375 protein-coding genes, 8 tRNA genes and 9 pseudogenes (2 of these 392 cut by a window edge) are annotated in these 461,373 nt (G+C 69.9%); 161 read left to right on the top strand and 231 right to left on the bottom strand.

All coding sequences use genetic code 11. The features are described 5' to 3' along the window. Both ACP4E5_RS30465 and ACP4E5_RS30460 read left to right on the top strand, forming a co-directional pair. On the top strand, positions 1-6 hold the 3' portion of the coding sequence (locus tag ACP4E5_RS30465; protein ID WP_425827618.1) for a plasmid pRiA4b ORF-3 family protein. 534 nt of this gene lie to the left of the window's left edge; 6 of the gene's 540 nt are visible here — the last part of the coding sequence; its start codon lies beyond the left edge, outside the window; it ends in the stop codon at positions 4-6. 435 nt (positions 7-441) lie between these two features. Beyond that, positions 442-1,476, top strand: a complete 1,035-nt coding sequence (locus tag ACP4E5_RS30460; RefSeq protein WP_425834205.1) for a type 2 periplasmic-binding domain-containing protein — start codon at positions 442-444, stop codon at positions 1,474-1,476. 46 nt (positions 1,477-1,522) lie between these two features. Here ACP4E5_RS30460 and ACP4E5_RS30455 read toward each other — a convergent pair whose 3' ends face one another. Further along, a complete protein-coding gene (locus ACP4E5_RS30455) occupies positions 1,523-1,951 on the bottom strand; it encodes an ester cyclase (protein ID WP_425834203.1) in 429 nt (142 codons plus the stop codon). Between the two features lie 509 nt (positions 1,952-2,460). Between ACP4E5_RS30455 and ACP4E5_RS30450 the strand changes: the two genes are divergently transcribed. Next, a complete protein-coding gene (locus ACP4E5_RS30450) occupies positions 2,461-3,210 on the top strand; it encodes a transposase family protein (RefSeq protein ID WP_425834080.1) in 750 nt (249 codons plus the stop codon). Between the two features lie 1,357 nt (positions 3,211-4,567). Here ACP4E5_RS30450 and ACP4E5_RS30445 read toward each other — a convergent pair. The 19 genes from ACP4E5_RS30445 to ACP4E5_RS30355 form a co-directional block, all read right to left on the bottom strand. Further along, entirely contained in the window at positions 4,568-5,002 is a 435-nt protein-coding gene (locus ACP4E5_RS30445; RefSeq protein WP_425834201.1) for a hypothetical protein, read from the bottom strand. After that, on the bottom strand, positions 5,003-6,103 hold the full coding sequence (locus ACP4E5_RS30440) for a hypothetical protein (protein ID WP_425834199.1): 1,101 nt from the start codon (positions 6,101-6,103) through the stop codon (positions 5,003-5,005). It lies immediately after the preceding gene. Positions 6,104-6,105: 2 nt separating this feature from the next. Then, entirely contained in the window at positions 6,106-7,035 is a 930-nt protein-coding gene (locus ACP4E5_RS30435; protein ID WP_425834197.1) for a hypothetical protein, read from the bottom strand. 10 nt (positions 7,036-7,045) lie between these two features. Further along, entirely contained in the window at positions 7,046-7,978 is a 933-nt protein-coding gene (locus ACP4E5_RS30430; protein ID WP_425834195.1) for a phage tail family protein, read from the bottom strand. Next, positions 7,975-12,246 carry a phage tail tape measure protein gene (locus tag ACP4E5_RS30425; protein WP_425834193.1) on the bottom strand — a complete coding sequence of 1,424 codons (4,272 nt, stop codon included), beginning with the start codon at positions 12,244-12,246 and terminating at the stop codon, positions 7,975-7,977. The genes ACP4E5_RS30430 and ACP4E5_RS30425 overlap by 4 nt, the downstream gene beginning before the upstream one ends. 50 nt (positions 12,247-12,296) lie before the next feature. Further along, positions 12,297-12,497, bottom strand: a complete 201-nt coding sequence (locus tag ACP4E5_RS30420) for a hypothetical protein (protein ID WP_425834191.1) — start codon at positions 12,495-12,497, stop codon at positions 12,297-12,299. Between the two features lie 140 nt (positions 12,498-12,637). Beyond that, positions 12,638-13,189, bottom strand: coding sequence for a hypothetical protein (locus tag ACP4E5_RS30415; protein ID WP_425834189.1), 552 nt, complete (start codon positions 13,187-13,189; stop codon positions 12,638-12,640). 2 nt (positions 13,190-13,191) lie between these two features. Then, positions 13,192-13,848, bottom strand: coding sequence for a phage tail tube protein (locus ACP4E5_RS30410; protein ID WP_425834187.1), 657 nt, complete (start codon positions 13,846-13,848; stop codon positions 13,192-13,194). 132 nt (positions 13,849-13,980) lie between these two features. Continuing rightward, the gene (locus tag ACP4E5_RS30405) at positions 13,981-14,427 is read right to left on the bottom strand and encodes a hypothetical protein (protein ID WP_425834185.1); all 447 of its coding nucleotides are present in this window, start codon (positions 14,425-14,427) and stop codon (positions 13,981-13,983) included. Continuing rightward, positions 14,424-14,852, bottom strand: a complete 429-nt coding sequence (locus ACP4E5_RS30400) for an HK97 gp10 family phage protein (RefSeq protein WP_425834183.1) — start codon at positions 14,850-14,852, stop codon at positions 14,424-14,426. The genes ACP4E5_RS30405 and ACP4E5_RS30400 overlap by 4 nt, the downstream gene beginning before the upstream one ends. Continuing rightward, positions 14,852-15,283 carry a DUF6093 family protein gene (locus tag ACP4E5_RS30395; RefSeq protein WP_425834181.1) on the bottom strand — a complete coding sequence of 144 codons (432 nt, stop codon included), beginning with the start codon at positions 15,281-15,283 and terminating at the stop codon, positions 14,852-14,854. Before ACP4E5_RS30395 ends, ACP4E5_RS30400 begins: the two co-directional genes overlap by 1 nt. Continuing rightward, positions 15,273-15,641: a hypothetical protein gene (locus tag ACP4E5_RS30390; RefSeq protein ID WP_425834179.1), complete on the bottom strand. Its 369-nt coding sequence runs from the start codon at positions 15,639-15,641 to the stop codon at positions 15,273-15,275. The genes ACP4E5_RS30395 and ACP4E5_RS30390 overlap by 11 nt, the downstream gene beginning before the upstream one ends. 103 nt (positions 15,642-15,744) lie before the next feature. Beyond that, positions 15,745-16,125, bottom strand: a complete 381-nt coding sequence (locus tag ACP4E5_RS30385; RefSeq protein WP_425841765.1) for a pentapeptide repeat-containing protein — start codon at positions 16,123-16,125, stop codon at positions 15,745-15,747. Between the two features lie 717 nt (positions 16,126-16,842). Further along, positions 16,843-17,274 (bottom strand): NUDIX hydrolase, encoded by a 432-nt coding sequence (locus ACP4E5_RS30380; protein WP_425834177.1) that lies wholly within the window; start codon positions 17,272-17,274, stop codon positions 16,843-16,845. A gap of 18 nt (positions 17,275-17,292) precedes the next feature. Beyond that, positions 17,293-18,093: an STM4013/SEN3800 family hydrolase gene (locus ACP4E5_RS30375; RefSeq protein ID WP_425834175.1), complete on the bottom strand. Its 801-nt coding sequence runs from the start codon at positions 18,091-18,093 to the stop codon at positions 17,293-17,295. Then, on the bottom strand, positions 18,090-18,572 hold the full coding sequence (locus ACP4E5_RS30370; protein WP_425834173.1) for a hypothetical protein: 483 nt from the start codon (positions 18,570-18,572) through the stop codon (positions 18,090-18,092). Before ACP4E5_RS30370 ends, ACP4E5_RS30375 begins: the two co-directional genes overlap by 4 nt. Next, on the bottom strand, positions 18,565-19,206 hold the full coding sequence (locus ACP4E5_RS30365) for a nucleoside/nucleotide kinase family protein (protein ID WP_425834171.1): 642 nt from the start codon (positions 19,204-19,206) through the stop codon (positions 18,565-18,567). Before ACP4E5_RS30365 ends, ACP4E5_RS30370 begins: the two co-directional genes overlap by 8 nt. Next, positions 19,206-20,243, bottom strand: a complete 1,038-nt coding sequence (locus tag ACP4E5_RS30360; RefSeq protein ID WP_425834169.1) for a radical SAM protein — start codon at positions 20,241-20,243, stop codon at positions 19,206-19,208. Before ACP4E5_RS30360 ends, ACP4E5_RS30365 begins: the two co-directional genes overlap by 1 nt. Positions 20,244-20,433: 190 nt before the next feature. After that, positions 20,434-20,856, bottom strand: coding sequence for an ATP-binding protein (locus ACP4E5_RS30355; protein ID WP_425834167.1), 423 nt, complete (start codon positions 20,854-20,856; stop codon positions 20,434-20,436). 275 nt (positions 20,857-21,131) lie between these two features. Between ACP4E5_RS30355 and ACP4E5_RS30350 the strand changes: the two genes are divergently transcribed. Together ACP4E5_RS30350 and ACP4E5_RS30345 are read left to right on the top strand one after the other, a co-directional pair. Next, on the top strand, positions 21,132-22,385 hold the full coding sequence (locus ACP4E5_RS30350) for an NsdA family TPR-like regulatory protein (RefSeq protein WP_425834165.1): 1,254 nt from the start codon (positions 21,132-21,134) through the stop codon (positions 22,383-22,385). Next, complete coding sequence (locus tag ACP4E5_RS30345) at positions 22,376-22,924, top strand: GNAT family N-acetyltransferase (RefSeq protein ID WP_425834163.1); 549 nt, start codon at positions 22,376-22,378, stop codon at positions 22,922-22,924. Before ACP4E5_RS30350 ends, ACP4E5_RS30345 begins: the two co-directional genes overlap by 10 nt. A 1,313-nt stretch (positions 22,925-24,237) precedes the next feature. On the opposite strand, the gene ACP4E5_RS30340 is transcribed toward ACP4E5_RS30345, so the two are convergent. From ACP4E5_RS30340 to ACP4E5_RS30295, 10 genes are all read right to left on the bottom strand, one after another. After that, positions 24,238-25,122 (bottom strand): SGNH/GDSL hydrolase family protein, encoded by an 885-nt coding sequence (locus tag ACP4E5_RS30340; protein ID WP_425834161.1) that lies wholly within the window; start codon positions 25,120-25,122, stop codon positions 24,238-24,240. A 111-nt stretch (positions 25,123-25,233) separates the two neighbouring features. After that, positions 25,234-25,566 (bottom strand): hypothetical protein, encoded by a 333-nt coding sequence (locus ACP4E5_RS30335; protein WP_425834159.1) that lies wholly within the window; start codon positions 25,564-25,566, stop codon positions 25,234-25,236. Between the two features lie 77 nt (positions 25,567-25,643). Beyond that, entirely contained in the window at positions 25,644-25,919 is a 276-nt protein-coding gene (locus tag ACP4E5_RS30330) for a hypothetical protein (RefSeq protein ID WP_425834157.1), read from the bottom strand. A gap of 5 nt (positions 25,920-25,924) precedes the next feature. After that, positions 25,925-26,974: a major capsid protein gene (locus ACP4E5_RS30325; RefSeq protein ID WP_425834155.1), complete on the bottom strand. Its 1,050-nt coding sequence runs from the start codon at positions 26,972-26,974 to the stop codon at positions 25,925-25,927. A 16-nt stretch (positions 26,975-26,990) separates the two neighbouring features. Further along, a complete protein-coding gene (locus tag ACP4E5_RS30320) occupies positions 26,991-27,407 on the bottom strand; it encodes a head decoration protein (protein ID WP_425834153.1) in 417 nt (138 codons plus the stop codon). Positions 27,408-27,541: 134 nt separating this feature from the next. Beyond that, a complete protein-coding gene (locus ACP4E5_RS30315; RefSeq protein WP_425834151.1) occupies positions 27,542-28,234 on the bottom strand; it encodes a hypothetical protein in 693 nt (230 codons plus the stop codon). 67 nt (positions 28,235-28,301) lie between these two features. Beyond that, positions 28,302-30,020, bottom strand: coding sequence for a hypothetical protein (locus tag ACP4E5_RS30310; RefSeq protein WP_425834149.1), 1,719 nt, complete (start codon positions 30,018-30,020; stop codon positions 28,302-28,304). Positions 30,021-30,100: 80 nt separating this feature from the next. After that, the gene (locus ACP4E5_RS30305; protein ID WP_425834147.1) at positions 30,101-30,865 is read right to left on the bottom strand and encodes a hypothetical protein; all 765 of its coding nucleotides are present in this window, start codon (positions 30,863-30,865) and stop codon (positions 30,101-30,103) included. A gap of 86 nt (positions 30,866-30,951) precedes the next feature. Further along, positions 30,952-32,391 carry a phage terminase large subunit family protein gene (locus ACP4E5_RS30300; RefSeq protein WP_425834145.1) on the bottom strand — a complete coding sequence of 480 codons (1,440 nt, stop codon included), beginning with the start codon at positions 32,389-32,391 and terminating at the stop codon, positions 30,952-30,954. A gap of 50 nt (positions 32,392-32,441) precedes the next feature. Then, on the bottom strand, positions 32,442-32,864 hold the full coding sequence (locus ACP4E5_RS30295; protein ID WP_425834143.1) for a hypothetical protein: 423 nt from the start codon (positions 32,862-32,864) through the stop codon (positions 32,442-32,444). A 476-nt stretch (positions 32,865-33,340) separates the two neighbouring features. Between ACP4E5_RS30295 and ACP4E5_RS30290 the strand changes: the two genes are divergently transcribed. Both ACP4E5_RS30290 and ACP4E5_RS30285 read left to right on the top strand, forming a co-directional pair. Further along, positions 33,341-34,090, top strand: coding sequence for a transposase family protein (locus ACP4E5_RS30290; protein WP_425834080.1), 750 nt, complete (start codon positions 33,341-33,343; stop codon positions 34,088-34,090). A gap of 1,962 nt (positions 34,091-36,052) precedes the next feature. Continuing rightward, the gene (locus ACP4E5_RS30285) at positions 36,053-36,556 is read left to right on the top strand and encodes an NUDIX hydrolase (RefSeq protein WP_425834141.1); all 504 of its coding nucleotides are present in this window, start codon (positions 36,053-36,055) and stop codon (positions 36,554-36,556) included. Positions 36,557-36,681: 125 nt separating this feature from the next. Here ACP4E5_RS30285 and ACP4E5_RS30280 read toward each other — a convergent pair whose 3' ends face one another. The 5 genes from ACP4E5_RS30280 to ACP4E5_RS30260 form a co-directional block, all read right to left on the bottom strand. Then, positions 36,682-37,287, bottom strand: a complete 606-nt coding sequence (locus ACP4E5_RS30280; protein ID WP_425834139.1) for a sortase domain-containing protein — start codon at positions 37,285-37,287, stop codon at positions 36,682-36,684. 70 nt (positions 37,288-37,357) lie between these two features. After that, on the bottom strand, positions 37,358-38,275 hold the full coding sequence (locus ACP4E5_RS30275; protein WP_425834137.1) for a DUF7927 domain-containing protein: 918 nt from the start codon (positions 38,273-38,275) through the stop codon (positions 37,358-37,360). Between the two features lie 389 nt (positions 38,276-38,664). Beyond that, positions 38,665-44,238: a SpaA isopeptide-forming pilin-related protein gene (locus ACP4E5_RS30270; protein ID WP_425834135.1), complete on the bottom strand. Its 5,574-nt coding sequence runs from the start codon at positions 44,236-44,238 to the stop codon at positions 38,665-38,667. Positions 44,239-44,461: 223 nt separating this feature from the next. Then, on the bottom strand, positions 44,462-47,005 hold the full coding sequence (locus ACP4E5_RS30265; RefSeq protein ID WP_425834133.1) for an SdrD B-like domain-containing protein: 2,544 nt from the start codon (positions 47,003-47,005) through the stop codon (positions 44,462-44,464). A gap of 361 nt (positions 47,006-47,366) precedes the next feature. Further along, a complete protein-coding gene (locus ACP4E5_RS30260; protein WP_425834131.1) occupies positions 47,367-48,503 on the bottom strand; it encodes a right-handed parallel beta-helix repeat-containing protein in 1,137 nt (378 codons plus the stop codon). Positions 48,504-48,875: 372 nt separating this feature from the next. Between ACP4E5_RS30260 and ACP4E5_RS30255 the strand changes: the two genes are divergently transcribed. The 8 genes from ACP4E5_RS30255 (at position 48,876) to ACP4E5_RS30220 (ending at position 56,955) form a co-directional block, all read left to right on the top strand. Beyond that, entirely contained in the window at positions 48,876-49,865 is a 990-nt protein-coding gene (locus ACP4E5_RS30255; RefSeq protein WP_425841762.1) for a Dyp-type peroxidase, read from the top strand. Positions 49,866-49,912: 47 nt separating this feature from the next. Further along, the gene (locus tag ACP4E5_RS30250; RefSeq protein ID WP_425834129.1) at positions 49,913-50,755 is read left to right on the top strand and encodes a hypothetical protein; all 843 of its coding nucleotides are present in this window, start codon (positions 49,913-49,915) and stop codon (positions 50,753-50,755) included. A 93-nt stretch (positions 50,756-50,848) separates the two neighbouring features. Further along, a complete protein-coding gene (locus ACP4E5_RS30245) occupies positions 50,849-51,694 on the top strand; it encodes a L,D-transpeptidase family protein (RefSeq protein WP_425834127.1) in 846 nt (281 codons plus the stop codon). Positions 51,695-51,930: 236 nt separating this feature from the next. After that, complete coding sequence (locus tag ACP4E5_RS30240) at positions 51,931-52,752, top strand: hypothetical protein (RefSeq protein WP_425834126.1); 822 nt, start codon at positions 51,931-51,933, stop codon at positions 52,750-52,752. A gap of 533 nt (positions 52,753-53,285) precedes the next feature. Then, on the top strand, positions 53,286-54,254 hold the full coding sequence (locus ACP4E5_RS30235) for an LCP family protein (protein ID WP_425834124.1): 969 nt from the start codon (positions 53,286-53,288) through the stop codon (positions 54,252-54,254). A 264-nt stretch (positions 54,255-54,518) separates the two neighbouring features. After that, on the top strand, positions 54,519-55,403 hold the full coding sequence (locus ACP4E5_RS30230) for a ParA family protein (protein WP_425834122.1): 885 nt from the start codon (positions 54,519-54,521) through the stop codon (positions 55,401-55,403). Beyond that, positions 55,400-56,395: a hypothetical protein gene (locus ACP4E5_RS30225; protein WP_425834120.1), complete on the top strand. Its 996-nt coding sequence runs from the start codon at positions 55,400-55,402 to the stop codon at positions 56,393-56,395. The genes ACP4E5_RS30230 and ACP4E5_RS30225 overlap by 4 nt, the downstream gene beginning before the upstream one ends. 263 nt (positions 56,396-56,658) lie before the next feature. Continuing rightward, positions 56,659-56,955 (top strand): WhiB family transcriptional regulator, encoded by a 297-nt coding sequence (locus ACP4E5_RS30220; protein WP_425841759.1) that lies wholly within the window; start codon positions 56,659-56,661, stop codon positions 56,953-56,955. 287 nt (positions 56,956-57,242) lie between these two features. Here ACP4E5_RS30220 and ACP4E5_RS30215 read toward each other — a convergent pair whose 3' ends face one another. The 5 genes from ACP4E5_RS30215 to ACP4E5_RS30195 all read right to left on the bottom strand — a co-directional run bounded on the left by ACP4E5_RS30215 (position 57,243) and on the right by ACP4E5_RS30195 (position 63,963). Continuing rightward, complete coding sequence (locus ACP4E5_RS30215; protein WP_425834080.1) at positions 57,243-57,992, bottom strand: transposase family protein; 750 nt, start codon at positions 57,990-57,992, stop codon at positions 57,243-57,245. Between the two features lie 400 nt (positions 57,993-58,392). Then, positions 58,393-59,871 carry an aldehyde dehydrogenase family protein gene (locus tag ACP4E5_RS30210; RefSeq protein ID WP_425834118.1) on the bottom strand — a complete coding sequence of 493 codons (1,479 nt, stop codon included), beginning with the start codon at positions 59,869-59,871 and terminating at the stop codon, positions 58,393-58,395. Then, a complete protein-coding gene (locus tag ACP4E5_RS30205) occupies positions 59,868-61,850 on the bottom strand; it encodes a GMC family oxidoreductase N-terminal domain-containing protein (RefSeq protein ID WP_425834116.1) in 1,983 nt (660 codons plus the stop codon). The genes ACP4E5_RS30210 and ACP4E5_RS30205 overlap by 4 nt, the downstream gene beginning before the upstream one ends. A gap of 49 nt (positions 61,851-61,899) precedes the next feature. Next, positions 61,900-63,468 carry an alkyl/aryl-sulfatase gene (locus ACP4E5_RS30200; protein WP_425834114.1) on the bottom strand — a complete coding sequence of 523 codons (1,569 nt, stop codon included), beginning with the start codon at positions 63,466-63,468 and terminating at the stop codon, positions 61,900-61,902. A 312-nt stretch (positions 63,469-63,780) separates the two neighbouring features. Then, positions 63,781-63,963, bottom strand: coding sequence for a hypothetical protein (locus ACP4E5_RS30195; RefSeq protein WP_425834112.1), 183 nt, complete (start codon positions 63,961-63,963; stop codon positions 63,781-63,783). Positions 63,964-64,326: 363 nt separating this feature from the next. Here ACP4E5_RS30195 and ACP4E5_RS30190 point away from each other — a divergent pair, with 363 nt between their 5' ends. After that, positions 64,327-65,556: a PucR family transcriptional regulator gene (locus ACP4E5_RS30190; RefSeq protein WP_425834110.1), complete on the top strand. Its 1,230-nt coding sequence runs from the start codon at positions 64,327-64,329 to the stop codon at positions 65,554-65,556. Positions 65,557-65,639: 83 nt separating this feature from the next. On the opposite strand, the gene ACP4E5_RS30185 is transcribed toward ACP4E5_RS30190, so the two are convergent. The 3 genes from ACP4E5_RS30185 to ACP4E5_RS30175 all read right to left on the bottom strand — a co-directional run bounded on the left by ACP4E5_RS30185 (position 65,640) and on the right by ACP4E5_RS30175 (position 69,226). Next, positions 65,640-66,863 (bottom strand): MFS transporter, encoded by a 1,224-nt coding sequence (locus tag ACP4E5_RS30185; RefSeq protein ID WP_425834108.1) that lies wholly within the window; start codon positions 66,861-66,863, stop codon positions 65,640-65,642. 261 nt (positions 66,864-67,124) lie between these two features. Next, positions 67,125-68,477 carry a flavin monoamine oxidase family protein gene (locus ACP4E5_RS30180; protein WP_425834106.1) on the bottom strand — a complete coding sequence of 451 codons (1,353 nt, stop codon included), beginning with the start codon at positions 68,475-68,477 and terminating at the stop codon, positions 67,125-67,127. A 140-nt stretch (positions 68,478-68,617) separates the two neighbouring features. Continuing rightward, positions 68,618-69,226, bottom strand: a complete 609-nt coding sequence (locus ACP4E5_RS30175; protein WP_425834104.1) for a TetR/AcrR family transcriptional regulator — start codon at positions 69,224-69,226, stop codon at positions 68,618-68,620. A gap of 163 nt (positions 69,227-69,389) precedes the next feature. On the opposite strand from ACP4E5_RS30175, the gene ACP4E5_RS30170 reads away from it, so the two are divergent. Beyond that, entirely contained in the window at positions 69,390-70,688 is a 1,299-nt protein-coding gene (locus ACP4E5_RS30170) for an ISL3 family transposase (protein WP_425834102.1), read from the top strand. A 36-nt stretch (positions 70,689-70,724) separates the two neighbouring features. Here ACP4E5_RS30170 and ACP4E5_RS30165 read toward each other — a convergent pair. Continuing rightward, positions 70,725-71,228 (bottom strand): annotated as a pseudogene (locus ACP4E5_RS30165) (transposase); the annotation flags it as partial. A gap of 585 nt (positions 71,229-71,813) precedes the next feature. On the opposite strand from ACP4E5_RS30165, the pseudogene ACP4E5_RS30160 reads away from it, so the two are divergent. The 6 genes and pseudogenes from ACP4E5_RS30160 to ACP4E5_RS30135 all read left to right on the top strand — a co-directional run bounded on the left by ACP4E5_RS30160 (position 71,814) and on the right by ACP4E5_RS30135 (position 80,634). Further along, positions 71,814-72,279: pseudogene (locus ACP4E5_RS30160) on the top strand (hypothetical protein). 382 nt (positions 72,280-72,661) lie between these two features. Further along, a complete protein-coding gene (locus ACP4E5_RS30155; protein WP_425834100.1) occupies positions 72,662-73,552 on the top strand; it encodes a DUF7927 domain-containing protein in 891 nt (296 codons plus the stop codon). 175 nt (positions 73,553-73,727) lie between these two features. Then, positions 73,728-74,330, top strand: a complete 603-nt coding sequence (locus tag ACP4E5_RS30150; RefSeq protein WP_425834098.1) for a class F sortase — start codon at positions 73,728-73,730, stop codon at positions 74,328-74,330. A 284-nt stretch (positions 74,331-74,614) separates the two neighbouring features. Further along, positions 74,615-78,844: a SpaA isopeptide-forming pilin-related protein gene (locus ACP4E5_RS30145; protein ID WP_425834096.1), complete on the top strand. Its 4,230-nt coding sequence runs from the start codon at positions 74,615-74,617 to the stop codon at positions 78,842-78,844. A gap of 618 nt (positions 78,845-79,462) precedes the next feature. Further along, positions 79,463-80,053, top strand: a complete 591-nt coding sequence (locus tag ACP4E5_RS30140) for a hypothetical protein (RefSeq protein WP_425834094.1) — start codon at positions 79,463-79,465, stop codon at positions 80,051-80,053. 59 nt (positions 80,054-80,112) lie between these two features. Further along, complete coding sequence (locus ACP4E5_RS30135) at positions 80,113-80,634, top strand: hypothetical protein (RefSeq protein ID WP_425834092.1); 522 nt, start codon at positions 80,113-80,115, stop codon at positions 80,632-80,634. Here the strand turns inward: ACP4E5_RS30135 and ACP4E5_RS30130 are convergent. Next, a complete protein-coding gene (locus ACP4E5_RS30130; protein ID WP_425834090.1) occupies positions 80,576-81,508 on the bottom strand; it encodes an IS5 family transposase in 933 nt (310 codons plus the stop codon). The genes ACP4E5_RS30135 and ACP4E5_RS30130 overlap by 59 nt on opposite strands. 664 nt (positions 81,509-82,172) lie before the next feature. On the opposite strand from ACP4E5_RS30130, the gene ltrA reads away from it, so the two are divergent. After that, positions 82,173-83,627 carry a group II intron reverse transcriptase/maturase gene (gene ltrA / locus ACP4E5_RS30125; protein WP_425834088.1) on the top strand — a complete coding sequence of 485 codons (1,455 nt, stop codon included), beginning with the start codon at positions 82,173-82,175 and terminating at the stop codon, positions 83,625-83,627. Between the two features lie 247 nt (positions 83,628-83,874). Further along, complete coding sequence (locus ACP4E5_RS30120; RefSeq protein WP_425834086.1) at positions 83,875-84,744, top strand: transposase; 870 nt, start codon at positions 83,875-83,877, stop codon at positions 84,742-84,744. A gap of 354 nt (positions 84,745-85,098) precedes the next feature. Here ACP4E5_RS30120 and ACP4E5_RS30115 read toward each other — a convergent pair whose 3' ends face one another. Together ACP4E5_RS30115 and ACP4E5_RS30110 are read right to left on the bottom strand one after the other, a co-directional pair. Continuing rightward, positions 85,099-85,527: an SSI family serine proteinase inhibitor gene (locus ACP4E5_RS30115; RefSeq protein ID WP_425834084.1), complete on the bottom strand. Its 429-nt coding sequence runs from the start codon at positions 85,525-85,527 to the stop codon at positions 85,099-85,101. 1,585 nt (positions 85,528-87,112) lie between these two features. Next, positions 87,113-87,511 carry a M23 family metallopeptidase gene (locus tag ACP4E5_RS30110; protein WP_425834082.1) on the bottom strand — a complete coding sequence of 133 codons (399 nt, stop codon included), beginning with the start codon at positions 87,509-87,511 and terminating at the stop codon, positions 87,113-87,115. 473 nt (positions 87,512-87,984) lie between these two features. Between ACP4E5_RS30110 and ACP4E5_RS30105 the strand changes: the two genes are divergently transcribed. After that, positions 87,985-88,734 carry a transposase family protein gene (locus tag ACP4E5_RS30105; protein WP_425834080.1) on the top strand — a complete coding sequence of 250 codons (750 nt, stop codon included), beginning with the start codon at positions 87,985-87,987 and terminating at the stop codon, positions 88,732-88,734. A 6-nt stretch (positions 88,735-88,740) separates the two neighbouring features. Here the strand turns inward: ACP4E5_RS30105 and ACP4E5_RS30100 are convergent, their stop codons facing one another. Then, complete coding sequence (locus tag ACP4E5_RS30100; protein ID WP_425834078.1) at positions 88,741-89,454, bottom strand: reverse transcriptase domain-containing protein; 714 nt, start codon at positions 89,452-89,454, stop codon at positions 88,741-88,743. A 149-nt stretch (positions 89,455-89,603) separates the two neighbouring features. On the opposite strand from ACP4E5_RS30100, the gene ACP4E5_RS30095 reads away from it, so the two are divergent. Next, entirely contained in the window at positions 89,604-90,845 is a 1,242-nt protein-coding gene (locus tag ACP4E5_RS30095) for an ISKra4 family transposase (RefSeq protein ID WP_425834076.1), read from the top strand. Positions 90,846-90,859: 14 nt separating this feature from the next. Here the strand turns inward: ACP4E5_RS30095 and ACP4E5_RS30090 are convergent. After that, positions 90,860-91,501: pseudogene (locus tag ACP4E5_RS30090) on the bottom strand (transposase family protein). 462 nt (positions 91,502-91,963) lie between these two features. Here ACP4E5_RS30090 and ACP4E5_RS30085 point away from each other — a divergent pair. Next, positions 91,964-93,199 (top strand): IS110 family RNA-guided transposase, encoded by a 1,236-nt coding sequence (locus ACP4E5_RS30085; RefSeq protein WP_425834074.1) that lies wholly within the window; start codon positions 91,964-91,966, stop codon positions 93,197-93,199. Positions 93,200-93,260: 61 nt separating this feature from the next. Here the strand turns inward: ACP4E5_RS30085 and ACP4E5_RS30080 are convergent, their stop codons facing one another. Beyond that, complete coding sequence (locus tag ACP4E5_RS30080) at positions 93,261-93,956, bottom strand: hypothetical protein (RefSeq protein ID WP_425834072.1); 696 nt, start codon at positions 93,954-93,956, stop codon at positions 93,261-93,263. Between the two features lie 926 nt (positions 93,957-94,882). Between ACP4E5_RS30080 and ACP4E5_RS30075 the strand changes: the two genes are divergently transcribed. Further along, positions 94,883-96,226, top strand: a complete 1,344-nt coding sequence (locus ACP4E5_RS30075) for an IS701 family transposase (protein ID WP_425834070.1) — start codon at positions 94,883-94,885, stop codon at positions 96,224-96,226. A 73-nt stretch (positions 96,227-96,299) separates the two neighbouring features. Here ACP4E5_RS30075 and ACP4E5_RS30070 read toward each other — a convergent pair whose 3' ends face one another. From ACP4E5_RS30070 to argJ, 4 genes are all read right to left on the bottom strand, one after another. Continuing rightward, positions 96,300-96,716, bottom strand: coding sequence for a RacP protein (locus tag ACP4E5_RS30070; RefSeq protein WP_425834068.1), 417 nt, complete (start codon positions 96,714-96,716; stop codon positions 96,300-96,302). A 2-nt stretch (positions 96,717-96,718) separates the two neighbouring features. Next, positions 96,719-97,768: a DUF6192 family protein gene (locus ACP4E5_RS30065; protein ID WP_425834066.1), complete on the bottom strand. Its 1,050-nt coding sequence runs from the start codon at positions 97,766-97,768 to the stop codon at positions 96,719-96,721. A gap of 280 nt (positions 97,769-98,048) precedes the next feature. Further along, positions 98,049-98,903, bottom strand: coding sequence for an arginase family protein (locus ACP4E5_RS30060; RefSeq protein ID WP_425834064.1), 855 nt, complete (start codon positions 98,901-98,903; stop codon positions 98,049-98,051). Continuing rightward, positions 98,900-100,096, bottom strand: a complete 1,197-nt coding sequence (argJ, locus tag ACP4E5_RS30055; protein WP_425834062.1) for a bifunctional glutamate N-acetyltransferase/amino-acid acetyltransferase ArgJ — start codon at positions 100,094-100,096, stop codon at positions 98,900-98,902. Before argJ ends, ACP4E5_RS30060 begins: the two co-directional genes overlap by 4 nt. A 324-nt stretch (positions 100,097-100,420) precedes the next feature. Here argJ and ACP4E5_RS30050 point away from each other — a divergent pair, with 324 nt between their 5' ends. Beyond that, on the top strand, positions 100,421-100,906 hold the full coding sequence (locus tag ACP4E5_RS30050) for a hypothetical protein (protein WP_425834060.1): 486 nt from the start codon (positions 100,421-100,423) through the stop codon (positions 100,904-100,906). 211 nt (positions 100,907-101,117) lie between these two features. Here ACP4E5_RS30050 and ACP4E5_RS30045 read toward each other — a convergent pair whose 3' ends face one another. Continuing rightward, on the bottom strand, positions 101,118-101,435 hold the full coding sequence (locus ACP4E5_RS30045) for a helix-turn-helix domain-containing protein (protein ID WP_425834058.1): 318 nt from the start codon (positions 101,433-101,435) through the stop codon (positions 101,118-101,120). A gap of 72 nt (positions 101,436-101,507) precedes the next feature. Between ACP4E5_RS30045 and ACP4E5_RS30040 the strand changes: the two genes are divergently transcribed. Then, positions 101,508-102,437, top strand: coding sequence for a hypothetical protein (locus tag ACP4E5_RS30040; RefSeq protein WP_425834056.1), 930 nt, complete (start codon positions 101,508-101,510; stop codon positions 102,435-102,437). Positions 102,438-102,511: 74 nt separating this feature from the next. After that, positions 102,512-103,822, top strand: a complete 1,311-nt coding sequence (locus tag ACP4E5_RS30035; RefSeq protein WP_425834054.1) for a hypothetical protein — start codon at positions 102,512-102,514, stop codon at positions 103,820-103,822. Between the two features lie 668 nt (positions 103,823-104,490). On the opposite strand, the gene ACP4E5_RS30030 is transcribed toward ACP4E5_RS30035, so the two are convergent. The 6 genes from ACP4E5_RS30030 to ACP4E5_RS30005 all read right to left on the bottom strand — a co-directional run bounded on the left by ACP4E5_RS30030 (position 104,491) and on the right by ACP4E5_RS30005 (position 112,266). Next, entirely contained in the window at positions 104,491-104,910 is a 420-nt protein-coding gene (locus ACP4E5_RS30030; protein ID WP_425834052.1) for an SSI family serine proteinase inhibitor, read from the bottom strand. 213 nt (positions 104,911-105,123) lie between these two features. Then, positions 105,124-105,276, bottom strand: a complete 153-nt coding sequence (locus ACP4E5_RS30025; RefSeq protein ID WP_425834050.1) for a hypothetical protein — start codon at positions 105,274-105,276, stop codon at positions 105,124-105,126. Positions 105,277-105,721: 445 nt separating this feature from the next. Further along, positions 105,722-106,555, bottom strand: coding sequence for a hypothetical protein (locus tag ACP4E5_RS30020; RefSeq protein ID WP_425834048.1), 834 nt, complete (start codon positions 106,553-106,555; stop codon positions 105,722-105,724). A 28-nt stretch (positions 106,556-106,583) separates the two neighbouring features. After that, positions 106,584-108,512, bottom strand: coding sequence for a stealth family protein (locus ACP4E5_RS30015; RefSeq protein ID WP_425834046.1), 1,929 nt, complete (start codon positions 108,510-108,512; stop codon positions 106,584-106,586). Between the two features lie 17 nt (positions 108,513-108,529). Further along, entirely contained in the window at positions 108,530-110,866 is a 2,337-nt protein-coding gene (locus tag ACP4E5_RS30010) for a stealth conserved region 3 domain-containing protein (RefSeq protein ID WP_425841756.1), read from the bottom strand. Between the two features lie 443 nt (positions 110,867-111,309). Further along, on the bottom strand, positions 111,310-112,266 hold the full coding sequence (locus ACP4E5_RS30005) for an FkbM family methyltransferase (RefSeq protein WP_425834044.1): 957 nt from the start codon (positions 112,264-112,266) through the stop codon (positions 111,310-111,312). Positions 112,267-112,977: 711 nt separating this feature from the next. On the opposite strand from ACP4E5_RS30005, the pseudogene ACP4E5_RS30000 reads away from it, so the two are divergent. Beyond that, a pseudogene (locus ACP4E5_RS30000) lies at positions 112,978-113,451 on the top strand (transposase family protein). A gap of 104 nt (positions 113,452-113,555) precedes the next feature. Here the strand turns inward: ACP4E5_RS30000 and ACP4E5_RS29995 are convergent. The 8 genes and pseudogenes from ACP4E5_RS29995 to ACP4E5_RS29960 form a co-directional block, all read right to left on the bottom strand. Continuing rightward, the gene (locus tag ACP4E5_RS29995) at positions 113,556-115,439 is read right to left on the bottom strand and encodes a SpaA isopeptide-forming pilin-related protein (protein WP_425834042.1); all 1,884 of its coding nucleotides are present in this window, start codon (positions 115,437-115,439) and stop codon (positions 113,556-113,558) included. A 375-nt stretch (positions 115,440-115,814) separates the two neighbouring features. Next, on the bottom strand, positions 115,815-116,018 hold the full coding sequence (locus tag ACP4E5_RS29990; protein ID WP_425834040.1) for a hypothetical protein: 204 nt from the start codon (positions 116,016-116,018) through the stop codon (positions 115,815-115,817). A gap of 266 nt (positions 116,019-116,284) precedes the next feature. Then, positions 116,285-116,615, bottom strand: a pseudogene (locus ACP4E5_RS29985) (transposase family protein); the annotation flags it as partial. A gap of 1,731 nt (positions 116,616-118,346) precedes the next feature. Further along, the gene (locus ACP4E5_RS29980; protein ID WP_425834038.1) at positions 118,347-119,336 is read right to left on the bottom strand and encodes a ParB/Srx family N-terminal domain-containing protein; all 990 of its coding nucleotides are present in this window, start codon (positions 119,334-119,336) and stop codon (positions 118,347-118,349) included. Then, positions 119,282-120,625 (bottom strand): putative antirestriction adenine methyltransferase, encoded by a 1,344-nt coding sequence (locus tag ACP4E5_RS29975; RefSeq protein WP_425834036.1) that lies wholly within the window; start codon positions 120,623-120,625, stop codon positions 119,282-119,284. Before ACP4E5_RS29975 ends, ACP4E5_RS29980 begins: the two co-directional genes overlap by 55 nt. Positions 120,626-120,763: 138 nt before the next feature. Then, complete coding sequence (locus ACP4E5_RS29970; RefSeq protein ID WP_425834034.1) at positions 120,764-121,174, bottom strand: DUF488 family protein; 411 nt, start codon at positions 121,172-121,174, stop codon at positions 120,764-120,766. Between the two features lie 564 nt (positions 121,175-121,738). Next, complete coding sequence (locus ACP4E5_RS29965) at positions 121,739-122,845, bottom strand: ParB/RepB/Spo0J family partition protein (RefSeq protein WP_425834032.1); 1,107 nt, start codon at positions 122,843-122,845, stop codon at positions 121,739-121,741. Between the two features lie 492 nt (positions 122,846-123,337). Beyond that, positions 123,338-123,595, bottom strand: coding sequence for a hypothetical protein (locus tag ACP4E5_RS29960; RefSeq protein ID WP_425834030.1), 258 nt, complete (start codon positions 123,593-123,595; stop codon positions 123,338-123,340). Between the two features lie 288 nt (positions 123,596-123,883). Between ACP4E5_RS29960 and ACP4E5_RS29955 the strand changes: the two genes are divergently transcribed. Next, entirely contained in the window at positions 123,884-124,420 is a 537-nt protein-coding gene (locus tag ACP4E5_RS29955) for a helix-turn-helix domain-containing protein (protein WP_425834028.1), read from the top strand. Positions 124,421-124,426: 6 nt separating this feature from the next. Then, on the top strand, positions 124,427-125,263 hold the full coding sequence (locus ACP4E5_RS29950; RefSeq protein ID WP_425834026.1) for a hypothetical protein: 837 nt from the start codon (positions 124,427-124,429) through the stop codon (positions 125,261-125,263). Here ACP4E5_RS29950 and ACP4E5_RS29945 read toward each other — a convergent pair. Both ACP4E5_RS29945 and ACP4E5_RS29940 read right to left on the bottom strand, forming a co-directional pair. After that, positions 125,214-126,176 (bottom strand): recombinase zinc ribbon domain-containing protein, encoded by a 963-nt coding sequence (locus ACP4E5_RS29945; protein ID WP_425834025.1) that lies wholly within the window; start codon positions 126,174-126,176, stop codon positions 125,214-125,216. The genes ACP4E5_RS29950 and ACP4E5_RS29945 overlap by 50 nt on opposite strands. A gap of 126 nt (positions 126,177-126,302) precedes the next feature. Then, positions 126,303-126,509, bottom strand: coding sequence for a DNA-binding protein (locus ACP4E5_RS29940; RefSeq protein ID WP_425834024.1), 207 nt, complete (start codon positions 126,507-126,509; stop codon positions 126,303-126,305). Positions 126,510-126,723: 214 nt separating this feature from the next. Here ACP4E5_RS29940 and ACP4E5_RS29935 point away from each other — a divergent pair, with 214 nt between their 5' ends. Beyond that, the gene (locus ACP4E5_RS29935) at positions 126,724-128,637 is read left to right on the top strand and encodes a tyrosine-type recombinase/integrase (protein WP_425834023.1); all 1,914 of its coding nucleotides are present in this window, start codon (positions 126,724-126,726) and stop codon (positions 128,635-128,637) included. 189 nt (positions 128,638-128,826) lie between these two features. On the opposite strand, the gene ACP4E5_RS29930 is transcribed toward ACP4E5_RS29935, so the two are convergent. From ACP4E5_RS29930 to ACP4E5_RS29920, 3 genes are all read right to left on the bottom strand, one after another. Next, a tRNA-Ile gene (locus tag ACP4E5_RS29930) sits at positions 128,827-128,903 on the bottom strand. Positions 128,904-129,080: 177 nt separating this feature from the next. After that, positions 129,081-129,153: transfer RNA gene (locus tag ACP4E5_RS29925), tRNA-Asn, on the bottom strand. 5 nt (positions 129,154-129,158) lie between these two features. Continuing rightward, positions 129,159-129,231: transfer RNA gene (locus tag ACP4E5_RS29920), tRNA-Asn, on the bottom strand. Between the two features lie 180 nt (positions 129,232-129,411). Between ACP4E5_RS29920 and ACP4E5_RS29915 the strand changes: the two genes are divergently transcribed. From ACP4E5_RS29915 to ACP4E5_RS29900, 4 genes are all read left to right on the top strand, one after another. Then, complete coding sequence (locus ACP4E5_RS29915) at positions 129,412-129,723, top strand: YtxH domain-containing protein (protein ID WP_425834022.1); 312 nt, start codon at positions 129,412-129,414, stop codon at positions 129,721-129,723. 39 nt (positions 129,724-129,762) lie between these two features. After that, entirely contained in the window at positions 129,763-131,193 is a 1,431-nt protein-coding gene (locus ACP4E5_RS29910; protein ID WP_425834020.1) for a xylulokinase, read from the top strand. Between the two features lie 196 nt (positions 131,194-131,389). Beyond that, positions 131,390-133,129, top strand: coding sequence for an ABC transporter ATP-binding protein (locus ACP4E5_RS29905; protein ID WP_425834018.1), 1,740 nt, complete (start codon positions 131,390-131,392; stop codon positions 133,127-133,129). Continuing rightward, on the top strand, positions 133,129-135,054 hold the full coding sequence (locus tag ACP4E5_RS29900) for an ABC transporter ATP-binding protein (protein ID WP_425834016.1): 1,926 nt from the start codon (positions 133,129-133,131) through the stop codon (positions 135,052-135,054). Before ACP4E5_RS29905 ends, ACP4E5_RS29900 begins: the two co-directional genes overlap by 1 nt. 92 nt (positions 135,055-135,146) lie before the next feature. Here ACP4E5_RS29900 and ACP4E5_RS29895 read toward each other — a convergent pair whose 3' ends face one another. The 5 genes from ACP4E5_RS29895 to ACP4E5_RS29875 form a co-directional block, all read right to left on the bottom strand. Then, positions 135,147-136,433, bottom strand: coding sequence for an RNA polymerase sigma factor (locus tag ACP4E5_RS29895; protein WP_425834014.1), 1,287 nt, complete (start codon positions 136,431-136,433; stop codon positions 135,147-135,149). 208 nt (positions 136,434-136,641) lie between these two features. After that, positions 136,642-138,549, bottom strand: coding sequence for a DNA primase (gene dnaG, locus ACP4E5_RS29890; protein WP_425834012.1), 1,908 nt, complete (start codon positions 138,547-138,549; stop codon positions 136,642-136,644). Positions 138,550-138,583: 34 nt separating this feature from the next. Next, entirely contained in the window at positions 138,584-139,849 is a 1,266-nt protein-coding gene (locus tag ACP4E5_RS29885) for an NAD(P)/FAD-dependent oxidoreductase (protein WP_425834010.1), read from the bottom strand. Between the two features lie 78 nt (positions 139,850-139,927). After that, a complete protein-coding gene (locus ACP4E5_RS29880; protein ID WP_425834008.1) occupies positions 139,928-141,259 on the bottom strand; it encodes a deoxyguanosinetriphosphate triphosphohydrolase in 1,332 nt (443 codons plus the stop codon). Between the two features lie 159 nt (positions 141,260-141,418). Then, positions 141,419-142,306 carry a sirohydrochlorin chelatase gene (locus tag ACP4E5_RS29875; RefSeq protein ID WP_425834006.1) on the bottom strand — a complete coding sequence of 296 codons (888 nt, stop codon included), beginning with the start codon at positions 142,304-142,306 and terminating at the stop codon, positions 141,419-141,421. Between the two features lie 792 nt (positions 142,307-143,098). On the opposite strand from ACP4E5_RS29875, the gene ACP4E5_RS29870 reads away from it, so the two are divergent. From ACP4E5_RS29870 to ACP4E5_RS29850, 5 genes are all read left to right on the top strand, one after another. Then, entirely contained in the window at positions 143,099-143,788 is a 690-nt protein-coding gene (locus ACP4E5_RS29870; RefSeq protein ID WP_425834004.1) for a SanA/YdcF family protein, read from the top strand. An 80-nt stretch (positions 143,789-143,868) separates the two neighbouring features. Then, positions 143,869-145,995 (top strand): molybdopterin oxidoreductase family protein, encoded by a 2,127-nt coding sequence (locus tag ACP4E5_RS29865; protein ID WP_425834002.1) that lies wholly within the window; start codon positions 143,869-143,871, stop codon positions 145,993-145,995. A gap of 735 nt (positions 145,996-146,730) precedes the next feature. Then, positions 146,731-148,326 carry a M4 family metallopeptidase gene (locus ACP4E5_RS29860; RefSeq protein ID WP_425834000.1) on the top strand — a complete coding sequence of 532 codons (1,596 nt, stop codon included), beginning with the start codon at positions 146,731-146,733 and terminating at the stop codon, positions 148,324-148,326. 228 nt (positions 148,327-148,554) lie between these two features. Beyond that, entirely contained in the window at positions 148,555-149,106 is a 552-nt protein-coding gene (locus ACP4E5_RS29855) for a hypothetical protein (protein ID WP_425833998.1), read from the top strand. Between the two features lie 77 nt (positions 149,107-149,183). Further along, the gene (locus ACP4E5_RS29850; RefSeq protein ID WP_425833996.1) at positions 149,184-149,846 is read left to right on the top strand and encodes a class F sortase; all 663 of its coding nucleotides are present in this window, start codon (positions 149,184-149,186) and stop codon (positions 149,844-149,846) included. Positions 149,847-149,863: 17 nt separating this feature from the next. Here ACP4E5_RS29850 and ACP4E5_RS29845 read toward each other — a convergent pair whose 3' ends face one another. From ACP4E5_RS29845 to ACP4E5_RS29835, 3 genes are read right to left on the bottom strand one after another with little or no spacing between them, the layout of a single operon-like run. Then, positions 149,864-150,646 carry a sulfite exporter TauE/SafE family protein gene (locus ACP4E5_RS29845; protein WP_425833994.1) on the bottom strand — a complete coding sequence of 261 codons (783 nt, stop codon included), beginning with the start codon at positions 150,644-150,646 and terminating at the stop codon, positions 149,864-149,866. A 10-nt stretch (positions 150,647-150,656) separates the two neighbouring features. Next, complete coding sequence (locus ACP4E5_RS29840) at positions 150,657-150,893, bottom strand: hypothetical protein (protein ID WP_425833992.1); 237 nt, start codon at positions 150,891-150,893, stop codon at positions 150,657-150,659. 28 nt (positions 150,894-150,921) lie between these two features. Beyond that, positions 150,922-152,376 carry a ferredoxin reductase family protein gene (locus tag ACP4E5_RS29835; protein WP_425833990.1) on the bottom strand — a complete coding sequence of 485 codons (1,455 nt, stop codon included), beginning with the start codon at positions 152,374-152,376 and terminating at the stop codon, positions 150,922-150,924. A 214-nt stretch (positions 152,377-152,590) separates the two neighbouring features. On the opposite strand from ACP4E5_RS29835, the gene ACP4E5_RS29830 reads away from it, so the two are divergent. From ACP4E5_RS29830 to ACP4E5_RS29815, 4 genes are all read left to right on the top strand, one after another. Then, positions 152,591-153,841 (top strand): NAD(P)/FAD-dependent oxidoreductase, encoded by a 1,251-nt coding sequence (locus tag ACP4E5_RS29830; RefSeq protein ID WP_425833988.1) that lies wholly within the window; start codon positions 152,591-152,593, stop codon positions 153,839-153,841. Position 153,842: 1 nt separating this feature from the next. Then, positions 153,843-156,383, top strand: a complete 2,541-nt coding sequence (gene nirB / locus ACP4E5_RS29825; RefSeq protein ID WP_425833986.1) for a nitrite reductase large subunit NirB — start codon at positions 153,843-153,845, stop codon at positions 156,381-156,383. Next, entirely contained in the window at positions 156,380-156,724 is a 345-nt protein-coding gene (gene nirD, locus ACP4E5_RS29820) for a nitrite reductase small subunit NirD (protein WP_425833984.1), read from the top strand. The genes nirB and nirD overlap by 4 nt, the downstream gene beginning before the upstream one ends. Positions 156,725-156,936: 212 nt before the next feature. Continuing rightward, positions 156,937-158,223 (top strand): LPXTG cell wall anchor domain-containing protein, encoded by a 1,287-nt coding sequence (locus ACP4E5_RS29815; RefSeq protein WP_425833982.1) that lies wholly within the window; start codon positions 156,937-156,939, stop codon positions 158,221-158,223. Between the two features lie 64 nt (positions 158,224-158,287). Here the strand turns inward: ACP4E5_RS29815 and ACP4E5_RS29810 are convergent, their stop codons facing one another. The 3 genes from ACP4E5_RS29810 to ACP4E5_RS29800 all read right to left on the bottom strand — a co-directional run bounded on the left by ACP4E5_RS29810 (position 158,288) and on the right by ACP4E5_RS29800 (position 163,724). Further along, entirely contained in the window at positions 158,288-159,214 is a 927-nt protein-coding gene (locus ACP4E5_RS29810) for an oxidoreductase (RefSeq protein WP_425833980.1), read from the bottom strand. A 173-nt stretch (positions 159,215-159,387) separates the two neighbouring features. Next, positions 159,388-162,105 carry a pyruvate, phosphate dikinase gene (gene ppdK, locus ACP4E5_RS29805; RefSeq protein ID WP_425833978.1) on the bottom strand — a complete coding sequence of 906 codons (2,718 nt, stop codon included), beginning with the start codon at positions 162,103-162,105 and terminating at the stop codon, positions 159,388-159,390. A gap of 416 nt (positions 162,106-162,521) precedes the next feature. Further along, positions 162,522-163,724 (bottom strand): ROK family protein, encoded by a 1,203-nt coding sequence (locus ACP4E5_RS29800; RefSeq protein ID WP_425833976.1) that lies wholly within the window; start codon positions 163,722-163,724, stop codon positions 162,522-162,524. 126 nt (positions 163,725-163,850) lie between these two features. On the opposite strand from ACP4E5_RS29800, the gene ACP4E5_RS29795 reads away from it, so the two are divergent. Both ACP4E5_RS29795 and ACP4E5_RS29790 read left to right on the top strand, forming a co-directional pair. Then, positions 163,851-165,215, top strand: a complete 1,365-nt coding sequence (locus ACP4E5_RS29795; protein ID WP_425833974.1) for an MGH1-like glycoside hydrolase domain-containing protein — start codon at positions 163,851-163,853, stop codon at positions 165,213-165,215. Next, the gene (locus ACP4E5_RS29790; RefSeq protein WP_425833972.1) at positions 165,212-167,185 is read left to right on the top strand and encodes an amylo-alpha-1,6-glucosidase; all 1,974 of its coding nucleotides are present in this window, start codon (positions 165,212-165,214) and stop codon (positions 167,183-167,185) included. Before ACP4E5_RS29795 ends, ACP4E5_RS29790 begins: the two co-directional genes overlap by 4 nt. A gap of 326 nt (positions 167,186-167,511) precedes the next feature. Here the strand turns inward: ACP4E5_RS29790 and dusB are convergent, their stop codons facing one another. Together dusB and ACP4E5_RS29780 are read right to left on the bottom strand one after the other, a co-directional pair. Further along, positions 167,512-168,639, bottom strand: a complete 1,128-nt coding sequence (gene dusB, locus ACP4E5_RS29785) for a tRNA dihydrouridine synthase DusB (RefSeq protein WP_425833970.1) — start codon at positions 168,637-168,639, stop codon at positions 167,512-167,514. Between the two features lie 85 nt (positions 168,640-168,724). Beyond that, positions 168,725-169,582, bottom strand: a complete 858-nt coding sequence (locus ACP4E5_RS29780; RefSeq protein WP_425833968.1) for a helix-turn-helix transcriptional regulator — start codon at positions 169,580-169,582, stop codon at positions 168,725-168,727. Positions 169,583-169,682: 100 nt separating this feature from the next. Between ACP4E5_RS29780 and ACP4E5_RS29775 the strand changes: the two genes are divergently transcribed. Both ACP4E5_RS29775 and ACP4E5_RS29770 read left to right on the top strand, forming a co-directional pair. Beyond that, the gene (locus ACP4E5_RS29775) at positions 169,683-171,110 is read left to right on the top strand and encodes an MFS transporter (RefSeq protein WP_425833966.1); all 1,428 of its coding nucleotides are present in this window, start codon (positions 169,683-169,685) and stop codon (positions 171,108-171,110) included. 101 nt (positions 171,111-171,211) lie between these two features. Next, the gene (locus ACP4E5_RS29770; protein WP_425833964.1) at positions 171,212-172,681 is read left to right on the top strand and encodes an MFS transporter; all 1,470 of its coding nucleotides are present in this window, start codon (positions 171,212-171,214) and stop codon (positions 172,679-172,681) included. Here ACP4E5_RS29770 and ACP4E5_RS29765 read toward each other — a convergent pair. Then, complete coding sequence (locus tag ACP4E5_RS29765; RefSeq protein WP_425833962.1) at positions 172,676-173,560, bottom strand: helix-turn-helix transcriptional regulator; 885 nt, start codon at positions 173,558-173,560, stop codon at positions 172,676-172,678. The genes ACP4E5_RS29770 and ACP4E5_RS29765 overlap by 6 nt on opposite strands. A 101-nt stretch (positions 173,561-173,661) precedes the next feature. On the opposite strand from ACP4E5_RS29765, the gene ACP4E5_RS29760 reads away from it, so the two are divergent. The 3 genes from ACP4E5_RS29760 (at position 173,662) to ACP4E5_RS29750 (ending at position 176,814) form a co-directional block, all read left to right on the top strand. Continuing rightward, a complete protein-coding gene (locus ACP4E5_RS29760) occupies positions 173,662-175,092 on the top strand; it encodes an MFS transporter (protein ID WP_425833960.1) in 1,431 nt (476 codons plus the stop codon). 98 nt (positions 175,093-175,190) lie between these two features. Next, the gene (locus ACP4E5_RS29755) at positions 175,191-176,207 is read left to right on the top strand and encodes an aldo/keto reductase (protein ID WP_425833958.1); all 1,017 of its coding nucleotides are present in this window, start codon (positions 175,191-175,193) and stop codon (positions 176,205-176,207) included. A gap of 25 nt (positions 176,208-176,232) precedes the next feature. Next, positions 176,233-176,814, top strand: coding sequence for a TetR/AcrR family transcriptional regulator (locus ACP4E5_RS29750; protein WP_425833956.1), 582 nt, complete (start codon positions 176,233-176,235; stop codon positions 176,812-176,814). A gap of 118 nt (positions 176,815-176,932) precedes the next feature. Here the strand turns inward: ACP4E5_RS29750 and ACP4E5_RS29745 are convergent, their stop codons facing one another. Further along, entirely contained in the window at positions 176,933-178,315 is a 1,383-nt protein-coding gene (locus ACP4E5_RS29745) for a glycine--tRNA ligase (RefSeq protein ID WP_425833954.1), read from the bottom strand. A gap of 201 nt (positions 178,316-178,516) precedes the next feature. Between ACP4E5_RS29745 and ACP4E5_RS29740 the strand changes: the two genes are divergently transcribed. The 4 genes from ACP4E5_RS29740 to ACP4E5_RS29725 all read left to right on the top strand — a co-directional run bounded on the left by ACP4E5_RS29740 (position 178,517) and on the right by ACP4E5_RS29725 (position 181,643). Beyond that, positions 178,517-179,482, top strand: coding sequence for a metal ABC transporter substrate-binding protein (locus tag ACP4E5_RS29740; protein WP_425833952.1), 966 nt, complete (start codon positions 178,517-178,519; stop codon positions 179,480-179,482). Positions 179,483-179,499: 17 nt separating this feature from the next. After that, on the top strand, positions 179,500-180,282 hold the full coding sequence (locus tag ACP4E5_RS29735; protein ID WP_425833950.1) for a metal ABC transporter ATP-binding protein: 783 nt from the start codon (positions 179,500-179,502) through the stop codon (positions 180,280-180,282). Beyond that, complete coding sequence (locus ACP4E5_RS29730) at positions 180,282-181,175, top strand: metal ABC transporter permease (protein ID WP_425833948.1); 894 nt, start codon at positions 180,282-180,284, stop codon at positions 181,173-181,175. Before ACP4E5_RS29735 ends, ACP4E5_RS29730 begins: the two co-directional genes overlap by 1 nt. 66 nt (positions 181,176-181,241) lie before the next feature. After that, entirely contained in the window at positions 181,242-181,643 is a 402-nt protein-coding gene (locus tag ACP4E5_RS29725) for a Fur family transcriptional regulator (RefSeq protein WP_425833946.1), read from the top strand. Between the two features lie 154 nt (positions 181,644-181,797). Here the strand turns inward: ACP4E5_RS29725 and ACP4E5_RS29720 are convergent, their stop codons facing one another. The 3 genes from ACP4E5_RS29720 to ACP4E5_RS29710 form a co-directional block, all read right to left on the bottom strand. Beyond that, positions 181,798-182,616 (bottom strand): isoprenyl transferase, encoded by an 819-nt coding sequence (locus ACP4E5_RS29720; protein ID WP_425833944.1) that lies wholly within the window; start codon positions 182,614-182,616, stop codon positions 181,798-181,800. Positions 182,617-182,653: 37 nt separating this feature from the next. After that, complete coding sequence (gene recO, locus ACP4E5_RS29715) at positions 182,654-183,403, bottom strand: DNA repair protein RecO (protein WP_425833942.1); 750 nt, start codon at positions 183,401-183,403, stop codon at positions 182,654-182,656. Positions 183,404-183,559: 156 nt separating this feature from the next. Next, the gene (locus tag ACP4E5_RS29710) at positions 183,560-183,775 is read right to left on the bottom strand and encodes a hypothetical protein (RefSeq protein WP_389278117.1); all 216 of its coding nucleotides are present in this window, start codon (positions 183,773-183,775) and stop codon (positions 183,560-183,562) included. Between the two features lie 354 nt (positions 183,776-184,129). Here ACP4E5_RS29710 and ACP4E5_RS29705 point away from each other — a divergent pair, with 354 nt between their 5' ends. Both ACP4E5_RS29705 and ACP4E5_RS29700 read left to right on the top strand, forming a co-directional pair. After that, on the top strand, positions 184,130-184,963 hold the full coding sequence (locus ACP4E5_RS29705; RefSeq protein WP_425833940.1) for a helix-turn-helix domain-containing protein: 834 nt from the start codon (positions 184,130-184,132) through the stop codon (positions 184,961-184,963). Then, a complete protein-coding gene (locus tag ACP4E5_RS29700; RefSeq protein ID WP_425833938.1) occupies positions 184,945-185,145 on the top strand; it encodes a DUF397 domain-containing protein in 201 nt (66 codons plus the stop codon). The genes ACP4E5_RS29705 and ACP4E5_RS29700 overlap by 19 nt, the downstream gene beginning before the upstream one ends. On the opposite strand, the gene ACP4E5_RS29695 is transcribed toward ACP4E5_RS29700, so the two are convergent. Beyond that, the gene (locus ACP4E5_RS29695) at positions 185,090-186,256 is read right to left on the bottom strand and encodes an MFS transporter (protein WP_425833936.1); all 1,167 of its coding nucleotides are present in this window, start codon (positions 186,254-186,256) and stop codon (positions 185,090-185,092) included. The two genes, ACP4E5_RS29700 and ACP4E5_RS29695, sit on opposite strands and share 56 nt — an antisense overlap. A 100-nt stretch (positions 186,257-186,356) precedes the next feature. On the opposite strand from ACP4E5_RS29695, the gene ACP4E5_RS29690 reads away from it, so the two are divergent. After that, positions 186,357-187,292: a LysR family transcriptional regulator gene (locus ACP4E5_RS29690; protein WP_425833934.1), complete on the top strand. Its 936-nt coding sequence runs from the start codon at positions 186,357-186,359 to the stop codon at positions 187,290-187,292. Between the two features lie 20 nt (positions 187,293-187,312). Here ACP4E5_RS29690 and ACP4E5_RS29685 read toward each other — a convergent pair. Further along, positions 187,313-188,221, bottom strand: a pseudogene (locus ACP4E5_RS29685) (PP2C family protein-serine/threonine phosphatase); the annotation flags it as partial. 226 nt (positions 188,222-188,447) lie between these two features. Between ACP4E5_RS29685 and ACP4E5_RS29680 the strand changes: the two are divergent. Beyond that, positions 188,448-190,526 carry an ATP-binding protein gene (locus ACP4E5_RS29680; RefSeq protein WP_425833932.1) on the top strand — a complete coding sequence of 693 codons (2,079 nt, stop codon included), beginning with the start codon at positions 188,448-188,450 and terminating at the stop codon, positions 190,524-190,526. A gap of 30 nt (positions 190,527-190,556) precedes the next feature. Continuing rightward, positions 190,557-190,907, top strand: a complete 351-nt coding sequence (locus ACP4E5_RS29675; protein WP_425833930.1) for a VOC family protein — start codon at positions 190,557-190,559, stop codon at positions 190,905-190,907. A gap of 141 nt (positions 190,908-191,048) precedes the next feature. On the opposite strand, the gene ACP4E5_RS29670 is transcribed toward ACP4E5_RS29675, so the two are convergent. Continuing rightward, complete coding sequence (locus ACP4E5_RS29670) at positions 191,049-191,744, bottom strand: TerB family tellurite resistance protein (protein WP_425833928.1); 696 nt, start codon at positions 191,742-191,744, stop codon at positions 191,049-191,051. 187 nt (positions 191,745-191,931) lie between these two features. Next, the gene (leuA, locus tag ACP4E5_RS29665; protein WP_425833926.1) at positions 191,932-193,653 is read right to left on the bottom strand and encodes a 2-isopropylmalate synthase; all 1,722 of its coding nucleotides are present in this window, start codon (positions 193,651-193,653) and stop codon (positions 191,932-191,934) included. Positions 193,654-193,941: 288 nt separating this feature from the next. Between leuA and ACP4E5_RS29660 the strand changes: the two genes are divergently transcribed. Beyond that, complete coding sequence (locus tag ACP4E5_RS29660) at positions 193,942-195,027, top strand: M4 family metallopeptidase (RefSeq protein WP_425833924.1); 1,086 nt, start codon at positions 193,942-193,944, stop codon at positions 195,025-195,027. A 32-nt stretch (positions 195,028-195,059) separates the two neighbouring features. Beyond that, positions 195,060-195,326 carry a protealysin inhibitor emfourin gene (locus ACP4E5_RS29655; RefSeq protein ID WP_425833922.1) on the top strand — a complete coding sequence of 89 codons (267 nt, stop codon included), beginning with the start codon at positions 195,060-195,062 and terminating at the stop codon, positions 195,324-195,326. 83 nt (positions 195,327-195,409) lie between these two features. Here the strand turns inward: ACP4E5_RS29655 and ACP4E5_RS29650 are convergent, their stop codons facing one another. Further along, entirely contained in the window at positions 195,410-196,264 is an 855-nt protein-coding gene (locus tag ACP4E5_RS29650; protein WP_425833920.1) for an NAD-dependent epimerase/dehydratase family protein, read from the bottom strand. A 144-nt stretch (positions 196,265-196,408) separates the two neighbouring features. On the opposite strand from ACP4E5_RS29650, the gene ACP4E5_RS29645 reads away from it, so the two are divergent. After that, a complete protein-coding gene (locus ACP4E5_RS29645; protein WP_425841753.1) occupies positions 196,409-197,242 on the top strand; it encodes a helix-turn-helix transcriptional regulator in 834 nt (277 codons plus the stop codon). 29 nt (positions 197,243-197,271) lie between these two features. Here ACP4E5_RS29645 and era read toward each other — a convergent pair whose 3' ends face one another. Next, positions 197,272-198,240 (bottom strand): GTPase Era, encoded by a 969-nt coding sequence (gene era / locus ACP4E5_RS29640; protein ID WP_425833918.1) that lies wholly within the window; start codon positions 198,238-198,240, stop codon positions 197,272-197,274. 120 nt (positions 198,241-198,360) lie between these two features. Between era and ACP4E5_RS29635 the strand changes: the two genes are divergently transcribed. Beyond that, the gene (locus ACP4E5_RS29635; RefSeq protein ID WP_425833916.1) at positions 198,361-199,662 is read left to right on the top strand and encodes an ammonium transporter; all 1,302 of its coding nucleotides are present in this window, start codon (positions 198,361-198,363) and stop codon (positions 199,660-199,662) included. Beyond that, positions 199,659-199,997, top strand: coding sequence for a P-II family nitrogen regulator (locus ACP4E5_RS29630; protein ID WP_425833914.1), 339 nt, complete (start codon positions 199,659-199,661; stop codon positions 199,995-199,997). Before ACP4E5_RS29635 ends, ACP4E5_RS29630 begins: the two co-directional genes overlap by 4 nt. A 120-nt stretch (positions 199,998-200,117) precedes the next feature. Here ACP4E5_RS29630 and ACP4E5_RS29625 read toward each other — a convergent pair. The 3 genes and pseudogenes from ACP4E5_RS29625 to ACP4E5_RS29615 form a co-directional block, all read right to left on the bottom strand. Next, positions 200,118-200,447 (bottom strand): annotated as a pseudogene (locus ACP4E5_RS29625) (transglycosylase family protein); the annotation flags it as partial. Positions 200,448-200,797: 350 nt separating this feature from the next. Continuing rightward, positions 200,798-201,151 carry a cytidine deaminase gene (locus ACP4E5_RS29620; RefSeq protein ID WP_425833912.1) on the bottom strand — a complete coding sequence of 118 codons (354 nt, stop codon included), beginning with the start codon at positions 201,149-201,151 and terminating at the stop codon, positions 200,798-200,800. Positions 201,152-201,196: 45 nt separating this feature from the next. After that, complete coding sequence (locus ACP4E5_RS29615) at positions 201,197-202,018, bottom strand: helix-turn-helix transcriptional regulator (RefSeq protein WP_425841750.1); 822 nt, start codon at positions 202,016-202,018, stop codon at positions 201,197-201,199. Between the two features lie 145 nt (positions 202,019-202,163). On the opposite strand from ACP4E5_RS29615, the gene ACP4E5_RS29610 reads away from it, so the two are divergent. Further along, on the top strand, positions 202,164-203,588 hold the full coding sequence (locus ACP4E5_RS29610) for an MFS transporter (protein WP_425833910.1): 1,425 nt from the start codon (positions 202,164-202,166) through the stop codon (positions 203,586-203,588). 7 nt (positions 203,589-203,595) lie between these two features. Here the strand turns inward: ACP4E5_RS29610 and ACP4E5_RS29605 are convergent, their stop codons facing one another. The 5 genes from ACP4E5_RS29605 to ACP4E5_RS29585 form a co-directional block, all read right to left on the bottom strand. Continuing rightward, positions 203,596-203,961 carry an MmcQ/YjbR family DNA-binding protein gene (locus tag ACP4E5_RS29605; protein ID WP_425833908.1) on the bottom strand — a complete coding sequence of 122 codons (366 nt, stop codon included), beginning with the start codon at positions 203,959-203,961 and terminating at the stop codon, positions 203,596-203,598. Continuing rightward, the gene (locus ACP4E5_RS29600) at positions 203,958-205,241 is read right to left on the bottom strand and encodes a hemolysin family protein (RefSeq protein ID WP_425833906.1); all 1,284 of its coding nucleotides are present in this window, start codon (positions 205,239-205,241) and stop codon (positions 203,958-203,960) included. The genes ACP4E5_RS29605 and ACP4E5_RS29600 overlap by 4 nt, the downstream gene beginning before the upstream one ends. Further along, a complete protein-coding gene (ybeY, locus tag ACP4E5_RS29595) occupies positions 205,238-205,735 on the bottom strand; it encodes an rRNA maturation RNase YbeY (protein ID WP_425833904.1) in 498 nt (165 codons plus the stop codon). The genes ACP4E5_RS29600 and ybeY overlap by 4 nt, the downstream gene beginning before the upstream one ends. A 12-nt stretch (positions 205,736-205,747) precedes the next feature. Further along, positions 205,748-206,782, bottom strand: coding sequence for a PhoH family protein (locus tag ACP4E5_RS29590; protein ID WP_425833902.1), 1,035 nt, complete (start codon positions 206,780-206,782; stop codon positions 205,748-205,750). A gap of 150 nt (positions 206,783-206,932) precedes the next feature. After that, a complete protein-coding gene (locus ACP4E5_RS29585; RefSeq protein WP_425833900.1) occupies positions 206,933-208,021 on the bottom strand; it encodes a carbohydrate kinase family protein in 1,089 nt (362 codons plus the stop codon). Positions 208,022-208,146: 125 nt separating this feature from the next. Between ACP4E5_RS29585 and ACP4E5_RS29580 the strand changes: the two genes are divergently transcribed. Both ACP4E5_RS29580 and ACP4E5_RS29575 read left to right on the top strand, forming a co-directional pair. After that, positions 208,147-208,965 carry an IclR family transcriptional regulator gene (locus tag ACP4E5_RS29580; protein WP_425833898.1) on the top strand — a complete coding sequence of 273 codons (819 nt, stop codon included), beginning with the start codon at positions 208,147-208,149 and terminating at the stop codon, positions 208,963-208,965. A gap of 231 nt (positions 208,966-209,196) precedes the next feature. Continuing rightward, a complete protein-coding gene (locus ACP4E5_RS29575) occupies positions 209,197-210,570 on the top strand; it encodes an MFS transporter (protein ID WP_425833896.1) in 1,374 nt (457 codons plus the stop codon). On the opposite strand, the gene ACP4E5_RS29570 is transcribed toward ACP4E5_RS29575, so the two are convergent. From ACP4E5_RS29570 to hrcA, 9 genes are all read right to left on the bottom strand, one after another. Next, positions 210,522-211,553 carry an adenosine deaminase gene (locus ACP4E5_RS29570; protein WP_425833894.1) on the bottom strand — a complete coding sequence of 344 codons (1,032 nt, stop codon included), beginning with the start codon at positions 211,551-211,553 and terminating at the stop codon, positions 210,522-210,524. The genes ACP4E5_RS29575 and ACP4E5_RS29570 overlap by 49 nt on opposite strands. Positions 211,554-211,586: 33 nt before the next feature. Beyond that, positions 211,587-212,495: a ribonuclease Z gene (locus ACP4E5_RS29565; RefSeq protein WP_425833892.1), complete on the bottom strand. Its 909-nt coding sequence runs from the start codon at positions 212,493-212,495 to the stop codon at positions 211,587-211,589. 28 nt (positions 212,496-212,523) lie between these two features. Next, positions 212,524-212,862, bottom strand: a complete 339-nt coding sequence (locus ACP4E5_RS29560; RefSeq protein WP_425833890.1) for a histidine triad nucleotide-binding protein — start codon at positions 212,860-212,862, stop codon at positions 212,524-212,526. A gap of 152 nt (positions 212,863-213,014) precedes the next feature. Next, a complete protein-coding gene (locus ACP4E5_RS29555) occupies positions 213,015-216,236 on the bottom strand; it encodes a S41 family peptidase (protein WP_425833888.1) in 3,222 nt (1,073 codons plus the stop codon). Positions 216,237-216,304: 68 nt separating this feature from the next. Beyond that, positions 216,305-216,859: a hypothetical protein gene (locus tag ACP4E5_RS29550; RefSeq protein ID WP_425833886.1), complete on the bottom strand. Its 555-nt coding sequence runs from the start codon at positions 216,857-216,859 to the stop codon at positions 216,305-216,307. Between the two features lie 78 nt (positions 216,860-216,937). Continuing rightward, a complete protein-coding gene (locus ACP4E5_RS29545) occupies positions 216,938-217,684 on the bottom strand; it encodes a 16S rRNA (uracil(1498)-N(3))-methyltransferase (protein WP_425833884.1) in 747 nt (248 codons plus the stop codon). Then, entirely contained in the window at positions 217,684-218,757 is a 1,074-nt protein-coding gene (locus tag ACP4E5_RS29540; protein WP_425833882.1) for a nitronate monooxygenase, read from the bottom strand. The genes ACP4E5_RS29545 and ACP4E5_RS29540 overlap by 1 nt, the downstream gene beginning before the upstream one ends. 194 nt (positions 218,758-218,951) lie before the next feature. Beyond that, positions 218,952-220,088 carry a molecular chaperone DnaJ gene (gene dnaJ, locus ACP4E5_RS29535; RefSeq protein WP_425833880.1) on the bottom strand — a complete coding sequence of 379 codons (1,137 nt, stop codon included), beginning with the start codon at positions 220,086-220,088 and terminating at the stop codon, positions 218,952-218,954. Then, a complete protein-coding gene (gene hrcA, locus ACP4E5_RS29530) occupies positions 220,089-221,105 on the bottom strand; it encodes a heat-inducible transcriptional repressor HrcA (protein ID WP_425833878.1) in 1,017 nt (338 codons plus the stop codon). Between the two features lie 143 nt (positions 221,106-221,248). Here hrcA and ACP4E5_RS29525 point away from each other — a divergent pair, with 143 nt between their 5' ends. Continuing rightward, positions 221,249-221,989 carry an MBL fold metallo-hydrolase gene (locus tag ACP4E5_RS29525; RefSeq protein ID WP_425833876.1) on the top strand — a complete coding sequence of 247 codons (741 nt, stop codon included), beginning with the start codon at positions 221,249-221,251 and terminating at the stop codon, positions 221,987-221,989. A gap of 34 nt (positions 221,990-222,023) precedes the next feature. Continuing rightward, on the top strand, positions 222,024-222,845 hold the full coding sequence (locus ACP4E5_RS29520) for a DUF3097 domain-containing protein (RefSeq protein ID WP_425833874.1): 822 nt from the start codon (positions 222,024-222,026) through the stop codon (positions 222,843-222,845). A 127-nt stretch (positions 222,846-222,972) separates the two neighbouring features. On the opposite strand, the gene hemW is transcribed toward ACP4E5_RS29520, so the two are convergent. Further along, entirely contained in the window at positions 222,973-224,205 is a 1,233-nt protein-coding gene (gene hemW / locus ACP4E5_RS29515) for a radical SAM family heme chaperone HemW (protein WP_425833872.1), read from the bottom strand. A gap of 27 nt (positions 224,206-224,232) precedes the next feature. Then, on the bottom strand, positions 224,233-226,188 hold the full coding sequence (locus tag ACP4E5_RS29510) for a SpoIIE family protein phosphatase (protein WP_425833870.1): 1,956 nt from the start codon (positions 226,186-226,188) through the stop codon (positions 224,233-224,235). A 102-nt stretch (positions 226,189-226,290) separates the two neighbouring features. Here ACP4E5_RS29510 and ACP4E5_RS29505 point away from each other — a divergent pair, with 102 nt between their 5' ends. Next, positions 226,291-230,427 (top strand): HAMP domain-containing protein, encoded by a 4,137-nt coding sequence (locus ACP4E5_RS29505; RefSeq protein ID WP_425833868.1) that lies wholly within the window; start codon positions 226,291-226,293, stop codon positions 230,425-230,427. Between the two features lie 12 nt (positions 230,428-230,439). Continuing rightward, positions 230,440-231,018, top strand: coding sequence for a response regulator (locus tag ACP4E5_RS29500; protein WP_425833866.1), 579 nt, complete (start codon positions 230,440-230,442; stop codon positions 231,016-231,018). Positions 231,019-231,049: 31 nt separating this feature from the next. Here the strand turns inward: ACP4E5_RS29500 and ACP4E5_RS29495 are convergent, their stop codons facing one another. Both ACP4E5_RS29495 and lepA read right to left on the bottom strand, forming a co-directional pair. Continuing rightward, positions 231,050-232,939 carry an AMP-dependent synthetase/ligase gene (locus ACP4E5_RS29495; RefSeq protein WP_425833864.1) on the bottom strand — a complete coding sequence of 630 codons (1,890 nt, stop codon included), beginning with the start codon at positions 232,937-232,939 and terminating at the stop codon, positions 231,050-231,052. A gap of 224 nt (positions 232,940-233,163) precedes the next feature. After that, positions 233,164-235,035, bottom strand: coding sequence for a translation elongation factor 4 (gene lepA, locus ACP4E5_RS29490; RefSeq protein WP_425833862.1), 1,872 nt, complete (start codon positions 235,033-235,035; stop codon positions 233,164-233,166). 233 nt (positions 235,036-235,268) lie between these two features. On the opposite strand from lepA, the gene rpsT reads away from it, so the two are divergent. Next, entirely contained in the window at positions 235,269-235,535 is a 267-nt protein-coding gene (rpsT, locus tag ACP4E5_RS29485) for a 30S ribosomal protein S20 (RefSeq protein ID WP_266719751.1), read from the top strand. A 207-nt stretch (positions 235,536-235,742) separates the two neighbouring features. Here the strand turns inward: rpsT and holA are convergent, their stop codons facing one another. The 8 genes from holA to leuS all read right to left on the bottom strand — a co-directional run bounded on the left by holA (position 235,743) and on the right by leuS (position 246,943). Further along, positions 235,743-236,726 carry a DNA polymerase III subunit delta gene (gene holA / locus ACP4E5_RS29480; protein WP_425833860.1) on the bottom strand — a complete coding sequence of 328 codons (984 nt, stop codon included), beginning with the start codon at positions 236,724-236,726 and terminating at the stop codon, positions 235,743-235,745. 145 nt (positions 236,727-236,871) lie between these two features. Next, positions 236,872-237,117 (bottom strand): hypothetical protein, encoded by a 246-nt coding sequence (locus tag ACP4E5_RS29475; protein WP_425833858.1) that lies wholly within the window; start codon positions 237,115-237,117, stop codon positions 236,872-236,874. A 41-nt stretch (positions 237,118-237,158) separates the two neighbouring features. Continuing rightward, the gene (locus ACP4E5_RS29470) at positions 237,159-238,040 is read right to left on the bottom strand and encodes a YceI family protein (protein ID WP_425833857.1); all 882 of its coding nucleotides are present in this window, start codon (positions 238,038-238,040) and stop codon (positions 237,159-237,161) included. Between the two features lie 176 nt (positions 238,041-238,216). Next, positions 238,217-240,919, bottom strand: a complete 2,703-nt coding sequence (locus ACP4E5_RS29465; protein WP_425841747.1) for a ComEC/Rec2 family competence protein — start codon at positions 240,917-240,919, stop codon at positions 238,217-238,219. A gap of 209 nt (positions 240,920-241,128) precedes the next feature. Continuing rightward, positions 241,129-242,091 carry a ComEA family DNA-binding protein gene (locus ACP4E5_RS29460; RefSeq protein WP_425833855.1) on the bottom strand — a complete coding sequence of 321 codons (963 nt, stop codon included), beginning with the start codon at positions 242,089-242,091 and terminating at the stop codon, positions 241,129-241,131. A 149-nt stretch (positions 242,092-242,240) separates the two neighbouring features. Continuing rightward, positions 242,241-243,089 (bottom strand): DegV family protein, encoded by an 849-nt coding sequence (locus ACP4E5_RS29455; RefSeq protein ID WP_425833853.1) that lies wholly within the window; start codon positions 243,087-243,089, stop codon positions 242,241-242,243. Between the two features lie 84 nt (positions 243,090-243,173). Then, the gene (locus tag ACP4E5_RS29450) at positions 243,174-243,896 is read right to left on the bottom strand and encodes a hypothetical protein (protein WP_425833851.1); all 723 of its coding nucleotides are present in this window, start codon (positions 243,894-243,896) and stop codon (positions 243,174-243,176) included. Positions 243,897-244,024: 128 nt separating this feature from the next. Continuing rightward, on the bottom strand, positions 244,025-246,943 hold the full coding sequence (leuS, locus tag ACP4E5_RS29445) for a leucine--tRNA ligase (protein ID WP_425833849.1): 2,919 nt from the start codon (positions 246,941-246,943) through the stop codon (positions 244,025-244,027). A 385-nt stretch (positions 246,944-247,328) separates the two neighbouring features. Here leuS and ACP4E5_RS29440 point away from each other — a divergent pair, with 385 nt between their 5' ends. Further along, entirely contained in the window at positions 247,329-248,570 is a 1,242-nt protein-coding gene (locus ACP4E5_RS29440; protein ID WP_425833847.1) for a ferric reductase-like transmembrane domain-containing protein, read from the top strand. Beyond that, complete coding sequence (locus tag ACP4E5_RS29435) at positions 248,567-250,144, top strand: NADH-ubiquinone oxidoreductase-F iron-sulfur binding region domain-containing protein (protein ID WP_425833845.1); 1,578 nt, start codon at positions 248,567-248,569, stop codon at positions 250,142-250,144. The genes ACP4E5_RS29440 and ACP4E5_RS29435 overlap by 4 nt, the downstream gene beginning before the upstream one ends. A 92-nt stretch (positions 250,145-250,236) precedes the next feature. Here ACP4E5_RS29435 and ACP4E5_RS29430 read toward each other — a convergent pair. Next, positions 250,237-250,309, bottom strand: a tRNA-Ala gene (locus tag ACP4E5_RS29430). Positions 250,310-250,457: 148 nt separating this feature from the next. On the opposite strand from ACP4E5_RS29430, the gene ACP4E5_RS29425 reads away from it, so the two are divergent. Continuing rightward, a complete protein-coding gene (locus tag ACP4E5_RS29425) occupies positions 250,458-251,654 on the top strand; it encodes a glycosyltransferase 87 family protein (protein ID WP_425833843.1) in 1,197 nt (398 codons plus the stop codon). Here ACP4E5_RS29425 and ACP4E5_RS29420 read toward each other — a convergent pair. From ACP4E5_RS29420 to ACP4E5_RS29380, 9 genes are all read right to left on the bottom strand, one after another. Further along, a complete protein-coding gene (locus ACP4E5_RS29420; protein WP_266719727.1) occupies positions 251,623-251,856 on the bottom strand; it encodes a hypothetical protein in 234 nt (77 codons plus the stop codon). The two genes, ACP4E5_RS29425 and ACP4E5_RS29420, sit on opposite strands and share 32 nt — an antisense overlap. Positions 251,857-251,865: 9 nt before the next feature. Next, complete coding sequence (locus tag ACP4E5_RS29415; RefSeq protein WP_425833841.1) at positions 251,866-252,060, bottom strand: hypothetical protein; 195 nt, start codon at positions 252,058-252,060, stop codon at positions 251,866-251,868. A 226-nt stretch (positions 252,061-252,286) separates the two neighbouring features. After that, positions 252,287-252,359, bottom strand: a tRNA-Ala gene (locus ACP4E5_RS29410). A gap of 131 nt (positions 252,360-252,490) precedes the next feature. Next, entirely contained in the window at positions 252,491-253,138 is a 648-nt protein-coding gene (locus ACP4E5_RS29405) for a histidine phosphatase family protein (RefSeq protein WP_425833839.1), read from the bottom strand. Continuing rightward, positions 253,135-253,587, bottom strand: a complete 453-nt coding sequence (rsfS, locus tag ACP4E5_RS29400) for a ribosome silencing factor (protein ID WP_425833837.1) — start codon at positions 253,585-253,587, stop codon at positions 253,135-253,137. The genes ACP4E5_RS29405 and rsfS overlap by 4 nt, the downstream gene beginning before the upstream one ends. A 140-nt stretch (positions 253,588-253,727) precedes the next feature. Next, entirely contained in the window at positions 253,728-255,314 is a 1,587-nt protein-coding gene (locus tag ACP4E5_RS29395) for an LCP family protein (RefSeq protein ID WP_425833835.1), read from the bottom strand. Positions 255,315-255,340: 26 nt separating this feature from the next. Further along, positions 255,341-256,003 (bottom strand): nicotinate-nucleotide adenylyltransferase, encoded by a 663-nt coding sequence (nadD, locus tag ACP4E5_RS29390; RefSeq protein ID WP_425833833.1) that lies wholly within the window; start codon positions 256,001-256,003, stop codon positions 255,341-255,343. Positions 256,004-256,039: 36 nt separating this feature from the next. After that, positions 256,040-256,201 carry a hypothetical protein gene (locus tag ACP4E5_RS29385; RefSeq protein WP_425833831.1) on the bottom strand — a complete coding sequence of 54 codons (162 nt, stop codon included), beginning with the start codon at positions 256,199-256,201 and terminating at the stop codon, positions 256,040-256,042. 194 nt (positions 256,202-256,395) lie between these two features. After that, a complete protein-coding gene (locus ACP4E5_RS29380; RefSeq protein WP_425833829.1) occupies positions 256,396-256,539 on the bottom strand; it encodes a hypothetical protein in 144 nt (47 codons plus the stop codon). Between the two features lie 121 nt (positions 256,540-256,660). Between ACP4E5_RS29380 and ACP4E5_RS29375 the strand changes: the two genes are divergently transcribed. Continuing rightward, positions 256,661-257,782, top strand: a complete 1,122-nt coding sequence (locus ACP4E5_RS29375; protein WP_425833827.1) for a M48 family metallopeptidase — start codon at positions 256,661-256,663, stop codon at positions 257,780-257,782. Between the two features lie 16 nt (positions 257,783-257,798). Here the strand turns inward: ACP4E5_RS29375 and ACP4E5_RS29370 are convergent, their stop codons facing one another. The 5 genes from ACP4E5_RS29370 to proB form a co-directional block, all read right to left on the bottom strand. Beyond that, complete coding sequence (locus tag ACP4E5_RS29370; RefSeq protein WP_425833825.1) at positions 257,799-258,887, bottom strand: SCO2583 family membrane protein; 1,089 nt, start codon at positions 258,885-258,887, stop codon at positions 257,799-257,801. A gap of 89 nt (positions 258,888-258,976) precedes the next feature. After that, on the bottom strand, positions 258,977-259,558 hold the full coding sequence (locus tag ACP4E5_RS29365) for an SCO2584 family spore wall biosynthesis protein (RefSeq protein ID WP_483030299.1): 582 nt from the start codon (positions 259,556-259,558) through the stop codon (positions 258,977-258,979). A 49-nt stretch (positions 259,559-259,607) separates the two neighbouring features. Further along, a complete protein-coding gene (locus ACP4E5_RS29360; protein ID WP_425833821.1) occupies positions 259,608-260,897 on the bottom strand; it encodes a glutamate-5-semialdehyde dehydrogenase in 1,290 nt (429 codons plus the stop codon). A gap of 176 nt (positions 260,898-261,073) precedes the next feature. Continuing rightward, complete coding sequence (locus ACP4E5_RS29355) at positions 261,074-261,562, bottom strand: hypothetical protein (RefSeq protein ID WP_425833819.1); 489 nt, start codon at positions 261,560-261,562, stop codon at positions 261,074-261,076. Positions 261,563-261,729: 167 nt separating this feature from the next. Continuing rightward, the gene (gene proB, locus ACP4E5_RS29350; RefSeq protein WP_425833817.1) at positions 261,730-262,881 is read right to left on the bottom strand and encodes a glutamate 5-kinase; all 1,152 of its coding nucleotides are present in this window, start codon (positions 262,879-262,881) and stop codon (positions 261,730-261,732) included. A 259-nt stretch (positions 262,882-263,140) separates the two neighbouring features. Here proB and ACP4E5_RS29345 point away from each other — a divergent pair, with 259 nt between their 5' ends. Then, complete coding sequence (locus ACP4E5_RS29345; protein WP_425833815.1) at positions 263,141-265,222, top strand: hypothetical protein; 2,082 nt, start codon at positions 263,141-263,143, stop codon at positions 265,220-265,222. A 98-nt stretch (positions 265,223-265,320) separates the two neighbouring features. On the opposite strand, the gene obgE is transcribed toward ACP4E5_RS29345, so the two are convergent. From obgE to ACP4E5_RS29310, 7 genes are all read right to left on the bottom strand, one after another. Then, positions 265,321-266,769, bottom strand: a complete 1,449-nt coding sequence (gene obgE / locus ACP4E5_RS29340) for a GTPase ObgE (RefSeq protein WP_425833813.1) — start codon at positions 266,767-266,769, stop codon at positions 265,321-265,323. 128 nt (positions 266,770-266,897) lie between these two features. Next, entirely contained in the window at positions 266,898-267,152 is a 255-nt protein-coding gene (gene rpmA, locus ACP4E5_RS29335) for a 50S ribosomal protein L27 (protein WP_351344254.1), read from the bottom strand. 14 nt (positions 267,153-267,166) lie between these two features. Further along, positions 267,167-267,487, bottom strand: coding sequence for a 50S ribosomal protein L21 (gene rplU, locus ACP4E5_RS29330; protein ID WP_326024203.1), 321 nt, complete (start codon positions 267,485-267,487; stop codon positions 267,167-267,169). A gap of 186 nt (positions 267,488-267,673) precedes the next feature. Then, entirely contained in the window at positions 267,674-268,996 is a 1,323-nt protein-coding gene (locus ACP4E5_RS29325; protein ID WP_425833810.1) for a phospholipase D-like domain-containing protein, read from the bottom strand. A 215-nt stretch (positions 268,997-269,211) separates the two neighbouring features. Further along, positions 269,212-273,237: an Rne/Rng family ribonuclease gene (locus ACP4E5_RS29320; protein WP_425833809.1), complete on the bottom strand. Its 4,026-nt coding sequence runs from the start codon at positions 273,235-273,237 to the stop codon at positions 269,212-269,214. A 249-nt stretch (positions 273,238-273,486) separates the two neighbouring features. Then, positions 273,487-274,290 (bottom strand): TIGR03936 family radical SAM-associated protein, encoded by an 804-nt coding sequence (locus tag ACP4E5_RS29315; RefSeq protein ID WP_425833807.1) that lies wholly within the window; start codon positions 274,288-274,290, stop codon positions 273,487-273,489. A 46-nt stretch (positions 274,291-274,336) separates the two neighbouring features. Next, positions 274,337-275,176, bottom strand: coding sequence for a hypothetical protein (locus ACP4E5_RS29310; RefSeq protein ID WP_425833805.1), 840 nt, complete (start codon positions 275,174-275,176; stop codon positions 274,337-274,339). A 124-nt stretch (positions 275,177-275,300) separates the two neighbouring features. Between ACP4E5_RS29310 and ACP4E5_RS29305 the strand changes: the two genes are divergently transcribed. Next, the gene (locus ACP4E5_RS29305) at positions 275,301-275,885 is read left to right on the top strand and encodes a TerD family protein (RefSeq protein ID WP_425833803.1); all 585 of its coding nucleotides are present in this window, start codon (positions 275,301-275,303) and stop codon (positions 275,883-275,885) included. Positions 275,886-275,956: 71 nt separating this feature from the next. Here ACP4E5_RS29305 and ACP4E5_RS29300 read toward each other — a convergent pair whose 3' ends face one another. The 10 genes from ACP4E5_RS29300 to folC all read right to left on the bottom strand — a co-directional run bounded on the left by ACP4E5_RS29300 (position 275,957) and on the right by folC (position 288,964). Beyond that, the gene (locus tag ACP4E5_RS29300; RefSeq protein WP_425833801.1) at positions 275,957-277,900 is read right to left on the bottom strand and encodes a TIGR03960 family B12-binding radical SAM protein; all 1,944 of its coding nucleotides are present in this window, start codon (positions 277,898-277,900) and stop codon (positions 275,957-275,959) included. A 41-nt stretch (positions 277,901-277,941) separates the two neighbouring features. After that, entirely contained in the window at positions 277,942-279,462 is a 1,521-nt protein-coding gene (locus ACP4E5_RS29295; RefSeq protein WP_425833799.1) for a CYTH and CHAD domain-containing protein, read from the bottom strand. Positions 279,463-279,831: 369 nt separating this feature from the next. Beyond that, positions 279,832-281,028, bottom strand: a complete 1,197-nt coding sequence (gene rodA, locus ACP4E5_RS29290) for a rod shape-determining protein RodA (protein WP_425833797.1) — start codon at positions 281,026-281,028, stop codon at positions 279,832-279,834. A 3-nt stretch (positions 281,029-281,031) separates the two neighbouring features. After that, positions 281,032-283,224: a penicillin-binding protein 2 gene (gene mrdA, locus ACP4E5_RS29285; protein ID WP_425833795.1), complete on the bottom strand. Its 2,193-nt coding sequence runs from the start codon at positions 283,222-283,224 to the stop codon at positions 281,032-281,034. A 104-nt stretch (positions 283,225-283,328) separates the two neighbouring features. After that, entirely contained in the window at positions 283,329-284,009 is a 681-nt protein-coding gene (mreD, locus tag ACP4E5_RS29280; protein WP_425833793.1) for a rod shape-determining protein MreD, read from the bottom strand. An 18-nt stretch (positions 284,010-284,027) separates the two neighbouring features. Continuing rightward, positions 284,028-285,020, bottom strand: coding sequence for a rod shape-determining protein MreC (gene mreC, locus ACP4E5_RS29275; RefSeq protein WP_425833791.1), 993 nt, complete (start codon positions 285,018-285,020; stop codon positions 284,028-284,030). A gap of 153 nt (positions 285,021-285,173) precedes the next feature. After that, positions 285,174-286,193: a rod shape-determining protein gene (locus tag ACP4E5_RS29270; protein ID WP_266719674.1), complete on the bottom strand. Its 1,020-nt coding sequence runs from the start codon at positions 286,191-286,193 to the stop codon at positions 285,174-285,176. Positions 286,194-286,573: 380 nt separating this feature from the next. Beyond that, complete coding sequence (gene ndk / locus ACP4E5_RS29265; protein ID WP_425833788.1) at positions 286,574-286,987, bottom strand: nucleoside-diphosphate kinase; 414 nt, start codon at positions 286,985-286,987, stop codon at positions 286,574-286,576. A gap of 91 nt (positions 286,988-287,078) precedes the next feature. Next, entirely contained in the window at positions 287,079-287,420 is a 342-nt protein-coding gene (locus ACP4E5_RS29260; RefSeq protein WP_425833786.1) for a DUF4233 domain-containing protein, read from the bottom strand. A gap of 5 nt (positions 287,421-287,425) precedes the next feature. After that, complete coding sequence (folC, locus tag ACP4E5_RS29255) at positions 287,426-288,964, bottom strand: bifunctional tetrahydrofolate synthase/dihydrofolate synthase (RefSeq protein ID WP_425833784.1); 1,539 nt, start codon at positions 288,962-288,964, stop codon at positions 287,426-287,428. A 133-nt stretch (positions 288,965-289,097) separates the two neighbouring features. Here folC and ACP4E5_RS29250 point away from each other — a divergent pair, with 133 nt between their 5' ends. Further along, on the top strand, positions 289,098-290,105 hold the full coding sequence (locus tag ACP4E5_RS29250) for a rod shape-determining protein (protein ID WP_425833783.1): 1,008 nt from the start codon (positions 289,098-289,100) through the stop codon (positions 290,103-290,105). A 2-nt stretch (positions 290,106-290,107) separates the two neighbouring features. Here the strand turns inward: ACP4E5_RS29250 and ACP4E5_RS29245 are convergent, their stop codons facing one another. After that, positions 290,108-291,304, bottom strand: a complete 1,197-nt coding sequence (locus tag ACP4E5_RS29245; RefSeq protein ID WP_425833781.1) for a sensor histidine kinase — start codon at positions 291,302-291,304, stop codon at positions 290,108-290,110. Between the two features lie 186 nt (positions 291,305-291,490). Beyond that, the gene (locus ACP4E5_RS29240) at positions 291,491-294,115 is read right to left on the bottom strand and encodes a valine--tRNA ligase (RefSeq protein WP_425833779.1); all 2,625 of its coding nucleotides are present in this window, start codon (positions 294,113-294,115) and stop codon (positions 291,491-291,493) included. Between the two features lie 115 nt (positions 294,116-294,230). On the opposite strand from ACP4E5_RS29240, the gene ACP4E5_RS29235 reads away from it, so the two are divergent. Then, positions 294,231-295,307: a hypothetical protein gene (locus tag ACP4E5_RS29235; RefSeq protein WP_425833777.1), complete on the top strand. Its 1,077-nt coding sequence runs from the start codon at positions 294,231-294,233 to the stop codon at positions 295,305-295,307. Between the two features lie 98 nt (positions 295,308-295,405). On the opposite strand, the gene clpX is transcribed toward ACP4E5_RS29235, so the two are convergent. The 5 genes from clpX to ACP4E5_RS29210 form a co-directional block, all read right to left on the bottom strand. Continuing rightward, positions 295,406-296,692 (bottom strand): ATP-dependent Clp protease ATP-binding subunit ClpX, encoded by a 1,287-nt coding sequence (clpX, locus tag ACP4E5_RS29230; protein ID WP_385767265.1) that lies wholly within the window; start codon positions 296,690-296,692, stop codon positions 295,406-295,408. Positions 296,693-296,847: 155 nt separating this feature from the next. Continuing rightward, positions 296,848-297,507, bottom strand: a complete 660-nt coding sequence (locus ACP4E5_RS29225) for an ATP-dependent Clp protease proteolytic subunit (protein WP_266719658.1) — start codon at positions 297,505-297,507, stop codon at positions 296,848-296,850. A gap of 61 nt (positions 297,508-297,568) precedes the next feature. Then, positions 297,569-298,174: an ATP-dependent Clp protease proteolytic subunit gene (locus tag ACP4E5_RS29220; RefSeq protein ID WP_266725478.1), complete on the bottom strand. Its 606-nt coding sequence runs from the start codon at positions 298,172-298,174 to the stop codon at positions 297,569-297,571. 253 nt (positions 298,175-298,427) lie between these two features. Next, positions 298,428-299,834, bottom strand: coding sequence for a trigger factor (tig, locus tag ACP4E5_RS29215; RefSeq protein WP_425833774.1), 1,407 nt, complete (start codon positions 299,832-299,834; stop codon positions 298,428-298,430). A gap of 172 nt (positions 299,835-300,006) precedes the next feature. After that, positions 300,007-300,083: transfer RNA gene (locus ACP4E5_RS29210), tRNA-Pro, on the bottom strand. A gap of 138 nt (positions 300,084-300,221) precedes the next feature. Between ACP4E5_RS29210 and ACP4E5_RS29205 the strand changes: the two genes are divergently transcribed. Further along, positions 300,222-300,295: transfer RNA gene (locus ACP4E5_RS29205), tRNA-Gly, on the top strand. A gap of 66 nt (positions 300,296-300,361) precedes the next feature. On the opposite strand, the gene ACP4E5_RS29200 is transcribed toward ACP4E5_RS29205, so the two are convergent. The 14 genes from ACP4E5_RS29200 to ACP4E5_RS29135 form a co-directional block, all read right to left on the bottom strand. Then, the gene (locus tag ACP4E5_RS29200; protein ID WP_425833772.1) at positions 300,362-301,534 is read right to left on the bottom strand and encodes a tyrosine-type recombinase/integrase; all 1,173 of its coding nucleotides are present in this window, start codon (positions 301,532-301,534) and stop codon (positions 300,362-300,364) included. Beyond that, entirely contained in the window at positions 301,534-301,734 is a 201-nt protein-coding gene (locus ACP4E5_RS29195) for an excisionase family DNA-binding protein (protein WP_425833770.1), read from the bottom strand. The genes ACP4E5_RS29200 and ACP4E5_RS29195 overlap by 1 nt, the downstream gene beginning before the upstream one ends. Continuing rightward, positions 301,731-303,131, bottom strand: a complete 1,401-nt coding sequence (gene repSA / locus ACP4E5_RS29190) for a replication initiator protein RepSA (RefSeq protein ID WP_425833768.1) — start codon at positions 303,129-303,131, stop codon at positions 301,731-301,733. Before repSA (ACP4E5_RS29190) ends, ACP4E5_RS29195 begins: the two co-directional genes overlap by 4 nt. Further along, positions 303,128-303,820 (bottom strand): DNA methylase, encoded by a 693-nt coding sequence (locus ACP4E5_RS29185; RefSeq protein WP_425833766.1) that lies wholly within the window; start codon positions 303,818-303,820, stop codon positions 303,128-303,130. The genes repSA (ACP4E5_RS29190) and ACP4E5_RS29185 overlap by 4 nt, the downstream gene beginning before the upstream one ends. Continuing rightward, a complete protein-coding gene (locus ACP4E5_RS29180) occupies positions 303,817-304,038 on the bottom strand; it encodes a hypothetical protein (RefSeq protein WP_425833764.1) in 222 nt (73 codons plus the stop codon). The genes ACP4E5_RS29185 and ACP4E5_RS29180 overlap by 4 nt, the downstream gene beginning before the upstream one ends. Beyond that, positions 304,035-304,223, bottom strand: coding sequence for a hypothetical protein (locus ACP4E5_RS29175; RefSeq protein WP_425833763.1), 189 nt, complete (start codon positions 304,221-304,223; stop codon positions 304,035-304,037). Before ACP4E5_RS29175 ends, ACP4E5_RS29180 begins: the two co-directional genes overlap by 4 nt. 91 nt (positions 304,224-304,314) lie before the next feature. Further along, positions 304,315-304,671, bottom strand: coding sequence for a SpdD-like protein (locus ACP4E5_RS29170; protein WP_425833761.1), 357 nt, complete (start codon positions 304,669-304,671; stop codon positions 304,315-304,317). Positions 304,672-304,696: 25 nt separating this feature from the next. Beyond that, complete coding sequence (locus ACP4E5_RS29165; protein WP_425833759.1) at positions 304,697-304,837, bottom strand: hypothetical protein; 141 nt, start codon at positions 304,835-304,837, stop codon at positions 304,697-304,699. 14 nt (positions 304,838-304,851) lie between these two features. Then, positions 304,852-305,052, bottom strand: coding sequence for a mobile element transfer protein (locus ACP4E5_RS29160; RefSeq protein ID WP_425833757.1), 201 nt, complete (start codon positions 305,050-305,052; stop codon positions 304,852-304,854). An 18-nt stretch (positions 305,053-305,070) separates the two neighbouring features. Continuing rightward, positions 305,071-305,715, bottom strand: coding sequence for a DUF2637 domain-containing protein (locus tag ACP4E5_RS29155; RefSeq protein ID WP_425833755.1), 645 nt, complete (start codon positions 305,713-305,715; stop codon positions 305,071-305,073). Positions 305,716-305,790: 75 nt separating this feature from the next. After that, complete coding sequence (locus ACP4E5_RS29150; protein ID WP_425833753.1) at positions 305,791-305,970, bottom strand: hypothetical protein; 180 nt, start codon at positions 305,968-305,970, stop codon at positions 305,791-305,793. Between the two features lie 6 nt (positions 305,971-305,976). Continuing rightward, complete coding sequence (locus ACP4E5_RS29145) at positions 305,977-306,159, bottom strand: hypothetical protein (protein WP_425833751.1); 183 nt, start codon at positions 306,157-306,159, stop codon at positions 305,977-305,979. A gap of 92 nt (positions 306,160-306,251) precedes the next feature. Beyond that, the gene (locus ACP4E5_RS29140; protein ID WP_425833749.1) at positions 306,252-307,610 is read right to left on the bottom strand and encodes an FtsK/SpoIIIE domain-containing protein; all 1,359 of its coding nucleotides are present in this window, start codon (positions 307,608-307,610) and stop codon (positions 306,252-306,254) included. Positions 307,611-307,612: 2 nt separating this feature from the next. After that, on the bottom strand, positions 307,613-307,972 hold the full coding sequence (locus ACP4E5_RS29135) for an SCO3933 family regulatory protein (protein ID WP_425833747.1): 360 nt from the start codon (positions 307,970-307,972) through the stop codon (positions 307,613-307,615). Positions 307,973-308,307: 335 nt separating this feature from the next. Between ACP4E5_RS29135 and ACP4E5_RS29130 the strand changes: the two genes are divergently transcribed. Then, positions 308,308-309,441, top strand: coding sequence for a helix-turn-helix transcriptional regulator (locus ACP4E5_RS29130; RefSeq protein WP_425841743.1), 1,134 nt, complete (start codon positions 308,308-308,310; stop codon positions 309,439-309,441). Here the strand turns inward: ACP4E5_RS29130 and ACP4E5_RS29125 are convergent. Both ACP4E5_RS29125 and ACP4E5_RS29120 read right to left on the bottom strand, forming a co-directional pair. Beyond that, complete coding sequence (locus ACP4E5_RS29125) at positions 309,425-310,216, bottom strand: NUDIX domain-containing protein (protein ID WP_425833745.1); 792 nt, start codon at positions 310,214-310,216, stop codon at positions 309,425-309,427. The genes ACP4E5_RS29130 and ACP4E5_RS29125 overlap by 17 nt on opposite strands. A 934-nt stretch (positions 310,217-311,150) precedes the next feature. Then, positions 311,151-311,291 (bottom strand): hypothetical protein, encoded by a 141-nt coding sequence (locus ACP4E5_RS29120; RefSeq protein WP_425833743.1) that lies wholly within the window; start codon positions 311,289-311,291, stop codon positions 311,151-311,153. A 582-nt stretch (positions 311,292-311,873) separates the two neighbouring features. Here ACP4E5_RS29120 and ACP4E5_RS29115 point away from each other — a divergent pair. Further along, the gene (locus ACP4E5_RS29115) at positions 311,874-312,089 is read left to right on the top strand and encodes a hypothetical protein (RefSeq protein ID WP_425833741.1); all 216 of its coding nucleotides are present in this window, start codon (positions 311,874-311,876) and stop codon (positions 312,087-312,089) included. Positions 312,090-312,339: 250 nt separating this feature from the next. Here ACP4E5_RS29115 and ACP4E5_RS29110 read toward each other — a convergent pair whose 3' ends face one another. Further along, a complete protein-coding gene (locus ACP4E5_RS29110) occupies positions 312,340-312,534 on the bottom strand; it encodes a hypothetical protein (RefSeq protein ID WP_326022563.1) in 195 nt (64 codons plus the stop codon). Positions 312,535-313,045: 511 nt separating this feature from the next. On the opposite strand from ACP4E5_RS29110, the gene ACP4E5_RS29105 reads away from it, so the two are divergent. Together ACP4E5_RS29105 and ACP4E5_RS29100 are read left to right on the top strand one after the other, a co-directional pair. Then, positions 313,046-314,218, top strand: coding sequence for an acyltransferase family protein (locus ACP4E5_RS29105; protein ID WP_425833739.1), 1,173 nt, complete (start codon positions 313,046-313,048; stop codon positions 314,216-314,218). Beyond that, positions 314,219-314,491 (top strand): annotated as a pseudogene (locus tag ACP4E5_RS29100) (SDR family oxidoreductase); the annotation flags it as partial. 52 nt (positions 314,492-314,543) lie between these two features. On the opposite strand, the gene ACP4E5_RS29095 reads toward ACP4E5_RS29100, so the two are convergent. After that, entirely contained in the window at positions 314,544-314,981 is a 438-nt protein-coding gene (locus ACP4E5_RS29095) for an HD domain-containing protein (protein WP_425833737.1), read from the bottom strand. Between the two features lie 170 nt (positions 314,982-315,151). Between ACP4E5_RS29095 and ACP4E5_RS29090 the strand changes: the two genes are divergently transcribed. Then, the gene (locus ACP4E5_RS29090) at positions 315,152-316,333 is read left to right on the top strand and encodes a cation:proton antiporter (protein WP_425833735.1); all 1,182 of its coding nucleotides are present in this window, start codon (positions 315,152-315,154) and stop codon (positions 316,331-316,333) included. Between the two features lie 16 nt (positions 316,334-316,349). On the opposite strand, the gene ACP4E5_RS29085 is transcribed toward ACP4E5_RS29090, so the two are convergent. Continuing rightward, on the bottom strand, positions 316,350-317,522 hold the full coding sequence (locus tag ACP4E5_RS29085) for a PP2C family protein-serine/threonine phosphatase (RefSeq protein WP_425833733.1): 1,173 nt from the start codon (positions 317,520-317,522) through the stop codon (positions 316,350-316,352). Positions 317,523-317,672: 150 nt separating this feature from the next. On the opposite strand from ACP4E5_RS29085, the gene ACP4E5_RS29080 reads away from it, so the two are divergent. Further along, a complete protein-coding gene (locus tag ACP4E5_RS29080) occupies positions 317,673-318,905 on the top strand; it encodes a GNAT family N-acetyltransferase (protein ID WP_425833731.1) in 1,233 nt (410 codons plus the stop codon). On the opposite strand, the gene ACP4E5_RS29075 is transcribed toward ACP4E5_RS29080, so the two are convergent. Together ACP4E5_RS29075 and ACP4E5_RS29070 are read right to left on the bottom strand one after the other, a co-directional pair. Beyond that, positions 318,906-319,724 carry an Fpg/Nei family DNA glycosylase gene (locus ACP4E5_RS29075; RefSeq protein ID WP_425833729.1) on the bottom strand — a complete coding sequence of 273 codons (819 nt, stop codon included), beginning with the start codon at positions 319,722-319,724 and terminating at the stop codon, positions 318,906-318,908. Between the two features lie 137 nt (positions 319,725-319,861). Continuing rightward, on the bottom strand, positions 319,862-320,350 hold the full coding sequence (locus ACP4E5_RS29070) for a ribose-5-phosphate isomerase (protein WP_425833727.1): 489 nt from the start codon (positions 320,348-320,350) through the stop codon (positions 319,862-319,864). 156 nt (positions 320,351-320,506) lie between these two features. Here ACP4E5_RS29070 and ACP4E5_RS29065 point away from each other — a divergent pair, with 156 nt between their 5' ends. Further along, positions 320,507-321,889, top strand: coding sequence for an amino acid permease (locus ACP4E5_RS29065; RefSeq protein ID WP_425833725.1), 1,383 nt, complete (start codon positions 320,507-320,509; stop codon positions 321,887-321,889). A gap of 107 nt (positions 321,890-321,996) precedes the next feature. On the opposite strand, the gene ACP4E5_RS29060 is transcribed toward ACP4E5_RS29065, so the two are convergent. Next, complete coding sequence (locus tag ACP4E5_RS29060) at positions 321,997-323,436, bottom strand: protein kinase domain-containing protein (protein WP_483030297.1); 1,440 nt, start codon at positions 323,434-323,436, stop codon at positions 321,997-321,999. A gap of 253 nt (positions 323,437-323,689) precedes the next feature. Here ACP4E5_RS29060 and ACP4E5_RS29055 point away from each other — a divergent pair, with 253 nt between their 5' ends. After that, entirely contained in the window at positions 323,690-324,448 is a 759-nt protein-coding gene (locus ACP4E5_RS29055) for a hypothetical protein (protein WP_425833723.1), read from the top strand. A gap of 4 nt (positions 324,449-324,452) precedes the next feature. On the opposite strand, the gene ACP4E5_RS29050 is transcribed toward ACP4E5_RS29055, so the two are convergent. Beyond that, positions 324,453-325,070 (bottom strand): biotin transporter BioY, encoded by a 618-nt coding sequence (locus ACP4E5_RS29050; RefSeq protein ID WP_425833721.1) that lies wholly within the window; start codon positions 325,068-325,070, stop codon positions 324,453-324,455. Positions 325,071-325,352: 282 nt separating this feature from the next. Between ACP4E5_RS29050 and ACP4E5_RS29045 the strand changes: the two genes are divergently transcribed. The 4 genes from ACP4E5_RS29045 (at position 325,353) to ACP4E5_RS29030 (ending at position 329,468) form a co-directional block, all read left to right on the top strand. Beyond that, positions 325,353-326,708 carry an amino acid permease gene (locus ACP4E5_RS29045; protein ID WP_425833719.1) on the top strand — a complete coding sequence of 452 codons (1,356 nt, stop codon included), beginning with the start codon at positions 325,353-325,355 and terminating at the stop codon, positions 326,706-326,708. 201 nt (positions 326,709-326,909) lie between these two features. After that, positions 326,910-328,331 carry an amino acid permease gene (locus ACP4E5_RS29040; RefSeq protein ID WP_425833717.1) on the top strand — a complete coding sequence of 474 codons (1,422 nt, stop codon included), beginning with the start codon at positions 326,910-326,912 and terminating at the stop codon, positions 328,329-328,331. 132 nt (positions 328,332-328,463) lie between these two features. Beyond that, positions 328,464-329,105 (top strand): superoxide dismutase, encoded by a 642-nt coding sequence (locus tag ACP4E5_RS29035; RefSeq protein ID WP_425833715.1) that lies wholly within the window; start codon positions 328,464-328,466, stop codon positions 329,103-329,105. A gap of 135 nt (positions 329,106-329,240) precedes the next feature. Further along, positions 329,241-329,468 (top strand): hypothetical protein, encoded by a 228-nt coding sequence (locus ACP4E5_RS29030; protein WP_425833713.1) that lies wholly within the window; start codon positions 329,241-329,243, stop codon positions 329,466-329,468. 255 nt (positions 329,469-329,723) lie between these two features. Here ACP4E5_RS29030 and ACP4E5_RS29025 read toward each other — a convergent pair whose 3' ends face one another. After that, positions 329,724-330,356 carry a mycothiol-dependent nitroreductase Rv2466c family protein gene (locus ACP4E5_RS29025; RefSeq protein ID WP_425833711.1) on the bottom strand — a complete coding sequence of 211 codons (633 nt, stop codon included), beginning with the start codon at positions 330,354-330,356 and terminating at the stop codon, positions 329,724-329,726. A gap of 138 nt (positions 330,357-330,494) precedes the next feature. On the opposite strand from ACP4E5_RS29025, the gene pepN (ACP4E5_RS29020) reads away from it, so the two are divergent. Together pepN (ACP4E5_RS29020) and ACP4E5_RS29015 are read left to right on the top strand one after the other, a co-directional pair. Next, positions 330,495-333,080: an aminopeptidase N gene (gene pepN, locus ACP4E5_RS29020; protein WP_425833709.1), complete on the top strand. Its 2,586-nt coding sequence runs from the start codon at positions 330,495-330,497 to the stop codon at positions 333,078-333,080. A gap of 278 nt (positions 333,081-333,358) precedes the next feature. Beyond that, positions 333,359-334,420 carry a hypothetical protein gene (locus ACP4E5_RS29015; RefSeq protein WP_425833707.1) on the top strand — a complete coding sequence of 354 codons (1,062 nt, stop codon included), beginning with the start codon at positions 333,359-333,361 and terminating at the stop codon, positions 334,418-334,420. Between the two features lie 15 nt (positions 334,421-334,435). Here ACP4E5_RS29015 and ACP4E5_RS29010 read toward each other — a convergent pair whose 3' ends face one another. Together ACP4E5_RS29010 and ACP4E5_RS29005 are read right to left on the bottom strand one after the other, a co-directional pair. Then, complete coding sequence (locus ACP4E5_RS29010) at positions 334,436-336,202, bottom strand: TIGR03767 family metallophosphoesterase (protein WP_425833704.1); 1,767 nt, start codon at positions 336,200-336,202, stop codon at positions 334,436-334,438. A gap of 1,045 nt (positions 336,203-337,247) precedes the next feature. Next, entirely contained in the window at positions 337,248-337,715 is a 468-nt protein-coding gene (locus ACP4E5_RS29005; protein WP_425833702.1) for an NUDIX hydrolase, read from the bottom strand. A gap of 214 nt (positions 337,716-337,929) precedes the next feature. Here ACP4E5_RS29005 and ACP4E5_RS29000 point away from each other — a divergent pair, with 214 nt between their 5' ends. After that, positions 337,930-341,238 (top strand): S8 family serine peptidase, encoded by a 3,309-nt coding sequence (locus tag ACP4E5_RS29000; protein WP_425833700.1) that lies wholly within the window; start codon positions 337,930-337,932, stop codon positions 341,236-341,238. Between the two features lie 574 nt (positions 341,239-341,812). On the opposite strand, the gene ACP4E5_RS28995 is transcribed toward ACP4E5_RS29000, so the two are convergent. Continuing rightward, complete coding sequence (locus tag ACP4E5_RS28995; RefSeq protein WP_425833698.1) at positions 341,813-342,475, bottom strand: MlaD family protein; 663 nt, start codon at positions 342,473-342,475, stop codon at positions 341,813-341,815. Position 342,476: 1 nt separating this feature from the next. Beyond that, on the bottom strand, positions 342,477-343,070 hold the full coding sequence (locus ACP4E5_RS28990; protein WP_425833696.1) for a sigma-70 family RNA polymerase sigma factor: 594 nt from the start codon (positions 343,068-343,070) through the stop codon (positions 342,477-342,479). Between the two features lie 118 nt (positions 343,071-343,188). Between ACP4E5_RS28990 and ACP4E5_RS28985 the strand changes: the two genes are divergently transcribed. Next, positions 343,189-344,208, top strand: coding sequence for an aspartate-semialdehyde dehydrogenase (locus ACP4E5_RS28985; RefSeq protein WP_425833694.1), 1,020 nt, complete (start codon positions 343,189-343,191; stop codon positions 344,206-344,208). Positions 344,209-344,276: 68 nt separating this feature from the next. Here ACP4E5_RS28985 and ACP4E5_RS28980 read toward each other — a convergent pair whose 3' ends face one another. Continuing rightward, the gene (locus ACP4E5_RS28980) at positions 344,277-344,789 is read right to left on the bottom strand and encodes a DUF1203 domain-containing protein (protein ID WP_425833692.1); all 513 of its coding nucleotides are present in this window, start codon (positions 344,787-344,789) and stop codon (positions 344,277-344,279) included. Between the two features lie 132 nt (positions 344,790-344,921). Here ACP4E5_RS28980 and pepN (ACP4E5_RS28975) point away from each other — a divergent pair, with 132 nt between their 5' ends. Both pepN (ACP4E5_RS28975) and ACP4E5_RS28970 read left to right on the top strand, forming a co-directional pair. After that, positions 344,922-347,495, top strand: a complete 2,574-nt coding sequence (pepN, locus tag ACP4E5_RS28975; RefSeq protein ID WP_425833690.1) for an aminopeptidase N — start codon at positions 344,922-344,924, stop codon at positions 347,493-347,495. 46 nt (positions 347,496-347,541) lie between these two features. Next, on the top strand, positions 347,542-347,769 hold the full coding sequence (locus tag ACP4E5_RS28970; protein ID WP_425833688.1) for a DUF6332 family protein: 228 nt from the start codon (positions 347,542-347,544) through the stop codon (positions 347,767-347,769). 4 nt (positions 347,770-347,773) lie between these two features. Here ACP4E5_RS28970 and alc read toward each other — a convergent pair whose 3' ends face one another. Next, entirely contained in the window at positions 347,774-348,904 is a 1,131-nt protein-coding gene (gene alc / locus ACP4E5_RS28965; protein WP_425833686.1) for an allantoicase, read from the bottom strand. 95 nt (positions 348,905-348,999) lie between these two features. After that, positions 349,000-349,914, bottom strand: coding sequence for a LysR family transcriptional regulator (locus ACP4E5_RS28960; RefSeq protein ID WP_425833684.1), 915 nt, complete (start codon positions 349,912-349,914; stop codon positions 349,000-349,002). Positions 349,915-349,958: 44 nt separating this feature from the next. On the opposite strand from ACP4E5_RS28960, the gene ACP4E5_RS28955 reads away from it, so the two are divergent. Next, entirely contained in the window at positions 349,959-350,441 is a 483-nt protein-coding gene (locus ACP4E5_RS28955; RefSeq protein WP_425833682.1) for a GNAT family N-acetyltransferase, read from the top strand. A gap of 3 nt (positions 350,442-350,444) precedes the next feature. Here the strand turns inward: ACP4E5_RS28955 and ACP4E5_RS28950 are convergent, their stop codons facing one another. The 9 genes from ACP4E5_RS28950 to ACP4E5_RS28910 form a co-directional block, all read right to left on the bottom strand. After that, a complete protein-coding gene (locus ACP4E5_RS28950; RefSeq protein ID WP_425841737.1) occupies positions 350,445-351,380 on the bottom strand; it encodes an arsenic resistance protein in 936 nt (311 codons plus the stop codon). A 329-nt stretch (positions 351,381-351,709) separates the two neighbouring features. Further along, a complete protein-coding gene (locus ACP4E5_RS28945) occupies positions 351,710-352,693 on the bottom strand; it encodes an alpha/beta hydrolase (RefSeq protein WP_425833680.1) in 984 nt (327 codons plus the stop codon). Positions 352,694-352,785: 92 nt separating this feature from the next. Further along, positions 352,786-353,721 carry a DMT family transporter gene (locus ACP4E5_RS28940; RefSeq protein WP_425833678.1) on the bottom strand — a complete coding sequence of 312 codons (936 nt, stop codon included), beginning with the start codon at positions 353,719-353,721 and terminating at the stop codon, positions 352,786-352,788. Between the two features lie 114 nt (positions 353,722-353,835). Next, a complete protein-coding gene (locus ACP4E5_RS28935) occupies positions 353,836-354,480 on the bottom strand; it encodes a response regulator (protein WP_425833676.1) in 645 nt (214 codons plus the stop codon). After that, positions 354,444-355,706: a sensor histidine kinase gene (locus ACP4E5_RS28930; protein WP_425833674.1), complete on the bottom strand. Its 1,263-nt coding sequence runs from the start codon at positions 355,704-355,706 to the stop codon at positions 354,444-354,446. Before ACP4E5_RS28930 ends, ACP4E5_RS28935 begins: the two co-directional genes overlap by 37 nt. Before the next feature lie 44 nt (positions 355,707-355,750). Then, positions 355,751-357,214, bottom strand: a complete 1,464-nt coding sequence (locus ACP4E5_RS28925) for an FAD-dependent monooxygenase (protein WP_425833672.1) — start codon at positions 357,212-357,214, stop codon at positions 355,751-355,753. 127 nt (positions 357,215-357,341) lie between these two features. After that, on the bottom strand, positions 357,342-357,581 hold the full coding sequence (locus ACP4E5_RS28920; RefSeq protein WP_425833670.1) for a hypothetical protein: 240 nt from the start codon (positions 357,579-357,581) through the stop codon (positions 357,342-357,344). Positions 357,582-357,601: 20 nt separating this feature from the next. Further along, on the bottom strand, positions 357,602-359,659 hold the full coding sequence (gene malQ, locus ACP4E5_RS28915; protein WP_425833669.1) for a 4-alpha-glucanotransferase: 2,058 nt from the start codon (positions 359,657-359,659) through the stop codon (positions 357,602-357,604). A 6-nt stretch (positions 359,660-359,665) separates the two neighbouring features. Continuing rightward, entirely contained in the window at positions 359,666-359,908 is a 243-nt protein-coding gene (locus tag ACP4E5_RS28910; RefSeq protein ID WP_425833667.1) for a hypothetical protein, read from the bottom strand. A 259-nt stretch (positions 359,909-360,167) separates the two neighbouring features. Between ACP4E5_RS28910 and ACP4E5_RS28905 the strand changes: the two genes are divergently transcribed. The 4 genes from ACP4E5_RS28905 (at position 360,168) to ACP4E5_RS28890 (ending at position 365,834) form a co-directional block, all read left to right on the top strand. After that, complete coding sequence (locus ACP4E5_RS28905; RefSeq protein WP_425841734.1) at positions 360,168-363,155, top strand: glycoside hydrolase family 84 protein; 2,988 nt, start codon at positions 360,168-360,170, stop codon at positions 363,153-363,155. Positions 363,156-363,253: 98 nt separating this feature from the next. Next, the gene (locus tag ACP4E5_RS28900) at positions 363,254-363,796 is read left to right on the top strand and encodes a PadR family transcriptional regulator (RefSeq protein WP_425833665.1); all 543 of its coding nucleotides are present in this window, start codon (positions 363,254-363,256) and stop codon (positions 363,794-363,796) included. Then, on the top strand, positions 363,793-364,485 hold the full coding sequence (locus ACP4E5_RS28895) for an ABC transporter ATP-binding protein (protein WP_425833663.1): 693 nt from the start codon (positions 363,793-363,795) through the stop codon (positions 364,483-364,485). The genes ACP4E5_RS28900 and ACP4E5_RS28895 overlap by 4 nt, the downstream gene beginning before the upstream one ends. Further along, positions 364,482-365,834: an FtsX-like permease family protein gene (locus tag ACP4E5_RS28890; protein ID WP_425833661.1), complete on the top strand. Its 1,353-nt coding sequence runs from the start codon at positions 364,482-364,484 to the stop codon at positions 365,832-365,834. The genes ACP4E5_RS28895 and ACP4E5_RS28890 overlap by 4 nt, the downstream gene beginning before the upstream one ends. A 70-nt stretch (positions 365,835-365,904) precedes the next feature. Here ACP4E5_RS28890 and ACP4E5_RS28885 read toward each other — a convergent pair whose 3' ends face one another. Beyond that, positions 365,905-366,981 carry a mechanosensitive ion channel family protein gene (locus ACP4E5_RS28885; RefSeq protein WP_425833659.1) on the bottom strand — a complete coding sequence of 359 codons (1,077 nt, stop codon included), beginning with the start codon at positions 366,979-366,981 and terminating at the stop codon, positions 365,905-365,907. A gap of 304 nt (positions 366,982-367,285) precedes the next feature. On the opposite strand from ACP4E5_RS28885, the gene ACP4E5_RS28880 reads away from it, so the two are divergent. From ACP4E5_RS28880 to ACP4E5_RS28815, 14 genes are all read left to right on the top strand, one after another. Next, complete coding sequence (locus ACP4E5_RS28880) at positions 367,286-367,822, top strand: HNH endonuclease (RefSeq protein ID WP_425833657.1); 537 nt, start codon at positions 367,286-367,288, stop codon at positions 367,820-367,822. Between the two features lie 178 nt (positions 367,823-368,000). After that, entirely contained in the window at positions 368,001-369,188 is a 1,188-nt protein-coding gene (locus ACP4E5_RS28875) for an ROK family transcriptional regulator (RefSeq protein ID WP_425833655.1), read from the top strand. A gap of 51 nt (positions 369,189-369,239) precedes the next feature. Beyond that, positions 369,240-370,580: an ABC transporter substrate-binding protein gene (locus tag ACP4E5_RS28870; protein WP_425833653.1), complete on the top strand. Its 1,341-nt coding sequence runs from the start codon at positions 369,240-369,242 to the stop codon at positions 370,578-370,580. Positions 370,581-370,598: 18 nt separating this feature from the next. Next, positions 370,599-371,534 (top strand): carbohydrate ABC transporter permease, encoded by a 936-nt coding sequence (locus ACP4E5_RS28865; protein WP_425833651.1) that lies wholly within the window; start codon positions 370,599-370,601, stop codon positions 371,532-371,534. Between the two features lie 5 nt (positions 371,535-371,539). Further along, positions 371,540-372,460 (top strand): carbohydrate ABC transporter permease, encoded by a 921-nt coding sequence (locus tag ACP4E5_RS28860; RefSeq protein ID WP_425833649.1) that lies wholly within the window; start codon positions 371,540-371,542, stop codon positions 372,458-372,460. 9 nt (positions 372,461-372,469) lie between these two features. Further along, positions 372,470-373,735 (top strand): 6-phospho-beta-glucosidase, encoded by a 1,266-nt coding sequence (locus ACP4E5_RS28855; RefSeq protein WP_425833647.1) that lies wholly within the window; start codon positions 372,470-372,472, stop codon positions 373,733-373,735. Then, positions 373,732-374,736: an N-acetylglucosamine kinase gene (locus ACP4E5_RS28850; protein WP_425841731.1), complete on the top strand. Its 1,005-nt coding sequence runs from the start codon at positions 373,732-373,734 to the stop codon at positions 374,734-374,736. The genes ACP4E5_RS28855 and ACP4E5_RS28850 overlap by 4 nt, the downstream gene beginning before the upstream one ends. 243 nt (positions 374,737-374,979) lie before the next feature. Then, positions 374,980-376,431 carry a hypothetical protein gene (locus tag ACP4E5_RS28845; RefSeq protein WP_425833645.1) on the top strand — a complete coding sequence of 484 codons (1,452 nt, stop codon included), beginning with the start codon at positions 374,980-374,982 and terminating at the stop codon, positions 376,429-376,431. 14 nt (positions 376,432-376,445) lie between these two features. Continuing rightward, complete coding sequence (locus ACP4E5_RS28840) at positions 376,446-377,498, top strand: glutamate ABC transporter substrate-binding protein (protein ID WP_425833643.1); 1,053 nt, start codon at positions 376,446-376,448, stop codon at positions 377,496-377,498. A gap of 69 nt (positions 377,499-377,567) precedes the next feature. Continuing rightward, positions 377,568-378,875, top strand: coding sequence for a coiled-coil domain-containing protein (locus ACP4E5_RS28835; protein ID WP_425833641.1), 1,308 nt, complete (start codon positions 377,568-377,570; stop codon positions 378,873-378,875). Then, positions 378,872-381,580 carry a serine/threonine-protein kinase gene (locus ACP4E5_RS28830; RefSeq protein WP_425833639.1) on the top strand — a complete coding sequence of 903 codons (2,709 nt, stop codon included), beginning with the start codon at positions 378,872-378,874 and terminating at the stop codon, positions 381,578-381,580. The genes ACP4E5_RS28835 and ACP4E5_RS28830 overlap by 4 nt, the downstream gene beginning before the upstream one ends. Positions 381,581-381,609: 29 nt before the next feature. After that, positions 381,610-382,866, top strand: coding sequence for a protein phosphatase 2C domain-containing protein (locus tag ACP4E5_RS28825; RefSeq protein ID WP_425833637.1), 1,257 nt, complete (start codon positions 381,610-381,612; stop codon positions 382,864-382,866). Positions 382,867-382,913: 47 nt separating this feature from the next. After that, the gene (locus ACP4E5_RS28820) at positions 382,914-384,260 is read left to right on the top strand and encodes a vWA domain-containing protein (protein WP_425833635.1); all 1,347 of its coding nucleotides are present in this window, start codon (positions 382,914-382,916) and stop codon (positions 384,258-384,260) included. Between the two features lie 58 nt (positions 384,261-384,318). After that, positions 384,319-385,611, top strand: a complete 1,293-nt coding sequence (locus ACP4E5_RS28815; protein ID WP_425833633.1) for an FHA domain-containing protein — start codon at positions 384,319-384,321, stop codon at positions 385,609-385,611. A 31-nt stretch (positions 385,612-385,642) separates the two neighbouring features. Here ACP4E5_RS28815 and ACP4E5_RS28810 read toward each other — a convergent pair whose 3' ends face one another. Further along, a complete protein-coding gene (locus ACP4E5_RS28810; RefSeq protein ID WP_425833631.1) occupies positions 385,643-386,641 on the bottom strand; it encodes a methyltransferase domain-containing protein in 999 nt (332 codons plus the stop codon). A 104-nt stretch (positions 386,642-386,745) separates the two neighbouring features. Here ACP4E5_RS28810 and ACP4E5_RS28805 point away from each other — a divergent pair, with 104 nt between their 5' ends. Continuing rightward, positions 386,746-387,150, top strand: a complete 405-nt coding sequence (locus ACP4E5_RS28805; RefSeq protein ID WP_425833629.1) for a globin — start codon at positions 386,746-386,748, stop codon at positions 387,148-387,150. 145 nt (positions 387,151-387,295) lie between these two features. Here the strand turns inward: ACP4E5_RS28805 and ACP4E5_RS28800 are convergent, their stop codons facing one another. The 7 genes from ACP4E5_RS28800 to ACP4E5_RS28770 all read right to left on the bottom strand — a co-directional run bounded on the left by ACP4E5_RS28800 (position 387,296) and on the right by ACP4E5_RS28770 (position 394,987). After that, positions 387,296-387,979: a DUF8010 domain-containing protein gene (locus ACP4E5_RS28800; protein WP_425833627.1), complete on the bottom strand. Its 684-nt coding sequence runs from the start codon at positions 387,977-387,979 to the stop codon at positions 387,296-387,298. After that, a complete protein-coding gene (locus ACP4E5_RS28795) occupies positions 387,976-388,398 on the bottom strand; it encodes an acyl-CoA thioesterase (protein ID WP_425833625.1) in 423 nt (140 codons plus the stop codon). Before ACP4E5_RS28795 ends, ACP4E5_RS28800 begins: the two co-directional genes overlap by 4 nt. Beyond that, on the bottom strand, positions 388,398-390,062 hold the full coding sequence (gene ettA / locus ACP4E5_RS28790; protein ID WP_425833623.1) for an energy-dependent translational throttle protein EttA: 1,665 nt from the start codon (positions 390,060-390,062) through the stop codon (positions 388,398-388,400). Before ettA ends, ACP4E5_RS28795 begins: the two co-directional genes overlap by 1 nt. A gap of 1,117 nt (positions 390,063-391,179) precedes the next feature. Next, the gene (locus tag ACP4E5_RS28785; RefSeq protein WP_425833621.1) at positions 391,180-391,641 is read right to left on the bottom strand and encodes a PPC domain-containing DNA-binding protein; all 462 of its coding nucleotides are present in this window, start codon (positions 391,639-391,641) and stop codon (positions 391,180-391,182) included. Between the two features lie 29 nt (positions 391,642-391,670). Further along, a complete protein-coding gene (locus ACP4E5_RS28780) occupies positions 391,671-392,651 on the bottom strand; it encodes an asparaginase (RefSeq protein WP_425833619.1) in 981 nt (326 codons plus the stop codon). 34 nt (positions 392,652-392,685) lie between these two features. Then, complete coding sequence (locus ACP4E5_RS28775) at positions 392,686-394,395, bottom strand: helix-turn-helix domain-containing protein (protein ID WP_425833617.1); 1,710 nt, start codon at positions 394,393-394,395, stop codon at positions 392,686-392,688. A 196-nt stretch (positions 394,396-394,591) separates the two neighbouring features. Next, a complete protein-coding gene (locus ACP4E5_RS28770) occupies positions 394,592-394,987 on the bottom strand; it encodes a winged helix-turn-helix domain-containing protein (protein WP_425833615.1) in 396 nt (131 codons plus the stop codon). Between the two features lie 122 nt (positions 394,988-395,109). On the opposite strand from ACP4E5_RS28770, the gene ACP4E5_RS28765 reads away from it, so the two are divergent. The 16 genes from ACP4E5_RS28765 to ACP4E5_RS28690 all read left to right on the top strand — a co-directional run bounded on the left by ACP4E5_RS28765 (position 395,110) and on the right by ACP4E5_RS28690 (position 411,304). Beyond that, positions 395,110-395,457, top strand: a complete 348-nt coding sequence (locus tag ACP4E5_RS28765; RefSeq protein WP_425833613.1) for an SCO3933 family regulatory protein — start codon at positions 395,110-395,112, stop codon at positions 395,455-395,457. A 6-nt stretch (positions 395,458-395,463) separates the two neighbouring features. Next, positions 395,464-396,831 carry an FtsK/SpoIIIE domain-containing protein gene (locus ACP4E5_RS28760; RefSeq protein ID WP_425833611.1) on the top strand — a complete coding sequence of 456 codons (1,368 nt, stop codon included), beginning with the start codon at positions 395,464-395,466 and terminating at the stop codon, positions 396,829-396,831. 84 nt (positions 396,832-396,915) lie between these two features. Then, positions 396,916-397,098 carry a hypothetical protein gene (locus ACP4E5_RS28755; RefSeq protein WP_425833609.1) on the top strand — a complete coding sequence of 61 codons (183 nt, stop codon included), beginning with the start codon at positions 396,916-396,918 and terminating at the stop codon, positions 397,096-397,098. Between the two features lie 263 nt (positions 397,099-397,361). Further along, positions 397,362-397,997, top strand: coding sequence for a DUF2637 domain-containing protein (locus ACP4E5_RS28750; protein ID WP_425833607.1), 636 nt, complete (start codon positions 397,362-397,364; stop codon positions 397,995-397,997). A gap of 19 nt (positions 397,998-398,016) precedes the next feature. Next, entirely contained in the window at positions 398,017-398,214 is a 198-nt protein-coding gene (locus ACP4E5_RS28745) for a hypothetical protein (RefSeq protein ID WP_425833605.1), read from the top strand. Positions 398,215-398,240: 26 nt separating this feature from the next. Then, on the top strand, positions 398,241-398,582 hold the full coding sequence (locus ACP4E5_RS28740; protein ID WP_425833603.1) for a SpdD-like protein: 342 nt from the start codon (positions 398,241-398,243) through the stop codon (positions 398,580-398,582). A gap of 92 nt (positions 398,583-398,674) precedes the next feature. Beyond that, complete coding sequence (locus ACP4E5_RS28735) at positions 398,675-398,878, top strand: hypothetical protein (protein WP_425833601.1); 204 nt, start codon at positions 398,675-398,677, stop codon at positions 398,876-398,878. After that, complete coding sequence (locus ACP4E5_RS28730; RefSeq protein WP_425833599.1) at positions 398,875-399,120, top strand: hypothetical protein; 246 nt, start codon at positions 398,875-398,877, stop codon at positions 399,118-399,120. Before ACP4E5_RS28735 ends, ACP4E5_RS28730 begins: the two co-directional genes overlap by 4 nt. Further along, positions 399,117-400,631 carry a DNA cytosine methyltransferase gene (locus tag ACP4E5_RS28725; protein WP_425833597.1) on the top strand — a complete coding sequence of 505 codons (1,515 nt, stop codon included), beginning with the start codon at positions 399,117-399,119 and terminating at the stop codon, positions 400,629-400,631. The genes ACP4E5_RS28730 and ACP4E5_RS28725 overlap by 4 nt, the downstream gene beginning before the upstream one ends. A gap of 2 nt (positions 400,632-400,633) precedes the next feature. Beyond that, the gene (locus ACP4E5_RS28720; RefSeq protein ID WP_425833595.1) at positions 400,634-401,038 is read left to right on the top strand and encodes an ASCH domain-containing protein; all 405 of its coding nucleotides are present in this window, start codon (positions 400,634-400,636) and stop codon (positions 401,036-401,038) included. Further along, entirely contained in the window at positions 401,031-402,401 is a 1,371-nt protein-coding gene (gene repSA / locus ACP4E5_RS28715) for a replication initiator protein RepSA (protein ID WP_425833593.1), read from the top strand. The genes ACP4E5_RS28720 and repSA (ACP4E5_RS28715) overlap by 8 nt, the downstream gene beginning before the upstream one ends. Positions 402,402-402,403: 2 nt before the next feature. Next, positions 402,404-402,598 carry a helix-turn-helix transcriptional regulator gene (locus ACP4E5_RS28710; protein WP_425833591.1) on the top strand — a complete coding sequence of 65 codons (195 nt, stop codon included), beginning with the start codon at positions 402,404-402,406 and terminating at the stop codon, positions 402,596-402,598. Beyond that, positions 402,598-403,860: a tyrosine-type recombinase/integrase gene (locus ACP4E5_RS28705; protein ID WP_425833589.1), complete on the top strand. Its 1,263-nt coding sequence runs from the start codon at positions 402,598-402,600 to the stop codon at positions 403,858-403,860. Before ACP4E5_RS28710 ends, ACP4E5_RS28705 begins: the two co-directional genes overlap by 1 nt. 196 nt (positions 403,861-404,056) lie before the next feature. Next, positions 404,057-405,415, top strand: coding sequence for an ATP-grasp domain-containing protein (locus ACP4E5_RS28700; protein ID WP_425833587.1), 1,359 nt, complete (start codon positions 404,057-404,059; stop codon positions 405,413-405,415). Between the two features lie 40 nt (positions 405,416-405,455). Further along, a complete protein-coding gene (locus tag ACP4E5_RS28695; RefSeq protein ID WP_425833585.1) occupies positions 405,456-407,486 on the top strand; it encodes a hypothetical protein in 2,031 nt (676 codons plus the stop codon). Positions 407,487-407,653: 167 nt separating this feature from the next. Beyond that, a complete protein-coding gene (locus tag ACP4E5_RS28690; protein ID WP_425841728.1) occupies positions 407,654-411,304 on the top strand; it encodes an AfsR/SARP family transcriptional regulator in 3,651 nt (1,216 codons plus the stop codon). A 98-nt stretch (positions 411,305-411,402) separates the two neighbouring features. Here ACP4E5_RS28690 and ACP4E5_RS28685 read toward each other — a convergent pair whose 3' ends face one another. The 5 genes and pseudogenes from ACP4E5_RS28685 to ACP4E5_RS28665 form a co-directional block, all read right to left on the bottom strand. Next, on the bottom strand, positions 411,403-412,269 hold the full coding sequence (locus ACP4E5_RS28685; protein WP_425833583.1) for a cutinase family protein: 867 nt from the start codon (positions 412,267-412,269) through the stop codon (positions 411,403-411,405). Positions 412,270-412,435: 166 nt separating this feature from the next. After that, positions 412,436-413,953 (bottom strand): Cys-Gln thioester bond-forming surface protein, encoded by a 1,518-nt coding sequence (locus ACP4E5_RS28680; RefSeq protein WP_425833581.1) that lies wholly within the window; start codon positions 413,951-413,953, stop codon positions 412,436-412,438. Positions 413,954-414,612: 659 nt separating this feature from the next. After that, a pseudogene (locus ACP4E5_RS28675) lies at positions 414,613-415,020 on the bottom strand (single-stranded DNA-binding protein); the annotation flags it as partial. Positions 415,021-415,144: 124 nt separating this feature from the next. After that, the gene (locus tag ACP4E5_RS28670; RefSeq protein WP_425833579.1) at positions 415,145-417,388 is read right to left on the bottom strand and encodes a YfjP family GTPase; all 2,244 of its coding nucleotides are present in this window, start codon (positions 417,386-417,388) and stop codon (positions 415,145-415,147) included. Beyond that, positions 417,385-419,028 (bottom strand): dynamin family protein, encoded by a 1,644-nt coding sequence (locus tag ACP4E5_RS28665; RefSeq protein ID WP_425833577.1) that lies wholly within the window; start codon positions 419,026-419,028, stop codon positions 417,385-417,387. The genes ACP4E5_RS28670 and ACP4E5_RS28665 overlap by 4 nt, the downstream gene beginning before the upstream one ends. A 333-nt stretch (positions 419,029-419,361) precedes the next feature. Between ACP4E5_RS28665 and ACP4E5_RS28660 the strand changes: the two genes are divergently transcribed. Next, positions 419,362-419,434: transfer RNA gene (locus ACP4E5_RS28660), tRNA-Arg, on the top strand. Between the two features lie 291 nt (positions 419,435-419,725). Here ACP4E5_RS28660 and ACP4E5_RS28655 read toward each other — a convergent pair. Further along, complete coding sequence (locus ACP4E5_RS28655; protein WP_425833575.1) at positions 419,726-420,103, bottom strand: nuclear transport factor 2 family protein; 378 nt, start codon at positions 420,101-420,103, stop codon at positions 419,726-419,728. Between the two features lie 566 nt (positions 420,104-420,669). Between ACP4E5_RS28655 and ACP4E5_RS28650 the strand changes: the two genes are divergently transcribed. The 6 genes from ACP4E5_RS28650 (at position 420,670) to ACP4E5_RS28625 (ending at position 431,685) form a co-directional block, all read left to right on the top strand. Continuing rightward, positions 420,670-420,969 carry a WXG100 family type VII secretion target gene (locus tag ACP4E5_RS28650; RefSeq protein WP_111662277.1) on the top strand — a complete coding sequence of 100 codons (300 nt, stop codon included), beginning with the start codon at positions 420,670-420,672 and terminating at the stop codon, positions 420,967-420,969. 76 nt (positions 420,970-421,045) lie between these two features. Beyond that, positions 421,046-421,360 (top strand): hypothetical protein, encoded by a 315-nt coding sequence (locus tag ACP4E5_RS28645; RefSeq protein WP_425833573.1) that lies wholly within the window; start codon positions 421,046-421,048, stop codon positions 421,358-421,360. 32 nt (positions 421,361-421,392) lie between these two features. Beyond that, positions 421,393-422,064 (top strand): hypothetical protein, encoded by a 672-nt coding sequence (locus ACP4E5_RS28640; protein WP_425833571.1) that lies wholly within the window; start codon positions 421,393-421,395, stop codon positions 422,062-422,064. Between the two features lie 25 nt (positions 422,065-422,089). Beyond that, positions 422,090-426,685 (top strand): DUF6531 domain-containing protein, encoded by a 4,596-nt coding sequence (locus tag ACP4E5_RS28635; RefSeq protein WP_425833569.1) that lies wholly within the window; start codon positions 422,090-422,092, stop codon positions 426,683-426,685. An 88-nt stretch (positions 426,686-426,773) separates the two neighbouring features. After that, a complete protein-coding gene (locus tag ACP4E5_RS28630; RefSeq protein WP_425833566.1) occupies positions 426,774-431,261 on the top strand; it encodes a DUF6531 domain-containing protein in 4,488 nt (1,495 codons plus the stop codon). Positions 431,262-431,289: 28 nt separating this feature from the next. Next, complete coding sequence (locus ACP4E5_RS28625; protein WP_425833564.1) at positions 431,290-431,685, top strand: Imm50 family immunity protein; 396 nt, start codon at positions 431,290-431,292, stop codon at positions 431,683-431,685. Positions 431,686-431,761: 76 nt separating this feature from the next. Here the strand turns inward: ACP4E5_RS28625 and ACP4E5_RS28620 are convergent, their stop codons facing one another. Next, a complete protein-coding gene (locus ACP4E5_RS28620) occupies positions 431,762-436,147 on the bottom strand; it encodes an FtsK/SpoIIIE domain-containing protein (protein WP_425841725.1) in 4,386 nt (1,461 codons plus the stop codon). Between the two features lie 212 nt (positions 436,148-436,359). Here ACP4E5_RS28620 and ACP4E5_RS28615 point away from each other — a divergent pair, with 212 nt between their 5' ends. Further along, positions 436,360-437,310 carry a hypothetical protein gene (locus ACP4E5_RS28615; protein ID WP_425833562.1) on the top strand — a complete coding sequence of 317 codons (951 nt, stop codon included), beginning with the start codon at positions 436,360-436,362 and terminating at the stop codon, positions 437,308-437,310. A 3-nt stretch (positions 437,311-437,313) separates the two neighbouring features. Here ACP4E5_RS28615 and ACP4E5_RS28610 read toward each other — a convergent pair whose 3' ends face one another. Further along, positions 437,314-437,901 (bottom strand): sigma-70 family RNA polymerase sigma factor, encoded by a 588-nt coding sequence (locus ACP4E5_RS28610; protein ID WP_425833560.1) that lies wholly within the window; start codon positions 437,899-437,901, stop codon positions 437,314-437,316. Between the two features lie 92 nt (positions 437,902-437,993). Beyond that, on the bottom strand, positions 437,994-438,773 hold the full coding sequence (locus ACP4E5_RS28605) for a LamG domain-containing protein (protein ID WP_425833558.1): 780 nt from the start codon (positions 438,771-438,773) through the stop codon (positions 437,994-437,996). Positions 438,774-438,978: 205 nt separating this feature from the next. Between ACP4E5_RS28605 and ACP4E5_RS28600 the strand changes: the two genes are divergently transcribed. The 4 genes from ACP4E5_RS28600 to ACP4E5_RS28585 all read left to right on the top strand — a co-directional run bounded on the left by ACP4E5_RS28600 (position 438,979) and on the right by ACP4E5_RS28585 (position 442,365). Then, entirely contained in the window at positions 438,979-439,491 is a 513-nt protein-coding gene (locus ACP4E5_RS28600; RefSeq protein ID WP_425833556.1) for a toxin-antitoxin system HicB family antitoxin, read from the top strand. A gap of 94 nt (positions 439,492-439,585) precedes the next feature. Further along, positions 439,586-440,428 (top strand): DUF4097 family beta strand repeat-containing protein, encoded by an 843-nt coding sequence (locus tag ACP4E5_RS28595; protein WP_425833554.1) that lies wholly within the window; start codon positions 439,586-439,588, stop codon positions 440,426-440,428. A 159-nt stretch (positions 440,429-440,587) separates the two neighbouring features. After that, complete coding sequence (locus tag ACP4E5_RS28590; protein WP_425833552.1) at positions 440,588-441,580, top strand: ATP-binding cassette domain-containing protein; 993 nt, start codon at positions 440,588-440,590, stop codon at positions 441,578-441,580. Further along, positions 441,577-442,365, top strand: a complete 789-nt coding sequence (locus ACP4E5_RS28585; protein WP_425833550.1) for an ABC transporter permease — start codon at positions 441,577-441,579, stop codon at positions 442,363-442,365. The genes ACP4E5_RS28590 and ACP4E5_RS28585 overlap by 4 nt, the downstream gene beginning before the upstream one ends. Positions 442,366-442,418: 53 nt before the next feature. Here ACP4E5_RS28585 and ACP4E5_RS28580 read toward each other — a convergent pair whose 3' ends face one another. From ACP4E5_RS28580 to ACP4E5_RS28565, 4 genes are all read right to left on the bottom strand, one after another. After that, entirely contained in the window at positions 442,419-443,327 is a 909-nt protein-coding gene (locus ACP4E5_RS28580) for an SPFH domain-containing protein (protein WP_425833548.1), read from the bottom strand. Between the two features lie 94 nt (positions 443,328-443,421). After that, positions 443,422-445,137: an FAD-dependent oxidoreductase gene (locus ACP4E5_RS28575; protein WP_425833546.1), complete on the bottom strand. Its 1,716-nt coding sequence runs from the start codon at positions 445,135-445,137 to the stop codon at positions 443,422-443,424. A gap of 4 nt (positions 445,138-445,141) precedes the next feature. Continuing rightward, positions 445,142-447,073 (bottom strand): AMP-dependent synthetase/ligase, encoded by a 1,932-nt coding sequence (locus ACP4E5_RS28570; protein ID WP_425833544.1) that lies wholly within the window; start codon positions 447,071-447,073, stop codon positions 445,142-445,144. Between the two features lie 118 nt (positions 447,074-447,191). Beyond that, positions 447,192-447,806: a TetR/AcrR family transcriptional regulator gene (locus ACP4E5_RS28565; protein WP_425833542.1), complete on the bottom strand. Its 615-nt coding sequence runs from the start codon at positions 447,804-447,806 to the stop codon at positions 447,192-447,194. Positions 447,807-447,960: 154 nt separating this feature from the next. Between ACP4E5_RS28565 and ACP4E5_RS28560 the strand changes: the two genes are divergently transcribed. Next, positions 447,961-448,428 carry an SCP2 sterol-binding domain-containing protein gene (locus ACP4E5_RS28560; protein ID WP_425833540.1) on the top strand — a complete coding sequence of 156 codons (468 nt, stop codon included), beginning with the start codon at positions 447,961-447,963 and terminating at the stop codon, positions 448,426-448,428. 14 nt (positions 448,429-448,442) lie between these two features. Further along, positions 448,443-449,666: an acyl-CoA dehydrogenase family protein gene (locus ACP4E5_RS28555; protein WP_425841722.1), complete on the top strand. Its 1,224-nt coding sequence runs from the start codon at positions 448,443-448,445 to the stop codon at positions 449,664-449,666. A gap of 114 nt (positions 449,667-449,780) precedes the next feature. Here the strand turns inward: ACP4E5_RS28555 and ACP4E5_RS28550 are convergent, their stop codons facing one another. Together ACP4E5_RS28550 and ACP4E5_RS28545 are read right to left on the bottom strand one after the other, a co-directional pair. Beyond that, a complete protein-coding gene (locus tag ACP4E5_RS28550; protein WP_425833537.1) occupies positions 449,781-450,674 on the bottom strand; it encodes an ABC transporter permease in 894 nt (297 codons plus the stop codon). Continuing rightward, positions 450,671-453,424, bottom strand: a complete 2,754-nt coding sequence (locus tag ACP4E5_RS28545; RefSeq protein WP_425833535.1) for an alpha/beta fold hydrolase — start codon at positions 453,422-453,424, stop codon at positions 450,671-450,673. The genes ACP4E5_RS28550 and ACP4E5_RS28545 overlap by 4 nt, the downstream gene beginning before the upstream one ends. Before the next feature lie 451 nt (positions 453,425-453,875). Between ACP4E5_RS28545 and ACP4E5_RS28540 the strand changes: the two genes are divergently transcribed. From ACP4E5_RS28540 to ACP4E5_RS28515, 6 genes are all read left to right on the top strand, one after another. Continuing rightward, complete coding sequence (locus ACP4E5_RS28540) at positions 453,876-455,177, top strand: ABC transporter substrate-binding protein (protein WP_425833533.1); 1,302 nt, start codon at positions 453,876-453,878, stop codon at positions 455,175-455,177. Between the two features lie 65 nt (positions 455,178-455,242). After that, positions 455,243-456,211 carry a carbohydrate ABC transporter permease gene (locus ACP4E5_RS28535; RefSeq protein ID WP_425833531.1) on the top strand — a complete coding sequence of 323 codons (969 nt, stop codon included), beginning with the start codon at positions 455,243-455,245 and terminating at the stop codon, positions 456,209-456,211. Positions 456,212-456,213: 2 nt separating this feature from the next. Then, positions 456,214-457,065, top strand: a complete 852-nt coding sequence (locus tag ACP4E5_RS28530) for a carbohydrate ABC transporter permease (protein ID WP_425833529.1) — start codon at positions 456,214-456,216, stop codon at positions 457,063-457,065. Positions 457,066-457,070: 5 nt separating this feature from the next. After that, positions 457,071-457,736 carry a hypothetical protein gene (locus ACP4E5_RS28525; protein WP_425833527.1) on the top strand — a complete coding sequence of 222 codons (666 nt, stop codon included), beginning with the start codon at positions 457,071-457,073 and terminating at the stop codon, positions 457,734-457,736. Positions 457,737-457,747: 11 nt separating this feature from the next. Continuing rightward, the gene (locus ACP4E5_RS28520) at positions 457,748-458,767 is read left to right on the top strand and encodes a LacI family DNA-binding transcriptional regulator (protein WP_425833525.1); all 1,020 of its coding nucleotides are present in this window, start codon (positions 457,748-457,750) and stop codon (positions 458,765-458,767) included. A gap of 5 nt (positions 458,768-458,772) precedes the next feature. Next, complete coding sequence (locus ACP4E5_RS28515; RefSeq protein WP_425833523.1) at positions 458,773-460,089, top strand: Gfo/Idh/MocA family oxidoreductase; 1,317 nt, start codon at positions 458,773-458,775, stop codon at positions 460,087-460,089. 97 nt (positions 460,090-460,186) lie between these two features. Here ACP4E5_RS28515 and ACP4E5_RS28510 read toward each other — a convergent pair whose 3' ends face one another. Next, positions 460,187-461,373, bottom strand: partial view of an APC family permease gene (locus ACP4E5_RS28510; protein ID WP_425833521.1) — the 3' portion only. Its footprint extends 229 nt past the window's final position; the window shows 1,187 of its 1,416 coding nt (coding positions 230-1,416); its start codon lies beyond the right edge, outside the window; the stop codon is at positions 460,187-460,189.

Below are 461,373 nucleotides of genomic sequence, written 5' to 3'. Positions count from 1 at the left end.
GCCTGACGGCCACCGGCAGAACTTCCGCGGCGCAGCACTAGCTAGGGCCACCGTCCGTGGCGCCGCGCCGTTGCCCGGGGCACGGAGGCGTTCAGGAGGAAGGGCTCCCACTTCTTGCGGGGCAGGGCTGTCGACCCGCTGATCGGGCGTAGCTTGCTGCCATGAGGAGGACCTGGCCGCTGGTAGGTGGAGGATCCGCATGCCATTGCCGGAGCAACACGGTGAGCTGCCGCACTGAGCGTCATGGTGCTGGCGGGGGCGGGCAAGACCTGACTGGCCCGTGAGGCGATCGTGAGCGTCCACGCGGACGGGGCGGTGATTGCCTGGGTGACCGGCCCGCATCTGCAGGCGGCCTGCGGTCGGGCGTGTGCCCCGCCTGGGTCGGATGCGCGGGCTGAACCGTGAACGAGGGAGCACCTGAGGGCGCAGGGAGGTATCACGGTGAGGAAGGTCCTGGGAGTCTCGGCGCTGCTGCTGGCGCTCGCCGCTTGCACGTCGGGCGCACCGAAGGTGGAGCAGTCCACGTCCGCCTCGACGGGAGTGTCCCCAAAGGTTGTCCATCTGACGATGGCCGTGCCTTACGGCACGACGTCTTCGGTGGACAGTTACATCCAACAGGTCGACGAGGTGACCGAGGGATCCCTGCAGATCGACCTCAAGTACGAGTGGCGCAAGGGCCAACGCGCCTTCGAGGGCGGCACGATCGCGGATGTCCAGGCGGGCAAAGCGGATCTGGGGGTGGCAGGCACGCGGGCCTTCCCCGGCCCGGTGCGGATACTCAGCGCACCGGAGCTGGTCACCAGTTACGCAGCCGAGGAACGGCTGTTCAAGAGCCCCCTGTACAAAAGGCTGGGCACCGCACTCAAGGTCCCGCGGATCACCGGCCTCGGCCTGCTCCCGGGCCAGTTCCGCTACCTGTTCACCGCGCGTCACTCGGCCCCGACGCCCGGCGATCTGCACGGGCGGCTCGTCGGGGTGGCGCAGTCGAAGCTGGCAGACAGCACCTTCCACGCTCTGGGCGCACGCACCCGCTGGTATCCGCTGTCCGGGTCGGTCAGCGGCATGGACGGGGTTGAGTCCTCGATCCCTTCCTTCAACCACGAGGGCTACATCTCCTCCATAAAATTCCTCACAGGGAATCAGGTGCTGTGGCCACGCATGCTCGTCCCCTTCATCAGTGACATCACGCTGAAGAGCCTGAGCCCCCAGCAACGCCGTGCGCTGACCCGGGCCGCGGCCGCCGTCTTCGACGGCACGATGTCGGACCTGCGGTCTGAGGACACGGACGAACTCAGCGAACTCTGCGCGGGAGGGCTGGTCATAGGGCACGCCAGTCCAGCGCAGCTCGCGGCATATCGTGCGGCGGTCGCGTCGGTTGACACCCGGCTGGAGCACGACGCCCTGACCGGCGAGCTGTTCACGCAGGTGAGGTCGCTGGTGAAGGGAGCGAAGCCGGACCCCGCCCTGCACTGTTGATACCCCTGGACCAACCGGGTTGGGTGTAGTTCGCGGCTCATACAGGTCAATGCGGCGGGGACTTCAGCGCGCCGAGCTGGAGCAGCATCGCCAAGTCGTCGCGTACCGCCCAGCGTTCGGCGATCCGTCCATCGATCAGTCGGTAGGCGAAGGCGACGTCCCTCCGAAAGGTCCCGCTCGGCACATCGAAGCCTCGGAACGTTCCTCCGGGCCACTCGTGCTCCCGCACGCCGAACTGGACGACCAGGTCGCCCTCCGCGACGATGTGCGACTCCACCCAACGGGCCGGATGCCGGTCACGGCGGGCCCGCAGCAGAAATTGTCGCGTGCCCTCGACCCCGGAGGGCATGCCGGGTGCCAATGCATGGTTGACCATGTCGGGCGTGCACAGCACATCCAGCCGACCAAGATCGCCGCCGCCGTTGCCCAGCTCGTCCAACTCGCGTACAACCGCCTTGTTGTGCTCTGTATCCACCCTGCCGAGTGTTCAGCAGCCCCCCGTCGAGCACAACGCAACCGCCCAGCTGTGCTCAGGAGCTGTGGCCAACCGTAATGCGCGGAATGGCCAAGTGGGACGCTCAGTCACACCAGGCCGCCGCTGTCCTGTGCCATCGAACCTTGATCACGTGTCAGCGGATTCTGAGTGGAGACGCATGGCGCGGATCAGCGCCTCTCCATCAGGAGATGCAGCAGCGTCACCAACCATGAGCGCAGTGCCGAACGACGGGTGCTCCAAGGCGACGTACACAGCACCGCAGCCAACGAGCGCGAGCAGTACCGTCCGCTGATCCATCTGACCGTTCATCCGTGAGGCCCTTCCTGCGTCTGCGCTGCTATCGCTTCCGTAGGAACTCACTGAGCGTTTTCAGTGCGGTCACCGATCGGGTGATGGGGGCGGTGTGACGTCGGGGCGCGCAACGGGCAGGGCTCCCGTGCCGTTGAGGGAGGTGTTCGACGTCTCAACTCAGCAGCACAGGAGCCCTGTTGGTTCCGTATCCTGCCGTACTCGACCTGCCTCACGCCCTGGTCGAGTGGCTCACGATGCTCATCGTCACCCGCGAGGGTGACCGGCGGTGCAAACTCCCGCCGCACCGCCGCGCGCTGGTCGCACTTGTGTACCTGCGCCGCCATGACACCCTCGCCCAGATCGCCGCGGCCTTCGGGATATCCGTCGGCACCGCCCACGCCTACGTCAGCGCGGTCGCCGGCCTGCTCGCCGAGCAGGCACCGGGCCTGCTGAAGACGCTGCGCACGCACGACCCGGACTTCGTCCTTCTGGACGGCACGCTCGCAGAGTGCGACCGCGTCGGCGACGGCCGGGCCGACTACTCGGCGAAACACAAGCGGCACGGGGTGAACGTGCAGGTCGTCACGGATCCCACCGGGAAGATCCTCTGGCTGTCGCCGGCGCTGCCGGGCCGGACCCACGATCTGACAGCCGCTCGGATCCACAAGATCCTCCGGATCTGCGAACGCCAAGGCGTCCCCATCCTCGCTGACATGGCCTACATCGGCGGCGGCGACTGGGTCACCACCGCCAAGCGCCGCCCGCCAGGCGGCGAACTCATACCCACCGAGCAATCTGCGAACCGCGCCCTGGCCGCAGCCCGGGCACCCGTCGAACGAGGCATGGCACGACTGAAGTCCTGGCAGATATTCCGCAGATCCCGCATCAGCCCCAACCGCATAAGCGTCATCACCAAAGCCGTCCTCACCCTGGAGAGGCAACGCTGAAAACGCTCACTGACTGGAATCTGGACAGAATTCCCAAGCTGGCCGTGAGTTTTCGGAACTTGCAGTACCCTCCGCTCCCCGATAGTCCCGATCAGCCGAACGTCGCCCATCCAACCCTCCGGCCGGTGTGGTGATGGCACGAGCTCGCGTCGATCAAGGTTCGATGGCACACGCTCAATGTGAGGTGGCACAGGACCGCCGCACCCTGGAGGTACGGCGAGCGTCCCGATCATCGTGCACCCGTCGCTCGCCGCGGGCGGCCGACGCGTCACTGCACGGGGCAGGTCCTCGGCCTCGTGCACCCCGATGACGACGTCGTGGAGTTCCCGCGCCGGGCCGGGCTGGAGGACGCCGAGGGGCTGCTCAATGAACTGGCGAGGCGGCCGGGCCCACCACTACCTAGCGGCTAGATCCCTCAACTGTCATCGGAGGGTGGCGTGTTCCATCGGATGCATGGAATGCCAACCAGCTCGTTGACCGCCCGTGCGGGATGATCGTATTGATCGTTGATTAGGGCATGGAGACCACCGACAACACTCCGCCGCAGGCTGCCCTCGTCGACGCGTACTGGCTCGACTCTCCGCTCCTCCATGGCGCCTCCTGTTCCTGTGGGCACGACACTCCCAAGCGTCCGATCATGTGCGGTGCCACGGCGCGAGGCGTCTTCCCGGCATCGCGTCCAAACTCGTCGTCTTCCGCTGCGTGAGCGGCATTGCGGCGGAGTAATGCAGCGGCGGCCACGCGCCCTGATCCGTACGCCCTACCGATCACGACAAGGGCGGCAGTGCGCTCCGGATGCCGGCTCCCAGACTCTGAATCGACAGTTTCTACCCAGGAGCCCACTGGAGTCGCGCGTCGCCGACGAGGCGCGACTCCAGCCCCTGCCCTACTGCGTAAACGCAGCGGGGAATCTCCCGCGCCCCGCTGCCGCAGAGGACACCCGCGCAAGGAGTAGGGAGAAGCTGCCGCTCCTCGCGCCCGACGGCCGCCGCTGATCTCCTGGTCGGTTGCGGCCGCCCCAGCAGCCCATATGGCCCTGCCGAGTTGACTGCATTCTCCGCGTTCGGACTGCTCCTGGCAACGGATGGACGTGGCTTGCGGCGCCTGCTAAGCACTCGGAACTGGTGCCGGACCGGCAGTTGTCGGCACGGGCGTCGACATGTGCCCTGCGCCGCGGCCGGCCGGATCCGTAGAGAGCAGGATCCTGCCCAAGCGACGCAGCCGAACATCGACTTACATTCCGCCAACGACTCAAGCCGTCCTGCGGTGCGTCGGATTCCCCGCCGCTGCGTCGCCTGGCAGCACCGCCATGCGGCTACAGCAGGTCGTCGCCGGGGGCGAACGTGGCCTGATGCGGCTAGCTCTCGGCGTCCAGGCGGCACGAGGCGCTGTCCAGGCCGAGCCAGGTGGCCTTCACGCTGCCGCCGCCGGGGACGCGCAAGGTCACCGCGCCCTTTGGGCTCAGGTCGAGGTGGATTACACGACGTACCGCATCGGATGCGACGGGCAGGGAGCGCGGGACCCGAGGGCGGTGGCCGTCGGGTAGCAGCGCGATCGCTATCCCGTCGACCGCACGTCCCTCGGTGAGTGCGATACGGCCGCTGAGGTCCAACGTACCCCACAAGTTCGCCCGCACCTGCGGAGGTTGGGACGCATCGGGTACCGCGGTGTCGCCGGTCAGCGGCAGGTCGCTCCACTCGGGGTACGGAGTGCGGCGGGCGCGTTCCAGGGTGGTGACGCGGCGCTCCAGGCGGGCCAGGCGGCGGGCGAGATCAGCGATCGTGTCCGGCACTTACGCCTCCTCGGCCTGGGCGTCGTCTTCTTCCGGCGTCAGGGCGCGTTCCAGGGTCAGCGTGATGCGCTCGAGAGTTTCGCCGTCACCGGGCCGTACGGTCCAGCCGGTGATGCGGTTCCATCCGTCGTAGATGGGGTGCGGCTCGTGGAGTTGGATGCGGACGAGGTCTCCCACACGCAGGGCATTCAGCGGGGCGGCCGGATGGTCGGCGATCTCCAGCTCGGTCAGGGTCGGCAGGACCTGGCGGGCCCGGCGCTCTCGGCGGGTGCGCGCCTTGAGCTTGGCCACGTCCTTCTCGCTGGTCTCCAGGAGCGTCTCCAGGCGAAGGCGGCCGTTGCGTTCGCCGTCGATGGCGACCTTGCGCTTGCGGCCCTCGCCCGCGCCGAGTCCGATGACCCACTGGGCGTAGGCGTCGGCGTCCTTGATGACCTGCGGGTCGCCGGTGACGTTGGCGCCGGTGGTGAACGTCAGATCTGTGCGGCGCCGGCCCAACTGTGGCGTGCCGAGCAGGATGCGCCTCTCGGCGTGCCCGTCCCGCCAGGTGACGGTCTCGGACCATTCCAGGCCGTCGTCGACGTCAGCCATCTCATCGACCATGTCGCCCAGGTTGCGCGGTTCCCACGCGTGCGTGGCGTACGGAGTCTTCGCGGTGCCGGTTGTGGCCGTGGAGGTGGTGTCGTCCACGGTGACGCCGAGGTCGCCGTCGGGGGCCTGTTGGGCGTAGGCCCATACGTCGCGGATGACCTGGCAGGGGTCAGCCTCGACGTATGGGCCGCGCCCCTCGAGGTTGCCGTGGAGGTCGAAGCGTTTGTGCAGGTAACTGGTGAACCCGGAGCCCTCCACGCCGTCTTGGGCGTTCTGATCTTCGGAGCGCCACAGCAGCCCGCCCCAGTCGAGATCACCGTTCCGCTCGATCAGCAGGACGGTGTCACCCGCATCCAGCAGATCCTCGATGCGCGGTGAGACGGGCTTGAGGGTGGCGGTCAGGGATCCGGGGCCGTTGAGTTCCGGGCCGTAGGAGACGCCGGAGAGCGGCACGTTCCAGTGGAGGACTTCGCCGGTGGTGGCGCGGGTGATGATGTAGCGGTAGTCGGGCACGCTCACACCGCGCTCTCGGTGAACTCGGCCTCCACGATGACCGTGGTGCCGCCCGCGACGGTCAGGTCGCCGTCGCCGTACTTCTCGTCCTGGTTGATCTGCAGGGCCAGGTGCTGGCGGGTGCCGCGGTAGGCGGCGGGCAGGGTGAGGGTGCCGGCGACCGTCACGCTGGTGCGGCGGGTGGTGGTGCCGTCGTCATCGACGATGGTCGGCTTCGTGGTGCGCTCGCCCAGGCGGGCCCGCAGCTGGGTGTAGACGCTGCCCGCCTCGGCGCGTAGCCCGGAGATGTTCACGACGATTGTCGCGCGGGTCGCCCAGGTGGGGATGTCGAGGTCGACGGCGGCTTCCTTCGGCCACGCCGCCCAGCTGCCGTGCTCGGCCGGGGCGGCTTCCGTGTCCTTGGGGTGTGCGATGCGCAGGATGCGGTCGGTGCGCGGGTCGGCGACCTGCCGCAGGTCGGTGATCATGTCGGCGGTGACCGTGGCCGTGTCGCGGGGCAGCGTGATCCGCGCGAGCGGGATACCGGTCATGCCGTCCGGGATCGCGTCGGCTGTGGCTGCCACGTCCTCGAGGAGCTGGAAGTAGCCGATCTCCTGCGTACGCGGATCCCGCTGCCCTTCGTACTCCGGGTCTTCGACGCGCAGCACGAGGAGGTCTGTGCGCGCCGTGGGCCCCGTCGGGGACACGTCGATGACGGTGTCGCCGATGTTGGTCTGGGTGTAGGCGCCCTGCCAGGGACGCGCTCCGTGGATCAGTGCGGAACCGTCGGCGACGCGCACCGCGGGGCCGGGGGCCTGGAGCGGGAGGACTTTCAAGTCCTCGGCCTCGGCGACGCCTTGGCGTCCGTGCGCGAGGTCGCGGACGAGGAGGCGTGCAGCGCGGGCAGAGTGGCGGGCGCCGTGCACCAGCATCGGGGGTTGGACGAGGGTCAACTGCTGCTCCTCACAGGGTGGTGTACGCCGAGCGCCACGTGATGTCGAGGCGAGCGGTGCCGGTCAGGTCCTGACCGCTCCAGGCGATCTCCGAGCGACCCGGCGGGATGGTGAACAGGTCCAGCCGGGAGGGGGCGAGCAGCACGCCCGCGGCATTGCCGGTGCCGTTGCGCAACGCCCAGCAGGTGCCGGGGCGGGTCTCGATGTCCACCCACTCCCCCGCGCGCAGCTCGATGTCGAGGTCGAGGACGCGGCCGGTGACCGTGTTCCAGATCCGGGGGTTGATGACGGGGCCGGTGATGCGCAGGCTCGACGGCGAGGCGGCGTCGCCGTGGTTGGTGACCCAGCCGGGCCGGTCGTCCGGGTCGGCGCCGGTGTCACAGGCGGGTGCGCCCAGCGCCTCGTCGACGGCGCGGGAGCGCCCGGGTCGCGCGGCCTGGTCGAGGCCGAGTGTGAGGTGAGATGCCTCGTCGGCGTACCAGCGTGGGTCGAGTCCGGCGAACTCGATGTCCAGCGGGATCCATCCGTTGATCGCGGTGGTGGTGCTGGTGGCTTCCATGCGGCGCAGCCGCCCGTACATGCGGCGGATCTGGTGGCCGGGCCAGCGTCCGCGCAGTACGTGGCGGCCGTCAGGGCTGGTGCGGGCGGCCGGGTCGTCGACGGCCTGCTCGAGGCGGGCCAGCAGTTCGGCCGCCGCGACGGGGTCACCGGGCGTCTTGATTCCGGCCTCGAAGCGCAGGGTGCGGGCGGTGTAGAAGTCCTGGCCCGCCAGGGCGCCGTCGCCGGTCGGGTTGTCCTCGTCCTGGGGTCGGGTGCCGGGTGAGCCAAGTCCTTCGATGTTGCCGACCGGGACCGGGGTGCGGTGGCCGAGGACGACGCCGCCGATCTCGTACTGCCACGGGCCCAGGGCGATGGGGTGAGTCTGGACGTTGGGGGTGGTCATCGGATCCTTCCGCCGCGCTGGGCGTTTCGCAGGTTGCGCATCATCTCGGTGCCGATCTGCTCGGGGCTGGCGGAGCTGTCGGAGACGGTGACCGGCATGGTGCCGATCAGCGGTTGCTGCTCGCGTACGACGACGACCTGGACGCGGCTGCCGGCGCGGGCGTCCACGGTGCGGGTGCGCGCACGGTCACCTCCGGCCCGTACGTCGAAGGCGCGCACCACTCCGGCCATGACTTTCGCGTTGCGTGCCTGGCGGAAGGAGGCGGCAAGCATGGGCCGGTAGTCGCCGGCCGCGCGGGCCGCGATTCCGCCGTCGGCGTACCACTGCACGGTGCCGCCGAAGCGGTCGACGACGTTCTCGACGACGGCCTTGCTGCGTTCGCGCTTGGAGTCGGCGAGCGGTACGTAGGCCTCCCCGCCGGTCTCTCGCTCACCCCATATGCGGTAGCTGCCGGCCGGGGCGATCTGCGCGACGTGCCGTTCCTGGCGCGGGCCGCGAGTACTGCGGGCGTCGCGTATGCCGCCGTCGGCGTAGAAGTCGAGGATGCCGCCGCGGGCCTGCCGCTTCAGGTTGTCGGCCTGCTGGCGGAGTGCGTCCGCGGTGGTCTTGGGGGCGTTGCGGATCGTGTCGAAGACGTTCACGCGGCGGGTGGTGATGGTGACCTGCTTGTCGCGCAGGTTCGCGATCGCCCGGCGCAGCGCGGCGATCTGGGACTGCTGGCTGCCGGTGGGAACGGCGATGGTGACCGTCTTGCCCTTGGTGTCCTTGATCTTGAAGCCGAGTTTCTCCAGCTCCTGGCGGGCCAGTGCGGTCGGCGCGGCGATCCGTACGGTCTTTGCGCCGGGTGTCGCCCGGATCCTCGCCTGGACCGCCTGCAGGCTCGCGATGGCGGCTGCGGCCGGAGCGGAGACGCGTACGTTCTTCGCGTTCGGGGTCTTGGCGAGCTGGTTGATGAGGCTGCCCAGGCTCGCGCGTGCGTTCTCGGTCGGGGCGGTGACCTTGATCTGACGCGTGCCGGGCACGGTCTTCACGGTGAAGCCGAGGTCGCGCAGCTTCTGCTGGGCGCCCTCGCTGAGCGAGTCGACCTTGATGGTCTTGGCGTTGGGTACGCGGTCGAACTCGGCTTTCACGGCGATCAGGTTGGCGAGTGTGGAGTCCATGCCCTGCGTCTGCAGCAGCAGCGACACCTTGTCCGGCAGCAGGCCAAGGCTGCCGGCGACGGCCTCGGCCTGGGTTCGCGTCAGTCCGTATCCGCGGGCCGCGCTGACGGCTTCGGTGCGGGCGCGGGCCATCGCCGTGCGGGCCTTGGCCAGGGCGCGCGGCAGGGATTCGCCGTTCTGCTGGGCGAGCGAGTACGAGGCCACGGCGGCGTCGGCCGCGGCGTCGGAGAGGGAGGTGAGCTGGGTGTAGAGCTGCTGTCCGTTGCGGGTGGTGGTGTTCAGGGTGTTGTCGTGATTGACGAGCTGCCTGCCGCCGTAGCCCTGTTCGCGGTTGACGCCCTGGCTGCTGTCCTTGAGGTCCAGGACCGCCGAGTTGACCTTCGCGCGGGCGGCCTGAAGCGAAATCTGTCCGCCGGACAGCAGGTCGAGGGCGCTCTTCAGGGAGCGGGTGCGGGTGTCCGCGTCGGCGGTCTCGTCGGCGAGCCCGCCTACCGCCGTCTTGAGACGGTCGTACGCCGAAGTGCCGTCCCCAGCGTCCTGGGATGCCTTGGCCAACTCCCGCGCGTTCTTGACCGACTGGTCCATCTCGCCCTTGACGCTGCCCAACGCGTCGGCAGCGTCCTTGTACTGCTGGCCAACATCCGAGTACTCCCGCGTCGACGCCTTGCCGCCGGCGACGTCCTTCCACACCATGTGCCGGTCGGCGGTCGCCTGCAGCTGACGTTGCAGCGTCTCCAGGGAGGCGCCCTGTCCGAGGTAGGCGTCGGTCAGCGAAGCGAGCGGCACGCCCGCCTCCTGCATGACCTTGGACAGCTGGCCCTGCTCGGTCTTGGTGTCCAGGAGGATCTGCGCGGCCTGCCCGCGTACGTTGCCGTCGATCTGGCCGCCGGAGTCACGCAGCGCCGACGTCAGCGAAGAGATCCGCTGCTGGTGGGCAGCGGCAGCCTGCGCCGCCTTCTCCTGCCGTGCAGCGAGCAGGCCGAGGCCGACGGACACCGCGGCCATCGTGATGCCGAACGGGCCACCGAGTGCGCTCGTCACACCGCCGAGAGCGGAGCGCAGGCCGGAGCCGGCCGCACGGCCGATGCCGGTCAGGGTGCCCTGGAAGGTGGTGCCGGCGCCGTTCACCGTGCGGAACGCGGCGGTCATCGAGCCCAGCGCCTGGGAGCGGGCCTGCAGCACGGCCCATGCGGCGCCGTAGCGGTTGAGGGACATTCCGGCGGTGGCGGCGAGCGACTGCTGTACGCGCATCTGCTGGTTGAACGACTGAAAACCGGCGCGGACCGGGCCGGAGACCGTGTTCGCCACGCCCATCAGCGTCGGCTGGACCCGGCGGAACAGCAGCATCGCCAGGGCCGCCGACTGGATCGGGCCGGGCAGCGCCCCGAAGGCGCTGACCAGTCCGCCGACTAGATGCGCGATAGGGACGAGGACCGAGGACAGGCCCGCGACCGCGTCGAGGACCAGGTTGGCGGCGGTGGCGACGATGTCGAGGGTGCCGGCCGCCGCTCCTCCGTCCTCGCCGATTGCGCCGAGCGCGCCCAGGACGGGTTCGGCACCGTCGGCGGCGTTCCCCAGCACGTCGCCGAGCGCCTCGGCCGAGTTGACCAGCAGGTTGAGACCGGTCGCCAGCGCGTCCTCGCCGATCTCCTTGAGCGGTCCGAGTAGTCGGCGGGCTTCGCCGACGAGGCCGCCGAGCCCGCCCGCCGTCTGCGCCTTGAGGTCCGGCCCGTACAGGGTGGCGAGGTCGCGCCCGTACTCAAGGGCCGTGGTCAGGTACGGGGTGGCACCCGCCAGGCCGCGGGTCATCAGCCGGGCCAGGTACTCCAGGCCTGGCGCCATCCCGTCGTACAGGGCGAGCCCGGTCTGCCGGGCCTGGGTACGCAGCTGTGTCATCGCGCCGGTCAGGCCCTCGCCGCTGGAGGCGGTGATCGCGGCGGCCGAGCCGGTCTGGGAGACGGCCTGGGTCAGGTCATCGAAGGACTGGGTGCCCTGGTGGGCGAGGGCGACGGCGCCGGACAGGGAGTTCTTTCCGAACGCCTTCGTGGCGTTGGCGGTGAAGTCCTGTTGCGACATGGAGTGTTCGGCCTTCGACAGGCCGTCGATGACCACGCGCAGGCCGCGGAAGTTGCCCTGGGCGTCCCATGCCTCGATGCCGAGGTTCTTGAGCGCGGTGACCATCTGCGGGGTCGGCGCGGCCAGGTTCGCGAAGATGCCGCGCAGCGAGGTGCCCGCGGTGTGGCCGAGGATGCCGGACTTGCCGAGCATGCCGACAGCGGCGGCGGTGTCCTGCAGCGAGACGCCGAGCGCGTTGGCGACCGGGCCCGCGTACCGCATCGAGTAGTAGATGTCGGTGATGGAGCCCGACGCGTTGTTCGCGGTAGAGGCGAGGGTGTCGGCGGCGCGGGAGGACTGCTCGGCGCCGAGCCCGAACTGGTCCATGATGTCGCCGAGATACTTCGCCGAGTCGGCGGCGCTGATGTCGGCGGCCGAAGCCAACTGCAGCGAGGCGCGGACGGCATCGATCGCCTGGTCGGTGCGGAAGCCCGCCTTGGCCAGCTCGACCATGCTCTCCGCGGCGTCCGCCGAGGTCGCCGTCGGCAGCGAGAGGTCGTTGCCGAGGTCCTGCGCCGTCGCGCCCGCCCGCTTCATCTGCCCGGCGGTCGCCGAGGTGACGGCGCGGAACAGGTTCATCTGCTTCTGGTACTGGTTGCCCTCCTCGACGACCGCCCCAGTCCCCATCAACAGGGCGCCGCCCGCCAGCAGGTTGGCCGAGGACAGGCCGCGGCTGCTCGCGCCCGCGATCGTGCGCTGCAGCCGGGTCACGGAGCGGGCGCCGTCGTCGGCCGTACGCCGCAGTCCGGCGCGTGCGGATCCCGCGCGGGCCGTGAGCTGGTTCAGTCCGACGGCCGCCGCGCGGGCACTGCGGTTGATCGCCGCGAACTGGGCTGCTGTGTGGGCGCTGTTGGCATCGAGGCGGGCCAGGGAGCGGTTTGCGGCGCCGGTGCGATCCGCGAAGGCTCGGGCCTGCGTGGAGGCAGCGCGAAAGCCCGCGACAAGGTCGCGGACCTCGGCGCGCATCGCCACGGTCAGGGTGAACCCGGCCACCGCCGTCGGCTCCCTTCATACGTCATGCTTACCTGGGGTACTGGATGGGGTCAGGGGTGGTCGCGGTGCAGGTGCCGCGGCCGGAGCTGGATCTTGACGCCGTAGCCGGACGGGCCCTGCGGAACGTGGTCGCGTTCGGTCTCGATCAGCTCGCAGCCGGGGCAACGCAAGGTGCTGGTGACGTAGGCGTGCGGATCACCGCCGCGTTCGCGGTCCCACTCGGCGAGGCGGGTGTGGCACTCGGGACACACGTCCCGCTTCCACTCCGCCCAGGCCAACGCCTTCGCGCGGTCAAGGTCCGTCCACGTCCCGGTTCCGCCGAGGAACTGCGAGTGCGGGATTCGGTAGCTCTCGCACAGCTCCAGTTCGGCGCGCAGCGCCGCGTCCTGGCTCAGTCTTTTCCCAGCTCGACCCGGCTCTCCTGCTGGACCTGCCAGGCCGCCTCCCACAGGAGGTTCGCCTCCGCCGCCGGCCACGTCGCAAGCAGTTCAGCGGCCTCCTCGCGACTCATCCCGTCGGACGAGGCGGCCGAGATCAGGGCCGGAGGGAAGGTGTCCGGGTTGAACACCGCGCCCTCCGCGGCCTGTTCGTCGGTCGGCGGATGCCGGCCGATCAGCTCCTCCAGGACCGGCCGCGGCAGCGCGAGGAACGTGAGGGTGTCGCTGGCGGCGTCGTACATGGAACGTGCCTCGGCGAGCGCGGCGTCGGCTTCGGCGGCGCGCGCCGTGGCAGCCGCGTCGTCTGGGGTCGCCTCGGCGAACAGGCGGGCACGCCGAGCCTGCGCTTCGGCCTCGGTGAGGGCTCGGCGCAGCTCGTCGTCGTCGCTAATGCGCAGGGTGCTGCGCGGGGTGGCCCGGCGGCGCAGGCGCTCCATCTTGGCCGCCCATGCCCCTTCAGCCTGCTGGGCGGGCATGGGCTCCGTGACCGGTGCGGGGCGGGTCACCGTCACTCCTCGCCGCTGTCGTGAACGGTGGCGGTGGCCGCGGTGGCGACGACGGTGACGTCGACGTGCTCGCCCTCTTCTCCGTCACGGCGGTGTTCGGAGCCGGGGCGGGCCGGCTTGGGCTGACGAATGATCGCCTTCGGCACGACGGTGTCGAGCGCCGGCTCCTCAGTGATCGTGAACGACACCTCGAACTGGGCGGCCTCGTTGTCCGTCGTGTACGACGCGGACCGGGTCGCGACCTGCGCGGGAAAGACGTCCATCGACGGTGAGCCGGGGATGTCGCCCTTGCGCAGCAGCAGCAGGTAGCCGGCGGCACCCTTGGTCAATTGCTGCTCGACCTCATTGCTGTAGCGGTCCTCGTAGAAGGTGAGCGAGCTGTCCTCGGCGGTGTCGTTGCCGGGAATAGAGGAGTTGAACGTGGAGCCCATGTCGGGCGTCTCGATCGCCTCGTTCGACAGAGCCCAGCCCTCGACCGATGCGACCGCATCCGTGAGGTCGAAGCGGTTGGGTTCGCTGATTTCGGTGCGGGTGGGGTGCTCGGGGTCAGCGAGGTTCTTGACCCAGTAGATCTTGGCGATGCCGCGCCGGAAGAACCGGCTCCGGCCGCCCGATGCCTTCTTCGTACTCGTCACGGAGTTCGCGGAGTTGTCGGACACGGGTCCACTCCCACTTCCGGGGCAGCGTCCCCTGCCGAGGCCCTGCCCCTCGAATCAAAGAGGGGTCGCCGGGCCATGAGCCGGGCGTCCGCGCGGGCCTCCGCGGTGAGGACCTGCCGAGCAAAGGCTCCGTCAGGTGGGAGTAACGGTGATCGTGAACCGTTGAACGTAGGACACGATAGCCCCTGCCGCCGACACCGACGTTTCGCCCGCCGCGTCGTACGTCAACTCTCGATTGATCACGCGAGCTTGAGTTATCCACAGCTTGTGGATCCAGCCTGTGTGATCACGCCCGACGACGGCTTCGCGTACCCGGTCGGCAAGCCACTGCGCCTGATCGTCCCGCTCGCCCACCGAGGTCACTTGGTAGGACCAGGCGGCGTCCGCATGCCAGTCCCACAGCGGCGGCCCGGTGAACTCGCCGGGCAGCGAGTCCAGGACCGTGTGCGGCAGCGGGGCTGGCTCCCACTCCCCCGACTCCAACTGAATACGCGGAAGTTCGCCCCATCCGCACGGATATCCGGTCACGTGCTCGACGAGCGCGGCGAGCGCCCGGGTGACGGGAAGCCGCGCGCTCATGGCAGCACCCCCTTCCGCAATGCCTCGAGGAAGGGGGCCTCGGTCTGCCGGTAGGCGGGCTCGACGTGCGGGAACGGGCGCTGCCGGTAGTAGCGGCCAAGCGCGTCGTAGCCGACGAAGCCGTACTCCAGGCGTCGTGCCTGCGGAGCGTCCGTGTACACCTCCGCGGTCACCTGGCCTCCCTCGGTGCTCACCCGTACGTCCCACGAGGCCCGGTACTGGCCGGTGATGACGTTCGGGCCGGGCCAGCCGGAGGCATAGCGCTGGATCCGCACCCGCAGGAGCATCGCGTGGTGCCGGGTGATCGTCCGCGTACGGGCCCGCACGGCGGGCCCCATCCGGGACAGCGCAGCGACCAGAGCAACCGGGTCACGGAACTCGGTCGCCGAAGGGTGAGCGTTCGGATGCGGGTTCGCGGCGGCCATCAGCCGATCACCTGCACCCGCACGAGGCGCACCACGCTGTACGTCCCGACGTTCGCGTCCGAGACCCGGAAGCGGCGGCCGACCAGCCGCGGATCGCGTGGCCCGCCCGGCCGTACCGATCCTGCGACGCGCACCACGTCGTCCGGCCGCAACTCCGGCGCCTCGACGGGGAGTACGGCCTGGTAGTCGGTGCTCGGCGGCTCCGACAGGCGTGCGCCGTCAACCGGTGGCGTGATCGCGGGCCGCCCGAGCGGCATCACCGCACCGAGCCCGTCCCACACCGGCATCTCGTCCGGCACGGGCCGCCTCAACGCGCCGTTCGCCTCGTCCAGTACGTCGTCCGCATGGCCCGCATCATCGCGCCAGACTTCCAACTGGTCGTCCAGGATGCGGGCGACGACCCTGCGGGCACCGTCCACATCAAAGGCCACGGGCCCACTCCGTCAGCTGGGTGAGCATGGCCTGGGTCGCCGACTGCGGGCCCGTGCCAAGATCGAGCCGCGACAGGGCCGCCCGCTCCAACTCGGCCGGATCGATCGCTTCCAGGAACGCCGCCGCGGCCGGGCCCGGCTGAGCCGCATCGGCGACGGCGACCCGGGCCAGGCCCTCGAAGTCGGCTTCTGCGTGCGGAGCCGCGTACAGAATGACCTGTGGGTACTCGCCGACCGCGTGGGAAATGCTGAAGCCGCCGAGCGCGTCTTCGAGGCGCCGCCCGTCGATCTCGACAGAGGCCAGCTTGGCCTTGGTGGAGATACGGACAACGCGCAGGCTGCCAGAGGAAGCGTCCATTCCACCGACGCTAAGCCTTGTGTCGGACAGCTTCACGGACGCACTGCGCGACGGGCGGAAGTCCAACTGGACTCCGTCGGCGGGTCGTGCGCTGCACGGGTGGCTAAGCGGGGTCGTACCGCACCCCGGCAGCACTCCGGTCAAACCCTGGGGGCCAGCTCGTGAAGGAACTGGCGACCGCACCCTGAAGATCCGTGGCACTCATGCCAACTCGCCTCATGTCCGCCCCTCGTAGATCAGCCCCTGCCAGAGTCCATTCGACAAGAACTCCGGCTACGTCCGAGTCGAAGCCGTCAGGCCACCAAGTAAGAGGATCTGCACGCGCATTGCGCACGATCACACCCGTGAGGTCGGTGTCGCGCAGATCTACTCCCCGTAGATCTGCGCCTGCAAGGCTGGCGCGAGCGAGCAGACAGTTCCGCAGCCGCACCCATCTCAGGTCGGCCCAGGCGAGCTCAGCACGGCGAAGGTCGACGCCGGTCAGGTCGAGCGAACGATCGAGGCCTTACGTAGGCCGCCAGAATCTCGTCGATGGACTCACTATCCTCCTCCGGCTCTTGTGCGATCCGGCCCAGGGCGTACACACCGCCCACCCGTACGGCAGCTTCGCCGCTTGAGAGTTGACCGATGGCATGCGAGAACCGCACCGTAAGCCTGCTCTCCCGTGCGAGCTGGAGTTCACCCTGCGCCTTCGGTGGCCACTACGAAACTGCTGCCAGCTGATGTACGCACCAAAGAGCAGGACCGTCCCGCCAAGCGCCTGGATCAAGGTCGCACGAACAGCATCGCGGGCCAGGAGTATCTCGCTGGTAGTAGCAGACCGACCTTCAAGGTCCGTATCGACGAGCCAACCAGGAAAGACCCCAACACAGAAGACAAAGAGGAGCACGACGAAACTCACGCTGATCGCTGCGAGCAATCCGGCTCCAGCCCTTCCTCTCCCCACCCTCCTCATAGGACGAGTCTGAAGGACCGTTCAGAAACGGTCTACAAGGCCACCCTTGAGGACTTCTTGGGAACTGTCGTGAGCGCGCCTGTAGCCGAGTGCGGAGTCGTTCCTACCTGTAGTGGCCCAGCTCTACGGCCTCGCGCGAGCAGCGCCCGAGGCCAGCGTCCCGAGGGGCCGACTGGCATGAATCTGAACGGGAACGGGTCGCTGTGTCGCCTGCTGCTGGAGGACGGCCCGACCACGAACCGGAGGTCATCCGTCGATGGTTCGCTCGGCGAGGAGCAGCGCCAGAGGCCCGGCAGGCAGGAGGAACCGTCCCTGCTCGGCTGCGGTGATCGCGTCGTGCAGCGGCCACCATTCGAGCTTGAAGTCCTGTTCGGTGTCAGTGAGTTGCTGCTGTCCCAGTGCAAGGTCCTGGGCGAGGAAGAGATCGACGCGGGCGATGGAAGCCACCGTCATCGCATAACTGCCCAGGTGCTTCCACCGGTCGGCGGTCACGCCGGCTTCTTCCTTCAGTTCCCGGCGGGCGCAAGCGGAGGCGCCCTCGTCGCTCTCGCGTCGGCCGCCGGGCAGGAAGAGGTAGTCCCCGCCGTGCCGAGGGAAGTGGGCGCTGAGGATCGCGACCTTGCGGGCGTCGTCGATCGCCACGATCACCGAGGCGTCGCGGGTGGGGGCTTCGCTCATGGGCCGTGAGCGTAGCGGTCATGGGGCCAGCCACGCGGCGTACGGCACGGTGGTGACGACGGGGTGGGCGATGCCGCGGCCGTGGAAGCCGTCCTCGCCGAAGGCGTCGCCGTGGTCGGCACACAGAATGATCAGCCAGGGGCCGCGGGCAGTGATCTTGTCGATGAGACGGCCGAGGTGCGCGTCGGCGTAGGCGAGGGCAGCCTTCTGGGAGGCGACAGTGTCGGTGGCATCGCCCAGGTAGTGGCCGTGCGGGACGTGAGTGGCCGACACATTGAGGAACAGGAACAGTGGCACCTTGGGTTTGTCGGCGAGGGTGAGTGCGAAGTCGACCTGGTGGCGGGTGGAGTCGGGTTCGGGTGAGCACCACTGGGGTCGCCAGTAGTCCTCGTCGAACAGGTCGGGCAGCACGCTGCCGAGCGGGGTCTCGCGGGAGAAGTAGGTGACGCCGCCCACGCACAGAGTCGTGTAGCGGTGATCGTTGAGGCCTCTCAGCAGGTTCGGGGCGTCGAAGACGAAGGTGTGCAGGTCGATCGACTTGAAGGCGGGGGGTCGGCACTCCCACAGTCGGGGCGGCTGCTGGGGCGTGAGGAGCTTGGGCAGGAAGCCGGAGAAGAACGCCATGTGCGCAGGCAGAGTGAAAGTGCCCGGTGTCCACCGGCGTTCCCACTTCCCGCCGGGCAGCAGTCGGGCCAGGTGCGGGGTGCGGCCCTCGTCCAGGGCGGTGGCGGCGACGTCGTAGCGCAGGGAGTCGAGCGTCACGAACAGGATCGGGATGCCGGAGTGGATGACATGGGCGGCGTCGATCGTGGCGGTCACGGCGCGTCCGCCTCTCGCTCGTCGAGGGTGCCGCGGGCAGCCTTGTTGACCGGGATTGGCACCCGGTCCTCTGCGATGAGTGCGCGGATACGGGCGAGTCCATTCCGCTCGGTCAGTACCTCGCCCGCGACGTCGTACAGAGTGATGGTGACCGTGGCGTCTTCGCGGGTCCTGATGTAGGCGGCGACGGCCTGCTCGTCGGCCCGGAAGTCCAGCAGAGTCTGCTCGTCCACGGGGCCGATGACAACGGTGGTGTGGCATCGGTAGTGCCCGGCGTTGGTGGCGCCGCGTGCGAAACGGGCGGCGTACTCGGTGCTGATGGGGTGCCCGTCATCTCCCACCACAGCCCGGGAGGCGCCTCGGGTGACGACGAGGCAGGCGCCGAGCCACCAGGCGACGCCTGCGTGGATCTGGTCAGGAGCGGTGCCGGTGGCGCCGCCGTCGCGGATGACGGCGGCGGTGTCGATCGGGTTAAGCACTGGTGCACTCCAGGGCGTGCAGGTGAAGCTCGCGGACGAGTTGGTCGGGCGTCTTTCCGTCGGTGTCGATCCACACGGCGCTCGGATCGTCCGCGGCGATCGCCTCGAAGTTGAAGAGCAGCTGCTTGAGGCGGCCGGGTACGGCGATCAGGTCCGTGTCGTCCTGCTTGATGTCCCGCTTGGTGCGCAGCCGGGCGCGCAGCGTCTCCTCCGAGCAGCGCAGGTAGAACGTGATCGTGGGCTGCATGACATAGGGAAGGAACGGGTCGGCGAGACGGCGCACCTGCTCGATCGCGATGTGGTGGACGGCGCCGTGGCAGGCAAGCACGGAGGACTGGTAACGGTCAGCTATCACCGGGCTGCTCTGCCGGGCGGTGCGGACGCGATCGGCGGCGTGCAGGAGGCCAGAGAGGTAGAAGGCAAGTTGGGGCAGCGGGGCGAGACGGTCGTTGACCACCTTGGACCAGCTGTTGTGCGGCTGCGGCAGCGTGTGCAGCTGCTCCGCGCTCATCCGGTGGGTCAGCAGGCGTGTCAAGGTCGACTTGCCAATGCCGGAGATGCCCTCGAGTACGAGGAACGGCCGCGCCGTCCCCTCATGAGTACGCGGCCGGTAGTCGACAGGCAGGACGCTCATCACAGAGTTCCCTCCGTGAAGGCGGTGACATGGCGGGCGACGGCGGACGTCAGAGCCTGCGGATCATCGAGGTGCTCCATCAGGTCCAGGCGCAGGTCGTCGCGCAGCAGGCAGGGTTGAAGACCTCCGGCGTGGTCGACCCGCAACGCCCAGAACCCTTCGACGCACTGGGGCCGCAGCGCGCAGGAGCCGCACTGGCCGACGTGATGGCGGCCGAGGTCGCGGTGGATGACGTCGATCTCGATGCCGTCGACGCGGAAAACGCGCCGGCCCTGGCCGACGCCGGCGATCTCGGTGTGCTCGTCGCTGGTGAGGGTGCGCAGATAGCGGACGAGACCGTCGGCGGAGACCGCGGCCGACGACCCGGACGCGTTGTAGTCGGTGTCGACGAGTTCGATGAACTGCACTGGCATGCGTCGTTCCAGCGCGTAGTCGAGGATCGCCTCGACCTCGTGCACATTCTGTTGCTGCAGCAGGCAGTTCAGCTCGACGCGGGGAAAGACCTCCCGTGCCGCTTCGATGCCGTCGAGGATGACGCCGATGCCCTGGGACACCTTCGCGATCGCCTTCAGCGACGCGTCGGAGAAGTAGTGCAGCGACACCTTCACTTTGTCGAGCGGAGTGCGCGCCAGCCACTCCTGGTTGCGGCGCACCAGCAGCCCGTTCGTGATCAACGTGTACGAGGCGTCCGGGGCCGCGGGCGGGAGTGCCTCCAGGACGGGGCGGACCCAGCGGGAGACCAAGGGCTCACCACCGGTGAAGTACACGCGCTTGAGCCCGGCCGCCATCAGGCTGGTGATGGTCTGCACGTAGGCGGCCGCGTCGAATTGCCGCTCGCGGGGCTTCTTGCCTCCGCCACAGTGTGCTTCCGGTGGCGACACATCGCCCTCGTTGTGGCAGAACCAGCACCGCGCGTTGCAATACGGGGTGAGCGAGACACGCAACTGGCCGCGCAGAGCAGCGAAGTTGCGCAGGGCCGTGTAGTCGACGCCGCCAGCCGGAAACGGCTGTGTGGTCAGACTGAAGGGCAGAGACATGGGACCTCCGAAAATGGGGGTGCGGAGTCCTTCTGGGGCAAGCGGTCAGTGGATCGCGGTGTGGCCGTGCGACGGGGCGACCGTCATGGCGTACCGCTGATGTGGTGGGTCGCGGGCCTCCGCGCCTGGCTGCGGAGGCATCGGGCAAGCCGCCACGCATCCGCGCAGCCGGGTGCGCAGTCCCGGATCGTCATGGCGTCAGGAGGACGCGGGTCGTCTTGCCGACGCCGTCGCGCAGGAACCACGTGAGGTGGCCGCCCAGTTCACGGATCAGGTCCAGCCCACGGCCTTGCTCGGCTTCGCTGCTGACCAGCTGGGCTCTGTCGAAGTTCGGAAAGGCGGGCAGTGGGTCGGACACGTCGATGAGGAGCTCGCCGTCGTCCAGCAGCGCGAGTTGCACGAGCATCACGTGGCCGGCGATCCGGCCGTGGTTGATCGAGTTGGTGACGAGTTCCGAAGCGATCAGTGTCGCCTCGTACTGGTCGCCACCCCACCCCCACATGGTCAGGTGCCGCCGGACGTGGATACGCACCACCGAGACGGACCCACGTACCATCCGATACTCCATCTGCCAGCTGCGACTGACGTCCGCGGTGATGACTGGTGTGTCCATCGTGTTCACAGTCACTGGTCCTTGCCTTTCTCTACGGGCTCGTCGATCGGGAGGTCCAGGAGGCCACCGGGTGCGATGTCAGGTGTCGCCTTAAGTAACATCGGGCCGAGTGGGCGGCTGAACGCCACGAGGTGGTGCCGACGTCGGGTGACAATCAGTGAACGGCCGCAGCGAAGCCCGCGACAGGTGAAACTGCGGGGCACTCAAGCCCGTCACTCCGGTGATTTTTACCTTCGTGCTGTGGCAGCGTGATCGCAGACCGCTACCTTCGTGCTGTGTACGCGAACGTGAGACTGGCAGCGCGCATCGAGCAACTCGGCTTTTCTCAGGCAGGGTTGGCCCGGGACATCAACGTTGCGATCGAACGACTGACCGGCTCCCCAGGCGCGGTCACGGACGCCGATGTACGACGTTGGCTGCGCTACGAGACGAAGTGGCCGCAGGATCGCATCCGGCTGTGCATCGAAGAGGTACTGGACGCCTCGTCGGAGGCTCTAGGGTTCATCCCCCGGCGCAAGAAGAGTCACGCACCATCGAAGGACGGGCCTGTGCAGCGTCGCGCATTCGTCAACGCAGTAGGCGGGGTGAGCTTGTCTCTCGCGGTTCCACAGACAGGACCGGGACGGCTCGGCGTGAATGACGTGGACCGGTTCCACCGCGACTACATCAGCATCCTCCGACAGGACCGGGTCGTGGGCGGCACGAAGCGGGTGGAGAACCTGGCCATCGAACTCGCAATGCGAGTCCAGTCCGCGGTGTCCACCGGCACGGCCTCCAGTCGCGTCCGCGACAAGCTGCACCGTCTCGCCGCCGACGCGATGGCCGCTGCGGCATTTGCCGCCCTCGACGCAAGCTCGCCCGTCCGTGCTCGTACCCACCTGGACAAGGCCATGACCCTGGCCGGCCTCTCACGGGACAGTTCGACGATCTACCGCATCTGGGATCACCTGATGCTCGCGTCGAGCATGCGCGAGAACCATGCCGAGGCTGCCGCAAGCGCCGACGTGATGAAGCGTTCGACCGCAGCGCGAAGTGACCCTTTCTTCAGCTCGCTCGGGCACATGCGCAACGCCAACGCCCTGGCCAGACTGAATCAACCCGCCGACGCTCTGCGTGCTCTGGCCCTGGCAGAAAAGAACTTCGGTCGGAGTACTCAGGCCGGCTCCACCGGCTGGATCAAGTTCTACAGCCCGGCCGAGTTCGATGCCCTGTCGTCGTACGTGTGGACGGCCGTCGGCGACCACGGCAGGGCCGAATTCTGCCTGCATCGGACCTTGTCCAGCGTCCCCCATGACATGTCTCGCGACCGGGCGCTCTTTACAGCGCACCTGTCGCTCGCGCAGGTCAGGCAGGGTGAGCTTGAATTGGGCTGCGATACCGCGAGGAAGGCCTCCGCGGTCCTGGTTCCCGGCTCCGGGTCCCGAAGGACTGCGAAGACCTTGACCAGGGGACGTGAACTGTTGGTCGCCTCCGGATCGAAGGCACCTGAAGTCACCGAGTGGATCGAGGAGTCTCACCAATGGACCTGAGGCGCTATGGCCACGCCGACGCTCAAGACGTGCGCTCGATGCTGCTCGACATCCACGACACGGTGTACGCGGACAACCCCGACCCGTTCCACTCGCGTGAGCGTTTCTCCTATTTCTTGGACCTGTGGTCAGCACGGAAGAACTGGCGGTGCATCTCAGGCTGGGAGGACGGTGAGCCAGTCGGCTATGCCTACGGCTCCATGCTCGCGCCCGGCGGCTGGTGGCAGGGCAGCGACCGCCCTCTTGACGTGCGTGGCCCCGTGTTCGCGCTGTCAGAACTCATGGTGCTGCCCAAATGGCGTGGAACAAGCCGGGCCAAGAGAATTCACGACACCTTGATCGCTCCCGTGGAAGCGAAGGTGGTTTCTCTCCAGGTGGAGATCGACCACACCAAGGTCGTGCGATTGTACGAAAGTTGGGGATATCGGCAGGTGGACGAGTCTAAGCCCTCCGATGACTCGCCCAGATACGCCGTAATGGTCAAGGATCTTCCCGACAGGACGACGACCGACCCTCGCGCGGTAGGCGCATTCGGGTAACCAGGCACGGCCATCGCGCAAACGATGTCACTTCGCCCAGACGGCGCTGACCACGAACAGCGAGGGCAATACGCCAAGACGACGGCCGGCCTCACGCTCAGGAATTGGTCACCGACAACGGGCGCACGCCCTGAGTAGACACCCGCGCGTTCCTGAGCCCTGGCCGCCACCACCACTCGGCGGGACATCACCCCAGCTCGGGCACGGGTCTCTCCTGTCCACATCCGCAATGCTGAGGTGACGCACGACCTCTAGCCGGTCATCGGCGAGAAGGTCGGCTATCAGGGGCGGAGGCCCGAAAACTTCGGTCGCTGAAAGATCCCAATTCGTGGACACGAACCAGGATCCCTCTAGAGGCCACCAGTGCGCAGGGAATTGACTTTCACACCAGTCCGGATTATCGATGTCACACAACTCGTAGAGGGTACGAGATTCCTCCAGTCTCCCTCGCCGGACGGCTACTCCCTCCGCACCCAAGCACTCAATTCCAGCCTGCGCCCAATAGCAATCCGTCCGCATCTCGTCTGGACTATGGCGGGCAAGGACCTCGACCAGCCGTCCAAGGCTTTCGCGATCAATCACCCCAATATCTTCCGGCCTAACGTCACCTACTTTTTCCAGCCCCGCGAACACCCTGAATGACAGGTTGTGCGGCCAGTCCTCCAGGCGCTTCCCTGCACGCGCCAATACATCACTCCACAGGACCCGCTTTCCATCCTCCGTAGCCTCGTGAAGTAGCCAGCATCGGTCACCAAACCCCTCCTGGGGCTCGTAGCCCAAAATGGCCTCACCGTCTTCCAGGGCCGACCGCATACCGCCGAGTTGATCGGCGCTTGACACGAACTCCACGACACCCCCCAATCGAACATTTCTGCAATTGTTGATTATCGGGCGATAATACATGGCGAGTTCGTTCACCGAGGTTCACCGATTGGAGGAATCAAGGCATTTATGCCCATATCTCCCGATCAGGTCGAGTACGGGGCAGCGCAGATCGCCGACCTGTCCGCGGATGCAGAACAGCGACTGGTCGGGATGATTGCCCGGCAGATGGACGCCGTCTGGACGCTCCGGGGCGAGCCGCAGCCAAGTTGGCGGCGCTCGCTCCGCTGCTCCGCGGCGCCGAGGTGCGGCTCGACTCCCTCGCCGGAATCCGTCGACACCGAGGCTCGGGCCGTGGTCACCCAGGCGTACTCGCCATCGAGACCGTCGATCTGGTCACCGACAGGCACCACAGCATTCTGCGCACCATCGGGGACGCGTTCCACGACATCGTGGTCCCGGGCGCCGATGAGGACCGGGAACCACCTCGCTTACTCATGCGCGAGAACCACCGCATGCTGGTGGTAATACGCGGCGATCACTGCCCGCGCGATGGTCGCGGCGCCCTCGGCGTTGGGATGGAACGGTGCCGCAGGCCGGGCCGGTAGCAGCCCTTCGACGTACCGGCGCTTGGGGACCTGGCACGCGTCGTGCCCGACGGTGGGCTTGTAGGTATCGACGAACTCGGCGCCGTGCGACCGTGCTTGCTCGGAGAGCATGGCGTTTGCCTGCTGCTCAACGATGCGAAGGTACGGCACGTCGCCGTCGGCGATCGGCACGTACGGCCAGCAGCCGGTGCCCTCGTGCGGCACGATTACCGGGTATCCGACGACCATCACGCGGGCGTGCGGGGCGCGGTCGCGGATGCCATCGAGAGCGGCGGCAATCTTCGGGGCGGTCACGGTGATGCGCCGGGCGAGTTCGTCCTCGCCATCACTGGTGTGGTACCCGCGGCACGGGGTGCCGGTCGGGTCGCTCGCGCTACGGGTGACGCACTGTGCGAGGATCTCGCCGAACCCGATGTCATTACCGCCCATGCCGAGCGTGACGAGCGTCGTGTCCGCGCCGAGAGCGTCGAGCTGGGGCGGTACCCCGTTCTGCGGCTTCCACAGGTGCTCGGTGGTCGCACCGCCGCACGAAACATCGACGAATGAAGCGGGACCGATTTGCTCGGCAACTCTGGTCGGATAGTTCCTCGCGGAGCGCGTGCACGTGGTGTCGGTGTGCGGAAGTATCCCGGTGCCGGAGGTATAGGAATCGCCGAGCGCGACATAGTGCTCGGCAGGGCGCGCGTGGGGTGAGGCGGTGGCCGTGTCCGCGCTGATCAGAGCGAGCAGGGCAGCGCCGAGAGCGGCGGCGTATCTGAGCAGGGGCAAGCGAACTCCAAGGAGGTTGGGGGTACAGGGCCGTGGTCACGGAGGTGGTCGGACGGAGACGAGCAGGCGGGCGCGGGCCGGCGGATGTCGCGCAGTCACGCTCCTGACCGGCTATCGGTAGTGACGGTTGGGTGCCAGCCAGGCCACGGTCAAAAGCCCGCCTGCTTCCGGCTCCTCAGCCACCGTCTCGTCCGGGGAGGCGGCTTGCCGAACTTGCTCGATCTGCCGCTCGATCCCCTTCAGGTTCTCCTGCAGGTCCATGGTCACCACGCCGTCGACGGTGACCTTCAGCGGATCGCCGAGCAGCTTCGCCCGCCGCTCCCCGAGGACCTCCAGTGCGACGGCTCGCACGAACTTCAGGCGGAAGTACCGGCGTTCCAGGTCGGCATCATCCGCGTCCGGGCCTAGCTGCGCGCGCAGCCATGACCGTTGGAACTCGTCCACTGTCACCACCATCTCCAGGACATGTGCGGCCCGGAGCGCGACTGCGCGGAAGGCTCTGGCCGCACTCGCGAGCTTCGTTACGTGAGGGAGGCACGCGGTCTACGCGTGGCCGCCTTCTTCGCCCCGCCTACGCCCTGGGGCGTCTGCTCGTGGGCCGTGCCCTGCGGGCCCGCGCGCAGGTCCGGAGCCTCATCCGCCACGTCGGCAGCCCGTGGGGGAAGCGGCTCGTCCCAGGCGTCCGGGTTGGTCACGAGCGCCGCGAGTTCCGGCGGCGGGCTCTGGCCGGGCTGAAGGATCAGGTCTTCGTGGGTGTCGGGGTGCTTCACGTACACCGCGGCGATCAGCTTCGGCACGGCGATCACAGGACCTTGGCAACGATGTGCGCGTCCGGGGTGTGCATAACTGGCATGCCGACCGCGGCACCCTTGGTCCAGATCTGCACGGGGTCGTCCTGCACCCCGCGCGTGATAATCAGGCCGGGTGCGTCCTCGCGCACGATCTCCGGGTTCGTGCCACGGGAGTGGACGAGGGCCTCGGCCGTCACCCCGTACATGGTCTGCGCCCACTTCTCGCGCTCCGGCGGCACCAGAATCCACCGGTCCTCGGGGAGCACCTTGCGCGGCTTGCCGTCCACGCGGACCTGCGCCTTGTAGAAGGTGACGGGCGGCAGGGTGTAGTTGTCGCGTACGACGTTGATCTGCTGCGGGGTGAGCGTCGCCGTCGGCGTGGTCGACGGGTTCACCGACCCGTAGTAGGCGGCCCGGTAGGCGTTGTTCGCGGCGAGGAAGCTGAACGCCTTGCGCGAGGTGAGCACCAGCTCCGGCTCCGGGACGCCGAGGTCGTCGAGGTACTGGATCCACTGCAGCTCGTCCGCGATCGGATCCGATGCGGGATCCGACCACGGGCGGGCGGCGACCGGCATGTTCTCTGCGGGGACGTTCCAGTCGACTTCAAGGGTGAGTCCGTTCTCCTGGACGAGGGTGAACCGGCCGTCTTCGAGTACGTCGCCGGCCGCGAGTTCCATGCGGGAGCGGATCGCCTCGACGTGCCGTTCGACGTCGTCGTAGAGCAGCTCGATCAGCCGGTCCTGGTCGGCGCCGCGGGAGGCTTCGAGCAGGATCTGTTCCTGCTCACCGACGATGAGCTTCTGTCCGAGCGCGGGCAGTGCGCCCTCGCGGGAGGTCTGCCACGCCTCGCGGGTCGCGAACGGCACGCTCGCGTCGAAGGCCCGGTACTTGGCGACGTTCACGTACCGGCCCGAGTCCCGCACCCTCCACTTCACCTCGGGCAGCGTGACCGTCGGGAAGATCGTCTGAGTGAGCAGGAAGTCGGCCGGGGACGGGATCGCGCGGGCGAACGTCGTCAGGTCGGCAGCCTGTACGTCAGTCAACAGGTCCTGAATCGTCATGTGTTGGACCCGCCCCTCAGACGAAGCGGACCTGGGCGCCGCGCGGGTGCCAGATCAGCTGGGACAGGTCAAGGCCGCCGGGCACCTTCGACGCACGCACCGCGCCGTGCCACAGCAGTGCCGCCGGGACACGCGTCTGGCCGGGGGCGAAGGGCACCTCGGCGAAGACGAAGCCGCGCAGCACCTGACGCCCGCAAGTCGCCTCCGGGTCGTAGGGTCCGTACAGTTTGGACTCGGTGACCTTGCCTACCGCCACTCCGGACAGCACCCGCCCGTACGGGGCGCAGCCCTCGGCGCACTGGTAGTGCACTCCTTCGGTGAACAGGCTCAGGTCGAGGGTGATCGTGTCGGTCGAATCGATGCCGTGCAGCGCGGCCAGCCACTCCCGGCTGGCCGTGGTCTCGTACGACGTCGACGTCGGCTGAATACTCAACTTGTGTTTCCTTCATGGACGTTTGCGGTCATCACCTCCGCGCACCACCTCTCCTCGGGTGGCACCGTCCACGAAGTTGCGGGGCGTGGTCCCCAAGTCCGCGCACCATCGAGGTGCGGGAGAGTCCTGTTCTTCTAATCCGCCGGGGCCAGGCCGCGGCGCCGGGCCATCTCCAGCCCGGCTGCGCCCGGCTTGGCCGGCGCACTCGTCCGCGACGGCGAGCGCCCCGCCGGCGCCCCGCCCGGCGCCGACCGCACCGGTGCGCGCACCTGCCCGAACAGCTCAGGCCGGCGGGCCCGCAGCGCCTCGGCCGCCGCCTGCACCTGCGCCTCGTCGGTGTCCTCATCATCGATCGCGAGGAGCCGCTCGGCGTCCGTCAAGTCCTCCCCGCTCGCTCCGAGAGCCACCAACGCAGACCGGCGCACCGCCGCCCGCTCGCGGGCCGCGGCCTCCTGCTCACGCTGGACGGCCTTCAGCTCCCGTTCCTTCGCGGCTTGTTCGCGGCGCTCCAGCTCGGAGAGGGAGGCCTGTTCGGCGTCGCGCTGTGCGGTCACGAACTCGGTGAGTGCCTTTGGTGTCTCGAACCCCAGGGCAGACAGCAGCCGCTTGACTGCCGCACGCTCTCCCTGGGACTTCTCGCGGGTGAGCAGCTTGCCCAACCGGTCCTGACTCAAGGTCACTTGAGGTGTGGGTCCACCGTCGTCGGAGTCGAGGTCGTCGAGATGCTCGTTCGACGGATCCTCAGCAGAGGCGCCACGGATCGGGTAGATCGGGCGTCCGTCGCGGCGGAACCCGACGGGGCGGCGGGACGGCAGGGGCCGGACCATGCAACTCCTCCAGTGCGCGCCCCCGCGCTGCCGATCAGTCTAGCCACCAGCCCGGACTTGTTCCCGGCTACGCGGCGGCCTGCTCCGGCTCGTCATCGGTGTCGGCTGTTTCATCCTCTGCCGTGCCGTCGTCCCGAGTGGTGCCGTCGTCGTCAACCACAGCTCCACGAGCCCGTGTTGCAGCTTCATGAACAGCAGTGCGGATGCGGGCGATCTCCTGCGACGCGTCGTCGATCGGGTAGCCGGCGTCCATCAGCATCTGCACCGCGGTCTCCAGCGAGATCACCCCGGCCCCGTACGCGGACACCACCTCTTCCAGCACCGCCGCCCGGTCGGTCGGAGTGCGCGGCGCCCACGCCAACCGCGCCTCGAACGACTCCCCCGCCACCGTCCACCCCTCGGCCCGCCCCGCCATGTACAGCCGCTGCACGAACTTCAACAACAGCCGGTACTTGTGCTCCCGCGCCAACCGCATCGACCCCACCAGCGCATCCAACGGCGCGAGCGCCAGCTGGAACGCGTACCCCGACGGCACCTCCGAGGCATCCAGCGTGCCCAACCCGGCCGCCGTGATTCGAGAGTTGGCAGCAATCCGGTCCAGCAGATGCTCCACCCTCGCCCGCAGTTCAGCCAGTTGGGGTGACGTGTCCAAGGCATCCATCCGCCCCGATTCCCCGAGCTGCCACACCGCGCCGGCCTCCACCCGCAGCTTCTCCGGCTTCCCCGTCGCCCGATCCACCGGCAGCCGCGCCCCCGCCAGCCCGATGATCGGCGTCCCCGTAGTAGCCGACGCCGCCGAACTGTCCGAATCCGTCGCCGCCAACTCGTCCAGCCCCTGCAGCACGCGCGCGATCGACGAGCGACCCCAGTGCTCACCCGCCCCAGGGATCGTGTTCGGGACGTGGACCACCGGCACGAAATCGATCATCAAGTCCAGCCGGTTCAGCTCCACCCCATCCGACCGGACCCGGTAGCGGGCCTTGTGCAACGGCAACCGATCCAGCGTCTCCCCACGCTTCAAATCCTCCAGCAGCCACTCCGCATCCGTCAGGAAGCACGTCGCGTTCGACGGGCGGCCCGGCTGCCACGGATACAGCCGCCCTGCCTCCGGATCACCTTCGTCTACCAGCCCCAGCTCGTACGTCACCCTCCGCACCCGCGCCTTCAGCCCGGCCTCCGGCTCCTCCGGCAGCTCCCACGCCAGATGCACCCGGTGCGGGAAGTCGTCGTCCTGGCCGTCGTCCCACTGCGGAAACACGAACCCCGGATCCTCCACCCGCAGCACGGGCCGCTGCTTGCCCGGACTCCACGCCACCACGTACACGCTGTCGCCCAGCAGCACCGCATTGCGCTCCGCCTGCTGGACCCGCAGCGTCAGCAGCTCCTTCTCCGCCCACGCACGAAGTCGGGCCTGCACCGCCGCCGCCTCCACGGCGCCGGGCGGCGGGACCTCTGCGTCGGCGTGCTCGGCCCCGGCCACCACGATCTGCTGATCCGAACCCAAGAGATAACCGAGCGCAGTATCCACGAGGTTCGCCGCGTCACCGAGCTCTCGCCGCTCCAACGCCGACTCGTCCCCCGAGACGGCCGCCAGCTGTCCGCCCTGGTTGTTGTCGTACGCCGCGAGCACCTTGTAGGCGGCCAGCCGCCGCACCTCGTGCGACGGCAGCCACGACGCCCCCAGCTCCGGAAACGCCCGGCTCCCCGGACGGCCCGCCTCGGCCATCACCGGCTTGTAGTTCAACCACGACCAGGCGTCGATCACGAATTGGCGCAGGCCCACCATGCCCTCCAGGCAGTCGGCCCCGCGCCGCCCACCAGGGTAGTGACCGGACACGCCGCGACAACGGCGCGCCCTGTACCCCATCAGTACCGAGCGTCGGACAGCGCCGCAGCAGCTCCCTGAATCTTGTGAGCCGCCGACGCCAACTGCCCCGGCAACTCAGCCACACGGACGAGATCACCTGCTGCCGATGCCAGCATCGGCGCGTTGTCGTGAAGGTGGCCCAGCCCCCTACTCGCCTCATGCAGCAACGGAGCAGTGTCCTGGAGGTGCCCCAGCTGCTCGCTTGCCCGATAGAGCATCGACGCCGTCTCCTCCGAGACACCAGGGCGACGCCCACCAAGCTCCACCACGTCCGACTGGAGGATCTTCACCAGCGCAGCGAGATCAGGCATGTGCTTGGCAAGTTCGCCCAGAACCGGAGTGATCCGCTGGACGTACGTTTCCTGCGCCTCATGGATCAGCTCTGCCAGCCGGGTCTCGGTCAGCCCGCTCAATCCCGCCAACGCATCCTGGCCTTCAGCTTCACGGCTGCGCTTCCAGCTCTCCAGGATCTCTACGGTGTACTTCTCTCCGCCCACCCCGTCGATCCGCTTGTGATGCACGTTGCACACCAGGATCAGATTGGCGAAGCTGTTGCGTTCGTCAACGCTCCACGACGCGTCGTACCGCTTCCCGTTCTCCTTCAGTGCACGGATGTGCGCGATATCCAGGTTGAGCACCGGCTTCCCGTCGATCATCCGCACTGTCGGCGCTCCGCACTTGGGGGCGTAACACCCTCCGCGGGCCAGGGTCATGAGAGCAGCGACGGTGGCGTTGCTGTAGTTCCGGCGCAGGTCTTCCGTCATGTCTATCCTCCTCGAATCGAAGCCACTGCTTCGAACCGTAGAAGGAGCCACTGACAACGCCCTCTGCGTGTCAACGAGTTGCGCGATCACCGTCGACCGCCGAGACGCCGGTCATCGCCTCCACGTGGGGGCGGCATCGCCTGATCCAGGAACAGATCCCACAACGCCCACACCGTCGAGTCCAACAGATCCGGGGAGCTCTCCGTCTCCCCCTGCCCGACGAACGTCGTCATCTGGTCCTCCAGCTCCGAGAACACGCGCGCCGACCCGACATGCGACACCCGCGCCTGCTCATACAGCTGCGCCACCGGCGCCGCCCGCGCCCGCTTGCCCCGCGTCGCGTGAACGATCCGCCAGTTCACCGTCGGATCCACCTGCTCCAACAGCGCGGGCAAATAGTCACCACCGTTGTTCGCCTCGATCACCACGCAGTCCGCCCGATGCTCGTGGTAAAGCTGCGCGGCCCGCTTCATCGCCGCCGTCGGCGTGAATCGCTCCTGCTCGGCATGCAGCAGAAATCCGCGCGGCCGGTCGTCGCCGAACATCGTCTCCACCGGCCAGCCCCGGCCCGCCACCGTGAACGCCGTCATGTCCGCATCCTCATGCGACTTTGTCGCCGGATCCACCGCGACCACGATCCGCTGCAACTCCGGCAGATGCTCCCGGCGCGGGCGGAACCCCTCCACCTCCAGCATCCACCGCTTCCACAATGCGCCCTCCACGTCTTCGAGAAGCTCACCCGACAGCTCCTGCCGCCCAAGCCGGGTACCGGCGTACTCCTCCTCCAGCTCGGCGCGGGCGGCCGCCGACAGATTCGCGTCGTTCTCCCTCATGTGGCCGCGCGTCAACACCACCCGCGGCGGATCCCCACCCTCCCGATGCTGCTTCTCCTGCGCCTTGCCGCGCTCGACGAGCTTCTTCACGTGTGGCAGCGGCTTCGGCGTCGTCGAGATCACCACCTGCGGCATCTCCGCCTCCCGCAGGCAGAACCACACCATGTCGTAGACCTCTTGGGCGGTGTGCCGTGACCAGGCCGCGAACTCGTCCAGCCACGCCTTGTCGAACGCCCACCCGCGCAGGTTGTCCGGCGTCTCCGCCCCGAACCCACGGAACAGCGTGCCGTTCTTCAACCGCAGCGTCGTGTTCCCCAATGACGCCTTGTACTCGGCTATCTCCTCGGGCGGAATCACCGCCAACAGTCCCGACTTCGGCGACTCAAAGCAGATGTCCCGCACCAGCGTCGCGTTCTTCGCGATCACCGCGATCTGCGCCCCCGGCGTCTGCGCCCACTCCCGCGTCTCCTCCGCCGCCGTACGCGACTTCCCCCACCCACGCCCCGTGAGCAGCATCCACACCGTCCACGCCCACAACGGCGCCCGCTGCGACGCCCGCGCATGATGATGCAACCAGCCCACATGCGGCAGCCCGTCACACTCCTGCACCCCACACGCCCACCGCCGCGCCGACCGCTCATCAGCCCGCACCAGCGCCGCAACTTCGACCCGAAGCTGCTCCTCGCTGAGCATCGACGGGTCCGCGAACCCCTCGACCAAGCCACGCTTGGCCCACCCCCGAATCACTGCTCGCCCCCCGCCAGCCTCCGCTCCAACTCTCCCCGCAGCTGGTCCATTCGAGCCCGGCGCTCCTCGTCTGAAAGCGCCGCAGCATCCGCGGCCTGGTCTCGATCCTCAGCCGGACCGGCCACCGGCACTCCACCCACTGCCCGCCGCTCGATCTCCGCTGCGACCTGGACGTACCGGAGCAGATCCGACGGCGACAGCTCCCGCGGATCAAGCATCTGCAACCGGGCAACAGCCTTGCCCTGCACCGCCTGCGCCAACTTCGCATGCCTGCGGGCGATTTCACGCCGGGCCTGAGCCTGTTCCGCCAGAAACAGCCGGTCCTGCTCCCGGTCGTACGCCGTCGCCCGCATCACCCACGCGAATTGCCGCGACCACCGGCCCACCAGCGCACGGGATTTATCCAACTCCCGTGCCACCTTCGTAACACTCCGCACAGGACCAAGGTCCCGGTACACGGCGAACGCCGCAAACGCCTGGGACGACTCCCCGACCTGCTGCTCCCAAGGATCCGCGAGGACTCGGCCGCGCAACGAAACGCCTTCTCTCTCCCCAAGCCCCCGCCGCACGCCCATCATGCCGGACAGCTCCACCGGGCTCGATGCAACACATGACGCGGGCACAGCCCTCTGGAGCGACTGGTCACCGGCCACCAAGACATCGGCTAAAAAGCCCCCTGAGGAAGCCGAGCGCGCTTGCTACCCCCGCTACTCACGCTCGGGTCAAATCTCCAGAACGGCTCGCACGCCCGCCACTGCGGCGATCACTGAGCGTTTTCAGTGCGGTCACCGATCGGGTGATGGGGGCGGTGTGACGTCGGGGCGCGCAACGGGCAGGGCTCCCGTGCCGTTGAGGGAGGTGTTCGACGTCTCAACTCAGCAGCACAGGAGCCCTGTTGGTTCCGTATCCTGCCGTACTCGACCTGCCTCACGCCCTGGTCGAGTGGCTCACGATGCTCATCGTCACCCGCGAGGGTGACCGGCGGTGCAAACTCCCGCCGCACCGCCGCGCGCTGGTCGCACTTGTGTACCTGCGCCGCCATGACACCCTCGCCCAGATCGCCGCGGCCTTCGGGATATCCGTCGGCACCGCCCACGCCTACGTCAGCGCGGTCGCCGGCCTGCTCGCCGAGCAGGCACCGGGCCTGCTGAAGACGCTGCGCACGCACGACCCGGACTTCGTCCTTCTGGACGGCACGCTCGCAGAGTGCGACCGCGTCGGCGACGGCCGGGCCGACTACTCGGCGAAACACAAGCGGCACGGGGTGAACGTGCAGGTCGTCACGGATCCCACCGGGAAGATCCTCTGGCTGTCGCCGGCGCTGCCGGGCCGGACCCACGATCTGACAGCCGCTCGGATCCACAAGATCCTCCGGATCTGCGAACGCCAAGGCGTCCCCATCCTCGCTGACATGGCCTACATCGGCGGCGGCGACTGGGTCACCACCGCCAAGCGCCGCCCGCCAGGCGGCGAACTCATACCCACCGAGCAATCTGCGAACCGCGCCCTGGCCGCAGCCCGGGCACCCGTCGAACGAGGCATGGCACGACTGAAGTCCTGGCAGATATTCCGCAGATCCCGCATCAGCCCCAACCGCATAAGCGTCATCACCAAAGCCGTCCTCACCCTGGAGAGGCAACGCTGAAAACGCTCACTGGACCGCTGATCTGGTTGAACCTGTAGCACGCGGACAATCGTGTCGAGGGCACCGGGCGCCGCTTCTAGGTTCGAGTTCGGCGCGCCCTCAGTCGCCTCCGTAGCGGAGTGGAGCTCAGCCCGATCTGCATCCGAAATCAGCGGCCTGCGCAATCCGGCGGATCATCTTCGCCCAAGCCCACGAGCTCAGCGTCTCGGCGTGTTGCGCCAAGATTCCAACAGGAATGGTGGCCCTCGCTCCCGGCCGATCCGGGCCCGATGCGCGACGTAACCCGACAGTAGGACATCGGACGACACGGAGCACGGGGGCGCGGGCGGCGCCGTGCTCCGTCCGGTCGTCGCAGGTGGGCGATTGCGGGGTGTCTGGCTATGGCTGCACTGGGGGTGCGTGAGACTGGTCGAGCCTGGCGGGGTGGGGGTACGGACCCGTGACGAGCCCCGTCGGGCCACCTCACGCCTGCTGCTACCCGCCGCGGCTGGTTGGTGGCGCTCAACTCAGGTGCTCCCCCCGGGTCGATCGGGTTAGCCCGGTTCTTTCGGATCATCTGTCCGGCCAGATGAAGATGGCCGCGAGGCCGAGTCCGGCGAGGTAGATGGTGGCGGTCTTGTCGTAGCGGCGGCCAGGCCGCGCCACTGCTTCAGCTTGTTGATGCGGTGCTCAAGGAGCAAGCCGTAATGCACACATAGACGCCCCCGAGGCGAGGAATGCCCCGGTCATAGGGTGGACGGTTTACTCCAGGCCGCCGCTGTGGTGCGGCGATTGCGGGAGCGAAACACCGATAGAGGACGAAGGGGGTGGTCGTCGTGTCGATGACCTGTCCGCCTGCCCAGGGAGACTCAAGTTCGTCGAGCGGCCAGCGGCCAGCGGGCCCCACCACCCGTATCGCCCTGGGCACTTACTCCCCGGAGGGCCTCACCCGCACCCCGCCGGACGTCGTCGTTGAACTCCCCAGATCCCGTACTGGAAGACGGTTCCCGAGCTGAGCCGGTAGCTGGGGGCGCGGCTGCTCGCCGAGCCGGCGGCACGCATGTCGTCGCGGCCGGAGTCGGCGGAGGTAATCCTCTCCCGATCACGCGTGTCATGGCGCCCACCCCGGTGGCGTCGCCGACTAATTGATCGATCCCGCCGCCCGGACGCGAACCGCCCCATGCAACCCCGCACCCCGCGGGAACCGCGAAGGGATGAACGACAGCCGGCCCGAGCCTGTCCACGTCATACTCACCCCGGAGCGCCCCCACAGCCACCACGTCTCCACCACCCCCACGCCGACTCCGAAACGGCGCTGATCACCGCTGCCCGAAAAGCGCTGCAGCCTTCAACAACACGAACAAGCCCGACACTTGCCCCGTCCCGCTCCTTCAGGGATGGACACTCCCTCATCACGCCAGGCCGCCGGGTCGGCATGTGGCCTTCGTACCTCAGCCACCGGGAGTGATCCAGTACGGGGAGGTCAGCACCACGGTCACAATTGGCTATCGCACAGGAACCCAACGGGGAGGTGCGAAGTTGAGTCAGGCGTGATCACAGTCAGGCAGTCCACAACCGCCATCGGTCCGCAACGCAGCAACGGGGAAACGGCCCCCCCGTGCGACCGCGAGCCCATTTTCACCCGGCTCGCAGAACAGTGGGCCATTGAAGGGCGCCTTGTTCCTGGCCAGCATGACGAGGAGTGGAGATTGCTTGTCCGTCGGCGCCACTGGCCCGATCGGTAGAGAATCCAGCTACACCACCCTTGCCGAAGAACCTTCTCCACCCAACTCCGCGGAACTGATAAATGTCCCCTGGATCATCTTGCCCAGGCCACCGAGCAAGACACGCAGTTGTCCATAGACATCAGTTCCCCCCTCCGTCGCGAAAGTATGAGACAAGGATTCCAGCGAGCAGCATTCCTTCGCCCCTCGCCTGACGTCCCGGCAGTGAACTCACCCTCTACGAACGCGAGATGCTCTGATGCTGAACGCTCCCTTCGCACTCACCGACGCCTCGTGCTGGCGCCGCCTGGACGACCTGATCGTCCAAGCCCGCAACGAAGGCATCGGCGACCTCGCCGTGGCCGCACTGATCGAACACGAGGGACGCTTCCTACTCGTAGAGGCCCCACCCACCAGCGATTTCGACACGGCCGGCATCAGCTGGGAACTGCCCACCGGGCGCATCCGCCCCAATGAGCCTCTGCTCCAGGGCCTTGGCCGTATCCTCGCCGAGCACTACAGCTACGGCCTGGCGAGGATCAACGGCTTTCTCGGGCAGAGTGATCATTGCCACGAGGGCGGGTTCACCGTCAGGGTTTTCACGTTCGCGGTCGAGCCCGCCCAACCCGACAGCATCTGCCGCACGGCCCACCTAGGGCACCGGTGGGCAAGGGGTGAAGACCTGGTCCTCGCCGTGAGGGACATCTCTCCCATCCTGCAGGCGTATTATCAGGAATACTGCGCAAATGCCCGGTTCCATTGACGACTCATCCAGGCGACTCAGCCGCAAGGCATGTTCCGGGGGCGCGGGCAGGCCACCCTGCGGCATCGCATCCCTGCCCTACCCCGCGATACACCGCCGAGCCGCGCACTACTGTTCCCTGCACGTCACGCCTTCGCCGGGAAGGTGCGGGTCATGGTCGAGTGGACCATGAGCACGCTGTCGTACCGATGCGTCTTCTTGTTGTACGGCGGGGCACACGTCATGAGCCACAGGCCGGGGTCTCCGCCCTTGCGGAGGACGTCCGCGGCGGGGAATTCTGCCGCCTTGACATACTTTCTCTCGTCAACGGTGAACTGTGCCGTCCGGCCGTCGGACCGGCCCACAGAGAGCCTCCAGCCCGGCTTGAGCTCGCTCAGGCGGAAGAACACCGAGCGCTCGCGATCCGAGTCGACGTGGCCCACCACCACGGCCGAACCTGGTTCACCCGGCGAGACGCTGCCTTTGTACCATCCGACCGTGTCCAGCAGCTTCTTGGGCGGCGTCTCGATGGCGGATCCCGCACCGAGCCCCACCGTCATGAACTTCGCGTTCAAGCCGATTGAGCCGATGTTCAGTTCCTTGGGTGTGGACGCGGGCAACGGAGCAGCCGCCAGGCTGAACGGAGCCGCCGGTTTTGTGTCCGTGCGATCGTCATCCCCTCCGGACCCCCAGGTGATCGCGGCAGCACAGAGTGCTGCCGCGACCACCAGGGTGCGGGTCAGGCGCACCACCCTGCTGGGGCCCCGCCGACGAGCGGCGGGGCCCCAGCGAGGTACGTCGGCGCCCTTGGGGGCCGATCCGTTACGCATCGCCCGCGCGTCGACGGCGCGCGAACTTCAGCCCGAACACCGACGCGATGATCAGACTGCCAGACACTGCAAGGGCTGCGCCCGCGCGACGGGTTGCCACACCCTCGGAGCCGGTCGACGCGTCAGCAGCGAGCGGCTCGACACGAGTCAGCTCCGCGGCCGCTCCACCGGCACCCGCGTGCGGTGCCCCCACACACGGCTCCTGGTGCCCGGCTTGCTGAGCCGAACCAGAACCGGATTGCTGACAGTTGGCCTGAGGCTGGGACGGCTTGGTCGCGCTGTCGGTGGACGGGTTGGTCGATGAGGAGTCGGCGGGCGTGTCGTTCGACGGCTGAGTAGCCGGGTCGTTGGCATTGGCCTCACGCGGGGGCAGGGCCACCTGGGCGGGAGGGGGCACGTCGACGCTGCAGGATGTGTTGGCGTTGCCGGTGGCGTCGTTGCCTGCGGACGGGTCGTACGTGCTCGAGCAGACGCCGGACGTCGTGTCACCCCAGGTCGCCGTCGCGTCGTTCTTGTAGACCCCCTTGTTGGGCTTCGGAGCCAGTACGTAGGTGATGCGTGCCGTCTTGCCCGCCTGGACGTCTCCGTCCCACGTGATCCCCATGTCGGACTTGCCGACGACGCCGCTGGTCGCCTTGGGCTGCTGGATGAGTTCGGCGTCGTCGAGGACGTCTCTGAGGCTGTCCGCCACGTGCACGTCCTTCGCCGTGACCGTCGACGTGTTGGTGACGTCGATCCGGTAGGTGATCTCACCGCCGGCCGAGTCGGCCGCGGTTGTGGCCACGGACTTCGTCATGCGCAGGGCCCCGTCGTCGTCCCCCGCGGCGGCGGTCGCGGCGGTCAGGCAGAGGGCGCCGCTTGCGGCGAGGAGAGAGAACCCGCGAAGCGCGGAGAATGCTTTCTGGTTCATGCCTCCAGATAAGCACGTGATGATCATATTTTCATGTCGAACGTAGCGCATTGGAGTGGCTTTCCCATTTCATATCAGCCAGAGAAAGTACTCCTCGATCCAATTGCATGAATTCGACCGCTACAGGTTTCCTGAATCCACCCGAGAATCCGACTCAGGTACATAGAACGTGACCATCAGCTCCACCCAACTGCCGACTCACACACACTGGTTGACCCAGGCTCACTCGATTGAACACAACCGAGAACCTGACGCCCAAAAGTCGACGAATCTCCTCTAATGCTGCACCTTCGGAATCCTCGAACTCGATTTCATCGGAAACGGAGGCGGCCCGCCCACCGCGAATTATTCGCAGTGGACGGGCCGCCGTTTTCAGCCCCGCCGCGCTGTTACTTCTTTCCCCCCTTCGAGATGTGCTCGTGCGTGAGCTTGACCGCCATCTTCAGGTTGTGGTTCCTGAGGGTGTACGGCGTGACACGCTTGCGCGGTGTCCTGTAGCCATCGGGCACATCGGTCGTCACCAGGTAGTAGCGACCGTTCTCCAGCTTCGTCCAGTGGCAGGTGCCCTTGGCGTTGCTGGCGCAGCCGACATCCACGCGGGTGTCGCGGTTCTTGCCCTTGGTCTGAAGGCCCGGCTTGCCGTTGGTGTTCTTCCACAGCTCGGTGACCGTGCTGGGGACCCTCTTCCCGGTGCCGACCTCGGTCACGGTGACCGTTCCGGTGTACAGCTTGTTGTGGGGGAAGACGGCCTTGTCCTCCGGGTGCTTCGCGCTGAGGACCATCGGGGCGGAGACGCGCTTGGCCACGAGCCGGTAGCTCTTGGGCGTCACAGTCTCCTCGACGTAGTAGGTCCCGTCCGGAAGCTTGTTCCAGGTGCACGTACCGTCGGTCGCCGAGTGCTGCTTGGTGACCTTGGTGGTGCACTCCTTCATGACGTGCGTGTCAGGGTTCTTGCCCTTGGTCTGCAGGCCCTTCTTGCCGTTGGTGTCCTTCCACACCGTGTACTCGGTGCTGGGAAGACGCTTCTTGGTGCCCTTCTCGATGGAGACGGCACTGATCTTGTTCAGCCGCGTGTGCGGGAAGACCACCTGGTCGTCCGGGTTACCGGCATTGAGCGTGACCGGCGCGGAGGTGCGGTTGGTGACGAGCTGGTAGCCGCTGGGGATGACCGCCTCGTACGCGTAGTACGTGCCGTCGGGCAGCTCGGTCCACTCGCACGTGCCGGCCTCGGTGACGCGGCCATCGGCGGAACCCGAGGCGTTGTCACTGTCCTTCGCCGAGGTGGTGCAGGACTTGCGGATCAGCTTGTCCGGCGTGTCACCGTCGCGCTGCAGGCCCTCGACACCATTGGTGTCCTCCCAGATCTGGTACTTGGCACCGGGGAGACGCTTGTTGGTGCCCTGCTCGATGGCAACCGAGGACATCTGGTAGCGCGGGGTCGGGACGGGCTCGTTCACCTTCCGGTTGTGCGGGAAGCTGACCTGCTCGTCGGGGTTGTTGTCGTTGAGCGTGATGGGCTTCGACGTCTCGTCACTCACGAGCTCGTAGCCCGCCGGGACCTTGTCCTCGTGGACGTAGTAGGTGCCGGCCGGGAACCCGGTCCAAGCGCACGTGCCGGCCTCAGTGGGCTGGCCGCCCTCGGTGCCGGTGTTGCCCTCGCTGCCCTCGGCCAGCGTGGTGCAGGACTTACGGATCACCTTGTCCGGCGTGTCACCGTCCGTCTGCAGACCAGGAGTGTCGTTCGACTCCTCCCAGACCTGGTACTCGGCGCCGGGCAGCGGCTTGTCCGTGCCCTGCTCGTACGCCAGGGAGGACAGCTGGTACTGCGGCTCGGTGACCTTCTTGTTGTGCGGGAAGACGACCCGGTCCTTCGGGTTGTCCTTGTTGAGGGTCACCGGGTCGGAGACCTCGGGAACCGTGAGCTTGTAGCCCGCGGGGACCTTCGTCTCACGGGCGTAGTACGTACCGTCCGGAAGCTCGGTCCAGGTGCAGGAGCCTGCCTGGGTGGGCTGGCCCTCGGCGGTGCCGGTGTTGCCCTCGCTGTCCTCGGCCTTCGTGGTGCAGGACTTGCGGATCAGCTTGTCCGGCGTGTCACCGTCCGTCTGCAGACCGGGAGTGTCATTGCTCTCCTCCCAGACCTCGTAGTCGGTGTCGGGCAGACGCTTGTCCGTGCCCTCCTCGACCGAGACGGACGTCATCTCGTACGTCTTCGGCGGAACCGGCGTCTTCTTCGTGTGCGGGAAGACCACGCGCTCGAGCGGGTTCTCCTCGTTCAGCGTGACCGGCTTGGAGGTGTCCGGAACCGTGAGCTCGTAGCCCGCGGGAACCTTTGTCTCCTCGACGTAGTACGTGCCGTCGGGCAGCTCGTCCCAGGAGCAGGCGCCCTTGGTCGTGGGCTGGCCGTCAGCCGTTCCGCTGTCGGTGGTGCTGTCGTCCGCCGAGTCGGCCCCGTTGGCGTCCGCATCCTGCGTGGTGCAGGTCTTACGGATCTCACTGTCCGGGTTGTCGCCGTCCTTCTGCAGACCCGGCTCGTCGTTCGTCTCCTCCCACACCTGGTACTCGGCGCCGTCGAGACGGGCACCGGTGTCCTTGATAGTGGCGATCGACGTAAGACCGTAGGTCGGAGCAGGCTCCGTGACCTTCTTCGTGTGCGGGAAGACGACCCGGCCCTTCGGGTTGCCCTCGTTCAGGGTCACCGGGTCGGAGACCCCCGGAACCGTCAGCTCGTAGCCCTCGGGGACCTTCGTCTCACGGGCGTAGTACGTACCGTCCGGAAGCTCCGTCCACGTGCACGAGCCGGCCTCGGTGGGCTGGCCGTCGGCGGTGCCGGTGTTGCCCGCGCTGTCCTCAGCCTTCGTGGTGCAGGACTTGCGGATCAGCTTGTCCGGCGTGTCACCGTTCACCTGCAGGCCGGGCTCGTCGTTCGACTCCTCCCAGACCTGGTAGTCGGTGTCGGGCAGGCGCTTGTCCGTGCCCTCCTCGACAGAGACGGACGTCATCTCGTACGTCTTCGCCGGCGTGACGGTCTTGGTGTAGTCGTTCTTCGTCGAGTACTCGCGCTTTTCCTCGTTCAGCGGGAGCTTCGGTGAGACCTTCGACTCGGGCTCGTCGTAGCCCTCGGGGGTCTTCGGGTAGTCGACGTAGTAGTCGGCCGGCGGCAGTTCGCTCCAGGAGCAGACGCCATCGGAGTCCGTCGCCTGGGTCTCGCCGACCTGCTTGTCCGGGTTGTCACCCGTGGTCTGCAGGCCCTTGACGCCGTTGGAGTCCTCCCACAGGCGGCACGGAACGTCCTCGATGGGCTCCTTGGTGTCCCGGTCCGTCGTCGTGGACGTCGCCGTGTACGGCTTGGTGTGCGGGAAGACGACCTCGCCGTCACGGTTGCGGTCGTTGAGCTCGACCGGCTTGGACACCTTGGGCACCGTCAGGACATAGCCGTCGGGAACCTGGGTCTCGACCACGTAGTAGCGGCCTTCGGGCAGCTGCGACCAACCGCACTGACCGGCCTCCGCCGGGGCCCCCTCGGGCGTACCGGTGGTCTCGTCCGCAGCGGAATCCTCCGTGGTGCACACCTTGCGGATCTGCTTGTCCGGGTTGTCCCCGTCCTGCTGCAGGCCAGGAGTGTCGTTGGTGTCCTGCCAGACCTCATACTCGGCGTCGGGCAGCCGCTCCTTCGTCTCGCGGTCCGTGGCCACCGAGTAGAGCCGGTAGCCGTCCTCGCACTCCTTGCAGTCCCCGCCCGGTTCGGTGGCCGGCTTCTTGGTGTAGCCGAAGTCGTAGGTGAAGTTGTTCTCACCCGCGGCCCCCGTGGTGAAGGAGTACTCGGGGTACTTGCCTCCAGCGGGAACCACACCGTTGCTGTCGATGGCCTTGTTGTCGCCCGCCTCGGCCTTGGTCGCCGTCAGGCCGGCGAGCGGGCCACCCGCCTCGTAGTCGGCCGGGTTGTCCACCGCGATGCGGTAGTCGGTCTCCGGCTTCCACTCCTCGGCGGGCACGTTCTTCGCCAGCGTCGAGTCGAAGTAGTACTCACCCAGTTCGTTCGTCTTGGTGGTACCGATCTTCTTGCCGGCCTTGTCGTACAGGTTCACCGTCGCGCCGACCGCGGGGGCCTCGCTCGGGTCCTGGATGCCGTCCTTGTCGGTGTCGATCCAGACGTAGTTGCCGACCTGGAGCGGGGCCAGATCGCACAGGACCTCGATGTCGCCGATGCCGGCGGCCTTGCCGAAGTCGCTGTTGAGCCGGTTGCCCGGGTTCTGGGCGGAACGGACTCCGCTGGTCCTGTTCAGCCAGCCGGTACCGCTGGTGCCGATCTCGTCGTTGGCGTCCATCTCCGAGTTGGCGATGGTGGGCTCCACCTTGGACAGCGCGACGCCGCCGAGCGAGACTTCCTGGTGGGCGCCATCGATGCGGTGCTCACCGGGGTAGAACTCGCGAGTGCCGGCGGCCTCGCCGCCGTTGTTCTCTGCGGTTCCGTTGTTCTTGCATCCGCCGTTGCCGTCCAAGACGAACCCGCCGTCGCCGGGGCAGGCACGGTTGATGTCACCGGTGGCGAACGTCTGGAAGATGTGCTTCGGGTCGGCACCCCACTGCAGGTTCATGCCGCCCTGGTCAGCGAAGCGGTCGCGGAAGCCAAGGACCAGATCGCCGTTGGTCTCCACGGTGATGTCGGCGAGCATCGGCATGGGCTTCGCAGAGCTCTTGCCGCTGGGGTGGACGGCCGTGGCCTCAGCGAAAGTGATGTCGTCGCGCCAGGGCAGCCACTCGCCCGGAATCTTCATGCCGCTCTGAGCCGCGCCGCGACGGAAGTTCAGCGGCTGGTTCATGACGACGTCGAACGAGCCCGTTTCCTCGTCGAAGGTCTGCACGTAGGCCCGCAGCTGGGTGCGGTCCTTGCTGGTCTCCGCGGAGCAGACACCGCCTACGTACAGCTTTCCGTCCTGGTAGCCCAGGCCGAACGGGTGCCAGTCGGCGGCCGAGGCGCAGCCCGGGTCCGGAATGGCATGCGACGCGAGAGGGGCGTCGGCGGTCTTCTTGGTCGCGTCGTAGACGTAGAGCTTCTTGTCGTTGAGGTTGACGGCGTACAGCTTGCTGCCGTCCTCGCTCACCTCTACGTCACCGAGGGACTCGCGGCCCACCGCCTTACGGAAGGCGAAGTCCTGGTTCGTCGCGGCGTCGTGCTTGGTGTCACCCGCGTTCGGGACCTGGGTGAACAGCGAGGTCTTACCGCTTGCGCGGTCCGTGAGGTAGATGCCGCCCGGCCCGCCCGGCCCGTACTCCGTCGCCCGCTTGGCGAACGCCCCACTGAAGATCCACTGCTTCTGCTTGCTGTAACCGATGCCGTACAGGGCTCCGGTGTCGCCCTCCTTGGCCAGATCCTTTGTCTGGTTCAGCACGCCACGCGCGTTGTACGGCTCGGTGACGAGGGTGCGATCACCCATGTCGCCCTTGTACGAGTCGCCCGTGATGGTGGTGTTCTGACATGCCGTGGCCAGTTGGGCGTTCTGCTGACAGTAGTCGCCCGGGTTCCAGAACCCGGTCTTCAGGTTGACGTTCTTGCCGCCGGAAAGGTCCACCATCCGGACGGGCGAGGTCAGCTGACCCGAACCGTCGGCAGCCTTCGGGGCAGCGAAGGCCGGGGAGTACTTCTTGGGATCCGGGTTCACCACCTCCATCCGGTACTTGCCACCGGACAGTTGGGCGCCTGGGGAAAGCACCACGGTGCCTGTGGCGTCCGTCTTGCCGGTCACCGTCTGGCCGGCGTCGTCGGTCAGCTTGACCTCGACGTCCTTCCACCCCGGCTCCAGGGCGCTGTCCCACACGCCGTTGCCGTTGACTTCGCGTACGACACCCAGAGTGAGCTTGCCGTCGCCGGTATCTGCCGCTTTGGCGCCGGACAGGGCAAGCGACGGCACCGCACCACCACTCAACGCGGTGGTCGCGGCAGCGAGCATGGCCATACCGGTCATGGCTCTGCGCCTTGTTCTTCTTGATTGCACTACTAGCTTTCCTTTCCAAGGGTTTGTCGCACGGCTGGTGAGGCGTCATGCCTGAGAGACGCGCGCAACGGCGCTCCACGAGATGGGTGAAAGGGGCGCGCTTCACCGCTTGCTTGCCAGGCCTCGGACGACCCAGGCAGGGGGTGTCCGGGCGGTCGGCGAACCGACCGCCCGGTGAGGTTTCAGAACCGGGTCACGAGGTCTTCCGGTGCTGGAAGACGAGGTGAACGTCGCGGTGCTGCTTGTTGAGGACGGCCGGGTCGGACACGGTGCTCTCCGGTGCCGCATAGCCGCCGGGTGTCGTGGTCTCGACGGCGTAGTACGTGCCGTATGGGAGCATCGCCCAGCCACATTCACCGGCCACCGTGGGCGCGCCCTCGGACGTGCCCTTGTCGGATTCGCCGTCGGACTCGCGGGTGGTGCACACCTCGCGGACCTTCACGTCCGGGTTGTCACCGTCCTGCTGCAACCCGGCGGTGCCGTTCTTCTCCTGCCAGACCTGGAACGAAGCACCCGGGAGGGGCTCTTCGGCCGAGGCGCCTTGCGCCGAGACATACAGGCTGTTGTTGTCCGCACAGAGCGCGCACTCATCCGTCGGCTCAGTGGGGGGGACCGTCGGCGGCGTGGTGGGCGGAGTCGTCGGCGGCTCAGTCGACGGAGCAGTGGGCGGAGTCGGCGGCGGCTCGGTCACCTCACCTTGCGTAAACCCGAAGTCATAGGTGTGGTCGATCTCGCCGGCCCTGCCTGTGGTGAAGGTCTTCTCGGCGAAGCCGTCCTTCGTGGGCACACCGTCGCTGTCGATCGCGTCGTTCTTCCCCGCGTCCCGGCTCGTCGGATGCCAGTCCTTCAGCCGCCCGCGGTAGTCCGCGGGATTGTCCAGCGCCACGCGGTACTTCGTCTTCGGCTTCCAGTCCTTGGCGTCAACGTTGCCCGTCACGGTCGAGTCGAAGAAGTACTTGCCCGTCGCGGAGGTCTTCGTCGTCGCGATCTTCTTGCCGTCCGCGTCGTACAGGTTCACCGTCGCGCCGGACACCGGCTTCTCCGACGGGTCTTGGACACCGTCGGCATCGGCGTCGAACCAGACGTAGTCACCCACCTGCAACGGAGCCAGGTCACACAGGTACTCGATGTCACCCATGCCGCCGTTCTTGCCGAACCCGGTGGGGAACCTGACACCTCCCCCACCCTGCGCGTCCGCGGCACCCGTCTCCCGGTCCAGGAAAGTCACACCGTTGGTGTACAGCGCGTTGTACGGGTCGAACGCGGAGATGGCCAGGTTCTTCTGATCCGGCATCAACGCGAGCCCGCCGGTGGCGGCCTCCATGTGCTGGCCGGCCCGGTGGTCACCGGGATAGAACTCCTTCGGCTGCTCCTTGTAGCCCTTGACGGTCTCCGCGTGGTTGGCACACGCCCCGTTGCCGTCCAGGACGTACCGGCCGTCCTTGTTGGGACATGCCCGGTTGACGTCACCGCCAGACAGGCTGCCGACACCGATGTTGGCCCCACGGTCGGTGAATCCGACGACGAGGTCGCCATTGGTCTCCCGCTCGATGTCGACCATCATCGGCATCGGGTAGGACTCCGCGCAGCCCTTGCCCGTGTCGGGATCGGTATGCCTCAGCTTGTTGTCCCACGGATACCAGCCGGAGCATTCCGGGGTCGGGCGTCCGCCAGGGGGCTGCTTCGGGAAGTTCAGGGGGTCGTTCATGACGACGTCACCGAACTTCTGCGAGGCCGGATCGTACTTATAGATCACAGCCCGCAGGTCCGACCGCTTGCCGGTCGACTCCGCCGAGCAGACACCCCCCACGTACACAGTGTCGTCCTGTGCACCGAGGGCACCAGGGCGCCAGTTGTCCGCGCCGCCCGGGCAGCCGGGGTCGGGGATCGATACCGCGGACTTCGGCTCGGACGCCGTGTCCTTCGAGGTGTCGTAGGTGTACAGCTTCTTGTCTGACAGACCGACGACGTACAGCTCGGAATTGTCCTTGCTGACGTCGAGGTCACCCAGCGATGTCTTGTTGACATACGGAATGAACGCCGTATCGCCACTGTTGATCGCATGCTTGAGATCGGTGCCGCCCGGGACCGTCGCGAACTGCTTCGTCGTGTTCGCGTCTGCATCCGTCACGTAGATGGCGTTCGGCCCACCCGGGCCGAAGTCTGCACTCCGCCTGCTGTAGGCGGCGCCGTACAACCGCCTGCGGTCCCTGTCGACACCCAGGCCGTAGAGGGTGCCGGTCTGCTTCATCGTGCTGTGCACACGAGCGCCCCACACCCCCCTGGCCTTGTCGAATCCCCGGTCCGTGAAGAGGTTGCTGGCGATCGAGGGCTTTTCGTTGCGCGCGTGCCAATTGCCTCCGGCCATGGTGCAGCCGACCACTCTGGTGTTGTTCTTACAGAAGTCCCCCGGCTTCCAGAACCCCGTCGTCAACTCGGCCTTCTTGCCGCGCGACAGGTCAACCGTCTCCACCGTCGAGACGATCGGCTTCAGCCCGCCGGCCGGCCGCTTCGATGCGGCCGTCGCCGGCGTGTACTCCTTCACGTCCGGGTTCTCCACCTCGACCCGGTACTTGCCACCGGTCAGCGCGACGCCGGGGCTGATGACCGCGGTGCCGTCCGCACCCGTCTTCCCGGTCTCCGAGAGGCCGTTGTCGTCGGTCAGCTTGACCTCGACGCCTTCCCAGCCGGGTTCCAGCGCGTTGTCCCACGCTCCGTTCCCGTTGACCTCATGCACGACCCGGACGGTGACCGATCCGTCTCCCACCTCCGCTGCACGATTCGACGCCATGGCCGACGTCACGCCACCAAGGGTGACGGCTGTCATTGTCACCAACGACAGCCCGGTCAGGGCGTCCTTCCGTCTCCACCTGGGCTTCACTCCGCGTACGACCTTTCTCGCGTGGGTCTCACAGCGAACACAAATGTCACGCAAAGTGTTCAAATAGTCGAGAACGGTTACCGAACGTTGTCGAGTTCCCCCGCTTGCAGCACAGCACTCCACACATACGGCCTAGTTTGAGCAGTCCACAATCAGTGCCAGTTGCCTGCTCAGTGACTGGCCGTCATGTGCGGCGGGCAGTCAGAAACCTGCCGTTTCAGGGCAGCCCGATGGCCGCCACTGGCCTGTCGTCCGGGCGTCCGGGCCGCTGCGGCTGGGCTGGTGGCGCCGGCACTTCACGGAACGACATACCGGGGGGCGCGGCCACCCCCTCTCCCTCACCCGGCTTGAACGGCGCGTCGCCCTTGCCGCCGCACGCCGTCGGCAGCGCACGAGGGCTCGCGGAGGCCTCGTGGTTCACGGTGAAGCAGTTGCCACGGGCCGTCCTGGTCGCGAGGACGAGGTCGGTGCCATTGTCGTGGACACGGTTGGCGCGCACGGTGTTGTCCTTGGCGGGGTATCCCTGCACGTCGCTCATGAGCACCCCGTTCGACCGGTTGCCGGTGATGGTGTTGCCCTCGATCAGGTTCCCGACGCCGCCACCGATGCCGATACCGATACCGAAGCCGCCGTCCGCCTGCGCGGGGCTCGCCGGCTCGTTGTTGTCGGTGATGGTGTTGTCCCGGATAACGGCGTGGTGCTGCGGTCCGAGCGCCTCCATGTCGTTGGAATTGACCGTGACACCGACCCGGTTGCGACGCACCTGATTATCCTCGACAGTCAACTTCCGAGAAGAGTTGGTGAGTTCGATGCCAACGGCGTTGTGGGTCATCGTGTTCATGCGCACGGTGGTGTTGCAGGGGTCGCACTGGCCGACATAGATCCCGGAGTCCGCCTGCCCGGACGCGTACGAGTGGTCAATGACGCCGTTTCGGGCGTCGAAGGCGTAAATGCCGTAAAGGGCGTTGTTGTACGCAGTGATGTAGGAGCCCCGAAACCCCTTCAACGCCGGGAACTTGGCGGTGTCCAGGGGGTCATAGATCGCCCCACCAGACCCTGGCCCCTGGAGTGACTCGTCGGTCACTCCGGTGAACAGGACTCCGTTGGCCAGGTGGTTTCGGACCGTCAGATTCTCTACGGCAGAGCCGGCACCGGTGACCGTGACGCCGTTCGCGCGCTTGAAATCGCCATCGATGACGACCTTGTTGCGGTCCGTTCCTCGCAGGACGACTCGCTTCGTGCGCAGCGATACCGATTCCTTGTACACCCCGGGTGAGATCAGGACGAGGTCGCCGGGCCGGGCGGCGTCCGCCGCGCGTTGGATCGTGGGAGCGTCCGCCGGGACGCGGATCACGGCAGGCTGGTCACGCTCCCCCGGCCGGTCGTCATTGGTGCTGGTGCCACACCCAGTGAGGCACGCCGTGAGTGCAGCCAACGCGAACGCGGCCGACGCGGCAGGGAGATGAGGAGTACGCATACCGACTAGGTGTACTGTCCGGTCCGCCCCTTCAGCAAGAAGATGCACCTTTTGGCTCGTTTAGTAGTTTCTTAAGCAGAAACATCAGGAGTTGAGATGCCTGCGCCCAGCCGTCGGACCGTGCTTGCCGGATCCGCGGCCATCGCCGCCACGACGACGGCCTGCAGCCGCTCCACACCACCCTCCTCGCCGCCCGATGACGGCCGCCCCCCCTCCGCCTTTGCTTTCCATGGCTCCCGCCAGGCAGGAGTGTTGACACCGCCTCAGCCGAGCCTTCTCCTGCTGGCCTACGACCTCGCTCCGGACACCCGAGGCTCCGGCGGAGCCCGCTCCCTGCGCGCAGTCCTGACCGACTGGACCCGTCTACTCGCAGCCGCCACACAGGGTTCCTCGGGCGACGTACTGCTGCAGCGAGCCGCCGCCCGCCACCTCACGGCCACGCTCGCCGTCGGTCCGGGCCTTCCCAGGCGCCTCGGCCTCCACAGCCCTGCCTTGTTGCACGCCCTGCCCGCCTTCGCCGGTGATCGGCTCCAACCCGAGCGCAGTGACGGTGACTTGATCGTTCAGCTGTGCGCAGACGACATGTGGACCTGCACTGCGGCCGCCGCGGCGCTTGACCGAAGCGCCTCGTCCGTCCTCGTCCCCCGCTGGCGCCAGCCGGGATTCCTGCCTCCGACCGAGGCGGGGCGTACCCCCCGCAACCTCTTCGGGTTCCTAGACGGCAGCGCCAACCCGGCAGCCGACGAGGCTCCCCGCCATGTATACGTCTCCAACGGGCCTGACCACGGTGGGAGTTATCTGGTCTACCGGCGCATTCGCATGAACCTGAGCGGCTTCGCTGCGCTTTCTCGTGACCGGCAGGAGCGGGTACTGGGCCGCAAGCTGAGCAGCGGGGCGCCGCTCGGCGGTCGGCGGGAACACGACGAGGTGAACCTCTTCGCCAAGTCACCCGACGGCCAGTACATCGTTCCTGCCGATGCCCACGTCCGCCTCGCACACCCGCGCCTCGACGGCGGAGCCCAGATGCTGCGCCGCGGCTACAGCTACGCCGATGCCCCCGACGACCAGGGCCTGGTCTTCCTCGCCTACATGAAGGACCCCGGCCTGTTCCTCCGCGTACAGGAGCGGCTCGCCGCCTCCGACGCCCTCAACCGGTTCACCCAGCACACCGCCTCGTCCATTGCCTACGTACTGCCCGGCGCGCGGCAGGGCGAGGTGTTGGGCTCGACCCTGCTCTGACCACGCAACGCCACACCTGCATCCCGCTTCCCTCCGACGAGGTCCCAATGCCCACTCCCCCCAAGTCCGCCCGGCGCCGCGCTCTGCTGTGGGGCGTCCCCGCGCTTCTACTCACCGCAGCCACCGCGGCATTGACCGTGACACGCAGCGAGGACACCTCGCCCCGGCCGATCACCGCCGCCGAGGCGCAGCATTTGGCACTCGCCCGGTTCAGCCGATTCGAGGCCAGCCCAGCCGATGTGGAGATCCACATCCCGATGCGCGACATGACGCTCACCGTGCGGGGCGTCGTCGACTACCGGAGCCACCGCGGGGTGGGGCACTTCACCGACGGCAAGACGGGCGGGCTTGTCGCCTGGGACGGTGGTGGACTCGCGGTGGCCACTGGCCTCCCGAAGAATGCCCCGCCCGGCGGCCGGGGCGGTTCCGACGGCAAAGCGCCCTCCACGAAGCGACGAGTCTTGTCGCTCGACGACGCGGCCACCCTGCCGTACACCAGCTGGTCCCCGCGCGCCTACACCACCGATCCGCTGGACACGATGCTGAAGCTGACGATGCTGCTTGGCCAGGACCGGCCGGAGAACGCTCAGCTTCTCGCCCAGTCCGGACCCCGCTGGCTGGGCAGCCAAGAGATCGACGGCGCCACGTACGGCGTGTTCTCCGCGCCTCGCCCCGCTACGCCCAAGGGCAAGAAGGCGCCGATCCGAAAGCCTGGAGACTCGCCTCTGCGCCTGTTCGTCTCCGACGACGGCAGGCTGGGCCGGGTGACGACCCAGCTGCCGAGCCAGTCCCAGCTCGGAGTGATCGACTTCCACGCCGACAAGGTCAGCCGGAAGGTCCCTGAGCAGCCCTGGAACCGGCAGCCCGTCGTAGGCGGCGGGAAGCAGTAGCCGGCTGTACGGCATCCGGCCCAGCACCGCGCGCCGGATGTGCAGGCCCAGCGTGGAATGCGAGCAACGATCCCAGGCGAACGGAGCTCGCTCATGCACCTGCCTCCCCTCACCGGTTCTCCTCGGCGCCGCCCCCTGTGGCCGGCCGCAGCCACCGCGATAGCCATCACCCTCCTTCCCCTGGCGGCCCCGGCCCCGGCCGCAGCTCAGAGCACCGCAATGCGCTGCGCACCGGTGACCGGGCCCTACCAGTGGGAGGTGGAGAAGAAGCTGAAACTGCGCCAGGACGGCCGGGCGTCTCAGGCCGACTGCGAGGCCGTCCGCAGGCTGCAGAAGCGACTCGGCCTGAAGCAGACCGGCAAGGCCGACATGAGGACGTATCGCATGCTCCTCGTCGACGAGGCCCGCCGTAACCCGAACGCCCGCAAGCAGTGCCCAAGACGTGCCTTTCGGGTCACCTGCATCGACCTGAACCGTCAGATCCTGTGGGTGCAGAAGGCGCGGACCGGCAAACTCGCCTTCGGCCCCGTGCCCATGCGCAGCGGACTGCGCGGCGCCGAAACCCGCACTGGCTGGCACGCGGTCTACTGGCGTCACAAGAAGCACTTCTCCACGATCTACAACAACGCCCCCATGCCGTACGCGCAGTTCTTCGACGGCGGCCAGGCCCTCCACGGCACCTACCACGACCTGTTCAGCTCGGGCTCCGGCGGCTGCATCAACCTGCGGGTCAAGGACGCGGCGAAGCTGTGGAAACTCCTGCACACCGGAGACCGCGTGTACGTGTGGGGCAAGAAGTCCGGCACCAACAGGCGTGCCCTCACCGCCACCGAGCGCGACAACCTGCTGATCGCAGAGGGCTTTGGGTCACTCTCCATCACACCGGAGGTCGACCTCGATACGCCGCTCACACCGCCGACTTCACAGCCTCGTTCGTGACACCGGCCGGACACGGGCACGTCCGTCCCCACGCGCGGTCGCGCTGCCGGCCGCACCCCCGACGCCTGCCCGAGTAGATCGCTACGGCGCCACGTAGGTGACTACCGTGTGTGTCTATCTGTTGCAGAACGTGGCATTCACCTAAAGAGTGAACATCACGTGCCCCAGGACGGGACACGCATCGCTCATGCACCCGTGAGGTGCCTCCACCTCGACTTGGAAGGAACTCCCTCTCCATGCAATTCACCAAGACCGCCTCGGCTCTCGCGGGCTCCGCCCTGTGCGGGTCACTGCTGCTGGGAGCCGTCGGTCCCGTGGCCGCCGCCACCGGCTCCGGGACCGAAGACTCCAACGCTGCCACCTCCCTCGTCCACCGAGACCTGGAGACCCTGAACGCGACCGCCAAGCGGTACGCGTCCGCACAACGTGGCGGCACCGCTACCCGCGCTGAGCTGTGCAAAGCACTCGCCAACACCACTCGTCACGCCTCGGCCCTCGGGAACGACGACCCGCTGGTGCAGGCTGAGGCCAAGGTCAAGTCGGCTGTCGAGGCGCTGGTCGCCGCGAAGAGCAGAGGGGACATCAACGCAACGAAGGACGCACTGAGCAAACTTGGAAAGGCGTCCTCAGGACTGCTGGACGCGAGCGTGAAGTCCGCCACGGATGCCGCCAAGAAGCAGTTCGAGGAGGCCGCCAGACCGCCCCAGACTGTGGTGGACATGCCGATGGAGCCACCGCCGCCGCCCACGCCCAAGCCCAAGCCCGAGACCCCGAAGCCGCCGCCCGCATCGGAGAACCCGAGCAAGCAGATCCACGCCGCACTCTCCGACGCCATGTCGGCACTCGCGGCGGAGAAGAAGGCCACCGCCGAAGCGGAGGCAGCGGCCAAGGCCGGCGACAAGGCAGCGGAGGAGGCCGCAGCGATGAAGAAGGCCGAGGCCGTCAAGGCCAAGGAAGCCGCTCTCAAGGTCCTGAACAAGTATGGCAAGGCCGGCCAAAACGCAAACGGCATCTGGTTCATGCCCGACCCGCCCCCGCCGCCTTCCCCCTCCAAGTGACATAGGCAGACGTCGGCCGTCTACAGGTCCCCCGCTCCCGTACCGGGCTCGGGGGACCTGCTGTGTTTCTGGCAGGCCTGTCCTTCCTGTGGTAGCTGAGCTTTGCCGGTCTCGTTGACACCGTGTGCGTGATGTCAACAAGCATGTGCGGATGGTGTTTTCAAGGCTGCACCCACTGGTCATCGAGGACGTGATCGACGCGTGCGAGTGCATTCGAGTGCGGGCACGGACCGCCGCAGCGGCCAGCCGGCCGGAGAGCCCTTCCACGGACTGCACCAACAAGACCACCGCAAGCTAAAGCCAACCGACGTGCTGCTCCCGTGTGATGGCAGGAGGGGCGGCGGCGCGCCGAAGAACATTCGGGCCGGGGTGCGGTCATGTTGAGGAGAAAGGCGTATCCCGCTGTGGAACCACCGCGGCGCCCGTGCCGCCCCTTCGAAGGAGTCGACATTCTCTTCTTTCGCCGGAACGCCCGCAGACCTCTGGGGGCAGAGCAGCGCGCTTCCCACATTACTGGGCGTCAGGTCCGCAGGGTGGTCGTGGTGATGATCGGGTTGGTGGTCCTCTTCGTTGGCAGCCTGGCGGTGACCGCTTCTCTCGTCACAGAGCGCTTCGACCGCCGGCTCACCAGGATCGGCGACCCGTTCGTTGCGGACCGGAAGCGGCCGTCTGGAAACAACGGCGCGGTGAATATCCTGGCAATCGGCTCGGATAGCCGCACGTCAGACGGTGACGCAAGACGCTGGTCGTACGGGGCCCAGCGGGCCGATACGATCATGATCGTTCACATCCCCGCTGATCGCGAGGGGATCCAGGTCGTTTCGATTCCCCGGGACTCCTGGGTGCCGATTCCCGGCCACGATTCCGGAAAGATCAACGCCGCGTATTCCCTGGGCGGTTCGAAGCTGTTGATCAGGACGGTCGAACAGCTCACCAGGGTGCGCATTGACCACATCATGATCACGGACTTCACCGGCTTCGAGAAGGTCACAGACGCCCTGGGCGGCGTCGTCATCGACGTGGGCGCCTCGACACCGTCTGCGGGTAGCCCCAACGCCGGCGCGCGGCGCCTCGATGGCCGACTGGCCCGAGCTTACGTGCGTGAGCGGCACGCCCTTCCCGGAGGCGACTTCGACCGCATGCGTCGTCAGCAGAATTGGATGCGTGCGATGGCACACCAGTTGATCTCCGCTTCGGCACTGACCAATCCGGTGAAGCTCTCCCGGACCATGGACGCAATCGCGGACAATACAGCTGTGGACGACGGACTCACGATGCGTCGAATGACCCAACTGACGCTGAGTCTGCACTCGGTACGCGCTGACGACCTGCACTTCGCTACGACGCCCGTGACTGGAACCGCAACGGGGCCGTATGGCCAGAGCATCGTCAACTTGGCTCCGCGGCAAGGGCATGAATTGTTCAGCGCGCTGGCCGACGACACAGCGGGCGCATGGTTCCATAAGCACGCCGACGAGCAGCTCGGCAAGCGAGTCGACTGAGGCCATCCAATCGGTACCCGTGCACGGGGGCGTAAGTGGCCAGGATGTCCGGGACAGCACTGATGCAAAAGCGCGGGGAAATTACTGAAGCGCAGCTCAGTTGATGCCAGGAGCGCCTCTGAAGTCCGGCAATCCCCCGGGCTGAGGTGTGCCAAGGCGCTGCATACCGCGCCTTCAGGGGGACGCCCGAGCAGACACAGAAGGAGACGACCAGTGCTCAATAGTGCAATGCCCCCGCAGGTGGAACCCCCGCGGAATGTGGTGATGATCGGCACAGGGAAGGGAGGCGTCGGCAAGAGCACTGTGGCAGCTCACTACGCGGCCAGTCACGCCGCGCGTGGTCGCAGCACGCTGCTCGTCTGCGTCACCAGCCAGGACGACGATGACCTCGGGATCCAACGGTTCGGCAAGGGCGACCAGCCAGAAGGGAAATCGGTACTGGACGGGTGGGGTCTGTATCACTCACTGCTCGACCGCACCCCACTCGTTCCGGTCCGCGAAGTGCGCCCCAACTTGGACGTGGTCCCGGGCGGCAAAGGTGTCGGAGAGATTATCAACTTGCTTATGGTGCGCATGATGCAGGAGGGCATCGGAGTGGTACTGGCTCTGGCCCGTGCGCTGGCTCCGATCGCACCCGCCTATGACCAGATCGTCATCGACTCCGCTCCGGAGAACGACTCTCTGGAACAGCTGGCCGCAGCAGCAGCACGGAAGCTGGTCGTGCCCACACGCTCGGACATCTCCTCCATTCGCGGCATGGAGCGTATCGGCCGGAACTTCCACCTGGTGCAACAGCAGGTCAACTCGGACCTCAGGGTCGCTGGCGCATTCCTGTACGGCTCCAACCCGCGTGCCACCGCCCTGCACGAGCAGGCGAGGATCCGGATCGCGGAGCTATTGGGCGACGACACCCCGGTCCTGGACACTGTGGTCGGCTACCGCGAGACTCCTGCCACCAATGCACGCAATTTGGGGCTCATGTTCTGGGAATACGCCGAGATGCTGCCGTGCAGTCCCAAGGGGTACGACGTTGCGGCCGGCCGCGCGAAGCGCGAGGACGTGGTCCCCGAGTCGATCGTCCCGCTGGCGAAGGAAATGACCTCGCTGGCCCAGGAGATGGACGAGTACTGCATGGAGGTGACCCCATGAGCGGGCTGTTCAGCGCTAACAGCGCGTCTGCCACATCGGCCGGCGGCGGCTTGTTGAAGGCGAACGCGTCGACTGTGATGCAGCAGGCTCAGGTCGTGGTGCAGGCACCAGTCGGTACGACCCTCGAGTCGATTCCTGTACCCCGACCTCCTGCGGGAGACGGCGAACTTTCCGTCGAGGAGCAACACGCCCTCGAGGCCTGCGAGGCCGGCATGGCGAACTTGCAGACTGCGTTCTGGGTCGCTGGCAAGAGCCTGGAATCAATGAAGACCGGCCGTTTGTTCCGCAATTCCGGGTACGGCAATTTCGCTGAATTCGTCTGGAAAAAGTGGGAGATCTCCGAGACGCAGATGCACCGGCTCATGGACGAGTGGCGAATTGGCGAGCTGCTGCACAGCCGAGGCTGGTCCCCGCGCGAGAGTCAGATCCGCGAACTCACCTCCATCAAGAATCAGTCCGGCAGCGAGGCAGCCGCCAACGTGTACGACGCGATCGCCCGCGTCCAACAGGCTCGAAAGAAGCGCGTCACGGCGAAGGTCGTCGCGGGGGTCGTCAAGCAGCTCCCACCCATTCCTGACAAGGCCGACGCGGGGACGATCAAACAGTTGGTCCGCGAGACCATGGCTCCACCTGCGCGGAACAGCGATGATCCCAGCGCAGGGGCTCATAGTCAGGTCATGGCGGGCGGAACGGAGCAAGTTCACGCGATCACGTCGCTCCAGTCTCATCGAAACACCGGCTCCCCAATTGGGGAGCCGGCTGAACAATCCAGCAGTCCGGCCGAATCTGCCGATCCTGGCATCGACCTGAGCGATCTCGCCGTCATTCTGACGGATCTTCAGGCCGCCACGCGCAGGCTGCGTAAGCCCGCAGTGCGCCGAGCTCGCAGCCTCGATCCCGAGCGCACTCAGCGGCTCATCGACGGCATTAGGTCGACCCTCAACGAGATCGAACACTGTGTCACCACGTGGACCGGAAGCAGCATGCACTGAATATTGGGACGAATCCAGAAGGCCGCGATTACTTACCCGCCCTGGCCAACAGAAGCAGCCGTTCATGCTCATCTGGACGGACCTGTGAACACGACGGCATGTCATCTTGCCGAGCATACGTTGACGCCGAATACTGTATTGAGTTCCTTCCACGTGAGGTAACGGCCTGTCAACGGCCTCGCTGGGGCCGAGTCCTCGCCCGTTTCATACGCCGTCCTGCACGGGAACCAGGCACGTTCTAGTGGGAGTACAAACTGCCCGTGATGGAGTGGCGTTGGCGAGGTGCCTGCGCAGACGAGGACGCAGAACTGTTCTTCCCTACGGGCCGGGGGCCCGCCGCGCAGGCACGGCAGATCTGCGCCCGTTGCCCCGTGGCGGTGGAGTGCATTACGCACGCTGAAGAAGCCCCCGAAAGATTCGGTATCTGGGGCGGGAAAACCGCGGAACAACGCGGATGGAGCGTCTACGGAAGACCTCTCAAGCTCGACGAGAGCGACGTGGCGTTGGGATCCGAGCTACCGGGCTCGTGCTTGGCTGACGGTGGCGCGTCGACGCCTTGATCGTTGATCCTGATCCGTGTGGTGGAGAACCGTGCGAGTACAGCGATCATTCGTAGCCAGCGGATCACCGGGCTGACGCCCGACGTGATCGCTGAACTCGTGGCAGAGATCAGCCCGTCGCGGCACGAGCGCCACCAGACGGCACTCGCTGCACACCCTCAACGCAGGGCCGTCGGCGCCGGGGCCAAACACAAACTGGCTTTCGTTGACCGCCTGTTGGCCTCGCTCGTACATCTCCGGCACGACGCCACCCACGACGTGTTGGCCGGCTGGTTCAGTGAGCGTTTTCAGCGTTGCCTCTCCAGGGTGAGGACGGCTTTGGTGATGACGCTTATGCGGTTGGGGCTGATGCGGGATCTGCGGAATATCTGCCAGGACTTCAGTCGTGCCATGCCTCGTTCGACGGGTGCCCGGGCTGCGGCCAGGGCGCGGTTCGCAGATTGCTCGGTGGGTATGAGTTCGCCGCCTGGCGGGCGGCGCTTGGCGGTGGTGACCCAGTCGCCGCCGCCGATGTAGGCCATGTCAGCGAGGATGGGGACGCCTTGGCGTTCGCAGATCCGGAGGATCTTGTGGATCCGAGCGGCTGTCAGATCGTGGGTCCGGCCCGGCAGCGCCGGCGACAGCCAGAGGATCTTCCCGGTGGGATCCGTGACGACCTGCACGTTCACCCCGTGCCGCTTGTGTTTCGCCGAGTAGTCGGCCCGGCCGTCGCCGACGCGGTCGCACTCTGCGAGCGTGCCGTCCAGAAGGACGAAGTCCGGGTCGTGCGTGCGCAGCGTCTTCAGCAGGCCCGGTGCCTGCTCGGCGAGCAGGCCGGCGACCGCGCTGACGTAGGCGTGGGCGGTGCCGACGGATATCCCGAAGGCCGCGGCGATCTGGGCGAGGGTGTCATGGCGGCGCAGGTACACAAGTGCGACCAGCGCGCGGCGGTGCGGCGGGAGTTTGCACCGCCGGTCACCCTCGCGGGTGACGATGAGCATCGTGAGCCACTCGACCAGGGCGTGAGGCAGGTCGAGTACGGCAGGATACGGAACCAACAGGGCTCCTGTGCTGCTGAGTTGAGACGTCGAACACCTCCCTCAACGGCACGGGAGCCCTGCCCGTTGCGCGCCCCGACGTCACACCGCCCCCATCACCCGATCGGTGACCGCACTGAAAACGCTCAGTGTCGACCGCTCCACCGTCACGTGTGCGATCGGTGAAGCACGGCCGCTGCTCGAGGAACCCGCCTGAGTGCTGCGAGGAGGTGCACGAGCGCCAGCGCAAGGCACACTCCTCACGGCATAGCAGTACTCGAACGTGAAGACCACGGCCGCTCCGCAGCGTGGCAACACCGGCACCGCGCTCAGTGCCGACTCGGCAGGCACCCTGGTGAGAGCGTCCTTGTCGGGCGGCGGTCACCGGGGGCACCCCGTGGGTGTGCGGTGCGCCAGCACGTCACAGCTGGATGGACTTGACCACCGTGAACTCGGTGAGGCCGTGGACGCCGTACTCACGTCCGTGCCCGGACTGGCCGTAACCACCGAAGGGTGCCAGCGGGTTGAACGCCGCGCCGTTGATCTCGACCTGGCCGGTGCGCATCCGGGTCGCAACCCGCAGCGCGCGCTCCGGGTCGGCCGACCAGACGCCGCCCGACAGGCCGTACGGCGTCCCGTTCGCGACCTCGACGGCGGCGTGCTCGGCGGCCTCGCCCACACCGTCGTACGGCAGGATGACGAGAACCGGGCCGAAGATCTCCTCCTGAGCCACGGTCATCTCGGGTCGTACGTCGGACAGAACCGTGGCGCGGACGTAGTAGCCGCGCTCCAATCCGTCGGGGGCCGCCGCACCGCCGGTCACGAGGCGGGCGCCCTCGTCGACGCCGCGCTGGATGTACGCGCGGACGCGCTCCCGCTGGACGTCGCTGACCAGCGGACCCAGGACTGTCTTCGAGTCCAGGGGATCGCCGACCGTCATGGCCGCCGCGGCCTGCTCGGCGATCGCCTCGGCCTCGGCCAGGCGGGCGCGGGGCACCAGAAGGCGGGTCAGGGCGGAGCAGGTCTGCCCCGAGTTGAGGAAGCACTTGGCGACACCGTCGGTGACCGCCCGGGCGAAGGCCGACTCGTCCAGGTCATCGAGGACGATGTTGGCCGACTTGCCACCGAGCTCCAGCGCGACCGGCTTGACGGTGGCCGAGGCCACCTCGCTGATCAGCCGCCCGGTGCGGGTGGAGCCGGTGAAGGACACCATGTCGACGTCCCCGTGTCCCGCCAGGGCCTCGCCGACCTCGGGGCCGGTGCCCGTGACCAGGTTGAAGACGCCGGCCGGGAAGCCCGCCCGGTCCACGAGCAGCGCCAGGGCGAGCGCGCTGAGCGGCGTGATCTCGCTGGGCTTCACCACGACCGTGCAGCCGACCGCGAGCGCTGCGGCGATCTTGCCTACGATCTGGTGCAGCGGGTAGTTCCAGGGCGTGACGCAGCCCACCACGCCGACCGGCTCACGGACGATCAGCGAGTTTCCGGTGCGCTCCCGCCAGGTGATCTCGTCGGCCAGTCCGGGTGTCGCGGACAGCGTGGCCAGCGGCAACCCGACCTGGATGGCGCGGGACACCATGACGGGCGCGCCGAGCTCGCTGGTGACCAGCGCGGCCACATCGTCGGCGCACGCGTCGAGTTCGGCGTACAGGCGGCGCAGCAGTGCCTGGCGTTCGGCGAGAGGCGTGGCGGCCCAGGCGGGGAAGGCGCGGGCGGCGGCCGCGACGGCGAGGTCGACGTCGGCGCGGGTGCCGGCGAGGGCCTGCCCCACACGCTCCTCGGTGGCCGGGTTGACGACGTCGATGGTCGCCGCGCCGGGCGTGGCGTACCAGGTCCCGTCGATGTAGTGCGCGGTCGGTGTGGACAGTGCGGTCGGCTCCAGGGCCACGTCGGGCGTCGTCATGGGGTCCTCTTCGCGGTGGTGTCGGAGGCGGTGGCGGCGATGCGCCGCGCGGTGCGGTGGGCCAGGGCGAGCACCGACAGCATCGGGTTGGTGCCGCTGGCGGTCGGGAAGGCGGAGGCGTCACCGATCCACACCCCGCGGGTGTCGTGGAGCTGCCCGGAGGGGTCGGCGACGGACTCGGAGGGGTCGGCGCCCATACGCGCCGAGCCCATCTGGTGGGCGGAGAACAGCTTGACGCCGCCGGCGCCGAGGCACTGCCGAGCGAGCCGGTCGAGGTAGGCGGGCAGGTCGTCGCCCCGGCGCCACTGCGGGGCCCCCGCACCGAGCACGGAGATCTCCGCGGCGCCCGCGGCCTCGTGGAGCTGGGTGACGGCCGCGAGTGCGCGGTACAGGTTGTCCAGGTCCAGGGCGTCGTCCAGCGGGTACGTGACGTGTGCCTGTCCGGCCGCGTCGAGGGTGACGCGGCCCGCCCCGCGGTCGCGCACGCGCCCCAGGAAGGCGCCGTACTCCCGCCAGTCGGCCATCACTTCCTTGTGCGCGACGGCACCGCGCCACTCGACGGACGAGGCGATGGTGCCGGGCGCATACTGAGCGCCCTCGATACGGAAACCGAATCCGTCCGTGTCCGGCGCCGGCTCAAACTCGTCGACCAAGAGCGCGTGCGGCGGGCCCCACCAGGCCCGCAGATCCTCGCCGTAACGGCCGATGGTGGCGAGGGTGGGGTGCAGATGCAGGTGGTGGCCGACTGCGGGGCCGCCGATGCCCGAGCGCAGCAGCAGGGCGGGCGTCTCCAGGGCGCCCGCGGCGACGACCACCTGCGAGGCGCGCACCGTGATCTCGTGGCCGGTCCCCGAAGCGTCGGCGATCCGTGCGGTGACTCCGTACGCGGCCCCGTCCCGTACGAGGACGGTCTCGACGTGGCAGTCGGTCACCAGGCGGCCGCCGTGGGCCACGACGTCGGTCAGGTAGGTGGCCGCGGTGGAGTTCTTCGCCCCGCTGCGGTCGCCGAAACCTATGAACCCGCCGGTCTCGGGGCTGTAGCGGTCCGGGTTGACGTTGCGGGCGGCCCGCGCGGAGCGCCAGCCCAGCGCCTCGGCGCCGGCCAGCATGCGCTCGTGAACGCCGTTCAGGTCGGAGCAGGTGTCGGTGACGTTGATCCGCTTCGAGACGGCGTCGAGGTGGACGTCGAAGTCCTCCGCGACGTCCTTGAGGCCGGCCGCCGCCCATTCGTCGCGCACCTGTGGAGGGGTACGCAGGCAGTTCATCCAGTTGACGGTGGTGCCGCCGCCGAGGACCCGTCCGGCAAGCAGTGTGAGGTTGCCCTCGGCGGTGGCGGTGGGGCCGCCGCGCCAGTACATCGACTGGTAGGCGGGCAGTTCCAGCATGTCCATGCTGGCCGCGGGGCGGTCGGCGCCTGCCTCCAGAACCACGACGTCCAGGCCCTGCGCGGCCAGCTCTCCGGCGATGACGCCGCCGCCCGCACCCGAGCCGACGACCACGACGTCGCAGGTCAACTCCTCACCAAGGGAAGGCTGGTAGCACTCGGGGCCCTGCGGAGGGGTGTGCGGGACGGGGCGCGGGCCGGGGTAGCCCAGGGCCTCCCACAGTGGGTTGCTGCCGGAGGAGGGGTCCGCTCCGCCGTAGGTGAGGAAGAGGATCACGGTGGTCAGGGCGCCGACGCCGGCGGCGGCCGCGGCACCGCCGAACAACGCGAGGTTGCGCAGCGCCTGCTCACGCGAAGGCTGCGAGCGGGTCTCCAGGCGCTCGCCCGCGAGGGCGTCGAGCAGCGCGCACATGCCCGCGTGCTGGGTCGCGTCGAGGCCGCGCAGCACCTGCTCGGCGGCCTGATCGACACCGAGCGCGGTGGCGGACGTGCCCCACAGGCCGTACGGGTCCGGGCTCACGTCGAGAGCGGGGACGACTGTGTCGCAGACGGCGCGCAGGGTGGCGCGCCGTTCGGGGGTCAGTTCAGGATTCATGTCACTCCGGTCCTCGAAATCGAAGGTGTACTGCCGTGACCGCGCCCCGTCAGGGCGTGACAATGGGGAAGTTGAGCCGGAAGGTGTCGCAGAGTCCAAGCAGGGCGGCAAGTGGTTCGCGGTCGCCTTCGGTGGTGGCCGAGCCGTCGGCGTGCGCCTGTTCGGCGGTGAGCGCCCCCAGGCACAGCAGGGCCAGCGTGGAGCGGGTGAGGCTGGTGTCGGGCGCGTCGTCTGCGGCGGCCGGCACCAGCACTCCGTGGCGCACGGAGATGCCGAGGCGTTCGTCGGTGTCGGTAATGTGCAGCCGTACGTCGATGCGGTGGCCGGCGGCCTTGGGACCGTTCAGGCGCACCGCGAGATAGTCCAGAAGCATGTCGGACGTCATGGCGTCCAGGACGTCCGCGTTGAGGACGGTCGGCGCGAAGTCGGGTATCCCGTGGCGCAGTTCGTCGGCTCCGGTGAGATAGAAGTTGCGCCAGGGCGCCGACTCCGCCTGGTAGCCGAGCTGCTCGAGGGCGTCGGCCTGGAGGGCGCGGGCCGCGTCGTTGGCAGGGTCATGGAAGACGACATGGTGGACGACCTCGGCGACCCAGCGGTAGTCACCGGCCTCGAAACTCTCGCGCGCCTTGGCCAGCACGGCGTCCGCGCCGCCCATGAAGTCGACGTAGCGACGGGCCGCCTCGGCAGGCTCGTGCGGGGCCAGGTGTGCCGGGTTGCTGTCAAACCAGCCGAGGTAACGCTGGTAGACGGCCTTCACGTTGTGGTGGACGGTGCCGTAGTAGCCGCGGCTGGACCAGAACTGGTCCTGTTCCTCAGGGAGTTCGACGCGCTCGGCGATCTCGTCCATGGTGAAGCCGTGTGCGGCCAGGCGGAGTGTCTCGTCGTGCAGGAAGCGGTAGAGGTCGCGTTGCTTGGCGAGGAAGTCGGCGATCTGCTCCCGGCCCCACACGGGCCAATGGTGGCTGATGAACAGCACGTCGCTGTCGTCGCCGTACAGCTGAAGGGCCTCGTGCAGATAGCGGCTCCACGCGACGGCGTCCCGTACCTCGGCGCCGCGGGGCGTGTACAGGTTGTGCAGGGTGTGGGAGGCGATCTCCGCCATGCACAGGGCGCGCAGCTGCGGCAGGTGGAAGTTCATCTCGGCGGGAGCCTCGGCGCCCGGGGTGAACTGGAAGGTGAAACGCACCCCGTCGAGGACGCGTTCCTCGCCGGTGCGGGAGATCAGGTCGGTGGGGGCGAGCAGGGTGACGGTGCCGGTGGAGGCCGCGGTACCCAGGCCGGTGGAGACCAGGCCGCGCGGCCCAGGGCGCAGGGTCATGCCGTACATGTAGTGCGAGCGGCGGGACATGGCGTTGCCGGCGTAGACGTACTCGCGGCCGGCGTGCTCCATGAACCCCTCGGGCGCAACGACGGCCACGCGCCCGGAGCGGATGTCCTCGGGGTCGACGACGCCCTTCACGCCACCGAAGTGGTCGACGTGGCTGTGCGTGTAGACGACCGCGGTCACGGGGCGGGCGCCGAGGTGTTCGCGCACCAGGCGCATGCCTTCGGCAGCGCATTCGACGGAGACAAGGGGGTCGATGACGATGTAGCCCTCGTCGCCGGTGACCACGGTCATGTTGGCGATGTCGAGGCCGCGTATTCTGGTGGATGCGCGGGGCGACCTCGAAGAGTCCCGCGATGCGGTTCAGGCCGGCCATGCGCCACAGGCCGGGGTGGACGCTGTCGGGCTCCGCGTCGTCGAGGAAGGTGTACGGCTCCAGGTCCCACACGGCCCGGCCGTCCGCGGCGGTGACGGTCTGCGGGTCAAGCGGGGCGATCAGGCCGCGCAGCGCGTCGGCGCGCCGCTCGTCGGTGTGCGGCAGCCGGGCGCGGACGCCGCGCTGCGCTGCGCGGGTGTGCGTCGTAGGCCGCTTCGGGGGGATCGTGCTCATGAGGTCACCTCGCTGGGACGGTCGCTGTCGCGCAGGGCGGTCTTGAGGGTCCTTCCGGTGCCGGAGAGCGGCAGTTCGTCGCGGAAGTCGATCAGGCGGGGATCCTTCACGAGGGCCGGCGGCGCGACATCGGGGTGCTCGCTGAGGACGTCCTCCAGCAGCACGGCGAGGTTGGGCACGGATGGACTCCCCAGTGGTGCGGGATGAGGCCCAGGAGCCTCGAACTCGGTGTCGGACAACGGGATTCGGCGGGCTTCGACGGCTCCGGGCCGTGCTCGGTCCCCTCGACACCGGGTGTCGTCCGGTGGCCGCACCGGCCGTGGCGGCGACCGCCCTCGGGGCGCACCGGCCGTGGGACCTGACGCGGAGCGCGGTAGGCCGGCTCAGGGCGGGCATCCGCAGCGGCTCTGAGGCCCCCGCACCTGTGCGTGCGGACCACAGTAGGGTCACCCCGGACCACGAACAATGAGGTCAAGAGACAGCGAAGGGCGGTGTGGTTGTGTCCGGACCACAACCACACCGCCGAACGGAGGCACAGCGCCGTGACAACGGTCCCCCCGCCGGACGCCCGCGCCATCCTCGACCGGGTCCGCGTGCACATCGACGCCATCGCCCGCGACAGCGGCCAGGACCCGCTGCTCCAGGGGATGCCCGAGGACATCGCCCGTCACGAACTGCCCCTGACCGCCCGCCGCTACTACTCGACCGCGCTGCGTCTGATGCACTCGGGCCGACAGCTCTCCGACGCCGATCTCGACCTGGCGCGCCGCCGGGCCGCACAGCGCGCCGAGGAGGGCATGCCGCTCGACCTGGTCCTGCACAACTGGTCACACGCCGCCAGGGTCCTGTGGCAGGCCTGCATCGACGCGGCGGGCGACGACCTCCTCACGGGCCTCGGCTATCTCGGCCACCAGCTCGCCGCGTTCCAGGACGTCGCCGTAAGGGCCGTGACCGAGAGCTATCAGGCCCGGCAGGCGGCGCTGCGCGACGAGGAGCTGGGCGCCGGCCGGCTGATCGCACAGGCTCTCCTTTCCGGGCAGGAGACCCGGCACGAGGCCGCACGCCTGGGCCTGACGCTCGCGTCCCGCTACGCGATCCTCACGCTCGATCCGCCCCCACTGGCATCCCCGCCGGGCGACCGGGTCTCGCGCCAGGTCGCCGCCCGCCGCCGGGTCAGGCTGCTGGCCACGGCACTGAGCCGGCACAGCGGACACGGCGCCCTGTCGGTGCTCGACGCGGACCGCGGCCAGGTGCTGCTGCCGGTGGCCGCGGACGAGGGGCAGGACGCCGTGGCCGAACGGGCGCGCGTCCTTCACCTCGCCGTGCGCACCGACACCCGCCTGGACATCGTCGTCTCACTGACCGATGCGGCCGAACTCCCCCAGCTGCCCCAACAGGCCCTGACCGGCGCGGAGCTGATCCGGCTGGCGCGCGCGTCCGGGGGCATCCCCCACGAGCGAGTCCACCGGATCGCCGACCACGCGCTGGCCTTCCAGCTCACCCGCCCCTCGCCCGCGCAGGCCGTCCTCACGGCGCGCCTCGCTCCGCTGCGCGCACATCCGGAGCTGCTCGCCACCCTGCGCGCCTGGCTCGCTCAGGACCTGGACCGGGCCCGTACCGCACGGTCCGTCAACGTCCACACCAACACCGTGAACAACCGACTCCGCAGGATCGGGCAGCTCCTCGACACGGATCTCTCCTCCTTCACCGCGCTGGCGGAGATCGCCGCGGCGCTCACCCTCGACGTGCACCGGAACAACGACACCGGGTGACACCGACGGGCACATCTTCCGTAGCCGCCGTGCGCTGCATGGCGGCGGGCCGGCTGGAGCGGACGGCGGCGGAAGCTGTCATGTCACGACCGGCCACCGACAACCGCCTCGTCCCCCGGACCATCGCCCGGCCGCACGGCGGCGATCGCTGCCACCGGTGCGCGCACCCCGGCGAGGACCGGTAGGGCGAGGAGTCCGACCGCCCCCATGAGCAGGTAGGAGACGAGGGTGCTGTCGAGCGTGAAGCCGACGACGGTACTGACGACCAGTCCGCCGAGGTTGCCGAGCGTCCAGACCAGACCGGAAGCGATCCCGTCGCCCCCTTCGGAGTGCTGTTCGACGAGTTCGAGGACGATGGCCATCATCGGAAGCAACGCCAGGCCGGCGACGGTCAGGCCGACCTGGCCGACCGCGAAGCCCGGCGCGACCCCCAGCGCGGCACAAGCGACGACGGCCGCCACGATCCCCATCAGGCAGATCCGGATCTGCGTGCCGCGCTTGGCCGCGAGGACAGGGATCACGGCGCTTCCGACCACACCAGCGAGCACGCAGGCAATCACCATCACCCCCACCTCGCCGACCGAGACTCCCTGGGGCTCCAACAGTGCCTGGGTCCAGGTGGTCAAGGCGACGAAGATCCCGAACGGGACGAAGGTGAACAGGCACAGCTTTCGAATGACCGGGCTGCGCCACGTGGTCACCACATCGCGCAGCCCGGCCCGCCGGGCGCGCGCGGCGCCCTCGAACGGCGCCGGCCTGCGCAGGGCGACCACCAGAGCGACTGCCGCGACCATAGTGAACCCCGCATGCACCGCGATCAGCGATGGCAGGCTGCCGACGGTGGAAAAGAACACGGGCAGCAGGAACGCCACGACGAACCCGGCCCACGTGCACGCGGTCGCGGCCGCGATCCCCACCGGACGATGCTCGGGCCTCAGATAGCTCCGGCTCAGCCCGACGATGCCCGTCAGCACGATCGGCCCGCCCAGGGACGCCATGACGCCTCCGGCCATCATCCAGGTGAACGAGTCCCCGCCGAGTCGCAGGCAGGCACCGGCCGCGGTGAGCACCGCGCCCAGGATCAGCGCACCACGTAGGTGCCGGTCGAGGAGGAACCCGGCGGGGACGGCCAGGACGACGAAGGCGAGCACGAACACGTTGGCCAGCCAGCCGATCGCGGCCTGCGACACGCCGTACCGCTCGGTGGCGACGGTGGTGACCGGAGCGAAGGTCAGCCAGACCATCTGGGTGGCCGCGGCTACGAGGGAGAACGCCGCGAGAACGCCCCAGCGACTGTTGACGTGCATGTCGAACTCCAAACCGCGGATGTCGCGCAGCGGTGGGCCGGCGACGGAGAGGTGCCGCCACGACGGATGATGTCGCGGCGGATCGTGAGTGCAGTTCTGTGGATCAGTACGCAGAGCGGAACGCCGACCGGTACGTGGAGCGTCACGTGGATCAATACGCGGAGCGTCACGCGGATCAGTACGCGGGCGGCGACAGGACGGGCGCGAAGTCGCCCCCGCAGAAGGAGGGTTGACGGCACCCGTCAATGCCGCCCGTGCACGTCAGGAGAGCGCGTCGAGGGCTTCGTGGGCGGCGCGGCGGCCGGAGCTGATCGCCCCGTCCATGTAGTTGTTCCAAGCCTCGGCGGTCTCGGATCCGGCCCAGTGGATGCGGCCGGTCGGTTCGGCAAGGGCCTTGCCGTACTGGGTCCAGACGCCCGCCCCCAGCCGGCCCCCGTAACAACCGCGGGTGAACTCCTCCTCGGCCCAGTCCCGTTCCACGTAGTCGAACGGCTGCGCGGCCTGCGGGCCGAAGTACTTCACCAGCGTGTCGACGACGAGCCGGCGACGTTCGTCGGGGTTCAGGCGGCCCGCCGTACGGGCGTGCGCGCCCTCGAAGAACCCGACGAGCACACCGCAGGAGGCGTCCGGCGGGGAGTTGTCGAGGACGACGTTGAACTCGTCCGTCAGGCTGAGCGCAAAGCCGTTGAGCCCGTCCTCACGCCAGAACGGCGCGTCGTAGGCGACCTGCACCTTGATGACGTGACCCGCCGGTACCTGCTGGGTGAGCCCGTCGCGCCTGGCCGGAAGGGGCGGCACATAGCGGACCCGGCCGGCCAGCGTCGGCGGCAGCGTCACAATCACTCGGCTGCCGGTGACCTCACCGCCCTCGAACTCGACCCTGACCTGGCCCTCCTCCTGGTGGATGGTGCGGACCACACAGTGCGGACGCACCCGGTCGCCGAGCGCGGCGGCCATGCGTTCGGCGATCAGGTGGCTGCCGCCCACGATGCGGGCCTCCTGGGCGCCGCCGGTGGTGGAGACCAGCCGGTTGAGCCCGTGCCCGCCCCGGACGAACCGCAAGAAGTGCAGGAAGGACATCTCCGCGGCCTCCGCGGAACACAGGGCCGGGACGAGGAGCAGCAGGAAGCGGCGGGCCAGCGGGTCCGAGGTGTTCGCGGTCAGCCAGGCATCCAGCGTCTGCCCGTCCAGCTCGGCGGCGCGCGGGGCGTCCCAGGCCGCCGCGAGCGGTACGGTCTGCGCCAGCCCGTCGATCTCGGCCTGCAGCCGGCCGACCTCGATTGCGGTCTCCAACGGCAGACCGAACGTCTCGTCCGCGTAGCGGACCCGCTCCCCGCCGGGCAGAACAGTGACCGCCTCTCCCACGTCGTAACTGGGGAATGTCTCGAGGCCGAGCTCCTTGATCAGCTCCAGGACCACGTCCTGGGTGGGCCCCACCCACTGACCGCCCATCTCGACCGGCACGCCGTTGCTCAGCGTGCCGCCACAGGTCCGGCCTCCGACCCGGTCCCGGGCCTCCAGGACCACCACGGACCGTCCCGCCGCGGCCAGGTCACGCGCCGCGGCGAGTCCCGCCAGTCCGGCTCCGACCACGACCACATCGACGTCAGGCATCCACCCTCCAGAAAGTAGAACGCTCGTCCAACTTCTGGCGGGACGCTAGCGACGCCTCCGGAGGCAGCACAACCCATCGATCGGCAAACTTGTCGGCTTGCACCGCGCGACCCGCCGCCCGATGGTCCGCGGACGGACGCTCAGGCCAGCGACCGCACGCTCGCCAGGCCGATCAGCATGTCGGCCGTCAGGGCGAGGTCACGGCGCGACCGCGTCGTGTCCGGGTCGCTCAGGAACTGCAGGATGATCCCGTCGACGGCGGCAACCAGGACGCGCGCCAGAGCCTCAAACGGGACAGCGCTGACCTCACCGGCCTTGCCCGCGGCTTCGTGGAACCAGGCAGCCGCAACCCTGCAGTAGCGCTCGAACTGCCAGCGGGCGAGGTGCTCGAGGCCGGGGGTGCGCAGCGCGTAGATGACCAGCTCATATTGCATCAGCTGAAGCGGCCGGTCCTCGACGACCAGGCGGGTCCAGAACGCCTCAAGGCCGGCCCGGATCGCGTGTTCGAGCCCCATGTCGGTGTCCGCCGCGTCCTGCAGGATGTCCGCGATCTCATCGGTGACGTCCTCGATGACCGCCTGGAGCAGACGCTCCTTGGACGAGAACACGTACGTGACCGTCCCCAGCGGCACGCCGGCCTCCGCGGCGACCGCCCGCAGCGTGGCCCCCAGCACGCCCTCACGGGCCAGCACCCGACGTGCGGCCCGAATCAACTGGGCGCTGCGAACCGAAGCCTTGACGTAGCCCATCTCAAACCTCAACTTGGTCGGGTGTACGAGATTCTCGCACGATGTCGAAGACATCACCGATGCACACCACCGACCACGCACGGATCGCCTCCCATGAGGACCAGCGCCGCCAGGTCAAGCGTCACCACCGAACCCTGCCGGCAGCTCCACAGGCCAGCGACCCTTGTCCGCAGGCTCCAGGATCGCCACGCACTCCACGTCGTGCGTCATCGCGCAACCTGCGGAACGAAACCAGGAGGGAATCCGATCAGTTCAGAGCTACGCGGAGAGCATGTCCAGCAAGACGCTCGCGTGCGTTACGTGCTCTCGGTGTCGGGGTACGAGCAGGTGTACGCCGACACTTGGTGTTGATGACTTCGCCTTCCGTAAGGGGCGTCATTACGGCACCGTGCTCATCGACATGGCCACCCACCGCCCCTTGCACCTCTACGACGGCCGCGAAGGTGAGGATCTGGCCGCCTGGCTCCGCGACCACCCCGAGGTGAACGCCATCTGCCGCGACCGCTCCGGTGGATACGCGGAGGGCGCGCGACTCGGGGCACCACAGGCCCAACAGGTCGCTGATCGCTATCACCTGTGGGCCAACCTCGGCCAGGCGGTCGAGAAGTCGGTGAATTCCTATCGCTCCCGTCTGGCCGAGCCGGCGCTGAGCGCCGCTGAGAACCCTGATGCCCTGGGGGCGGAGCCGGAGGAAGTTCAGCCACCTTCGGAGCTGAAGATCGTGACTCGGCTGCGTGAGCAGCACGCCGCCGTCCACGAGCTGTGGGCCACGGGCATGTCGAAGGCGGCGATCGGGCGGAAGCTCGGGCTGCACCAGGCCACCGTCCGCAAGCTGGTCGACGCCCGCTCTGCGGACGATGTCGTAGCCAAGAGCCTGCAGCGGGCACATATCGTCGATCCGTACGTCCCTCACTTGCACCGGCGCTGGAACGAAGGCATCAGAAACGCCGCTCAGCTCCACCGGGAGATTCAGCAACTCGACTATCCAGGGGGCGAGTTGGCTGTTCAGCGTCATCTGCGACGCTACCGAACCGGGCGCGGGCACGCACCCCTGCCGGGTCCGAAACCGCCGTCGGTCCGCGAGGTCACCTCCTGGATCATGACCCACCCCGAGCACCTGCGGGACGAGGATGCCGACAAGCTCTACCACCTGCGCGAACGGGATCCCGAGCTCGACCGGCTCACTCTGCATGTCAGGAAGTTCGCCGCGATGATGACCGGACTCCACGGCGACCGCCTCGAGGGCTGGATCGCTGACGCCGAACAGGACACCCTGGTCCCGCTCGCAGGCTTTGCCCGCAATCTCCGCCGTGACTTCGATGCCGTCCGTAACGGACTTTCCCTGCCGCACAGTTCCGGCGCCGTCGAAGGCAATATCAACCGGCTGAAGATGCTGAAACGTCAGATGTTCGGTCGGGCCGGCCTCGATCTCCTACGCAAACGCGTCCTGCTCGCACGGTGACCCCGAACCCATGGATCACAAGATCGTCGACAGAACCCGAATCTTCACGTTGATGGCGTCCACGAAGACCACAGGATAGACGCGATCCAGCGGACGTGACTGCCATTCGGCCATGCCCTCCATCACCGCGTCGGTGATCGTGGAGATGGTCTGCTTGGACACCTCCGCGCCATACACCTCGGCCAGGTGAGCCGATATCTCCCCGTGCGTCAGTCCTTTCGCGGACAGCGAGAGCACCATCTCATCGACGCCGGTCAGCCGGCGCTGCCGCTTCTTCACGAGCTGCGGCTCGAAGGTCCCGGCCACATCGCGGGGCACCTTCACCTCGACCGGGCCGACATCCGTCAGCACGGTCTTCGAACGGGTTCCGTTACGGCTGTTGCCGCTGTTCCTGCCTGCCGTGTCGTGCTTGTCGTAGCCGACGTGATCGGTGATCTCGCCCTCCAGAGCGGACTCAAGGACCCGCTTGGTCAGCTGCTGCAGCAGTCCACCCGCACCGGTCAGCTGCAGCCCGTCGGAGCGGGCACGGTCGACCAGCATCGCGATCAACTGCTCGTCCGACACCGCCTCCGCGGCCGACTCGACGGCCGGCTCCTCCACGGCCTCCGGCCCGGTGATGGTCTCGCTCATCTGGCGTCTCCTTGGTCATCGGATCCGCCGTCTATTGGACACTCCCTCACCGGCGCACAGAAGCATGATCGCCGTTCACGGAAATCTTGACTGAGCCAGTCTTCAGGAACCTGCGACAGCGTGTGGGCGACAATGGTGTTCACGCGATCACGGTCCCTCTCCGTGCGGCAGTGGTCCCGGTCGCTGCGGACCGACGCTGTGCCCGGGAGAGGTCACTTCGAGGCAAAACTGTGACGGGCCACGGCCCTTTGCGGCCGGGCAGGCTTCTTATCAGGCCTCCGAGGTGGGCCGGGTCGGCGCCGGTCGCCCGCCATAGTCCGGCAGTTCATAGGCAAGGCACCCTAGAGGGGCCACTTTAGTCACGAGCCACGACCACGACGAGGCGACCGACGTCAACCCTGCCAGCCGGACCCGGACCAGCCAGATGAAGACTCACGGTCTTTGGTCAAGGAAACGGGGGTGCGTCGAGTCGGTGAGCCGGGGCAGCTTGGCGGGGTGGCTGATCTGCTGTGGGATGACGTGAAGTGCTTCTTCGACCCGGACTTGATGGGGTCGCTGTCGGATGTGCGTGTCCCGGATGCCTCGGTGGAGGACTGGCAGACGGTCCTCGATCTCGTCGCGGAGAAGGGCTGGAAGTGCCAGTACTCCGAGGGAGAGACGGTGCTTCCAGCGCCCCGGGCGGAGGCCGTGCTGTCCCGCCCGGCGGGTCTGGCCCAGTGCAGATGTATTGGCGATCTTCCGTTTCCATGCTGCCGATGAAGTCGACTTCGACGTCGACCGCGAAGAGGGACCGGGGCGGGACCGTCACGGGCCTGTCCTCCCGCCCCGGAGACAAAGGGGCCAGCGGGTGGGCCTGGCACTTGTGGCCCCGGCCGGTGTGACGGGGGAAGCGACATGCGGTACCGGAGCCATCCAGTGCAACGATCGAGTGCGGCTTGCGTCACGGTGCACCGATTCTTGAGGCATGACCCCAACTCTCTCTGCAGGCACGGTTGTTACATCTGAGGGAGACCCCAGGGGGTCGAGCGGTCGCACCGTGAGATGCCTGGGGCCCCCGCGGACATCAAGGTCAGCGGAGAGGGGCTGCTGGGCGGCATGCGACAGCCCGTATGTACGGAGCGTGACGCTAGCAGGGCTGTCCGATGACCTGATGCCGGGTCATGAACCCGCATATATACGAGAATTCGCACGTCACGGCAGCACTGACGGAACGGTGCCAGTCATCGTAGACATGAGCCTGATGTGACTGTGCGTTACACTGTGCGGGTGAAAAACGACCTATTGGGCCCGTAAATTCTCGCTAAGAGTGGATATACGGCCATTCATCATATTTCATGATCGTCATGAAACACAGAGCGAGACAAGTAGCCCTGCGCAGTGCGGCTCTCGCCGCCTGCGGCCTGATCGCACTCGCCGGAGGCGCCTCTGCGGCCTCCGCGCAGGACGGTCCGGAGGACACGGTCCAAATGTCAAAGAAGCTCACACAAGAGACTGTTGGCGCGGAGGTCGAGTATCACTATCAGATCACTCTGACCAACAAGTCGGAGACGACCGCCCAGGGGGTCCACGTTGAGGACAACCTCAGCAACGTCCTGGACGACGCCGAGTTCAAGCAGCAGGTGTCGTCCACCACGGGGGTCGTGCACCGGGAGGACAGCGTAGTCACGTGGGAGGGGGACATTGGAGCCCACGAGACGGCCACGATCACGTATGTGCTCACGCCCAAGCCGGACAAGGGCGTGCTCGAGAACCAGGCCGTTGCCTCGTGGATGGGCAAGACCTCGGCGCTCTGCTCCAGCACCTACGACACCAGCGCGTCGAGCGACGCCACGAGCGAGACCAGCGAGTCCACCAGCTCGGGAGAGGCCGGAACGTCTTGCACCGTGAGCGTGCAGGCACCGCAGACCGAGCAGCCGCCCTCGCAGGATGTCCAGAAGCCTCCGGCCACTGCTGAGACACCCCCGAAGGCCTGCCCGCCGCAGGCAGCAAACGGAGATGCGGCGCAGGGCGGGGCGGGACGTCCGGTCGGACCGGACGGTAAGCCGTGCGTTACCGCCCCACACGCGGGCGGTGGTGGAGCAGCCCAGGAGCTGGCGGCAGCCACAGTCGCGGAGAAGGCCCAAGCCGAGGACCCCAGCACGGGTTCGATGGCCGCAGCCGCTGCCCTGCTGACAGGGGCCGCAGCCATGATCTGTCGAGGCGTCATCAAGCGACGCCGCCGGACCGGTGACTGACCTACGTGAAAGGCAGCTCGGGGAAGGCTCCCCGGCCGGTCTCGGCATGCGCCACCGACCGGCCCCGAGCCTTCCCCGGCAGCCAACCAGGGATGCCTGGAACGTCCGAACGTATCGGCTCCCGCGGCCACTCACCCGCAAACAGCGACTGGCTCGGACGCTCAGTGCGGTCGCTGTGCTGCTGGCCGTTCCGCTGGGCATCACTCAGTGCTCGGGGCCGGACCCACAAGAACGCGCCCGCCCGACACAGGCGCCACTGCCTCACTCTCAGCCGAAGAACCTGACGGTCACGAGCATTGGAGTTGACGCGAAGCTGGTTCCGATAGGACTGGCCAAGGACGGTTCGCTGGGAGTGCCGGCCAAGAGGGAACTCAACACCGCGGGCTGGTATCAGGGCAGCGCCAGTCCCGGAGAGCCGGGGCAAGCCGTCCTGACCGGACATGTCGACTCCGACAAACAGCGGTCGATCTTCTTCCGGCTGAGCGAACTGAGCAAAGGAGACAGGCTCGCCGTGCGGCGGGCTGACGGCCGGACCGCGCACTTCACCGTCGACGAGCGGAAGTACGTCAGGACCAAGGACTTCCCCACCGGCCAGGTGCTGGACAGAAGCGGGAGTCCCGGCCTGTGGGTCATCACCTGCGCACCGCCGTACGACAAGAAGACTCACAGCTATCAGAGCAATCTCCTGGTGCACGCCCGCATGACCGACGTCACCGGGAGCGCCGGGCGAATCCACGCGAAATCTAAACCGGGAGAAAACCGACTATCCCGATTTTGATAGAACCGGCTATTGCGTCGCGCGACTGATGAATGCGTGGCAACGGCGCGAAATGTCTCACCACTCGCAGACAAAAATTGCCTTCACGTAGTCCTTATGCGAATCCGTAGCGTACTCGCATAGGCTCAGACGACAAGGATGGTTTAGTGCAACCAAGATGGCTCAGGAGCGCCGCCACCCCCTTGGCCGCGCTCACAGCCGCCGCCACTGCATGGGGCGGCGTCATGCCTGCATCCGCGACAGCGCAATCCCGCGCAGCGGATACAGGGGACGGCACAGTGACCGTGCGCGTAGTACACGAGGTGAACGCCAACGGGGCATGGGACAACGCACTGGAACCCGGTTGGAGCGATGTCAAGGTCACGCTGACCGATGACAAGGGGAACCAGGTCACCGGTGCCACTGGCGCTGACGGCACAGCGACCCTCGCCCCTGGGACAAAACTGACCGGCGGGCGATACCGGGTGCAGGCGGATAACCCTGACCCGAAGGTGTACTCTCCGGCCTTCGCCAGTGTCGAGGGCCTGGCAGGGGCGCCGACGAAGCTGTCCTCCAATGAGGAGTTCGTCGACCTGTCCGGTGGCAAGAACGTGCAGATGACGACCGGATTCTGGAATCCGGGCGACTTCTGCCAGAAGAACGCTCTGCTGGCGACGGCCTGTCATAACAGCACGGTCCCCAACAACCGCTTCGGGACCGACACCAGCGACCGGACCCTGCTCACCGAGCCGTACAACGCACGCGGCAACGACAACCAGACCACTGATCTCGCGCGCGAGGACCAGACTGGAGCTGTCTACGGCATCGGCTACAGCAAGCAGAAGCGGTGGATCTTCAGCGGCGCGTATGCCAAGAGAGCCACGGCCTATGGACCGGGCGGTCCCGGCGGGGTCTACCTGACCGACCGGGCAAGCGGGGAGACCTCGCTGTTCACCAAGGTACCGAACGCCGGATCGACCGAGCACGCCCCGCAGACCAACATGGACTGGGGATTCCGGACGGCCGTGGGCCGCGAATCGCTGGGTGACGTAGAGGTGAGCGAGGACGGCAGCGAACTCTACGTCGTCAACCTTGCCGACAAGAAGCTCTACGTCTACGACGCCACCCAGAAGACCGCGGACGCCCCCAAGGCGAGCTATGCCATCCCAGACCCGGGCTGCGCCTCCGCTGCGGACTGGCACCCTGCCGGCCTCGGTGTCCAGGACGGCAAGGTGTACGTCGGTGGTGTGTGCTCGGCAGAGACCAGCAAGCAACGAGCCGACCTGCGCGCCGTGGTCATGACGTTCGACGCGGCAACCGGAGCGTTCAGCGCTCCGGTTCTGAACCAGCCGCTGACGTTCCCGCGCGGCGAGGCCCAGTCCGGCATGAACGTCCCGGGCGACTGGCTGCCGTGGCGTGACGACATCACCTTCGGCGAGGCCATCAAGGGGGTTCCTGGCGGCAAGAGCTCGGCGAAGCCGATGCCGATGCTGACCGAGATCGTCCCGGAGACCAACGGCGACCTGGTGCTCGGCTTCCGGGACCGGTACGGCGACCAGGGCGGCCTCCAGATCCAGTGGGGGTCGAACCCGAAGAACGTCATGCAGACATTCGCCACCGGTGACATCAACCGGGCCTGTCCCGGCGCCGGCGGCACGTTCGTGATGGATGCCAACGGCGGCTGCAAGAACAACGGTCAGGCGTCCACCAACGGCGGCGAGGCCGCGAATGTCAAGGAGTACTACCCGGGTGAGCATCGCATCAAGGGAGCCCACCAGGAAGTCTCCATGGGCGGCATCGCGCTCTCCAAGGTGGAAAGCACCATCGCTAACACCTCCATGGACGCCAACGACCAGGTGGGCACCAGTGGTACCGGCTGGCTGGACCGTGCCAACGGCACTCGCACGGCCCAGAACCCCGGCAATCAGCTGACCAGTTCGTTCGGCAAGTCCGGTGGCATGGCCGACATCGAGGTCCTGTGTGACCTGGCCCCGCTGCAGGTGGGCAACCGGGTCTGGATCGACACCGACAAGGACGGCATCCAGGACCCGGGCGAGGACCCGGTCAAGGGCGCCACGGTCAACCTCTACGATGCCGACGACAAGGTCATCGCGACGACCAAGACCAGTGCGCGTGGCGAGTACTACTTCGACTCGACGCTCATGAAGAACGTGCCGGCCGAGGCGTGGAAGCCGGAGACGGACTACCGCGTCGCCGTGGACGCGCTGGCCGACTACGAGGCGGGTGGCCCACTCGCGGGCATGTCGGTCACGAAGGCCGAGGCCGGCGACAACGAACTCATCGACAGCAACGGCACCGTCCCCAAGGGTGGGAAGTACCCCGAGTACTCCTTCACCACGGGCCAGGCGGGCGAGAACAACCACAGCTACGACTTCGGGTTCATCACCGAGAAGCCGTACACGGCGACGTCCACGACGACGGACCGGGACACCAAGAAGCCCATCGAGGACGTTCCGTGCCGCCTGTGGGAGGACACCAACGGCGAAGATGGCCTGCAGACGTCGGGGAACAACCCGGACAAGCAGGTTGGCGAGGCTCAGAAGACGGACGCCAAGGGCGTCTGTTCGTGGACCGAGCTGCCGAACGGTGACTACTACGTCGACTACCCGGAGACCCCAGTCGGTTACCAAGAGCCGGCGTCCAAGGTTTCGCCGAAGCTCCCGCTGGACGAGGAGAAGCGCGAGTACCGCACCGCGAACGACTACTCCAAGTCGCCGCTCTTCTCGCTGTCCTCGGTTGCCAACGAGGAGGGCACGGAGAAGCCGCTGCCCGACGCCGACCACGAGGTCTGGCAGGAGACAAACGACGAGCCGGGCCTGCAGCGTGACGGCGACACCCCTGACATGAAGGTCCGGGGCACCTGCACCACCAAGGCCGAAGCCACGGACGGTGCCACAGGTTCGACCAACGGCGAACCGACCGAGGCCGGCACGTGTCGGTGGACGAACCTGCTCGAGGGCACGTACTACGTCTACGAGTCCAAGGTTCCCGCGGGGTATGACGTCGTGGGCGACAATCCGCCGGCGCCGGTGACCCTGAACAAGGAGAACCCGACCGACGAGGTCGTCATCCCACACAAGAAGCCGGGAGCCGAGCCGCAGTTCCAGATCTCCTCGCGTGCCTTCGAGGAAGGCACGAACAAGTCCCTACCGGGTGCGGAATACCAGGTCTGGGAGGACACCAACGGTGAGAAGGGTCTGCAGCGCGAGGGTGACAACCCGGACAAGCAGATCCGCAAGGCGTGCACCACGAAGGAGTCGGACACCAAGGGCGCCGAAGGCACGCCCGAGGGCGAGCCGGTCGACGCGGGCGCATGTGCCTGGACGGAGCTGCCCGCGGGCACGTACTACGCGTACGAGGCGCAAATTCCCGAGGGTTACAAGCTGACGGCGGACGAGGTGTCCAAGCCGGTCACGCTGAACACCGAGAACCCGGACGAGCGTGTGGAGTTCCCGCACAACAAGCCGGTCGGCGCGCCGACGGAGAAGTTCGCTCTCTCCTCGGTCGCGATCGAAGAGGGCACCAAGAAGCCGCTTCCGGGCGCGGAGTACCGCGTCTGGGAAGAGACCAACGGTGTCAAGGGCCTGCAGTCGTCCGGAGACAAGCCGGACATGAAGGTCCGTGAGAACTGTGTGACGAAGGAGTCGGACACCGCCGGTGCCGACGGTTCGCCCGAGGGCGAACCGACAAAGGCGGGTACGTGTGACTGGACGGAGTTGCCGGGCGGCACGTACTACGTGTACGAGTCGCAGCTTCCCAAGGGCTACGACCTGACGGTCGACAAGACCTCCAAGCCAGTGACACTGTCGGCGGACAACCCGTACGAGCAGGTTGTTTTCCCGCACAACAAGCCGGCCTACACCGCCAAGGCCTGCGCGGTCGTCAAGGGCTCCGAGAAGCCCCTGGCCACCGCTAAGCACGCGGTGTGGATGGAGACCAACGGCGTGAAGGGGCTGCAGCGCCAAGGCGCGAACGCCGACACGAAGGTGCAGAAGACGCTCACCACGAGGAAGAGCGGCTGCAGCACCTGGAACAAGTTGACCGAGGGCAGCTACTACCTGACCGAGACCATGGCGCCGAAGGACTACCAGGCCCCGAAGTCGACGGTCAGCAAGATGTTCACGCTAAACCCCGACAACCCGACGCAGGCGAAGGTGTTCAGGCACTGCCACGAGCACGACGCCACCATCGTCACCAAGGACGCAAAGACCAGGAAGCCGGTGTCCGGCGCGGTCGTCGAGCTCTGGAAGGAGACCAACGACAAGAAGGGCCTCCAGGTCAAGGGTAAGGACAAGGACAAGCGCATCGAGACAGGCTGCGCTACCAACTCCAAGGCGGAGTGCACCTGGAAGGGCCTGGACAACGGGCGCTACTACTTCCGCGAGACCGACGTCCCCGAGGGGTACCTGATGGCCCGCAAGCTGGTCACCATGGTCCTCACGTGCAACGGCGACCACAACCACAAGCTGGCCCTGCACCACGACCGGGTCCCGCCGAAGGGCAAGAAGAAGTAACCCGCAAGGGAAACCATCGGGGCCGGAGCTAGCCTCCTCCCGTTTGACACACAACACGGACGGCCCGTCCACCGTTGACCACGGTGGGCGGGCTGTCCGCCTGTCCCCACACGCCGCCTTCGTAGTCTTGCAGCGGGGTCATCGCCTGGAACTGCACCGTCCGCCCTGGCGACTCGGTCATACCTGATCCCACGCAGGACACCGACCCGGACACGGCCCGCCGACGGGTGTGAGGTTCCCCTGCTGTGCGAGGCCCGCGTGATACGGCGAAGGCCATACTGCTTGAAGCCGAGTCTCCAGGGACGCAAGTCGTACGTCCTGCGACACGATGCCTGTAGTCGCAGCCACCGGTATCGGGCGGTCCTATTTCCGCCGCCTCAATCCTTCCGGCCGGTGGACAGCGGGCAGCGAGCCCGCCCAAGGGGACGGACAGGCCGCCTACGTCACGCTCGATACGTCCAGCGCAAGGGGAATGCGGGATCGCCTACGGGGTGACAAGCCGCATACCCGGTTCGGGAAGGGGCCGTCGGAAAAGGACCCCAGCCAGGGGCACCTCGTCGGCGGCCTACTTCACACGCGCTCGGCCTGGATCTGGATGATCCGGGCTTCGACTTCTCGGTGCTCAGCGAGTTCCGGGACCGGATGGCCCAGGACGGTCGGGCCGATGGATTGCTCGCGGTGATGATCGAGCACTTGGTGGCGGCGGGTCTGGTCAAACGGCATGGGCAGATGCGCACGGACTCGACTCATGTTCTGGCCGCGGTCAGGAAGTTGAACCGCGTGGAGCTCATCGCGGAGACCCTGCGGGCCGCGCTGGAGGAACTCGCCGCCGCGGATGACGCGTGGCTGGCACCGATGGTCACTGCCGGATGGGTAAAGCGCTATGGCCGTCCGGCCCGCTACGACCGGCTGCCCAAGGTGAAAGAGGACTTGGCCGCGTACGTGTTGCAGGTTGGTGAGGACGGCATGCAGTTGCTCCGCGCGGTCTACGAGGACGGTGCTCCACCCCGGCTGCGTGCGCTGCCACAGGTGCAGGTGCTGCGGCAGGTGTGGATCCAGCAGTACGTGCGCCATGAGGCGCTGTGTTTCGAAGGAGGTGCAAGACCTTCTCGGTCTTCTTGTCGCAGCAGGGGACTTGAAGCTGAGGGCAGTCTGAGAGGCTGTTGTCTTTCCGTACTTGATCGTCGGGTTCGCGCTGGTCAGGCATAGTGTGATGGGTTCTGTGGCAGCAAGGACACGTCGTGTCGGTGCGGTCGTGGAGGTGCGGGATGCCGTCGGTGATCGGGCTGCTGGAGGAGCGGGAACGAGCTGCTGCTCAGCGGGTGGAAGTACTGCGGGCCGAGGCGGACCGGGTGCTGGCCGCGTTGCGGGAAGCGGAACTCGACTGGGAGCGGTTCGTCGTCTCCCGGGAGACTGTCGTCGAGGTTCTCGCCGACCCGGACGGTGTGGTGGAGGCGGACCCGCCGGAGTCCGGGGATCCTGAACCGTCGCCGTCGCCGTCGCCGTCGCCGTCGGGTGCGGTGCCGGGTTCGGTGGTGCCCGCGTGGTGCGAAGGGCTCAAGGTGTCGGCGCTGTCGCCGGAGTATCAGCGGATGTTGGCGGTCCTGACCGCTTCCGCGTCGGCGTTGACCTGCAAGGACTTGGCTGCGGGGCTCGGGGTGGAGCCGGTGGCGGCGAAGCTGGAGGGCGTGCGGTCCAAGGCGAACCGGCTGGTGCGCAGGGGCTGGCTGGTCAAGGAGCCGTCGGGGCGGTTCGCGCTCGCCGCGGGCCCGCGAGGCGGCGGATCATGAGCATCGTCATCGACCACTGGATCATCGCCTCGCTGGAGTCGGGCCTGCGTTCGTAGTCGCGGGCGAGGCGGCGTGAGCGAAGCAGCCAGGCGAAAGATCGTTCCACGCACCAGCGGCGCGGGAGGACGGCGAAACCCTTGAGGTCGTCGGTGCGCTTGACCACCGTGACGACCAGGTGCAGGACGGCCAGGGCCCAGGTGATCAGGGTGCCGGTGTAGCCGCCGTCGGCCCAGAGCTTCGTGACCGTGGGGAAACGGCCGGTCAGAGCGGGCAACATGTCGGTGGCCGCCTGCCGGTCGGTGACATCACCCGCACTCACATGGATCATCAACAGCAGGCCGAGTGTGTCGCAGATCAGGTGCCGGCGCCTGCCGTTGATCTTCTTGCCGCCGTCGTAGCCCCGGCTGCCGGAGCCGACCACCGCGTCAGCCTTGACGGACTGCGAGTCGATGACCGCCGCGCTCGGCTCCGGCTCCCGGCCGGCCGCGATCCGGGCCCTGCCGCGCAACCGGTCGTGGAGCTCGGCAATCAGCCCGCGCTCCCGCCAGCGGCGGAAGAAGGCGTAAACCCGGTCCCAGGCAGGGAAATCGGCCGGCACCGCCCGCCACTTGATGCCGCCGTCGACCACGTAGAACACGGCGTCCAGCATGATCCGGTGGCAGTAGCCCTCCGGGCGTCCGCCCCGGCCCTCCAGCCACCCCGGCACCGGCAGCAGCGGCCGGATCTCCTGCCACTGGGCGTCCGTCAGGTCTGTGTCGTAGGCCCGGGCCCTGTCGGGCTGGTCGGCCGCGTTCCCGAACCGATGAGCGAGGCAATCGCACGACATGGCCGACGAGTTGAGCTCATCGGGCTCGACCGCGTACAACAGAGTCATCAGGGCCTCCTGGCGCGTTCGTTGTCTCAGCAACTCCGAACTGCACCAGAGGCCCTGTGTTCATGCGCGGCCACGGCAGAATCACCCAGCCCACCAGCCACTTTCGATCACACCGCACTCAAGATCGATAGGACTACAGTCTCTGAACCGGGAGGTGCCGGGGAGGGCGGGAAGCAGCCCTGACAACGACGGGACGGGCCGGGACTACCAGACGGCTCGGGTCCGGCAAGCGAGGCGGATAGGTACAACGCGAGTGAACCAGTGGTTGACCTCTCGAAAGGAAGCCCACCGGCTCCAACCTGGTGGATATGGGCCGGGATGCAGTATGTGTCGACTGGTGTCGTACATGTCGACGACTCCGACGCCGGATGTATTGGCTGGTGCCGGAGGCCACGGTGAAGGTCTGCGGCGTAACCGTGGTGAGGCTGCCGGGAGAAAGCTGGGTGCCGCCCCCGCTGATCGAAACACAGTGAACATGGGAACCGCTCCATGGCTGCCCAACCACCCACGCCACCAGCGTGGTTGGGGGGCAGGCCCACCGTCGGCTGATGGCCGTGGAGCGGGGCGGAGCCTTCGTAGTAGTCCGAGGACGGGAAAGCCGTCCACATGGCGAAGGAAGGCAGCGAGTCCGCAGCAAGCGGACTGGAAGGGCAGGAGGCCGGTGGTGAATACCGCCGCACCGTTCGTGGACCCGGATGCGGTCTGGGGGCGGGTACTGAGGATCCAGCGCAAGCTGCACCGATGGGCGGCCGAAGACCGGTCGCGTCGATTCGATGATCTGTTCAACCTCGTCTGCGATCCCGCGACGCTGCTGGCAGCGTGGGGTCGAGTACGGGGCAACAAGGGTGCCCGAACGGCCGGGGTCGACGGCCGGACCGTCAGCAAGATCGAAGGCGGCCAGGGCGTCGAGGTCTACCTCGACGAGCTTCGGGCATTACTCAAATCCGGTGAATTCCAGCCGGTCCCGGTCCGGGAAAGGCTCATCCCCAAGCGCGACGGCAAGATGCGCCGGCTGGGCATCCCGACCATCGCGGACCGGGTGGTGCAGGCGGCTCTGAAGATTGTTCTTGAGCCGATCTTCGAGGCGGACTTCGAGCCGTGTTCCTACGGCTTCCGTCCGAACCGGAGAGCGCACGACGCGATCGCCGAGATCCACTACTTCGCCACCCGAGGCTACGAGTGGGTGCTGGAAGGTGACATCGAGGCGTGCTTCGACGAGATCGACCACACGGCCCTCATGGATCGAGTGCGTCAACGCGTCGGGGACAAGCGTGTGTTGCGTCTGATCAGGGCGTTCTTGAAGGCCGGGATTCTCTCCGAAGACCAGGTCGCCAGGGACACCCGCACCGGAACACCCCAGGGCGGCATCCTCTCGCCGCTGCTGGCCAACATCGCCCTGTCGGTTCTGGACGAGCACTTCGCCCGGTTCTGGCAGACGATCGGCCGCACGGTGTCGGCGAGAGCCTGGCACCGTCGCCGCGGCGGAGCAACCTTTAAGTTGATCCGGTACGCGGACGACTTCGTCGTCATGATCAACGGCTCACGGCATCACGCCGAGGAGCTGAAGGACGCGGTCGCGACGGTGCTGGAGGAGGTCGGTCTGCGTCTGTCGCAGGCCAAGACGACCATCGCTCACATCGACGAGGGGTTCGACTTCCTCAGCTTCCGCATCCAGCGGTACCGCAAGAGGGGGACGGACAAGCAGTACGTCTACACCTATCCGAGCAAGCCGTCGATGCAGGCGGTGAAGCGGAAGGTCAAGGCGATCAGCAGACAGAACATCGGACACTCACTCGACGAACTGCTCATCCAGCTGAACTGGCTGATGAAGGCGTGGGCGAACTACTTCCGGCACTCGGCCGCCAAGGCGAGCCTGAACTACCTGGGCTACTACACGTGGCATCGGGTCTGGCGATGGATCCGCCGAAAGCACCGCCGAGTTCCCTGGAGGCAGCTCAAGCGCCGCTATCAAGGCGATCAGGTCGGCGCGACCTGGTGGCCGGAGCATGACGGGGTGCGGCTGTTCAACCCGGCGAAGGTGGAGATCGTCCGCTACCGATACCGGGGAACACGCATCCCGAACCCGTGGAGTGAGAAGGCACAACCGGCCATCGGATAGCCGTTGTTCGGGCTCGTGGAGAGCCGGATGCTCGGCCAACGGGCACGTCCGGTTCGGAGGGCGGCCCGAGGAAACGGGCTGGTCGAAAGGCCAGTACCGCGCCTCGGGCCGACCCTACTGGTATGACGAGGATGGTGAGCTGGGCTGGCGCGGCCCGAAGGACAGCCACGACCGGCTCAGCCGTCGCGGTGCCCCGCGCCGTCTGGATGGTCCGGGCGAGGGCAGTCCGGGCGTCGGGTCGGCGCGGGTGCCCTGGTCGAGCACGGAGATCGTCACTCCCCACGATGCCGAGGCCCGCTTCGCGCATCGGCCGGGCAAGGCTGCCTGGATCGGCTACAAAGATCATCAGACGGAAACCTGCGACACCGACGGGCCGAACGTCATCGTCCATGTCACGACCCAGACGGCCCCCGAACAGGACATCTCGACGCTGGATTCAATCCATCGTGCCCTGGCCGAACGGGACCTGCTGCCGAACGAGCACCTTGTCGATGCCGGTTACGTGTCTCCGGCCTCCATCCTGCAGGCCGCGGCCGGTTACGGCGTCACGCTGCTCGGCCCGGTCCGGTCTGGCTCGCCCCGTCTGCGCCGCCCCGGCTTCGACAAGCGGGACTTCCGCATCGACTGGGACCAGCACACAGCGACCTGCCCACGTGGCGTGACCAGCCCACCCTGGAACGACACCGAGATCGCAGGTCAGCCGGGCCACTCGGTGCTCTTCCCTCGGGCGGCCTGTCGAGCCTGCGAGGACCGGCTCTCCTGCACCGGCAACACCGGGGGCCGCGGCCGCCATCTCTTCCTCATGCCCCGGCCCCAGCAGGAGATCCAAGACAGGGCCCGCGCCGAGCAGGAAACCCTTGCCTGGAAGGCCCGTTACGCGATGCGTGCCGGCTGCGAGGCCACCGTCTCCGAGACCGTCCACACCCATGGTCTGCGCCACTGTCGCTATCGAGGGCTGGCGAAGGTGCACGTTCAGCACGTCCTCACCGCCGCCGGAACGAACATCATCCGGCTCAGCGAATGCTTCCCACCCGGCACCACAGCCCCACGTGTCCCACGGCCACTCACACCATTCCAGCGACTCTGCCAGAACACCGAAAAGCCGCCTGCCGGTTGACCGGGCGAAGATCACCAACAGCATTCGGAATCGCGGCCTGAACCAAAATTCTGACCGCCGACAGGGGGCGGCGGCCAGATCAAGCGCCGCTGCCCCTCGCGGCGGACCACGGCGCCCGTCCGTCGATTTCCTTGCCGCACTGATCGAGGTCGAACCGGCAACTCGGCTCGTGCTGGCGGCCCGGGCCCTTGGCCTAGCGCGAGACCTGCAAGTCCGGGCTGCGAACGGTCACGATTTTGGTTCGGGCCGGGAACACCCGGCCGAGACCGTGAGCACAACGGCCTGGTGCCCTTGCAGGGTCCGCATGCCGGAAAGTGTGTGCCCATCGCCGGACGCGCGACCCCGCAGGGTGCTTCAGAGGGCCTTGAATACAGCCCGGGTGGTGGCGTGCATGACGCACTCGTTGGGGAAGATCTTGGTGTAGGCGACGTTGCGGCCGTTCCACTTGCCATACGCCAGGGCCGTGACCGGCTTGTACTCCTTGGAGCAGGCCTTTGTCTCGGCCGGGATCTTGCCGATGTCCCCATCGGCTTTGGCCAGCTGCTTGCACGCCCGGTACACCTTCACGTCGGTGAACCACTTGCCGCACTTCAAGACGCGTTCGGTCAGCTCGCCGGGCTTGGCGTCGTGCTCGGCGACGGCCACGTACATCCAGTTGTCGTGTGTCTTGCCCGCATCGGGCGCGTACGCCTGAACGGTGCTGGCACCCGCCCCGAGCAACGCGGCCGCGAGCACCGGGGCCAACAGCGCGGCGCGAAGCTTGATAGCTGTGGTCGTCGCCATGTCGAGTCACCGTTTTCTGTCTCAGGTCACCGGCACGGGCGGCTGCCCGTGTCGGTGACCACCACATCCCGGCCATGCCCCGCGGCGCATACTCCGGAAGGGGGCCGGTCACCCGGACGGCGTCATGTATTCACCCCGACGGCCCATCCTGGTTGCGCGGAGCGGGACCGCACGCGTGAAGCGGCGGCGGACGGTGCATCGGCCGCGGCCGACGGGACAGGGTGTCGTACGGACGGTGACCATCCTTTGCCCTGGAACCTGTGTCCACGCATATGACTCGACGTGCTTTCCCGGCACACTGTGCTGGTTCCAGGGCCTGACTCTTGCCCGTAGGCGCTGGGCTGGGCGGGTCCCGGCCGACCTGACGAGCAGTCAACCCATCTGGCTTGTCCTGCTCCTGGCCCTCGGCGGTCTTCTCGAACAGGGTGGGCGCGTACAGCGGCGCGAGAGTGGTGGATTCAGGACCAAACTCTTCAGTTCCGACCGGAGTGGACCAGGCCCGACGCCATTCCCCTCCCGAGCACCTGGGCTCCACGATCACAGCGCCCCGGGAGGGAACGCGCCGGGCCGTCAGGGTGCGGTCACAGTCTTCGGGGTAGCCAGGAGCGGATGTGCCACGCCGGCGGACGGGCTGGGGGCGTCTGCAGCAACTCGTCGCACCATCGGCACTCGCCAGTGTCATCGGTGAGATCGGTCCAGGACAGGCTGCGGGGTTCGATGGGCAGGGTTGTGAGCGGGATGTCGTCCGCTTCATCCGGTTTCATAGTCGTCTATACGGCAGGCCGCGGACAAGGATTGCGCCGCGGCCGAGATGCAGCCGATCGAACGAGTCTGACGGGGACCGGCCGGGTGACACCGGGAGCCACCCCAGGTCAGGAACGGCCCGAAAGCCGGTACAGGGACGTAGCGTTCGCGGCGTAGTCCTGTAGTCGATGCCCGGGGCGGCCATGCCCGTCTCCTTTATCGCGGTGCCCGGGCACCGGCTGGCGATATCGCGCCCTGTCACGGGTTTGGAGGTGCCGTGACCACGAAGTACCCAGCGATCAGCCCACAGCGCGGTGTGGGCGACACCGTCCCCCGCTTCGAGGTCGAGCCGGTCTTCGCCGAACTGTCCCAGCTGTGGGCGCTGCAGGGCCGTGCGGTGTCCGGCCGGCCGGCCGGACAAGGAGTGGGACACACTCGTCCACCGCAGCCCCTGGCCCCGGTACTGACCACCAGGATGCGGGGCCGTCGTATCGGACCGTATCTGCTGCGACCAGCGGCATACATGGCCCCGGAAGCGAGCCAGGCCTCAGGGAGCAGGGCTCCTGCACCGGCAGGGCGGCGGTGCTCTGGTGGGCCGCGGAGGGCCTCGGGCCGGATCCAGGGCCGGCCTCGCGCTCAGGTGAGGTCGAGGGTGACAACGTAGGTCGGCGGCGATCTGGTCCATGATGACGGTACCGGCAGGCGCTTGTTCGGTGAGGCCGACGGCGGCATTCACCCGCCCCCAGTGCAACCGCCACGCCCAGCCCACCGTGTAACCGATCATGCAGCCGAACCACACAGGCGGCGCCCTGCCCGCAGCCCCGGTAAATCGCTCGCAGAGTTACGTCAGATGGACACCGTGCCGCGCCAGATAGGCAACCGGGCTGACATCCGAGCCGTAGCCCCGGCGGGCGCGGATCTCCAGGTGGAGATGCGGGCCCGAGGAGTGTCCGGTGTTGCCGCTGTCCGCGATCCGCGTCCCCGCGCTCACCCGGGCGCCTTTACGCGTACGGATGCGGTCGAGATGCCCGTACACCACGTAGTGCCCGTCGGACATCCGGATGGTCACCGCCTTGCCGTAGTCGCCCGACCTCCCGGCCAAGACCACGGTACCGGCCCGGACCGCGTACACCGGCGTCCCCCTCGGCACCGCGAGATCGATGCCGGTATGACGCCCCGCCAGCCACTTACCACGCGCGCCGTAGCCCTTGGAGACACGGAAGCGGCGCCGCAGCGGCACCGCCGCCGGAGTAGGTCCACCATGCCGAGCGGTCTCGACACCGCCGAGCTCCGCCCAGGTGCGCGCGGACTCCCGTGCGGTTTCAAGACCACGCTGCGGGCATGCTGCGGCACCGGGCGCCAGCCGCACAACGAGCGCACCACCGAGCAGAGCCGCAGGCAAGCCGAGTACACGGCGCCGTGCAGCGCCCGTCGTCGGCGCATGATGGAAGAAGGCCATACCGGACAGGACACCCACGCCGCAGAGGCCGCGCAACCCCGCGGGAACCATTCAGGCGAGCCGGACACCACCGAGAACCAGCAAGGGTGTAGCTCTCGCGTAGTGAGCCCGCTTGGGGTGGGTCATTGAGCGTTTTCAGTGCGGTCACCGATCGGGTGATGGGGGCGGTGTGACGTCGGGGCGCGCAACGGGCAGGGCTCCCGTGCCGTTGAGGGAGGTGTTCGACGTCTCAACTCAGCAGCACAGGAGCCCTGTTGGTTCCGTATCCTGCCGTACTCGACCTGCCTCACGCCCTGGTCGAGTGGCTCACGATGCTCATCGTCACCCGCGAGGGTGACCGGCGGTGCAAACTCCCGCCGCACCGCCGCGCGCTGGTCGCACTTGTGTACCTGCGCCGCCATGACACCCTCGCCCAGATCGCCGCGGCCTTCGGGATATCCGTCGGCACCGCCCACGCCTACGTCAGCGCGGTCGCCGGCCTGCTCGCCGAGCAGGCACCGGGCCTGCTGAAGACGCTGCGCACGCACGACCCGGACTTCGTCCTTCTGGACGGCACGCTCGCAGAGTGCGACCGCGTCGGCGACGGCCGGGCCGACTACTCGGCGAAACACAAGCGGCACGGGGTGAACGTGCAGGTCGTCACGGATCCCACCGGGAAGATCCTCTGGCTGTCGCCGGCGCTGCCGGGCCGGACCCACGATCTGACAGCCGCTCGGATCCACAAGATCCTCCGGATCTGCGAACGCCAAGGCGTCCCCATCCTCGCTGACATGGCCTACATCGGCGGCGGCGACTGGGTCACCACCGCCAAGCGCCGCCCGCCAGGCGGCGAACTCATACCCACCGAGCAATCTGCGAACCGCGCCCTGGCCGCAGCCCGGGCACCCGTCGAACGAGGCATGGCACGACTGAAGTCCTGGCAGATATTCCGCAGATCCCGCATCAGCCCCAACCGCATAAGCGTCATCACCAAAGCCGTCCTCACCCTGGAGAGGCAACGCTGAAAACGCTCAGTGGATCACCGCATCATCGACATAACGTTCAAAATCGACCGTCGGGAACTCCCGGACGAGCCACATGTCGAACGCGTAGTGCATGAACAGGTTCGCCAACACCGGTGAGACCGAGGATCCTTGCGGGGTCCCCCGGTCTCTCTGCTGGAGGGTGCCGTCGGGCAGTTGCAACGGCGCACACAGCCACCGTTTGACATACAACTTCACCCAGACGGCGTCGGTGTGTGCCTCTACGGCCTTGACCACGAGGTCCCACCGGACGGTGTCGAAGAACTTCTGCACATCGAGATCGATGACCCAGTCCTTCTTCCAGCACCGTTCCCGGCAGCGTTCCACCGCGTCCAGGGCCGACCGCTGCGGCCGGTATCCGTATGAGTCGGGATGGAACATCGGCTCCACCCTCCTCGATAGATGCCGGGCCACCACGGTCTGGGCCACCCGGTCGGCAACACAAGGAATTCCTAGGACTCTTGTGCCTCCGCCGTGCGGCTTGGGGATTTCCACCGCGCGGACCGGCGGCGGGAAGTACGCCCCCGAGGGCATCCGGTTCCAGATCTTGTAAAGGTTGTTCTTCAGATCCTTCTCGAATTCCTCGACGGACTGGCCATCCACGCCGGCCGCCCCCTTGTTCGCCCTTACCTCACGCCACGCTTCCCAGACCTCCGATTTTAGGATCTCGAACGGTTTGACCTGTGATTTCAACTTGTCCATCGGCTCCTCCCGGAGAACATCCGGTTGACCAGACACACATAGCCACGAACGACCCGGCCCCTTCGCTCCACCCCCATTGCAGGGGATTCCTCACTACTACGAGCCGGTCCGCCAGCACGCTTCGTCTCGGTACTCGACCCCTTGCGGTGATGGCCGCTTGGAGCACTCCCTCTCACCTGCCCTACCGGGACAGGACGTATCGAAGCGTGCCTTCTCCTGTTCCACGTGACCGCAGCAGACCAGGCTCACGTCGTCTCCATGCCGGACACCGCCTGGCCAATAGACGGGCTCCCGCCAGGCTCTTTCCCGAGGCCGCTTATTCCCACGGTTTCGATGCCGTCTTACCATTTTCGACACGTCAGCAACGATTCACTTGCGTTCGTCTTCCTGGTCCCCACCTGACGCCTCATACGGCGCCTTTTCCCCGACCGCTCACCACGACGGTCTTCAGCCAACGCAGCGCGGGGCGGTTTGAAGCCTCCCCCCGCAGGGCGACTCCGAAGGGCCAAATTCCTTCATCAGTCACGCAGCATTGCTACGGATCAGAACTCCTACATGTCCTTTCTCCTTCGCATTCAGGACACACCAAGCGCATGGCGACGGTGGCCTGCGTCTTCGACACCGTTCCCACCCCGCGCCGGCCACACGACATCGTGCATCCGCCCGGCGGTCGCAGCCAGACCCGGCCCATCAGGCCGGGCCCGACAGCACAGCACAAATGGTGCACCGCCTCGGTGATCCGTTCTCCGGAACAGGTCATCGCCGACGCCTTCGACCAGGCCGAGGCCCGTGACCCGCAGCATCTGCGGGACTGGATCGTGCTCGTTGACGGCGCCCGCCACCAACTCGACCTGATCCAGGCCGAAGCCGCCCGCCGCGGCATCCGCCTCCACATCCTGCTCGACTTCGTGCACGTTGCCGAGTACTGCTGGACGGCAGCCCACGCCTTCCACCCGGTCGGCAGCCGCGAGGCCGAGACCTGGGCCGCGGACAAACTCACCGCGATCCTTGCCGGACATGCCGACCGCGCCGCCACTGAGATGGCCGTCCAATCCGCAGCCGAACGGCTTCCCGCCACTCGTCGCGAGGCTGTCACCACCTGCCACCGCTACCTCACCGGCCACCTCGACCAACTCCACTACGACACCGCCCTCGCGGCCGGCTGGCCCATCGCCACCGGCGCCGTCGAAGCAGCCTGCCGCCACCTGATCGCCGACCGCCTCGACATCACCGGCGCCCGCTGGGGACTCCACGGAGCCGAAGCCGTCCTCCGACTCCGCGCACTGATCACGAACGGCGACTTCGAGGACTACTGGATTTTCCACACAGCCCGCGACCATCAACGCCTATATCCCAGCCCCGACCAGCAGAACTACAACCTCACTGCTTGATCCCGGCCATCACTTCAGAGGATCCGCACCCATTTCCGCTCCAAGGTGAGGACGGCCTTGGCGATTGACGTCATTCGATTCGGGCTACGTTGGGCTCTGCGGAAGACGCGTCACGGCTTCACGCCTCAGGCGCCGCCACCTGTGCAGGCACAGTCGGCCAGGAGGGGGACGCCCCGACGCTCGCAGATCCGGATGATCTGGTGGGTGCGGGCCACCGTCAGGTCGTGAGCGCGGCCAGGCAGTACGGGCGAGATCCACAGCAGCCGCCCGTGGCGATCGGTCACGATCTGCACGTTCATTCCGTGGCGGCAGTGCCTGTGGGGTGGCAGCAGTCGTCGACCCGGTCGCCGTCGGCCTACACCCCGTCGACCAGGACGTAGCCGGGGGTTGTCTCCCGCGGGACGTGCGAGAGGCCAGTGCGCGTGCGGCGAGGAGGCTGATCACCGCGGCGGCGTAGGCACGCGCCGTGCCCACCAAGATGCTGAAGCCGGCGGCGAGCTGGGTGAGGTGTCGTTCCGGTGCAGATAGACAGCCCGACGAGAGCGCGCTGGTAGAGGGAACCTGCAGCGTCGGTCACCCTCGTGGGTGACGATGTGCATGGCGACCCACTCGACGAGCACGTGAGGCAGGTCGAGTGCGGCAAGATAGGGAATCAACGAGGCTCCTGTGTCGATGAGGAGAGGCTTGGGACACCTTCCTCAACGACACGGGGGCTTCGTGCTTTCCGGCCTCTGGCACCCTCACCCCATCAGTAGCCACGCTGATCTCCCTCCGCCATGACATCGGTCCCCGAGAACCGGTCTGAGGGCCGACCAGGCCACACGCGGAGGACTTCGCCAACGAGGGGGCAGAGTCCGACGACGAGCCGTCACGAAAGTCATCCGGACCCTTGGCAACGACACCCTGGAGTCGGGAAAATCGGGGTGGGCGACCGCCCGGCTGACGTCGTTCGATCTTGGTGCCGATTCGAGCCTGTACGAAAGTCTGGCGCTGAGGAGCTGGCGCAGGCACCCCGAAGTGTTGCCGCGAGCACGCAGAGCAGATTCTTCCCTCCTGCCGGTTCCCCGCCGGGCGGTCGTTCGCCGCGGAGCGAGGCGACAGGCCGGGAGGAGACGGGCATGGACGTGGTCCACGAACGCTGTGCGGGGATCGATATCGGCAAGGCCGACTGCAAGGTGTGCATCCGCGTTCCGGGGAGGAGCGGGCGTCGTCACACCGAGATCCGAACGTTCACCACGATGACCGAGGGTCTGCTGGCCCTCCGCGAGTGGCTGGTGTCCGAAGGGATCACTCTGGTCGGGATGGAGGCGACCGGCTCCTACTGGAAGCCCGTGTACTACATCCTCGAAGATCATATGGAGACCTGGCTGCTCAACGCCCAGCACATGCGCAACGTCCCCGGCCGCAAGACGGATGTAAGGGACTGCCAGTGGATCTGCCAGCTCATCGAACACGGCCTGGTCCGCCCTTCGTTCGTGCCGCCCAAGCCCATCCGCCAGCTGCGGGACCTCACCCGCTACCGCACCGAGGTGACCCGCGAGCGCACCCGGGAGATCCAGCGTCTGGAGAAGCTGCTGGAGGACCCCGGGATCAAGCTGTCCAGTGTCGTCTCCGACCTCGGCGGCAAGTCGGCCCGCACGATGGTCGAGGCGCTGATCGCGGGCGAACGAGACCCGCATGCGCTGGCTCAACTCGCCGTCGGTGCCTTCAAGGGCAAGGAGGACCAGCTGGCCCAGGCGCTGACCGGTTTCTTCACCGACCACCACGCCTTCCTGGCGCGCGCCATGCTGAATCGCATCGGCGCCGCCACAGCGACGGTCAATGAGCTCACCGCCGAGATCGACCGCCGGCTCGAGCCCTACCGGCGCCAGCTGGAACTCCTGGTGACCATCCCGGGAATCAGCGTTACCGCCGCCCAGGTCGTGGTGGCCGAGATCGGCATCGACATGCGGCGGTTTCCGACTGCCGGCCACCTCGCCTCCTGGGCCGGAGTCTGCCCGGGCAACCACGAATCCGCAGGCAGGGTCACCAGCGGCCGAACCCGCCACGGCGACGCTTTGCTCAAGGGAGTCCTGGGCAATGCCGCGGCGGCGGCCGCCCGCTCGAAGAACACCTACCTCGCCGCCCAGTTCCGCCGCCTGGTCGGCCACCGGGGCAAGAAGCGCGCGCTCGTTGCCGTCGAGCACTCGATCCTCGTCGCCGTCTGGCACATCCTCACCCGTGAGACGCCCTACCAGGACCTCGGACCCGATCACTTCATCAACCGTATCCGCAAGTCCCGGCAGACTCGCAGGCTCGTCAGCCAACTCACCCAGCTCGGCTACGACGTGAGCCTCGAACCCCGCACCGCGTGACAGCAAACGGTGCGGGGATTTTCAGAGCAGATCGATGCTCGTGGTCCCAGCCGGGTGGCAGCTATATGGTTCCGCACGCCTTCTCGTATTTGGATACGGCCTGTTCCCTGTCCCTCGCTTCCTGCTGCTCCTTCTTCTGCGCATCCTTCTCGTACCGCTCCTTCTCTTCCTCCGAGGCATTGGGCGGCACGGGTGGGAGTCCGGTGCTGGTAAAAATGAACTGCTTGTCGCAGTCCGGTTTCTTCCCTGCGACAGGGTTGTCCTGGTTCGTGAATTCCGTTTCATCGGCCATGCCTTCACTCTCCGGCTCTACCGGCACGGGCATGACATCGAGAGAGACTGTGGACTTTGTCGCCAGGCCGTCGATCTGCGCCATGACGTCCGCGACGGCCTTCTCCTCCCCTTTGGTGGAGGCATTGACCAGCGCCTTCACCGCTGCGTTGAGTTTCGCCATGGCTTCCGCCATGGCCGTCGCCGGTGGCGGCTCCTGAACGGCCGGCCGACGTGCGGCGGCGAGTGCAGCAGTGCTGCCGCGTGCGCCTTTACGTGATGCAGTGCCCCGGTGAGCAGCATGCTGGAGGTCGAGTACCTGCCGCGCGCCACGTGCGCTCGGATTTTCGGTACCGGATTCCGCGGCGGACCATGAGTCTCCGCCCGTGGCCGGATCCGCTGCTGCTGGGCCGATGGAGCCTAGGGCCAGCGCACCACAGAGGGAAGAGCCGACCAGGGTGAATGCGGCAGTGCGTCTTATTTTCACGTTCGATCCTCGAAACCCTTCGTTGGCTGGATCCCCGCGTCGGGGTGGATACCGAATGCCCGGGAGTGCGGGCGCAACGGTCGCTGCGCAAGTGGCCATAGGGCCTCGCCAGATGTCTTCCCGGGCCGGTTCCCACTTTCTAAAGAAGAATCACGCAGCGCAACAGGAGGTGTTCTTCACGTGGTGCCCGTGGGGTGTGTTGATCGACCGGCCGCCTGGCCGATGTCGTGACGGGGTGTTCGCGAGAGGCCCTGAACTGCTGGATAGCACCACCGTCGAAGATCCTCCCTCGGCTGAGTGGTGATCGTCTGCCGGTGCGACGGGGACGCGGCCCCAGCCCGTGAGAGCCCCACCAGGCCGATACATGATACGCTCGGTGACCATCTGTAGTTGGCTGCGGTGACGGTATTGGGCGGTGTCGGGACGCGCACCTTCCAGGTGGACCCCTCTGTAGCCGCCGAGGGTGCCTTCACGAAGCTTCTAATGTCCCGTCAATCCTGTGCCGCCGGGTTTGAGGTTGTTGACAGCCATCGACGCCGACGACTTCGGCGGCGAGTCGCCCGGCCGTGAGCAGCTGTTCGGCGGTGCCGAGTAGGAACGCGTCTACACGAAAGGCCAGTTGAGCGTCGGCTCCGTACCGAGATCGAGATGTCAGCCTGAGCGGGCCGACGGGCTGGTCCTGCGCTTCGCTCGGTGGTGGTTCGGGCCACCGGCGCTCAAGGCCGCGATGGCCTGGGATCTCACCAGTGGTGAAGGCGGAGAATTCTAGCGACGCACACCGCGTCCATGTCAGGGGTGTTCACGAGTACGTCCAGCCTGCGGTGACGGAGACGGTCACGGCAGCTGTAGTTCCGTCGTCCACGCTGGTCGGCTGCTTGCCGGGGCGGGTGAGGGTGTGGGTACGGCCACCGTGATCATGAACGTTTGTGACGACGATCAAGGACGCGGTGGCCGTGGAGGCCACGATAGCCGAGCAGGCGTGGGCGAGGGTGTTCGGGGCGGCGATGGAGGCGATCGCCGGCTGCTTCGTACGGCGTGAAGCCCGGGCCACGGCGGTGGTGGAGTTGACGGCCGGGCTGCTGCTGGAGTTGGACACGCGGAATTGCTGGACGCTGGCGCAGGCGCTGGGGCATCCCGGACCGCACCGGCTGCAGCACCTGCTCTCCCGGGCCCGGTTCGATCACGACACGGCACGCCAGGCCGTCGCCCGCCTGATACGCGACGAACTCACGGACGACGACGTGGTGTTGGTGGCCGACGAGACGGGCGACGCGAAATCCTCCACCGACTGCGTGGGTGCCGGTCAGCAGTACTCCGGCGCCCTCGGCGGGGTCGGACTGTGTCAGGTGGCAGTACACCTGGCGGCGGTCACGGCGACGGTGCGGGTGGTCATCGACCGGACGCTGTACCTGCCGGCGGACTGGGCAGCCGACGAGGAACGCCGCGAGCTGGCCGGGGTACCGCAGGAGATCGTGTTCGCCACCAAGCCGCAGCAGGCGGTGGCCATGGTCGCGGATGCGCTCGCGGCAGGGATGCAGGCGCGCTGGTTCGCCGGCGACGAGGTGTACTCCGGACGCCAACTCCGCCACGACATCCGCGCCCTGGGACTCGGCTACACGGTCGGCGTCCCGGCGACGCACCAGGTCACGGACGGGACCGGCCGCAGGTGGGAGGCCCGCAAGATGATCAACAAGGTGCGACCGGAGCAGTGGATGCGCCGGGCGACCGGACACGGCACCAAGGGCACCCGCGAGTACGACTGGGCCTGGCTCGACATCCGTCCCGACGACACCCCAAACGGACACGAGCACGGCACCAGCGTGCTGGTCGCCCGCCGCCACCGCTACACCGGCGAGGTCTCCTACTTCCGCTGCTGGACATCCGGCGACGTCGCCCTCGGCGCGCTCGTGGAGGTGATCTGCCGCCGCTGGCGGATCGAGGAGACCTTCCAGCTCGCCAAGGGCCACGCAGGCCTCGACCAGGGCCAGGCGACCTGCTGGAACTCCTGGATGCGCTGGTCGCTGTTCTCCCTGATCGCCACCACCGTCCTTGCCCTCACGGCCACCGCCGTCCACGACGCCGTCGAGGACGAGCACGCGCTCGTCCCGCTGAGCTGCCCGGAGCTCATCCGGCTCCTGCGAGCCCTCGTGCTGCCGCCACCCGTCCGCGACCGCGAACACGTCCTGCACTGGACCGCCTGGCGACGCCATCACCAAGCCGTCGCGACCGCCTGCCACCAGCAACGACACCACCGTCACGACCAACTGTGATCAAGAACTACAGCTGCCGTGACGGTGAGGACTCGCTTCCCGTTTGCTGTGTGATCGTTTCCCGGAGGGTGGGTCAGCGGGGCCAGGATCCTGCGGCGATCTCGAGGTTGGATTCGATCGCCTTTACTTGGGCGGTGAGGTATTCGGCCCAGTCGCTTTTGGGGAATAGGCGTAGGTGCGGGCCGAGGGTGCCGGAGAGCATCCGGCGGAACTGGGTGAGCCGTTCGCTGATCCAGGCCCGTTCCCAGCGCTCGAGTTCGCCCTCGCCCGCGGCAAATTGGTAGCCGATGCCGCGTGTCCAGATCACGGGTGGCCACCCTTTCTCGGCGCAGAGGTCCCTGAGTGCGGCCAGGGCGCGTCGGGTTTGCCAGATACTCAGGTTGCACTCCGTCATCAGCACGGCGATGGCCAGTCCGGCCGGGGCAGCTTTGTACAGGGCCGTGCGGATCAGCTCGGCATGCCGCTCCGCGGTAGGGGAGCGTCCGGACATGGCTACTCACCCCGCAGGAGGCGGGTGAGTTCGTCGTCCATGGTGACTTCGCCCGTGGCCGCTGCGGTTTCGATCCAGTCGAGGGTGGCTCGGACGCGGGCGATGTTCTGGGCAAGCACGGCCTGTTCGTGGTCGCTCAGGTGCCGGTCGCGGAGTTGGGGGACCTTCTTCTCGCAGGTGGAGACGAATTTGTGGCAAGCCGAGACGAGGTCGAGGAACTCTTCGGTGCGTTCGATCTTCCGTACGGTCTGTCCGACGGGGTCCTCGCGCCGGAAGGTCTCTGCCTGTTGGCGTGATCGGTCGGTCTGAGCCTTGTTGACCATGTGACGGGCGGTGTCGTCGGCGACGACACGGGATGCGACCTCTGGGCGGCTGAGCATGTCAGAGGCGACTTGGGCGGCGACGTTCTCATCGTCGGTGAGTTCGTGGACGATCTCGGCCTTCTGCTTGACGGTCTGCGCCTTGTTGACCATGCGGCGTGCATGGTCGTCGGTCATGACCTTCTTCGCGACGGAGGGACGGCGCAACACGTCGGCGGCGATCTGGGCTGCCACGTCGTCGTCCTGGGCGAGGTCGTGGATGGCGGTGACCTTCTGCGGGGTGGTGACCGGCCTGCTCGGCTTGTTGCCGACATGGATCTTCGCCAGGTCGGGGGTCCAACGGCGGCGACCGGCTTTGGAGTCGTACGGCGGATCGTCGATTGCCGCGAACCGTTCGGCCTCATCGGACAGGTAGCCCAGGATGCTGTGGATGTTGAAGGAGACGCCGGGACGGCGTCGTTCGGCGGGCCATCGGTGGGCGGTGAACCGGTAGGTCCTGATCGTACTGAGTGTGATGCCGAGGTCGTCGGCGTAGATCTGGAGCGACTCGTCGACCCCGGGTTCACGGTCGTCGGCGGGACGTGAACCGCCGACGTGCCGTACTGGTTCGATTTCCAGTGCGTGGTCGCCGATGGTGAACTTGATCTCGCCCATCTGACCGATGCCGTCGCGATCGCCGGCGAGGATCTGCTCGTAGCGTTCCCGGCTGATGTGGCCTATGCCGTCGGACATGGCGCCATCACCCCTTTCGAGCCGGGCCCGGCGATGGCGCCGCCGGAGACGTACCCGGCCTGTCCGGGCAGAGTCCGCCTGTGGTGAGATCCAACTCCAGGGCCGACCGCAAAAGTTGTTGTCCGCTTGGCGGCCAAGCGGTCGCACGCCGAGCACCGATCCGGCCGGTTGGCCATCCGGTTTCTTCCCCGGCCGGTCCGGCGTGCAAGTCGGCGCGCCGATCAACGGTGTTGGCCCGGCCGCGGCGGGATGACGGTGACTGATCCGGTACAGACTGCCGCTACTGGAAAGCCATGCCGTCGAGGATTTTTTGGAGGACGTGGTCGCTGTTGGCTGAGTCGGCGGCGGGGGCATGCTCCGTTATCCCCATGCCGACGAAGTTGAAGCGCGTGGTCAGCGCGTGCAGGGCGGCGTGCAGCTGGTCGGGGTGCAGACCTCCGGGTTCCGGGCAGGACAGGCTGGCGAAGTGCTCGGGGTCCAGCACGTCCAGGTCCAGGTGGATGTAGACGTGCGTGGCCCCTGTACCTGCCACCGCGGAAATCAGTTGGCCCGGTTCCCGAAGAGCTTCAACGGACAGGGCCCGGACTCGTTCGGACTCGATGAAGTCCAGCTCGGCGGGATCGAGGGCACGAGCGCCCGCGAGCACGATCTGCCGGGTGGAAAGGCGCTCCTCCGGCCGAGGCACCAGTTGCGACGGCCCCTGGCCGAGCAGGGTGCGCAGCACCATTCCGTGAAAGCCCCCCGAGGGAGATGTGTCGGGGGTGTTGAGGTCCGCGTGGGCGTCGAACCAGACAACTGCCAGGCTGTCGCCATGGCGAGCGACGGCGTGGGCGACAGGCGCGAGCTCGATGCCGCAGTCGCCGCCCACAGAAAGCAGTGCGTCATCCCCACTCCGGCCCAGCGCGGCCCTGGTTGCTTCCAGCGAGCGGGTCAGCACATCGAGGTGGCGTACGCCGCCCAGGTCCTGTCCGGGGCGGGGGTCAATGTCGACGACAGTGCGTCGAGCTGCGGGGAGCAGCGCGCTCATCTGGCGCGCGCCCTTGGCCAGCCGTTGAGGATTACGAGCAGCCGACCCTTGCCACTGGGGAATCACGAGAACGGTAGGGGTTCCGTTGCTGCGGTCGAGCCCGGTCATGTCGTGTAGTCCGCGTTGATGCGGATGTAGCCGGCGGACAGGTCGCAGCCGTAGACCGTGGCTTCGGCCTCCCCGATGCCGAGCGTGATGACGATGTCGACTTCGTCCTGGCGCATGATGCCGACGAGCTTGTCGAGGGTGTCGGCCTCGGGCTCTTCGGGGTACACCTCGATGTCGCCGAACCCCACGGTGACGTTGCCCGGCGCGATGTCGGTGTCGTCGGTGTTCTTGCCGACGGCCATCAGTACGCGACCCCAGTTGGGGTCGGCGCCGTGGACGGCGGTCTTGACCAGCGGGGAGTTCACTACGCTCTTGGCGATGCGTTTGGCCTGTCCGTAGTCGCCGGCCTGGGCAACCGTGACGCGCAGGAGCTTGGTGGCGCCTTCGCCGTCACTGGCCAGCTGCCGGGTGAGATCCAGGCAGAGGTCGGCGAGGGCTGCGGAGAACTCCGCCGGATCGACTGGTCCTGCGGCGCCGTTGGCGATGACCGCCACCGTGTCGGAGGTGGAGGTGTCGGTGTCGACGCTCAGGCAGTTGAACGTGCGATTCACCGCTTCGCGCAAGGCGCTGTCCAGGTCGGCCGGGGACAGGGCCGCATCGGTGAACACGTAGGCCAGCATCGTGGCCATGTTGGGTTCCAGCATGCCGACCCCCTTGGCGACGCCCACGATGCGGGCCTGCCCGACGGTCCGTACGGCGGTCTTCGGGCGGGTGTCGGTGGTCATCATTGCGCGGGCCACATCCAGCGGTCCGGCCACGAACGCCGCGAGGCCGCGCTGGGTGGCCTCGTCGAAGTGCGTGCGGATGGCGCCCATCGGCAGTGGGCGTCCGATGACGCCGGTGGAGGCGATGAGCACCTCGTCCGCCGGGATGTCCAGAATCCCGGCGACGCGGCGGACGACCTCCGCAGCGTTCTCCTCACCCCGGCGCCCGGTGGCGACATTCGCGTTCTGCGCCAGCGTCGTCACGGCACGCAGGTTCTGTCCCGAGGCATGAGCACGGCTGAGGACTACGGCCGGACCCGCGAAGAGGCTCTGGGTGAACATCGCGGCGCTGGTGGCCGGCCGGTCCGACGTGACGATGGAGATGTCGTCGCCGTGCTCGCGCAGTCCACCGTGCCCCGTGTAGGCCCGGAAGCCTATCGGCCACGCCACAGGGTCAGAATCTTGAGTCAATGCATGATCATGCGTCATGCAGAATATATTTGCACTTCGATGGCGGGCTGTCCATCCACTTTCGAGTGCCCATCCCGAACCCACTCCACCTCGCCACGCAGCCAGGAAACGACCGATTTATAAGCAAGATCGGCAAGCGGCGCCGCACGGCGGGCAATGCATGAACGTGAGTTGCCCCGAAGCCGCCAGGCATGGGCATTGGGCACGCCGGTGTGGTCGGTAGGGGACATTGGCAGTCGTCTGCGGTGACCATGTCCGGCTCGCTCCTACGGTGAGACGGGGCTCCGGCACGTGCCGGGGTGAACAGGGCAGACCAGCGAGATGGCGTGCAGGAGGCTGAATATGACGATGCCGCCGTTCTTTGAACGTCTGGACCACGAAGAGGCTGTCGTCCACGGCGAGCTTGCCGTACTGCGGGAGAAGACCGCAGTGCTGGAGGAGCGGCTTGCCCGGTTGGTCATCACCCGGGAGACGGCACTGTCGCTGATGAACGACCAGACCACACAGACGAGTACAGGTTCGCCACTCGAGCCGATTCCGGCTGGCGCGGCACAGAGCACACCTCCCGCAGGCTCGGGGCCGCTCGAGCTGGAGTTGGCCCGGGAACGGATCCTGGTCCTGCTGGCCGGCGCCCACCAGGCGATGAAGGTACAGGACATCGGGGAAGCAATCGGCGAGGTGCCGGACCGGGTGGAGACGACCCGGGCCCGCCTGAAGAAGATGGTGACCGAGGGGCTGGTGAGCGAGGTGTCCCCGGCCTGGTTCGCCATCACACCTGCCGCCCGCCAGATGAACGAGCAGGCCTCCGAGGAAGGCGAAACGGCCTGACGAGAATGGGTGGACGGCGGCGGCACGGCCGCCGATGTGCCCGAAGGGGCACCGCCGAGGGTTGAGCTCGACGGTGCCGGTTGCGTGAGCTCCAATCGAACGGCGACTCGCGCGTTTCGAGCGTAATAGCTGCGTTTCCCGCTCGAAGCAGTGAGCCGCGAACTTGCCACGTTCGGACGCAAGTTGGTCAGGTCCGGGCGGGAATCGAGGCTCAATGTCTCCTCGCGCGCTCGGCTGTCGTACGCGGCGGCCACAAGCAGGCTCCGGTGAAGTCGGCGAGGCGGGCGACGGTGGCGACGTCCGGCCAGGAACGACCTGCCAGCAGGTCGGCGATGGCCTGCCGGTTGACGCCGGAGCCGGCCGCGACCGCCCGCAGGCTCAGCCCCCGCTCGTACAGAGCGGCGGCGAGAGCGAGGGCGATCTGCCGCACCGCCTCGGCGGCGGTATCACCGCTGACCTGTTCGGGCCAGGCTTCCGGATCACGGGTGAGCTGCCGCGGGGGGCGTGCGCGGGCGCGTCCTCCGACCATGTCCGCACCGTCCTGTCCATAGAGGTTGACCAGTTGTGGGATGGCTGCTTGTCCAGCCGGTATGTATGGACCGTGGCTCTTGATCCGGTGACGTCCGCGAAGATCACTCGCTACCGGCCCCGGAATCCACCCGCCGCCTGGGAGGACATCGCGCCACTGGTGCGTTCGGTGGTCACCGCGACGGCAGCCGTGGTGCCCTACGACGTGGAACGGCTGCTGCACATCACCGGCCGCCTGGCCCTGTGGGCCGAGGCCACGGGACTGGAGCGGGAGCCGGATACCTGGCTGCGCAACGAGGCCATCGACGCATTCGTCCTGTCTCTGCTCGGCGAGGTGGGCGCCTCGACGGTGCGTACGTACCGGACGTGGCTGCTGCGGGTGCGCGACGCGCTGGCCTTCAGCGAGCGCGGCGAGGCCGCCCCGGCCCGCCTGCACGCCCTCCCGAACCCCCACCAGCCCTATACCCGCGACGAGTTGGCCCGGCTGCGGCACTGGGCCGCACATCTGCCGCGCCAACAGCGAAGCGACGGGCTCGCCCTCCTGGGACTCGGAGCGGGGCTGGGACTCACCGCGCGCGAGGTGGCCGCCAGCCGCGGCAGCGACCTGCGCCGGCCCCGCGCCCAGGGACCGCTGTTGCACACCGGGGCCGTCCGCATCGTCCCCCTGGTGGCCCGCGCCGGCTGGGATCCGGTCCTGAGCGACCTGGCTGCCGCGGCGGGTGGCGGATACCTGTTCCGGCCCCGGCGCACGGTCGCCTACGCCAAGAACCTGATCAGTTCCTGGTCGCTGCTGCACCGCCCGCCGGGCGGGCTGCCGCCCGTGTCGGCGGGCAGGTTGCGGGCGACCTGGATCGTGGAGCTGATGGCCGCCCGGATCGACCACGACCTTATCGCCAAGGCCGCCGGACTCGCCTCGGCCTCCTCGCTCGCCCGCTACCAGCATCACGTGCCCCCGCTCGACGAGGTCACCGCGATGCGCCTGTTGCGCGGGGACGACCCGTGACCGGTTCGTACGCCAGACGCAATGCGTCGAAGGTGCGAGCCTGCCGGCCGCGGACGGTGACGGATGCCCCGCCGGTGATCCCTGACTCCAAGGTCGGCCAGCTCGATGCGCTCCTGCACGACTCGGGCGTCCTGTCCCTGATCGACAAGGAACTTGTCGGACGCCCCGGCCCGGACGGGCTTCCAGTCCGCACCGTGCTGGTGGGCCTGCTGCTGGCACTGCACTACGGCCGCGGCGCGAACCTTGCCGACGCCTTCCGGATCCTGGCCGACCATCTGCGGCCCACCGCCCGCTTCTGGCTCGGAGTTCCCGACCTCGCCGACGCCGGCCCGCACACGCGTCTGGCGTTCTCCCGCCGCGTCTACCGCGCTTTCGACCGGCTGACCACCGCCCTGGATCCCTACCGCTGCGAGCGCCGCCGACGTCTTCCCGCCACCGAGGCCCTCGCCATCGCAGCAGCCTGGGAGGACAACGAGCCCGAACGCGTCCGCCGCCGGACCCTGCTGCAGGAGATCAGCGACCGGCTGGTGCTGGTCACCGTCCAACTCGCCCATCGGCGCCGCCTGTTCAGCGGCTGGCCCGGCGACATCGGCGCCCTCCTCGTCGACGGCTCGCTCACCTGCCCCGCCATGCCCGACACCCTCGTACGCGCCACCACCGACCTGGACGACAAGGCCGTACGCGACATCGGCGACGACAATCAGCTCGCCCGGCTGATCGCGGCCCGCACCCCGTTCTTCCTCAAACGAAAACAGAACCCGGACCCGCACGGCACGATCCGGCTGCAATGCCCGGCAGCAGGCCCCTCGCCCGCAGTCTCCTGCACCCGCTTCCACCAGGCCCACCAAGTCCTCGATACCCGGCCGACCATGGTCGATCTGACCAACCCGCGTGGTGCGAGCGCGCACACTGCGGCGAAGCCCTCCGTCCCCATCGCTCCCGGTGAACGTCTGCGGCCCCTGGCTCCCGAGCAGCTGCCGAAGATCTGTCGCCAGCCGACCATCACCCTCCGCCCAGGTGGCCTCGGAAAGATCGACAAGTTCCGGCAGGACCGCCCCTACCTCGCCCCGCCATGGCAAGACGTCTATCGCCCCGCCCGGGCCAACATCGAGGGGCTCAACGGGCGAGCGAAGTCCCACGGCATCAACATCGCCGACCCGGCCAGACGGCTCGCGCACGGCCGCGTCGCGCAGACCATCCTTCTCGCCCTGATGATCACCAAGATCAACCTCGGCATCCTCCACAGCTGGACCCAGACCAGCACAGCCGTCAGCGGCGAAGCACCTACAGAACCGAACACCGGGAGTGACGGACAGCGGCCACCCACCCCATCGGCATCCGGGATTCCACCACCAGCCGGCCCTCACATCACCGAGACGAACTGATACCCCCACCGCTCCCCACCCCGGGCCCCAGCCTGCCCGCCGACGGTCGTAATGCGCCTCCCACACCCGAATCACCACCGATCCCAGGCGGCAGCCTCGCCGAGCCACCACCCCGCGACGCCCCACGCATTCGGACACCACATCGAACAAGTCCCGGGAAAGCAGAGATCCCGCCCGATCTTTCGATCGGACGGGATCTCGTCAACCGCTCCTGAGCTAACTCAAGAACAGTTGATGTCATGGCGCGAAGGGATTTGAGGTTCCTGCCGCGGTCCAACTTCGTTGGAGCGGCCGAGCGTTGCACGCCCGGCTCTGCAGCGCTCTTCAAGGTGTCCAGTGCCGGGCGGGCTTCCAGCACTGGACGCCTGCTCGAACCGGTGCAGGCGATAGATCTCTGTCCGGCTCCACGCGCAGCGGCTCTGCTTTCCCGCCCGTGATCGGCATGAGCAGGCCACGAGGAGATCACCGGTCGATTCCGCCCCCCATCGGAGAACCGGCGGTCAACCGTTGCTGAAGCTCCGGTCCCAGTTCCCCCCAGGTTCCTCTCCTCACACCACGTCAGCGCTACCCCCGAGGGGGCACGGAACACCACGCGCATGTGCAGCCGGAGAGCAGAGGATCCGACGGTGCGTGAGGCGTGAAGGAATGGGGGGAGATACTCTCGAACGTCAGAGCGTCTTGAAGACCGCTCCAGTCTTCGCGTGCATCACGCACTCGTTCGGGAATACGGCCGAGTACGACACGCTGCGCCCTTCCCACTTGCCGTAGGCCATAGCAGTCACTGGCTTGTAGATCATGGGACAGGCCTTGTCCTTGGCCGGGATCTTGCTGATGAGTCCGTCAGACTTCTTCAACTGCCCGCAAGCCCTGTACACCGCCGGGTCGCTAAACCACTTTCCGCACTGCAGCACCCGGTGCTGCAGCTTACCCGGCTCGCTGTCCCCCTTGGCGACCGCTACGTACATCCAGTTCTCGGCCTTCTCCGGTGCGTTCGCCAGCGCAGTTCCAGCGCCTGCGCCCAGCATTGCGGCCAGGGCGGCCGAGGCCAGCAGAGCTCTGCCAACCTTCGTAGCCTGGGTCATCGCCATGTCTGTCACCGTTCCTTGTGCTCAGGAGGTGCGGATGGGGGCACCTCTACGGTTGCAAAGATCACCCTCGCTCCCCTCCTCGGCTCGCTCTGACCGCTATTTAGACCCGAACGGTCCTGCCGGCAGCCCCCGTTGGCGCAGCGGGGCCACAGTTGGTCTCCGGTGCGTGTCCCATGGCTCCGCAACGAGGTCGAGCGTTCCCTGCTGGTGAGATCAAAGGAGCCGTCGAACCTGAACCCACGGAGTCTCCTCAGGTCCAAGGCCCGATGTCCCCGCTCCGCGCAGGCTCAGCAGGCCGTCGAGCAAGGAGAGTTCACCCGCGCCTATGACATTGCGCAACCAAATCTCCTCCGCCTCGTTGACCATGATGTCTCCTTTTGGTGAGGCGTCCACGATTCGGACCCGCCCCTACCCGGCGGGCCCGATGAGACTCCGCTTTTCATGAAGAACGGCGTCTGAACTCGTATGCCGCACGTGTCCGCGGCTTCGGCGAGATCCTCACCAATCGACTCGGCCCCACGCTCTTCACCTGGATCGACGCCGTCGAACTGCCCGGCCTCACTACTGGCTTCGCCCTCTACCTGTTCAGGGATCTGGACGAGGCGGCCGCACCTTGCACTGGAGACCCGGAGGCGCCGTGAACCGCATCATTCTGTGGAATCAGAATTGTCAAGATTGGGCGGTTTGCCCTGTTGGACGTCGATGATGAACAGCCAGGTCAGCGTGAGTGCGCGGACCAATTCCAGAGGGTAGAAGTTCCCGGCCCGAGTCTGCGGGAGGTCGTCCTCGGTCAGGTACAGTCCCGCCCACATCAGCTTCGCCCAGATGTCGTCCGCGATGACGTGCGGGTCCGGGCCGAGCAGCGCGGCGATGCTGCGCGATGTGCCCAGCGACCGCTGCGGGTCGAAGTGCCGGGGTATCCACTCCCACTCCTGGAGATCGCGGAAGACGTACGGATCGCGGTGAGGTGCTCGGCCTTGGACGGCGCTTCCATGGGTTTGCCGAGGCGATCGGTGAGGCTGGCGGTGCGTTGGAGGTAGTCGCCGACCTTCATCCGGTCCACCGCGGCGACCCAGGTCGCGCAGGTCTTGCGGGTCCAGTCGGCCGGATCGGCGGCCTCGGGATGCTCGGCCTCGATCCACCGGCCGGCCTCGAAGAGCGTCGCGCGCAGACTCCCGTGGACCGGGGCGTGAGCGTGGAGGTGTCGTACCAACGCTCCCCCCATGCCGCCCAGACCGGGGAACCCCCGCTCGCCCGCGCTGGCTATGGAGGTGTTGGGCGGCCCCAGCTCGGCGACGGCTCGCTGCATGGCATGCAGCGTGTTGCCTCGCGCCGCCGGCAGCAGGCGCTCGGCCCTGATCCGTTCGAACAGCGCCGTGGCCAAGTCCTCCACGTGCGGGTTGCGGTTGAGGAGCAGGGCCTGGCAGACCACCATCGGCAGCAGCTGGTCGTCCTCGCGGCCGAGTTGGTAGCCCGATCCGGCGAGCACGGTGCGGATCCGACGGATCTCGCCGTCCACGCGGTCTCGGCCGAAGACGCGCCAGGCCAGCGAGAGACGGCCGAAGCTGCCCAATTTGTAGAAGTCGGCGAAGCCGCCGAGCGGGCGCCGGCCGTCGGCACCGGCACCGGCCGCCCTTCGGTCCACGCGGCCTGAAGGGCGGCCGTTCCGGGGATTACGGGCGAGGCAAGCCCGTGCCCACCGAGAGCCGCTCATGTATGGCAGGCACGCCGACCGCTGGCTGTGGACTCCTTACCGCGTGGTCCTGACTCACGGCGCCCTTCTCGTATGGGGACGTGACGGGGAAGTAGGCGTCGAGGAAGCCTCGCACCAGGGCGTCGTGCTGAACATAGTCCACATACGACGACAAGGTGTCGTTGAGGCAGAAGGTCTGCAGATTCCGGCGTTGCAACAGCCGGGTGAGCCGTTCCTCGAGGTCTGGAGTCCCCAAATCAAGGTATCCGGAGCGCATCCGTCCCGGAACGGCCCGGCCAGTGTGAAAAGCGTAGTAGTGATAGAGGGCGGAAGGAAGGGAGATATCGTTCATGCTGCGCAGCTTGTTTGCCGCCGTGATGCGCAACTCGTCCGTGAATTGCGTGGAGATCTCTTCCAGTACGCTACGCCGCAGTGGATAGGGCGCGTGTTTGAACTTCTGCGTGACCACTCGTCCGAACCGGTTCGCGAGGAGTCTGCGGTTGTTGATCCCGGCAACCGAAACGGGTTGGAGCCCTGGATGCGGAGCACTGGCTGGGATGAGGGCGTGCGAGGTGAAGAACTTGGTGAGCCCGTTGGCCAGGAAGAAGTCGCCCGGGGTGACGGGACGGGCGAGGAACATGTCGTCGTTGAAGTAGAGGAAGTGTTCGGAGAGGCCTTCGATGCGGTGCAACTGGCTCTCGATGGCGTGGGAGTTGAAGGTCGGCAGGCAGTTGCGGTCGTCGAAGAGTGCTTGGTGATTCACGATGTTGAGGCCGGGCACGGACGTGTCCAACCAGTGCGGCACCTGGGAGTCGGTGACCAGATGGATGCGGCGCACCCAGGGTGCGAAGGCGTGCACGGAGCGCAGTGAGTAGCGCAGCTCGTCGCGGCTGAGGTAGCGGGCGTCATTCGCCGACTCTTCGTGGAAGGGCTCGTCACGGATCGTTGCCCGGCGTCTCATCCAGGCCGGGTCTTGGCCATCGACCCAGGTGTAGACGATGTCGATGGGGAAGTCGACTTCGTCGAAGAGTGGTACGGCGAACTCCTGCCGGGTGACGGTGTCCGGCAGCTTCACCCGGCCTTGTGCGGATACCAGCCGGGTGAAGCAACCGCCGGGCACTGTGATGCTGCTGCCGTCGGCCGCGATGTCTTGGGCGGTACGGTTGTCTCGTGGTGCGACGAGCCGGCCATCCTCTTCCTGCCAGAACTCCAGGTCACAGCCGTATCGTTCGCCGAGCACCAGCAGTCCGCGTGGGTCGGTGACGAAGAGCGAGATACGCACATGGCGCAGTCCGGACAGACGCCGCCAGGTGGCACGTGCGGCGCCGAAAAGGGCGCCGGTGGGGAACGTGCCGTCGCTGGGATGCGAAAGGTAGTACGGCACCTCCCGTGCCCGGCGCTCGAGCGCCGCGAGGGCTGTCTCGCGCTGCCGGGCATGGATGCCGACGACGGATCCCGACTCGCGGTAGCCACGGACCTGGAAGTAGTCCACTCCGGCCGCCTCAAGTGTGTCGCAGACGAGCCGCAGGCTGCTCTCGCGGGCGCTCAGCGGTGTCGGACACGGATGCGTTACCGCCATCCGGGCCCGCCCTTCGTGGCCGACGACGCGACGGTCCCGGCGGCCGAGGGCCAGCGGGTGCCGCCTGAGTCTGCGCTCCCCCGGCAGCCGGTCGAAATGCTGTGCCAGGCGGATGCGGCCGAGTGCTTCCTTGGTCCGCCGGCGCAGGTCTGCCGAAGTGGCCTGTGCGATCAGCCGGCGCAGCCGCAGTGGGAGGGCGCGCCGGTAGGCCCGTACGAGAAGCGGAGGCCGCAGCGTGGCTACCGGCCTGGCGGTGACAGGGCTGGGGAGATCAGGACTGCCTGGGCGGCGGCTTTCGGGGATGTGACTGTCGCGGGAGCGGTTGTCCACCGCACGGAGGCTGGACATCAGCGCTCGTAGGGGCTGCGGAGGGGGAAGTACGATCGCAGGAATTCGCGGACCATCTCGTTCTGTTCTTCCGCTGTGAGTCCGTGGGGCACCTCGCCGTCGTTGAGGCAGAAGGTGTCGTAGTTCCGCTCCCGCAGCATCCTGTCGAACCGCGCGCAGTGATCGGGGTCGGCGGTGTTGATGTACGCGTAGGCCACCCGGCCGGGCGCCGCACGGCCGCTCAGATACGCGTAGTGGTGGTAGAGCGAGCAGATGGAGATGTCGGTCTGGCTTCGGAAACGGGTGCGGGCCGTACGGTCGACCTGGTGGTCGAAGCGTGCGCACACGTCCGCGAGCACGCTGCGGAGCAGGGGATGCGGCGCGTGCCAGAACGTGTGAGTGAGGGTGCGGCCGAAGTGTTCGGCCAGCAGCGCGCGGTTGTTCTTTGCACCGACGTGCGAAGCCAGGTCGTCCTCGGCGACGGGTGTCATGGAGATACCTGTCGTGGAGGGGAAGTACCGGGACACGCCGTTGCTCTGGAAGAAGTTCTGCGGCTGTACGGAACGCCCCAGGAATACGTCGTCGTTGAAGTAGAGGAAGTGTTCGGAGAGGCCTTCGATGCGGTGCAACTGGGTTTCGATGGCATGGGAGTTGAAGGTCGGCAGGCAGGAGGCGTCCTTGAAGAGCTCCGTATGCGAGATGACCCGGAGCTCGGGATGCTCGTCGTTGAGCCAGTCCGGTTTCTGGTTGTCCGTCACCAGGTGCACCCGGCGGATCCAGGGCGCGTACATGGCCAGGGAGCGCAGTGAGTAGCGCAGTTCGTCGCGGCTACGGAAGCGACTGCTCACCTGGGCGTCCGATGTCAGGTTCTGGCCGGAGCCGTCCGAGTGGGCTGACCGGCTTGCCTGCCATACAGGGTCGTTGCAGTCGACCCACAGATAGACGGCGTCGATGGGGAAATCCACGTCGTTGATGAGCCGACGGGTGAAGAGGTCGACGGTGGGAAAGTTTCTGCCACCGATCTCCAGCGTGGCGTTGGCTGTGAGCCGGTGCAGCTGCCGTCCGACCAGCGTGGTCCGGCCGGGCGTCTGGTACATGCCCGAGTCATCGCGGGACCAGAACTCGACGTTGCAGCCCAGCTCGTCACCGTAGTGAAGTGTGCCCTTCGATGTGGATACGGGGTGGAAGGCCCGTACGGCCGGCACATTGTCCAGCAGATGCAGGTCGGTGGCCTGGATGATGGGCTCGTGGGCGCCCTTGCGCGCCAGGACCCGGGCGTACAGCGTGCGCTCCGTGCCGGCTTTGCTGAGTGCAGCCAGGGCGGCGGCCCTGTGTTGCACGCTGAGGGCAACCCGGTGGTAGGGGCCGTCAGTACGGAGCAGGATGTAGGGCACCTCCGCGTGCTCCAGCGCGTCGGCCACGAAGCCGAGGTTGCGTCGGGCGGCGTCCTGCGGGAGGAGGTCATCGCAGATCATTGTGACCAGCCCGCGCACCGGAGTCAGGTCGCCGGGCTTGGTCCTTTGGCCCGGTCTCGCTGGACGGGGGCGAGGGGTGGGCGGAGTGGAAGAGTCAGTGCCGGGGCGGGGGGCGACGGTATCGCCGTGGAGCTGAACTCCAGCCCCACAGGTCGCCTGGAGTTCAGGGACACCGGACCGTGGGTTTTGGACGCGCGTGCGAGGGATCAGAGCCCGCAGGTTCAGCAGCGGAGCGCGGTAGTTGCGATTCCAGCCTTTCGGTAGTTGCTTGGTGGTCTCTACCAGGAGATTGGTGGTTTCGTTGCAGGCGAGGATGGCCGCCAACCAGTCGCGTGCCGTGCAGCGGAAGCCATCGTCCAAGGGCTGCGGGGCGAGCAGCCAGGTGCGCATCTCGCCGTTAACGTGCTGCCGGTAGCTGTCCGGCCCTTCGGGTTCCTGTGAGAAATCCGGTCGGCAGAGATGAATTTGGTATCCCCACCGTTGGAGTTCCCGAAGAATCCTACGCATCGCCCCGTGGTCCGTCCGGCGCAAAATTTCAGTGACGATCCACGGCCGGTTCTCACGGATGGTGCGCAATGCCCCTTCCAACACTGCCGCTTCACCTGATTGTGCACTGATTTTAATGAGGTGCGGACTCACCCCGCGAAACCTGGTGAACTCATCAAGCGTATCGAGAGAAACCGATAGCCTACCTTGGTGCGCCCGATGGTTCGGGTTAAGGGAATGAGAGGTTTCTGCCTTTCGTGAGAGGTAGAGGGTCCCCTTCCCGACCCGGTCGGTCACGGCCGATTCGACGACCTCGAAACCGGTGCGATTTGATCTGCACAGCCGACGGCAGATTCTTGCTGTGTCCGGTGCGGGTTCGAAGGCGAAGGTCTTCAGACCTTTCCCCCGAAAATCGAGTCCACCAGAGCCGAGTACAGCCCGATATGTGCTCCCACATCGAGGAAAGCACCCCCCTTGGAGGCCCGTTGCGCCAGGGCCAGCAGGACAGCTTGGGTCAACGGTTCGTAACCCGCCAGCCCCTCGGATCTCAGCTTCCTCTGCACGGCCGTCTCACGCCGATCGAGTACGTTCAATGCACGAGGGTAGGAGCCAGAAGCTGAGATTACCGAAGCGTTCTCGGGAATCTTGACGACCAGAGGCATAATCAGCCTTTCCATCCTGACTTCGACCCAGAACCGAAAACCGGGACGCACACGTGTACTGCCGAACCGTCCCGAGAGCTCCGACAACTATGCCATTTGCGGACGGTTTCAGTAGGCGCGACCGGCCGTGAAGAATGGCGTCTGCATGAATTCCCCCTGATGGATTGCATCCAGGCATTACCCGACCGGAACGGATTGCCCGGCATGCCGGTCGGCACGCACATAGGGGGCGTTCCATCCCTCGGGAAACGGTGTGCCCCCGGGAACCGTCAAATTGGTGTCCTCGTCACAAGCCAGGATGGCGATGAGCCACCGCCGAACCATGCGGTGGAACGCATCGTCCAACGGTTCCGGGGCGAGCAGCCAGTCACGACAGTGGCTGCCGACATGAGGGCGGTAGGTAGTCTCGTTCCACGCATGCCAGGGCTTCTCGGCTTGGATGACGTGGAAGCGGTACCCCATGACAGCAAGCCTGGCCAGTACCTCGCGCAGGGAGCTGGGCTCGCTGCTGGGGAGTAGCTCGACCACGATCCACGGCCGATACTGCTCGATGGTGCCCAGTGCGCCGCGCAGCACGTCGGCCTCAAGTGTCTCCACGTCGATCTTGATGAGGTGGGGGGTGGCCCGCTCCGTCTGGGTGAATCCGTCGAGAGTGACGACGGGCACGGTGGTGGAACCGCTGGATTTTCGGTGTGCGGGGTTGAGCGAGTTGGAGCTCTCTGCCTTGTCCGACAGATAAAGTTCGGCCTCGCCGGACTTGTCGGATACCGCGCACTGCACGACCTTGTATGACAGATGGTTCCGGTCGCGGATCTCGCGGCAGATCCGAGCGGTGGCAGGAGTCGGCTCGAAGGCGAACGAAGTGAGCCTCCTGTCCTTGTATACCGCATTCACGAGCGCGGAATACAGGCCGATATGGGCGCCCACATCGTAAAAGGAGCTGCCCACGGGCGCCCGCTGGGCGAGCGCCATCAAGGTGGCCTGGGTCAACGGCTCGTATCCGGCAAGCCCCGCTCTGCGCAGCTGGCGTTGAACTGCGGTCTCCTTGCGGCTGAGAACATTCAAAGCCTGTGCGTACACACCGTTTCTGGACAGTACGTCAGGATTGCGCGGGAGCTGCACAGCAAGGGGCACGGCAGTAGCTTCCTTTCGTGGGCGGCGCACTTTCCGATCACTCCGAAGCTACGGACCCGCCGACGGCGACACTTGGTGCCCCACGGAGGAATCCTTCACAGTCCCCCGATTGACGCAACGCCCTCATCCCGCGGAATGATCAGGTGACTTCCATGGATTTCAGTACTACAGGGGCAACGAGAACAGATAATAGCCCCGACGGCAATTCACTTCCGGAACGGGAGCCGCTAACGATCCCCTCCCTTGCACAGCCGCACCGCCGCGCTCGCCCCTCCCGGAGGGAAGAACCGTTTTTCGTGTAAATGGATACATATATTGCTCCTTCGGAACCACCCTGTCCCGAAGGAGCAATATGAAAACACAAGAACTGCCGGAGGGGAGGCCAGCGTTCCGCTCTCGTGTTGTGACTAATTCAACTCGACATCTCGATGTGATGTCATCCCGGCGGGCGAGAGTTGGCAGATTTACCACAGATGGCCGATACGTCGAGGCCGAAAATATTCTCTTGCGAGGGTGAGCCAGTATTCCGACCGGAGCTGACAGAACCGGCGAGCCGCTACGTGGAGAGCATGCCTTTAGGCGGTGCCTTAATTGGCGATCGTTCGTTGCGCTAAAGGGTGTTGCACAAGGCCGTGAATTGGGCATCTCCGGTGTAGGGCTGGGGTGTTGAGGGCTGAACGCGTGTGGGCGGAGACGTTCACGGGGCTGCGGATGGAGCAGTTCGGGCGGCTGCTCAAAGCGGTCCGTGACCGGGGCGGCAACGGCACGCTGCGGGGCCGGCCGTGGTGTCTGCCGCTGGCCGAGCGGGTGCTGATTGTGGCCGTGTACTACCGCACGAACCTGACCATGCGGCAGCTCGGCGGGTGCCGGGCACCACCGCGGACGCCCACGCCTGGCGGGCCTCCGGCCTCGGCCGCGCACTGCCAGGGCGTGACCGTGCTCGGGGACAGCGCCTACCTCAACTGCGGCATAGTCACCCCGCACCGCAAACGCCCCCGACGCGAGCTGCTGCCGGGCGAGGAGGCCGACAACGCGGTCCACCGCACGGTCCGCGCCCGGGTGGAGCATGTGATCGGCCGGATGAAGAACTACAAGATCCTCCGCGACTGCCGGCAGCACGGCGACGGCCTCCACCACGCCGTCCAGGCCGTAGCCCACATGCACAACCTCGCCCTCGCCTCCTGACCAGAAACCCGTCCCCACGAGCCCCGACCTGCCCGAACACGGCCTTGTGCAACCCCCTTTAGGTGTGAGGTGTCGCCACGGAAAGGCGACGGGCGGATCGGCTGCTACTTCTTCTTGCTGGTGGTGGGCCAGTTCTTCTCGGTGACGGTGACCTTCTTGTTCTTGTCGTCGACCTTGACCGTGGTGACAGGGTTCTTCGGGAGCTGGTAGCCCTCGGGAACATCGGTCTCGAGAAGGTAGTAGCTGCCAGCCTTGAGGTCATTCCAGGAGCAGCGTCCCTTGGGACTGGTCGCGCAGCCAACGTCAATCCTGGTGTCATGGCTGTTTCCAGTGCGCTGGAGGCTGGTGTTGCCGTTGGTCTCCTGCCACAGTTCGAAGACGGCGCCTTGGAGAGGCTCGCTGGTCTTGGCGTCCTTCTTGACGACGGTGATGCCGTGGGTCGGGGTGGGGACGTTGCCGTCTGTGGAGCAGTCGGGGTCGGTGCTGTCCTTCGCGCAGTTGGAGTCGTCGGGACCGACCGCGGCGTTGGGCAGTTTGTGATCACCGGTGTCCGGGTCGTTCACCGTGGCCGAGAAGGTGACGGTCGCCGAACCGCCGGCGGGTACGTCGCCCTTCCAGGACAGGTTGGGTTCGGTGTAGGTCACGTCGCCGGAGGTGGCTTTGGCGTCGTCGTTGTAGGTGGCGTCGTCCAGCAGCTTCGACAGGTCGTCGGTGACCGTCGCGTCCTTGTAGTCCGCGTCGCCGGTGTTCTTGACCGTGACGGTGTAGTTGACGGTGTCGCCCGGGTTGGGGTGGTCGACGTCGGCCGTCTTGGAGACCTTCAGGTCGGGGCACTTCGCGTCGAAGGAGGCCTCACCGGTGGGCACCTGGACATCGGCGTACGTCCAGTCGTCCATCAGGCGGTTGTTGCCCCAGCTGTTGCTGCCGTAGTCCCATCCGTGGACGCCGGCGGTGCTGTCGATGCCCTGGGTGCCATCCAGGATCGGGGTCTGGCTGGTCCGGTCCTGGGCGAGCTGGGTGTCGTCCCAGTACAGCGTCGCGTCCGGCAGGTTGGGGCCGTTGAGCCGCTGGAAGGTGACCCCGCCCGCGCGGCCCTCGACGTCCTGCTGGTTGAGGTGGATCTCCCCGATCTTGTCGAAGTACAGCCGTGCGTTGATCGGGGCGCACCCATCGATCGGGTTCCCCTGCCCGTCCAGCCCGTCGTACTGGTACGAGTTCCGCGCCTTGCCCTCCGCGCCGAGCTGGATGCGACGGTCGACCGCATCGTCGTACGTGCCGTTGCCGTTGGTGTCGACCTCCAGCAAGTAGCCGCCCTTGAAGCGCGGGTTGAGGGTGTAGGTGAACGTGCCCTTGCCCGAGGCGGTGTCCGTCGGGGTGAACTTCAGGTCGGTGACGGCCAGGTTGGAGGCGTCCAGCGGCGCAGGCGCCACGGTCAGCCGTCCGTCGGCCGAGGCAGCTGTCGCGGGCAGGTCGGCCGCGGGCTTGTCGAAGAACAGCCGCTGCGGCGCGCACTTGGCCGGTCGCAAGTTCTGGTCGATGGACCGGTAGATCGGGTTGCACGTTCCGGACTCGACGTTCCCGATCGAGTCGGCCTCGATCGCGGAGTAGATGCCGTTGTAGTCCCGCAGGTCCACTTGGTACTGGTAGCCGGTGTCACTGACCGCCCAGTACCGCAGGTTCTCGGCCTTGTCCGCACCGGGGTTCTGATAGATGTTGTACTGGTCCGTCCAAACCCGGCCGGGTACGGCGGCGCCGCCACTCTCCACCGTGATGTTCCACGACGCGCCGGAGGAGTTCCCGGACCCGCTGGCCCCGGACGTCGAGACGATCTTGTAGGCGCCTCGCTGATCGGCGGTCAGCGTCGTACTGCAGTCCGAGCCGTCAGGTTGGCCTGCGGGGATGTCACAGCTCCAGACCTCCGTGCCCGACGGGTCGACGGCGGAGTAGTGCAGGTCTGAGCCGCTGCCTTCGATGACTAGTTGTTTCACGAACGACACATCGATCGTCTCGCCCGGCCGCGCATAGGCGTAGAAATTCGCGCTTCCACTGAGAAGCTCATTACCGGTGGTGCTTTCGGCATTGGCTTCGGGTGCGGTCGCCGCCCCCAACGCGACCGACGCGGCCACGAGGGGAAGGACCGCCGGCAAGGCAATACGGCACGCCCAACGCCGTACAAGCGAGCTGCCGGGTGTTGTAGCCCGTGGGTACATGGATTCGCCTCAGAGTCGACGTCGATTACCACCCCGCGAGCAGTCGGAAACCCAGCGAGTGGGACCACCCACGGAGCCCAAGGCACACCGTAAACAGAACATCTCACACAAAAGGGACTGGCATGCCTTTCGGTGGGAATTACGCCATTGGTATCAGCTGTCGTCGTGGAGCGCTGCCCGCCCCTTGCGGACACATTCCAATTCGACACAACCAGGCAGGAAGTGGGCGGGAATGCCGAACCCGATGACGTATGCGCGCTCGTGTTCGACGGAGGCCGGTGCCCGGACGAAGGCGGTGAACCAAACCAGCATCCGGTGGGCGGCGGCATCGGTGCGCGCCTTGCCTACCCACGCCATCACGTCCTTGCACCTCTTCGAACGAGCTGCCCAGCTTCGCGTGTCGCACCGGAGTGGTCGCCGTCGTACACATGGCCTGTGTGGCGGGAGCGCGGATGCGAAGCGGCGCCGAGGGCGGCGATCGCCCCGTTGACGGCCAGGTGGAGCGTGGCGGCGGCATCCCGTATTGCCTCGCGGACCTCGTCTTCCAGCTGCTCGAAGGGGCGCCACACCTACAGGCCCGCGCGTCGGGGGTGGCCGAAGGTCTGCCAGATCAGCCGCAGAATGTGCCGCTCGTAGCGCCGGCTGAGCCGGCCGCAGCGGACAGTCAGCTCATAGTTCGTTCGATCACCCGGCTGCGACGGCCGAGCCGTTCGCTGGACTCGGTGCCTTTACGGGCGAGGCGCACCCGATGCGTTTGCCTCGAAGCCATTTACGCAGGTGAGGGATGTCGTACGCCTTGTCGGGGTGAAGCCGCACGGGTTTGGATTCGGCGACATGGAGTTCGTGTCCCATGTGGAAGTGGGCGAGCATCTGATTCAGCGCGAGGCTGTCGCGGGTGTTGGCCCCGGGGAGTCCGACGCGTAAGGGCAGTCCGTCCGCGTCCGACAGGACATGCCATCAACCGCAGATTCTCCGGGCGGTCCTGGTCCATCAGGAGGGTCAGCTTGAGCATCGTGTCCAGCGGGTCCGTGGTGAACGCGCGGGGGCTCCAGTCCTGATGGTTCATCTTCGCCACGCCCGCGAGGCGCAGCGGCTTCGGGGATCCGGCCTGCCTGCCGGGCTTGTGCGGCTTCTCCTGCTGCGGGCTCGCCCCCCGTCCATGGCCAGGCCCGCACCCGTCATGCCCCAGGCCACCCGGCCGCCGCTGCCCTTGCCTTCGTCGAAGCGGCTACGCCGGAGCCCCTGCCCTTGGTGCACGCGGGCGCCGACGCAGCTTCGCCGGCGCCCGCACCAGAACGCCCGGCGGAATCCAGGCCGAGCGCCCGATACCCGGCACCCACCCGGTTCTGCCGCCCCCGGCACAGGGCCTATCGAGGATTCCATGATCTTCCAATACCGGCCGGACAACCCCCGGTTGGCCATCACCACGCAATCCGCCCGGGGCTCCGCCTCGCTGATGCTCGTAGTCACCGGCGAGCTCGACCAGCACGCGGTCAACACCCTCTGCGACACCGCCATCGCACACATCGAAGCCGGACGGCGGTCTCCGCCTCGGCACAAGCGGCATCACCTGGTGCGACAATGCCAGCCTCTTCGCCGTCGTCGGACTGCGGCACGCCTTGCACACTGCTGCCTACGGCAGGCTGGAACTCGCAGCTGCCAGCACCTGCGCCTCGGAAGCGATCAACCGCAACCGGCCCGTCCACATCCTCCACACTGAGTGGCCGAGGGCTTCCGGCAGCGTTGTGGACTATTGGCACGGCCCCCCGCCCTGTGTCTGCGCGTGGACCAGACTGCAGACTGCGGGGCCACCGGCTGCCGAAGGAAGAGCATCCGGCGGCCCCGCTGCGGCCGTCCTCCCGCCCAAGAGTCGAAGAGGAAGACGCGAGGGGCAGCCTGATCGCGTGGAAAGCCCGCCGCATAGACGCCGTTCTACCCCACCGTGTCCCGCTCCAGGGGAGCGGCGCCGACCGGATACGAGGATTTCGCCGGGACGGCCGAACGCCGCGTCGCCATCGAGCCACCGACCGGAACCACGCCTGCGGACACCACCCGCAACGCCGCCGACCTCGCGCTTGCCATACCCGACGGCCTCACCCACCCCCACAACGGACTCGTCGAAGCCGTCGTCGACGACGAACTCGACCTCGACACCGTCCTCACCCAATCATTTCCTGGCTGCGCGGCGACGAGGTGGAGCGGTTTCGGGATCGGTACTCGAAAGTGGATGGACAGCCCGCCAAGATGCACATACATGCCGGATGGCACATGCCCATGCAGCCATGCTGCACTCTTGCAGTCGCGGATGACGCGGATGACGCGGACGGCACGAGAGCGCGGTGGCGGGGCGCCCAATGTGTGAGCAGTGCGTGAGCGGACGGCGTGGCACACGGTGTACCGGGCGTCACGCGGATGGGGCCCACGAGTCTCTGACCAGGAAGAACAGGGTCAGACGTGGCCGGCCGGCACCACCCGCTCGAGCTCGAACTGGCGAACCGTCGGTAAAGCGTCTCGCGCCGAGCTTGGCCTCGTTGACGGCGCCCGCCACCAACTCGCACCGGGGACGCGGCGTAGCGGGGGACTCTGTCACGGCTTCGGTGAAGTCCTTCGCCAATCGCAGGACGGCACCGCCCCCGATCAACCGATAGCTGTTCAACAAGAGGGCCCGGCACCGCAGCCCAGGCATCAGCCGCCCTCACCCGCCGCCGATGGCGTCCTTGCCTCCCGCGCCACAAAGATCTCCAAGGCCCGCCACGGCTCGGCTTCCGGCACCGAGCCGTCCCTGACGAGCTGATCGATGAGCGAGCGCACCGCCGCTGCGGTCTCCACCGGGATTTCCCGGACTCCGAACACGGTCTCCAGCGGTGCCTCACCGCCACGGACCGGCGCGCCCGAGGCGGGGTCGAACCACCCTTCGGACAGTTCGCCAAGGTGCCGCTCGAACACCGCCAGGATCACACCGAGCGCCGTCGCACTGTTTCCGATCTTGTACGCGGCCCGGGAGGTCTCCAGAGCATCGAGCACCGGCTCGTACTGCGCGAGCCCGGCCACCCACCGTTCATCGGCCGAGGCCGTGGACCGGGCGGAGTCGAAGGCGGCCTCTGCGCGCTCCAGCTCATCCGGCAGGAACATCAGCTGGACGCTGGCGAAGTCGAGGTTCGCCTCGCCGAGCGAGGAGACATCGACCTTCTCCAGCAGGTCCAGGGTCTTGTCGTCCAGACCCGTGTACTGGCGCCACTCGACCGACTCCAGCTCCTCGTACAGCTCCTTGAGGATCGCCGGATCGTCCTGTCCGGCGATCGCGTTGTGGGAAAGCTGCAGCGCGATCTGCCGCTGTCGCGGGAGCGGCTCGTCGATCTGCATCCACCAGATCTGGTCCAACCCTGCCTCGATCGCCGCCAGGGTGCGGTGGTTGCCGGAGAGCACGACCAGGCGATCGTTCCCGGTGTCGTTCCACACCAGCGGCGTCGACGTCAGGTGCCCATCGCGTTGTACGTTCGCGACGAGCTGCCGGAACGTCTCGTGCGGTAGGAACCGCGCGTTCACGTCCAGCAGTGTCAGGCCCCTCGGGTCGCCCTGCACCATCTGCGGCGGGGCAAGCCGATCTCTGTCCTCCATGGTCACGCTCCTGCGTCCGTAGCGATCATGGTTCGGGCGCCCCACCGCTTCGCCCATATCTCCAGGGCGCCGTCGAGCGTGTGCTCGCCCATCGCCCCCTGGTACTGGAGCTGGAACTTCCAGCCGCCCTCGTTCGACGGTGCGCGCTTGGTGAGCTTCATCAGCCCTCGGTATTTCATGGAGACCGCGTTGTTGCTGAACGCCGTCGTCGACAGCCCACGCACGCGACGCGAGAACGCCCGCTGGCACAGCAGCTGCGCCTCCGCGCTGGTGGCGGCGAGCACAATCAGCTTCGACAACCTGGGGTACCCGGTCGGCGCGACCGCGAAGTCGGACAGTAGGTACGCCTCGTCCGGGGTGTAGCTGCTGGGCGACATCGCGAACACCCCAAGCACTCGCCCCTCGCCGTCCTTCACCGCGACCGCAAGGTTCGCCGCACCGGGCGCGATCTTCGGGTTGAGGTACTGGGAACGCAGCGCGTTGAACTGGCCCGGCTTGAGCATCGCGAGCGTGAGCGGACCGACCAGCCCATCACCGGCACGAAGCCGCGGGGCCTTGACCGGCTCGATCGGCTGCCGGGGCGCCACGATTCGCGTCGGCGCGGCCGAGGCGTATACGTAGAAGGGAGCCGCCCGCGGCGTGGCCTTGATGACGCCGCGCAAGTGCGGCCGAAGTTCGGGCACGTCGTGATTGGAGGCGGTCAGCCAGTGCGGCCGGTCGGTGATCGCGCCGAGTACATCGACGACGTCCGCATCGGACAGCGGCTCGTACTCGGGGGCGTCCCAGGTGAAGTGCTCGTTGAGTGGCTCGTACAGCTTCTCGTACCCGTTTCCGTAGAAGGGTGGGAAGGAGCAGACGGGGGCCTCGCGGGGAACCTTCTGCAGCCAGATGCGCACGTCTTCGACCTCGTACGAGGCCAGCGCGACGTCCGCGCGGGACAGGCGCTCGACGGTCTCGGCGAGCTTCGCCTTCCACTGCTCCCGGTAGGAGCGCACAACCCGTTCGTGCCACAGCCCCTCCCTGCCGACGCTCGCAAGGAAGCGGGTGCCGAGCATCATCGTGGCGACCGTACCTACACCGTCATCCAACGAGGCTTCCAGCCAGCCAAGTCGATCGCGGCTGTCGTCGTGCAGGCGGATGCCGACCGGCTGCCCGGTGAGCCATCGGCCGATCGCGGTGGTGTAAATGGACACGTCCGAGGAGTGCAGGTTGAATCCCATGCCGGCCAGGGAGCGTTCGATGGTGAAGTTCCCGCAGCACGGCACGTACACCGGCCCGCGCGGCCAACTCGCCGCGGCTTCCCGGACGATGGCCCGCATCGGCCCCGGGATGGTGCCCTGGAACATCGCATCTCCTTGCACGACGTAGCGCCCGGACTGGCTGGGTGCCGGTCCGGGCACTACGTACAGACCGACCCAAGAAGTGTCCTGCCTCCTTGAATCATGCCACCTATTTTTCTTGCGTCGAGCCGGCTGCCGTGCGGCCTACATCAGGGTGCCTTGCTCGTAGGAGTCGGCGCCCGGGCTGAGTTCGCGCACATCGTCGCCGGTCACCTCTTTCCACCAAGTGGCGAAGACGCTGCGGTGACACCATTCGCCGGGCCTGGACAGGTCCTCGAAGCAGAGCAGGACGAGTCGGTGATCCCCTGCCCGCTGGGCAATCGGCTGCAGGAGCTGCGCGACCGCCGGCGCGCCGAGGCGGTCGAGGTCGGCACGGTAGGCGGCGGTGAACTTCTCGCGGGACTCCTTCAAATAGTCCCTGCGTGGGGCGAGTTCGCGCACCGCACCGCCAAGAACATAGGAGAGACGGAAGCGGGGCGCTCCCACGGTGATGCGTACCGGCACCCCCTGGGCGGGCTGGAATTCCTGGTATCGGTTGGTGAACAAGGTGAGCATGCAGCGGGATCCTTTCTGCTGCCGCAGGCGCGTGCCCGTCGGCGCCCTTGCGATGGGTCGTGCGTGCCGTCCGTTCGGATGCGGGCGAAACCCGAACGGCGCCGAGCCCACAGGGAGTTCCCCCTGTTGGCTCGGAGATGGCCAGCCCCGGGTTCAGGCGGCAACAGCCTGCGGTACCGCCCAGCCCTCGAGGGGTCAGATGGCGCTGACTTCGCCACCCCCACCGGGGAGCATGGCGAGCGTGGATCCCGAATCCCAGGCGATCCTGAGCCGACTGGCAGCCTCGTTCCAACCCTTGACCGCGCCCGGGTCGCCGGCTTGATCTCGGTGTACGGATCAAGGGTGTGAACCAGTTCCGCCTGATCCCCCTTCCTGAACCAACCCATTCCTATCCCCACTCCCTTCTGACCGAACTTGCATTTACATACCCCTGATCCAATATTCACCCGAAATCAATTCAAGGGTTTTACCCCACGGGGGAAGGGGTGGCCGGGAATTCCCGGCCACCCCTTCGCCCGTGGGACAGGCCGGGCGGGGCGCTGCGCCGCACCTCCGCCCAACCAGCTACTTCGCGGTGGCCGTGACGACCTCCACCGACTTGGGCACCGCCTTCTTCACCGGCGCCTTGCGGGCCGGACGCTTGGCCGCAGGTGCCGCCGGCTTGGGGACGGCCTTCTTCACCGGCACCACGGGCCGCGTCTTGCCGTCAGCCTTGGCCTCACCCGTGGCGGACTTCTTGGCCCCTTCGGCTTCCTGCTGCACCTCGACTGCCGCCTTGTTGAAGGCGGTCTCCTTGGCCCGCTGGATGCCCTGGGCCTTGCTGAGCAGGTTGCGGACCATCTGGGTCTGGCTGTAGATCCGGCCGACGACCTTGATGTAGCGGGCCAGGTCGCCGCCGAGGATGACCGCCAGGTCCTCCGGCTTCTTCTGGGCGAGCTCTTCCAGGAGGGGGAGCAGGCTGTCCTCGACCTTGCCGAGCTTGTCCTTCGCTTCCTTCTTGGCCTTCGCCCGCCTCTCCTGCTCCTCGGCGGTGGGAGCCTCCTCGCCGCTCAGCGAGGTCTGGTTCTCCATCATCTTCAGCCCGTTGGCGAAGTGCTGGGCGTCGGCCTCGGAGTCGAAGTCGCCGCGCACGTAGCGCATGGCGGCGACCATCTGGTTGGCCGGGTTGAGCTGGGCGATGTGCCAGGCCAGGTTGTTCTTGATCTGCCCCTTGTCGACCAGCTCGGCGACCTCGGGGCGCAGGGTGAGCAGCCCCAGGCGCCAGGTGATGTGGGTTTCCGTCTTGCCGAACCGCTTGGCGATCTCCACCGGCTTCCAGCCGGCCGCCGCCAGGTCGGCGTACGCTCCGGCCTCCTCCATGATCGTCATATCCTCGCGGTTGACGTTCTCAGCCACGGAGAGGATGTAGGCCTTCTCCTCGTCCAGGCCCTTGAGGACCTTCGCCTCGATGGCGCCGAGGCCAGCGGCCCGGGCGGCACGCCACCGGCGCTCGCCCGCGATCAGCATGTACGGCGCCTCGCCACCGTCGACCGGGCGTACGACGACCGGCTGCAGGAGCCCGTTGACCTTGATGCTGTCGGAAAGCTCCTTGAGGGCCGCCTCGTCGAAGAACTTGCGGGGCTGCTCCGGGTTGGGGGCGATCTCGCTGGTCTTGAGGTAAGAGGTGGTCATTTCCCGCGCCTTTCAATTCCGTTTCAGAAAGCCTTCCTTTTCGGCTTTCCGTTTCGTTCTTACATTTAACATCCTATTGTTCGACACCCTTAAAGCAAGGGGAATTCTCATTTAATTCAAGGAATTACATTCCCTGCCCTTTTCCCGTTTCACCCACCTCACGCCGCACACCGACGCGAACACAGAGCCCGTCAGGGCGAGAAGCGCCGTGGGCCGAAATGCTCCGAATCGAGGGGCGTGGGCCGCAGAGCGCCACAGGGCGCCAGGTGCAGGACACAGGGCGCCCTCACGCAAGAGGGCCTGCCGCGCACACGCAACGCGACAGGCCCTACTTCACGCCCGAACCCACACGGCAGGCGCTCCCGACTCGCCATGGGCGGGGCGCGGGGGGTCGGCCGCCCGGGGAGTCGAGGACGTTGCGCAGTCGCAACGCCGCCAGCCCGAACCTCCCGCAACAGGGACCTCGGGCCGACATCCAGAAATCTAGCCTACCTATCCACTCTTGTCACCTATCTCAATTGAGGGTGGAGCATCTTCGAGGCCGGAGCCAACCCCCTCCTCGCCTGCCGAAACTCCAGCACCTCCCCGCACCTCTTCGCGCGTGGGCACGAAGGCAATCCGCTCCAGCACACCCCGGGCAACCACCTCTACATCCCCCGCCACGTCCGCCACCATCGCCCCACGTCCGCCGAGCACGCGCGGCGGCCTCTCCACCTCGGCGGCGATGCGCGCCAGGTCCAGTGCGGTCACTTGCTGTACCCCTCCTCGCGGGACAGGGCGCGCGACCCCACCCCTACTGACGGGATATCAGCGGCCCGGAAGGTAGGTCTACTTGACCATCACGATCTTGGGAAACCCTCACCGGCACCGCACAGGCCGATAATGCAAGATCTTCACAACCCACCGCAAGAGTTCGTCAACTCCCTTACGAAAACTGGGTGACCTGCGAGGTAGCCTCATGTTCCCCCGGGGCATTCGCCTCATCACCCACACACGGCCACCGGGACCCGCCCGTTCCCACCCCCCGGAGCCCCTCCCATGACCATCCTCCCGACTTCAGGGCAACTACACGCCCTCACCGCCAAGTTGCAGTACCTCCTCCAACTGCGACGCACCCCCGACGGCTACCTCCCCAGCGTCCGCGAGATCGCCGCCTCCGCCGTCCCGGACGGCGCCACCAAACCGTCCCTCTCACACAGCCAGATCAACCATCTCCTCAACGGCCGCAACACGAACCCCACCCTGTCCAGCCTTCTCGCCGTGGCCAAGGCCTTCGACGTTCCCGCGGCCTATCTCCTACCAGGCTGGGACGATCTGGCCGCCCTCAAAGCCCTCCACGCCAACGCACGCATACGCACCCTCGTACGCCTCGCCGACGGCCTGGATGCCGACGACCTCCAGGAAGTCCTCGGCCTCGTCACTTCGATCCGACAACGCGAAGGACTGCCCACCGACCTGCCCGAAACCCCCACCCCCCCCACCGGCGTCGACCAGTCACGCTACGGCCGGCCGAACCGCCGCTATCCCCCCGCACAAGCCGCCGAACGAGCGGCCGAAGATCTGCAAGGACCCTGAACCACCGTGGACGGCCCACTCTTCACCCTCTGCACACTGCTCACCGCGCTCGCCACCATCGTGTCGCTGCGCCATTCCGCCCAGCGCAACCACCGCCCCCAGTACCGCATTGCTCGCGCCGCCCGCACCACAGCCGCCGCCGTCTGCTGTGCAGGATCTGCCCTGTCCATCCCCGCCGTCACCGAATACGCGACCCGCACTACCGGCATCTCGGGCATCGCCCAGTTCGCCGCACACCTCGCCGCGATAGGTTTCTGCGCCTGCCTGCAAGTCATGCTCGCCGACTGGTACCACCCCGCCGGCCGACTCCGCCACAGCGCCAACTGGCGCCTGTGGGCCATGCTCGCCACCGTCACCGTACTCACGGTGCAGTTCTGGCTCATCGACTCCGAACGCACCACGCCAACCACGGACTTCGCGGACAACATCCAGGTATACGCCTACCTGCTGAACTACCTCGGCTTCGCCGTCTACGCCGCCACCGACATCACCTGGCAGGCCACCCGCCTCGCCTGCGCGGCTTCCCGCAAGCGCCTCGCCCCGGCCCTCGGCCTGTGGCTCACCGCCGGCGGCGGCCTCGCCTTCCTGCTCTACGCCCTCACCAAGAGCAGCTACCTCCTGGCCTTCCAGCTGGGCCACGCCTGGCCCTTGAAGGTCGAGCAAGTCCTCAGCTCGCAGCTGATCGGCCTGTGCGTCGTCACCGTCGCCGCCGGCATGGGCCTGGCCATGTTCCGCAACGGCACCACGGCGCCGCCCCAAAGAAGCACGCGCGGCGACCCGAACGCGCCGCAGATCACGACTCCCGCACAGCAGCCTGGTCCCAGCGACGCCACGCCAGGCTGACCCGCCGCTCGTCCACGGTCCGCGACCCACGCGAGAGAGCCGGATACACCCGAACCTTCTCCAGCATCAGCACGCACAGGCCTGTCTTCGACGCCATCGGAGCGTGCTGCCACCAGCGCACCAGGTCCTCGAGGCCACCCAACGGCACATCGACGGCCTGCTCCAGGAAGCGTGCGCGCGTACGGCCCTGCTTGATGTCCGCCTTTAGCTGCTTGTCGGCCTCCTTGTAGGAGGCCGACGAGATCTCCCGCCGCGCGAACAAGGCGCCCAGTACCCGCTGCCGCACCTCGGACTCCTCGGCCTGCGCGAGCAACTGGACGACCTCACCGCGCAGTTCCTCGCGCGCGTGCTCCAGCACCTCGCGAACCTCGGGCTTCAACAGCTCGGCGATCACCTGCTCGCCGAGGTACGCCTCCAGCAGGTCCGCGTTCGCCCGCACCTTCCCGCACCCACCCGGCCGGCCGCTCCGGCTCGGCGTGCACTGATAGCCACGCGCGCCGCTGTTCGACGGAGAACTGCGCAGCTGCCCCCCGCACAGACCACACACCGCCAACTCGCCCTGCAGCAGATACTCCCGCTGCGGAGCACGCTCGGTCGACAACTCCTCATCGATCCGGCGCAACTGCCGGAACTCCTTGGCCGTGATGACCCGCGGGCCGCCGGAGGACACCAGCTTGCCGTCCTCCGTCTCCTTCAGCCCGGCGATGGCCGGATGCCGCAGCACCCCGGCCATCACCGACGACGTCCACGACCCGCCCAGCGACGTACGGTGCCCCTCGCCATCGGCCCACCGGCAGATCTCCGCGAAGTTCTGCCGCTTCAGCCGTAGTCCCACATACTGGCGCAGCGGCCCCACCTCGTCGTCCTTCAGACGCTGGTGTGCCGCGTCCCAAAATCCGTACAGCCGCGGCATGACACCGCCTCCAGCCCTGCGATCCGACCCCTCGAACGCAGCACATGCTAGCGAAGATAGGTCACCATCTTGCAAACACTCACAAAGATGCAAGAGCTGGCGCACCGCGGAAACCGGGCCGATCACTCACGAACCGGCTCCCACCTCCACGCCGAGCACCCTGCGCAGCCCCGCCGACGGAACCCGGTGCGTCTCCCCCAGCCGCAGCACCGGCACCGGGAACTCACCGCACCGGATCAGCTGGTACGCCTTCTCCTTGCTGATCCCCAACGCCCGCGCCGCCGTGACCACGTTCACCGTCGCCGGAAGCGCAAGGAGCTCCTTCAGCCCCATCGCACCCTTCGGGCTGCCCACCGCCGCAGAAGTAGGTGCCAGGTTTGAAGTCTTGTCATTCATGTCAGTTGCCACCTGTCTCCCCCGCGCCAACTTGAAGGCGACTTTACCTCGCTGTCCGACACCCCCACCAGCATCGAAAGAGATCACGCAACACACCCACACCATCTACACCGTTCCGTTGGCGCGACGCCCGGAACCGACAGGGGGCCGCATGTTCTCGCCGAGCTACTACCGACGGTGCCAGTGCACAGAGCCCGTCATCGACGACGACGGCACCCCCGTCCTCAAGGAGGACGGCACACCGAAGCTGGCCCACATCGGGATCACATGCCCCAAGCTGGGACGCAAGGGCCACGGCACCTGGTACTTCAACCTGGAGCTGGAGCCCGGGGAGAACGGAAAGCGACAGCGCGTCCGCCGCGGCGGCTTCGCCACCAAAGAAAAGGCCGAAGCCGAAGCCAAGAGGATCTACTTCGAAGCCGACGCCGGCACCGACGTCCTCTCCGACGAAACCATGGGCGACTTCCTCAACCGCTGGATCACCACCAAGGAAACCCTCGCCCGCACCACCCAGCACGGCTACAAGGACCACCTCACCAACTACCTCATCCCCCACCTCGGCCACATCAAGCGTCGCGACCTGCGCGTGCGCCACATCGACCGCATCTACCAGGCCATCAAGAAGGACAACGCCGAACGCACCCTCCACCAGCTCCGCGTCCAAGACCTCCGGCAGGCCCGCGACACCGCCCACGCCACCTGGGTACGCGCCTCCGGCAAGACAGAAGAACGCCGCCGCGCCCGCACCGCCTACCTCGCCGCCAACCAGGCACTGCGCGACGGCAAACGCGGCCAGCGCAAGATCACCTCTGCCGCCACCATGCACCGCATAAACGACACCCTCTCCTCCGCCCTGACCTGGGGCATCAAACGCGAAAGCGCCTTCACTAAAAACTGGGCCCGCCTCGTCGAACTGCCGCCCGTCACCCGGCCCAAGCCGCTCGTATGGACCCCCGAACGCGTCGCACACTGGAGAAAGACCGGCGACAAGCCCGGCCCCGTCATGGTCTGGACACCCGAACTCGCCGGCCAGTTCCTGGACTTCACCGCCGACGACCGCCTCTTTGCCCTCTGGCACGACTTCGTGTTCCTCGGACCGCGCCGAGGCGAGATGTGCGCCCTGCCCGAGCACGAAGTCAACCTCGACGCCCTGTGGCTCCACATCTCCACGCAGACCGTCGACGTCGCCTACCAGCTCTACGACGAATCCCCCAAGGCCGACAGCGTCCGCACCATCTCCATGAGCCTCGAATCCGCCGAGGTCAACCGCCGCTGGCTCCACCACAAGCGCCGCGAACGCGACACCTGGTCAGGCCAGGACGCCTACACCGACTCCGGCCGCTTCTTCACCCGCGAAAACGGCAGCCCCCTCCACCCCGACTGGGTCTCCCGCCGCTTCAACCGCCTCGTACAGCTCTCCGGGCTCCCGCCCGTACGCCTCCACGACCTGCGACACCTTTCGGCCACCCTCGCCCTCCTCGCCAAGAACGACATCAAGGTCGTCCAGGAGCGCCTCGGCCACGCCTCCCGGCAGATCACCTCCGACACCTACACCAGCGTCCTGCCCGAGATGATGCGTGCCGAGGCCGAATCCACCATCGCCGTCGTCCCCCGCGCCGTCACCTACCGCGTACGCCGCCCGCTCGACGTACCCGACGACGCCTACCAGAACGGCGTGGCCGCGATCTTCGCCCACGGCACTCGCTGCTCCGGCAACACCTGGGCCGTCGTCGCCCAGGCCCGGCCCGACACTCCCGTCCTCGGCGAGATCCACTCCACCGGCAAAGGCCAGGACCACGCCACCGACGCCTCGCTGACCTGGATCCGCAACCACTGCGCCGACAACAGCCTGGAGATCCTCAAGGTCGACAACCTCAGCACCGAGATCCCCGAAGACCAGCGCCCCGACTTCTCGCTTCTGCGGTTCCTCATCGCCCGCCCCGAGAGTCCCGACGTGTCGGGGTGGAACCCCAGCCAGGGACCAGATGGTGAGCCGCACCCTAAACGCGGGAGTCGCAGCAGCAAGTGGAGCCGGCCGCGGAAGGACTCCGACGAGGCCGCATAGCCGCTGCCAACGTGCCGTGACGGCGGTGCCCGGTCCCTCCCGGACCGGGCACCGCCGTTTTGGTCCCTGCTTGGTCCCTGGGCGGCCCTGGATGCCGCTTTCCGAGTGACAGATGGCCCGCCACGGTTTCCGTGACGGGCCATCAGGTTACGTTCTGGCTGGTCAGAACGATTCTGCTCTACCAGCTAGTGGTGGGGCGGGTGGGACTCGAACCCACGGCCGACGGATTATGAGTCCGCTGCTCTAACCGGCTGAGCTACCGCCCCGTCTCGGCGTGGCGCGTACAAGTGTGCGCGCCGTCTGCCGCAGCATAGCCGCTCATACGATCTCCTGCCTCGGATGGTCCGGCTCTGCACGACCATGAGGACTCCCCGCACGAGCGGACGGTTCCACCAGGCAAGAAAAAGCCCTCCGGAGCGAACTCCGGAGGGACTTGTTCACAGCTCTCCCGACTGGACTCGAACCAGTAACCTGCCGGTTAACAGCCGGCTGCTCTGCCAATTGAGCTACAGGAGATCGAGCTCCCCCGACTGGACTCGAACCAGTAACCTGCCGGTTAACAGCCGGCTGCTCTGCCAATTGAGCTACAGGGGAATGACCTCGTTGCTTCGAACGAACCCACCTGGGTACTTGCCAGGCGGCGCGCGCTCGCTGCGACACATACATTAGCGCAAGCAGGGGGGTGGTCCGCCAATCGGTACCCCCCAGGTGATCAACAAGCTCCACGACGACCGCACCGACCACGAAGCCTCGCTACGGAAAGGGTGGCCGACCATGCGCTATCGGCTCACATTCATCGCCGGTCTGGCCCTGGGATACGTGCTGGGCACGAGGGCCGGCCGGGAGCGCTACGAGAAGCTGAAGAAGTCCGCCCGCGAGATCGCCCAGAACCCGGCCGTGCGCAACACGGCGGAGTCGGCGGCGCAGCAGACGAGGAACGTCGCGGGCAAGGCCCTCCACTCGGTGAGCGAGAAGGTGGAGAGCAAGGTTCCGGACTCGGTCGCCGACCGGGTGCGCACGCTGCGCGAGCGCGGCGGCCCCGCCGACGACGCGGCGACCGACGACTGGGGCACCAGCAACACCTGACGGCACAGATGTGTCCGGCGGTACGGCAGAATTTCAGACATGGGGATAGTCGCCGGGCTGGACAGTTCGCCCGAATTTACGCGCATAGTCGTTTGTGACGCCGACAGTGGTGCCGTGCTGCGGCAGGGGTACGCCCCGCACCCGCTGGAGGCCGCGGAAGGCGGCGGACGGCCGTCCGACGTGGATCCCCAGGCGTGGCTCCTCTCGCTCGGCGAGGCCGCAGGCGGGGGGCTACTCGAAGGCGTGCAGGCCATCGGTGTCTCCGCGCAGCAGAACACCGTGGTGCCCATGGACGCGCAGGGCAACACCGTGCGCCCGGCCATGGTCGGCGGGGACAAGCGGGCGCAGGTCGCCGCCGCCGATCTGGTCGACCGGCTCGGCTCGCGCGAGGCGTGGGCCGAGGCCGTCGGAAGCGTGCCGCAGGCGGCGCTGCCGGTGACCAAGCTGCGCTGGCTCGCGCGGACGGAGCCGGAGAACGCCGAGCAGGTGGCCGCCCTGATGCAGGCCCACGACTGGCTCGTGTGGCAGCTCCTCGGCCGGCCCGCGCGCCGGACCACCGATCGCGGCGGCGCCTCCAGCACCGGGTACTGGTCGGCGGCGAGCGCCGCGTGGCGGCCCGATCTGGTGGAGCTGGCGCTCGGGCACCAGGTGGCGCTGCCCGAGGTGATCGGCCCCGGTGAGGCGGCCGGTCGAACCCCGGAGGGCCTGGTCATCTCGGCCGGGACCGGGGAGACGATGGCCGCCGCGTTCGGGCTCGGCGTGCAGTCCGGCGACGCCGTGGTCTCGCTCGGGGCCTCGGGCTCCGTGATGGCCGTGCACCACGAGGCGCTCGTGGACTCCAGCGGTTCCATCACCTCGCTCGCCGACGCGACCGGGATGCACCTGCCGGTGGTCCATACGTCGAACGCGGTACGGGCGCTGCGCGGCACGGTCGAGATGCTGGGCCTCGACGGAGGCCTGGAGGAGCTGTCCACGCTGGCCATGAAGTCGACGCCGGGCGCCCACGGACTCGTACTCCTGCCCTATCTGGAGGGCGAGAAGACGCCGAACCTGCCGCACACCGCGGGGACGTTGAGCGGGCTGCGAAGAGAGTCCATGAAGCCCGAGCATCTGGCGCGGGCCGCGTTCGAGGGCATGCTGTGCGGGCTCGCCGACGCCATGGACGTGCTGCGGGGCCGTGGCGTGGAGATCCGGCGGGTGTTCCTGCTGGGCGCCGCCGCCGAGTTGCATGCCGTGCAGAGTGTGGCGCCGGCGGTGTTCGGGGCGCAGGTCGTGGTGCCGCAGCCCGCGGACTACGCGGCGATCGGCGCGGCGCGGCAGGCCGCGTGGGCGCTGAACGGGCAGTTGCCGCAGTGGCAGGGCGCCGCCGCGCAGGTCTTCGAGGCAGGCGAGGAGATGCCGGTGGGGCAGGCGGTGCGGCAGCAGTACCGGGCCGTACGGGACCAGATCCACCCCGGCGCGTTCTCCTGACGCTCCGGCCTCCCGACGCTCCGGAAGACTCGGCTCCGCTCAACCTTTGGGCGCTCTTGGTTAATTCGGTTGAGGTAACGCGGGTGGAGTGTTCGACGATAGGGGTCCATGCGTCGCCGTTTCGACGACGGCGCGGATCGATCCCCCTCCCCGAACACCGCTCCGCCCACAACCGCCGACCACCGAGAGACCGAGCGTGCTCATAAGACTTCTGCGGACCCATCTCGGCCCGTACAAGAAACCCATCGGGCTGCTGGTGCTGCTGCAGTTCCTGCAGACCTGCGCCTCGCTGTATCTGCCCACCCTGAACGCCGACATCATTGACAACGGTGTCGTGAACGGCGACACCGGCTACATCCTCGAGTTCGGCGCCCTGATGCTGGGCGTCACGGTCGTCCAGGTCGTCTGCAACACCGGCGCCGTCTACTTCGGCGCGCGGACCGCCGCCGCCGTCGGCCGGGACCTGCGGGCGGGCATATTCGACCGCGTGCAGTCCTTCTCGGCCCGCGAACTCGGCCAGTTCGGCGCGCCGTCGCTGATCACCCGCACCACGAACGACGTGCAGCAGGTTCAGATGCTGACCCTGATGACGTTCACGCTGGTGGCCTCGGCGCCGATCATGTGTGTCGGCGGCGTGATCATGGCGCTCGGCCTGGACGTGCCGCTGTCGGGCGTGCTGCTCGCCGTGCTGCCCGTCATGGCGATCGTCCTGTCGCTGATCATCCGCAAGATGCGGCCGCTGTTCCGGTCCATGCAGGTCAAGCTGGACACGGTGAACCGGGTGCTGCGCGAGCAGATCACCGGCAACCGCGTCATCCGCGCCTTCGTCCGGGACGAGTTCGAGAAGGACCGGTTCGGAGCCGCGAACCGCGATCTGACCGACGTGTCCCTCGCGACCGGCCGGATCATGGCGCTGATGTTCCCGTTCGTGATGACGATCGTGAACGTCGCGTCGATCGCGGTCGTCTGGTTCGGCGCCCACCGCATCGACAGCGGCGGCATGCAGATCGGTGACCTGACCGCGTTCCTCGCGTATCTGATGCAGATCGTGATGAGCGTGATGATGGCCACGTTCATGTTCATGATGATGCCGCGCGCCGAGGTGTGCGCCGAGCGCATCCAGGAGGTGCTCGGCACCGATTCGAGCGTCGTGCCGCCGAGCCCGAAGGCGGCCGTGCGGGAGCTGCGCCGCCACGGCCATCTGGAGATCCGGGGCGCCGACTTCGGTTACCCGGGCGCCGAGGAACCGGTCCTGCGCGCCGTCGACGTCGTCGCCCGGCCCGGCGAGACCACCGCGGTCATCGGGTCGACCGGCAGCGGCAAGTCGACGCTGCTCGGCCTCGTACCCCGCCTCTACGACACCACGGCCGGCACGGTCTACGTCGACGGCGAGGACGTCCGCGAGATCGACCCGGACCTGATGGCGAAGACGGTCGGGCTCGTGCCGCAGAAGCCCTACCTGTTCTCCGGCACCGTCGCCACGAACCTGCGCTACGGCAATCCGGACGCCACCGACGAGGAGTTGTGGCACGCGCTGGAAGTGGCGCAGGCCAAGGACTTCGTCGAGCGCCTCGAAGGCGGGCTCGACGCGCCGATCACGCAGGGCGGCACCAATGTCTCCGGCGGTCAGCGCCAGCGCCTCGCCATCGCGCGCACGCTCGTGCAGCGGCCGGAGATCTACCTGTTCGACGACTCGTTCTCCGCGCTCGACTACGCGACCGACGCCGCGCTGCGCCGGGCCCTCGGCGCCGAGACGGCCGAGGCGACCGTGGTCATCGTGGCCCAGCGGGTCGCGACGATCCGCGACGCCGACACGATCATCGTGCTCGACGAGGGCCGAGTCGTCGGCACCGGACGCCATCACGAGCTGATGGCCGACAACGAGACGTACCGGGAGATCGTTCTCTCCCAGCTGACGGAAGCGGAGGCCGCCTGATGAGTGGGCCCATGGGGCGGATGGCGGCCGGTGCGCCCGGTTCGCGTTCGATGGACTTCAAGGGGTCGGGCAAGCGGCTCCTGAAGCGGCTCGTCGCGCACCGCGCGGCGGTGACCGGGGTGCTCGTCTCGGTGGTCATCAGCGTCGCCCTGTCGGTGGTCGGCCCGAAGATCCTCGGGCACGCCACCGACCTGCTGTTCGGCGGGATCATCGGCGGGCGGATGCCGGCCGGGCAGACCAAGGACCAGGTCATCGAGGGCCTGCGGGCCAAGGGTGACGGCGGCGTGGCCGACATGCTCGGCAGCGTCGACTTCACTCCCGGACAGGGCGTCGACTTCGGCGCCATCGGGGAGGTGCTGCTGCTCGGGCTCGCCGTGTTCGCGGTCGCGGGCCTGTCGATGATGATCGGCACCCGGCTCGCCAACCGGACGATCAACCTGGCGGTGTCGCAGCTGCGCAGCGAGCTCCAGGCCAAGCTGTCGCGGCTGCCCCTGTCGTACTACGACCAGCAGAAGCGCGGCGAGGTGCTGAGCCGGGCGACCAACGACATGGACAACCTCGGGCAGACGCTTCAGCAGACGATGGGCCAGATGCTCAACTCGCTGCTGACCGTCATCGGCGTCCTCGCGATGATGTTCTGGATCTCGTGGCTGCTCGCCCTGGTCGCGCTGGTGACGGTGCCGCTTTCGGTGTTCGTCGCGGCGAAGGTCGGCAAGCGGGCGCAGCCGCAGTTCGTGCAGCAGTGGCGGGCGACCGGCGCGCTGAACGCGCACATCGAGGAGATGTACACCGGCCACAACCTGGTGAAGGTGTTCGGGCGGCAGAAGGAGTCGGCGGAGCTGTTCGCCGAGCAGAACGACGCGCTCTACGACGCTTCCTTCAAGGCCCAGTTCAACAGCGGCATCATGCAGCCGCTGATGTTCTTCATCTCGAACCTGAACTACGTGCTCGTCGCCGTCGTCGGCGGTCTGCGGGTGGCGTCGGGTTCGCTGTCCATCGGTGACGTGCAGGCGTTCATCCAGTACTCGCGCCAGTTCTCGATGCCGCTCACGCAGGTGGCGTCGATGGCGAACCTGGTGCAGTCGGGTGTCGCCACGGCCGAGCGGGTCTTCGAACTGCTCGACGCCGACGAGCAGTCGGCGGAGCCGGTGGACGGCGAGAAGCCGGATCACCTGCGCGGGCACGTCGAGTTCGAGCACGTGGCCTTCCGCTACGAGAAGGACACGCCGCTCATCGAGGACCTGTCGCTGACGGCGGACCCCGGTCACACGGTGGCGATCGTCGGTCCCACGGGCGCGGGCAAGACGACCCTCGTCAATCTGCTGCTGCGGTTCTACGAGGTCACCGGCGGGCGGATCACGCTCGACGGCGTCGACATCGCGAAGATGTCGCGCGACGAGCTGCGCGCCGGGATCGGCATGGTGCTCCAGGACACCTGGCTGTTCGGCGGGACCATCGCGGAGAACATCGCGTACGGCGCCCCGAAGGACGTCACCCGCGAGGAGATCGAGGAGGCGGCGAAGGCCGCGCACGCGGACCGGTTCATCCGGACGCTGCCCGACGGGTACGACACCGTGCTCGACGACGAGGGCACCGGCGTCAGCGCCGGTGAGAAGCAGCTCATCACCATCGCGCGGGCGTTCCTGTCCGACCCGGTGATCCTGGTGCTCGACGAGGCGACCTCCTCCGTCGACACCCGGACCGAGGTGCTGATCCAGAAGGCGATGGCTCGCCTCGCCGCCGGGCGCACCTCGTTCGTCATCGCGCACCGTCTTTCGACGATTCGCGATGCGGACACGATTCTCGTGATGGAGAACGGGGCGATCGTGGAGCAGGGCTCGCACGAGGCGCTCGTCGCCGCGGGCGGGGCGTATCAGCGGTTGTACGAGGCGCAGTTCGCGCAGGCGGTCGCCGAGGTCGACTGATTCCGTTCGGCTCCGCCGAAAATCAAGCCCCGCCGGCGATTGAGGCGCGGGTCCGGGGCAGAGCCCCGGGACCGCAACGCCGGCGGGGCGTATCAGTCCAGGTACCCGCGCAGCTGGTCCGCGAAGGCGTGGTCGCGGAGTTTGTTCAGGGTTTTGGACTCGATCTGGCGGATGCGCTCGCGGGTGACGCCGAAGATGCGGCCGATCTCCTCCAGCGTGCGGGGGCGGCCGTCGGCGAGTCCGTAGCGGAGCTGGACGACCTTGCGTTCGCGCTCGCCGAGGGTGGACAGGACCGCCTCCAGGTGTTCGCGCAGGAGGAGGAAGGCCGCCGATTCGACCGGGCTCGTCGCGTCGCCGTCCTCGATGAGGTCGCCGAGCGCCACGTCGTCCTCCTCGCCGACGGGGGCGTGGAGGGACACCGGTTCCTGGGCGAGGCGCAGCACTTCGCTGACCCGCTCGTGCGTCAGGTCGAGGTGGGCGGCGACCTCCTCGGGGGTCGGCTCGTAGCCGCGCTCCTGCAGCATGCGGCGCTGCACGCGGACGACCCGGTTGATCAACTCGACGACGTGGACGGGCACCCGGATGGTGCGGGCCTGGTCGGCGAGGGCGCGGCTCATGGCCTGGCGGATCCACCAGGTCGCGTACGTCGAGAACTTGTAGCCGCGGGCGTAGTCGAACTTCTCGACCGCGCGGATCAGGCCGAGATTGCCCTCCTGGACCAGGTCGAGCATGGTCAGGCCGCGCCCCACGTAGCGCTTGGCGACGGAGACGACCAGGCGCAGGTTCGCCTCGATGAGGCGGCGCTTGGCCATCCGGCCCATGACCACCAACTTGTCGAGATCCAGGGCGAGTTGGGAGTCGACGTCGGAGGCGTGGGTGAGCTTCTCCTCGGCGAACAGGCCCGCTTCGACGCGCCGCGCGAGCTCCACTTCCTCGGCGGCGGTGAGCAGCGGGATCCGGCCGATCTCGCGCAGGTACTGGCGGAACAGGTCGGAGGACGGGCTCGCGGTCTCGGTGCGGGCGCCGCGCACCGGTTCGGGCGGGTCCACCGACCCCTGAGGGCCGGCCGGTTCCTCCGGCTCGGCCTCGGGATGGTGCTCGGCGCGGCTCTGCGAGGGCACAGAGGCCAGCACGTCGCCCTGCGGCACGGCACCCTTGGGCGCGGCTTCGGGATCGTCGAGGGCCTGCGCTGTGCTGTCGCTCTGGGTGAGGGTCTGGGTCTGCACGGGGGCGACCTCCAAAGTGATCGCATCTGAGGCGTGCGGCCGGGGGGCGGGAACGGCGGCCTCGCCGCTGTCCGTCCCGTACGCGATGAGCGGAACCGCGGGGGTGTCGGACCCGATTTCCGGGTTCCGGCCGCGCTCCGAGGACTCAGGCACCGCAACCCAGTGTGGAGTACGACACAGTGCCGCCACGAGGGGCGTGCGTTGACTTTTTGAGTCCGGTGCGTGACCGCATGGTTACCGTGCTGGACGAGTGCCCGGCCCTCCGGGGGTCAACCCGGCTCCTGTGACGGTTGTCCGGCTCCCGGTTGCGGGGCTCTGCCCCGGACCCCGCTGCTCAATCGCCGCAGGGGCTCAAGAGGTCCTACAGGGCCTCCGCACCCCGTTCGCGGAGGGCTTGGCCGTACTGCTGGAGGACCCACAACTCGTTCTGGACGGCGGCCAGTTGGTGGGGGTCGCCGCCCGCGCCGAGGCGGGTGAGCGTGCCCTGGACATCGCGGATCCGCCGGTCGACCGCCCGCTTGCGGACCGTGACCAGCTGCTCCCCCGCGTACGCCTCGTCGACCGTCTTGCGGCGGATCGCCTCGACGGCCAGCTCGGTCACCATCGCCCGCACCGCGTCGTCGGGCGCCGCCTCGCGCACCGCGATCAGGTACTGCTGCGGGTCGTGGACGCCCTGCTCGGCGCCGCCCGCGTCCATGACGGCCTGGCGGACGGCGGCGTACGGGTCGGCCGTGAACTCGTCCACCCCGTACGCGTCGAAGGCCGGGGACACCAACTGCGGGTACTGCAGGGCGAGTTTGAGCAGTTCGCGTTCGGTCGTGAACACCGGGTTGCGCAGGGTGAGCGCCGGTCCGCCGAAGGGACGGGCCGAAGCGGCGGCGGGGCCGGCCTGCGGACCGCCGCGCCCGGACGCGGGCGCGGGCCCGCGGCCGCCGCGCTCACGGGCCCAGCGGGCGAGCTGCCCCACCCGCTTGACCACGAACTGGGTGTCGAGGATGCCGAGCATGCCCGCGAGCTGGACCGCCACCTCGTGCTGCGAGGCGCTGTTCTTGATGCGGGCGACGACGGGCGCCGCCTCGTCGAGCGCGGAGGCGCGGCCCGCCGGGGTCTCCAGGTCGTAGCGGCTGACGATCTGGCGGAGCGCGAACTCGAAGAGCGGCGTGCGGGGTTCGGCGAGGTCGGCGACCGCCTCGTCGCCCTTGGCGAGGCGCAGGTCGCACGGGTCCATGTTGTCCGGCGCGATCGCGATGTACGTCTCGGCGGCGAACTTCTGGTCGTCCTCGAAGGCGCGCAGGGCGGCCTTCTGGCCCGCCGCGTCGCCGTCGAACGTGAAGATCACGCGCGCCGAGCCGTTGTCCATGAGGAGCCGGCGGAGGATCTTGATGTGGTCGCCGCCGAACGCCGTGCCGCACGTGGCGATGGCGGTGGTGACGCCGGCCAGGTGGCAGGCCATCACGTCCGTGTACCCCTCGACGACGACGGCGCGGGAGGACTTGGCGATGTCCTTCTTCGCGAGGTCGATGCCGTACAGGACCTGCGACTTGCGGTAGATCGGCGTCTCGGGCGTGTTCAGGTACTTCGGTCCGTTGTCGTCCTCGCGCAGGCGGCGGGCGCCGAAGCCGACGACCTCGCCGCCGATGTCGCGGATCGGCCACATCAGGCGGCCGCGGAACCGGTCGATGGGCCCGCGGCGGCCCTCCTGGGAGAGGCCGGAGAGCAGGATCTCCTTGTCACTGAAGCCCTTGCCGCGCAGGAAGCGGGTGAGGTGGTCCCAGCCGGCCGGGCTGTACCCGACGCCGAAGTGCTGCGCCGCGGCCTGGTCGAAGCCTCGCTCCGCGAGGAACTTGCGACCGATCTCGGCTTCCGGTGACTCCAGCTGCTCGACGTAGAACTGCGCGGCGACCTTGTGCGCCTCGACCAGGCGGATGCGCTCGCCGCGCTGGTGGGTGGGGTTGTACCCGCCCTCCTCGTAGCGCAGCGTGATGCCCGCCTGACCGGCGAGGCGCTCCACCGCCTCGGAGAAGGAGAGGTGGTCGACCTTCATCACGAACGTGATGGTGTCGCCGCCCTCCTGGCAGCCGAAGCAGTGGAACAGGCCCTTACTGGGGCTGACCTGGAAGGACGGGGACTTCTCGTCGTGGAACGGGCACAGGCCCTTGAGGTTTCCGCCGCCCGCGTTGCGCAGTTGCAGGTACTCGGACACCACGGCGTCGATCGGGACCGCGTCCCGAACAGCCTTCACGTCCTCGTCATTGATCCTGCCTGCCACGCCAGAATTCTACGGCCCATGACTGACACTTCTGTCACTGCTCCAGAAGATCACCGAGCGGAACCGACGGGTCCGACAGCCGGTCGACGCCCGGCCTGGCCCCGGACCTGATCAGCCGCTGGATCTGCTCCGTGACGTCCCACACATTCACGTTCATCCCCGCGAGGACCTGCCCGTCCTTCAGCCAGAACGCGATGAACTCGCGCTTGCCCGCGTCCCCGCGCAGCACCACCTGGTCGTACGAGCCCGGGGGCGCCCAGCCCGAGTACTCCAGGCCCAGGTCGTACTGGTCGGAGAAGAAGTACGGCACACGGTCGTAACGGACGTCCTTGCCGAGCATGGCGCGGGCCGCGGCCGGTCCCCCGTTCAGCGCGTTCGCCCAGTGCTCGACGCGCAGCCGGTCGTCGAAGAGCGGGTGCTGGACCGCCGCCACGTCGCCCGCCGCGTAGATGTCGGGGTCGGAGGTGCGCAGCGTCGCGTCCACGGCGATGCCGCCGCCGTGCGCCCGGTCGGCCAGCTCCAGGCCGGCGGCCTCGGCGAGCGCGGTGCGCGGGGCGGCGCCGATCGCGGCCAGCACGTCGTGCGCCGGGTGCTCCTCGCCGTCGTCGGTGAGGGCGGCGAGGACCATGCCGTCCTGGCCGGTGATCTCGGTGAGCTTCGCGCCGAAGTGGAAGCGGACGCCGTGGTCGCCGTGCAGCTCGGCGAAGATCTGGCCGAGCTCGGGGCCGAGCACGGAGTGCAGCGGCGTGGCCTCCGGCTCGACGACGGTGACCTCCGCGCCGTACTCACGGGCGGCCGCCGCGACCTCCAGGCCGATCCAGCCGGCGCCGGCGATCACCAAATGCCCGTTGTCCCTGCCGAGCGAGGCCAGCACGTTCTTCAGGCGCTCGGCGTGCGCGAGGCGGCGCAGGTGGTGGACGCCCGCGAGGTGCGTGCCGGGGATGTCGAGGCGGCGCGGCTCCGCGCCCGTGGCGAGCAGGAGCTTGTCGTAGCGCAGGACGGTGCCCTCGCCGAGCCGCACCGTCTTCTCCGCGCGGTCGATCGTGGTGACCGTCTGGCCGAGATGCAGCTCGATGTCGTTGCTCGCGTACCAGGCCGGTTCGTGGACGAAGACGCTGTCACGCTCCTCCTTGCCCTGGAGGTAGCCCTTCGACAAGGGCGGCCGTTCGTACGGGTGGTCCCGTTCGTCACCGATGAGGATCACGCGCCCGGTGAAGCCCTCCGAGCGCAGCGTCTCGGCGGTCTTGGCTCCAGCGAGCCCTCCCCCGACGATGACGAACGTCTGGTCCGCGTCGACCACTTGATGCCTCCTCATTGCCATGCCGTCATATGCGAGCGTCCCGCACGCAGCGTAATGCGGGAAGGGGGCGTGGCCCGATCAGGGCATCTTTTCGTCACGCCCAGTGGTCGCTCCGCCTTCCCGATGATGCCCGCCGACGGTAAGCCGCGCGTGAAGGGAACGGGCCGAGGCGTCGGTCAGCGAGGCGATCTGGTCGACGATCACCCGCTTCTTCGCGCGGTCGTCGGGCGCGGTGTCGAACAGGGCGCGGAACTGCGGGTCGAGTCCGTCGGGCGCGCGGGAAGTCAGTGCCTGCGCCAACTCGGCGACCACGATGCGCTGGTCGGCCCGGAGCCGCTCCTGCTGGGGGCGCTGCATCACATACCGGTCGGCGACCGCCTTGAGCACCGCGCACTCGTACCGGGCGGCGCGCGGCACCACCAGCTCCGCCGCGTAGCGGGTCAGTGGGCCCGTGCCGTGTCTCGCGCGTGTCGCGCCCTCGGCGGCCAGGCAGAAACGCCCGATCAGCTGGCTGGTCGCGTCCTTGAGCCGGGCCTGGGCGACCGCCGTCCCGTCGTAGCCGTGCGGCCACCACTCCTGGTCGAGGAGGCGGTCGAGGGCGGCGGAGAGCTCGGCGGGATCCGTGCCCTCGGGTACGTAGCGTCCGATGGCGACCGCGAAGACGTCGGCGCGCTCGGGCTCGGCGTGCAGCACGTTCGGATCCAAGTGGCCCGCGTGCAGGCCGTCTTCGAGGTCGTGCACGGAGTACGCCACGTCGTCCGACCAGTCCATGACCTGCGCCTCGAAGCAGGTGCGGCGGCCGGGCGCCGGTTTCCTGATCCAGTCGAAGACCGGCCGGTCGTCGTCGTAGACCCCGAATTTCAGTGACTCGGGGTCACTGGGGTGCTCGCCGCGGGGCCACGGGTACTTCGTCGCGGCGTCCAGCGCGGCACGCGTCAGGTTCAGCCCTACGCTGATCAGCTCGCCGGAACTCGCGCTGCGCGCGAAGCGCTTGGGCTCGATGCGGGTGAGCAGGCGCAGCGACTGGGCGTTCCCCTCGAAGCCGCCGCAGTCCTCCGCCACCTCGTTGAGCGCCTGCTCGCCGTTGTGCCCGAAGGGCGGGTGGCCCAGGTCGTGCGAGAGGCAGGCCGTCTCGACGAGGTCGGGGTCGCAGCCGAGCGCGGCGCCCAACTCCCGTCCCACCTGGGCGCATTCGAGGGAGTGCGTGAGCCGTGTGCGCGGGCTGGCGTCCCAGTGGTGACTTCTTGTGCCCGGCGTGACGACCTGGGTCTTGCCCGCGAGGCGGCGCAGCGCCGACGAGTGCAGCACCCTGGCCCGGTCGCGCTGGAACGCCGTGCGCCCCGGGCGCTTGTCGGGCTCGGGCGCCCAGCGCTCGACCGCCACCTCGTCGTATGTGTCGCTGCCTTCCATGGACTGACAGTAGCGACCTGGGGAGCAATAGGGCGCGGGATGAGGAGCGGCGTCCGGTGCGGCCAACGCCGCGAGCGGCCGTGCCGGGCGTCGCGACGCCGCGCCCTATTGCTCCCCAGGTCGCAAGGGCACCCGCTGACAACCGGGAGCTGCGACGGGTCAGACGGATGCGGTACGCGCCACCGTGGCGTACGGGGTCGTGGCCGGGGTCCGGTCGTAGCGGTGCAGGACGAGGCGGGCCAGGGCCGGGTGGGTGCCGAGCGGGGCGGCGGCGATGCCGGGCGCGGCCGCGGCGGCCTCCGTGGCGAAGCGGCCGGGGGCGGTGAAGTAGGAGGCGACGGCGATCCGGTCGCGGCCGCGGGCGACGAGGGACCGGACGGCCGTGGCGACGTCGGGGGTGGCGGCGGACGCGTATCCGGGGACGACGGGGACGCCGAGGCGGTGGGCGAGGAGCGTGGCCGTGCGGCGGACGTCGTCCGCGGAGTGCGGATCGCGGGAGCCGGCGGCGGCGAGGACGACTCCGCTGCGGCGGCGGTCCCGGTCGGTGGACCACTCGGGCCGGCCTGCCTCGACGAGCCGGTCGTGGAGGGCATCGACGAGCAGCGGGTGCGGGCCGAGCGGGTCGGCGACGCGGGTGCGCAGGTGTGCGGCGTCGTCGGCGGCCCGCGGTATGTCCTGCTTGACGTGATGACCGCGGGAGAGGAGCAGCGGCACGAGGACGGCCCGCCCGGCGGGCAGTTCGGCGAGGGTGTCGCTCAGCAGCGGCTCGTTGAGTTCGATGTGGCCGAGGCGAACGGTGAGGCCGGGGCGTCGCTCGCGTATCCGCTCGGCGAGTTCGGAGACGGTGGCCAGGGCCCGCGGGTCGCGGCTGCCGTGCGCCACGAGCACAAGGGCGGGCGGCGACCGGTACCCGCGCAGCGGGGACACGTGGCTGAGCCTGCTGCCGAGCTGATTGCTGATCATGGTGAGAAGTCCCGCCGCGCTTGCCGTGTGGTCGAGGTGCGTCGTGCCGTGCTGGTCCATGGGGCCGTACGACTCGTCCGTCATGGACAGATCGTGCCGGGCCGGGGTTGCCGGGCTGTTGCGTCGTGGTGACGGGTGGTTGCCGGTAGTTCACCTGCCGGGCCACGAGTCGGTGAGCATGGCGGTGGGCGGGGAGCGGTGTGCGTTGGTGGGTGTGGCGGGGAGCGGGTGTGTGCGTGACGGTGAGAGTGAGCGGCGTGCGCGGCGTGAGCTTGAGCGGTATGCGTGACGGTGAGCCGCCGTGTGCGCGTGATGGTGAGAGTGAGCGATGCGCGCGGCCGTGAGCGTGGGCGGTGAGCCTGGCGGGGGGCATCGGCGGTATGCGTGACGGTGAACGGCCGGGAGCGTAAGCGGTATGCGCGGCCGTGTGCGTGGCAGTGAGCGTGAACGATGTGCCTGGCGGGGAGCGCGGGCGGTATGCGCGGCCATGTGTGTGGCGGTGAGCGCGACCGTGAGCATGGGCGGTGTGCCTGGCAGGGAGCGGGTTGTGTCTGGCGGTGAGAGTGAGCGGCGTGCGCAGCCGTGAGCCTGGCGGGGAGCGTCGGCGGTATGCGTGACGGTGAGCGGCCGTGAGCCTGGCCGGGGGCGTGGCCGGGAGCGTGAGCGGCGTGCGCGGCCGTGAGCGTGGCCGGGAGCGTGAGCGATGGGCGCGGTCGTGGGCGTGGCGATGGGCGTGAGCGGTGGGCGCGGCCGTGAGCCTGGCCGGGAGCGTTAGCGGTGTGCGCGGTCGGGGGCGTGGTCGGGACCGAGAACCGTGGCGGGGTGTCGGGCGTCTTTTGTCAGTGCCGAGTCACGTGTCTGCTCCGGGGGTTCCGAATGCGTCTGTCACGTCCACGACTGCCGCGTACCCGGAGGGCGCAGCGCAGGACCGTGCAGGTGGTGATGGTGGCCTGCGTGGTGGCGTTGCTGCCGGCGGCCTGGTTGTTCGTGTCGACCGGGGACCGGATGCGGACGGTGGCGGACGCACCGCGCGCCGACGTGGCCGTGGTGTTCGGGGCGGGCCTGTGGGACGGGGAGCCCTCCCCGTACCTGGCGCACCGGCTCGACGCCGCGGCCGAGCTGTACCGCGCGGGAACGGTCCGCGTCCTCCTCGTCACGGGCGACAACAGCCGCGAGGAGTACGACGAACCGGACGCCATGCGCGCGTACCTGACCCGCCACGGGGTGCCGTCCCGGGCCGTCGTCAGCGACTACGCGGGCTTCGACACCTGGGACTCCTGCGTGCGCGCGAAGAGGATCTTCGGCGTCGACCGGGCCGTCCTGGTCACCCAGGACTTCCACGCGCGGCGCGCGGTGGCGCTGTGCGAGGCGGCCGGCGTCACCTCGTACGGGATCGGGGTCGCCGAGCCGCACGACGTGACCTGGTACGCGGGCGGGGCGCGGGAGACGCTCGCCGCGGGGAAGGCGGCGCTCGACGTGGTGCTGCGGCCGGATCCGCGCTTCCTGGGGCCCGAGGAGAAGGGCGTGCGCGAGGCCCTGGACGCGACGACCTCACGCCGTCCGTAGGACGGCCGGGAGGTGCCCGTACCGGCTACGTAACCTCCAGGCGCGCCGACCGGCAACACACCCGGCGCACGCTCAGGGACATGCTCAACACCACGGCGACGCCCACCCACTGCCCTTACTGCGCGTTGCAGTGCGGCATGAACGTTCTGGCTGGTACGGAGGGTCCCACGGTCGAGGGCCGCGCGGACTTCCCGGTCAACCAGGGCGCGCTGTGCGGCAAGGGGCAGAGCGCCGCCTCCGTGCTCTCCTCCCGGGTGCGGCTCACGGAGCCGCTGGTCCGTAGCCCCGCCACCGGCCGGCTCACGCCCGCCACCTGGGAGGAGGCCCTTGACAGGGTCGCGAACGGTCTTGCACGCGCGCGTGCCGGGCACGGGCCTGACGCGTGCGGCGTGTTCGGCGGGGGCGGCCTGACGAACGAGAAGGCGTACGCGCTCGGCAAGTTCGCCCGCATCGTGCTCGGCACGTCGCAGATCGACTACAACGGCCGGTTCTGCATGTCGTCGGCCGCGGCGGCCGGGCAGAAGGCCTTCGGCCTGGACCGGGGTCTGCCGTTCCCGCTGGAGGACATTCCGCGTACCGGGTGCGTGATCCTGGTCGGCTCGAACCTCGCCGAGACCATGCCGCCGGCCCTGCGCTACCTCTCCGAACTCAAGGCCAACGGCGGCACGTTGATCGTGATCGACCCGCGCCGTACGCGCACCGCGGACCAGGCCGACCTGCACCTGGCGCCCCGCCCCGGCACGGACCTGGCGCTCGCGCTCGGGATGCTGCACCTGGTGGTGGCGGAGGGCCGGGTCGACGAGGAGTACGTACGCGACCGTACGCGGGGCTGGCCGGAGGCCCGGTCGGCGGTGATGGCGCACTGGCCGGAGCACGTGGAGCGGATCACGGGCGTGCCGGTGCCCCAACTGCGCGAGGCGGTCGGCATGTTCACGGCGGCCGAGCGGGCGATGGTCCTCACCGCCCGCGGGCCCGAGCAGCAGTCCAAGGGCACGGACACGGTGGGCGCGTGGATCAACCTGGCGCTCGCGACGGGCCGGCCGGGCCGGCCCTTCTCCGGTTACGGGTGTCTGACCGGTCAGGGCAACGGGCAGGGCGGCCGTGAACACGGCCAGAAGGCCGACCAGTTGCCCGGCTACCGAAAGCTCACGGATCCGGCGGCCCGGGCGCACGTGGCGGAGGTCTGGGGTGTGGAACCGGATGCGCTGCCCGGTCCCGGCCGGTCGGCGTACGAGTTGCTCGACGCGCTGGGCGGTGACATCCGGGCGCTGCTGCTGATGGGCTCGAATCCGGTGGTCTCCGCTCCGCGGGCGGCGCACGTCGAGTCCCGGATCCGCTCGCTGGACTTCCTGGCCGTCGCCGATGTCGTCCTCTCCGAGACGGCCGAACTCGCCGACGTGGTACTGCCGGTGACGCAGTGGGCCGAGGAGACCGGCACGGTGACGAACCTGGAGGGGCGGGTGCTGTTGCGGCGGCGCGCGCTGGCGCCTCCGGCGGGGGTCAGGACCGATCTGGACGTCCTCCAGGGGCTCGCGGCCCGGCTCGCGCCCGACCTGGAGAAGGGGTTTCCGACGGATGCGCGGGAGGTGTTCGACGAGTTGCGGCGGGCGTCGGCGGGCGGGCCCGCGGACTACTCCGGCATCAGCTACGACAGGTTGGCCGAGGGGGACGGTGTCTTCTGGCCGTGCCCCTCCGACGACGACGCGGACGCTGACGCGGGCGTGGGCGTGGGCGTGGACGCCGGTGGTTCCGGGACGCCGCGGCTCTTCCTCGAACGGTTCGCCACGGAGGACGGGCGGGCGCGGTTCGTGCCGGTGGCGCATCGGGCCGCGGCGGAGGAGCCGGACGCGGAGTATCCGCTGTATCTGACGACGGGGCGGGTCGTGGCCCAGTATCAGTCCGGGGCGCAGACGCGGCGCGTGCCGGAGCTCAACGAGGCGGCTCCCGGGGCGTTCGTGGAGCTGCATCCGCGGCTGGCGGGGCGGCTCGGGATCGCGCAGGGCGACGCGGTCGTGGTGACGTCGCGCCGTGGCCGGGTCGAGGCGCCGGCCCGCCTCACCTCCACGATCCGTCCCGACACGCTCTTCATGCCGTTCCACTGGCCGGGGGCGGGGCGGGCCAACACGTTGACCAATCCGGCCCTCGACCCGACGTCGCGGATGCCGGAGTTCAAGGTGTGTGCGGTTCGGGTGGAACGGGTGGGGTGACCTGGGCCGTCTTGGGCTGTGCGCGGCACCGGGGGCCCGGTGTGTCAGCCGGGGCCGGGCCCGCATAGCCGGCGCGCCACACCGGGGGCCCGCCATGCCGGCCGGCGCCGAGCCCTGATCCTCGATGCGCGGCACCGGGGGGCCGCCAACTCGTCCGGGGCCGGACCCCTCGTCACCAGCACGCCGCACCGGGGGCCGCCTTGCCCACCCTGCCGCCCAAGGCGGCAGATTGCCCAAGGCGGGTGGCAGCCACCCGTGCGCCTGCGCGGCAGATTGCCCAAGGCGGGTGGCGGCCACCCGTGCGCCTGCGCGGCAGGTTGCCCCGGGCCCGGCGGCACCCCGTAGACCCAAGCCACACCTAGCCGGAGGCAGGAGCGGCGCCCCGACGGGCCTACGCCCCCGGAGGGGGCGGGCGGGTGGGAGATGGGCCAGGCAGAGGAGCTGGGCCGAGAGACGAGGGCCGGCCACCCACGGAGCCCCCAGCGCCGATCCCCGCCACCCCGACGCACCCCGCTCAAGACCTCCCGTTCAGGCCCCGCCAAGCCGTCCCCCGCGGACCCGCCCAACACGCCCCCCCCGCCGCCACCTCCGCCCCACCACCCGCTCCTTCACAGGTCCGACACTGCGGACCCCTGGACTCCATTTGTCATGGCCCCCTAAAACTGAATCAGCGTCAGGAAAAGGCAGTCCCCCGCTCGTCCCCCGCTCATCTCACCGTCCCCACGGAGCCGCTTGATGAGACCCATACGGACCACATCCCGCCTCACCACCGGCATCACCACCCTGGCCACCCTCCTCGCCGCCACCCTCGCCCTCGCCCCCGCCGCGACCGCGGGCCCCGCCTCCGCCGTGGCCACCTCCGTACGCGACGTGATCACCGACCCCGACGGGGCCCGGCACGTCCGCTACGACCGCACATTCGATCAACTACCGGTCCTGGGAGGGGACTTCGTCGTCCACGAGGCCGCGGACGGCACCTACGAGGGCACCGACCGCGCCGTCTCCGGCAGCGTCTCCGTCCCCACCACCACGCCCCGCCTCTCCGCCCCCAAGGCCGCGGACCTCGCCACGACGCTCCTGCGGGACGCCAACCCCGGCAGGGCGCTCCACAGTCTCGTGGCCAAGCCCCGGCTCGTCGTGGACGCGCTGCACGGCAGCCCCAAGCTGGCCTGGCAGACCACGGCCGCCGCGAAGGACTCGCTCGGCAACCCCATGGCCCGTACGGTCCTCACGGACGCCACCACCGGCGCTGGGATCGACTCCTGGGACAGCCTGGAGACCGCGACGCCGACGGGCGCCGCGAGCACGGCCACGGGCGACGGCAAGTCCCTCTACTCCGGCACCGTCCCGCTCACGACCACCCGCGCCTCCTCCGGCGGCTACCAGCTGAACGACTCCACGCGCGGCAACACCTACACCGGCGACGCCGGCAACAAGACCGACACGTGCGTCCTCGGCATCTGCCTGGAGCGCGCCCCCGCCAAGGTCTACACGGACGCCGACAACCACTGGGGCACCGGAAAGGCCGCGGACCGCAGCACGGCCGCCGTGGACGCCCAGTACGGCACGGACCAGACGTGGGACTACTACAAGGACATGCACGGCCGGATCGGCATAGCCGACGACGGCAAGGGCTCGTACAACCGCGTCCACTACGGCAAGGACTACAACAACGCCTTCTGGGACGACAACTGCTTCTGCATGACGTACGGGGACGGCGACGGCAAGACGTTCGGCCCGCTGGTCGCCCTCGACGTCACGGGCCACGAGATGACCCACGGCGTCACCTCGTCCACCGCGGCCCTCACCTACTCCGGCGAGTCCGGCGGGCTCAACGAGGCCACCTCCGACATCTTCGGAACGCTCGTCGAGTTCCACGCGCACAACGCCGCCGACCCCGGCGACTGGCTGATCGGCGAGAAGATCGTCAGGCCCGGGGCGAAGGCGACCGCGCTGCGCTACATGGACAAACCGAGCAGGGACGGGAAGTCGGCGGACTGCTGGAACTCGAAGGTCGCCGGTCTCGACGTGCACTACTCGTCCGGCGTCGCCAACCACTTCGCGTATCTGCTCGCGGAGGGCAGCGGCCCGAAGACCATCGGCGGCGTCCGGAACGACAGCCCGACGTGCGACAAATCCAAGCTCACCGGCATCGGCAAGGACAAGCTCGGCAAGATCTGGTACCGCGCGCTGACCGTCTACATGACGTCGTCGACGAACTACAAGGGCGCGCGCACCGCGACGCTCAAGGCGGCCAAGGATCTCTACGGGTCGGGCAGCAAGGAGTACGCCGCCGTGGCCGCCACCTGGTCGGCGGTGGCGGTGAACTGACCGGGCATCACCCGCACGCCACCCCTGTCACCCGGTCGCACGCCTCCACGCCCGCTTCGGGTACTTTCCCGCAGACACCCCGGTGACCTGCTGGAACGTACCCGTCGGGGCGTCAGGAACGCGGCCGGGGCAGGGGTCCTGACGTCACATCAGGAGGCGGACAGGCACGACTGGCACTTACGTCGTCCTTGGCAGGGCGCGCCCGTCGCCCGCGAAGGAGCTTGGACGATGCGCGTGCGCAGGGGCATGGCCCGACCGCTGACCGCGGCGGCGTTCCTCACCACCGCGGCCGCCACGGCGGTGCTCGCCGCCGGCGCCCCCGCGTCCGCCGCGCAGGGCGGCCTTGAGGTCTACCCGGCGACGGCGACGCCGGGCGACCGGGTCACGGTGGACACCACCGCGTGCGGCGGCAGCGGCACGGCGGCCGGTGACGCCAGCGCGGTCGGCGCGGGCACCTTCACGCTGGCTCCGGACACGGGCGCCGCGACCGGGCCGAACGCCACCGGGCACTTCCGGATCCCGGTGTCCGCGCAGCCGGGAACGTACGAGATCGTCGCGAGGTGCGCGGGCGGCCCCGAGGTGACGGGCGATCTCATCGTCTCCGTGCCCGGCTCCGGCACCTCCGTGGCCCAGCTGCCCAAGGGCCACGTGAACACGGGCGTCGGCGGCGCGCTCGGCCCCGAACCCACGCGGACCACCGCGGGCGTGGCGGCGCTGGCGCTGGCCGCCGCGGGCGGCACCTGGCTGCTGCACCGCAGGGCGCGCGGCGACCGCATCTGAGCCCGGTTCGGCCCGTCTTCACGGGCCGCCCCGCGAAGAAACCGGCCCGTGAAGAACTGCGAGGAACCCCAGCCCCCATGCGCAAGCCCGAGCGCACCGGCACGCGCACCCGCCCGCGCGCCGCGAACCGTGTCAACGCCGCCACCGGAGCGGTCACCGCCCTGGCCCTCGCCGCCGGCGCCTGGCTCCTGGCCAGCGGGGCGGAGGGGCAGCCGCCGCCCCAGCCGTCCGCCGCGCAGGCCCGCGTCGACACCGGCCGCGAACCACCGGCCGCCGCTCCTCTGGCCCCGTCGCCGCCGGACCGCGTCCGCATCCCGTCGATCAGGGTCGACGCCCCGCTGATGGGCCTCGACCTGACCCGCTCCGGCAGCCTCGACGTGCCTCCGGCCGACAGGAAGAACCTCGCGGGCTGGTACGAGGCGGGCACCAAACCCGGCGAGACGGGCACGGCGGTGGTCGCTGGCCACGTCGACAACGCCCGCGGCCCTGCCGTCTTCTACGCCCTGGGTTCGCTGAAGCGCGGCCGCACGATCGAGGTGGAGCGGCGGGACGGTTCGGCCGCGGTGTTCACGGTGGACGCGGTCGAGGTGTACGACGCGAAGCACTTCCCCGACGCGAGGGTGTACGGCGCGGCCCGCCGCCCCGAACTCCGGGTGATCACCTGCGGCGGGCCGTACTCGCGCCGGACGGGCTACCAGGGGAACGTGGTCGTGTTCGCGCACCTGACGGGAAGCCGGTAGCGGCGGCCGGACAGGCGCTAAGCCACCCACTGCTCGTACGCCATCTTCACCACCAGGGCGCACACCACCGTCAGCAGCACCACCCGTACGAACCCGGCGCCCCGCTTCAGCGCGGTGTGCGCGCCCACCATGCCGCCCACCAGGTTGAACACCGCCATCAGCCCCGCGAGCTGCCAGTACACCTGGCCCTTCCAGGCGAACATCGCCAACGCACCCGCGTTCGTGCAGCAGTTGACGATCTTCGCGGTGGCGGAGGCGGTGACCAGGTCGAGGTGGAGGATCGCGGTCAGGGCCAGGACCAGGAAGGTGCCGGTGCCCGGGCCGATCAGGCCGTCGTAGAAGCCGATGCCGAGGCCCGCGAAGCCGATGGCCGCGAGGATCCGGCGGGGCGAGGCGGGGACCGCCGCGGGCGCCGTGCCGAACGACGGGCGGAAGATCACGAACGCGCCCACCGCCACGAGCACCACCATCACGACCGGTTTGAGGACCTCCGTGCTCATCCCCGTCGCGAGCAGCGCCCCGCCGGTCGACCCGACGAGCGCCGCCGTACCGATGCGGACGGCGAGCCGTACGTCGACGGGGGCCTTGCGGGCGTAGGTGACGGCGGCGCCGGTGGTGCCGACGATGGCGACGGCCTTGTTGGTGCCGAGCGCGTGGCCCGCCGCGGCGGAGTTGGGCAGACCGAGGAGAAGGGCCGGGAGCAGGAGCAGTCCGCCGCCGCCCACCACCGCGTCGACCCAGCCCGCCGCGAGCGCGGCGACGCAGAGCACGACGACGGTGGTCAGGGATATGTCAGGCATGATCAGGACTCTACGGATCCGCGGCCTGCACGGCCCAGGGCCCCCCGGAACGCTGAGGTTGATCCGAGGGTTCCGTCCCGGTGTGCGGGACGGCCCGGTCGGGGGCCGGGGGCGCCGCCGGGTCGACGGTGAGCGCGAGGCACGCCGCGACCAGGGCGCTGGCCGAGGCGAGGCCCGCGGTGAGCCTGCGGCGGGCCTGGATCGTGGGGGCGTGGGCGGTGCGGGTGGGTCTGGTGTGGCGGCCCATGGGGATGTCCCTTCTTCTCCAGAGCTGGTCAGTACGTGAAGGACTCGGCGTGGATGCGGGTCTCGGGGACGCCGGCCCTGGCCAGTGCCGCCGTCGCCGTCTCCGTCATGCCGGGCGGGCCGCACAAGTAGACGTCGTGGTCGGCGAGTTCGGGCACGAGGTCGCGCAGGGCCTGCGGGGCCAGGGAGTCGAAAGCCGCGCCGGAGGGGCCGAGGAGATAGTGCAGGGCCGCCCCGCGGCTGCGGGCTATGGCCTCCAACTCCTCGCGCAGGACGAGCTGTTCGGCGTTGCTCGCGCGGTAGAGGAGTGTGATGTCCCCCGGTTCGCCGGGAAGCGTCTCGAACAGCGCCCGCAGCGGCGTGATGCCCACTCCCCCGGCGAGCAACAGCACCTTGCGCCGGGTACGGCGGTGCGCGGTGAGCGCGCCGAACGGGCCGGTCGCGACCACCCGCACGCCCGGCCGCAGCCTGCGCACCCGGCGCGTGTGGTCGCCGACGGCCTTCACGGTGATCCGGACGTGGTCGCCGTCGACCGGCGCCGACAGGGAGAACGGCAGCGCCGTGTGCCACAGCCGCCGGGTCAGGAACCGCCAGCGGAAGAACTGGCCCGGCTGCGCGTCCAGCCGGCCGAGGTCGGTGCCGCGCATCAGGACGGAGGCGACGCCGGGTCCCTCCTGTCGTACCTCGACGATCCGCAGGCCGTGCCGGAACGCCTGCCGCACCGGCACGACGAGCCGGTACCAGACGAGCAGCACCGCGACGGTGGCGTGCAGCAGCGACCACAGGCCGAGGCCCACCGGGCCGGACGCGATGTCGGGGCCGGACAGCTGGTGGGCGAAGGCCAGCGCCGCCGCGACGTAGGTCAGCAGGTGCAGCCCGCGCCACGTGCCGTGTCCGACGCGGCGGCGGACGGCGCGGGCGCTGCTGACGCCGACCGCGGCGAACAGCGCGGTGCCGGCGGCCGCGGCGGCGAGCCCCGGGTAGCCGAGCAGCTCGGTGACCGTGGTGACCAGGTCGGTTCCGGTGTGCGCTGCGTAGCCGCACAGGGCGAGCACGACGTGGGCGGCGCAGAGGGTGAGGATGTGGCGGCCGCCGCGCGCGTGGTGGCGGGCGAGCCGGTCGGCGCCGATGCCGTGCTCGACGGCGGGCACCCGGGCCATGAGGAAGAGCATGACCAGGATCCCGTACCCGGCGAGCAGGCCGGTCAGATGGGCGCCGGTCGTGAACAGGGCGTCGATCCGTGCCGACGGGCGGACCTGCGCCAGCCACAGGGCGGTCACGAGCATCGCGCCCGCACGGATCCCGGCCCGCAGCTGGTACGGGGTGAGCCGTACGGGCGCGGCGGGGCGCACGCGGGGTGCCCGGCGGGGGCGCGGGGGGATCGGCGGGGCCTCGCGCGGCGGCTCGGTCTGCCTGCGGTAGGACGACAGGGCGGGGTAGCGGGCGAGTTCGGGGTCGACGGCCTTGGTGGTCACGACCGGCACACTAGGCTCGACGGAGCCCGGGTTCTGGCTGGTCAGCGCCGTACGGCCGATCCTTAAGGCGCCCTTGAGGGCGGACTGAACACGGGTTAAGCCGGAGGCGGCGCCGCCCCTTCCGGCCCCTCACACCCGCCCACCGGTCCCGCTGAGCGCAGCGTTCCCCTCAGGAAACGGACGGGACGCCAGGCAGAAACACCCGCGCCGCACGCTGCGATACATGACCGCACCGTACGAGCACGACGACGCCACGACCGGCCCCGGCCGCGTCGTCGTCATCGGCACCGGCCTCGCCGGCATCCGCGTCGCGCACCGTCTGGGCGAGCGCGCCGTGCTGATCGGCGAAGAGCCGCACGCCCCGTACAACCGCGTGCTGCTCGCCGAGGTGCTGGCCGGGACGTACCCGCCCGAGGTCATCGAGCTGCCCCGCGCCACCGGCCCGCACTTGCGCACCCGCGCCGTCCGGATCGATCGCGAGCGGCGGCTCGTGCAGTGCGAGAACGGGGACGAGATCGGATACGACAGCCTCGTCCTCGCCACCGGCTCGAACCCTGTACTGCCGCCGCTGCGCGGCCTGTTCGCGCCGGAGGCCACCGAACTGCCCGGCGGCGTCCACGCGTTCCGCACGATGGACGACTGCCTGGCGCTGGCCGGGGCCGTCACCGATGGCACCCGCGCCGTCGTCATCGGCGGCGGCCTCCTCGGCGTCTCCGCGGCCCGCGCGCTCGCCCGGCGCGGCGCGCGGGTGGTCCTCACCCAGCAGTCCGAGCGGCTGATGGAGCGCCAGCTCGACCCGCGCTCCTCCGAGCTCGTCCGCCGCCACCTCACCGCGCTCGGGGTGGAGATCCACACCGAGTGCCGGGTGCGCGGCGTCGGCGTCGTCGACGGACACGTGCGGCGCGTCGAGCTGCACGACGGGTACGTGCTCGGCACCGACGTCACCGTCCTCGCCTGCGGGGTCCGCCCGCGTACCGGTCTCGCGCAGGCCGCGGGGCTCGACGTCCGCAAGGGGATCGTCGTCGACGACGAGCTGCGCACCAGCGACCCCCGCATCCACGCGGTCGGCGACTGCGCCCAGCACGCCGACACCGTCTACGGCCTCGCGACCCCGGCCCTGGAACAGGCCGACGCGCTCGCGGACCTGCTGACCGGGGCCACCGCCGCGTACACCGGCACCCGCACCCTGACCCGGCTCACCCTCCCGCACGAGGCCGGGCCGCTGGACCTCGCCGCGTTCGGCGAGACCGAGGCGCTGCCCGGCGACGACGTCGTGCAGCTCGCCGACGCCACCCGCGGCACGTACCGGAAGGTCGTCGTGCGCGGCGACCGTCTCGTCGGCGGGGTGCTTGTCGGGGAACTGGCCACGGTCGGCGCGCTCGCGCACGCCTGGGAGTCGAACGAATCACTGCCCGCCGACGACGCTGTCGGCGCGCCTCTGCTGCACCTGCTCACCCACGACGGAGGCCTCTGACATGCCGACCGAAAAGGCTCTGCCCACGATCGTCCTCATCGGCCACGGCATGGTCGGCCAGCGTTTCCTGGAGGCCGCCGCCGAGCGCGGGCTCACGGAGTCGCACCGCGTGGTCGTCCTGTGCGAGGAGCCGCGCCCCGCCTACGACCGCGTGCACCTCACCTCGTACTTCTCGGGCACCACCCCCGAGGAACTGTCCATGACGGACCCGGAGTTCATCGAGAAGCACGGCATCGAGCTGTACGTCGGCGATCCCGCCGTGGTCGTCGACCGCGAGGCCCGCGTCGTGCACGCCCGCTCAGGGCTGAAGGTCCCCTACGACACGCTCGTGCTTGCCACCGGCTCGTACCCGTTCGTCCCGCCGGTGCCCGGCAAGGACGCGACCGGCTGCTTCGTGTACCGGACCATCGACGACCTGTACGCGATCGAGGAGTACGCGAAGAACAACGCGACGGTCGGCGCCGTGGTCGGCGGCGGCCTGCTCGGGCTCGAGGCCGCGGGCGCGCTCCAGGGTCTCGGCCTCTCCACGCACATCGTCGAGTTCGCGCCGCGCCTGATGCCGGTGCAGGTCGACGAGGGCGGCGGCGCGGCCCTGCTGCGGACCATCTCGGACATGGGGCTGGACGTGCACACGGGCGTCGGCACCCAGGAGATCGTCACGGACGACGCGACCGGCGCGGTGCGCGGCATGAAGCTGTCGGACGGCAGCGAACTCGCCACCGACCTCGTCGTCTTCTCCGCCGGTGTCCGCCCCCGCGACCAGCTCGCCCGCGACATGGGCCTCACGGTCGGCGAGCGCGGCGGCATCACCGTCGACGAGCGGTGCCGCACCAGCGACCCGGACGTCTTCGCGATCGGCGAGTGCGCGCTCGCCTCCGACGGGCGGGTGTACGGGCTCGTCGCCCCCGGCTACGAGATGGCGCTCACGGCCGCCGACACCATCGCCGACGAGGACGCGTCCTTCACCGGCGCCGACCTCTCCACCAAGCTGAAGCTGCTCGGCGTCGACGTCGCCTCGTTCGGCGACGCGCACGGCGCCACCGACGGCTGCCTCGACGTCGTCTACTCGGACTCGCGCTCGGGCACGTACAAGAAGCTCGTGATCGGCGGCGAGGGCGAGCTGCTCGGCGGCATCCTCGTCGGCGACGCGGAGGCGTACGGGACGCTGCGCGCGCTCACCGGGACCGTGCCGCCGATCGCCCCCGAGCAGCTGGTCCTCCCGGCGGGCGCGGGCGCGCCCGCCCAGCTCGGCCCGGAGGCGCTGCCCGACGACGCCGTCGTCTGCTCCTGCCACAACGTCACCAAGGGCGCGATCTGCGAGCACACCTCACTGCCCGAGGTGAAGAAGTGCACCAAGGCCGGTACGGGCTGCGGGAGTTGCGTCAAGCTCATCGGGCAGCTGCTGCCGAAGTCCGGTGACGGCGGGCTGTGCGGCTGCTTCAAGCACACCCGCGAGGAGCTGTACGAGATCGTGCGCGTCAAGCGGATCACGACGTACGCGCGGCTCCTCGACGAGCACGGCCGGGAGGGCGCGCGCGGCGGCGAGGGCTGCGAGATCTGCAAGCCGGCCGTCGGCTCGATCATCGCCTCGCTCGCCCCGTCGATCGGCGCGGACGGCTATGTCCTCGACGGCGAGCAGGCCGCCCTCCAGGACACCAACGACCACTTCCTCGCCAACCTCCAGAAGAACGGCTCGTACTCGGTCGTGCCCCGGATCCCCGGCGGTGAGATCACGCCCGAGAAGCTCATCGTGATCGGGGAGGTCGCGCGGGACTTCGGCCTCTACACGAAGATCACGGGCGGCCAGCGCATCGACATGTTCGGCGCGCGGGTCGAGCAACTGCCCCTGATCTGGGCCCGGTTGGTGGACGCCGGCTTCGAGTCCGGGCACGCGTACGGCAAGGCGCTGCGGACCGTGAAGTCGTGCGTGGGGCAGACCTGGTGCCGCTACGGGGTGCAGGACTCGGTGCGGATGGCGATCGACCTGGAGCTGCGCTACCGGGGCCTGCGGGCGCCGCACAAGCTGAAGTCGGCGGTCTCCGGGTGCGCCCGCGAGTGCGCGGAGGCCCAGTCGAAGGACTTCGGCGTCATCGCCACCGCGAACGGCTGGAACCTGTACGTGGGCGGCAACGGCGGCATGACACCCCGTCACGCCGACCTCCTCGCCCAGGACTTGAGCGACGCCGAACTGATCCGGCTCATCGACCGTTTCCTGATGTTCTACGTCCGCACCGCCGACCGCCTGGAGCGCACGGCGACCTGGCTGGAGCGGATCGACGGCGGTCTCGACCACGTACGGGACGTCGTCGTGCACGACTCGCTCGGCATCTGCGACGAGCTGGAGGCCCTGATGCGGGCGCACGTCGCGCACTACCGCGACGAGTGGGCCGAGACCATCGACGACCCCGAGCGCCTCTCCCGCTTCGTGTCCTTCGTCAACGCCCCCGACACCCCGGACCCGACGGTCCGCTTCATGCCCGAGCGCGACCAGATCAAGCCCGAGCTGCCGCTGATCCCCCTGGAAGGACTGGCTGTCCGATGACCATCGCTCCTGAACTGACGACCACCCTCGTGCAACTCGACGTGGACGGCGAGCTGTTGGCCGTGTGCGAGCCGTCCCGCCTGAGCGCGGGGCGCGGGGTCGCCGTCCTGCTGCCGGACGGCCGACAGGCCGCGGTCTTCAAGGACCGCGCGGGCCGCATGTACGCGATCGACAACACCGACCCGTTCACCGGGGCGTCCGTGCTCTCGCGGGGACTGCTGGGCTCGGCGCAGGGGCGGCCGTTCGTCGCCTCGCCCCTGCTGAAGCAGCGGTTCGACCTGGAGACGGGGCGGTGCCTGGACGACGACGAGGTCACCGTCCGGACGTACGCGGTGAGTTGAGAACGGCGCCGCATCGACTGTGACATCAGTCACAGAGAAAACGCAGGGATAGAGAGCAACTTTCACGATCCGTCCTGATTTCACCCCCAGTAGGCGCAGAACGCCACTTACACCAGGACAGAAAGCCCCGCACGGGCGCCCTCGAACCGCCCTAGGATCTCGGACCTCAGCGCTTACACGCGCCATACTCCGACCCGAACAGAGGGCGTCCCGTGCAGATCCGTCAGATTCTCGCGACAGCCGCAGTCGCCGCCGTGACCGCTCCGGTCGTGCTGCTGTCCGTCTCTCCGGCGTACGCCGGGACCCAGTCCAGCGTGCAGACCGAGAAGCGGCCTTCCATATCCGAGTTGAGGAAAGCGGTGAAGGAGGCGCGGCAGACGTACAGAGCGGCTGTCGCCACCTGGAAGGCGCTCCAGCAGGAGATGGACGATACGGAGCTTGCGACGTATCCGCCCAGGGCCGACCGCGACAAGGCGAAGACGGCCGCCGACGAGGCAACGGCCGCCAAGGCAGCCGCAGACAAGGCCGTCACCGACGCGCAGGCGAAGCTCGACGCCGCCACCACCGACGACGAGAAGGCGACCGCCCAGAAGGAACTGGACACGGCCACGGCCGCCGCGGAGACCGCGGCCACCGCCAAGACGGACGCCGACGCCAAGCTCGACACGGCGCAGACGGCCCTCGACGACGCCCGGGTCGCCATCCTCAAGAAGATCCACCAGGCCGATGAGGACGTGCAGACCGCGCTCGCCGCGAAGAAGGCCGCCGAGAAGGCGCTCGCCGACGCGAAGGACGAGGAGCCCGGTGAGCCCGGCACCCCCGGCGAGCCGACGGATCCCGAGTGCGCGACGGACTCCGCCCTCAAGGCCACCCTGCCCGGCCTCCCGTCCAAGATCGCCGCCGGCTCCACCGTCGACTTCCAGCTGCGCCTGACCAACAACACCAAGCGGACCCTCGACGAGGTGCTGCCGTTCGTGGCCGTGGCCGCGGTCGACAAGACCGGCGTGAAGGACCTCTCCAGCAAGCTGCACCTGAAGTCCAAGCAGGGCGGCACCTGGAAGACCGTCGACCAGGACAGCTACGCGGGCGACTTCACCAACGTGAAGGCGGGCGCGCATGTCGACCTGCCGCTGCGTCTGACGATCGACCGCTCGACACCGGCCGGGTACGGAGCCAGCATCGCCGTGGGCGAGTACTTCAACCGGGACGAGAGCTGCGGCGCGAGCGACCTCGCCGTATACGAGTTCGCGATCAACCCGGTCGGCGCCGGCAACTCCGGCACCCCGGCCACGCCCAACAAGCCCGAGCCGCAGGGCAGCGCCTCCCCGGTCGCGAGCTCCGGTTCGGACAACGGCTCCACCGACACCGACGGTTCGCTCGCCCACACCGGCTCCTCCTCCGCCCTGCCGACGATCGGCCTGGCGGGCGGCGCGGCCGTCGTGCTCGGCGCCGGCGCGGTGTACGTGGTGCGCCGCCGCAAGGCCGACGCCAACAGCTGATCGCGTCACCCGGGACCGACGTCGGACCGGCACCCCTGCTGGAGGGGGTGCCGGTCCGGCGTCCTTACCGGCTCAGCGCCTTGAAGTCCACGCCCGTCAGCTGCTCCGAGGCGGCCCACAGGCGCTCCCCCGCCGCGTCGTTGACCGTCCACGACGCCCGCCACGACGTGGTGGGGGCGCCGCGCCACATCGCCACGCGCGGGCCGTAGAAGTCGTCGGGGCGCACATCCGGGGCCGTGGCCGCGCGCAGGGTCGGCAGCGCCCCGTCCTCGGCGGGCTGCCCGAAGAACCGGTTCCCGATCTCGAAGAACCGCTCCATGCCCTTGCGGCCCTCCATCTGCGCGCTGCGCGCCTGCAACTCCGTCGCCGCGTAGCCGGGGTGCGCCGCCGCCGCCACGAGGGGCACGTCCGCCGCCCGCGCCTGCCGCGCCAGCTCGTGCACGAACAGCAGGTTGGCCGTCTTGGACCGCCCGTAGGCGATCCAACGCCCGTACTTCTTCTCGCTGTTGAGGTCGGCGATGTCGATGTTGGCCATGGCGTGCAGCGCGCTGGAGACGGAGACGACGCGGGGCGCGGGCGCCGCGAGCAGGCCCGGCAGCAGCAGCCCGGTCAGCGCGAAGTGCCCCAGGTGGTTGACGCCGAACTGGGTCTCGAAGCCGTCGGCGGTGCGGCCGTACGGGAGGGCCATCACGCCCGCGTTGTTGACCAGGAGGTCGAGCGGGCGGTCCTGGCGGTCCTCGGCGAAGGCCCGCACCGAGGCGAGGTCGCCGAGGTCGAGCGGCGCGAACTCGGCCTGTGCTCCGGGGACCTCGGACGTCAGGCGGTCCAGGGCCGCGGTGCCCCTCGGCTCGCTGCGGCAGGCCAGGACCACGTGGGCGCCGGCGCGCGCCAGTTCGCGTGCGGTGACGTAGCCGATGCCGGTGTTGGCTCCGGTGACCACCGCCGTACGGCCGTGCTGGTCGGGGATGTCGGTCGCGCTCCAGCCGCTCATGGGGTCGGCTCTCCTTCGGGGGGACGTCGTCTGAGGGGGTTACCGAAGGGTACGCACGCGGGGAAAGGGCGGCACCCCCCGCACAGGGGTGCCGCCCTTTTGTGGATACCGGAGCCGCCGCGAATCGGTGAGGGTCGGGGACTCGCGACGGCCCCGGAGTTGTTCGTCCCCGGTCAGCGGTGGTCGCTGCCCACGGAGGTGCTGGCCGCGCGGCCGGCCTCCAGGCGGGCGACGGGGATGCGGAACGGGGAGCAGGAGACGTAGTCGAGCCCGACCTCGTGGAAGAAGTGGACCGACTCGGGGTCGCCGCCGTGCTCGCCGCAGACGCCGAGCTTGAGGTCGGGCCGCGTGGCACGGCCGGCCTCGACGGCGGACTTCACGAGCGAGCCGACGCCGTCCTTGTCGATCGTCTCGAACGGGCTGACGCCGAAGATGCCCTTCTCCAGGTACGCCGTGAAGAAGCTCGCCTCCACGTCGTCGCGGCTGAAGCCCCAGACCGTCTGCGTGAGGTCGTTGGTGCCGAAGGAGAAGAACTGGGCGGCCTCGGCGATCTGTCCGGCCGTGAGGGCGGCGCGGGGCAGCTCGATCATGGTGCCGATGGCGAGCTTCAGCTTGACGCCGGTCTGCTCCTCGACCTCCGCGATGACCTGGTCGGCCTCCTCGCGGACGATCTCCAGCTCCTGGACGGTGCCGACGAGCGGGATCATGATCTCGGCGCGCGGGTCGCCCTTGGCGTTCTTGCGCTCGGCGGCGGCCTCGGCGATGGCCCGTACCTGCATGGTGAACAGGCCGGGGATGACGAGGCCGAGACGGACGCCGCGCAGGCCCAGCATCGGGTTCTGCTCGTGCAGCCGGTGCACGGCCTGGAGGAGGCGCAGGTCGTTCTCGTTGTTGTCCTTGCGGGACTCGGCGAGCGCGACGCGCACCGACAGCTCGGTGATGTCGGGCAGGAACTCGTGCAGCGGCGGGTCGAGCAGACGGACGGTGACGGGGAGCCCGTCCATCGCCTCGAACAGCTCGACGAAGTCCTGCTTCTGGAGCGGAAGGAGCAGCTTCAGGGACTCCTCGCGCTCGCCGTCCGTGTCGGCGAGGATCAGCTTCTCGACCAGCTCGCGCCGGTCGCCGAGGAACATGTGCTCGGTGCGGCACAGGCCGATGCCCTGCGCGCCGAAGCGGCGGGCGCGCAGCGCGTCCTCGGCGTTGTCGGCGTTGGCGCGTACGCGCAGGCGGCGTACTCGGTCCGCGTAGGCCATGATCCGGTGCACGGCGCCGACGAGTTCGTCGGCGTCGTCGGCGCCGGCGTGCATGCGGCCCTCGAAGTACTCGACGACCGGGGAGGGCACGACGGGCACCTCGCCGAGGTAGACCTTGCCGGTGGAGCCGTCGATGGAGACGACGTCGCCCTCCTCGACGACGGTGTCGCCGATGGTCATCCGGCGGCGCTTGGTGTCGACCTCCAGCTCCTCGGCGCCGCAGACACAGGTCTTGCCCATGCCGCGGGCGACGACGGCCGCGTGCGAGGTCTTGCCGCCGCGCGAGGTCAGGATGCCCTCGCAGGCGATCATGCCGTCGAGGTCGTCGGGGTTGGTCTCGCGGCGGATCAGGATGACCTTCTCGCCGGAGCGCGACCACTTGATGGCGGTGTACGAGTCGAAGACCGCCTTGCCGACGGCCGCGCCCGGAGAGGCGGCGATGCCGCGGCCGAGCAGCTCGACCTTCGCCTCGTCGTCGAAGCGCGGGAACATCAGCTGCGCGAGCTGCGCGCCGCTGACCCGCTGGAGGGCCTCGGCCTCGTCGATCAGGCCCTGGTCGACGAGCTGCGTCGCGATACGGAACGCGGCACCGGCGGTGCGCTTGCCGACGCGGGTCTGGAGCATCCACAACTGGCCGCGCTCGATGGTGAATTCGATGTCGCAGAGATCCTTGTAGTGGTTCTCCAGGGTCTCCATGATCTGCATGAGCTGGTCGTACGACTTCTTGTCGATCTGCTCCAGCTCGGCGAGCGGCACGGTGTTGCGGATGCCCGCGACGACGTCCTCGCCCTGCGCGTTCTGCAAGTAGTCGCCGTAGACGCCCTGGTGGCCGCTGGCCGGGTCGCGGGTGAACGCGACGCCCGTGCCGGAGTCCGCGCCGAGGTTGCCGAAGACCATCGAGCACACGTTCACCGCGGTGCCGAGGTCGCCGGGGATGCGCTCCTGGCGGCGGTACAGCTTGGCGCGGTCGGTGTTCCACGAGTCGAAGACCGCGTTTATGGCGAGGTCCATCTGCTCGCGCGGGTCCTGCGGGAAGTCGCGCCCGGCCTCGGTCTTGACGATCTTCTTGAAGCGCGTGACGAGCTTCTTGAGGTCGGCGGCGTCGAGGTCGGTGTCGACCGCGACCTTCTTCGCCGCCTTGGCCTTCTCCAGCGCGTCCTCGAAGAGCTCGCCGTCGACGTCCAGGACGGTCTTGCCGAACATCTGGATGAGGCGGCGGTACGAGTCCCAGGCGAAGCGGTCGTCGCCGGCCTGCTTGGCGAGGCCCTGCACCGACTTGTCGGAGAGACCGATGTTGAGGACGGTGTCCATCATGCCGGGCATGGAGAACTTCGCGCCCGAACGGACCGACACCAGAAGGGGGTTGTCGGCCTGGCCGAGCTTCTTCCCCATCTTCTTCTCGAGCGCGTCGAGGTGCGCGGAGACCTCGTCACGGAGTGCCACCGGCTCCTCGCCGCTGTCGAGGTAGACCTTGCAGGCCTCGGTGGTGATCGTGAAGCCCGGAGGGACGGGAAGGCCCAGGTTGGTCATCTCGGCGAGGTTCGCGCCCTTGCCGCCGAGAAGGTCCTTGAGGTTCTTGTTCCCCTCGGTGAAGTCGTAAACGAACTTCGCTACCTGAGGATCTTTGTTTTCCGACACGGGTCTCGACTCCTCGAGGCTCGGGTGGCTGCCCTGACGGCGAGGAACATACCCAGATCCAAGGCCTGTGGGTACGTCCACTCAGCTGTCATACGGGCGTAACCACCCGTCCGCCAGGAGATCGAAAGCGCTGGGCGGGAGGCACTCCCTTCACCCTCACGTTCATTACTTGAAGACGCTACCCCCGTAGACCCCACCTATTGCTCACATGAGCGCACTCTGCTCGTTTGTGCGTTCAGGTCATAAATGATCGAGCGGTGGCACTGAGTGCCAGGGCTTGGAGAAGTGCAGACGGACTTTAATCGCTCATCTGAGCGCAACCCCGATCAGGGGTGGCGAGAATCACGCCGTTTGAAGCGGCTCCCGGACGGTCCCGTTCCAGCATGCGGACGCGACTCGGGGACGAAACGGGCGCGTCACAGGCCCAGCGCCGCCAGCCGCCGCTCGGCCCGCGCGGGGGCGTACAGCTCCTCCACCACCAGCGCTCCCGCTCCGATGAGCGCCGCGCGCTCGCCGAGCCGGGAGGTGACCACGTCCAGGTGCGCGGTCGAGCGGGGCAGGGCCCGTTGATACAGAAGTTCACGGACGCCCGTGAGGAAGGCAGTTCCGGCCAGATCTCCGGCGATCATGAGAACGCCGGGATTGAGGAGCGTCACGACGGTCGCGAGGACCTCGCCGACCCCGTGCCCCGCCTCCCGTGCGAGCCGCAGCGCCTCCGGGTGCCCGGCGGCGAGCAGCTCGCGCACGTCGGAGCCCGACGTCGCCGGGACCCCCGCCTCGCTCAGCCGGCGCGCCACCGCCCGGCCGCTGGCGACGGCGGCCAGGCAGCCGTACGAGCCGCACTTGCACAGCGCGTCCGCCCCGTCCGGCACGCGGATGTGCCCGATGTCGCCCGCGCCGCCGTCGATGCCCCGGTAGATCCTGCCGTCCACGACGACCCCCGCGCCGATCCCGGTGGAGACCTTGACGAGGGCGAAGGCGCGGCAGTCGGGGTGGGCGGTGCGCTGTTCCCCGTACGCCATGAGGTTGGCGTCGTTGTCGACGAGGACCGGGAGTTCGGCCGGGGTGCCCGCGCCCTCGGCGGCCGCGCGGGCGAGCCGGCCCACGATGTCGTAGCCGTCCCAGCCGGGCATGATCGGCGGCTGGACGACCCGGCCGGAGTCGAAGTCGACGGGTCCCGGCACCGCTAGGCCGATCCCGCACACCAGGCCGGGCGAGCGGTCCGCCTTCCGCAGCAGGTCGCCGAACCAGCCGCCGAGTCGGGACAGCACCCGCTCGGGGCCGTCGTCGACGGTGAGGGTGTCCATGTGCTCCGCGAGCACCTCGCCGGTCAGGGACAGGACGGCGGCGCGGGCGTGCCGGGTGTCGAGGTCGGCGGCGAGCACCACGGCGTGCGCGTCGTCGAACTCCAGGTGGATCGAAGGGCGGCCGCCGAGGCGGGAGTTGACCGGACCCGCCGCGCCCTCGCGCAGCCAGCCCGCGCGGAAGAGCCGGTCGAGGCGCTGGCCGACCGTGGCCCTGGACAGGCCCGTCACCTCCTGGAGGGCGCCCCGTGTGGTCGCCCTGCCGCTGCGCACCAGGTGCAGCAGCTCCCCGGCGCTCGCCTGATTCCCCGCCATGCCGCCTCTACCCCCTTGCGTTCATCAACTGTGCGTTACATTCTAGGTTTTGCGTGTTAAGCAGACGTAACCCTATGCTGCGGGACGCGTAACCGGGAGCCCCGGGAAGGGGCGGGGGGAGGGCCTGTGGAGCACACGACCGAGCGGCGCGGAGGAGCCCTGCGGCCCGCGCGGCCCCGCTCCTCCTTACGGGACCGCGCCGCGCGCGTGCTCGACGCGAACTGGACGGGGACCTCGACCGTTCCCTCGCGCACGCTCTACCCCCACCAGTGGTCGTGGGACTCGGCGTTCATCGCGATCGGCCTGCGCCATGTCTCTCCGCTGCGCGCCCAGGGCGAGTTGGAGACGCTGCTCGCCGCGCAGTGGGGCGACGGCCGGATCCCGCACATCGTCTTCAACCCCGCCGTCGCGCTCGACGCCTACTTCCCCAGCCCCGACTTCTGGCGCTCCTCCACCGCGGGCCGCGCCGCGGGCGCCCCGGCCGCCGTGCAGACCTCCGGCATCGTGCAGCCGCCCGTCCACGCGCTGGCCGCCTGGCTGGTGCACCGCGCGGACCCGGCCCTCTCCCGCTCCCGCGGCTTCCTGGCGCGCGTCTACCCCGGCCTCGCCGCCTGGCACCGCTACCTCCTGCACCGCCGCGACCACGGCGGCGCGGGCCTCGTCTCCGTGGTCCACCCCTGGGAGCAGGGCATGGACAACAGCCCGTGCTGGGACGCCCCGCTGCGCCGGATCTCCCCCACCCCCGCCGGGGCGTTCCGCCGCGCGGACCTGGAGCACGGGGCGGCGCAGGACCGGCCGACGGACCTCGACTACGGGCGGTACGTACGGCTCGCCGCCGAGTACCGGAATCGTGAATACGCGGACGGGGGCGGGGAGTTGACGGCCTTCGCGGTCGAGGACCCCTCCTTCAACGCCCTGCTCGCGGCCTCCGAGCACGCGCTGGCCCGGATCGCCTGCGAGCTGGGCGCCGCGGGGACGGCGCGGCACGCGCGCGCGGAGCGGCTGACGGCGGCGCTGGTGCGGCGGCTGTGGGACCCGGAGGCCGGGATGTTCTTCTGCCGGGATCTACGGGGCGGGGGCGGGCTCGTCCGCGAGTACGGCATCTCCGGGCTGCTGCCGCTGATCCTGCCGACGCTGCCGCGCGAGGTGGTGCGGGCGCTCGTGGACACGGCGAGCGGCCCGCACTTCGGTGTCGGGGAGCTGGTGCGGATGGCGCCCAGCTACGACCTGCTCGGGCCGGCCTTCGACCCGCACCGCTACTGGCGCGGCCCCGCCTGGTTCAACACCAACTGGCTTCTGGAGCACGGCCTGCGGCTGCACGGCGAGCACGCGCGGGCCGCGCGCCTTCGCGCCGCGATGCTCGACGTCGCGGGCGCGTCCGACTTCGCCGAATACGTGGATCCCCGTACGGGGGCGGGCTGCGGCGCCCGCGGCTTCGGCTGGACGGCCGCGCTGACGCTGGATCTGCTGGCCGAGAGGACGTCACGATGACGGATGGGCACGGACACGGGTACGGGCAGGGGCGAGGGCGGGGGCGCCAACTCCTGGTGCACGGAGGGACGTTCGTGGCGACCGACCCGTCCGGCGCGCTGACCGCGGTGCGCGGCGGCTCCTCGCCGGACGGCCTGTTCGTGCGGGACGCGCGCCACCTGTGCCGCTGGCAGCTCACGGTCGACGGGGCGGCGCCTGAGGTGCTGACCCCCATGTCCTACGAGGAGGAGGGCGTCGCGCGCTGTGTGCTCGTGCCGCGCGGCGGGCGCCAGGAGCCGTCGGCGTACACGCTGTTCCGCGAACAGGCCGTGGCGGAGGGCTCGTTCGTGGAGCTCCTGAAAGTCGTCTCGAACCGCTCGGTGCCGACGACGGTACGGATCGCGCTCACGGTCGACGCCGACTTCACCGACCAGTTCGAGCTGCGCTCCGACCACCGCACGTACACGAAGATCGGAGCGGTGCGCACGCGCGAAGTCCTCGACGACGGCGTGGAGTTCACGTACAAGCGGGGCGACTGGTACTCGTCGACGACGGTGACGAGCGAGCCCGCGCCGGACGCGGTGGAGGAGACGGGGACCGGGGCGCGCCGCCTCGTGTGGACGCTGGACCTCGCGGGGCAGGGCAGCGCGGAGCTGCTGCTGCGGGTGGTGGCGCGACCTTCGGGCGCGGAGCCTGCAAGGCCGGCGGCGGGCCCGGCGGAGGTCGCGGCCGAACTGGCGGAGACCGTAAGGGAGTTCACTCAGGGCATCGAGCTTTCGGGCGCGTGGCCGGAGCTCGCGGACGCCTGTGCGCGGGGCCTTGCCGATCTGGCGGTGCTGCGGGTGCCGGCGACCGGACCCGACGGGGAGCGGCATCTGGTTCCGGCGGCCGGGGTGCCGTGGTTCCTGACGCTGCTCGGCCGGGACGCGGCGCTGACGTCGTTGTTCGCGCTGCCCTACCGGCCGGAACTCGCCGCGGCGACGCTCCCCGTCCTGGCGGCGACGCAGGCCACCGGGGCGGTGGAGGAGGCGGTGGCGCAGCCCGGGAAGATCGTGCACGAGGTGCGGCACGGGGAGCTGGCGCACTTCGGGCAGGTGCCGTACGGGCGCTACTACGGCTCGGTGGACGCGACGCCGCTGTTCCTCGTGCTCCTTGCCACGTACGTGGAGCAGACCGGGGACGCCGCTCTCGCCCGGCGTCTTGAGCCCCACGCACGGGCGGCGGTGGGCTGGATGCTCGACCACGGCGGGCTCACGTCGCGCGGCTACCTCGTGTACCGCGCCGACCGGGGCGGGCTCGCCAACCAGAACTGGAAGGACTCCCCCGGCGCGATCTGCTCCGCGGACGGCGGCCGGGCGACGGGGCCCGTGATGGCGGCGGGTGCGCAGGGGTACGCGTACGACGCGTTGCGGCGCACGGCGGTTCTGGCGCGGACGGTGTGGGACGACAAGGTGTACGCGGACCTGTTGACGCAGGCGGCGTCGGACCTGCGGGACCGTTTCGTACGGGACTTCTGGATGGAGGAGGCAGGGTTCCCCGCGCTGGCGTTGGACGGGGAGGGACGCCAACTGGACGCGCTGGCGTCCGACGCGGGTCACTTGCTGTGGTCGGGGCTGCTGGACAAGGACTACGGGGAGGCGGTCGGCCGCCGACTCCTGGAGCCGGACTTCTTCTCCGGCTGGGGTGTCCGCACGGTGGCCTCCGGCCAGGCCGCGTACCACCCGCTGTCCTACCACCGGGGTTCGGTGTGGCCGCACGACAACGCGCTGATCGCTCTCGGTCTCGCCCGGTACGGGTTGCACGACGAGGCGCGGACGGTGGCGTCCGGCCTGATCTCCGCGGCAACCGCCTGCGGCGGGCGCCTCCCGGAGGTCCTGGCGGGCTACGCCAGGTCTGCGCACCCGGCGCCCGTGCCCTACCCGCACGCGTGCGCCCGCGAGTCCCGCTCCGCGGCGACGCCCCTGGCCCTACTCACCGCGGTGGGCGCCTGACGTCTCTGCGACCGGCACCGCGGCCTGTGAGCTGCGACGGGGTCGACGCCGTAGCAATGGTTACGCGGCACCGTGCGCCGCCTTGCCCACCCTGCCGCCCAAGGCGGCAGATTGCCCAAGTCGGTGACGATACCGAGCCCATCCAGCCCTTCCGTCGGTAGGCCAATCAAGCCCCCGCGGCGGGTGGGCATATCAAGCCCCTGCGGCGTTTGAGCAGCGGGGTCCGGGGCGGAGCCCCGATCTTTCAAGCCCCGCCGGCGATTGAGGCGCGGGGTCCGGGGCGGAGCCCCGTGGCCGGGGGACGGGGCCGCGCAACAGGAGTCCGGTCAGCCGCCAGACGTGTCGAGTTCCGCGTCCTCGGAGAGCCCCGCACAGTCGTACGGGTCCTTCAGCCACCCGTCCGGCAGAACCACCCGACCGTTGCCGGAGGTGCGGCCCCGAGGCCCGTCGGCCCCCGAGGGCCACCCCTGGTCCAGGTCCAACTCGTCGAGCCCGGAACGGAGTTCGGCCAGGGACGACGTGGTCGCGAGCCGCTTGCGCAGCTCACCGCCGACCGCGAACCCCTTCAGGTACCAGGCCACATGCTTACGGAAGTCGATCACGCCCCGCGACTCGTCACCGATCCACTCCCCGAGCAACGCCGCATGCCGCACCATCGCGTCGGCCACCACCCGCAGCGTCGGCCGGACCCGCTCCTCGCGCCCCTCGAACGCCGCCACCAGATCCGCGAACAGCCACGGCCGGCCGAGGCACCCGCGCCCCACGACCACCCCGTCGACCCCGGTCTCGCGGACCATGCGCAGCGCGTCGTCCGCCGACCAGATGTCGCCGTTGCCCAGCACCGGGATCTCCGGGACGTGCTCCTTCAGGCGCGCGATCGCGTCCCAGTCGGCCGTGCCGCCGTAGTGCTCCGCCGCCGTACGCCCGTGCAGCGCGATCGCCGTGACGCCCTCCTCGACCGCGATCCGTCCCGCGTCGAGGTACGTGATGTGGTCGTCGTCGATGCCCTTGCGCATCTTCATCGTGACCGGGAGGTCCCCGGCGCCGGACACGGCCTCCTTGAGGATCGCGCGCAGCAGGTTCCGCTTGTACGGGAGCGCGGAGCCGCCGCCCTTGCGCGTCACCTTCGGGACCGGGCAGCCGAAGTTCAGGTCGATGTGGTCGGCCAGGTCCTCTTCCGCGATCATGCGGACGGCCTTGCCGACGGTGGCCGGGTCGACCCCGTACAGCTGGATCGACCTCGGCTTCTCACTCTCGTCGAAGTGAATGAGCTGCATGGTCTTCTCGTTGCGCTCGACCAGCGCCCGCGTCGTGATCATCTCGCTCACGAACAGGCCCTTGCCGCCGGAGAACTCCCGGCACAGCGTGCGGAACGGGGCGTTCGTGATCCCCGCCATGGGGGCGAGCACCACGGGGGGCTGCACCAGGTGGGGACCAATGGTCAGAGCGGACATCGCTGGGCTCTCCGGAACGTACGACTTCACCTTCGACGGGCGCGGACAAGCATCCATTGTCCCTCACTCCCCGCCCGGCCCTCGCTCAGCCCGTCACGGCCGCCGGAGCCGCCAGTCCCGCCAGCCGCTCGCCGGTCTCCTCGTCCGCGGGAACGTACGCGACCAGGCGGTACGCGCTGTGCTCCGGCGACAGCCACAGGTTGCGGTGCTCCAGGCGCAGCAGCCCCGCCTCGGGGTGCCGGTAGCTCTTGACGTGCGGGACCGTCGGCGCGACCTCGTGCCGCTCCCAGATCGCGCGGAACTCCGCCGACGCCTCCAGGAGGCGGGCCACCCGCGCCTTCCAGGCCGGTTCGGCGACGTGCTCGGCCATCGACGTGCGGTACTTGGCGGCCAGGTCGCGCAGCATCTCGTCGCGGTCGAGGAACTGCTCGCGCCAGCGGTCACTCATGGCGAGCAGCCACATGCAGTTGCGCTCTTCGGGCGGGAGTTCCATGGGGTCGCCGAAGACGTCGGCGTAGGCGCGGTTGGCGGCGAGGACGTCGTAGCGGGCGTTCTGCAGGGCCGCCGGGTAGGGCGCCAGGGTGTCCATGAGGCGCAGCATCGTGGGTGTGACGGCCGGGCAGACGGTCTCGGCGTGCGGGTCGGTGGTGCCCGCGAGGGCGAAGGCGTGGCCGCGCTCGGTCGGATCCATCTGGAGGGCGCGGGCGATCGCGTCGAGGACGCCGGGCGACACGTTGATCGCGCGGCCCTGCTCCAGCCACGTGTACCAGGTGACGCCGACGGCGGCGAGGTGCGCGACCTCCTCGCGGCGCAGGCCCGGCGTGCGGCGGCGGGCGGTGCGCGGCAGCCCGGCCCGCTCGGGCGTGATCCGCTCGCGACGGCTGCGCAGGAACGCGGCGAGTTCGGTGCGGCGGGGGTCGTCGGAGACGGGGCGGGTCGACATGCCACCAGGATGCCCGGACCGTCATCCGGTTGCCAGGTACTGCCTGTAACAGGATGAGAAGACTCTGGTACCAGGCTGAGCGTCCGGCGATGGTCGAGCCATGACCACGCTCGAAACCACCAACGCCCCACCGGCCGACGACACCCCGCACCTCGGCCCCGTCGGCCTGCTCACCGTCCTCCTCGGCGCCGCGCTGCCGATGATCGACTTCTTCATCGTGAACGTCGCCCTCCCCAGCATCGAGCGCGACCTGAACGCCTCCGCCGCGGGACTGGAGATGATCGTGGCCGGTTACGCGGTCGCGTACGCCGTGCTGCTGGTGCTCGGCGGGCGGCTCGGCGACACCTTCGGGCGCAGGCGGCTGTTCCTCGCCGGGGTCGCCGCCTTCGGGCTCACCTCGCTGGCCTGCGGACTCGCGCCCACCGCGTGGACCCTGGTCGGCGCCCGGGTCGCGCAGGGCGCCGCGTCCGCGCTGATGCTGCCGCAGGTCCTCGCCACCATCCACGCCACGACGAGCGGGGAGCGGCGAACGCGGGCTGTGTCCCTGTACGGGTCCGTGGGCGGCGTCGGCATCGTGCTCGGGCAGGTGGCCGGCGGTCTCCTGGTGGCCGCCGACGTGTTCGGCACGGGCTGGCGCGCGGTGTTCCTCGTGAACGTGCCGGTCGTCGTCCTCGCGCTGCTGCTCGCCGTACGGTCCGTGCCGGACAGCCGCGCCGAGCGGCCCGCGCGCGGTGACCTCGCGGGCACGGCGCTGTTCGCCGCGTCGCTGATCGCGCTGCTGCTGCCGCTGACGGAGGGGCGGGCGACGGGGTGGCCGGTGTGGTCGGTGGTCTCGCTGGTCGCGGCGCCGTTCCTGGTCCTGGCGTTCGTGGCGGTGGAGCGGCGCGCCGAGCGCACGGGCGGGAGCCCACTGCTGCCGCCCTCGCTGGTGGCGGCGCCCGCGGTGCGGCGCGGCCTCGTGCTCGGTCTGCCGATCTTCATCGGGTTCGCGAGCTGGATGTTCGTCAGCGCCGTCACCCTCCAACAGGGCCTGCGCTACGGTCCGTTGGAGGCCGGTCTGACGCTGGTCCCGATGGGTGTGGCGCAGTTCGCGGCGTCGACGCTGGCGCCCCGGCTCGCGGCGAGGTTCGGCTCGCGGACGCTGGTGGTGAGCGTGGTGTCGCACATCGCGGGGCTCGCCGCGTTCGCGCTCACCGCGCTGTGGGTGCCGTGGGACCGGATCACGCCGCTGGTGCTGGCGCCGGGGCTCGCCCTGACGGGAATCGGCACCGGGCTCCAGTTGCCGCTCTACTACCGGATCGTGCTGGGCGCGGTGCCGGCGGCGCGGGCCGGGGCGGGCAGTGGGCTCGCGGCGACGGTGCAGCAGGCGTGCCTCGCGGTGGGCGTGGCCACGCTTGGGTCGTTGTTTCTGGCGGTGGTGCCGGGGGCGGGGATGCGGGTGGCGCTTGTGGTGGTGTTCGCGGTGCAGGCGGTCGGGCTTCTCGGGCTCGCGGTGCTGGCGTTGCGGCTACCGCGAGACCTCACTTGACCGCCCTCCGCCCACGGGGCTCCGCCCCGGACCCCGCTGCTCAATCGCCGCAGGGGCTTGAGTGGTCTCACCTCACAGCAGATCCGGCTACCGTCGGACACATGCCCGATGCACGACAAACACTGACCCACCGCCGGCGGATGCTCGTTCTGGCGATCTGCTGTATGAGCCTGCTGATCGTCAGCCTCGACAACACCGTCCTGAACGTCGCCCTCCCCTCCATGGCGAAGGACTTCGACGCCACGCTCTCGGGCATGCAGTGGACGATCGACGCCTACACCCTGGTGCTCGCCGCGCTGCTGATGCTCGCCGGTTCGACGGCCGACCGGATCGGGCGGCGGAAGGTCTTCACGATCGGCCTGACCGTCTTCACGGTCGCCTCCGTCGCCTGCTCGCTCGCCCCGTCGCTGGAGGCGCTGGTCGCGTTCCGGATGTTGCAGGCCGTCGGCGGCTCGATGCTCAACCCGGTCGCGATGTCGATCATCACGAACACGTTCACGGACCCGCGCGAGCGGGCCCGTGCCATCGGCGTGTGGGGCGGCGTCGTCGGTATTTCCATGGCGGCCGGGCCGCTGGTCGGCGGGCTGCTCGTGGACTCCGTCGGCTGGCGCTCGATCTTCTGGATCAACCTGCCCGTCGGCCTCGCGGCCCTGCTCCTCACGATCCGCTACGTCCCCGAGTCCCGCGCCCCGAAGGCCCGCCGCCCCGACCCGGTCGGCCAGCTCCTGATCATCGCGCTGCTCGGCTCGCTCACGTACGCGATCATCGAGGCGCCCGACGCGGGCTGGACCTCCGTACGGATCATCGTCTTCGCCGCGATCGCCGTCGCCGCGCTCATCGGCATCCTCATCTACGAGCCCCGCCGCGAGGAACCCCTCATCGACCTGCGGTTCTTCCACTCGGCCCCGTTCAGCGGCGCCACCGTGATCGCGATCTGCGGCTTCGCGGCGCTCGGCGGCTTCCTGTTCCTGTCGACGCTCTACCTCCAGGACGTACGCGGCCTGGACGCGCTGCACGCGGGCCTGTGGATGCTGCCGATGGCGGCGATGACGCTGGTGTGCGCCCCGCTGTCCGGGCGGCTGGTCGGCAGCCGCGGACCGCGGCTGCCCCTGCTCGTCGCGGGCGTGATGATGACGGCGAGCGGCGTCCTCTTCGCGGCGTTCGACGCGGAGACCTCGAACGTCACGCTCTTCATCGGCTACGTCCTGTTCGGCATCGGCTTCGGCTTCGTGAACGCGCCGATCACCAACACGGCCGTCTCCGGAATGCCGCGCGCCCAGGCGGGCGTGGCCGCCGCGGTCGCCTCCACCAGCCGCCAGATCGGCCAGACCCTCGGCGTCGCCGTGATCGGCGCGGTCCTCGCGTCGGGCGTCGCGGAATCCTCGTACGCCCATGCCTTCGTCGGCGCGAGCCGGACCTGCTGGTGGATCATCGCCGGGTGCGGCCTCGCCGTCCTGGCGCTCGGCGCGCTGACCAGCGGCCACTGGGCACGGGAGACGGCGCGGCGGACGGCGGAGCGTCTGGAGGACGCGGAGGACGCGGCGATGACCAAGGCCGCCGCCGGTTCATGACCCGGCGGCCGCCAACTCCTGGAGCCGGTCGAGGCGTTCACGGGAAGCGTCGTCCGCCGGCGCGTACGTGACCATGCGGGCGCCGCAGTCCCGGCCGAGCCACAGATCGGTGTGGACGACGGAGAGCGGCCCGACGTCCGGGTTGCGGAAGTGCTTGACCTTGCTGGGCACGGACCGCACGACGTCGTGCCGCTCCCAGAGCGCGCGGAACTCGGCGGACTCGTCGAGCAGCCGCTTCAGGACCAGCTTCCACGCGGGGTCGGCGAGACGGTCGGTCATGCCCGCACGGAACTTGGCGGCCAGGGTGCGCAACACGTCGTCGAGGAAGACGATCCCCGCGCGCCACTGCTCGTTGGTGAAGGCCAGCAGCATCCAGTTGCGGTCCTCGGGCGGGATCGCGTCCAGGTCGCTCAGCATCCGCCCGTACGTACGGTTGTAGGCGAGGATGTCGTAGCGGCTATTCATCACGCAGGCTGGCATCGGCTCCAACTGGACCAGCATCTGGCGCAGTTCGGGCGTCAGCGTGGCGCAGCTCGCCGCCGGTGTCGGGTCGATGGCGCCCGCGAGTCCGAACAGATGGGCCCGCTCGCTCGCGTCGAGCCGCAGCGTGCGGGCCAGCGCGTCGAGGACCTGCGCGGAGACCTGGATGTCACGGGCCTGCTCCAGCCACGTGTACCAGGTGACGCCGACCGCCGAGAGGTGGGCGACCTCCTCGCGGCGCAGGCCCGGCGTGCGGCGGCGCCGGCCGCGCGGCAGTCCCACGTCCTCGGGCGAGATCCGCTCGCGCCGGGTGCGCAGAAAGGCCCCCAGTTCGTGCCGCCGGATGTCGGCCGGACCGCTGCCGCGCACATCTGGCACATCCCGTGTCATCGTGGCCATGCACCCAGGATGGACCCCGCCGGAGCCTGTTTCCAGGTGGAGTTTCTACCAGGATAAGAACACTCTGGTACCCGTCTCGGAACCGGTCGACGCTCAATGGCATGACGACCCCCATCCAGGCCCGGCCCATCCACGCCGGTGACCGGACCCCGACCGCGCTCGGCGGCCTCGGCCTGCTCACCGTGCTGCTCGGCGCGGCCCTGCCGCTCATCGACTTCTTCATCGTCAACGTCGCCCTGCCCACCATCGGCCGCGATCTGCACGCGAGCGAACCCGTCCTCGAACTCGTCGTGGCGGGCTACGGGATCACGTACGCGGTCCTGCTCGTCCTCGGCGGCCGGCTCGGCGATCTCCTCGGGCGCCGCCGCCTGTTCGTCCTCGGCACGGCGGCCTTCGGCCTCACCTCGCTGGCCTGCGGACTCGCGCCCACCGCGTGGACCCTGGTCGCCGCCCGGGTCGCGCAGGGCGCCGCGTCCGCGCTGATGCTGCCGCAGGTCCTCGCCACCATCCAGGCCACGACGAGCGGCCCGCACCGGGCGCGCGCCATGAGCAAGTACGGCGCCACGGCCGGTCTTTCGATGGTGGCGGGCCAGGTGCTCGGCGGCCTGCTCGTCTCGGCCGACCTGCTCGGCACGGGCTGGCGCTCGGTGTTCCTGGTGAACGTGCCGGTCGTCGTCCTCGCCCTGGTGCTCACCGCCCGTACGGTCCCGGAGACCCGCTCCGACCGGCCGGAGCCGGTCGACGTGCCCGGCACGATATTGCTCGCGCTCGCCCTGATCGCACTGCTCGCCCCGCTGACCGAGGGCCGGGCCGCGGGCTGGCCGCTGTGGACGTGGCTGAGCCTCGCGGCGTTCCCGTTCCTCGCGTACGTCTTCTACGCGGTGGAGCGCGCGGCCGACCGCGCGGGACGCACCCCTCTCGTACCGCCGTCGCTCTTCCAACTCACGTCGCTGCGGCGCGGGTTGGTGATGATCGTGCCGTTCTCCATCGGCTTCAGCGGGTTCATGTTCGTGATCGCGGTGGCGTTGCAGCGCGGTGAGGGCCTCGGTGCGACGGAGGCCGGGATGACGATCGCGCCGATGGCGGCGGTCTTCTTCGCGACCTCGCTCGCGGGGCCGCGCCTGGTGTCCCGCTGGGGCGCGCGCGTCGTCACGGTGGGCGGCCTGCTGCAAGCGGCCGGGGTGGCGCTGATCGCGTTCGCCGCATGGCGCTCCTGGCCGGACCTCGGGATCCTGGAGATGCTGCCGGGATCGGTGCTCGCCGGGGCGGGACAGGCGCTCCAGCTGCCGATCATCTTCCGGATCGTCCTCTCCGAGGTGCCGGCGGCGAGGGCGGGCGTCGGCAGCGGCGTGATGACGACGACGCAGCAGGCGGCGCTCGCGCTGGGCGTGGCCACGCTGGGTTCGCTGTTCCTCTCCGTGGCACCCGGCGCGGGCATGCGCGACGCGCTGGTGCTGACGCTGCTGGTGCAGCTCGCCGCGGTGGCGCTGACGACGCTGCTGAGCGTGCGGCTGCCGCGCCGGATCGCCTGACCGCCGAGCACACACCCACAGAGGAGGTGACAGGTGACAGATATTGAAATCTGTCACCTGTCATGCGACGCTGGAGTCACCCACCCGAAGGAGCCCCCATGACCACCGCCCTCCCCACCCGCACCCTCGGCACCACGGGCCCGCGCACCGCCGCCCTCGGCCTCGGCTGCATGGGCATGTCCGCGCTGTACGGCGAGGCCGACCGCGCCGAGTCCATCGCCACGGTGCACGCCGCGCTCGACGCCGGGGTCACGCTCCTCGACACCGGCGACTTCTACGCGATGGGCCACAACGAGATGCTGCTCGGCGAGGCCCTGCGCACGGCGCCCACCGCGGCCCGGGAGAACGCGTTGACCAGCGTGAAGTTCGGCGCCCTGCGCGGCCCGGACGGCTCCTGGAACAGCTACGACGCCCGCCCCGAGGCGGTGAAGAACTTCGCCGCGTACTCGCTTCAGCGCCTCGGCGTCGACCACATCGACATCTACCGGCCCGCCCGCCTCGACCCCGAGGTGCCGATCGAGGAGACGGTCGGCGCGATCGCCGAACTCGTCGAGCAGGGGTACGTGCGCCACATCGGCCTGTCCGAGGTCGGCGCGGACACCATCCGCCGGGCGGCGGCGACGGCCCCGATCTCCGACCTCCAGATCGAGTACTCGCTCATCTCGCGCGGCATCGAGGAGTCGATCCTGCCGGCCACCCGCGATCTCGGCATCGGCGTCACCGCGTACGGCGTGCTCTCGCGCGGCCTGATCTCCGGCCACTTCACGCGCGACCGCAAGCTCGGCGCGGGCGACTTCCGTGCCTTCAGCCCGCGCTTCCAGGGCGAGAACCTCCAGCACAACCTGGACCTCGTCGAGCAGCTCCGCAAGATCGCCGAGCAGAAGGGCGTGAGCGTCGCGCAGATCGCGATCGCGTGGGTGTCCGCCCGCGGCGAGGACATCGTCCCGCTGATCGGCGCCCGCACCCGCGAGCGTCTGACGGAGGCCCTCGGTTCCCTCGACGTCACGCTGGACGCCGCCGACCTCGCCGCCATCGAGGAAGCGGTGCCCGCCGACGCCGCGGCCGGCGACCGTTACCCGGCGGCCCAAATGGCACACCTCGACAGCGAGCACTGATCAGCGGCCCGGTAACTTCGTAGCCATGGCCCCCGAGACCCTGACCCCCGAGCGCATCCTCGCCGCGACAGAGGACGTCCTGCGCAGGCACGGCCCCGCGAAGGCGACCGTCGTCGACGTGGCGCGCGCGCTCGGGGTCAGCCACGGCTCGGTGTACCGGCACTTCCGTACGAAGGCGGAGCTGCGCGGCGCGGTCACGAAGCGCTGGCTGGACCGGACGACGGCGCGGCTCGCCGAGGTCGTCGCCGCGGACGAGCCCGCGGCCGACAAGCTGCGTCACTGGCTCGCGACCCTCTTCGAGGCCAAGCGCCACAAGGCGGGCGACGACCCCGAACTCTTCGCCACGTACTCCGTCCTGACGGACGAGCAGGGCGGCGTGGTCGACGCGCACATCTCCGAGCTCACGGCTCAGCTGACGTCGATCCTCCAACAGGGCGTCGACGCGGGCGAGTTCGAGGCGGATGACCTCGCCGCGACGTCCCGGGCGGTCTTCGAGGCCACGGCCCACTTCCACGATCCCGTGTATGCGGGCGAGTGGTCCCGGGAGGGCGCGCGGGAGGCCTTCGACGCGGTCGTGTCGCTTGTGCTGCGCGGGTTGCGGAGCTAGACGGGGTTGCGGTCGCGGGGCTCCGCCCCGGACCCCGCTGCTCAATCGCCGCAGGGGCTTGAATTTACGCAACCGGGCCCGGCCCACCTGCGGGTGGACCGGGCCCGAACGCTCAGCTTCAGCAGCCGACGAGCCGCGCCGCGAGGTAGCCCTCGATCTGGTCGAGCGACACCCGCTCCTGCTTCATGGTGTCCCGCTCACGCACGGTCACCGCGTTGTCGTCGAGCGTGTCGAAGTCGACCGTGACACAGAACGGCGTACCGATCTCGTCCTGGCGACGGTAACGACGGCCGATCGCACCCGCGTCGTCGAAGTCGATGTTCCAGTTCTGCCGCAGCGCCTGCGCGAGCCCCTTCGCCTTCGGCGACAGCTCCGGGTTGCGGGACAGCGGGAGCACCGCGACCTTCACCGGGGCGATGCGGTGGTCGAAGCGCATGACCGTGCGCTTCTCCATCTTGCCCTTGGCGTTGGGCGCCTCGTCCTCGACGTACGCGTCCATCATGAACGCGAGCATCGCGCGGCCGACACCGGCCGCGGGCTCGATGACGTACGGCGTGTAGCGCTCGCCCTTCTCCTGGTCGAAGTAGGAGAGGTCCTGGCCGGAGGCCTTGGAGTGCGCCGACAGGTCGTAGTCGGTGCGGTTGGCGACGCCCTCGAGCTCGCCCCACTCGCTGCCGCCGAAGCTGAAGCGGTACTCGATGTCAGCGGTGCGCTTCGAGTAGTGGGAGAGCTTCTCCTTCGGGTGCTCGAACCAGCGCATGTTCTCCTCGCGCATGCCGAGGCCCGTGTACCAGTTCCAGCGCTGCTCCATCCAGTACTCCTGCCACGCCTCGTCCTCGCCGGGCTTGACGAAGAATTCCATCTCCATCTGCTCGAACTCGCGGGTGCGGAAGATGAAGTTGCCGGGCGTGATCTCGTTGCGGAACGACTTGCCCATCTGCGCGATGCCGAAAGGCGGCTTGCGGCGCGAAGTCGTCTGCACCTGGCTGAAGTTGGTGAAGATGCCCTGCGCGGTCTCGGGGCGCAGGTAGGCGACGGAGCCGCTGTCCTGCGTCGGGCCGAGGTGCGTGGAGAGCAGGCCGGAGAACTGCTTGGGCTCGGTGAACGTGCCCTTGTTGCCGCAGTTGGGGCAGCTGAGGTCGGCCAGACCGTTCTCGGGGAGCCGGCCCTTCTTCGCCTCGTACGCCTCCTCAAGGTGGTCCGCACGGAACCGCTTGTGGCAGGAGGTGCACTCGGTGAGCGGGTCGGTGAACGTGGCGACGTGGCCGGAGGCCTGCCAGACCTCGGTCGCCAGGATCACGGACGAGTCGATACCGACGACGTCCTCGCGCGAAGTGACCATGTAGCGCCACCACTGACGCTTGAGGTTCTCCTTCAGCTCCACGCCCAGCGGCCCGTAGTCCCAGGCAGCGCGCTGACCACCGTAGATCTCACTGCAGGGGTAGACGAAGCCACGGCGCTTGCTGAGGCTGACGATGGTGTCGATCTTGTCGGCGGCCACGGTGCTCTCTTCATTACGACGACGGTGAGCGCGCTGGATACGCGCTCCGGGAGCGAATGCTTCAGGTTACCGGCGGGCCCACCCCCCGAACCAAATCGGTTCCGGGGACAGAGCGGGACCGAGCGTGACGAAGACCTCGACCAAGACCTTGACCCAAGACCTTGTTGACAACCGTTTCCAGTTTTGTTGAAAATGACAGTCATGAACGTACGACGATCCCGCCGCCTGATACCCGTAGCCGCCGTCACCGCCCTCGGTCTCGGCGCCTTGACCGCGTGCGGCAGCTCCGCCGCGGAAGACAAGGGGAGCGGCGGCAAGCTGAGCGTCGTCGCGTCGTTCTATCCGATGCAGTACCTCGCCCAGGAGATCGGCGGCGACCACGTCGACGTCACGAACCTGACCGAGCCCGGCCAGGAGCCGCACGACCTGGAGGTCAGCGCCAAGCAGCGCGCCCAGCTCGAGGAGTCCGACGTCGCCGTCTACCTGAAGGGCCTCCAGCCCTCCGTCGACGAGGCGATCGACCAGTCCGACATCAAGACGAAGATCGACGCGGGCTCCCTGACCTCCCTGGAGAAGCACGGCAACGAGGTCGACGGCCACGACCACGGGCACGCCGAGCACACCCACGACGAGGACGCCGCCGACCCGCACATCTGGCTCGACCCGGTGAAGTACGCCGAGGTCGCCGAGGGCGTCGGCAAGGCGCTTGAGAAGGCCGACCCGGACCACGCGGCCGAGTACAAGAAGAACACCAAGGCCCTGGTCGGAAAGCTGGACGACCTCACCACCAAGTACGAGAAGGGCCTCAAGGACGCTGCATCCTCGGGGTCCGCGACGTTCATCACGACGCACGCCGCCTTCGGCTACCTCGCCGAGCGCTACGGCCTCACCGAGGAGGCCATCAACGGCCTGGACCCGGAGAGCGAGCCCAGCGCCGCCCGCGTCAAGCAGCTCCAGCAGACGGCCGAGCACGACGGCGTCTCCACCGTCTTCTACGAGACGCTCGTCAGCGACAAGACGGCCAAGACCCTCGCGGGCGACGCGAAGCTCAAGACCGATGTGCTCGACCCGATCGAGGGCATCACGAAGAAGTCCAAGGGCGACGACTACATCTCGGTCATGGAGTCGAACCTCGCGGCGCTCCAGAAGGCGCTGGGCACCAAGTGACCCCGGAGGAGAGCGACATGGGCGACGTGAGCGAACGGGAAGCCGTCATCTCGCTGAGCAAGGTGACGGCCGAGCTCGGCGGGCGCCCCGTGCTGCGCGGCATCGACCTCACCGTGCACCGCGGCGAGGTCGTCGCCCTGCTCGGGGCGAACGGGTCGGGCAAGTCCACCGCCATCCGCAGCGTCATCGGGCAGGTCCCGACCACCGGCGGCGGCATCGAGATCTTCGGCACACCCCGGCGGCGCTTCAAGGACTGGGCCCGCGTCGGCTACGTACCGCAGCGCACGACGGCCGCGGGCGGCGTGCCCGCGACGGTCACCGAGGTCGTCTCCTCCGGCCGCCTCTCGCGCGCGAGGTTCGGCCTGATGCGCAAGGCCGACCGGGACGCGGTGACCCGCGCCCTCGAACTCGTCGGGATGGCGGACCACGCGAAGGACTCCGTGGACGCGCTCTCCGGCGGCCAGCACCAGCGCGTGCTCATCGCGCGCGCCCTGGCCGCCGAACCCGAGCTGCTGATCATGGACGAGCCGATGGCGGGCGTCGACCTGGCCAGCCAGGAGATCCTCGCGGCGACGCTGCGCACGCAGGTCGCGGCCGGCGCCTCCGTCCTGCTCGTGCTGCACGAACTCGGCCCGCTGGAGCCGCTGATCGACCGCGCGGTCGTCCTGCGCGACGGCTGCGTGCTGCACGACGGCCCGCCCCCGCAGGCCGTCGGCCAGCACGCGCTGCCCGGCCACGACCACGTACACCCGCACACGCACGCGGCCGCCGAACCGATCCGCACAGGACTGCTGAGCTGATGGAACTCCTCTCGTACGACTTCATGCGGCGGGCGCTGCTCGCCGCCGTCCTCGTCGGCATCACGGCCCCGGCCGTCGGCATCTACCTCGTCCAGCGCCGCCAGGCCCTGATGGGCGACGGCATCGGCCACGTGGCGATGACGGGCGTCGGCCTCGGCTTCCTGCTCTCCACCTCGCCGGTGTGGATGGCGACGCTGGTCTCCGTACTCGGCGCCGTGATCATGGAGTTGATCCGCTGGTACGGGAAGACGCGCGGCGACATCGCGCTCGCGATGCTCTTCTACGGCGGCATGGCGGGCGGCGTCATGTTCATCAACCTGGCGCCCGGCGGCTCCAACGCCAACCTCAACTCGTACCTCTTCGGCTCGCTCTCGACGGTGTCGCAGGACGACGTCCTCGCCATCTGCCTGCTCGCGGCGTTCGTGGTGCTCGTGACGGTGGGCCTGCGCAAGCAGCTGTTCGCGGTGAGCCAGGACGAGGAGTTCGCGCGGGTCACGGGCCTGCCGGTGCGCGCGCTCAACCTGCTCATCGCGGTCACGGCGGCGGTCACCGTGACGGTCGCGATGCGCGTGGTCGGACTGCTGCTCGTGTCCGCCCTGATGGTGGTGCCGGTCGCCGCCGCGCAGCAGCTGACCCGCAGCTTCAAGGCGACGTTCGTGATCTCGGTGGCGCTCGGCGTCGCGGTGACACTCGGCGGCACGGTCACGTCGTACTACCAGGACGTGCCGCCCGGGGCGACGATCGTGCTGCTCACCATCGCGGCCTTCATCGTCCTCGCGGTGCTCGCGAAGCCGCTCGCGCGGCGCAGGGCGCGCTCCGTCCCGGTGCCCGCGGGGGCCCCGGCCGACTGCCCGATCCCCGAGCAGACGGCGGCTCCTTCGTTTCACGGATGACGCCCGCACGGCGCCTCCTGGCACAATGGCGGCGGTACGTACGTGCAGGGATGTGAGGAGAAACCCGTGGCAGCCCCGGTTCGAGGCAGGTCCACCCGCCAGCGCGCGGCCGTGGCGGCGGCGCTCGACGAGGTGGACGAGTTCCGCAGCGCCCAGGAGCTGCACGATGTCCTCAAGCACAAGGGCGACTCGGTCGGGCTGACCACGGTCTACCGCACGTTGCAGTCCCTCGCCGACGCCGGCGAGGTCGACGTCCTGCGCACCTCCGAGGGCGAGGCGGTCTACCGCCGCTGCTCCACCGGGGACCATCACCACCACCTGGTCTGCCGCGTCTGCGGCAAGGCGGTGGAGGTGGAGGGCCCCGCGGTGGAGAAGTGGGCCGAGGCGATCGCCTCCGAGCACGGTTACGTGAACGTGGCCCACACGGTGGAAATCTTCGGCACGTGCGCGGAGTGCGCCGCCGGTTGACCTGTTCATCCCCTGCGGCGGGTGGGCAAATTCAAGCCCCTGCGGCGATTGAGCAGCGGGGTCCGGGGCGGAGCCCCGTGACGTTGAGCGCGCGGCGCCGCCGGGGCGCTGCCCCGGACCCCGCGCCTCAATCGCCGGCGGGGCTTGATTCGGCCTACTTACGCAGCAGCACCTCGTTCGGCGTGGCCCCGCCGAACCGCCGGTCCCGGGACGCGTACTCCACACACGCCCGCCACAGATCGCGGCGGTCGAAGTCCGGCCACAGGACGTCCTGGAAGACCATCTCGGCGTACGCGCTCTGCCACAGAAGGTAGTTGGACGTGCGCTGTTCGCCGCTGGGGCGCAGGAACAGGTCCACGTCGGGCATGTCCGCGTAGTACAGGTACCTGGCGAAGGTCTTCTCGCTCACCTTCGACGGGTCGAGCCGCCCCGCCTTCACGTCCTCCGCGAGCGCCTGCGCCGCGTCGGCGATCTCGGCGCGGCCGCCGTAGTTCATGCAGAAGTACAACGTCAGCTTGTCGTTGTCCTTGGTCTGCTCCTGGGAGATCTCCAGCTCCTTGGCGACCGACTTCCACAGCTTGGGCATGCGGCCCACCCAGCGCACGCGGACACCGAGCTCGTCGAGCTGGTCACGGGTCTTGCGGATGAAGTCCCGGTTGAAGTTCATGAGGAAGCGGACCTCGTCGGGCGACCGCTTCCAGTTCTCCGTCGAGAACGCGTACAGGGAGATGGCGCCCACGCCCATCTCGATGGCGCCCTGGAGGACGTCGAGCACGCGCTCGGCGCCGACCTTGTGGCCCTCGGTGCGCGGCAGGCCGCGGTCCTTGGCCCAGCGCCCGTTGCCGTCCATCACGATCGCCACGTGCTGGGGCACCAGCTCGCCGGGGACCTTCGGCGGCCGCGCGCCCGACGGGTGCGGTTCGGGCGCTGTGTACTCACGGCGGTTCCGTCCGAGGATTCCGCGACGTGCCATGTTCCGGGCCTCTCCCCTAGCTCAGTGCCAGCTCTCGCTAGCTTTTCTCTACGTAGCGCAGCGAGCGCAGTCCGCGCTCCAGGTGCCAGTGCAGGTAGGCCGACACCAGCCCGTTGCCCTCCCGTACGTACCGTGGCTCGCACGTGTCCGCCGTCTCCCAGTCTCCCGTGAGCAGCGCGCCGAGCAGGTCGAGGGCCTGCGGTGAGGGTACGACGCTGCCCGGTACCCGGCAGTCGACGCAAACCGAGCCGCCCGCGCCGACGGAGAAGAACCGGTTCGGACCGGGCATTCCGCACTTCGCGCAGTCGCCGAAGCTGGGCGCGTAGCCGTTGACCGCGAGCGAGCGCAGCAGGAACGCGTCGAGGACGAGGCCCGGCGCGTGCTCCCCGCGCGCGAGGGTGCGCAGGCCGCCGACCAGGAGCAGGTACTGCTGCACCGCGGGCTCGCCCTCGTGATCGGTGAACCGTTCCGCCGTCTCCAGCATCGCGGTGCCCGAGGTGTAGCGCGCGTAGTCCGTCACGATCCCGCCGCCGTACGCGGCGATGGTCTCGCTCTGCGTGCAGAGCGGGAGCCCGCGGCCGATCAACTCGCTGCCCCGCGCGAAGAACTGCACGTCGACGTGCGAGAAGGGTTCGAGCCGGGCGCCGAACTTGGACTTGGTGCGCCGCACACCGCGGGCGACGGCGCGCACGCGTCCGTGGTTGCGGGTGAGCAACGTGATGATGCGGTCGGCCTCGCCGAGCTTCTGGGTGCGCAGCACGACTCCGTCGTCCCGGATCAGACTCATCGCGCGCCCGCCCCCTGGGTGCGCGGCACCATGCCGTCGTCGCGGAACAGACTCATGCCACCCATTGTCCCCTACGGACGGATCCCGTTTACGGGAACGGGGGCAGCGATGCCCCCGGATCCTCCGGCCGGCCCGTCGACGGCCGCCGCGTACGCCCTACGGCACCTCGCCCCGGCTTCTTCTGTTCTCGTACGCCGTCGCCGCGCGTACCCGCTCCGTCGTCGACGCCACGCGCAGCACCTCCGGCGGGCAGTCCCACTCGCGCCCGCCCCCGAAGGGCCGCAACTGTACGTACGGCCCCTCGTGCCCCATCACTCGTCCCACCTGACCCGTGCTCGTGTCGACCGCGTACGAACCGATCGGCGGTTTCATGGCGTAGCGCTCCTGTCGTCCGGCCCTGCGAGGAGTACGGCGGCGAGCCGGGCCGCCGCGTCAACCGGACAACGCCCCAATTCCACCAAGGGACACGGGGCACTCCGTGCGATTGACCCGGGGTCGAGGCCGAGCGAGGGCAGCACAATTCCCGCTCCGGCGAGTGCGGCTCGCAATGTCTCCACCATTTCCTCGGCTTCCTCCACGCACAGCGCGGCGTGCTTCGATTGTTCCGTCACGTGGCTCCCCTGCCTCATTGAATTTCACGCTTTGTGTCTCCACGGTGGCGGACTGTCCCTACAGTGGGGAGAGGTCTGCGCGCTACAACTGCGGTGCTTGACTTGGGGGTTGGCCATGGCCAAGGGTTCGCGCCAAGCGGCGTGGGAGTTCTTCGGAGTGGAGCTGAAGCGGCGCCGCGAGGACGCGGGGCTGACCCAAGTGGAGTTGGGGATACGGGTATTCGTTTCCGGCGGCTACATCGGCCAATTCGAACAGGCAATTCGCAAGCCGCAGTTGGATGTAGCCCGCAGGATCGACGAGGCGCTGCGAACCGACGGTATTTTCGAGCGGATGTGGCGAAGCCTTATCGACGACCATCGCTACGCGGGGTATTTCGCGGAGGTGGTCGAGCTTGAGCGGCTCGCGACCCGCATCTGTGAGTTCGCGCCGATCGTGGTGCCGGGTCTGTTGCAGACGGCCGCGTACGCCCGGGCCGTCACACTCGCGGCGAACCCGTTCGTCACGGACGAGTACGTGGAGGAGAAGGTGACCGCCCGCCGAGAGCGGGCGAACATCCTCCGGGACGCTACAAGGCCCGAGTACTGGGTGGCGCTGCACGAGAACGTGCTGCGCACACCGGTGGGTGGACCAGCCACCATGGCCGATCAGTTGGAGCACATCGCCGAGGTGACACGTCGGCGGGTCGCGTTGGTGGCGGTGATTCCATACGTGGCGGGAGCGTTCCCCTCCATGGGCGGGATGCTCAAGCTCATGGAGTTCGAGGACGCCCCGCCGGTTGCCTATACAGAGACTGAGTATTCGGGGACGCTCATCGATGATCCGGCCGTGGTGAAGCACTCGTTGCGCACATACGATCTGTTGAGGGGCGCCGCGCTGTCGCCGGAGGTGACCCTGGCCCTGATCGAGTCGGCGGCGGAGGACCACAGACGATGCGCGACTACGACCTGAACAACACCCGCTGGCGCAAGAGCAGTTACAGCAACGGGCAAGGTGGTGACTGCCTCGAGGTCGCCGACGGAGTCCCCGGTGTCGTGGCCGTCCGGGACTCCAAGGTCAGTGGCGGTGACGTCGTCGTCATCGGCGGGGCCGCGTGGTCCGCCTTCGTGGACGGGACGCCTGCCATGAGGTGAGTGCCGCCAGGACCGCCACCGCAACCAGCACCGCGGGTACCGGCGCCGCCCTCGACACCAGCGTGATGACGTACGGCGTGAACATCCCCACGTACGCCGCCGTCCAGAACTTCGCCGTCCAGCCCGCCAGTTGGTGCGCGGGCGCGAGCGCCACCGTGCGGGTCAGGCCGTACGTGAGCGTCAGGCCGTAGCCCGCGCCGAGGATCGCCGCGGCGACCAGGGCCACCGCCTCGCTCCCCGTCCCCGCCGCGGCGGCGGCCACCGCCGCGCCGACCGCGATCGTGACGAGCCCCGGTGCCACGGAGGCAACGGCACGGCGGGCCGTCAGCAGGCCGATGCCGGGGACCACGGCCGTCGCGACACCCGTGAGGATCAGGCCCTCGTGGAGGCTCCCGGGCAGCGTGACGAAGCCGATCGTGGGCGCCGCGAAGATCCACGGGGCGACGGTGAGTACCTCGCGGCGGAAGGCCCGCGTGGGGTGTGGCCCGTCCGGGGCGCGCCGCACGTCACGGCGCCCGGCCTGCGTCTCGGGCTCCCGCGCGGCCAGCGCCCCCGCGACGACGCCGAGCACCACGTGCGGAACGTACGCCGTCACCATCGGCCACGGCGCCCACTGCGCGATGAGGGCCGCGCCGAGGCCACCCGTGGCGAAGCCCGCCGAGACGAAGAGGCCCGAGCGGCGCGGTGAGCCCGACAGTTCCTTGATCCACGCGCTGCCCGCCGCGAGCAGCGCACCCGCGCTGACGCCGGTCAGGAAACGGCCCGGCAGCAGCAACCACGTGGCGCCGAGGCCCCCGGCCATCAGGAGGAGCGTGGACAGGACGTTCAGGGCGAGTGCCGCGAGCGCGACCGGCCGCCGTCCCCTGCGGTCCGCCATCGGCCCCGCCACGAGCAGCGCCGGTATGAGGCCCACCACGTACAGCGCGAACAGCCCCGTCACCGTCGACTCGGTCAGGCCGAGGTTGCTGCGGTAGGCGCCGAGCAGGGCCGAGAACTGGTTGGCGCTCCAGCCGGACGCCAGCATGATCCAGGCGGCCCGGCCGCCGTGGACCGGATCCTTGGCGGGCGCGGGGACCGGCACGGCCGGCGCGGGGGTCACAGGTCGGGTCATGCCACCAGTGGTACGTGCCGCGCCGTTCGGCACGCACCGGACATTCATGAATCGTGAACGGCCCGTGCCGCTCGCCCCGCTCTCCGCCTACGCTGGACGCATGGCGCTTGACCTGCGGCTTCTGTCGTCGTTCCTGGCGGTCGTCGAAGAAGGGCACTTCGGGCGGGCCGCCGGACGGCTCTTCCTGTCGCCGCCCGCCGTGACACAGCACGTGCGGCGCCTGGAGAGCGAGGTCGGCGCGCGGCTGCTCGACCGGACGGCGACGCCCGTCGTGCCGACCGCCGCCGGGGTGCGCATGGCCGGGCACGCGCGCGTGCTGCTCGCCGCCGCGAACGCCGCGCTCGACGACGTGGCCGAGGTCACGGCCCGGGAACCGGCGGGCGGCCGACCGCTGCGGGTGGGGATCATGGGGCACGGCTCGGCCGAGCTGACCCCGGCCGCCATCAACGCGTACCGGCGGGCCCGCCCCGACGTGAAGGTCGAGATCCGGCAGCTGAACTTCACGGAGCACGTGACCGCCCTCCTGGAGGACCGGGTCGACGTCGCGTTCGTGCGGCCGAGCCCGGACGACGAGCGGGTCGTCGCCGACATCCTCACCACGGAGCAGCGGATCGTCGTGGTGCCCGAGCGCTCGCCGCTCGCGGACGCCCGCACCATCGGTGTGGGCGTCAAGGACGTGGCCGACCTGCCGTTCTTCCGGGTGCCCCGGCACACCCCGCACACCTTCGTCGACTACCTGTACTTCGACGACCGGGCGCAGCGCCGCAGCACCGAGTGCGCGCTCACCCCGCAAGAGGTGCTGACCGGCGTCGTGACGGGACGGTCCGCCGGTTCGGGTCTGCGGTCCTTCGCGCGGTACTACGCGTGGCCCGGCGCGGTGTTCGTGCCGGTGCTCGACGCGCCGTGGGAGAGCAGCTATCTGGCGGTGCGGGCCGACGAGGACAACCCGGAGGTGCGGATCTTCCGGGCGCTGGCCACGGCGCTGGCGAAGGACCTGGGCCCGGTCATCAACTCGCGCCCGCTGACCGGTGGTTGATCGTATCCGGCCGCCGGGCGGGCGCGGTCGAGGAGCGGGAACTCCTCGCCGGAGGCGTTCCATGCCTCCACGAGGCCGTCCGTGTAGAGAAGCAGCCGGTCGCCGGACTGCAACCAGTAGCGGGACCGGGCGGGCGTGCAGCCGAGGTCCAGGGGCAGCGAACAGGTCACCGGGGTGAGGAACTTGGGGTGGGCGCCCATCCGCAGGGGCGGCGGGTGGCCGCAGTTGACGAGCCGGACCTCGCCCGGCGCGAACTCGGCGAACACGGCCGTGACGAAGTCCTCAGGACCGAGCACGGGGGCGAGTCGGGCGTCGAGGCGCACGGCGAGTTCCGTGAGGTCCTCGGTGACGTAGGCGAGGTCGCGGAACCCGTCTGCGGCCGCCGCGTTGACGCACACCGCGTCGAGGCCGTGTCCCCGTACGTCGCCGATGAACACCCTTAGCCCGTAAGGGGTTTCGGCCACCGCGTACACGTCGCCGCCGACCGTGGCCGGAGCGACCGCGCAGTGGTGGCGGGTGTGCACGCCGATGTCGCCGAACCGCGCGTCGACCGGGCGCAAGAGCGCCGCCTGGGTCGCCTGCGCCACCTCGCCGAGCCGGTACAGCCGGGAGGAACAGGCCGCCGCCTCGCGGGCGATGTGGACCGCGGCGAGGCCGCCGACGAGCAGCACGAGGTACTCGACCGCGAGTTGCGGCCCCGCGTCGACGTGCCGGACGACGCCCACCGTCACCGCGAGGACCAGGACCCAGGCGGCCGTGGTGAGCGTGGCCCGGGCACCGAGCCGGGCGCAGGCCAGGAGCGGGCCGATGAGCAGAACCGCGACAGCGGGATGCGCGGGATGCCCGGCCCCGGCGCAGGCCGCGAGCGCGGCGGACAGGACGAGGAGGGCCGCGCACAGCGCGCGGTCTCCCCACCGACTTCGTAGCATTCCTGGAAACCTCGCCGCTCCGCCCGCCCCGCGTGAGTGAACGGTCCACTATGGCCCAACACGCGTGCGTGTACGCGCCGTTGGTCCGCATCGGGCCGGTGTGGACCACCACGGACCGGAACTGGTCACTCTCCGTCGCATTCCGTCCGGTGTCCGGGTGCGGGGTACGCCGGAGGGGCCCGGCTCCGCCGAACCCGGCGAGTCGGCGCGCCGGACGGAGCAGACTGTGACCGTGGAAACACTGCCCGTGGAGGCCACCCGGTTCATCGGCCGTGAGGCCGAACTCGCGTACCTGGACCAGGAGCTGAGTGACCATCGGCTGCTCACGCTCACCGGCGTGGGCGGCGTCGGCAAGACGCGGCTCGCCGCGCGCCTGGCCCTGCGCACGGGCCCGCGCCTGGCCGACACGGTGTGCTTCGTGCCGCTCTCCCCGCTGCACGACCCGGCCCTGCTCGGCAACGTACTCCTGGAGGAGCTGCGCCTCGCCGACAACTCGAACGAGGACGCCGCCGACGTCGTCGCCCAGTGGCTCGCCGACAAGCGGGTGCTGCTCGTCCTCGACACGTGCGAGCACCTGCTGGACGGCTGCGCCCGACTGGTCCGCAAGCTGCTCGACGTCGCGCCGGGCCTGCGCGTCCTGGCGACGAGCAGGCAGCCGCTGGGCCTCGCCGACGAACACCGGTTCACGGTCGCGCCGCTGCCCGTCACGGCCGAGGGCGACGAGGGGCGGCCCGGCGACGCGGTCGCGCTCTTCGCCGACCGGGCGGCGCTCGCCTCCCCCGGCTTCCGGCTCGGGCCCGGCGAGCGGGGCGTCGCCGAGGCCGTATGCCGGCACCTCGACGGCATCCCGCTGGCGATCGAACTGGCCGCCGCCCGGCTCGCCGAACTCCCCCTGGAACAACTGGGCTCCCTGCTCGGCGACCGCCTGGACGCGCTGACCGCGTCGGACGGGCACACCGGCCCCCCGCGCCACCGCACGCTGCGCGCCACCATCGGCTGGAGCCACGAACTGTGCACGCCGCTCGAACGGCTGCTGTGGGCCCGCCTGTCCGTGTTCACCGGCGGCTTCGACCCGGCGGGCGCGCGGGCGGTCGGCCGCGGCGGGCCGCTCGGCGAGGACGCGGTGCCCGGCGCGCTCGAAGGACTCGTGGCCAAGTCGCTGGTGCGGCGCAGGCCCGGCGGGCGCTACGACATGCTCGACACGGTCCGCGAGTTCGGGGCGTCGTGGCTGGAGCGGCTCGGGCCCGAGGAGCTGGCGGGGGCGCGGCGCAGGCACCGGGACTTCCACCTGGAGCTCGCGCGGCGGGCCGACGCGGGCTGGATGGGGCGCGAGCAGGAGCAGTGGTACGAGCGCCTCGTCACCGACCACCCCAACTTCCGTATGGCGCTCGACTTCTGCCTGGAGACCCGCGACGGACCGGCGGCGCAGAAGCTCTGCGGGCACCTGTGGATCCTCTGGTTCCCCTGCGGGTTCGCCCGCGAGGGCCGGCGGTACGCGGAAGCCGCACTGGCCCTGTCCGAGCGGCCGGGCCCCGAGTATCTGCTCGGCCTGTGGGCCTGCGCGACGGCGGCCCTCTCGCAGGGCGACACCGAGGCGGGCCTGAAGATGGCGGGGCAGTTCCGCGACCGCGCGCAGCCACATCCGTCACCGGCCCAGGTGATGGCGGCGGCGTACCTGGAGAGCACCTCGCTGTGCCTGATGGGGCGGCTCCCGGAGGCCGCCGATGTCATCGACGCGGCGCCCGACCTGCGGGGATACACCGGCCCTTACGACGCGGCCTGGTGCCTGGCGACGGCCGGGCGCGCACTCGTGCACGTCCTGTCGGGCGAGTTCACGGAGGCCGCCGTGGTGGCGCGCAGGCTCGAGGAGGAGTGCGGCCGGCGGGGCGAGCAGTGGTCGCACACCTGGGCCAGCTGGGCGGCGGCCCTCGCGGCCAACGGCCAGGGCCGGCCCGCCGAGGCCGCGCGGCAGGCGCTGGCCACCATCGCGGGCAAGTCCCGGTTCGGCGACCGTGTCGGCGTCGCGCTGGCGGTCGACGCCCTGGCCTCCTCCCTGAGCACGCTCGGCGGTTCCCACCGCGCGGCCCGGCTGCTCGGCATCGGCCAGCGCGTCTGGCAGGGCCTCGGCCGCCCCCAGCTCGGCTCCCCCGACCTGGTGGCCGCCCGGAACAGCACCGAGCGCCGCATCCGGGACTCCGTGGGTGACGCCGCGTACGACGAGCAGTACGCGGCGGGCCTGGAGATGGACACCGCGGAGGGCATCGCCTACAGCCTGGCCACGGGAACGGGTGTCGACACCGGCTGACCGCGCCCCCGCCCCGCTACGCTCGGCCGCATGATCACAGGAGCGCACACCATCCTCTACTCCTCCGACGCGGACGCCGACCGGGCGTTCTTCCGGGACGTGCTCGGCTTCCCGCACGTCGACGCCGGGGGCGGCTGGCTGATCTTCGCGGCGCCGCCCTCCGAGATCGCGGTGCATCCGACGGAGGGCGAGCCCAAGCACGAGCTGATGCTGATGTGCGACGACGTGGACGGCACGGTCTCCCAACTGACCGACAAGGGCGTCGAGTTCACATCCGCCGTCCAGGACCTTCGCTGGGGCCGCCTCACGTCGTTCCGCCTGCCGGGCGGCGGCGAGGTCGGCCTGTACGAGCCACTGCACCGGACGGCGCACGGCTCCTAGGGCGACCCCGGTGTTGTCGAGCCCAGTGCGACAAGCGCGAGCACCTGGCGCTCGCGCTCCGGCAGCGGAAGTCCGCATTTCAAGCCCCGCCGGCGATTGAGGCGCGGGGTCCGGGGCGGAGCCCCGAGGCGTAGGAACGACTCAGCTCGGCGTACGCGAGGCCGCGGCCAGCAGCTCGCCCACCTCATCCGTGCACAGGGTCAGGGCGGCGCCCACCGTGCCGAGCACATCCCGCTCCCCCGCCGCGTACATCCCGTCCGCGAGCGCGATCCTCGCCCCCTGCAACAGGATCGACTCCCGCCCCGCCGGAGCGAGATGCTGCGCCAGCGGATCGAGCGCCTCGTGCAGCTCTATGGCAAGACCGGCCCCGGTCCCGCACTGCCCGGCGGCCCGCCCCGCATCGGCGACCAACGCCTCGACGAGCGCGGCGAGTTGTTCCTCGCAGGTGTCCTCGAACCCGGCCTCCCGCAACGTACCCACCGCGCATTCGAGCGCCAGCGGTGACGTTCCGCCGCCCGCGAGGACCGCGAGGACCACCGTGTGCACGGCGTCCCGCAGCATCGCCGAGAAGCGGTGCGTGGTCGGGTGGTCGAGCGCGTCCGTGCCGAACCGGCCCTCGCAGGCCGCGCATTCGACGACCGGGCCCGCCTGCCCGCGCGGCACGACGGGAACGCCGAGGAGCACCAACCGGCGCTTCCCGGTCCGCCGTCGGAAGTTGCGATCGCCGCCACAGCCGGGGCAGAAGAACTCGCCGTCGCCCACGGTCGTCCATATGGTGTGCACCCCGAACATCCGCGAGAGCCCGGTCAGTCCCATGCGTCCCTGATTCGGCAGCACGTCGCACACCTCCCGTCGTGGCGCCGCATCATCGCGGCGTTGGCGTGATGTTAGCCACATTGTTGATGCGGCGTCAGTACCTTGGTCACGCCCAGGTCACGGAACTTCTCGCTCCTGGCCGGGACACGACGCGGCCCCGCACACCCACAAAAGGTGCACGGGGCCAGGAAACCGCAGGTCAACTAGTTCATCGGGTGGCGCGGTTGACCGCCGAGACGACCGCCTTCAGCGAAGCACGTGTCGTGTTCGCGTCGGTGCCGATGCCCCACAGAACCTTGTCCTCGATGGCGACCTCGATGTACGAGGCGGCGACCGCGGAGGCGCCCTCGCTCATCGTGTGCTCCTGATAGTCCAGGAGACGGGCGTCGATGCCGATGCCCTGCAGGGCGTGGAAGAAGGCGGAGATGGGTCCGTTGCCGGTACCCACCAGCACCTGCTCGACGCCGTCCACCTCGGCCTCGACGGTCAGCGTGTCCACGCCGTCCGTGTCGGTCGTGGTCTGACCCGTCTTGACCTGGATGCGGCCCCACGGGTTGGCCGGGTTGGGCAGGTACTCGTCCTGGAAGACGGCCCAGATGTCCTTCGGGGTGACCTCGCCGCCCTCGGCGTCCGTCTTCTGCTGGATGACCTTGGAGAACTCGACCTGCATACGGCGCGGCAGGTCCAGGTTGTGGCCGTCCTTCAGGACGTAGGCGATGCCGCCCTTGCCGGACTGCGAGTTGACCCGGATGACGGCCTCGTAGGAGCGGCCGACGTCCTTCGGGTCGATGGGCAGGTACGGGACGGCCCACTCGATGTCGTCGACGGTGACGCCCTTGGCCTTGGCGTCGGCCTCCATGGCGTCGAAGCCCTTCTTGATGGCGTCCTGGTGGGAGCCGGAGAAGGACGTGTAGACCAGGTCGCCCACGTACGGGTGGCGCGGGTGGACCTCCATCTGGTTGCAGTACTCCCACGTGCGACGGATCTCGTCGATGTCGGAGAAGTCGATCTGCGGGTCGACGCCCTGCGAGAACAGGTTCATGCCCAGGGTGACCAGGTCGACGTTGCCGGTGCGCTCGCCCTGGCCGAACAGGCAGCCCTCGACGCGGTCGCCGCCGGCCATGACGCCCAGCTCGGCGGCGGCGACGGCGGTGCCGCGGTCGTTGTGCGGGTGGATGGACAGGCACACGTACTCGCGGCGCGACAGGTTGCGGGACATCCACTCGAAGCGGTCCGCGTGCGTGGACGGCGTCGAGCGCTCCACCGTGGCCGGCAGGTTGAGGATGATCTCGCGGTCCGGGCCCGGCTGGTAGACGTCCATGACGGCCTCGCAGACCTCCAGGGCGAACTCCAGCTCGGTGTCCGTGAAGATCTCGGGGCTGTACTGGTAGCCGAACTTGGTCTCCGGGCCGAGCAGCTTCTCCGCGTACTCCATGACCAGGCGCGTGCCGTCTACGGCGATCTGCTTGATCTCTTCCTTGGAGCCGCGGAAGACGACGCGGCGGAAGACCGGCGCCGTGGCGTTGTACAGGTGGACCGTGGCGTTCTTGGCGCCCTTCAGGGACTCCACGGTCCGCTCGATCAGGTCCTCGCGGGCCTGCGTCAGTACGGAGATCGTGACGTCGTCCGGGATGGCGTCCGGGTCCTCGACGATCGAGCGTACGAAGTCGAAGTCCGTCTGCCCCGACGCGGGGAAGCCGACCTCGATCTCCTTGTAGCCCATCTTGACCAGCAGGTCGAACATCGCGCGCTTACGGGCGGGCGACATCGGGTCGATCAGCGCCTGGTTGCCGTCGCGCAGGTCCGTGGAGAGCCAACGGGGGGCGGTGGTGATCCGCTTGCCGGGCCACGTGCGGTCCGGGATGTCGACCTGGTCGTACTGGCCGTACTTGTGGATCGGCATGCTGCTGGGCTGCTGGCGGTTTGCCATGATGCGTGGGCTCCTCGGAGGTGGCCTTGAAGGCGGCCGACGGCGCAACACCAAACTCCGCGGGGAGGGAGCCGGCCTTGTCTACAGGCCCTCGCCGCGGCAGCTAAGGAGAAGCAGCCCGAATCGCATGATGCACCGCACCTTAGTCGAGTACCGCTGGACGCGAAGACCCGTATCAGTATGCGGGACCGTGGACAGGTAACGGGTAAGAGGTGATCAATACCTCTATTTCGCTAATCATGGTGGCAGGTAGTGACAGCAGCATCACCCGGTGCCAGATTGCCTCGCATGACCGCAAATCCAACGGGGAACCCACAGGGGTTCGAGCCCGTGTTCTGCACCATCGTGCCGCCCCACATCCTCGACAAGGCAGCTCAGGCCGAGGACTCCGCGATCGCCGCCAAGGCCCGCCGCTCCCTCGAGCGCGACGCCTTCGAGCGCACGCACCGCCGGATGACGACCGTCATCGGCGCGCCCTCCGTCGCCGCGCCCGCGGGCCTCGAGGGCCAGAAGCCGCACCGCACCATCTACGACGCCCGGCACCGCACGGAGCTGCCGGGGCGGAAGGTGCGCGGCGAGGGGGACAAGCCGGGCAAGGACGCGACCGTCAACCGCGCGTACGCGGGGCTCGGCGCGACGTTCGAGCTGTACCTGGAGAAGTTCTCCCGCTACTCGATCGACGGCAACGGCCTGCCGCTGAACGCCTCGGTGCACTACTCCGAGGAGTACAACAACGCGTTCTGGAACGGCGAGCAGATGGTGTTCGGCGACGGTGACGGCGAGATCTTCCTCGACTTCACCATCCCCGTCGACGTCATCGGCCACGAGCTGACCCACGGCGTCACGCAGTACACGGCGAACCTGACGTACTTCGGCCAGTCCGGCGCGCTCAACGAGTCGCTGTCCGACGTCTTCGGCTCGCTGATCAAGCAGTACACGCTCGGCCAGAACGCCGCGGAGGCCGACTGGCTGATCGGTGCGGGCCTGCTCGCGCCGCGCGTCACGGGCGTCGCCCTGCGCTCCATGAAGGCGCCCGGCACGGCGTACGACGACGATGTGCTCGGCAAGGACCCGCAGCCCGCCGACATGGACCACTTCGTGAAGACGGGCCGCGACAACGGCGGCGTGCACATCAACTCCGGCATCCCCAACCACGCGTTCTACATCCTGGCCGAGGCGCTCGGCGGGCACGCGTGGGAGAAGGCCGGGCAGATCTGGTTCGACACCCTCACCGGCGGCCGGCTGAAGCAGGACTGCCTGTTCGCCGACTTCGCCAAGGACACGGTGAAGTCCGCGCAGGCCCGCTACGGCGGCGGCGATGAGTACCAGTCGGTCCTCAAGGCCTGGGAACAGGTCGGCGTGCCGACGTCCTGACGGCACACCGGTTTCGGAGTAGACAGGACCCCATGCGTATTCACGTCTCACGCACGGGCGGATTCGCCGGCATCGACCGGCACGCCGAGGTGGACACGGCGGGCCGGTCCGATGCCCACGAGTGGCACGCCCTGGCCGAGAAGGCGGTGTCCTCCGGCCGGGCCACGCCCCCGCTGGGCGTCCCCGACGGCTTCAGCTACACGATCACGGTGGACACCACCACGGTCTACTGCGCCGACCCCCGCCTGACCGAAGCCCAACGCGACTTGATCTCACGGGTGTTGAAGGAGGGCGCCTGAGCCGAGTACGGGCATTTGAAGCCCCTCCGGCGATTGAGGAGCGGGGTCCGGGGCAGCGCCCCGGGACCGCAACCCCGCCACGGCTACAGCACACCGGCATCCCGCGCCGACCACACCGACGGAAACACCGGCCGATACCCCAGCTCCCGCCGGAGGCGATCCGTCGACATCACCCCATGCCACGGATCCACCCCCACCTTCTCGTACACCTCCGCCGGCACCGGAACCCCACCGAGCCCCAGAATGTCGACCGTCGTCACCGGCGCGTCATCGGCGATGTTGTAGACCCCGGCCGCACCGGCCCCGTACAACAGCCTCCGCAGCCCCTGCGCCACATCCACGTGATGCCCCATGTGCAGCCTCTGCATCGCCGGCCAGGCAACCGCCCACTCCAGCACGTTGTCGAGATGCGGATCCCCGTCCCCGTACACGAACGGCAGCCGCCCGATCCGCAGGTCGTCGAGCCCGTCGAGGTCACGCAGCGCCCGCTCCGCCTCCCACTTGGACTCGGGGTACGCGCCCCACAGCGTCCCGCCCGGCACCGTCTCGTCCGACTCCACCAGCGGCCGCCCCCGCCCGGCCCCATACACGAGCCCCGTGCTGACCTGCACGAACCTCCGCACTCCCGAGGCCACCGCGGCCCGGCCGAGCTCGATCGCCGCGTCCCGGTTGACCGCCCGCGCCTCCTCGTCCGGCACCCCGCGGAACGCCGCCGCGGCGTTGATCACGGAGTCCACCCCGGCCGTCGCCTTGCCCAGCACGTCGGCGTCGCGCAGATCGCCGACGACCACCTCCGCGCCCAGCTCGGCGAACCGCTCCCCGCGGGCCGCGTCCCGTACGAGGACCCGCACCCGGTCCCCCTGCGGCGCGCCCTTCAGCAGTCGCGGCACGAAGCGCCGCCCGACCTGTCCCGTCGCGCCCGTCACCAGTGTCAGCATGGCCGCCTCCTCGATAGCGATGTCGTAGCCATGCCCGAAGCCTCGGAGATCCGGGCGCGCGGCGGGAGAGACGCGTTCATCCAGGGACCGGCACTCCCTGGATACGCGCTGGATACGGCGCCCGACCCGCGCGATCCTGAAGAGGTGAACCGTCCCGAACTCGCCGACTTCCTGCGCCGCTCCCGCATCCGCCTGTCCCCGTCCGACGTGGGGCTCACGGCGGGCCCGCGCCGCCGCACTCCGGGCCTGCGCCGCGAGGAGGTGGCGCAGCTCGCGGGGATGTCCACGGACTACTACACGCGGCTCGAACAGCGCCGTGGCTCGCATCCGTCGCGGCAGATGCTCACCGCGCTGGCCCGCGCGCTGCGCCTCTCCGACGTGGAGCGGGACCATCTGTTCCATCTGGCGGGCGAGGAGCCGCCCAGGCCAGGGGTCTCTTCGGAGCACGTCAGCCCGGGTCTGCTGCTGATCCTGGACCGGCTGTACGACCTGCCGGCGTCGGTGATGAGCGACTGGGGCACGGTGCTCGCGCAGAACCCCATGTCGGTGGCGCTCACCGGGGAGCACGTCGGGGAGAACATGGTGCGCCGCTGGTTCACGGATCCGGACATCCGCACGCTGTTCCCGCCGGAGGCGCACGAACCGCACGCCCGCTCGCACGTGGCGAACCTGCGCGCGGTCACCGCGGCCCGCCCCGACGACCCGGGGCCTGCCGCGCTCGTCGCCGAGCTGCGCGCCGGGTCACGGGAGTTCGAGGCGATGTGGGCCACGCACGACGTCGTGGTGAACCGCCCGTCGCCCAAGCGGTTCACGCACCCCGTGGTCGGCGTCCTCGACCTCGACTGCGAGGTGCTGACGGGCGACGGCCACGGCCAGCAGCTCGTCGTGCACTCGGCGCGGCCGGGCACGGAGACGTACGAACGCCTCGAGCTGCTGCGGGTGATAGGCCTCCAGGACCTGACACCCACGGACACGTAGGCGCTCGCGTAAGCAGTCCCGTAGAAGGATCAGAACCCGAGCTTGCGCAGCTGCCGCGGGTCCCGCTGCCAGTCCTTGGCGACCTTGACGTGCAGGTCCAGGTAGACCGGAGTGCCGAGGAGCGCCTCGATCTGCTTGCGGGACTTGATGCCGACGTCCTTGAGGCGCTTGCCCTTCGGGCCGATGATGATGCCCTTCTGGCTGGGCCGCTCGATGTAGACGAACGCGTGGATGTCGAGGAGCGGCTTGTCGGCGGGCCGGTCCTCGCGCGGCAGCATCTCCTCCACCACGACGGCGATGGAGTGCGGCAGCTCGTCCCGTACGCCCTCGAGCGCGGCCTCGCGGATCAGCTCCGCGACCATGACCTGCTCGGGCTCGTCCGTGAGGTCGCCCTCCGGGTAGAGCATCGGGCCCTCGGGCAGCATCGGGATCAGCAGGTCGGCGAGCAGGTCCACCTGCTTCTCGCCGACGGCCGACACCGGCACGATCTCCGCCCACTCGATGCCGAGCTCGCGGCCGAGCTGGTCGATGGCGATGAGCTGCTCGGCGAGGGTCTTGCTGTCGACGAGGTCCGTCTTGGTGACGATGGCGACCTTCGGCGTCTTCTTGATCGACGCGAGTTCCTTGGCGATGAACTTGTCACCGGGGCCGAGCTTCTGGTCGGCGGGCAGGCAGAAGCCGATCACGTCGACCTCGGCCCATGTGGTGCGCACCACATCGTTGAGCCGCTCGCCCAGCAGCGTGCGCGGCTTGTGGAGTCCGGGGGTGTCCACCAGGATCAGCTGCGCGTCCTCGCGGTGCACGATGCCGCGCACGGTGTGCCGCGTGGTCTGCGGCTGGTCGGCGGTGATCGCCACCTTCTTGCCGACCAGAGCGTTCGTGAGGGTGGACTTGCCCGCGTTGGGGCGGCCGACGAAGCAGGCGAAGCCGGCGCGGTGCACGGGCTCCGAGGAATTCGACGACTGGGACGGCTGGGTACGAGCGCTCATGGCGCCCATTGTCCCCGATGGCGGGCGTGCCGCAGCACAGTGAGGCCCCGGTAACCACCCGGCAACAAGAAACACGGCGGAAACCCACCCGTGCGGTTCCGGAAACGCGGACCCATGACGCTGATCCGCATGCCTGCCTCGACCGTGCCCCTCGCCGCCCCCGCACTCGATACCGGCGACACCGCCTGGCTGCTCGCCGCCACCGCCCTCGTGCTGCTCATGACGCCGGGACTCGCGCTCTTCTACGGCGGCATGGTCCGCACGAAGAGCGTCCTCAACATGCTGATGATGAGCTTCGTGTCGATCGCCCTCGTGACCGTGGTGTGGCTGGTCGCGGGCTACTCGCTCGCCTTCGGCGACGACGCCTTCGCGGGCCTCATCGGCGGCCTCCAGCACGCGGGCATGGCCGGCATCGGCCCGTCCGACGTCACCGGCACGGTCCCCACCTTCCTCTTCACGACCTTCCAGCTGACCTTCGCGATCCTCACCGCGGCGCTGATCAGCGGGGCGGTCGCGGACCGTACGAAGTTCGGGGCGTGGCTGGTCTTCGTCCCGCTGTGGGCGCTGCTCGTATACGTTCCCGTGGCGCACTGGGTGTGGGGGCCCGGCGGGTGGATCGCGAATCATCTGGGAGCCCTCGATTTCGCGGGCGGTCTGGTCGTCGAAATCGCCTCGGGAGCGTCCGGTCTGGCGCTGTGCCTCGTCCTCGGGCCGCGCATCGGCTTCAAGAAGGACGCGATGCGGCCGCACAACCTGCCGATGGTGATCATGGGCGCGGGCCTGCTGTGGTTCGGCTGGCTGGGCTTCAACGGCGGCTCGGCGCTCGGCGCGAACGGGATCGCCGCGGCCTCCCTCTTCAACACCCTGATCGCGGGCTGCACGGGCCTGCTGGGCTGGCTGTTCGTGGAGCAGCGGCGGGACGGGCACCCGACGTCGTTCGGCGCGGCCTCGGGCGCGGTGGCCGGACTGGTCGCGATCACCCCGGCCTGCGGGGTCGTCGGCGTACCGGGGGCGGCCGTCGTCGGGCTCGCGGCCGGTGTCGTGTGCTCGTACGCGGTCGCCTGGAAACTGCGCTTCCACTACGACGACTCCCTCGACGTCGTCGGCGTCCACTTCATCGGCGGCGTCGTGGGCACGGTCCTCATCGGCCTGTTCGCGACGTCCGCGATGACCGGGTCCGCGGCCAAGGAGGGGCTGTTCTACGGCGGCGGGTTCGCGCAGCTCGGCAAGCAGCTGCTCGCGGTGCTGGTCGTCGCGGCCTACACCTTCCTCGTCACGTACGGGATCGGGAAGGCCATCGACCGGCTGATGGGCTTCAGGGCCGCGGCCGAGGAGGAGCTGACCGGGCTCGACCAGACGGCGCACGCGGAGAGTGCGTACGATCACGGCGTCCTGAGTGCCGCCCCCGTCGCCCGAAAGGTCGCGCCATGAAGTTGATCACCGCGGTCGTGAAGCCCTTCCGCCTCGACGAGGTCAAGACCGCGCTCCAGGAGCTGGGCATCCAGGGCCTGACCGTGACCGAGGCGAGCGGCTACGGCCGTCAGCGCGGGCACACCGAGGTGTACCGGGGCGCCGAGTACCAGGTCGACCTGGTGCCGAAGGTGCGGATCGAGGTCGTCGTGGAGGACGCGGACCTGGAACCCGCGATGGACGCGATCGTGCGGGCCGCACGGACCGGGAAGATCGGCGACGGCAAGGTCTGGGCGGTCCCGGTCGACACGGTCATCCGTGTCCGCACGGGCGACCAAGGCCCGGACGCGCTCTGAGCGCGCGGCTCAATCGCCGCAGGGGCTTGATAGATCAAGCCCCGCCGGCGATTGAGGCGCGGGGTCCGGGGCAGAGCCCCGAGGCCGCAACGACGGTGCCGGTCAGAGACCCGCCTTCGCGCCGCAGACCGGCCAGGCGCCCGGCCCCTGTTCGGCGAGAACCTTGTTGGCGACAGCCATCTGCTCCGACGGAGTCGCCTGGTGCGCGGACGACGCGTACTGCGTACCGCCGTAAGCCGCCCACGTGGACGGCGTGAACTGAAGCCCACCCGAGAACCCGTTGCCCGTGTTCGCGGCCCAGTTCCCACTGGCCTCGCACTGGACGACGGACTGCCACTGGGACGCGGACGCCCCCGTGGCCGCCGAGGCACTGCCGGTCCCCGCGAGCACCAGCATCCCGCTGGCCCCTGCCAGAACGGCGGCGGCGCCCAGACGGCGGGTACGGGACATACGGGCGGCGGGGCGACGAAGCGCGGCGGAGAACACGAAGCAGAACCTTTGTTTGGGGACGTGGTACGTCACCCGGTGCGGCGGCCGGTCGGTCGGCTGCCGCAGCGGGCGACCACTCCACCGTGAGCCACGCCGAGCCCCCGGCCCAGGGGCCGCCCGGCCCGCCGCCCCACCCTTCGGTCCCCGCCCCGGGTCCCGCTCCGCCGGGACCTGCGCCCCGGGCCCTTGGTCCCGCCGACCGCTCCCCGGGCCCCGTGCCCGCACGCACGACGCCCGCCGCCCCCGGGCCCTCGGACCCGGGTGAGCGGCGGGCGTGAGCGTACTCACAAAGCCTTGCCGGACACGGCGGTTCAGCCGGCCGCCAGCGTCCCCTTCACCGCGCCGTCGCCCCCGGCCAGGAACACCGGCGTACCGGCCCCGCCCAGGTCGCGTACGGCCGCGAGGTCCTCCGCCGAAAGGTCGTCGGCGGCGGAGACGACGGCCGCCGCCTCCAGGGACTGCGCGCCGGAAGCCACCGCCATGGCGACGGCCGTCTGCAGCGCGCTCAGCTTCAGGGAGTCGAGGGCGACGGTGCCCGCGACGTAGGTGCGCCCCGTCTCGTCACGCACGGCCGCGCCCTCGGGCACACCGTTGCGGGCCCGCGTGGAGCGGGCCAGGGTGACGATCTTGCGGTCCTCGGGGCCGAGGTCGGTGCTCTCAGTCATGGGGTGAGCATAGGGAAACCGCCGCGCGCGTCCCGCAACGGGGCACTACCCGGCCACCGGATACATCGCCCCGCGCCGCCCCTCCGGCGAGACCAGCCACTCCAGCTTCGCGGCGGTGTCCGCCTCGGCGAGCGGCGTGTGCAGCACGACGGTGAGGTCGGGCCGCGCGGGGATCTTCATCGCGGTCGACTCCAGGTGCAGCAGCCCCGCCACCGGATGCGTCAGCTCCTTGCGGACCTGCCCCTGCGCCTTGATGTCACGGCGCTCCCACAGCTCCACGAACTCCGGGCTCACCGCCTTCAGTTCGGCGACCACCTCCTGGAACCCCTCGTCGTCGGGGCACTCCGAGCAGGCGGCACGGAACTGGGCGACGACCGTCGCCGCGTTCTCCTCCCAGCTCTCGCTGCGGGAGCGGTAGAGGGAGTCGGTGAAGAAGTCGATGACGCAGTTCTGCCGGTTCTCCGGGCGCATCGCGAGGACGATCGCCGCCGCGTCGTTGTACATCACGCAGTTGTAGTAGGCGTCCATGATGTGCGCGGGGAACGGCATCCAGGCGTCGATGAGCCGCTGCAACCCGTCACACATCTGCTGGTCACCCGGCTCCACCTCGTACGCGGGCGGATTGAGCGCCGCGAGCACGTACAAGTGGCGCCGCTCCGCGCTGGTCAGCTTCAGGACGCGGGCCACCGAGTCGAGCACCTGCGGCGACACCGAGATGTCCCGCCCCTGCTCGAGCCACTGGTACCAGGAGGCGCCGACCCCGGCGAGCACCGCGACCTCCTCGCGGCGCAGCCCCGGCGTGCGCCTGCGGGCGCCGCCGTCGGGCAGGCCCGCCTCCGTCGGCGAGACCCGCGCCCGCCGGCTCATCAGGAACTCACGCAACTCGCTGAGCCGGTGCTTCTTGAGCGCTGCGCTCTCGGCCACGTAGGACTCCCCCGGTTGTCTGGTGGTGCGACCACCAGCATAAGTTCCCACTCTCCACGGTTATTCCGGTCGTACGAAGCTCTTGGCCATGGCGATCGACACCGCAACCTCCACCAGGGCTTCCACGGCTCCTCAGACCCAACTCCCCACCGCGCCCCGCCTGTCGGGCCGCGACAAGCTCGTCCTCTTCGTCCTCTGCGCCGCCCAGTTCATGGTGGCGCTCGACTTCTCCGTGCTGAACGTGGCGCTTCCGGTGCTCGGTCCCGACCTCGGCATGAGCACCTCCGCGCTGCAATGGGCGGTCACCGCCTTCGCCCTGCCGTCCGGCGGCTTCCTGCTCCTCTTCGGCCGGATCGGCGACCTGTACGGGCGGCGCCGGATCTTCCTGTCCGGGCTCGCCCTGTTCGGCGCGGCCTCGCTGCTCGCGACGTTCGCCTGGGACCCGGCGTCCTTCCTCGCGGGCCGCGCGCTCCAGGGCATGGGCGCGGCGGCGATCGTGCCGACCGGCATGTCCCTGCTGACCACGACGTTCCCCGAGGGCCCGCAGCGCGACAAGGCGCTCGGCATCTCCGGCACCCTGATGTCCCTCGGCTTCACCGTCGGCATGGTGGCCGGCGGAGTGCTCACCGACGCGCTCGGCTGGCGCTCCACGATGGGCCTGCTGACGCTGTTCGCCGTGCTCGTGCTGCCGCTCGCGCCCGGACTGCTGCCCGAGTCCCGCACCCCGGACCGCCCGCGCCTGGACATCCCCGGCGCCTTCACGGTCACCGGCGGACTGCTCGCCCTGATCTACGCGCTGTCCACCGCGGCGGAGGTCGGCTTCGGCCGCGCGGACGTCCTCGTCACACTCGTCGCAGGACTCGCCCTGCTCGCCGCGTTCGGCTACGTCGAGTCCCGCAGCGCCCAGCCGCTGGTGTCGCTGCCGATGCTCCGCCGCCGCACCATCGCCTGGGGCAACCTGGGCGGCCTGGTCACCTTCTCGATGATGTCGACGATCGTCTTCGTCCTGACGCTGTACCTCCAGGAAGTGCTGCGCCTGTCGGCCTTCCAGACCGGACTCGTCTTCGGCGTCCAGGGCGTTCTGTCGGTCGCCGCGGGGGCCTGCACGCCGAGGGTCGTCGGCCGCTTCGGCGCCCGCCGCACCCTGATCGGCTCGCTCGTCGGACAGGGCGTGCTCATCGCCTCGCTCCTCGGGATCGGCACCGGCGGCGCCTCCGTGTGGCTCGCCACCGCCGGAGTCTCGCTGGCCAGCGCCTTCCACCTCGGCGCGATCATCTCGTACGGCCTCACGGTCACCTCGGGCGTCCCGAACGAGGAGCAGGGCCTGGCCACGGGCCTCGTCACCTCGACCCAGCAGGTCGGCATCACCGTCGGCATCCCGCTGCTCGGCGTCCTCGCGACGACGTCCACGGACCTGCTGACCGGGGTGCACACGGTGATCGCCCTGGACGCGGCGATCGTGCTGGTGGCGGCGGCACTGATCTCGGTCGGACTGCGCGGCCGGCGCGGCTAGGCGACGGTCATGACCGGTCGAGCCGCAGCCGCTCGGCCTTCGGCAGGCCCGCCACCACCAGGTCGTACGAATCCTCGACAAGCTCCCGGACGATCCTGTCCGGGAGCTTCTCGGGTTCGTCGACGGTCACCGTGTTCCAGTGCCGCTTGTTCATGTGCCAGCCGGGCACGATGAGGCCCTCGTGCTCCCCGCGCAGCCGCAGCGCGTCGTCGGGGTCGCACTTCAGGTTCACGGTCAGCGGCTGCCCGTCGAGGTGCGTGAGGGCGAACATCTTGCCGAGCACCTTGAACACGGAGGTCTCCGGGCCGAACGGGAAGTCCTCCACCGCCGCGTTGAACGACAGGCAGAACGCGCGCAACTCCTGCGGTGTCACTTCCCCAGCTCCCCCGTCGGCTCCGAGAGCACGGTCACGATCTTGTTCCGGCGGCCCGCCGCGGCCTCCGCGGTCAGCCGCAGCTCCCGCCCGTCCGGCAGGGTGACCACGGACGAGGCACCGGCGATCGGGACCCGGCCGAGGGCCTTGGCCAGCAGCCCGCCCACCGTCTCCACGTCCTCGTCGTCGAACTCCTCGATGCCGTACAGCTCACCGAGGTCACCGATGTCGAGCCGGGACGTCACCCGGAACCGCTCGTCGCCGAGCTCCTCCACGGACGACACCTCGCGGTCGTACTCGTCGGTGATCTCGCCGACGATCTCCTCCAGGATGTCCTCGATCGTCACGATGCCGGCGGTACCGCCGTACTCGTCGATCACCACGGCCACATGCGTACGCAGCTGCTGCATCTCGCGGAGCAGATCGCCCGCGTTCTTGGTGTCGGGCACGAACGTCGCGGGCCGCATCGCGGTGGACACCAATTCGGCCTCGGCGTCGCGGTTGATGTGCGTCTTGCGCGCGAGGTCCTTCAGATACACGACGCCCACGACGTCGTCCTCGCTCTCACCGACCACGGGAATCCGCGAGAACCCGGACCGCAGGGCGAGCGTAAGGGCCTGCCGGATGGTCTTGTACCGCTCGATGACGACGAGGTCGGTACGCGGCACCATCACCTCCCGCACGAGGGTGTCGCCCAGCTCGAAGACGGAGTGCACCATACGGCGCTCCTCGTCCTCGATCAGGGACTCCTTCTCGGCGAGGTCGACCAGGGCCCGCAGCTCGGCCTCCGAGGCGAAGGGGCCGCGCCGGAAGCCCTTGCCGGGAGTGAGCGCGTTACCGATCAGGATCAGCAGCGGCGGGATCGGCCCCATGATCCGCGCCAGCGGCAGCAGCACATACGCCGCCGCGGTCGCGGTGTTCAGCGGATGCTGCCGCCCGATGGTCCGCGGCGAGACCCCCACGGCGACGTACGACACGAGCACCATCACACCGATGGCGACGAGCAGCGCCTGCCAGGTCTCCCGGAACGCCTCCAGACACGCGTACGTCACCAGGGCGGCGGCAGCCATCTCGCAGGCCACGCGCACCAGCAGCGCCACGTTCAGATAACGCGTCGGGTCGGCGGCCACCTGCGACAGCTTGGCGCTGCCGCGCCGCCCGGACCGCACGGCCTCCTCGGCGCGGAAACTCGACACCCGCGCGAGGCCGGCCTCCGCGCAGGCGGCGAGCCAGGCGACGACGACCAGCGCGACGGCCCCGGCGATCAGCGAAAAACTCATGACACGGTCGGCGCCGGCGACGGCCCCGTCATCCCCTTCTCCGCACGCCAGCCGTCCACGATGCTCGCCTGGAGACCGAACATCTCGGCCTTCTCGTCGGGCTCCTCGTGGTCGTACCCGAGCAGATGCAGCACGCCGTGAACGGTCAGCAACTGCAGCTCCTCGTTCATGGAGTGCTGCGTCGGCGCGTCCTCACCCTGCTTCTTCGCGACCTCCGGACACAGCACGATGTCACCGAGCAGGCCCTGCGGGGCCTCCTCCTCGTCCTTCATCGGCGGCCGCAGCTCGTCCATCGGGAACGACATGACATCCGTCGGCCCCGGCAGATCCATCCACTGCACGTGCAGCTGCTCCATGGCGTCGCCGTCCACGACGATCACCGAGAGCTCCGACAGCGGGTGGATCCGCATCCGTGCGAGCGCATAGCGGGCGATGTCGAGGATCGCCTGCTCGTCGACCTCGGTTCCGGACTCGTTGTTGACGTCGATCGACATGGCGCTGTTGGACTACTTTCCTTGGTTCCCTCTGGGGCGGCTCTTGCGGGAGCCGTTCTCCGTACCGTTCTCGGAGTCGTACTTCTCGTACGCGTCGACGATACGGCCGACGAGCTTGTGCCTCACGACATCCTGCGAGCTGAGCCGCGAGAAGTGCACCTCGTCGACCCCGTCCAGAATGTCCTGCACCTGCCGCAGCCCACTCTTCGTGCCACCCGGCAGGTCGACCTGCGTCACGTCACCCGTGATCACGATCTTCGAGTCGAAACCGAGCCGGGTCAGGAACATCTTCATCTGCTCGGGACTGGTGTTCTGCGCCTCGTCGAGAATGATGAAGGCGTCATTGAGCGTACGGCCCCTCATGTATGCCAGCGGCGCCACCTCGATGGTTCCCGCCGCCATCAGGCGCGGGATCGAGTCCGGGTCGAGCATGTCGTGCAGGGCGTCGTACAGGGGGCGCAGGTACGGGTCGATCTTCTCGTACAGCGTTCCCGGCAGGAATCCGAGCCGCTCGCCCGCCTCCACCGCGGGGCGGGTCAGGATGATGCGGTTGACCTGCTTGGACTGGAGGGCCTGGACGGCCTTGGCCATCGCCAGGTAGGTCTTGCCGGTGCCCGCCGGGCCGATACCGAAGACGATCGTGTTCTTGTCGATCGCGTCGACGTACCGCTTCTGGTTCAGCGTCTTGGGGCGGATCGTGCGGCCCCGCGACGACAGGATGTTCTGCGTGAGCACCTCGGCGGGCGTCTCCTGCCCATTGCTCCCGCCGGCCTTCAGCATGGCGATGGAACGCTCCACGGCGTCCTCGGTCATCGGTGCCCCCGTCCTCAGTACCAGCATCATCTCGTCGAACAGGCGCTGGATGAGGGCGACTTCCCCCGACTCCCCGGTCGCGCTGATCTCGTTGCCCCGGACGTGGATGTCGGCCTCCGGGAAGGCCTTCTCGATCACTCGCAGCAGCGCGTCCCCCGACCCGAGCACCTCGACCATGGGGTGCTTCGGCGGAACGGTGAACTGTGCGCGGGCGCTGGATGGTGTCTGCGTCATGAGCCGGGCCTGTGGCCCTTGCGTCCTCCCCGTACGGGACTTTCTCTGCGGTGTTTCCCTGCACCGCCAAGGGTACGGCGCGGGTACGACAACGCCGAGCGGGTTTCACGTACGCCCGTCATGCGCCGAGCCGTGGCGGACGCGGCGTGGCTACGCCGACCGTCCGAAACCGATGGTCGGGACCGCGCGGCGCAAGGGCCACGATCGGGACGTGTCCGGGAGGAGGGGGGACAGGAAGGCGTAGCGGTCCAGGGCACAGCGGTTCTGGTGGTCGTTGGAGCGGACCTCCTTCCACCACGCCGCGATCTCCGACCAGCCGGGGGCCGAGAGGGAGCCGCCGAATTCCTGGACCGAGAGGGCCGCGGTGAGGCCGGCGAAGGCGAGGCGGTCGGCGAGGGGCCAGCCGGCGAGGGTTCCGGTGACGAAGCCGGCGACGAAGACGTCGCCGGCGCCGGTCGGGTCGAGTGCCTCGACCTCGATGGCCGGGACGGAGGCCGTCTCGCCGGTCCGCCCGTCCACCGCGTACGCGCCTTCGGCGCCGAGCGTGACGACAGCCACCGGTACGTGTTCGGTGAGCGCGTGCGCCGCGGCCCGCGGACAGGACGTACGGGTGTAGCGCATCGCCTCCTGCGCGTTCGGCAGGAACGCCTCGCAGTGCCGCAGGCCGGGCAGCGCCGCGAGGTCCCAGCGGCCGGTGTCGTCCCAGCCCACGTCGGCGAAGATCTGCGTTCCGGAACGCGCGGCGGTCGCGACCCACGGCTCCTCGGCACCGGGCACGAGCGAGGCGACGGCGGCCCTGGCGTGCGGCGGGCAGTCCGGCGCGGGTTCCACGGGCGGCGGCTCGTGCCCGTGGCTCACCATCGTGCGTTCGCCCTCGTACGCCATGGACACGGTGACGGGCGAGTGCCAGCCCGGCACGGTCCGCGCGTAGCTGAGGTCGATGCCCTCGCCATGTTCGAGGGCGTCCCAGCAGTACTCGCCGTAGTGGTCGTCGCCGAACGCCGCGGCGAGCGAGGTGCGCAGGCCGAGCCGGGCGAGCGCCGTCGCCATGTTCGCGATCCCGCCGGGGCTGGACCCCATGCCGCGCGCCCACGATTCCGTCCCCCGCACGGGCGCGCTGTCGAGGCCGGTGAAGATGATGTCGAGGAAGACCGTGCCGGTGAGATAGACGTCGTAGGGCGGGTCGGCCGTGGTGCGCAGCGCCGCGAGAGGGTCCGTTCTGGGTCGTGTGGAGGTCACGTCGCGCTCCCTGGGTGGTACGGGTCCGGACAGTGTGCACGACCGGATCGCGTACCACGGCGGACGACATCAACCTGTCACGAAGCGGTGTCGGGGGCGGTCCCGGCCGGGATTACGATCGGCGCATGTCGGAGAGCGCGGCCAGACAACAGTGGGACGGCGAGCCGCAGCGCGGGGTGCGTGAGGTGAAGTCGGCCGCGCGGACGGTCGATCTGCTCGATGTGCTCGCCGCTCGTGGCGACCGGCCGGCCCGTCTTCAGGAGCTGGCCGATGAGCTCGCGGTGCCGCGCAGTTCCATGTACGCGTTGTTGCAGACGCTGATCGCGCGCGGCTGGGTGCGTACGGATGTGACGGGCTCGCTGTACGGCATCGGTATCCGCGCCCTGCTGACCGGCACCAGCTATCTGGACACGGATCCGTACGTGCGTTCCGTGCGGCCGTTCCTCGACGAGGCGTCGGACGCGCTCGGCGAGACGATCCACCTGGGGCGTCTCGACGGTTTCGACGTGGCGTATCTGGCGACCCGTGAGTCGCACGAATACCTGCGCACGATCAGCCGGGTGGGCCGCAGGCTGCCGGCGCACATCGGCGCGCTGGGCAAGGCGCTGCTCGCCGAGCGCCCGGACGACGAGTTGCCGCCGGGTCCGTACGAGCGGTCCACCGGGCGTACGCACGCCACGCGTGAGGCGCTCGCGGCCGATCTCGCGGTGATCCGGGAGCGCGGTTACTCGGTCGACCGGGAGGAGGGTGTCGACGGCATCGTCGGCTTCGGTTTCGCGTTGCGTTACGCGATCCCGGCGCACGACGCGATCAGCTGCTCGGTGCCGGTGGTCCGGCTGACGCCGGAGCACGAGGAGCGGATCGTGGCGGTCATGCGTGAGCTCCGCGCGAAGATCGAGGCGACGGCGCACCGGGGTTCTTCGGGCGTTCCCGACTGGCGCTGACCTCGCGAAAAGGGCCTCTTCTGCCCGGCCGAACCACCCCCAAACCGAATGTGTCACGCGTCACACGGCCCCGGCTTCCATGCACCCCCCATGGACTTGATACAAATTGGCCGCGCCCACGTCCCCGGTTCGGTCCCGTTCGCAAAGACGTCGCGCTTCCCAACTCCCCTGCCTTAGCACCCCCTTGCCCAAAACAGCGTCCAAGGCAAGGGGCCCGTCCTAGGAACGCCCGTGTCCCCGCGTACGCCCCGGCCCGCGCTCATCGCCCTCTTCACGGCCGGCTATCTCGCCGCCTATCTCCTGCCCACCATCGTCGGCAGAGTCGCCGACAGCCTGCGGCTCTCTCCCACTCAGGCCGGTCTCATCGGCAGTGCGCTGCTGCTGAGTTCGGCCGCCGCGGGCCTCACGCTCGCGGCCCGCGTCGAACGGGTCGGTACCCGCAGGGCGGCCCGGGCCGGACTGCTGCTCGCCGTCGTCGGCTACGGCGTCGCGGCCCTCGCCACCAGCACTCCGCTGCTCGTCGCGGGTGCGATGGTCGGCGGCTTCGGCTCGGGCACGGCGACGGCGGTCGCGGCCACCGGGATCGCCGCCCAGAAGGACCCGCACCGCGCCTCGACGCTCGGCCTGCTGACCGTGTCCGCGCTGGCGTGCGCCCTCTATCTGACGATCCCGCGGGTCAGCGAGGGCAGCTTCCTGCCGTTCGCGGCGCTCGCGGTCACCGCGCTCGTGGTGTGGCCCGCGACGCGCGGTCTCGCGGGACCGGCCACCCCGGACAACTGCGCGGCCCCGGCCCCCAAGTCCCCGCTCCCCCACGCCCGTTCGGGCCTGCTCCTCGCCGGGGCGCTGGTGTGCTGGTCGATGGCGCAGAACGCGCTGTGGGGTGTCAGCAGCCGCATCGGCACCGAACAGGCGGGCCTGTCCGAGGTCGCGGTCGGCTCGGTCTTCGCGGTGGGGCTCGGCGTCGGGCTGCTCGGCGTGATCGGCGCGGGCGCGGTCGGCGTCCGCCTGGGCCGCGCGCTGCCCATCGGCGCGGGCACCGCGGTGATCGCCTGCTGCGTCCTGCTCAGCGCCCGCGCGGACGGCCTCGCGTCCTTCGCCACGGGCGAGATCGCCTGGAACACCCTCTACCCGGTCGTCCTGTCGTACGTCCTCGGCCTCGCGGCGTCGCTCGACCCGCGCGGCCGCTGGGCGGTGCTCATCGGCTCGGCGTCCTCGCTCGGTACGGCGTTCGGCCCGCTGGCCGGCAGCGTCCTGTCGCAGTCGACGGGCTTCCCGGTCATGGGCACGGTGCTCGCCGTCGCGCTGCTGCTGCTCGCGGTGCCGCTCACCGCGGTGGCCCTGCACACCGGCGGCCGCCCGCTGTTCGCGGGGGCCGCACGGCGCCACAGCGGTGCCCCCGTCGGTGCGATCGTGCCGCCGTCGGGTGTGCTGGAGCAGCCGGTGGTCGAGCTGTTCGACATCGAGGTGCCCGCGGCCGAGACGCCCGCGTTCACGACCTCGTTCACGGCGGTGGGCCCCGACGGCGTCGAGCCGGAGCCCGAGCCGTCGGCGCGGCGTCAGCCGGAGATGTCGTCCAGTTCGTACGCCTCGACCTCGGCGATGTAGCGCGCCCGGAGCGCTTCCTCCTCCTCGCTGCCGTCGAGGAAGGACGCCACGAACGAGTTGCGGGCCAGTTCCCGTACTCGTTCGTGGTCGAGGGCGAGGGCCTCGTGGACGGCGTGGAAGGTGTCGCCGGCGTAGCCGCCGAAGTAGGACGGGTCGTCGGAGTTGACCGTGCAGAGCAGGCCCGCGTCCATCATCTTGGGCAGCGGGTGGTCCTCCAGCATGTCGATGGCGCGCAGCCGCACGTTCGACAGCGGGCACAGCGTGAGCGGGATCCGGTCCCGTACGAGCCGCCGCACGAGCTCGGGGTCCTCCAGGGACCGCAGCCCGTGGTCGACGCGCTCGACGCCGAGGATGTCCAGGGCCTCCCACACGTACGACGGGTCGCCCTCCTCGCCCGCGTGGGCGACCTTGCGCAGGCCGAGTTCGCCCGCGGCCTCGTACACCTCGCGAAACCTGGACGCGGGGTTGCCGACCTCGGCGGAGTCGAGGCCGACGCCGACGATGCGGTCCAGGTACGGCTTCGCGGCCTCCAGGGTCTCCATGGCCGACTCGGCGGACCGGTCGCGCAGGAAGCACATGATGAGCTTGGTCGAGATCCCGTGCCGCTCCTCGCTGCGCGCGAGCGCCCGGTGCAGCCCGTCGACGACGGTGCCCATCGCCACGCCCCGCGCGGCGTGCGCCTGCGGGTCGAAGAAGATCTCGGCGTGGCGGACGCCCTGTTCGGCGGCGCGCGCGAGATAGGCGTCGGCGAGCGCCTCGAAGTCGTCCTCGGTGACGAGGACGGCCATCAGCGAGTAGTAGAGGTCGAGGAAGGACTGCAGGTCGGCGAAGAGATACGCGGTCCGCAGTTCCTCGGTGTCGGCGTACGGCAGGGTGATGCCGTTGCGCCGGGCGAGTTCGAAGGCGAGCTCGGGTTCGAGGGTGCCTTCGATGTGCAGGTGGAGCTCGGCCTTGGGGATGCGCGCGAGTGGTGCGAGTGACATCCGACCAGCGTACGCAGAGGTCGGGCGCTGGGCTCAGCGACGCTTCGGTACGGGGACGCGGTCCAGGTCGCGGGCGACCGTCAGCTCCCCGTCGAACCCGGCGGCGCGGGCCTGCCGGGCGAACTCCTCGGGGTCGGTGTAGCGCTGGCTGAAGTGGGTGAGGACGAGGTGGCGCACCCCGGCGTCCCGGGCGACGCGGGCGGCCTGCCCCGCGGTCAAGTGGCCGTGGTCGGTGGCCAGTTGCTCGTCCTCGTCGAGGAAGGTCGACTCGATGACGAGCAGGTCGCACCCTTCGGCGAGCGCGTCCACGCCCTCGCACAGCCGGGTGTCCATCACGAACGCGACGCGCTGTCCGCGCCGCGCCTCGCTCACCTCGTCGAGCGTGACGCCCCGCAGGGCGCCCTCCTTCTGGAGCCGCCCGACGTCGGGCCCCGCGATGCCGTGCGCGGCGAGCCGCTCGGGCAGCATGCGGCGCCCGTCGGGCTCGACGAGGCGGTAGCCGTACGACTCGACGGGGTGCGAAAGGCGCCGTGCCTCCAGCCGGTACGCGGGGGTGTCCGCGAGCACCGCCCCCTCCCCGGCCACCGGTTCCTCCGCGATGTCGACGGTCTCCCGGTACGCGGTGGAGTACCGCAGCCGGTCGAAGAACCGCTGTCCGGACGCCGGGTAGTGCGCGGTCACCGCGTGCGGCACCCGGTCGAGGTTGATCCGCTGGATGACGCCCGCGAGGCCGAGGGAGTGGTCGCCGTGGAAGTGCGTGACGCAGATCCGGTCGATGTCGTGCGCCGCCACACCGGCGCGCAGCATCTGCCGCTGGGTGCCCTCGCCGGGGTCGAAGAGGATGCCCTCGCTGTCCCAGCGGAGCAGGTAGCCGTTGTGGTTGCGCTGCCGCGTCGGCACCTGGCTCGCGGTGCCGAGCACGACGAATTCACGTACGGACACGGGGAGTCGGTCCTGTCGTCCTTGTCGGCTATCCCGGGGGCCACTGGAGGCCGCGGCCGCCGAGGACGTGGGCGTGTGCGTGGAAGACGGTCTGGCCCGCGCCGCTGCCGGTGTTGAACACGATCCGGTAGCTGTCCAGCTTCTCCTCCTTGGCGACCTCGCCGGCCTCGCGCAGCACGTCGGCGGCGATGGCCGGTTCGGCGGCGGCGAGCGAGGCGGCGTCCGGGTGGTGGACGCGCGGGATGACCAGGACGTGGGTGGGGGCCTGGGGGTTGATGTCCCGGAACGCGACGGTGGACTCCGTCTCCCGGACCAGGGTGGCGGGGACGTCCCCGTTGGCGATCTTGCAGAACAGGCAGTCATCCATGACTGCATCGTATCGATCTCGCCCCCACGGGGTTGCGCCCCGGGGGCTCCGCCCCCAGCCCCCCGCTGCTCAATCGCCGCAGGGGCTTGATAGATCAAGCCCCGCCGGCGATTGAGGCGCGGGTCCGGGGCAGAGCCCCGAGACGTCAACCACTACTCCGCCGAAGCCCGCGGCAGCGTCGGCGCCGACTTCGCCGGGTTCTCCGCAAGCGCCGCCAGGGCGATACGGATGGCCTCGTCGAGCTGCGGGTCGCGGCCCGCCGCCGCGTCCTGCGGGGCCAGGACCACCTCCACGTCCGGGTCCACGCCATGGTTCTCCAGACCCCACCCGTAACCCTCCATCCAGGTCGCGTACTTGGGCTGGGTGACCAGCGTTCCGTCCACGAGGCGGTACCGGCTGTCGATGCCGATGACGCCGCCCCAGGTGCGTACGCCGACGACGGGGCCGATGCCGAGCGCCTTGATCGCCGCGTTGACGATGTCGCCGTCCGAGCCGGAGAACTCGTTGGCCACGGCGACGACCGGACCGCGCGGCGCGTCCATCGGGTACGTGAAGGGGCGGCTGTCGCGCGGCAGGTCCCAGCCCACGACGCGACGCGCCAGCTTCTCGACGACGAGCTGCGACGTGTGCCCGCCCCGGTTCTCGCGGACGTCCACGACGAGGCCCTCGCGCGCGACCTCCACGCTGAGGTCCCGGTGGATCTGGGCCCAGCCGGGCGCCTGCATGTCCGGGACGTGCAGATAGCCGAGCCGCCCCTCCGACTGCCGGTGCACGTACGCCCGCCGGTCCGCGACCCACGCGTGGTACCGCAGCGGTTCCTCGTCGTCGAGCGGCACGACGATGACGTGGCGCGGGTCGCCGCCCCCGGCCGGGGACACCGTCAGCTCGACCGGCTTGTCGGCGGTGCCGACCAGCAGCGGCGCGAGCCCGGTCACCGGGTCGACCGCCCGCCCGCCGACCGCGACGATCGCGTCCCCGGCGCGCACGGCGACACCGGGCGCGGTGAGCGGGGAGCGGGCGCGCGGGTCGGAGGTCTCGGAGGGCAGCACCCGGTCGATCCGCCAACTGCCGTCCTCGTGCCGGGAGATGTCCGCGCCGAGCAGCCCCTGCCGGCGCGCGGCGGAGCCCCGACCGCCTCTCGGTGTCACATACGCGTGCGAGGTGCCGAGCTCACCCTGCACCTCCCACAGCAGGTCGACGAGGTCGTCGTGCGTGGCGACCCGGTCGAGCACCGGTCGGTAGCGGTCCAACACCCCGTCCCAGTCGACGCCGTTCATGTCGGCGCGCCAGAAGTTGTCCCGCATGAGGCGTCCTGCCTCGTCGTACATCTGCCGCCACTCGGCCGCCGGGTCGACGATCTGGCTGACCCGGGAGAGGTCGACGGTGATGTTCGTGTCGCTGTCGTCGTCGTGCGCGGGCCGCCGGTCGCTGGGGACGACCTTCAGGGCCTCGCCGGTCCACAACAGGACCCGCTTGCCGTCGCCCGTGACCTCGAAGTGGTCGGCGTCGGCGCCGATCTCCTCGACGCGCTGCTGGACCAGGTCGTAGCGCTCCAGGCGGGTCTTGGGCTCCGGCGCGTCGAGACCGGCGCGGGAGTCGCCGAGCACACCGCGCAGGGGATGCCGCAGCCACAGCACGCCGTCCTTGGCGGTACGCAGCCTCGTGTAGGTCGCGGCCTCCACCGGGAACGGCACGATGCGGTCGAGCAGTCCCTCCAGGTCGACGCGGGTCGCGGGCGCGCCCTCGCTGTCGGGCGTCTCGGCCCCGGGAGCTTCGGGGGTGTCGAAGGGGCGGCCGTGCCGCTGCGGGCCGAACGGCGAGGGCGTCGTCGCGGCGAGCGTGATCAGGTACGGCCGCGAGCCGCTGACGAACGCGAGGTCGAAGGCGTGCTCGTCGTAGACCGGGTCGAAGGAGCGCCCCGACAGGAACGCCAGGTGCTTGCCGTCGAGCGTGAACGCGGGCGCGTAGTCCCGGAACCGGAGCGGGGTCGCCTCGCTGACGGACAGGTCGGTGGCGTTGGCGAGCTTGAGCTGGCGCAGGTCGTGCGGGCCGGGGTGCGACCAGGCGAGCCAGGCCGAGTCCGGGGAGAACGCGAGCCCGGTCGCGTTCCCGTCCTCGCTGCGGTCCACTTCCCGTACGTCGCCGCTGTCCCGCTCGACGAGCAGGACCCGGCCGTCGTGCGAGGCCACGGCGACCCGGCCGCCGTCCGGCGCCACCGTCAGGGCGAGGACCCGGCCGAGGCGGCCCGCGCCGAGCCTGCGCGGTGTGGCGCCCGGCGCGGCCCCGGTGGCGGGCGCGAACTCCAGGGCGTCGTCGCCCTCGGCGTCCGTCACCCACACGACGTGTTCCTCGCCGTCGACGCGGAAGGTGTGCGGGAGCCGGGCCCGTACGCCCGGTTCGGCGGCGAGCGCGCGGGCGGGTCCTGCGCGGTGGGTCACCCAGTGCACGGCGCCGCGCACGTTGACGGCGCTGCCGCGTCCGGTGTGGTCGGGGGACGCGGCGCCGAACCAGTTCGCGGCATCGACGGGCCGCGGCTGACGATCGACGCGCTGGCCGCCGAGGCGGATGTCGAGCCGGCGCGCCTCCACACCCTCGTCGAGCCCGTCGACGATCCACAGTTCACCGGCGCTCGCGTAGACGACGCGGGCGCCGTCGGTGGCGGCGTGCCGCGCGTAGAAGCCGTCCACGGCGCTGTGCCGCCGCAGTTCGGTCCCGTCGGGGAGGGACGAGTACAGCGCGCCGACACCCTCGTGGTCGGAGAGGAACGCGACGCGCTCACCGACCCACATGGGGCACTCGATGTTCCCGTCGAGCTCGGCGTGCAGCCGGACGAAGTCACCCTCGCCGCCGCGGTCGATCCACAGCTTGCCCGCCGTGCCGCCCCGGTATCTCTTCCACCAGGCGGCCTCCCGCCCCATCGGTGCGGACAGCAGCAGGACCTCCGCCCCGGGCCCGTACGCGACGCCGCCCACGGGCCCGTACGGCAGGGTCTCGGCGGGGCCGCCGTCCAGCGGTACGGCCCGCGCCCAGCTGCGGCGCAGCGAAGCCTGGCCGTGGGTGGTGGTGGCGAGCACCCGCCCGTCGGGCGTCCAGCCGCGCACGCTCGTCGTCCAACTCCCCCAGTGCGTAAGGCGTTTGGCGGATCCGCCGGCCACCGGGGCGATGTGCACCTCCGGCGCCCCTTCGCGCCGGGAGGTCCAGGCGACCGTCTCGCCGTCCGGGGAGAGCCGGGGGTTGCCGACGGGCATGTTGTCGGCGCTGACCCGCCAGGCGCGGCCGCCGTCGAGGGGCGCGGCCCACACGTCGTCCTCGGCGGTGAAGACCACCAACTCGCCGTGCAGGTGCGGGAACCGGAGGTACGCAGGAGTCGTCACCCCGCCTACCTTAAATTTGGCCGCGGCCCACGTCAGCCCGTCTGATCACTCGTCGTGGAAAGTCGGCGTCACTTGCCCTGGAAAGTCGGCGGAGGCGCCGTCACCGTGACGGTCTCGGTGACCGTGCTCGTGGAACCCGGCTGCGGCTCCTGCGGCTTCGGGTCCTGCGAAGGCGCGGGGTCCTGCGAGGGGGCCGGCTGCTGTGTGTCGGGCGGGGCCGAAGTGCTGCCGTTCGCCGCGCAGTTGCCGAGCACGCCGTAGCTGAACCACACCTTGCCGTCGATGCGCGCGATGGTCTTCCCCCGCACACACTTGCCGGAGACGACCCCGTACACCCACCCCTGCACGGTGATGTCCTTGCCGTCCTTGGTCTTCCCCCGGCAGTCGACCTTCACCTCGCTGGGCGCCGAGCCGCCGGACGGCGTGGGGCCGCTGTACACGCCGGTACAGCTGAGCCAGGAGACCTTGCCGTGCTGCCGGTTCAGCTCGACGGTGGCCTGCTGGTCGGTGGTCGCCGCGGCCTCGGACGGGCTGAGGTCGCCCTCGATCGGCTGACACGCGACGCCCGTGGCGACGACGGCAGCGACGAGGACGAGCCCGCCGAACCCTCTCGATCCCCGCATGCACGGCAGAATGCCAGCGGACGTACGGAGTCGGTAGTGCGGTTGAAGCCACTGTGAGCGCGGCCCGCCAAAGGGGGGTTAACCCCAGCGTCCCGTACGCCCCAGCAGCAACGCCACCGCCGCCGTTCCGGCCGTGGACGTGCGCAGAACGCTGCGCCCGAGGCGCATCGGGCGCGCCCCGGCCTCCTCGAACACCGTCAACTCCTCGGGCGACACGCCGCCTTCGGGGCCGACGACGAGCACGATGTCGCCGCTGTCCGGAAGTTCGGCCGAAGCCAGCGCCCCGCTCGGGGCGTCCCGGTCCTCGTGCAGCACCGCCGCGAAGTCCGCGCCCGCGAGCAGCGCGGCGACCTCCTTCGTCGTCGCGGCCTCCCCGACGACCGGAAACCGCACCCGCCGCGACTGCTTCCCGGCCTCCCGCGCGGTGGCCCGCCACTTGCCGAGCGCCTTGAGCCCGCGCTCGCCGCGCCACTGCGTGATGCAGCGGGACGCGGCCCACGGCACGATCGCGTCGACGCCGGTCTCGGTCATGGTCTCGACGGCGAGTTCGCCCCGGTCGCCCTTGGGCAGTGCCTGGACGACGGTGATCCGCGGCGCCTCGTCGGGCTCCACCCGCACGGGCCCGGCGTCGACCTGGAGCCGGTCCTTGCCCTCGCTGCCGGTGACGACGGCCTCGCACCACGAGCCGAGGCCGTCGGTGAGGGTCACGGTCTCCCCGGCGCGCAGCCGCTTCACGGAGACGGCATGGCGCCCCTCGGGTCCGTCGAGCACATACGCGCGGTCGCCGGGAACGTCCCCCTCGACGACGAAAACCGGAGCGGTCATCAGGCGGCGCCCCGCTGCGTCAGCGCGGCCCTGGCGGCCTCGAACTCGGCGGCGAGGACCTCCACGAGCTGCCCGGCCGGCAGCTCCCGCGCGAGCCGGTGCCCCTGCCCCGCCCACAGCGCCATGCCCTGCGGGTCACCGGCCTTGGCGGCGGCCTTGCGCAGCGGCGACGTCATGTGGTGGACCTGCGGGTACGCGGCGGGGGCGTAGGGGCCGTGCTCGCGCATGAACCGGTTGACGAGCCCGCGCGCGGGCCGCCCGGAGAAGGCACGCGTCAGTTCGGTCCGGTTGAACAGCGGGTCGGTCATGGCCTGCTTGTGCGGCTCCGGCGCCCCGGACTCCGGGGTGACCAGGAACGCGGTGCCGAGCTGCGCGAGGTCGGCGCCGGCCGCGAGCACCGCGGCGATCTGCGCGCCGCGCATGATGCCGCCGGCGGCGATGATCGGCAGCTGCACGGCCTCGCGGACCTGCGCGATCAGCGAGAGCAGCCCGATGCCGCTCCCGTCGGCCTCGGGGTTGTCCCGGTGCGTGCCCTGATGCCCGCCGGCCTCGATGCCCTGTACGCACACCAGGTCGGCGCCGGCCTCCTGCGCGGCCTGCGCCTCCTCCACCGTCGTGACGGTGACCCCGACCTTCGTGCCGACGCGCTGGAGTGCCTGGACGACCTCGCGGCGGGGGCAGCCGAAGGTGAAGGTGACCAGCGACACGGGGTCGTCGACGAGGATCGCGAGCTTGGCCTCGTAGCCGTCGTCGCCGCAGCTGTCGGTGTCGCCGAGCGGGGTGCGGTACCAGGCGGCCTCACCGGTGAGCTGGCTGCGGTACACCTCGACGGTGGCCGGGTCCGCGTGCTCGGTCTGCGGCATGAAGAGGTTGACGCCGAAAGGCCTGCCGGTCAGCGCCCGCAGCTGTTTGATCTCCTGGTACATCCCGTCGGCCGTTTTGTACCCGGCGGCGAGGAACCCGAGCCCGCCCGCCTCGGCCACGGCGGCGACCAACGCGGGGTGTGAGGCGCCGCCCGCCATGGGGGCCTGCACGATCGGAAGTGGGCAGAGATCGGTCAGTGCGGAGGACATGACCGCATCGTGCCACGTCCCCTCCGGGCGGCCGAATCGACCCGGCCCCCGTCCCCACACGCCGCGGGGCTCCGCCCCGGACCCCGCTGCTCAATCGCCGCAGGGGCTTGAGATGGTCGACCAAATCAAGCCCCGCCGGCGATTGAGGCGCGGGGTCCGGGGCGGAGCCCCGAGGCCGTAACGCCGGTGCGGCATCAACGGCCGTTGAACGCGTCCTTCAGCCGGGAGAAAAGACCTTGCTGGCCCGGCTGGAACTGCCCCGTGGGCCGCTCCTCGCCACGCAACTTGGCCAGCTCGCGCAGCACCCGCTCCTGCTCCGGGTCCAGCTTCTGCGGCGTCATGACCTCGACGTGCACGATGAGGTCGCCACGGCCGCCGCCCCGCAGATGCGTGACACCACGCCCGTGCAGCGGAACCGACTGGCCGGACTGCGTGCCCGGCCGGATGTCGATCTCCTCCGTGCCGTCGAGCGTCTCCAGCGGCACCTTCGTGCCGAGGGCCGCCGCCGTCATCGGGATCGTGACCGTGCAGTGCAGATCGTCGCCGCGCCGCTGGAAGGTCGGGTGCGGGAGCTCGTGGATCTCCACGTAGAGGTCGCCGGCGGGGCCGCCGCCGGGGCCGACCTCGCCCTCGCCCGCGAGCTGGATCCGCGTGCCGTTGTCCACACCGGCCGGGATCTTCACCGTCAGCGTGCGACGCGACCGGATGCGGCCGTCGCCGGCGCACTCCGGGCACGGCGTCGGGACGACGGTCCCGAAGCCCTGGCACTGCGGGCACGGCCGCGAGGTCATGACCTGGCCGAGGAAGGACCGCGTCACCTGCGAGACCTCACCGCGACCGCGACACATGTCGCAGGTCTGCGCGGAGGTCCCGGGCGCCGCGCCCTCACCGCTGCAGGTCGTACAGACCACAGCCGTGTCGACCTGGATGTCCTTGGTGGTGCCGAAGGCGGCCTCGTCCAGCTCGACCTCGAGCCGGATCATGGCGTCCTGGCCACGGCGCGTACGGGACCGGGGTCCGCGCTGCGACGCCGTGCCGAAGAAGGCATCCATGATGTCCGAGAAGTTCCCGAACCCGCCCTGCCCGAAGCCGCCGGCCCCGCCTCCGCCGGACTGCGACAGGGGGTCGCCCCCGAGGTCGTAGACCTGCTTCTTCTGCGGGTCGGAGAGCACCTCGTAGGCGGCGTTGATCTCCTTGAACCGCTCCTGGGTCTTCGGATCCGGATTCACGTCCGGGTGCAGCTCGCGGGCGAGCCTCCGAAAAGCCTTCTTGATCTCGTCCTGGGAAGCGTCGCGGCGCACGCCGAGTACGGCGTAGTAGTCCGTGGCCACTTACGACTCCGCCAGGATCTGTCCGACGTAACGTGCCACTGCGCGTACTGCTCCCATCGTTCCCGGGTAATCCATGCGGGTCGGTCCGACCACGCCGAGCTTGGCCACTGCCTCGCCGCCCGAACCGTAGCCGACCGACACGACGGACGTGGAGTTGAGTCCCTCATGGGCGTTCTCGTGACCGATCCGTACGGCCATGCCCGAATCTCCCAGCTCGCCAAGGAGCTTGAGGAGCACGACCTGCTCCTCCAAGGCTTCCAGAACGGGCCGGATGGTGAGGGGAAAATCATGTCCGAAGCGAGTGAGATTGGCGGTTCCGCCGATCATCAGCCGCTCCTCGGTCTCCTCGACGAGTGTCTCCAGAAGTGTGGAGAGCACCGTGGAGACCGTGCCCCGGTCCTCCTGCTCGAAGGCGTCCGGCAGGTCCTGCACCAGCTGCGGCACGTCGGCGAACCTGCGGCCCGCGACGCGGCTGTTCAGCCGGGCCCGCAGGTCCGCAAGGGACGACTCGCCGAACGGTGCCGGGCAGTCGATCATCCGCTGCTCCACGCGCCCGGTGTCCGTGATCAGTACGAGCATCAGACGGGCGGGCGCGAGCGAGAGCAGCTCGACATGGCGCACGGTGGACCGGGTCAGGGACGGGTACTGGACGATCGCCACCTGCCGCGTGAGCTGCGCGAGCAGCCGCACGGTGCGTCCGACGACGTCGTCGAGATCGACGGCGCCGTCCAGGAAGTTCTGGATGGCGCGCCGCTCGGGCGCGGCCATCGGCTTCACGGCGGTGAGCTTGTCGACGAAGAGGCGGTAGCCCTTGTCGGTGGGGATCCGCCCGGCACTGGTGTGCGGCTGGGCGATGAATCCCTCGTCCTCCAGGGCCGCCATGTCGTTGCGCACGGTCGCCGGCGAGACCCCGAGCTTGTGCCGCTCGGTGAGCGCCTTGGAGCCGACGGGCTCCTCCGTGCCGACATAGTCCTGAACGATGGCGCGCAGCACTTCGAGCCTGCGTTCGTTGAGCATCGGCGCACACCTCCAGAAACAGCCGCCGCGATCGTTGCTTGCGATCTTCCTGCTTTGGCACTCCCTATGGGCGAGTGCCAATCGTCCCCGGCTCAGTGTACGGCCGGTGGGTACGGGCCCGGCAAGGGCGCTAGCGTCCAGGTATGGAGCTTGCACGACGTATCGATTGGGACTCGGTGGGCTGGGAGGGGCTCGCGCCGGGTGTGGGGCGGGTGCGGTTGCCGGGGCTCGACTGCACGAGCGGCCTCGTCGTCGGTGAAGATGCGGCGCTCTTGATCGACACCGGATCCTCACTCCGTGAAGGCGCCCGGCTGCGCGCCGACGCCCGCACGCTCCTCGGGGCACACCGAAGAGTGACCCATGTCGCGTTGACCCACCCGCACTTCGACCACGTGCTCGGCACGGCCGCGTTCGCGGGCGTCGAGGTGTACGGGGCGGTGGGCATCGACGCCCTGTTCGCGCGCGGCGCCGAGGCACTGCGCGCCGACGCCGTGCGGCACGGGCTGGCCCCGGACGCGGCGGCCGAGGCGGTCGACGTCCTCGTCACCCCGCCGCACCGGGTGTGCGGCGAGTGGACGCTCGACCTGGGCGGCGGCCTGACGGTGCTGCTCGCCAACATCGGGCCGGCGCACAGCGGCCACGACCTGGCGGTGCTCGTCCCCGGCGGCCCGGAGATCGTCTTCTGCGGCGACCTCGTCGAGGAGTCGGGCGAGCCGCAGGCGGGCCCGGACGCGGCGCCGCGCCACTGGCCGGCCGCGCTCGACCGGCTGCTCGACCTCGGCGGCGAGGACGCGGTGTACGTTCCGGGGCACGGTTCGACGGTGAATGCGGAGTTCGTCCGCGCGCAACGCGCCACATTGGCGACACGTTTCGGCGTGTCGTAGCCGGGGACCTGCGACTTCTCTTATCGTCCCTCGAATGCGCCAGTACTCAGCCGACCTGACACCCCCATGGAAGCGGAACAAGCCGGTTCCCGAGGTCCCGGCCGAGCCGGACCTCGTCGTCGAGGAGGTCGGCACGGGCTTCTGCGGAGCGGTGATCCGGGTCGAGAAGACGGCGCAGGGGCCGACAGTGACCCTGGAGGACCGCTTCGGCAAGCTCCGGGTCTTCCCGATGGAGCCGCGCGGCTTCATGATCGACGGCAAGGTCGTCACCCTCGTACGCCCCTCGGGCCCTGCCCCGACCCGCCCCCTGCGCAGCGCGTCCGGCTCGGTGGCGGTCCCCGGTGCCCGCGCGCGGGTGGCGCGAGCGGGCCGCATCTACGTGGAGGGCAAGCACGACGCCGAGCTCATCGAGCGGGTCTGGGGCCACGACCTGCGCGTCGAGGGCGTGGCGGTGGAGTTCCTGGAGGGCGTCGACGACCTCCCGGCGGTCGTCTCCGAGTTCGCCCCGGGCCCGGACGCGCGGCTCGGGGTCCTGGTGGACCACCTGGTGCCGGGCTCGAAGGAGTGGCGCATCGCCCAGTCGGTGACGAGTGACCACGCGCTGGTCGTGGGCCACCCATACATCGACATCTGGGAGGCGGTGAAGCCGTCGTCCGTGGGCATCGAGGCGTGGCCCCGCGTCCCGCGCGGCCAGGACTGGAAGACGGGCGTGTGCCGGGCGCTCGGCTGGCGGGTGGCGAACACGGGTGAGGCCTGGCAGCGCATCCTGTCCCAGGTCCGCACGTACAAGGACCTGGAGCCGGAGCTGCTCGGCCGCGTCGAAGAGCTGATCGACTTCGTGACGGCTCCCGAGTAACGCGGCCCGCACCGGGGTTGCGCCCTGGATTGATGATGCCGCCACCGCCTTGGGCAATCTGCCGCCTTGGGCGGCAGGGTGGGCAAGGCGGCACCCCGGTGCCGCGCGACGAGACGACGGCGTGAAGTCAGTCGACCAGGTCGCGGACCACGGCGTCCGCCAGCAGGCGACCGCGCAGGGTCAGCACGGCCCGGCCGGCGGCGAACGGTTCCGGTTCCAACAGCCCGTCCCGCAGAGCGCCTCGCGCCGCCGCGAGCCCATCGGGCCGGAGCAGCTCCAACGGGCAGCCGTCACGGAGCCGCAGCTCAAGGAGGATCCGCTCGACCCGGCGGTCCTCCTCCGCGAGCACCTCCCGCCCGGCTCCGGGCGACCGCCCCTCCGCGAGCGCCGCCGCGTACGCGCCAGGGTGCTTCACGTTCCACCACCGCACCCCGCCCACATGCGAGTGCGCCCCGGGCCCGGCCCCCCACCAGTCGGCCCCGCGCCAGTACAGCTCGTTGTGGAGGCAGCGGCCGGCCTCGGACGTCGCCCAGTTCGACACCTCGTACCAGTCGAACCCGGCCGCGCCGAGGACCTCGTCGGCGATCAGGTAGCGGTCCGCGTGCACGTCGTCGTCGGTCATCGGCACCTCGCCGCGCCGGATCCGCCGCGCGAGCTGCGTGCCCTCCTCGACGATCAGCGCGTAGGCGCTGACGTGGTCGGGCCCCGCCCCGAGCGCCGCGTCCAGCGAGGCCCGCCAGTCGTCGTCCGTCTCGCCCGGCGTGCCGTAGATGAGGTCGAGGTTCACGTGGTCGAACCCGGCCGCCCGCGCCTCCGCGACGCAGGCCTCGGGCCGCCCCGGCGTGTGCGTACGGTCGAGGACCTTCAGCACGTGCTGGCGGGCGCTCTGCATCCCGAACGAGATCCGGTTGAAGCCGCCGGCCCGCAGCTCCGCCAGGTACGCCTGGTCCACCGACTCCGGATTCGCCTCGGTCGTGATCTCCGCGTCGTCAGCGAGCCCGAACTCGTCGCGGACCGCCGCGAGCATCCGTACGAGATCGGCGGCCGGCAGCAGCGTCGGCGTACCGCCGCCGACGAACACGGTGCGGACCGGGCGCGGGTCGTCGCCGAGCACCTTGCGCGCGAGGCGCACCTCGTCGATCAGCGTCGCCGCGTAGTTGTCACGGGACGCGAGCACGCCTCCCGTGCCGCGCAGCTCGGTGGCCGTGTACGTGTTGAAGTCGCAGTAGCCGCAGCGCGTGGCGCAGTACGGGACGTGCAGGTAGAAGCCGAGGGGTCGGGACCCGGCTCCGGCGAGGGCGGACGCGGGCAGCGAACCGTCGTCGGGCACGGGCTCACCATCGGGAAGTGCGGAAGGCATGACCCCATTGTCCCGCCTCGCCGGCGGTCACTGCGCCTGGAGCACCAGCAGCGCCAGGTCGTCGTCCGGCGGGTTGTCCCCGAAGGCGTGCACGAGGCGCCGGATCCGCTCCGCGAGCAGCGGCGCCGTCAGGCCCGCACACCCGGCGAGGGCCTGCGCGAGCCCGTCCCCGTCGTCGAACTGGAGGGCCCCGCGGCGCCGCTCCGTCACCCCGTCGGTGACGCCCAGGAGCGTGTCCCCGGTGCGCATCATGAACGTTTCGCTCGTGTAGTCCGGGTCGTCGACGACGCCGAGCAGCATCTGCGACGTGGCCGCGGCGACGACCTCGCCGCCGGGCCGCATGAGCAGCGGCAGCGGATGTCCGGCGGAGGCGAGGGTGCAGAGCACGCCGTCCTCGGTGGGGGTCAGCTCGCCGTAGAGGAGCGACAGGAAGCGGGAGGTGGAGCCCTCGGGCGGCACGCCGCGCCCGTCGGCCGCGGCGAGGGCGCGGGCCGCGGCGTCGGAGGCCTCGGTCGCGTCGTCGAGCAGCAGCCGGTTGAGCCGGTCGAGGACCTGCGAGACCTGGTACTCCTCGCGCGCGAGGAGCCGCAGCCAGGGCCGCACGAGCCCGATGACGACGGCGGCCTCGGGGCCCTTTCCCTGGACGTCGCCGAGCGCGAAGCACCAGCGTCCCGCGCCGGCCGGGAACACGTCGTAGAAGTCGCCGCCGGGGCCGCCCGCCTCCTTCGGCTCGTACACGAGGGCGCTCTTCACGCCGGGGATCTCCGCCATGGAGGTGGGGAGCAGGCCGCGTTGCAGGATGCGGCTGATGGTGGCCTGGCGGGTGAAGCGGCGGGCCGCGCTGACGGCGAGGGCGACGCGCCGGCTGAAGTCCTCGACGAGGCCGGTGACCTCGTCGGGGAAGCGGTGCAGCCCGGCCCTTCCGATCAGCAGGATGCCGAGGGCGCGGCCGCCGGCGGACAGCCGGTAGGCGAGCGCCGAGCCGGTGTCCTCCGGGACGAGGCCGCCCCGTGCGTCGAAGGGCCAGGGCACCGGTACGGCGCCGGAGAGGCGGTCGGGCAGCCGCGGGGGTTCCTTCTCCAGGAGTCCGCGGAGCTCCTCGATGCGGTGCTCCTGGGTGTGCCAGACGCGGGCCAGGCGGGGCGCGGGCATGGGGTCGGCGCCCCGCATGTCGTGCTCGACGGTGCCCGGCAGGCCGCGCCCCTCCTCCTCGTAGAACCAGATGGCGCACCAGTCGGCGAGCCGCGGCACGAGGAGCTGGCCGACGAGCGCGGCGACCATGTCCTCGTCGAGCTGGCCCGCGAGCAGGTCGGAGGCCTCGGCGAGGAAGGAGAGCGCGCCGCGGTTGATCCAGTCCTGGTCCTGGGGTGCGCGCCGGGAGGCGGGCGCCAGGATCTCCGCGGCGCGCAGGCCCCTTTGCAGGCTGCGCGCGTGGGCCGGGGTGTCGGGGATCTCCGCGGCGGAGGGCGGGTCGTCGGCGGGGATGCGGGCCCAGACGGTCTTGGTGCCGTGCCCGTAGGTGATGCCCCACAACTCGGCGAGAGAGGCGACGAGTTGGAGGCCGCGGCCGAACTCGGGGGTCTCCGGCGAGCGGAACGCCCGGTCGTTGCGGACGGCGCGGGCCGGGTGCCGGTCGGTGACCTCGACGACGAGTCCGGCGGCGACGCTGCCGTCCGCGGCGGCGCCCTCCAGGCGGCACAGAAGGTCGACTCCGGTGCCGGCGTGCACGACGGCGTTGGTGACGAGTTCGCTGAGCACGACGGTCGCGTCGTCCATGAGGCGGCCGTCGAGGGTCAAGGACACCGAGAGGCCGGGCAGTTCGGTCCAGTCGGCGAACGCGGCCCGCAGGAAACGGCGGGCCGCCGCGGGCGCGAGCGGGTTCCCGGGCAGCGATGTGCGCGCGACTATCGGCTCCCCGGCCGGCTGGTCCGGCGCGTCCGGGGGGCTGAAGGCGTTCTCCCGCTGGATCGGAATGGAACCCACGTTTCGGCTCCTGAGTAGTTGTGGCAAAGACGCCTCAGGCGACACCGACAGGGTGACAGACTGACCCCGCCCATAAGCGCGGAGTTACCTAAGTAGGCCGCTATGAGTGAGAACAGTGGTATGCGTGCACTTCAGAAGGGCCACGGTGACGAAGCCATCAACCCGGGCGACCTCCGGCCGCTGCTGGCCGCGCTGACGGCCGCCCGGGACGGCACGTTCACGCATGTTCCGGCCACCGCGGACGGACTCGTCGGTGAACTCGCCGCGACATTCAACCAGCTCGCGGACCGCAGCGTGCACTTCAACGCCGAACTCGCGCGGGTGCGGCGGGAGATCACCCGGCACGGCAGGCTCGACGAGCGGCTTGAGGCGAGCCCGGGGCAGGGTGCCTGGGTGACCCGAGTCGGCGACGTAAACACCATCATCGACGCGCTCGTGGCGCCGACCGCGAACGCCACGCGGGTGCTGGAAGCGGTGGCGGGCGGTGATCTGACCCAGCGCGTCGACCTGCATGACGGTTCGCGCCAACTCCAGGGTGACTTACGCAGGTTGGGCCGTTCGGTCAATAAAATGGTGGACCAGCTCTCCCTGTTCACCGGCGAGGTGACCCGGGTGGCCCGCGAGGTCGGCACCGAGGGGCGGCTCGGCGGGCGCGCCAAGGTGACTGGTCTGTCCGGGAGTTGGCGCGCCGTGACCGAGGCGGTCAACACCATGGCGTCGCGGCTCACGGCGCAGGTGCGGGACATCGCGCTCGTGACGACGGCAGTGGCGCAGGGCGACCTGACGCGCACGGTGACGATCGAGGCGACGGGCGAGCTGCTCGAACTGAAGCTGACCGTGAACACGATGGTCGACCAGCTCTCCGCGTTCGCCGACGAGGTGACACGGGTGGCCCGCGAGGTCGGCACCGAGGGCCAGCTCGGCGGCCGCGCCCAGGTCCGCGGCGTGTCCGGCGTCTGGAAGGACCTCACCGACAACGTCAACTTCATGGCGTCGAACCTGACCTCCCAGGTCCGCAACATCGCGCAGGTCACGACGGCCGTGGCCGACGGGGATCTGAGCCAGAAGATCACCGTCGGCGCCCAGGGCGAGATCCTGGAGCTCAAGTCGACGATCAACACGATGGTCGACCAGCTCTCCGCCTTCGCCGACGAGGTGACACGGGTGGCCCGCGAGGTCGGCACCGAGGGCCAGCTCGGCGGCCGCGCCCAGGTCCGCGGCGTGTCCGGCGTCTGGAAGGACCTCACCGACAACGTCAACTTCATGGCCGACAACCTGACGTCGCAGGTGCGCAACATCGCGCTCGTGTCGACGGCGGTGGCCCAGGGCGACCTCGGCAAGAAGATCACCGTCGAGGCGAAGGGCGAGATCCTCGAACTCAAGTCGACGATCAACACGATGGTCGACCAGCTCTCCGCCTTCGCCGACGAGGTCACCCGCGTCGCCCGCGAGGTCGGCACCGAGGGCAACCTCGGCGGCCAGGCCCAGGTCCGCGGCGTATCGGGCGTCTGGAAGGACCTCACGGACAACGTCAACTTCATGGCGTCGAACCTGACCTCCCAGGTCCGCAACATCGCGCAGGTCACGACGGCCGTGGCCCAGGGCGACCTCGGCAAGAAGATCTCGGTCGACGCGCGCGGCGAGATCCTGGAGCTGAAGGACACCGTCAACACGATGGTGGAGCAGCTGCGCGGCTTCGCCGACGAGGTGACACGGGTGGCCCGCGAGGTCGGCACCGACGGCAGACTCGGCGGGAGGGCGACCGTCCACGGGGTGTCAGGCGTCTGGAAGGACCTCACGGACAACGTCAACTACATGGCGGACAACCTGACGTCGCAGGTGCGGAACATCGCACAGGTCGCCACCGCCGTCGCGCAGGGCGACCTCTCCAAGAAGATCGACGTCGACGCGCGCGGCGAGATCCTCGAACTGAAGACGACGATCAACACGATGGTCGACACGCTCTCCTCGTTCTCCTCCGAGGTGACCCGGGTGGCCCGCGAGGTGGGCTCTCAGGGCCAGTTGGGCGGCCAGGCGCGGGTCGAGGGCGTCTACGGCACGTGGAAGCGCCTGACGACGAACGTGAACGAGCTGGCGCTGAACCTGACCACGCAGGTCCGCGCCATCGCCGAGGTCGCCTCCGCGGTGACCTCGGGCGACATGTCCCGCTCGATCACGGTCGACGCGCAGGGCGAGGTCGCCGAGCTCAAGGACAACATCAACCTGATGGTGGCCAACCTCCGCGAGACGACCCGCGCGAAGGACTGGCTCGAGTCGAACCTGGCCCGCCTCGCCGCGCTGATGCAGGGCCACCGCGACCTGATGGAGGTCGCCGACCTGATCCTGCGCGAGCTGACCCCGCTGGTGAACGCCCAGTACGGCGCCTTCTTCCTCGCCGAGGAGGACGAGGACGGCGCCGGTCAGCCAACCGCCGTGCGTACCAAGGGACTTGCGTACATCGCGGGGTACGGCTCAGGCTCCGCCTCGGTCATCGACACAGGCGGGATGCCGGTCCACGGCCTCGTACGGCAGGCGGCCCTGGAGAAGAAGCGGATCCTGGTGGAGGAGGTGCCGCCGGACTACATCAACATCAACAGCGGGCTCGGCGAGGCGGCGCCCGCGTCGGTCGTGATCATCCCGATCCTCTTCGAGGACAAGCTCCTCGGCGTCATCGAGCTCGCCTCCTTCTCCCGCTTCTCCGACGTCCACCTGGCGTTCTTCGACCAGTTCGTGAACACCATCGGCGTCGCCATCAACACCATCATCGCCAACTCCCGCACCGAGTCCCTGCTCGGCGAGTCCCAGCGCCTCGCCATCCAGCTCCAGGAGCGTTCGGACGAACTCCAACGCCAACAGGCCGAGTTGCAGCGGTCGAACTCCCAACTGGAGGAGAAGGCAGCCCTGTTGGCGACCTCCTCGCAGTACAAGTCGGAGTTCCTGGCGAACATGTCGCACGAGCTGCGCACCCCGCTCAACTCCCTGCTCATCCTGGCCCGGCTGCTCTCCGACAACCCCGACGGTCATCTCAACGACCAGGAGGTCCAGTTCGCGGCGACGATCCACCGCTCCGGCTCGGACCTGTTGCAGCTCATCAACGACATCCTCGACCTGTCGAAGATCGAGGCCGGCCGGATGGACGTACGCCCCAAGAGGCTCCCGCTCATCAAGGTCCTCGACTACGTCCACGCGACCTTCCGGCCCATCACCCTCGACCGCGGCCTCGCCTTCGAGGTGTCGGTCGGCGAGGACGTGCCGCGCGAGATGTTCTCCGACGAGCAGCGCCTCCAGCAGATCCTGCGCAACCTCCTGTCGAACGCGATCAAGTTCACCGCGCAGGGCCGGGTCGAACTGCGGGTCCGCCTGGTCAAGACCTCCGAGGGGACACAGCCTGGCGACGGCGACGATCTGCTCGCCTTCGCCGTCACCGACACCGGGATCGGCATCCCGCGCGACAAACTCGCCGTCGTCTTCGAGGCGTTCCAGCAGGCCGACGGCACGACGAACCGCAAGTACGGCGGCACGGGCCTCGGCCTGTCCATCAGCCGGGAGATCTCCGCGCTGCTCGGCGGCCACATCGTCGCGGAGAGCGAACCCGGCGAGGGCTCCACCTTCACGCTGTACGTCCCCGTGCGCTGCCCCGGGCACGAGCCGCCCGGGGAGGAGTCGCCGCGCCTGCCGCAGACGGCTCTCGTGCCCGAACAGGGATTCCCCACGGACATGTACGCCCCGCCGCAGCCGCTGGAGCAGGAGGACAACTGGCCGGCGCCGACGAAGCTGGAGCAGTGGAAGACGGGCAGGCCGGGCCTGGTCCTGCCGGGCCGCCGCGTCCTGATCGTCGACGACGACATCCGCAACGTCTTCGCGCTCACCCATGTCCTCGGCCGGGTCGGCATGCCGGTCCTGTACGCGGAGAACGGCCGCGAGGGCATCGAGACGCTGGAGAGCCACCCCGATGTCGAAATCGTCCTGATGGACATCATGATGCCCGAGATGGACGGCTACGAGACGATCTCCGCCATCCGCGGTACGCCGAGGTGGGCCGGGCTGCCCATCGTGGCACTCACCGCCAAGGCCATGCCCGGCGACCGCGAGAAGTCGATCGCCAAGGGCGCGAACGATTACGTACCGAAACCGGTGGACGTCGACCAGTTGCTGAACGTCGTGTGCGAGCTGCTGGCCCCCGAGGAGACGGACCCGTCCGCCACCGAGGTCTCCGGTACCCCGGCGACCACTGAATGAGGCACCCGCATCATGACCACTGCAGAGTCCACTTCAACGGATCGGGCCAGCATCCTCCTCGTCGACGACATGGAGGACAACCTGACCGCACTCGAAGCCGTCCTGGGTCCGCTCAACGAGCCGCTGGTCAGGGCCCGTTCGGGCGAGGAGGCGATGAAGGCGCTGCTGCGCAGGCAGTTCGCCGTCGTCCTCCTGGACATCCGGATGCCCGGCATGGACGGCTTCGAGACGGCGACGAACATCAAGCGTCTCGACCAGACGAAGGACGTCCCGATCATCTTCCTGACGGGCACGGAGGCCGACACCGGCTATGCCTTCCGCGGCTACGCGACCGGCGCCGCCGACTATCTGACCAAGCCCTTCGACCCGTGGGTGCTGCGCGCGAAGGTGACCGTCTTCCTCGACCTGCACCGCAAGAACCGCCAGCTCGAGCGTCTCCTGGCGCGCGAACACCAGCAGCTGGACAGCCTCGCGGCCCGCATGACGACGATGGAGCAGCGCCTGGCCAAGGACGAGAACCCCGACGTACGCGAACTCCGCGACGACATCGGGGAGATGAAGGAGACGCTGCGGGTGATGCGCCGGGGGTAGCGCGTCCCCACCGCAGCGTCTCCTCGGGGCGTCAGCCCTCCAGGCTCCCGGCGTACATCTCGTCGAGCAGCCCCTTGTACTCGCGCTCGACGACCGGGCGCTTCAGCTTCAGGCTGGGCGTCAGCTCGCCGTGCTCGATGTCGAGGTCGCGCGGCAGGAGCTTGAACTTCTTGATGGTCTGCCAGCGCTGCAGGCCCTCGTTGAGCTCCTTCACGTAGGCCTCGACGAGCTGCACCGTCTGCGGGGCCGCGACGACCTCCGCGTAGGAGGAGCCGCTGAGGCCGTTCTCCTTGGCCCACTCCAGGATCGACGGCTCGTCGAGCGAGATGAGGGCCGTGCAGAAGTTCCGGTCGGCTCCGTGCACCAGGATGTTGGAGACGTACGGGCACACGGCCTTGAACTGGCCCTCGACCTCGGCCGGCGCGATGTACTTGCCGCCGGACGTCTTGATCAGGTCCTTCTTGCGGTCGGTGATCCGCAGGTAGCCGTCGTTGGACAGCTCGCCGATGTCGCCCGTGTGGAACCAGCCGTCCGACTCCAGGACCTCGGCGGTCTTGTCGGGCAGGCCGTGGTAGCCCTCCATGATGCCGGGGCCGCGCAGCAGGATCTCGCCGTCGTCCGCGATCCGCACCTCGGTGCCGGGCAGCGGCTTGCCGACGGTGCCGGTGCGGTACGCCTCACCGGGGTTCACGAAGGAGGCGGCGCTGGACTCGGTCAGCCCGTAGCCCTCCAGGATGTGCACTCCGGCGCCGGCGAAGAAGTAGCCGATCTCGGGAGCGAGCGCGGCGGAGCCGGACACACACGCCCGCAGCCGCCCGCCGAAGGCCTCCCGCAGCTTGCTGTAGACGAGCGCGTCGGCGACCTTGTGCTTCGAGGAGAGCCCGAACGGCACCGAGGCGACGCCCGTACGGCGGAAGTTGTCCTGGCTGACCTTCGCGTACTCGCGCGCGACTCCTGCCGCCCACTGGAAGATCTTGTACTTGGCGCTGCCGCCGGCCCGGGCCTTCGCGGCGACACCGTTGTAGACCTTCTCGAAGATGCGCGGGACGGCGGCCATGTACGTCGGCTGCACGACCGGCAGATTCTCGATGATCTTGTCGACGCGGCCGTCGACGGCGGTGACGTGCCCGACCTCGATCTGGCCACTGGTCAGCACCTTGCCGAAGACGTGCGCGAGCGGCAGCCACAGGTACTGCACGTCCTCGCCGCCCACGAGGCCGGTCGCCGCGATGGCCTTCGCCATGTACGACCAGTTGTCGTGCGGGAGCCGGACGCCCTTGGGCCGCCCGGTGGTGCCGGAGGTGTAGATGAGCGTGGCGAGCTGGTCCTTCTCGATCGCCCCGACCCGCTCCGTCACGACGTCCGGGTTCTTCTCCAGGTACGCGGCGCCCCGCGCCTCCAGGTCCTCCAGGGTGAGCACCCAGCCGTCGGGGTCGCCCGCGTCGGGCTCGACCCCGGTCGCGTCGACCACCACGACGTGCCGCAGCTCGGGCAGCTCGGCCCGGCGCGCCCGCGCCTTGGCGAGCTGCGCGGCGTCCTCGGCGACCATCACCTTGGACTCGGAGTCGGACAGGATGAACGCCGACTCGTCCTCGTTGGTCTGCGGGTACACGGTCGTGGTCGCCGCGCCGGCGCACATGATGCCGAGGTCGGCGAGTATCCACTCGACGCGGGTCGAGGAGGCGAGCGCGACCCGCTCCTGCGGGCCCACCCCCAGCTCGACGAGGCCCGCGGCGATGGCGTACACGCGCTGCGCGGCCTGCGCCCAGCTCAGCGACTTCCAGTCGTCGGGGCCCGTGCCGGTGGCCGACGGCACCGGATAGCGGTAGGCCTCGGCGTCCGGTGTCGCCGTCACGCGCTCCAGGAAGAGATTCGCCACGGAGGGCGGACGGTTCTCGATCAGGGTCTGGGTGTCGCTCACGACGTCCTCCGGGGCCCGCGACAGTGCGGCTTGTTCAGCGGCTTGTTTAACTGGTGAGTAACCATTGGGCAGTGATCAGGGTAAGGGTCACCCGCCCGCCGCGTAAGGGGCTCCGGCCTCCGACTTCACCCAACCGCGTGCTTCGTCCTCACCCCTCACAGGGCTTACACAAAAGCAGGGTCCGGCGGGCGAGAACGCCTGCCGGACCCTGTGTGCTCAGTGGCTCACTTCTTGCCCTTGGAGCCGCCGCCGTCGTCGCTGGAGAGCACCGAGATGAAGGCTTCCTGCGGCACCTCGACGGAGCCGACCATCTTCATCCGCTTCTTACCCTCCTTCTGCTTCTCGAGCAGCTTGCGCTTACGGGAGATGTCACCGCCGTAGCACTTGGCGAGCACGTCCTTGCGGATGGCGCGGATGGTCTCGCGGGAGATGACCCGGGATCCGATGGCCGCCTGGACGGGGATCTCGAAGGCCTGCCGCGGAATGAGCTCCCGCAGCTTGGCCACCAGGCGCACGCCGTACGCGTACGCGGCGTCCTTGTGCGTGACGGCGGAGAACGCGTCGACGCGGTCGCCGTTCAGCAGGATGTCGACCTTCACCAGGTCGGAGGCCTGCTCACCGGTGGGCTCGTAGTCCAGGGACGCGTAACCGCGGGTCTTGGACTTCAGCTGGTCGAAGAAGTCGAAGACGATCTCGGCGAGGGGGAGGGTGTAGCGGATCTCCACCCGGTCCTCGGAGAGGTAGTCCATGCCGAGGAGGGTGCCGCGGCGGGTCTGGCAGAGCTCCATGATCGCGCCGATGAACTCGCTGGGCGCGAGGAGCGTGGCGCGCACGACGGGCTCGTAGACCTTGTCGATCTTGCCCTCGGGGAACTCGCTCGGGTTCGTGACCTGGTGCTCGGTGCCGTCCTCCATGTCCACGCGGTAGACCACGTTGGGCGCGGTGGCGATGAGGTCGAGCCCGAACTCCCGCTCGAGCCGCTCACGGATCACGTCGAGGTGCAGCAGTCCCAGGAAGCCGACGCGGAAGCCGAAGCCGAGCGCGGCCGACGTCTCCGGCTCGTAGACCAGCGCCGCGTCGTTGAGCTGCAGCTTGTCGAGGGCCTCGCGCAGGTCCGGGTACTCCGAGCCGTCCAGCGGATACAGGCCCGAGAAGACCATCGGCTTCGGGTCCTTGTAACCGCCGAGGGGCTCGGTCGCGCCCTTGTTCAGGGAGGTGATCGTGTCACCGACCTTGGACTGACGGACGTCCTTCACGCCGGTGATGATGTAGCCCACCTCGCCGACGCCGATGCCGTCGGCCGGGGTCATCTCGGGGGACGACACACCGATCTCGAGCAGCTCGTGCGTGGCGCCGGTCGACATCATCCGGATCCGCTCACGCTTGTTGAGCTGGCCGTCGACGACACGGACGTACGTGACGACACCGCGGTACGAGTCGTAGACCGAGTCGAAGATCATCGCGCGGGCGGGGGCGTCCGCGACGCCGACCGGTTCCGGGATGTCGCGGACAACCCTGTCGAGCAGCGCCTCGACGCCCATGCCGGTCTTGGCGGAGACCTTCAGCACGTCGTCCGGATCGCAGCCGATGAGATTGGCCAGCTCCTCGGAGAACTTCTCGGGCTGGGCGGCCGGCAGATCGATCTTGTTGAGTACGGGGATGATCTTGAGGTCGTTCTCCATCGCCAGGTAGAGGTTGGCGAGGGTCTGCGCCTCGATGCCCTGCGCCGCGTCGACCAGCAGGATCGTGCCCTCACAGGCCGCGAGCGAGCGCGAGACCTCGTACGTGAAGTCCACGTGGCCCGGCGTGTCGATCATGTTGAGGACATGGGTACTGCCCTTGTCGGGCCCCTCGGTCGGGGCCCAGGGCAGACGCACCGCCTGGGACTTGATCGTGATGCCGCGCTCTCGCTCGATGTCCATCCGGTCGAGGTACTGAGCACGCATCTGCCGCTGCTCGACCACGCCGGTCAGCTGGAGCATCCGGTCGGCGAGCGTCGACTTGCCGTGGTCGATGTGCGCGATGATGCAGAAGTTGCGAATCAGAGCCGGGTCGGTGCGGCTCGGCTCGGGCACATTTTTAGGGATCGCGGGCACGCAGGGTCCTGTCTCTTGAGGCCTTCTGCCTCGGGTCGGCCTCGGTTGGGATCAATACGTAGCCTCCATGGTCCCATGAGCGGGGGGCTGCGCCCGGTTTGGGCCGCCTGGATGACGGCTGATACCGTGGGCAGCTGTGTCTCATGCCCTCTAAGCCGAGGCACGCACTCAGTGACAATCACCGGTACGGGTCCTTCGCGGACTCCGTGCCTGAACCTGAAAAGGCTCATTTCGTGGCGAACATCAAGTCCCAGATCAAGCGGATCAAGACCAACGAGAAGGCTCGGCTGCGCAACAAGGCCGTGAAGTCCTCCCTCAAGACCTCGATCCGCAAGGCCCGCGAGGCCGCTGCCTCCGGTGACGTCCAGAAGGCCGTCGAGGCCCAGCGCGTTGCCGCGCGTCAGCTCGACAAGGCCGTCTCCAAGGGCGTCATCCACAAGAACCAGGCCGCCAACAAGAAGTCGGCGCTTGCTTCGAAGGTCGCGTCCATCCAGGCCTGAACCTGACCTGACCTGATTCACCGTCGGTAGGACCCGGGCGGGCCCTCTCTCATCCGCCCCCGACCGACACCCAGAGCCCGCACGCGATCTGCGTTCGCCACGCGGGTGCGGGCTCACCACATGCACAACGCCGAAGCCCCGCCCTTTTCCAGGGCGGGGCTTCGGCGTATCCGGGGTTTCGGGATTTCCAGCGGTGAGGGCGGGTCGCTACCCGCGCGCACGCGCGGCCCGCGCCACGGTCACCACGGCCTTCTCCAGCGCGTACTCCGGGTCGGCCCCGGCCCCCTTGACCCCGGCATCCGCCTCCGCGACCGCCCGAAGCGCGACGGCCACCCCGTCCGGCGTCCACCCCCGCATCTGCTGGCGCACCCGGTCGATCTTCCACGGCGGCATCCCCAGCTCCCGTGCGAGATCCGCCGGCCGCCCCCCGCGCGCGGACGACAGCTTCCCGATCGCCCGCACCCCCTGGGCCAGCGCACTGGTGATCATCACCGGCGCCACCCCGGTCGAGAGCGACCACCGCAGCGCCTCCAACGCCTCGGCCCCCCGCCCCTCCACGGCCCGATCGGCGACGGTGAAGCTGGAGGCCTCGGCCCGCCCCGTGTAGTACCGCCCGACGACGGCCTCGTCGATGGTCCCCTCGACGTCGGCGGCGAGCTGCGACACCGCGGACGCCAGCTCCCGCAGATCACTCCCGATGGCGTCGACGAGCGCCTGGGACGCCTCGGAGGTGGCGGACCGCCCGAGCGCACGGAACTCGCTCCGCACGAAGGCCAGCCGGTCCGAGGCCTTCGTCATCTTGGGGCAGGCGACCTCCCTGGCCCCGGCCTTGCGCGCCGCGTCGAGCAGGCCCTTCCCCTTGGCGCCGCCGGCGTGCAGCAGCACCAGCGTGATCTCCTCGGCGGGCGAGCCGATGTACGCCTTGACGTCCTTGACCGTGTCCGCGGACAGGTCCTGCGCATTGCGTACGACGACGACCTTACGCTCGGCGAACAGCGAGGGGCTCGTCAGCTCGGCCAGCGTCCCCGGCTGCAGCTGATCAGGGGTGAGGTCCCGGACGTCGGTGTCCGCGTCCGAGGCGCGCGCGGCCGCCACGACCTGCTGCACGGCGCGGTCGAGCAGCAGATCCTCCTGCCCCACCGCGACGGTGAGAGGAGCGAGCGGTTCGTCGTTTGCAGTCTTCCTGGCCATCGCGCCCAAGCATCCCACGCGCCACTGACAACAAGGGGCCCTCCGGAACGGGGGCCGGGAACCGGGGCCGGGAGCCCAGGGGGGGGCGTGGCCCGGGGGGCGTGGCCCGGGGGAAGCCAGAGGGGAGGGGCAGCGGCCGGAGCCCTTACGGCTCCTCGCGCCACCCGTCCCACTCGCCCGCGAACCCGTCCAGCTCCTCGGCGTCGAGCCGACCCGCCGCGTCCTCGACGACGAGCAGCCACTGCGCGTCCTCGGCGTCGTCCTCACCGGCCAGCGCGTCCCGTACGAGCTGGGGCTCCTCGGCCACCCCGAAGCGCTCCCGGAGCGCCTCCGCGGCCTCCTCTGCGGCATCCCGGTCGGGCAGCACCAGTACGTGTCTCACATCGCTCACGCCACCATTTTCCGGCACGCGTGCGACGCCGCCGCACGGGGTCAGCCCTTGGGCACGACCTGTATGTCGAGGTCGATGCGGACGCTGGAGCCGACGACGGCGATGCCCCTCGCCAGCATGGTCTGCCAGCTCACGGTGAAGTCGTCGCGGTGCAGCTCCGTGGACGCGCGGCAGGCGGCCCGGGTCTCGCCCTCCATGCCGGTGCCCACGCCCAGGTACTCGGCGTCCAGCGTGACCGTCCTGGTCACACCGTGCAGCGAGAGCGCCCCGGTGATCGCCCAGCGGCTGCCGCCCTTGTGCACGAAGCGCTCGCTGTAGAACTCCAGCGTCGGGAAGCGCTCGACGTCGAGGAAGTCGGCGGACCTGAGGTGGTCGTCGCGCATCTTGACGTTCGTGTCGATGGACGAGGCGTCGATGACGACGTGCATCGCGGAGTCCTCGACCCGCTCGGCCACCCGCAGCACACCGGCGAACGTGTTGAACCGGCCGTAGACCCGCGCCATCCCGATGTGCCGCGCCGTGAACCCGATCGAGGAGTGCGTCGGCTCGACCTCCCAGTCCCCCGGGGCCGGCAGCGGCGGCGGCGCGGACACCTGGAGCGTGACGTCACCGAGGGCCGCCTGCTCGCCCTCGGCCACGGTGGCCCCGCCGCGGAACGGCGCGTACCCCTCGGCCGACACGGCGAGCCGGTAGTCCCCCGCGGGCACGGTCGCCACGAACGAGCCGAACGGGTCGACGCCCCCGCTCACCACCTTGCGCCCCATCGCGTCGGTCACCTGGAACTCGGCGCCGCGCACCGGCTCGCCCACGGCATCGATGATCCGGCCGCCGAGCACCCCCGCCCCCGGCGGCACCGTCCTTCCCCCGAGGGAACTCGAATCTACTGACCGGTTAGTACGGTTTCTCCGTCGGAGGCCGAACATGTCCTACCCACCCCAGAACGCTGGACAACTACCTGATCTGCTGCATTCGACAAACATTCGATCATCGTGGGCAGTTTCGAGGCAAGATGCGCTCACATGGCAAGAACACCGCCCTGAGCAGCATCGACCGCACCCACGGCCGGCCTCGACCGCGCCCATGACCAGCCTCGACCGCGCTACGGGAACACGCGGAGCGCCTCACCACCCCCTCCCACGACCGCGACCGCCCCGTCCCGGTCCGTCCTGAGCACGGCCGCACCGCGCGCCCGCAGCGCCGCCAGCGTGCTGGGGGCGGGGTGACCGTACGGGTTGTCGCGGCCCACCGAGATCAGGGCGACGCGGGGCGCGGCCCTGCGCAACAGCTCCGGATCCTGGTACGCCGAGCCGTGGTGGGCGACCTTGAGCACATCGACCCGGGGCAGCCGGGCCCCGGCCGGCGTCCTCAACAGGGCGCGCTGCGCAGGGGGTTCGAGGTCGCCGAGGAGCAGCAGGGTCAGCCCCGCGACGCGGACGAGCAGGGTCACGCTCGCGTCGTTCGGCCCGTCCGGAGTCGGGGCCGGGTCCGGCGGGGGCCACAGCACCTGCCAGTCGAGCGGGCCCGCCCTGCTCCGCTCCCCCGCCACCGCGCGCACCACCGGGATCTCGCGCCGGGCCGCCTCCCTCCGTACGAAGGCCACCTGCTCCGGCGGCTCCTCGAACCCGGTCGTCTCGATCTGCCCGACGGCCCGCCCCCGCAACACCCCCGCGAGCCCGGCCACATGGTCCGCGTGGAAGTGCGTGAGCACCACCGCCGGGATCCGGGTGACGCCCAACGAGCGCAGGCACCGGTCGACGAGCAGCGGGTCGGGGCCCGCGTCCACCACCACCCCGGTCCCCGCCCCCGCCGCGAGCACCAGCGCGTCGCCCTGCCCCACGTCGCACATGGCCAGGCGCCAGCCGGCCGGCGGCCAACCGGTGACGCCCCGCACGAGCGGCGCGGGCCGCGTGATCACCAGCACGAGCATCAGCGCGCAGACCCCGCAGATCCAGGGCGACGTGAGCACTCTGCGTCCCACGAGCACGAGGACCGCCGTGCCGAGCGCGAGCAACGCCCCACCGCGCCAGCCACCCGGCCAGTCCACCCCGCTGCCGGGCAGGGCGGCCCCGGTCCGGGCGAGGTCCGCGATCCACCCCGTGGGCCAACCGGCGCACCAGGCCAGGGACTTCGCCACCGGCATCGCGAGCGGCGCCGCCGCGAGTGCCGCGAACCCGAGCACGGTCGCGGGCGCGACCGCGAACTCCGCGAGCAGATTGCACGGCACCGCCACCAGGCTCACCCGCGCCGCCAGCACCGCGACGACCGGAGCGCACACCGCCTCCGCGGCAGCGGCGGCCCCCAGCGCCTCGGCGAGCCGCCCCGGCACCCCGCGCCCGCGCAGCGCAGCGCTCCACCGCGGGGCCAGCGTCAGGAGCGCGCCCGTCGCGAGCACCGACAGTAGGAACCCATAACTCCGCGCCAGCCACGGGTCGTACAGGACGAGCAGCAACACCGCCGTGGCCAGGGCGGGGATGAGCGATCTACGGCGCCCGGTGGCCACGGCGAGCAGCGCGATCAGCCCGCACGACGCCGCCCGCAGCACACTCGGCTCGGGCCGGCACACCACGACGAAGCCGAGCGTGAGGACCCCGCCGAGCACCGCGGTCGTCCGCAACGGCAGGCCGATCCGCGGCGCCAGCCCGCGCCGCTCGACGAGCTGCGCCGTGCCGGGCGGACCGATCAACAGGGCCAGCAGAATCGTGAAGTTGGCACCACTGACCGCCATGAGGTGCAACAGGTCCGTCTCCTCGAAGGCGGCATGCAGCTCCGGTGTCACACGCGCGGTGTCGCCGACGACGAGCCCCGGCAACAGTGCGCGCGCGTCCGCGTCGAGCCCGTCGGTGGCCTCACGCAGCCCCGCCCGCAGTGCCCCGGCCACCCGCTGCGACCGGCTCGGCGCCCCCACGACCCGTGCCCGCTCCCCACTTCCGACCCGCAGCACCGCCGCGACCCGGCCCCCCGCGACCACGGGCGGCGCGAGACTCCCCCGCACCCGCAACCGCGTACTCGGCAACACCGCCAGCCACGAACTCCCTTGCACCTGGGACGACTTACCGGGGGCGCGCGGGGGTGCGGCGCTTCTATCACCTGCGGCTCCGCCGCCTCCTCCGACTCCTCCGGCTCCACCAACTCCGCCGCCTCCTCCGACTCCTCCACCTCCTCCGGCTCCACCAACTCCTCCGACCCCTCCAGCTCCTTCACCTCCTTCGACTCCTTCGACTCCTCCGACCCCTTCAGCTCCTCCAACTCCTCCGGCTCGCCCGTCTCCACTGGTTCCTCTGGCTCCCGCACCCTTTTCGTCTCCCCGCTCTCCCCGCTCTCCCCCGTCTCCTCCAGGGCCCCCTCCGTTTCTCTCACCGCGCTCGACTCCTCCAACCCCTTCGGCCTCTCCAGCTCCCTCGGCCCTTTCGCCTCCTCCGACCTTTCCGCCCCTTCCAGCCCTCCCCGCTCCTCCGCCTCCCCCGCCCCTCCCATCCACCAAGACCAGCACCGGCGCCCGCGTCAGCGCCGCGTGTCCGTCCGGGCCTGTCACCCGCACCACGTCTGCCTCCACCAGCACCGACGTCGGTGCCGCGTGGTCGCCGTGGATTCTCGGGCGGGTGAGCCGGGGGTCGGAGGTCACCTCCAACTCCGCGTCCACACGGGCGAACCGGGCCCCGAGTCCGGGCACGGGGCCACGTCGCAGGTCGGCACCGTGCAGACCTGCGGAGGTCGCCGCCGCCGCGGTGCACAGGAGCAGCGCCGCCGCCGACGGACCACGCCAGGACCGCGCCGTACGCCCGGCCCCACCGCGCCCCGCCACCAACAGGCCCGCCCCGCCGACCGCACACGCCACCGCCACGAGCCCCGCCCACCACGGCGAACCGGTCACCGTCAGCGCCGCCGTGCCCCACGCCGCAAGCGCGGGCGGCACCAACCGCAGGTCCAGCGGCCCCTCTTGGCGCGGATGCGCGTCGCCGAGGCGGCCCGCTGGCGCCGACGCCTCCCGGTCGCCCCGCAGCACCAGGCGACTCACGGCCGCACGGCATTCTGCAGATCCTCGAAGCGGCGATCACCGATCCCATTGACCTCGCGCAGCTCGTCGACGGAGCGGAAACCGCCGTGCTCCGTGCGGTAGTCGACGATGTGCTGCGCCAGTACGGGGCCGACGCCCGGCAAGGTGTCGAGCTGTTCCAGCGTGGCCGTGTTGAGGCCGATAGGGCCCGCTGACGCCGACGCCCCCGCTGACCCGCCCGACGGCACGGCGGCGGCTGCCGCCGGCGGCTCGCCCACCAGGACCTGCTCACCGTCCACAAGGAACCGCGCCCTGTTGAGCCCCTCGGTGTCCGTGCCCGGGCGCAACCCACCGGCTGCCCGCAACGCGTCCGCCACGCGGGACCCGGCAGGCAGCCGATGGACCCCCGGCCTTCGCACCTTTCCGCTCACGTCCACGACGATCCCGGCGGCGCCGCTCGCCGCAGGCCCCGGCCCCGCCGCGGCGGTCGAGGCGCCGCCGTCCGGGAGCCCCACGGCCCGCGGCGCCGCCGCCCGCACCGTCTCGGGCGCCCGCACCGGCTGCGTACGCCCCGCCCAGAAGTGCTGCACGGCGAAGAGCCCCACCACGCCGACGAGGACGGCCAGCGCCACGGCGCCGCGCCGCTCGACCCCGCACCGCGTCTGTACCCACAGCGGCAACCGGTCCCGCAGGGCGAACGCCGCACGCTCCCGCCGCGAGGGCTCCGGGACCGGCGCGGGCTCAACCGACCCGGCCTCCGCCTCCGCCTGCGCCTGCGCCTGCACAGGGACCGGCTCGACCACCGGCTCCGGTGGCGCGAACAGCGCCTCCGCCCGCAGCCGGGTCCGCTCCGCCTCGACGCCCCTGCGCCGCGCCCGCCGCCGCACCACGCGCCGCTGCCGGGCGCGGCTGTCCGATGCGGGGCCGCGCCCCGGCCCGCTGGAGGGGCGTGCCGTCCGTGTCCGTGCTCGAAGGTCCATGTCACGAGACGGTAGGCACCGCCCCACCAACAAGTGGATCTTGCTCAATTTCCGGGGACAACCCGGCAGTTGTGGAAAACTCCGTCACCCACGCAGCCGACGAAGCACGCCCCGAGAACCCACCGCTCACACGTCGCGCACGCAGCGCCCTACGCCCGAGGCGAGACCACGGCCCCCAGCAATCCCGGCCCCGTGTGCGCCCCGATCACCGCCCCCACCTCGCTGACGTGCAGCTCGGCCAGGCCCGGCACCTGCTCGCGGAGCCACCCCGCGAGCGCCTCCGCCCGCTCCGGCGCGGCCAGATGGTGCACGGCCACGTCCACCTGCGCGCTGCCCGCCCGCTCGGCCACGATCTCCTGGAGCCGCGCGATCGCCTTCGACGACGTGCGGACCTTCTCCAGGAGTTCGATGCGGCCGCCGTCGAGCTGGAGCAGCGGCTTGACCGCGAGCGCGGACCCGAACAGCGCCTGCGCGGCGCCGATCCGGCCGCCGCGGCGCAGATAGTCCAGCGTGTCGACGTAGAAGTACGCCGACGTACCCGCGGCCCGCTTCTCCGCCGCGTTCACCGCCTCGTCGGCCGTGCCCCCCGCGTCGGCCGTCTCCGCCGCAGCGAGCGCGCAGAAGCCGAGGGCCATGGCCACCATCCCGGTGTCCACGACGCGCACTGGGACCGGGGCCTCGCGCGCGGCCAGCACCGCGGCGTCGTACGTCCCGGAGATCTCCGCGGACAGGTGCAGCGAGACGATGGCGGTGGCGCCGGACTCGGCCACCTTGCGGTAGGTCTCGGCGAACAGCTCCGGGCTGGGTCTCGACGTCGTGACCGACCGACGCTTCTGCAGCGCCTCCGCGACCGAGCGGGCGGAGATCTCCGTACCCTCCTCGAGCGCCCGGTCACCCAGGACCACGGTCAACGGCACCGCCGTGATGCCGTGGCGCTCCATCGTCCGCTGCGGCAGGTAGGCCGTTGAATCGGTGACGATCGCGACATGGCGGGACATGCACCGGAGGTTACCTGCCACGGTCCCCCGGCGGCAGTCCGACCCCTGCCTGCCGGCCACCGGCCGACGCGGGCCGACGGGCGATCAAGTCGTGCTCTCCGGACGGGGTTTCTTCTCCCACGGATACGCGGGGCGTACACCTGGCGGAGTGATCGCGGCCCGGTTCCGCTCCCGGTCCCGCCCCTGCCTGCGGTCCGTCCGCGGCGCCTCCCGCGCGGGCCCCGGCTCGGATCCTGCCGCGGATGCCGCCGCGGGCCCCGGCTCGGTCGTCCAGTGCCGCAGCGCCCCGGCCTCCAGGTCGATCTGCGAACTCAGCGCGTCCAGGTCGTCGCTCGCGAACCGGCCGGCCCGGTCGCGGGCCGCGTGCCGCAGCGCGTCGGCGGACCGCGTGATCTGCTCCGTTCGCGTCCTGAGCTCCGGCAGCACCCGCGCCACCTGCCCCTTGTCGGGCTCGCTCTCCAGCCGCTTCAGCTCGGCGTCCACCGCGTGCCCGTGCGCACTCAGGCGCTCGAAGAGGCCGAGGGACTCCTTGAGCGAGGTGTCCTCCGTCACACGCGCGTGCAGCGCGTCCTGCGTGGCCCGCATGGAGGTGCGCAGCTTCAGCCGCAGCTGCGCCAATTCGGCTGCCGTGCCGGGCTGCGCGTAGCTCCTGGCGCGCAGCGTGGTGTCCTCCACCGCCCGCCGCGCCTGCTCGACCTTGCGGTCCACGCCGCGCTTGGCCGCGCCGACCGCCTTCACGGTCATGTACCCGCCGAACGCCAGAAACGCGACGAAGATCAGCGCGATGATCATCAGCACTGCTTCCATAGCGCTCTCTCCTCAAGGTCGCCCCGCCCAGCCACTCTCTCCACCGTAAACGGAGCGGGCAGGCCGAGGGTTCCAGCGGAACCCCCAACCTGCCCGTAGGGAACAACCCTGAGCGCCGTGCGCGCGAACTACGCGGGCACGATGTTCACCAGCTTTGGTGCCCGCACGATCACCTTGCGGATGCCGGCGCCGTCCAGCGCGGCGACGACCTTCTCGTCGGCCAGGGCGATCTTCTCCAGCTCCTCCTCGGAGATCGCCGGGGAGACCTCCAGGCGGGCCTTGACCTTGCCCTTGATCTGCACGACGCAGGTCACGGCCTCGTCGACCGCGTACTCGGGGTCGGCGACCGGGAAGTCCTGGTGGACGACGGAGTCGCTGTGGCCCAGCTTGCGCCACAGCTCCTCGGCGACGTGCGGGGCCAGCGACGCGACCAGCAGCACCAGGCGCTCGGCGACCGAACGCGGCAGCGAGCCACCCTGGTAGGCCTTCACCAGGTGGTTGTTCAGCTCGGTGACCTTGGCGATGGCGGTGTTGAAGCGCATGCCCTCCAGGTCGCCGCGCACGCCGTCGATCGCCTTGTGCAGGGCGCGCAGCGTGGCCACGTCGATGTCCGCCTCGGGCACGTCGACGACGGTGACCTCGCCGGTCGTCTCGTCGACGATGTTGCGCCACAGGCGCTGCAGCAGCCGGAACTGGCCGACCACCGCGCGCGTGTCCCACGGCCGGGAGACGTCCAGCGGGCCCATCGCCATCTCGTACAGACGCAGCGTGTCCGCGCCGTACTCGGCGCAGATCTCGTCCGGCGTGACGGCGTTCTTCAGGGACTTGCCCATCTTGCCCAGCAGGCGCGTGACCTTCTCGCCCTGGTAGTAGTACGCGCCGTCGCGTTCCTCCACCTCGGCGGCCGGTACGGCGATCCCGCGCGCGTCCCGGTAGACGTACGCCTGGATCATGCCCTGGTTGTACAGCTTGTGGAACGGCTCGGACGACGAGATGTGGCCCAGGTCGAACAGCACCTTCGACCAGAAGCGCGCGTACAGCAGGTGCAGCACGGCGTGCTCGGCGCCGCCGACGTACAGGTCGACACCACCGGTGGGCATGCCCTCGCGGGGGCCCATCCAGTACTGCTCGATCTCCGGGTCGACCAGCTTGTCGCTGTTGTTCGGGTCCAGGTAACGCAGCTCGTACCAGCACGAACCCGCCCAGTTGGGCATGGTGTTGGTCTCGCGGCGGAACTTGCGCGGGCCCTTGCCGTCGCCCAGGTCCAGCGTGACGTTGACCCAGTCCTCGTTGCGTGACAGCGGCGTCTCGGGCTGCGTGTCGGCGTCGTCCGGGTCGAAGGTGCGCGGGCTGTAGTCCTCGACCTCGGGCAGCTCCAGCGGCAGCATCGACTCGGGCAGCGCGTGGGCGATGCCGTCCTCGTCGTAGGCGATCGGGAAGGGCTCGCCCCAGTAGCGCTGACGGCTGAACAGCCAGTCGCGCAGCCGGAAGTTGACCGTGCCGGCGCCGATGCCCTTGCGCTCCAGCCACTCGGTCATGCGGGCCTTGGCGTCGGCGACGCCCAGGCCGTCCAGGTTCACCTCGTCGCTCGCGGAGTTGACCAGCTTCGCGTCGCCCGCGACGAACGCGTCGTCCCACGTCGAGGGGTCCGTGCCGCGATCGTCGCTCGGCTCGACCACACAGCGCATCGGCAGCTCGAAGGCACGCGCGAAGGCGAAGTCGCGGCTGTCGTGCGCCGGGACGGCCATGATCGCGCCGGTGCCGTAGCCCATCAGTACGTAGTCGGCGATGAAGACCGGGACCTGCTCGCCGCTGACCGGGTTGGTCGCGAACGCGCCGGTGAAGACGCCGGTCTTGTCCTTGGCCTCGGTCTGGCGCTCGACGTCGGACTTCGAGGCGGCCTGCTTGCGGTACGCGGCGACGGCCTCAGCAGGCGTCGCGTGCCCGCCGGTCCACACGTCGTGCGTGCCCTCTGGCCAGGCGGCCGGGACGATCTTCTCGACCAGTTCGTGCTCGGGGGCCAGCACCATGTAAGTGGCGCCGAACAAGGTGTCCTGGCGGGTCGAGAAGACGGTGATCTTCTCCTCGCCGGAGCCGGCACCCTCGGCGGACGGAACGGCGAAGTCGATCCGCGCACCCTCGGAGCGGCCGATCCAGTTGCGCTGCTGCAGCTTGATCGCCTCGGGCCAGTCCAGGCCGTCCAGGTCGTCGATCAGCCGGTCCGCGTAGGCGGTGATGCGCATGTTCCACTGGCGCAGCTTCGCCTTGAAGACGGGGAAGTTGCCGCGCTCGGAGCGGCCGTCGGAGGTGACCTCCTCGTTGGCCAGGACGGTGCCCAGGCCCGGCGCCCAGTTCACGGGCGCGTCGGAGGCGTACGCCAGGCGGTACTCACCCAGGATGTCGGCGCGCTCGGCCTCGTTCAGCTCGCTCCAGGAGCCACCGCCGGGAACGGCGCGGTCACCGGTCTCGAACTGCTTGACCAGGTCGGCGATCGGACGGGCCTTCTTCAGGTCGTCGTCGTACCAGGAGTTGAAGATCTGCAGGAAGATCCACTGCGTCCACTTGTAGTACTCCGGGTCGATCGTGGCGAACGACCGGCGCATGTCGTGGCCCAGGCCCAGGCGGCGCAGCTGGACCTTCATGTTCTCCATGTTGGCCTCGGTCGACGTGCGCGGGTGGGTGCCCGTCTGCACGGCGTACTGCTCGGCGGGCAGGCCGAACGCGTCGAAGCCCAGGGTGTGCAGCACGTTGTGGCCCGTCATGCGCTGGAAGCGCGCGAAGACGTCCGTGGCGATGTAGCCCAGCGGGTGGCCGACGTGCAGGCCCGCACCAGAGGGGTACGGGAACATGTCCATGATGAACTTCTTGGGCCGCGACGCGACCTGCGGGTCGCCCACCAGGTCACCGCTCGGGTTCGGCGCCTCATAGGTGCCGTGCTCGTCCCAGAAGTCCTGCCAGCGTGCCTCGATGTCGGCGGCCATGGCCGCCGTATAGCGGTGCGGCGCGACCGCCGCCTCGGAAGCGGCGGCGTTATTCGTCTCGCTCATGATCCTCAAAGCTCCATCGATCGTCTCTGCCGGCGGCCAGTGCTCAAGAAATGAAAAAGCCCCTCGCACAGGAGGGGACGCCGCGCCGATTCCGACCTCACGCCCTGGGGGCGGGTCGGGACTGATCAGCGCGGCTCACTAAGCAGAAGGCATACGGCACGCATGGCGTCAGGGTACCGCAGCCCTCGCGCGGCCCGCGACGGGCTTCCCCGCGCCCCACCGCACCCCAGGGATTACTCGGCGTACCGCCCCCTATCGGGACAACGTAAAGACCAAACATCTCGTAGATAACAGCGAGATAACTCAAACCTCGTACTGCCCGGTATGCCTCGATCTAGAGTGCGGGCCGTGGGACCACCGTGCCGAACCGTTCGGAGTCACCCCCATGAACCCTCGAACCCCTCACTCCCTGAACTCCCTTCGTACGCCCAGGAGTTCACGTACACCTGGCGCCGGCCGTCGCAGGAGAACAGGGCTGCTCATCGCGGGAGTCGTCCTCCTGCTGCCCGTGTTCGTGTCCATCGGGAGCGACGCCGTGCGGACGACGCTCGACTTCGGCGCGGGCGTGCTCTCCCTGGTCTCGCTGACCTCGTCTGTCGTCTGGGGCCTGGTCGCCTCCGACCGGGTCTTCCTCACCTCGCGGCAGCGGCTGCTCGCGCAGGCCGTGCACCGGATCACCGCGGTCGCCTCGCTGGTCTTCCTGCTGCTGCACATCAGCGTGAAGCTCGCGCTCTCGCACGTGACGCTGCTCGGCGCGCTGGTCCCGTTCTCCGGGGGCTTCGTCGGCAGCGCGGGCCTGATCGGCCTGGGCGTGACCGCCGGACTCCTCATGGTCACCACGGGCGTCACGGGCGCGCTGCGCAGCTCCATGGCCTCCCCCGCGCGGCTCGCCGCCCGCTGGCGCGCGACCCACATGCTCGCCTACCCGGCCTGGTGCTTCGCCCTCATGCACGGCATGTACGCGGGCCGGCCCGCCAAGGGGTACGTGACCGTCCTGTACTGCCTGGCCCTGGTCGCGGTCGCCGGCGCGATCGCCCTTCGGGCGGCGCCGCAGCCCTTCCGGCGCAAGGTGGCGGTGCGCATCCTCGAATTCCTGGACGCCGGTCCGCGCGCGAGCGGCACCAGGCGGGCCGGTGCGCCCCTCCCACAGCCTTCCTACGAGCAGCAGCTTCCCTCCTACGAGCCCGCACCGGCCGCCCCGCAGCCGCCGCGCCCGGAGTCCGCCCCGCAGCCCTCTTACGAGCCCACTCCCCCGCCCCAGACGGACATCGGCTTCGCGGCCGCCTACCGCGCGGTGTCCTCCCTCCCCCGCTCGGAGCTGCCCACGCAGTCGGTCCCGTACCTGGAGCAGTACGCGGAGCCCGTGGCGTCCGCGCCCACCGAGCGGTGGCCCGCCCCCTCCCCGCCGCCACCGGCCGAAGCCCCGCGCTCCCTGTACGACCCGACGTACGACACCCCCTACGGAGGCGTGCCCGGCTACCCCGCCGCCTACGGGGACGGCACGAACAGCGGCGCCTACGAACACCTCTACGCAGAAGCGCCCGATCCCACCGAACCGCTCCCCGGCCCCTACCAAGCACCCGCTTCCGGCGAGCCCTGGACCACGCCCTACGGAGGCACGCAGTGAACACCGCACTGCCCGACGTCCCGGAGGTCCGGGTCGTCGGACTTCCCCAGCTCACTTCGGGGTTCGACCTCGTGGACCGGCTCGACCTCGACATGCACCTGAAGGTGCACGGACCGCTGGAACCCATGGCGGGCGAACCGCTCGCGCAGCTGGCCCAGGCGATATCCCTGCGCGGCCGGGGCGGCGCGGGCTTCCCCTTCGCCAAGAAGCTCCGCGCGGTCGCGGAGTCGGCGATCCGGCGCGGAGTGCGCCCGGTGGTCGTCGTCAACGGCAGCGAGGACGAGCCGGCCTGCCGCAAGGACACCGTGCTGATCAACCGGGCCCCGCACCTGATCCTGGACGGCGCCCTGCTCGTCGCGGAGGCGATCGGCGCGCGCACGCTCGTCATCGGCGTGACCCGCGACAGCACCGAGGCGTCGATGCAGGCGGCCCTCGCCGAGCGCGGCCTGTCGAACCGCCGCAATTCGCCGCTCCGCGCGCGCGTGCAGCGCAATCCGGTGCGCATGGTCACCGGGGAGTCCTCGGCCCTGATCCGCTCGGCGGACGGCGGCCCGCCCATGCCGCCGGGCCGCAAGGTCCGCGCCTCCGACTCCGGCGTCGGCGGCGCCCCCACGCTCCTGTCGAACGCGGAGACCTTCGCCCAGCTCGCCATCGCGGCCCGCACGGGCGCCGAGCGCTACTGCCGCACGGGCCTGCACGACGAGCCCGGCACGATCCTGCTGACGCTCTCCGGGGCGGTCGCCCGCCCGATGGTCCTGGAGGTGCCGGCGGGCGTCCCGCTGAGCTACGTACTCCAGCTCGCGGGCGCTCCCCCGCTCCCGCAGGGCGTCCTCACGGGCGGCTATCACGGCAAGTGGCTGGACGGGGTGGGCGCGCAGGACGCCATCGTCTCCCGCGCCTCCCTGGAGGCCTCGGGCGGCGCGCTCGGCGCCGGGGCGATCCTGCCGATCGGCCCGGACACCTGCCCGCTCGGCGAGGCCCTGAAGGTGGCGCAGTGGCTGGCCTCGGAGAGCGCGGGCCAGTGCGGGCCCTGCTACCTGGGGCTACCCGCGGCGGCGCGCGGACTCGAGGACGTGCTGAACGGTGGCGGCCCCACCGCCCTGGAGGCGCTGCGCGAGGTCACGCACGCGGTGAAGCGGCGCGGGGCGTGCAAGCATCCGGACGGTTCGGCGGCGTTCATCGAGTCGACGATCTCGGCGTTCACGGACGACCTGGCCGCACATGTCCTGGGCGCCGGCTGCGGCCGCCCGGTGCTCGGTGTGCTGCCGCTGCACGCGGAGGCGCCGGCGAGCGTGACGCCCAGCGGGAAGCGGCTCGCCGTCGACTGGACGCTGTGCCGGGGCCACGGCCTGTGCGCGGACATCGTGCCTGAGCTGCTGCAGTTGGGACCCGACGGCTTCCCGACGGTCGCGGAGGCCGCGGTCCCCGGCTACTCGGAGGCGAACGCGGTACGGGCCGTGCGCCGCTGTCCCGCGCTGGCGCTGCGGATCGAGGAGGACGCCTCGGCGGCCCCGCAGGACCGGAGGCCGGCACGCCCTGCGCTCCCGCCCGGCCGCAGCCGCGCCCGGAGGTAGCGGGCACGTACACCCCGACACATACCGGCCGTACACCGGCCATATACGAAGGCGGGCCATCCGAATCGGATGGCCCGCCTTCACAACTCCTGTGGAGCTAAGGAGAATCGAACTCCTGACCTCCTGCATGCCATGCAGGCGCTCTACCAACTGAGCTATAGCCCCGTGCTTTGGTCCTCCGGGGCTTCCCTGTCGGTCTCCCCGGCGGCGTCGCCAACATTACACGGTCACCGGGGTGCATCACCAAATCGTTTCCTTTCCGCCCCCTTCTGTATGGAAAAGTCGCCGTTGACGGCTACTAGTGTTGCCCCATGTGACTGTGCTCGCCCTGCCCCGCACCCGCCACGCACCAGCTGCTCTGGGAGCCTGCCTGCTCTCGTTCACGGCCTTCGTGATCGCCCAGCGCGCGGCCGACGTCTCCATGATCGATCTGATGGTCTACCGGGCCGAGGGCTGGACGGTCCGCACCGGCGGCGACCTGTACGCACTGCGCGCGACCTACGCCGACCTGCCGACCACCTACCCGCCGTTCGCCGCGCTGCTGTTCCTGCCGCTGACGTTCCTGGACGTGGTGACCATGAAGGTCGCCGCGACCGCCGCGAACCTCGCCCTCCTCTTCGGACTTGTGCACCTCTCCCTGCGCCTCGTGCGACGCCACGCGCGCGTGGAGCACGCCTTGTGGGTGGCGGCCGCCGCCGTGTGGTGCGAGCCGGTGTGGACGACGCTGCGCTACGGGCAGGTCAACCTGCTGCTCGCCGTGCTCGTCCTGTGGGACCTGACACGCCGGCCCGGGCACCGCTGGGCGGGCGTGGGGATCGGCATCGCGGCGGCGATCAAGCTGACGCCCGCGCTGTTCGCCGTCTTCCTGCTGTGCACGGGGCTCGCGCAGTTGGCGCGGGGCGGGGCCTGGCGGCCGTGGGTGCGCGGAGCCTGCGTGGCGGCGGGCTCTTTCGTCTGCGTGACCGTCCTTACGGCCGTCGTCCTGCCGCACGACTCCCGGCACTTCTGGACGCGGACGGTCTTCGAGTCGGACCGCCCCGGCCACGCCGAGGAGACCGGCAACCAGTCACTGCGCGGCGTACTGGCCCGGCTGCTGCACACCGGGGATCCCGGGGCCTGGTGGGTCCTCGCCGCCGCCGTGACGGCCCTGGTCGGCCTCGCGGTCGCGGTCACGGCGGCGCTGCGCGGGCGCCTCGCCCTGGCGGCGGTGGCGTGCGCGACGACGGCGCTCCTGGTCAGCCCCGTCTCGTGGTCCCACCACTGGGTCTGGTGCGTGCCGTTGGTACTGCTCGTGTGGGAGTCGGGCCGTCAAAAGACCGCGCTCGCCGTGGCCTTGGCGTTCTGCACGTACGCACTGTGGTGGGTGCCGCACACCGGCGGACGGCCCGAACTCCACCAGAACGCAGGGGAGTCGATACTTTCGGCGCTCTACGTGGGAGTGGCGTGCGCCTTCCTGGCGTACTCGGCGCACTCGGCGTTCACGCTCTGGCGAACGAATAGAAGCGCTTGAGCGTGCAGTGCTCGTCCAGGAGCCGGCCGTAGATCGGCTCGCCCTCCAACTCGCGGTACGTCTCGATCGGGTCGCCCTTTATGATCAGCGCCCGCGCGCATTCCTCGCACCAGTACTGGTAGTCGGGATTCAGCGGCTCCATGTCGCGCACGATGGGCGTACCGCTGCCGCACCAGTCGCACTTCCTCCTGTGTGCACCCATGTGTTCCGCTCAGCTCCAGCTGTGGCCGCAGGCCGTGCACACGTACGAGATCCCGCCGTTGTCGCCGAGCATCTGGGCGACGTGGATGGAGCCGCAGGACGGACAGTTGAGGGACGGGACCGCTTCTGAACCGGCCGGGGGCTCGGCGGATATCGCTGCCATGCCGAGGAAGCGATCGGCTTCCTCGGTGATGCTCAAGGGCATCGCGCACTCCCTCCCCAGCGGGCCGCCTTCGTCGGTAGGACACTGCCCCGTTCCGGCCGTCCGATTCTGCCACGGCGGAAGCGACCCGGTCAGCGACGCCCGCGTACCAGTCCGGACACGACGTCCGCAGAGGTATACGCCCCGGGCGCCCCTGGCGCCTCAAACCTGCCGCAAAATCGGCAACGAAAAATCCCGCCCCTTTACGGGACGGGATCTTTGATTCCTGTGGAGCTAAGGAGAATCGAACTCCTGACCTCCTGCATGCCATGCAGGCGCTCTACCAACTGAGCTATAGCCCCTCGCGTTCTTCCCCCTCCGGGCTTTCCCCCGGCGGGCCGAACAAGAAGAACTTTAGCCTGCGACCTGCCGGAAAGTGAAATCCGGTCCCTCGGGCCTCACGGACGCCCAGGGCCTGGTCCGAGGACAGGCCCTAGTCGTCGTCGCCGAGGACCGGTTCCGGCAGCGTGCCCGCGTTGTGCTCCAGCAGGCGCCAGCCGCGGGCGCCCTCGCCGAGGACGGACCAGCAGCAGTTCGACAGGCCGCCGAGCCCCTCCCAGTGGTGGGCCTCCAGGCCGAGCAGCCGGCCGATGGTGGTGCGGATGGTGCCGCCGTGGCTGACGACGACCAGCAGGCCGTCGTCGGGCAGCTTGTCCGCGTGCCGCAGCACGACGGGCGCGGCCCGGTCGGCGACCTCGGTCTCCAGCTCGCCGCCTCCGCGGCGCACGGGCTCGCCGCGCTTCCACGCCGCGTACTGGTCGCCGAAGCGGGCGATGATCTCCTCGTGCGTGAGGCCCTGCCACTCCCCCGCGTACGTCTCGCGCAGGTTCTCGTCGTACGTGGCGTCGAGGCCCGTGAGCGCGGTCAGTTCGGCGGCGGTGGAAGCGGCCCGCGCGAGGTCGGACGCGACGATCGCGTCCGGCCGCAGGGAGGCGAGCAGCCGGGCGGCGCGGCGGGCCTGGGCGACGCCGGTCTCGGTCAGCCCGATGTCCGTGGTGCCCTGGAAGCGGCGCTCCAGGTTCCACGCGGTCTGGCCGTGCCGCCACAGGATGACGCGCCGCCCCCGAGAGGTGCTGGTCACAGCACCTCACCGCCGAGCTCCCGCATCTCCTCGGCAGCGGCCTCCCGCTCCTTGGCGTGCTCCTCGGCCTTGCCGCGGGTGGCCTTGGCGTCCTCAGGCAGGTCGAGCTCGGGGCAGTCCTTCCACAGCCGCTCCAGGGCGTAGAAGACGCGCTCCTCGCTGTGCTGGACGTGGACGACGATGTCGACGTAGTCGAGCAGGATCCAGCGGGCGTCACGGTCGCCCTCGCGGCGCACCGGCTTGGCGCCGAGCTCCTTGTTCAGCTTCTCCTCGATCTCGTCGACGATCGACTTGACCTGGCGGTCGTTGGGCGCCGAAGCGAGCAGGAAGGCGTCCGTGATGGACAGCACATCGCTGACGTCGTAGGCGATGATGTCGTGCGCGAGCTTGTCCGCTGCCGCCTGTGCGGCGACGTTGATGAGCTCGATGGAACGGTCAGTGGCGGTCACTACAAGGCTTTCCGTCGGCGGTCTGAATCCCCTGAGAGATCCCTCAGGGCAGTACCCCAAGGGTCTCACGGCCCACCGACACGCCTCACGGCCTTAACCGTGGCCCCACGGGCGCGGGGCCACGGTTCTGCGGTGGGCGGTCACTGCCCGGTGTAGTTCTGGCCCAGCACCACGGACACGTCCGCGTTCCTCGCCGCCTTGCCCTTGGTCACGGACGAGGTCGGCAGGCCGAGGGTCTTGGCGACCTCCACGGCGTCCTGCTTGTGCGCGGCGTCGGTGTACGTGACCCGAGAGGTCGCGATCGCCGTTCCGGTTCCACCCGACACGAACGTGTAGCCGCCGTTGACCAGGGCGACGCGGGCCTTCTCGGTGCGGGCCTTGTTGCCGGTGGCGTTCTCGATGCCGACGCGCAGGGAGTCACCGGTCGACGGGGCCTTCACGGTGCCGCCGAGCACGTTCTCGACCACGGAGTTCGCGGTGGACCGGGAGATGGCGCCGCCGCGCTGCACCGGCAGCACCTCGCTCTTGTAGTCGCCCTCCTTGGCCCGGTCGGCGAGCTTGGCGAGGAAGGCACCGAGGTCCTTCTCGGTCAGCGACGGGTCGAGGATCTGGGCGAGCGTCTGCACGGTCGTCGTCGCGGCCTGCGGGTCGGACGACAGCTTGCGCAGCACGCCCTGCATGACCTGACCGAACCGTGCGAGCTGCGCGGTCTGCGGCTCACCCTTGCCCCGGTACGTGGCGTACGCCACGGCCGCCGGGCCGCTGAGGGTCTGGTCCGCGCCCTTGTGGACGAGCACGGTGCCCTTCTTGGCGGGGTCGGGCACGTTCGTGTCGGTGGTGACGTCGATGCTCCCGACGAGCTCGACGAGGTTGTTGAGGTACGGGGTGTCGAGCCGCCAGGTGCCCTGGATGTCGGTGCCGAGCAGGGTGTCGAGGCCGTCGCTCGTGCCGGAGGAGCCGTCCTCCTCGACGGACTTGGCGAGCGTGGTGCTGGTGCCGTCCTCGTCCGACAGGGCGAGGGTGTTCGGCAGCAGGACGGCGGTGGCCCGCTTCGTGGTGGTGTTGTTCACGAGCAGCGCCGTGGACGTGCCGCCGCCCTTGGTGTTGTGCAGGTGGACGACGATGACGTCACGGTTCTGCGGACCGGTCGCGGCGGCCGCGCCCGTCTTCGCCGCGTCCTTCGACAGGAACGGCAGCTTGCCCTGGTACCAGAGGTAGCCGGCGCCGCCGACCAGGCACAGGGCGAGGACGACGACGAGGGCGACGCCCCGGTTGCGGCTGCGGCGCCGCGCCTCCTCGCGCCGCTCGGTGCGCGACTCGGTGAACTTCAGCCAGTCGATGACGTCTTCGGAGTCCTCGTCCGGCTCCTCGACGAACTCGAACTGCTCCGTGCGGTAGTCGCGCTCGTGCTGCGGGGCCTGCTGCGGCGCGGGCGGCGGAGCCTGCTGCGGGATGTAGGCGGTGGCCTGCGGAGCCTGTTGAGCCTGCTGGGCCTGCTGCGGCGCGCCGCCGTAGGGGTCGTACGCAGGAGGTTGCTGATGCTGCTGGGGCTGCTGCCCGGCCGGCTGCTGCTGTCCGCCCGCGTACGGGTCGTAGCCGTACCCGTACGGGGAGTTCTGCTCGTACGACGGCGCCTGCTGGACCGGCCGGTAGACCGGCCGGCCGGACTCGTCATATCCGACCAGCTCGTAACTCTGCTGGTCGTAACCGTCGTATCGGTCGTTCACCGATGCCCCTCTCGGCGGTGCAGGGTTCAGTCGCCTCGGTACAGCTGGCGCTTGTCGATATAGCGCACCACACCGTCCGGCACCATGTACCAGATGGGGTCGCCCTTGGCGACCCTGTCGCGGCAGTCCGTGGACGAGATGGCGAGGGCGGGAACCTCGACGAACGAGACGCCGCCCTCCGGCAGACCCGGATCGGCGAGCGTGTGGCCCGGCCGCGTGACTCCGATGAAGTGTGCCAGGGAGAACAGCTCTTCGGTGTAACGCCAGGTGAGGATCTGGCCGAGAGCGTCGGCACCTGTGATGAAGAAGAGGTCCGTCTCCGGGTTGAGCTCGCGCAGATCGCGCAGGGTGTCCGTCGTGTACGTCGGACCGCCGCGGTCGAGGTCGATGCGGCTCACCGAGAACTGCGGGTTCTCGGCGGTCGCGATGACCGTCATCAGGTAACGGTCCTCGGCCGGGGACACCTGCTTGGCGCTCTTCTGCCAGGGCTGCCCGGTGGGCACGAACACCACCTCGTCGAGGTGGAACTGCGCGGCGACCTCGCTGGCCGCCACCAGGTGTCCGTGGTGAATCGGGTCGAACGTTCCGCCCATGACGCCGAGGCGTCGCTTCGCCGGTGAGGCCCACTCACGATCCGGGCCCCCGGCCGGGCTGTTGACCGGGCCGGTAGGCATGTCCTGCGCTCCCATGCGTGCAGAGCCTACTGGCCCGTCCTCAGTGGGGTGTCAGCGGTCGCGGTTGAAGCGGGTGGTGATCCACAGCAGCAGGATCAGGATGATGAAAGCGCCACCGCCCGTCACGAGGGGGCTGAGGCTTTCGTGGTTGCCGCCTTTCTCGCCCTCGGCAGCGAGGGTGGCGAGCTGGGCAGCGGTGCTGTGGATGCTCATCTTCAGCAGGACCTATCCGGTGTGGGATCGGGATGCTGTGCTTTCCCGGGGGGTAACCCCCGGACCCCCAGCCGACAAGCAGGTCGGGCGGGGCGACCGGGAACGTCATCGCCAGAGAAATCTCAGCAAGACTTCCGGCCCATCGTAAGCGGCAGCCCTCGCGGCACTCACGCCGACTCTGCCGAACGGGCCCGTCAGTCGTCGCTCTTGTAGCCCCGCAACAGGAACCAGGCGAGGAAGGCGGCGCCCAGCACGCCGACGATCAGTACGCCGCGCAACAGGTTCCCCGGACCCTGGTCCGACGCCGCCGCGCTGATGACGTGATCGATGTGCTCCATGACGGTTCGCTCCTTCGGTGTGCTGCCCCGTCACGGTATATCCGCCTAGTGTGGACTCCACCTTGGGGGCACACCGGAATCGGCGAGACTGGCCGAACACACGGAACATGGGGGAAGTCGGATGCCCGACGAACCGAACGAGCAGCACGAGAACGTACCCAGCAGGCAGCGCCGACGCTTCCCGGGGATCTCCTCGCGGGCGTACGAGCACCCCGCGGACCGCTCGGCGCTCGTGGCGCTGCGCAAGCTCAGCGGGTTCGACACGGTCTTCAAGGCGCTGAGCGGACTGCTTCCCGAGCGCAGTCTGCGTCTGCTGTTCCTGTCGGACTCGGTGCGGGTGTCCGACGATCAGTTCGCGCACCTCAACACGATGCTGCGGGACGCCTGTTACATCCTGGACCTGGAGAAGGTCCCGCCGATGTACGTCACCCAGGACCCGCAGCCGAACGCGATGTGCATCGGCCTCGACGAGCCGATCATCGTCGTCACCACGGGACTTGTGGAGCTTCTCGACGAGGAGGAGATGCGGGCCGTCGTCGGCCACGAGGTGGGGCACGCGCTGTCCGGCCACTCGGTGTACCGGACGATCCTGCTGTTCCTGACGAGCCTCGCGCTGCGCGTCGCGTGGATCCCGCTGGGCAACCTCGCGATCATGGCGATCGTGACGGCGCTGCGCGAGTGGTTCCGCAAGTCCGAACTGTCCGCGGACCGCGCCGGGTTGCTGGTCGGTCAGGACCTCCAGGCGTCCATGCGCGGCCTGATGAAGATCGCGGGCGGCAACCATCTGCACGAGATGAACGTGGACGCGTTCCTCAAGCAGGCCGAGGAGTACGAGGCCGGGGGTGATCTGCGCGACTCCGTGCTGAAGATCCTCAACGTGATGCCGCGCTCGCACCCGTTCACCACGGTGCGCGCCGCCGAGCTGAAGAAGTGGGCGGCGAGCCGCGACTACCAGCGTCTGATGGACGGTCACTACCCGCGCCGCAGCGAGGACAAGGACACCTCGGTGACGGACTCGTGGCGCGAGTCGGCCTCGCACTACACGGATTCCGTGAAGACGTCGAAGGACCCGCTGATGAAGCTGGTCAGCGACATCGCGGGCGGCGCAGGTGACCTGGGCGGCCGGGTGCGGCGCGGCTTCGGGAACTTCGGCGGTACGGGCGGCGGGGGCAACACCGGCAACCACGGCACGACCGACGAGGGCGACGACGGCGACACCGGGAACGGCGCCGGCGAGCGCTGATCCCGGTCCGCCCGGACTACAGGTGCGGCTGGGCGTTCGGCGCGAGCGCGCCGCACAGCGCGGTCGCACTGTCCGTCGCGTACGGGTCGGTGCCGGCCGGACCGCCCTCCTTCGCGCTCTGGCCCGCGAGCAGCGGATGCAGATACCCGGCGGCGTCGGACGAGCAGGCGAGCGGGCCCGCCTGGACGTACGAGACGAGCAGTTCGGTCTGGTGGTTGCGCAGGTCCTGGCGGTCGAAGCGGAAGTGCATGGAGCGGCGGACGGTGAACAGGGACGCCTTGGCCTGCTTGCCGTCGGCCGCCTTCGCCGTGGGCCGCAGCGCGTAGACGAACGTGTGGTCCGAGGTCACTTCGAGGGTGTTCGCGTCGGTCTCGGCCACGTGCAGCGCGCCGCGGACCCGGATGCGCGGGTCGGCGAGGGTGGCCTGGGACGGGTCGAAGCGGACGAGCCAGCCGGTGGCCGCGTGCCGCCCGTCGGTGACCGGCCGGTTGACGCTCTGGTCGAACTGCGGGAGCTGCTGCGGGTCGATCAGCATCCGCACGGGGCGCACGGCGCCGCGCGTGAGCACGTCGGGGTCGAGCGAGGAGTCGACGAGGTAGTCCTTGGCCGTGGTCAGCGCGGTGACGACCTGGCTGTCGGAGAAGTGCGCGGTGGCCTTCGGGTCGGCCGGGAGATCGATGGCGCGGGCGGCGCGGTCGAACCGGGCGGCGGGGCTGTGCTCGTACAGCTCGTGCACGGATTCGGAGCCGGGGACGCGGCCCGTCGGGGCGAGCGGGATGACGGTCATGCGCAGCGGCTCGGTGTTCCGGGCGGCCGGGGTGGTCCGGTACGGGCTTCGTACGCCCATGTAGACCGCGGTGCCGAAGGCGACCACGATCAGGACGACGAGGATGACGGCCTGCCGGGTGAGGCCCCGGCGCAGCACGGGCAGGCGGCGCACGGCCGGGGAGTGGTCGCCGATGCGCTCCTGCGCGGAGAACTCCTGGAGCCGGGCAGCCTTGACGAACGATTCGTCGAACACGACGGATCGGTACTCTTCCTCGCTGCCGCCACTACCGGGACCGCTGTCCGGTGTCCCCTCCGGTGGGTCTCCTGGCCCGCTCATACCTTCAGGGTAGGTCTCCCCGACGCCAGGTAAACGCCCTGGTGCACGTCAACTTCCAAGACCCCCGCGCGTGCGCCCCGAGCGCCCCCTCACGGGGTCCGCGGAACCGCGGAGACCGCGGGCTGGGAGTAGTCCGCGGAAGCGGAGGGGGAGCCCGGAACGTTCTTCTCCAGTTCGGTCGTCGCGGGCGGCGGGACCTCGTCCTGGCTGCCCGATGACGCGCCCCGGTAGACGGCCGTGAAGGCGAGAGCGACCATGCCGATGCCCATCAGCAGGGCGAGCGCCCAGGCGACGGGCCTGCGCCAGCGGATGCCGCCCGCCGGTCGGCCCTCGCGGTCGAGCTCCTCCTCGTACAGCTCGTCCGACTCGTCCCCGTAGGAGCCGAATTCGCCGTCCTCGCCGCGGCCGTACCCGTCCGCCTCGTCGTAGAACTCGTCGTCGGGGCTCGGCCGGATGCGGGTCCTGCGGGCCTCGGCCTCCTGGGCCTCGGCGCGCGCCTGGGCGGCGGCGAGCAGCCGCTCGACCGCGGTGGGCTCATGGACCTCGGCAGCCTTGACGAAGTCCTCGTCGAAGACCACGGAGGCGAACTCGTCGTCCGAGCCCCCGCGGTCGCGATCGTCGTCGGGCTCCCAGCCGTCCGGGAACGGCGAGCCCCCCACGTCCTCCGGCACCTGTCCAGGGTAGACCGAAGGGGTCAATTTGGGCAGACGGTAAGGGAATTCAGCGGGTGTGGCCGTCGCCCGTGACGATGTACTTCGTGCTCGTCAGCTCGGGCAGACCCATGGGGCCGCGGGCGTGCAGCTTCTGCGTGGAGATGCCGATCTCGGCGCCGAAGCCGAACTGGCCGCCGTCGGTGAACCGCGTCGAGGCGTTGACCGCGACGGTCGTGGAGTCGACGAGCTGCGTGAAGCGGCGGGCGGCCTGCTGCGAGGTGGTGACGATGGCCTCGGTGTGCCCCGAGGACCACAGGCGGATGTGCTCGATCGCCCGGTCCATGTCGTCGACGACCGCGGCCGCGATGTCGTACGAGAGGTACTCGGTCTCCCAGTCCTCGTGCGTCGCCTCGACGACGGTGGCCTTCGACTGCGGGGCGTACGCGAGGATCCGCGATGAGCCGTGCACGGTGACGCCCGCCTCGGCGAGCGCGTCGAGGGCGCGCGGCACGAACGCGTCGGCGATGTCCTGGTGGACGAGGAGCGTCTCCGCCGCGTTGCACACGGAGACGCGGTGCGCCTTGGAGTTGACGAGGACGTCGACGGCCATGTCGAGATCGGCGTCGGCGTCCACGTAGACGTGGCAGTTGCCGGTGCCGGTCTCGATGACGGGGACGGTCGAGTTCTCGACGACGTTCTTGATGAGCGAGGCGCCGCCGCGCGGGATCAGCACGTCGACGAGGCCGCGGGCGCGCATCAGCTCGGTCACCGAGTCGCGGCTCTCGCCGGGGACGAGCTGGATCGCGTCGGCGGGCAGCCCTGCACCACCGACGGCGTCGCGCAGCACGCGGACGAGCGCGGTGTTCGACTCGTACGCCGACGAACTGCCGCGCAGGAGGACCGCGTTGCCCGACTTGAGGCAGAGGGCGGCGGCGTCGACCGTGACGTTCGGGCGGGCCTCGTAGATGATGCCGACGACGCCGAGCGGGACGCGGACCTGGCGCAGATCGATGCCGTTCGGGAGGGTGTTGCCGCGCACGACCGTGCCGACCGGGTCGGGCAGGGCGATGACGTCGCGCACGTCGGAGGCGATGGCCCGGACGCGCTCCGGGGTGAGCGTGAGCCGGTCGATGATCGCCTCGGGGGTGCCGGCCTCGCGGGCCTTGGCGATGTCCTTGGCGTTGGCCTCGACGATTTCGGCGGTGCGCACTTCCAGGGCGTCGGCGATGGCGCCGAGGGCGTCGTCCTTGTGGGCGCGCGGCAGGGAGGCGAGGTCGTGGGCCGCGGACCGGGCGCGGTACGCGGTCTGGGTGACCGGAGTCATCGAGTCGTACGGGTTCAGCGGCAGCGACGTCATGCTCCGCAGGGTATCGGGGGCGTGGGGGCGGTCGACCCGTTGTTTCGGGAGGTGAGACATGGCTGAAATGCGGCCTTGGCCACAGGGGGTGAGGTTTCCGCCTCGGGAGGGTCACATGTGCTGCTGCGCGCCCACGCGGCGGAGCCGCACATCGACACAGCCCCGCGCCCCTTGGCTCAGAACGGGTGGACGCCGACCGGGGTTGCTGGGAGGGGGCCGTAGCCCTCGGCGATGCGCTGGTGGTAGGTCTGGCGGTCGATGACCTCCAGGCCGACGATCTCCCAGGGCGGGAGCTGGGAGGTGCGGCGGTGTTCGCCCCACAGGCGCAGGGCCACCGCCGCCGCGTCGTGCAGGTCGCGGGCCTCTTCCCAGTAGCGGATCTCGGCGTGGTCCACCGCGTAGCGACTGGTCAGCAGGAAGGGATGGTCGTGCGCGAGCTGTTCGAGGCCGCGGCGCACCTCGGCGATCGGCGCCTCGGAACCCGAGACGCTGAGGGTGACGTGCCACAGCCGGGGCCCCTCTTCGGCGCTCCCCTCGGCGGCCTCCCTCGGGGTCTCCCCCGCGCTCTCCTCGTCGTACGCGTCTCCCGCGGCCACGCTCGTCAGCGCCCGCTCCGCCGACCCTCGGGGCCCCTTGGACGCGATCCCCGGGCGCGCTCGTCTCACGACGGCCTCCTTTGCGCAATGGTCGTGCGGACCTTCCCTGGATGAACTCCCTGCCTCAAGAGTTGAGCAGGACACGGAGCTTCTTGGGGCGGTTTTGGGGAAGGTCCCCCACGGGTGGCAGGCTTTCGGCCTTTCACACAGGGGGTTTCGAAGGCGCGCGGCCCGTTTCAAGCCTGGAGGATGACCAGGTCGTCCCTGTGTACGACTTCCCGTTCGTAGGCAGGACCGAGGTCGCGGGCCAGCTCGCGCGTGGAGCGGCCGATCAGCTGCGGGATCTCCTTGGCGTCGAAGTTGACGAGCCCGCGGGCGACCGCGCGCCCCCGCTCGTCGCGCAGCTCGACCGGGTCGCCCGCGCCGAACTCGCCCTCCACGGCCGCGATCCCGGCGGGCAGCAGCGACTTGCGCCGCTCGACCACGGCCCGTACGGCGCCGTCGTCGAGGGTGATCGCGCCCTGCGGCGTCGAGGCGTGCTGAAGCCACAGCAGGCGGTCGGCGCTGCGGCGGCCCGTGCTGTGGAAGTACGTGCCGGTGTCGCGGGCGGCGAGGGCGTCGGCGGCGTGCGTGGCGGAGGTGAGGACGACCGGGATGCCGGCGGCCGCGGCGATCGAGGCGGCCTCGACCTTGGTGACCATGCCGCCGGTGCCGACGCCCGCCTTCCCGGCGGAGCCGATCTTGACGTGCGCTATGTCGGCGGGGCCGCGCACCTCGGCGATGCGGGAGCTGCCGGGCTTCGCGGGGTCGCCGTCGTAGAGGCCGTCGACGTCGGAGAGGAGCACGAGGAGGTCGGCGTGGACGAGGTGGGCGACGAGGGCCGCGAGCCGGTCGTTGTCGCCGAAGCGGATCTCGTCCGTGGCCACCGTGTCGTTCTCGTTGACGATCGGGAGGGCGCCCATCGCCAGGAGCTGGTCGAGGGTGCGCGAGGCGTTGCGGTGGTGGGCGCGGCGGGCCATGTCGTCGCTGGTGAGGAGGACCTGGCCGACGCGGGCTCCGTAGCGCGCGAAGGAGGCGGTGTAGCGGGCGACGAGGAGGCCCTGCCCGACGCTCGCCGCGGCCTGCTGGCGGGCGAGGTCCTTGGGGCGGCGGGTCAGGCCCAGTGGGGCGAGTCCCGCGGCGATGGCACCGGACGAGACCAGGACGATCTCCTTCGCCCCTCCGCGCTGCTTCGCCAGGACGTCGACGAGCGCGTCGACGCGGTCCGCGTCCAGGCCCCCCGCCGCCGTGGTGAGTGACGACGATCCGACCTTGACGACGATCCGGCGGGCATCCGCCACGCCCTGCCGTGACGTCCCCGACGCTGCCCCAGTTGCTGCCCCTGACATGCCTGGCAATGTACGTGACCTGCCGCTTCGACCGCTCTTGGGTTTCGAGGTACGGACAGGGCCGTGGACGCCGGGTAATCGGGAGGGGGATTTGGGCCCTGTTCATTCACGCCATTTGCCCCTGTTTCCGCTGCTTGCGGGCCTGGAGGATTGCTAGGGGACCACTGAAAGTCATACGGTCAGTGGTCAGCATTTCCGCGAGGTGGACCTCCCCCACGGTCCCCCCACCCTCCGAGACCCCCTGCCAGGAGCCCAGCCCGTGCCCTCCGCCGGACGTGCCTCGCGCCGCCTCGTGCAGCTTTCCGCGCTGTTCACGATGTTCGCGCTCTATGTGGCCCAGCTCGTCAGCGCGCTCGTTCCGTATGTTCCTCTCTTCGTCGCCGCGAGCGCGGCCGGACTCGCCCTAGACACTTACCTGCAGTACAAGCAGCCGGGGCTGCTCTCGCTGCTCGGCAAGATCCGCTTCGACGTCACGGTGCGGCAACTGCTGCGCGACATGCTGATCTTCGTCGGCCTGCTGCGCATCAACGGCATCAACCCCCTCGACGAGCAGGCGCCGCTGCTGGTCATGGTGCTCGCGATGTACCTGCTGCACTTCGCGTGCCAGGCGGCCGCGGTCCTGGTGCGCCGGTCCCGCACGCTGCCGATCGTCACGCGCAACATCGACGCGTCCGCGCTGAACCTGACCGCGTCCCCGCCGCGCCTGCTGGCCCGGCGGGCGGCCCACCGCCTGCTGACCTTCGCGATCCCGTCCACGCTCGGCCTGGTGCTCACCGCGGCGACGACCAACGCCGTCTGGGGCATCATCGGCATCGGCGTCTCGATCGCCCTCTTCCTCTTCGGCACGTGCTACCTCGGCACGTGGCTGCTGCCGAAGAAGCGTCCGCTGAACGACGAGAAGGTCATCGCGTGGCTCGACGCGTGGCTGGCCGACTACAAGCCGACCGTCGGCATGTACTTCTCCGGCGGCACCACCTCCGCGTACCAGGCGAACATGTGGCTCTCCACGCTCGCCGAGGTCGACGGCAAGCCGCTGATCGTGCTGCGCGAGCGCTTCATGGTGAACAAGATCGACGCCACCGACGTGCCGATCATCTGCTTCCCGAAGGTCGCCACGATGTTCTCCCTGGAGAACTCGACGCTGAAGATGCTGCTGCACCCGGCGAACGCCGCGAAGACCTCGCAGGTCCTGCGCATCCCCACGATCAAGCACGCGTTCACCAACCACGGCGAGTCCGACAAGCTGTCGTCCTGCAACCCGTACGCGAAGGCGTACGACGAGGTGTGGGTGGCCGGTCCCGCGGCGCGCGACCGCTACCAGCTCGCCGACGTCGGCGTCGACGACCGGGACGTCGTCGAGGTGGGCCGCCCGCAGCTCGCCCCCATCGAGCTGGCCGACGGCCCGGCGACGGGCACGTACACGACCGTCCTCTACGCCCCCACCTGGGAGGGCTGGGACGGCAACCCGGGCAATACGTCGGTGATCCTGGCGGGCGAGAACATCGTCCGGCAGCTGCTCGCCGACCCCAAGGTCCGGCTGATCTACAAGCCGCACCCGATGACCGGCTCGCAGGTCCCGGCCGCCGGTGAGGCCAACCAGCGCATCATGGCGATGATCGAGGAGGCCAACACGCGCCGCTCCGGCGCGCGTCCGGGCCCCGAGGCCGCCGTCGAGCTGGAGCGCCGACTCGAGGCGCTGAACGAGCTGACCTCCACCAAGTTCCGCAAGGGCACCGACGAGATGGAGCGGATGCTGCTCCAGGGCCGGCCCGACGGGGACCGGGCGGCGGCGGTGGCCGAGGCGACGGCGGCGTGGGAGGAGGCGTACTGGGCGTCGTTCCCCGAGTGGGAGCACCTGATCATCACCCAGGCGCGGCCCGCGATCTTCACCTGCTTCAACGCGGCCGACGTCCTCATCTCCGACGTCTCCTCGGTCGTCTCCGACTGGCTGAGCAGCGAGAAGCCGTACGCGGTGGCCAACACGTCGGGGCTTTCGGAGGACGACTTCCGCACCGGTTTCCCGACGGTGCGCGCGGCGACGGTCCTCGCGCCCGAGGCGACCGAGGTCCCCGAGCTGCTCGCGGTCGTCCGCGGCGAGGCGGAGGACACCCACGCCGAGGCCCGTGTGGCCCTCAAGGAGCACCTCCTGGGTCCCTCGGACCCGCCGTCCATCGACCGCTTCAACGCCGCCGTACGCGCCCTGTGCGCGAAGGCCGACGAGCGGCGGGCCCGGATGGCGGCGCGCGGCGAGGACGAGATCCCGCAGACCCGTGAGGACTCCGTCGAGGAGCAGGCGGCGGAAGTGGCGGAGTCCGAGCCGGAGGACACGGTGACCGCGTAGCGGTTCAGCCGTACGCACTAGGGGCCCGGGAGAACATCTCCCGGGCCCCTTCGCGTACCTCTCACCCACCTGCCCGGAACGACCCGGGTGCCGGATGGTTAGAAGGGTTCGAAGTCGTCGTACTCCTGCTGCGACTCGTCCCGCTCCGCCTGCCGGTCGCGGCGGCGCTGGGCGGCCGGTCGCGGCGCCTCCATGCGGTGGTCCTCGCCGCGGCGGCCCAGCATCTCGGCGCCCGCCATCATCGTGGGCTCCCAGTCGAAGACGACCGCGTTGTCCTCGGGACCGATCGCGACGCCGTCACCGTGCCTGGCGCCCGCCTTCAGCAGCTCGTCCTCGACGCCGAGCCGGCTGAGCCGGTCGGCGAGGTAGCCGACGGCCTCGTCGTTGTTGAAGTCGGTCTGCCGCACCCAGCGCTCCGGCTTCTCACCGCGCACGCGGAACAGCGGCTCGCCGTCGGTGTCCTCGCGCTTGACGGTGAAGCCCGCGTCGTCCACGGCCTTCGGCCGGATGACAATCCGCGTCGCCTCGTCCTTCGGCTTGGCGGCACGCGCACCGGCCACCAGCTCGGCGAGCGCGTACGACAGCTCCTTGAGGCCCTTGTGGGCGACGGCGGAGACCTCGAAGACGCGGTAGCCGCGCTCCTCCAGGTCGGGCCTGACCATGTCGGCGAGGTCCTGGCCGTCGGGCACGTCGATCTTGTTGAGGACGACGAGGCGCGGCCGGTTCTCCAGGCCCGCCCCGTACTCCTTCAGCTCCGCCTCGATGACGTCGAGGTCGGAGACCGGGTCGCGGTCGGACTCGAGCGTCGCCGTGTCGAGGACGTGCACGAGGACGCTGCAGCGCTCCACGTGCCGCAGGAACTCCAGGCCGAGGCCCTTGCCCTGGCTGGCGCCGGGGATCAGACCCGGCACGTCCGCGATCGTGTAGACGGTCGAGCCGGCCGTCACCACGCCGAGGTTCGGGACCAGCGTCGTGAACGGGTAGTCCGCGATCTTCGGCTTGGCGGCGGAGAGCACCGAGATCAGCGAGGACTTGCCGGCGCTCGGGTAGCCGACGAGCGCCACGTCCGCGACGGTCTTCAGCTCCAGGTGGACGTCGCCCTCGTCGCCCGGCACACCGAGCAGCGCGAAGCCGGGCGCCTTGCGGCGGGCCGACGCGAGGGCCGCGTTGCCGAGGCCGCCACGGCCGCCCTGCGCGGCGATGTACGTGGTGCCCTGGCCGACGAGGTCGGCGAGCACATTGCCCTGCTTGTCGAGGACGACCGTGCCGTCGGGCACCGGCAGGACGAGGTCCTGGCCGTCCTTGCCGGAGCGGTGGTCACCCGCGCCGGGCGCGCCGTTGGTCGCCTTGCGGTGCGGCGAGTGGTGGTAGTCGAGCAGCGTCGTGACGTCCTGGTCGACGACCAGGATCACGTCACCGCCACGGCCGCCGTTGCCACCGTCCGGGCCGCCGAGCGGCTTGAACTTCTCCCGGTGAACGGAGGCACAGCCGTGGCCCCCGCTACCCGCGGCGACATGCAGCTCGACGCGGTCCACGAAGGTGGTCATTGGTCAGTGCCTCCAGGAACTTACGGAAATGTCTTTACTTCAACACGCGAAAGGCGGACCCGCTTCCCCGGAAGGGAAGTGAGGTCCGCCTCGCGAAAAACTGTCCAGTCAGAAAGCCGTCAGGCGTTTCAGGCGACCGGAACGATGTTCACGACCTTACGGCCACGGTGGGTACCGAACTCCACCGCGCCCGCGGCGAGCGCGAACAGCGTGTCGTCCTTGCCACGGCCAACCGAGTTGCCCGGGTGGAAGTGCGTGCCGCGCTGGCGGACCAGGATCTCACCGGCGTTGACGGCCTGACCGCCGAAGCGCTTCACGCCGAGCCGCTGAGCATTGGAATCGCGCCCGTTCCGAGTGGACGATGCGCCCTTCTTGTGTGCCATCTTGTCTCAGTCCCTTACTTCGCAGCCGTGGGGATACCGGTGACCTTGATCGCCGTGTACTGCTGACGGTGACCCTGGCGACGGCGGTAGCCGGTCTTGTTCTTGTAGCGAAGGATGTCGATCTTCGCGCCCTTGTGGTGGTCCACGACCTCGGCCTGGACCTTGATGCCGGCCAGCACCCACGGGTCGCTGGTCACGGCGTCGCCGTCGACAACGAGCAGCGTAGAGAGCTCTACGGTGTCGCCAACCTTGGCGGTGGGAAGCTTGTCAACCTCAACGATGTCGTCGACAGCAACCTTGTGCTGACGACCACCGCTGCGCACGATGGCGTACACGGATCTCTCTTTTCGCTCGGAACGGAACCCCCGCAGTCCAGCCGCGCGAGGCGGCCTCTCCCGGATTTCACGAGGAACTCCGGGAGGAAAAAGGTTTACGGGAGTGAGGCGCATCGATGGACACGCCGACGGTCAAGGTTACGGGGCAGCCCACAGAAGGGCAAACCGGCCCCCTGACCAGCAGGCTCACGTGGTCTTGACGGTCTTGATCTCACCGTCCTGCGGCAGCGTGCTGACGCCCTTGCACAGGTTCGTATTGTCCGAGGCCCCCGGGTACGCGACGCCCCACACCTTGTTGAAGTGCTGCACGTACGTGTTGTGCACGGAGTCGTCGTCGATCTTGACGTACGCCTCGTCGTTCTCGCGCAGCGCCGGGTTCGAGGCGTTCTGCGAGCCGGTGAACGTGATCTTGTTGCGCGCGCCGTCGTACACGCCGTCGATCGCCACGTACTTGGTGTGGATGATGTACGGCGTCGTCGGCGAGGTCCGCGGGTCGTTGTAGCAGCGCAGCGGCGGGGCGCCGGTGGCGTGCATGGACTTCCAGGTGCCGCTGTCGGACGTCGCGTACTCGATCTGGACCGTGCAGCCCGCCTTCTTCAGCGAGACCAGCTTGTCGGCGATGGCCTGCCGGGTGATCTGGAAGATCGCGGCACGCACGACCGTCCGCTTCGTGGCTCCGGTCGCCGCGTCCTTGTAGGTGCACGAGACGTTGTTGAGCACCGAGTGCAGCGTGTCCGTGGAGTTGGTGGTGCCGGCCCGCGGGAAGAAGTACGCCTTGTAGTGGCCGTTGCTGACCGTGCGGTAGTCCCAGTTCGCCCAGTCCTTGGCGGCCATGTCGTCGAAATAGTCGGAGTACGCGCCGTACAGGACCGGGTTGTTGGGCAGCTGGAGCGCGTCGTTGAAGAACCGCGTGCTCGCGGACGGCGTGGAGTTCGACGTGGTCTGCACGACGACGTTCGTGGCGCCCTCGACGGCCGAGAACAGCCAGAACTTGTTGTGCATGATCGACTTCCCGAACTTCGGGTCACCGAGGCAGGACTTGTTCGTGGGGCACAGCTGCACGAAGGACGGGTTGGCGCGGCTGGTGCCGAACAGCGCCACCAGCTGCGAGTACACCGTGTTGTCCGGCCGGTCCGTCTTGCTGGTCGAGTCGAGCACCATCTGTACGCGTACGCCGCGGTCCCTGGCGCGCTTGAGAGCGTCGACGATCGTCTGCTCCCACACGTGGTACACGGCGACCTTGATGGTCGATCCGGGCAGCGCCGCGTCCGTCAGCTCGACGAGCCGGGTGCGGATCGCGTACTGGTCCTGAACGGTGCCCAGCGGGTCGTTGAAGATCGGCCCCTCGGTCCAGGTCCGGGCCTCGTCCGCCTGCGCGGTTCCCGCGCCGATCCCGGCCTGCACTCCGGCCGCTGTGAGCACGGTGGCCAGCGCCACCGCCTGCCGTCCGCCCTTGACCGGCTTGGCGGCACGGTGTCTGCCCGTGCCTCTGAGACGCACGTGCGCCATGGCATTCCCTCCCCTGACACGAGTACGCGCCTCCCCAGCGCCCACCCCTGCCCTTCACTTGTATGACCGCATGAGTTTTACAGGTCGTTGACCGTTCACCAAGAGGCGGGTGGCAAATCGAGTGCTCTTCGAGACCTCTCGTGTCCCCCACGTACGACGACGCCCCCGCACAGCAGTGCTGTGCGGGGGCGTCGCTGCCCGGTGCGGGCGGAGCCTCAGGCCTCGTCGGCCGCGGACGAGACGGACGGCAGCGACTGCTGCTCGGCCGCCGCGGTCTTCTTCGCGGTCGTCTTCTTGGCCGTCGTCTTCTTGGCGGTGGTCTTCTTCGCCGCCGCCTTCTTGGCCGTCGCCTTCTTCGCCGCCGCCTTCTTGGCGGCCGGCTTGGTCTCGGCCGGCTCAGCCGTCTCGGCCGTCTCGTCGGCGGCCGCCTTGGTCGCGGCCGTCTTCTTGGCCGTCGTCTTCTTGGTGGCGGCCTTCTTCGCCGCCGCCTTCTTGGCCGTCTTACGGGCGGCCTTCTTGGCGGCGGGCGCCTCCTCGGCCTCCTCCTGGACGGGCGCCTGAGCGGGCTCGTCCGCGGCCGAGGGGACGACCACGACGGCCGTGTCCGCGGCAGCGGTCGGGGCGGCCGCCTTGCGGACGGCGCGACGGCGCGGGCGGGCCGGGGCCGCGGTCGCGTCCGTCTTGGGCTCCTCCGCCTTCGGCTCCTCCGGCTCGACGGCCTTCGGCTCCTCCACGGGCTCGGCCTTGACCGGCTCCGTGACGGTCACCGCGGCGGCCTCCTCCGAGGAGGCCTTCGGGGAACCGGCGGGAGCGGACGCCTTGCGCGTGGCACGGCGGCGCGGGCGCGGCGCGGGGGCCTCGTCCTGCACGGGCTCGGCGGCGGGCGCGGGGGCCTCGACCGGCTCGGCGGCCTGCGGCTCCTCGACGACGGGCTCGGGCGCGGCCTCGGCGGCCTTGCGCTCCTCCGCCTGGGCGGCCCGCTCGGCCCTCGACTTCCTGCCGGACCTCGCCGGCTTCTCGGCCTCCGCCTGCGGGGCGCCGGCCGGGGCCGACACACGGCGCGTGGCGCGGCGACGCGAGCGGCCACGGCTGCCCGCGGCTGCCTCCGCCTCGGCGGCGCTGGAGTACAGCTCCTCGTCCGGGACGAACTCCGGCTCGGGCAGCGCCGCGGGGGCGGCCACCTCCGCGACGACCTCGGCCTCGGTCTCGGTCTCGGTCTGCTCGGCGGCCGGAGCCTCGTGCTGGTGCTCGCCGTTGCCGCCGCGGCCGCGCTTCTTGCGCTTGCCGCCGCCACCGGCTGCCGCGGGCTGCTCCATGTGCACGATGACGCCGCGGCCGTTGCAGTGCACGCAGGTCTCGGAGAAGGACTCCAGGAGGCCCTGGCCGACGCGCTTACGGGTCATCTGGACCAGACCGAGCGAAGTGACCTCGGCCACCTGGTGCTTGGTCCGGTCCCGGCCCAGGCACTCCAGGAGGCGCCTGAGCACCAGGTCCCGGTTGGACTCCAAGACCATGTCGATGAAGTCGATGACGACGATGCCGCCCAGGTCGCGCAGCCGCAGCTGGCGCACGATCTCCTCGGCCGCTTCGAGGTTGTTCCTCGTCACGGTCTCTTCGAGGTTGCCGCCCTGGCCGGTGAACTTACCGGTGTTGACGTCGACGACGATCATCGCCTCGGTCTTGTCGATCACGAGGGAGCCGCCGGACGGCAGCCACACCTTGCGGTCGAGCGCCTTGGCGAGCTGCTCGTCGATCCGGTACGTCGCGAAGACGTCGACCTCGGACGTCCACTTGGACAGCCGGTCGGAGAGGTCGGGTGCCACGTGGTTGACGTAGCCGTGGATGGTGTCCCACGCCTCGTCACCGCTGACGATGACCTTGGAGAAGTCCTCGTTGAAGATGTCGCGCACGACGCGGACGGTCATGTCCGGCTCGCCGTAGAGCAGGCTCGGCGAGGACGTCGAGATCTGCTTGGACTTCTTCTGGATGTCCTCCCACTGCGCGTGCAGACGCTCGACGTCGCGGCGCAGCTCGTCCTCGCTCGCGCCCTCGGCGGCGGTGCGCACGATGACGCCCGCGTCCTCGGGGACGATCTTCTTGAGGATGGTCTTCAGGCGCGCGCGCTCGGTGTCGGGCAGCTTGCGGCTGATGCCGGTCATCGAGCCCTCGGGCACGTAGACCAGGTAGCGACCGGGCAGCGAGACCTGGCTGGTCAGGCGGGCGCCCTTGTGGCCGATCGGGTCCTTGGTGACCTGCACGAGCACGGACTGGCCGGACTTGAGGGCGGTCTCGATGCGGCGCGGCCCGTTGGCCATGCCGAGCGCCTCGAAGTTGACCTCACCGGCGTAGAGCACCGCGTTGCGGCCCTTGCCGATGTCGATGAAGGCGGCCTCCATCGACGGCAGCACGTTCTGGACCTTGCCCAGGTACACGTTGCCGACGTAGGAGGTCGACTGCTCCTTGTTGACGTAGTGCTCGACGAGGATGTCGTCCTCGAGCACGCCGATCTGGGTGCGCTCGCCGTGCTGGCGGACCACCATGACGCGCTCGACGGCCTCGCGGCGCGCCAGGAACTCGGCCTCCGTGATGATCGGCACACGACGGCGGCCCTGCTCGCGGCCCTCGCGGCGGCGCTGCTTCTTGGCCTCCAGACGCGTGGAGCCCTTGATGGACTGCACCTCGTCCGAGGACGTCGACCGCTCGGCCTTCTCTTCCTTCTTGCGCGGCTCGCGGACCTTGACGACCGTACGCTCCGGGTCGTCGGTCGGCTGCTCGCCGTCGGAGGTGCTGTCACCGGCGCGACGACGACGGCGACGGCGGCGACGGCTGCTGCTCGAACCGCCGGAACCGGCGGACTCGTCGCGCTGCTCGTCGGCGTCCGCCTGGTCGTCGTCGGCCTCCCCGGCGGACTGCTCGGCGTCGTCGTCGGAGTCGCTGTCGTTCTCGGTGTCGTTGTCCATGTCACCGGACTCACCGCGGCGGCGGCGACGGCCACCCCGGCGACGGCGGCGGGCCGGGCGGTCCCCGTGCTCGTCCTGCTCGTCGTTCTCCTCGGCCCGCTGGTCCTGGTCCTGGGCCTCGGACTCGGCCCCGTCCTCAGTGGCCTCGGTGACCTCGGTGTCCTTGGCGGGCTCGGCCGCGGCGGGCTGCTCGTCGGAGGCGCGACGGCGACGACGACGGCGCGGCCCCTGCTCCTCCTCGACGGCGGCGGCCTGCGCGGGCGCGGGCGACGACGCCTCGGGCTCGGGCTCCGGCTCCTCGACGGCGGCCTCGGCCGCGCGAGCGGCGGCCGCCCGCTCCGGCGTCTGGAACATCGGCTCGGTGAAGACCGGCGCCTGGAACGTGGCGACGGGCCGCTTCGGGCGCGTCTCGTCGTCCTGCTCGTCCCGGCCGGCCCTCGCGGAGCGCGATCCGGACTTGGCCGACTTCGCGGCCTTGGTGGTCCTCGTGGCCTTCGGCTCGGCGAAACCGCCGGCGGCCTTGCGGGTGGCGCGGCGCCGGCGGCGCGGCGACTCGTCCTCGACGCCCTCGGTGTTCTCCGTGGCCTCGGTGCTCTCCGCGGCCTCGGCCCCCGTCGTCTCGGCGGCGATCGCGTCGGAGACCTCGGGGGGACCGGCGGGCGCGCTGGGCGCGGAGGCGCCACGGGTGGCGCGGCGACGGCTGCGGCGCGGGGCAGAGCCCTCGTCGGCGACCGGCTCGGCGGCGGGCTCAGCGGCGGGCTCGGGCTCGACCGCGGCCTCGGCCTGCGGCTCCTCGGCGGGAGCGGCGGGAGTGGCCGGCGCAGCCGGAGCGTCCGGGGTCGACACGGTGCGGGTGGCGCGGCGGCGGCTGCGGCGCGGGGCGGCGGGCTCCTCCGCGGCGGCCGGCTCCGGCTCCGCGACGGGCTCGGCGGCGGCCTCTACGGGCTCTTCCGCCACCACGGTCGTCGCCTCGGTCTGCGCGGCGGGTGCACCGGCGGGCGCGGAGGCGCGTCGAGTCGCGCGGCGGCGCGGGCGGGCGGCGGGCGCCGGGGCCTCGGCGGCCGGGGAAGTGTCAGGGGTCTCGACGGGCGCCTCTTCGGCGGCCGGAGTCTGTGCGGAGGTGGCCGGTATGGCCACGGCGGCGTCCTCGGAGGCGGACGCGGCGCCGGTCGCTCCGACCGGCGGGCCCGCGGGGCGCGACGCCGCCCGGCGCCGACGGCGCGGGGGCAGGGTGTCGCTGGGGCTGTCCAGCTGAGGGGTGGTGGGTTCGGTCTCGGGCATGCGGGTGGATCTCCCGTCGGGCCTCCGGGCGCCGCGCCTGATCCGTGACCGGTGACGTCTGCGGCTCACGCGCATCGAGTCGAGCGCGGTGCCGCCGGTCCGGGGCGCGGGCGCCGCACGGAGGCTCTCTGTTCTGTTCTCGCCGGTTCCGGTACGCGATGTACGTACGGCCTCGCGAAAGTCCTTGGGTGGGTGCGCTGCCCGACCCAGATGGCTCCCGAGTACAAGGGCGGCGCTACGACGACCGCCTTACGCGGGACCTTCCACGGCAGGCGCCGTCGCGGTGGCAGTGCCTGCGGCCGCCTTTTGTGGGGCGGCCCGGTCTGCCTCGCGGTCGAGCGCGAGCGGGTCGGTCACCGTGCCTGTCTCTGCGTCGAAAAGCCCCTGCGCCAGCCTGGTCACCGCTGCGGGGACCGGCGGCGCCAGGTCGGCCACGGCGCGAAGACCGGACAGGACGTCGTCGGGTCGTACGGCAGGCGTCACGTGCCGAACAACCAGCCGCAGTATCGCACAGGCCGTGTCGCTGGGCCTATCAGCCGGACCAGCCGAAACGTCGGAGACCTCCAGAACGTCCAGGCTGACGACGGCCTCGCGGGCGTCGAACGTCCGGATCCCGCTCTTTGTCTTCCTCTGTACCTCGACGGTGTCGGCGGTGCGGAACGCCTCCGCGGCACGCGCGGCCTCCTCGACGCTCACGCCGTCGAGCCGGAGCTCCCAGACGGAGGCGGTGAGCCGGTCCGCGAGGCCCGAGGTGCGGGCCTCGACGGCGTCGACGATGTCGAGGCCGGTGGGCATCGACTCGTCGAGGAGCGCCCTGAGCTTCTCGGGGTCGCGCGGCGCGGTGAGCGCGATCTCCAGGTACTCGGCCTCACTGCCCGTGCCGGTGGGTGCGGCATTGGCGTAGGACACCTTCGGGTGCGGCGTGAACCCCGCCGAGTACGCCATGGGTACCTCGGCGCGGCGCAGCGCACGCTCGAAGGCGCGCTGGAAGTCACGGTGGCTGGTGAACCGGAGGCGGCCGCGCTTGGTGTAGCGCAGTCGGATGCGCTGCACCGCGGGTGCGGGCGGCGGGCCTACGGGCTGTCGCTTGCCCAGTGTCCTAGTCCTTAATGAATGCGGTCTTCGTGAGAGCGGTCGTACTACTGTCAAGACTACGTCCCTGCGGGCCGCCCGGTTCCCGCCGGTCGCTGACCTGCGGTTCCGGCCGCGCTGCAGGCCGCGGCGCCGGGCCGAACAGCAGCCGCCGCACGTCGGCCCGCGCCTGCCGGGCAGCGGCGCGCACGCTCGCGGCCACGCGCGCGACGGGCCGCAGCACGTAGTCGCGCACGACGTGCCCGACCGGGGTGAGCACCGTGCGGTACACCCAGCGCAGCGGATCCACGATCAGCCACCGCAGCACCCGGCCCACGGCACGGGACACGTACCCGGCCACCCGCCAGGCAACCCGCATCGCGTCCCAGATCTCCCGCGCGACGACGCCGAGCACCCGCCCGACCGGGACGAGGACGTACCGCCACAGCGCGAGCAGCGGCACCACGACCAACACCCCTACGAGCCACGCGAGTCCACGGCCGAGCGGCGCCAACACGTAGTCCCGCAGGGCCCTTCCGACGGGCGCGAGGACATGGACGTAGAGCCACACCGCGGGGATGACCAGCAACACCCGCCCGAGCCACCGCAGTCCGCGCCCGACCGGCGCGAGCACGTAGCGCCACAGCATCAGGCACGGCCACACGAGGAGGCCGTACAGCACCCAGCCGATCGCCCGCGCGAGCGGCAGCAGCAGCCACCTGCCGACGAAGCGGCCGGTCGCGACGACCGCGTCCCACAGGAGGCGCACGGGCAGCACGACGACGAACATCAGGATGCGCAGGGGCAGTCTGATCGCGGCGACGAGGCAGCCCTCGTCGGCGGGTTCGGGGCGTTTCTCCAAGTCCATGTCTCTCCAGACGCGCGGAACGCTGTCGCGGATGCAACCCGGCATGGCCGTTCCGATTCCGTACGTCGTATGTTCGGGGCAGTCCGCAATATCGCGGTTGTGCCTTTAGGGGGAGGAATCACTCATGATCACACTCACCAAGGAAGACGGCCCCGCCGACCTGGACGGGGTGACCCACCTGTCCATCGGAGTGTCCTGGGACCCCACCGCCGGCAGCAGTGGAGGCGTCCTCGGCGCGCTGCGCCGAAAGCAGGGGACGGACCTCGACCTGATCGCCATCGCGATGCAGGGCGGGGATCCGGTGCGCCTGGCAGGACTCGACTCGCTGGATCCGATGGGCAACGGCTCACTCATCCACAGCGGCGACAACCAGACCGGAAAGGGCGAGGGTGACGACGAGACGGTCACGGTCGAGTTCTCGCGCCTTCCGCAGCAGATCACGTCGATCGTGTTCGTCGCGGCCGCGTACAAGAAGGGCAGCTCGTTCCAGAAGGCCCGCAACATCAGCTTCAAGGTCTACGACGCGACGGGCGGCAGCTCCCAGCAGGTCGCCGACATCTGGCCGAGCCTGATGACCAGTGACAACGGCTGCGCGGTCGCCAAGGCCATGCGCGTGGGCAGCTCCTGGAAGCTGGAGGTGATCAACACGCCGGGCAAGATCAAGCAGGGGGACGAGCACGCCCTGATGCGTTTCGCCGCGAGCAAGTAGGTCACAGCGCGGGCCCAAGTGCAGCGAAGGGGCGGCCGGTTGAGAACCGGCCGCCCCTCGTCGCTCGCGCTCTACTTGACGACCGTCAGTGGCAGCAGCTTCTTGCCCGTCGGGCCGATCTGGATGTCCGTGTCCATCGCCGGGCAGACACCGCAGTCGAAGCACGGCGTCCAGCGGCAGTCGTCGACCTCGGTCTCGTCGAGCGCGTCCTGCCAGTCCTCCCAGAGCCAGTCCTTGTCGAGACCGGAGTCCAGGTGGTCCCAGGGCAGGACCTCCTCGTACGTGCGCTCACGCGTCGTGTACCAGTCGACGTCGACGCCCTGGGCGGGCAGCGTCTTGGCGGCGCAGGCCATCCAGCGGTCGTAGCTGAAGTACTCGCGCCAGCCGTCGAAGCGGCCGCCGTCCTCGTAGACGGCGCGGATGACGGAGCCGATGCGGCGGTCGCCACGCGAGAGCAGGCCCTCGACGATGCCGGGCTTGCCGTCGTGGTAGCGGAAGCCGATGGAGCGGCCGTACTTCTTGTCGCCGCGGATCTTGTCGCGGAGCTTGGCGAGGCGCTCGTCCGTCTCCGTGGAGCTGAGCTGCGGCGCCCACTGGAACGGGGTGTGCGGCTTCGGGACGAATCCGCCGATCGACACCGTGCAGCGGATGTCGTTGCCCGCGACTTCGCGGCCCTTGGCGATGACGTTGGCCGCCATGTCGGCGATCTGGAGGACGTCCTCGTCGGTCTCGGTGGGCAGGCCGAGCATGAAGTACAGCTTCACCTGGCGCCAGCCGTTGCCGTACGCGGTCGCGACCGTACGGATCAGGTCCTCTTCGGAGACCATCTTGTTGATGACCTTGCGCATGCGCTCCGAGCCGCCCTCGGGGGCGAACGTCAGACCCGAGCGGCGGCCGTTGCGCGTCAGCTCGTTGGCGAGGTCGATGTTGAAGGCGTCGACGCGGGTCGAGGGGAGGGACAGACCGATCTTGTCCTCCTCGTACCGGTCCGCGAGGCCCTTCGCCACGTCGCCGATCTCGGAGTGGTCGGCCGAGGAGAGGGAGAGCAGGCCGACCTCCTCGAAGCCCGTCGCCTTGAGGCCCTTGTCGACCATCTCGCCGATGCCGGTGATGCTTCGCTCCCGCACGGGGCGCGTGATCATGCCGGCCTGGCAGAAACGGCAGCCGCGGGTGCAGCCGCGGAAGATCTCGACGGACATCCGCTCGTGGACCGTCTCCGCGAGCGGCACGAGGGGCTGCTTCGGGTACGGCCACTCGTCGAGGTCCATGACGGTGTGCTTGCTGACCCGCCACGGGACGCCCGACCTGTTGGGCACGACGCGGCCGATGCGGCCGTCGGGCAGGTACTCGACGTCGTAGAAGCCCGGGATGTAGACGCTGCCGGTCTTCGCGAGGCGGAGCAGGACCTCCTCGCGACCGCCGGGACGGCCCTCGGCCTTCCACTGGCGGATGATCTCGGTCATGTCGAGCACGGCCTGTTCGCCGTCGCCGATGATCGCGGCGTCGATGAAGTCGGCGATCGGCTCCGGGTTGAACGCGGCGTGGCCGCCGGCGAGCACGATGGGGTCGTCGACCGTACGGTCCTTGGACTCCAGCGGGATGCCCGCCAGGTCGAGCGCGGTCAGCATGTTCGTGTAGCCGAGCTCGGTGGAGAAGCTGAGCCCGAAGACGTCGAAGGCCTTCACCGGGCGGTGCGAGTCGACCGTGAACTGCGGAACCTCGTGCTTGCGCATGAGTTCCTCGAGGTCCGGCCACACGCTGTAGGTGCGCTCGGCGAGGACGCCCTGGCGCTCGTTGAGCACCTCGTACAGGATCATGACGCCCTGGTTGGGCAGGCCGACCTCGTACGCGTCCGGGTACATGAGCGCCCAGCGGACGTCGCACTCCTCCCACGGCTTGACCGTGGAGTTCAGCTCACCGCCGACGTACTGGATCGGCTTCTGCACATGCGGCAGCAAGGCTTCGAGCTGCGGAAAGACGGACTCCACCGTCGAGGCGGCGGGTTCGGCAGGCATAACCGTTGACCTTCGTGAGCTGACAGGGGTGACCATCAAGCCTAACCCGCCGAGAGCTCCGGCTCCGCCGCCCTCTCCCAGACGCCCGGCAGCTCCCGTTCGCGGTCGGCCGCGGACGCCTGTTCCTGGCCGTACAGCAGGCCCCAGGTGAAGGCGGTCTCTCCCGCCGCGTGCGCCTGGATCGCCAGGTCGCGCAGGGTCTCGCGCGCGACGACGCTGTCCTGGTGATCGCCGAGCAGCGACTGTACGTCCTTCATCCGGCGGGCGAACCGCTTGGCCTGCTTGCCGAGGACGGGGACCGCCGCCTCCCCCGCGTACCGGGCGCGCTTGGCGGCCTTGCGGGCGTCGTGCATCGCGACGTCGCGGTCGGTGCCCGTCGGCAGCGACAGGGCGTGCTCGATCCGGGTCGCGAGGCGGGCGTGGTCCTTGAGCGCCGCCTTGGCGAGGACCTCGGCGGCGGGGCGGTCGGCGGCCTTCGCCCGCAGCGGCGGGTCGGCGAGCAGCGCGTCGAGGGCCTCCAGGAGGTCCAGGTAGCGCTTGCCGTCGAGCACGGCGACCGTGCGCCGGCGCGAGCCGTGGCGGCGGGCGACGGCCCAGATGCGCAGGCGGGCGCGGACGGGGCCGAGCAGCAGGGTGCGGGGCAGCGCGTCCATCCGGCCGGTGATCCGCTCGGTGAGCACCTCGCGGTCCCGGTCGATGCCCAGTTCGGCGGCGAGCCACTTCAGCTCCTCGCCGACGGGTTCGGTGACGGCCGGGTCGAGCACCTTCTTGTACGTCTTGAACGCGCTGCGGATACGGCGGGTGGCCACGCGCATCTGGTGCACCGAGTCCGGCAGGTCGCGGCGCACGGCGGGGTCGAGCTCGACGAGGGCGTCGCGCTGGGCGTGCAGGTGGGCGAGGACGTGGTCGCCCGCGGTGTCGCCGCTCGCGGATTCCTTCCGCTTCGTACGGCGCGCGGACCCGGTCTCCTCCAGGGCGCGGGCCAGCTTGGACGCGGAGGCGGAGCGCTCGACGCCGGCCTTGCGGAGGCGTTTCTCGACCTCGCCGAGGAAGGCCGGGTCGGCGCCGTCCGCCAGTTCGACCTCGATCTCGGTCCAGGCGGTGGTCCGCTCCCCGTCGGGGCGTTCGGCGCGTACGTCGTCGACGCACACCTCGGCGAGGAGTGTGCCGTCGGCGCCGGTGAGGTGGGACACGTCACGCGAGGACCGGAGCCGGACGACCGGGATGAGCTCGTCGCCGCGGACCCGGGAGCGTACGAGGCCCGCGAGGGCGCGCGGCAGGGTGGCGGAGGGCGGAGCCTGCACCTCGTCGCGGACGCCCTCGCTCAGGGAGACCGGCAGTTTCAGGTGCCAGCCGGCGTCGTCGCCTCCGCTGCGCCGGCGCAGGGTGATCTTGTCGGTGGCGAGGCGCTGGTCCTCGGTGTCGTAGTAGACGGCGTCGAGTTCGACGACGCCCTTGTCGATGACGGCCGACACTCCGGGGACCTTGAGCAGGTCGGGCAGCCGGAAGTGGTCGGTCGGGGCGTCGTACTTTCGCTCGATCTCGCGCTTTGTCTCCGCCATAACCCGAATTTAGGCGTCTGCGGCGATGAGGCCAAGGTCTCGGGGCCCTGCCCCGAACCCCGCTGCTCAATCGCCGCAGGGGCTCAATCAACCGAACCGGCCGCCGGCGGCACCCGCCGCCCAGGCCTCGGGGCTCCGCCCCGGACCCCGCGCCTCAAGCACCGCAGGGACTCAATCAACCGAACCGGCCACCGGCGGCACCCGCCACCCAGGCCTCGGGGCTCCGACCCCGCACCCCACACCCCACACCTCAAACGCCGCAAGGACTCAATCAACCGAACCGGCCGCCGGCGGCACCCGCCGCCCAGGCCTCGGGGCTCCGCCCCGGACCCCGCGCCTCAAGCGCCGGCGGGGCTTGATATTGCCGGCTCACGCCGACATCGGGCGCTGGACCTTGATCGATTGCAGTAGGCCCACCGCCACCCACACCGCGAACATCGACGAACCGCCGTACGACACGAACGGGAGCGGGAGGCCCGCCACCGGCATGATGCCCAGTGTCATGCCGACGTTCTCGAAGGCCTGGAAGGCGAACCAGGCGATGATGCCGGCCGCCACGATCGTGCCGTACAGCTCGCTCGTGCCGCGCGCGATCTTGCACGCGCGCCACAGCAGCACGCCGAGCAGCAGCAGGATCAGGCCCGCGCCCAGGAAGCCGAGTTCCTCACCGGCCACCGTGAACACGAAGTCCGTCTGCTGCTCCGGCACGAACTGGCCCGTGGTCTGCGAGCCGTGGAAGAGGCCCGCGCCGGAGAGCCCGCCCGAACCGATCGCGATGCGCGCCTGGTTGGTGTTGTAGCCGACGCCCGCCGGGTCGAGCGCCGGGTTGGCAAAGGCCGCGAAGCGGGCGATCTGGTACTCGTCCAGGACGCCGAGCTTCCACACCGCCACCGCGCCCGCCGCGCCCACGCCGATGAGGCCGAGCACCCACCGGTTCGAGGCGCCCGACGCGAGCAGCACGCCGAGCACGATCATCACCATCACCATGACGGACCCGAGGTCCGGCATCAGCATGACGATCAGCATCGGGACCGCGGCGAGGCCGAGGGCCTGCAACACCGTGCGGTGGTCGGGGTGTTCGCGGTCGCCCGCGTCGACGCGGGTCGCGAGGATCATCGCCATGCCCAGGATGATCGTGATCTTCACGAACTCGGAGGGCTGCAACGAGAACCCGCCGCCGACGACGATCCAGGCGTGTGCCCCGTTCACGGTCGCGCCGAGCGGGGTCAGGACGAGCAGAATCAGGAAGACGGAGATCCCGTACAGGATCGGCACCGCCGTGCGCAGCGTGCGGTGCCCGAGCCAGATCGTCCCCGCCATCAGCGCGACGCCGATGCCGGTGTTCATCAGGTGCCGGAACAGGAAGTAGTACGGGTCGCCCTGGTTGAGTTCGGTCCTGTTGCGCGTCGCCGAGTAGACGAGCGCGGCGCCGATGAAGGACAGCGCGATCGCCGAGAACAGCATCGGCCAGTCGAGCCTGCGCACCATCGAGTCGCGGGCCATGAGCCGCGTCATGGTGGAACGCTGCGGCCCGTAGCCGGAGACGGAGAATCCGTTACCGGTCACCGGTCAGTCCCTCCTGCCGTTGGCGCCCGAGGAGGTGGGCAGCGCCGCCGCCAACTCCTGCTGGGCGGGCGTCGTGTCCTTGCCCGGTCGGAACGGCTTGATCTCCGGGGCGTCGATCGAACCGTCCTTCTGGATCTTCGGCAGGCTCTTCTCCGGAGTGGGCAGCAGCGCCTTCTTCTTGTTGATGCCGCCCTTGTTGTCGACGCCGTAGAGCGCGTCGTAGATCTTGCGGACGGCGGGGCCCGAGGCTCCGGAACCCGTACCGCCCTGGGAGATCGTCATGACGACCGAGTAGTCCTTCGTGTACGTCGCGAACCAGGAGGTCGTCTGCTTGCCGTAGACCTCCGCGGTACCGGTCTTGGCGTGCATCGGGATCTTGTTCTGCGGCCAGCCGCCGAAGCGCCAGGCGGCGGTGCCCCGGGTCGCCACGCCCGCGAGGGCCTGGTCGATGTGACGCTGCGTCTGCTTCGTCATCGGCAGCTTGCCCTGCGCCTTCGGCGCGATCTCGTTGACCTGCTTGCCGTCGGGGCTGATCACGGCCTTGCCGACCGAGGGCTGGTAGAGGGTGCCGCCGTTGGAGATGGCGCCGTAGATCCTGGCCATCTGGATGGGGGTGACGAGCGTGTCGCCCTGGCCGATGGAGTAGTTGACCTCGTCACCGGCGCGCATCACGTTGCCCTGGCGGCAGTTCTCCCAGTTGAGGCGCTCGACGTAGGAGCCGTCCTTCTTGCCGCCCTTGCACCAGGCGTCCTTGTTGGCCTTCCAGTACTGCTGCTTCCACTTCCGGTCGGGCACCCGGCCGTTGACCTCGTTGGGGAGGTCGATGCCGGTCTCCTTGCCGAGGCCGAACTGGTGGGCCGTCTTGAAGAAGGAGTCGTCGGTGTTGACGCCGCCCTTGGGGTGGATGCCGCCGAGCTTCTGCCACTCCTTGTGGGCGATGCCGTAGAAGACGGTGTCGCAGGAGACCTCGAGGGCGCGGCCGAGGCTGATCGGGCCGAAGTTCTCCGACTCGAAGTTCTTGAAGACCTGGCTGCCGATCGAGTACGAGCTGGTGCACGGGTAGCGGCCGTTGAACGGGTAGCCGGCGTTGACCGCCGCGGTGCTTGAGATGACCTTGAAGATCGAGCCGGGCGCCGACTGGCCCTGGATCGCCCGGTTGAGCAGCGGGTAGTTGGACTTCTTGCCGGTGAGCTTGGCGTAGTCCTTGCCGGAGATGCCGCCGACCCAGGCGTTCGGGTCGTACGTCGGGTTGGATGCCATGGCGACGACGCGGCCGGTCTTGGCCTCCATCACGACGACGGAGCCGGCGTCGGCCTTGTAGTTGGTGCCCGTGTTCTTGTCGAACTCGTGCCGGGCGGCCTTCATCGCCGCGTCCAGCTCCTTCTCGGCGACGGACTGCACGCGGGCGTCTATCGACGTGACGACGTTCGCTCCGGGCTCGGCCTTGTCGCTCTCGGCGCGGCCGATGACGCGGCCCAGGTTGTCGACCTCGTAGCGGGTGACGCCGGCCTTGCCGCGCAGGTCCTTGTCGTACGTGCGCTCCAGGCCGCTGCGGCCGACCTGGTCGGAGCGCAGGTACGGCGAGTCGGAGTTCTTGGCCTTCTCGATCTCCGCGTCGGTGACCGGGGAGAGATAGCCGAGGACCTGCGCGGTGTTGGAGCCTCCGGGTCCCGCGTAGCGGCGCACGGCGGTGGGCTCGGCGGTGATGCCGGGGAAGTCCTCGCTGCGCTCGCGGATCTGCAGGGCCTGCTTGGGCGTGGCCTCGTCGGTGATCGGGATCGGCTGGTACGGCGAGCCGTTCCAGCAGGGCTGCTTCGTCTTGGCGTCGCAGAGCCGGACCTTCTCCTGGACGGTCTTGGGCGCGAGACCGAGGACCTTGGCGAGCTTGGTGAGGACGGCCTTGCCGTCGTCGTCCATCTTCATCAGGTCGGTGCGGGAGGCGGAGACGACGAGCCGCGTCTCGTTGTCGGCGAGCGGGATGCCGCGGGCGTCGAGGATGGAGCCGCGGGTGGCGGGCGTGACGACCTGCTGGACGTGGTTCCCGGAGGCCTCCTTGGCGTACTCGTCGCCGTTGCGGATCTGGAGGTACCAGAGGCGGCCGCCGAGGGTGAGCAGGAGGGAGAGGACGAGGATCTGGAGAATGATGAGGCGGATCTGGACGCGAGGCGTGCGGCCCGTCTCGGGGATATTGGTCACGGTGGCGTGCTCCCCCTCTCAGTACGAGGACGTGTACGAGTACGAGTAGGTGTACACGCCGAAGCTGTGCGTGCCTGCGGTGTCGTCGGTCAACTGCCGTGCGCTCACAGGCGCTTGACCCCCTTGATGCGGCCCGCGCGGGAGGCGCGCGCCTTGACCGACCTCATGCGCAGGCCGCCGCCGCGCTGGCCGCCGATGCTCAGGCCCGTGCCGCCGCCGGAGAGCCAGCCGGAGGAGACGTCGGCGGCCTTGGCGGAGCCGCCGGAGGACTCGCCCAGCGGATCGTTCTCGGCGCGTCTGGCGAGCGCCATGACTCCGGGGACGACGAACGGGGCGAGCAGCAGGTCGTAGAGCGCCGCGGTGAAGATGAGGCTGCCGAGGCCGACGTCGCGGGCGGCGGTGTCACCGACGAGCGCGCCCACACCCGCGTACAGCAGGGTCGTGCCGATGGCGGCGCCGACGACCACGAGCATGGGGCCCGCCGCCGAACGCAGCTGGCCGTTCTCGGGCTTGGCGAGGCCCGCGAGGTAGCCGATGACGCAGAGCACGAGGGCGTAGCGGCCCGCGGCGTGGTCGGCGGGCGGGGCGAGGTCGGCGAGCAGTCCCGCGCCGAAGCCGACGAAGGCGCCGCCCACGTGCCCGTAGACGAGGGCCAGGCCGAGGACGGTCAGGAGCATCACGTCGGGGACGGCGCCGGGCAGTTGCAGCCGGGCCAGGACACAGACCTGGAGGACGAGGGCCACGACGACAAGGACCGTGGAGAGCAGCATCCGGTTGAAGCGCATGATTCCTTGCTCCTCCTGCTACTGCTGGTCTGCGTTGTTGTCTGCGGCGTTGTTGTCGGCTGCGTTCTGGCCATTGCCGTCACCGTTGCCGTTGCCGTTCGCGTCCGGGGTGGCCGTCACGGTCACCGTGGGCGTCGGCTTGGGCTTGGCGGGTTTCTTCGGCAGCACCGTGTCCCTCGGGTCGGTGCGCGGGGCCTGCACGACGACACCGACGATGTCGAGCTTGGTGAAGCCGACGTACGGCTTCACGTAGACGGTGCGGGTCAGGTCGCCGCCGGAGGGGTCGACGCGGACGACGCGGCCGACCGGGACGCCGGGCACGAACGGCTTGTCGGCCTGCGAGCCGAAGGTGACGAGCCGCTCGCCCTTGCTCACCTTGGCCTTGCCGTTGAGGAGCTGGACGCGCAGCGGGCGGTCGCCCTGCCCGGAGGCGAAGCCGAGCTCGTCGCTCTTCTCCATGCGGGTGCCGACGGTGAAGTCGGGGTCGTTGGCGAGCAGCACGGTGGACGTGTTCGGGCCGACGGTGGTCACACGGCCGACGAGACCGTCGCCGTTGAGCACCGTCATGTCGCGCTGGATGCCGTCGTTGGCGCCGGCGTCGATGGTCACGGTCCAGGAGAAGCCCTGCGCCGAGCCGATGGCGATGACCTGGGCGCCCTTGATGCCGTACTGGCCCGCGCCCGCCGTCTTCAGCATGGAGTCGAGCTGGCGGACCTTGCTGCGGTTGCGGTCGCCGCTGCCGAGCTTGGCCTTCAACGCGGCGTTCTCGTGCTCCAGTTGACCGATGCGGTTGTGCCGCTTGTCGGAGTCGCGGACCGCGCTTATGGCGTTGCCGATCGGGTCGACCGCACCCGACACCCCGTTCTCCACAGGGCCGAAGACCGTGGCGGCGGCGTGCCGGGCACCGTCGACCGGCGAGTCCTCGCCGCCGCGGATGTCCACCGTGATCAGCGCGAACGCGATGGCGATCAGCAGCACCAGGAGCAGCCGGCTCTCTCGTGTGTCCCTCACGTGCGGCGGCCGTGCCTTCCTCTGTCGTTTGCGTCGAGCGGCGCCCGGCCGTGCCGGGCGATGCTACGGAGGATTTCTTATGCCTTGCCTATATATCAACGATCCGCCGCACGAAGTGGCAGGCACTCGTACGGCGGACGTTTTCACTTCACATCATCTGCGCGGCGAGGCGTCAAGGACCTGCTGAAGCGCCTCGAACTCCTCGACGCACTTTCCGGAACCGAGCGCCACGCTGTCGAGCGGGTCCTCGGCGATGTGGATCGGCATGCCGGTCTCGCGGCGCAGCCGTTCGTCGAGGCCGCGCAGCAGGGCGCCGCCACCGGTGAGAACGATGCCGCGGTCCATTACGTCACCGGACAGCTCGGGCGGGCACTTGTCGAGGGTGGTCTTCACGGCGTCGACGATCGCGTTGACCGGTTCCTCGATCGCCTTGCGGACTTCCGCCGCCGAGATGACGACGGTCTTGGGCAGCCCTGACACGAGGTCACGGCCGCGGATCTCGGTGTGTTCGTCGGAGTCGAGGTCGTACGCGGAGCCGATCGTGATCTTGATCTGTTCGGCGGTGCGCTCACCGAGGAGGAGCGAGTACTCCTTCTTGATGTGCTGGATGATCGCGTTGTCCAGCTCGTCGCCCGCGACGCGGATGGACTGCGCCGTGACGATTCCGCCGAGCGAGATCACCGCGACCTCCGTGGTGCCGCCGCCGATGTCCACCACCATGTTGCCCGTGGCCTCGTGGACCGGGAGGCCGGAGCCGATGGCCGCGGCCATGGGCTCCTCGATGATGTGCACCTGGCGGGCACCGGCCTGCGAGGAGGCCTCGATGACCGCGCGGCGCTCGACGCCGGTGATGCCGGACGGCACACAGACGACGACACGGGGCCGGGCGAGGTAGCGCCGCTTGTGCACCTTCAGGATGAAGTAGCGGAGCATGCGCTCGGTGATCTCGAAGTCGGCGATCACGCCGTCCTTCAGCGGGCGGACGGCCACGATGTTGCCCGGCGTGCGCCCGATCATCTTCTTGGCTTCGGCGCCGACCGCGAGAATGCCGCCGGTGTTGGTGTTGATGGCGACCACGGACGGCTCATTGAGCACGATCCCTCGACCCCTGACGTACACCAGCGTGTTGGCGGTCCCGAGGTCGACAGCCATGTCACGGCCGATGAACGACATTGAGTTCCCCATCAGGATTCGTCTGGCCTTCCCAAGTGGAGCGTTTGATGGCTTGTCAGGTAGGCGAGAGGTGGACGCGGTGTGGCGTGGAGGCTCCATCGTAGTCTCGCCTGCACGATCACGGCGCGAGGGTCTTCGCCATTGTCAGCATGGGAGTCCCCGCCCCGCTAATGGGGACGTCCCGACGGAGGAGTGCGTTCCCCCGATCGGGCCGCATATGCAAAAGAGCGGCCCGAATTCTCGGGCCGCTCCTGGTCAGTGGCGCTCCGTGACTGACGCGGCATCAGAAAACGAACTCGCCGGTCTCATGGAGCGGACACCGGGTGTCTCACGCGAGTGGGCCGAAGTCCGGAATACGAGAACTCCGGACAGCCGACGGGTTACGCGAAATCGGGGAAGAAAAGCTTCAGCTCGCGCGCCGAGGACTCCTCGGAGTCGGAGGCGTGGATCAGATTCTCGCGAACAATGGTGCCGAAGTCGCCACGGATCGAACCGGGGCCCGCGGCGATCGGGTCCGTCGGACCGGCCAGCTGGCGTACGCCCTCGATCACGCGCTCGCCCTCGACGACCAGGGCGACGACCGGGCCGGAGGACATGAAGTCGACCAGCGGCTCGTAGAACGGCTTGCCCTTGTGCTCGCCGTAGTGCGCCTCCAGCGTCTCCTGGCTCAGGCTGCGCAGTTCGAGCGCGCTGATCGTCCAGCCGGCCTTGCGCTCGATGCGGCCGATGATCTCGCCGATCAGGCCGCGGCGGACGGCATCGGGCTTGAGCAGGACGAGCGTGCGCTGGGTCATTCGCGGGACTCCTTGTGGGCCTGGATGTGCGGTGACGCCCGAGGTTACAGGGCGTGACCATCACGGCCGCAGGCGGGCGGCCCCGCCGGGCTCAGGCCTGCTCGGCCTGCGCCGCCCAGCGGGCCTTCGCCTCGTCGACCTTGCGGCCGAAGTGGACCGAGGCCCACCACAGGCCCGCGAAGCAGGCGCCGAGGAAGAACATGACCGGCACGAAGAAACCGCTGATGACCAGGGCGATCTGCAGCGCCCAGCCGAGCTGCACGCCGCCGGGCCGCGTCACCATGCCGCACAGCAGCACGCTGAGCACCATCGCGATGCCGCTCACCGTCCACACCAGGCCGGCCGACAGGTCGGGGTCCTTCATGGCGACGAGCCCGGCGAAGCCGATGACGAAGAACTCGGCGAGCAGGGTCGAGGAACAGAGAATACGCACGGCGATCAGCCCTTCCCGAGGAGCAGCCGGGCCTCGCCGACCGTGATCACGGAACCGGTGACGAGCACTCCCCCGCCCGCGTACTCGCCCTCCTCCTCGGCGAGCGTGATCGCGGCCTCGAGCGCGTCGTCGAGGCGCGGTTCGACCTGGACGCGCTCGTCGCCGAAGACCTCCACCGCGATGCCCGCCAATTCGTCGGCGTCCATGGCGCGGTGGCTGGAATTCTGCGTGACGACGACCTCCGCGAAGATCGGCTCGAAGGCCTCCAGGAGCCCTCGTACGTTCTTGTCGCCGCTGGCGCCGACGACGCCGATGAGGCGGCTGAAGTCGAAGACCTCGCCGATCGCCTCGGCGGTGACGCGGGCGCCCGCCGGGTTGTGCGCGGCGTCGAGCACGACCGTCGGCGAGCGGCGCACGACCTCCAGGCGGCCCGGCGACGTGGCCGAGGCGAACGCGGTGCGGATGGTGTCGATGTCGAGCGGGCGCGCGTGCTGCGAGCCGATGCCGAAGAACGCCTCGACGGCGGAGAGCGCCACCGCCGCGTTGTGCGCCTGGTGCGCGCCGTGCAGCGGCAGGAAGATGTCCTCGTACTCACCGCCGAGCCCGCGCAGCGTCACCAGCTGTCCGCCGACGGCGACCTCGCGGCGGACGACGCCGAACTCCAGGCCCTCGCGGGCCACGGTCGCGTCCGTCTCCACGGCCTTCTTGAGGATCACCTGCGCCGCGTCCACCGGCTGCTGCGCCATGATCACGGAGGCGTCCTGCTTGATGATCCCGGACTTCTCGCCCGCGATCTCGCCGGGCGTCTCACCGAGCCGGTCGGTGTGGTCGAGGTCGATGGGGGTGATGACCGCGACCGAACCGTCGATCACGTTCGTCGCGTCCCAGCTGCCGCCCATGCCGACCTCGACGACCGCCACGTCCACCGGCGCGTCGGCGAAGGCCGCGTAGGCCATGCCGGTCAGCACCTCGAAGAACGAGAGGCGGTACTCCTGCCGCGAGTCGACCATTTCGACGTACGGCTTGATGTCGTCGTACGTCTCGATGAAGCGCTCGTGGTCGATCGGGGCGCCGTCCAGGCTGATCCGCTCGGTGATCGACTGGACGTGCGGCGAGGTGTACCGGCCGGTGCGCAGGTCGAAGGCCGTGAGCAGGGCCTCGATCATGCGGGCCGTGGACGTCTTGCCGTTCGTGCCCGTGATGTGGATCGAGGGGTACGCGCGCTGCGGCTCGCCGAGCACGTCCATCAGCGCGGCGATGCGGTCGACGGACGGCTCCAGCTTCGTCTCACCCCAGCGCGTGGCGAGCTCCGCCTCCACCACCCGCAGCGCCTTCTCGACCTCGGGGTCCTGCGGGCGGCCCGGGATGCCGTCGCCCTGCGGCGGGGCCGACTGGGCGCGCAGCGTGCGGCTGCCCGCCTCGATCACCGCGAGGTCGGGGTCGCGGGTGGTCTCTTCACCGACGATCTCTTCGAACTGGTCGGCGGCGTCGGGGTTGTCGGGGGAGCCGTGGTCGCTGCTGTCGCGCGGGGGGAGGTCACTCACGCACGCCAGTCTACGGAGGTCCACCGACAGCGCGCCGCACACCACCCGGCGTCCCGGTTCAGGACTTTGGACCTGTCCGTTTCGGGACCTTGGTCCCTCCGGAACGGAATTCCGCCCGGCAAACTTGCTGATCATGGACATAGGCATCGATCTCGGCACCGCCAACACCCTCCTCTACGTGCGCGGTCAGGGGATCGTGCTGAACGAACCCTCGGTCGTCGCCGTGAAGGCCGGCGGGCGCGGCGAAGTGCTCGCCGTGGGCAGCGAGGCGAAGGAGACCATCGGGCGCACGCCCGGGTCGATCACCGCGATCCGGCCGCTGCGCGACGGCGTGATCAGCGACTACGAGGCGGCCGAGGCGATGATCCGGCACTTCGTCCGCAAGGCGGTGCCGGGGCGGCGGCCCCGTACGCGCATGGTGGTGTGCGTGCCGAGCGGCGTCACGCCCGTGGAGCGGCGGGCCATCGTGCACGCGGCGCAGCGGGCCGGGGCGAAGACCGTGCACCTGATCGAGGAACCGATGGCGGCGGCGATCGGGGCGGGGCTCCCGGTCGCGGATCCGCGCGGGTCGATGGTCGTCGACATCGGCGGCGGCACGAGCGAGGTGGCCGTCATCTCGCTGGGCGGCGTGGTCACTTCGCAGTCGCTGCGGGTCGGTGGCGACCGGTTCGACGAGGCGATCACGGACTACGTGCGCAAGGAGCACGGCCTCCTCATCGGCGAGCGCACGGCCGAGGACATCAAGGTCGCGATCGGCTCGGCGTGGCCGGTGCCCGGCGAGGACGCGTTCGAGATGCGGGCGTTCACCGTGCGGGGGCGGGAGAAGGTGGTGGGCCTCCCGAAGACGCTCGAGCTGACGGTGCGTGAGGTGCGGGCCGCGCTCGACGAACCCGTGGAGGCGGTCATCGCCGCGGTGAAGGCGACGCTGGAGGAATGCCCGCCGGAGCTGTCGGGGGACGTGATGGAGCACGGGATCGTGCTGACGGGCGGGGGTGCGCTGCTGCCCGGTCTCGACCTGCGGATCGCCTCCGGCACGGGGATTCCGGTGTTCGTAGCGGACGACCCGCTGGACTCCGTCGCTCTGGGCTGCGGGAAGTGCGTGGACGACTTCGACGGCTTGCAGCGGATGATGGCGGCGTAGCCCTACGTTCTTGCCGGGAAGGTCGCTTCCACCTCGTACGTATCGGGCTCTCGTCGGCCCGCGCTGAACGTGCCGCCCAGGGAGAGAACCCGTTCCTCCATGCCCGCCGTGCCCGTGCCCGCCGAGACCGGGGCCAGGGCCGGGGCGACCGTCGGCAGGGGATTCGTGACCGTGACGCGGAGGCGGTTCGCCGCGACGGCCACCGTCACGGTCACCGGCTGGCCGGGAGCGTGTTTCGCGGCGTTCGTGAGGCACTCCTGTACGACGCGGTAGACCGCGGCCTGGCGCAGTGGTGACTGGGCGAGGGCGGCGGCGTCCACGTCGACGGCGATCTCGTTGCCGGCCGCCGCGCTCTCCTCGGCGAGCCGGGGCAGCGCCTCCAGGCCCGGGGTAGGGGCGCCGCCCCCGCTGCCGCGACGCACGACGATCTCGTTGAGCAGCAGGTGCGCCCGCCGCGCCGTCTCGGACAGCTCGTCGAAGTCCTGCTCCCAGTGCTCGCCGCGGGCCCGCCGCGACAGCACCTCCGCCCGCACCGACAGCATCGTCAGCTCGCGGCCCACGAAGTCGTGCACGTCTCCGGCGACGTCGGAGCGCTCCTGCTGCACGGCCTGGAGCAGCGCGGTCTCGGCGCCCTTGGCCTCCAGGGCGCGGACGAGGTCGATGCGGCGCGCGGCGATGCCGACGCCGGTGGCGAGCACCCCTATGGGCACGACGAGGGCGAGGAACTGGCTGACGCGCTCGCCGCCCCGGTACGCGGGCCATTCGAAGAGCGCGAAGCCGGCGCAGGCCCAGACGAGGTATCCGCAGCAGGCGAGGATGCCGGAGTTCCGGCCCCGGTAGCGGGCCACGGAGTACAGGGCGAACTGGATCAGGGTCACATCGTGCAGCCAGCCGAGGAAGACCATCCCGACGGCGAACGACAGCCAGGGCCCCCACGGCTCGCGCCGGCGCAGCAGCAGCGTCGCGGCGCCGAGGGCGAGCACGAGCGTGGCTGACGTCCCGTTGAGCGCGTTGTCCGCCTTGGCCAGGCCGGGGATGTCCAGGCCCATCAGGGCGAAGCAGCCGGCGGCCGTGACGAGGTCGAGGGCGTGCGGGGTGCCGCGCCAGCGCTCCAGGCGCGACCAGAGCCGGCCGAGGCGACGGCCCGTGACGGTCGCCGCCGCGGCGGCGGTCGCCGTCCCGTCGGCCTCGTCGCGCATGGAGCCCCATCTCCCCGTGAATGCACCCGGTACAGACACTTTCTTACCTTGGTCCACCACTTAAGGGCATCTTGTGCGGTTTCGGGCGTTGTGGCGCCGCAAGCGATCCGCCCGTGCTGATACTGACCGTCGAACGCGCGAGGGCCCCCGGAACCCTGCGGTTCCGGGGGCCCTCGACGCGTACGGTCAGGCCTGCGGCAGGCGGTCCAGCTGGGCCTGGATGCGGGCGATGTCCTCGTCCGCCTTGGCGAGGCGGCCCTTGATCTTGTCGACCACGTGGTCCGGGGCCTTGGCGAGGAACGCCTCGTTGCCCAGCTTGCCCTCGGACTGCGCCTTGTCCTTCTCCGCGGCGGCGAGGTCCTTGGCGAGGCGCTTGCGCTCGGCCGCCACGTCGATCGCGCCGGACAGGTCGAGCGCCACCTCGGCGCCCGCGACCGGCAGCGTGGCGGTGGCGGTGAAGCCCTCGCCCTCCGGCTGCAGCTTGAGCAGCTGGCGGATCGCCGGCTCGTGCGCGGCGAGCGCCGTGCCGTCCAGGGTCAGGCGGGCCGGGACGCGCTGGCCCGCCTTGAGGCCCTGGTCGCCCTTGAAGCGGCGGACCTCGGTGACGACCTGCTGGAGCGTCGCGATCTCCTGCTCGGCGGCCTCGTCGCGGAAGCCGCTGTCGGTGGGCCAGTCGGTGATCACGAGCGATTCGCCGCCCGTGAGCGTCGTCCACAGCGTCTCCGTGACGAACGGGACGACCGGGTGGAGGAGGCGCAGCATGACGTCCAGGACCTCGCCGAGGACCCGGCCCGACACCTTCGCCGGCTCGCCGCCCGCCATGAACGTCGTCTTCGACAGCTCGACGTACCAGTCGAAGACCTCGTCCCACGCGAAGTGGTACAGCGCGTCGGAGAGCTTCGCGAACTGGTAGTCGTCGTAGAACGCGTCGACCTCGGCGACCGTCTTGTTCAGCCGCGACAGGATCCAGCGGTCCGTCGCCGTCATCTCGGACGGCTCCGGCAGCGGGCCCTCGACGGTCGCGCCGTTCATGAGCGCGAAGCGCGTCGCGTTCCAGATCTTGTTGGCGAAGTTGCGGGACGCCTGGACCCAGTCCTCGCCGATCGGGACGTCGATACCGGGGTTGGCGCCGCGGGCGAGCGTGAACCGCAGCGCGTCGGAGCCGTAGGTGTCCATCCAGTCCAGCGGGTTGACCGCGTTGCCGAAGGACTTCGACATCTTCTTGCCGTGCTCGTCACGGACCATGCCGTGGAAGGCGATGGTCTTGAAGGGGACCTCGCCGTCCATCGCGTACAGGCCGAACATCATCATCCGGGCGACCCAGAAGAACATCAGGTCGTAGCCGGTGACCAGCGCAGAGTTCGGATAGAACTTGGCCAGGTCCTCGGTCTGCTCCGGCCAGCCCAGCGTGGAGAAGGGCCACAGGCCGGACGAGAACCAGGTGTCCAGGACGTCGGTGTCCTGGTGCCAGCCCTCGCCGCTCGGCGGCTGCTCGTCGGGGCCGACGCACACGGTCTCGCCGTTCGGACCGTGCCAGACGGGGATGCGGTGGCCCCACCACAGCTGACGCGAGATGCACCAGTCGTTGAGGTTGTCGACCCAGTCGAAGTAGCGCTGCGACAGGTCGGCGGGGTGGATGTTCACCCGGCCGTCGCGGACCGCGTCGCCGGCGGCCTTGGCGAGCGTCTCGACCTTCACCCACCACTGGAGCGAGAGCCGCGGCTCCAGCGTCGTCTTGCACCGCGAGCAGTGCCCGACCGAGTGCACGTACGGCCGCTTCTCGGCGACGATCCGGCCCTCGGCCCGCAGCGCGGCGACGATCGCGGAGCGCGCCTCGAAACGGTCGAGCCCCTCGAAGGGACCGTGGGCGGTGATGACACCGCGCTCGTCCAGGACCTCCAGCGCCTCCAGGTCGTGGCGCTGGCCGATCGCGAAGTCGTTCGGGTCGTGCGCGGGCGTGACCTTGACGGCGCCGGTGCCGAACTCCGGGTCGACGTGGGTGTCCGCGACGACGGGGATCGTGCGCCCGGTCAGCGGCAGCTTGATCCGCTTGCCGACCAGGTGCGCGTACCGCTCGTCGTCCGGGTGCACGGCGACCGCGGTGTCGCCCAGCATCGTCTCGGCGCGGGTGGTCGCGACGACGATGGTGTCCTCGCCCTCGCCGTACTTCATGGAGACGAGCTCGCCGTCGTCGTCCTGGTAGTCCACCTCGATGTCCGAGATCGCCGTCAGACAGCGCGGGCACCAGTTGCTGATGCGCTCGGCGCGGTAGATCAGGCCGTCGTCGAACATCTTCTTGAAGACGGTCTGGACCGCGCGGGACAGCCCCTCGTCCATCGTGAAGCGGTCGCGGCTCCACGCCACACCGTTGCCCAAGCGGCGCATCTGGCCGGCGATCTGGCCGCCGGACTCGGCCTTCCACTGCCACACGCGCTCGACGAACGCCTCACGGCCCAGGTCGTGACGGGACAGGCCCTCCTTGGCGAGCTCGCGCTCCACCACGTTCTGCGTGGCGATGCCGGCGTGGTCCATGCCGGGCTGCCACAGCGTCTCGTAGCCCTGCATGCGCTTGCGGCGCGTGAGGGCGTCGATGAGCGTGTGCTCGAACGCGTGGCCAAGGTGCAGGGAGCCCGTGACGTTCGGCGGCGGGATGACGATCGTGTACGGAGGCTTGTCGCTCTTGGGGTCGGCGTCGAAGTAACCGCGCTCTACCCAGCGCTCGTACAGCGGCCCCTCTACTTCGGCCGGCGCGTACTGGGTCGGCAGTTCGGAGGTGGGCGCTGGCGTCTGCTGCTGAGAGTTCTCGGTCACGCAGCCAGTTTAGAGGGGTCACAAGCTCGTACTGAAACCGAATCCGATGGACCGGATCGCACCCACGTACGCCAGGATGTCAGCAGCACATAAGCAACGGGAGGGAACGCCAGTAATGAGCCACGACCAGCCGGGCCCCTATGGGAACCAGCAGCCCCAGCAGCCGGGCCCGTACGGCCAGCAGCCCCAGCAGCCGGGCCCCTACGGCCAGCCTCCGCAGCCGGGCCCGTACGGCCAGCCGCCGCAGGCGCCCCAGCCCGGCTACGGTTACCCGCAGCAGCCGCCGCAGCAGGCGCCCCAGGGCGTTCCCCCGCAGCAGCAGCCGGGTCCGTACGGCCAGCCCCAGCAGCAGCCTGGCCCCTACGGCCAGCCTCCGCAGCAGGCGCCCGGCGGTTACGGCCAGCCCCAGCAGCCGGGCCCGTACGGTCAGCCGCAGCAGGCTCCGTACGGCCAGTACCCGCAGCAGCCGCCCGCCGGCGGGGGCGGCGGCAAGAAGACGCTGGCCATCGTGATCGGCGCGGTCGTCGTGGTCGCGGCGCTCGGAGTGGGGGGCTACTTCGTCTTCGGCGGCGGCGACGGCGGCAGCGGTGGCTCGTCCGTGGCGGACGACGGCTCGCACAAGCTGACGACGCCGGCCACGGTCCTCGGCGAGTACCAGAAGAGCAGCTCGAACACGTCGAGCAGCGGCACCTTCAGCGACAGCGACCTCGCGGAGGCCAAGAAGTGGGGCGTGACCGACCCCAAGAGCGTGAACGCCAGCTACAAGGCGGGCTCCGGCACCTCGGTCAAGGCGATCAACTTCGGTGGCGTCTACGGCAAGATCGACGACCCGGAGAAGGTCGTCGACTCGATGTTCACCGAGATGGAGAAGAAGTCCAAGGAGCAGGCCGGCGGCGCGAGCGGCGCCAAGGTCTCCTTCGAGGGCTCGCCCCAGAAGTTCGAGCCGGCCGGCTTCAAGAACGGCGTCCTGAAGTGCCAGAACGCCAAGTACGCGATGCCCAGCGGCAGTTCGTCCACCGCGGGCGTGCCGTCGAGCTTCAAGATGCCGATGTGCATCTGGGGTGACCACAGCACGGTCACGTACATCGTGTACTCCGACAGCGGCGCCATCATCTCGAAGAAGGAGCAGCCGCTGAGCGAGGCGGCCGACACGACGGCGAAGCTGCGCAACGAGGTCCGCGTCAAGTCCTGACGGTCAGCACCCGCCGCAACGCATGAGAAGGGCCCCGGTCGGAGATCCGACCGGGGCCCTTCTCATGCTCTCGTGCTCTCGAGCCGACTCGCGTTCGGCTACGCCGACTTCTGCTCGCCGCTGCCACCGCCGCGGGCGTCCCGCGGGATCAGCGTCGGGTTCACGTTCGAGTGAACGGCGTCCGCGGTGATGACGACGCGGGCCACATCCTTGCGGGACGGGACCTCGTACATCACCGACTGGAGGACCTCCTCCATGATGGCGCGCAGTCCTCGCGCGCCGGTGCGGCGCAGGATCGCCTGGTCGGCGATGGCCTCGAGCGCCTCGCGCTCGAAGTCCAGCTCCACACCGTCGAGTTCGAAGAGCCGCTGGTACTGCTTGACCAGAGCGTTCTTCGGCTCGACGAGGATCTGGAGCAGCGCCTCACGGTCGAGGTTCTGGACCGCGGTGATGACCGGGAGGCGGCCGATGAATTCCGGGATCATCCCGAACTTCACCAGGTCCTCCGGCATGACCTCCTGGAACTGGTCCTTCTCCTCCAGCTCGCGCTTGGAGTGCAGGGTCGCTCCGAAGCCGATGCCCTTGGCACCCGCCCGCGACTCGATGATCTTCTCCAGACCGGCGAACGCGCCGCCCACGATGAACAGCACGTTCGTCGTGTCGATCTGGATGAACTCCTGGTGCGGGTGCTTGCGGCCGCCCTGCGGCGGAACCGAGGCGCTGGTGCCCTCAAGGATCTTGAGGAGCGCCTGCTGCACGCCCTCACCGCTCACGTCACGCGTGATCGACGGGTTCTCCGACTTGCGGGCGACCTTGTCGATCTCGTCGATGTAGATGATCCCGGTCTCGGCCTTCTTGACGTCGTAGTCGGCCGCCTGGATCAGCTTCAGCAGAATGTTCTCGACGTCCTCGCCGACGTACCCCGCCTCCGTCAGCGCCGTCGCGTCGGCGATGGCGAACGGGACGTTGAGCATGCGCGCCAGCGTCTGCGCGAGGAGCGTCTTTCCCGAGCCGGTCGGGCCGAGGAGCAGGATGTTGGACTTCGCGAGTTCGATCGCGTCGTCCCGCCCGTTCGCCCCGCCGTTCTCGCCGGCCTGGACGCGCTTGTAGTGGTTGTACACCGCGACGGACAGGGCCTTCTTGGCGGCTTCCTGTCCTACGACGTAGCTCTCGAGGAACTCGTAGATCTCGCGCGGCTTGGGCAGTTCCTCCCAGCGCACTTCGCTCGTCTCCGCGAGCTCTTCCTCGATGATCTCGTTGCAGAGGTCGATGCACTCGTCGCAGATGTACACACCGGGGCCTGCGATGAGCTTCTTGACCTGCTTCTGACTCTTTCCGCAGAACGAGCACTTGAGCAGATCGCCGCCGTCACCGATGCGTGCCACGAGGTGCTTCCCCTTCGCCTGGGAGACGCTCGCGTAAGCGGCTCCTGGTGCCTGTATCCGACGGTACCTTGCCGGGCCCCCCGTTCGGGCCCCCCTTGGCACGGTTCACTTTGACGCGAACCGTGCCGAGGGAACGGCAGACGATACAGCGCCTACTACGCGATCGCCTCGTTGTTCATCTTGCGCGTCGAGACGACCTGGTCGACCAGGCCGTACGCGAGCGCGTCCTCGGCCGTGAGGATCTTGTCGCGCTCGATGTCGTCGCGGATCTTCTCGATCGGCGTCGTCGAGTGCTTGGCCAGCATGTCTTCCAGCTGGGCCCGCATGCGCATGATCTCGTTGGCCGCGATCTCCAGGTCGGAGAGCTGCTCACGGCCGGTGCCACCGGAGGGCTGGTGGATCAGCACGCGCGCGTTGGTCAGCGCCATGCGCTTGCCGGGGGTGCCGGCGGCCAGCAGGACGGCGGCCGCGGAGGCGGCCTGGCCCATGCAGACCGTCTGGATGTCCGGCTTCACGAACTGCATCGTGTCGTAGATGGCCGTGAGGGCCGTGAACGAGCCGCCGGGGCTGTTGATGTAGATGGAGATGTCGCGGTCCGGGTCCATCGACTCCAGGCACAGCAGCTGCGCCATGACGTCGTTGGCCGACGCGTCGTCGATCTGCACGCCGAGGAAGATGATGCGCTCCTCGAAGAGCTTCGCGTACGGGTCGTACTCGCGCACGCCCTGCGAGGTGCGCTCGACGAAGCGCGGCACCACGTAGCGGTTGTCGACCTGGGGGCCCTGGTACAGGCCGCTGCCGGGGAAGTTGTTCATGGTCGGTGTTCCGTCCTGGTGAGGGTGGGCTTGGCTGGCTGTGCCGACGTGATCGCGAGGATCAGGCGCCGGTGCCGCCGCCGCCCGGAACGCCCGTAGCGGCAGTGATGATCTCGTCGATGAGGCCGTACTCCTTGGCCTCCTCGGTGGTGAACCAGCGGTCGCGGTCACCGTCACGGATGATCGTCTCGACGCTCTGGCCCGAGTGGCGCGCGGTGATCTCGGCCATGCGCTTCTTCGTGCGCAGCAGGTACTCGGCCTGGATCTTCACGTCCGACGCGGTACCACCGATGCCCGCGGAGCCCTGGTGCATCAGGATGTCGGTGTGCGGCAGCGCGAAGCGCTTGCCCGCCGAGCCGCCGGTCAGCAGGAACTGGCCCATGGAGGCGGCCATGCCCATGCCGATGGTGACGACGTCGTTCGGGATGTACTGCATGGTGTCGTAGATCGCCATGCCGGCCGTCACCGAGCCGCCGGGGCTGTTGATGTACAGGAAGATGTCCTTGTCCGGGTCGGCGGCAAGGAGCAGCATCTGTGCGGTGATCTTGTTCGCGATGTCGTCGTCGACCTGCTGGCCGAGGAAGACGATTCGCTCGCCGAGCAGCCGGTTGTAGACATGGTCGCCGAGGCCACCACCGATGGACGGCTCGCCTGCGGCGGAAGGCATCAGATTCGTCACGGATCCACCTGCTCGTCTCTGACGGCTACGCGCCGTCTCGCGTCTTTAGCTGGGGCCGGGGGTCGTGCTCGGACACCCCTGCCCTCCTCTTCATGGACCCTAACGCGCGGCCCCCTCCGAGGAATCCCGCGAGCCGAACTGTTCGCTGTGAGCGCAGGTAAGCCCCCCTGCGAGAGGGCGCGAAGGCCCCCCGGAACCAGCTGGTTCCGGGGGGCCTTCGTTCATGCTGCGGGCCAGGCGGTTACGCCTTGTCCTGCTCCTCGGAGGAGCCCTCGACGGCCTCGGTGGACTCGGTGGCCTCGGCGGCGACCTCGGTGGCCTCCTCCGTCTCCTCCTCGTCGTCCGACAGGTCGACGACCTCGCCGTTGGTGTCCTTGACGGTGGCGGCCTCGACGACCACGGCAAGGGCCTTTCCGCGGGCGACCTCGCCGACCAGCATCGGGACCTGGCCACCCTCGACGACGGCCTGGGCGAACTGGTCGGGGGACATGCCGGAGGAGGCGGCGCGGCGCATGAGGTGCTCGGTGAGCTCCTCCTGGCTGACGTTCAGCTTCTCCTTGTTGACGAGCTCGTCGAGGACGAACTGCGTCTTGATGCCCTTGACGGCCTGCTCGCTCGTCTCGGCGTCGAACTCCTCGACCGTCTTGCCCTGGATCTCGAGGAACTTCTCGAGGTTCAGGCCCATCTGGGCGAGCTGGTGGTTCTCGAGGTTGTGCTTGCGGGTCTGGACCTCGTCCTCGAGCAGCTTCTCCGGGACGGGGACCTCGACCAGCTCGAGCAGCTTCTCCAGGACGCGCTCCTGGGCCTGCGTGGCCTGGTCGTTCAGCTTCTGGTTCTCGAGGCGCTTGCGGCTGTCGGCCTTCAGCTCGTCGAGGGTGTCGAACTCGGAGGCGAGCTGCGCGAACTCGTCGTCCAGCTCCGGCAGTTCACGCTTGGCGACCTGGCTCACCTTGACGGTGACCTCGGCGTCCTTGCCCTCGGCGGAGCCGCCCTTGAGCTCGGAGGTGAAGGTGGCCTCGCCACCGGCCTCCAGGCCCTTGACGGCGTCGTCGATGCCGTCGAGGAGCTCGCCCGAGCCGATGGTGTACGAGACACCGGAGGCGACGCCGTCCTCGAGGACCTCGCCCTCGACCTTGGCCTCCAGGTCGATCGTCACGACGTCGCCGTCCTCGGCGGCGCGCTCGACCGGCGCGGTGGAGGCGAAGCGGTCGCGCAGCTGCTCGACGGCCTTGTCGACGTCCTCTTCGGTGACCTCGGTGGCGTCGACCTCGACCTCGATGCCGGAGTAGTCCGGGATCTCGATCGTCGGGCGCACGTCGACCTCAGCGGTGAAGTTCAGCGTCTCGCCGTCCTTCAGGTCGGTGATGTCGACCTCGGGCTGACCGAGGACGTTGAGCTCCGCCTCGTTGACGGCCTCGGTGTAGAACTTCGGAAGCGCGTCGTTGACGGCCTCTTCCAGCACCGCACCGCGGCCGAAGCGCTGGTCGATGACGCGGGCCGGGATCTTGCCCTTGCGGAAGCCCTTCACCGTGACCTGCTGGTTGATCTTCTTGTACGCCGCGTCGAGGCTGTCCTTGAGCTCCTCGAAGGGCACCTCAATGCTGAGCCGAACCCGGGTCGGGTTCAGGGTCTCGACGGCGCTCTTCACGGTGGGTCTCCTTGGGGGCTGACTTCTGGGATCGTGCCCGGCTTAAGAGACACACGGGCATGCAGCTTGCATAGTAACGGCACGCCGCTGCGGACCCACAATGCGATCTTGATGCGATCTCGGAGAACCCCGGGGCGGCCGGCCCTGAGTGTGACGGCCACCTTCCGAACGCTGGTCGGGGTGGCGGGATTTGAACCCACGGCCTTCCGCTCCCAAAGCGGACGCGCTACCAAGCTGCGCCACACCCCGTCGGTGCGACACGTAGGGTACATGCCCGCAGGCAGTGCGGCTCCCGCGCCGCGACCGCCGGAAAGAGGGTGTGCACTCGGGCCCCTCGACCCGCTACGATGCCTGCGTGCCGCGGTCACCGACCTGCGGCGCGGCCGTGCGGGCGTAGCTCAATGGTAGAGCCCTAGTCTTCCAAACTAGCTACGCGGGTTCGATTCCCGTCGCCCGCTCCATACGACTCAAGGCCAGGTCAGAGGCTATTTCCTCTGCCTGGCCTTGATCGTTTCCTAGGGGCCCGTTCAGTCCTCCGTGTCCCCCGCGTGCCCCTTCGGCTTTCGATCTTTCTTCTTCTTGGCTTTCTTGCCCTTCTTCCGGCCCTTCTTCACGATCTCGTTCAGGGCGTCCGCGATCAGCCGGTCACGGTCCGCGCTCGCGTGCTGATAGATCAGCGCGGCGCGGGTCGTGCTGTGGCCCATGCGCGACATCAGCTCCCGCGTGCTGGCCCCGGTCGACGCGGCGAGCGTGTTCCCCGTGTGGCGGAGATCATGGAAGTGCAGGCCCTTGATCCCGGCGTCGTCGCAGGCCGCACGCCACAGCTTGTTGAAGTGGTTGCGGCGAGGAGTCGCACCCTTGACCCCGATGAAGACACGGCCCTCGGCGCCCTGCTCCGCGTACCGCTTCAGGTGAACCCGGATCTCCGCGACGATCACGAGCGGCACGGCAACGGTGCGCTTGCCCGCCGCACTCTTGGGCGCCTTGATCTCTTGCTTCCCGTTGAACAGCTCAGCGACCGCCCGCCGGACACGAACGGTGCCTTGCTCCAGGTCGATGTCCCGGCGGTGCAGACCGACCAGCTCACCCCAGCGCAGGCCGAGGAAGCCCGCCATGAGGACGAGCGCCCGATAGCGCGGCTGGATCGCGTCGGCGAGCGCGTAGACCTCTTCCACGGTGGCCGTCGGCCGCTCCGGGGTGTGCACGATGCTCGCTCCCTTGATCTGGCACGGGTTCCGCCTGATCATCTGGTCCGACACAGCCGTGCCCAGGATCGAGCGGAGCAGGGCGTACGCCTTGGCGACAGTCGTCGGCCCGGTACCGGACGCGAGCTTGTCGGCACGCCAGCCCCGAACGAGGGCGGGCGAGATCGCGGCCACGTTGACGGCTCCGAAGGCGGGCTCAAGGTGGAGCTTCAGGAGCGAGCCGTAGAGCTGCCGCGTGGTGGTCGTGATCTCCCGCTCCTTGATCCAGGCCGTGGCGTACGGCCCGAAGGGGACCTGTCCGGCGTCCGGGTCGTGCCAGTCGCCCCGGTGCATTTCCGACTGCTTGTCGGCGAGCCAGTTGTCAGCGTCCGTCTTCGTGCGGAAGGTCTCCGGCGCCGGACGGAGCTGCCCGTCGGGGGCCAGGTAGCGAACCTGGTAGCGGCCGGACGGGAGCTTGCGGACGCGGCCGTACCGCCTGCGCTTCTTGCCAGCCATCAGGCAGCCACCCCCAGCCGCCGACGGGGCTCGACCGTGTTCGCGGCGAGGAACGCGAGTACGGCGCTCTCGGGGATGCGGACGTGTCGGCCGACCTTGATGTACTTGATCCGGCGTTCCTCAATGAGTCGCCGGGGGAACCGGACCGAAGTGTTGAAGATTTCGGCGGCCTCCTTCACGTCGAGGTAGCGATCGTTCATGCTGCGGCTCCTTCCTGAGCGCGTTGGTCATGCAGGGCTTCGCGTGCTGTCTCGCGGTTTAGTTGGAGGTCTCGGGCGATCGAGGCGGCGAGAGCGGATTCGCCGGGGGTGTGGCCGTGGCCGGCGTACTCCCACGAGGCGAGGACGAGCACGGTGTCCGGCTCGTGTCCGTCGAGGCCGAGGGCTTCGCGTTCTTGGGCGGCGCGGTAGTCGGCGCGGATCTGCCGCAGAGTGCCGAGGGTGGTCGAGTAGGCGCGGGACTTCGAGGAGAAGTGGCCGCGGAAGCCGAGCATGTGCGCCCAGGCCGTCAGCCGGCGTTCCGGGTAGAACGGATCGAGGTCGAAGCAGGCTTCAATGAGGCGCCGCGGGTGATCCGGCAGGCCGAGCAGGAGGGCAGCCTCACGGTTGCCGATGCGTCGATCTACCGTGCCGGTGTTCTCGGCCGCTTTGGTGGCGTACTTGGCCACGTACGAGGCGACCGCCTGCTCTGTGATCTCCGTACCGTCGCCGAACGCCTTGATGGGGCGTACGTCGAGTTGTCGGCCCCAGCGCAGGCGCCAGCCGTCGAGGTGTCCGGCGTCGGGAGCGGGCGGCACGGTCACCGTGACGTACGAGTGCGCGGCGGCGTCCTGGATCGCTTGGGTGAGCAGGTCCGTACTCGCCCAGGACGGCGGCGCGGTGTCGGGCCCGTCCGGTCCGTCGAGGCGGATCACGGCGTGGAAGTGGATGGCTCCGCGCTTCTGGAACTCGGCGACCTTGCCGTACGACAGCCGGGCAACCTCCTTGAACTCCCGCTGTGTGATGCCGACGCGAGCGGCGATCTCACGGCGCAGCCGGTTGACGAAGCGGTGCCACAGGTCGCCCGCATGGTTGTTGAAGAGGACGGCGCCGGCGTAGTCGTACCCGTCCGGATCGAGCGGCGTCCCGAGCGCGGGGTCGTCGTCGCGGTGGTCGGTGCCGCAGCGGCAGGTTCCGCGGGTGGGTTGGTTGTGGACCGGGCCGAAGGATGGCGCGGTGAGGGTGGTGAAGACGCGGGGCCGGTTGCGGATCGCGGCCGGGATCTCGTGGCGGGTGTCGCCGACGAGGCCGGCCCGGATCAGGTGGTACGTGTCGCCGGCGTAGGTGAAGGCGCAAGACGGGCAGCGCGAGGCACGGCGGTTGCCGCAGGCGATCCGGAGCCGGGCGCCGGGTTCGGTGTCGGTGGAGTAGTGCCGCAGCGTCTCGCCGGTGGCGCGGTCCTTGGTGATGGACCAGCCGGTGAGGTGGATCGGGTCGGAGCAGCCGCCCGTGCGTTTGATCTGGTCCTGCCAGCGGTCGAAGCCGGTGGAGCCGGCCACCCGCAGCATGTCGCCGAGGGTGGCCGTATCCAGGCCCGCCAGGGTGGCGGTGTCGCTCACACCAACACCTCCTGGCGCGCGGTCAGGAACGCGGTGCCGAGCCAGCGTGTGTAGGCGGGCGGGATGGCCTCGGTCAGCTCCTCGCGCACGTCGGTCCAGGTGATGCCCATCGCGGTCTGCATCTCGGGGACCGTGGCCTTGCCGCCACCGTTGCCGTATGCAGCGACGTAAGGACCCTCGCGGCGCACACCATGCCGATGCCCGCGGACGTAGCCGCGGTGCTTGGGGTGAGCTGGCGCGGTAGTCGCCCAGCGGCCCAGTTCGAAGTTGCGGTGACGCAGCACGCCGAGCCCGAACATCTCGCCGCACAGGGACACGTCTTTGCGGATCTTGGCTTTGCCGTTGGGCTGTTCCAGCACGTACGGCAGACCGGTCGCGTCGAGGAGAGTCCGGGTCGCGGCCACGAGATCGGTGTGGGTGCCGCCCCAGCCCTGCGACCGGTTGGTGCCGACGGTCAGGGCGCAGCCGGCCTGACAGGGCGGGGACGCGTGCACCAGCGCGTACTGATTGATCTCGCCGGTGGCGATCAGGTGGGCGAGGTACGCGAGCGCGTCGCCGCGGTGGTACGGGAACGGGTAGCGGGGGCGGTCGACGATGTCGCAGCCGTCGACGCGGAAACCGGCGAGATGGTAGCCCCAACCGGCGCCGCCCGAGCAGGAGTACAGCTCCAGAACGCGGCGGGCGATCATGCGCTCACCTCGGACGAGGTGGTCATGGTGTCGAGGATCTGCGCGGCTTCGTTGAGGCGAGCGGCCAAGTCCCGTAGGGCCGTGGACGTGCCGGGCGTGGCCAGCAAGGTGATTTCCACGTCCCTGCCTCCGACACGGACAATCACGAAGCTGTCGAAGACGACGAGCCGGGATGCGCTGTCCTGCTCCATGTGGGCGGAGATGGTCAGGGACTTCACGCCGCCACCGCCCGGACAGCAATGGCCGGGCGGAGAGTGCCGGCGCCCTGGCAGGTGCGGCAGGTGACCGTGATGGTGCGCAGGTTCCCGCGGGAGTCGCGGCCGAGGCCGGAGGATACGGCGACTACGGGGAAGCCGTCGCAGTTCGGGCAGACCCGTCCGAGGTAGGAGATGCGGTCGGTCATGATGAGGGTTCCTTCCGGATCAGTTGGTTCGGGCAGGAGGCACGGCGCCGTAGCGGGCAAGACCTGTCAGTTGAGACCGCTCCGGGGCCGGTCAACGGCGGTGCTGTTTCTGCTCGGAGGCGATGAGCGAGCGGACCACCAGGGCGACGATGGCGAGCGCGCCGGCGGTGACGGCGACCGCGAGGAGCATGGAGACCAGCACCGTGCCGACCACGAGCACGGCAGCGGTGCCGCCACCGACGAGGAGCAGGAGCGCGCCGGGGGTGAGCTGCACGGCCGGACGCGAGGCCACGGGAGCGGCAGGAGCCGGCGCCGGGGCGTGGTGCTGGCAGCCGCACGGCGCTTGAGCCTGCGCCGGGTTGTGGGGGACGACGGTCCCGAGGGTGGTGATGGTCGGGATGATCTCGCCGGTGGGCTGCGGGTTGAGCGGAACGCGGGGTGTGAGCATGAGCTGTACTCCCTTCCGGGTCGGGTCAGTTGAGGAAGGTGCCGATGGCGGGGGCGAGGAAGTAGCCGCCGATCAGCAGGACCAGGACGAGCCAGGCCGGCGGACGCGCGAGCTTGATACCGAGCGCGCCGACGACGGCGATGAAGAACCAGAACGGAACGTCCACGGCAGTGCCTCCGCTCAGCGGTTCTTGATCCGGCAGACGTGGCCCTTGGCCGCGATGCACACCGAGCCGTAGCTGGCGTAGTCGGAGGACCAGCCGCAGCCGTCGGCCTTGCACACGGCGGTGTAGCCCTTCTCGCCGTCCGAGATGAGGCCGCGGGCGATGTCGACGGGGCCGTAGCTCTGGAGTCGTTCGAAGAGGAAGAAGCGGCGTCCCATGATCGGATTCCTTTCGTGTCAGGTGAGTTGTGCGGCGATGGCGTCCGCCATGGCGGGCGGGACGTTGAGGCGGGCGCGCAGGGTGTCGAGGTCGATGCGCTGTCCGGTCTGGGCCCGGTGGTCGTCGGCGACCTTGCGGGCGTGCGCGACGAGGGCCGGCGGAGCCTCCACGGCAGGCGCAGGGGGTTCCGGTAGCGCAGGAGCGGGAACGGCGACCGGTTCGGGTTCCGCAGCGGGTTCGGGGGCGCGGGTCACGGTGGCCGATGCAGGGACTTCCGGAGCTCGCTCCGGTGACGGCGTGCGGGCAGGGCTGTGGGTGAGGAGGGTGCCGCCGAGGAAAGCGAGCGCGGGCCAGCCGGCGACGCCGAAGCGCAGCCACGCGGGCGGGTGCGCCAGGTCGAGGAAGCCAGCCGTGGCGACGTTCGCGCCGAGCGAGGCAACCAGAGCGACCAGGAACCAGCACCAGGCCAGCCGGGAGGGCCCGTCGTTACGCAGCCGACGCCACGCAGCGACCAACAGCAGGTCGACGCTGATCGGGTAGGCCCACGCCTTCCAACCGGACTGTCCGGCCGCGTCGGCGAGGTCGTGCAGGTGGGCGAAGGACAGCGCCCCGGCAATCACGGCTTGGATCAGGACGGCGTCCGGACGGATCTTGGGGTTCATCGTTCTTCACCTCCTTCAAGGTGTGGGGCCGGGGCGCGGCGGGGAACAGGGTCCGGCCGCCGGGCCCCAGCGGGTTCAGTCGGTGGCTTCGCCCGAGCCGAAGCAGGTCAGGCACAGGCCGGTCTGATCACCGACGGGGCGTTGTTTGCGGCCGACCCGGACCTTGATCGAGACCTCTCCGGAGCCCTTGCAGACCCGACACTTGGGCGCTTTGACCGCCGGCGCGGGAGCGGTGCGGGCCTTTCGCGGGGCCATGGGCGGTCAGCCACCGTGGCGGGGGTAGCTGTGTCCGGCCGGGGGCGCCAGCTGGTGCTCCAGCGCGCTCCAGACGACCTCGACGAAGTAGCGGTCGTGCCCCTTCATGTGCCGGTAGCGGAAGATCGAGCTACGCAGTTGGGCGGTCCGCTCGCTGTCGTCTCGCCGAGTTTCGGGGTTGTGGTTCACGGTTCGTTCTCCCTTCCAGAGAGCCGGTTTTGGGCATGGAGCGGGTAGGGACCCGGCGCGAGGCGGTCACGCCGACCGTGGTGCGGGAGGGTTCAGGCGGCTTCGGCGACGGGTTCGAGCGTCGCGGGCGCCTTGCTCAGATCGGTCTCGAAGACCGGCCGGAAGCGGGCCAACTCCGGTATGTCCGGCGTCAGATCAGCGTGCTTGTTGCACGCGGTCACCGCTTCGCGCATCGTCGTGTGCGGGGTGCGGATACGGGCCCACTCGCCATTCGAGTAGCCGACCACGGCCATGCCGGGGCGGTCGTTGCGGATCTGCGTCGCAGCGAACACCGCATGCGGCGAGACATCACCGAACGCCATCCGGGAGGACGATTCATCGTTGACCCGGTGCGCGGTGCGACCGGTCAACTGGGCGCGCAGCATGGTGATGCCATCGCCGAGTTCGGAGCCGAAGCGCTGCCCGTAGATGTCGACGAAGATGCCGGCAGCACGGCCGAGTTGGGCCAGCCGGACCAGGGCGACGATGATCCTCGTTCGGCGCTTCTCGTCGGCCCGTGAGGTGGTCAGGGCGAGTTCCGCGATCTCGTCGATCGTCAGCACGATCGGCACCGGACGCTCGTCCTCGGGCAGGTCCCAGATGTTCGCGGCGATCTCCGCATCCGGCGTGTCCGCGCTGACCCGTTGGACGCGTCGGATCACTTGATAGATCTCGTCCATCCGGTCGACGAGTGCTTCGAGCAGTTCGGCGGCGTCGTCGGGGTTGTCGGCCAGGGCGGAGAAGCGGCGGGCGAGCGGGGAGAGTTCGACGCCCTGCTTGCAGTCGATGCCGACCAGCGCCACCTTCAGCGCAGCGAGTTCCTTGATCACACGCCGCTGGTAAACCGACTTCCCGGACCCGGACGCACCGATGGTGATCGAGTGCGGAACCGACCAGTAGTCGCGGAAGTACACCGACCCGTCCTCCACCAGCGCGACCGGGACCTTCAGCCCGCGCCGTTCGGTCTTCGCCGGCATCTGCACCCGGCGCAGCACGTCGTACCCGGTCATGGCGATCTCGACGACACCCGGCTTGATCTCGCGCGAGGTGACCTGATGGACACCGAACGCGTGCCGCAACCGGTCGACCGCCGAGGAGTAGTCGAAGGCGTCCTGTCCCGGCTGCATCCGGATCCGTAGCCGCAGACCGGTACGCGTCGGCTTGATCCACCTCAGGCGCGGGACACGCTGGCGGGGGATCTCCGTCTTGAGGAGCCGCGCGAGCCAGAGCCTGAAGCGGGAGGCAGGCACCGTGAGGTCACAGGCGTCCATCACGGACGCGTACCGGAAGCGGACCTTGAGGACGGCGTAGGCGACGCCGAACGTCATCCAGAACCAGGCGGGGCGGCGCCACCGAAGCAGCAGCGCCAGCCCGACAACGACCGCGAGCACGCTGATCGTTAACCAGCCCATGATCAGGCCGCCTTCAGGTTCTTCGAGCCGCCGGCGTCCACGGCCGTCGCGGCGACCGCGCGGAAGCTGATGCCGTGCCGCTTCTGGCCGTTGAACTCGTTCTCCCACGGCCGAGCGATCAGACCGGTCAGCGCGACCGCCGTACCCGTCACCAGCTCACCGGAGATGGACGACTCACCCACGGTGACCCTCACGACCTCGGCGTTGCCGTCCTTCACGAACAGGACATCCACCGTCATCAGGAACTCACCGGTACGCGTGTCGGCAGCGCGCTCCTGGGTCTTGGGGTTCGAGTACTTGGGCTGCGGAGGCGTCGCCACCATCAGCATCGCGCCGTTCGTGTCCACGGGGATTTGCTGCATGATTGAACTCCCTTGTCAGAGGGGCGGGAGCGGCGTACTTACTTGGCGGTGGGTCGCCGCTCCTACGCGTTGGCGGTGCCCGTAGCGGTTCCACGAGCACTCGGGTCCCAACTGGTGCGCACCAATAGATTGCATCTGGTGCGCACCAGTTGTCAAGCGGTGTCGCCACCCGGCTTCTGAACTCGCCTTCTTGCGACGCTTCTAGAGAACCGCGATCCCCAACAGGCCGGTAGCCAACAGGGGTTAACCCTCTTCCGGTTAACCCCTGACCACCTGCGCGAATGTGCGGCATGCTTCCGTTAAGCGCTGTCGACACCGAGGCGAGGGCGGTAGAGGTGTCCAACCGACTACGCGAGATCAGGAAGGCACGCGGGTGGTCGCAAGAGCGATTAGTCCGCGAGATCGAGAGGTTCGCGACGCAGCACCTGCTCACCGTCGCTTCGACCGCGAGCCTCCGTGTCTACGCCTCGGAGTGGGAGAACGGCAAACGCCCGATCGGCGACCACTACGCCCAGGTCATCCGGCCTCTCTTAGGCGTCACCGACGCTGAACTCTTCGAAGATCACCCGTCGGAGAAGCCCACCATCGCAACCGATGGCTACACAGACCTGATGGACCGGATCGACTCGGCCCGGAACGTCAGCCTCTCCATGGTCAAGACGTTCATGGATCAGACCGAGCTACTGCGCACCATGGATCGGCAGATGGGAGCCGCAAGCCTCGTTGATCAGATGACGGGGCACCTTGCCGCACTCGAAGACGCGCTGACGTTCGCCGTTCTGCCCGACACCCGCCGGCCGGTCGCTCGCGCACTCGCCGGAGCCGCGACACTGGGCGCCTGGCAAGCCCTCGACACAGGGGCGGTCGAACGCGCGTGGCGGAGCTACGAGTTAGGCAAGCGCGCCGCCCAAGAGGCCGAAGAACCTATGTACTTGGCCCACGCCACAGCAGAGCAGGCGTATGTGCTCAATGAGGCCGGACGCCCCGAGATGGCCGTTCAGCTAGTCCGCGAGGCTCAACGGCTCGCAGGGAAGCAGGCTTCTCCCCGACTGCGCGCATGGCTGTACGCCGCAGAGGCCGAACTATGCGCGAAGGCCGACTCGCCCGACGACTGTAAGCGCGCCTTGGACAAGGCAATCGCATGCCTCCCGTCCGGCGAGGAAGCCCGCGATCCCGACATGCTGAGCATCTTCCTGAACGGCGGACACTTGGCCCGCTGGCGCGGGAACGTGCTCTCCCTGCTCGGCGACGATGACGCCCTTGCCAGCCTGTACACCGGCCTAGAGACAGCAGATCCGACGTTCGTCCGAGCGACGTCCGGCCTCCGCTGCGATCTCGCCCAAGCCCACCTTGTTCGAGGCGAGCTGAGCCAAGCCCAAGAACATCTTCAGCAAGCCCGGCTGTTGGCCAACCGAACCGGGTCCGTACGTCACCGCCGGCGAATCGAGCAGCTCACGCGGAGGCTGTAGGCGCGACGGCTCCCCGAGTCGACAGGATGTGGAGCAGCGCGACCAGCGTGCCCGAACCCATCAGCTCATCGCGTGCCATCAACCCTGGGATGTCCGAGAGCGGCACCCACTCAAGGTGACCGGATTCCTCTACGTCCGTGGGCTCGCCGACCTTCACCGCTCCGCGCCCGACGTAGATCTCATGCGGTGAGTCCACCATGCCGACCATGGGCTGATAGGTCACGACGTGTTCAAGGGGACCAGCACGCCAACCGGTCTCTTCCTCGAACTCCCGGCGCGCAGTGTCTTGGGGATCTTCACCTTCATCAACGATGCCGCCGGGAAGCTCCCAACCCCACTTGTCCGGCACGAACCGGTAGCGCCAGAGCATCAGCACCCGGTCCTGATCATCGACTACTGCCGTGATCGCCACGTGATGCAGCCGTACTACGTGATGCTCGAACCGCTCAACGCCCGGAGGCTCGACGTCGACGAGGTTGAGCTTCACCCAACGATCGTCATAGATCGTCCGCTCACCATGGATCTTCCAGGGCTCCAACTGGCCCGGAGTGACCGTGACTACTTCGTGGGTGGGAACGCGGTACGAGCTACGCCCGTGGACTTCGATGACCTTCTCAGCGACCAGACGAGCGAGCACCTGCCGAAGCTGTGTACGGCCGATCTCCAGGTCTTCTGAAAGCTTGCGCTCAGACGGGAGCTTGGCGCCCGGAGCGTATTCGCCGGTCGAGATCCACTCACAGATCTTGCGGTAGACCCGCTCCGACTTCGGTCCCATCCTCCGAGCACGCTCCCTGATGTCATCAACTGGCCCGCACCAGCGTAGCCGTCCATCCGGTTGTCAACCAGGACACAGCCAGCCAGGAGCACGCGGACAGAGTTTCCCTACTTCATCAAGGCTCGCTCCGCTCGCGGCACGGGTTCGACCCGCGCCGTCGATCATTGCCGGTCCAAGCCGCTCTCACGCATCACACAGCGCCGACCCGCCGGTTGACGCCACCATGATCCGGCCTTGTAGGGGGAAAAGCCTCAAGACCCGTAAGACCACAAGGCGCACGTACAAGAGCACCCCCCGCAAACACCACCAGGCCCGAGCCGTCCCGAAGGATCGAGGGCCCCACACGGGGCGGCGCCGGGCGGGCGCCGCCCCGCCGCCTAAATGTCTCCGCCGCCGGCAGCGGGGCGGCGCCCGCCCGGCACATCCCAAGGGCCATATCCAGCAACGAGCCAAGGAGGACCGGGGAGACTTCCGCACATGGGTCAACGACGCTTTGGGTTACCGATCAGGCCGGATCATGGTGGCGTCAACCGGCGGGCCAACGCCACGTGATCCTCAACCGCTCATGGTCCACAGATCGCGCAGGTTCACCACGGCCGCGGGCAAAAGCGATGCCTCCGGCGGGGGATCGGCCAGCACCGGGGGCCAGGGGAAACGCTGCCGAGTGCGAGGCCGCAGGTGGTTGCGTGAAGGGCTTCCATCCCGTCCACCGTCGACCCAGGCAAAGCCGAGCAGACGTGGTTCATGGCGTCCAGGTCGTTCGTACAGTGGCGCGCTCCACCTGGACGCCATGAACCACGCCCACTCCACTACGTGTGGGTCGACGGCGGACGGGATGGAAGCTGGGGCAAGTGAGCGGGTTGAACGGAAAGCAGGCCCGGTCACTGATCGCTGGGGCTGTCAGTGACCGACCCTGCTCCAACAGTCGACCAGGTCACCTACGGACGACGCGACGCAGTTCCCGAATGACCTTGACGATGTCCTCACGCGGACAACGCAGCAACGCCACCGCGCCCAACGTTACGAATGCCACCAGAACGGCCAGGAACATCTGGATCCAGGCGATTTCAGGCATAGCGACAGTACCTCTCGTGGAGGCCTGTCGTCCGAGATCACCAGGTGAGCCCGCTTAGCTCTTCGCACCGGAGCGACTAGGCATGACTTCAGTTTGATCAAAACGCAACAAGATAAGCGTGCTACCAGGGTACGGCAATGAGCCCCCGCCTCGACGGAGCCCAGTAGGCCGAACGCACCCTGTCGGCGGCGCCGTTGGTAGGCACTCTCGACCTGGGCCACGATCGCGATCCACAGCTCCGGGTGGGCGTCCACTGAGATCCGCAAGGCCACCGACGCCAGCGACAGGAGGCGATTAAGTGGCCTGGCCCAGCAGGCGATCGAAGATTTCGTCTCTGCCGCTTCCCGTGTCCTCCACGGAGATTGACCCACCCCCGCTCCACGTCGTGCGAGCCGACGGCGGACGGGACGAGAGCCGAGTGAATGGTGCCTGACCAGCAGTGTCAGCACGTCGGGGCAGGCATCGGCCCAACTGCTATGCTACGACCTCGAATTGCCCTCGGGCATGCCTGTAGGCCGTGCGCTTCGCCGCTAAACGTAACCGCACAGCCATCAGGTTCTCGAATCAACCTTCGGAGGCCAGATGAGCGAGCCAGACCCGCACTTGACGTCCCAAGACGAGCCCAACGTACGCCATAACTCATTACAAAGCAATGGTGAAGGCGACGACACCAGCCCCGAGGAGCCGCCACGCCGCCCTCATGAAGCATGGCGCCACCCTGCCGCCATAGCAATGGTGCTCACCGCCGCGGGCAGCCTGATCACAGCCTTAACTCCACTGCTGATCAAGCTGACCTGACGTGCCCTCCACGTGCCCGAGCGAGCGGCGAGACGTGGGACCCAAAGGGGAGCCACGGGGAGCCCAGGACGCCGCCGCAGGTCAGCGTCTTGCCTGGTCAGGCGGGGTGCGCGTACGCGATCTTCCAAACTAGCTACGCGGGTTCGATTCCCGTCGCCCGCTCTCGTGAAAAGCCTCCGGCCCGGATCCACTCCTCGTGGACCGGGCCGGAGGCTTTTTCGCGGGCCGCCGCCGGGTGACCGCCGCCGCTTCAGAAATGGATCGCGCTGACGCTGTCCGCGACCGAGTTGAGGAAGTTGTTGATCGCGGGCGCCATTCCGGTCGATGCGAGGAAGAAGCCGAAGAGCACCGCGACTATGGCGGGTCCCGCCTTGATCGAGCCGCCGCGCATGAGGACGACGAGGACGATCGCCAACAACAGCACCACTGACAGCGAAATGGCCACACTGATCACACCCTAGGTCGGTCCGCTCTCCCGGCCCGGGGGGTACAGCCCCACCCCCCGCCAGAACCATCGTGCCACCAACCCGGCGCCTCTATGCGACGCGTGACGGATCGTCGGCCACGTACCCGCGGGTTTCGGCTTGATCGTTTCTATCGCCCCGGCCGCCCCTCGCGCCCGTCGCCCGCGCGGCCTGCAGGCTTTCTCTCAGTTTCCCCTTGGTTCGCACACAGGAAAATCAAGGAAATGCGATGTCCAATTACCGCCCAAGCCCCACGGGACGAATCGGTCATTTCACCATGCGCGGGCAAAACGACGGGGCACAACCGCACAAACTCCCATGTCGACTTCCGCACAAACGGGGTACCTGGAAACACCGAGGAGGAAACGAGTTGATGGTTTTACGAAATCACAGGGGCCCCACTAAGGTGCCTCAGATGTTCCACACTGCCATCATCCCCACCGGCGCAGTGCGGCCCCCCACGATCTCCCCGAGTTCCTGGTGGGAGGGCCTGTGACCAACTCGCTGCACCCGCAGGGCTCGCACCGCACCCCGCTGCCGCCGACCGTGCGGCCCGCGGCAGAAGTCGCCCCCCAGCCGGCAGAAGTCACCCCCCAGCAGAAACCGGCCCCCGCTCCGGCCGGCTCCCCCAAGCCCAAGCAGCGCGACGCGTTCTTCGACAACGCCAAGTATCTGGCCATCGTCTTCGTCGCGATGGGCCACTCCTGGGAACCCCTGACGGACGGCAGTCGTACCGCCGAGGCGCTGTACGAGATCGTCTACACGTTCCACATGCCGGCGTTCATCATCATCTCCGGCTATTTCTCGCGCAGCTTCGACATGCGGCCCGACCGGCTGCGGCGTCTCATCACCGGCGTCGCCGTGCCCTACGTGATCTTCGAGGTCGCGTACAGCCTCTTCAAGAGGTGGGCGGACAACGATCCCGGGCATCCGATCAGCCTGCTCGACCCGTGGTTCTTGACCTGGTTCCTCGTCGCGCTGTTCATCTGGCGGCTCACCACGCCGCTGTGGAAGATCGTCCGCTGGCCGATCCCGCTCTCCATCGCGATCGCCGTGCTCGCGTCGGTCTCCCCCGACATCGGCGACGACCTGGACCTTCAGCGCGTGCTGCAGTTCCTGCCGTTCTTCGTGCTCGGCCTGTTCCTGAAGCCCGAGCACTTCCAGCTCGTGCGGCGGCGCGAGGTGCGGATCCTGTCCGTGCCCATCGTGGCGTGCGCCTTCCCGCTCGCCTACTGGGCGGCTCCGCGCATGACGTCGGTGTGGTTCTACCACCGCGACAGCGCGCAGGAGCTGGGCGTCCCGTGGTGGGTCGGCGTCGTCATGACCCTCGCCCTGTTCGGCTGCTCGATCGTGCTCACCGCGTGCTTCTTCGCGTGGGTGCCGGGGCGCAGGACGTGGTTCACGGTGCTCGGCGCCGGGACGCTGTACGGGTATCTGCTGCACGGATTCCTGGCGAAGGGCTCGCGGTTCTGGGGCTGGTTCGACGCGGACTGGACCCACACTCCGTACGGCGAGGTCGCCGTCACGCTCATCGCCGGCGCGGTCGTCACCGCCCTGTGCACGCCACCGGTGCAACGGGTCTTCCGTTTCGCCATGGAGCCCAAGATGCCGTGGGCGTTCAAGAAGGACGCCACCGAGACGGCCCGGGCCAGACAGCACGCCTGACGCGGTTCGGAGAAGCAGGCCGCCGGCAGTGGCGTGACCGTCAACTCCGTCGCCGCGGGTCCCACCCATACGGGCGGCGTCGAGGACTTCGCCCACGAACCGGTCGCCCTGCCCTGGGACGAGGCGCGGCGCACCTTCACGCGCGAGCACCGCCCGCAGCCCCTGCTTCAACGGCTCGTCGAGCCCGAGGAGAACGCGAACATGGTCGTCGACCCGGCCTCCGACCTGTCGAGCGCGACGACCGGCGGCGCCCTGCGGGTGGACGGCGGTTAGGTGGACTCGATCCTGCCGTAGGAGCCCGGCCCACGAGGCCCCCGCGCCTCACCTAAGAGAGCCCCAGCAGCGCGCGCATCGTCGCGTATTTCCGGGTCAGGCGCTCCCGGGTCGGCTCGTCGAGGGCGGCGAGGCGGTCCGGGTTCGCGTTGTGGGCCAGGTCCGCCTCCTTGACCAGGCGGGCGCCGGGGGTCGCAAGGATGCGTCGCGCGTACGCCTCCGGGGGCTCGTCCCGGCGCTTGGTCAGCGCGCGGACGACCGCCTTCGTCTCCGCCGGGAGCGGGGCCGCGTCCAGCCACTCCTCCGTGAGCGCGTCGTCCTCGATCGCGTCGTGCAGCCAGGCCGCGGCGATCTGGGCGTCGTCGCCTCCCCTGGCGCGGGTGCCTTCGGCGACGGCCGCCAGATGCTCCGCGTACGGGCGGCCCGCCTTGTCCTTCTGGCCTTGGTGGGCCTGGCGGGCGAGGGCCTCGACTTCCGTCAGCGTGAGCATGCCGCTGACCCTCTCACAGAGCTCCGAACTCGACCTCCAAGTCCTTTGGTAAGCTAAGTATTGACGTTTTCTTGACGTTCTCTTGACCAAAGCCTCTGGTCAGTCCTGACCACCGGGCTTCAAGACCAAGGAGGAACGGGCCCATCGGACACGCCGACACCTTGATCGCCATGGGCGGCGCCTTTCTGGCCGCCGCCGTCCTCGCCCGCCTGGGCGGGCGCATAGGTCTCCCCACCATTCCCCTGTTCATCCTGGCCGGCATCCTGCTCGGCCCCCACACACCGGGCGTCGTGCTGCTCTCCGACCCGCACGACCTGGAGATGCTCTCCGCGCTCGGCCTCGTACTGCTGCTCTTCTATCTCGGCCTCGAGTTCCACATGGACGACCTGAAGACGGGCGGCCGCAAGATGGCCCTCGCCGGCGGGACGTACCTCGCGCTGAACGTCGGCGCCGGCCTCGGTTTCGGATTCGCCCTCGGCTGGGGCACATCCGAGGCTCTGGTCCTCGCCGGGGTGCTCGGCATCTCGTCGTCCGCGATCGTCACCAAGGTCCTCGTCGACACCGGCCGGCTCGGGAACCCCGAGACCAAGCCGATCCTCGGCATCATCGTCGTCGAGGACATCTTCCTCGCCCTGTATCTGGCGGCCCTGCAACCGATCCTGTCCGGCGCGGACTCGCTGTCGGCGGCCGTGCTCGACGGCGGCAAGGCCTTCGGGTTCCTGCTGCTGCTCGCGCTCGCGGCGCGGTTCGGGACGCGGGTCGTCGGCATGCTCTTCAACACCAAGGACGACGAGCTTCTCGTCATCTCCTTCCTCGGTGCCGCGGTGTTCGTGGCCGGGGTCTCCGAGTGGTTCGGCGTCGCCGACGCCATCGGGGCGTTCATGGTCGGCCTGATGCTCGGCTCGACCGCGTCCGGCGAGCGGATCATGAAGCTGGTGCACCCGCTGCGGGACGCCTTCGGAGCGATCTTCTTCTTCGCGTTCGGGCTCTCCATCGACCCCGGCGACCTGCCGACCGTGCTGTGGCCCGTGCTCGCCGCGGTGGCGCTGACGCTCGTCATGAACGTCCTGGCGGGGCTCGGGGCGGCGAAGATCTACGGGTTCGGGTCCGGGCCCGCCGCGAACATCTCGACCACGCTGCTCGCACGCGGCGAGTTCGCGCTGATCCTCGCCACGATGGCCGCGGGCGCGGGGCTCGACGAACGCCTTTCGCCGTTCATCGCGGGATACGTGCTGCTCCTCGCGGTGCTCGGGCCGCTGGCCGCGGGCCGGTCCGAGTGGCTGGCCCGGATCCTGCCGATCAAGGAGCGGGCTCCGGTGGCGGAGGAGCCACGGGTCGGCGTCGGGGTGTAGGCGCCGTACCCGTCCCTCAGGCGTCCCGGCAGATCAGCAGCAGCGCCCGGTCGTCGTTGACGTCCTTGGCCACCGCCTCGATGAGGTGCCAGGCCGCACCGTGGAAGCCGCCGGTCACATACCGGTCGGCTTCCCCGGTGAGGCGGTCGATGCCCTCGCTGATGTCCCGCTCGGAGGTCTCGACGAGCCCGTCCGTGAACAGCATCAGCACGTCACCGGGGCGCAAGGTCCCCTTCGTGGCGTCGAATTCGGCCCCGTCGTAGACGCCGAGGAGCGGGCCCTCGGCCGCCTTCTCCTCCCAGCGCCCGGTGCCCGCGCTGAGCTGGAGGCCCGGCGGGTGGCCCGCGGAGTACAGCTCGTAGTCCCCGGATTCGAGGTCCAGGACGAGGTGGATGGAGGTCGCGAAGCCCTCGTCCCAGTCCTGGCGGAGCAGATAGCCGTTGGCCGCGGGGAGGAAGGCGTGCGGCGGCAGCGAACCGAGCAGTCCGCTGAAGGCGCCGGCGAGCAGCAGCGCCCGCGAGGCCGCGTCCATGCCCTTGCCGGACACGTCCGTGAGGACGACCTCGAGCGTGCGGCCGTTGTTCGTACGGGCCGCCACCACGAAGTCGCCGGAGAACGACTGGCCGCCCGCCGGGCGCAGCGCCATCTCGCGGTGCCAGCCCTGCGGCAGCTTGGGCAGCCTGCTCTGCGTACGGATCCGCTCGCGCAAGTCGAAGAGCATGGTGCCGCCGCGCCGCCAGGGCACGCCGACCCGGCTGCGGAACTGGGCGATGAGCAGGCCGAAGAACCCGCAGGCCGCGACCGTGAGCACGGTGCCGGGGGTGACCCCGGCCGCGCGCTGCGTGTACGGGCCGAGCTGGAACGACTCCACGATCAGCGCGGCAGCCGCCGCCGCGTACAGGCCGAGCAGGCTGGCGGGACGCAGCAGCAGACCGCCCGCGACGATCGGCAGGACGAGGACGGCGGGCGCGCACCACACCGGATTGAGGATGGTGGCGCAGGCGATCACGGGGATGGTGATGAGCAGCCCGACGAGCGCGATCCAGTCCGAGCCGTCCCCGCGGAAGTAGTCCACTCCGGATTTGCGCACGGCTGTGCGGACCCGGTGTACGCGCATCCTCAACCGGGCCGGGAACGTATCGGCCTCCGCGCGCTGTCCGCGCCCGCGCCGCTCTCGTCGTACCGCCATTGTTCGTGGACCCTATCCACCGGGTCAGGGCCTGTGCACGGGAGGTCCCACTTGTCCCCCTTTCCGGGCACGTCCGTCAGCCCCGGTACAGCCCCGGTGCAGGGAGTAAATTCCCTCGCCCGCCGCTGCCCGCCCTGGTAGGGATGGCGTATGGCGACCGATCTGCGCACGTTGCGGGACAACGAGTGGGACAACTGGTACGGGAAGCTGGAGCGGGCCTTCGGCGGAGTGGCCGAGTCACCCGAGGAGCGCGGGCTCTACCGGGAGCTGACCTCCCTCGACCGCTCGCTCGGGGTCTGGGACGGGGACGAGTGCGTGGGCACGGCGGGCTCCTTCCCGTTCCGCGTGGCGGTGCCCGGCGGGGCCTTCGTGGCGGCGGCGGGCGTGACCATGGTCAGCGTCGCCGCGACGCACCGCAGGCGCGGCATCCTGACCGGGATGATGCGCCGTCAACTCGACGACGTACGAGGGTGGGGCGAGCCCCTCGCGGTGCTCACGGCGTCCGAGCCCGTGATCTACGGGCGGTTCGGCTACGGCATCGGGACCCGCAAGGCCGCGGTGCGCATCGAGTCCCGGCAGGTACGGATCGACGCGCCGGCCGAGGCGGCCGAGGTGCGGCTGCGGTACGTGGGGGTGGCGGAGGGCGCCGAGCGCTGCGAGTCGGTGTACCTGCGGACCGTGGGCACGCGGCCCGGGATGCTCGCACGGCTGCCCGGCTGGGAGCGGCTGCCGCTGCTCGACCCGGAGCAGGAGCGGGGCGGGGCGTCGCCGCTTCAGTGCGTGATCGCGGAACGGGACGGTGAGGCCGTCGGGTTCGCGCGCTTCCACGTGAAGCCGGAGTCCGCGAACGGGGTGGACCGCAACACCGTCCTGGTGCGCGAGGTGACCTCGGTGGAGCCCGCGGCGTACGCGGCGCTGTGGCGCTTCCTGTGCACCATCGACCTGACGGAGACCGTGGAGTGCCACAACCTGCCGGTGGACGATCCGCTGTTCTCGCTGGTCTCCGACGTCCGGCGGTGCGGCGTACGGGTGCGTGACTCGATGCACGTACGCCTGGTGGAGGTGGGCGAGGCGCTCGAAGCGCGTACGTATCTCACGCCCGTGGACGTCGTGTTCGAGGTGCGGGACGCCTTCTGCCCCTGGAACGAGGGGCGTTGGCGGCTCACGGGCGACGCGAAGGGCGGCGCGTCCTGCAAGCGGACCGAGGAACCGGCCGATCTCGCCCTGTCGGTACGGGAGTTGGGCGCGGCCTACCTCGGCGACGTGTCACTTCTTGGGCTGGCGGGGGCCGGGCGGGTGCGCGAGCTGCGGGCGGGGGCGCTCGCGGAGGCGTCGGTGGCGTTCGGCTCGGCCGTCGCGCCGTGGCTGCCGCACGGGTTCTAGTTACGTGTACGTACCCGGGGGCTGGCAGGTCGGGCACCAGAAGAGGTTGCGGGCCGCAAGGTCCGCGGTGCGGATCTCGGTGCCGCACAGGTGGCAGGGCTGGGGCGCCCGCCGGTAGACGTAGACCTCGCCGCCGTGGTCGTCGACGCGCGGCGGCCGGTTCATCGCCTCGGGGGTGTGCTCGGGGCGGACGGTGTCGATGCGGTTGGCGCGGACGCCGTCGTGCATCAGCGCCACCAAGTCGTCCCAGATCGCGGCGAGTTGAGGACCGGTGAGGTTCTTCCCCGGGGTGTACGGGTCGATGCCGTGCCGGAAGAGGACCTCGGCGCGGTAGACGTTGCCGACGCCCGCGATCACCTTCTGGTCCATGAGGAGCGCGGCGATGGTGGTGCGGCTGCGGGAGATCCGCTCGTACGCCCGGGTGGGGTCCTCGGCGGGGCGCAGCGGGTCCGGGCCGAGGCGGTCGTGTATCGCCTGCTTCTCGGCGTCCGTGATGAGGGCGCAGGTGGTGGGGCCGCGGAGGTCCGCGTAGTGGGCGTCGTTCGCCAGGCGCAGGCGGACGGTGTCCGTGGGGGGCGGGGCGGGGGCGTCGCCGAAGGTGTATTTGCCGAAGAGGCCGAGGTGGATGTGGATCCACGTGTCCTCGAAACCCAGGAAGAGGTGCTTTCCGTGGGCCTCGGTGCGGGTGAGGTTTTGGCCGGTGACGAGCGCTGCCGCGTCGGAGAACTTGCCCTGGGGGCTGGTGGCGGTGACCTTGCGGTCGGCGAATTTCGCGGCGTGGTCCTGGGCGAGGCGGTGGATCGTGTGGCCTTCAGGCACGCCGGTTCCTTTCGGGCAGCCGTGGTTGACGTCTCGGGGCTCTGCCCCGGACCCCGCTGCTCAATCGCCGCAGGGGCTTGAAATATCAAGCCCCGCCGGCGATTGAGGCGCGGGGTCCGGGGCGGAGCCCCGGGGTTTCAGCCTTGCTGCGGGTGGTGCGCGGGGATCGCGGGGAGCACGCCGGAGACCTCATAGGCCGACAGCATGTCGATGCGGCGCTGGTGGCGCTCCTCGTTGGAGTACGGCGTCGCCAGGAAGATCTCGACGAACTTCGTCGCCTCCTCCTCCGTGTGCATCCGCCCGCCGATGGAGATCACGTTCGCGTTGTTGTGCTCACGGCCGAGCGCGGCGGTCTGCTCGCTCCACGCGAGGGCCGCACGGACGCCCTTCACCTTGTTCGCGGCGATCTGCTCACCGTTGCCGGAGCCGCCGATCACGACGCCGAGGGCGTCGGGGTCCGCCGCCGTCCGCTCCGCGGCGCGGAGGCAGAACGGCGGGTAGTCGTCCTGGGCGTCATAGATGTGGGGCCCGCAGTCGACGGGCTCGTGGCCGTGGGCCTTGAGCCATTCGACCAGGTGGTTCTTGAGTTCGTAGCCGGCATGATCCGAGCCGAGGTACACGCGCATGAGTCCGAGTGTGGCACGACGCGCGCCGGGTAGCCGCCTCCGGGTGCCCGCCGGGGCGCCCGTCGTGGCCTTGACAACAATCCGGACTCAAAGCTTCCGATCGGACCCCCCGGTGCGTTGAATGCGAACGCACGTTTACGCCCAACGTAAGGATCCGTGCATGACCACGCAGTCGCCCCCCATGACGGACTCAAGGCAGGGCTGAAGAACCGGCATCTGTCCATGATCGCCATCGGCGGTGTCATCGGAGCTGGTCTGTTCGTCGGCTCCGGCTCCGGCATCGCGGCCGCGGGACCCGCCATCCTCGTCTCGTACGCCCTCGTCGGCGCGATGGTCGTCTTCGTGATGCGGATGCTGGGCGAGATGGCCGCCGCACGGCCCTCATCCGGCTCCTTCTCCGCCTACGCCGACCAGGCCCTCGGCCGCTGGGCCGGCTTCTCCATCGGCTGGCTGTACTGGTTCTTCTGGGTCGTGGTGCTCGCCGTGGAGGCGACGGCCGGCGCGAAGATCCTCAATGGCTGGATACCGGGCGTCCCGCAGTGGGGGTGGGCGCTGATCGTGATGATCGTGCTCACCGTCGTCAACCTGTCGGCCGTCGGCTCGTACGGAGAGTTCGAGTTCTGGTTCGCCGGGATCAAGGTCGTCGCGATCGCGGCGTTCGTGATCGTGGGCCTGCTCGCCGTGTTCGGCGTACTGCCGGGCTCCGACAACCCGGGCGCCGGGTTCGCGCATCTCACCGATTCCGGTGGCTTCTTCCCGAAGGGGCCCGGCGCGATCCTCACCGGCGTCCTGATGGTCGTCTTCTCCTTCATGGGCTCGGAGATCGTCACGCTCGCCGCCGGTGAGTCCGAGGACCCGCAGAAGGCCGTCACCAAGGCCACGAACTCCGTGATCTGGCGCATCGGCATCTTCTACCTGGGCTCGATCTTCGTCGTCCTCACGCTGCTGCCGTGGAACGATCCGTCGATCGTCAAGGACGGGTCGTACGTCGCCGCCCTGAACTCCATCGGCATCCCGCACGCCGGGCAGGTCATGGACGTCATCGTGCTGACGGCCGTGCTGTCCTGCCTGAACTCCGGGCTCTACACCGCTTCCCGTATGGCCTTCTCGCTGGGGCAGCGCGGTGACGCGCCGAAGGCGTTCGCGAAGACCACGTCGCGCGGTGTGCCGCGGGTCGCGATCCTCGGCTCCGTCGTCTTCGGGTTCCTCGCGGTCTGGTTCAACTACCAGTGGCCGGACACCGTCTTCAACTTCCTGCTGAACTCCTCCGGAGCCGTCGCGCTGTTCGTGTGGCTCGTCATCTGCTTCACGCAGCTGAAGATGCGCGGGATGATCCTGCGGGACCAGCCGGAGAAGCTCGTCGTCAAGATGTGGCTGTTCCCGTACCTGACGTGGGCGACGATCGCGATGATCTCGTTCGTGCTGGTGTACATGCTGACGGATGACGCGGGGCGGGAGCAGGTTCTGCTTTCCCTGCTCGTCGCGGCGTTCGTCGTCGGGTTCGCGCTCGTCCGCGAGCGCCTGCAGCGGCGCGGGTAATTGTTCCGGTGGTCCGGGGTCGGCGTCACGGGGCGCTGCCCCGGACCCCGCTGCTCAATCGCCGCAGGGGTTAAATTTGCTGGTCCGGGCCTGACGCTGCCCGGATTTCAGCCGTCAGAAGTACCTGACGGAGTGAATGTCGACTTCACTCGCTCGTACGTCTTCCGCGCCTGCCCCTCCACCTCGGGCTGGTACCACGTCCCCACCTGGAAGGACCGGCTTCCCCGGTCGAAGCCCAGGAGTTCCGCGTGCCAGCGGGCGCCCTTCAGGGTGAAGAGGTACTCCCAGACCACCGCGGGGCGGCCGCGGAACGTGGTGCGGGTCAGGCGGAGCTTTTTGTAGTCCTGGCCCTGGTGGGCGGCGCGTTCGGACTTCTGCCACGTGGCCAGCAGGTCGTCCTTCGCGAGCGCCGACTGGGCGACGAGTTCCTGGGTGCCGTCCGGCGACGTGTAGTGCACCTCGGACGCCGTCTTCACCACCCGCTCCCAGCCCTTCGGCGGCGCCCACACGTACCCCGCCTCCCGCCGCGCGCCCGCCGGAAGGCTCTCGGTGGGCGGCCGGGACGTGCCCTCGACGGTGGGCGGGCGGGACGTCGTCGGCGTCGAGCCGCCGCCCTGTGGGTCCCCGTCCGGCAGCGTGAGGGCGAGGGCCGCCGCGAGGCCCACGGCCAGCGCTCCCCCGGTCGCGATGAGCGTGGTCCTGCGGCGGTTGTCGCGCGCGGGCCGCGCGGGCGTGGGCGTGGGCGCGGGGTCCGGGCGGCGCAGGCCGATGTCGAGCGTGCGGGTTCGCGGCGGGCTCGGCGGCTCCGGTGGTTCCGGGGCCTCGGCGGGGGCCAGTTCCGCAGTCACCGCGTCGACGTCGGGGCGGTCCTGTGGTTCCTTCGCCAGCAGCCCGGCGAGGAGCGGTCCCAGCCGGCCCGCGTCGGGTGGCAGCCGCGGCTCCTCGTAGAGGACGGCGTGCAGGGTCGCGAGGGTCGTCTCCCGGGAGAACGGCGAGCTGCCGCCGAGCGCCGCGCAGAGCGTCGCCCCGAGGGACCAGAGGTCGGACGGCGGGCCCTGCGGGCGGCCCGCGACCCGCTCCGGCGCCATGTAGTCGGGTGAGCCGACCAGCATGCCGACCATCGTGAGCGCCTCGGCGTCCTGCATCGCGGCGATGCCGAAGTCGGTGAGCATGACGCGGCGCCGCCCCACCCGCTCGATCAGTACGTTGCCGGGCTTGATGTCCCGGTGCAGCACACCGCCCGCGTGCACCTGGCGCAGCGCCCCGGCCAGGCTCAGCCCGATCCGCGCGACCTCGTCCGTCGGCAACGGACCGTCCTCGACGAGGAGTTGCTCCAGGGAGCGGCCGTCGACCAGCTCCATGACGATCCACAGGCGTTCGCTCTGGTCGACGACGTCGTAGACGCGCACCACGCCCGGGTGGTCGATGCGGGCGGTGGCGCGGGCCTCGCGCAGCGTCCGCTCGCGGCGGGTGCGGGCGTCCTCGGGGTCGAGCCCGTCGATGCGCATTTCCTTGACGGCGACCCGGCGGTCGAGCATTTCGTCCACCGCGCACCACACGCGCCCCATTCCCCCCTGGCCTATCGATTCGTCCAGGCGGTAGCGGGACGCCACCAGTAATCCCTGGACGCCTCCGCTCGTATTCCCAGGCAATCGACTGCACCCCCGAAACACAAAGAATCACAAAGCCGATACTTCCCGCCGCCCCAGCATAGTGCGGAGAAATCTTGTGGTACCTCTTCAAGTGCCGCGAATTCGGCCGCGGTTGGGGGAAGTGGAAATACCTAGGGGGGCGACGAGCATGAGTTCACGACGTCGGATCAAAATCGCCGGGTCGTTGAGCGCGGCCGCGGTGGCGGCGTTCATGGTGCTGCCGGGCACCGCGCTCGCGGACGACGGGCCTGGTCCGGGCAGCAGTGAGGGCGGGAAGGCGATGGACGCGGCGCCCTCGGGCGTGAAGCTGACCACGGCGCTGCCGAAGAAGATCTCGGCCGACAACGCGACCGGACAGACGCAGAATCTGATCGCGAGCGTCAGCAATCAGGGAAGCAAGGGAAGCGGCCGGATCATCCTGGCCGTGGTGGGGTTCGACGGGCTCGTGGTGAAGGACGTTCCGAACTGCACCGCGATACCGGCGAACAAGCTGCCGAAGGGATCCAACAGCGGATTCTCCTGCCCCATAAGCAACCTTGGGGCAGGAAAGACACAGTCGTACAAGGTCGCCGCGACATTCGACCTGAAAAAGGCCGGGAAGATCTGTCTTCCGGTGCAGAGCGGGGACACGAAGAAGACGTTCTGGCAGCAGGGCCCGGTGCCTTTCGGCACGACGAGCCCCTCGCCGAACGCGCCCGTCACCCCGCTGCTGCTCGGCACGGAGAACAAGCCGGCCGCCCCCGCGGGAGACAAGGGCGGGGGCGGCGGTGGCGGCGATCAGAAGGACCTGCCGTCGACCGGAGTCGGCGACGCCGCGCTGCCGCTGGGCGCGGTCGGCGCGACGCTGGTCGCCGCCGGCGGGGCGGGCCTGTGGTGGACCCGCCGCACCGACTCCGGCACGCGATAACCGCTTACTTGCCGGTCTTGTCGGCCTTGTCGGCGAGCTTCCAGGCGGTGGGCAGCGCGCCCATCGCCAGGGCCGCCTTCAGGACGTCGCCGATCAGGAACGGGGTGAGGCCCGCCGCGATCGCGGCCGTGAGGCTCATGCCGGTGGACAGGGCCAGGTACGGGACACCGACCGCGTAGACGATGGCCTCGCCGAGCAGGAACGTGCCCGCGGTACGCAGCATCGAGCGGTCGGCGCCGCGTCGGGCGAGCGCGCCGACGGCGGCCGAGGCCAGCATCAGGCCGATGACGTAGCCGAACGCGGGCATCGACATGCCCGAGCCGCCCTCCGCGAACCACGGCATGCCGGCCATGCCCGCGAGCGCGTACACGGCGAGCGCGAGGAAGCCGCGGCGGGCGCCGAGCGCGGTGCCGACGAGCAGCGCGGCGAAGGTCTGCCCGGTCACCGGCACCGGCGAGCCCGGGACCGGGAGCGCGATCTGCGCGGCGATGCCGGTGAGGGCGGCGCCGCCGAGGACGAGGGCGGTGTTCCTCGCGACGACGGCGGACTTGGTGCCGGAGGCGGGGAGGAGGTCGGCCAGGACCTTGCCCGGACGGGCGGTCGTAACGGCGGCGGTGCTCATGGGGACTCCGCGTTCAGTGAGAGGACCTTGCGGTCGGGCAGGGAGGGACTTTGTGACGCTATCCCAGGGGAGTTGGGCCGATCACGGTCGCCGGTCGACAAAGGGGCCCGCGCCGTGTTGGTGGGCTCTGAACAAACAACGGCGCGTACACCTCGTACAAGGTGATGCTCGTCACTGGGAGAGTCCGTTTTGCGTGCAGAGGTGCTTGAACGGGAGACTGTAGGTTCCCGCCAAACCGCGCACGCCCGCGCGACCAGCACATCCGAGAACGGCTGAAGCCCCATGCAAGACGAACCACTCTCCACCGGGCTGAAGCAGCGCCACCTCACGATGCTCGGCCTCGGCGGGGTCATCGGCGCCGGCCTGTTCGTCGGCTCGGGCGCGGGGATCGCGGTCGCGGGGCCCGGCATCGTCGTCTCGTACCTGATCGCGGGCGCGCTCGCGATGCTGGTGATGCGGATGCTCGGCGAGATGTCCGCCGCGATGCCCGCGTCCGGCTCCTTCTCGGTGCACGCGGAGCGGGCGCTCGGCCGGTGGGCCGGGTTCAGTGTCGGCTGGCTCTACTGGTTCATGCTCGTGGTGGTGCTCGCCGTCGAGGCGACGGGCGCGGCGCAGATCGCGAACGGGTGGGTGCCGGGCGTCCCGCAGTGGGCGTGGGTGCTGCTCTTCATGGTCGTGTTCACCGTCGCCAACCTGACGGCGGTGAAGAACTTCGGCGAGTTCGAGTTCTGGTTCGCGGCCCTCAAGGTCTTCGCGATCATCGCGTTCCTGGTGCTCGGCACCCTCGCGATCTTCGGCGTGCTGCCGGACACGGACCCGGTCGGCCTCACCCATCTGACCGGCGACGGCGGGTTCCTGCCGCACGGCTGGGAGGGCGTCGTCTCCGGAGTCCTCGCGGTGGTCTTCGCCTTCGGCGGCCTGGAGGTCGTCACGATCGCGGCAGCCGAGTCCGAGGACCCGGCCCGCTCGGTGGCCCGCGCGGTCCGCAGCGCGGTGTACCGGATCCTGTTCTTCTACGTCGGGTCGATGCTGGTCATCGTGACCGTGCTGCCCTGGACGGAACAGAAGGCGGGGATCAGCCCGTACGTCACCGTGCTCGACTCGATCGGCGTCCCGTCGGCGGCGCAGATCATGAACATCGTGGTGTTCGTGGCGCTGCTCTCCGCGCTGAACGCCAACCTCTACGGCTCGTCCCGCATGATCTTCTCGCTGGCCGAGCGCGACGAGGCGCCGAAGTCGCTCCTGAAGGTGAGCGGTGGCGGGGTGCCGCGCCGTGCGGTGCTTGCCTCGGTGGCCTTCGGCTTCATCTCGGTCCTGCTCAACCTCGAGTGGCCGGACACGATCTTCCTCTACATGCTCAACTCGGTCGGCGCGGTGCTGCTGTTCGTGTGGGCGCTGATCGCCGTGTCGCAGCTGCGCCTGCGGCGGCGCATCGAGCAGGAGGCGCCCGAGCGGCTCGTGTTGAGGATGTGGGCGTTCCCCTACCTGACGTGGGTGGCGATCGCCGCGATGGCCGCGGTCTTCGGCCTGATGCTGACCGACGCGACGGCGCGGCCGCAGCTGCTGTGGTCGCTCGGGGCGACGCTGCTCGTCCTCGCGGTGGCGGGCGTGCGGGAGTTGCGCGCACGGCGTGCCTGAGCGGTACCGGCACGTTCACCGAACGTCGACATGATCATTGCGGCGTGTGAGCATCGTGTCCGTATACCGGAAAGCTATTCCCTGTGAGCGGGCCGCGCCCTGAGACTGTGGCAGTTTTACGCACCGTTTACGTCAGGACCTTCACAGCTACTGACCTGCCACAGCTATTGACCCGTCACAGCTACTGAACAGGGCACACCCATGTCTGGGAACTCAGCGCAGTCCACTGCAGAGAGTGCGGACGCGCGGCCGGGCGACGACCAGGCGCCGGCCGAGCCGACGCTGTCGCACGGCCTCAAGCAGCGACATCTTTCCATGATCGCGCTGGGCGGCGTGATCGGCGCCGGTCTCTTCGTGGGTTCCGGCACCGCGATCGCCGCCGCGGGCCCGTCGATCATCCTCGCCTACGCGATATCCGGCGCGCTCGTCATGCTCGTGATGCGCATGCTGGGCGAGATGGCGGCCGCGTACCCGGCGTCCGGCTCGTTCTCGGTGCACGCCGAGCGCGGCATCGGCCCGTGGGCCGGATTCACCGCCGGCTGGTCGTTCTGGTTCCTGCTCTGCGTGGCCGTCGGCCTGGAGGGCATCGGCGCGGCCGGCATCGTGCACGGCTGGGTGCCCGGGGTTCCGGAGTGGGCCTGGGTGGCGCTGTTCATGCTGCTGTTCACGGTCACGAACCTGTCGGCCGTGAAGAACTTCGGCGAGTTCGAGTTCTGGTTCGCCGCGCTCAAGGTCGCCGCGATCGTGCTCTTCCTCGTCATCGGCGTCCTGGCCATCCTCGGCGTGCTGCCCGACGTCGACGCCCCCGGAATGTCGAACCTCACCGGCCACGGCGGATTCATGCCGAACGGCACCGAGGGATTGATCGTCGGCCTCTTGGCCTCGGTCTTCGCGTACGGCGGCCTGGAGACGGTGACGATCGCCGCCGCCGAGTCCGAGCACCCGATCCAGGGCGTCGCGAAGGCGGTCCGCACGGCGATGTGGCGCATCGCGCTGTTCTACGTCGGCTCGATGGCGGTCGTCGTGGTCCTCCTGCCCTGGACGGCGAAGGAGATCCCGACCAAGGGCCCGTACGTCGCCACGCTCGACTACCTGGGCGTCCCCGGCGCCGGCCAGATCATGAACGTCGTCATCCTCGTCGCGCTGCTCTCCGCGATGAACGCCAACATCTACGGCGCCTCCCGCATGGCCAGTTCGCTGGTCGCCCGCGACATGGGCCCGAAGGTCATCGGCAAGGTCACGAACGGGGTGCCGCGGTTCGCGGTGCTGCTGTCGGCCGTGTTCGGCTTCGTGTGCGTGCTGCTCAGCTACTGGCGGCCGGACGACGTCTTCGCCTGGCTGCTCAACACCATCGGCGCGATCATCCTCGTCGTCTGGTTCTTCATCGCCGTCTCGCAGCTGGTGCTGCGCCGCAAGCTGGAGCGCGAGGCGCCGGAGAAGCTCGTCGTGAAGATGTGGGCGTACCCCTACCTCACGATCCTCGCGCTCGTCGGCATGGTCGCCGTCTTCGTCCTGATGGCCCGCGAGCACGACACGCGGATCCAGCTGTACTTCTCGGGTGGCCTGGCGGTCATCCTCGCGGCGGTCGGTTACGCGCGGCAGAAGCTGGCGGAACGGCGCTAGCCGCGACCCGCTCGACGCGAAGGGCCCCCGGACCGAACGGTCCGGGGGCCCTTGCCGTTGCACCCGACACTGTTGCTGCTAGCCTGCACTTGCGAATAAGTTGCAATAAGCAGTCGGAGGGCACGGAGAGACATGGCCACGTACACGCTTCCTGAACTTCCGTACGACTACGCGGCGTTGGAACCGGTCATCAACCCGCAGATCATCGAGCTGCACCACGACAAGCACCACGCGGCGTACGTGAAGGGCGCGAACGACACCCTGGAGCAGTTGGCGGAGGCCCGCGACAAGGAGCAGTGGGGCTCCATCAACGGCCTGGAGAAGAACCTCGCCTTCCACCTCTCCGGCCACATCCTGCACAGCATCTACTGGCACAACATGACCGGCGACGGTGGCGGCGAGCCGCTCGCGGCGGACGGCGTGGGCGAGTTGGCGGACGCGCTGACGGAGTCGTTCGGGTCGTTCGCCGGGTTCAAGGCCCAGCTGACGAAGGCCGCGGCCACCACGCAGGGCTCCGGCTGGGGCGTCCTCGCGTACGAGCCGGTGAGCGGGCGGCTCATCGTCGAGCAGATCTACGACCACCAGGGCAACGTCGGCCAGGGCTCGACCCCGATCCTCGTCTTCGACGCGTGGGAGCACGCGTTCTACCTCCAGTACAAGAACCAGAAGGTCGACTTCATCGAGGCGATGTGGCGGGTCGTCAACTGGCAGGACGTCGCCAAGCGGTACGCGTCCGCGAAGGAGCGGGCGTACAACCTGCTGCTGGCGCCGTGACGCCGTGAAGCGTCCCGCCTCGTGATCGTCTTCTCAACTTTCGCCGAGGCGGGCGACCGAGAACGACGGACCCCCGTGAGGACATGACTCACGGGGGTCTGTCGGTATGCGTGGTTCCGGGGGACCGTGACCGGCATGGTTGCCAAAAACTGTCCCACCTGCCCGGGGTCGCGCCTGCAGGACTTCGTCGCGCTGACACCCGGAGAACTCGCCCTTGTGGCGGCCCACCCTGACGTCGAGCGCGGCATGGCCGAGCGCTACAAGCGGTGCAGCAATGACGGCTGCCGCCGCGTGCAGCGGCACTTCAACGACTCGAAGGGCTTCACACTGCCCGAAGAGTTCGGCTGGCCTCAGAGGGGATAGGTGTCGTGCCCGGAACGCGGAACATGCAATGTGAGAGCTGCAAGCGGCGCGAGCCGCATCGGAAGCTGACCAGGGACGAGCAGCGGGGCCTGAAGAGGACCGGGGAGAAGCATCCCGGCACCTTCTGGCTCTGCACCGGGCCCCTTGACGGTGGGGAGTGCCGAACACTGCGCACGGGCTTCAACAGCATGCCGTTCGGCCCTCCCCCGCGAAAGCTCGCCTAGTGCCCGGGAACGGTCCGGGCGACCGGGAGCACTACTCGAAGATCGGGCCCACCGTGCGCGTGCGCTTGATTTCGTAGAAGCCGGGGACCGAGGCGACGAGGAGGGTGCCGTCCCAGAGTTTGGCGGCTTCCTCGCCCTTGGGGGCCGGGGTGACGACCGGGCCGAAGAAGGCGATCTGGTTGCCGTCGGCTCCCGGTACCGCGATGACCGGCGTGCCGACGTCCTGGCCGACCAGGTCGATGCCCTCCTTGTGCGAGGCGCGCAGCTCCTCCTCGTACTTCGTGCCGTCCCAGTGGTCGAGGAGCGACGCCGGAAGGCCGACCTCCTCGAGCGCGCCGGCGACGGCCTCCTTCGTGGGGCCCTCACCGCGGTTGTGGATACGGGTGCCGAGCGCGGTGTAGAGGTCGCCGAGGACCTCCGCGCCGTGCTCCTGCTGCGCGGCGATGACGACGCGGACCGGTCCCCAGGCCTGGGTGCGCATCATCTCCTGGTACTCCTCCGGCAGCTCGTCGAGCCGCGGCTCGTTCAGCACCGCGAGGCTCATCACGTGCCAGCGGACCTTGATGTCGCGGACCTTCTCGACCTCCAGGACCCAGCGCGAAGTCATCCAGGCCCAGGGGCACAGGGGGTCGAACCAGAAGTCGACGGGGGTCTTCTCGGACATGGCTCTCCTCGAGGTTCACCGGGTGGTCTCGGCTGCGGCAACGCGGTCCGTGTCCGGTCCATTCCCCGATGTCCGGTGTCACAGCCGCGTGCGAGGATCGTAGGCGGCTGAACAGTTACGTCACAAAGGAGTGCCGCCGTGCCCGGTGAGAATCTGTCCCGCGACGAGGCCCGCGAGCGGGCGGGTCTGCTGACTGTCGACGGGTACGAGGTGGCGCTCGACCTGCGCTCCGCGGTCGGCGACTTCGCCGGCGAGGGGCCGCGCACCTTCCGCTCCGTGACCACGATCCGGTTCCGGGCGAACGACGCGGGGGCGAGCACGTTCGTCGACCTGATCGCACCGTCCGTGACGGCCGTGTCGTTGAACGGCGAGGACCTCGACCCGGCGGCCGTGTTCGACGGCAGCCGCATCCAGCTGGAGAGCCTGGCGGAGGACAACGAACTCGTCGTCGACGCCCAGTGCGCCTACTCGCGCACGGGTGAGGGCATGCACCGCTTCGTCGACCCCGAGGACGGCGAGGTGTACCTGTACACCCAGTACGAGCCGGCCGACGCGCGGCGCGTCTTCGCGAACTTCGAGCAGCCCGACCTGAAGGCGCCGTACCGGTTCAGCGTGCAGGCCCCCGAGGGCTGGACCGCGTGGTCGAACGGCACGGGTGAACTCGTCGACGGCGTCTGGCAGTTCGCCGAGACCAAGCCGATCTCGACGTACATCACGGCGGTCGTCGCGGGCCCGTACCACTACGTGACGGATTCCTACGAGCGCGTCTTCGACGACGGGTCGAAGCTCGTCGTCCCGCTCGGCGCGATGTGCCGCAAGGGGCTCGCCCCGTACTTCGACGCCGACGACGTCTTCACCGTCACCAAGCAGGGCCTCGACTTCTTCCACGACAACTTCGACTACCCGTACCCCTTCGGGAAGTACGACCAGGCCTTCGTGCCCGAGTACAACCTGGGCGCCATGGAGAACCCGGGGATGGTGACCTTCCGCGAGGAGTTCATCTTCCGCGGGAAGGTCACGCAGGCGTCCTACGAGCGGCGCGCGAACGTGATCCTGCACGAGATGGCCCACATGTGGTTCGGCGACCTCGTCACCATGCGCTGGTGGGACGACCTGTGGCTGAAGGAGTCCTTCGCGGACTTCATGGGCGCGTTCTCGATGGTGGAGGCGACGCGGTTCACGGACGGCTGGATCACCTTCGCCAACAACCGGAAGTCGTGGGCGTACCGGGCGGACCAGCTGCCGAGCACGCACCCGATCACCGCCGACATCCGGGACCTGGAGGACGCGAAGCTCAACTTCGACGGCATCACGTACGCCAAGGGCGCGAGTGTGCTGAAGCAGTTGGTGGCGTACGTGGGGCGGGACGCGTTCCTGGAAGGCGCGCGGCGGTACTTCAAGCGGCACGCCTACGGGAACACCGAGCTCGGCGATCTGCTCTCCGCCCTTGAGGAGACGAGCGGGCGCGACCTGGCCGCCTGGTCGCAGTCCTGGCTCCAGACGGCCGGGGTCAACTCCCTCACTCCGCAGGTCACTTTGAACGCCGAGGGGCGGATCACCGAGCTGGCGGTCGTGCAGGAGGCCGCCGCTTCTCACCCCGAGCTGCGGCCGCACCGGGTGGCCGTGGGCCTGTACCGGCGCACGGCCGGTGGCGCTGTCGAGCGGTACGCGCGTGCCGAGGCGGACGTGGACGGGCCGCGGACGGTCGTGGGCGAGCTGGCCGGGGCCGAGGCCCCCGAGCTGGTGCTGGTCAACGACGACGACCTGACGTACTGCAAGATCCGCTTCGACGAGGGTTCGCTGGAGACGCTCCGCGCGTACCTCGGGGACATCTCCGACCCGCTGGCGCGGGCCCTGTGCTGGTCGGCGCTGTGGAACGCGACGCGCGACGCGTTGATGCCCGCGCGTGACTTCATCGATCTGGTGCTGCGGTTCGCGGGGCGCGAGTCCGACATCGGGGTGCTCCAGATGCTGCACGCGTGGGCGCGTTCCGCGCTCGTGCACTACGCGGCGCCCGAGTGGCGCGAGACGGGTGGGCGGCTGCTCGCCGAGGGCGCGCTCAAGGAGCTGCGGATCGCGGAGCCGGGGAGCCAGCACCAGTTGACGTGGGCGCGGTTCTTCGGCGCGGTCGCCTCCAGCGAGGCCGATCTGCAGTTGCTTCAGGGGCTGTTGAACGTTTCCGGCGGCGCGAAGATCGACGGTCTTGAGGTCGACCAGGAGGTGCGGTGGGCGTTCCTGGAGACGCTCGCGACGTACGGGGTCGCCGACGAGGCGGCGCTGTCGGCGGAGCTGGCCCGCGACGACACGGCCTCCGGCAAGCGGCACCAGGTGCGGTGCCTCGCGGCGCGGCCGTCGGAGGCGGTGAAGGCGCAGGCCTGGGCGCAGGTCGTCGAGTCGGACGCGCTGAGCAACGCGCTGGTGGAGGCCACCATTTCGGGGTTCCAGCAGCCGTCGCAGCGGGCGCTCACCGCGGGGTACGCGGAGAAGTACTTCGCGGTGATCGAGCGGGTGTGGGGAGAGCGGTCGATCCAGATCGGGATGGATGTGGTGCGGGGTCTTTTCCCCGGGTTGCAGGATTCGCGGGCGACGCTGGACGCGACGGATGTGTGGCTGGCCGGGCATGAGCAGGCGGCGCCGGCGTTGCGGAGGCTGGTGCTTGAGGCGCGGGACGATTTGGCGCGGGCGCTGCGCGGGCAGGCCTGTGACGGGGCGGCTGCCCGGTAGCCGGAGGGGTGGCGGTACCTCGGGGTTGCGGCCTCGGGGCTCCGCCCCGGACCCCGCTGCTCAATCGCCGCAGGGGCTTGATTTTGCTCACCCTGCCGTCCAAGGCGGCGGGGTGACCGGGTGGTGTTACTGAATGCTGGCATTGGTGGCCGTAACCCCCTGCCCGCCAGCGCCTTTCGGCAGGTTGGTGCGGAAGCTTTAGGGCAGGGATGTCCGGAGTTTTCTACGGGGGTGTAACAGCGGTTAGAGGGGGGTTCGGGGGCGGGAATGGCCGGGTCATGAACCAGAACACCCCCGCCCCGCTTTCCCCCCGCCCCCTGCGCCACCTCGCCCGGAACCAGCGGCAGCTGATGAGTGCCGCGCAACTGAAGGCGCACGGCGTAGGCGCCGCCGCCGTATCGGAGCAGTGCCGGGCCGGTGGATCCTGGCAACAGTTGCTGCCAGGCGTGTACTTGCTGCATCCCGGCCAGCCCAGCGACGAGGAGCGGCTGCACGCCGTGCTGCTGTACTCGGGGCGGGCCCCCGAGCGGCGCGGACGCCCGGACGGCGTGCCGACGCAGCACGCCCCCGGCCGCGCGCCGTACTCCGACACCATGGTCACCGGGCTCGCCGCCCTCGCGCTGCACGGCTTCTCCGCCGCTCCCCCGCTGGCCTCGCTCGACCACATCGACGTGCTCGTCCCGCGGACCCGGCGGCTGCGCTCCACCGCGTTCGCGCGACTGATCCGGACCACCGCACTGCCGGCTCCCGTACAGCTGGCGGGAGTTCCGGCCACTCCCGTGCCGCGGGCCCTCGCGGACGCGGTGGCCGGGCTGTCCGACGCGGGCGCCGTGCGGCGGCTGCTCACCGAGGCCGTGCGGGGCGGGCACTGCGAACCGGCCGCCGTCGTAAGGGAGTTGACGCAGGCCCGGCTGCTGACCAGGCCGCACGTCGTCGACGCCGTCGACTCGCTGCTCGCCGAGGGGCGGACCATCGCCGAGGACCGCCTGTACGCGATGGTGCGCGAGCACGCGCTGCCCGACCCCGTGTGGAACGTGGACCTGCGACTGCCCGGCGGCCCGCACCTCGGCGGCGTCGACGCCTTCTGGCCCGACCACTCCGTCGCACTCGAGCTGGACACCAGGGCGCCGCGCCAAGGGCATCGGCAGGACGACGACGCGCTGTGGAGCGAGTACGCCCGTAAGCGCGAGCACCTGGAGCGGCTCGGGATCACCGTCGTGCACATCTCCCCGAAGAAGCTGCGCGAGTCGGTCGAGCAGCAGGCCGCCATCGTGCGGACGGCGTTGATGGCGTCGGGTGACCGGGATCCGGCGGCGTACGTCGTGGTCCTGCCGCGCTGAGCCGATGGGCCGGGTTCAGCCCTTCTTGAGGACGAGTTCGGTGTTGCGGTCGCCCGGTGTGCCGGAGAGCGTGGCGCGTGAGCCGGGCGCGTTGAAGGAGAGTTCGCGGTACAGGGCGGCCAGGCCGGTCTGGGTGAGGTCGGTGAAGTCGGTGCGGTGCGGGGCCGAGGACTCGATGAGGGTGGTGAAGACGGACAGCGTGCCGTCCTGGTTGTCGGCGACCTCGATGATGCGGGCGAGCTGCGGGAAGTCGACGTGGGACGCGGTGGAGATCTCCCAGAAGCCGGCGGAGCCGTCGGTGCCCGTGTGCGGCGTGATGTCGTTCTTGTGGCTGTGGCCGTTCACCCAGGCGAGAACGGGGCGGTGCGCGGCGAGCAGCGCGGTCAGTTCCTCGCCGCCGTGGCGCTTCTCGCCGGGGTGGTTCGGGTCCTCGCGGAGGTTGCGCATCGTCTTCGACGTGTGGTGGGAGAAGACGAGGACGTGGTCGCCGCGCCGCTCGGCGCCCTTCAACTCACCCTTCAGCCAGTCCAGTTGGGACGTACCGATCGAGCCCTCGTAGTGGCCGGCCGGGTCCGTGGTGTCGAGGCTGATGCCGAGGACGTCGTCGGAGATCCGGAACGCGTAGTGCTGCGTCGCGTCGGCCAGGTTGGCCTGGGTGTAGCCGTGGCCGATCGGCCCGGGCCCCATGTGGGCGGGGTCGAGGTGGGCCGCGATGTACTCGGCCGGCGTGAACGGGGCGCGCGACACGTCGGGCGTCACCCGGCGCATCTTCCGCTTGTGCGAGACGAGGAGCTCCTTGAACGCCTTGCCCTTCGGGTCGCCGCCGCTCTGCACGTTGTCCCAGATCGCCTTGCCGGTGGCGGTGTCGAGGTCCATCAACTTCCGTTCACCGACCGCGAATTCGGCGAAGAACGGGTCCGCGGGCGCGTAGCAGCCGCCGGGCAGCGAGTCGTGGTTGCCGACCGTGGAGTACCAGGGGAGGTTGAGGCCGGGGCTGCGCAGTTCGGCGATCGCGGCGTCCAGGAAGCCGGGGATGCGGGGGAAGCCGTGGTCCCGCTTGTCGCCGTCCCGGAACGCGGTGTCCGGCTGCCAGTAGAGGGGCAGTCCGCTGTTCTGGACGCCCTCGTAGTGGCGGGCGTCGCCGGTGTTGGGGCGGATGCGGCCGCCGCTCATCGTCTTGAGGAACCAGTCGAGTTCGGAGCGGGCGTTGTTGTCGGTGTTGTCACCCGTCGTCATCACGAAGCTCAGCGGCGAGGCGGTGACGGGTGCGCCGCGCAGCGCGTTCACCCGCTCCACGAGGGCGACGGCGCCGGCCACGCTCAGCGCCTCCTGCGGGCGCCAGGCGCTCGCGGTCTGCGACCTCAAGTACTCGTAGCGCAGCGGGTGTTGTACGTCGACCAGGTGGAGGTCGGTGAACTGGACGAACGCGGCGAGTGGCTTCCGCTTGGCCTCGCGGTCACTTCGGGCGGAGCCCAGTTCGGTGCGGACGGCGCGGGTCCAGGCCGGTCCGTCGCCGAGGCGCCGGTAGCCGGTGCCCGCGGGGGCGGTCGCGACCGCGGCGAGGGTGGTGCCGCGGGTGTAGGGGGCGAGTGGGGCGGCCGGGGCCTTGCGGGACATGGCCCGGACCTGGGTGGAGGCCGGGTGTGCGGCGGCCCGGGTCTCTCCCCCGGGGCCGAGGGCGTATCCGATTCCGGCCGAAAGGGTCACCGCGCCGGTCGCGGTCAGGAATGCGCGGCGGTCGATCTCTGCGGCGGCTTTGGTGACAGAGCGTATGCGCGGCATGGCGCGGTCTCCCCGAGTACGATCGCGTCGACAGTGACGGCCGGGCCGGTCCGGTCGAACGGCCCTTCCGTAATGGATCGTTGGCAGCGGGGATGACCTGCGCGTGAACAGCGACGCAACGCGCAACGCCGATCACCGTACGTGGATCTAGGCCCGGTCGCACGGACTCCGCATCGTCACGTACGGGTGGGCGGACAACGCCCCCGCGGTCACTCCGTGTTCACCTGGCGGGGAAGGGGGCGGCGCGGCTCTCTGCCGGTTCGGCGGGGCGGGTAGTGGTACCGGGGTCGACGCGGATGGTGCGCGGCACCGGGGGCCGGATGAGCCGTGCCGGGGTCGGCGCCGACGGCGATGGTGTGCGGCACCGGGGTCCCGACGAGCGGTGCCGGGGCCGACGCCGACGGCCTTGACGCGCTGCACCGGGGTGCCGCCTTGCCCACCCTGCCGCCCAAGGCGGCAGATTGCCCAAGGCGGTGGGGCGGCGGGCCGCAGTGGGTGGGGAGCCGGGGAGGCGGCAGATACCCGGGGCGGTGGCGGCGGGCCGCAGTGGGTGGGGAGCCGGGGAGGCGGCAGATACCCGAGGCGGTGGCGGCGGACCGTAGAGGGTGGGGAGCCGGGGTGGCGGTAGATACCCGAGGCGGTGGCGGCGGACCGTGGGGCCGACGCCCCCGGAGGGGGCGGGTGGGTGGGAGATGGGCGGGAGGCGGTGCCCCGTCGGGACGACACCCACGGAGAGGCCAGGTGGTGTGGGCGGGGGCCGCGACCGGCGGCAGGATTTCCCGCGGCGGGTGACGGCGCCCCGTGAAGCCGACACCCACGGAGGGGGCAAGTGGTGCGGGCGGGGGCCGCGATCGGCGGAGAGTGGGCATAAATCAAGCCCCTGCGGCGATTGAGCAGCGGGGTCCGGGGCGGAGCCCCGTGGCGGAGGCACGCACGGGGCGAGAGTTCGCGGAGCCCGTGGCGGAGGCACGCACGGGGCGAGAGATTGACGGGCCGGGGGCGGAGCCCCGGGGTGGGGGGCACGGTGCGGAACCCACCGGAGGGGTTACGCGTGGGGGGCCTCGCCCGGGGCCACATGACCGCTCGCCGGGCGCTCGCGCCACAAGTGCATGCCCACATCGACCAGTTCCACCCTCGGCAGGTCCTGCACCGCCGCGAGATCGTGCCACGCCGCCATGTCCGTGGACCCCTCCACCTCGTGCCGCAGCGCCCCGCCCGTGATCACCCCTTCGTACACGAGCCGCAACCCGTGGAAATCCGCGACCTTGCCGAGCTTGCGCGGATAGCGCCGCAGCACGGAATGGACCCCCAGAAGGGCGACCGGGTCGACGACGTAACCGGTCTCCTCGTCGACCTCACGGATCACCGTGTCGTAGGGATCCTCACCGTGATCCATGCCCCCGCCGGGCAGCGTCCACCGTTTACTTCCGTCCCCCGCGACCCAGCGGGCGAGCAACACCTGCTCCTCTCTGACGCACACGGCGTAGGCCGCCACCCTCAGCTCTTTGTTCATCCCCTGACGCTAGAGGCATCCGCCCTCCGGTGCAGGTGTTACGCGCCTTGCCGGTCCCGTCACGATTTGGGCGGGATGGCGCATGGCGGAAGTACGCCATGGCGAGTTCCCGGCTCGGGCAACTCTCCCCAAACTGTGGTCACTTGCGTAAAGCTGAGCGGTCATCCGGCACCGAATTCCGGACCGCCTTCACCTTTTACGCACAGGGATGCTGATGACGACCGACCCCCAGCGCGCCCCCATATCCGGCGCGAGACGCGCGGCCCGGCTCGCGGCGGCCGCGGGACTCGTGGCCGCACTCACCGCGACCGGGCCGATACCCATGGCCTTCGCGGCGGACGCGGACCCCGCCCCCGCCCCCAAGTCCGCGAGCGACAAGCTCGGCTCGCACGACGCCGAACTGCTCGCCGACGCCAAGGCCGACCACAAGAAGAACGTGACCATGATGGTCGCGACCGCCCCCGGCAGGACCGAACAGGTCGCCGACCAGCTCGACTCGGTCAAGGGCGGCTCCGTGGGCCGCACCTACGACAAGCTCGGCTACGTCCGGGCGACCGTGCCGACCGCACGCGCCGAGGCCGCGATCAAGTCCGCCGAGAAGCTCGACTCCGTGCAAGGCATCGACCTGCGCCAGGAGATCGCCCTCGACGACCCGACGCCGTCCGCCGACACCACCAAGGGCGCCGCGCAGAAGGCCACCGGTTCGTACAGCGGCCCCGGCAAGGACACCCCCGCCAAGAACCCGTACAACCCGTCCTTCGAGACGGGCGCCGTGGACTTCGTGAAGCAGCACCCGAAGTCGGACGGCCGCGGCGTCACCATCGGCATCCTCGACTCGGGCGTCGACCTCGGCCACCCGGCCCTCCAGAAGACCAGCACCGGCGAGCGCAAGATCGTCGACTGGGTCACCGCGACCGACCCGATCGTCGACGGGGACGCCACCTGGCGGCCGATGGTCACGAAGGTGAGCGGGCCGACGTTCACGTACAACGGCCGTACGTACAAGGCCGCTTCGGGCTCGTACGGCATCAGCACCTTCGCGGAGTCCGCCACGGCCGGCGGCGACGCGAAGGGCGACGCGAACCGGGACGGCGACACCACCGACAAGTGGGGCGTGCTGTACGACGCGGCCAAGGGCACGGTGACCGTCGACCTCAACGACAACGGCGACTTCACCGACGACACCCCGATGAAGCCGTACAAGGACGGCTACCAGATCGGCTACTTCGGCAAGGACGACCCGTCCACCGACGTCGTCGAGCGGCAGCCGTTCGTCGTGGAGGTCCGCAAGGACGTACCCATGGACCCGTACGGCGGCGACTGGGTCGGCAAGAAGGCCGACTTCGTCAACATCGGCGTCATCGAGTCCGAGCACGGCACGCACGTCGCGGGCATCACCGCGGCCAACGGGCTGCTCGGCAACAAGAACATGAACGGTGCCGCTCCCGGCGCCAAGCTGGTCTCCTCGCGCGCCTGCACCTGGACCGGCGGCTGCACCAACGTCGCGCTCACCGAGGGCATGATCGACCTCGTGACGAAGCGCGGCGTCGACATCGTCAACATGTCGATCGGCGGGCTCCCCGCGCTGAACGACGGCGCCAACGCCCGCGCCGCGCTCTACACGCGCCTCATCGACGAATACGGCGTGCAGCTCGTTATCTCCGCGGGCAACTCGGGTCCCGGCGCGAACACCATCGGCGACCCGGGCCTCGCCGACAAGGTACTGTCCGTCGGCGCGTCCATCTCGAAGGACACCTGGGCCTCCAACTACGGCTCCCAGGTCGAGAAGCCGTACGCGATGATGCCGTTCTCGTCACGCGGCCCGCGGGAGGACGGCGGCTTCGCGCCGCTGATCTCGGCCCCCGGCGCCGCCATCAACTCCACGCAGACCTGGCTGCCGGGTTCGCCCGTCGCCGAGGCCGGCTACTCGCTTCCCGCCGGCTACTCGATGCTCCAGGGCACCTCGATGGCCTCCCCGCAGGCCGCGGGCGCGAGCGCGCTGCTGATCTCGGCGGCCAAGCAGCAGAAGGTGTCGCTGACCCCGGCGAAGCTGCGCACCGCGCTCACCTCGACCGCGAAGCACATCCCGGGCGAGCAGGCGTACGCGGAGGGCTCGGGCCTCATCGACATCGTCGGCGCCTGGAAGTCCATCGAGCACAAGCCGAGCGCCCAGACGTACACGGTGAAGGCGCCCGTCGACACCGCTCTCGACGACCAGTTGAAGACGCCGGGCTTCGGCACCGGCGTCTACGACCGTGAGGGCGGCCTGAAGGCGGGCCAGAAGAAGACGTACGAGGTCACCGTCACGCGTACGTCGGGCTCGTCGAAGCCGGTTCCGCACAAGCTGTCGCTGAAGAACAACTCCGGTGACACGTTCTCGATCGTCGGCTCCAGCACGGTGTCGCTGCCGCTGAACAAGCCGGTCACCGTGAAGGTGCAGGCGAAGCCGTCCTCGGCCGGGCTGCGCAGCGCGATCCTGCGCGTCGACGACCCGAGGACGGAGGGCGTCGACCAGCAGATCATGGCGACGGTCGTCGTGTCGTCGCCGGTCAAGTACACGTTCGACGCCAAGGGTTCGGTGCAGCGCAACAGCGTGAAGTCGTACTTCGTGACGGTGCCCCAGGGCGCGAAGTCGCTCGAGGTGCGCATGAGCGGGCTCGCGGCGAAGAGCCAGACCCGGTTCATCTCCATCCACCCGTACGGCGTTCCGGTCGACTCGACGTCGACGCCGGACTGCTACCCGAACTACGGGGACGGTTCGGGCAACGGGTGCCGTCCCGACCTGCGTTCGTACGACGCGCCGCAGGCGGGCGTCTGGGAGATCGAGGTCGAGGCGCGGCGTACGTCGCCGCTGCTCGACAACCCGTACACGCTGGACGTCGGCGTGCTCGGCGTGGACTTCGACCCGGCGGTCCAGACGCTGCCCGAGGCGAAGGTGGGCACGCCCGCCGATGTCTCGTGGAAGGTGGCGAACAAGTTCGCGGCCATCAGCGGCGGCAAGCTGAAGGGGGGCGCGCTCGGCTCCTCGAAGACGGCGCGGCCGACGATCGCGGACGGCGCGGGCCAGACGTCGACGGTCGACGTTCCCGAGGGCACCGACAAGCTCGACGTCAGCATCGGGAACGTCTCCGACCGGGCCGCCGACCTCGACCTCACGGTCTACGACGCGGCGGGCAAGGTCGTCGGCTCCTCCGCGGACGGTGACTCCGAGGAGGCCGTGAGCATCGCGAAGCCGGCCGCAGGTACGTACACGGTGCAGGTCGACGGCTACTCGGTGCCGTCGGGGTCGACGGAGTACGACTACGTCGACGTCTTCTTCGCGCCCTCGCTGGGCACGGTGAAGGTCGACGAGTCGAAGCCGGTGTCGTTGGCGACCGGGGCGTCGGCGGATGTCGCCGCGCAGGTCGTCGCGGCGGCTCCGGCGCCCGAGGGGCGGGAGTTCTTCGGTCAGGTGCGGTTGCTGAACGAGCGCGGGGTGGTTGCGGGCGCGGGCAGCGTGAAACTGGAAAAGGTCACGCCCTAACCTCCGGCGGTACGTGAACGGTGGGGCGGTCACCCGCGGGTGACCGCCCTCCCGCGCCCCACCCCGGGGCTCCGCCCCGGCCCCGTCAAGCTCTCGCCCCGTGCGTGCCTCCGCCACGGGGCTCCGCCCCGGACCCCGCTGCTCAATCGCCGCAGGGGCTTGATTTATGCCCACTCTCCGCCGAGCGCGGCCCCAGCCCACACCACCTGGCCCCTCCGTGGCTGTCGGCCTCACGGGGCGCCGTCACCCGCCGCGGGAAATCCTCCCGCCGGTCGCGGCCCCCGCCCGCGGCACCTGGCCCCTCCCTGTGTGTCGTCCCGACGGGGCACCGCCTCCCGACCATCTCCCACCCACCCGCCCCCTCCGGGGGCGTCGGCCCCACGGGGTACCGCCACCGCCTCGGGTATCTGCCGCCACCCCCGGCTCCCCGCCCTCTACGGTCCGCCGCCCCACCGCCTTGGGCAATCTGCCGCCTTGGGCGGCAGGGTGGGCAAGGCGGCACCACGGTGCCGCGCGTCAAGGACGTCGGCGTCGACACCGGCACCGCTCGTCGGGACCCCGGTTACCCGCATTCTCACGACGGGGCCCGGCACTTGAGGGTTCGGGTTGACGGGAGGGCGTGGAGGATGTCCTCGCGGGCGGCGGGGACGTCACGGCCCGTCGCCCAGTCCTCCGGGTCCCCGGCCCGCACCGGCGTGCGGACCAGCGCGTACGTACCGGGCCGGAGGTCCTCGCGGGCCCGCCCGTCGAGGGTGACCGCCACCGTGGGGTGGTCCCGGACCGACCGCTCGGGGCGGTAGTAGCGCTTGACCGCGAGGACGACCCGTACATCACCGTCGGCCCCCGGCGTGACGCTCGTCACCCGCCCCTCCACCAGCACCCGCGAGCACGCGATCCGCATCGCGGCCGAGGACACCGACTTGCCGGACGACGCCGCGTCTCCCCCGCTCCCCGGCGCGCTCACCCCGAGCCACACGAGCCCCCCGACGACCGAGGCGGCGCACGCCACGACGAGCCCCCCGACCGCGATCCGCACCGCCCGACGCCGTACGGGCAGAGCCAAGGACGACGGCACCGGCTCCCGGCGGGACGCCAACGCGTCGCCGAGCCCCCGCACCTGCTCCCGCAGCAGCGCGACATCCGCCGCGACCGCCGCCGCGTCGGGGTCGTCGTCCGGCAGCGGCTCCCCGGTCACGGCCAGCATCAGCAGCCGGTCCTCGGACGCAGCGTCGTTCATGTCACACCACCTCCCCTTCGCGCAGCCGCACCCGCAGCATCCGCACCGCCGTGTGCAGGCGGCTCTTGACCGTGCCCTCGGGCACACCCAGTTCCGCCGCGATGTCCCGCACCGGCAGATCCGCGTAGAAGCGGAGTACGACCACCTGCCGCTGCTCGTCCGGGAGCTGGTCGAGGCCCTGGGCCACCGCCATCGACAGCACACGGGTGTCCGTGGCGTCCCGCGTGTGCTCCTGGCGCAGGGAGGCGAGGCGCTCGCCGAGGCGTTCCTGGCGGCGCCGCGCCCGGTGCCAGTCCATGGCGAGGTTGGAGGCGACGACCGCCGCCCAGGCCGAGACGTCGCGGGGCGCCTCCTGCCCCTTCGCGGCCCGCTCCAGCAACCGGAGCCGTACCTGCTGCACGCCGTCCGGCAGATCCGCGTACGGCACCCCGCCGAGCGAAAGCACGGCCCGCACCCGGTCCTCGACGGCCGCCTCCAGGGGGTCGTCGGGCCGGCCCTCGGTTTTCCGCGCAGCACTGCGCCTCCCCTCCCCCGCGTACGCCCTACGACGCCGCGGGAGCCGGAAACGTTCACGCGAAACTGTGGCCAGTGCCATACCGTCCCGGAGCGCGGACAATGGATTGGACAAGGCGGGCGTGGACAGACGCATCATGGACGCACCCGTCAGGCCGGATGGCCGAATTGCACGGAAACATGAAAGCTCGGAGGACCCTGTGAAGGTCGGAATCGTCGGAGCCACCGGTCAGGTCGGCACGGTCATGCGCAAGATCCTCGTCGAGCGGGACTTCCCGATCGACGAGCTGCGCCTGTTCGCGTCGGCCCGCAGCGCGGGCACGGTGCTGGACGGTGTGACGGTCGAGGACGCCTCGACGGCCGACTACAGCGGCCTCGACATCGTGCTGTTCTCCGCCGGTGGCGCCACCTCCAAGGCCCTCGCCGAGAAGGTCGCCGCCCAGGGCCCCGTCGTGATCGACAACTCCTCGGCCTGGCGCAAGGACCCCGAGGTCCCGCTGGTCGTCTCCGAGGTCAACCCGCACGCGATCGCGAACCGCCCCAAGGGCATCATCGCGAACCCGAACTGCACGACGATGGCCGCGATGCCGGTGCTGAAGCCGCTGCACGCGGAGGCGGGCCTGGAGGCCCTGACCGTCGCCACGTACCAGGCGGTGTCGGGTTCCGGCCTCGCGGGCGTGGCCGAGCTGCACGGCCAGGCGCAGAAGGTGATCGCGGAGGCCGACAAGCTGACGCACGACGGCGAGGCCGTCGACTTCCCCGAGCCGAACGTCTACAAGCGCCCCATCGCGTTCAACGTGCTGCCGATGGCCGGCTCGATCGTCGACGACGGCCTGAACGAGACGGACGAGGAGCAGAAGCTCCGCAACGAGTCCCGCAAGATCCTGGAGATCCCGGAGCTGAAGGTCTCCGGCACCTGCGTGCGTGTCCCGGTCTTCTCCGGCCACTCCCTCCAGGTCAACGCCCGCTTCGCCCGCCCGATCAGCCCGGAGCGCGCCACGGAGCTGCTCGCGGCCGCGGACGGCGTCGAGCTCTCCGACATCCCGACCCCGCTCCAGGCGGCCGGCAAGGACCCGTCGTACGTGGGCCGTATCCGGGGCGACGAGACGCTGGAGAACGGCCTGGCGCTGTTCATCTCCAACGACAACCTCCGCAAGGGCGCGGCGCTGAACGCGGTGCAGATCGCGGAGCTGGTGGCGCAGGAACTGTCCGCCAAGTAAGCGGCTTCACGCGCGCTACGTCGCCGTAGGGGCGGTCACCGGCTTCCGGTGACCGCCCCTCGCGCGTTTCAGGGCCTCGGGACGGCGAAGTGCAGGCAGCCGTACTCGACGGCCCTGACGTGCACGAGGACCACCTCCGGGTCGCTGAACGCCTCGTCGAGCGCCGCGTCGATCGCGGCCGTCGGGTCGTCCGCCGGGAGTTCCAGGAGGCGGCCGCCCGCGATGTGGCCGCGGGCGTCGTAGCGGCGCAGGGTGCGCAGCGCGCCGGGGCGGGTGAAGGGGTGGCCGGTCCGGTCGGGCGCCGGGCCGCCGCAGTCCTCGGCGTGGATGAAGACCGGGCCCTGCTCGTCGTACGCGCCGGGGGTCGCGCCCGTCTCGTCGGCCCAGCGGCGCAGGGGCGCGTACGAGACGAGGGCGACGCGCTCGCCCGCTGCGACGGGGCGCAGGCAGCAGCGCAGCGGCGAGCCGACCGATGCGTCGTCCGTCGCGGTGAAGGGCCGCATTGCGCGGCCCGCGTCGTCGGTCGTGCGGAGTTCCTTGAGGGCGGCCTCTGTGATGGGAAGTGCGGTGTACCTGGTCATGGGTTCAGCGTCGCTCCGCGCGGGCCCGTTCACCGGCGGGAAACGGACATCGCCTTCGCGTATCGCGCGTGGAAGGATGACCGGAAACGTCGCATACCCGAGAACACAGACCGCTTAATAGGAGATGACCGCGTGCCTGGCACCAATCTGACCCGTGAAGAGGCGCAGCAGCGGGCCAAGCTGCTCACCGTTGACTCCTACGAGATCGATCTCGACCTCTCCGGCGCGCAGGAAGGCGGCACGTTCCGGTCGGCGACCACCGTGCGCTTCGACAGCGCGGAGGCGGGCGCCGAGAGCTTCATCGACCTCATCGCCGACGCCGTGCACGAAGTGGTGCTCAACGGGCGGTCGCTGGATGTCGCCGCCGTGTTCCGGGACTCGCGGATCGCGCTGAAGCACCTGGAGGCGGGGCCGAACGAGCTGCGGGTCGTCGCCGACTGCGCGTACACGAACACGGGTGAGGGGCTGCACCGTTTCGTCGACCCCGTCGACGAACAGGCCTATCTGTACACGCAGTTCGAGGTGCCGGACGCGCGGCGCGTGTTCGCTTCGTTCGAGCAGCCGGACCTCAAGGGCACCTTCCGGTTCACGGTGAAGGCGCCCAGCGGCTGGACCGTGATCTCCAACTCGCCGACGCCCGAGCCGAAGGACGACGTCTGGGCCTTCGAGCCGACGCCGCGCATCTCGACGTACATCACGGCTCTGATCGTCGGCCCGTATCACTCGGTCCACTCGTCGTACGAGAATCCGGAGACCGGTCAGAGCGTGCCGCTCGGCATCTACTGCCGGCCCTCGCTCGCCGAGTTCCTCGACTCGGACGCGATCTTCGAGGTGACGCGGCAGGGCTTCGACTGGTTCCAGGAGAAGTTCGACTACGCGTACCCCTTCGCCAAGTACGACCAGCTGTTCGTGCCGGAGTTCAACGCGGGCGCGATGGAGAACGCGGGCGCGGTGACCATCCGCGACCAGTACGTGTTCCGCTCGAAGGTGACCGACGCCGCGTACGAGGTGCGGGCCGCGACGATCCTGCACGAGCTGGCCCACATGTGGTTCGGCGACCTCGTCACCATGGAGTGGTGGAACGACCTGTGGCTGAACGAGTCGTTCGCGACGTTCGCCGAGGCCGCCTGCCAGGCGTACGCGCCGGGCTCGAAGTGGCCGCACTCGTGGACGACGTTCGCCAACCAGATGAAGACGTGGGCGTACCGGCAGGACCAACTGCCGTCCACGCACCCGATCATGGCGGACATCAGCGATCTCGACGACGTGCTCGTCAACTTCGACGGCATCACGTACGCGAAGGGCGCCTCCGTCCTCAAGCAGCTCGTCGCGTACGTCGGCATGGACGAGTTCTTCCAGGGCGTGCAGGCGTACTTCAAGCGCCACGCGTTCGGGAACACGCGGCTGAGCGACCTGCTCGGCGCGCTGGAGGAGACCAGCGGCCGTGACCTGAAGTCCTGGTCGAAGGCGTGGCTGGAGACGGCCGGCATCAACGTCCTGCGCCCGGAGATCGAGACCGACGGCGACGGTGTCATCACGTCGTTCGCCGTCCGACAGGAGGCGCCCGCGCTGCCCGAGGGCGCCAAGGGCGAGGCGACCCTGCGCCCGCACCGCATCGCGATCGGCTTCTACGACCTCGACGACGAGACGGGGAAGCTGCTGCGCGGCGAGCGCGTCGAACTCGACGTCACGGCGACGGAGTTGACCGAGGTGCCGCAGCTCGTCGGCAAGCGTCGGCCCGCCGTCGTACTGCTCAACGACGACGACCTGTCGTACGCGAAGGTCCGCCTCGACGAGGAGTCCCTGGCCTTCGTCACGCAGCACCTCGGCGACTTCGAGGCCTCGCTGCCGCGCGCGCTGTGCTGGGCGTCGGCGTGGGACATGACGCGTGACGCGGAGCTGTCGACGAGCGCGTACCTGGAGCTGGTGCTCAGCGGCGTCGGCAAGGAGTCCGACATCGGCGTCGTGCAGTCGCTGCACCGTCAGGTGAAGCTCGCCATCGACCTGTACGCGGCGCCCGCCCACCGGGACGCTCTCCTGTCCCGCTGGACCGAGGCCGCGCTCACGCACCTGCGGACGGCCGAGGCGGGCAGCGACCACCAGCTGGCGTGGGCGCGGGCGTTCGCGGCGAGCGCCCGCACGCCGGAGCAACTCGACCTGCTGGACGCGCTGTTGGAGGGCTCCCAGACGATCGAGGGGCTCGCCGTCGACACCGAGCTGCGCTGGGCGTTCGTGCAGCGGCTCGCGGCGGTCGGGCGTTTCGACGAGGCGGAGATCACTACCGAGTACGAGCGGGACAGGACGGCGGCCGGTGAGCGGCACGCGGCCAGCGCCCGCGCGGCGCGGCCGACCCCGGAGGCCAAGGCGGAGGCGTGGGCCTCGGTCGTCGACTCCGACAAGCTGCCGAACGCGGTGCAGGAGGCGGTGATCGGCGGCTTCGTCCAGACCGACCAGCGCGAGCTGCTCGCGCCGTACACGGAGCGGTACTTCGCGGCGCTGAAGTCCGTCTGGGACTCCCGCTCGCACGAGATGGCCCAGCAGATCGCGATCGGCCTGTACCCGGCGATCCAGGTGTCGCAGGAGACGCTGACCGCCACGGACGAGTGGCTGGCCTCGGCCGACCCGAGCGCGGCGCTGCGGCGCCTGGTCTCGGAGTCGCGCGCGGGCGTCGAGCGCGCGCTGAAGGCGCAGGCCGCGGACGCGTAGCGGCGGAACCCGGCCCCCGTGCGCCCACTCGTGTGAGACTGGGCGCATGGGGGCCGGGCGGGAATCGCGGGTGGAGAAGGACGCGATGACGGTGGAGATCGTCTTCGCGCTGGTGAGCGGCACGGCGGTCGCCGTCGCGGTGACGGTGCTCGTCGTCGCGATCTTCCCGGTGCCTCTCACGCCGCACGCGTTGGTGGCCGGCGGCGCCGTCGGCTTCGCGCGCGTCGTGCACGTGTTGTGGCGGTTCGACCGTGAGCGCCGCCTCGGGCGGTGAGCCGTTACCGCGTGAAGCGGTCGCGGAGCGCCTTGCGACCCTGGTCCGTCAGGCTGCCGTGCACGCGCATCCGGGCCACGCCGCCGTCGGGGAACGCGTCGAGGCGTACGTGGGTGGCCACGGCCTCGTTCGGGAGCGGGAAGCGGTGCAGGGTGTCGGGCTCCAGCTTGGTGCGGGGGATGATCTCGAACCACTCGCCGGTCTCGCCGTCGCGCCCGCTCAGGGCGATCCAGCCGGCCGAGTTGCCCTTCAGGTACGCCGTGTCGATCTCCACCGCGCGGATCGTGCCCTGCGCCGCGAGGCGGAAGCGGACCCAGTCGTTGGTGCCGTGGACGCGGCGGCGCCGGTTCTCCCAGCCGTCGTCCATCTTGCGCGACGTGCCCGGCAGGATGATCTGCGTCGGCGACGAGTAGAACTTGTCGGACGCGTCCTCGTAGGTGCCACCGTTGAGCACCGAGGCCAGGTCGAACGTGCCGAGCAGGTCGAGCCACTCGGGATCGGGGACGACCTCGCCGTGCACGCGCAGGCGCGCGATGCCGCCGTCGGGGTGCTGGCAGACGCGGATGTGCGTGTAGCGGCGCTCGCTGGTGACGGTGAAGGCGTTCGCGGCGTGGCCCTTGACCTGGCTGCGCGGGACGATCTCCTCCCACTTCACGTCGTCGGCGAGCAGCTCCGCGGGGCCGGGGGCGCCGGGCACGTTCGTGGCCTGGATGCTGACCTTCTGCGGGTAGTTGCCGCGGAAGTGGGCGGTGTCGACGATCACGCCGCGGATCACGCCGGGCGCGCCGAGTCGCACGATCGCCCAGTCGTGGTCCTCCGGAGCCGGGAACGGGGAGTCCGCGGTCCCTCTCCGCCTGCGGGTCTCCCAGCCGTCCATGACCTTGCCCTTGTGCCCGAAGTGCTCCGGGTCGAAGACGGCGCGCTCGCGCAGCAGCAGGTTCTCCCGCATCGCGAAGAACTCGTCGTTCGCGGCGATCACACCGCCGCCGAGCCGCCGGTCGGCGAGGTCGACGAGCTCGGTGAAGGCGTCGGCGTCACCGAAGGTGCGGTAGTCGGCGTACGGGTCGCCGCCTCCGTACGGGGCGGCGTCGTTGGCGTGCGGGTCCTGGTCCGGTGCGGGCGTCGTCTGGGTCATGGGCCCACTGTCGCCCCACGACAAGCCGAAGGTCCATCGAAAGTTTTCGACCTGCATGTTCAGTTCTTCTGAACGATTAACGATTACGGGGCGCGCTACTGAACCGTCAGCGCTTCCAGGACCCGCCGCACCGCCGTCCCCTCCTCCGAGCCCTTCCGCACGGCCGCCACCACATGCCGTACGGGACGGTCCGCGCCGAGCGGGCACATCACGACGCCGTCCCGGCGCGCCGCCGCCATCCGCGGCACGAGCGCGACCCCCATCCCGGCCTCGACCATGGCGAGGATCGCGGTCCACCCGGCCGCACTGTGCGCCTGCTCCGGCACGAACCCGGCGGCCTCGCACGCGGCCGTCGTGATCTCCGACCAGGGCCCGGACCCGCCGAAGATCCACGGCTCCCCGGCGAGGTCGGCGAGCCGCAGGCCCGGCTCGCCCGCCAGCGGATGTCCCACCGGCAGCGCGACGTCCAGCGGGTCGGCGAGCAGCGGCACGCGCGTGAACTTGGGGTCGCGGGGGGTCGGCGCGTGCGCGGCCAGCGACAGGGCGAGGTCCACGTCGCCCGTCGCGAGCAGCTCGTACGCCTGCCCGGCCTCCGCCTCCCGCACCCGGACGGTGATGCCGGGGTGCGCCGAGCGCAGGTGCCGCACGGCGGGCACGACGAGCGCGGGCACGGCGGTGGAGAACGCGGCGACCCGCACCGTCCCCGTCTCCCCGTGCATCCACTGCGCCAACTCGGCGTCGGCGCGCTCCAGTTGGGCGAACACGGCCTCCGCGTGCCGCAGTACGAGCTGCGCGGCATCGGTGAGCCGCACCCTCCGCCCCTGCGCCTCAAGGAGCGGCACGCCGAGCTGCTTGGCGAGGTTGGTGAGCTGCTGCGACACGGCGGACGGCGTCATGAGCAGCGTCTGCGCGGTGGCGGTGACGGTGCCGCACTCCCGCAGCGTGCGCAGGATCACCAGCTTCTTCACGTCCCACCGGTCGACCCCCGGCACTCGCTTCTCACTGCTCATACGGCCCAACGTATCCGCTGCCCCCGCCGCCCTACGCTGACCCCATGGCCCGCACCGCACCCTCCCCACGCCTCCGCCCGGCCCGCCCCGACGAGGCGGCGCGGCTCTCGGCCCTCGCGCTGCGCTCGAAGGCGCACTGGGGGTACGACGAGGCGTTCATGGCGGCGTGCGTGGACGAACTGACACTGCACCCGTCCGAGGTCGTGCGCCGCCGCACGACCGTCGCCGAGGACCCGGAGACCGCCCGGCTCCTCGGCCTGGCGACGCTCGAAGGGGCACCCCCGACCGGCGAGCTGGGCCTGATGTTCGTGGACCCCGACGCGATGGGCCTCGGCGTGGGCCGGCTGCTCTTCGAGCATGTGCGGGACACGGCGCGCGAGGCCCGGTTCGGCACGGTGAGCTGGGCGGCCGACCCCAACGCGGTCCCGTTCTACGAGGCGATGGGCGCGCGGCACGCGGGCGTGATCCCGTCGGGCTCGATCCCGGGCCGCGTACTCCCGTTGATGGAACTGTCGACGCGCCCGTAGGGCCTAGGGAAGCAGTCGCGGGACCGCCCGCACGTAGACCACCATGCCGACGACCTCGACCAGCGTCTGCGTGACGACCACGACCGCGGCGACGGCCAGCGGGTCCGGCAGGGACAGGGCGAGGGGCAGGACGACGAGGGAGTTGCGGGTGGCGCCGGTGAAGACGACGGCCCGGCCGGAGGGCACGTCGAGCCCGTAGAGGCGGGCCACGGCGCGCCCCGCGAACGCCATCACCAGCAGGAACAGCACGTAGAACGGCACCACGCGCGCCACGTCCCCGACGTTGTCGTCCAGTTTCGGGAGCTGGGAGGCGACGACGGTCAGCAGGGTGGCGGCCATGAGCGGCACCATCGTGACGCCCACGGCGTCGGACACCCGCTGTCCGGCGGGCCGGCGGGCGGCCCACGCCTGGGTGAGCCAGGCGAGCGCGAGCGGCACGACGATGAGCGTGAGGAACGCCTCGACGAACGGCCCGGCCTGCACCACGTCGCTCAGCCCCTCCCCCATGAACAGGTAGAGGTAGAGGGGCAGCAGCACCATCTGCGCGAGCAGCAGCAGGGGTGTGGCGGCGAGGAGCCGTTGGCTCGCGGCGCCCGCGAGACCGCTGAAGACGATCACGTAGTCCACGCACGGGCAGAGCAGCACGAGCAGTACGCCGAGGCGCACCGCCTGGTCGTCGGGCAGGAACGCGAACATGGCCGCGACGACGAGCGGCACGACGGCGAAGTTGACGGTGAGCGCGGCGGCCAGGAAACGGCCCGCGCGCAGCGACCGCAGCAGTTCCGCGGCGGGAACCTGGAGGAACGTGACGTAGAGCAGGGCGGCGAGGAGGGGGCTGATGGCCCGCTCGATCCCGGGCCCGGCGCCGGGGGCCGCGAGCCCGACGAGCCCTCCGGCCACCAACGCGCCCAGGTAGACCGGAACCTGGCGCCGCTCCATGACTTCGCCCACCCGGACCCCGCGCAACGTGCTCACGCCCCGACGTTACCCGGGCCCCACCCCACCGTGATCACCCCGCGGCACCGTGGCGCCGCCTTGCCCACCCTGCCGCCCAAGGCGGCAGATTGCCCAAGGCGGCGGCGGCACCGACCCCACCAAGCCCCCTGCGGCGGATGGGCATTTCAAGCCCCAGCGGCGGGTGGGCATTTCAAGCCCCTGCGGCGATTGAGCAGCGGGGTCCGGGGCGGAGCCCCGATCTTTTCAGCCCCGCCGGCGATTGAGGCGCGGGGTCCGGGGCGGAGCCCCGTGGCCGGAGGACGGCGCGGGGTCTACCGAACCGTGGTCAACCACTCCACCAGCAACCGGTTGACCTCCCCCGACCGCTCCTGCTGCAACCAGTGCCCCGCCCCGTCAAGCACATACGCCCCCACCAACCCCGGCAACGTCTCCGGATACGCCTCAATGGCCTCACGCAGCCACACCGTGGACGCGTCCCGCCCACCCCCGATGAACAGGGACGGCTGCGTGATCGGCGCCCCGTCGTACGCCGCCAACTCCTCCCAGTCCCGGTCCATGTTCCGGTACCGGGCAAGCGCACCCCACATCCCCGTACGCTCGAACTCCCCGGCGTACACGTCGAGTTCGGCCTCGCTCAGCCACCCGGGACGCTCCCCGGGGAACCGGTCCCGCAGCCGCCCGCCACGGCTGAGGAAATGCGGATCCGCGGCGCCGCCCTCCGGCATCGTGTCGGCGGACAGCGCGGCGTAGATCCCGCCGAGCCACCCCCGCACGTCCGGCTCGATCTCGGCCTCGGCCCGCCCCGGCTCCTGGAAGTACGAGACGTAGAACTCCTCCTCGCCGCCACCCATCCCGGCGAACACCTCGCTGGGCCGCGGCCCGCCCCGCGGCGCGTACGGCACGCTCAGCAGGCCGACCGCCCGGAACACGTCCGGATGGACCAGCGCCGACGTGGCGGCGATGTTCGCGCCCCAGTCGTGCCCGATCACGATCGCCGACTCCTCGCCGAGGGCCCGCACCACGGCGACGTTGTCCTCAACGAGCTCCAGCATCCGGTACGCCGCGATGTCGTCGGGCCGCGACGACCTCCCGTACCCGCGCACGTCGATCGCGACGGCCCGGTATCCGGCGGCCTCGATCACCGGGAGCTGGCGGCGCCACGAGTACCAGGACTCGGGGAAGCCGTGCAGCAGCAGGACCAGCGGCCCGGAGCCCTGTTCCACGAGGTGGGTGCGGCCCGCCGGGGAGGGCACGAGGCGGTGGATCGGGTCGGGCAGGTCGGTCGGCTCGGGCATCGTTTCCTCCAGCTCAGCGGAACTTCACGTCGCCCTTCGATCCTGCCGCGACGCCCGGCCCACCCCCGGCATTGTTGCCGGTCCGGCAAAACTCACCGCCCGCGCCGCACCGACGCCAGCACCACCCCGCCCAGGATCAGCGCCATGCACCCCACCTGCGCCCAGCCCATCGACTCCCCGAGGACGACGTACGACAGCATCGCCACGCACACCGGCTGCAGGTAGTACACGACGCCCGCCCGCGCCGCGCCGACCATGGCGATCGCCTTGTTCCACGCGAAGAAGGCGACCGCGGACGACACCACGCCCACGTACAGCAGCGGCCCCACCGTGCCCGCCCGCACCTCGAAGCCGCCCTGCACCGCCACGCTCGCCGCGTACACGGGCAGCAGCATCACCGCGCCCAGCACGAACGTCGAGAACAGGAACGCGACCCCGCCGATCTCCGCCGGCCTGCGGCGCAGCAGCGCACTGTACGAGCCGAAGCAGACGGCCGCCGCGACCACCCACAGATCACCGGGCGCGAAGTCGGGCGTGAGGGAGCCCTTGCTGACGAGGAGCACGACTCCCGCGCAGGCAACCAGCGTTCCGGCCACCCGGCGGGCTCCGAGCCGCGCCCCGCCCATGCGCTCGTACACCGCCATGAGCACCGGCGACGCGGCCATGATCATGCCCATGTTGCCGGCGGAGGTCGTCATGCCGGCCTGGTTGACGAGGGTGTTGTAGACGGTCACGCCGAGCAGCGCGGCGAGCGTGATGAACCCCAAGTGCCGCCGGATCAGCGCCCGTTCGCGCCAGGCCGCCCTGATCCCGAAGGGGGCGAGCGCCACGATCGCGATGATCCAGCGCCAGAACGCGTGCTGGATCGGCGGCACGCTGTCGTGCAGCCCGCGCGAGGTGACGAAGCTGCCGGACCAGACGACGGTGGCGAGCGCGGCGAGCGCGAGGCCGACACCGAGCCCGCCGGCGGCGCGGCCGGGCGCCGCGCTCGGGTCGACGGGAGTTCGGGTGCGGTCCAGGACTGCCATGAGGGGCGGGGCCTTTCGGTATCGGGGGCGGTTGTCCCGTCACCGTCGCAGCGCCCCACCCATCACGTCCATCGAAACTTTCAGTCGATTATGTTCAGGGTTTCTGAACGTTTGCTAGCCCTCCAGATACGCCAGTACCGCCAGCACCCGGCGGTTGTCGCCCTCACCCGGCACGAAGCCGAGCTTGGTGAAGATGTTCCCGATGTGCTTGGTCACGGCCTTCTCGGTGACGAACAGGGCTTCCGCGACACCGGCGTTGGAGCGCCCCTGCGCGAGCAGCCCGAGCACCTCGCGCTCTCGGGCGGTCAGGGAACCGAGCCTGCGGTCCCGGACCTTGCGGGCGAACAGCTTCGAGACGACCTCGGGGTCCATCACGGTCCCGCCGCCCGCGACCTGCTCGATGGTGCGCAGGAACTCGGAGCCGTTCGTGACCCGGTCCTTCAGTACGTAGCCGACCGCCCCCGCGCCATCCGCCAGCAACTCGTGCGCGTACAGGGGCTCCACGTACTGCGAGAGCAGCAACACCGGGAGCCCGGGCACCTGTTCGCGTGCCGCGAGAGCCGCGCGCAGCCCTTCGTCGCTGAAGTCCGGCGGCAGCCGTACGTCGACGATCGCGACGTCGGGGCGTTCCGCGACGAGGACCTTGCGCAGTTCCTGGCCGTTGTCCACGGCGGCGACGACCTCGTGGCCGTACGCGCCGAGGAGCCGCACGAGACCGTCCCTCAGCAGGAAGTGATCTTCGGCGACGACAACGCGCACGGCACCTCCATGGAGATCTGGGTCGGGCCGCCGGCCGGGCTGTTGACGGCGAGGACGCCGTCGAAGGTGGCGAGCCGCCGCTCGATGCCGGCGAGACCACTGCCCCGGGCCGGGTCCGCGCCGCCGCGGCCGTCGTCGGTGACACCGACGCGCAGGGCCATGGTCGCCGCGTCGTAGGTGATGTCGATCCACAGGCGCTCGGCCTCGGCGTGCTTGGCGGCGTTGGTGACGGCCTCGGCGACCGCGAAGTAGACCGCCGATTCGACGGGTGGCTCGGGCCGGGCGGGCAGGCCGACCGTGACCTCCGCCTCCAGCGGGCTGAGCAGCGCCAACGACCGTACGGCGTCGGCGAGTCCACGGTCGGCGAGGACCGGCGGGTGAATCCCGCGGACCAGGTCGCGCAGTTCCTGGAGCGCCGCGGAGGAGGAGGCGCGGGCCTCCGCGAGGAGCGCCCTGACGGCCTCCGGGTCGTCCTTCAGCCGGTGCTCGGCGGCGTCCAGGGTCATGCCCATCGCGACGAGACGGGCCTGCGCGCCGTCGTGCAGGTCCCGCTCGATGCGGCGCAGTTCGGCGGCGGAGGTGTCCACGGCGTCGGATCGGGTCGCGGACAGGTGGGCGATGCGGGCGGCCATCAGCTCCTGCTCGCTCGGGGAGAGCGCGGCGCGGACGAAGCGGGCGTGACAGTCGACCGTGCTGGGCGCGAGCCACAGTCCGGTCTTGCCGACGACGAGTCCGAGCAGCCCCGCCATCAGCCCCGTCGGGACGTTCTCGACGTGGACGAACAGGTACCAGAGTCCGTCCCCGCCCGGGACGCCTGCGAGGTACCAGCCGAAGGCGGCGAGGAAGAGGCCCCACAGCCCGTAGAGGACGAGCCCGCCCGGCACACAGGCGATGAGTCCGCCGACGAACGAGTACAGCGTGGTCCAGCGCCACTCGCGGAACCGCTGGGCGTCCCCGAACACCCAGCGGTAGCGGGCGAGCGGCCCGAAGCGCTCCCGCTCCTTCCCGGCCGCCGGCGCGGGTGTCGCCTCGACGGCGATGCCCGACCACGCGGCCGCGAGGGCCCGCTCGCGGTCCACGACGCGGCGCATGCCCGCCGCGGCCCGGGGCAGCAGGCCCGGAATCGGTGTCCACACCGCGATGTGCACCATCGCCGACCAGTGCATCGCCACCACGGACAGCCACCACAGCCGGTGGCACCGCCCGATCGCCTCGACCCGCTTCATGTCGCCAGCTCCCCCGACTCGGCCGCGTGTGCGGCTGCTTGCCGTTACCGCAACGAGTATCCGGCGAACACCTCGGGGACGTCGGTGGACTTAACTCCCCCTTCCGCGCTCCCGCCCCGCGCCCACGCCGCGTATCCGTCGGGCCGCACCAGGAGCGCGGTGCGCCGGTCGCTCGCCCAGTGGGCGACCCGGACGCCGCCCAGCTTGTCCGGTGCCCCCTGGGGCAGGATCAGGACGAACTCGCCCGCGCGCAGGGCCTCGTAGAGCCGGGTGCCGCCCTGGAGCGCGATGTCGGGGATGCGCCTGCCGACGAGCGGGTGGGCGCCCCTGGGGGTCGGGTAGCGGAAGCCGATGCCGGTGATCTGGCCGACGGCGCGGGTGCGCGCGGGGCGGGCGTGGGTCACGGCGGCGGCGAGGGCCGAGCGGGCCGCGAGCGTCCAGGGGCGCTTGGCCATCGCCAGGCGGACCAGGCCGCCGCTGCTGCGCAGCACGGCCTTGCCGACGGGGTGGCGTTCCGCCTCGTACGTGTCGAGGAGTTCCTCGGTCGCCCGGCCGCTCGCCACCGCCGCCAGTTTCCAGCCGAGGTTCGCCGCGTCCTGCATGCCGGTGTTCATGCCCTGGCCGCCCGCCGGGGTGTGCACATGGGCGGCGTCCCCGGCCAGCAGCACCCGGCCCACGCGGTACTTCGGCGCCTGGCGTTCGTCGCTGTGGAAGCGGGACATCCAGCGCGCGTCGTGCATGCCGTAGTCCTGGCCGAGGGCGAGCCGGGCGGTCTCCTTGATCTCGTCGAGGTCGAGCGGGGCGTCGTCGGACACGTCGTGCGCGCGGTTCCAGGCGATCACCCGGTAGTAGCCGTCGCCGAACGGGGCGATGAAGGCGAAGGCGTCGCCGACCGTGTTCACGGTCAGTACGTTGTCGGGCTGCTCGCCAAGTCGCACGTCGGCGAGGACGACCGAGCGGATGACGGACTTGCCGGGGAACGGCAGCCCCACCGCGGTCCGCACCGCGCTGCGCATGCCGTCGGTGCCGACGACGTACGCCGCCCGCAGGTCCTTCGACTCCCCCTGCGCGCGTACGTGGAGTGTGACGCCGTCCGCGTCCTGCGTCAGGCCCGTCATCTCCGTCTCGTACGAGAACGTGACCCCGGCGTCGACGGCCCGCCGCTCCAGGAGCCGCTCGACCTCGTACTGCGGGACGACGAGGAGGTGGTTGAAGCGCGAAGGCAGTTCGCCGAGTTCGAGGAAGAGACTGCCGAACAGGCGCAGCCGCTGAAGCTGTTGGCCCTTCGTCTCCAACTCGTCGGCGAGACCCCGCGCGTCGAGTTGCTCCAGCGTGCGGGCGTGTACGGCGAAGGCGCGGGAGAGGTTGCTGATCTGGTGGGGGCGGCGCTCGACGAGGGTGACGGGTACGCCCGCGGCGGCGAGGTCCCCCGCGAGCAGCAGGCCGGTCGGGCCCGCGCCGACCACGATCACTGAGCCGGTGGTGCGCGATGAGCCGGTGGTGTCCATGAGGCCTCCAGAAGCGGTGACGCCCGGATCGACCCGCCCATCCTGCCCGCACAGACGCGTCGAGGGCACCCGCCGCGACCGAACGCGGCGGGTGCCCTCGACGGGGAAACCGTGGGGAAGCGGGGCCTCAGCCCTGCTTCGGCTGCTTGCGGGACTTGTCGCCCAGCGTGACCAGACCGGCGATCACCAGGAACAGGACGATCGGCGTCACCACGTAGAGTCCGAGCGTCTCGATCACGCTCAGGCCGGTACCCGGGTCGTCGCCGTCGTCGCGCGTGAGCGCGAGCGCGGGGGACGACATCAGCAGCATCATCAGCGTCGTACCGGAGGCCAGGGCGCCGGCGCGCAGGGCGTTCTTCTTGTCCACGAGCCCAACGTAGCGAACGCCTAAACGGGCCGCGCGTCCGGGGGGCCTGTAAGGGGCACTTCGGTGCCCGCGCGCGCCTCCGTGAACACGCCGAGCAGGCCGTGCGCGCGGGGCGATTCGGCCAGTTCCTCCAGGGTGACGGGCCGGCCCTCGGCGTCGGCGACGGGCAGCCGCCAGTTCGGGTACTCGGCCCAGGTGCCGGGCAGGTTCTGCGGGCGCCGGTCGCCCACCAGGTCGGGCAGCCACACGCCGGTCATCCGGGCCGGCGTCCTCAGCAGGAACCGGTGGACCGCGCGCACCGCCTCCTCCTCGTCGTGCGTCCCGGGCGCGAGCAGGCCCATCCGGGCGAACAGGGCGAGCCACTCCGCGACTTCCGCCGCCGCCTCGGCCGCGCTCGCCGTCGACAGGCCGAGCCGCTCGCGCAGCCGTACGTCGTCGCCGCTCAACCGGGCGGCGGTGGACGGCAGGTCGTGGGTGGTGGCGGTGGCGACGCAGTCCGCGCGCCACGCCTCGGCGGGGATCGGCCGCCCGTCGCCCTCGGGCCCGTAGGCACGCTCGAACCACAGCACGGACGTGCCGAGCACCCCGCGCGCGTGCAGCGTCTCGCGCACGCCCGGCTCGACGGTGCCGAGGTCCTCCCCGATGACGTACGTGCCCGAGCGCGACGCCTCCAGGAGCAGCACGGCGAGCATGGCCTCGGCGTCGTAGTGGACGTAGGTGCCCTCGGTCGGGGGTTCGCCCTCGGGGATCCACCAGAGCCGGAACAGGCCCATCACGTGGTCGATGCGGATGGCGCCCGCGTGCCGCATCAGATTGCGGAGCAGGTCGCGGAAGGCGGCGTAGCCGGTCTCCGCGAGGCGGTCGGGGCGCCAGGGCGGCAGGCCCCAGTCCTGGCCGCGCGCGTTGAACGCGTCCGGGGGCGCGCCCACGCTCATGCCCTGCGCGAAGATGTCGCGCTGCGCCCACGCGTCGGCGCCGCCGGGATGCACGCCGACGGCGAGGTCGTGGACGAGTCCGATCGGCATGCCCGCCTCGCGCGCCGCACGCTGGGCCGCGTCGAGCTGCCCCTCGGTGAGCCAGGCGAGCCGGGAGTGGAAGTCGACGCGGTGCATCAGCTCGCGGCGGGCGTGGCCGGTCTCCGGCGAGCGCGGGTCCTGGAGGGCGGCGGGCCAGGTGTGCCAGTCGGGGCCGTGCACCTCGGCGAGGGCGCAGTACGTGGCGTGGTCGTTCAGCGCGGCGCCCTGCGCGGCGAGGTAGTCCCAGTAGGAGGCGCGGCGGCCGGGGGTGAGCGGCACCTCGTGGATCGTTTCGAGCGCCGTCCGCTTCAGCGCCCACACCGCGTCCCGGTCGATCGGCTCGCCCTTGGCGAGCACCGCCTCGCGCAGCCGGGCGGCCTCCCTGGCGTGCTGAGGGACGTACGCGTACTCGGGGATGTCCTCGATCCGCAGGTGGACGGGGTCGGGGAAGCGGCGTGAGGAGGGGCGGTACGGGGACGGGTCCGTCGGCTCGGCGGGGTCGGTGCCGCCGGCGGGGACCGCCGCGTGCAGCGGGTTGACCTGGAGGAATCCGGTGCCGTGGGTGCGGGCCGACCAGGACGCCAGGTCGGCCAGGTCCGCGAGGTCGCCCATGCCCCAGGAGCGGGTGGAGAGCAGCGAGTAGAGCTGGACCAGCAGGCCGTGGGTGCGTGGCGGCGGGCCCGGGGCCTGCGCGGGGGCGGCGATCAGATGGGCCTCGGCGACGCGCCCGTCCGGCGTGCTGACGCGCAGCCGGTGCGCGCCGGGTGGCGTCGCGGTGGCCGGGTCCCAGGGGTCGAAGCGGTCCCCGTCCTCCGGCCGCAGCCGCAGCTCGGCCCCTGCGGGCAGGCCGGCCGCCCATCGCGGGACGCTTCCGTCGGCCCACACCACCACGGTCGGCGGCAGCAGCCGCTCGGGCGTCTCGGCCGGGTCCGCGGTGACATCCGCGCCGAGCGCCACGAGGGCCGCCGTCACCGCCGCGTCCGAGGCGTGGACGGTGCGGCCCGGCGCCGGGGAGTAGGACGTGGCCACTCCGTGCAGGGCGGCGAGCCGGGCCAGGGTCATCGGCCGTCAGCCGGCGGCGAGACCGCTCGGGCAGCCCGCGGCGAGGCCGTTCGGAGTGGGCTCGGAGGTGAGCGGCGCCTCGTCGTTCATGGGCGGCTCGGAAGTCAGGGGGGCGTAGTCCGCGAAGGCGGGCTCGCTGGTGAGGGGCGCTTCGAAGGAACAGGTGCTGGTGACATCGGCGTCGTCGAGCATGCTGAGGTCCGCCTGTTTGGAGAGGGCCGAGAGCAGGAGCTGTGCTGATGCGGCCACGGGGGCCTCCTTCGTCGTAAGGCGTCGGGAGTCGAAAGCCCTACCCAGAAGGCGCGGGCGCAGACCTTTTCCACGGGACAACGTGTTCCTTGCCACATTGTGTACGACGAAAGGAACTTGCCCATAGAGGCGGGGAAACCGAAAAAACTCCCGTCCGACCAGGCAACTCGTCGGTAGGGCCGGTTCCCGCCCATCGACGGCTTCCTCCCTTCTATCCTTGTCCCTCTTGAGCCAGGTTCGAACCACCGAGGAGTACGCCGTGCAGCTCCGGCGCAGGAAGAGGGCGGCCGCCCTCGCGGTCGCCGTCATCGCCGGGACGCTGGGCGGGGCCACGGGGGCCGTCGCCGCCCCCCCGACGCCCGGGACGTCCACGGGCGACCTGAAGCCGGACGCGAAGCTGCCCGCGGTGTGGCCGCGGCCGCAGTCCCTCAAGGCGTCGGATTCCGCCGACGACGCGAGCGGGATCACGGTCCCGGACGAGGTGACGCTCGTGGTGCCGCCGGGCTCCGACACGTACGCCGTGGACGCGCTGTGCGCGGCGCTCAAGGGCGCGGGCGCGCGGGACATCCGGCAGGTCGGCGCGGAGGGCGACGTGCCCCGCGACGCGCGGCTGGTGGTGCGGCTCGGCACCGAGTCCCCGCAGAGCCGGGCCGGGGCGGGCGGCTACCGGCCCGACTCCCGCAAGGGCAAGGCGAGTCCGCTCGACGCGACACTGCGCGGCCTGGGCGCCGGCGCCCGCGGCGATCTGCCGTCCGGCGGCTACCGGCTCGCCGTGGGCCGCGCGGCGGGGACGCCGACCGTCGCGATCGAGGGCGTCGGCGACGACGGCCTGTTCCACGCGGCGCAGACGTTCCGGCAGTTGATCGACGGGCGGACCGTCGCCGGAGTCGTCGTACGGGACTGGCCGGGCACGGTGGTACGCGGTCTGACCGAGGGTTTCTACGGCACGCCGTGGACGACTGAGCAGCGCCTGGAGCAGCTCGACTTCATGGGCCGCACCAAGCAGAACCGCTACCTGTACGCGCCGGGCGACGACCTGTACCGCCAGGCCCGCTGGCGCGAGACGTACCCGGCCGCCCAGCGCGCCGACTTCCGCAGGCTCGCCGAGCGGGCCCGCGCCAACCACGTGACGCTCGGCTGGGCGGTGGCTCCGGGCCAGGCGATGTGCATGTCGTCGCCGGACGACATCAAGGCGCTCACCCGCAAGCTCGACGCGATGTGGGCGCTCGGGGTGCGGGCCTTCCAGCTCCAGTTCCAGGACGTGTCGTACAGCGAGTGGCACTGCGAGTCGGACGCGCGGGAGTTCGGCTCCGGGCCGGATTCCGCGGCGAAGGCGCAGGCGAAGGTCGCGAACGCGGTGGCGAAGCACATGGCGGCCCGCCACCCCGGCGCAGAGCCGCTGTCCCTGATGCCGACCGAGTACTACCAGGACGGGAAGACGGAGTACCGCACGGCGCTCGCCGACAGCCTGGACGACTCGGTACAGGTCGCCTGGACGGGCGTCGGCGTGGTGCCGCGCACGATCACCGGCGGTGAACTGGCGGGCGTGCAGGGCGCGTTCGGCGGCGGGCACAAGCTGCTCACGATGGACAACTACCCGGTCAACGACTACGCGCAGGACCGCATCTTCCTCGGCCCGTACATGGGCCGCGAGCCGGCCGTGGCCTCCGGTTCGGCAGCCGTCCTCGCCACGGCGATGGAGCAGCCCGCGGCGTCCCGCATCCCGCTGTTCACGACCGCGGACTACGCCTGGAACCCGCGCGACTACCGGGCGCAGGAGTCCTGGAAGGCCGCGATCGACGACCTGGCGGACGGCGACAAGGAGACCGAGGAAGCCTTGCGCGCCCTCGCGGGCAACGACGCGTCGTCGGTGCTCGGCGCGGACGAGTCGGCGTATCTGAAGCCGCTGGTCTCGGCGTTCTGGAAGGCGCGCACGACGACGGACGCGGACGCCACCAAGAAGGCGGCGGCGCCCCTGCGCGACGCCTTCGCGCAAATGCGCCACACGCCCTCGGCCCTCGACGACACGGATCTGGACTCCGAAGTCCGCCCCTGGGCCGACAAGTTGGGCCGCTACGGGCAGGCGGGCGAGGCCGCGGTCGACATGCTGGAGGCGGCGAGCCGCGACGACAAGGCGGCGGCGTGGAAGGCGGCCCGCCGGCTGTCCGCCCTCCGCGGGGACCTGGCCAAGTCGAACGTCACGGTCGGCAAGGGCGTCCTCGCCCCGTTCCTGGAGCGGGCCGAGAAGGAGTTCGCCTCCTGGTCGGGCACGGACCGCGCGGACGCGTCGAAGGGCGCTAAGGCCGAACTCCCCCGCCCCCGCGCCCTGTCCACGGTCACGGTCCTCGCCGACCCGGACACCTCGGGCTCGGTCGAGGCGCACGTCCCGGGCGAGGGCTGGAAGCGGATCGGCGCGCTCACGGCCGGCGGCTTCACGGAACTGAAGGCGCACAACACCCGCGCGGACGCGGTACGCGTCTCGGGCGCATCGCCCGACGCGGTGGCCCACGTGGTCCCCTGGTACGCGGACGCCCCCGCGGCCTCCGTGTCGCTGGCCCGCACGGAGACGGACGCGGAGATCGGCGGCGCCCCCCAGCGGCTGACGGCCCACCTGACGGCCCAGCGCCCGGGCGACGTGCGCGACCGCCTCACGGCGAAGGCCCCGCACGGCATCAAGGTCGACCTCCCGGACCGGCCCGAACTCCCGCGCGGCACCAAGGTCGACGTGCCGGTCGAGGTGACGGTCCCGCCGAACACCCCGGCGGGCACGTACGAGATCGGATTGCGCTTCGGCGACGAGACCCGCACCTTCTCGGTCCGCGCCTACCCCCGCACGGCCGGCCCCGACCTGGCCCGCTCCGGCAAGGCCACCTCCTCGGCGGACGAGACCCCGGACTTCCCGGCGAAGGCCGCCAACGACGGGAAGACGTCGACCCGTTGGTCCTCCCCCGCGAAGGACGGCGAATGGTGGCAGGTGGAACTCGCCGACCGGGTACGCCTCGGCCTGGTCACCCTCCACTGGCAGGACGCCTACGCCAAGCACTACCGCATCCAGACCTCCACCGACGGCCGCACCTGGCGCACGACGGCAACGGTCCGCGACGGCCAGGGCGGCCACGAGTCGGTCCGGATGGACGCGAAGGACGTACGGTTCGTGCGGGTCGTGGGGGACAAGAGGGCGACGCGGTACGGGGTTTCGTTGTGGAGCGTGGGGGCGTACGGGGTGGCCACGGACCAGCGGGACTGAGCCTTTCGGCGTAACGCCAAGCGGAATGGGGTCTACGACTTCGCCCGGTCCGCGCATCACTATGTACTCGATACATATACGCCGTACATACTGACGTCATGAGCACCCGTCACATCCTGTTGGGGTTGCTCGCGGACGGTCCACGCCACGGCTACGACCTCAAGCGACGGCACGACGAACGCTTCCCGCAGGCCCGCCCCCTCGCCTACGCGCAGGTCTACACGACCCTGCAACGGCTGGTCCGCGACGGCCTGGTGGAGGTCGACAGCACCGACTCCGACGGCGGACCCGAGCGCACGCTGTACCGGTCGACATCCCAGGGAAGCCGTGAACTTCTCGGCTGGGCCGGGGAGATCACCCCGCCCGCGCCGCACGTCGCCAACGAGATCTTCGCCAAGGTCGTCGTATCCATCCTGGTCGCCGACCAGGGCGCGGACCCCGCTGCCCACCTGCGGGACCAGCGGGCAGCGCACATGGCCCGGATGCGCGAACTCACCGCCGTGAAGAGCGAACCGGGCGCCGACCTGACCACCGTCCTCTCGGCCGACTACGCACTCGTCCACCTCGACGCCGACCTGCGCTGGATGACCACCACCGCGGCCCGGCTCGCCCACTTGACCGCGGAGGTCACCGCAGCATGAGCACACTCCTGAGCGCCCAAGGGCTCACGAAGTCCTATGGCAGGACCCCCGCGCTGCGCGGCGCCGAGGTCGACGTCCGCCCTGGGGAGATCCTCGCCGTGACGGGCGCGAGCGGCAGCGGCAAGTCGACGCTGCTGCACTGCCTGGCCGGCATCGTGCGCCCCGACCAGGGATCGGTGACGTACGACGGCGAGCGGCTCGACCGGCTCGATGAGGAGCGGCTCAGCGAACTGCGCCGCACCAAGTTGGGGATCGTCTTCCAATTCGGCCAACTCATACCGGAGTTGAACGCGCTCGACAACGTCGCCCTGCCGCTGCTGCTGTCGGGGCTGCCGCGCGCGGCGGCGCGGGCGGAGGCGGACGCGTGGCTCGAACGGTTCGGGGTGCGCGGCCAACGCGACGCGCGACTCGGCGAGATGAGCGGCGGGCAGAGCCAACGGGTCGCGCTGGCACGGGCGTTGGTGACCGGACCTGAGATCGTCTTCGCGGACGAGCCGACCGGCGCCCTCGACTCCCTCGCCACCGAACAGGTCCTCATGTCGCTGGTCCACGCGACCCGCGAGACACACACGGCCGTGGTCCTGGTGACGCACGAGGCGCAGGTGGCGGCCTACGCGGACCGGGAGGTGTGCCTGCACGACGGGGTGGTGCAGGAGACCTCCGTGCCCACGGCGGCGGTGACCCGGTGAGCGTCTCGTCCGATCTGCGTCTCGCCTGGCTGCTGACCCGCGGCGCGGACCGCATGGAGAGGCGCAGGGCGGCGCTCACGGCGCTCGGCGCGGCCGTGGCGACCGGGTTCGCGTGCGCGGCCGTAGCACTCGCGAGCGTGCGGGGCCAGGTCTGGTTCCCGTACGGGAACGGTCTGCTGGACCAGCCGGGCACGCGGGGCGGCGTCGCCGCCGGGCTGCTGCTGCTCCTCGTCCCGGTGCTCGGCTTCCTCGGGCAGTGCGCCCGGATCGGCGCGGTCCACCGCGACCGGCGGCTCGCGGGACTGCGGCTGACCGGGGCAGGCCCGAAGCAGGTGCGACGGCTCGCGGCCCTGGAGGCCGGGCTCGCCTGCCTGGCGGGATCGCTCATCGGGTTCGCGGCGTTCGCGGCGGCCGTGCTGGGCCTGGGCCGGGCGGCCGGCGTCCTCGCGTGGCTGGGCTCCGTCGTCGTGGTGTGCGCGATGCCGGTGCTCGGAGTTCTGGTGAGCGCGGTGGCGCTGCGCCGGGTCATCGCCTCGCCGCTGGGGCACGTGCGGCGGGAGCGGGCGGGGCGGGGGCCGGGGCTCGTCCGCGGGCTGCTGCTGCCCGTCCTCCTCGTCGTGCTCGGCGCCGCGCTGGTCCTGGTCCGCGGCAGCTCCGGCACGCACGCGTCCCTGCCGCTGGTCGTCGTCGGCGCCGTCGTGCTGAGCGGGGCAGGCGCCATCTGGGTCGCGGGCACGTCCGCCCGGCTCGTCGGACGGCGGCTCGCCCCACGCACCGAACGCCCCGCCGTACTGCTCGCCGCGCACCGGCTCCAGGAGGACGCGTGGTCGGCGGCCCGCAGCCACGCCGCCGTCATCCTGGTCACCGTCGTCGGCGTAGGCCTGGCCGGGATCCGGGAGACCCTGCTCGGCCAGGTGGCGGCGAACGCGGCCGAGTCCGGCGAGCCGCAGGACGTCGGTTACTACACGTACGGCCTGAACCTCACCGCCACCGCCGTCCTGATCGCCCTGCTGATCAGCCTGTCGGCGCTCGCCGTGGGCACCGGCGAGTCGCTGTCCTCGCGCCGCCAGGCGCTCGCCGCGCAGGCCGCGGCCGGGGTGCCGCGCCGGACCCTGACGCGGTCGCTGCTCCTGGAGACGGGGCTGCCGCTGGCCCCGGCCCTCGTCCTCGCGACCGTCGGCGGTACGGCGATCCACGCGGCGTACGCCCTGCTCGCCCGGCAGTCCGTCCCCTGGGCGCTGCCGCTGCTGGTCCCGGTGGGCGTCTACGCGTCCTGCCTGCTGGCCACGGCCCTGGCCCTGCCGCTGCTGCGCCGCTCGACCCACCCGTCACAACTCAGGGCGGCCTGACGGCTCCTGATACACGGACGGGGGCGCCGGAGACGAATCTCCCGCGCCCCCGCCCTCGTAGGACGGACTGCTACTTCGACAGGTTCGACGGTGCTATCGGGGAGGCCGCGAGGGACTGTGGTGAGGTCGTCGACGCGTAGGCCGACGGGGCCGAGACGCCGGCTGTCGGGTCGGCCGCGGTCTCGGCGTCGGCCTGGGCCGGGACGCCGCCGACGATGCGGATGCCCGCGTCGTCGAAGGCGCGCTTGATGCGCCAGCGCAGTTCGCGGGAGATGGTCAGGGACTTGCCGGGCATGGTCTTGGCGGAGACGCCGACCACCATGGAGTCGAGCAGCACGCTGTCCAGGCCGAGCACCTCGACCGGGCCCCACAGCATCTCGTTCCACGGCTCGGACTTGCTCATCTCCTCGGCGACCTCGGTCAGCGTGGCCTTGACCTTGTCGAGGTCCTCGTCGGCGCGCACCGTGACGTCGACGGCCGCGGTCGACCAGCCCTGGGAGAGGTTGCCGATCCGCTTGACCTCACCGTTGCGCACGTACCAGATCTCGCCCTCGGCGCCGCGCAGCTTCGTCACGCGCAGGCCGACCTCGATGACCTCGCCGGAGGCGACGCCGGCGTCGATCGTGTCCCCGACGCCGTACTGGTCCTCAAGGATCATGAAGACGCCGGAGAGGAAGTCGGTGACCAGGTTGCGGGCGCCGAAACCGATCGCCACACCGGCCACACCGGCGGAGGCGAGCAGCGGCGCGAGGTTGATCTTGAACGCGCCGAGCACCATCAGGGCCGCGGTGCCCAGGATCACGAACGAGGCCACGGAACGCAGCACGCTGCCGATGGCCTCCGAACGCTGGCGGCGCCGCTCGGTGTTGACGAGGAGGCCGCCGAGCGCGGTGGTGGCGCCGGATTCGCCGCGGCGGTTCATCCGGGCGACGAACTTCGTGATGGCCCGGCGTATCACCGCGCGCAGCACGAAGGCGATGACGACGATCAGCAGAATCCGCAGGCCCACGCTCAGCCAGGTCGACCAGTTCTGCTCGACCCAGCCGGCGGCCTGCCCGGCCTGCTCCTGGGCGTCCTTGAGTGTGGGTTTCTCGGGGTCGGACGAGACATCGCTCGCCCCCGTGGCCGACAGGACGGACAAGATCACGGCAGGTACCTCCAGGCGTAGCCATCTGCCCGCCTCGGGACACGCTCGGGGACAGGAGCGGGCAGATCCACCACACTAACGGGGCATTGTGTGTGGATCGTCGTCACGTTAAGGGGAGAGACAGTGCTCACCTTGTGCCGCGCAGGTCTGCACCGGGCCGGCGCCGGGAATGACGGACGTGTGGTCGAAAACACTCCCAGCCCGTTACGTGGACATGGTGGCGCCACGACCAGCCGTGAGGGGAGACTGGCTAGGAGATCGTCCCGGCGCGAGCCACGCGCCGCCGGCGTACAAGGAGGCATCCGTGCCGCATGTCCTGGTCCTCAACGCGTCGTACGAGCCCCTCGGCGTCGTACCGCTCCGCCGCGCGCTCGTACTCGTCCTCGAGAACAAGGCCACGTGCCTCGAGGAGTCCGGCGCCTTCATGCACAGCGCAACACGTACTGTCGCCGCTCCCAGCGTCGTCCGGCTCAAGCGGTTCATCCGGGTTCCCTACCGGGGGCCCGTTCCTCTGACCCGACGCGCACTGTTCGCCCGTGACGGCGGCCGGTGCATGTACTGCGGTGGCGTCGCAACCAGCGTCGACCACGTGATCCCGCGCAGTCGCGGGGGTCAGCACGCCTGGGAGAACGTGGTGGCGTCGTGCCGCCGCTGCAATCACACGAAGGCCGACCGCCACCTGGTGGAGATCGGCTGGCGCCTGCGCCACAAACCGGCTCCGCCGTCGGGCCTGGCCTGGCGGATCATCGGGACCGGACATAGGGATCCGCGCTGGCTGCCGTATTTGCAGCCGTTCGGCGCGGACGAGGCCCTGGCCCGGATCGAAGGCATTTCAGCCTGACTTCGATCCGGGTCTTTGTTGTCCTACGCGGTTGCCCGCTCGCTCCGAGGGGCCGTGCACGCGAAAGTGCGCGGCCCCTTCCCTATTGACCACGCCCGCACCCACGCCTTACGTTCCTCGCACCCCGATAGGAAACTTTCCTAACAGTGCGACACGGTACGAGGAGGCGGGTCCCGCGATGGCTGTCACCCCAGGCACCTCTGGCATCCCCGGCACCCCCAGCGTCCTGCGCGCCATGAACGACCGCGCCGCGCTCGAACTGCTCGTCGCCCACGGCCCGCTCACCCGCACCCGGATCGGCGAGCTGACCGGCCTCTCCAAGCCGACGACCTCACAGCTGCTCGGCCGCCTCGAAACCGCCGGGCTCGTACGGACCACCGGCAGCCAGACCGGCCGCCCGGGCCCCAACGCCCTGCTGTACGAGATCGATCCCGGCGCCGCGCACGTCGCCGCCCTCTCCGCCGACCCCACCGGCATCACCGCCGTCGTCGCCGACATCACCGGCGCCGAGCGCGGACACCGCCGCATCGAGGCCGAGGCCGTCAGCGAGGACGTGCGGCACCGCACCGCCCAGCTCGTCGCCGAGGCCACCGAAGGGGCGCTGCGCCAGGCGGGGCTCGGGCACGGCGACCTGACCGCCACCGTCATCGGCACCCCCGGCGCCATCGACCCGCACACCGGACAGCTCCGCTACGCCCCGCACCTGCCGGGCTGGCACTCCCGCACACTGCGCGACGACCTCGCCAAGGTGCTCGGCACCCCCGTCTCGATCGAGAACGACGTCAACCTCGCCGCGATCGCCGAGCAGTACGAGGGCGCCGCGCAGGACCACGACGACTTCGTGCTCGCCTACGTCGACGAGGGCGTCGGCGCCGCGATCGTGCTCGGCGGGACTCTGCTGCGCGGGGCGACCGGCGGCGCGGGCGAGATCGGCTACATGCCGCTGCCGGGGGCTCCCCTGGCGCGCGGCGGGTCCGGCGCCGTGGCCCGCCCGGACGGGGGCGGCGGGTTGCAGAGCCTTGTCGCCGCCGCGGCGGTCCGCGAACTCGCCGGTGGCGTCAAGGACTTGGGCGAGGCGATGAGCGACGACCGGGTCCTCGACGAGGTCGCCCGGCGGCTCGCCACCGGGCTCGCCGCCGTCGTCGCCGTCGTCGACCCCGAACTCGTCGTCCTGTCCGGCCACGTCGCCCGGGCCGGCGGCGACGCCCTGCGCGACCGCGTCGAGGAACAGCTCACCGGACTCGCCCTGCCCCGCCCCCAGTTGCGCATCAGCGACCTGACCGGCGACCCCATCCTCACCGGCGCCCTGCGCACCGCCCTCACCCAGGCCCGCGACTCCGTCTTCGACACCAGCACCCCCGCGTGACCCCTCCCTCGCGATAGACCCCAACTCCCGTACACGTAAAGGACGTTCGCCATGCCGCGATGGCGCATACCCCTGCGCGCGCCCGTAGGGCTCGCCGCGGCCGGACTGCTGCTCGCCGGCTGCGCCAATCCGAGTACCGGCAGCGCCGCCGACGACCCGACCAAGCCCGTGACGCTGAAGTTCTGGCACGGCTGGTCGGCGCCCGGCGAGGTGAAGGCGATCAACGACTCGATCGCCCGCTTCGAGAAGCTGCACCCGAACATCAAGGTCAAGGCCACTGGCAACGTCTCGGACGCCACCACCAATCAGGCCCTGCGGGCCGGTGGCGACGAGGCCCCCGACGTCGTCTCCTCCTTCCCCACCAACAACGTCGGCCAGTACTGCGACTCCGGCATGTGGGTCGACCTCGACCCGTTCATGAAGAAGACCGGGCTCGACAAGGGGAAGGTCTTTCCCAAGTCGCTTCTCGACTACACGAGTTATCGCGGCAATCAGTGCGCCCTGCCGCTCCTCGCGGACGCCTTCGGCATGTACTACAACAAGGACGCCTTCAAGGAGGCGGGCATCGAGCGGCCGCCGCGAACCATGTCCGAGTTCATCGCCGACTCGAAGAAACTCACCGTCAAGGACGGGGCCTCGTCGTACAAGCGCGTCGGGTTCATGCCGAACTTCCGGCTTTATCAGAACAGTCCCGACCGGCTGTTCGCCCAGTGGGGTCCCAAGTACTTCGACAAGAAGGGGAATTCGCGGCTCGCCGAGGAACCCGCGTCGTACGAATTCTTCAAGACCGTCAAGAAGCTCAGGGACGCGCAGGGCGGGTACAAGGCGCTGGAGAGGTTCCGGACGTCGTTCGGCGACGAGATGTCGAACCAGAATGCCTTTCTGGACGGAAAGCTCGCCATGCACATGGACGGCGAGTGGCGCGGGCTCATGCTGAACGACGCGAAGGCCAAGTTCGACTGGGGCGTCGCGCCGCTGCCCGTCCCCGACGACCAGGCGGAGACGTACGGACGCGGCTATCTGACCGGCACCGTCACCGGCATCGCGCACAGCAGCAAGCACCAGAACGCGGCCTGGGAACTCGTGCGGTTCCTCACCGCCGACACCGATCAGGTCGTCAGGTTCGCCAACGCCATTCACAACGTGCCGTCCACGTTCCCCGCGCTCAAGTCACCGAAGCTGGACGCCGATCCGACGTTCCGCACCTTCCTCGGTATCGCGAAGAACAAGTACAGCCAGGTGATGCCGACCTCCACGAACGGCGGCATGTACATCACGCAGTTGCAGGACTTCAGCTACGGCGAGGAGGCCGGCGAGGTCCATGACCTGAAGGGCGGCCTGCGGCGCCTCGACAAACTCATCGACGCCGACACCCTGCAGTCGCAGAACTGAGGAACGGGACATTCTCGTATGGCACTCACCCTTTCCAGGCCTGCCCGCCGCAGACTGCGCACCGTGGGCTTTCTCTCCCCCTGGCTGATCGGATTCAGCGCCTTCTTCGCCTATCCGCTGCTCGCCACCGTCTATTTCTCGTTCATGCACTACAACCAGATCAAGGCGCCCACCTTCGTGGGCCTGCGGAACTGGGTGTACGTGTTCCGGGACATGCCGCTGTTCGGGCCCGCGCTGTGGAACACGGTGTGGCTCGTGGTGGTGATGGTGGCGCTGCGCGTGGTGTTCGGGCTCTCGCTCGGGCTGCTCGTCACCAAGATCAAGAGCGGTGTCGGATTCTTCCGGACCGCCTTCTATCTGCCGTATCTCGCGCCGCCGGTCGCCGCGACCGTCGCCTTCGTCTTCCTCCTCAACCCCGGCTCGGGACCGGTCAACGAGATCCTCGCGAAGTTCGGCATCGACGGGCCCAACTGGTTCAACGACCCGTCCTGGGCGAAGCCCTCGCTCGTCCTGCTCTCGCTGTGGGGCATCGGCGACCTCATGGTCATCTTCATGGCCGCATTGCTCGACGTACCGAAGGAGCAGTACGAGGCGGCCGAGCTGGACGGCGCGGGACCCTTCAGCAAGTTCCGCTACGTGACGTGGCCCTCGATCACCCCGATCGTCATGTTCGCGGTGGTGACGGGCGTCGTGCAGACCATGCAGTACTACACGCAGGCCCTCGTCGCCGGAAAGATCGCGTCCGGCGTCTCGATCGGCCCCGGCACCGTCATCCAGCCGGGATATCCCGACCACTCGACGCTCACCGTCCCGCAGCTCGTCTACTCGATGGGCTTCCAGAACTTCAACACCGGCGCGGCGTGCGTGCTCTCGCTCGTCCTGTTCGCCATTGCCATGGCCGTGACCTCGCTGCTCATGCGCAAGCGCTCGGGTCTGCTCGCGGCGGAGGACTGATCGACATGACCGCTACCACGACCACCTCGTCCCTGAGGCCGGGTCCCGTCGTCACCGCCGGGCCCGCCCCCGAGCGCGGTCCCGCCGCGCGCCGCGCCCGCCGGCAGCGGGTCCTGCACTGGATCGCCGTGCACAGCATCGCGATCGCGGTCGCGCTGCTCTTCGTCCTCCCCTTCGTGTTCGTCTTCCTGACGTCCGTGATGAGCGACGGGCAGGCGATGAGCGGCGACCTGTGGCCGGACTCCTGGCACTGGGAGAACTACACGGCCGTCCTCCAGACGGACGGCTTCCTCGACTGGTGGAAGAACTCGCTGCTCTACGCCGGTCTCGGCACCCTGTTCACGGTGTGCTCGGCGATACCCGTCGCGTACGCGCTCGCCAAGTTCCGCTTCCGCGGGCGGCGCACGGCGATGCTCCTGGTCATCTCGACGATGATGCTGCCGCCGCAGGTCATCGTGATCCCCATGTACCTGGTGTGGGCACAGCAGTTCCACCTCTCCGGGACGCTGTGGCCGCTGATCATCCCGATGGCGTTCGGCGACGCGTACTCGATCTTCCTGCTCCGTCAGTTCCTGCTGACGATCCCGAAGGAGTACATCGAGTCGGCGAAGGTCGACGGCTGCGGGGAGCTCAGGACCCTGCTGAAGATCGTCGTGCCGATGGCCAAGCCGGGCATCGCGGCCGTCGCCCTCTTCCAGTTCTTCTACTGCTGGAACGACTATTTCGGGCCCCAGATCTACGCGGCCCAGAACCCGGCTTCCTGGACACTGAGTTACGGCCTCGAGTCGTTCAAGTCCGCGCACAGCGTCAACTGGAACCTGACGATGGCGGCCACACTTCTGGTGATGGCGCCGGTCTGTCTCGTCTTCTTCTTCGCACAGAAGGCCTTCGTCGAAGGCGTCACCCTCACCGGAGTAAAGGGCTAGGAACTGTTCATGAAGCTCGCAGTGGTCGGCGGAGGCTCGACCTACACACCCGAACTCATCGACGGATTCGCTCGGTTGAGGGACACGCTGCCGATCGAGGAGCTCGTGCTCGTCGACCCGGCCGCGGACCGCCTGGAACTCGTCGGCGGCCTCGCCCGCCGCATCTTCGCCAAGCAGGGCCACCCGGGCGTCATACGTACGACGTCCGACGTGGACGCGGGCGTGGCCGACGCCGACGCCGTGCTGCTGCAACTGCGCGTCGGCGGGCAGGCCGCACGCAACCAGGACGAGACGTGGCCGCTCGACTGCGGCTGCGTCGGACAGGAGACGACCGGCGCGGGAGGGCTCGCGAAGGCGATGCGCACCGTGCCCGTCGTCCTCGACATCGCCGAGCGCGTGCGCCGCGCCAACCCGGACGCCTGGATCATCGACTTCACCAACCCGGTGGGCATCGTCACGCGCGCGTTGCTCCAGGCCGGGCACAAGGCCGTCGGCCTGTGCAACGTGGCGATCGGCTTCCAGCGGAAGTTCGCGCGGCTCCTGGACGTGGCGCCGCAGGAGGTGCACCTGGACCACGTCGGCCTCAACCACCTGACGTGGGAGCTGGGGGTCCGGCTCGGCGGCCCGGGCGGCGAGAACCTGCTGCCGCGCCTGCTCGCCGAACACGGTGACGCCGTCGCCGAGGACCTGCACATGCCGCGCGCGGTCGTCGACCGCCTCGGCGTCGTCCCGTCGTACTACCTGCGCTACTACTACCAGCACGACGCGGTCGTACGAGAGCTGCGCACGAAGCCGTCGCGCGCCGCGCAAGTGGCGGAGATGGAACGCGAGTTGCTGAAGATGTACGGCGACCCGACGCTCGACGAGAAGCCGGAGCTGCTCGCCAAGCGGGGCGGCGCGTTCTACAGCGAGGCCGCGGTCGACCTGGCCGCGTCGCTGCTCGGCGGCGGAGGTTCCCCGCACCAGGTGGTGAACACGTACAACAACGGCACGCTCCCCTTCCTCCCCGACGACGCCGTCATCGAGGTGCAGGCGACGGTCGACGCGAAGGGCGCGAAGCCCCTGCCCGTCGGGAAGCTCGACCCGCTGTACGCGGGGCTGATCGCCAACGTCACCGCCTACGAGGACCTGGCCCTGGAGGCGGCCCTCAAGGGCGGCAGGGACCGCGTCTTCAACGCGCTCCTGTCGCACCCGCTGATCGGTCAGATCGAGTACGCCGAGCAGCTCACGGACCAGCTGATCGCGCACAACCGGGAGCACCTCGCGTGGGCATGACCGTCCTCGCCATCGACGCGGGGAACAGCAAGACCGACGTCGCGGTGGTCGCGGCCGACGGCACCGTCGTCGGCGCGGCCCGCGGCGGCGGGTTCCAGCCCCACCGGGCGGACGTGGAGCCGGCCGTGGACGTCCTGGCGGAAGCGGTCGGCCGGGCGTTCGCGCAGGCGGGAGTCGGCGCGGTCGACTACGTGTCGGCGTGCCTCGCCAACGCCGATCTTCCGGTGGAGGAACGGGAGTTGGCTCGGGCGATCCGGGCGCGCGCCTGGGCGTCGGAGGTCGTCGTCCGCAACGACACGTTCGCCGTGCTGCGCGCCGGTCTCCTGGAGGACGCCGAGCCGCGCGGCGTCGCCGTCGTGTGCGGGGCGGGCGTCAACTGCGCCGGGATGCTGCCCGACGGGCGCACGGCCCGGTTCCCCGCGATCGGCCGGCTCTCCGGCGACTGGGGCGGCGGTGGCGGCCTCGCGGAGGAGGCGATCTGGTTCGCCGCGCGCGCGGAGGACGGCCGCGGCGACCCGACGGCCCTGATGCGCGCGCTGCCCGCCCACTTCGGCCTCCGCTCCATGTACGCGCTGATCGAGGCGCTCCACCTGGGCCACATCCCGGCGGCCCGCCGCCACGAACTCACCCCGGTCCTCTTCGCCGTGGCGGCGGACGGCGACCCGGTGGCCCGCTCCCTGGTCGAGCGGATGGCCGACGAGGTGGTGGCGATGGCGACGGTCGCGCTGCGCCGCCTCGACCTGCTCACGGAGGAGGTCCCGGTCCTCCTCGGCGGCAGCGTCCTGGCCGCCCAACACCCCCAACTCAACGACCGCGTAACCACTTTGCTCTCCACCCGGGCACCCCGCGCGACCCCCCGGGTGGTGACGGAACCCCCGGTACTCGGAGCGGCCCTCCTGGGCCTGGACGCGGTGGGAGCACCACCCGAGATCCACGCGCGCGTACGCACGCATTACCGATCGAGTCCTGCCAGAGCACGATCAAGCCCCTGCGGCGATTGATCAGCGGGGCAGGGGGCAGAGCCCCCATCTTTTCCAGCCCCGCCGGCGATTGAGGCGCGGGGTCCGGGGCGGCGCCCCGCGACCGCAACCCCGGCACCGCGCACACAAAAAGGGAACCGAACCCCCGCCCCCCACGTGTTCCAGAGCGGAGCGCTTCCGCACAAGATCCAGGGAATGCCTGTGCGGATGTCAGTCGCGGGAGCGATACTTGCGACCGACGTACGACCATGGGGGAGGGTCGAAGTGACATACCCGTCGAACGGGAGCGTGGCGCCGCCGGAGCGTCCCGCCGCCGCGCCGTCGATTCCGGGCGTGCCACCGCAGGCGCAGCGCGGCGGCGGGCCGCCCGACGCGCCCGCGCCCCGGCGCCGTACCGCCTGGGCGGAGGGTGTGGACCGGCTGAAGGCGGGGGCCACGACCGAGCCGGGCCGGCTGCGCATCATCGGGGCCGTACTCGCGCTGCTCGTCGTGGCGTTCGGCGCGACGACGGCCTGGCAGATGACGGACCGCTCGGCGGCCGCGGACGACGTGCTGCACTCCAGCCAGCCGCTGAGCGCGGACGCGGCCGACATCTACCGCTCGCTCGCCGACGCCAACACGGCGGCGTCCAGCGGCTTCCTGGCGGGGGGCCAGGAACCGGCGGCGGCGCGCGACCGGTACGAGCGGGACATCAGGAACGCCGCGGACAAGCTGGTGACGGCGGCGACCAGCACGGACCCCGGCACCCGGTCGGCGCGGAAGATCGCGGAGCTGAACAAGCTGCTGCCGCAGTACAAGGGCCTCATCGAGCGGGCCCGGGCCAACAACCGGCAGGGCTTCCCGCTGGGCGGCGCCTATCTGCGGTACGCGAACCAGAAGATGCAGACGGAGATGCTCCCGGCCGCCGAGGATCTCTACAAGACGGAGAACCAGCGGCTGCGGGACGACTACGACTCGGCGACGCCCTACCCGTGGATCGCCATCACCCTCGGCGTTCTCGCCCTCGGGGGCCTCGCCTGGGCGCAGCGGCGCAACTACCGTCGTACGAACCGGGTGTTCAACCAGGGGCTGCTCGCCGCCACCGCGGCGTCGACCGTGGTGCTGCTGTGGCTCGTCGTCGGTCACACCGTCGCGCGCAGCGGGCTCAGTTCGTCCTACGACCATGGCGTACGGTCCTTGAACGTGTTGCACGACGCGAGCATCGCGTCCCTGAAGGCGCGGGGCAGCGAGAATCTGACGCTGGTCAGCCGTGGCGCGGAGACGGTGTCCGTGAAGGGCGTGTCCAAGGACAAGTACGACGTCGACTTCCAGCGGGAGATGACCGCGCTCGCCGGCAAGCTGAACGCCGCGTACGCGCTGGCCGACGGCGAAGGCGACACCGCGGGGCGCACGCCCGTGACCAAGGCGAACGACAGCATGAAGGAATGGCGCAAGCGCCACCAGGACGCGCGGGAGCAGGACGACTCCGGCAACTACCAGGGCGCGCTCGACAAGATCATCGGTTCGAAGAAGGACAAGCCGACAGGTGAATGCTTCGATCTGGTGGACAAGAATCTGGACACGGCGCTCGTTCACGAGCAGCGTCAGTTCAGCGCCGACGCGGGCGGCGGGCGTAACGCGATGAGCGGACTGCCCGTGGGCGCCGCGGTGTTGGCGGTACTGGCCGCGGCCGGCGCGGTGTTCGGCATCGGACGCAGGCTTTCGGAGTACCGGTGAGAGGGGGTGCAGCGATGTACGAGCGAAGGACGGGGCGCAAGGTGACTCTGCGCGGCTGGGGTGGCGTGGCCACCATGGCGGTGGCCTGTGCCCTGACCGCCGTGTTCGCGCTGCTGCTCCCGCTGACCCAGCAGCAGCGCCCCTCGGACAGCGGTGCGACGAGCTACTCGTCCGGTGGCATCGCCGACGGCCGGCAGGCCAAGGCGGACGGCTGCGATCCCTCGGTGAAGGGCAAGGAGCCGGAGCGCAGCCTCTCCCCTTCGAGCAGCGAGAGCGGCAGCGCGGTGCGCGCCATCAAGGACCGCGGTTATCTCTCCGTGGGCGTCGACCAGAACAGCTACCGCTGGGGCTACCGCGATCCCAACAGCACCGCGAAGAAAAGCGAGTTGGAGGGCTTTGACATCGATCTCGCGCACGAGATCGCGGGCGAGATCCTCGACGACCGGAACGCGGTCCGCTTCCACGCCATCCCCACCAACGAGCGGATTCCCGCGATCCAGCGCGGCGACGTCGACATGGTGGTCCGCACGATGACCATCAGCTGCGAGCGCCTCAAGGACGTCGCGTTCTCCACCGCGTACTTCCAGACCGGCCAGCAGGTGCTCGCCCCGAAGACCTCGGACATCAAGGGCTACGGGGCCTCCCTCGCGGGCAAGCGGATCTGCACGGCGACCGGTTCGACGGCCGCGCAGTCGCTTGAGGACGGCAAGAAGAAGCCGGTGGCCGAGGGCGGCCTCCCGCAGAGCACCGACATCAACACGACGGTGCCGAACCAGCTGGACTGCCTGGTGCGGCTGCAACTCGGCGAGGTCGACGCGGTGGTCACCGACGGCGCGCTCGCGGCGAGCCAGGCCGCGCAGGACCCGACGGTGGAGCTCAAGGGCAAGCCCTACACGAAGGAGTTCTACGGCGTCGCCATGAAGAAGGGCGCCGACGACCTGGTGCGCAGGGTCAACCAGGTGCTGGTGGACTACCGCAAGTCGAACGGCTGGCAGAAGTCGTACGACCGCTGGCTGAAGCCGGACCTCGGCTCGTCCTCGGGGCCGCCCGCACCGAAGTACGAGTAGCGCCCGGCGGGACACGCGGCCCGGCACGACAGGGACTTGACGAAGATTCGGGAAAGCGAGAGGTGATCGATGGGCGTCGCGGGACCCGCCGGCCCAGTGATGGACCGGGACGAGGTGGACCGTGCCCTGGCCCGGCTCGGCGCGGAGCACGAAGCGATCGAGTCGTCCCTGCTCGCCCTCCAGGACCACGCGGGGCGCAGACTCCTGGAGGGCGCCCGGCTGACCGGGACGACGCAGGAGCGCTGGGCCTCGGCCGACCAGGAGATCACGCTGCTGTGGGCGTACTTCGACGCGTACGCGGGCGCGCTGCGCACGGCGCGGGAGATCCGCTCGCGGCGCCGGCTGCCCAGCCGCGGCGACCTGGCGGAGCTGACGGAGCTGCTGCGCGGCGAGTCCGTCACCATGGCGCCGGGCCCGGGCGCGGGCGGCACCTCGCCCTCGATCACGGGGCCCGCGAAGCTGTCCGAGCAGTTCACGCTCGCGGCGCTCGTCGACCGGATGAACGCGCTGTACGCGTCGTCCCTCGACATGGTGGTGGCAGCCGACGCGGTGTGGTCGGCGCTGCCCGCCCGCATCGACATGCTCGCCGCCGAGCTGGCCCGCACCCGGCAGCTCGCGCACTCCGTGGGGGTGCGTCCCGGTGAGCATCCGGCGGGCGACGACCTGGAGCGGATCACCGGCTCGCTGACCCGGCTGCGCGAGGAAGTGGTCTCGGACCCGCTCGCGTACTGGCAGAAGGCCGCGGGGAGTTCGGCTCCCGGCGGCGGCCGCCCCGACACCACGGCGTACGACCGTGCGGCCCTCGCCCTGGAGGACGTGCGGCGCGAGATCGAGGCCGTGCTCGGCGTGCGGCAGGACGCGGAGGTGCGGCTCGGCCGGCTGCGGGACGTGCTGTCGCGCGCGGACCGCACGCTCGCCGAGGCGAGGTCGGCGCGCGGCGAGGTGCTCGCGAAGATCGCCGGGTCGGACGTGCCGGCGGTGTCCGGTCCGCCGACGGTGCTCCAGGAGCAGTTGGCGATGGCCGCCGAGTACCGCAGGCACGCCCAGTGGAGCCGGCTCTCGCCGCTCCTGGAGTCGCTCGAGTCGAAGGCGGAGGACGAACTACTGCGGGCTCGTGCGGAGTTGACGGCGGTGACGGCTCCACTGGCGGTCCGCGCGGAGCTGCGCGGGCGGCTCGACGCGTACAAGGCGAAGGTGGCCAGGCTCGGTTTCGCGGAGGATCCGTTCCTGGTGGAGCGGTACGACGCGGCGCGGCGCATGCTGTGGAGCGCGCCCTGCAATCTGCGCGCCGCGGAGGCGGCGGTGCTGCGGTATCAACGGGCGGCGGCGGACGCGCTGTCCGCGCCCGCCGACAGATCGGCCAGGGGGGAGTCGTGAGCGTGGCGCCACAGAAGTGCGGCAGAGCGGGTTGCACGGGCACGTACGAAGACATGGGCGGGGAGCTGTACTGCGACACGTGCGGCCTGAAACCGCGGACGGCCGGCGGTACCTACGGAGGCAGCGCCCCGACCCACCGGCCCGCCGCGCGCCCGCCCGTGCCCGCGCCGGCCGCGGAGTCGTCCTGCCAGCGGCCCGGCTGCGGCGGGTCCTACGAGGACATGGGCGGCGGCGAGCTGTACTGCGACACGTGCGGGCTCGCCCCGGTCGTGTCGTCGACCGGGATGGTGGCGTCGCAGCCGACCGGGATCGCCGCCGGCGGGCAGCGCGGTTCGCAGAGTTCCGGCTCCAGTTCGCGGGCCTCGGCCAGGACGTCGGCGCGCTCCTCGCAGTCCCGCAGGTCGGTCTCGGGCCGGCTCTCCCGCTCCCTCTCGGGGAGTTCGACGTCGCGCTCCGTGTCGGTGCGCAGCTCCGGGGCGGGCGCGAGCGGTTCGGGCCGGGCGCGGCTCGGCGTCGGCCTGGTCAACGTGCCGGACGTGCCGCGGCCCGACCCGCGCGCGATGGTGCAGGAGCACCCCGAGGTCCCCGAGCGGAAGCGGTTCTGTTCGCGGTCCGACTGCGGCGCCCCTGTGGGGCGCTCGCGGGGCGAGCGGCCTGGCCGGACGGAAGGGTTCTGCACCAAGTGCGGCAACCCGTACTCCTTCGTGCCCAAGCTGGCCGCGGGCGACGTCGTGCACGGCCAGTACGAGGTCGTGGGCTGTCTGGCGCACGGCGGCCTCGGCTGGGTCTATCTCGCCGTCGACCGCGCCGTGTCGGACCGCTGGGTGGTCCTCAAGGGCCTGCTCGACACGGGTGACCAGGACGCGATGGCCGCCGCGATCTCGGAGCGCCGCTTCCTCGCGGAGATCGAGCACTCCAACATCGTCCGGATCTACAACTTCGTCGAGCACCTCGACCAGCGCACCGGCTCCCTGGACGGCTACATCGTCATGGAGTACGTGGGCGGCAAGTCCCTCAAGGAGATCGCCAACGAGCGGCGCACCCCCGAGGGCAGGCGCGACCCGCTGCCGGTGGAGCAGGCGTGCGCGTACGGCATCGAGGCGCTTGAGGCGCTCGGCCATCTGCACAGCCGCAATCTCCTCTACTGCGACTTCAAGGTCGACAACGCGATCCAGACCGAGGACCAGCTCAAGCTCATCGACATGGGCGCGGTCCGCAGGATGGACGACGACGAGAGCGCGATCTACGGGACCGTCGGCTTCCAGGCGCCGGAGGTCGCCGAGGTGGGGCCCTCGATCGCCTCGGACCTCTACACCGTGGCCCGTACGCTCGCCCTGCTCACGTTCGACTTCCAGGGCTACACGAACGTGTTCGCGGACTCCCTGCCCGACCCCGACAACATCGAGGTCTTCCGCAAGTACGAGTCGTTCTACCGGCTGTTGGTGCGCGCCACGGACCCGGATCCGGCCCGCCGCTTCGCGTCCGCGCAGGAGATGGCGGAGCAGCTGACGGGCGTCCTGCGCGAGGTCGTCGCGCTCCAGACGAACCGGCCGAGGCCCGCCCTGTCGACGCTGTTCGGGCCCGAGGTGAAGGTCACGGACACGGAGCTGTTCGGCCTGCTCGACGGCGAGGTGTCGCCGCTCGGTGCGCGGGAGACGCCCGTACGCGTACGGAACGGCCGGGGTCCGCGGAAGGCCGCGGCCGCGCTGGCGCCGCCGCCCGCCGCGCCCGCCCTGCCGCCGTCGTCCGCCGAGATCGTCAAGCCGCTTCAGGCGCAGGGCACCGCGCTCGCGCTGCCGGTGCCGCGGGTCGATCCGGGCGATCCGAACGCCGGGTTCCTCGCGGGACTCATCGCCTCGGCCCCCGCCGAGTTGATCGCGGCGCTGCACGCGGCGCCCGCCGACTCCCTCGAACTGCGCCTGCGGGAGCTGCGGGCCCGCCTGGAGATGGGCGAGCTCGACTCGGCGGCGCGCGGCCTGGCGGCCCTGGAGGCCGACCATCCCGACGACTGGCGGGTGGTCTGGTACCGGGGCGTCGCGGCGCTCGCGACGGGCGACCACACGAACGCGGCGCTGTCCTTCGACGCCATATACGACGCGTTCCCCGGCGAGCCCGCGCCGAAGCTGGCGCTCGGCGTGTGCGCGGAGGTCCTCGGCCAGCTCGACAACGCGGCGGAGTACTACCGCCTCGTGTGGTCGACCGACCCGAGCTATGTGAGCGCGGCGTTCGGCCTCGCGCGCGTGCAGCTCGCCGCCGGTGACCGGGGCGGCGCGGTGCGCACCCTGGAGTCGGTGCCCGAGTCGTCGATCCACTACACGGCGGCGCGGGTCGCCGCGGTGCGCTCGCGGCTGCGGGGCCGGACGGCGCAGGGGGCGAACGGGGATCCGTTGCTGCACGATCTGACGGCCGCCGCGGGGCAGGTCGAGGCGCTCGACGCGTTCGGTCTCGACGCGGTGCGCCGCGAGCAGTTGTCCACCGAGGTGCTCGGCACGGCCCTGGACTGGGTACTCTCCGGTAGGCAGGGTTCCGGTCCACCGCAGGACCCCGTGCGCACGGTGGTGCTCGGCAGCGATCTGGACGAGCGCGGCCTCCGCCTCGGTCTTGAGCGCTCGTACCGGACTCTGGCCAGGCTCGCTCAGCGCGGCGAGGAGAGGATCGAACTGGTGGAGCGGGCCAACCGCTACCGCCCCCGGACGTGGGTGTGAGGATGTCGCAGACGCACAAGGCGGCCGCTATGTCAGTGTGTCCCAGCTGCGAGGAGCCTCTGGAGGAGGCCGATCGCTTCTGCGGGGCATGCGGATACGACCTGTCGGCGGCTCCGCGGCCAGGGGCACCGGACGCCACCGAAGAGCCCGCTTCCGTCGAGTGGCCCGCCGCCCCCGACCTGGACAGTTCGGACCTGCCCGCCCCGGTGCACCTGTCGACCGATCTGCGCGGCACTGATTCGGGCGGTTCCGAACTCCCCGCCGCCGTACGCTTCGACGACCCGCCGTCCGACGACGGGTTCAGGATCGCCGCGCCCGACCCGCGCACCGCGACGCCCGAGGAGCTGGGGACCTCGACTCCCCCGGCCGGCACCAAGCTGTGCGTGGCCTGCCGCGCCGGGCACGTCGACCCGGACGGCTACTGCGAGAACTGCGGCCACGCCCAGCCCCGCGAACGCGACCACATGGAGCAGGAGTTGGGCGCGGTCGCCGCGGTCAGCGACCGGGGCCTGCGCCACCACAGGAACGAGGACTCGTTCGCGATCTCCTCGGCCGCGCTGCCCGACGGCTCGGCGGCCGTCGTCGCCGTGGTCTGCGACGGGGTGTCCTCGGCGACCCGGCCCGACGACGCGTCGCTCGCCGCTACCCGCGCCGCGACCGAGGCGCTGCACGAGGCGCTGCCGCGCGGCACCCACCCGCAGCAGGCCATGCACGAGTCGATCGTCGCGGCCGCCGAGGCGGTCAACGCGCTTGCGGACGAGCCCGAGACGGCCCGCGAGCACAAGCCGCACCAGAACGCGCCGGCGTGCACCTTCGTCGCCTCGGTCGTCACCAAGGAGCTGCTCATCGTCGGCTGGATCGGCGACTCGCGCGCCTACTGGGTGCCCGACGACCGCGAGGCACCCGCGGCCCGGCTCACCGAGGACGACTCGTGGGCGGCGCAGATGGTCGCGGCGGGCCTGATGAGCGAGGCGGAGGCGTACGCGGACGAGCGGGCGCACGCGATCACGGGCTGGCTCGGCGCGGACGCGTACGAACTGGAGCCGCACACCGCGTCGTTCAAGCCCGACCGCCCCGGAGTGGTCGTGGTCTGCACCGACGGGCTGTGGAACTACGCGGAGTCCGCCGACGAGATGGCCCGCGTGCTGCCCGCGGACGCGGCGCGGAACCCGCTGCACAGCGCCCAGGTCCTGGTCGGCCACGCGCTCGACGGCGGGGGCCACGACAACGTAACAGTGGCGGTACTGCCGTTCCCCGTGCCGCAGTCGGGGGCAGGATCGGCCTAGCGCGGGAAAACCGCACAAATGGTCTTGTTCAGGGGGGACATGTCACCATGGCCAATTTCTCGAAATCGGGACGGCCGCAGTTCGCCGTCGAGGTCTACCAGAACGAATATCTGCCGGAGGGTGGCCGTGACGTCAACGCGATCGTCACGGTGACCTCGACCGGGGGCGGCACGGTGGGCGGCGCGGTCAGCGCACCCCATCTGTTCAGCGTCGCGGGCGGGGGCACCGACGCCGCCGTCGCGCTGATGGTGGACTGCTCGGGCTCGATGGACTACCCGCCCACCAAGATGCGCGGCGCGCGGGAGGCCTCGGCCGCCGCGATCGACGCGCTGCGCGACGGCGTGCACTTCGCGGTGATCGCCGGCACCCATGTGGCCAAGGAGATCTACCCGGGCGAGGGGCGGCTCGCCGTCGCGGACCGGACCACCCGCGGGCAGGCCAAGCAGGCGCTGCGCAAGCTCTCCGCGGGCGGCGGCACGGCGATCGGAACCTGGCTGAAACTGGCCGACCGGCTCCTCGCCTCGGCGGACGTGTCGATCAGGCACGGCATCCTGCTCACCGACGGGCGCAACGAACACGAGTCGCCGGAGGATCTGCGCGCGGCGCTCGACGCGAGCGCGGGCCGCTTCACCTGTGACGCCCGCGGCGTGGGCACGGACTGGGAGGTGAAGGAGGTCACGGGCATCGCCTCCGCCCTCCTCGGCACCGCCGACATCGTCGCCGACCCGGCCCATCTCGCCGAGGACTTCACGCAGATGATGGAGACGGCGATGGGCAAGGAGATCGCCGACGTCGCCCTGCGGTTGTGGACCCCGCTCGGCTCCGAGGTCACGTTCGTGAAGCAAGTGGCGCCCACCGTCGAGGAGTTGACGGAGCGTCGCACCGAGGCGGGTCCGCGGGCCGGCGACTACCCCACCGGCTCCTGGGGCGACGAGTCCCGCGACTACCACGTGTGCGTGCGGGTCCCGGACGCCGATCTCGGCCAGGAGATGCTCGCCGCCCGCGTCTCCCTGGTGATCCCGCAGCCGGACGGCTCGGCGCAGACGCTGTCGCAGGGTCTCGTACGCGCGGTGTGGACGGACGACATGGCGGCCTCTACGTCGATCAACCCGCAGGTCGCCCACTACACGGGCCAGGCCGAACTGGCACAAGTCATCCAGCAGGGACTTGACGCCCGAAAATCGGGCGATGCGGACGGGGCGACCGCGAAGCTGGGCCGCGCGGTGCAGCTCGCGGCCCTCTCGGGGAACGCGGATACGGCCAAGCTGCTTTCGAAGGTGGTGGACGTGGTGGACGCCGCGGAAGGTACTGTTCGATTGAAAGCGAAGGTCGCGGAGGCCGACGAGATGACTCTCGAAACCCGGTCGACCAAGACGGTTCGCGTCAAAAAGTAACCACCCACGCACTACGGCAAGCCCTGCTTGCACTTGAAGGAGAGGGGGAAGCGCCGACATGCCGACCTGCCCGAACGGACACCAGTCGGGTTCCGAAGACTGGTGCGAGGTCTGCGGTCACCGCATGGCCGGTACCGTGCCTCCGCCCCCTCCGCCCCCTCCGCCGCCCCCGGCGGCCGGTTACGGATACCCCCCGCAGCCGGCCGCGCCGCAGGCACCGCAGGGCGGGGCAGCCGCGCCGGAACTGTGCCCGCAGTGCCGCACGCCGCGTGAGGGCGGCGCGCCGTTCTGCGAGGAGTGCCGCTGGAACTTCCTCACGAACACGGCGACGTCGTACACGCCCGCGGCCCCGAACCCGCCGCTGCCCACGTCGGGCGGCCAGGGCGGCCCCGGTGCGCCCGGCTTCCCGCCGCCCCACGAGCCGCAGGGCCCGAACCCGGCGCTGCGCTTCCAGCAGCAGCCGCCGTCCGGCCCGGACTCGTACGAGTACCAGGGCTCGCGGCCCTCGCAGATGAACCGGCCCGCGGAGCCGATCCCGCCGTCCCCGTTCGGGAACGAGCCGTCGGGGCCGACCCCGCCGCCTCCCCCGCCGTCCTTCGACGGCCCCGGCCCGTACGAGACCGGTGGCGGCCCGCAGGGCTTCCGGCAGCAGGCTCCGGCCCCCGCCCCGGCTCCGCCCGCGCAGCCGGGTCCGCCGCCGGGACCGGCGCAGCCCGTGCAGCCGGGCCCCATGCACCAGCCGCCGCCCGGTTTCCCGCAGCACCAGGACCCCCAGGGCCCGCCGCCCCCGCCGCCCAACCCGTCGTTCGGCGGCTCCGGTGGCCCCGGTGGCCCTGGCAGCACGAACGGTGACGACTGGATGCTGCCGCCTCCGTCGTCGGACCCGTCGGCGCCTTCGACGACCCCGCCGCCGTTCCAGCAGCAACCGCCGCAGCAGCACGCCCCGATGACGTGGTCGGCGACGATCGGCCCGGACCGCGACTACTTCATGGCGATGATGCAGCGCAGCGGCCCGGAGGCCTCGGGCCTGAACCTGCCCGCGTACTCGCCGGAGCAGCAGCGCCCGCTCACCGGGAACCAGCTGTCGATCGGCCGGCGCCGCCACTCCACCGGGGAGTCCCCCGACATCGACCTGTCGGTGCCGCCGGAGGACCCGGGCGTCTCGCACCAGCACGCGGTGCTCGTGCAGCAGCCGGACGGCACGTGGGCGGTCGTCGACCAGAACTCGACGAACGGCACGACGGTCAACGGCGGCGACGAACCGATCCAGCCGTTCGTCCCCGTTCCGCTTCAGGACGGTGACCGGGTGCACGTCGGAGCGTGGACGACGATCACGATCCGGCGCGGCTGAGCGCACGAAACCGTAGGACGTTGCCGGGCACCTAGTGGGTGCCCGGCAACTCCCATGTGTGGGGTCCGTCCGGATCGTCCAGCCAGGCCCACTGGCGCTCGCCTCGCACGGTCACCCCGAACCGCTCCCGCGCGGGCCGCCCCTCGCGCTCCCACAGCGCGAGCGTGCCCTGCGGGTCCAGGTGCCCCGCCGTCAGCGTCAACAGGAACCGGAACAACTCGTCGCGCAGCACCGGGTGCGGCAGTCCACCGACCCGCGGCTCGGACGCCCGGTCGTCCGCGCCGCCGCGCAGCGCCATGAAGTAGGCGGAGGTGTGCAGAAACCGCCCCTCCGCGTACGGCCGCCCCTCCACGTCCCGCAGCACGTCGAGGGCGACGAGCCCGGTCGACAGGGGCGCGAGGATCCGCGCGCCCGCCGCGCACTGGCCGAGCCACCCCGCCGGCACCGAGCGCAGCGCGCACGTCGCCATGATCCGGTCGTACGGCGCCCGCCGCGGCCAGCCGCGCGCCCCGTCGCCCGTGACGACGGTCGTCCGGTACTCGGCGGCGGCGAGATGGGCCCGTGCGGACTCGGCGACCTCCGGATCGAGGTCGACGGACGTGACGTTCCCCGCACCGACCCGGTGCGCGAGCAGCGCGGCGTTGTAGCCGGTGCCCGCACCGATCTCCAGGACCCGGTCCCCGTCCCGCACCCGCAGCTCCGCGAGCATCCGCGCCATCAGGGACGGCTGGCTGCTGGAGGAGACCAGCTCGCCGTCGCGCAGCCGGGTGGCCAGCGGCTCGTCGGCGTAGGCACCGCGCAGCCAGCGCTCGCGCCGCTCCGGGTCGGGATGCTCGCCCCACAGCCGCTCGTAGCCTCCGGGCACGCCGACGAAGTAGTACGGCACGAAGAGGTGCCGCGGCACCTGCTCGAACGCCTCCCGCCACACCGGGTCGGCGTCCCAGGCACCACTGTGTTCGATCTCGCGCACGAGTCCGGCCCGCAACCGTACGGCGAGCTGCTCGAGGTCTCGGGTGTGCTCTGCGCCCATATGTCCACTGTCCTGCGACAACCGGGAAACGGCGAGCCCCGCTCCGGCGCCGGAGGAGGCCTAGGACCCGGGTCCTGGGCCGGTGCGTCTGAGAGCATGGAGGGGTGACTGAGATCCCACGCGACACGCTTCAGGAGCAGACGTTCTACGAGCAGGTGGGTGGCGAGGAGACGTTCCGCCGCCTCGTGCACCGCTTCTACGAGGGCGTCGCACAGGACCCGCTGCTGCGCCCCATGTACCCGGAGGAGGACCTGGGTCCGGCCGAGGAGCGCCTCGCGCTGTTCCTGATGCAGTACTGGGGCGGCCCCCGCACATACAGCGACAACCGCGGCCACCCGCGCCTGCGGATGCGGCACGCCCCGTTCCAGGTCGACCGCGCGGCGCACGACGCGTGGCTGAAGCACATGCGGGTGGCGGTGGAGGACCTGTCCCTCTCCGAGGAACACGAACGCACCCTGTGGAACTACCTGACGTACGCGGCCGCCTCCATGGTCAACACGGCGGGCTGACCCCATTCATGCTGCTCATTCAAGCCCCTGCGGCGATTGAGCAGCGGGGTCCGGGGCAGGGCCCCGATCTTTCAAGCCCCGCCGGCGATTGAGGCGCGGGGTCCGGGGCAGAGCCCCGAGAGCGCAACCCCGGCTCGGGGCGACCTCACACCGGGCTGACGGAAAGCCCACCCACCACGGACGACGCCCGCCGCACCGCCACGGACCCATAGGCGGACCGCAACCGCAACCACGCCCCCGCGACCACCAGGTCGACCTCGGCCCCCCGCAGAAACCCGAGGGACGCCGCCGCATGCACCATCCGCACCGGCGCCCCACTGTCACCGATCTCCCGCGACCAGACCTCCCCACCGATCCGGTCAAGCGCCCCGCGAGTCCGCTCCTCGGGCGCCAACTCCTCGACCCGCGCCCGGAATTCGCCCACCGCCGCCTTCACGAGCGCACGCAGCGCATCCGCGTCCGGGAACCCGTCAATCCGCTCCCAGCCACTGAGCGGCGGCAGCACCCCGGCCCAGGGCGGCCCGGTGACCGCGCCGGGAACCGTGGCCGTGGCGGTCCCCTCGTCGAGGGATTCGAGCAACTCCCCCGCGGACACCGTCACATCGAGGGTGTCCGCGATCCCGTCCTCGTACGGCTTGAGCAGCCGCGCCGTACGCACGGCCAGCACCTCGAACGAGGGCGGCCGCCCGAACACCGCGAGCGCCTGGCCACCGGCCTGCGCCCGCAGCCGTACGGCGGCCGCCTTGTCGTAACGCAACAGCCGGCCGAGGAAGGCGGCGAGATCCGCCACCTCCCCCGCGTCGGCCAGATACAGCACGGTCGCACTCATGCGACGAGCGCCTCCGAACGGTCCGCGTCGTCGTCCCGGTACTCGCCCAGGAACTCCCGCTCCTCGGCGGTGATCCGGCGCGGCCGCTGCGCCTCGAAGTCGAACGGCACGACGACCGTGGAGGCGCGCACGTACACGACGTCCTCGTCCTTGACCTCATAGGCGAGCGTGAACGAGGCGGCCTTTATCTCACTGACCCACAGCTCGATGTCCACGGGCCGATGCCGGTGCACCAACTGCCGCTTGTAGTCGATCTCATGGCGCGCCACGACGGACCCCTGCTGGAAGTCCTTGTCGGGCCGGAACAGAAAATCAATACGGGCTTCCTCCAGGTACCGGAGGAACACGACATTGTTGACGTGTCCGTACGCGTCCATGTCGGCCCAACGCAGGGGGCAGGCGTATACGTGGCGAGCCATCAGCCGCGGGTCAGCTTCTTGTAGGTGGCGCGGTGCGGACGCGCGGCGTCCGGGCCGAGCCGCTCGATCTTGTTCTTCTCGTAGGACTCGAAGTTGCCCTCGAACCAGAACCACTTGGAGTCACCCTCGTACGCGAGGATGTGCGTGGCGACCCGGTCGAGGAACCACCGGTCGTGAGAGACGACCACGGCACAGCCCGGGAACTCAAGAAGCGCGTTCTCAAGGCTGCTGAGGGTCTCGACGTCCAGGTCGTTCGTCGGCTCGTCGAGAAGCAGCAGGTTGCCGCCCTGCTTGAGGGTGAGCGCGAGGTTGAGGCGGTTGCGCTCACCACCGGAGAGCACGCCCGCGGGCTTCTGCTGGTCCGGCCCCTTGAACCCGAAGGCGGAGACGTACGCACGCGACGGCATCTCGACCTGGCCGACGTTGATGTAGTCGAGCTCGTCGCTCACCACGGCCCAGAGGGTCTTCTTCGGGTCGATGTTGGCGCGATTCTGGTCGACGTAACTGATCTTGACGGTGTCGCCGACCTTGATGGAACCGGAGTCCGGCTCCTCGAAGCCCTGAAGCATCTTGAACAGGGTGGTCTTACCGGCACCGTTGGGGCCGATGACACCGACGATGCCGTTGCGCGGCAGCGTGAAGCTCAGGTCGTCGATGAGAACCTTGTCGCCGAACGCCTTGCCGAGGTTCTCGACCTCGACGACGACGTTGCCCAGGCGCGGGCCCGGCGGGATCTGGATCTCCTCGAAGTCCAGCTTCCGCATCTTGTCGGCCTCGGCCGCCATCTCCTCGTAGCGGGCGAGACGCGACTTGGACTTGGTCTGGCGCCCCTTGGCGTTGGACCGCACCCACTCGAGCTCTTCCTTGAGCCGCTTCTGCCGCTTCTCGTCCTTCTTGCCCTCGACCTTGAGGCGCTCGGACTTCTTCTGCAGGTACGTGGAGTAGTTGCCCTCGTACGGGATCGCGCGCCCGCGGTCGAGCTCGAGGATCCACTCGGCGACGTTGTCGAGGAAGTACCGGTCGTGAGTAATGGCGACAACGGTGCCCTTGTACTGGGCGAGGTGCTGCTCCAGCCAGTTCACGGACTCGGCGTCGAGGTGGTTGGTGGGCTCGTCGAGGAGCAGCAGGTCGGGCGCCTCGATGAGCAGCTTGCAGAGCGCGACGCGACGCTTCTCACCACCGGAGAGGTTGGTGACGGGCCAGTCGCCGGGCGGGCAGCCCAGGGCGTCCATGGCCTGCTCCAGCTGACCGTCGAGGTCCCACGCGTCGGCGTGGTCGAGGTCCTCCTGGAGCTTGCCCATCTCTTCCATGAGCTCGTCGCTGTAGTCGGTCGCCATGAGCTCGGCGACCTCGTTGAAGCGCTTGAGCTTGCCCATGATCTCGGCGGCGCCGTCCTGGACGTTCTCCAGAACCGTCTTGGACTCGTCGAGCTTCGGCTCCTGCATGAGGATGCCGACGCTGTAACCGGGCATGAGGACGGCGTCACCGTTCGACGCCTGCTCGATGCCCGCCATGATCTTCAGGACGGTCGACTTACCGGCACCGTTCGGCCCGACAACGCCGATCTTCGCTCCAGGAAGAAAGTCCAGGGTGACGTCGTCGAGGATCACCTTGTCGCCGTGCGCCTTGCGCGCCTTGCGCATGGAGTAGATGAACTCAGCCAAGAGAAACCGTCCGGCAGTCGAAGTGTGTGTCGCAGTAAGGGGCCCGCATAAGGCGGCTCCACCGCGTGAGGGCAGATACACCCCATCTTGCCTGACTGGCACCCTGCGATGGAAACCAGTATGGCCGGACGCCTGTGACCTGCCGGTTCTTTTGGCGCTGCCGTAGTTGATCTGTCACTGGTTGTCGCCGTTGGTCGCTGTCGAGCCGCCTCGGACGGCCCACAGACGGCCCGGAACTCGCGCTGTTTTCCCAGCCCACGACCCAACCCGGCTTCCATCCCGTCCGCCGTCGACCCACACGTATGTGGAGCGGGCGCGGGCCCCGGTGTCCAGGTGGAGCGCGCCACTGTACGAACGACCTGGACACCGGGGCCCGTGTCTGCTCGGCTCTGCCTGGGTCGACGGCGGACGGGATGGAAGCCCCTCGCAACCACCCGCGGATCCGCACCCGACAGCGTTACCCCCGGCCCCCGGTGCCGGAGCGCCCCCGCCGGAGGCATGGTCTTTGGCCGTGGCCGGCGTGCGCCGACTTTCCGTATCGCTCAAGGGTCGCTGCGCGGGTCCGGGCGTCGGTGTCCGGTTGCAGGGGCTCGGGTCGTAGCCCCTCCTGGTGGGCTCGACTGCGTGGGCCCGCATGCCAGCGTCGCCACGATCCGGCCCTGTCGGTAGCACAAAGCGTCTTTTCCTCTGCCCTTGTTGCCGGACCTGGCCGTCTCCTGTGCTTGGTTCTTCGCCCCCTTGTGGGCGCGGGCGGACGACGACGCGCGGGGCCCACTGGCGTAGACATGGTGGGCGCCGCGTGGCGGCGGCCGACCGGCGCCGCCACGCTGTGTGTGGCCCTGATTCCTTGCGGATCGATCCTTGAGACCCGGGTAGCGCGGGTTGAGGCCCCGGTTCCGGCGGGCGGTTGGGCACGGTGAGTTCGCCGCGCCTGTTCTTTCCCTCTCGGGTCGGATCGTGGCGGCGGTGGCGTGCGGGTCGCTCGCGGCCGTCGGCCGCCGGGCAAGGGGCTTTCGGCGGTCGGGTTGGCATGCCCGTTGATCCGGGAGCCGGCCGGTCCGGGCGCGAGCGAAGCGAGCCCTTGATGATGTAGGGAAAGTTTGTCCGCGCCCCGCGCTCACTGGCCGAAGGTCAACAGAGGCACGTTGTAAAGGTCCGGGTTCTGCGGGCGGGTCATGATCGGCGACGTGACCTCGACCACGAGCATCTCAACGAGGAATTGCACGCGGGCGCTGAGCAGGTGGCTCGTGTGACCGTTCGCTGAACGCGCCTTCTCGCCCAATGACGTGTGGATGTGCGGCAGCACGGTGTCCGTCTCGGCGTCGTAGGCCAGAGTGCCGCATCCCATGGCCTCCACCCTCTCTACGTGGACCTTGCTCCACACCGGGGCCTCGGGGTCCTCCAGCTTCTCGCATGCACCCACGATCTCCGCCTCGGCGAAAGCGGCGATGAACATCGGGACGTACCCATGCCGTACGCCGTTGCTACGGCAGAACTCGGCGAGGGTCGGAAAGAAGTCGTCGCCGTGGTCGAAGGTCACCCCGAAGGTGCGTCCTGTCGTCAGTTCGTAGCTGCGCACGTGGGGTGCCTCTCTTGTATGGGTGGGGGTCACTGGACGAGTTCGAAGCGACGCGCGATGTCGTCGTGACTGGCGCCCTGCATCAGGAGGAGTTGGAGGAGAATCCGCGCCTTGACCGGGTCGAGGGTGTTCGCAGAGATCAGGCCCCGTGAGAGTAGGTCCGACTCCGAGCCGGGGAATCCGTAGGTCTTGCTGAGCACGGGGCCGGCTCCGGTGCGCGTCGCCAGGATTACCGGCATCTCGGAGGCCAGATCAGTCAGCGCTCCGACACAGGACTCGGGAACGTGTCCGGCTCCGAACGCAGCGATTACCAGGCCGTCGACCTGCGTGCCGATTGCTCGCAGGACTGCCCCGTCGTCTCCGAGCCCGATCGAGGCGACCGCGGTCCGCGCAGTGCCGCTGATCTCCTGGGGTCGAAACCCGGGCTCCTCGCTCGGGCAAGTCCAGATCTGTACGCGGTCCTCGGCCACGTAGCCGACCGGGCCCGGATAGGACTCGAACGCTGTCGGGCTGGTGGCGTGCATCTTGCGTACCCAACGGGCTGCGTGCACCTCCTCGCCGAAGACGACCACAGCTCCAATCTTTCGGGCTTTGCTGCTCGCGGCGACCTTGACGGCAGCGAGTACGTTGGCCGGTCCGTCCGCGCCCGCCATGCTCGCGTTGCGCATCGCGCCCGTGACCACGATGGGCATGTCCCCGGAGTACACCAAGTCCAGAAGGTAGGCGGTCTCCTCGATGGTGTCCGTGCCCTGTGTGACGACTACGCCGTCCGCCGTCAGGTCTTCGATCTCTCTCGCGAGATCGAGGAGATCCGTGAAGCCGAGAGAAGCGCCGGGGAGCTGTCGGAAGTCGTGGACGTCGATCGCAATGCCTGTGTCGGCAAGCCCCGGCACCGCCGAGACGAGATCGCTGGCCGAGAGTGTCGGGGTTACTCCACCAGGCGTCTGGGAGGTCATCGCGATGGTGCCTCCGAGCGAGAACACCGCTACGCGTCGCTGCGCGTCCGTCATGGCAACCGATCCTTCGTGATCTGTCGTGGGCAGGCTAACTGTCGGCAGGTAGGGCGCCGACGTACGCGCAAGCAGCGTCAAGACCGGCCGCTGAGACCAGGCGACTTCGGGACTGAATCAGCCCGGCTGTTCCGTACTTGCCGAGTTGACCACACCGTCGCACCAGCCATGCCCAAGGGAGATCAAGGTAGTTCGCGAGTGCCCGCAGGCGCTCCGGAGCCGTCGGCGCTTCGAGAAGGGACTCTGCTCCGACGTCTCCGGCGGCGTTGGTGAACTCGCGAACGACGGCGGAGCGTCCGGTCACGTCGACATGCCACATGCCGTCTCCGCGTACCCAGTTGGCAATGATCGCTTCCTTGTTGGGGGAGACGACGAAGCCCTCGACGGCTTCGTACGAGGCGTCCGAGGTGAACTGAGCATGGATGCCCAGTGACTCCATGAGCGCTACGGCCAGGAAGAGCAAGATCCGTTCGTGCCGGGGTGACGTATGCACGACGCTTTCAGGTACGCAGAAGGCGCGCGTGCTTGGTCCTCCCAGGGCTCGGGTGGTCGCCTGTAGGTACGGGTACTTGTGGTCGAAGAGCAGCCATGCGCTGGCTTCTTCGCCTCGCTGTTCACGCGTCCAGAACGCGGGAACTTCCGGTAGATCCGGCAGGGCCTTGAGGATGTGACGGGCGCAGAAGTCGGACCCGAGCCACATGTGGGCAACCGCGTTCAGCCCCGGTGCGGCTTCCCTGCTGACCGCTGATGACGACAAGCGGTCATACCGTTCAAGATCAGTGCGGGTCTCGTTCAGGGCTTGATCGTCTGCCTGCAACGCATCGTCGTAGTTGGCGACGGCCCACAGGATCCCGAAGGTTAGGTCATCCAACTCGTAGGCGAGTGGAGCGGTGACCTCGTGAATGCCGCTGTCGCGCTTCAGCCGGCTCCGCGCGTTCCTGCCATCCAGTACGTAGAACTGGGGTGAGTCGTCGTCGCCAGCGGCCCCGACGAGAAGGCCACGGCCCGGACGGTCCAGGAAGCTGTTCGCGCGCCGCTGGTCCGGGATGGAGACAAGTGCTCGGCTTCCCTCGACCCGTGCGGGATGGAGCTGCAACGGGACGTTGGAGCCCAACATGGACTTTCCGTCGGGCAGCAAGGCGGTCCAGTCGACCCCATAGTCGGGGACCGGACGCGAGAGCCGGAGATCGGGCCAGTTCGCCGTGACCGTCCTGGCGAATCCGAAGGGATCGTTAGCGGTGTCGATTGCGTGCGAGTCGATGGGCAGACCTGCCGCTTCGCCAGTACCCACCTGGCTGACCAACGCAGCAGCGCTGCCCACCATGAACGATCGTCGATTGATCTCGGCCCACATGTTGCCCCCTTCATCTACCCGCAGTTTCATCGTGCCTGCGGAAAGGGCGTTGTGGATGTCGAGAGTGGAACTGTCCACATGGCTGGCCTGCTTGGCTGCCTTGGAACGTCCGTCGACACGCTTCGCGTCCGCCAGATCCCAGAGCCTGGCGAGGATCCCGCCCGTACCGAGGATGGCGTCGCACTGCACGGCTAAGTCACGCGGGGGGAAGCGCTTCGCACCCTCGACCTTGCTTAACGTGTCACCGCTGGCGAAGAGGTGCGCGCCAAGCTCGTCCTGCGAGAATCCGCGCAGCTCACGCCAGTACCGGAGTTCGGCACCGAAGAAGTGCTGCGGGTCCTCGGTCGGCGTGAGCTTTCGGGGAGCCTGAGCCAAGATCATCCCTCCCATGTGGACAGTTACGGGGCGGTACTTGCGTCCACATCCGGCACATGGTGTTGCGGGGACTACTGAGCGTCAATGGATGCAGGCCCGGTGACCGGGTGTGAAGCCTCCAAGGACGGAGCAGTCGCGATGACGCAGAGCCAAGATCGGAAACAAGCCCTACTGCATCGCGTGAGCCTCATCCAGGCGGAACTGGATGAACTTACGTGTCGCGTCGGGCAGTTCGAGCACGCTTTGGGAACACTGCCTCCTCGATCGCTGCCATCCGTCCGGAAAGATCCCGAATCGCACTTTGGATCTCGTCGAGTTGGGCAACGAGGGCGTCGTCGTCGGGTTGCGAGCCCTGGCCGGCTGGGCGGACGAAAACGCCCTTGCCCTGCTGTCCAACGACTAGACCCTCGGTGCGAAGAACGCTGATCGCCGCTTTGACGACGCTTGCCGACACTCCGTACTGATCGCAGAGCTGCGCGGTGGAGGGGAGAGAGTCCTCGGGCTCCAGAACCCCCTTCTGGATCATCTCGCGCAACGCCTCCGCGATTTGGAGATATGCGGGCACACCGGACCTTTTGAGCGGCTCAACCTTCTTCGCGTTCGTCACGGAATCCAGCTTCGCGGCAATTCATCGAACTAGGCAACCCAAGAACTCCTTGACAACTAGGAATGCCAAGCCGACTATGTACGTACCGCAAGATTCCTTCGATCCCTTCTGGGAGGCAACTCATGCGACAGATCCCCGTGGACACCCGTGAAATGACGGTCATGCTGATCCAGGCTCCGGAGCCGAAGGTGAAGAACCGGGAGACCGGTGAGATCGCCACGGACCGGACGTCGGGCAAGACCCTGTACAACGTGAACGTGGCCGTGATCGTGGACGGCCGCCCCGACGCGCTGACGGTCGTGGTCGCCGAGGACGGTATCCAGCCGGACCTGGTGCCGGGTATGCCGGTGGAGTTCCCCGGTCTGGTGGCCCGTCCATGGGAGAACGACTTCGGGCACGGCATCAGCTACCGCGCGGTCGCGGTCACGTCGAAGAACCTCACCCCGGCCGGCTCGAACGGCAAGGGCTGACCCGCCATGACCGAACTCCTCTGCGCCCTCGTCGCGTTAGTGCTCTTCGCGCTGATCGTGCGGGCCAAGGCGCCGTCCGTGTACTGGGTCCTGTTCGGCCTGCCCGCTGCCCTGTGGAGGGTGTTCTCCTCCTACCGGCAGACCCTGGAAGCCTGCGCGCTGACGGTGGACCCGCCGTGGTGGAAGGTCTTCGCCAAGAAGGCGGCCGGCTCCGAGGTGGTTCGCCCTGGTATCCCGCGCTTGCGGGGCATCCGGCCGACTGCGACCGGTGTGCGGCTGCGGATGAAGCTTCCTGCGGGGCTGATCCCGGAGGACGTGACCAAGTCCGCCGTACGGCTGCGGCATGCCTGGGCGGTGCACTCGGTGCACGTGGCTGAGATCAAGCCGGGCGTCGTCGAACTGCGGCTGATCGCCTTCGACATCCTCGGCCGTGTGCGCATGCCGCGCCGGCTCGCCTCCGGTCCACTGTCGGCCGTGGTCGCACTGCGGGAGGACGGCCTCACGTACGTGCGGGACTACCAGGAATCCCCGCACGGCCTGACGTTGGGCGCCACCAAGTCCGGTAAGTCGATGTTCCAACGCTGCCTGATCAAAGCCCTCGCCCCGCTGGACGTGGCCCTGGTCGGCATCGACTGCAAGCGCGGCGTCGAGCAGAACGCGTTCGCGCCCCGGCTGACCGCACTGGCCACCACCCCGGACGAGGCCGACGGCCTGCTCGATGCCCTCGTGGGCGAGATGGAAGACCGCTTCGACCTGCTGTGCCTGCACCAGGGCATCGCCCCGGACACCCCGCTTGAGGACATCACCTCGGACATCTGGGGCCTGCCCAAGAAGCTGCGGCCGGTTCCGATCGTGGTCCTGGTCGACGAGATCGCCGAACTCTTCCTCGTCGCCTCCAAGGTCGACACTGCACGCCGCGAGCGCATGGTCACTCAGCTCGTACGGCTCGCGCAGCTTTCCCGCGCGGTCGGCATCCACCTGGAGATCGCCGGTCAGCGGTTCGGGTCGGAGCTGGGCAAGGGCGCCACGGCTCTCCGGGCGCAGTTGACCAACCGGGTAACTCACCGGTGCAACGACAAGCAGACCGCCGAAATGGGTCTCGGCGACATCAACGATCTCGCCGTGCAGGCTGCTACCGCGATTGCCTCCGAGCGCGCCGGAATGGCCGTGGCAGGCGACTCCTCCGGCAACTGGGCCCGGATCCGTACGCCCAAGACCTCGATCGGCGAAGTAGTCGCCACGTGCCGCGAGTTCGCCCACCTCACCCCCGAACTTCCGGCCCTGGCCGACTACCGGCCTGTCCCGGTCACGCTGCCCGCGCCGGCTGCTGCCCCGGATTCGGCTTCGGCGGAGATCTCGGCTCCCGCCTCGTAGCGCTTCCCCTCAACCGGTCGGCGTGACCGTCTCGCGCCAACTCCCTACCCCTCCCATGCCTGCTACCGGAAAGGACGTGCGGCCATGTGTGAGTCCTGCCAGGACCTGAACCGCACCGTGCTCCTGCTCGGCGACCTGTGCCTGTACGCCGAACGCCCCGACGTCGACCAGGAGTTTGCCGACCTCGTCGGCGGCGCGCTGGCCGTCTCCCTGCCCCCGGATGTCGTGCCTCCGTTGTACGAGCCGCCGCCCGAGAGCGGGTGGTGACCGTGCCCAAGCGGAAGCCCGCCGCCCGCCGTGAACCGACCGCACAGCAATGCACCGCCTGCAAGGGCACCGGGGAGGTTGCGATCTCGGTCCGTGTCGGACGCAAGCGCCGGAGCACGACCGACCAGCAAACCGGCCTCTGCCTGGCCTGCCTCGGCTCCGGCCAAGCGCCCACCGACTGAACAACTCGCCGGGACCGGGCGGCCGGACCTCGCTCCCCGCCCCGTCCCGGCACCAACCCCACTCGAAGGAGGTGAAGAGAAGTGAACCCCAAGATCCGCCTCGACGCCGTGCTCGTGCAGGCCGTGATTGCTGGTGCGCTGTCCTTCGCCCACCTGCACGACATTGCCGAAGCGGCTGGACAGACCGGCTGGAAGGCGTGGGCCTACCCGGTCTCTGTCGACCTCCTGCTCGTCGCGGCGTGGCGGCGGCTGCGTACCGGGCGGACCCGGCGTCTGGCGTGGTGCTGGTTCTTGGTCGCGCTGACCGCCTCGCTCGGCGCGAATGTCGCCACCGCCGGATTCCTCGACCTCGACCACACCCCTGCCTGGCTGCGGTTCCTGGTCGCCGGCTGGCCCGCGCTCGCCTTCCTCGGCGGCACCCTGCTCGTCCACCATCCCGATCCCGCACCCGACCACACGGCGGACGTCGCTCCGGCGGACCCGGTCCCCGAGCCGTCGACCGTCCTCGACGGTCCGGAGAAGGCACCCGCCCTTCCCGCGTCTGCCCCGCCGCCAGCGCCCCCGGTATCCGTCCCGCCTGCGCTGGTCGAACGGGCCCGGAAGATCGCCGACGCCCACCGGTCCGCGACCGGCGCCCCGATCGACACGGACACGCTCCGGTCCCGTCTCGGAGTGCCCGGCCCGATGGCCGACGCCCTGATCACCCAACTCGCCTGAACCGAAAGGACAGCCGCTCATGGATGTCGAACTGCCCCTGGTCCTGGTCGTCGCCGTACTCGGCTACTTCGGGATCCGTCTCTACCGGCCCCCGACCTGGGTGATCGTCGTCCTCCTGCTGGGCGGCTTCCTCCTGGCGGACACCTTCCTCGCTCCCGCGATCGAGTCCGGCACCAAGACCGGCACCTCGGTCGTCGAGCACACCACCGACAAGTGACCTGAGTTTTGAAGGGAGTTCCACTCATGTTCAAGCCCCGCATTCCCGTCAACGAACGGCCTACGGGTCAGATCATCCCGACCGTCGCCAGCCTGGGGACCGTTGTCCCGCGCGATGACGTTCACGCGGCCTGCGGCTGCCAGCACCCCACCCCGCCCCCGGTCGCGTCGGCTCCGTCGCGGTCTCAGGTGCAGCTCACGCCCGGCGCGCTGCTCCTGCTTGTCGGCGGCGGTACCGCCGTGGTCCTCACCGTGGGCGCGGTGCTGGTCTCCATGCTCCTCGCGGTCGCCATCACCGCCGGATCCCTCGCGATCGTCGCGCTGGTGGTCCGCTCGATCCTCGCCACCGACACCAAGCACCGTCGCTGACCGGCCCCGGAGCGGTCTCAAACCGCCAAGTCTTCGCCGCTCCGGAGCCGGACCTCCTGCCCGAACCACCTGATCCGGAAGGAAGAACCATCATGCATGACCAGCCCAACACCTCTACGCGGGTGTGTGCGAACTGCGACGGCTTCGCCACGGTCGCCGTATCCTCCGGCCTCGGCCGCGACCTCCTCGGTCACCTGCGCACGCTCACTCTGGACTGCCCGGCCTGCCAGGGCACCGGTCGTCGTCCGTCCCGCCCCGTCTCCCGCGCGCTCGCGCTGATCGGGGGTCGGGCATGAGGTACCTGGACGTCTCCACGCACCTGGACGCCGACACCACCGTCCGCGTCGTCGCCTTCCCCCACGCGTCCAGCGGTCGGCCCTTCGTCAGCCTGTATATCCAGGGCCCCGACAACCGGATCGCCCTCATGGTCACCCCCGACAACGCCGACGCCCTGCGCGCCCTGGCGCATGCCGCGAGTGAGGCGGCCGACACCCTCGACGCGCTTGCCCCCGACCACACGGCGGAGGTGGCCCGATGACGCGCCGTTCTGCGACCTCGCGCCCCACCTCGATCCATCTGTTCTGCGGTGCGGGTGGCGACTCCGAGGGGTTCCGGCGGGCCGGCTTCGACGTCGTCCTTGGCGCCAACCACTGGGACCGCGCGGTCGAGACCCACGCCGCGAACTTCCCCGAGGCCGAACACCTTTGCGTTGACCTCGACCACTACGACATGCGGCGCCTGCCCAAAGCCCGCGTCCTGGTCGGCTCCCCGATCTGCACCGAAGGCAGCCCCGCCGACGGCATCTCCCGCCCCAAAACCCGCCAGGTAGCGGGCCAGTTGGACCTTCTCGAAGAGGGGCCGATGGCCGATGCGGCCTGGGAGCGCACGCGGGCGACCGCGTACGACATCCTGCGCGCCGCCGAGGTGCACCACTTCGACGCCGTGGTCTGCGAGAACGTGCCCCGCTTCGCCACCGCCTGGCCGCTGTTCTCCTGGTGGCTGCACGGCATGGAAATCCTCGGCTTCCGCCATCAGGTCGTCTCGGTCTCCGCCGCACACGTCGGTGACAGCGACGGCAACGAGCATGCTCCGCAGTGGCGGGACCGGATCTTCATCGTCTTCACCCGCACCAGCATGCGGGTCCCGGACCTCGACGTCCGCCCGGCTGCCTGGTGCCCCGTGTGCGAGCAGGACGTCAGCGCAGTGCAGTCGTGGCGCAACGGCCGAAAGATCGGCAAGTACCGCCAGCAGTACGACTACCGCTGCCCGAACACCGCCTGTCGTCACCAGATCGTCGAACCGTACGTGCGACCGGCCGCGTCCGCGATCAACTGGATGGACCCCGGCATCCGCATCGCCGACCGCGCCGCACACGGCCGTGGCCCCCTCGCCGCATCCACGCTCCGCAAGATCAAACTGGGGTTGGCCAAGCACCGCGTCCCCGCCGTGATCACGGTCAACCACTCCGATACCGGTGACGGCCGCGCCGTTCCCGCCACCGCCGCGCCCCTGGCCACCCGCACCGTGCGCATCGGTGACGGTGTCGCGATCCCTCCGCTGCTGGTTCCGGTCGGCGGGAGCTGGAACATCGACGCCACCCCGGCCACCGTGCCCATGCGGACCCGCACCACCCGCGACAGCGAGGCCCTCCTGCTGCCTGCTCCGTTCATCACCGAGCACCGCGGCGGCGGCTCCACCACCCGCGCGATCGCCGATCCGCTCGCCTCGATCACCGCCGGAGGCAATCATCACGGCCTGGTCATCCCGTACCGCAAGGGCGGCCCCACCACGACCGCCGTGCCGCTGCACACGATCGCCACCCGCGAATCCGCCGGACTCGTCCTCGGCGCCGACCACGTCCCGGACGAGATCGCGATCGAGGACTGCTACTTCCGGATGCTCTCCCCGCGTGAGCACCTGCGCGCCCAGCGCTTCACCGACGAATACCAGGTGAAGGGGCACGGCGGCGAGCAGACCAAACAGGCAGGCAACGCCGTGCCCGCGAACGTCGCCCAGTGGATCGCCTCCCGCCTCCTGGAGGTGCTGTGACCATGCCCGAAGTGCGTGCACTGACGCTGTGGCAGCCCTGGGCGTCCTGCATCGCCTACGGCACCAAGCGCATCGAGAACCGGCACTGGGAGACCGGCTACCGGGGCTGGGTCCTCATCCATGCCGGACGCACCCTCGACCGCGACGCCTGGAACCTCCCCCTCGCCCGGCCCTTCCTCACCCGCCCGCAACCGCGGGGCGCGGTCCTGGCCGTGGGCCGGCTCGTCGACTGCCACCCCGGCGACGGCTACTGCACCCTGTGGTCCGCCTCCGACCAGTGGCACTGGAAGTTCACCGACGTGCGCACACTGCGGCAGCCCCTGTTCTGGCCCGGCGCACGCGGCCTGTGGACCCCGACCCCTCAACTCGTCGACGCGGTCCGGGAGCTGGTGATGGCCCGTGCCTGAAACCGAGACGCTGGACCCGATCGTCCTCGCCGACATCCTGCGCGTCGCTTCCGCCCCCGACTTCGACGAGTGGCGCGAGCAGATCCGCCGCACGGGTGGCTGTTCCAATCCGATCCACCTGACTGGCTGGACGGTCGTCCGAGACAAGGTCACCGGCGCGGTGCTGCACCACACCACAACCGGAGACCAGCCCGGCGGCCGACTGCGTATCGCCTGCGGCAACCGCCGCGCCTCCCGCTGCGCTCCCTGCGCCTACCTCTACGCGGGCGACGCCTACCACCTGGTGCGCGCGGGCCTGACCGGCGACGACCGCATGGACATCCCCGCCACCGTGCGGACACGCCCCCGCGTCTTCGCCACCCTCACCGCACCCTCGTTCGGCCCGGTCCACAACCGGCCCGACTCCGGCCGCTGCCGCTGCGGAAGGCACCATGCTGAGGACGATTCCGCGCTCGGCACCCCGCTCGATCCGGAGTCGTACGACTATGCGGGCGCGGTCCTGTTCAACAACCATGCGGGCGAGTTGTGGCACCGCTTCACCAACCGGCTCCGCCGCGAACTCGCAGGAGCCGCGGGCCTCACACAGAGCGCGTTCCGGGAAGTAGCCCGGTTGTCGTTCAACAAGGTTGCCGAGTTCCAGAAGCGCGGAGCGATCCACTTCCACGCGGTGATCCGCATCGACGGACCCGACGGGCCCGACACTGTCCCGCCGCCCTGGGCGACCCACGACCTGCTCGCCGACGCGATCCGCACGGCCGTGGCCCACCCGTACGTGACCGCGCAGGTTCCCGCCGCAGGTGACCAGCCGGCCCGGTCCCTGCGCTGGGGCGACCAACTCGACGTCCGCCCCATCACGGCCTTCAACGACGGAGACGACATCACCGAAGGGGCCGTGGCCTCCTACGTCGCCAAGTACGCCACCAAAGCCGCCGAGATCGCGGGCGCCCTGGACCGACGCATCGGCGAACTCGCCGAACTCGACCGCACCGACGTACCCGACCACACCCGGCGACTGATCCGAGCCTGCCATGACCTCGACCCGCTTTACCCGGAACGACGGCTCTGGCTCTGGGCGCACATGCTCGGCTTCCGAGGCCACTTCCTGACCAAGTCCCGCGCCTACTCCTCGACGTTCACCGCTCGTCGACAGGTCCGCGCCGACTACCGCGCCGAACAACAACGCGAAGCCCTCGGCCTCCCCGACCCCAACACGACCCTCGTCCTGGCCGACTGGCAGTACGCCGGCCACGGCCACACCCCCGGCGAATCCGCCCTCGCCGCGTCCATCGCCCGAGACATCCAACTGAACCGAGAGACAGCACGCGAAGCCCTGGCCGACCTGACAGACGAGAAGGAGTGGTGACCATGCAGCACGTCTTGCCCGACCGCTACTTGACCCCGGTCGACGTCGCCGACCTCCTCGGCGTCCCGCTCGAAACCATCTACCAGTGGCGCCGCAAGCACACCGGGCCTCGTGGCTTCCGCGTCGGCCGTCACCTCCGCTTCGACCCGGAAGACGTACGCGCCTGGGTCGTGTCGCAGATGGAGGTGGCTGCCTGATGGCTGGACACATCCAAGACCGCTGGTTCAAGGTCGAGTCGGGCCCGAACGGCAAGCCGGTCAAGGTCAAGACCGACCGCTACGGCGTCGGCCTCCGCTACCGCGCACGTTACGTCGGCCCGGACGGCTCCGAGAAGGCCAAGAGCTTCCCGGACAAGCAGAAGCGCTTGGCCGACACGTGGTTGACCAACATCGAAGCCGACATGGCGCGCGGCCAGTACATCGACCCTCGGGCCGCCCGTACGACCTTCCGTGAGTACGCGGAACGGTGGCTCGGCGCGTTGACCACCGACCTCACGAGCCGGGCCGCCGTCGAGGGTCGCCTACGACTGCACGCTCTCCCCTACCTGGGCACGCGTCCGATCGGGTCGTTCCAGCCGGAGCACATCCGCGAGTGGAACCGGCAGCTCGAAGACGTTGTGGCGTCCGCGTCGTACCGGCGCCTGATCTTCGATGCGGTGTCCTCGGTCCTCAACGCTGCTGTGGACGATCGACTGTTGGCCTCGAATCCCTGCCGCGCCCGCTCGGTTAAGGCGCCTCGTCCCGCGCCCACACGCGTGCATCCATGGACAGCCGGGCAGGTCTTCGACGTACGCGCTGGGCTCCCCGAGCGCTACCAGGCAATGACCGACGTCGGCGCCGGCTGTGGTCTCCGGCAAGGCGAGATCTTCGGGCTGGCTGTCGACAACATCGGGGATCTCGGCTGGCTGTACGTCCGGCAACAGGTCAAGAAGGTACGCGGCAAGCTGGTGTTCGCTCCGCCGAAGCGCGGCAAGCTCCGTGACGTGCCACTCGACCCCGAGGTGTCGGCTGCGCTAACCGAGCACATGAAGCGTTTCCCGCCGGTAGAGGTGACCTTGCCCTGGCTCACGCCGACGGGGCCCAAGGTCACTCACCAACTCATCTTCACGAGCCACGTCGACGGCGCCCTGTGGAGCAACGACTTCAACGACCGCGTATGGAAGCCCGCATTGGCCTCCGCCGGGATCATCCCCGTTCCCGAGAAGGGCCAGCGGTACGCCTCCGCCCGCGAGCACGGGATGCACGCGCTCCGGCACTTCTTCGCCTCGGTCCTCCTCGACGCCGGGGAGAACATCAAGGCGCTGAGCCTCTACCTCGGGCACAGCGATCCGGGGTTCACTCTCCGCGTCTACACGCACCTCATGCCGTCCAGCGAGACCCGGACCCGGAAGGCCATCAGCGCCATGTACCGAGCCGCCGGTCACGCCCATGACGGCCCAGGGACGGCCCAAGCCGCCTGACACGGCCCCTCATCGACGGGAAAACCGCTGGTGAGGGGCTGTTTTATGCCCTCGCGCGGCGAGTAACACCCCATCTTGCCGTACAGCCACCGCTGGGCGAAAACGTGTATCGGTGGGTGGCCCTGAACTGGGGGTTCACGACTCACCCGAGTAACCGGCCTGTCACTGTTCGTCGCGCGCGGGACGCCAGGTGCGCGTGGGTGGGAATGACGTGGCCGGGCTCGGGCAGGAGGTGCTTGCGCGGCAGACCGCCGGGCACGGGCGTGCCGGGCACGCCGTCGATGAGCGCATCGCGCCGAAGGAGAAGCCGCCTATGACACAGGGCGAAACAGCCACCAGGAACCCGGACAAGGGCTACGTAGCCCTTCTTGGCTGGAGTCTCAACGCGGTGGAAGCCCTGGACCGATTCGACAGGAGATACGTGGTCGTGGCCCCGGAGTGGGCCGAGGAGTACTGCGTAGAGCACGACATCCCCTACGTACCGTGGAATTTCGAGCGGCTCAACGACCGCTCCGTGGAGATCGCCGAGACCCTTCAGAACGAGGGCGTCGACGTCGCGATCCCGCTGTATGAGGAAACCGTCGAATGGGCGGGAGCGATCAACTCCGTCCTCCTCGGCAACCCGCGTCTGTACGGGCAGGCCATGCTGCTGCGCGACAAGGCGCTGATGAAGCGCCGCGCGCAGCTCGGCGGCATCCGGGTCGGGATCTTCGAGGAGGCCCACGACCGGGACGACGTGATCCGCTTCCTCAAGCGCGTCAACCAGACCCTGCTCAAGCTGGACGGGGACCCGAACGACCCGATCCACCTCAAGGCGTTCGACAAGGCGGGGTGCCTCGGGCACCGCGTCATCCGCACCCCGGACGAGATCGACTCGATCCCGGACGAGGAGTTCCCGGTCCTCATGGAGTCCCACCTCGACGGCTGGGAGTTCGCGGTCGAGGCGTGGGTGCACAACGGGAAGATCAAGTTCCTCAACATCTCCGAGTACGTCACGCTGGGGTACTCGGTGTTCGTGCCGGCGACCCCGGAGCTGGAGAAGTACCGCCCGCAGATCACGGCGCAGATCGAGAAGCTCATCAAGACGTTCGACATCGAGTTCGGCTTCGTGCACCCGGAGTACTTCGTCACCAGTGACGGCGAGATGTACTTCGGCGAAGTCGCCTACCGGCCGCCGGGCTTCAAGGTGTTCGAGCTGCTGGAGCGGGCATACGGATTCAACGCCTACCAAGCGCTGGTGCTGGCGTTCGACCCGAAGACGACCGAGGAGGAGATCGACGCCTTCTTCCCGCGCGAGGTCGTCGACGCGTCCGGTGTCGCCGGCTGCTTCGGCGTCTACCCGCGCCGCCGCGTCGTCAGCGAGCTCCAGATCCCGGAGGAGACCGAGGACGACGACTACTACGAGTCGCACGACCTCTCGACACCGCTCGAGGAGACCGTCACCAAGAGGACCGCTTTCGGCACCCACTGGGGCCTGGTCTACTTCTTCGGCGACGACCCCTACCGGATGCGTGAACTGTTGAAAAAGCAGGAAGAGCTCGACTTCTACGTCTGACGACCCCGTGGACGCGGAAGGCCAACCCGAGGGAAACCCTTTGAAACCGACCGTCGACGTCAACAGTGGGGCCACGACGCTGGACAAGCGTGTGGCCTCGCTCGACGAAGCGATTCAGGCCATGTCCGAGACTCGTGACTTCGGCAAGCACACGAAGCTTCGGCGGGTCCTGGAAGCCTTGCGGCGGGTGCTCATGCAGCCGGGCGGCGCCGCGGCGGTCCAGGCCAGGGCGCAGGCCATCGAGGAGGCCGGGCTCTTCCAGGGGACGGACTGGGCGTCCCCGGAGATCCTCGTCCCGTCGCTGGTCAGCGCCGGCCTGCACAGCGGAGACCCGGACACCGTGGTGATCGAGGCGACCAGCGAGCTGCGGATGCTCGCGGTCGCCCGCGGCGACTTCGCGCACCCGACGCTGCCCGCCGAGGACGCCCGCCACTTCCTCTCCCAGGTGCTGGCGGCCAACCTGGAGCTGCTGTTCAGCGTGCCCAGCGAGGCGGAGCGGACCCGGCAGGGCCGCACCGGGCAGCTCATCCGGGACCTGTTCCGCCACCTCGCAGAAGAGATCGGCTACGACAGCGTCCTGGACAACCTGGTCGACGAGATCTGGCGGATCCTGCGCCAGCGTCCGATCCAGGTCGAGACCGTGCAGGCGCTGATCACCCGGATCGCGGTCTACCGCAACGACCCGGAGGTCGATCTCGGCGTGTCGTCGGGGCAGGGCTTCGACCGGCTCATCACGAGCCTGTTCGGGACCACCGAGGCGTGCCGGGACGACCCGGGCGTCGACGTGTTCCGCTCCCGTCTGGAGGCGATGGACGCCGGCGGCCTGCAGTACGAGGCGGCGGGGTTCGCGCGGGCCATGCACGACACCGGCCTGGTGTCGCCGTACCACGCGGAACTGCTCCGGTTCCTGCTGCGCGAGAGCGACTACCTCGTCGGCGAGGCGCTCGGTCTCTCCGACACCGGCCGGAACTGCCTGATGCGCTACAGCCAGTTGGTGCACCGGCTGATCGAGGCGGCCGTGCACCCGCAGACCGCGCAGAGCATCTACGGTCTCGCGCTGCTGCTCGACCGCGGCATCCTCTACGAGCCGCCGATCGTGCCCGCCCTGTGGCGCCAGCTGTCGCTCGAACTCGCCCCGGCCGCCCGGGAGCGGTTGGCGACGGTGTTCGGCGAGGAGGTGGAGCCGCGGGCGCGGCTGACCGCGGGCGTGCTCTCGATGCTGGGCCAGCCGCTCGGCGTCGGCCAGGGCGACAACCCCACCTGCCAGTCGGCCCGCGCGCTGTCGATGTGGTCCTACAACGACCCGGACTACCTGCTGCAAATGGTGGTCTGGGCGGCGCGCGACGACGAGGTGCTCATGCACTTCGAGGGGCAGCCGATCTCGTCGAGGGACAGCGGGACCGGCGTGGCGACCACGCTGCCGATGGACCTGGACCCCGTATCGCTGATCGTCGTGCCCCACCTGGACCGGATCTACGCCGAGATGGGGCGGCGCTGCGCCGATCGGCCGGGGGACCCGCACCGGTGGGTCAACCCCGAGTTCCACGGCTGGTGGACGCCCCGCGGGTTCCACATCAACGTGGACGTCGCGACCGGGAACCTGGTCGAACTCGACGAGTTCCTACGCCAGTTCCACGCCTGCTACCACCCCTCCTACAACGGCGGGCAGCCGCTGATCCATCCGCAGCCGGCCGGTGTCGCCGTCACCGACAGCGCGGCCCGCTACGTCGGCTGGCACGCGATCACGATCCTGCGGGTCGCGCCGGACCCCCAGGACGTCATGCGTGTGTACTTCTTCAACCCGAACAACGACAGCGGGCAGGACTGGGGCGACGGCGTCGTCGTCTCCACCGCGGGCAACGGCGAGCGGTTCGGCGAGGCCTCTCTGCCGTTCGACCAGTTCGCCTCGCGGCTCTACATCTTCCACGCCGACCCGCTCGAACACGGCGAACCGGAGCGGGTGCCCGCCGAGGACGTCGCGGGCATCATCGGCTACATCGAGCGCAGTTGGGGCAACGACCGGCTGCCGGCGGGGATGCTGCAAGCACTCGAAGGACCCACGGGGCTGTGAGCCCGACACCCCGTTACGTACCGGCACCCCTTGCGTACCGGCGCCCCCTTACGTAGGCACGTAGATCGTCGTGTGTCTCCGTCGTACGCGGCGGGCGCAGGTCTTGTGGGGGTCGGTGCGAGGCGGGTGAAGGGTGGGGAGGGCGTGGGTACGCTCGCCGCGTGCCGATGCCGAGCGAGTTGTCCACGGACCCGAACCAGCGACTTCGCTTCTCTTTGCTCGGCCCCCTCCAGGCCTGGCGGGGCGACACCGCGCTGGAGCTCGGGCCGGTGCGTGAGCAGGCCCTGCTCGTCGCGCTGCTGCTCCGGCCGGGCAGGACCGTCAGCCGGCAGCGGTTGCTCGACGGGGTGTGGGGGACGGAGCCGCCCGGCACGGGAACCAGGGTGCTCCCCGTCTACGTGCACCGGTTACGGCGCCGCCTGGATCTCCCCGGGGAGGCGCGCTCCGCGATCGAGACCGTACGCGGCGGGTACCGCTTCGCTGCCGGCGGTGCGTGTGTGGATGTGGCGCGCTGGGAGGAGGCCGTCGCCGAGGGGCACGCAGCGAAGCAGTCCGGGGGCCCAGACTGCTCGGTGGACGCGTGGTCCCGCGCGGTGGACGCGTGGAACCGGGCGCTGGAACTGTTCCGCGGTGAGCCCCTGGCCGGGATACCGGGCCCCTTCGCGGAGGGCGAGCGACTGCGGCTCGCGGAGCAACGGCTGTTGGCCGTACAGGAGAAGGCCGACTGTCAGCTCCGCTCCGGGCGGCATGCCGAGGCGCTGGCCGAACTGTTCTCCCTGACGACGGCCCACCCCTACAACGAGGCGTTGGCCACCCTGCTCATGCGTGCCCTGCACGCCGCCAACCGGCAGGCCGAAGCGTTGGACGTCTACGCGACCGTGCGCCGCCGCCTGGTCGACGAGCAGGGCGTGGAACCGGGCGCCGAACTGCGCCGGGTGCACGCGGCGGTACTCCGTGGCGACGAACGGTCCGGAGCGATACGGGAACGGTCGGCGGCGGAGCGGGAACCATCGGCACCGGCACCGGCACGGACGGGGGCGAAGCCGTCAGCCGCGCCTCAGCCGCGCCCGGACGACTCGCCCCGCAAGCACCGCGCCCGGTATGAACTGCCCGTCGACACAAGCAACTTCACCGGCCGCGAGCGGCAGTACCGCCTGCTCGTCGCACCCGCGGACGACCAGGAGGTCACCGTCCGGGCGGTCGACGGCATGGCGGGCGTCGGCAAGACCGCCCTGGTCGTGCGCGCGGCACGGGCCCTGCGCGGCCGGTACCCGGACGGCTGCCTGTTCGTGGAGCTGCACGGGCACCGCGAGGACCGCGGGGCGGTGGGACGGCAACGCGTTCTGCGCCGATTATTGCGGGCGGTGGGGGCCGGCGAGGGACAGGACTCCGAGGACCTGGACGAGCTGGCCGCGTCGTGGCGGGCGGCCACGGCCTCCCTCCGGCTGCTCCTCGTACTCGACGACGCCGCCCGCGCCGAACAGGTGCGCCCCCTGCTGCCCGCGGGCCCCGGCACGCTGGTGATGGTGACAAGTCGTCGGCGGCTGACGGGCCTTGACGTGGACCGCAGGGTCTCACTGCCCCCTCTCGGCATCGACGAGGCGACCGAACTACTGACCCGCATCGTCGGCGGTGGCGAGGACGGCGTCGGTGACGAGGAGGCGACGGAAGCGGAGGCGGAAGCTGGGGCGGGCGCTTGGGCGGGAACGGAGGCGAGAGCTGGGGCCGGAGCTGCGGCGGAGGCCGCTGGGGAGGCGGGGGCTGGGGAGGCGGGAGCTGGAGAGGCGGGAGCTGGGGAGCCGGGGTCGTGGGCGGAGAGCGGCGAGGACTTCGGCCGGGAGCGCGCCGCGGCGCGCGAGCCGACCGCGGCGGGCGAGCCGACCGCGGCGGGCGAGCCGACCGCGGCGGGCGAGCCGGCGGCCATGCACGAGTCATCCGCGGCACGCGAGCCGGCCGCCGTACGCGAGTCATCCGCGACACGCGAGCCAACCGCGGCACGCGGGCCGAGCGCCGTGCACGAGCCGGCCGCCGTGCACGAGTCAGCCGCGGCACGCGAGTCGGCCGCCGTACGCGAGCCGACCGCCATACGCGAGCCGACCGCCATGCACGAGCCGGCGGCCGTACGCGAGTCGGCTGCCGTACGCGAGTCATCCGCGACACGCGAGCCGACCGCCATACGCGAGTCATCCCCGGCACGCGAGCCGAGCACGGTGCGCGAGCCGAGCGCCGTGCGCGCGTCGGCCGCCGTGCGCGAGCTCGCCGCCTTGTGCGGGCGGCTTCCGCTGGCGCTGCGGATCGTCGGCGCGCGGATCCAGGACCGCCCGCCCTGGGCGGTGGAGGCCCTCGCCGCCCGGTTGACCGACGACGAGCGCCGCCTCGACGAACTCGCGGTGGAGGACCGCAGCGTAGAAGCCGCGTTCGGGGTCTCCTACGCCCAACTGCCCGCCGCCGAGCAGCGCGCCTTCCGCGTCCTCGGGCTCTCCCCCACCGTGCGGCTCGACCGGCTGACGCTGGCCGCCCTCCTCGACCAGCCGGCACCCGACGCCGAACGCGCCCTGGAGAACCTGGCGGACGCGAGCCTGGCGCAGCGGGTGACCGTCGACCGCTACCGCCTGCACGACCTGGTCGCGGTGTACGCCCGCCGCGTCGCCGCCACGTCGCCCGACGAGGCGGCGGCAGCGCGGGAGAGGGTGCTCCGGCTGTACGTCGCCGCCGCCCGCTGCGCCAGCGACTGGGGAACGTCGTCCACCCCGACCGGCCCCCAGGGCACCGGCCCCTTCACGGGCTGGGAGGAGGCCACGGCCTGGCTGGACGAGGCGGGCGGCGAACTGGTCGACGTGATCGGTCAGGCGGTGTCCTTCGGCCGGGTCGACGAAGCCTGCTGGATCGCCGAGGGCCTCGTCGACTACCTCACCAGACAGGGCCGCTTCCACGAGTGCCGCACCACGCTGGAGACACTGCTCCCCCTCCTCGACCGGGCCACCGACCGACGGATGGACTCCGCGCTGCGCATCGGCTTCGGCATCCTGTACGGGGTCCAGGGCCGATACCGGGAGGCCCGTGCCTGGTTCACCGAAGCGCTGAACATCAGCCGCCGCGCCGACGACCGCCATGAGCAGGCCCGCGCCTCGGCCGGCCTCGGGACCTTCGCCAATCTGGAGGGCCGGATCGCCGAGTCCATGGAGCATTTCGCGGAAGTCCTGCGCCTGGCGGGCGAGTTGACGCACGACGACTGGCTCACCGGCTCGATCATGACGCGGGCCGGCGACATGCACCACCAGCTCGGCGAGCACGACAAGGCGTACGACCGCTACCTGAAGGCGATCGCCCTGGCCGAGAAGGCGGGCAGCCCCCGGCTCCTCGGCAAGACCCTGCTCCGCCTCGGCGGGCTCCAACTCGACCTCGGGCGGCCCACCGAGGCCGTCGGCACCCTCGGCAAGGCCGAGAGCCTCGCCCGACGTCTCGGGGACGTTCCCCTGTACGCCGCCGCCCTGGACCGGCTGTCCACGGCCGAGGCGGACCTGGGCAACCCGGAGGCGGCCGCCGACCTCCGGCGCCGGGCGCGCACCGTCCTGGACGAGGCGACCGACACCGCCCCGGAGATCGCGTTACGGCACCGGCTGCTCTGGCACGAGGCAGTGGCCGAGGGCCTGTCCGGGTCCCGCGACTTCTTCGAACGCGGCACCGCCCTCCCCGAAACCGACGCCAACCGGGCGCGGATCTCCCGCGTACTGGACGACCTCGGCGACCGAAGACCGGGACGGGGCGGAGGACCGGGACCAGGACGGGGCGGAGGTGACGGTCCGGCCGGCGGGTGACCGGCCGGACCATCCCTCCCCCACCCCGCTCCCCCGTTTCCCCCGTTCCCTCAGGAGCCCTTCAGCCCCTGAAGCCCTACTGGGTTACGCCTACCGGCTCACACCGGGTCTCCGTTCTGGTTCAGCCACTCGACGCCGTTCTGCCCGGTCTGGGTGAGGCTCTTGGGAATGGCGACCGCCGGATACAACGGGTGCAGGTTGATGTACCCGGGCGCGTTGGTGAGGGACCGCAGGTCGCACACCGGGTCGCCGACGATGCAGAACCGCCTGACCGGAATCCCGTCGAAGTCCATCGGCCCGGCGCCGGGCGCGGAGGCCACACCGGGAATGCCGAGCCCCTTGGGAACACGGGCCCCGAAACCGGTGTCGGGCTGCATCGGGTCGGCGTAGAGCATGCCGTCGACCTGCGAGCGCGGCACACCCGTGTCGCCCTTCGCGATCTTCTGGAGCACCACGTCGGCCGCCTGCGCGCCCTGGGAGTAGCCGGTGATCGTGAGCCGGGCGTCGGGGTGCGCGTCGTGGGTGTCCTGCGCCGCCTTCAGCCCCCTGTCGATGCCCAGTTGAACGCTGGCGTCGTACGTCGGCGCGGTGAGGGCCTCGGGGTTGACCTTCCCGGAAGGCTCGATGAGGCCGCCGGTGGGGCCGATGATCGGGCCCGCGGAGGCCGGGTAGCACACCTTGATCGCGGTGTCGCCGAGGCCGAACGCGCTGTTCGCGGCGTCGTACGAGGAGTTGCTGTTGGGGCAGCCGTCCTTGTTCTCCGTGGGACCGGTGCCGCCGATCTCGATGTAGTAGTGCCCCGCGTCGGCCGCGCCCTCCGCGTGCGCGGCCGGCGCGAACGCGACGCCGCCACCGGCGGTCAGCACCGCCGCCACGGCAGCGGCCCGAACCGCCCCCGCCACCCTGCTCTTCCTCGACATGCGCGAAGCCGCCTTGTGCGATGCCGCCATGTGCGAAGTCGACATGTGCGATCCCCCTTGGGTTGTGGACGTACCGGTCAACCAACGCACTTGACGCTAGGCACGGGTGATCACATCCCGTTGACATGTGGATGACAGCGCAGGTGACACGGCCGCGGCACACTCACTCCGTGCCGGGGAGGGGGCTCCCCGACACCCCCTGTCACGCGTGCTACGCGCCGTCCCCGCCGCCGACTCCGCCGCCGTCACCGGCATCGCCACCGGCCGCGCCGGCACCCGGTGACTTCTTCTTGCGCCCCAGGACGACCGACGCACCGCCGACCAGGACCAGCAGCACCGCGATGCCCGCGATGATCGGCGTCGCGTTCGAACTGCCCGTCTCGGCCAGGTCGGTGCCGGAGCCGGAGCCCGTGCCACCGACGGAGGCGGGGCTCGGCTGCGTCGTCGTCTGGGTGCTCAGACCGCCACCCGCCGTCGCCCCCGTCGCCGAGGTCGTCGCGCAGTCGAGCACGCCCCGTATCCGCTTCTTGAAACCGTGCGGCCCCTTGATCGTGAAGTCGTACGCCTGGTCCTCCTGCAGCGGTATCGTCACCGTCCGCGTCTCCCCGGCCGGGGTCGTGTACCGCGTGCCCATGAGCGTGAACGTGTACGGCGCGTCCCCATTGTTGGCGGCCGTGATGTCGACGCCCTCCTTCGCGCAGTTCTCCCGCCCGGACAGCGCGGGCACGGCGCCCTCGCTCGCCCAACTCGCCGTCGCGGTCGCCGAGACCGTGGACTCGCTGGAGCCCGCGAGGATCTGCGTTTGGCTGTTGGTGTCGGAGGCGAAGGCCCGGCCGACCGGAACCGTCGTCGACGCCTGCACGGTCAACTCCGCCGAACCCGCCTTCGACCCCTTGGGTACGTCGAAGTAGACCCGGCTGCCGTTCTTCGCGGTGGTGACGGGCTCGCCCTTCTCGTCGACGAGCTTCACCCCATCCGCGGCGGCCTCGACGGGCGGCATCACCGTCACTGTGTCGGCGTTCGTGTGCACGGTGACCGGACCGACCCTGTCCGCCGCACGCCTGTCCCGGTCCCGGTCCCGGTTCCGCCCCCGGTCCCCGCCCTCCGTATCCGCCCCGGCACCGGCACGATCGACGGATGCCTCGTCGTCCGACCGCGCGGACACGGCCTGCGGCGTCAGGGTCAGCGAGGCCCGCGGCTCCGCGAGGTCACGCGCGCTGCGCTGCAAATAGTCGGCGAGCTTCTCCGCGGCGGGGCTGACCGCGTCCACGTCGACCTTGCCCGCCTTCTCGGAGTATCGCCAGATCGCGACCTGTGTGCCGGCCGCGGCCTCCTGCTCGGTGAGGCTCCCCGCGTGCGCCTTGCGGGCGAGCGCGGCGAGATCGTTGACCTGCGGATACGAGTTCTGCAGGATCCAGCGGATGCGCCCCGCGTTCGCGTTGTCGTGCAGCGACGTACCGTCCCAGGACGTCTCCTGGTACTTGGCGTCCGGCTGCGTCGGATTGTGGAGGTCGACGCAGTACGTCTGGAGCGTCCCGCCGCCGTCGACGGCCATCCGGAACAGGCCCGCCGGTACCTTCTCGTCCTTCCCTGCCTCGTGGATCACGGCCGAGTCGTACGTCTCCAGGCCGACCAGCGCGGCACTCGCACCGCTCTGCTCCGTGGCACCGTCGTCGGCTTGCGCGACGCCCGCGCCGGATATCGCCCCTGCCGCCATCAGTCCGGACATCAGGGCCGCCGCGACGAGGCGGGCTGCGCCTCGTCCACGCCCTGCGGTCCGTGAGCACACAGAAAACACGTAATTCCCCTTCAGGCGGGACGGGTGGTCACATGGGGGGTGGTGTCCCGCCGGCAGAATCAACGCCAACCACAGTGATTCGGCTGGCCCTTGCACTCCCGTCCCGTCGCCGCGCCTGATGCGCAGAGGTCCCGACGAGCCCCGGAGTCACGCTCGGCATCCTAGGGAAATGATCTTCGGTGATCCCCGGAGCCGCCTTCCGGCAACCGATCCGAATCGCAATCGTTATCGCCAACACCGTTTCCGAGCTGGGCTTATCGACAAATCGCCAGCTTGCGGAGGTCGGTGGGTCACACTTCGACCACCGTGTTTCGGCCGCCTCGGCGCGCCCACGATCACGACCACGGTCATCCGACCGGCTGCGGCTGAGGCTCCGACTCCGACTCCGACTCCGACTCCACCAAGTCGGACTCAGGATCGGCCGGTTGTCGGTCACCCGCCTTGCCAGCGTCGACCTCGGGCCACGCTCCCACCCGGACCGGCTTCGCCCCGTCCGACGTCGATACATCCGACGCCGCGACGCCCGCCTTCGACGCATCCGCCTTGGCCAGCCCCGACTTCGCCGCATCCGACCGCACCACGTCCGACTTCGGCACGTCCCAAGGAGAATCACCCCGCGGCGCGCTCTCCGCACGGACCTGCTGCGTCCGGCGGAACGCGGAGGTGCCGCGCGACAGGTCGTGCCCGATCGCGACCGCCTCGATGTCCGCCGACGTCCAGTGCTGCCCGCCCCGCTCCTCGTCGCGCACCTTCAACTTGCCCTGCACCATGACCGGTTCACCGAGCGCCAGGGAACTCTGCACATTCGTCCCCAGAGCGCGCCAGGCCCATACCGTGAAGAAGTTGGTGTGCCCGTCCACCCACACGTTCTGCACCCGGTCGAAGCGCCGCGTGTGCGCCGCGAGTCGGAACCGGGCGACCGGCCCCGTCGGCAACTCCCGGAACACCGGTGTCGTCGCCACGTTCCCCACCACGGTCACCATCGTCTCGCTGCTCATCCGGAACCCCTCCCGTACCCCCGCCCGGCCCCGCTCGGCCAGGACGTCCGTGCGCGGCCCGAGCCCTTCCCGAGCCGCGATCACAGATTGCCCCCGCGCCGCGATCCCCGCCGACGCCTGTGTCCTACCCGCGGGTTGTGGAAATCCCGGCCACTCCCCCGGCGACCCGTACGTACTGCTCCCGCACCTCCCGGTACCGCAGCAGCTCCGCCGCGACGGGATCCAGCACCCGCGCCCTGCCACAGGCCGCGGCCGCGTCCCTGAGCCGCCGCTCGGCCTCCTGCCCGTACCGCCGCGCAGGCCCCTTCGCCGCCATCCGGCAGGACCACTCCACGCACGGCCCGCCCACGACCCCCGCCAGCACCAGCAGCAGCGGCACGCCCAGATTCGTCGAGAAAGCCCCGACGACCTGCCCCAACAGCCACAGCACACCCAGCACCTGAAGCAACGTCATGGCCACTTGGGCGAACACCGCGACCGGCCACCAGCCGGGCCGCGGCGGCCGCCCGGCCCCGTGCTCGTGCTTCTGGTGCTGGGACCTCTGGTGTCGGGCCGACGCGGCACCGGACGCGTTACCGGACCCGGCCGCCGTGCCGGAAGCCATATCGAAGGCGGCATCGGACACCAACTCGTCGAGCGCCTCGGGCAACCCCTCGCCGCCCCGCGTCGCGGCCTCCCGCACGGCCTGCCCCCACGCGGCGGGCAGCCCGGTCGCCGCGGCGTCGCCGACCACCCGCACCGCGTGCTCGACGCGCTGCCGGGCCGTGACCTCGTCGTCGGCGGGGGCCACGGGGACCGTGACGGTCGAGCCGACCGCGCGCCGGTCCTCGTACCAGCGCCAGAGCCTGAGCCACGGCGTGCCACAGGCCCGGTTGGCGCCCCGGCTCCACTCCCGCTCTGCCGCCTGGCCCGCTGCCGCCGCGCCGACGGCCTCGGCGAGCCGGTCCGCGAACTCCTCGCGGGCCTCCTCGCTCAGCCCGCTCTGCCGCCCGGTCGCGTACACCTGCTTGAGGTGTTCGGCGGCGGCGTCGACGTCAGCACCGATCCGGCGCGCGGCGGCCCGGCGTTCGGTGGTGACCTGGTCGAGGCAGTCGCGCAGATCGTCCACGCCCTCACCGGTGAGGGCGGAGAGCGGCAGCACCGTGGCACCGGGTTCCCCATACTCGCCGAGCGCGATGCCGTCCTCGTCGAGCAGCCGCCGCAGATCGTCCAGGACCTGCTCGACGGCGTCACCAGGCAGCCGGTCGACCTGGTTGAGCACGACGAACATCACCTCCGCGTGCCCCGCCATGGGCCGCAGATACCGTTCGTGGAGCATCGCGTCGGCGTACTTCTCGGGGTCGACGACCCACACCACGGCGTCCACGAGGCCGAGCACCCGGTCGACCTGCTCACGGTGTTCGAGCGCGGCCGAGTCGTGATCGGGCAGGTCGATCAGGACGAGCCCGTCCAGCGCCGCCTCGCCCTGCTGACCTTGCGCGGGGCGCCGCCGCGCGCGTCCGGGGATCCCGAGCCGGTCGAGCAGCCCGGCGGCCCCGTCCGTCCAACTGCACGCGATCGGCGCGGAGGTGGTGGGCCTTCGTAGCCCGGTCTCCGAAAGAGGCACGCCCGCGAGGGCGTTGAACAGCGTCGACTTACCGCTTCCGGTGGCTCCCGCGATCGCGACGACCGTGTGCCGCGAGGAGAGCCGCCGCCGGGCCACGGCCTCGTCGAGCACCTGCCCGGCCTCGGCGAGGGTCGCCCCGTCGAGCCGGGTCCGCGACAGCCCGACGAGCTCGCGCAGCGCGTCGAGCCGCTGCTTCAACTGCCCGTCGTACGTCCCCGATCCGGCCGGCACCGCCACCTCGCCGCCCTGCTTGGCGACGCGCCGCGCGATGAGCCCGTCGTCCCAAGGGCTGGACTCCGTACGCCCTTCAGGAATCTCCACACCCCGAGAAGCCCCAGCAGCCCCGGCAGCCCCGGCAGCCCCGGCACCGTCATCGACCGACACGGCCGACGCGGGCGAGGGGACTTCGGCGGTCGCGGGCCCCCTTGATCCTGCTCCTCCCGCATCACCGAGCTTGTCCGCGAGATCCGTCAGATCGGAGTCATCACCGGAACCGACACGATCCACGTAACCGGCAGGCCCGCCGGAACCGGCATGTTCGACAGCCCCCGCATGCTCGCCGGAACCCGCTTGCTCGCCGGAACCCGCCTGTTCGACGTAACCGGCGTGATCGACGGAACTCACAGGTCCTCTGGAACTCACGGGTCCGCCGGAATCGACAGGCCGGCCGGAACCGGCGTGATCCACAGAACCCGCCTGCTCCGTGCGTCCGGCGGGATCCCTGGGGTCGGTCTGATCCGTGACGGCGGTCAGCGCCCTCACCTCTCCTTCTGCAGCAGCGAAAGGGCCGCGATCAACTCGGCCTGGGATTCGGGGGTGATGTCGAGCGCGTCGAGCGGCGCGAGCCGGCGCTCGCGCTCGGCGCCGAGCACGGTGTCCAGGTACTCGCTCAGGAGCTGCCCGCCGCGATCACGCAGCCGCAGGGCGCCCTGGGCGCCGATCCGCTCGGCCAGGTTCTCGCCGGCGGCCTTGCCCCGGCGCCCGCCGAGCAGCCCGGTGGCGACGAGCGCGGCGACGGCCTCGGCGTCGGGCGGCGAGCCCTCCATGGCCTGGGCGGCGGCCCGCACCTCGTCCTCGGCGTACTCCTCGAGCACCCGCCGCCAGCGCCGTACGGCAAGACCGACCCGCTGCTCAACGGTCTCGGACTCGGGGTCCTGCCTACGCAGTTCGGTGGCACGCGCGCCGGGTTCATGGCGCCAGGCCTCGTCGACCTGCTCGTCTGCGGCGGTCACCGCACAGGCCAACAAGGAGCCGAGACTCTCCACCAGAGCGTCAAGCAGCTCTCCGGCGCCACAGTCCGCCGGGTAACTGCGCCAGTGCTTCAGCGCGTTCCCCGAGAGCACGCCACCGTCCCGCAAACGCTCGAGTACGCGCGCGTGCTCACTCTCGTACGCGTCCTCGACCGCGGAGGTGAGCCGGACCATGGCGGAGTGCTGGGCGGCGACGGCCGCGGCCAGTTCGGGCATCCGGGCGCGCAGCGAGTCGAGCGTGCCGCGGGCGGTGCGGGCCATGGCGCGGGCGCGGGCCTCGGGGTCCTGGGCGCGGTGGGTCAGCCAGGCGCGGAGCGGGGCGACGGCGGTGGCGGGCAGCAGGCCCCCGTTGCCGGTCGACTCCGGCAGTTCCGGCACGGTGAACCGCGGCACCTCGCCGAGCCCGGCCTTGGCGAGCAGCGCCCCGTACTGCCGGGAGACCTCGGCGACGACCTGGTGGGGCACCCGATCGAGCACGGTCACGAGGGACGCGTCGTACTCCTTGGCGGTACGCAGCAGCCGCCACGGCACGGCGTCGGCGTACCGGGAGGCGGTGGTGACCATGACCCACACGTCGGCGGCGCTGATCAGCCGTGCGGCCAGCACCCGGTTCTGGGCGACGAGGGAGTCGATGTCGGGGGCGTCGAGCAGCGCGAGCCCACGCGGGAGGACCCCCGAGGTCTCCACACGCAGCACCCGCTCCTCCTCGTCGGGAACGGGCTCGAGGTCGTCCTCCCCCTCGCCCTCCCCGTCCAGGCCGCCGTCGGCCTGTTTGGGCATCCACACGCGCGTGAGGTCGGGCAGCACGCGCATCCCGGAGAACCAGTGGTGGTCATCCGGATGGCAGACGAGGACGGGAGTACGCGTGGTGGGCCGCAGCACCCCGGCCTCGCTCACGACGCGCCCCACGAGCGAGTTCACGAGTGTCGACTTGCCCGCGCCGGTCGACCCGCCGACCACGGCGAGCAGCGGCGCTTCAGGAGCCCGCAGGCGGGGCACCAAATAGTCGTCGAGTTGTGCGAGCAGCTCGCCGCGGTTGGCACGCGCGCGTGGCGCCCCCGCGAGCGGGAGCGGAAAGCGCGCGGCGGCGACACGGTCGCGCAGCGCGGTAATTGCGTCGAGCAGCTGAGGCCGAACGTCCAAGGTCACCACACGTGAAGAATGCCCAATTTTGGCCGCATTATGAAGCATATGACCGCCTCTGCGCGCCGATAAGTTACGCGATAAGGCACAGGAAGCACACAGCGGGATGGAAGGGGCGACTGGGGGCGCAGGCATAACGAGTGCACAACACCAGAGGCGTATGACGCCAAAAGCGCTGCAGGATTCGTACCTACCTGCGATTATCGGGACCGCTTCACTGAACCTCCACATCGATCCGCGGAGGCGAAGCAGCAAGGGCAGGGACCCGGGAGCCCTATCCTTGTCCCCGGCAAGGTCATGGATCACCCCACATCCCCCGACCAAGCCACCGGCCACACACCGGCCCCCGTAGCTCAGTGGATAGAGCAGGCGCCTTCTAAGCGCTTGGCCGCAGGTTCGAGTCCTGCCGGGGGCGCCTTTCTTAGGCTCCGCTGCGGCGGGGCCTTTTTGCTGGTCGGGGCGGGTGCCGGGCGGCGCCCGGGAACCCTGGCCACTCCCCCGTCGATCAGTCGCGGGCCACGGATCTTGCGGCTGTCACCGGGTTTTCGCGGGTCGCCGTGGCGAATACGTGTCATAGTTTTCGGCGGCGATCAGTCGCGGTGATCCGGGGGGGGGGCCGGGTCGGCACCGCCCCCGGCCTCTCCCTCGACTTCGGGAGCTCTCCGGCCACTTGTGTGCCCCAGAAGGGCAGCACCAGAACGACGCCTCAGGAGGCGGACGGATCGATCTCGCCCGCGAAGACGATGACCTGGTCGATGAGGCTGCGGCGCAGGTGGACGACGTCCGTTCCCGCCAGGCGGGGGCCTCCGTCCGGTGTGGTGAAGACCCACTGGTACCGGGCCCACTCGCTGGGCATGTCCACTGCCGAGCAGCGCACCATCGTGCCCGTCCCCGCCGGGTGATTCCGGATGTCCAGCACGAACCGCTCGACCGCGGCGATTCCTTCGCTGCGGCCCAACGGCCCCCAGAAGACCACGTCCGAGGTCAGGGCCTGGGAGAGCAGGGAAGTCACATAGTTGTCGTCCGAGGTGTTGAACGCGGAGATGAACGTGTCGATCGCCGAACGTGCCGTCTCTTCCTCCATGCCCCAGTAATACCAGCCGTTGCGCGTGCGCTGGTCGGGTGAGCAGCACCAACTCCGCCGACCGGGCCCGGGTGGGGTTCGGGCTGCGGCGCCCGGCCAGGCGGTCACTCCTGGCCGGAGGCCCTGGAGGCTGCGGTCACCAGCACAGGGCGGACCCACTTGGCGAAGGGCTTCTGTGACGCCGGACCGCGACATATTCGTCATTCGGCGTCACAGTCCCCAGGACAGGGCGAGGCGTCGGTTCCCCTCCGGGCTGGTCAGGTCAAGGCTGCCGCGAAGGTCTTGCGGTGGGTGTCGTGAAGGCGTGTCCACTGCGGACCAGTGGAGGCGCTCGCATCCGGCGGGGTTCCGCTGCTCACAGGGCCCTGCTCACACCGTTCTCCATTCGGACCTCCGGCACGTCGCCGCCCGCCCCTCCCCTGCGCCCCTGCCCTTCCCCCCCTCCCCTTTCGTCACCGTTCCGCAACAGCCCCCGCCCCCGTGAACCGCCTCGTCAGACGCCCCGTAGAGCCCACTGTGCGCGGATCTACGACCGCGGGCGAACCGAGACGAGAGAAGGACGCGAGATGGCCGGCGGCAACATTCAGATCAGCCCGGACGAGATGCGTGAGGCGTCCACCTGGCTTCAGAACCAGAAGGAACTCATGCAGCAGAGCCTGCACGAGGCCAACACCAAGATGGACGAGATGGTCGAGGCGGCGTACGCGACGCCGGGTTCCGAGAGCAAGTTCCGCCCGTACTGGGAGGAGTACAAGAACGGCACCGAGAAGGCCATCGAGGGTCTGCAGGGTGTCAGCGAGTTCATCAAGCAGGTCGCCGACGCGTTCGTCGACACCGACGACCAGACCGCCGGCTCCATCGGCTGAAGCTCACCCGCATCGTCCGGCCCCGCTCTCCCTGTGAGGGCGGGGCCGGGCGGCCGGGACAGGAGAGGGGACACCGATGGGCAACATCAGCGTGCCTGTTCAGGATCTGAAGGACACCGTCACGGAGCTTCAGAACATCGGGGATCTCATCGGGAACTCCGCGACGCTCTACAACGCCACCGGCGGCGCGGACGACTTCAAGAGTCTGGCCGGCGACAGCACGCTCGCGGACGCCCTCGACGCGTTCGACAAGGCGTGGGTGGCGGGTCACGAGCGGGTTCACGACAACGTGAAGACGTTTGCCGACAACACGGACACCATCGCCGAGAACTTCACGCAGACCGACGACGAGACCGTCAAGTCGCTCGAAGAAGACAAGCAGGACGCGTGACCGAGGTACGGCGCGCGGAAGGGAACAGCGCAATGACGGAATCGGGCACGGAGCGGCCGGAGGCGGCCGCCCCCGCGGAGTACAGCCTGAGGTTCCCCGACTCGTGGTGGCATCTCGACCTCGACCCGAGCACCCGGGACGCGTCGATCCGCCGCCGTATCGAGGCACAGGTGGAGAAGGCACCGCAGCTCACCCGCGAGCAGATCGACGGCCTGATCCGCAACACCCGGCGCATCGCCCGCGAGGCGCACGCGCAGGGCGCGCTGCGGGCGTCGGGCATGCTCAGGATCCTGCGCGCGGGCAGCGGCCCGCTGGTGCTCAGTGCCACGACGGTGGTGCTGCGGATCACCGTTCCGGAGGGCGAGTCGGAGGATCTGGCGGACCTCGTCATGGCCGCCGGCGTGCAGCTCGGCACCGACGCGGAGAACAGCGGACTGCCCGCCGGCGAGGTGGAGTTGGTGGAGCTGCCGCACGCCGGGGCGGCCGGGCGGATCACCCGGGTCGAGGAGGTGGACTACCAGGGGAAGCGGGTGCCCACCGCGGTGCGGCACACCCTCGTCCCGGTGCCCGGCACCCACGACTACCTGGTGATCGCCAGCTCAACTCCCAACGTCGATCTGGCGGAACAGTTCTACGAGGTCTTCGACGCGATCACTGAGTCGCTCCGCTTCGGCGACCCGGCCGACGCAGAACAGGGAAAGTGAGGTTTCGGCCATGGTCCGGCCTGCGGTGTCCGACTGGGAAGACGTCTTCGGGTTCTCGGACGACCCGACCCCCGGCGATGCGGACATGCTCGGCGATCTCGCCCGCCAGTACCGCTCCGTCGCGGACAACGCGGGCGACGCCCTGCCCCTCGTGTCCGGCCTGGAGAACGACCAGGTCGGCGAGGGAAAGACGATGGACAAACTCCGCGACAAGCTGGGCGACCTGGCCGAGCAGGTGCGCAAGCTGCACAGCTCCTACGACCAGGCCGCCGGCGCCCTCGATGTGTACGTGCACTCGCTGAGGGATCAGCAGCGCAACGCCGACAATGCCCTGGAGAAGGGGCGTGAGGCCAAGGCGCGGCTCGATTCGGCCACCGATGTGGTGAGTGCGCTCACTGCCGACATCAGTCATCTCGACGGCCAGAAGCATCCGCCGGACGACAAGGAGGCGCGGGCCAGCACCCGGCGTGCCCTCGACGAGGCGCACAGCAAGCAGTCATCGGCGCAGGCGCAGGCCGACGACGCGCAGGCCGACCTCGACGCGGCCCGGATGCTCGCCGAGGACGCCCGTCAGGTGCGGGAGGAGGATGCCGCTGTCGCCGCGCAGAAGTTGGACGACGCCCGGGACGAGTCCGTCGAGGGGTACAGCCTCTGGGACAAGATCAAGAAGGCGTTCAGCAAGGCCCTCGGCATCATCAGTGCGGTGTTGGGTGTGCTCGCGATGCTCATCCCCGGTATGCAGGCCCTGGGCATCGCGCTGACCATCGGTGCGGTCGTGGCCGGCGCCGCGTCGCTCGGCATCAATATGTCGATCATGGCCGAGACCGGCGACTGGGACATCGGCGAGATCGTCCTCGGCATCGTGGGAATGGTTGCCGGCGGTGGCGCGCTGCTCAAGGGCGCCGGGAGTATCGGCTCGGCCCTGAAGGACGTGGCGCGCACCGGGCTGAGCAAGATCAACTCGGCCTTCCGCATCAACGGCCGCGGCGGGGGCGTCAAGAAGTGTGCGACCGACCCGGTGGACGTGGCCACCGGCGAGATGCTGCTGCCGCAGACCGACCTGGAGCTGGACGGTGTGCTGCCGCTGCGGCTGACCCGGACGTTTCTGTCGACGTACCGCTACGGGCAGTTCTTCGGGCCGTCCTGGGCCTCCACGCTGGACGAGCGTCTCGAAGTCGACGGCCGGGGGCGGGCGTTCTGGGCGCGTGAGGACGGGTCGATTCTGAGTTACCCGCGACTCCCCGAGGCCGGCCCGGCGAACGACCTGGTGTGGCCCGAGGAGGGGGCGCGCCTGCCGCTGGCCGCCGAGGAGACGGCCGAGGGCGAGGTCGCCTACTCGGTCGCCGATCCGCACACCGGCATCGTCCACCACTTCACGGACCGCGCCACGGACGGCGCCGACGGCGACACCCGCGTGCACTGGCTGGTCCGGTGGCACGACCGGAACGACAACGAGGTGCGCATCGAGCGGGAGGAGGACGGATCGCCGACGGCGATGGTCCACTCCGGCGGCTACCGCGTGGAAGTGAACTGTCTCCTCGGGCTGCTCCTCGACGTGGCGGTCGCCACGCCCGAAGGGCCCGTCGAGGTGATGTCCTACCGGCACGACTCGGACGGCAACCTCAGCCATGTCGTCAACTCCAGTGGCAAGGCGCTGGTGTTCGACTACGACGAGCAGCACCGCATCACCGCCTGGACCGACCGCAACGCCTCCACCTACCGCTACGTCTACGACGACGCGCATCGCGTCACCGAGACCATCGGTCCTGAGGGATATCTCTCCTCGCAGTGGTCCTACGACCCCGTCGAGCAGCGCAACCACTACACCGACGCGTGCGGCGCGACGACCGTCTACCACCTGAACGACCTGTATCAAGTCGTCGGCGAGACCGACCCGCTGGGCAGCACCACCACGTCCGAGTGGGACCGCTGGGACAACCTCCTCGCCGAGACCGACGCCCTGGGCAACACGATCCGGTACGAGTACGACCGGGCCCACAACCCCACCGTCATCGAACTCCCCGACGGCAGCCGGTCCACGGCGACGTACAACGCGCTGAACCTCCCCGTCACGATGACGGACCACGCCGGGGTGGTCTGGCACCAGGAGTTCGACGAGCGGGGCAATCTGACCGCCGTCACGGCACCGGGCGGCGCCACGAACCGGTTCACCCACCACCCGGGCGGAGCGGTCGCCTCGGTGATCGACCCGGTCGGCGCGGAGGCCTCGTACGAGGTGGACGGCGCGGGCCTGCCCGTCGTCATCGGCAACCCGGCCGGGGAGCGGTCGACGATCGAACGCGACGCGTTCGGCCGGCCCACGGTCATCACCGACCCGGCGGGCGCGGTCACCCGCGCGGCCTGGACCGTCGAGGGCCTGCTGGCGGAGCGGACCGCGCCCGACGGCCGGGTCGAGCGGATGACCTGGGACGGCGAGGGCAACTGCCGCGCCTCCACCGACGCCGCGGGCGGCATCACCCGCCACGAGTACACGCACTTCGACCTGCTGTCGGCCCGGACCACTCCTGACGGTGTCCGCCACACCTTCGCCTACGACCCCGAACTCCGCCTCACCCAGGTCACTAACCCGCAGGGTCTCACCTGGGACTACACCTACGACCGCGCAGGCAACCTGATAGCGGAGTCCGACTTCGACGACCGCGAAGTCCGTTACGAGCGGGACGCGTTGGGGCAGGTCGTCTCCCACACCACGCCGCTGGGAGCGGAGATCACCTTCCGGTACAACTCCGTCGGCGAGCTGGTGGAGAAGAACGTGGCGGGGGCGGTCACCTCGTACGCGTACGACGCGGCCGGGGCACTCGTCCGGACGGTCTCCCCCACCTCGACGCTGGAGTTGGAGCGGGACGACCTGGGCCAGATCGTGGCCGAGACCGTCGACGGACGGACCACCCGCTTCACCTACGACGTGCTCGGCCGGCGCACCTCCCGCACCACCCCGACCGGCGCCGTCAGCGAGCTGGGCTACGACGGGCGCGGCAACCGCGACACCCTCACCTCCGCCGGCCACCGCCTCGACTTCACCCATGACGTCGTGGGGCGGGAACTCGCCCGCGTATGGGGCGCGTCGACCTCCCAGGGAAGCGCGGCCTCCCGGGCAAGCGCGGCCTCCGGGGTGAGCGCGACGACCGCTTGGGACGTGGCCGGGCGCTCGGTCTCCCACTCCCTCGTCGCACCGGGGCGCACCCTGCGCGAGCGGTCCTACACCTACCGGGCCGACAACCACCTGACCGGCGTCGCGGATCGTGCGACGGGCAAGCGCCAGGACATCGAACTCGACCCGGTCGGGCGCCCGTTGACGGTCACCGCGGACGGCTGGACCGAGTCCTACGCGTACGACCAGGCAGGCAATCAGACGGCGGCCGACTGGCCCGCGAAGGCGCCCGGCGCCGAGGCCCGCGGCGAACGCACCTACACCGGAACCCGTATCCAGGCAGCGGGTTCGGTCCGCTACGAGTACGACGCCGCGGGCCGCATGGTGCTGCGCCAGAAGCGCCGGCTTTCGAGAAAGCCCGACACCTGGCGCTACGAGTGGGACGCCGAGGACCGCCTCACCGCCTGCGTCACCCCCGACGGCGTCCAGTGGCGCTACACGTACGACCCGATGGGGCGCCGCACCGCGAAGTACCGCATGGCCGAGGACGGCGTGAGCGCCGTCGAGACCGTGCTGTTCACCTGGGACGACTCCAACCTCGCCGAGCAGACCGACACCACCACCGGCGTCACCCTCACCTGGGACCACGACGGCCACCGGCCTCTCACCCAGCTGGAGCGCAAGCCGCGGGGACAGGGCGAGTACGATTCGCGCTTCTTCGCCATCGTCACCGATCTCGTCGGCGCCCCCACCGAACTCGTCGACGAACAGGGCGACATCGCCTGGCGCTCCCGTACCACCATGTGGGGCACCACCGCGCACAGCCGCGATGCCACGGCGGTGACACCCTTGCGTTTCCCGGGTCAGTACGAGGACCGCGAAACCGGCCTGTACTACAACTACTTCCGGCATTACGACCCGGAGAGCGGCCGGTACACGGCACCGGACCCCCTGGGGCTCGGTCCCGCCCCCAACCCGGTGGCGTACGTCGACAATCCGCAGTCGTTCAGCGACCCGCTGGGTCTGGTCCCCTGCAACGAGGCGGACCCCACCTGGGGCGGGAAGGTCAGGTTCTCGAGCGACCGCCTCAAGCGCCCCGGGAGGATGTCCTCCAAGCTCGACCCGGGCATGACGGGCGGCAAGACCAATGCGAGGCCGACGACCGAGCCGCCGGGTTGGGCGGGCGGAATGACAAAGACCGCCACCCCGATGAATCGCGGCCATCTACTCGGCGCCCAGATCGGCGGCTCGAACAAGCACCCGCTGAATTTCGTCACCATGCACCGCAATACGAACGCGCCGGTCCATGTGCACTACGAGAACGAAATTCGCAAGGCGCTTGATGTCGGAGAGAACATCAAGTACAACGTGACGCCCATTTACAAGGGGAAGAACCCGATCCCGACCCACTTGAAGCTGGACGCCTCGGGAACCAACGGGTTCAAATTCAGCCATCACAAGACCGGGCAGCTCATCAACCAGGTGGTGTTCCCCAACAAACCGAAGTAATAGCGCCCCCGCACGACCGGCGCAGGGACGGTCGGAGAACTCGTAAGACTCCTACGAAATTGAGGTTAAGGCCATGGTCCGGCCTGCGGTGTCCGACTGGGAAGATGTCTTCGGGTTCTCGGACGACCCGACCCCCGGCGATGCGGACATGCTCGGTGACCTCGCCCGCAAGTACCGCTCCGTCGCGGACAACGCGGGCGACGCCCTGCCCCTCGTATCCGGTCTGGAGAACAACCAGGTCGGCGAGGGAAAGACGATGGACAAACTCCGGGAAAAGCTCGGGGATTTGGCCAATCAGGTGCGCAAGCTGCACGACTCGTACGATCAGGCCGCCGGTGCGCTCGACACGTACGTGCATTCCCTGCGGGATCAGCAGCGCAACGCCGACAATGCCCTGGAGAAGGGGCGTGAGGCCAAGGAGCGGCTGAACTCGGCCACCGATGTGGTGAGTGCGCTCACTGCCGACATCAGTCATCTCGACGGCCAGAAGCATCCGCCGGACGACAAGGAGGCGCGGGCCAGCACCCGGCGTGCCCTCGACGAGGCGCACAGCAAGCAGTCATCGGCGCAGGCGCAGGCCGACGACGCGCAGGCCGACCTCGACGCGGCCCGGATGCTCGCCGAGGACGCCCGTCAGGTGCGGGAGGAGGATGCCGCTGTCGCCGCGCAGAAGTTGGACGACGCCCGGGACGAGTCCGTCGAGGGGTACAGCCTCTGGGACAAGATCAAGAAGGCGTTCAGCAAGGCCCTCGGCATCATCAGTGCGGTGTTGGGTGTGCTCGCGATGCTGGTGCCCGGGCTTCAGGGGCTCGGCATCGCGCTCACCATCGGTGCCGTCGTCGCCGGCGCCGCGTCACTCGCGATCAATATCGCCGATATGGCCGAGACAGGTGATTGGGACATAGCCGGCATCGTGCTCGGTGTCGTCGGCATGATCGGGGGCGGGGCCGGACTACTCAAGGGGCTCGGCGGGATCGGCCGGGCGCTCAAGACGCCCAAGCCCGGCGCGGTCAAGACCCCGGACGCCCGTGGCGTGGGCCGCGGCGTCGACAGGCGCACCTGCGCGACCGACCCGGTCGATGTGGCCAGCGGTGAGATGTTGCTGCCGGAGACCGATCTGGTGCTGCCCGGTGTGCTGCCGCTCGCCATATCCCGTACGTACCTTTCGACTTACCGGTACGGGCAGTTCTTCGGGCCTTCGTGGGCCTCCACCCTCGACGAGCGTCTTGAGGTCGGAGAGCGGGGGCGGGTGGCGTGGACCCGTGAGGACGGGTCGATCCTGTTCTACGCGGGTCTGCCCGGCGCCGATTCCCATGACAGCGACAACTCCGGTGTGCTGCCCGAGGAAGGGGCCCGGCTGCCGCTCGCCCGTGCAGGGGACACGGAAGACGGCTCCACCTACCGCGTCACCGACCCGCACACCGGCGTCGTTCGCACCTTCGTCAAGCACCCCGATGACCCCAACGGCCTTTACTGGCTGGCTGGTTGGCGCGACCGCAACGACAACCACATCACCGTCGAGCGCCTCTCCGACGGCACCCCGACCGCACTGCTGCACTCCGGTGGCCACCGCGTCGACGTCCACTGCCTCGCCGGCCTGATCCTCGGCCTGAAGGTCGCCGCGCCGGACGGCTCCGTCGAGGTCATGTCGTACGAGCACGACGCCGACGGCAATCTCACGCATGTCGTCAACTCGTCCGGGAAGCCCATGGCGTTCGGGTACGACGAGCACCACCGGATCACCTCGTGGACGGACCGGAACAACTCCATCTACCGGTACGTGTACGACGACGAGAACCGCATCACCGCGACCATCGGGCCCGAGGGATATCTGTCGTCGAGTTGGTCGTACGACCCCGACGAGCGGCGTACGCACTACACGGACGCCGAAGGCGCCACGACCGTCTACCAGTTGAACGACTTGCACCAGGTCGTCGCCGAGACCGACCCGCTGGGCAACACCGTCCACTCCGAGTGGGACCGTTGGGACAATCTGCTGTCCCGCACCGATGCCGTCGGGAACACCGTCCGGTACGAGTACGACGAGCGGCACAACCCGACCGTCACCCACCACCCGGACGGCACCAGCTCCACGGTGGCGTACAACGGGCTGAACCTGCCGGTCTCGGAGACCGGTCCCGACGGGCGCGTCGAGCGGCAGGAGTTCGACGAGCGGGGCAATCTCGTCGCCTTCGTCGCGGCCGACGGGTCCGTGCACCGGCTGACCAGGCATGCCACCGGCGCCCTCGCGTCCGTCACCGATCCGGCGGGCGGCGTCGTCACGTACGAGGCCGACACGGCGGGGCTCGCCATCGCCGTCGTACGGGCGGACGGGAGCAGGTCGACGGTCGAGCGCGACGCCTTCGGGCGCGTCGTCGCCGTCACCGATCCGCTGGGCGCGGTCGCGCGCAACGAGTGGACCGTCGAGGGGCTGCTGGCGAAGCACACCGGTCCTGACGGCCGGGTCGAGGTCAGGACCTGGGACGGGGAGGGCAACTGCCTCTCCGTCACGAATCCTTCGGGCGCCACCACCCGCTACGAGTACACCCACTTCGACCTCGTCGCGGCCCGCACCGGTCCCGACGGCGTGCGCCACACCTTCAGCTACGATCGGGAGCGGCGCCTCACGCGGGTCACCAACCCGCAGGGCCTGACCTGGGACTACACGTACGACGAAGCGGGCCGCCTGATCCGCGAGTCCGACTTCGACGGCCGCGAACTCGGCTACGTGCACGACGCGTCGGGCCGTATGGTCGCCCGTACGACACCGCTCGGCGAGCGGATCACCTTCGAGTACAACGCCGTCGGCGAGATCGTGCGCAGGGATGTGGCGGGGGCCGTCACGTCCTACGACTACGCCCCGTCCGGGGATCTCGTCCGTATCTCCTCCCCCGATTCGACGGTGGAGTTCGAGCGGGACGTCATGGGGCGGGTCGTCGCCGAGACCGTGGACGGGCGGCGTACCGCGTACGCGTACGACGTGCTGGGCCGCCGCACCTCCCGTACCACGCCGTCCGGTGTCGTCACCGAGCTCTCCTACGACGAGCTGGGCAACCGCGACGGTCTCTCGGTCGACGGGCACCGGGTGGCATTCAGCCACGACGTGCTCGGCCGGGAGGTGGCGCGTGCGTGGGGCGAACGGACCGTGGCCGCCACGACCTCGTGGGACCTGGCCGGGCGCGCCGTCGCCCGCGGCCTCACCGCCTCGGGGCGCACCCTGCGCGACCGGCACTACACCTACCGCGGCGACGACCTGCTCACGTCCGAGACGGAAACCGTCACGGGCCTGCGCCGGCAGATGGAACTCGACCCGGCCGGGCGCCCGTTGACGGTCACCGCCGAGAACTGGTCCGAGTCCTACGCCTACGACCAGGCCGGCAACCAGACGTCCGCCGACTGGCCGGAGAAGGCGGGCCGCGCCGAGGCCCGCGGCGAGCGCGCCTACACCGGTACGCGCCTTCAGGCCGCGGGCGGCGTCCGCTACGAATACGACGCCGCGGGCCGCGTCGTACTGCGCCAGAAGCGCCGTCTGTCGAAGAAGCCCGACACGTGGCGCTACACCTGGGACGCCGAGGACCGGCTCGCCGCGTGCGTGACGCCGGACGGCGTCCAATGGCGCTACTCGTACGACCCGTTGGGCCGCCGCACTGCCAAGTTCCGTATGGCACCGGATGGTTCGGTCGCGGAGACAGTCCGCTTCACGTGGGACGAGAGCCGGCTCGCCGAGCAGACCGACAGCGCCACCGACATCACCACGACCTGGGACCACGACGGCGGCAGCCACCGTCCGCTGACCCAGCTGGAGCGCAGGCCACGGGCGCAGGAGAAGCCTCTGGAGAAGACGCAGGGCGAGTACGACTCGCGGTTCTTCTCGATCGTCACCGACCTGGTGGGCACGCCCACCGAACTCGTCGACGAGCAGGGCGGCATCGCCTGGCGCTCCCGCTCCACCCTGTGGGGCACCACCAGCCGCAACCGGGACGCCGTCGCGCTGACCCCGCTGCGCTTCCCCGGCCAGTACGAGGACAACGAAACCGGCCTCCACTACAACTACTTCCGCCACTACGACCCCGAGACCGCGCGCTACACCTCCCCCGACCCGCTGGGACTCGAACCGGCCGACAACCCGGTCGCGTACGTCCACAACCCGCACACCTGGGTCGACGTGCTCGGTCTGGCTCCGCGCACCTGCCGGCCGCGCGCGGAGCCGGTCCCCGAGAGCAAGCACTTCCCCAGCCGCCACGCCGCGTTCCGGGAGGCCAAGCGGGATCTGGGGCTCTCCAGGTACCAGCACCCCGACTACGTCGGGCGGGTTCCGATGGCGAAGCCCAACGGCAAGGCCATCAAGAAGGAGGACGGCGTCACGGACATCATGACCCGCGAGTACCACTACACGCGCAGGGACGGCAGCGAGGTGGTCATCCAGGAGCACTCCGCGGGCCACCAGTACGGCGCCGCGGGCCGCGAGGGCGACCAGGGAGCGCACTTCAACGTGCGCCCCTCGAGCAACACCCGCAACGGTAAGGTCGCCGGGACCTCGGAGCACTACAGCTGGGGGCCCCAGCCCAATGGCTGAATCGCGCGTACCGACCGGAGGGCGGCACATGAACTGGACCGATCACGTCGACCTGTCGACGGGACTCGTGAAGATCTACGCGGGCGAGGTGCCGCCCCTGCGCGGCGTGCACCTGCACGCCGTCGACCTGCACCGGGACGGCCCCACCCTGTCCCTGCGCTTCGATCTCGACGGCTACCCGGCGGACCCGCCGAGCAAGTGGGTTGCCCAGGGCTTCAACCGGGTCCAGGTCGTGCTGGCCGTCACCGGCATCGACTCCTGCTCGATCGACGGGTTCGACACGGACCCGGTGGTCGACATCGACCTGGAACCGGGTGACGGCGGCCTTGTCGTCGCGGTGAACTCGGACGACGTCCGGGTGCGGGCCGTCGGACAGTCGGCGTACCTGGCCAAGATGTCGGCCTACCAGGAAGGCGACGGCTGACCGTCGTCCCGTCCCCTTACGCATGTGAGGGCCCCCGACGAAATCCTCGGCGGGGGCCCTCACATAGGCACAGGCCTCAGTTCACCGCCGCCGGCAACACCGTCTCCGGTACCTGCACCGTCCTCAGCACCCCGTCCCCCAGGTGCAGGATCGCCCGCCCCGCCGTGGGTGCGTTGAGGCGGCTGCGGGGGATCTTGACGCCGATCAGGTCGCCGTCGCTCATGTTCTGCGGCTTGAGGAGCAGGCCGCAGCGGTTGCGGCGGGCCTCCGTGTGCCAGCCGGAGAAGCCGGAGGAGAGGCGGTCGGTCTGGCCCGCGATGACCAGGCCGCGGCCGTTCTCCGCGCCGGACTTGGCGATCTGGGTGAGGACCGGTTCGGCCTTCGTCTTCAGCAGCAGGTCGGCGTCGTCCAGGATCACGACCGCGCCCTGCGGCGCCGAGGCCAGGACCTGTTCGAGGGCCGTCGGGTCGATGTCGGACTCCTCGTAGACCGCGAGGACGCCGGGCCGGCCGGCGAGCCGGCGCAGCGGTGACCTGGAGGGCGCGCCGATGACGATGGGCGTCTTCGTCGAGAGCAGCGACATTGCCAGCGTCGAGAGGACCGTGCTGCGGCCCGAGCGGGCGGGGCCGGAGACCATGAACGTCGGCGTGACCGAGAAGTCGGGGCCCGCCGCCGCGAGTTCGTCGCCGCCTACGCCCGCGATGGCCCACCGTGGCGACGGCAGCCTGCGCGGCACGTACTGGATCGCCTGCTCCCAGCTGAGCCGGTCCGGCAGGGTGTCGACGCGGAACGGGCGGGTGGTGGCGGGCAGTTGGGCGGACTGCGCGCGGCAGTGTTCGGCGATCTGGTGCAGCGCCCCCGCCTGCGCCTGACCCTCCGGGTTGTCCGTGAGGAGCGCGATCTGTACCTCCGCCTTGTCGGCGGCGCGGAAGGCGCGGCCCGGCGGGATCTCGTCGGGGACGTTGCGCTGGGTGATGCCGATCTGGCCGTACTCGGACTTCTCGTTCAGCTTGAGGACGAGCTTGTCCTCGGTGGAGCCGTTGACACGGCTGGAGAACAGCGCGCGGTCGCCGGTCATCAGCAGGTGGATGCCGACGCTCGCGCCGTCCCGGAGCAGGTTCATGACGGAGGTCAGCAGGTTCCCGGAGTCGTACTCGCCGAGCTGCTTGTCGAAGACCTCCCAGCGGTCGATGAACAGCACGATGTGCGGCGGGCGTTCGGCCTCGGGCAGCGCGCGGCGGAGTTCCGGCAGGTCGGCGCTGCCGCGTGCGGCGAGCATCTCCTGGCGGCGGGTCAGCTCGCGCGTGAGGCGGGCGAGGAGCCGGGCGACGCGGTCGGGCTGGGTGCGCTGGGTGATGGCGCCGCAGTGCGGCAGGCCCTCGATGGGAAGGAGTGCGCCGTTGCCGCAGTCGATGCCGTACATGTGGAGCTTGTCGGCGCCGTGGGCGAGGGCCATGGCGCCCGCGATGGTGCGCAGCGTCTGCGACCTGCCCTGGCGGGGCGAGCCGACGATGTGCAGGTGGCCGAGGGTCGCCGGGTCGATGACCAGGGGCTGGCGCGCCTGCTGCGCGGGCAGGTCCACGACGCCGTACGGGACGGGCTGGAGGTCGTAGCCGGTGGGCGCGGGGGCCGGGAGTTCGCGGGTGACGAGGGCCTCGGGCAGCGGCGGGAGCCAGGGGCTGTGCTGCCGGGGGATGCCCATCTCGCGGTCGGCCTCGCGGATCGCCGTGACGAGACCGGTGAGGTCGGTCTCGACCTCGGCGGGCGCGGCGGCGGCGCGGGGCCGCGCCGGGAGCGGGTCGCCGAGGCGTTCCCAGCCGACGGCGACGGCCCAGGGCGCGGGCAGCGAGGCCGCCGTGGCACCGGGGCGGCGACCGCCGACCCGGCCCGACTGGAACGGGACGAGCGAGTTCTGGCCGAGGCGGACGTAGGCGCGGCCTGGGTTGCTCTGCGAAATACCCGCCGCCTCACCGGAGTTGATGACGTCCTGGCTCTCGCCGGAGTCGGTGACGCGCAGCGCGATGCGCAGGTTGGTGTTGGCGCGGATCTCCGAGGAGACGACGCCGCTGGGGCGCTGCGTCGCGAGGATCAGGTGGATGCCGAGCGAACGGCCCCGCTGGGCGATGTTGACGAGGCCCTTCACGAAGTCCGGCAGGTCGCGGACCATCGAGGCGAACTCGTCGATGACGATGAGGAGTCGGGGCATCGGGTCGCGGCCCGCGCCCGGCTCCCGCTCCAGGAGGTCGACGTAGTCCTCGATGTCCTTGGCGCCGACCGCGGCGAGGATGTGTTCGCGGCGGGTGAGTTCGGCGGTGAGGGACACGAGGGCGCGCTCGACGAGGTGCGCGTCGAGGTCGGTGACCATGCCGACGGTGTGCGGCAGGTCGACGCAGTCCTTGAACGCGGAGCCGCCCTTGTAGTCGACCAGTACGAAGGTCATCGCGTCGGGGCGGTTCGCCACGGCGAGGGAGGCGACGATGGTCTGGAGGAGTTCGGACTTGCCGGAACCGGTGGTGCCCGCGACGAGGCCGTGCGGGCCGTCGCGCTTCAGGTCCAGGTGGAACGGGCCGTCGAGGGAGACGCCGACCGCCGCGCGGGTCGAGCGGCCGCCGGCCGTCCAGCGGGCCCGGATGCCGGAGGCCTGCGGCGGGTCGAGGGCGAGGACGTCGAGCAGCCGCGCGGAGGCGGGCAGCACGGCGGCCTCCTCGTCGCCGCCGCCCGGGTCGCGCAGCGGGCCCATCGCGCGGGCCAGCGAACGGCAGTAGTCGGCGGAGACCAGGTCGGGCCGGACGCCGGTGACGGTGCCGCGTCCTGAACGGCCCACCCGGACGGTGCCGCCGGGCTCCTCGGCGACGACGGCGAGGCACTCCTCGGGCAGCAGCAGTTCCTCGGCGTCGAGGCAGACCGCGCGGACGCCGACGGCCGGGCCCTCGCGCAGGATCTGCGTCACGCCGGGCAGCGAGCGCAGCCTGCGGGCGCCGTCGAGGACGACGAGCACGTCGGGTCCTGCGGACTTGCCGCGCCGTTCGGCGGCGGTCGCCGTGGCGCGTTCGGCGATCAGCGCGGTGAGTTCGGCGACGCGGCGCGCGCAGCTCTCGGTGCCGTAGCCGATGCTGGCCGGGATGTCGCCCGACTTCTTGCGGACGTGCGGCAGCCAGCGCAGCCAGGACCAGCCGTCGCGGCCCTGTTCGCCGGTGGTCAACAGGTGGATCTGGAGGTCGCGGGGGCTGTGCAGGACGGCGGCCTGGGCGATGGCCCAGCGGGCCACGGAGCGCGCGGCAGGGCCCTGGCCCGCGATGCCGAGGACGTGGTGCTCGCGCAGCGGCACCGTCACGGGGACGTCGTAGGCGGTCCACGGGTCCTGGCGGCGGTGCTCGTCCTTGGTCGGGTCGTGGAGGACGACGTCGGAGTCCATGTCGGCGGTGCCGACGCGCAGTTCGAGGAAGTCGGCGTCGGTGGCGCGGCGCTCCCAGAGGCGGCGCCGGGGGCCCACGGCGGTGAGGACGACCTCGGCCGGGTCGGGGAAGCCGCGGCGCCGGGCGGTGCGTTCGGCCGTGAGGGCCTCGTTCGCGTCGCCCTCGATGCGCGCCTTCTTCTCCTCGAACTCGGCGACGCTGTCGGAGTGGGACTGGCGTCCCGTGCGCCGGCTCATCACGTAGTTGCCGACGATCACGACCGGGGACAGCAGCCCGAACAGCAGCATCGACATGCGGCCGAAGGCCAGCGCGCCGACGACGGCCATCACGATCGGGGCCGCGGCCGTGATCCACGGGAGCGGCCGGGCGGCGAGCGGGGCGGGCGGCGACGGCAGGGTGAAGCGGGTGGTGCGTTCGGCGGGGTGCAGCCGCGGCGGCCGGTTGTAGTCCCAGCCGGTGCCGTCCTCGGAGGCCTGCACGGCGGCGTCCGGCTTCTGCGGCAGGGCGAGCTCCAACAGGGTGCCGCCGACGAGGAGTTGAGCGCCGACGGGCCAGGACGTGGCCTCGGTGAGATCCTCGCGGTCGAGCTGCGCGGCGCTGCCGCCACCGGCGTCGGGCGCGATCCGGCAGCGTCCGCCGGGGCCCACCGTGAGCACGGCGGACGGCCGCTCGGGCACGGAGCGCAGCACCTGCGCGGCGCCGTCGTGGCCGAGGCCGATCCGGTACTCGCCCATGTCGAGCCGGTGCACGGCGCCCGCGCCGGGGCCGCCGACCGCGCGTACCTCGACGAGCCCGTCCGGTTCGGCGGACGCGGCGCCTGCCGGGCGGCCGAGGCCGACGATGGCGGCGTGCTTGAGCGGCGCGTCCCGCAGCCGCAGGTCGGCGGGCAGCAGCCGGTCGTCGGCGTACAGTCCGAGGCCCTCCGGGGGCCGGTGGACGCCTCCCGCCCCGGCAAGCGCCTCCGCGACAGCGCTCATGGGCGTGTCGGGGTCGGCGTCGAGATGGACGTCGAACGCGTCACCACCCGCCTCGACCACGGTCAACATCAACGACACGAAAACGTCCTCCAACCGGCGCGAATGAGGGGATTCGGGAACCTCGATCGGCGGCTCCCGCACCACTGACGGGACTACGGGGCGGGTCCGCGGATGGTTCACCCGAGGTCCCGGTGAACCATCCGCGGACCCGCCCCGTAGTGGCCATCGGGTGCACGGCGCAGCGGCCGTGCCGCCCCCGTTTTGTGACAAGGAGTCAGTGGATGATCTGGTACGTCCTGGCCGCGGTGCTGGGTCTTGCGCTGATCGCGGCGGTGGTGGCGCTGATCGTCACCGAGCGGCGGGCCCGCCCGCCGAAGCCGGTCGCCGCCTCGGCCGCCGTCACGAGCCGCGGGGCGCTCGAAGTGGTCAACGCGGGCCTGCGCCGCCTGACGGGCGAATGCGTGCGCTCCGGCCGGTCGCTGCCCGATCTGTACGCCGTCGTGTACTCGGAGCAGCGGCTCGGGCTGCTGCTCGCGGGAGTCGACAAGGACGCCGCGGCCCCCGCGCCGTGGAGCGTCGAGGCGGACGGCGAGCGCTGGACGATCTCGACCGACGATCTGCACCGCCCGGGCCCGGAGGGCGAACCGGCGCTGCCGTACGCGCTGACGGTGACGGTGGGCCTGGACGGCCCCGAGCGGGTGCTGGTCGACCTGTCCCGCGCGACGGGCCCCGTCTCGGTGACGGGCCCCGACGCAGAGGTGCGCGCGCTGGTTCGGGCCCTTGTGATCGAGGCGATCGCCGGTCCCGTGGGGTCGCTCGCCCAGGTCACCCTGATCGGCTCGCTGGGCGACGGGCGGCTCCTGTCCGGTGACGAGACGCGCAGCTCGCGGCTGCACCACGCGGCGAGCCTGGAGGAGGCGTTCGCCACGGCGGCGTCGGCGAACGCGGGCGTACCGGAGGCCGGTTCGGCCGATGTCACCCAGGTCTTCCGCCTCATCGAGGGCAGCAGCAGGCTCGCCGTGCAGGGCGAGGTGCCGCACCTGTTCGTCGTGGAGGCCTCGCAACTGCCGCGCCACGAAGGGATACTGGCCGGCCTGCGCCGCACGGACGCCCTCCTCGTGCTCGGCGAGGCGCCCACGGGCTGGCGCTGGAAGGCGGGCGCGGACGGTTCGCTCGACACCGGACCGCTCGGCCTGAGGATCACCCGTCACGCGGGACGGCTGGCCGTCTGAGTGTCACGCCGCCTCGCTGTCGACCACGCCGTGCGCGTACAGCCCGCGCCTGTTGAGCGCCTCGCGCATGGCGCGGGCGGCGTAGTACGTGCGGGACTTGACGGTGCCCGGTGGCACGCCGAGCACCTTGGCTGTCTGGTTGACGGTGCGTCCGAGGTAGTGGACGTGCAGCAGGACCTCGCGCTGGGACGGCCGCAGGTCGCCGAGCGCCTCGACGAGGACCTGGGTGGTGAGGATGTGGTCCACGTTGTCGGAGACCGGCAGGTGGGCGAGTTCGGGGTCGCCGGTCTCCGGCGGTCTGGCCTGGCGGGCCCGGTGGCCGTCGATGACGAGGTTGCGCAGCGCGGTGAACAGCCAGGGCCGCGCGGAGTCCGCGGTCGGGTCGAGTTCCGCGGCATGTCGCCAGGCGCGTATGGCGACTTCTTGCAGAATGTCCTCGGCGCGGTGCCAGTCGCCCTCCAGGCGTCGCGCGGCGAACTGGAGCAGCGCGGTGCCGTGGAATTCGTAGAGCGCTCTGAGGAACTCGTCGGGTTGGAGGTCCGCGGCATGGGGGCCGGGTATCCGGTCTTCGGGCGAAGCGCTGGCCGACAAGGGCCTTTCCTCTCCGGATCGTCTGTGGGGGAAGACGGGTTCCGCCGGGTGCGGGTAGGACCGGCAGGGCGCCGCCGCGTCGGCGCCGCCGGTCAGCCCGGTTCGTGAGAGGAGAGCGCGCTCACCTCACGGGACGTCAACTCCCGGTCGTAGACATGTACGTCGGCGATGTCACCGTTCCAGTAGTCGGTGGCCTTCCCGCCGAACTTGCCCCGCCCGATGATCACGCCACCCGTCGGTGTGACGCCGCTGGAAGCGACCCTGGTTCCAGCGGGCTTTCCGTCCACGAAGATCCGCATCCGGTGGTCCTTCTGACTGTACGTGCCGGTCAGGTGGTACCAACGGTCGGGCTTCGGCTCCTCGGACGACTCGGCGACGGTACGGGCGCCGGGGAAACTGAAGGCGAAGTTCCGGTCCTGGCCGGAGTACTGGAGGAAGAACGCGCTGTTCCGCTTGCCGTCCTGGGACAGCGCGGTGTGCATGCCCTTCAGGTCCTGTTCGGTGAGGCGCACGCGCGCGGCGACCGAGTAGTCCTTGCCCGCGGTGTCGAGGCGGGTATTGGTGTCGGCGTACCCGCTGCTGCCGTCCACCCGCAGGGCGCCGCCCTCGGGACCCTCGGTCCACTTCACGCCGCCGCTGAACACGGCGTCGTGCTCGCCGACCTTCGCGGTTCCGGACCGGTGCAGCGGCCACCATCCGAGGCCGTCGAGCGACTCGGCGCTCTCACTCGGGCTCGGGCTCGGCGACGCGGCCGATTTCGCCTCGGCCTGTCCGCTCCCGGAGTCCTGGCCGCGCACCAGTTGGACGCCGACGAAGACAAGCGCGGCGGTCAATACGACGATCGTGCTGATAAGCGCCCATCTGCGCGTCATGAAGTTCCTCAGAGGTGCGGCATAAACGTGTCACTCGTTGGCTACGCACCCCGGCCGAGAACGGTTCACCATGCACGCAGCGGCACCCGGTGACACCCCACATGGCACTCCACATGGCACCCCGGCGGCGCCATGTGGCACCACTTGGCGCCACGTGACGCCATAGGGCTTGCGCGTGGCGCCATAGTGGTGCCACTATGACGTCATGGACCTCACGCCCTACGTCGACACCCTGCACCGCGAACTCGCGGTGGCCGCCGAAGCCGGCGGGGACGAAGCACGCGAGCTGGCCGAGCGGCTCACCGCTCCCCTGGAGTCGGCGACCCGGCTCACGATGCTCAACGTGCTCTCCGCCGCCATGGACGAGATCACCCGCGACCTGGCGCCCGGTTCGGTCGACGTGCGGCTGCGGGGGCTCGACCCCGACTTCGTGGTGACACCGCCCCCGCGCGACACACCGGCGGCACCCGCCGAGCCCCTTCAGACCCCCGCCGCACCGTCCGTCCCCGAGACCGACGAAGGCGGCACCGCCCGCGTCAACCTGCGCCTGCCCGCCCACCTCAAGGCCCGCGCCGAGGAGGCCGCGAGCCGCGAGGGCCTCTCGGTCAACGCGTGGCTGGTGCGCGCGGTGTCCGCCGCGGTCGACGGCGGCGCGGCCCCCCGTACGACAGAGAAGACCCGCACCGTCGGACAGAGCTTCACGGGGTGGGTGCGCTAACCGCGCCCGACCCCGTCCGCACCACAGCCAACAGAACGGCACACCACGCCCCATCAGCGGGGACGCCCCAACGAGCCAGGAGGACGGGACAGCCATGCCTGCTTACGAGACCCCCGAAGCCATTTCGGTCAACGCCCATGTGGGCGCCGGTTCCATCCAGTTCAGCGCGAGCGAGCGCCCCGACACGGTCGTCGAGGTGAAGCCCGCCAACCCGAAGCGCGGCAAGGACGTGCGGGCCGCCGAGCAGACCGAGGTCAGGTACGCGGGCGGCGTCCTCACCGTCAGGACGACGGAGCGCCGCATGATCGGCCCCAGCGGCATCGTGCACGTGTCCGTCGAGCTGCCCGCCGGCTCCTCCGTCGACCTCACCGGTTCCTGGACCCAGGTGCTCGGCGAGGGCCGGCTCGGCAGGGTCGACGTGAAGACCTCGGGCGGCGACATCCGCCTCGACACCACGGGGGCGCTGCGCCTCAAGGCGGCGCACGGCTCGGTCCGCGTGGACCGGGTCGAGGGCATGGCCGAGGTCACCACCAGCTCCGGCAGCCTGCGGGTCGGCCACGTCGACGGCCACGCCGTCCTGAAGAACTCGCACGGCACCACGATCGTCGGCACCGTGACCGGTGAGCTGCGGGTGAACGGCGCGTACGGCGACGTCGAGGTCGAGCGCGCCGAGGCCTCGGTCGCCGCCACCACCGCCCACGGCGCCCTTCGCGTGGCCGATGTCGCCCGCGGCACCGTCCAGTTGGAGACCAGCTACGGCGCCATCGAGGTCGGCATCCGCGAGGGCACCGCCGCCTGGCTCGACGCCCACGCCGACAACGGCCAGGTCCGCAACACCCTCACCGCCTCCGAGGCGCCCGCCGAGTCCGAGGACTCCGTCAAGGTCCGCGCCCGCACCAAGTGGGGCGACATCGACGTCCGCCGCGCCAAGTTCTGAGCGCGCGGGCTCAACTCCCGTACGCGGCCGAGCACTTCACCGGCACCTTCGCCGAAATCGAAATCCGAAATCCGAAACCCGTCACCGCCACCGTCACCCATCACCCATCACCCATCACCCCGCACCCTCACACCGGAGGGCCCCATGCCTTCATCTGTCATGTCCACATCCACCCACGGCGAGACCGGACGGCTCCCCCTCGCCGTCTCCACCGTCGGCCTGCGCAAGTCCTACGGCGACAAGACCGTCCTCGACGGCATCGACCTGAGCATCCCCGCCGGTTCGGTCTTCGCCCTGCTCGGGCCGAACGGGGCGGGCAAGACGACGACCGTGCGGATCCTGTCCACGCTCATCGACGCCGACGGCGGGCAGGCTCAGGTCGCCGGCCACGACGTCGCCGGATCGCCCGACGGCGTACGCGCCGCGATCGGGGTCACCGGGCAGTTCGCCGCCCTCGACGACCTCCTCACCGCCGAGGAGAACCTGCTCCTCATGGCCGACCTGCTGCGGCTCGGCAAGCGCGAGGGCAGAAAGCGGACCAAGGAGCTGCTCGAACGGTTCGGCATCGCGGACGTCGCCAAGAACCGCGCCGCCACGTTCTCCGGCGGCATGCGGCGTCGGCTCGACCTCGCCATGACGCTCGTCGGCGACCCTGAGGTGATCTTCCTCGACGAGCCGACGACCGGGCTCGACCCGCGCAGCCGCCGCACCATGTGGGAGACCGTGCGCAACCTCGTCGCCGGCGGCGTCACCGTCTTCCTGACCACGCAATACCTCGAAGAGGCCGACCAGTTGGCGGACCGCGTCGCCGTGCTCGACGGCGGCCGGATCGTCGCCGAGGGCACCGCCGACGAGCTCAAGGCGCAGATCCCCGGCAGCCACGTGCGCCTGCGGTTCAACGACTGGTCCGAGTACGAGCGGGCCGCGGAGGCCTTCCCCGGTTCGGCCCGTGACGACGAGGAGCTCGCGCTGCGCATCGCGGGGGACGGCGATCTCGCCGCGCTCCGCGGCCTGTTCGACCGGCTCGACGCCGCCGGAGTGCACGCCGCCGACTTCTCCGTGCACACCCCCGACCTCGACGACGTGTTCCTCGCCCTGACCGGCGACGGCACCGACGCCAGTCCGCTTCACGTCAAGGAGACCCTGCGATGAGCACCGCGACCAGCACACTCACGTATGCCGTGCACGACTCGATGACGATGCTGCGGCGCAACATCAAGCACGCACTGCGCTACCCGGCCGTCTCGCTCGGCGCGTCGATGATGCCGATCCTGATGCTGTTCCTCTTCGTGTTCGCGTTCGGTGACTCGATGTCGGGCGGCGCGGGACGGGACGCGTATCTGGAGTATCTGACGCCCGGCGTCGTGATCATGGGGGTCGCGGCCGGTGGCATGTCGACCTCGATCGCGGTCTGCCAGGACATGACCGAGGGCATCATCAACCGCTTCCGCACCATGAACATCACGCGCTCGTCGTTCATGACGGGCCATGTCGTCGGCAGCGTCCTCACGACGATGGTGAGCCTGGTGCTCGTGGTCGCCGTGGCGATCGCGCTCGGTTTCCGGCCCGACGCGAACCCGGTCGAGTGGCTGGCCGCGGTGGGACTGCTCGCCGCGATCGCGTTCGCGGTGACCTGGCTGGCGGCGGCGCTCGGCCTGAAGTCCAAGACGGTCGAGTCGGCGAGCAACAAGCCGCTGCTCATCCAGTTCCTGCCGTTCCTCGGCTCCGCGTTCGTGCCGGCCGACTCGATGGCCCCCGGGCTGCGCTGGTTCGCCGAGAACCAGCCGTTCACGCCGATGACCGAGACGCTGCGCGGGCTGCTCACCGGTTCGGCGATCGGGAACGACTGGTGGATCTCGCTCGCCTGGTGCGCCGGGATCACCGTCGTCGGCTACGTCTGGTCGCGCAAGCTCTACAACGCCAACACGGAGCGCTGACCGGGCGGTTCACCGTGGGGGCTCCGCGCCGGAGCCCCCACCTTCGCGTGCCCTCACGTCCCCGAGTCGCCGCGCGCGAACGCCACCGTCAAGTCCCGGACCAGTGCGTTGCGTTCGTACTCGTCCAGCTCCACGAGGCCGCGTCCCGTCAGCCGTTCGAGCGTGTCCTCCACCGAGTCGACGACGCTGGTGAGCACGCCCGCCCGCTGCCGCGCGTCGAGCGCCGCGATCCGGCGGCGGCGCATCGCGTCGGCGACCTCCGGCGCGTACTCGATGCGCGTCGGGCGCACCGCGAGCACCTCGACGCCGATCGCCGCGCACTCCTCGGACAGCACCTGGGCGATCTCGGCGCCGACCGCCTCGGGGTCGCGCAGGGTCGGGGCCGACTCGTGGAAGGCGCCGGGCGGCAGCCGCGAGAACACCCGGGCGAGCGCCACCTCGATCTGCCCGCGCAGATACGCGTCGTGGTCCTGCACCGCGAACAGGGCCCGCGCGGTGTCCCGCACCCGCCACACCACCAGGGCCTCGACGCGCAGCGCCATGCCGTCCGCGTCGACCGCGGGCAGCGGCTCGCTGCGCCAGTGCCGCAGCCGTACGTCGATCCGGCGGCGCAGTACGAGCGGGTTGACCCAGCGAAGGCCGGTGCGGCGCACGGTGCCGCGGTAGCGGCCGAAGAGGCTCAGGCCGAGCGCGCACCCCGACCGGCACCGGGTCAGCCCGCCGAAGGCCAGTACGGCGAGCATCGCGCAGCCCGCGACGTACGCGCCACGGGCCGCCCGGACGGCGTTGTCACCCCGCGCCGGGGCGCCGGGCCCGAGGAAGTCGGTGACCGTGTCCGGGATCCAGCCGAGCAGCCGGCACCCGTGGACCACGCCCGCGAGCGCCAGCATCCCCGCCGCCGCGCCCAGCCAGCCGGGCAGCGACCACCCCTCGCGCTCGTCGACCTCGTCCCGCTGACCCATCGGCCCTCCCGAATCCCGTGAACACGACCTCGCCACCTTCACGTTATGCGGCGATAGGCGAAAAATGCCGGAATTCAAGGAGGGTGTGGGGCCGCTACAGCCGCAGCTCCCCGTACGCGCCCGCCGGGACGGCCGGGCTGCGCGGCGCCACGGGCGTCAACTGCCGGTAGCCCTCGCCCTGTTCGGGCCGCGTGTCCTCCTCGCCCTTGTTCGGCCAGTACGACATCGCCCGCTCGGCCTGCGCCGTGATCGTCAGGGACGGGTTCACGCCGAGGTTCGCGGAGACCGCCGAGCCGTCGACGACGGAGATGCCGGGGTGGCCGTGGACGCGGTGGTAGGGGTCGATCACGCCCGTCTCCGTGGAGTCGCCGATGGCGCAGCCGCCGAGGAAGTGGGCGGTCAGCGGCTTGCCCATGAGCTCGCCGAGGTTGGTGCCCGCGAAGCCGTTGATGGACTCGGCGATCAGGCCCGCCGCCTTCCAACCCTCCGGTATGTGGACCGGGTTGGGGGTGCCGTGGCCCTGTTCGGCGGTGAGCAGTCCGCGCCGGTCGAGGCTCGTCGTCAGCGAGTTGTCGTGGGTCTGCATGACGAGCCCGATGATGGTCCGCTCCGACCAGTGCCGCAGGGCGACGGTGCGCGCGACGAGGACCGGGTGGGAGAGGAACGCGAGCGCGGCGGCGACGGGCTTCGGCAGGTTCCGCCGGTACTGGGGAACGCAGATCAGGGCCATGAGGTTGGAGCCCTTGCCGTAGCGGACGTTCTCGATGTGGGTGTTCGCGTTGGGGTGCACGGACGAGGTGATGGCGACGCCGCGCGTGAAGTCGATGTCGGGCCTTCCGTAGCGGCGCGGCCAGGTCAGGGCGCCGACGAGCGCCTCGGAGTTGGTGCGGGTGAGCTCGCCGAGGCGGCGCGACAGACGCGGGAGCACGCCGTCGTCGCGCATGCGGTGCAGCAGGCTCTGGGTGCCGTACGTGCCGGCGGCCAGGACGACACGACGGGCGCGAAGCACGGTGCGGCGGCCGCGGCGGCGCTTGTTCGTGGGCACGGTCGTGACCTCGAAGCCCGCGCCGCCGGGGAGCTCCCGCACGCTCGTGACGGTCGTCATCGCCCGCACCTCGGCGCCGGCCCGCTCGGCGAGGTGCAGATAGTTCTCGGTGAGGCTGTTCTTCGCGCCGACGCGGCAGCCGGTCATGCAGGAGCCGCACTCGGTGCAGGCGGCGCGGGCCGGTCCCGCGCCGCCGAAGTAGGGATCGGGAACCTCCGTGCCCGCCTCGGCCGTTGTCGTACCGTCGGCGTCCTTCCCGTCGCCGAAGAAGACGCCCACGGGCGTGAGCCGGAAGGTGTCCCCCGCGCCCATCCGCCCGGCCGCGTCCCGCAGCAGCTCGTCGGCCTCGGTGGTGGTCGGGTTGGTGCGCACGCCGAGCATGCGCCGCGCCTGCTCGTAGTAGGGCGCGAGTTCGGCCTGCCAGTCGGTGATGTGCCCCCACTGCCGGTCCTGGAAGAAGGCGGGCGGAGGCACGTACAGCGTGTTGGCGTAATTGAGCGAACCGCCGCCCACCCCGGCGCCCGCGAGCACCATCACGTTCTTCATCAGATGGATGCGCTGGATCCCGTACATCCCGAGGCGTGGCGCCCACAGATAGTCGCGCAGCTTCAGCGACGTACGGGGAAGGGTGTCGCGCGAGTAGCGCCGCCCGGCCTCCAACACGCCGACCCGGTAACCCTTTTCGGTCAGCCGGAGCGCGGAGACGGAGCCGCCGAAGCCGGAGCCGACGACGAGGACGTCATAGTCGTACGTCACTGAAGACACGCTCTCAGGCACCGTAGAGCTCCTCGATCTCCCGCTCGTACGCGCCCATGACGGCCCGCCGCTTGATCTTGAGGGACGGAGTGAGCAGCCCGTTCTCCTCGTTGAACTCGCCTTCCACCAGCGTGAACTTGCGGATCGACTCGGCGCGGGAGACGGCCTCGTTGGCGTAGTCGACGGCCTTCTGGACGTCCGCGAGGATCCGGGGATCGCGGATCACCTCGGACATGGGGGTGTCGGCGGGCATCTTGCGCACGCTCAGCCAGTGCGCGACGGACTCCGGTTCGAGGGTGATCACTGCGGCGATGTACGCGCGGTTGTCGCCGACGACGATGCACTGGCCGATGGGCGAGCGGCTGCGCAGCCGGTCCTCCAGGACGGCGGGCGAGACGTTCTTGCCGCCGCTGGTGACGAGGATGTCCTTCTTGCGTCCGGTGATCCTCAGATAGCCGTCGTCGTCCAGCTCCCCGAGGTCGCCGGTCGCGAACCAGCCTTCCTCGTCGAGGACTTGATCGGTGGCTGCCTGGTTGTTCCAGTACGCGCCGAAGACGATGCCGCCCTGGATGAGCACCTCGCCGTCGTCCGCGATCCGGATGGCGCTGCCGGGCACGGGCAGGCCAACCGTGCCGGGGCGGGGCCGGAGCGGCGGGGTGATCGTGGCGGCGGCCGTGGTCTCGGTGAGGCCGTAGCCCTCGTAGATCACGACGCCGGCGGCGTAGAAGAAGAGGTTCAGATTGCGGTCGAGGGGCGAGCCCCCGCTGATCGCGTACCGCAGCCGCCCACCGAGCTCCTTGCGCACGCGCCGGTAGACGAGCAGGTCGTAGAGCCCGTGCGCGAGCCGGAGCCCGACGCCCGGCCCCTTGCCCCCGTCCAGGAACCGCTCCAGATGCGCCTCGGCGAACCGCACCGCGATCCGGTCGGCGCGGTCGAAGGACGAGCCGCGCCCGAGCTTCTCGGCCGTCGCGCGCCCGGTGTCGTGGATCTTCTCGAAGAGATACGGCACGCCGACCACGAACGTCGGCCGGAACGAGCGCAGTTCGGGCCGCAGCTCGTCGGGCTTGATGCTCGGGCAGTGCCCGAGCTCGATGCGGGCGAGCATGCACGCCACCTGGATCGTCCGCCCCAGGATGTGCGCGAGGGGCAGGAAAAGGAGCGTCGACGCGGTCTGCCCGGTGATCGCCTTGAAGATGGGGTGCAACAGTTCGACGGTGTTCGCGGCCTCGGCGTACAGGTTGCCGTGCGTGAGGACGCAGCCCTTGGGCCGGCCGGTGGTGCCGGACGTGTAGCAGACGGTCGCGATGCTGTCGGGGGTGAGCGCGGCCCGCCGCTTGACGATCTCCTCGTCGGCCACGTCGGCGCCCAGGGCGGCGAGTTCGAGCACGGCGCCCGCGTCGATCTGCCGAATGCCGGGGCGGTCGGCCTCGGCCAGTGTCGCGATCCCCTCCTCTGCCGCGGCGGCGTTCTCCGGGGTCTCGACGATCAGCATCGTCGCGCCGGAGTCCCGCACGATCCACTCGATCTGGCCGGGCGACGACGTGGCGTAGATCGGCACGGTCTGCCCGCCCGCGGCCCAGATCGCGAAGTCCAGCACCTGCCACTCGTAGCGGGTGCGCGACATCAGGGCGACGCGGCCGCCCGGTTCGAGCCCCGCCGCGATCAGCCCCTTGGCCGTGGCGGTCACTTCACGGGCGAACGCGGCGGCGGTGACCGGCCGCCACTGACCGCCTTCCTTCCTCCGTACGACGACGGCGTCCGGCGCGTCGTCGGCGTTCAGATACGGGATGTCGGCGGGCGTGGACCCGTCCTTCGGCGGCTCGGCGAGCGCCGCGACGCGCGCCTCGCGCACGACCCCGTGCTCGCCCCTGACCAGTTCGACCTTGGCGCGATCGGCGAGGTCGCCGCGGGCCCCGGCCCGTTTCAGATCTGTGCGTACGCCCATGACGGCTCCCGTGTGCGCGGCTGCCCGACTCGTACTTACTCCAGAGTCAACTTACCTACGCGTAAGGAAAATTCAATGGTCGCGTACGAATCCGCGACCACCGTGGGCGATTCGCCTGCTACGGCGCCCAGACCTCGCCGTCGAGCACGTCCCGCATCCCCACCCACACCATGTTCATCAGGCGCAGCGTGATGCCCTCCGGGGACTGGCCGGGGTGGCGCTCCATCCAGTCGGTGAGCGAGTCGGCGGCGCCCACGAGTGCGTGCGCGACGAAGTCGGCGTCCTCGTCGCCCAGTTGGGAGCCGCGGCCGCTGTCCGAGATGCCGTCCCTGATGAGCCCGGCCACCTCGGCCATGATCGCGCGGCGCGCGTCGGCCACGGCCGCGGCGATCGCCTCGCTCAGCTCGGAGGCCTGCCGGTGCAGCACGACCCAGCTGTCGCGGCGCTCGGCGACGAACGCGAAGAACGCCGAGAGCCCTGCGTACAGCCGCAGTTCGGGCGCGGCCCCCGCACCCCGCGCGGCCTCCTGGAAGGCACCGACAAGCCGCCCCGCCTCCCGCCTCAGACAAGCGAGAAACAGCCCTTCCTTGGAATCCAGGTACAGATACACCATCGGCTTGGAGATCCCGGCGAGTTCGGCGATCTCATCCACGGACGCGGCGTGGTAACCGCGTCTGGCGAAGACCCGCACACCGACGTCGATGATCTGCTGCTCGCGCATCTGACGCGGCATGCGCTTCCTGCGCGCCGCCGTACGCCCTTGAGCCGCTCCCGATGTGCCCGTCACCCTTGTCAGCCTATCTACGTCGCCGTAACCTTACCAATCAGTAAACTTACTAATCGGTAAGGTCGCAATAAGCACCTAGGGAACCAAGGAGAGTGTGCCCATGAGCGGTGCCGAGGAGATCGCGGCGCTCGACTTCGCGAGCGTCACGCCCGAGGAGTTCGCGCGGATCGTGAAGGGGCTTTCCGCGAAGGAGATCAGCCAGATCGCGCGGGACGAGGAGCTGCGCACCCGCGTCCTCAAGGAGGTCTTCGGGCGCATGGAGCGGCAGTTCAAGCCCGACGTCGCGGGCTCGCTCGAAGCGCTGATCCGGTGGAAGGTCACCGGCCAGGACGAGGTCCCCGAGGCGGTCTACGAGACGAAGATCGCGAACGGCACCTGCACGGTCACCGAGGGCCGCTCGGACGCCGAGCCGCGCGTCACGCTCATCATGGGCGACGCCGACTTCCTCAAGCTGGTCTCGGGCAACTCCTCGCCGGTCACGATGTTCATGATGCGCAAGGTCAAGATCGCGGGCGATGTGGCGCTCGCCTCCGGCCTGACCCGCTACTTCGACATCCCCAAGGCCTGAAGGAGGATCGGTCGATCATGCCCTTCTCTCTCGAACTGAGCGAGGAACAGCGCGACCTGCGGGACTGGGTGCACGGCTTCGCCGCCGACGTCGTACGCCCCGCGGCCGCCGAGTGGGACGAGCGCGAGGAGACTCCCTGGCCGGTGATCCAGGAGGCCGCGAAGATCGGCCTCTACGGATTCGAGTCACTCGCCGAGATGTTCGGCGACCCGAGCGGCATCTCGCTGCAGATCGCCAACGAGGAGCTGTTCTGGGGCGACGCCGGCATCGGCATGGCCCTCTTCGGCACCTCGCTCGCGGTGGCCGGGATCTTCTCCTCCGGCACACCCGACCAGCTCGCCGAGTGGGTGCCGCAGTGCTACGGCGACGAGGACGACCCCAAGGTCGCGGCGTTCTGCGTCTCGGAGCCGCAGGCGGGGTCCGACGTCGCCGCGATGCGCACGCGCGCCCGCTACGACGAGGCGAAGGACGAGTGGGTCCTGTCCGGCCAGAAGGCCTGGATCACCAACGGCGGCATCGCGAACGTGCACGTCGTCGTCGCCTCCGTCGACCCCGACCTCGGCTCGCGCGGACAGGCGGCGTTCATCGTGCCGCCGGGGACGCCGGGCCTCGAAGGCGCCAAGAAGATACGGAAGTTGGGCCTACGGGCGTCCCACACGGCCGACGTCTTCCTCGACGACGTCCGCGTCCCGGGACACTGCCTGCTCGGCGGCAAGGAGAAGCTGGACGCCCGCCTCGCACGGGCCCGTGAGGGAACGCGCTCCTCCGGTGGCCGTGGCCAGGCCGCGATGTCGACCTTCGAGGTCAGCCGACCGACGGTCGGCGCACAGGCGCTCGGCATCGCGCGCGCCGCGTACGAGTACGCGCTGGACTACGCGGGCGACCGCGAGGCGTTCGGCCGCCCCATCATCGAGAACCAGGCGATCGCGTTCGCGCTGGCGGATCTGCGTACGGAGATCGAGGCGTGCCGGCTGCTGATCTGGCAGGCGTCGTGGATGGCCCGCAACGACAAGGTCTTCGACGCGGGCCAGGGCTCGATGTCCAAGCTCCGCGCGGGTGAACTGGCCGTCGCGGCGAGCGAGAAGGCCATCCAGGTCCTCGGCGGAGCCGGCTACAGCCGGGAGCACCCGGTGGAGCGGATGTACCGGGACGCGAAGATCTACACGATCTTCGAGGGCACGAGCGAGATCCAGCGGCTCGTGATCGCACGAGCGATCTCGGGGCGGCAGATCCGCTGAGCGCGGGGCGGCTGAGCGGGGCCGCCGAGCGCGGGGCCGCGGCGCGTGCGGGGACTGTGACGCAGAACGACGACATAGCCGTTGTTCTGCGTCACAGTCCCCGCACGCGCCGCGCTACGACACCACGTCCTTGCGCGCGAACCCCCGGAACGCCAGCGCGAACAGCACCACCGCGTACGCCACCGACACCGACGCCCCCTGGATCATCCCGCCCCATTCGGGCTGCGTCTGGATCGCGTCCGCCCAGGCGAACTGCCAGTGCGCGGGCAGGAAGTCGCGCCAGTCGCCGAGCGCGGTGACCGCGTCCAGAACGTTGCCGACGATGGTCAGGAAGACCGCGCCGCCGACCGCGCCCAGCGGGTTGTCCGTCTTCGTGGAGAGCCAGAACGCGAGCCCCGCCGTGACCAGTTGGGACACGAAGATGAACGCGACGATCACGAGCAGCCGCTGCACCGCCGTGCCCGCCGGCAGCGCCCCGCCGGTCGGGATGTCCAGCGGGCCCCAGCCGTACGCCACCGCGCCGACCCCGAGCGCGACCAGCGGGAGCAGCAGCATCGCGGCGAGGCTCAGCCCGAACGCGACGGCCAGCTTGGACCACAGCAGGCGGGCCCGCGGCACCGGCGCGGCCAGCAGATAGCGCAGGCTCGACCAGTTCGCCTCGGAGGCGACGGTGTCGCCGAAGAACAGGGCCACCGGGATGACCAGCAGGAATCCGGCGGACACGAACAGGCTCGTCGCCGCGAAGTTCGCCGCCGACGCGGTGGCGGTGTCCATCAGGTTCACGCGCTGCCCGCCGTCGCCTCCGGCGCCCGGCTCCCCGCCGATCGCGAACGCGGCGACGAGCACGAACGGGAGCAGTGTCAGGACCGCGCCCATCACGAGCGTGCGCCGCCGCTTCACCTGGCGTACGAGCTCCACGCGCAGCGGGAGCGTGCGGGCGGGGCGGTATCCGTGGGCGAGTTCGGGACGCCCGCCGTGCGACCCGGTGCCGACTTCGGTCGTCGTCATGCCGATGCCTCTCCGATGAGCGTCAGGAACGCGTCCTCCAGGCGGCGGTGCGGGCCGAGGGAGCGCACCGGTATGTCGAGCCGCACGAGCTCCGCGACCAGCCGGGCGGCCGGGTCGGACCCGGTGACCGGGCCGGTGACCGGGCCGGGGTCCGGGCCGGGGTCCGGTTCCGGTGCGAGGCGGACCAGCAGGCCGTCGTCGACCCGCACCACCGATTCCACGCCCGCGAGGCCGCCCGCCTTCTCCACCAGCGCGTCGGAGACCTCGCCCGCGATGCCGACGAGCAGCGTGTCGCCGGAGCCGATGATGTCCGCGACGGGGCCCGCCTGGACGAGCCGGCCGCGGTCCATCACCACGAGGTGCGTGCAGGTCTGCTCGACCTCGGCGAGGAGGTGGCTGGACACGATGACCGTGCGTCCTTCGCGCGCGTAGCGGATCATCACCTCGCGCATCTCGCGGATCTGCGGCGGGTCGAGTCCGTTCGTCGGCTCGTCGAGGATGAGCAGGTCCGGGAGGCCGAGCATCGCCTGGGCGATCGCGAGGCGCTGGCGCATGCCCTGCGAGTACGTGCGCACCGCGCGCGCCAGCGCGTCGCCGAGGCCCGCGATCTCCAGGGCCTCGTCGAGGTGCGCGTCAGCGGCCGGGCGACCGGTCGCCTTCCAGTACAGCTCCAGGTTCTCCCGGCCGGACAGGTGCGGCAGGAAGCCCGCCCCTTCGACGAAGGCGCCGACGCGGGACAGGACCGGGGAGCCCGCCCTGATCGCGTGGCCGAAGACCCGGATCTCGCCCTCGTCGGGCCGGATGAGGCCCATCAGCATGCGCAGGGTCGTGGTCTTCCCCGCGCCGTTCGGCCCGAGGAGGCCGAGGACCTGGCCCTGCTCGACGCGGAAGGACAGGTCGCGCACCGCGTACCGGTCCGTGGACCCCGCGTACTTCTTGCTGAGGTCCGTGATCTGGAGCGGGACCTCGGCGAGCGCCGGGTCTGCCACGGGCGCCGACGTCCGCCGCCGGGCCGTGAGCAGGAGGCCCGCCGCGAGGACGAGCGCCCCGCCGGGCAGCCACCACACCCACGCGGGCAGCGGGTCGGCCTGCGTCCGCACCTCGGGGGCGGTGGGCACGCTCAGGTTGTCGTGCACGGAGACCTGGTACGTCGCCGGCTCGTTCGGCGACGCGTAGCCGAGGTCGGTCGCGGAGAACACGAGCCGCAGCTTGTGGCCCTTCTGCACCTCGTGGTCGACGGCCGGGAGCGTGACCCGCACGTCCTTGCCCGCGCCGCCCGCGCCGGTCACCTTGACCGGCGTCACCAGCTGCGAGGGCAGCACCTGGCGCGTCCCGTCGGGACCGGAGTCGTACACCTTCGCGAACAGCACGGCCGTGCCGGTGGAGGACTTCACGTGCGCGGTGACCGTCGGGGAGCCGGTGATGCGCACCGAGCGCTTCAGCGGCGCCGAGTCGAAGCGGGCGAACTGGCCGGGGTACTCCAGGGAGAAGCCGACGCCGAGCGACGTCGACAGGTTCGACACCTTGCCGAGGCCCGGCACCGAGGAGATCGACGGCGGTCCGCCGCCCGGCGGGTTCTGGAAGGTCTCGGTCGCCGACTTCAGCGGCACCGCCGTGCGCCGCTCGCCGCGCAGGCCGGGGTACAGGTCGCCGCTCGCGCCGCGCAGCGTGGCCGCGCCGTCCGTGGAGTCGACGCCGCCGGTGCGGGTGACGCGGAACGCGGGGCCCGTGTCGACGTTCTCGTCCTTCAGGTAGCGGTCGAACCAGGACGTCACGCGCTGGTGCAGCCGGTCGACCTCCATGTCGCCGCCGTCGTGCCCGCCGTTCAGCCAGTCGACCTCGACCGGAGCGCCGTTCGCCTTGACGTGGCGCGCTATCTCGTCGGCCTGCCCGAGCGGGAAGAGCGAGTCCGTCTGGCCCTGGGCGATGAACGTCGGGACCTTGATGCGGTCGCCGACGGCGACGGGGCTGCGCTCCTCCAGGAGCTTTCGCGCCGCGGCGTCCGGCTTCCCGGAGACGGCGACGCGCTTGTACATGTCGCACAGCTTCTTCTCGAAGCGGCCGCAGGCGAGCCCGGCCTCACTCGTGCGCGTGCCGAGCTGCGCGGAACCGGAGGTGAAGAAGGCGCCCGCCCACAGCTTCTTGAAGACGCCGTCGGGGAACAGCGCGTCCGCCAGGTTCCAGTACGTGATCTGCGGGGCGATCGCGTCGACCCGCTTGTCGTACCCCGCCGCGAGGAGCGAGATCGCGCCGCCGTACGAGGCTCCGGTGACGCCCACGCGCGGGTCGCCCGGCTTGTCGAGCTCCACCTCGGGGCGCTTCGCGAGCCAGTCGATCATCCGTGAGACGTCGGCCACCTCGTGCTTCGGATCGTTCAGGCCGATCTTGCCGCCGGACCTGCCGAAGCCGCGGGCCGACCAGGTCAGGACCGCGTATCCGTGGGCGGCGAGCTTCTCCGCCTCGGTGCGGACATCGGCCTTGCTGCCGCCGAAGCCGTGCGTGAGCAGCACGGCAGGCCGCTTGTGGGACGGGTCACCCGCCGTGAAGTACGAGGTGTCGATGCGCACACCGCCGCCCATCGGCATCATCCGGTCCTGCCGGTGCACGGCGGACGCCCCGCCGGAGCCCGATGCTGCCGCCGCCCAGCCGGCCCCGGCCCCCGCGAGCACCACGAGGGTCGCCGCGACGGCGATCCACCGTCGCGGCCATCCGCGGATTCGCTCACGCCACTCGCGCCGTCGAAAAGACATGCGCTCAACGGTATGCGCACCCACCGACAACCTCTGCATCCGGTGGTCTGAGACCCTCGGCCTCCCAGCGGCGTACGGCACCGCTGCCACGTACCACGGCCGCAGTACACCCGTCCGCCCCGACGCCACGGGGCTCCGCCCCGGACCCCGCGCCTCAATCGCCGGCGGGGCTTGAATTGCCCACCCGTCGCCTTGGGCAATCTGCCGCCTTGGGCGGCAGGGTGGGCAAGGCGGCCCCCGGTGCCGCGCGCCGAGAACGACGGCCTCGACCCCGGTACGGCCACCATCCTGCAAGCGCTCGCAGCGAGCGTCAAGGGTGGGCGCATGCACGGGAGTTGACGGGAAGGGCCCGTTCCGGAAAGCGTTGCGCAAACCATTGACCGGCCTGCGAGCGCATGCAAACGTCCCTCCTCGACAGCGCCCACCGCCGAGCCGCTCGTGGAGGCCCCCTATGGGCAGTGCCGCCCCCTCCCGTCGCACGACCCTGTCCGCCCTGCTCGCCTCCGGCCTCGGTGCCGCGCTGACCGCCTGCGGCGGGCCCGCGCGCTCCGTCGGCGCCGGCGGCACCGTGACGCTGCGCTACTTCTTCTGGGGCGACAGCGGCCGGGCCGACCTCATCAACAAGTGCATCGCGATCTTCGAACGCGAGCATCCCAAGATCAAGGTGAAGTCGAGCTTCGCCGCGTTCGACGCCTTCTGGCCGAAGCTCAGCACCGCCGCCGCGGGCGGCAACCCGCCCGACGTGATGCACGTCGACTACGCCTGGATCCGCACCCTCGGTGAGCACGGCGTGCTCGCCGACCTCGGCCCGCACACCGGCGACGGCAAGGAGATCGACGCGTCGACGGTGATCCCGTCGCTGCGTACCGCGGGCGAGGTGAACGGCCGCCGCGTCGCGCTCCCGCTGGGCAGCAACTGCGTCTCGCTCCTGTACGACGCCAAGGCGTGGGCCGCGGCCGGCGCCCGCAAGCCGACGGCGCGGATGAGCTGGGACGCGTTCATGGAGCAGTCCCTCAAGGTGACCCGGTACGGCAGACGCCACGGCAGCCCCGTGCAGTACGGGATGGACAATCCCGCCCAGAACTACATGGGCCTCGAAGTGTGGATGCGCCAGCAGGGCCTCCAGATGTGGACCGACAAGGGCGCCCTCGGCTTCGACCGGGACGACATGCGCCGCTACCTCGCCCTGGCCGACGGCTGGCGCAAGGAGGGCGCGCTGGCGGGGCCCGACGCCGTACTCGAATCGCTGCCCGGCTTCCCCATCACCACCCGCAGGGCCGCCTCCTACCTGGAGTGGGACAACCAGGTCGGCGGCCGCAGCGACATGCGCGGCAGCACGCTCTCCCTCGGCACGGTCCCCAGCGACACCGGGCGCTCCGGCATCTACGCCAAGCCGGGCATGCTGATCGCCGCCGCCGCGCAGAGCCCGTACCCGAGCGAGGGCGCGCGGTTCATCAACTTCATGGTCAACGACCGGCGCGTGGCGAAGATCCTCGGCACCAACATCGGCATGCCGCCCACCACGAGCCAGCAGGGCGCGGCCGACACCTCCGACCCGAAGGTGCGCCAGGTCCAGGCGTACGAGGAGCGGGTCGCGAAGACGCTCGCCGCGACCCCGCCGCCGCCCGCCGACGGCGGCGCGTCCCTCAATGTCTATCTGCAGCGCGTCGCCGAGAAGCTCTTCTACGGCCGGATCTCCGTGGACCAGGCCGTGGACCTCTACTTCGACCAGTCGGAGGTCGTCCTCGCCTGACGGCAGGACCCCGCGCAGGACCTCGCCGCCCCCTCCTGTCCCCCTCGAAACCGTACGGAGTCCTCATGGCCTCTACGACGACGACCGACGCCGCGATACCCCGCGCACGCCGCGGCGACTCCCCCTCGCCCCCTCCCGGGAAGCGCCGCCGGGGCACCAATGACCGCTCCGCGTACGTCTTCCTCACCCCGTGGATGATCGGCGCGGCCGTGCTGACGCTCGGCCCGATGCTGTTCTCGCTCTACATGTCGTTCACGGACTACAACCTGTTCGACGCGCCCCGCTGGATCGGCCTCGACAACTACAAGCGGATCCTGTTCGACGACCCCGAGGTCCGGGACACCGTCGGCGTGACGCTGCTCTACGTGGTCGTCGCGACGCCACTGAAGCTGATCGCGGCGCTCGGCGTGGCCCTCCTGCTGCACACCCGCCGCAAGGGCCGCAACTTCTACCGGGCCGCCTTCTACATGCCGTCCCTGATCGGCGCGAGCGTCGGCGCGGCCATCGTGTGGCGGCTGCTGTTCTCCACGGGCAGCGTCGTCGACCAGTTCCTCGGTGCCTTCGGGATCCACACGGGCGGCTGGATCTCCAACCCGGACTGGTCGTTGATGTCCCTGGTCGCGCTGTCCGTCTGGCAGTTCGGCGCGCCCATGGTGATCTTCCTGGCGGCGCTGCAGCAGATCCCGCGCGACCTGTTCGAGGCGGCGGAGATCGACGGGGCGGGCCCCTGGCGCCGCTTCATCTCGGTCACGGTCCCCATGCTCTCCCCGGTGATCTTCTTCAACCTGGTCCTGGAGATGGTGCACGCCTTCCAGATGTTCAACTCGGCGTTCGTGCTCTCCAACGGCACCGGCGGGCCCGCGGGCTCGACCCACGTCTACTCGATGTACCTGTACGAACTCGGCTTCAACGACTTCCGGATGGGCTACGCGGCGGCCCTGACCTGGGTGCTGCTCCTGGTCGTCGGCGTGATCACCGCGGTGCTCTTCAAGACTTCGGGCCGCTGGGTCCACTACGCGGGCGAGGAGAAGTGACGATGGCCTCGACTACCACCACGGCCGGCACGCGTTCGACTTTGTGGCACGTGGGCGCGATCGCCCTGCTCCTGGTCCTCCTCTATCCGGTGTTCTGGGTGTTCACCGCGTCCGTGAAGCCCGCCGACGAGATCATCTCCAGCTTCAACCTGCTTCCCTCGAAGCTCAGTTGGAGCGGCTTCGGCACGGCGCTCGACGGCATCGCCGAGGTCCCGGCGTGGCGCTTCTTCAGCAACTCCCTGCTCCTTGCCGTGGGTTCCGTGATCGGCAACGTACTGTCGTGCTCGATCGCCGCGTACGCCTTCGCGCGGCTGCGGTTCCGGGGGCGCGGCGCGATGTTCGCCGTCATGATCGGCACGATCCTGCTGCCGACGCATCTGCTGCTCATCCCGCAGTACACGATGTTCCAGAAGGTCGGCCTGGTCGACACCTACGTCCCGCTGCTCCTCGGCAAGTTCCTCGCCACGGACGCGTTCTTCGTGTTCCTGATGGTGCAGTTCGTACGCAACCTGCCGCGCAGCCTCGACGAGGCGGCGCTGATCGACGGCTGCGGGCACTTCCGGATCTTCGGCCACATCGTGCTCCCGCTGCTGCGGCCCGCCCTCATCACCACGGCGATCTTCACGTTCATCTGGTCCTGGAACGACTTCTTCGCGCCGCTGATCTACCTCCAGTCGCCGGAGAAGTACCCGCTGCCGGTGGCGTTGCGCCTGTTCGTCGACTCGACCAGCAGCCAGGACTACGGGGCGATGCTCGGCATGTCGGTCCTCTCGCTGCTGCCGGTGATCGCGTTCTTCGTGGCGTTCCAGCGGCTGTTGATCGAGGGCGCGGCGACCTCCGGAATGAAGGGATGAGCGGCATGAGTGCTCCAGGCGGTACGAGCACGGTGGCGCGGCGCGACACTCCGTACGGCGAGCGGTTCACGCTCTTCGCGGAGGTGCTGTGGATCGGGGTGCTGGTGGCGGCGGGTTCCCTGCTGCTCGTCACGTGGCCGGCGGCGATGGCGGCGGGATGCGCGGCGGTACGTCGCTGTGTGCCGGACGGCCCCTCGCCCGGCACGGCCCGGCGGTTCGCGGCGGACTGGCGGGCGGCGCTGGGGGGCGGTTCCGCGGTGGGGGCGGCGGGCCTCGCGGCCCTCGGCTTCCTGGGCGCGGACCTTCGCCTGGCGGCGGTCGCGGGCGACGTTCCGTTCTTCGGCGTACTGGCGGTGGCGATCGCCGGGGCGGCGGGGGCGGTGGTCGTGTACCAGGTACGGATGGCGGCGACGTGGTCCTCGACGGGGCGCTGGGCGCGGCCGGGGCGGGATGTGTCGGGGTCGGCGATGCTGGCGGGAGCGGTCCTCGTATCGGCGGTCTGCGCCTGGCAACTGCTCCTGCTGACGCCCTTGGTGACGGGTGTCCTGGCCCTGGCCGCAGTAGCAGTCGACCGCCGCACCGCCCCGGGGCTCCGCCCCGGACCCCGCTCCTCAAACGCCGGAGGGGCTTGCTTGGGGGCGCGGGGAACTGCGCGAAAGACGACCACGTGAGGGAACACGTCATGCGCAACCACGACCACCAAGGCAGCGGCAGCGCCACCGCAGAGGACGTCGCGGCGGACGCCGGTGTGTCGCCCTCCACCGTCAGCCGCTGCTTCGCCTCCCCGCACCAGGTACGGGCGGAGACCCGCGCCCGGGTCCTCGCGGCAGCGGAACGGCTCGGGTACCGGCCCAGCCGCATCGCCCGGTCGCTCGCAGAGGGCCGCACCCGCACGCTCGGCCTCATCGTGCCCGACATCGCCAATCCGTTCTTCGCGGTGATCGTGAAGGCCGTGCAGGCCCGCGCCCGCCGCAAGGACTACGCCGTGTTCCTCGCGGACACCGACGAACACCCCGACGACGAGTACGAGTTGGCGCTCACGCTGGCCCGCCAGGTCGACGGGCTGCTGCTCGTCGCCCCGAGGATGGACGGCGCCCGGCTCGGCGAGATCGTCCGGCAGGTGCCGAGCGTCGCCGTGAATCGGAGCGTGTGCGGGGTGTCGTCCGTGGTCGCGCCCAGCGACGACGGGCTGCGCCAGGCGGTGGCGCATCTGCACGCGCTCGGCCACCGGCACCTCGCCCTGATCCTGGGGGCCCGCAACTCCTGGTCGAGCGAGCAGCGCGGCCACGCCGTCCGGTACGCCGCCGAGCAACTGGAGCTGAAAGTCACGGAGTTCGGCCCGCACGAGCCCAAGTTCCACACGGGCGCGCAGGTCGCCGACCTGGCCCTGGCCGCGGGCGCGACCGCGATCGTCGCGCACAACGACCTGATGGCGCTCGGTGTGCTGTCCCGCCTCGCCGACCGTGGGGTGCGGGTGCCCGACGACGTCAGCGTCGTGGGCGCCGACGACACCCTCCTCGCCACCACGGCGACCCCGGCCCTCACGTCGGTCCGCATCCCGCTCGACGCGCTCGGCGAACGCGCCGTCGACCTGATGCTGCGCCGCCTCGACGACCCGACCCGCGTACCCGAAGAACTCTCGCTGGACAGCGAGTTGATAGTCCGCCGCTCCACGGGCCCAGCCCCCCGAAAGGAATCCTGACCTCCATGAAGCGCGCCGCGATCATCGGCACCGGCCACCGCGCCCAGATGTACACCAAGGCCCTGGGCGCCCGCCCCCACTACGACGTAGCCCTCCTCGCGGACCCGAGCCCGACCCGTATCGCCCACCACAACCGGGTGCTCGCGTCGCTCGGCGCGCCGGAGGCGGCGGCCTGCGACCCGTCGGACTTCGGTACGGCCCTGCGCGAGCACCGGATCGACGAGGTGGTCGTCACCACGGTCGACGCGACCCACCACACGTACATCAACACCGCGCTCGAAGCGGGCTGCCGGGTGGTGACGGAGAAGCCGATGACGACGGACGCGGAGAAGTGCCGCTCCATCCTCGACACGGTGGACCGCACCGGCGGCGAGCTGTCGGTCGGCTTCAACTACCGCTACAACCCGGCCCACGAGAAGGTCTGGCAGCTCCTCCACGACGGCGCGATCGGCGAGATCCGCTCCGTCCACTTCGAATGGCTCCTCGACGTCCGCCACGGCGCCGACTACTTCCGCCGCTGGCACCGCGAGAAGCAGCACAGCGGCGGTCTCCTCGTCCACAAGTCGGGCCACCACTTCGACCTCGTCAACTGGTGGCTGGGCGCGGCCCCTTCGCGGGTGTACGCGGAGGGCGGCCTGGTCTTCTACGGCCGCGACAACGGCGACCGCACGGGCCTGCGCCGCGACTACGTCCGCGCCCACGGCTCCGAGGCGGCGGCCACCGACCCGTACGCGATCCACCTCGCCGACGACCCGAACCTCAAGTCCCTGTACGTGGACGCCGAGGCGGCCGGCGACCCGTACGTCCGCGACCGCAACGTCTTCGGCGACGCCATCGACGTCGAGGACGACCTGTCGGTCCTGGTTCGCTACGACTCCGGCGCCACGATGACGTACCACCTCACGGCGTACTCGCCCTGGGAGGGCTACCGCGTGATGTTCAACGGCACGGCCGGCCGCCTGGAACTGGAGGTCGAGGAGAACACCTGGCAGCCCCCGAAGGTCGCCACCGGCGGCGACGGCGCCTCGCACGGCGGCGTGGTCATGGACCGCCCCGGCCGCACCTCCATCCTGCTGCGCCCCCTGTGGGAGGCCCCGCGCGACATCCCGTACGAGTGGTCGGCCGGATCCCACGGCGGCGGCGACCTCCGCATGCTGAAGGAACTCTTCGGCCCCCTGGGCGACGGCTCCGACGACGGGGCGGTGCCGGCGGCAGGGAAGGGGGCGACGGCGCGGGACGGGGCGCTTGCCCTGGCGGTTGGCGTTGCCGGGAACTCGTCGTTGGTTTCCGGTCTGCCGGTGGACACCGCCCAGCTGTGGTGACGGTCGCGGGGCTCTGCCCCGGGCCCCGCGCCTCAATCGCCGGCGGGGCTTGAATTGGCCGCACCGGCGCTTGGGCACACAACCCGAATGAAGCGTGCTACTCGGTCGGCACCGACACCAACCACCGCGTCTCCTGGCGGGGCCGCAGGTAAAAGGCCCAGTACAGCGTCGCCACGGCCATGATGCCGCCCGTCCACAGCAGGTACGTGACCTCCTGCTCGATCAGGATGTAGATCATCAGGGCGATCAGGACCACGGGGATGCCGGGCCACAGCGGCATCCGCCAGGCCGGCTGGTTCTTGTGGGTGCCGCGGCGGGCGAACAGGGCGGCCACCGCGACGAGGAGGTACATGCCGGTGACGGAGACGCCCGTCACGCCGTACAGGGTGTCGAGGTTGACGAAGCAGAGGGCCGCGCCGGGGACGCCGACGGCCAGGGTCGCGACCCACGGGGAGCCGAAGCGGCCGAGGCGGGACAGGGCGTTGTTGACCGGGCCGGGCCAGGCCTTGTCGCGGGCCGAGGCGAACAGGACGCGGGAGTTCTGGATGACCATGACGATGCCCGCGTTGATGATGGCGAGCGCGACGCAGAGCGAGACGAACGTGCCGACCGCCGAGTTCGACCAGGCGACGACCATCGTGCTGATGTCGCCCGAGGTGAGCGCCGAGAGATCCTTGGCGCCCATCGTGATCGCGACGACGGGGATCAGGATGACGACGGTGGAGATGGCGAGCGTGGCGAGGACGGTGCGGGCCACGGACTTGCGCGGGTTCTCCAGCTCCTCGGAGAGGTAGACGGCCGTGGAGAAGCCCTGGGTGACGAAGAGGGCGATGGCGAGGCCCGAGACGACGAGCATGCCCGTCACCGCGTCCGTGTGGCCGCTCGAGCCCGCGACCTGCATCGAGCCGAGCGAGCCGATGCCGCGCTCGGCGTGCGCGAAGCCGAGGATCGCGACGAGGGCCGCCGCGATGACCTCGAGGACGAGGAAGATGCCGGTGATCCACGCGTTGGCGCGCAGGTCGAGCAGGCCCGCGAGGGTGGAGAGCAGCATCACGCCCGCGCCCGTCATCGCCGGGTCGAGGTGGATCAACGGCTCCAGGTAGTCGGCCGTGCCCATGGCGATCACCGGCGGCACGATGAACACGACCAGCAGGGACAGGATGAAGACCAGCCAGCCCGCCAGGCGTCCGGCGAGCGTCGAGACCATGGCGTACTCGCCGCCGGCGCTGGGGATGAGGGTGCCCAGTTCCGAGTAGAGGAACGCCACGCCGATACAGATCAGTG

The sequence above is a fragment of the Streptomyces fractus genome (genome assembly GCF_049844455.1).
GTDB classification, from domain to species: domain Bacteria; phylum Actinomycetota; class Actinomycetes; order Streptomycetales; family Streptomycetaceae; genus Streptomyces; species Streptomyces fractus.
Note: the sequence above shows the minus strand (reverse complement) of the source record. Positions and strands in the feature narration are given on the sequence as shown.

What these genes read in the sequence shown, in the direction of transcription:
- ACP4E5_RS29650 (WP_425833920.1), bottom strand. Translation starts at nt 196,264, where the DNA reads ATGCTGACACTGGTGACGGGCGCGACGGGACAGGTCGGGCGGCGCTTC.
- ACP4E5_RS28835 (WP_425833641.1), top strand. Translation starts at nt 377,568, where the DNA reads ATGGGCGTCGCGGGACCCGCCGGCCCAGTGATGGACCGGGACGAGGTG.
- ACP4E5_RS29660 (WP_425833924.1), top strand. Translation starts at nt 193,942, where the DNA reads ATGACCGCAAATCCAACGGGGAACCCACAGGGGTTCGAGCCCGTGTTC.
- ACP4E5_RS28600 (WP_425833556.1), top strand. Translation starts at nt 438,979, where the DNA reads ATGGACCTCACGCCCTACGTCGACACCCTGCACCGCGAACTCGCGGTG.
- ACP4E5_RS30205 (WP_425834116.1), bottom strand. Translation starts at nt 61,850, where the DNA reads ATGAATCCTGAACTGACCCCCGAACGGCGCGCCACCCTGCGCGCCGTC.
- ACP4E5_RS28745 (WP_425833605.1), top strand. Translation starts at nt 398,017, where the DNA reads ATGGATGTCGAACTGCCCCTGGTCCTGGTCGTCGCCGTACTCGGCTAC.
- ACP4E5_RS29705 (WP_425833940.1), top strand. Translation starts at nt 184,130, where the DNA reads ATGGCCAAGGGTTCGCGCCAAGCGGCGTGGGAGTTCTTCGGAGTGGAG.
- ACP4E5_RS30095 (WP_425834076.1), top strand. Translation starts at nt 89,604, where the DNA reads ATGGCCGCTTGGAGCACTCCCTCTCACCTGCCCTACCGGGACAGGACG.
- ACP4E5_RS29655 (WP_425833922.1), top strand. Translation starts at nt 195,060, where the DNA reads ATGCGTATTCACGTCTCACGCACGGGCGGATTCGCCGGCATCGACCGG.
- ACP4E5_RS28525 (WP_425833527.1), top strand. Translation starts at nt 457,071, where the DNA reads ATGAGTGCTCCAGGCGGTACGAGCACGGTGGCGCGGCGCGACACTCCG.
- ACP4E5_RS29615 (WP_425841750.1), bottom strand. Translation starts at nt 202,018, where the DNA reads ATGAGCCGGCGGGCGCGGGTCTCGCCGACGGAGGCGGGCCTGCCCGAC.
- ACP4E5_RS30360 (WP_425834169.1), bottom strand. Translation starts at nt 20,243, where the DNA reads ATGTCTCTGCCCTTCAGTCTGACCACACAGCCGTTTCCGGCTGGCGGC.
- malQ (WP_425833669.1), bottom strand. Translation starts at nt 359,659, where the DNA reads ATGACCCTGGCCCGGCTCGCCGCCCTGCACGGAGTGGCCACGTCCTAC.
- ACP4E5_RS30180 (WP_425834106.1), bottom strand. Translation starts at nt 68,477, where the DNA reads ATGCCTGACGTCGATGTGGTCGTGGTCGGAGCCGGACTGGCGGGACTC.
- ACP4E5_RS30060 (WP_425834064.1), bottom strand. Translation starts at nt 98,903, where the DNA reads ATGACCGGGCTCGACCGCAGCAACGGAACCCCTACCGTTCTCGTGATT.
- ACP4E5_RS29845 (WP_425833994.1), bottom strand. Translation starts at nt 150,646, where the DNA reads ATGCCTGACATATCCCTGACCACCGTCGTCGTGCTCTGCGTCGCCGCG.
- ACP4E5_RS29325 (WP_425833810.1), bottom strand. Translation starts at nt 268,996, where the DNA reads ATGGCGCACGTGCGTCTCAGAGGCACGGGCAGACACCGTGCCGCCAAG.
- ACP4E5_RS28570 (WP_425833544.1), bottom strand. Translation starts at nt 447,073, where the DNA reads ATGGGCGTACGCACAGATCTGAAACGGGCCGGGGCCCGCGGCGACCTC.
- ACP4E5_RS29630 (WP_425833914.1), top strand. Translation starts at nt 199,659, where the DNA reads ATGAAGTTGATCACCGCGGTCGTGAAGCCCTTCCGCCTCGACGAGGTC.
- ACP4E5_RS29520 (WP_425833874.1), top strand. Translation starts at nt 222,024, where the DNA reads ATGCGCCAGTACTCAGCCGACCTGACACCCCCATGGAAGCGGAACAAG.
- ACP4E5_RS29185 (WP_425833766.1), bottom strand. Translation starts at nt 303,820, where the DNA reads ATGATCGCCCGCCGCGTTCTGGAGCTGTACTCCTGCTCGGGCGGCGCC.
- ACP4E5_RS29730 (WP_425833948.1), top strand. Translation starts at nt 180,282, where the DNA reads ATGGAACTCCTCTCGTACGACTTCATGCGGCGGGCGCTGCTCGCCGCC.
- ACP4E5_RS29380 (WP_425833829.1), bottom strand. Translation starts at nt 256,539, where the DNA reads ATGGAGCACATCGATCACGTCATCAGCGCGGCGGCGTCGGACCAGGGT.
- ACP4E5_RS28995 (WP_425833698.1), bottom strand. Translation starts at nt 342,475, where the DNA reads ATGAACGACGCTGCGTCCGAGGACCGGCTGCTGATGCTGGCCGTGACC.
- ACP4E5_RS29050 (WP_425833721.1), bottom strand. Translation starts at nt 325,070, where the DNA reads ATGAGCACCGCCGCCGTTACGACCGCCCGTCCGGGCAAGGTCCTGGCC.
- ACP4E5_RS28710 (WP_425833591.1), top strand. Translation starts at nt 402,404, where the DNA reads ATGCAGCACGTCTTGCCCGACCGCTACTTGACCCCGGTCGACGTCGCC.
- ACP4E5_RS30230 (WP_425834122.1), top strand. Translation starts at nt 54,519, where the DNA reads ATGATCGGCACAGGGAAGGGAGGCGTCGGCAAGAGCACTGTGGCAGCT.
- ACP4E5_RS29860 (WP_425834000.1), top strand. Translation starts at nt 146,731, where the DNA reads ATGAGACCCATACGGACCACATCCCGCCTCACCACCGGCATCACCACC.
- ACP4E5_RS30310 (WP_425834149.1), bottom strand. Translation starts at nt 30,020, where the DNA reads ATGGTGGGCCTGCGCCAATTCGTGATCGACGCCTGGTCGTGGTTGAAC.
- ACP4E5_RS30305 (WP_425834147.1), bottom strand. Translation starts at nt 30,865, where the DNA reads ATGACGGAAGACCTGCGCCGGAACTACAGCAACGCCACCGTCGCTGCT.
- ACP4E5_RS28955 (WP_425833682.1), top strand. Translation starts at nt 349,959, where the DNA reads ATGGCCCGCACCGCACCCTCCCCACGCCTCCGCCCGGCCCGCCCCGAC.
- ACP4E5_RS29045 (WP_425833719.1), top strand. Translation starts at nt 325,353, where the DNA reads ATGCAAGACGAACCACTCTCCACCGGGCTGAAGCAGCGCCACCTCACG.
- ACP4E5_RS29220 (WP_266725478.1), bottom strand. Translation starts at nt 298,174, where the DNA reads ATGCCTTCCGCCGCAGGCGAGCCGTCCATCGGTGGTGGCCTCGGCGAC.
- ACP4E5_RS30315 (WP_425834151.1), bottom strand. Translation starts at nt 28,234, where the DNA reads ATGGTCCGGCCCCTGCCGTCCCGCCGCCCCGTCGGGTTCCGCCGCGAC.
- ACP4E5_RS30050 (WP_425834060.1), top strand. Translation starts at nt 100,421, where the DNA reads ATGACGATGCCGCCGTTCTTTGAACGTCTGGACCACGAAGAGGCTGTC.
- ACP4E5_RS28760 (WP_425833611.1), top strand. Translation starts at nt 395,464, where the DNA reads ATGACCGAACTCCTCTGCGCCCTCGTCGCGTTAGTGCTCTTCGCGCTG.
- ACP4E5_RS28895 (WP_425833663.1), top strand. Translation starts at nt 363,793, where the DNA reads ATGAGCACACTCCTGAGCGCCCAAGGGCTCACGAAGTCCTATGGCAGG.
- ACP4E5_RS28865 (WP_425833651.1), top strand. Translation starts at nt 370,599, where the DNA reads ATGGCACTCACCCTTTCCAGGCCTGCCCGCCGCAGACTGCGCACCGTG.
- ACP4E5_RS29800 (WP_425833976.1), bottom strand. Translation starts at nt 163,724, where the DNA reads ATGGCGGGGAATCAGGCGAGCGCCGGGGAGCTGCTGCACCTGGTGCGC.
- ACP4E5_RS29780 (WP_425833968.1), bottom strand. Translation starts at nt 169,582, where the DNA reads ATGTCGACCCGCCCCGTCTCCGACGACCCCCGCCGCACCGAACTCGCC.
- ACP4E5_RS28590 (WP_425833552.1), top strand. Translation starts at nt 440,588, where the DNA reads ATGTCCACATCCACCCACGGCGAGACCGGACGGCTCCCCCTCGCCGTC.
- ACP4E5_RS29155 (WP_425833755.1), bottom strand. Translation starts at nt 305,715, where the DNA reads ATGAACCCCAAGATCCGTCCGGACGCCGTCCTGATCCAAGCCGTGATT.
- ACP4E5_RS28605 (WP_425833558.1), bottom strand. Translation starts at nt 438,773, where the DNA reads ATGACGCGCAGATGGGCGCTTATCAGCACGATCGTCGTATTGACCGCC.
- ACP4E5_RS28545 (WP_425833535.1), bottom strand. Translation starts at nt 453,424, where the DNA reads ATGTCTTTTCGACGGCGCGAGTGGCGTGAGCGAATCCGCGGATGGCCG.
- ACP4E5_RS30390 (WP_425834179.1), bottom strand. Translation starts at nt 15,641, where the DNA reads ATGGACGCTTCCTCTGGCAGCCTGCGCGTTGTCCGTATCTCCACCAAG.
- ACP4E5_RS29635 (WP_425833916.1), top strand. Translation starts at nt 198,361, where the DNA reads ATGCCTGCCTCGACCGTGCCCCTCGCCGCCCCCGCACTCGATACCGGC.
- ACP4E5_RS30070 (WP_425834068.1), bottom strand. Translation starts at nt 96,716, where the DNA reads ATGTCCGGACGCTCCCCTACCGCGGAGCGGCATGCCGAGCTGATCCGC.
- ACP4E5_RS29195 (WP_425833770.1), bottom strand. Translation starts at nt 301,734, where the DNA reads ATGAACGATCGCTACCTCGACGTGAAGGAGGCCGCCGAAATCTTCAAC.
- ACP4E5_RS28810 (WP_425833631.1), bottom strand. Translation starts at nt 386,641, where the DNA reads ATGGGCGCAGAGCACACCCGAGACCTCGAGCAGCTCGCCGTACGGTTG.
- ACP4E5_RS29880 (WP_425834008.1), bottom strand. Translation starts at nt 141,259, where the DNA reads ATGGAAGGCAGCGACACATACGACGAGGTGGCGGTCGAGCGCTGGGCG.
- ACP4E5_RS30240 (WP_425834126.1), top strand. Translation starts at nt 51,931, where the DNA reads ATGCAATTCACCAAGACCGCCTCGGCTCTCGCGGGCTCCGCCCTGTGC.
- ACP4E5_RS29570 (WP_425833894.1), bottom strand. Translation starts at nt 211,553, where the DNA reads ATGTCACTCGCACCACTCGCGCGCATCCCCAAGGCCGAGCTCCACCTG.
- ACP4E5_RS28680 (WP_425833581.1), bottom strand. Translation starts at nt 413,953, where the DNA reads ATGTCCGGACTGATGGCGGCAGGGGCGATATCCGGCGCGGGCGTCGCG.
- ACP4E5_RS29470 (WP_425833857.1), bottom strand. Translation starts at nt 238,040, where the DNA reads ATGTTCGGCCTCCGACGGAGAAACCGTACTAACCGGTCAGTAGATTCG.
- ACP4E5_RS28825 (WP_425833637.1), top strand. Translation starts at nt 381,610, where the DNA reads ATGTCAGTGTGTCCCAGCTGCGAGGAGCCTCTGGAGGAGGCCGATCGC.
- ACP4E5_RS29160 (WP_425833757.1), bottom strand. Translation starts at nt 305,052, where the DNA reads ATGGGACGCCGCTTCTTCCTCTTCGAACGACTCCAGAGCTACGGCCCC.
- ACP4E5_RS29295 (WP_425833799.1), bottom strand. Translation starts at nt 279,462, where the DNA reads ATGGCGGAGACAAAGCGCGAGATCGAGCGAAAGTACGACGCCCCGACC.
- ACP4E5_RS30085 (WP_425834074.1), top strand. Translation starts at nt 91,964, where the DNA reads ATGGACGTGGTCCACGAACGCTGTGCGGGGATCGATATCGGCAAGGCC.
- ACP4E5_RS28725 (WP_425833597.1), top strand. Translation starts at nt 399,117, where the DNA reads ATGACGCGCCGTTCTGCGACCTCGCGCCCCACCTCGATCCATCTGTTC.
- ACP4E5_RS28820 (WP_425833635.1), top strand. Translation starts at nt 382,914, where the DNA reads ATGGCCAATTTCTCGAAATCGGGACGGCCGCAGTTCGCCGTCGAGGTC.
- leuA (WP_425833926.1), bottom strand. Translation starts at nt 193,653, where the DNA reads ATGGCAAACCGCCAGCAGCCCAGCAGCATGCCGATCCACAAGTACGGC.
- ACP4E5_RS29840 (WP_425833992.1), bottom strand. Translation starts at nt 150,893, where the DNA reads ATGGGCCGCCACACCAGACCCACCCGCACCGCCCACGCCCCCACGATC.
- ACP4E5_RS29765 (WP_425833962.1), bottom strand. Translation starts at nt 173,560, where the DNA reads ATGGCCACGATGACACGGGATGTGCCAGATGTGCGCGGCAGCGGTCCG.
- proB (WP_425833817.1), bottom strand. Translation starts at nt 262,881, where the DNA reads ATGTCAGGGGCAGCAACTGGGGCAGCGTCGGGGACGTCACGGCAGGGC.
- ACP4E5_RS28980 (WP_425833692.1), bottom strand. Translation starts at nt 344,789, where the DNA reads ATGACCAGGTACACCGCACTTCCCATCACAGAGGCCGCCCTCAAGGAA.
- ACP4E5_RS28685 (WP_425833583.1), bottom strand. Translation starts at nt 412,269, where the DNA reads ATGTCGACTTCGCACATGGCGGCATCGCACAAGGCGGCTTCGCGCATG.
- ACP4E5_RS28515 (WP_425833523.1), top strand. Translation starts at nt 458,773, where the DNA reads ATGAAGCGCGCCGCGATCATCGGCACCGGCCACCGCGCCCAGATGTAC.
- ACP4E5_RS28855 (WP_425833647.1), top strand. Translation starts at nt 372,470, where the DNA reads ATGAAGCTCGCAGTGGTCGGCGGAGGCTCGACCTACACACCCGAACTC.
- ACP4E5_RS28765 (WP_425833613.1), top strand. Translation starts at nt 395,110, where the DNA reads ATGCGACAGATCCCCGTGGACACCCGTGAAATGACGGTCATGCTGATC.
- ACP4E5_RS29310 (WP_425833805.1), bottom strand. Translation starts at nt 275,176, where the DNA reads ATGGACTTGGAGAAACGCCCCGAACCCGCCGACGAGGGCTGCCTCGTC.
- ACP4E5_RS28645 (WP_425833573.1), top strand. Translation starts at nt 421,046, where the DNA reads ATGGGCAACATCAGCGTGCCTGTTCAGGATCTGAAGGACACCGTCACG.
- ACP4E5_RS28930 (WP_425833674.1), bottom strand. Translation starts at nt 355,706, where the DNA reads ATGAAGCGGGTCGAGGCGATCGGGCGGTGCCACCGGCTGTGGTGGCTG.
- ACP4E5_RS30275 (WP_425834137.1), bottom strand. Translation starts at nt 38,275, where the DNA reads ATGAACCAGAAAGCATTCTCCGCGCTTCGCGGGTTCTCTCTCCTCGCC.
- ACP4E5_RS29035 (WP_425833715.1), top strand. Translation starts at nt 328,464, where the DNA reads ATGGCCACGTACACGCTTCCTGAACTTCCGTACGACTACGCGGCGTTG.
- ACP4E5_RS30300 (WP_425834145.1), bottom strand. Translation starts at nt 32,391, where the DNA reads ATGCTCAGCGAGGAGCAGCTTCGGGTCGAAGTTGCGGCGCTGGTGCGG.
- holA (WP_425833860.1), bottom strand. Translation starts at nt 236,726, where the DNA reads ATGGCCAGGAAGACTGCAAACGACGAACCGCTCGCTCCTCTCACCGTC.
- ACP4E5_RS29850 (WP_425833996.1), top strand. Translation starts at nt 149,184, where the DNA reads ATGCGCAAGCCCGAGCGCACCGGCACGCGCACCCGCCCGCGCGCCGCG.
- ACP4E5_RS30220 (WP_425841759.1), top strand. Translation starts at nt 56,659, where the DNA reads ATGGAGTGGCGTTGGCGAGGTGCCTGCGCAGACGAGGACGCAGAACTG.
- ACP4E5_RS29030 (WP_425833713.1), top strand. Translation starts at nt 329,241, where the DNA reads ATGGTTGCCAAAAACTGTCCCACCTGCCCGGGGTCGCGCCTGCAGGAC.
- ACP4E5_RS29375 (WP_425833827.1), top strand. Translation starts at nt 256,661, where the DNA reads ATGCCCGACGAACCGAACGAGCAGCACGAGAACGTACCCAGCAGGCAG.
- ACP4E5_RS30025 (WP_425834050.1), bottom strand. Translation starts at nt 105,276, where the DNA reads ATGGTCAACGAGGCGGAGGAGATTTGGTTGCGCAATGTCATAGGCGCG.
- ACP4E5_RS30285 (WP_425834141.1), top strand. Translation starts at nt 36,053, where the DNA reads ATGCTGAACGCTCCCTTCGCACTCACCGACGCCTCGTGCTGGCGCCGC.
- ACP4E5_RS29855 (WP_425833998.1), top strand. Translation starts at nt 148,555, where the DNA reads ATGCGCGTGCGCAGGGGCATGGCCCGACCGCTGACCGCGGCGGCGTTC.
- ACP4E5_RS29305 (WP_425833803.1), top strand. Translation starts at nt 275,301, where the DNA reads ATGATCACACTCACCAAGGAAGACGGCCCCGCCGACCTGGACGGGGTG.
- ACP4E5_RS29095 (WP_425833737.1), bottom strand. Translation starts at nt 314,981, where the DNA reads ATGCTCACGCTGACGGAAGTCGAGGCCCTCGCCCGCCAGGCCCACCAA.
- rpmA (WP_351344254.1), bottom strand. Translation starts at nt 267,152, where the DNA reads ATGGCACACAAGAAGGGCGCATCGTCCACTCGGAACGGGCGCGATTCC.
- ACP4E5_RS29005 (WP_425833702.1), bottom strand. Translation starts at nt 337,715, where the DNA reads ATGAACAAAGAGCTGAGGGTGGCGGCCTACGCCGTGTGCGTCAGAGAG.
- ACP4E5_RS29695 (WP_425833936.1), bottom strand. Translation starts at nt 186,256, where the DNA reads ATGACCCGACCTGTGACCCCCGCGCCGGCCGTGCCGGTCCCCGCGCCC.
- ACP4E5_RS29915 (WP_425834022.1), top strand. Translation starts at nt 129,412, where the DNA reads ATGCGCTATCGGCTCACATTCATCGCCGGTCTGGCCCTGGGATACGTG.
- ACP4E5_RS28615 (WP_425833562.1), top strand. Translation starts at nt 436,360, where the DNA reads ATGATCTGGTACGTCCTGGCCGCGGTGCTGGGTCTTGCGCTGATCGCG.
- ACP4E5_RS29945 (WP_425834025.1), bottom strand. Translation starts at nt 126,176, where the DNA reads ATGCCGCGGCTGTACGGATTTTGGGACGCGGCACACCAGCGTCTGAAG.
- ACP4E5_RS28950 (WP_425841737.1), bottom strand. Translation starts at nt 351,380, where the DNA reads ATGGAGCGGCGCCAGGTTCCGGTCTACCTGGGCGCGTTGGTGGCCGGA.
- ACP4E5_RS30400 (WP_425834183.1), bottom strand. Translation starts at nt 14,852, where the DNA reads ATGGCCGCCGCGAACCCGCATCCGAACGCTCACCCTTCGGCGACCGAG.
- ACP4E5_RS30065 (WP_425834066.1), bottom strand. Translation starts at nt 97,768, where the DNA reads ATGTCCGACGGCATAGGCCACATCAGCCGGGAACGCTACGAGCAGATC.
- ACP4E5_RS29200 (WP_425833772.1), bottom strand. Translation starts at nt 301,534, where the DNA reads ATGGCTGGCAAGAAGCGCAGGCGGTACGGCCGCGTCCGCAAGCTCCCG.
- ACP4E5_RS29135 (WP_425833747.1), bottom strand. Translation starts at nt 307,972, where the DNA reads ATGCAGCAAATCCCCGTGGACACGAACGGCGCGATGCTGATGGTGGCG.
- ACP4E5_RS29910 (WP_425834020.1), top strand. Translation starts at nt 129,763, where the DNA reads ATGGGGATAGTCGCCGGGCTGGACAGTTCGCCCGAATTTACGCGCATA.
- alc (WP_425833686.1), bottom strand. Translation starts at nt 348,904, where the DNA reads ATGACCCAGACGACGCCCGCACCGGACCAGGACCCGCACGCCAACGAC.
- ACP4E5_RS29580 (WP_425833898.1), top strand. Translation starts at nt 208,147, where the DNA reads ATGTCGGAGAGCGCGGCCAGACAACAGTGGGACGGCGAGCCGCAGCGC.
- ACP4E5_RS29450 (WP_425833851.1), bottom strand. Translation starts at nt 243,896, where the DNA reads ATGGAAGCAGTGCTGATGATCATCGCGCTGATCTTCGTCGCGTTTCTG.
- hrcA (WP_425833878.1), bottom strand. Translation starts at nt 221,105, where the DNA reads ATGCTCAACGAACGCAGGCTCGAAGTGCTGCGCGCCATCGTTCAGGAC.
- ACP4E5_RS30135 (WP_425834092.1), top strand. Translation starts at nt 80,113, where the DNA reads ATGCCGTCGGTGATCGGGCTGCTGGAGGAGCGGGAACGAGCTGCTGCT.
- ACP4E5_RS28520 (WP_425833525.1), top strand. Translation starts at nt 457,748, where the DNA reads ATGCGCAACCACGACCACCAAGGCAGCGGCAGCGCCACCGCAGAGGAC.
- ACP4E5_RS28565 (WP_425833542.1), bottom strand. Translation starts at nt 447,806, where the DNA reads ATGCCGCGTCAGATGCGCGAGCAGCAGATCATCGACGTCGGTGTGCGG.
- ACP4E5_RS28585 (WP_425833550.1), top strand. Translation starts at nt 441,577, where the DNA reads ATGAGCACCGCGACCAGCACACTCACGTATGCCGTGCACGACTCGATG.
- ACP4E5_RS28530 (WP_425833529.1), top strand. Translation starts at nt 456,214, where the DNA reads ATGGCCTCGACTACCACCACGGCCGGCACGCGTTCGACTTTGTGGCAC.
- ACP4E5_RS29415 (WP_425833841.1), bottom strand. Translation starts at nt 252,060, where the DNA reads ATGCCCTTGAGCATCACCGAGGAAGCCGATCGCTTCCTCGGCATGGCA.
- ACP4E5_RS29690 (WP_425833934.1), top strand. Translation starts at nt 186,357, where the DNA reads ATGGCGCTTGACCTGCGGCTTCTGTCGTCGTTCCTGGCGGTCGTCGAA.
- ACP4E5_RS29675 (WP_425833930.1), top strand. Translation starts at nt 190,557, where the DNA reads ATGATCACAGGAGCGCACACCATCCTCTACTCCTCCGACGCGGACGCC.
- ACP4E5_RS28705 (WP_425833589.1), top strand. Translation starts at nt 402,598, where the DNA reads ATGGCTGGACACATCCAAGACCGCTGGTTCAAGGTCGAGTCGGGCCCG.
- ACP4E5_RS28990 (WP_425833696.1), bottom strand. Translation starts at nt 343,070, where the DNA reads ATGGCACTGGCCACAGTTTCGCGTGAACGTTTCCGGCTCCCGCGGCGT.
- ACP4E5_RS28840 (WP_425833643.1), top strand. Translation starts at nt 376,446, where the DNA reads ATGTACGAGCGAAGGACGGGGCGCAAGGTGACTCTGCGCGGCTGGGGT.
- ACP4E5_RS29790 (WP_425833972.1), top strand. Translation starts at nt 165,212, where the DNA reads ATGACGGATGGGCACGGACACGGGTACGGGCAGGGGCGAGGGCGGGGG.
- ACP4E5_RS28735 (WP_425833601.1), top strand. Translation starts at nt 398,675, where the DNA reads ATGCATGACCAGCCCAACACCTCTACGCGGGTGTGTGCGAACTGCGAC.
- ACP4E5_RS29040 (WP_425833717.1), top strand. Translation starts at nt 326,910, where the DNA reads ATGTCTGGGAACTCAGCGCAGTCCACTGCAGAGAGTGCGGACGCGCGG.
- ACP4E5_RS29830 (WP_425833988.1), top strand. Translation starts at nt 152,591, where the DNA reads ATGACCGCACCGTACGAGCACGACGACGCCACGACCGGCCCCGGCCGC.
- ACP4E5_RS29115 (WP_425833741.1), top strand. Translation starts at nt 311,874, where the DNA reads ATGAGCGAGCCAGACCCGCACTTGACGTCCCAAGACGAGCCCAACGTA.
- ACP4E5_RS30355 (WP_425834167.1), bottom strand. Translation starts at nt 20,856, where the DNA reads ATGGACACACCAGTCATCACCGCGGACGTCAGTCGCAGCTGGCAGATG.
- ACP4E5_RS29525 (WP_425833876.1), top strand. Translation starts at nt 221,249, where the DNA reads ATGGAGCTTGCACGACGTATCGATTGGGACTCGGTGGGCTGGGAGGGG.
- ACP4E5_RS28860 (WP_425833649.1), top strand. Translation starts at nt 371,540, where the DNA reads ATGACCGCTACCACGACCACCTCGTCCCTGAGGCCGGGTCCCGTCGTC.
- ACP4E5_RS29875 (WP_425834006.1), bottom strand. Translation starts at nt 142,306, where the DNA reads ATGACGGACGAGTCGTACGGCCCCATGGACCAGCACGGCACGACGCAC.
- ACP4E5_RS29545 (WP_425833884.1), bottom strand. Translation starts at nt 217,684, where the DNA reads ATGACCGCTCCGGTTTTCGTCGTCGAGGGGGACGTTCCCGGCGACCGC.
- ACP4E5_RS29460 (WP_425833855.1), bottom strand. Translation starts at nt 242,091, where the DNA reads ATGGACCTTCGAGCACGGACACGGACGGCACGCCCCTCCAGCGGGCCG.
- ACP4E5_RS28780 (WP_425833619.1), bottom strand. Translation starts at nt 392,651, where the DNA reads ATGACGGACGCGCAGCGACGCGTAGCGGTGTTCTCGCTCGGAGGCACC.
- ACP4E5_RS28925 (WP_425833672.1), bottom strand. Translation starts at nt 357,214, where the DNA reads ATGGACACCACCGGCTCATCGCGCACCACCGGCTCAGTGATCGTGGTC.
- ACP4E5_RS28970 (WP_425833688.1), top strand. Translation starts at nt 347,542, where the DNA reads ATGGGGGCCGGGCGGGAATCGCGGGTGGAGAAGGACGCGATGACGGTG.
- ACP4E5_RS29540 (WP_425833882.1), bottom strand. Translation starts at nt 218,757, where the DNA reads ATGTCCTCCGCACTGACCGATCTCTGCCCACTTCCGATCGTGCAGGCC.
- ACP4E5_RS29975 (WP_425834036.1), bottom strand. Translation starts at nt 120,625, where the DNA reads ATGTTCCAGGGCACCATCCCGGGGCCGATGCGGGCCATCGTCCGGGAA.
- ACP4E5_RS29550 (WP_425833886.1), bottom strand. Translation starts at nt 216,859, where the DNA reads ATGCGGGGATCGAGAGGGTTCGGCGGGCTCGTCCTCGTCGCTGCCGTC.
- ACP4E5_RS29175 (WP_425833763.1), bottom strand. Translation starts at nt 304,223, where the DNA reads ATGACCGACCGCATCTCCTACCTCGGACGGGTCTGCCCGAACTGCGAC.
- ACP4E5_RS28550 (WP_425833537.1), bottom strand. Translation starts at nt 450,674, where the DNA reads ATGACGACGACCGAAGTCGGCACCGGGTCGCACGGCGGGCGTCCCGAA.
- ACP4E5_RS29810 (WP_425833980.1), bottom strand. Translation starts at nt 159,214, where the DNA reads ATGAGCGGCTGGAGCGCGACCGACATCCCCGACCAGCACGGCCGTACG.
- ACP4E5_RS28800 (WP_425833627.1), bottom strand. Translation starts at nt 387,979, where the DNA reads ATGAGTGCGACCGTGCTGTATCTGGCCGACGCGGGGGAGGTGGCGGAT.
- ACP4E5_RS29770 (WP_425833964.1), top strand. Translation starts at nt 171,212, where the DNA reads ATGCCCGATGCACGACAAACACTGACCCACCGCCGGCGGATGCTCGTT.
- ACP4E5_RS29070 (WP_425833727.1), bottom strand. Translation starts at nt 320,350, where the DNA reads ATGCGCGTGTACCTCGGCTCGGATCATGCCGGCTACGAACTCAAGAAC.
- ACP4E5_RS29900 (WP_425834016.1), top strand. Translation starts at nt 133,129, where the DNA reads ATGAGTGGGCCCATGGGGCGGATGGCGGCCGGTGCGCCCGGTTCGCGT.
- ACP4E5_RS29270 (WP_266719674.1), bottom strand. Translation starts at nt 286,193, where the DNA reads ATGTCGTTCATCGGCCGTGACATGGCTGTCGACCTCGGGACCGCCAAC.
- ACP4E5_RS28540 (WP_425833533.1), top strand. Translation starts at nt 453,876, where the DNA reads ATGGGCAGTGCCGCCCCCTCCCGTCGCACGACCCTGTCCGCCCTGCTC.
- ACP4E5_RS28870 (WP_425833653.1), top strand. Translation starts at nt 369,240, where the DNA reads ATGCCGCGATGGCGCATACCCCTGCGCGCGCCCGTAGGGCTCGCCGCG.
- ACP4E5_RS29505 (WP_425833868.1), top strand. Translation starts at nt 226,291, where the DNA reads ATGAGTGAGAACAGTGGTATGCGTGCACTTCAGAAGGGCCACGGTGAC.
- ACP4E5_RS29760 (WP_425833960.1), top strand. Translation starts at nt 173,662, where the DNA reads ATGACGACCCCCATCCAGGCCCGGCCCATCCACGCCGGTGACCGGACC.
- ybeY (WP_425833904.1), bottom strand. Translation starts at nt 205,735, where the DNA reads ATGTCGATCGACGTCAACAACGAGTCCGGAACCGAGGTCGACGAGCAG.
- ACP4E5_RS29140 (WP_425833749.1), bottom strand. Translation starts at nt 307,610, where the DNA reads ATGGGCTGGTTAACGATCAGCGTGCTCGCGGTCGTTGTCGGGCTGGCG.
- ACP4E5_RS28940 (WP_425833678.1), bottom strand. Translation starts at nt 353,721, where the DNA reads ATGGCAGTCCTGGACCGCACCCGAACTCCCGTCGACCCGAGCGCGGCG.
- ACP4E5_RS29420 (WP_266719727.1), bottom strand. Translation starts at nt 251,856, where the DNA reads ATGGGTGCACACAGGAGGAAGTGCGACTGGTGCGGCAGCGGTACGCCC.
- ACP4E5_RS29025 (WP_425833711.1), bottom strand. Translation starts at nt 330,356, where the DNA reads ATGTCCGAGAAGACCCCCGTCGACTTCTGGTTCGACCCCCTGTGCCCC.
- ACP4E5_RS29710 (WP_389278117.1), bottom strand. Translation starts at nt 183,775, where the DNA reads ATGAAACCGCCGATCGGTTCGTACGCGGTCGACACGAGCACGGGTCAG.
- ACP4E5_RS29245 (WP_425833781.1), bottom strand. Translation starts at nt 291,304, where the DNA reads ATGCGCGACGAGGCCGACGGGACGGCGACCGCCGCCGCGGCGGCGACC.
- ACP4E5_RS29015 (WP_425833707.1), top strand. Translation starts at nt 333,359, where the DNA reads ATGAACCAGAACACCCCCGCCCCGCTTTCCCCCCGCCCCCTGCGCCAC.
- era (WP_425833918.1), bottom strand. Translation starts at nt 198,240, where the DNA reads ATGGGCGCCATGAGCGCTCGTACCCAGCCGTCCCAGTCGTCGAATTCC.
- ACP4E5_RS30210 (WP_425834118.1), bottom strand. Translation starts at nt 59,871, where the DNA reads ATGACGACGCCCGACGTGGCCCTGGAGCCGACCGCACTGTCCACACCG.
- ACP4E5_RS28775 (WP_425833617.1), bottom strand. Translation starts at nt 394,395, where the DNA reads ATGGGAGGGATGATCTTGGCTCAGGCTCCCCGAAAGCTCACGCCGACC.
- ACP4E5_RS29720 (WP_425833944.1), bottom strand. Translation starts at nt 182,616, where the DNA reads ATGGCACGTCGCGGAATCCTCGGACGGAACCGCCGTGAGTACACAGCG.
- ACP4E5_RS29360 (WP_425833821.1), bottom strand. Translation starts at nt 260,897, where the DNA reads ATGACGTCGCTGCCGCTGAACCCGTACGACTCGATGACTCCGGTCACC.
- ACP4E5_RS30365 (WP_425834171.1), bottom strand. Translation starts at nt 19,206, where the DNA reads ATGAGCGTCCTGCCTGTCGACTACCGGCCGCGTACTCATGAGGGGACG.
- ACP4E5_RS30430 (WP_425834195.1), bottom strand. Translation starts at nt 7,978, where the DNA reads ATGACCACCCCCAACGTCCAGACTCACCCCATCGCCCTGGGCCCGTGG.
- ACP4E5_RS30045 (WP_425834058.1), bottom strand. Translation starts at nt 101,435, where the DNA reads ATGGTCGGAGGACGCGCCCGCGCACGCCCCCCGCGGCAGCTCACCCGT.
- ACP4E5_RS30225 (WP_425834120.1), top strand. Translation starts at nt 55,400, where the DNA reads ATGAGCGGGCTGTTCAGCGCTAACAGCGCGTCTGCCACATCGGCCGGC.
- obgE (WP_425833813.1), bottom strand. Translation starts at nt 266,769, where the DNA reads ATGACCACCTTCGTGGACCGCGTCGAGCTGCATGTCGCCGCGGGTAGC.
- ACP4E5_RS29000 (WP_425833700.1), top strand. Translation starts at nt 337,930, where the DNA reads ATGACGACCGACCCCCAGCGCGCCCCCATATCCGGCGCGAGACGCGCG.
- ACP4E5_RS30115 (WP_425834084.1), bottom strand. Translation starts at nt 85,527, where the DNA reads ATGGCGACGACCACAGCTATCAAGCTTCGCGCCGCGCTGTTGGCCCCG.
- ndk (WP_425833788.1), bottom strand. Translation starts at nt 286,987, where the DNA reads ATGACCCAGCGCACGCTCGTCCTGCTCAAGCCCGATGCCGTCCGCCGC.
- ACP4E5_RS29250 (WP_425833783.1), top strand. Translation starts at nt 289,098, where the DNA reads ATGGACATAGGCATCGATCTCGGCACCGCCAACACCCTCCTCTACGTG.
- ACP4E5_RS29500 (WP_425833866.1), top strand. Translation starts at nt 230,440, where the DNA reads ATGACCACTGCAGAGTCCACTTCAACGGATCGGGCCAGCATCCTCCTC.
- ACP4E5_RS28560 (WP_425833540.1), top strand. Translation starts at nt 447,961, where the DNA reads ATGAGCGGTGCCGAGGAGATCGCGGCGCTCGACTTCGCGAGCGTCACG.
- ACP4E5_RS29620 (WP_425833912.1), bottom strand. Translation starts at nt 201,151, where the DNA reads ATGACTGAGAGCACCGACCTCGGCCCCGAGGACCGCAAGATCGTCACC.
- ACP4E5_RS30200 (WP_425834114.1), bottom strand. Translation starts at nt 63,468, where the DNA reads ATGACCGTGGTCACCGGCGACGAGGGCTACATCGTCATCGACCCCCTT.
- ACP4E5_RS30185 (WP_425834108.1), bottom strand. Translation starts at nt 66,863, where the DNA reads ATGCACGTCAACAGTCGCTGGGGCGTTCTCGCGGCGTTCTCCCTCGTA.
- nadD (WP_425833833.1), bottom strand. Translation starts at nt 256,003, where the DNA reads ATGGGAGCGCAGGACATGCCTACCGGCCCGGTCAACAGCCCGGCCGGG.
- hemW (WP_425833872.1), bottom strand. Translation starts at nt 224,205, where the DNA reads ATGCCTTCCGCACTTCCCGATGGTGAGCCCGTGCCCGACGACGGTTCG.
- ACP4E5_RS29085 (WP_425833733.1), bottom strand. Translation starts at nt 317,522, where the DNA reads ATGGCGGTACGACGAGAGCGGCGCGGGCGCGGACAGCGCGCGGAGGCC.
- ACP4E5_RS29700 (WP_425833938.1), top strand. Translation starts at nt 184,945, where the DNA reads ATGCGCGACTACGACCTGAACAACACCCGCTGGCGCAAGAGCAGTTAC.
- ACP4E5_RS30130 (WP_425834090.1), bottom strand. Translation starts at nt 81,508, where the DNA reads ATGACTCTGTTGTACGCGGTCGAGCCCGATGAGCTCAACTCGTCGGCC.
- ACP4E5_RS29865 (WP_425834002.1), top strand. Translation starts at nt 143,869, where the DNA reads ATGCTCAACACCACGGCGACGCCCACCCACTGCCCTTACTGCGCGTTG.
- ACP4E5_RS29735 (WP_425833950.1), top strand. Translation starts at nt 179,500, where the DNA reads ATGGGCGACGTGAGCGAACGGGAAGCCGTCATCTCGCTGAGCAAGGTG.
- ACP4E5_RS28795 (WP_425833625.1), bottom strand. Translation starts at nt 388,398, where the DNA reads ATGGCTCGCCACGTATACGCCTGCCCCCTGCGTTGGGCCGACATGGAC.
- ACP4E5_RS28755 (WP_425833609.1), top strand. Translation starts at nt 396,916, where the DNA reads ATGTGTGAGTCCTGCCAGGACCTGAACCGCACCGTGCTCCTGCTCGGC.
- ACP4E5_RS28740 (WP_425833603.1), top strand. Translation starts at nt 398,241, where the DNA reads ATGTTCAAGCCCCGCATTCCCGTCAACGAACGGCCTACGGGTCAGATC.
- ACP4E5_RS29455 (WP_425833853.1), bottom strand. Translation starts at nt 243,089, where the DNA reads ATGTCCCGCCATGTCGCGATCGTCACCGATTCAACGGCCTACCTGCCG.
- ACP4E5_RS29740 (WP_425833952.1), top strand. Translation starts at nt 178,517, where the DNA reads ATGAACGTACGACGATCCCGCCGCCTGATACCCGTAGCCGCCGTCACC.
- ACP4E5_RS29940 (WP_425834024.1), bottom strand. Translation starts at nt 126,509, where the DNA reads ATGGGGCTGAAGGAGCTCCTTGCGCTTCCGGCGACGGTGAACGTGGTC.
- ACP4E5_RS28720 (WP_425833595.1), top strand. Translation starts at nt 400,634, where the DNA reads ATGCCCGAAGTGCGTGCACTGACGCTGTGGCAGCCCTGGGCGTCCTGC.
- ACP4E5_RS28595 (WP_425833554.1), top strand. Translation starts at nt 439,586, where the DNA reads ATGCCTGCTTACGAGACCCCCGAAGCCATTTCGGTCAACGCCCATGTG.
- ACP4E5_RS29755 (WP_425833958.1), top strand. Translation starts at nt 175,191, where the DNA reads ATGACCACCGCCCTCCCCACCCGCACCCTCGGCACCACGGGCCCGCGC.
- ACP4E5_RS30250 (WP_425834129.1), top strand. Translation starts at nt 49,913, where the DNA reads ATGCCCACTCCCCCCAAGTCCGCCCGGCGCCGCGCTCTGCTGTGGGGC.
- ACP4E5_RS29970 (WP_425834034.1), bottom strand. Translation starts at nt 121,174, where the DNA reads ATGCTCACCTTGTTCACCAACCGATACCAGGAATTCCAGCCCGCCCAG.
- dusB (WP_425833970.1), bottom strand. Translation starts at nt 168,639, where the DNA reads ATGTCCGCTCTGACCATTGGTCCCCACCTGGTGCAGCCCCCCGTGGTG.
- ACP4E5_RS29090 (WP_425833735.1), top strand. Translation starts at nt 315,152, where the DNA reads ATGGGCGGCGCCTTTCTGGCCGCCGCCGTCCTCGCCCGCCTGGGCGGG.
- ACP4E5_RS29080 (WP_425833731.1), top strand. Translation starts at nt 317,673, where the DNA reads ATGGCGACCGATCTGCGCACGTTGCGGGACAACGAGTGGGACAACTGG.
- ACP4E5_RS29370 (WP_425833825.1), bottom strand. Translation starts at nt 258,887, where the DNA reads ATGAGCGGGCCAGGAGACCCACCGGAGGGGACACCGGACAGCGGTCCC.
- ACP4E5_RS28815 (WP_425833633.1), top strand. Translation starts at nt 384,319, where the DNA reads ATGCCGACCTGCCCGAACGGACACCAGTCGGGTTCCGAAGACTGGTGC.
- ACP4E5_RS28960 (WP_425833684.1), bottom strand. Translation starts at nt 349,914, where the DNA reads ATGAGCAGTGAGAAGCGAGTGCCGGGGGTCGACCGGTGGGACGTGAAG.
- ACP4E5_RS28730 (WP_425833599.1), top strand. Translation starts at nt 398,875, where the DNA reads ATGAGGTACCTGGACGTCTCCACGCACCTGGACGCCGACACCACCGTC.
- recO (WP_425833942.1), bottom strand. Translation starts at nt 183,403, where the DNA reads ATGAGTCTGATCCGGGACGACGGAGTCGTGCTGCGCACCCAGAAGCTC.
- ACP4E5_RS29300 (WP_425833801.1), bottom strand. Translation starts at nt 277,900, where the DNA reads ATGCCTGCCGAACCCGCCGCCTCGACGGTGGAGTCCGTCTTTCCGCAG.
- ACP4E5_RS29150 (WP_425833753.1), bottom strand. Translation starts at nt 305,970, where the DNA reads ATGGCCCCGCGAAAGGCCCGCACCGCTCCCGCGCCGGCGGTCAAAGCG.
- ACP4E5_RS28850 (WP_425841731.1), top strand. Translation starts at nt 373,732, where the DNA reads ATGACCGTCCTCGCCATCGACGCGGGGAACAGCAAGACCGACGTCGCG.
- ACP4E5_RS29990 (WP_425834040.1), bottom strand. Translation starts at nt 116,018, where the DNA reads ATGGCGTGGGTAGGCAAGGCGCGCACCGATGCCGCCGCCCACCGGATG.
- argJ (WP_425834062.1), bottom strand. Translation starts at nt 100,096, where the DNA reads ATGACGCATGATCATGCATTGACTCAAGATTCTGACCCTGTGGCGTGG.
- ACP4E5_RS30405 (WP_425834185.1), bottom strand. Translation starts at nt 14,427, where the DNA reads ATGAGCGCGCGGCTTCCCGTCACCCGGGCGCTCGCCGCGCTCGTCGAG.
- ACP4E5_RS29935 (WP_425834023.1), top strand. Translation starts at nt 126,724, where the DNA reads ATGTTCTCGCCGAGCTACTACCGACGGTGCCAGTGCACAGAGCCCGTC.
- ACP4E5_RS29055 (WP_425833723.1), top strand. Translation starts at nt 323,690, where the DNA reads ATGAGTTCACGACGTCGGATCAAAATCGCCGGGTCGTTGAGCGCGGCC.
- ACP4E5_RS29560 (WP_425833890.1), bottom strand. Translation starts at nt 212,862, where the DNA reads ATGGATGACTGCCTGTTCTGCAAGATCGCCAACGGGGACGTCCCCGCC.
- ACP4E5_RS29125 (WP_425833745.1), bottom strand. Translation starts at nt 310,216, where the DNA reads ATGGGACCGAAGTCGGAGCGGGTCTACCGCAAGATCTGTGAGTGGATC.
- ACP4E5_RS29600 (WP_425833906.1), bottom strand. Translation starts at nt 205,241, where the DNA reads ATGAGTTTTTCGCTGATCGCCGGGGCCGTCGCGCTGGTCGTCGTCGCC.
- ACP4E5_RS30100 (WP_425834078.1), bottom strand. Translation starts at nt 89,454, where the DNA reads ATGGACAAGTTGAAATCACAGGTCAAACCGTTCGAGATCCTAAAATCG.
- ACP4E5_RS29955 (WP_425834028.1), top strand. Translation starts at nt 123,884, where the DNA reads ATGACCATCCTCCCGACTTCAGGGCAACTACACGCCCTCACCGCCAAG.
- ACP4E5_RS28900 (WP_425833665.1), top strand. Translation starts at nt 363,254, where the DNA reads ATGAGCACCCGTCACATCCTGTTGGGGTTGCTCGCGGACGGTCCACGC.
- ACP4E5_RS29440 (WP_425833847.1), top strand. Translation starts at nt 247,329, where the DNA reads ATGAACCCTCGAACCCCTCACTCCCTGAACTCCCTTCGTACGCCCAGG.
- ACP4E5_RS30325 (WP_425834155.1), bottom strand. Translation starts at nt 26,974, where the DNA reads ATGACGATTCAGGACCTGTTGACTGACGTACAGGCTGCCGACCTGACG.
- ACP4E5_RS29610 (WP_425833910.1), top strand. Translation starts at nt 202,164, where the DNA reads ATGGCGATCGACACCGCAACCTCCACCAGGGCTTCCACGGCTCCTCAG.
- ACP4E5_RS29235 (WP_425833777.1), top strand. Translation starts at nt 294,231, where the DNA reads ATGAGCCACGACCAGCCGGGCCCCTATGGGAACCAGCAGCCCCAGCAG.
- ACP4E5_RS29980 (WP_425834038.1), bottom strand. Translation starts at nt 119,336, where the DNA reads ATGGGCGAAGCGGTGGGGCGCCCGAACCATGATCGCTACGGACGCAGG.
- nirD (WP_425833984.1), top strand. Translation starts at nt 156,380, where the DNA reads ATGACCATCGCTCCTGAACTGACGACCACCCTCGTGCAACTCGACGTG.
- ACP4E5_RS29590 (WP_425833902.1), bottom strand. Translation starts at nt 206,782, where the DNA reads ATGACGCAGACACCATCCAGCGCCCGCGCACAGTTCACCGTTCCGCCG.
- ACP4E5_RS28580 (WP_425833548.1), bottom strand. Translation starts at nt 443,327, where the DNA reads ATGGGTCAGCGGGACGAGGTCGACGAGCGCGAGGGGTGGTCGCTGCCC.
- ACP4E5_RS28625 (WP_425833564.1), top strand. Translation starts at nt 431,290, where the DNA reads ATGAACTGGACCGATCACGTCGACCTGTCGACGGGACTCGTGAAGATC.
- ACP4E5_RS28945 (WP_425833680.1), bottom strand. Translation starts at nt 352,693, where the DNA reads ATGCCCGAGCCGACCGACCTGCCCGACCCGATCCACCGCCTCGTGCCC.
- ACP4E5_RS29870 (WP_425834004.1), top strand. Translation starts at nt 143,099, where the DNA reads ATGCGTCTGTCACGTCCACGACTGCCGCGTACCCGGAGGGCGCAGCGC.
- ACP4E5_RS28640 (WP_425833571.1), top strand. Translation starts at nt 421,393, where the DNA reads ATGACGGAATCGGGCACGGAGCGGCCGGAGGCGGCCGCCCCCGCGGAG.
- ACP4E5_RS30030 (WP_425834052.1), bottom strand. Translation starts at nt 104,910, where the DNA reads ATGGCGATGACCCAGGCTACGAAGGTTGGCAGAGCTCTGCTGGCCTCG.
- ACP4E5_RS28650 (WP_111662277.1), top strand. Translation starts at nt 420,670, where the DNA reads ATGGCCGGCGGCAACATTCAGATCAGCCCGGACGAGATGCGTGAGGCG.
- ACP4E5_RS29120 (WP_425833743.1), bottom strand. Translation starts at nt 311,291, where the DNA reads ATGCCTGAAATCGCCTGGATCCAGATGTTCCTGGCCGTTCTGGTGGCA.
- ACP4E5_RS28690 (WP_425841728.1), top strand. Translation starts at nt 407,654, where the DNA reads ATGCCGAGCGAGTTGTCCACGGACCCGAACCAGCGACTTCGCTTCTCT.
- nirB (WP_425833986.1), top strand. Translation starts at nt 153,843, where the DNA reads ATGCCGACCGAAAAGGCTCTGCCCACGATCGTCCTCATCGGCCACGGC.
- ACP4E5_RS28875 (WP_425833655.1), top strand. Translation starts at nt 368,001, where the DNA reads ATGGCTGTCACCCCAGGCACCTCTGGCATCCCCGGCACCCCCAGCGTC.
- ACP4E5_RS29385 (WP_425833831.1), bottom strand. Translation starts at nt 256,201, where the DNA reads ATGAGCATCCACAGCACCGCTGCCCAGCTCGCCACCCTCGCTGCCGAG.
- ACP4E5_RS30175 (WP_425834104.1), bottom strand. Translation starts at nt 69,226, where the DNA reads ATGGGCTACGTCAAGGCTTCGGTTCGCAGCGCCCAGTTGATTCGGGCC.
- ACP4E5_RS30345 (WP_425834163.1), top strand. Translation starts at nt 22,376, where the DNA reads ATGGACCTGAGGCGCTATGGCCACGCCGACGCTCAAGACGTGCGCTCG.
- ACP4E5_RS30245 (WP_425834127.1), top strand. Translation starts at nt 50,849, where the DNA reads ATGCACCTGCCTCCCCTCACCGGTTCTCCTCGGCGCCGCCCCCTGTGG.
- ACP4E5_RS29225 (WP_266719658.1), bottom strand. Translation starts at nt 297,507, where the DNA reads ATGAACAACTTCCCCGGCAGCGGCCTGTACCAGGGCCCCCAGGTCGAC.
- ACP4E5_RS29965 (WP_425834032.1), bottom strand. Translation starts at nt 122,845, where the DNA reads ATGACCACCTCTTACCTCAAGACCAGCGAGATCGCCCCCAACCCGGAG.
- ACP4E5_RS29775 (WP_425833966.1), top strand. Translation starts at nt 169,683, where the DNA reads ATGACCACGCTCGAAACCACCAACGCCCCACCGGCCGACGACACCCCG.
- ACP4E5_RS28535 (WP_425833531.1), top strand. Translation starts at nt 455,243, where the DNA reads ATGGCCTCTACGACGACGACCGACGCCGCGATACCCCGCGCACGCCGC.
- ACP4E5_RS28620 (WP_425841725.1), bottom strand. Translation starts at nt 436,147, where the DNA reads ATGTTGACCGTGGTCGAGGCGGGTGGTGACGCGTTCGACGTCCATCTC.
- ACP4E5_RS30380 (WP_425834177.1), bottom strand. Translation starts at nt 17,274, where the DNA reads ATGAGCGAAGCCCCCACCCGCGACGCCTCGGTGATCGTGGCGATCGAC.
- leuS (WP_425833849.1), bottom strand. Translation starts at nt 246,943, where the DNA reads ATGAGCGAGACGAATAACGCCGCCGCTTCCGAGGCGGCGGTCGCGCCG.
- ACP4E5_RS29010 (WP_425833704.1), bottom strand. Translation starts at nt 336,202, where the DNA reads ATGCCGCGCATACGCTCTGTCACCAAAGCCGCCGCAGAGATCGACCGC.
- ACP4E5_RS29320 (WP_425833809.1), bottom strand. Translation starts at nt 273,237, where the DNA reads ATGCCCGAGACCGAACCCACCACCCCTCAGCTGGACAGCCCCAGCGAC.
- ACP4E5_RS30155 (WP_425834100.1), top strand. Translation starts at nt 72,662, where the DNA reads ATGAAACACAGAGCGAGACAAGTAGCCCTGCGCAGTGCGGCTCTCGCC.
- ACP4E5_RS29750 (WP_425833956.1), top strand. Translation starts at nt 176,233, where the DNA reads ATGGCCCCCGAGACCCTGACCCCCGAGCGCATCCTCGCCGCGACAGAG.
- ACP4E5_RS30270 (WP_425834135.1), bottom strand. Translation starts at nt 44,238, where the DNA reads ATGACCGGTATGGCCATGCTCGCTGCCGCGACCACCGCGTTGAGTGGT.
- ACP4E5_RS29170 (WP_425833761.1), bottom strand. Translation starts at nt 304,671, where the DNA reads ATGCTCACACCCCGCGTTCCGCTCAACCCGCAGCCCACCGGCGAGATC.
- mreD (WP_425833793.1), bottom strand. Translation starts at nt 284,009, where the DNA reads ATGCGCTTCAACCGGATGCTGCTCTCCACGGTCCTTGTCGTCGTGGCC.
- ACP4E5_RS28655 (WP_425833575.1), bottom strand. Translation starts at nt 420,103, where the DNA reads ATGGAGGAAGAGACGGCACGTTCGGCGATCGACACGTTCATCTCCGCG.